The organism is Streptomyces sp. NPDC002144, from assembly GCF_053593695.1.
The window spans coordinates 112,097-479,431 of sequence record NZ_JBSFDB010000003.1; the positions used below are offsets into that span (position 1 = coordinate 112,097).

Consider the following 367,335-nt stretch of genomic DNA (forward strand, 5'->3'; position numbering starts at 1 on the left):
TGCCTATGCCGTAGCTGTAGCCGTAGCCGTCGCCCGCGACGAAGTGGTTGTTGTACGAGTCGACCTGCCCGAAGCGCACCCGCGGCGCCCGCTCCACCAGGTCGGCGAACAGGTTGTGGTGGAAGGTGACCTTCAGGTGACCCCGGTCCACGGCGGCCGTCGACGCGCTGTCGCTGTTGCCGATCAGGATCGTCTTGTCGTGGTCCTCGAAGACGTTCCAGGAGGCGGTGACGTAGTCGGCGCCCTTGACGATGTCGAGTTCGCCGTCGTGCTGCTCGTAGATGCGCCCGTAGTAGTACGGCAGCGTGCTGTCCGGGTGGTCGCCGTCGGTGAACGTGTCGTGGTCCATCCAGACATGCGTGGAGCCGTAGATCACCGCGCTGTCGTACTCGGAGTTCCAGTTGCCGTCGGCGGTGTCGGTGGGGTCCCACTGCGGGAAGCAGTCGAGCGGGCTCTCCAGGTGCAGATTCCGCATGATCACGTTGTCGACGCCCTTGATCTGCAGGCTGGCGCCCTTGAAGCCGGCGTCCTTGCCGATGCCGACGATCGTGGTGTTGGCCGGGACGAACGCCTCGACATAGGCGGTCTGGTTGGCCTGCGAGGCCCGGCGCAGACCCTCGGGGCTGTCGTCGGGCTCGCCGTCCAGGTTCCTGTCGCGGCCCCAGACGGCCGGGTCGTAGGTCTGCAGATAGGTGGCGAAGTCGTAGCCCGGCGCCTCGAACGAGGCACAGCTCGGCCCGTCGGCGTCGATGGTGCCCTTCACCTTGATGATCTTCGGTGCGCTGCCGCCGGCCGCGAGGGCGGCCTTGAAGCCGGCCCAGTCGGTGACGGTGTGGACGTGCGCGGCGTCGGCCGCCGAACCGCCGGTGGTGCCGGTCCCGTAGGAGGCCCAGCCGTCCTTGGCGGCGAGCGTCTGCCGCCAGAGGTCCCGTCCCTGGGCCTGGGCGGTGGCGGTGCCGGTGACCCCGAGGACCAGGGCGGTGCAGCCCACGACCGATACTATGACGCGTGCATGACATATCTGTGTACGCACTGTGCGGCTCTCCTCAGCTTGCGGTTGGCCAAGTGATCCAGGAGGTGGGTATCTCCTCGTGCAGCCGGACGACCTCGTGCCGGGCCAGCACCCGGGTACGCAGCGACTCCCGCGCCACGAGCCGGGCCACGGCGATGGCCCCCGGCGGGTTGAAGTGCGTGTTGTCGTGCTCGGTGTCCGTCCAGTTGAAGTACTTCTTCGTCTCCTCCGCCCCGAGTTGCTGCCACAGCGCGAGCGACAGCGCCTCGATGTCGAGCAACGCCACGCGCTCCTCGCGCGCCAGCGCGCGCATCGCCGCCGGATACTCCCCGTGCGTCGGCACGGCGTTCCCACCGGCGTCGAACCGACGCCGCTCGACCGGGGTGGCGAGAACGGGCCGGGCCCCTTTCCTCCGCGCCCCCTCGACATACATCCGCAGACAGTCCTGGTACGTCGTCCAGGGCTCGGTGTACCGAGTGGGATCGTCACTCTTCTCGTCGTTGTGCGCGAACTGCACGAGCAGGAGATCGCCGGGCCGGATGACGGAAAGGATCTCGTCAAGCCGCCCTTCGTCGACGAAGCTCTTCGAACTCCGCCCATTGACGGCATGGTTGGCGACGACGAGACCCTCCCGAAGAAAGAACGGAAGAGCCATGCCCCACCCCGTCTCCGGGGCGGCATCGGCATATTTCTGCGCGGCGGTGGAATCACCGGCGATGTAGAGGGTGCGTCTCCTCTCGGGGGAGCGACCGCCGAGAGGAACGCCGGCAAAGGCGGCCGCGGTGACCTGTCTACGGGTAAGTACCAATACCGTTCACCTTTCCCACTTTCTTGGGGGCGCGGGGCTGTATCGATGTGCGGCTCCGCCGCATGGGCGCGACCAGCCACAACGGCTCGCAGCCGCGCCCACAACAGAACCCACCCGAGCTCAGTGGTTCTGCTTCCAGTCCGCCTGAGCCTTGTTCAACTGATCGGCCAACGTGTCCAGAAACGCCTTCGCCGTCATCTTCCCGAGCAGCACCTTCTGGAAGTTCGGCTCGTTGTCGGCCTTGGAAATGGTGTTCCAGTCCGGCAGGTAGTACGGCAACTGCACGATCGTCGTGTCACTGCCGTTCAACGCCTGAGCCGCCAGCTTCGTCGGCTCGGCCTTCTGGATCCACGCGTCCTGAGCGGCCTCCGTGTTCGCCGGAATCTGCCCGGCGGACTGGTTGAACTTCGAGTTCTCCTCGTGCGAGACGGCGAACTCCACGAACTTCCACGCGGCCGCCTTGTTCTTGCTGGACTTGAAGACGCTCATCCCGTCGACGGGATTGGAGATCTGTACCCGCTTGCCGTCGTCCAGCGTCGGATTAGGCAGCCCCCGGAACTTGGCCGCTCCCAGCGCCTTGAGATGGTCCTGGTACGAGCCGAGGTTGTGGCTCAGCATTCCGATCGTGCCGCTGTCCCACTGCGCGACCATCTTGGTGAAGTCGTTGTTGACGTCGGCGGACGGCGTGTCCTTCTTGTACAGCGCGACGTACTTCTCCAGCGCGGCCACGACCTCCGGATCGTTGACCGTGGTCTTGTCGCCGTTCCAGAACGAGGCGACACCGCTCTGGCTGTACGCCGCGTCCAGGGCCGGCGCGATGGACCCCTCGCCACCCCGGATGGTGAACCCGAACTGGTTCTTGCCCTTGTTCGTGAGCTTGTCGGCGGCCGCATAGAACTTCGACCAGGTCGTCGGCGCGTCCAGCCCGGCCTTCTGGAAGAGGTCGGTTCGGTACCAGAGCACGCCGTTGTTGGAGGAGGTCGGGATCTGGTAGAGCGCCTTGCCGCCGCCGGCGGCCCGGCTGCTGTCCAGCAGCTTCTCGCTCAGCTTGCCGTTCAGCGAGCTCTTCGCCAGCCGGCTGTCCAGCGGCTCCAGCGCGCCCTGGACCGCGACCTCGGCGAGCATCGCGGTGCCCACACCGCCGACGTCGGGCAGACCGCCGCCCTGGATGGCGGTGTCGTACTTGGACTGGGCGCTGGCGGCGGGGATGCCGACGTAGTTGACCTTGATGTCCGGGTTCTTCTTCTCGAAGTCGGCGATGATCTGCTTCCAGATGTCGGTGCGGACACCGCCGTTGTTGTCCCAGAAGGTGATCTCTCCCTTGCCGGAGCCCTCGTTGCCCTTGTCCCCCGCGCTGCCGCTGCCGTCGTCGCCGCAGGCGGTGGCGGTCAGCGCGAGCACGGAGCCCAGGGCGACGGCGATGGCGGCGCGCCTGCTTCTGCGGTTGCGGATGCTGCTCTTCATCGGCCGGCTCTCTTCTTCTGGATCCAACGGAGTTGTGGCGTTGCGGGGGGATGTCCCCGGTGTGGGTAAGCGCTTGCTACGGAGGTGCGTCATCGGGCCTCCAACAGGCGTGCGGGAGTGGGTTACAGAGGGTCGATCCTGAAGTGCGTGAAGGGTGCCGCCCCGGTCGTCACTGGCTCACCGCCTTGCGGACCAGCGCCGCGGCCTCGCCCCGGCCCAGGCGGCCGTCGGCGACGACGGTCACCACCCGCCGTACGACCGTGTCACCCGGCTCGATCGGCAGCCGCTCCTCGGACGCCAACGACGAGCCCACGCCCGGGTATTCGGCGGTGCGCACGAACCACGGGTCACGGCGGGTGGCCTCGGTGGCGCCGGCGAAGACCAGCGTCCAGCCGGTGCCGCGGAGCGCCAGCCAGTCGGCGCGGGTGCCGTGGACGTCCGGCTCCCCCTCGCGGTCGGGGGTGAAGACGTGCGGGGCGTCCCGCTCCTTGCGGGCGCGCCAGAAGAAGCCGCCGTACGCGGCGCCGGGGCGGCCGTTGGTGGCGGGGCTGCCGATGGAGAGCGGACCGGAGGTCACGTTGGTGAGGGAGAAGGTGAAGTCCAACGCCCAGGCGGAGTCGGTGAGTTCGGTGGCGGCGACGGTCCGGCGCTCACGCAGCAGTTCGCTGCCGGAGGCGACCCAGCGCAGTTCCTCGACGAATCCGTCGGGGTCGCGGAGCTGGAAGGAGGTGTGGCGCTGGGCGCCGTGGTCGTCCAGCTCGGTCGGCCCCCGGTCGCGGACGTATGTCCGCCCGCCCCAGAAGTTGTGCCCCTCGACGTCGGGAACGGCGACACCGACGCCGAGGTGGTGTGTGTGGTCGGCCGGGCTCAGCTCCGTGACGGCCGTGCCGGCCAGGGTGGTGACGGGGTGCAGACAGGGGCGCGGCGAGAGCCGGGCGGGCAGTTCGGGCCGGGTGACGTACCGGCCGACCGGGCGGCCCGCGACGCGCAGGACCGGGGAGTCGTTGGTCGTCATCTGCTCACCTCTTTCGCCGGCGCCCAGACGGCGCCGAGCTCGGAGTAGAGGGCGAGGGTGTCGGCGCACGCGGCGACCAGGCCGTCGACGCCGGTCACGGCCCTGCGGTCCTCCCCGGGGATCCGGTGCCAGGCCTCCGGGGGCAGCGGGGCCGGGTCGGGCGACTGTCGAATCGCTTCAACGACCCGCATGAAAGCGCCCGTCGACTCGGGCGTGACCAGCAGCTCGACGCCGTCGGTGAGATGGTCGACCAGGTTCTCCAGCAGGTCGGTGCGGCCGTACTCGTACTCCTCGGGGCCGTGGTCGGCGCGCTGGAGCAGGACGCGGTCCTGCTTGTACCAGAAGGTGATCCGGCCGCTGGTGCCGTGGACCAGGACGTACGGCTCGTCGGGGTGCTCGGCGCACAGGGTCGCGGCGACGGTGACCGGGCGGCCCTGGGCCGTGCTGATCCGGACGCAGGAGGTGTCGTCGGACTCGATGTCGTTGGCGCGCAGCAGTTCGAGTTCGATGTCGGTGACGTCCCCGGCGCGGGAGGAGCCGCTCAGGGCGAGGGCGGTGGCGACCACGTGGGCGAGGGGGTTGGTCAGCACGCCGTCGACGACGTCCACGCCGTTCAGGCGCCGCCTGCCGGCCCAGGGCGCCCGACGGTAGTACGCCTGCGCCCGTGCCCACGCCCCGGCTCCGCCGACCCCGACCAGCTCGCCGATCCTCCCCTCGGCGACCATCTCCCGGATCGCCGGCACGGCGTGCGAGCCCATCGACTGGAACCCGATCTGACAGACGACCCCGGCCTCGGCGATCCCGTCCGCCAGCCGCCGGAACTCGGCGTACGACGGCGCGGGCGGCTTCTCGAGGAGCAGGTGCACGCCCCGGCGCGCGGCCGTCAGCGCCAGGTCGGTGTGGGTGGGGATGGGCGTGCAGATCACCGCGATCCGGGCGCCGGTCGAGTCCAGGAGGGCGCCGAGGTCCGGCGACTGCTCGGGCGTGCCGAGGCCCTCGGGGATCTCGTCGACGGCCAGCGGGGTCAGCTCGCAGATGCCCGCGAGCCGGACGATCCCCTTGTCCTGCAGCCGGCGGATGTTGTCCAGGTGCCAGCGGCCGTGGCCGCGTGCGCCCGCGAGGACGATGTCCGTGCTCATGGGAGCCTCCCCGAACCGGGGGTAGGGGGTGCCGGGCGGGGCCTCATCCCTTCACCGCCCCGGCGCTGAACCCCGTGATCAGCCACTTCTGGATGAACGCGAAGACGATCACCACGGGTACGGCGGCGATGATGCCGCCGGCGGCGAGCGCGCCGAGGTCGACGCTGTCCGCGCTCATCAGGGTGTTGAGGCCGACCGGGATGGTCTGCTTGCTCTGGTCGGAGAGGAACATCAGGGCGAACAGGAAGTGGTTCCAGGCGTGCACGAAGGCGAAGGAGCCGACGGCGATCAACCCGGGCCGCAGCAGCGGGAGGACGACGATCCGGAACGCGGTGAAGCGGTTGCAGCCGTCGACCCAGGCGGCCTCCTCCAGGGAGTAGGGCACGTTCCGGATGAAGCCGCTGATGAGGATCATCGACAGGGGCAGTTGGAAGACCGTCTCGGCGATGACGACGCTGCCGAGGGAGTTGATCATCCGCAGGTTGGCGAAGATCTCGAAGAGCGGGACCAGCAGCAGGGCGCCCGGCACGAACTGGGTGCAGAGCAGGGCCAGCATGAACGCCTTCTTGATCCGGAAGTCGAACCGCGCGAGCGCGTAGCCGCCGGCCAGGGCGACCAGCGTGGTCATCACGAGGGTCGCGATGCCGACGAGGACGCTGTTCTGGAAGTAGGTGCCGAACGCCCGCTCGTTCCAGACCTTGTCGAAGTGGTCGAAGGTCATGGGCCAGGGCACGAGGGAGGTCGAGCCGGCCGGGCGGAGGGCGAAGAGGAGGATCCAGTAGAAGGGGATCAGCGTGAAGAGGAGGTAGATCGACAGGGGCAGGTAGATGTGCCGGCGGGGCACCTCGTCCCAGGCGCGGCGCCTGCCGTGGGGACGGGTCGGCCGGGTCTCCACCCGCTCGGGCGCGGGCGCGATCTCGGTGATCACTTCTCTCCACCTCCGAACTTGCTCAGCCGCAGATAGACGATCGAGCAGAAGAGCAGGATCACGAACGCGACCGTGGTCAGGGCCGACGCGTAGCCGAAGTTGTGGGCGTCCACGCTGGTGTTGGCGATGTAGAGCGGGAGGGTGGTCGTCTCGCCCGCCGGCCCGCCGCCGGTGAGGGTGTAGAGCAGGTCGACGTTGTTGAACTCCCACACCGCGCGCAGCAGCGTCGACAGGACGATGGCGTCCTTCAGGTGGGGCAGGGTGATGTGCCAGAACTGCTTGAGGCGACTGGCACCGTCGACCTCGGCGGCCTCGTAGAGGTCCTTGGAGACGGACTGGAGGTCGGCGAGGATGAGGATCGCGAAGAAGGGGACGCCCCGCCAGAGGTCGGCGACCACCGCCGCCGGGAAGACGGTCGAGGTGTCGGAGAGCCAGCTCGTGCCGTAGGAGCCGATGCCGGCGTCGGCGAGGTAACGGGTGATGCCCGTCTGGGAGTTGTAGAGCAGGACCCAGATCGCGGAGGTCAGCACGCCGGAGACGGCCCACGGGGAGAAGACCAGCGCCCGGCCCAACGCCCGCCCGACGAAGGTCTGGTTGACGATCAGCGCGAGCGCGAGACCGAACAGCAGCTGCAGGCCGACCTCGACGACGACCCACTTGGCGCTGAAGGTCAGGGTGTCCCAGAACTGGGTGTCCCTGGTGAAGATCTGGACGAAGTTGTCGAAGCCCGCGTAGCCGTTCCGCCACGGCTTGGTGGGGTTGTAGTTCCGCAGGCTGTAGTAGAAGACGCTGAGGACCGGGTAGGCGATGAAGCCCAGCATGAGCAGGGCGGCCGGAGCGATCAGCAGGTACGGGAGCCTGCGCGGAGTGGCGGAGGCACCGCGTCGCCGGGGTGGCGCGGGCGGTTTCGCCACGGCTGCGGCTTGGGCCATGACAGGGGCTCCGTTCGCTTGCAGTGGGTCGTGTTGAAGTACGGCGGGAAGCGCTTTCTTCGGGTGCGTGCTTCTGCGGGGTTTTCGTCGTTCGGAAGGGGTCAGCCGGCGTACGGGTCCGCGACCTTGCCGGGGCGGGCCAGGAATTCGAAGTCGCAGCCGGTGTTCGCCTGGGTGATCTGGTCGTTGTAGAGCGCGCCGTAGCCACGCTCGTAGCGAGTGGGCGGCGGCGTCCACCCCGCCCTCCGGCGCTCCAGCTCCTCGTCGTCCACGTTGAGCTGGAGGGTGCGTGCCTCGACGTCGAGGGTGATCGAGTCGCCGGTGCGGACCAGGGCCAGCGGCCCGCCGACGTACGACTCGGGGGCGATGTGCAGGGCGCACGCGCCGTAACTCGTGCCGCTCATCCGGGCGTCGGAGATCCGGACCATGTCCCGCACGCCCTGCTTCAGCAGGTGGTCCGGGATCGGCAGCATGCCGTACTCGGGCATGCCGGGGCCGCCCTTGGGCCCGGCGCCCCGGAGTACCAGCACGCTGTCGGCGGTGATGTTCAACCCGGCGTCGTTGATGGTGCGTTGCATGGCCTTGTAGTCGTCGAAGACGACGGCGGGGCCGGTGTGCTTGAGCAGGTGCGGCTCGGCGGCGATGTGCTTGATGACGGCGCCGTCGGGGCAGAGGTTGCCGCGCAGGACGGCGACCCCGCCCTCGGCGGCGACCGGATTCTCGCGGGTGCGGATGACGTCGTCGTCGTGGACGGCGGCGCCCTCGATCTGCTCCCCCAGGGTGCCGTTGACCGTCGGCCGGTCCAGGTGCAGCAGATCGGTGATCCGGGAGAGGAAGGCGGGCAGGCCGCCGGCGAAGTAGAAGTCCTCCATGAGGTACGTCCGTCCGCCGGGCCGGACGTTCGCCAGCACCGGCACGGTCCTGGCGATGCGGTCGAAGTCGTCCAGGGTGAGCGGGACTTGGCAGCGCCCGGCCATCGCGATCAGGTGGATGACGGCGTTGGTGGAGCCACCGAGTCCGAGCACCGTGGTGACGGCGTCCTCGAAGGCGTCACGGGTGAGGATCTCCGACGGCCTCAGCCCCGTCCAGGCGAGCTCCACGGCACGGCGTCCGGACGCGGCGGCCATCCGCTCGTGCCCGGAGTCGACGGCCGGGACGGAGGAGGCACCCGGCAGCGTCATGCCGAGGGCCTCCGCCGCCGCCGTCATCGTCGAAGCGGTCCCCATGGTCATGCAGTGACCGGGCGAACGCGCCAACCCGCCCTGCAGCTCCCGCAGTTCGCAGTCGGTCAGATTGCCGGCTCGGTGCTCGTCCCAGTACTTCCACATGTCGGTGCCGGAGCCGAGGGTCTCGCCGCGCCAGTGCCCGGGCAGCATCGGACCGGCGGGCACGAAGAGGGACGGCACGTCGGCGGAGGCGGCGCCCATGAGGAGCGCGGGTGTCGACTTGTCGCAGCCGCCGAGCAGGACCGCCGCGTCGATCGGGTAGGAGCGCAGCAACTCCTCCGTCTCCATCGCCAGCAGGTTGCGGTAGAGCATCGGGGTCGGCTTCTGGTACGTCTCGGAGAGCGTGGCGACCGGGAACTCCAGCGGGAACCCGCCGGCCTGCCACACGCCCCGCTTGACCGCCTCGGCCCGCTCGCGCAGATGGACATGGCAGGGGTTGATGTCCGACCAGGTGTTGAGGACGGCGATCACCGGGCGGCCCCGGTACTCCTCCGCCTCGTAACCGAGCTGGCGCATCCGGGCGTTGTGCGACCAGGTGCGCAACTGGCCCTCGGTTCCGTACCACTGGTGGCTGCGCAGGTCCTCCGGGCTCAGGCGCGCTCTGCCGGTCATATCGACCACCCCGCGGCGATCGCGGCGACCTCGGCGCGCTCGTCCTCCGCAAGTGTGCGGCTCGGCGGGCGGACGTCCCGGCGGCACAGACCGAGGGAGGCCAAAGCCTCCTTGACGACGGTGACGTTGTTCGCGGAACCATGGGCCGCGCGCAGTTCCTCGAAGCGGCGGATCTGCTCCCAGACCTTCATGGCGGCCGGGTAGTCACCGGATCGAAGCGCTTCAATCATGTTCAGCGAAACGGACGGGGCGACGTTCACCAGGCCGGAGGTGAAGCCGGTGGCGCCCGCCGAGAAGTAGGAGGGCGCGTACGGCTCCGCGAGCCCCGCCACCCATACGAACCGGTCGAGCCCCGCGTCCCGCGCGAAGGCCGCGAACCTGGCGGCGTCCGGCACGGCGTACTTGACGCCGATGACGTTCGGGCAGTCGTCGGCGAGCTCGGCGAGGCGGAGGCCGGACAGCTGCGCGTTGCGGACGTAGGGGACGACGCCCAGCTCGGGGACGGCCTCGGCGATGGCGCGGTGGTAGTCGACCCAGCCGGCCTGGGAGACGTACGGGTGGACGGGCTGGTGGACCATGACCATCCGGGCGCCCAGCTCCCGGGCGTGGCGGGCGGAGGCGACGGCGGTGGGGACGTCGTGGCCGACACCGACGAGGATCGCGGCGCGGTCGCCGGCCTCCTCGACGGTCAACTCGGTGACCAGGCGGCGCTCTTCGGGGGTGAGGGCGTAGAACTCGCCGGTGTTGCCGTTCGGGGTGAGGATCCGCACCCCGCCCTCCAGCAGCCGACGCAGCAGGGCCCGGTGGGCCTCCTGGTCGACGGAGCCGTCCTCGGCGAACGGGGTCACCGGGATCGCCACCACGTCGGCCAGGGCCGCCCGCGCGGTCTCGAACGTCACGCTGCTCATGCCTGCCCTTCCTCTTCCGTCGCCGGGGGTTCCGTCGCCTGGGGGAACGCTCGCCGCACGAAGGACGCGATGTGCTCGTGGAGGGCCCGCGCGGCGCCGTCCGCGTCACCGTCGAGGGCGCGCCGGAGGATCTCCCGGTGCTCGCCGGCCTCCCGCTCCCAGGAGGGCGAGGCGGCCCAGGCCACGGCCGAGACGAGGGCGGCCTGGTCGCGGACCTCGTCGAGCATCCGGCCGAGCAGCGGGTTGCCGCACGGCAGATACAGGGCGCGGTGGAACTCCCGGTTGGCCAGGGACCGTTCGGCGGTGTCGGTGGCGTCGTCGGCGCGTGTCAGCGCGTCCCGGGCGGCGTGGAGAGAGGCTCCTCGGCGCACGGTCCGTTTGAGCGCCTCGGGTTCGAGGAGCAGTCGTACGTCGTAGACCTCGCGCGCCATGTCCGCGTCCACCATGCGCACCGTGACGCCCTTGTACTGGCTCATCACGACCAGTCCGGTCCCGGCCAGGGTCTTGAGCGCCTCCCGCACCGGGGTCTTGGACACCCCGAACTGTGCGGCGAGTTCGGTCTCCACCAGGGCCTGACCCGGCGTCAGACGCCCGGTGAGGATGCGGCGTTTGATCTCCTCCAGCACGAACTGCGTGCGGGAGGGGATCGGCGTGGGCACAGAGGTCATGCGCGCCTCTCGGAAGTCACGTATCAGATCTGGCTATCAGATCTCACGTATCTGATCTCGCGTATCGCGTCTCATATATGACGTACGAAGTACGACGCGTTGAAGGTAGGAGGAGGCGCCGGGTTCGTCAATGCTTCGGACAGAAATGCCTCTGGCGGAAGGGGACTACGGCGTCCAGCCCGGATCCCGTCCGCTGAGCCCCACCGCCCGGTCGAGCAGCGGCGCGTCGTCCGGGACCGGCACGACGGGGCCGAAGATGCCGCCGCCCCGGCTGGGGTCGGCGGCTGCCGCGTACAGGAAGTCGTGGGAGACCCGCAGCGCGGCGGGGTCCGGGGCGTAGGGCAGGCCGGTGGCACGGGCCAGGTCCCAGCCGTGGATGACCAGTTCGTCGACGGCGACGGCGGCGGCGACCGCTCCGGGGAGGTCAACGCCGCCGGCCCGGGTCATGCCGGTCCCGGCGGCGGGTCGCGCCAGGCCTCTGCGAGTTCGTCGAGAACCTTCGGCAGCTCCGCGCGCCAGTCGGGGCCCGGGTCCGAGGCGGTGACGTCCGGGGCGCTGTCGGTCAGGGCGCCCAGGTCCTTGCGGGCGGCGTTCCGGAAGGCCACGGACAGGCCGAGCACATGGCCCAGCAGGGTGCGCACCGAGCAGTCGGGACAGGGCGTCCGCGCCGCCAGCTGGTCCTCGCGCACACCGTCCGCCAGTCGCGCGATCACCCGCGTCTGCGGTCCGAGGTCGAGGGTCGTGTCAGTCATCCACCTGCTCCTCACGGTTTCCGGGTCCTGAGGGGTGGACCGCCCGTCCCACGGAAACTCATCGCACGCCGGGCGCCGTCCTCGGTGTGCAGCAGCCAGCCGATGCCGATGAAGATCGGGGCGACGTAGCCCTTCCGCCGCCGCGCGATAAGGCACTTGCCTCATGCCTCTCCCGGGGCCTTAGGCCCACGATGGCCAGGCATGACGACATCGACATGGGCGGTGACACGGGTCCTCGGGGACCGTGACGCGCGGCTGTATCTGACCGGGGTCGTGGTCTCCGGGTTCGGGACCTCGGCGCTGTGGCTGGCGGCCGGGGTGTGGGTCAGGGATCTCACCGGATCGGACGGGCTGGCCGCGCTGTGCCTGCTCGCCATGTGGGCGCCGACCCTGGCCGGCCCGGCGCTCGGCACACTCGCCGACCGCGTCCGCCGCAAGCCCCTGCTGATCGGCGCGAACCTGCTGATGGCGGCCCTGCTGCCGGTCCTGCTCACCGTCGACTCCACGAGCGGACCCTGGCCGGTGTACGCGGTCCTGTTCGTGTACGGCGCCGTCGGCGTCGTCCATGACGCGGCCGAGTCCGCCCTGGTCGCCGCCGCCGTCGACCCGGCCCTGCTCGGCGACTTCAACGGACTGCGCATGACCGCCACCGAGGGCATGAAGCTGGTGGCGCCGCTCGCGGGCGCCGGCCTGTACGCGGCGTACGGCGGCGCGAGCGTGGCCCTGTTGGACGCAGGGACGTTCGTGCTGGCCGCGGGGGTCTACGCATTGCTGCGCGTCCGCGAGGAGAAGCCCGGCCCGCCCGTGCACGGCTGGTGGGCGCGGACCGCGGAGGGCACCCGTTTCCTGTGGGGGCACCCCCGGCTGCGCCCCCTGGTACTCGCCGGGGGCACCACGATGCTCTTCGCGGGACTCAACGGGGCGCTGATCTACGCCGTGATCGCCGGCCTGGGCCACTCCCCCGCCTACGCCGGTGTCCTGTACGCCGTCCAGGGCACCGGCTCGGTGGCGGTCGGGCTGCTGTCGGGCACCGGGCTGCGGCTGCTCGGCGGGCGCCGGTTCGCGGCGTGCGGCATCGGGCTCACGGCGGTCGCGGTGGCGCTGCGGGCCCTGCCCTCGGACCCGCTGACCCTGGTGTGCGGCGCGGGGATCGGCGCGGGGCTGCCCTGTGTGCTGATCGCCGCGACGACCGCCGTGCAGCGCGAGACGCCGGACGCGCTGCTCGGCCGTACGGCCGCCACGGCGGGCACGCTGATGTTCACGCCGAACGTGCTCGGCCTGGCCCTCGGCGCGGCGCTGGTGGAACTCGCCGATTACCGGCTGGTGTCGGCCGCCCTCGGCGCCGCTCTGCTGCTGACGGCGGCCCCGCTGCTCCAGCCCCGGACGAGCACCAACCGCACCACCGCCGAGCCCCAGTCCGACGCCAACCCGGTTTGACGCAGCGCCAGTTGCGCTTCATGCGGGTCACCTACACCGGCGCTCCGAATCCACCCGGCAGCTCGGCCACCGCACGGCCACACCACCCGGCGACAGCACCACGCGCGGCCCGACGGCCCCACCCCCTCAGTGCCCTCCAACAAACGCCGACCGCATCCCCGCCGAGCCCCCGTCCGACGCCAACCCCGGTCGATACAGCGCCAGTTGAAAGTCAGGCGGGTCGCACCGGCGCGCCGAGTCCGCAAGCCGGGCTCGGCCGCCGTGAAATGCCCCGGCTACAGCGCCCACCCATGGCGCCTTCTAGGTCTACGTCGTGGCCACGGGAGCCGCTCTGAACGCTCCCTCGCGCCGGCGACGGCACCCCGCCCACCCCCTCAGCGTCGCGCCAGCGCCGATCGCACCGCCTCCAGGTCGCCGTCCGACGCCAACCCGGCGTGATACAGCCGCACTTCGGTGGCTCCCCGGTCACGGGCCTTCGCCATGTCGGCGGCCAGGGTGCCGGGGTTGCCGCCCATCCCGGCGACCACGGGGAAGTTGGCCGCGACCACGGCGCCCTCCCGGCCCTGCTCGGCGAACGGCGCGAGCAGGGCCGTACCGCCGCCCGCGCACGGTACGACCACGCCGTCGGCGACGGACAGGATGTGCTCGGGGTCCACGCCCGCGTTTGCGCCGACGTGGTAGGTGACCGGGTCGGCGTGCAGCAGCACCTGGAAGCCGTCGGGGGCCGCCTCGCGCACCGCGCGGACCGCCGTCTCCTGGAGGGTGCGGGCGGTGTCGTCGCGCCACGCGCGCGTGGCGGCCGCCTTCGTCTCGCCGAGCAGTTTCTCGACCCCGGCCCAGCCTTCGTCGTCGGGTGCCCCCTGCCACAGCGGCTCCAGCGCGTCCCGTACGGCGGCCGCCAACTCCTCGGCGTCCAGGCCCTGTTCCCCGTACCCCTCCCGGCAGACGGGACAGAAGCACAGTGCCATCAGGTAGTGGCCGGCGTCCCCGAGGCCGACGCCGCCGGTCTTGTCGTGGGCGTGCAGGTGCTGGAGGCCGTACCAGCCCAGCGACTCCAGCTCGGTGCCGCGCGCGCCGGGCCGGACGGCCGCCTCGGCGGCGAGGTCCACGAGGTACGCGCGCGTGGCGGGCTGCGCGATGCAGGGGGCCCAGGGGTAGCGGTCGCCGTAGGCGTTGACGACGGAGGTGTCCGGATGCTCGGCGCCCAGACGGGAGTTGTGCGCGAGGACGACCCAGGTGTGCACCTCCAGACCGGCCTCCGCGAGGGACCGCGCGGCCTCGCCGTAGGCGTCACCGGGCGCCCAGTCGCCGGCCGTGTACGGGCGCAGCTCCCGCCCCTCCCAGCGGTCACCGGCCGGGTACAGCACCGCCGCGTGCTCGGCGGTGACGATCCGGTGGCGCGGGTGGCGGGGGGTGAGCGCGCGCGTGGAGTGGTAGGCGGTGGCCAGCGTCACCTGTTCCACGCCGAGCGCGGCGATACGGCCGGCGGCCTCCGGGTCCCCGTTGACGTCCCAGGGGTAGACGAATGTCGACGCCTTCACTTGCCGTCCTCCAGCAGCGCGTACCCGCGGTCGATCAGCTCGGCGAGCTGCTTCACATGGTCCTCGGTGGGTTCGTGCAGCGGGGAGCGGACCTCCCCCACGTCCAGCCCGCGCAGCCGTACGCCCGCCTTGACCAGGGAGACGGCGTAGCCGCGGCCCTGGGCCCGGAGTTCGACGAACGGCCGGTAGAAGCCGTCCAGGAGGCGGTTCGCGGTGCTCTCGTCTCCGGTCCTGAGCGCCTCGTGGAAGGCGAGGGCGATCTCCGGGACGAAGCAGAAGACGGCCGAGGAGTAGAGCGGGACGCCGATGGCGCGGTAGGCGAGCTGGGTCTGCTCGGCGGTGGGCAGGCCGTTGAAGTAGAGGAAGTCACCGGGGACCTCGGTGCGCACGGCGCTGACGATGCGCTGCATGAGGTCGAGGTCGCCGAGGCCGTCCTTGAAGCCGATGATCCCGTCCGTACGGGCGAGCGCGACGACGCTCTCCGGGGTGAACACGGCGTTGTCGCGCTGGTAGACGATCACGGGCAGCGCGGTCGCGGCGGCCACCTCCCGGTAGTGCCGCAGCAACCCCTCCTGCCCGGCGACCACGAGGTAGGGCGGCATGGCGAGCAGCCCGTCCGCGCCGGCGGCCTCGGCCACGCGCGCGTACCGCACGGCGAGCGCGGTGCCGTACCCGGCACCGGCGACGACCGGGACCCGTCCCCCGGTCGCCTCGACGGCCGCCCGGACGCACGCCTCGAACTCCTCGGGGGTGAGCGCGTGGAACTCGCCGGTGCCGCAGCACGCGAAGACCGCGGCGGCCCCGTTCTCCACCCCGCGGCGCACATGGGCGCCGTAGACCTCGAGGTCGACGGAGCCGTCCGGTCCGTAGGCGGTGACGGGGAAGAACAACGGCCCGCTGGGGTTGCTGAGCCGAGCGGCGAGGGGGGCAGGCGTCACGGGCTCTCCCGGTTACATGTTTATGATCCGCGTCTACATCTCTGAACGACACCACGCTAAAGTGCCCCATCCTGGCCGGTCAAGCGCGTCTACGGCCTGGTACCAGCAGATTTCCGGCCTCCGTGGGACACTTGACGGGTCCTGCCCCGGCTCCCTAGCGTGTCCACGAATGTGAATATCGTGCATACACGCGACCCCGTCGACCGAAGGAGAAGCGAGGATGCCAGCCCCCCGCACCGTTCTGCTCACCGGCGCCGCCGGCGGGCTCGGCACCCTGATGCGGAACCTGCTGCCCGCCTTCGACTACGAGCTGCGCCTCCTCGACATCCGTCCGATCGAGGGCGACCCGGACGCGATCACCGCCGACCTCGCCGACCGGAAGGCCCTGCGTGAGGCCGTACGGGGCGTCGACGCGATCCTCCACCTCGCGGGCATCTCGCTGGAAGCCCCCTTCGAGAAGATCCTCAAGGCGAACATCGAGGGCACGTACAACCTGTACGAGGCCGCGCGCGAGGAGGGAGTGGGCCGGGTCGTCTTCGCCTCCTCCAACCACGCGGTCGGCTTCACCCCGCGCCCGCAGGGCGACGACCCCCTGATCCCGATCGACACCCCGCGCCGTCCCGACACCTTCTACGGCCTGTCCAAGTCCTTCGGCGAGGACCTCGCCCAGCTCTACTGGGACAGGCACGGCCTGGAGACCGTGTCGGTGCGCATCGGCTCCTGCTTCCCGGAGCCGACCAGCGTGCGCATGCTGTCGGTCTGGATGAGCCCGCCGGACGGCGCCCGCCTCTTCCACGCGGCCCTCACCGCCGAGAACGTGGGCCACACGGTCGTCTACGGCTCCTCCGCCAACACCCGCCTGTGGTGGGACCTGTCGACCGCCCGGGCCCTCGGCTACGAACCGCAGGACGACTCCGAGCAGTTCGCGGAGAAGCTGATCGCCGAACAGGGCGAACTGGAACCGGGCAACATCGCGCACGACTACCTGGGCGGCGTCTTCGTCAGCGACCCCCCGATCTGGCCGTACTGACCGACTTTCACACCGGGCGGGCACCGAACGGGCCCGCCCGTCGGCATATACGGGCATGCTCGGTGCCTTGGGGAGGCGCGCCGGCGCCGTCCCCCAGGGGCGCGGGGAACTGCGCGACCAGCCACGACGGCTCCACAGCCGCACACCACCGCCGCCCCCGGGTTCGTAGGCGACGGTCGCCCGAACGGGCACACACAGACACGATCCCTCCAGTAACAGACCTGGTCACCCCAGCCCACCCGCTGTAGAACTTCCCCCATCGGCCCGAACGGGCAACGGCGCAGCAAAAGGCGGGTGACAAATGACCGGCACCGCGGAGGACCGCCAGCGGCACATCGTGAAAACAGCGCGAGCCAAAGGCTCGGTGGACGTCACCGAACTCGCCGCCGCGCTGGGCGTGGCCAAGGAAACCGTCCGCCGAGACCTCCGCGCCCTGGAGGACCACGGCCTGGTCCGCCGCACCCACGGCGGCGCCTACCCCGTGGAGAGCGCCGGCTTCGAGACGACCCTCGCCTTCCGCGCCACCAGCCACGTCCCCGAGAAGCGCCGCATCGCCACCGCCGCGGCCGAACTGCTCGGGGACGCCGAGACGGTCTTCGTCGACGAGGGCTTCACCCCGCAGCTCATCGCCGAGGCCCTGCCCGGGGACCGACCGCTGACCGTGGTCACCGCGTCCCTGCCCGTCGCGGGCACCCTCGCCGAGGCGGACAACATCTCCGTACTGCTGCTGGGCGGCCGCGTCCGCCCCGGCACCCTGGCCACCGTCGACCACTGGACGACGAAGATGCTGGCCGGTTTCGTCCTCGACCTCGCCTACATCGGCGCCAACGGCATCTCCCGCGAGCACGGCCTGACCACGCCCGACCCCGCCGTCAGCGAGGTCAAGGCGCAGGCGATCCGGGCCGCGCGGCGCACCGTGTTCGCGGGTGTGCACACCAAGTTCGGCGCGGTCAGCTTCTGCCGGTTCGCGGAGATCGGCGCGCTGGAGGCGATCGTCACCAGCACGCTGCTGCCGTCGGCGGAGGCCCACCGCTATTCACTGCTGGGCCCACAGGTCGTGCGGGTCTGACTCAGCGGAGGGGCTGTCGAAGCACCAAGCACCACAGGGATTCTCCGCACGAAACGGTGCCCCTTATATCCAACTATGTCCAGGAGCGATCCATGCGCACCCAGAGCCGACGACGGCCGTCGCGAGCCACGCTCGCGCTGGCCGCCGCAGGGACGCTGCTCACCCCGCTGCTCTCCGGCTGTTGGGTCGGGGCGGGCGGGTCCGGGTCCGGCGGCGACTCCGTCAACGTCCTGATGGTCAACAACCCGCAGATGGTGGAGCTGCAGAAGCTGACCAAGGCCCACTTCACCAAGGAGACCGGCATCAAGGTGAACTTCACCGTCCTGCCGGAGAACGACGTCCGCGACAAGATCAGCCAGGACTTCGCCAATCAGGCCGGCCAGTACGACGTGGCGACACTGTCCAACTACGAGATACCCATCTACGCCAAGAACGGCTGGCTGCACGAGATGAACTCGTACGTGGCCAAGGACCCGGCGTACGACGAACAGGACGTGCTGAAGCCGATGCGGCAGTCCCTGACCGCCGACGACGGCAGGCTCTACGGGCAGCCCTTCTACGGCGAGTCGTCCTTCCTGATGTACCGCAAGGACGTGTTCGCGGCGAAGCACCTCACCATGCCCGCGCACCCGACCTGGGACCAGGTGGCCGACCTCGCCGCGAAGGTGGACGGCGCCGAGTCCGGCATGCGGGGCATCTGCCTGCGCGGACTGCCCGGCTGGGGCGAGCTGATGGCACCCCTGACCACGGTCGTGAACACCTTCGGCGGCACCTGGTTCACCAAGGACTGGAAGGCCCAACTGGACTCCCCCGCCTTCGAGAAGGCCACGAAGTTCTACGTCGACCTCGTTCGCAAACACGGTGAGTCCGGCGCCGCCCAGTCAGGCTTCGCCGAGTGCCTCAACAACATGACCCAGGGCAAGGTCGCCATGTGGTACGACGCGACATCGGCCGCCGGTTCCCTGGAGGCTGCGGGCTCCCCGGTCAAGGGCAAGCTCGGCTACGCGCCGGCCCCCGTGGAGAAGACCGACAACTCCGGCTGGCTCTACACCTGGGCCTGGGGCATCCAGAAGGCCTCCCGCAACCCCGACAAGGCCTGGAAGTTCGTCTCCTGGGCGTCCAGCAAGCAGTACGAGCAGCTGGTCGGCGAGACCAGCGGCTGGCCCAACGTACCGGCGGGCAAACGCGCGTCGACCTACACCAACGCCGAGTACGTCAAGTCCGCGGCCTCCTTCCAGGAGATGACCAAGGCCGCCATCGAAGGCGCGAAGCCCAATGACCCGGGGGTGCAGCCGCGCCCCGCGCCCGGCATCCAGTTCGTCGGCATCCCCGAGTTCACCGATCTCGGCACCAAGGTCTCCCAGGAGATAAGCGCGGCCATCGCCGGACGCCAGTCCGTCGATTCGGCCCTGAGGAAGTCCCAGAAACTCGCCGAGAAGATCTCCAAGGAGTACGAGGGACGATGACCGCGACAACGACGGCTCCGATAGCCGCGACTCCCGCACGCACCAAGGGCGTTCCCTCCGCCCGCCTGAAGGCATGGGCGACCCGCGCGCCACTGCTGCCCGCCCTGGTCTTCATGATCGTGGTGACCCAGCTGCCGTTCGTGGCCACGCTGGTGATCTCGTTCTTCGACTGGAACGCCCTCTACCCGAAGGCCCGTCACTTCACCGGCCTCGACAACTACCAACAGGTCCTCACCGACGCCGACCTGCGCCACTCGGTGTGGACGACGATCCTGCTCACGGCCGCCGTGGTCGTCGTCAGCCTGGTCCTGGGCCTGGCGCTCGCGCTCCTCCTGGACCGGAGGTTCCGCGGCCGGGGCGTGGTCCGCACCCTCCTGATCGCGCCCTTCCTGGTGGTCCCCGTGGCGGCCGCCCTGCTGTGGAAGCACGTCCTCTACAACCCCGAATACGGCCTGCTCAACGGTCTGTTGCACTACGTGGGCGGTCCGCAGCCGGACTGGATCTCGAACACCCCGCTGCTGGCGGTCGAGGCCTCCCTGGTGTGGCAGTGGACGCCGTTCATGATGCTGATCCTGCTGGCGGGCCTGCAGAGCCGTGACCACCAGCAGATCGAGGCCGCGCGGGTGGACGGCGCGAGCGACTGGCAGATCTTCCGCCACCTCACGCTCCCGCACCTGCGCCGCTACCTCGAACTCGGCGCCCTGCTGGGCTCGATCTACATCGTCCAGAACTTCGACGCGGTCTTCACCATCACGTCCGGCGGGCTGGGCACCGCCAACCTGCCGTACACCGTCTACCAGAGCTTCTACCAGGCCCATGAGAACGGCCTCGCCTCGGCCGCGGGCGTCCTGGTGGTCATCGGCTCGATCGTCATCGCGACCTTCGCCCTGCGCGTGGTGTCGTCCCTGTTCCGCGAGGAGGTGGCTCGAGGATGAGCACCGTCGCCGTACGACTGCGAGGCGGCCGCCGCAAGGGCGCCGGACTCGGCCTGGTGGCCTGGCTGTTGGGAATCGTGTTCTTCCTGCCCATCGCCTGGATGGCCCTGACGTCCTTCCACTCGGAGGCGGACGCCGCCACCAACCCGCCCTCCTTCGGGGCCGCACTCACCCTGGACGGCTACCGGGAGTTCTTCGGCACGGGCGGCGGGGCGAGCCCCTGGCCGGCCCTCGTCAACTCGGCCGTGGCGTCGGTGGCGTCGACGCTGCTGGTGCTGCTGCTGGCGCTGCCGGCGGCGTACGCGCTGTCGGTGCGCCCGGTGAAGAAGTGGACGGACGTCCTGTTCTTCTTCCTGTCCACCAAGATGCTCCCGGTGGTAGCGGGTCTCCTGCCCATCTACCTGTTCGCCAAGAACACGGACATGCTGGACAACATCTGGCTGCTGGTCATCCTCTACACCTCGATGAACCTGCCGATCGCCGTGTGGATGATGCAGTCCTTCCTGGCCGAGGTGCCGGTCGCGGTGATCGAGGCGGCCCAGATCGACGGCGCCCGGCTGCCGACGATCCTCGCCCGTGTGGTGGCCCCGATCGCCCTGCCCGGCATCGCCGCCACCGCCCTGATCTGCTTCATCTTCAGCTGGAACGAGCTGCTGTTCGCCCGGGTACTGACGGGCGTGGTCGCCGAGACCGCCCCCGTGTTCCTGACCGGCTTCATCACCAGCCAGGGCCTGTTCCTGGCGAAGGTGTGCGCCGCGTCGCTCGTCATCTCCCTGCCGGTGCTCGCCGCGGGGTTCGCCGCCCAGGACAAGCTGGTCCAGGGCCTGTCGCTGGGAGCCGTGAAATGAAGGCCGCCGTCATCGAGTCCGTGGGCCGTGCCGTCGTCGCCGAGGTCCCCGACCCGGCGCCGGGTCCCCGCGAGGTCGTCGTCGAGGTCGCCGCCTGCGGCCTGTGCGGCACCGATCTGCACATCCTGCAGGGCGAGTTCGCGCCGAAGCTGCCGATCGTGCCGGGTCACGAGTTCGCGGGCGAGGTGGTCGGGGTCGGCACCCAGGTCACCGAGGTCGCGGTCGGCGACCGGGTGGCGGTCGACCCGTCCCTGTACTGCTACGAGTGCCGCTACTGCCGGGACGGCCACAACAACCTCTGCGAGCGGTGGGCCGCGATCGGCGTGACCACGGCGGGCGGCGCGGCACAGTTCGCCGTCGCTCCGGTGGCCAACTGCGTGAAGCTCCCCGAGCACGTCAGCACCCAGGACGCGGCCCTGGTGGAGCCCCTGTCCTGCGCCGTGCGCGGCTACGACGTGCTGCGCTCCCGCCTCGGCGCGCACGTGCTGATCTACGGCTCCGGGACGATGGGTCTGATGATGCTGGAGCTGGCCAAGCGGACCGGGGCGGCGAGCGTCGACGTCGTGGACCTGAACCCGGCCCGCCTGGAGACGGCCGTACGCCTCGGCGTCTCGTCCTCCGCGCCGAACGCCGACGAACTGGAGCGCCCGCAGGGCTGGGACGTCGTGATCGACGCGACCGGCAACGCGGCGGCCATCCAGGACGGCCTGGGACGCGTGGCCAAGGCAGGTACGTTCCTGCAGTTCGGGGTGGCGGACTACGCGACGCGGGTGACGATCGACCCGTACCGGATCTACAACCAGGAGATCACCATCACCGGGTCGATGGCGGTGCTGCACAGCTTCGAACGCGCGGCCGAGCTGTTCGCCAGCGGCGTCCTCGACCCGGAGGTCTTCATCAGCGACCGGATCCCGCTGGAGCGCTACCCGCAGGCGCTGGATCAGTTCGCGGCCGGGGTGGGGCGGAAGATCGTGGTGCTCCCCCAGAGCGCCTAGAGCTGCCCTGGCCCGTTGCCCGGGCCGCGGGAAAATCCAGTGGGGGCGGGGCTGACCGGGGCCGTACCATCCCGTCATGCCGCGCCCCCAGGGATTCTCGTACGAGGAACACGCAGACGGCACCGTGCGCATCACCCACCACGGCCGTCCCGCGACCATGCTGCGCGCACCGCGCTCCACCCGGTTTCTCGCCGAGGTGGCGGCCGGCGACCCGCAGCTCGTCATGGCCCGCTGGACCGGGAACTACAGGCGCGGCAACGAGCGGACCGCCCGGGAGCACCCGCGCAACGGCGGGCGCGGCCGACGCTGAGCCGATCCACTCGATCGGCCGCCGGGTAAGGGAACGGCAAAGTGGTCTCGTTCGTTGTCCCGGCATGACAGCTATGACCCCTGGCTCGAACATCCCTCTCCCCGTCACCCGTGTGACGGTGGACGTCGCCGCCCCGCTGCGGCTCGACGTGTCGGGCCTGCTGCTCACGGGCGACGGCAAGGTGCGCTCCGACGACGACTTCATCTTCTACAACCAGCCGGCGGGGCCGGGCGTGACGTACCGCTCCGGCGGCGGTACGGCGCCCGACGCGATCACCGTCGACACCGCCGCCCTGCCCCCCGGCATCGAGAAGGTCGTCGTCACGGCGAGTCCGGACGCGGCCGGGCAGACCTTCCAGGGCATCGAGCCGACGGCCACGATCCGCGGCGCGGACGACAACAGCGTCCTCGCCACGTTCACACCCCCGCAGCTGGGGACGGAGACGGCGCTGGTGATCGTCGAGATCTACCTGCGCAACGGCGCCTGGAAGGCACGCGCGGTCGGCCAGGGGTACGCCAACGGGCTGGCGGGCATCGCGACCGACTTCGGGGTGACGGTCGAGGAGCCCGCCTCTGCGCCCGTCGCGCCGCCTCAGCCGGCGATGCGGCCCCCGGTGGCGCCGCCCGCACCGCCGCTGTCCACCACGCCGCCTCCCCCGCCTGCTCCTCCGGCTCCCGCCGCGCCCGCTCCCGGTGCGGGGAAGATCAACCTCGACAAGGGCCGGGTGAGCCTGCAGAAGAACCAGACCGTCTCCCTCGTCAAGGGCGGCCGTCCGCTGCTGGCCCAGGTCAAGATGGGCCTCGGCTGGGAGCCGGCCTACCGAGGCTCCGACATCGACCTGGACGCGTCGGTCATCGCCTACGGCCCGCAGCGCAACCACATCGACAGCTGCTACTTCGGCAAACTGTCCATCCTCAACGGCGCGATCAAGCACTCCGGCGACAACCTCACGGGCGAGGGCGCGGGCGACGACGAGGTCATCGTGGTCGACCTCGGCCGCATCCCGCAGGAGGTGACCGGCCTGGTCTTCACGGTCAACTCCTTCTCCGGCCAGAAGTTCACCGACGTGGCCAAGGCCTACTGCCGCCTCCTGGACGCCGCGACCGGGGAGGAGCTGGTCCGCTTCGACCTGACCAACGCGGAGGCCCAGACGGGCGTGATGATGGCCAAGCTGATCCGCCAGTTCTCCGGCGAGTGGGACATGACGGCGATGGGCCAGTTCGTGAAGGCCCGCACGGTCCGGAACATGGTGAAGCCGGCCGCCCAAGCCCTGTAAGCGGCCGCACGACGTCCACGGGTGCCCCTCGGGCGGGGGGCACCCGACGTCTCAGCTCTCCGCCGTCTCCGCCGACCGCAGCCCTTCGGTCAGCAGGGACACATAGCGGCGGATGCGCGGCCGCCCACCGTTCGCCAACTCCGCGGCGGAGGACACCCCGTGGGCCAGCCGCAGCACGTCGATCGGCTCGAGGTCCCGCCGCAGCGTCCCCTCCCCCTGGGCCGCCTCGACCAGCCGCGCGGCCGCGCCCTTCATATGCCTGGCACAGGCGGTGAGGGCCGACCCCGGCAGCGTCAGCTTCATGCCGCGTGATCAGGGCCGGCCGCCCGGGAAGGACGTGATCCGGGCGTACGGCTAGAACAACGCGCTGTAGGCGTTCAGTGCGGGCTGTCCGCCGAGGTGGGCGTAGAGCACCGTCGACTCGGCGCCGATCTCGCCGCGGCGCACGAGATCGATCATGCCGGCCATCGACTTGCCCTCGTAGACGGGGTCGGTGATCATCCCCTCCGTGCGGGCGGCGAGGCGCATCGCCTCCAGGGTCGTCTCGTCGGGGACGCCGTACGTCCCCGCGTGGTACCGCTCGTCCAGTTCGACGTCGTCCTCGGTCAACTCGCGCCGCACGCCGATGAGTCGGCCGGTGTTCTGGGCGATCCTGGCGATCTGCTCCTTGGTCGCGGCGGGCTTGGCCGAGGCGTCGATGCCGAGCACCCGGCGCCGCCGTCCGCCCGCCTCCTCCAGCGCGGCGAAGCCGGCGACCATGCCGGCCTGGGTCGAACCGGTCACCGAGCACACGACCACGGTGTCGAAGAAGACGCCCGACTCCCGCTCCTGCTCGGCGACTTCGTAGGCCCAGCCGGCGAACCCGAGGCCGCCGAGGGGATGGTCGGAGGCGCCCGCCGGAATGGCGTACGGCTTGCCGCCCCGCTCCTCGACCTCCCGGAGCGCCTGCTCCCAGCTCTCCTTGAACCCGATCCCGAACCCGGCCTTCACCAGCCGTACGTCGGCTCCGGCGAGCCGGCTGAGCAGGATGTTGCCGACCTTGTCGTACACGGAGTCCGGCCAGTCCACCCAACTCTCCTGCACCAGCACGCACTTGAGCCCGGCACGCGCGGCCACGGCGGCGACCTGACGGGTGTGGTTGGACTGCACCCCGCCGATCGAGACCAGGGTGTCGCAGCCCTGGGCCAGCGCGTCCGCGACCAGGTACTCCAGCTTGCGCGTCTTGTTCCCGCCGTAGGCGACACCGGAGTTGCAGTCCTCCCGCTTGGCCCAGAGGGAGGCGCCACCGAGCTCGGCGGTCAGCCGCTCCAGGGGGTGCACCGGGGACGGGCCGAAGAGGAGGGGGTAACGCTCGTACGAGGAAAGGGACATGGGGTCCTCCCGGGGTCGGGATCAATCGCCGTCGGCCCGGTCGCCGCCGGTGGGGTCGATGACGGTGTCGGCGGGGTCGGGGGCGGTGTCGGTTTCGGTTTCGGCGGGGTCGGGGTCGGGGTCGGTCAGCTCGACCAGGTCGGCGAGGCTGCGCCAGATCTCCGCCGTGACCCGCACCGCCGTCTGCGCGTCACCGGCCGCGCAGGCCTCGATCAGCCGCTCGTGCAGACCCGCGGAACGGCAGGTGCCGCCCTCGCCGAAGCGACGGCGCTCCAGGCGGCGGATGAGCGGGGTGTAGCGGGCGATGGTGGCGGCGGCCGCGTGGTTGCCGGCGACGCGGACGAGGACGTCGTGCAGGGCGTCGTCGGCCCGCAGCGCACCGTCCACGTCACCCGCGCCGACGGCCGCCGCGAACCGCTCGTTGGCCGCGCGCATGGTCTGCACGTCGGCGGCGAAGAGACGGGGGACGGCGACCCGGGTCGCCAGCTCGTGCATGGCACCGACCACGGCGGCCGCGTCCCGCACATCGGCGGCGACCACCGGGGTCACCCGTGTGTAGCTCTGCGGCTTGCTCTCCAGCAGCCCCTCGTCCACCAGCCGCGCGAACGCCTCCCGCACCGGCGCCCGGGACAGCCCCATGCGCTCGGCGAGCTCGGCGTCCCGCACCACCGCACCGGGCTCCAGCTCCCCGGCCACGATGGCGTCCCGGATGGATGCGTAGGCGCGGTCCCTGAGGAGGGTGCGCTGGACGGGTCGTATGGCCTCCACAACTGAAATGTTAGATGTCAGCCAGGAGTGCGGGCAAGGGTGTGGCCCGCACCCCCCGTAGAAGTGCGGGCCACGATCGTGGGCTCAGGCGGCCCAGGGCCAGTCGGCGTCCTGGGCGGCCTCGAGCAGCGGGACCATCCGGAAGGCCGCGTCGGTCAGGCCCCCGAAGGTGTGCCGGTTCGCCTTGCCCGAGGGGCCGTGGCCCGCGCGGTACCCGGCGAGGTTCCAGGTGTAGACCGGCACATGGGCCGGGACCTGCTCCGTCGGATCGCCGTGGTGATTGAAGGCGTACTGCTCGTCGGTGACGATCAGCACCCGGTCCTGACCCCGGTAGTGCGCGCGAACCGCGCTGGTGGTGTCGGTGCCGCCCAGGTCGCCGAAGCGGTCCAGGATCCCCAGTACCGACTCGCCCCTGCCGAACGCCAGGCGCCGGCTCGTGGTGCCGAACTCGACGAGATCCGCGTCGGCCGCCCGCAGCGCGAGCGCCGTGCCGAAGATCGCCGCCGCGTCGGCCCGGTTGAGCTCGGAGCGGTCCGACAGCCGCGCCCACATCGAGCCGGAGCGGTCGACCAGGATCAGCGTGCGGCCCGGCAGCGCGGGCACGTTGGCCAGCGAGTGCCCGAGCGCCTGCTCCAGAGGGTACGACCAGCGCAGCGAGGGGGCGTGCCGGTACGCGGCGAGATACCGGAAGGGGAACTGCCGCGAGCGCGTGACCTCCGCCGCGTCACTGATCTTCGCCGCCACCCGGGCGGCGACCTCGTCCGAGACCCCCGCCTGATCGAAATTGCGCAGGTTACGGACGAGCGCCATCGCGCCCATGGACGGGATCACGGCCTCCCAGGCCGCCTTGTCCATCGGGCCCTGGAGCCAGCCGGCCAGCGCCTCCCAGGTGATCCCGGCCGCCGCGAGCCGCTCTGCGCCGCCCGCGGAGGTCACCACCGCACGGCGCTCCCGCACCGGCAGCGCCATCAGCTCACGGTGCGCGGTCAGGACGCCGTCCGCGGCGGGCGGTACCGCCGAGTCCGGGTGGTGCCGGCGATCGAGGGCGTACCGGAACAGCTCGCCCTGCCACGGCTTGTCCGGGTCGGGCGTCGCATGCACCAGGTTGAGGATGTCGCCGAAGCGGTACCCCTTGGACGCGGTGTCGTACTTCAGCAGCGACTTGCCGCTGTAGAGACGGCGTACGGCGTCGGCGATCCCGCGCTTGACCGGCTTGGGGATGTTACGGCCGTACGTCGCCGTCCAGTACGCGAGCAGTTCGCCGGGCTCGTCCGGGCGCCGCAGTACGGAGGCGACGACGTGCCGGTTGGCCGGGCCGTCGGTGGCGCCCGCGTCGAGGCGCGCCTTCACGTACTCGGCGGCGCCCACGAGGGAAGCGGTACGGAGGTTTCCCTCGCCGCGCAGCCAGCCGAGCAGGCCGGCCGTCCATGCGGGGTCCTCGACGGCGAGCCGCCGCACGAGCCGCGCGAAGCGGTCGTCGCGGTCGGCGCCGGTCTCGTAGAAGGTGTCGGCCATGAAATGGGACACCGCCAGCAGGAAGAGTTCGGAGCGCGCGTCCCGCTCCCGGCCGCGACCGCCCTCATAGGTGCGGAGCACGCGGCCCGTGGACGTGACGCGGGAAGTGGGCTGCGCCTTCGCGCCCTTGGTGTTGAATCGAGCCATGGTGAATTCCCCCGAATTCCTTGGATTTCCGGAGGGCGGCGCAGCAGAAGGTGGGTACCCGAGATCAGGGGTCGGCGACGGACTTTTCCAGATGCTCTACCGATTGAGCTACACCGACCCGAAGTCGATGACGGGACTCGAACCCGCAACCGTCCGATCCAATGAAGTAACCGCTGCCTGCGCACCGGGTACCCACCATGAGCTGCGCCTCCCGAGATCAAGTCGACGGCGGCATCGGATTCTTTTGGAGAGAAGTAGCCGCTGTCTTCGCACCGGGAGGTGCGCTGTTTTCTGGTCTCACTGTAGGAGGCACAGCTCTGGTGGAGCGAGTGAATTAAATGCCGTTACCGGCGAGGGGACTTACCGCTTCTGCCGCTTCCACGGCCCCGTGATCGCCAGCATGATCCCCGGCTCCTGGATGTTGGCGTACAGGGTCCTGCCGTCCGGGGAGAAGGTGACGCCGGTGAACTCGCTGTACTCGGGGTTCTCGTCGGTGCCGAGGTTCAGTTCGTTGCGGGCGATCGGGTAGGTACGGCCGCTGTCCGTCGCGCCGAACAGGTGCTGCAGGCCCTCTCCGTCCTCGGCGATGACAAGGCCGCCGTACGGCGAGACGGTGATGTTGTCGGGGCCGTCGAAGTTGCCCTCGGCGGACGGGTCGGGGTTGACGCCGATCAGGACCTTCAGGGTCAGGGTGCGGCGCTTGGGGTCGTAGAACCACACGGCGCCGTCGTGCTGGACGGGGCTCTCGGCACGGGCGTACGAGGAGACGATGTAGGTGCCGCCGTCGCCCCACCACATGCCCTCGAGCTTGCGGGCGCGGGTGATCTGGCCGTCGGTGAACTGCTTGCGCGTCGAGACCGTCTTCGCGTCCCGGTCCGGGACGTCCACCCAGTCCACGCCGTAGACCGTGCCGATCTTCGTGGCACGGGAGAGGTCGTCGACGAACTTGCCGCCGGAGTCGAAGCACTTGAAGGCCTGCAGGACGCCCGCGTCGTCGGCGAGCGTGCGCAGCCTGCCGCGGCCGTGGTGGAAGCCGGCCGGCGGGGTCCAGCGGTACAGCAGGCCGTTGGGGCCGGACGCGTCCTCGGTGAGGTAGAGGTGGCCGCGCTTGGGGTCGACGACGACGGCCTCGTGGGCGTAACGGCCCAGCGCCTTGATGGGCTTGGGGTTCCGGTTGGCCCGGCGGTCCTCGGGGTCGACCTCGAAGACGTAGCCGTGGTCCTTGGTCATGCCGTTCTGGCCGGCCTTGTCCTCGGTCTCCTCACAGGTCAGCCAGGTGCCCCAAGGAGTGTTGCCGCCCGCGCAGTTGGTGGAGGTGCCGGCGATGCCGACCCACTCGGCGACGTGGTCGCGGCGGACCTCGACGACCGTGCAGCCGCCGGACGCGGCGGGGTCGTAGACCAGGCCCTCGGTGAGCGGGACGGGGTACTTCCAGTTCGCCCGCGGGCCCTTGAGCTCGTGGTTGTTGACCAGCAGGGTCGCACCGCGGGGGCCGTCGAAGGTGGACGTGCCGTCGTGGTTGGACGGGGTGAACTCGCCGGACTCCAGCTTGGTCCTGCCGCTGTAGGTGATGATCCGGTACTTGAAGCCGGCGGGGAGGGCGAGGATGCCGTCCGGGTCGGGGACGAGCGGTCCGTAGCCGACGCCGTGGTGTCCGTGCGCCGACTCCTCGGCGCCGTCGGTCTCGTCGGTCTCCGTGGACGCGAGGGCGTTCGGGGCGGTGGCGAGGGCGCCGACGCTGCCCGCCAGCGCGACCCCGGCTCCGGTGATCGCGGATTTTCTGGCGAAGTCCCTGCGGGTGAGCGACATGGTGTTCTCCTGTGACGGTGGGCGTGCCGTGGAGGGTGGCGGACCTCGGGTCGGCGACACCGTTTCGCCCATGCCTGAACGTGAGTTGAACACAGGGCGACCACTCCGGACCCACTTCCATGAATCCGTACACCGCACCCCATGGAAAGCCCAAGACTTTCGCCTCCCGCTAAAGCCCCCACGACGTCGGCACCAGGGTAAACAGGCCCGCATCCGCAGCGACGGCACGCAAGGCCTCCGGGGTGTCGCGCTGCGGGTGGTGCGGGGAATGCGTCCGTTGCGGGGCTACTAAGACGGTAATGGGGGGTCGTTGCGGCGCCCGGGCGTGGGAGCCGTTTTCCTCGGCACGCGAGGCCTTCGGGTTGTCGTTGCCGGTGGTGCGAGGAATGCGTCCGTTGCGGGGGGGTCGTTGCGGTGCCCGGGCGTGGGAGCCCTTTTCCTCGCGTGCGTGGTCGGCGCGAAGGCCCGCGCCCGCCACGACGCCAACCCCCCGCGCCCGCCGCAACGGCACGCCCAAGCAAAGGCCCGCGCCCGCCACGACGCCAACGCCCCAGGCCCGCCCCGACAGCGCCTCGCGGCGAAGGAACGTCCAGACCCACCCCCGCCCCGACAACGCCTCCCCGCGCAAGAGCGTCCAGACCCACCCCGCCGCGACAACGCCTCCCCGCGCAAAAGCCTCCAGACCCACCCCGCCGCGACAACGCCTCGCCCCGCAGAAGCGTCCGTACCCGCGACCGCCGCGACGTCCGGTTCGAAGCGGACCCGCCCGCCTCGACGAAGTGGCCTGGCCCGCCTCAACCGCCTTGCTGCGAACGCGCCTTGAAGGCCGCCTTCCTGGCTTCCTTCGCGATCCGCTTGTCCGGGTGCAGGCGGCCCATCGCCTCCAGGACGTCGGCCGTGGCCGGATGGTCGACGCGCCAGGCGGCGGCGAAGAAGCCGCCGTGCTGGGCCGCCAACCCCTGGACCAGCGAGCGCAGTTCCTCGGAGTTCCCCTCGGCGGCGAGCTGTGCGGCGACGGTGTCGATGGTGAGCCAGAAGATCATCGCTTCCGAGGGCGCGGGCACGTCCGCCGCCCCGTGCTCGCTCAGCCAGACCCGGGCCAGCCCGCCGAGTTCGGGGTCGTCCAGCACCTCCCGCAGCGCCGGCTCGGCCTCCACCCCCACCAGGGCCAGCGCCTGCTGGCAGCGCAGCCGGCGCAGCGGCGCGCCCGCGTCCGAGCCGCGGCTCGCGGCGAGCAACTCCCGGGCGCCCTCCAGCGGTTGCCGCCGTGCCAGCCACTGCTCGGTCTCGGCCCGCGCGGCCTGCGGAGGGAACGTCGCCGTCCCGTCGAGCAGCGCGTCCGCGCCCTTGTCGGCGAGGTCACCGACGGCCGGCGCGGTGAACCCGGCCTGCAGCAGCCGCGCGCGCAGGCCGTACAGGCCGAGCGGGGTGAGCCGCACCAGGCCGTAGCGGGAGACGTCCGTGTCGTCGACCGGCGCGGCGGGTTCCTCGTCGGTGTCCGCCATCAGCGCCTCGTCGACCGGCTGGTACTCGACGAGTCCGACCGGCTCCAGCAGCCGGAACTGGTCGTCGAGCCTCATCATCGCGTCGGAGACCTGCTCCAGGACGTCGTTGGTGGGCTCGCCCATGTCGGAGGGCACGATCATGGACGCGGCGAGCGCGGGCAGCGGGACCGGGGAGTCGCCGGGCCCCTCCTCGGTGACGGAGAGCAGGTACAGGTTGCCGAGGACGCCGTCGAGGAACTCGGCCTCCGCCTCCGGGTCCCACTGCAGCCGGTCGAAGTCGATCTCGCCGCCCTCGTCCAGGGCCTCCTCCAGGCCCTCGATGTCGGGCACGCTCGCGTCGGCGAGCACCGTCTCCAGGGCCCCCTGCCACACGCCGAGCACGTCGTGCGGCGAGCCGCCGGTCAGCAGCGCCAGCCCCTCGCCGGCCCGCACGGTGCCCTCGTCCAAGTCGGCGATCTCCACCAGCCCGGTGTCCAGGGCCACCCGCCAGGCCTCGCTCGCGTCGGCCGCGGCGTCTTCGCCGGTCAGGCCCAGCACCTCGGCGGCGGCCGGCAGCTGCCCGTCGCTGAGCTCGCCCCCGGCGTCGACGCGGGTCTCGGGGCCGGCCCAGCGGGCGAGCCGGGCGGCCCGGGACAGTACGGGTGTGGACAGCGCGTCCCGCGCCAGCTCCGCTTCGGGATGCAGCCGTACCGGCGGCAGGGAGGAGCTGTCTGACATCGGCTGGTTCTCCTAGGGCGCCCGGGCGGCCGTACGACCACCTGGACGACGTACGGCTCAATCGCTCAGCCTAGACGGATTTCGCCCCATGCCGCCCGGTTCATCTCCTGGTCAGGGTCCGTACATGGCCGAAACCTTGACAACTGGCCTGAGCAGGCAGGAGATTGACGCGCGTAGAAACGGGGGGACAACTGTTCACTCATCTCTACGCGCGTCACCAGACGCTCCACGCACCACCCTCGTCCCGGCGCTTTCGTACGTCCCCGGAGGGATTCCGTTGCCGAGCAAGTCTTCCGCGCGTCTCGCCGCGCTCACCGTCGCCGCCGTGTGCTCCGCGGCCTCCACGGTCGCCCTGACGGCGCCCGCGCACGCCGACACCGTACGCATCCACGACATCCAGGGCACGACCCGAATATCGCCCTACGCCGGCCAGAAGGTGGCGGACGTGCCCGGAATCGTCACCGCCACGCGCACGTACGGCTCGTCCAGAGGTTTCTGGCTCCAGGATCCGAACCCGGACGACAACCCGGCCACCAGTGAGGGCGTCTTCGTCTTCACCAGCTCCACCCCGAAGGTCGCCGTCGGTGACTCCGTCACGGTCACCGGCACGGTCTCGGAGTACGTCCCGGGCGGCGCCTCGAGCGGCAACCAGTCGCTGACCGAGATCACCAAGCCGACCGTCACCACGGTGTCGACGGGCAACGCGGTCCCGGCGCCGGTCGTGATCAACGCGAAGTCGGTGCCGGACCAATACGCCCCGGCCGGCGACACCGCCGCAAACGGTTCGGTCAACGGCCTTCCGCTGCGGCCGGCGACGTACGCCCTGGACTACTACGAGTCCCTGGAGGGCATGAACGTCCAGGTCACAGATGCCCGGGTGGTCACGGCGACCGACCCGTACGCCGAGCTGTGGGTCACCGTGAAGCCGCACGAGCACCCGACCCGTCGCGGCGGCACGCTGTACGGCTCCTACACCTCGCAGAACACCGGCCGGCTGCAGATCCAGTCGCTGGGCGCGGTCGCCGACTTCCCGAAGGCGAACGTCGGCGACACCCTCACCGGCACCACCACCGGCCCGCTGGACTTCAACCAGTTCGGCGGTTACACGCTGGTCGCCGGTCAGCTGGGCACGCTGAAGAGCGGCGGGCTGCAGCGCGAGACGACGAAGAAGCAGTCGCGCTCAGAGCTGGCGGTCGCCACCTACAACGTCGAGAACCTCGACCCGTCCGACACCACGTTCGCCGCGCACGCCGCCGCGATCGTGAACAACCTGCAGTCCCCCGACATCGTGTCCCTGGAGGAGATCCAGGACAACGACGGCGCGACGGACGACGGCGTCGTCGACGCGAACACGACCGTGAACAAGCTGATCGACGCGATCGTCGCGGCGGGCGGCCCGAAGTACGACTGGCGCTCGATCAACCCGGTCAACGACCAGGACGGCGGCGAGCCCGGCGGCAACATCCGTCAGGTGTTCCTCTTCAACCCCGAGCGGGTGTCCTTCGTGGACCGCGCGGGCGGCGACTCCACCACCGCCGTCGGTGTCACCAAGGTGCACGGCAAGGCGCAGCTGACGGCCTCCCCGGGCCGCATCGACCCGGCCAACGACGCCTGGAAGTCCAGCCGCAAGCCGCTGGCCGGCGAGTTCGTCTTCCGTGGCCGCACGGTCTTCGTGATCGCCAACCACCTCAACTCCAAGGGCGGCGACCAGGGGCTGACCGCGCAGTACCAGCCGCCGGTGCGCAGCTCGGAGACCCAGCGTCACGCCCAGGCGACCCTGGTCAACGCGTTCGTCAAGAGCATCCTGGACGTCCAGAAGAACGCGGACGTCATCGCGCTCGGCGACATGAACGACTTCGATTTCTCCGACACCGCGAAGATCCTCCAGGGTGACGGCGAGCTGTGGTCGGCGATCAAGTCGCTGCCGAAGAGCGAGCGTTACACCTACGACTACCAGGGCAACGAGCAGGTCCTGGACCAGATCCTGATCAGCCCGTCGATCCGCCGCGACTGCGACTTCGAGTACGACAGCGTGCACATCAACTCGGAGTTCAACGACCAGATCAGCGACCACGACCCCCAGGTGCTGCGGTTCCGCCCGTAGCACCCGAAGATCGGCTGGGCGGGGTCGGAGTGGTCAGGCGTAGACCCCGTCCAGCCAGTGCTGCCAGGCGGCTTCGGTCGCCTTGGCGTCGGCGTCCGGGGCGAAGTCGTGGACGCTGATGCCGACCGGGGCGCCCCAGTGGTTGCGGCCGAAGAAGCGGATCAGGGCGTCCTCGGTGCGCAGCCCGATGAAGTACGGGTCGCGGAAGTCCAGTACGGCGTCTAGGGTCCGGCCCTCGGGGCCGTGCGCCCGCACCCGCGTGCCCACGGCCGTTTCCTCCGCCAGCCCGAGCGCCCGTCCGACGGCGGTGAAGGCGTCGGCGGTCTGCGAGGCCTCGGGGCCCTGCAGTTGGGCGAAGGTCACCGGGCGCGGCGCGAAGTGGGTGAGGTACTCGCGCAGGGTGTGCAGATAGAAGTCGGTGTGCTTCGAGGCGCCGTCGTACTGGTTGTCCCAGTCGTCGGTGAAGATGCCGCTGTGCACATAGCGCACCCAGGCGCGGCGGCCCTCGTCCCGCGCCTCGATGGTGTGGTCGAGCTGGTTGAGGCTCTGGACGGAGAAGCCGACGTCCTCGCTGCGGACGGTGAGGCGGTGCGGCGGATCGTAGGCGGTGACGGTGGAGCCGAAGGCGGCCCGGCCGCCGACGCGGGGCTCGGGCGGGTCCATCGGCCACAGATAGGCACCGCTGGCGTTGGTGATGGCCTCCCACACCTCCTCCGGCGACGCGTCGACCTCGAACTCGCGGACGATCTCGAACTCCTTGGACATGACGGGCTCCTGACTGTTCCAACCAGGTGGACTATTCCAACTCGGTCTGCTTGAGGGTGGGATGGACGGCCACGACGATCCGGTGGTCACGGCCCCCTTCGGCGTCCGGGGCGTCGTACTTGCGGATCAGCGCGCTGACCCCGGCGGTCAACTCCTGGATGAACGCGGCCCGTTCGGCGGCGGAGGCGAAGCGGACCTCGCCGTCCAGCGCGTACGTGGCCAGCCGCTGACGGGCCTTGGCCGCGCCGGTGATCAGCGAGCCGACGTCCCGCACCAGACGGGCGCCGAGGGCGAGCAGCCAGCGCGCGGAGAGCTGGTCGCGGAAGCGGTCCGGGTCCGGCTGCACGGAGGCGAGAGCGAGCGGCGAGATGACGTACGACGCGGCGGTCGCCCGCATCAGCCGCTCGGTGACATTGCCCTTGCGGCGCTCCCCGGCGAGCTCGACGAGGCCGTGCCGCTCCAGCGCCTTCAGGTGGTAGTTCACCTTCTGGCGCGGCAGCCCCACCTTCCCGGCCAGCATCGCCGCCGAGGCCGGCCCCGCGGCCAGCTCGGCGAGCAGACGGGCCCGTATGGGGTCCAGGGAGACGGCGGCGGCCTCGGGGTCCTCGATCACGGTGACGTCCAGCATGCGTCCACCGTCTCACCGAAAACTTTTTTTGTCCAGACGATCCGAGTTTTCGGCCAGTCCCGCTCTCCGAGTTCTCGGCCCGTCCAGCTCGAGGACGGGCCCCGGCGCGATTCGGACCGGGGATTCGGGAGACCCACCGGTCATGGACGAGGAGAAGAAGGACGAGGGTGAGATCGAGAGTCCGACCCGGCTGCCGGCCCGGTCCTGGCGGGCGGTGGCCCGGCGCACGGCGAAGGAGTTACTGGACGACGAACTCGGCGACCGTGCCGCCGCGTTGACGTACTACGGAGTCCTGTCCCTGTTCCCCGCGCTGCTGTTGCTGGTGTCGCTGCTCGGGGTGGTGGGCCGCAGCGCCACCGACAAGATCCTCGACAACATCCGGGTCCGGCCCGGGACATCCTGCGGGACGCGGTGAGACAGCTGGGCGACAGCGGCGGTACGGGCAGTGTGCTGGCCGTGGTCGGCCTGCTGGCGGCGCTGTGGTCGGCCTCCGGATACGTGGCCGCGTTCATCCGCGCGTCCAACGCGGTGTACGACCTTCCCGAGGGGCGGCCGGTGTGGAAGCTGACTCCGCTCAGGCTGGCGCTGACCGTGGCGCTGATGCTGCTGCTCGCGGCGAGCGCGGTGATCGTGGTCTTCACGGGGCCGCTGGCGGAGCGGGCCGGGACGGCGTTCGGCGTCGGGGGCGCGGCGATCGCGGTCTGGGGCGTGGTGAAGTGGCCGGTGCTGCTGATGCTGGTGATGATGATGATCGGGCTGTTGTACTGGGCGGCCCCCAACGTCCGTGGGCGCGGCTTCCGTTGGATCAGTCCCGGCAGCTTCCTGGCGACGCTGATCTGGCTGGCGGCTTCCGCCGGGTTCGCCGTCTACGCGGCCAACTTCGCCTCGTACAACAAGACTTACGGGACGCTCTCGGGCGCCATCGTGTTCCTGGTGTGGCTGTGGCTGTCGAACCTGGCGATCCTGGTGGGGCTGGAGTTCGACGCGGAACTGGCGCGTGAGCGGGTCGCCTGCCGGGGGCTGTCGCCGACCGAGCCGTATGTGGAGCCCCGGGACACGCGGAAGTGGCCGGCGAAGTGGCGGGCCGCGTTGGGGGCTGCCGCGCCCAAACCCCCGCTCCGGCCCTGACGGGCCTCGTCCTCCGTCGCACGCCGGACGGGCAGTCGAACGCCGGACGGGCTGGGAGTGCCCGTCCGGCGTTTCGGGGTTCGCGTCACTTCTTGGTCCCCGTCACGTCTGGGTCGACGTCACTTCTTGGGATACCTCCACCCCACCACCACGACCACCGCCAGCGTCGCGCCGATGATCAGGGCGGGGCGAGGGTGCCGTACCGCTGCCCTGACCACGGGGCCGGCCGGCCACGGCATGTCGCGTTCCGCCCGGTGTTCCAGGGTGCGGCCGGTCTCCGTCGCCTTGTCCTGGGCGGTGTGGCCCGCCCGGATCATCTGCCGCCCGGTGTTGGTCGCCCGGTCCTGGACCTTGTGGCCGGCCTGCGTGGCACGTTCCTGCACGATGTGCCCGGCCTGGGTGGCCCGTTCCTGCACGGTGTGTCCGGCCAGCGCGGCCGTGCTGCGCAGCTGCACGGTCATCGCGCCGGCCTTGTCCCTGAGGTCCGCCGCCCGGGCCCGCGCCCGCCCCTTCACATCCATCTTTTCGGCCAACTGCTCCACGGTGGCGCCGAGTTCGCTGCGCGTCCGTTCGATCTGGCGGCGCAGCTCGTCGGGGCCCTTCACGCCCGTCTTCCCCGCGGTCTTGTCCGTCATCGGTGTGCCCTCTCCTTGATCTCCTCGACATCGGCCTTGACGCTGCCGAGGGCCTCCTCGGGAGTGGGGGGCGTGGCCTTGCGCAGCTGGGCGCGGCCGATCGCGCCGAGTACGGCGGCGATCACGAGCAGCACCGCCGTCACGATGAGCGCCGCGGCCCAGACGGACAGCGTCAGCGAGAGGGCGGCGATGGCCGTGCCCGCCGCCGCGAGCAGCCCGGCGTACCCGAACGCGCCCGCCGCGCCGAGCAGTCCGCCGCCCCGCCCGGCGCGCCGGCCCTTCTCGGCCAACTCCTCCTTGGCGAGGGCCACTTCCTGTCGTGCGAGCCGGGAAAGCTGTTCGGTGGCCTGGCCGACGAGGTCGCCCACCGACTGGTGCCCGTCGCGCACCGGCCCGGAGTGGGTGGTCCCGGTCACGGTCGCCTCCTCTCGTGTTCCTCTGGTTCGAAAACGTTCGGAACACCCCGGGTACCCGGACCGGCCCCCACTACCCCTCGGGCCCGCCGCCCCGCCCGGGCTCGCGCAACCGGGCCAGTTGAGTCTGGAACCAGTCGAGACGGGCCTGCAACAGCGCGGCCTCCGCGGCCAGTTCGGGCACTCCGAGATCGTCCGTGGCGGTGAGGCCGGCCACCTGACGGGCGTCCTGCACACCGGCGATCACCCGCAGCCCGTCGCCGGCCAGCCGGGCGAAGGCGGCGAGCGAGACGGACGGACGACCGCGGACGCATCCCGCGCAGGAGGGTGCCAGGGCGCGCCACCCCGGACGGCCCCAGCCCGCGTCGGCCAGGCCGGCGGCCACGGTGCCGCAGGTACAGGGGCCGACCGTGGCGGTGCGCACCCGCTGGCGGGCGTAGCGGAAGCCTCGCTCGAAGCGGATGTAGCGGCCGAGGACGGACACCTCGAGCAGTACGGCCGCCCGGTTCTCGGCCGTGCACAGCAGCGCCTCGGCCGCCGTACGGTCGTGCACGCAGTGGAAGCCGCAGTCGCAGCGGCGGTGCGGCGACCGGTGCCGCAGGCCGTAGACGCAGGACGCGTCCGCGAGGACCCCGTACGGCAGCGCGCCGCCGAGCGACACACCGGTGAACCCGGCCCGGGTGCCGTCCTGGGACAGCACCGGGTGGGCGATCTTGTATCCGGTCGGCGGCTCCGTCGGGCGTTCCTCCGGAAGCCGCAGTCTCATCGGGCCGCCGGAACCTCTTCGGGGGCCTTCAGGTCCTTGATCTCCTCGGGCAGTTCGAGCTCCTCGGGTTCCAGGACCTCAGCCCGCGGCTGCTCTTCCCGCGCGACTCCGGTGGCCAGTGCCTTGCCGAGCTTCATGACGCCTCCATGGGCCGATGCCGATGACCGTCCTGTTCATGGTGACTCATCAGGGGGCGGAAAGGACATAGGGCATGGTCGACCCACGGCTGATTCCGAAGCAGTGCTTAGTAATACCTCGTAGAAGAATTAAGTGGAGCTTCACCATCACTCTGCCGAGACTGTACGGCATGACAACCACCGCACCCTTCGGCCGTGCCCTCTGCGCCATGATCACGCCCTTCTCGGCGGACGGCGCGCTCGACCTCGACGGGGCCCAGCGACTCGCCGACCACCTCGTCTCCCGGGGCTGCGACGGCCTGGTGCTGTCCGGCACGACCGGTGAGTCGCCGACCACCTCGGACGCCGAGAAGGCGGCGCTCGTCGAGGCGGTGCGGGAGGCGGTGGGCGACCGGGCGTCGATCGTGACGGGGGTCGGCACCTCCGACACCCGGCACACCGTGGAGCTGGCGCTGCAGGCCGAAAAGGCGGGCGCGGACGGGGTGTTGGTGGTCAGCCCGTACTACAGCCGACCCCCGCAGGACGCGCTGGAGGAACACTTCCGCACGGTCGCCGACGCCTCGGGCCTGCCGGTCGTGCTGTACGACATCCCCGGCCGCACCGGCACCCGAATCGAGCCCGGGACGATGCTGCGGCTCGCCGAGCATCCCCGGATCGTGGCGGTCAAGGACTGCTCCTACGACTTCCTCGGCGCCCAAAAGGTGCTGGCCCTAACGGAGTTGGCGTACTACGCGGGCTGCGACGAGCACAATCTCGCGCTGTACGCGGTGGGCGGCGCGGGTTATGTCAGCACCGTCGCCAACGTCGTGCCCGCCCAACTCCGGTCCGTCCTCGACGCGTTCGACTCGGGTGACACGGCGACGGCGGCCCGCGTGCAGCAAGGGGCCACTCCCCTGATCGAGTCGATGATGGCGGCGGGCCTGCCCGGCACAGTCACGGCGAAGGCCCTGCTGAACGAACTCGGTCTGCCCGCGGGTCCCGTCCGCGCCCCGCTGCGTCCCGCGAGCCGCGAGACGGTCGACGGGCTGCTGGCGGCCTACGAGGACCTCACGGCCGGCTGACCACCGCCCGCGACACCACGTAGGTCCGTCTCTGCCCGCGAGCGGACCTCTGGCCGTACCTTGTCCCTGTGCGCCCTCCCCTGCTCTTCCTCGACGTCGACGGCCCCCTCAATCCCTGGGCGGCGAAGCCGGAGCGGCGCCCCGAGGGCTATACGACGATCAAGGTCGCCCTGCGGCCGGGCCAGGCCCTGCGGGTGTGGCTGAACCCCTCGCACGGACCGGCGCTGCTGGGCCTCGGCTACGAGCTGTGCTGGGCGACGACCTGGATGGACGCGGCGAACCGCTGGATCGGCCCGACCGTCGGGCTGCCGGAGCTGCCGTACGTCGACTTCGGCGAGGGCCTGTTCGCGCTGCGCCCGGACGGCGTCCACTGGAAGACGGAGGCGATCGTGGCGTACGCCGACGGCCGGCCGTTCGCCTGGGTGGACGACGAACAGACCCCGGCGGACGAGCGGTACGTCGCCGCGGCCCATCCGGCTCCGGCCCTGCTGCACCAGGTCAGCCCCCGGGTGGGTCTGCGCGACGACGACTTCCGGACGCTGGCGGAGTTCGCCCGGACGCGGTGCGCATGAGCGGGCGCCCCTCCGCCCGCCGGCGGAAGGGCGCCCGTCACCGCGCCACGGCTCAGTTGTGACTGTGCAGGATGTCGTTCAGACCGCCCCACTCGGCGTTGTTCGGCACGGCCTGGACGGTGCCGGTGACCGAGTTGCGGCGGAAGAGGATGTTGTCCGCGCCGGACAGCTCGCGGGCCTTGACGATCTGGCCGTCGGGGAGGGTGACCTTGGTGCCGGCGGTGAGGTAGAGGCCCGCCTCGACCACGCAGTCGTCGCCGAGCGCGATGCCGACGCCGGCCTCGGCACCGACCAGGGAGCGCTCGCCGATGCGGACCCGCTCCTTGCCGCCGCCGGAGAGGGTCCCCATGGTGGAGGCGCCACCGCCGATGTCGGAGCCGTCGCCGACGACGACGCCCTGCGAGATACGGCCCTCGACCATGGAGGTGCCGAGGGTGCCGGCGTTGAAGTTGACGAAGCCCTCGTGCATGACCGTGGTGCCGGCCGCGAGGTGGGCGCCGAGGCGGACGCGGTCGGCGTCGGCGATGCGCACACCGGCCGGGGCGACGTAGTCGGTCATCCGCGGGAACTTGTCGACGCCGAAGACGCTGACGTGCAGCCCGCGGGCGCGGGCGGCGAGCCGGACCGTCTCCAGGGTGTCCACGGCGACCGGGCCGAGGGAGGTCCAGGCGACGTTGGCGAGGAAGCCGAAGATGCCGTCGAGGTTCTGCTCGTTGGGCCTGACCAAACGGTGCGAGAGCAGGTGCAGACGCAGCCAGACGTCGTGCGCGTCGAGCGGCTTGTCGTCGAGCGAGGAGATGACCGTGCGCACCGCCACGATCTCCACGCCACGCACCCCGTCCTTGCCGAGGGCGGCCTCGCCGTGTTCCCCGAGCAGCTCCCGGGTCCGCTCGGCGTCCAGCCGCTCGCTGCCGGCGGGACCGGGCTCCTCGGTCAGCGCGGGCGCGGGGAACCAGGTGTCGAGGACGGTGCCGTCGGCGGCGATGGTGGCAAGCCCGGCGGCCACGGCACCGGTGGAACGAGGAGCAGTCGTGTCGGTCATGAGGGCAACCTAACCGCCCGACCCCCACCCAGGCCAACCAGCCCCGCACCCGTCTCAGGTGCCGGGCGGTGAGCGCGTGACCGCACGGCGGCCGACCGGGAACGCCGACCGGGAAAGGCCCCGGGGACACGCCCGGGGACACCCCACTCGGCGGACCCGCCGCCCACGGGGAATTCGTCCCCTTCCAAGTACCGGCGGCTGCCGCTACGGCGGATCCGCGGGGATCACCCGGGTCAGCATCTCCCGCGCGTAGTCCTCGTCGTACGGCGTGCCCGTCAGCAGGACCTGGAGGCAGATGCCGTCCATCAGCGCGCACAGCGCCCGTGCCGTGGTCGGGTCGGTATGACGGGCGATCCGGCGGACCAGGTCGTCGGTCCACTCGGCGGCCACCGGTCGCAGCGCGGGGCGGCGGAGAGCGGCGAGATACAGCTCGTACTCCAGCTCGACGCCGGTCCGATCGCCGGCGAGCCACTCGCCCATCCAGCCGGCGAGTTCGGCGGCCAGATCGGCGTCCGGGTCCGTCAGTCCGCCGCGTGAGGCGATCACCTTGGCGAAGCCCTCGTTCGCCTGCCGCAGCGCGGCGACCATCAGCTCGTCGAGGGTACTGAAGTGGTACGTCGTCGAGCCGAGCGGCACATCGGCCTCGGCCGCGACCGTGCGGTGGGTCAGCCCGGCGAGCCCCTTGTCGCCGACCACCCGGATCGCGGCGTCGATGATCCGCTGCCGCCGGTCGGGGTCGTAGCGGCGGGCCATCAGTGCGCGCCCCCGAGGTTGAGCACCACCACTCCGACGATGATCAGGGCCATCCCCGCGGCCTTGGTCACGGTCATGCCCTCGCCGAAGAAGAGCAGCCCGATCGTGGCGATCGCCGCGGTGCCGACGCCGGACCAGATGGCGTAGGCCGTCCCGACGGAGAGGGTCTTCAGCGTCTGCGCGAGCAGGACGAAGGAGACGATGTAGCCGAGGACGGTCAGCACGGACGGCACCAGCCGGCTGAAGCCCTCGCTGTACTTCATGGCGGTGGTGGCGCCCACCTCGGCGGCGATGGCCGTGCCGAGAAAGAGATATCCCATGTGTACAAGCGTACACAAGGATTGCGTACTCGCGTACACATCAACACACACTTGAGGAAGAGATGTGAAGCCGCGGACGACCGGTGAGCGCCCGCGCTATCCCGGAGGGGGAATTCGGCAGGGAGGTTCACTATTCATGGAAACCGCTCGCTGTAACATCTCCCCCCAACGCCCCTGTCTCCACTAGTGTTTCACCGCTCACTCACCCCATCCCCACACCCCCGGCCGCCGCCTCGGGCGCCGCTGGAGGAACAACGCATGCCAGAAACCACCCCCCAGCCTCCGCGGAACGAACCATGGGAGAACGGCTGGACCCCCGACACGTCCCGCGCACCCGGCACCCGAAGACTCTGGCTGGCCGGCGGACTGGCCGTGGCCACGATCATCACGTGCGTGACCTGGATAGCCGTGATGGACAACGGCCCAGGCGCCTCGACGGACGCGGCGAAGAGCCCGTCCCCGAGCGCCGGCTCCACCGTCCCGGGCCTGATCTCCTACGCCACGCCCCCCGCGAACGGGGCCACCGCCCCGCCCTCGGGCAAGAGCGGGCTCTCCTCGGGGGAGACCGACACCTCCCCCACCCCGCTGGACAACGGCTCGCCGTCCGCTGCCCACACCCCGAAGCCGACCAAGTCGCCGGCCTCCCATGCGAGTTCACCGGGCAAACCGAAGCCGTCGGCCACCTACCGGTCCCTGCGTTCGGTCAACTTCCCGGACCGCTACTGGCACGTGAGCGGCGACTTCGTGAAACTCGACCCGCTCCGCGGCTCCGAGTCCCGCCAGGACTCGACCTTCAAGCAGGTCAAGGGCCTTGCCAACGGCTCCTGCTACTCGTTCGTCACGCATGACGGCAAGTACCTGCGCCACCGCAACTTCCTGCTGCGCGACGAACCGAACGACGGCTCGCCCCTCTTCCGGCAGGACGCGACCTTCTGCCCCCGGGGCTCCGCCTACCCGGGCGCGGTCATGCTGGAGTCGATCAACTACCCGGGCCGCTTCCTGCGCCACCAGAACTTCCAGCTGAAGCTCGACCCGTTCCAGAACAGCTCCCTGTACCTGGCGGACTCGGCGTTCCGGCTGGTGGGCGGCGTGGCCTGACAGCACGAAGCGGCGACACCCGTGAGGTGTCGCCGCTTCTCGTGTCCGCGTGCCCGAGTGTCCCGGGCGGTGTCTCAGACGTTGAACCCCAGCGCCCGGAGCTGCTCGCGTCCGTCGTCGGTGATCTTGTCCGGGCCCCACGGCGGCATCCAGACCCAGTTGATCCGCAGCTCGTTGACGAGGCCGTCCGTGGCGGACTTGGCCTGGTCCTCGATGACGTCCGTCAGCGGACAGGCCGCGGAGGTCAGGGTCATGTCGACGGTCGCGATGTTGGCGTCGTCGATGTGGATGCCGTAGATCAGGCCGAGGTTGACGACGTCGATGCCCAGCTCGGGGTCGACCACGTCCATGAGGGCCTCGCGGAGCTCCTCCTCCGAGGCCGGCTTCATCTCAATGGTGTCGGTCATGCCGTCTTCCTTTCGGCTTCGGCGCCACCCAGCGCCTGGGCCGTCGCGTCCTTCCACGCCATCCAGCTGAGGAGGGCGCACTTGACCCGGGCCGGGTACTTGGAGACACCGGCGAACGCGACCGCGTCCTCCAGCACCTCCTCCATCGCGTCGTCGGGCTCCAGCCTGCCCTTGGACTGCATCAGCTCCAGGAAGGTCTCCTGGATCTTCCGCGCGTCGGCCAGCTCCTTGCCGACCAGCAGTTCGTTCAGCACGGAGGCGGAGGCCTGGCTGATCGAGCAGCCCTGGCCCTCGTACGAGACGTCCTCGATCCTCGTGCCCTCGTACCTCACGCGGAGGGTGATCTCGTCGCCGCAGGTCGGGTTCACGTGGTGCACCTCGGCGTCGCCATCACGAAGACCACGCCCATGAGGGTTCTTGTAGTGGTCCAGGATGACTTCCTGGTACATCGAGTCCAGCTTCATGCGATCGCTCGTCCCATCAGCCGAAGAAGTTCCGTACGTGTTCCAGCCCGTCGACCAGAGCGTCGATCTCGGCCGGCGTGGAGTACAGATAGAACGACGCTCGCGTGGTCGCGGGAATTCCGTACCGGAGGCAGACGGGCCGCGCGCAGTGGTGGCCCACCCGGACCGCGATGCCCTGCTCGTCGAGGACCTGGCCCACGTCGTGCGGGTGGATGTCGCCGAGCGTGAAGGAGATCGCCGCGCCCCGCTCCTCAGCCGTGGTCGGGCCGATGATCCGCAGGCCGGGGACCTCCGCCAGACGCTTGACCGCGTACTCCGTCAGCGCGTGCTCATGGGCGAGGATCTTGTCCATGCCGATGGCGTTCAGGTAGTCGATGGCCGCGCCGAGACCGACCGCCTGAGCGATCGGCGGGGTGCCCGCCTCGAACTTGTGCGGCGCGGGCGCGTAGGTCGACGAGTGCATCGACACGGTCTCGATCATCTCGCCGCCGCCGAGGAACGGAGGCAGGTCCTCCAGCAGCTCCTGACGGCCCCACAGGACGCCTATGCCGGTCGGGCCGCACATCTTGTGACCGGTGAAGGCCACGAAGTCGGCCTGCAGGGCCTGTACGTCCAGCGGCATGTGCGGGGCGGCCTGGGAGGCGTCGATGCAGACGAGGGCGCCGACCTCCTGGGCGCGCCGGATGATCGTCTCGACCGGGTTGACCGTGCCCAGGATGTTGGAGACCAGCACGAAGGAGACGATCTTCGTCTTCTCGGTGATGATCTCGTCGATGTTGGACAGGTCGAGCCGGCCGTCGTCGGTCAGGCCGAACCACTTCAGCTTCGCGCCCGTGCGCTGCGAGAGCAGCTGCCAGGGCACGATGTTGGAGTGGTGCTCCATCTCCGTGATGACGATCTCGGTCTCGGAGTCCACCCGGTAGGGCTCGTCGGCCCAACCGAGCATGTTGGCCACGAGGTTGAGCGACTCGGAGGCGTTCTTGGTGAAGATCACCTCGTCCCGCGAGGGCGCGTTGATGAAGGAGGCGACCTTGTCGCGCGCGCCCTCGTACAGCGCCGTGGCCTCCTCGGCGAGCACATGCACACCGCGGTGGACGTTGGCGTTGTAGCGCTCGTAGTACTCGGCGAGGGCGTCCAGCACCTGGCGCGGCTTCTGCGAGGTCGCCGCGTTGTCCAGGTAGACGAGCTTCCGGTCGTCGTGGACCAGCCGGTCCAGGATCGGGAAGTCCTTGCGGATCGCCTCGGCGTCGAGGAGGCCCGGCAGCTGTGTCACTCGGATGCGCCACCCTTCGTGTAAGCCTCGTAGCCCTCGTTCTCCAGCTTGTCGGCGAGTTCGGCGCCGCCGGACTCCACGATCTTGCCGCCGGCGAACACGTGCACGTGGTCGGGCTTGATGTAGCGCAGAATGCGCGTGTAGTGCGTGATCAGCAGGGTGCCGACCTCGCCGGTCCCACGGACGCGGTTGACGCCCTCGGAGACGATCCGCAGCGCGTCGACGTCGAGACCGGAGTCGGTCTCGTCGAGGATCGCGATCTTCGGCTTGAGCAGTTCGAGCTGGAGGATCTCGTGGCGCTTCTTCTCACCGCCGGAGAAGCCCTCGTTGACGTTGCGCTCGGCGAAGGAGGGGTCCATGTTGAGGCGCTCCATGGCCTCCTTGACCTCCTTCACCCAGGTGCGCAGCTTGGGGGCCTCGCCGCGGATGGCGGTGGCGGAGGTCCGCAGGAAGTTCGACACGGACACACCGGGGACCTCGACCGGGTACTGCATCGCCAGGAACAGGCCGGCGCGGGCGCGCTCGTCGACGGACATCTCCAGGACGTCCTCACCGTCGAGGGTGACGGTGCCGCCGGTGATCGTGTACTTGGGGTGGCCCGCGAGGGAGTAGGCGAGGGTCGACTTGCCGGAGCCGTTGGGGCCCATGATGGCGTGCGTCTCGCCCTGCTTCACGGTCAGGTCGACGCCCTTGAGGATCTCCTTCGTGGCGTTGTCGGCCTCGACGGTGACGCGCAGGTCTCGGATTTCAAGCGTTGCCATGGGTTGCCTCAGGACTCCTGGTTGAGGGAGACGAGCACGTCGTCCCCTTCGATCTTTACGGGGTATACGGGGACGGGGCGCGTGGCGGGGAGGCCGGACGGCTTGCCGGTGCGCAGGTCGAAGCTGGAGCCGTGCAGCCAGCACTCGATCTGGCAGTCCTCCACCTCGCCCTCGGACAGCGAGACGTTGGCGTGCGAGCAGACGTCGTGGATCGCGAAGACCTCGCCCGCGGTGTGCACGACGGAGACCGGCGTGCCGTCGAGTTCCACCCGTTTGGGGGTGTCCTCCTCCAGCTCGCTCAGCGCGCAGGCGCGTACGAAGGCCATCAGACCGTGGCCTCCAGCTCCTCGTCGATCTTCACGAGGAGGCGCTCTTCGATGTCGTCGACACCGATCTGCTGGACCAGCTCCGCGAAGAAGCCGCGGACCACCAGACGGCGGGCCTCGTCGGCCGGGATGCCGCGGGCCATCAGGTAGAAGAGCTGCTCGTCGTCGAAGCGGCCGGTGGCGGAGGCGTGTCCGGCGCCCACGATCTCGCCGGTCTCGATCTCCAGGTTCGGCACGGAGTCGACGCGGGCGCCGTCGGTCAGAACCAGGTTCCGGTTCATCTCGTACGTGTCGGTGCCCTCGGCCTTGGCCTCGATGAGCACGTCGCCGATCCACACGGCGTGCGCGTCGTCGCCCTGGAGCGCGCCCTTGTAGACGACGTTGGACTTGCAGTGCGGGGCGTTGTGGTCGACCAGGAGGCGGTGCTCCTGGTGCTGGCCGGCGTCCGTGAAGTACAGCCCGAACAGCTCGGCCTCACCGCCGGTGCCGGCGTAGGAGACGCGCGGGTGCAGTCGTACGACGTCGCCGCCGAAGGTGACGACGACGGACTTGAAGGACGCGTCCCGGCCGATGAGGGCGTTGTGCTGGGCGACGTGCACGGCCTTGTCGTCCCAGTCCTGGACGGAGACGACGGTCAGCTTCGCGCCGTCGCCCAGGATGTAGTCGACGTTGGTGGCGAGCACGGCGTCACCGGTGTGGTCGATGACGACGACGGCCTCGGCGAAGGCGCCCAGCTCGATCACCTGGTGGCCGAAGCGGGTCCCGCCCTCGCCGTGCACGGCGATGCGGATCGGCTCGGTGAGCACCGTCTCCTTGGGGACGGTGACCACGCCGGCCTTCTCGAACGCCGAGTACGCCTGGGCGGCGACGCGGTCCACGGGGGTGCCCGCCCTGCCGATCCGGGCGTCGTCACGGCCGACGGTCTCGACGGTGACGCCCTCGGGGGCCTCCACCTCGACCCTGACGCCCTCGCCGGTCGCGACGGCGGTGCCGTCGTGCAGGCCGCGCAGGCGCTCCAGCGGGGTGAAACGCCACTCCTCCTCACGGCCGTGCGGGACGGGGAAGTCCTGCACGTCGAAGGACGGGGGCGCGCTCATGCGCGTGGCGACGGTCGACTCGGCGGCGACCGCGATCGAGCCGGCGGTGGTGCTGCCCACCGGGATGTTCTGGGCCTCAGCCATGGCTGTCGGTGTGCTCTCTTTCCTGCGTAAGTGACGTGATGGGGACGGCGGTGGGTGCTTAGCCGACCGCGCCTTCCATCTGGAGCTCGATCAGCCGGTTGAGCTCGAGGGCGTACTCCATGGGCAGCTCCTTGGCGATGGGCTCGACGAAGCCGCGCACGATCATCGCCATCGCCTCGAACTCGGAGAGACCACGGCTCATCAGGTAGAAGAGCTGGTCCTCGGAGACCTTGGAGACGGTCGCCTCATGGCCCATGGACACGTCGTCCTCGCGGACGTCGACGTACGGGTACGTGTCGGAGCGGGAGATGGTGTCGACGAGCAGCGCGTCGCACAGCACGTTCGACTTGGAGCCGTGGGCGCCCTCGCCGATCTCGACGAGACCGCGGTAGGAGGTACGGCCACCGCCGCGCGCCACCGACTTGGAGACGATGTTGGAGGAGGTGTTCGGCGCCATGTGGACCATCTTGGAACCGGCGTCCTGGTGCTGGCCCTCGCCCGCGAAGGCGATGGAGAGGGTCTCGCCCTTGGCGTGCTCGCCCATCAGGTAGACGGCCGGGTACTTCATCGTCACCTTGGAGCCGATGTTGCCGTCGATCCACTCCATGGTCGCGCCCTCGTAGGCGACGGCGCGCTTGGTGACCAGGTTGTAGACGTTGTTCGACCAGTTCTGGATGGTCGTGTAGCGGCAGCGGGCGTTCTTCTTGACGATGATCTCGACGACCGCGGAGTGCAGCGAGTCCGACTTGTAGATCGGGGCCGTACATCCCTCGACGTAGTGCACGTAGGCACCCTCGTCGACGATGATCAGGGTCCGCTCGAACTGGCCCATGTTCTCCGTGTTGATGCGGAAGTAGGCCTGGAGCGGGATCTCCACGTGCACGCCCTTCGGCACGTAGATGAAGGAGCCGCCGGACCACACCGCGGTGTTCAGCGACGCGAACTTGTTGTCGCCGACCGGGATGACGGTCCCGAAGTACTCCTTGAAGAGCTCCGGGTGCTCCTTCAGCGCGGTGTCGGTGTCCAGGAAGATGACGCCCTGCTCCTCCAGGTCCTCGCGGATCTGGTGGTAGACGACCTCGGACTCGTACTGGGCGGCGACACCGGCGACCAGGCGCTGCTTCTCCGCCTCCGGGATGCCGAGCTTGTCGTACGTGTTCTTGATGTCCTCGGGCAGGTCCTCCCAGGACTCCGCCTGCTTCTCCGTGGAGCGTACGAAGTACTTGATGTTGTCGAAGTCGATGCCCGACAGGTCCGAGCCCCAGTTCGGCATGGGCTTCTTGTCGAACAGGCGCAGGCCCTTGAGACGGAGCTTGGTCATCCACTCCGGCTCGTTCTTCTTCGCGGAGATGTCGCGGACGACCTCCTCGCTCAGACCGCGCTTGGCAGAGGCGCCGGCCTCGTCGGAGTCCGCCCAGCCGTACTCGTACTTGCCCAGACCTTCGAGCTCAGGGTGGGCGGTCTCCTCGATGGGGAGAGTCATGCGGGGTTCCTCCCGGCCGTGCTTGCAGATGCGTTGTGGGAAATCTTGGGGATGAACGTCGTGCAGACGCCGTCACCGTGCGCGATGGTCGCCAGTCTCTGGACATGGGTTCCCAGCAGCTGGGAGAAGATCTCGGTCTCCGCCTCGCAGAGCTGGGGGAACTTTTCCGCGACATGGGCGACGGGGCAGTGGTGCTGGCACAGCTGCTCGCCGACCGGTGCGCTGCGCGCCGTAGCAGCGTACCCGTCCGCGCTCAGCGCCTTGGCCAGGGCTTCCGTGCGCTCCTCGGGGGCGGCGGCCTCGATCGCCCTGCGGTAGGCGTCGGCCTGTTCGGCGATCCTGGCGCGCGCGAAGGCGACGACCGCCTCGTCCCCGCCGAAGCGCTCCTGGATCCAGCGCAGGGCGTCCGCGGCGAGCTTGTCGTAGGACTGGTCGAAGGCGTCGCGGCCGCAGTCGGTGAGCGCGAAGACCTTGGCGGGGCGCCCACGCGTGCGCGTGCCGTACACCCGCTGCTCACGGGCCTCCACGACGTCGTCGGCGACCAGTGCGTCCAGGTGCCTGCGGACGGCGGCCTGGGTCAGGCCCAGCCGGCCGGCCAGCTCCGCGACGGTCGACGGGCCGTGGTCCAGGATGGACCGCGCGACCCGGTTGCGCGTGGAGCGCTCACCGGTCGCGAGTTCCTCCTGAGCCTCGCCGACGTATTTCACAACACCATTGTTGCGTAATTCCTCAGGGCCGGGCAACCCACGTCCGCTCCGACGGGCGGTGCGCTGCATCACTTAGGCTCACCTAAGATGACCTGGGGAAACGATCTTTGATCGATCAAATCGGTGGCGTTCGCGATTCGGGTCGAGCAGACTCGCGAACCATGCCGACACCCCTTCCGACCGGCCCACTTGTCACTCGCGACACCGTCACCGCAGAGCTGCGCGCGCTCGGTGTCGAACCCGGAGAGATCCTTCTCGTGCACTCCTCCCTCAGCAGTCTCGGCTGGGTCTGCGGAGGAGCCGTGGCGGTCGTCCAGGCCCTGCTGGACGCGGTGGGCCCGGACGGCACGATCGTCGTCCCGACCCAGACCGGCGACCTCTCGGACCCGGCCCTGTGGGAGCGGCCGCCCGTGCCCGAGGAGTGGTGGGACCGGATCCGGGCGACCATGCCGGCCTACGACCCGCGGCTGACGCCCTCGCGCGGGGTGGGCGTGATCCCGGAGACGCTGCGTACCTGGCCGGGCGCCCTGCGCAGCGCGCATCCGCAGACGTCCTTCGCGGCCCTCGGTCCGCGCGCCGCGGAGATACTCGACAGCCACGCGCCCGACTGCCGGCTCGGCGAGCGCAGCCCGCTGGCCCGCCTGGAGCGGCTGCACGCGCGCGTATTGCTCCTCGGCGCCGGTTACGACACCTGCACCTGCTTCCATCTCGCCGAGTACCGGATACCGTCCCCGCTCGTGCGGGTCGGCCGGCCGGGGGCGGACGGCTGGGAGACGGTGACCGAGGTGTCGATCACCTCGGACCGGTTCGACGAGCTGGGGTACGACTTCGAGCGGGACCGTCCCGTCGTACGGGGCACGGTGGGCGCGGCCGACGTACGGCTGTTCCCGGTGGCGGACGCGGTGGCCTACGCGGAGCGGTGGCTGACGCTGCACCGGTCCCGGGAGGACGAGGTGCCGGCGGGTGGAGATCCTGCACCCGCCCGTCGGGGCCGCGGACCGCGTACCTAGACTCGGGCCCATGCGAAGTGAGCCCGTGGTCCAGGTTCAGGCCCTGATGAAGCGGTACGGCACCAAAACCGCCGTCGACGGCCTCGACCTGGTGGCCAGGGCGGGCGTGACCGCCGTACTCGGCCCGAACGGCGCGGGCAAGACCACCACCGTGGAGACCTGTGAGGGCTACCGCAGACCGGACTCCGGCACGGTCCGCGTGCTCGGCCTCGACCCGGTACGGCAGGCGCATGAGCTGCACCCCCGCATCGGCGTGATGCTCCAGTCGGGCGGCGTCTACTCGGGCGCGCGGGCGGACGAGATGCTGCGGCACGTGGCGAAACTGCACGCCCATCCGCTGGACGTGGACGCGCTGATCGAGCGCCTGGGTCTCGGCAGCTGCGGCCGTACGACCTACCGCCGGCTCTCCGGCGGCCAGCAGCAGCGCCTGGCCCTCGCCATGGCGGTCGTCGGCCGCCCGGAGCTGGTCTTCCTGGACGAGCCGACCGCCGGTCTCGACCCGCAGGCCCGCCACGCGACCTGGGACCTGGTCCGCGATCTGCGCGCCGACGGCGTCTCGGTCATCCTCACCACGCACTACATGGAGGAGGCCGAGCAGCTCGCGGACGACGTCGCGATCATCGACGCGGGCCGGGTCATCGCACAGGGCTCGCCCGAGGACCTGTGCCGGGGCGGCGCCGAGAACACCCTGCGCTTCGTCGGCCGCCCCGGTCTCGACGTGGGTTCCCTGCTGAAGGCGCTCCCCGCGGACTGCAGCGCCGCCGAGCTGACGCCTGGCTCGTACCGGGTCGTCGGCAAGGTCGACCCCCAGCTGCTCGCGACGGTGGCGTCCTGGTGCGCCCAGCACGGTGTGATGCCGGACAGGATCTCGGTGGAACGCCACACCCTCGAAGACGTCTTCCTGGAACTGACCGGCAAGGAGCTGCGCTCGTGACCACGGCGACCGGTACGTACGCGCCGAAGCCCGGCGCGGCCCCCCTGCCCCGCATGATCGCGGCCCAGGCGGCGCTCGAGACGAAGATGCTGCTGCGCAACGGGGAGCAGCTCCTGCTCACCGCCGTGATCCCGACCCTCCTGCTCGTGCTGTTCAGCTCGGTGGACATCGTCGACACGGGCGCGGGCGAGGCGGTCGACTTCCTCACCCCCGGCATCCTGGCCCTCGCGGTGATGTCGACCGCCTTCACCGGCCAGGCGATCGCCACCGGCTTCGAACGCCGCTACGGCGTCCTCAAGCGCCTCGCCTCCTCGCCACTGCCCCGCTGGGGCCTGATGACGGCGAAGACGGCGTCGGTCCTGGTCACCGAGATCCTGCAGGTCGTCCTGCTGCCGGTGATCGCCTTCGCGCTCGGCTGGAACCCGCACGGCAACCCCCTGGCCGTCCTGCTCCTGCTGGTCCTCGGCACGGCGGCCTTCTCCGGTCTGGGTCTGCTGATGGCGGGCACCCTGAAGGCGGAGGCGACCCTGGCCGCCGCCAACCTGGTCTTCCTGCTGCTGCTCGTCGGCGGCGGCGTCATCGTCCCGCTGGACAAGTTCCCGCAGGGCGCCCAGGACGTCCTGGGCCTGCTGCCGATCTCGGCCCTGTCCGACGGGCTGCGGGACGTCCTGCAGCACGGCGCCGGCATGCCCTGGGGCGACCTGGGGATCCTGGCCGTGTGGGCGGTCCTGGGGCTGGCGGCCGCCGGGAAGTTCTTCCGCTGGGAGTAGGGGCGGCATGGACCCTCGTGAAAGCGTGCACAAGCGGCGGCCTACGATGGGGCGCGTGCCAAACGTGACCCGCGCCGACGCCCTCGCGGCCGTGCGCAACCCGCTCGCCTTCATCGCCGCACGCTGGACCCCGACACCCCGGACGGTTCAGCGGGCGGCCCTCTCCGCGCTCGTCATGTCGGTGGTCATCGTCGTCACCGGCGGTGCGGTGCGGCTGACCGGGTCCGGGCTCGGCTGCCCGACCTGGCCCACGTGCACGGCCGACTCGCTCACCACGACCAGCGCCATGGGCGTGCACGGCGTGATCGAGTTCAGCAACCGCATGCTGACGTACGTGCTGTGCGCGGCCGTCGGCTGGGCGATCATCGCGGCGCGCTCCGAGAAGCCGTACCGGCGCTCCCTGACCCGGCTCGGCTGGGCCCAGTTCTGGATCGTGATGAGCAACGCGGTCCTCGGCGGCATCGTGGTGCTGGTCGGCCTGAACCCGTACACGGTCGCGGCGCACTTCCTGCTGTCCTCCGGCCTGATCGCGGTCGCCACGGTGATGTGGCAGCGCACCCGCGAGGGCGACGGGGCCCCGCGCCCGCTGGTCGGCAAGCCGGTGCAGCAGCTGGTGTGGTTCCTGGTGACCGCGTCCGTCCTGCTGATCGCGGTGGGCACGGTCGTGACCGGTGCCGGGCCGCACGCGGGTGACTCCAAGGAGGTCGAGCGGATCCCGGTCGACTGGGAGACGGTCGCCAAGCTGCACGCGGTGCTCGCCTGGATCGTGGTGACGCTGACCTTCGCCCTGTGGTTCATCCTGAAGGCGGTCGACGCCCCCAGGGGCCCGCTGGCCCGCACCCGTGAACTGTTCCTGGTCCTGCTCGCCCAGGGCGTCATCGGCTACGTCCAGTACTTCACGCACCTTCCCGAGTTCCTGGTCGGCCTGCACATGCTCGGCTCCGGCCTGATCTGGATCTGGGTCCTGCGCGTGCTGCTGGCGCTGCGGGAGCGGCCCGGGGCGGATCTGGGGATTCCGGGGCCCGCGCAGTCGGGGTCAGCTGTCGGGGCCGGGGTCTGAGGGCGAGCCCCCGGGGCGGGTCAGGCCCTCCTCGGGGCTGTCCCGAGGCGGTGTGAGCAGGGTGTTGAAGACGGCGTGCAGCTTGTCGACCGTCTGCCGGGAGAACATCCCGACGAGCGCGGCCACAGCGGTGACACCGTAGGGATTGATGTCGCCGGACGAGGCCATGCTGGTCGTCAGGCCGCCCCGCAGGACGCAGTACACGACCAGCGCCAGCACGGCCCCGACGAAGGGTTCCAGGAGGTACATCGGCAGCCAGCTGCGCCTGAGTCTCCGGTCGCCGACGTACTCGTAGACCGAGCGCAGCACATGGATGAGCGCGCCCAGGCCGCCGGCCGCCGTGACCACCAGGAACAGCAGGGTGTCGCGCGGCAGCAGGGGTCTCCAGAGCAGGATCCGCACCCGCTCGGCCTTCGCGGCGCCACCGCCCGGCACGGGGGTGGTCGGCCAGGCCTGGATCAGTACGGTGGCGAGGGCGACGGTGAGCACGAGCAGCACACCGACCAGCACGACGACGTCCCACCCCGTCGCGAACTGGACGCCGGCGGTCATGCCCTCCTCGGGCGCGGGCTCGCCCGAGGACCGCGGTCTTCCGCTCTCCCCCTCGCTCACCGCCGTCGCCTAGTCCCTGCCGGAGTCCTGCGCGTCGACGAGGCCTGCCTGCTCCAGACAGACGGCGCCGCGCGGGGTGATCGTCCACACGTTGTGCCGCCACTGGCGGCCCTTCCACGCCACCCCCGACGCCAGCAGTTTGCGGCCGACCCGGCTGACCTCGGTGATGTCCACGTCCAGCCGCTCGGCGAGCTGCTCGTTGCTCAGGCCGGGGTCCCGGGCGATCTCGGTCAGGAAGCGGGCCGCGTGACCCTGCGGATCCAGTTTCAGCCGGAGTCCCGAGGGCAGCCGGCGCAGCGCCCAGAACGTCACGTCGATCAGACCGAGCAGCCTCCCGCGCTGCTCGACGACCTTGGGGTTGTCGCCCTCCGGCACGAGCTGTCCGTACAACCGCCGCAGCCCGTCGTGGGCCGTGCGCAGGGCCGGCTCGTCCGCCGCCAGGGACGCGTCGGTGATGAGCATGCCCAGCGAACTGAAGCACTCGTCCGACATGCCGTAGTCGACCTGCATGTCGTCGATCAGATCGCGCACCTCGGTCGCCCTGTCGCGCCGAGCGCTCTCCTGCTCGCTCATGGTCGTCCCCCGATCCACTCCTCGGCTGTGGGTCCTTCTCCACCATGCGGCGATGTCAAGTGAGTGTCAAGTGAGACCGTCATGATTTTTTGCGTACTTGTCGAAACGTTCAGGACGCATATGCGCGAGCCGCCGTTAATATTCTCGCTACGCGCTCACGCATCGGGGGGAGAACCATGGACGAAGAAATGCCGCGCGCCGCCTCGCATTCGATCAACGGGGTTGAATTATCGACCGATCCGGCCGACCTGTTCGTGATTCTTTACGATCTCCTTCCGGAAGAGCGCTTCCGCGCCGACGAGGCGATCGATTGGTTACGGGATTCGACCGTCCTCGGAATCGCGGACCATGTGTGCAAACAGGTCCTGGGCAGCGGCCGCGTCACCGGACGACTGGCGGGGGACATCGTCCGCGAGGTCGATACCCACGGCCACCTCGGCATGTTCGCCGTCCTGGTCGGTCTCGACTGGGCCCTGGCGGCCGCCAATCCGTTCAGCCCCGGGTTCGACGAGCCGGCCATGGCCTGGCTGAGCGTCCGCTACATCCGCCACAACCGGCTGAACAACCCGCACGAGACGACCGGCCTGCTGCTGCCCCGGTGCGCCCGCCCCGGCAAGGTCATGGCGGAGTGGGAGAACAAAGCGGATTTCTTCAACGTGCACCGGGTCACCCCGGACGACTGCCGGCAAATCCGCCTGGGCCGGATACCCAGCCGGAACGACCCGGCATTCAGCACCGAGCAGCCGATTTCCCTCGGCTCGGTTCCTCTCCTGGAAAAGTACTCCGATCTGGAGTTCGAATGGCGCCCTAAAGGCCCGGGCCGGAGATACCGGATCACACCGTCCGAGGCCCGTCTCACCGAGCGCGTCCGTCAGGCGGTCCGCAATCTCTGGGAGTCGGACGCCCGCATCGGCGTCCTTCCGGAGAGCACGCTGTCCACTCCCCTGCTGCGGCACTGGAGCAACCTGCTCAGGGAACTGCCCGAGGACAGCGCCCTGGAGTGGGTGCTGCTGGGCACCGGACCGATCGACGACACGAACGAGGAACCCAGCGCCGACGTCCCGCCGCCCAACCGGGCCGTGCTGATGGACTGCCGCACCGGCCAGGTGATCCTGGAGCAGGACAAGATGGCCGGCTTCACGCTGACCGCCGACCTCGCCGCCCAGTGGCGGCTGCCCGGGGAACCGCACCAGGGGCTCGCCCGCGAGGACATCACCCGGGGTCTGGAGATCACGGTGCTGGAGAGCACCCTGGGGCGCATCGCGGTGTTCATCTGCGAGGACGTCAAGCAGTCCGTCCGCTGGGCGGCCAAGCTGCAGGCGTTCGGGGTCTCCCACATCTTCGTCCCGCTGTTCGCCGCGCCGATCATGCGTGCCAGGGCCCAGTGGGAACGTCAGGCGGCCCAGCGCTGCATCGAGGAGTTCGGAGCCTCGGTCGTCCTGGCCAACAGCCTCGCCGTCGGGGCGGAGATGCACACACCGCCGTACGTCGAGCCGGGGGACGGTTTCAACTGCGTCGTGACCGGCCCGCGCTCCCACCGGGCGACGACGTACGGCGAGTACGACACCCAGTTCTGCCGCGCCGGCAGCGCCGTCGACCTGTCCCGGGTGATCTACCGCGACGACACCGAGGTGACCCCCGCGGACGGCCTGCTCCCGCTTCCCGTCCTGCGACCGGGCTGGGCCGAGGTGGACCCGGTCTGGACGGAGACGGACGTCGAGCCGGAGCAGGAGGTGGAATAGCGGCCGCGGGCCCGGCGCACGGGAGTCAGTCCAGCCCGTACACCCTCCGCGCGTTGCCCGCCGCCACCATCCCCGCCACCCGCTGGGCGTCCGTGAGGGACCACGCGCCCTCGGTGACCCAGGTGCCGAGGACCCGGGCGAGGGACTCGCGGAACAGGCGGGCGCCCACGACATGCAGTTCCGGCAGCCCGTGGGCGCCGCTGGAGAAGAGGATCTTGCCGAAGGGGGCCAGCTCCAGGATCTCCGCGAGGACGCCGGCGGAGCGCGCGCCGGTGCGGATGAGTGCGGCGCCTGAGTCGGCGTAGACGTGCGGGAAGACGCCGGCGAGGTGGGCGGCGTGGCGGTGGTACGGGTAGCCGTGCAGCAGGACCAGGTCCGTGCCGAGGCCTGCCGTGGCGCGCACGAAGTCCGTGAGGAGCACCGGGTCCGTGCGGTCGATGCGGGTGCCCGGTTCGCCGAGGCCCGCGTGGAGCTGGAGGGGGCGGCCGGAGGCCACGGCGATCCACAGGAGGTGGCGCAGCAGGACCGGGTCGGTCAGCTCACCGCCCACCCCGCGGCCCGCCAGCCACCGCCCCGCCGCGCCGCGCACCTCCCCCGGGCCGGGCGGCTCGGGCGCCAGCGCCAGACCGTGCCGGATGCCCGCCACCGAGGTGAAGGCGACGGCGTTCCCGGCGGCGCCGTGCACCGACTCGGCGAGGTTGGCGAGGAAGGACTCGACGGTTCCGGAGGTGTCGGCGACCTGCTCCGCGAGCAGTTCCAGCCGCACGATCTCATGGGCGTCGGCGTCGCCCGTGGACGCCATCTCGGACGGTCCGGTGAGGTCGCCGGGCAGCCCCGTGTCGACCAGGTACGTCGTGATGCCGCTGCCCCGCAGCAGCCTGCGGCCCGATTCCAGGACGCCGAGCTCCCGGCGGCGGGCGAGATAACGGGCGGGGGGACAGTGCGGTTCCAGACCGAGTAAGGGAGGACACCAGCGTCGTACGGCGAAACCGGTCTGGGTGTCGAAGAGGGTGGTGCCCGGGGCGGGCGGGCCCTCGGTCCGGGCCAGCTGGGCCTCGAAGGTCCCGAGACCCAGCTCCGTCCTCAGCACGCCGTGGCAGTACTGGTCCACCAGGGACGGCGTTTCGATCATCCGGACTCCCCGTGGGACGTGGTCTTACACGTCCTAACGGGTGAACCCGGTGTGAGGTCGCGGCCTGAGGGGCGTCGCTCAGCCGCCCAGCTGGATGCCGGCCATGCGCTTCCACTCGTAGGCGCCGGTGCTCACCTTCGCCGCGAACTCGCCGACGAAGGACTCGTGGGCGGTGATGCCGGACTGCTCGACCGCCTTGCCGGCGATCTCGTAGGTGGGGGCGACCAGGTCGCCCCAGGCGCCGTCCTCGCCGACGAGGACGATGCGGGCGCCTCGTTCGCCGATGTAGGCCACCTGACCCTCGGCACCGCCGTGCGCCTTGGAGAAGGCCTGGATCCGCTGCGCGAGCTTCGCCGCCTTGCGCTCCGCCTTCGCGTCAACCTGCTGCGTGTCTGCCATGGCCAGGATGCTACCCACGAGTAGATCGACTGGCGACGGCCGGGGCACGTGACCCCCGCCTCACGGCGGCCAAGAGGGGCTGGGGAACTGCGCGACCGGCCACGACGACGCCGCGGACGACCGACGACGCATCCGGCACTTCCAGCGGAGCGCTCAGCGCAGGAAGGGGTCCACCGCGATCGCCACGAACAGCAGCGACACATAGGTGATCGACCAGTGGAACAGGCGCATCTCCTTGAGCTTCGCGCCCGTCACCTCCGACCTCGCGCGGCTCTGCAGCGCGTGCGCCTCCCACAGCCACCAGCCGCCCGCGACCAGCGCGACCGAGGTGTAGAACCAGCCCGTGTAGCCGAGCGGGGTCAGCAGGAGGGAGACGGCGACCATGACCCAGCTGTAGATCACGATCTGCTTGGCGACCACCTTGTTGGAGGCGATGACCGGCAGCATCGGCACGCCCACGCGCGCGTAGTCCTCCTTGACCTTCATCGACAGCGGCCAGTAGTGCGGCGGCGTCCAGAAGAAGATCACCAGGAAGAGGACGAGCGGGGCCCAGGACAGGGAGTCGGTCACGGCCGACCAGCCGATCAGCACCGGCATACAGCCGGCGATGCCGCCCCACACGATGTTCTGCGAGGTACGGCGCTTGAGGATCATCGTGTAGACGACGACGTAGAAGTGGAGCGCGCCGAGGGACAGCCAGGCGCTCAGCCAGTTGACGGTGAGGCCGAAGAGCAGGGTGGAGACGACCGCCAGGGAGATGCCGAAGGCGAGGCACTCGCGCGGGCTCACCATGCCGGTGACCAGCGGACGCTGCGAGGTGCGGTCCATCAGCGCGTCGATGTCGCGGTCGATGTACATGTTGAGCGCGTTCGCGCCGCCCGCGGAGAGGTAGCCGCCGACGCAGGTGAGCAGGACCAGCTTCAGGTCCGGCACCCCCTGCTGGGCCAGGAACATCACCGGCACGGTGGTGATGAGCAGGAGCTCGATGATCCGCGGCTTGGTCAGCGCCACGAACGCCTTGACACGGGCCCCGAACGGCCGGTGACGCGGGCTCTCGCTCGCACCGAGTACACCCGCTGGACGGGATTCGACGGCCGTCACGCACACCCCTACAGAGACATCCCAGCGAGCCTCACCCGTGTGAAGTGCCGGTAAAGGCTCGCGCGTACCACGCCACTGTAGACGTTGCCCATACCCCGGCCTTCGCGGGGGTGGGGTCGTGTTGGCGGGGGCCCTCCGGCAGCGGCGACGGAAGCTGGATTGAGCAGTCAGATGAGCGGCTGCGTATTCACTTGCCGAACACGCATCACCGCAGTCGGGAGGCGGATCCCTCGCGGGCCGGGCAGTCTGGAATGACTCGAAAAAACGCGCTTGTTCCGGGGGTAGGCTCGACAGCGGCCGGTGGGCGTCCAGTGCACCGGCGTTCGAACATGTGGAGAGGAGCCCTGACCCAGGGTGAGCACCAAGCCGACCACCACAGACCTCGAGTGGACCGAGTTGGACCAGCGGGCCGTCGACACCGCCCGTGTCCTCGCCGCCGACGCCGTACAGAAGGTCGGCAACGGCCATCCGGGTACGGCCATGAGTCTGGCGCCCGCCGCCTACACCCTCTTCCAGAAGGTGATGCGGCATGACCCGGCCGACCCGGACTGGGTGGCCCGCGACCGCTTCGTGCTGTCCGCCGGCCACTCGTCCCTGACCCTCTACACACAGCTCTACCTGGCCGGCTTCGGCCTGGAGCTGGACGACCTCAAGGCCTTCCGCACCTGGGGTTCGAAGACCCCCGGCCACCCGGAGTACGGCCACACCAAGGGCGTCGAGACGACGACCGGCCCGCTGGGCCAGGGTGTCGCCAACGCCGTGGGCATGGCCATGGCCGCCCGGTACGAGCGCGGTCTGTTCGACCCCGAGGCCCCGCAGGGCGAGTCCCCGTTCGACCACTTCATCTTCGCGATCGCCGGTGACGGCTGTCTCCAGGAGGGCATCTCCGCCGAGGCCTCCTCGATGGCCGGCCACCAGAAGCTCGGCAACCTGATCCTGCTGTGGGACGACAACCACATCTCGATCGAGGGCGACACCGAGACGGCCGTCTCCGAGGACACCGTCAAGCGCTACGAGGCCTACGGCTGGCACGTGCAGCGGGTGGCCCCCAAGCCGGACGGCGACATCGACCCGCACGCGATCTACAACGCGATCGAGGCCGCGAAGAAGGTGACGGACAAGCCGTCCTTCATCGCGATGCGCTCGATCATCGCCTGGCCCGCCCCGAACGCGCAGAACACCGAGGCTGCCCACGGCTCGGCGCTCGGCGACGACGAGGTGGCCGCCACCAAGCGCGTCCTCGGCTTCGACCCGGAGAAGAGCTTCGACGTCTCCGACGAGGTCCTCAAGCACACCCGTCAGGCACTGGACCGCGGCCGCGAGGCGAAGGCCGAGTGGGAGAAGTCCTTCCAGCAGTGGCGGGAGAACAACCCGGAGCGCGCGGCCGAGTTCGACCGCGTCAGCAAGGGTGAACTGCCCGCCGGCTGGGAGGAGAAGATCCCGGTCTTCGAGACGGGCAAAGGCGTCGCCACGCGCGCGGCCTCCGGCAAGGTGCTGCAGGCGCTCGGCGCCGTCATCCCCGAACTGTGGGGCGGCTCCGCCGACCTGGCCGGCTCCAACAACACGACGATCGACAAGACGTCGTCCTTCCTCCCGGCGGACAACCCGCTGCCGGAGGCGGACCCGTACGGCCGCACCATCCACTTCGGCATCCGCGAGCACTCCATGGCCGCGGAGCTGAACGGCATCACCCTGCACGGCAACACCCGTGTCTACGGCGGTACGTTCCTCGTCTTCTCCGACTACATGCGCAACGCCGTACGCCTGTCGGCGCTGATGCACCTGCCGGTGACGTACGTGTGGACGCACGACTCCATCGGCCTGGGCGAGGACGGCCCCACCCACCAGCCGATCGAGCACCTCGCCTCGCTGCGCGCCATCCCGGGCCTGAACGTGGTCCGCCCGGCCGACGCCAACGAGACCGCCATCGCCTGGCGCGAGATCCTGCGCCGCTACACCAAGGTCTACGGCAAGGGCGCCCCGCACGGCCTCGCGCTGACCCGGCAGGGCGTGCCGACGTACGAGCCCAACGACGACGCGGCGAAGGGCGGTTACGTCCTGTTCGAGGCCGAAGGCGGCGACGCTCAGGTCATCCTGATCGCCACCGGTTCCGAGGTGCACGTCGCCGTCGAGGCGCGCGAGCAGCTGCAGGCGGACGGGGTCCCGACGCGGGTCGTGTCCATGCCGTCGGTGGAGTGGTTCGAGGAGCAGGACCAGGGGTACCGGGACAGCGTCCTGCCGCCGCAGGTGAAGGCGCGGGTCGCGGTCGAGGCCGGTATCGGACTCACCTGGCACAAGTACGTCGGGGACGCCGGCCACATCGTTTCCCTGGAGCACTTCGGTGCTTCCGCGGACGGCAAGGTCCTCTTCCGCGAGTTCGGCTTCACTGCCGAGAACGTGGCCGCCAAGGCCCGGGACTCGCTCGAATTTGTTTCGGGGCTCGCGGCCGCCCAGCGCTGACGCCCGTATACGACACGTAGGAGATGTAATTCCATGACAGACGCACTCAAGCGCCTCTCCGAGGAGGGCGTCGCGATCTGGCTGGACGACCTGTCGCGCAAGCGGATCACGTCCGGCAATCTCGCCGAGCTGATCGACCAGCAGCACGTCGTGGGCGTCACCACCAACCCGACGATCTTCCAGAAGGCGATCTCCGAGGGCGACGGCTACGACCAGCAGCTGTCGGACCTCGCCGCCCGCAAGGTCACCGTCGAAGAGGCCATCCGCATGATCACCACGGCGGACGTCCGCGACGCCGCCGACATCCTGCGCCCGGTCTTCGACGCCACCGACGGCCAGGACGGCCGTGTGTCGATCGAGGTCGACCCGCGCCTGGCCCACAACACCAAGGCCACCGTCGCCGAGGCCAAGCAGCTCGCCTGGCTGGTCGACCGGCCCAACACCCTCATCAAGATCCCGGCCACCGAGGCGGGTCTGCCGGCGATCTCCGAGACCATCGGCCTGGGCATCAGCGTCAACGTCACGCTGATCTTCTCGCTGGAGCGCTACCGCAAGGTCATGGACGCCTACCTCACCGGCCTGGAGAAGGCCAAGGAGCGGGGCCTGGACCTGTCGAAGATCCACTCCGTGGCGTCCTTCTTCGTGTCCCGCGTGGACACCGAGGTCGACAAGCGGCTCGACGGCATCGGCACCGACGAGGCCAAGGCGCTGCGCGGCAAGGCCGCCGTCGCCAACGCCCGGCTCGCCTACCAGGCGTACGAGGAGGTCTTCTCCTCCGACCGCTGGAGCAGGCTGGAGAACGCGGGCGCACGCAAGCAGCGTCCGCTGTGGGCCTCCACCGGCGTGAAGGACCCGGCGTACAAGCCGACCCTCTACGTCGACGACCTGGTGGCGCCGAACACGGTGAACACCATGCCGGAGGCCACGCTGCACGCCACCGAGGAGGGCGGCTCGATCACCGGCAACACCATCGCCGGCACCTACGAGCAGGCCCGCGCCGACCTCGACGCGCTCGAGAAGCTCGGCATCTCGTACGACGAGGTGGTGCAGCTGCTGGAGGACGAGGGCGTCGAGAAGTTCGAGGCGTCCTGGAACGACCTGCTCAAGTCGACCGAGGCGGAGCTGGAGCGCCTCGCCCCCGCGGAGGGCTGAGACCTTGGCTCCTCTTTCCGGATCCGGAGCGAACCCGCTTCGTGACCCCGCCGACCGACGGCTCCCGCGTATCGCGGGGCCGTCGGGCCTGGTCATCTTCGGCGTCACCGGCGACCTCTCCCGCAAGAAGCTGATGCCCGCCGTGTACGACCTCGCCAACCGGGGTCTGCTGCCGCCGGGTTTCTCGCTGGTGGGCTTCGCCCGCCGCGAATGGCAGAACGAGGACTTCGCCCAGGAGGTCCACGACGCCGTCAAGGAGCACGCCCGCACACCGTTCCGTGAGGAGGTCTGGCAGCAGCTCATCCAGGGGATGCGCTTCGTCCAGGGCACCTTCGACGACGACGAGGCCTTCGAGCGGCTGCGCGGCACCATCGAGGAGCTGGACAAGGCCCAGGGCACGGGCGGCAACTTCGCCTTCTACCTGTCGGTGCCGCCGCGCTCCTTCCCCGTGGTCATCCAGCAGCTGAAGAAGCACGGGCTGGCGGACCAGACCGGCGGCTCGTGGCGCCGCGCGGTCATCGAGAAGCCCTTCGGCCACGACCTGAAGTCGGCCGAGGAGCTCAACAAGGTCGTCCACGAGGTCTTCGCCCCGGACCAGGTCTTCCGCATCGACCACTACCTGGGCAAGGAGACCGTCCAGAACATCCTGGCGCTGCGCTTCGCCAACACGATGTTCGAGCCGATCTGGAACCGGTCCTTCGTGGACCATGTGCAGATCACCATGGCCGAGGACATCGGCATCGGCGGCCGCGCCGGCTACTACGACGGCATCGGCGCCGCCCGTGACGTCATCCAGAACCACCTCCTGCAGCTCATGGCCCTGACGGCCATGGAGGAGCCCGCCTCCTTCGACGCGGACGCGCTGGCCGCGGAGAAGACCAAGGTGCTCGGGGCCGTCCGGCTGCCGAGGGACCTGGGCCGGGACACCGTGCGCGGTCAGTACGCGGCGGGCTGGCAGGGCGGCGAGAAGGCGGTCGGGTACCTCCAGGAGGAGGGCATCGACCCCAACTCCAAGACCGACACCTACGCGGCCATCAAGGTGGAGGTGGACAACCGCCGCTGGGCGGGCGTCCCGTTCTACCTGCGCACCGGCAAGCGTCTGGGCCGGCGCGTCACCGAGATCGCGGTCGTCTTCCAGCGGGCCCCGCACTCCCCCTTCGACCACACGGCGACGGAGGAGCTGGGCAAGAACGCGATCGTCATCCGCGTCCAGCCGGACGAGGGCGTGACGGTCCGCTTCGGCTCCAAGGTGCCCGGCACGTCGATGGAGATCCGGGACGTGTCGATGGACTTCGCCTACGGCGAGTCCTTCACCGAGTCCTCCCCCGAGGCGTACGAGCGTCTGATCCTGGACGTCCTGCTGGGCGACTCGAACCTCTTCCCGCGCACCGAGGAGGTCGAGCTGTCCTGGAAGATCCTCGACCCGATCGAGCAGTACTGGGACGCCAACGGCAGGCCCGCCCAGTACCCGGCCGGTACCTGGGGGCCCGTCGAGGCGGACGAAATGCTCGCACGAGAGGGACGGAGCTGGCGCCGGCCATGAAGATAGACCTCACGGACACCACGGCCAGCAAGATCAACAAGGCGCTGGTGCAGGGCCGGCGGGCCATCGGTACGCCGGCCGTCGGCATGGTGCTCACGCTGGTCATCGTGACGGACGAGGAGAACGCCTACGACGCTCTGAAGGCGGCGAACGACGCCTCGCGCGAGCACCCCTCGCGCACGCTCGTCGTCATCAAGCGGGTCTCCCGCTCGCCCCGCGACCGTACGTCGTCCCGCCTGGACGCGGAGGTCCGGGTGGGCGCGGACGCGGGGACGGGCGAGACGGTGGTGCTGCGTCTGTACGGCGAGATCGCGGACCACGCGCAGTCGGTCGTCCTGCCGCTGCTGCTGCCGGACGCGCCCGTCGTCGTCTGGTGGCCGGTCAACGCCCCGCTCGACCCGGCGAACGACCCGCTGGGCGCCCTCGCCCAGCGCCGGGTCACGGACACCTACGCCGCCGAGCAGCCGGTACGGGAACTCACCGCCCGCGCCGACACCTACACCCCCGGCGACACCGACCTCTCCTGGACCCGGATCACGCCCTGGCGTTCGATGCTGGCGGCCGCTCTCGACCAGGTCACCTGCCAGGTGGAGGCCGTCGAGGTGGAGGGCGAGGAGTTCAACCCGAGCTGCGAGCTGCTGGCGATGTGGCTGGCGGACCGGCTGGACGTGCCGGTGAAGCGGTCGCTGTCGTCGGGCCCCGGTCTGACGGCGGTCCGGATGCACACGGACTGCGGCCCGATCACCCTGGACCGCGCGGACGGTTCCCTGGCGACCCTCTCCATCGAGGGCCAGCCGGACCGTGCGGTGGCGCTGAAGCGGCGTGAGACGGCCGAGCTGATCGCGGAGGAGCTGCGGCGGCTGGACCCGGACGACACGTACGCCTCGGCGCTGCGGTTCGGCGTCGAGAAGCTGAACGACGGCGCCTCCTTCCAGGAACCCGCTCCCAAAGGAGAACCGGTCGCCAAAGGAGATCCGGTCACTTCAGGACAGCCCTCCGGGGACGAGCCCGTCGCCGTCGAAACGCCTGTCGAGGACGCTGCGAAAGCTCCCGCGAAGGAAGCGGCGGCGCGGGAACCGGTGAAGCAGGAGTCCAAGAAGGCGGCGGCGAAGTGAGCACTCCGCAGCTGGTCGTGCACCGCGACAAGGAACTGATGGCGCAGGCCGCGGCGGCCCGTCTGATCACGAAGATCGTGGACGCGCAGGCCTCCCGGGGCTTCGCGTCCGTGGTCCTCACGGGCGGCCGCAACGGCAACGGCCTGCTGGCGGCGCTGGCCGCGGCTCCGGCCCGGGACGCGATCGACTGGGGCCGGCTGGACCTGTGGTGGGGAGACGAGCGCTTCCTGCCCGAGGGCGACCCGGAGCGCAACGTCACCCAGGCCCGCGAGGCCCTGCTCGACGCGGTCCCGCTGGACCCGAAGCGCGTGCACGCCATGCCCGCATCGGACGGTCCGTACGGAGCGGACGTGGAAGCGGCGGCGGAGGGGTACGCCGAGGAACTGGCGCGTGCGGCCGGCCCGGAGAACCATGGGTCGGTCCCCACCTTCGACGTCCTGATGCTGGGCGTGGGCCCGGACACCCATGTGGCGTCGCTCTTCCCGGAGCTGCCCGCGGTCCGGGAGACGGAGCGCACGGTGGTCGGTGTCCACGGCGCCCCGAAGCCGCCGCCGACCCGGGTCACGCTGACCCTCCCCGCCATCCGCTCGGCCGCCGAGGTGTGGCTGCTGGCGGCGGGCGAGGACAAGGCGGAGGCGGCGGCGATCGCCCTCTCCGGCGCGGGCGAGATCCAGGCCCCGGCGGCGGGCGCCCAGGGCCGCCGGCGCACCCTGTGGCTGCTGGACGCGGCGGCGGCCTCCCAGCTGCCCCGCTCCCTGTACCCACCGGCCTCGCCGTGAGCGTGCGGTGGGGGTTCCCTTGGGGAGCCCCCACCGGCTCATTTCACCGACCCGGCCATCACGCCCTGCACGAAGTGCCGCTGGAAGGCGAAGAACACCACCAGCGGGACCACCAGGGACACGAACGCGCCCGGTGCCAGGACGTCGATGTTGCTGCCGAACTGCCGTATCTGGGACTGGAGTTCCACGGTCAGCGGCTGTGACGAGGGGTCCGCGAACAGCAGGGCGACCAGCATGTCGTTCCACACCCACAGGAACTGGAAGATGGCCAGCGAGGCGATCGCGGGGCGCCCGACGGGCAGCACCAGCCGGGTGAAGATGCGCCATTCGCTGCCGCCGTCCATCCGTGCCGCCTCCAGCATCTCCTTCGGCATCTCGGCGAAGTAGTTGCGCAGGAGGAAGACGGCGAAGGGCAGTCCGTACGCCACGTGGAAGAGGACGACACCCGGGATGGTGCCGAACAGGCCCAGTTCTCCGAAGAGTTTGGCGACGGGCAGCAGGCCGATCTGCACCGGCACCACCAACAGGGCCACCACGAGCAGGAAGACGGCCTCGCGTCCGGGGAAGTCCAGCCAGGCGAAGGCGTATCCGGCCAGCGCGGCGAGGACGACGACCAGGGTCGTCGCCGGCACCGAGATCAGCACCGTGTTCCAGAAGGCCTGTGTGATGCCCGCGTTCTTCAGCAGCGCCGAGTAGTTGTCGAAGGACAGTTGGCCGGGGCTGGTGAACGTGGTCCACCAGCCGCTGCTCGCGGAGTCCTCGGACGACCGCAGCGAGGACATGAACAGTCCCGCGAGCGGTGTCAGCCACACCAGGCCGATCAGGACGAGGAAGGCCTGCACCAGACCACTGCTCAGGCCCCGTCGTATCGCCTTCATCGCTGACTCCCTCGGAAACGGCGGACGTTGAAGACCATGGCGGGGACGACCAGCAGCAGGAGCAGGACGCCCAGCGCGCTGCCCAGGCCCTGGTTGTTGCCGCCGCCGAAGGACACCAGCCACATCTGTGTGGCGAGCACGGTCGCGTCCTCCTGCACGTCCCCGGGCGCGATGATGTAGACGAGGTCGAAGACCTTCATCACGTTGATCAGGAGCGTCACGAAGACCACGGTCAGCACGGGGGCGAGGAGCGGGACCGTGATGCGGCGGAAAATCTGCCACTCGTTGGCCCCGTCCATCCGCGCCGCCTCCAGCGCGTCCCGGGGAAGGGTGGAGAGCCCCGCCCCGATCAGCACCATCGCGAAGCCGGTCCAGATCCACACGTACGCCCCGATGATCGCGGGCGTGACGAGCGCGGGGCCGAGCCAGGAGACGCCCTGGTAGGGCTGCGCGAAGTTCGAGGCCGGCAACTTCACCGTGTACGAGCCCGGCTCGAGACCGGTGAAGCGGAAGGAGCCGTCCGCCGCGGTCGTCGCGTCGGCGACCGTCCTGCCGTCCCGCACCGCCTCGACCCGCATCTCGGGCAGCCCGCTCTCCCGCCGGTCGACCTTCCCCTGCGCTCCTCCCCCGCCCGGCGTGAAGTCCAGGTAGACGACCCCGCGCACCTCGTCGGCCGCCGCCTTGCGCTGTGCGGCAGGGTAGGCGGGCCGGGCCGCCTTCGGCAGGTCCTTCGGCGCGACACCTACCAGGCCCAGGGCCACCGAACTCCCCGGCTGGACACCGGCGTTGGTGCGGTACGAGCCGTCCCCCTCCTTCGCCAGACCGAACCCGGTACGGGCCCGCGCGGTCGGGTACTGCGACGTGCCCTTGAAGGCGTCGTGCACCCCGACCACGGCCGCGTTCAGCACGCCCTTGTGCGGGTCCTCGTCGTAGGCGAGCCGGAAGATGATCCCGGCGGCCAGGAAGGACACCGCCATCGGCATGAACAGCAGCAGCTTGAAGGCCGTCGCCCAGCGCACCTTCTCCACCAGCACGGCGAGGATCAGACCGAGGCCGGTCAGCAGTGCCGGCGCGACCACGACCCAGATCGCCGTGTTGCGGATGGCCTTGAGGGTCGCCGGGTCGCGGAACATCTCGGTGTAGTTCTCGCCGCCCACGAACCGGGTGCCGGACGCGTCGAAGAAGCTGCGGCCGATCGAGAACAGCACCGGGTAGACCACCAGCGCGCCCAGCAGGAGCAGCGCCGGGAAGACGAACAGCAGGGCGACGATCCGGGCCCGCCGCCGGGAGCGCCGGGCGCGCTCGACGAGCCCCGCTCCGGGCGGACTTGTCTCTTTCACCAAGGTCGCTGTCATCGCGCGTCAGCCCTGGTACGCCTTGGCCGCAGCGGTCTCCAGCTTCGCCGCGGTGCCCTTCGGGTCGGACGGGTCGCGCAGGAAGTCCTGGAGCAGCTTCCACTCGCCGGCGCCCTTGGTGCCGCCGAACGCGGCCGGTGCCTGGTCGGACATGTCGAAGCGGACCGAGTCACCGGCACCGACGAGGGACTTGGCGGTGGCCCGGGTGACGTCGTCGCCGTAGGCGCCGAGGTCGAGTTCCTTGTTCGGGGACAGGAAGCCGCCCGCCTTCGCCCACACGGCGGCCGCCTCCGGGGTCGCCAGGTACTCGAGGAGCTTCATCCCGGCCTTGGCGTTCTTGCCGTCCTTCAGGACCACCGCCGCGTCCCCGCCGCTGACGACGGGTGCCGCACCGCCGTCGACCGCCGGGAAGGGGAAGAAGTCGGCGTCCTGGCCGATGGTCTTGCCGAACTGGTCGTGGGCCACCCCGGCGACGAAGTCGCCCTCGTAGACCATGCCCGCCTCGGGCTTGGGGCCGAACACCTTCTCCACCGATCCCGGGAAGTCGGTGTTGAGGGCCTCCTTCGGGCCGCCCGCGATCAGCTGCCGGTCCTTGAACAGCTTGACGAGCGTGCCGAGCGCCCTGACCACCGAGGCGTCGGTCCACTTCAGCTTGTGGGCGGCGAGGGCGTCGTACTTCTCGGGGCCCGCCTGGGACAGGTAGATGTTCTCGAACCAGTCGGTGAGGGTCCAGCCGTCCTCACCGGCGACGGAGAAGGCGGCGAGCCCGGAGTCGGAGACGGTGTGGCCGGCCTTCAGCATCTCGTCGTACGTCTTCGGCGGCTTGACGCCGGCCTGGTCGAGGGCGTCGGGGCTGTACCAGACCGTCGACTTGTGGGCGGCCTTGAAGTAGAGGCCGTAGAGGCGGCCGTCGACGCTGCCGTACTTCTTCCAGACGGGTGCGTAACCGGCGTCCACCGCCTTCTCGGTGGTGGCCGACAGCGGGGTGAGCCAGCCCTTCTTCGCGAACTGCTGCAACACGCCTACCTGGGGGACCATCACCACGTCGGGGGCGTTGCCGCCCTCGATCTTGCTGCCGACGACCGTGGAGACGTTGTCCCCGGTGGAGACGAACTCGGTCTTGGCGCCGGTCTTCGCGCTGAACGCGTCCAGCACCTTCTGGAAGTTCTTCTGCTCGCTGCCGGTCCAGACACCGGCCACGGTGACCGTCTGTCCGCCGAGCGCCTTGTCACCGCCGCCCGCGGTGACCGGGCCGCCGCCTCCGCAGGCGGTCGCGCCCAGGGCGAGGGTGAGGGCGGTGCAGCTCGTGAGCAGGGTCGTGCGTCGTCGCATCATCGTTGATGTCCCTTTCAGGGATGGGGAATGACGGGAGATGGGGAAGGGACAGGGGATCAGAGGTCGCTGATCCACCAGGCGGCCGTGGAGCCGGGGAGCACCCCGGCCGGGCACGGGCCGCTGGACAGCAGAGGGGTGCCGGAGACCGGCGAAGGGGTGGGCGCCGTACCGAAGTTGACGGCGCAGACCAGGCCGTCACCGCGGACGAAGCCGAGGACGCCGGGCGGGGTGTCCAGCCAGCGGAGTGTGCCCTCGCCCAACTGGGGCAGGGCGGCGCGCAGTTGGAGGCCGTCGCGGTACAGGTGCCAGAAGGAGCGGGTGTCGGCGAGGGCTCGGTCGGTGGCGTACTCGGCGAAGTACTCCGGCTGCGGCAGCCAGGGCCGCGCGCTCTCGGCGCCGGAGGTGAAGCCGAAGGGCGAGGCCTGTCCGGACCAGGGCAGCGGGACCCGGCAGCCGTCGCGGATCCGGGCGCGGCTTCCCGTGCGCCGGAAGATCGGGTCGGTGAGGACGTCGTCGGGCAGGTCGACGACCTCGGGCAGACCGAGCTCCTCGCCCTGGTAGATGTACGCGGCCCCGGGCAGGGCCAGCATCAGCAGCGCGGCGGCGCGGGCGCGGGCGGCACCGAGGCCGCTGCCCCCGGTGGCCGGTTCGCCGTATCGCGTCACCGTGCGGACCTGGTCGTGGTTGTTGAGGACCCAGGTGACCGTGGAACCGGTGCCGGCGATGTCCTGCATGGCCTCCGAGATGACCTTGCGGAAGGCGTCGGCGTTCCAGGGGGCGCTCAGCAGGTCGAAGAAGAAGGCCTGGTGGAGCTCGTCGGGGCGGACGTACCGGGCGTGTTCGCGGGCGGTCGGGACGGACACCTCGCCGACCAGCAGCCGCTCCCGGCCGTCGCGGGCGGTGTACTCCTCGCAGGTGGCCCGCCAGCGCCGCCACACGTCGTGCACCTCGGGCTGGTTCCAGGCGAGCGGGTTGACCGAGTCGCGGGTGCGGGCGTCGGCCTCGGGGTCGTCGGAGTCGGGCAGGTCGGGGTGCTTGTAGAGACCGGCGGCCACGTCGATGCGGAAGCCGTCGATGCCCCGGTCCAGCCAGAAGCGCAGCACCCGGTCGAACTCGGCGCCGACCTCGGGGTTGCGCCAGTTCCAGTCGGGCTGCTCGGGCGCGAACATGTGCAGGTACCACTGGCCGTCGCCGACCCTGGTCCAGGCGGGGCCGCCGAACATGGAGTGCCAGTTGTTGGGCGGCTCGCTGCCTGCGGGGCCGCGTCCGTCGGCGAAGTGGAAGCGGGCGCGGGCCGGGCTGCCGGGCTCGGCCGCCAGCGCCTCCTGGAACCACGGGTGCTCGCTGGAGCAGTGGTTGGGCACGATGTCGAGGAGCACCTTGACCCCGAGCCGCCGGGCGGCCGCCATCAGCAGGTCGAACTCGGCGAGGTCGCCGAAGAGCGGGTCGACGTCGCAGTAGTCGGCCACGTCGTAGCCGTGGTCGTGCTGCGGGGACGGATAGAAGGGGCTCAGCCAGATCCCGTCGACACCCAGCTTCTTCAGGTACGGCAGCCCCGCCCTGACCCCGGCGAGATCGCCGACGCCGTCGCCGGTGCTGTCCAGGAAGCTGCGGACGTACACCTGATAGATCACCGCGTCCCGCCACCAGCGGTACTTACTCAGCATGCATGCATGTTAAGTAGACGTGTCGAGAGGGTGTCAATGAAGGGAGCAGAAACTACTGGCTGGTTGGCACTCCAAATCCGGACTTAACCGGGCAAGGCGAACCGAAGAGAGACCGTCGCGTTACTTAACAAGTAACTAGGAACCAGGAACTAGCGACCGGGGATCGCGGACAGCTCCCGGGCCAGACGGCGCGCCGCCGCCGCGGGCGTCTCGTGCCCGGTCATCGCGTCGTGCACGACCGCCTGGACGACCAGGCTGACCTGGTCGTACCGCGGGCTCTTGGGGCGCGGCTTCGCGTTGATCACGCTCTCGCGCAGGGTGGGGAGATACGGGAAGCGCCGGATCAGACCGGGATCCTCGTACAGCGCGGCACGGACGGGCGGCAGCGCGCCGCGCGTGAGGACCTGGCGCTGGACCGGCGCACTCGTGAGGTACGCGATCAGACGCGCGGCCGAATCGGGGTGCCGGGCATGGGCGTTGACGGCGAGGTTGGAACCGCCGAGGACGCTGGTACCCGGACCGTGCGGCCCGGGCAACGGCACGGCGCCGATCTTCCCGGCGACCGGGGAGCCCTTGGCCGAGGCGAGGACGTAGGCGTAGGGCCAGTTGCGCAGGAAGAGCAGCTTGCCGTCCTGGAACGCCTGTTTGGACTCCTCCTCCTTGTACGTCAGCGCCGCCTTCGGTATCCAGCCCTCGCGCACCCCGCGCGCCAGGAACCCGATGCCCTCGGTCGCCGCCGAGTCGACGGTGACGCGGGCTCCCTCGTCGCCGAGGATGGTGCCGCCCGCCGAGTAGACGGCCTCGGCCGCGTTGACGGTCAGGCCCTCGTACGGCAGGAACTGCCCTGCGTAGCCGCCGAGTCCGTACTTCGGTGCGATCGTCCTCGCGTCGTGCTCCAGCTCGGCCCAGGTGCGCGGGGGCGGGACGCCCTCCTTGGCAAGGACGTCCTTGCGATAGAGGAGCAGGCCGGCGTTGGTGACGTACGGGACGGCGTACAGACGTCCCTCGTAGGTCGCGGTGTCGGTGACCGGATCGAGGAAGGCCCCCAGGGGGAAGCGGTCGCGTGGCAGGGGGCGTATCCAGCCCGCGGCCGCGAACTCCGAGGTCCAGTTCACGTCGATGTTGAGGACGTCGAAGCGGCTGCGGTCGCCGTCGCGCAGGTCCGTCGCCATCTGCGCGTGGGTCTCGTCGGCGGAGTCGGGGAGTTCGACGAGGGTGACCTTCTCGCCGGGGTGGGTGCGGTTCCAGCCCTGGAGGAGGGGGCCGAGATAGTGGGTCAGGTCGCCGGCGGTGGCGAGGGTGAGCGGCCCGCGACCGCCACCGGAGCCGTCCTGGGCACGGGCGCCCGAGGTGACGTACCCCGTCAAGATCACGACGAGAACGAGAAGGCCCCTACCGGCGGCATGTATCCACCGCATAGGTTCCTCCTTGCACACCCGGCACCGGGCACCCTTGCCCGGAGTCAGAGGCCATGTATACCTGTTAGGTATGGGCGATACTAGGGTCTGGCGTCATTCTCCCGTCGTCCGCCCTAAGGGCGGGCCCGGCGGGGTCTGGTGCGTGCGATCGCAAGGCGCCGGAGCGTCCTCGTGGCGGAGCCACGTGGACGGTACGGCAACGCGGCGAGCGTGCGTGCCAGACCCCGCCGGGCAGGCGGGAGAATGACGCCAGACCCTCTGGGTCTGGCCCACATTAGGCGAACAGGAGGACAGCACCCGTGCGCCTGCCCCTCCTGGCACTTCTCGCGCGCGGTCCGGCCCATGGCTACGAGCTGAAGCAGGACCTTGAGCAACTGCTGGGCTCCGCGTACCCTCAGCCGAACGTCGGCCAGGTCTACGTGACCCTCGGCCGCCTCGAGAAGCAGGGACTGATCGAGGGCGAGGACGTCGAGCAGTCCAGCCGGCCCAACAAGAAGGTCTACCACCTCACCGACACCGGGCGGGCCGCGCTGCGTGGCTGGTTCGAGGAGCCCGAGGACGAGCCCCGGGTGCGGGACGAGTTCTTCATGAAACTGGCGCTCGCCCCGCAGACGGGTCTCGCCGACCAGATCGCGCTGATCAACAAGCAGCGGCGACAGTATCTGAACACCATGCGGCAGCTGTCGAAGCTGGCCGCCGCCGAAGACCGGGACAACCGCATCGCCCAGTTGCTGATCGAGGGCGCGATGCTGCACCTGCAGGCCGACCTCGACTGGCTGGAGCGGTGCCAGGAAGAGCTGGAGGAGCTGGAATGAGCGAGCGTCCCGCTCCCGTGCTGCGTGCCGAGGGCCTGGTCAAGACGCATCACGGCGAGGGTGCCCCGGCGCATGCGGTGCGCGGGGTCGGCCTGCGGGTGCGGCGGGGAGAGTTCGTGGCCGTCACCGGGCCGTCCGGGGCCGGCAAGTCGACGCTGCTGCATCTGCTGGGCGGGCTGCAGCGCCCGGACTCCGGCAGCGTGTGGCTGGACGGCGAGTGCGCGGACGGGTGGAGCGAGGCGCGCTGGGCGGTGGAGCGCAGGAAGCGGATCGGGATCGTCTTCCAGTTCTTCAACCTGGTCTCGAACCTGTCCGTCGCCGACAACGTGGAGCTGCCGGCGCTGCTTGCCGGGGTGTCGCCGAAGCGGGCGCGCGCGGAGCGGGAGGAGCTGCTGGGCGAGCTGGGTCTGGCCGGCAAGGAGCGGAGCCTGCCGGGTGAGCTGTCCGGCGGCGAGCAGCAGCGGGTCGCGCTGGCCCGGGCCCTGGTCAACCACCCTCCGCTGCTGCTCGCCGACGAGCCCGCCGGCAGCCTCGACAGCAAGGGCACGCGCGAGGTGATGCGGCTGCTGTCCCGCTTCCACGGCCGAGGCCAGACGATCGTGCTGGTCACCCATGACGCCCGGCTGGCGAGCGCCGCGGACCGGGTGATCAGCTTCTTCGACGGCCGCATAGCCGACGACGCGGACCTGGACGACACCCTCTCCCGCCGGGCCGGCATCTCCGGGGTACTGGAGTTCAAGGACTGACATGCGAACGCACGACGACACCTTGAACCCGCCGGTGCCCCGGCGGATCATCCGGCAAGTCCCCTACGACCGCGCCCGGCGGTCGGCCTCGGGCCGCGGCTACGGCTACGGCCACGGCCACGGCCACGGGGCGACGGGAGCCTCGGCTGGCGGTCCCGCGAGCGGTGCCCCTACCCGATGGTCCCCGAGCGCCACCGGCGCCCAGGCCCCCCGGTTCCCGCGGGTCGGCTGCGGCCTCGGCCGGTGGGTCGCCCGGTGCCGGGTGAGGGGCTGATCTGCGTGTGGGCGACTTTGCGCTGGGCGCACTCCGATCTGCGGGCGCATCGGGGCGAGGCGTTGTTCCTCGTGCTCGCCACGGCCGGGATCGTCGTGTCGCTGTTGCTGGCGACCGCCCTCTTCGGGTACGCCACCAACCCCTGGCAGCGCGTCTTCACCCAGGCACACGGCGCGCACGTCTGGATCCACACGAGTCCCACCGCCGACGAGCGCGAGCTGGCGCGACTGGACGGCGTCGAGTCCGTCGCCGGCCCCTACCCCACCGCCTCCACCACCCTCGTCTCCCGCGGCACCCGCGCCGCCGTCGAGCTCCGCGTGACACCTGAACGCCCCACGGTCGGCAACCCGCTGGTCACCGCCGGCCGCTGGCTCGACCCCGGCACCCCGGACGGCGTCGTCCTGGAGAGCCACCTCGCCCGCGCCCTGCTCGCCGCGCCCGGCGACCGGCTGACCCTGCCCGGTACGGCACGGACCGTGACCGTCCTGGGCGTGGCCGACAGCGCGGAGCCCCGCTACAGCCCAGGGGAACAGCCCGGCCTGGTCTGGGCCCTGCCCTCCGCCGTACCGCACCCCACCGGCCAGGTCATCGGACTGCGCCTGACCAACCCCGAGGACACGGTCTACATCCTCCTGCGCGCCGCCGCGGAACTCGGCCCCGGCACCATCGGCGAGATCTCCACCTGGAAACAGGCCCGCGCCGAGGCCCAGGGCGACAACCGGCTGCTCGGCCAGGTACTGGGCCTGTTCGGCCTCGGCGCCCTGATCGCGGCCGGACTCGCGGTGCACGGCGCGATCGCCACGCGTATCCGCGGCCACCTCCGCGACATCTCGGTCCTCAAGGCGATCGGCTTCACCCCCGCCCAGGTCGTCCGGGTGTTCCTCTTCCAGCACATCGTGTACGCCCTCCTCGGCGCCGTGGGCGCGGCGGCGCTGACGCAGGCCCTGGGCAGCCGCATCCCGGGCCGGCTCGGCGACGCGGTCGGCGTCTGGCAGGGCCTGCCCGGCCACACACTGGCTCTGTTCGCGATCCCGGCCGGCGCGGTCCTGTTCATCGGCGCGACGACGGGCCTCGCGGCCTGGCGCGCGGGACGGGTCCCGCCCGTACCGGTACCCCGTCCCGCGGTGGCGCGCGGCGGACGTCTGTCCGGGGTGGCGCGGCGGGCGCTCGGCGTACGGCTGCCCCCCGCGCTGGTCCTGGGCTGGCACACGGCGTTCACCCGCCGGGTCCGCTCGCTGGCGACCATCGTCCGGCTGGCCCTGCCGCTGCTGCTGATGGTCGTGGCGATGAGCGCGTGGACCACCATCGACCGGGCCCAGAGCCGGCCCGAACGGATCGGGCTGCCCGCCGCGCTGTCCGTGCACACGGACCCGGGGCTCGACGAGCACGACGCCCGTGCGCTGCTGGCACGGGATCCGCAGGTCGCCGCCGTCTACCCCAGCGTGGAGGTGGCCGCGCTCGTCGCCAACCAGACCGCGACGATCGCCCTGCGCGGCCTCGGCACCCGGCAGGACCCGTACCCCAACACCCTCGCCGAGGGCCGCCTGCCGCGCGGCAGTGAAGAGGCCGTGGCCGGGCAGGGCCTGCTCGACCTGACGCACACCCGGGTCGGCGACTGGGTGCGCATGACCGTCGGCGACCAGCCGCAGATCCTGCACATCGTGGGCCGCAGCATCGAGCCGGAGAACGCCGGCCGGGTCATCTCCACGTCCCTCGACACCCTCCGTGAGAACGATCCGCGGCTGACCCCGAGCGTCTACCAGCTGCGCCTGCGCCCCGGCGCCGACCCGCACACGGTCGCCGCCCGGCTGACCGGCGCCGGGCACGGACAGCTGGAGGTGCACGCCGTCACCAACCCGGCCGAGGGGCTCTCCCCGCTGCGCTCGGTCGTCGTCGGACTGATCGGCGTCCTCGCCCTGATCGGGATCGTCGAACTGCTCACCGCCATCGGCGGCATGGTCCGCGAGAGCGAACGCGATCTGCTCGCCCTCAAGGCCATCGGCCTGTCCCCGCGCCAGATCACCGCGATCACCGTCACGGCCACCGGTTGCACCGCCCTGGCCGCCGTCCTCGTCGGCACGACCCTGGGCGCACCCCTCGCGCGCTGGCTGATCGACGCCCAGGGCAGATCGAGCGGCATCGGCTCGGGCATCGCCCAGAACCCGCCGCCACTGCTGCTGGCGCTGTTCGGCACGGCAGCGGTCCTGGGCGCGACCGCGCTCGCAGCCCTGCCGGCGGCACGCGCGGCCCGACGCCGGTTGGCGGACACCCTGACGGCGGTGGCCTGAACGCGGCCGGCACGGGACGCCCAGCCTGACGGCGCCCCGCAAGGATGGGACGCACCTCTCAACGGGCGAGCGGCGCGACCCGGTCACCTCACCGCCGCCCGCGCAGCTCCCGGTACTTGGCCACCAGCGCCTTGCTGGACTCGTCCAGGCCGGGCACCTCGGCGCCCTCCGTCAGCGCCGGCTCCACCCGCTTGGCCAGCACCTTGCCCAGCTCGACGCCCCACTGGTCGAAGGAGTCGATGTTCCACACGGCGCCCTGCACGAACACCTTGTGCTCGTACAGCGCGATCAGCTGGCCGACCACGGACGGCGTCAGCTCGCGCGCGAGGATCGTGGTCGTCGGGTGGTCGCCCTTGAAGGTCTTGTGCGCCACCAGCTCCTCGGGCACCCCCTCCGCCCGCACCTCGTCCGGGGTCTTGCCGAAGGCCAACGCCTGTGTCTGGGCGAAGAAGTTGGCCATCAGCAGGTCGTGCTGCGCCTTCAGCCCCTCGCTCAGCTCGGCCACGGGCTCGGCGAACCCGATGAAGTCCGCCGGGATCAGCTTCGTGCCCTGATGGATCAACTGGTAGTACGCGTGCTGCCCGTTGGTCCCCGGGGTGCCCCACACCACCGGCCCGGTCTGCCAGTCGACCTCCTGCCCGTCCCGGCCCACGTACTTGCCGTTGGACTCCATGTCCAGCTGCTGCAGATACGCCGTGAACTTGGAGAGGTAGTGGCTGTAGGGCAGCACCGCGTGCGACTGGGCGCCGTGGAAGTTGCCGTACCAGATGCCCAACAGCCCCAGCAGCAGCGGCACATTGGACTCGGCGGGCGCGGTCCTGAAGTGCTCGTCGACCAGCCGGAAGCCGTCGAGCATCTCCCGGAAGCGGTCCGGGCCGATCGCGATCATCAGGGACAGGCCGATCGCCGAGTCGTACGAGTACCGTCCGCCGACCCAGTCCCAGAACTCGAACATGTTGGCCGTGTCGATACCGAAGTCGGAGACCTTGCCGGCGTTGGTCGACAGGGCCACGAAGTGCCGGGCGACGGCTTCCTGACCGGCCTTCAGCTCATCCAGCAGCCAGGCGCGCGCCGAGGTCGCGTTGGTGATCGTCTCGATGGTGGTGAAGGTCTTGGAGGCGATGACGAACAGCGTCTCCGCCGCGTCCAGGTCGCGGGTGGCCTCGTGCAGGTCGGCGCCGTCGACGTTCGACACGAAGCGGACCGTGAGATCGCGGTCGGTGTAGCTGCGCAGCACCTCGTAGGCCATCGCGGGTCCGAGGTCGGAGCCGCCGATGCCGACGTTGATGATGTTCCTGATGCGCTTGCCGGTGTGTCCGGTCCACGCGCCGGAGCGGACGCGGTCGGCGAAGTCGGCCATCTTGTCGAGGACCGCGTGCACCCCGGGCACCACGTTCTCGCCGTCGACCTCGATCACCGCGTCGCGCGCGGCGCGCAGGGCGGTGTGCAGCACGGCGCGGTTCTCCGTGGCGTTGATCCTCTCGCCGCGGAACATGGCGTCCCGCAGCCCGAACACGTCGGTGGCGGCGGCCAGTTCGCGCAGCAGCCGCAGGGTGTCGTCGGTGACCAGGTGCTTGGAGTAGTCGACGTACAGGTCGCCCACCTGCAGCGTGTAGCCGGTGCCGCGGCCCGGGTCGGCGGAGAAGAGCTCCCGCAGGCTCGTGTCGGCGAGCTCCTCGCGGTGCTTGGCCAGCGCGGTCCACTCGGGCGTCTGGTTGAGCCTGGTACGGCCGTCTGCGTTCATGTCCGACTTCAGCCTTCTCTCGTGCCTGTCCCAGCTGTTCCAACCTAGTTGATCAGCGCGGGGCGCGAGCCGTCATGGCGTCGTCGCCCGGCGCAACAACAGGTACGTCCGGCTTGCGCACAGGTATCAGCGCGATGACGGCGAGGACGAAGAAGGCGGCGGTCAGCAGCGGCGGGGCGCCCGGTCCCCAGGCGGTGGCGGCGGCACCCCCGAGCAGTGCGCCCAGCGGTGCCCCGGCGACGGCGAGGGTGCGGAAGGCGGAGCTGACCCTGCCCAGCATCTCGGCGGGCGCGCGCTGTTGCGTGAGCGTGGTGGTGTTGACGTTCCACACCATGCCCATGAACCCGAACACGGCCAGGGCCGCCACCAGCGCCGTCAGGCTCCGGACGGCGCCCATCACCACCAGGGCGCCGATCTGCACGAGGCCGGCGAGCAGTACGGCGCGCGGGGCCCCGAGCCGGGCGGTGACGCGCCGGTTCACCGCTCCCCCGGCGAGCCCGCCGACGGTGTACGCGGTGGTCGCCGCCGCGTATCCGGCGGTGCCGGCGTCGAGCCAACCCGTGACCAGGATGACCAGCGTGGCGATCAGCGCGCCCATGCCGACGTTGCACAGGGCCGTGGCAGAGCACAGTCCGCGCAGGGCCCGGTCGTGCCACAGGGTGCGCAGACCGCCGGCGACCTCCCGGCGCAGGGTGCTGCCCGCCGGTGCCGGTGGCCGTTCGGGCGCCTCGGTCCGCAGCGAGGCGACCAGCGCGGCGGCCACCAGGAAGGTCCCCGCGTCGGCCACGAAGGGGACGGCGGCCCCCGCGGCGATCAGCAGGGGCACCACGGGCGCGCCCATCAGACCGGCCGCGATCTGCTGCCCGGTCATCAGCCGGGCGTTGGCGCTGCCGAGCGCCGCGCGGTCGACCAGGACGGGCAGCAAGGCGGTGGAGGCGTTGTCGAACAGGGTCTGGAGGGTGGTCAGGGCGAAGGCGAGGACGATGATCAGCGCGATGGAGGCGTGACCGAGTGCGACGGCCACGGCGAACGCGGCGACGAGCAGCCCTCGTACCGCGTCCACCGTCCACATCGCGCGCCGCTGGTCCACCCGGTCCGCGACCGCGCCGCCGAGCAGCCCGAAGACGATCCAGGGCAGATAGCCGCAGGCGGTGACGGACGCGATGAGCAGGGGTCGGTCCGTCAGCGAGGCGGCGAGTAGGGGCAGGGCGGCACCGCGCAGCGCGTCTCCGAAGCGGGAGACCACCGCGGCCGTCCACAGCCGCCCGAACCCCCCACGCCACGTGGGCGCACACCCGCCCGCGGACTCGACCGTCGTCACGTCTCCCCCTCACGATTCGCGTCTGCACAAACCGTAGAGGGCACCACTGACAATCGGTCCGGAGGCGGTCGGCCCCGGCGACGAAGACAGGTCCGGCCAGGCACCCGCTGGGGTGCCCGGCCGGCCGTCAATTCCTAGATCTCGCCCCGCAGTTTGGCGAGCGCCTCGGCGAGGATCGCCTCGCCGTCCGCGTCGCTGCGCCGCTCCCGGACGTACGCGAGGTGCGTCTTGTAGGGCTCGGTGCGCGGCGGGTCCGGCGGGTTGTCCCGGTCCTGTCCGGCCGGGAAGCCACAGCGCGGGCAGTCCCAGGTCTCGGGAACCTGCGCGTCGCTGGCGAAGCTGGGCTGCGTCTCGTGCCCGTTGGAGCACCAGAAGGAGATGCGCAGACGCGGCGCGGACTCGCCGCGCTCGGCCTCGCCCATCGGCCCCGCCCCGACCCGGCTTCCTCGGATCGCGTTGCCACTTGCCACGGTCGTAACTCCCTGCGTGATGGTGCCGCGAAGCGAGTCGGCGTGTCGCTTCGTTGCGAGCGCCTCAGTCTACGTAAGGCCCAACGCACGTCCAGTGGTTGGAGTTACAAGCCCCACACCCAGACGCAAGCCCCATGATAGGCCGCGCTCAGCTGCGCGTACCGAACATGGGGCCTTACGTGCGGAATGGAGGTGCTGTGTGCGGGTTGCCGCTCGGCTGTTCGCCGTCAGGACGACTTCATGAGCAGGCCGAGCACGACGATGCACGCCAGCCACAGCAGACCGATCACCACGGTGATGCGGTCGAGGTTGCGCTCGGCGACCGAGGAGCCGCCGACGGAGGACTGCATGCCGCCACCGAACATGTCGGAGAGACCGCCGCCCTTGCCCTTGTGCATCAGCACCAGCAGCATCATCAGCAGGCTGAAGACGATCAGGGCGATCGAGAACCCCAAAACCACGGCTGGACCAACTTCCTCGGATTCGGATGTACACGCGGGGTCCGGCACAGTGCTGGACCCCGCAAGGGTACGACGGATCGGGCCTAGCGCATACTCACTGGTCGCGGAAGCGCACGATCTTGACGAACTCGTCGGCGTCGAGGGACGCGCCGCCCACGAGCGCGCCGTCGATGTCGGCCTGGGCCATGATCTCGGCGACGTTGCCCGCCTTGACGGAGCCGCCGTACTGGATGCGGACCTGGTCGGCCAGCTCCTGGGTGTACAGCTCGGCGAGCTTGGCGCGGATGGCGGCGCAGACCTCCTGGGCGTCCTCGGCGCCGCAGACCTTGCCGGTGCCGATGGCCCACACGGGCTCGTAGGCGATCACGACGGACTCGGCCTGCTCGGCGGGGAGGTCCTTGAGACCGCCCTCGACCTGGGTGAGCGTGTGCGTGACGTGGTTGCCCGCCTCGCGCACGTCCAGCTCCTCGCCGACGCACAGGATCGGGGTCAGACCGTGCTTGTAAGCGGCCTTGACCTTGGCGTTCACGATCTCGTCGGTCTCGGCGTGGTACTGGCGGCGCTCGGAGTGGCCGATCACCACGTAGGTGCACTTCAGCTTGGCCAGCATCGGGCCGGAGATCTCGCCGGTGTAGGCGCCGGAGTCGTGCCGCGAGATGTCCTGGGCGCCGTACTTGATCTTGAGCTTGTCGCCGTCGACCAGGGTCTGCACGGAGCGCAGGTCGGTGAAGGGCGGCAGGACGGCGACCTCGACGGCCTCGTAGTCCTTGTCCGCGAGGGCGAAGGCGAGCTTCTGGACGTGCGCGATGGCCTCGAGGTGGTTGAGGTTCATCTTCCAGTTGCCCGCCATGATCGGCGTGCGAGTGGTCATGGCTGGGTCAGTCCTCCAGTGCGGCGAGGCCGGGGAGCGTCTTGCCCTCGAGGTATTCGAGGGAGGCGCCGCCACCGGTCGAGATGTGTCCGAACGCGGTCTCGTCGAAGCCCAGGAGGCGGACGGCCGCGGCGGAGTCGCCGCCGCCGACGACCGTGAAGGCCGGGGAGTCGAGGAGGGCCTGGGCGACCGCCTTGGTGCCCTCGGCGAAATCGGGGTGCTCGAAGACGCCCATCGGGCCGTTCCAGAAGACGGTGGCGGCGTCGGTGATCTTCGAGGCGTACAGCTTGCGGGACTCGGGACCGATGTCCAGGCCCATCTGGTCACCGGGGACGGAGTCGGCGGCGACCGTGGTGGGGTTGGCCGGAGCCTTGCCCGCCAGGTCGGGGAACTCCTGGGCGACCACGACGTCGACGGGCAGGACCAGCTCGACGCCGGTCTTCTCGGCGCGCTCGATGTACTCCAGGACCGCGGGGATCTGGTCCTCCTGGAGCAGGGACTTGCCGATCTCGTAGCCCTTGGCCTTGAGGAAGGTGTACGCCATGCCGCCGCCGATGAGCAGACGGTCGGCCTTGCCGAGCAGCTGGTCGATGACCGCGAGCTTGTCGGAGACCTTGGCGCCGCCGAGCGCGACGACGTAGGGGCGCTTGACGTCCTCGGTGAGCTTCTTCAGGACGCCGACCTCGGTGGCGATGAGGTAGCCGGCGTAGTGCGGCAGCCGGGCCGGAAGGTCGAAGACCGAGGCGTGCTTGCGGTGCACCGCGCCGAAACCGTCACCCACGTAGACGTCCGCGAGGGCCGCGAGCCGGTCGGCGAACTCGCCGCGCTCGGTGTCGTCCTTGGAGGTCTCGCCGGCGTTGAAGCGCAGGTTCTCGATGACCGCGACCTGGCCGGGCTGGAGGCCGTTCACCGCGTCGTGGGCGGCGGGGCCGACGGTGTCCTGGGCGAACGCGACGGGGGCGCCGAGCAGTTCGGCGAGACGCTCGGCGGCGGGCAGCAGCGAGAAGGCGGGGTCCGGGGCACCCTTGGGGCGGCCCAGGTGCGAGGCGACGACCACCTTGGCGCCCGCCTCGACGAGGGCCTTGACGGTGGGCAGTACGGCACGGATGCGGCCGTCGTCGGTGATGAGGCCGTCGGCGAGCGGCACGTTGAGGTCGGCGCGGACGAAGACCCGCTTGTTGTCCACGCCTTCGGCGAGAAGTTCGTCGATCGTCTTCATGAGGGACTCCTGGTGAGGGCTGCTCTGATCGTACGAGAGCTGTTCTGTACGTGAGTCAGGGCCCGGGCGGCGCGTCCCTGCGCCGCCCGAGCCCTGCTCTCACAGCAAAGTGCCTGCTCTGTGGATCAGAGCTGGTTGCCGACGAAGACCGTGAGGTCGACGAGGCGGTTGGAGTAGCCCCACTCGTTGTCGTACCAGCCGAGGATCTTCACCGACGTGCCCTCCTGGACCATGGTCAGGGAGGAGTCGAAGGTGCAGGAGGACGGGTCGCTGACGATGTCCGAGGAGACGATCTCGTCCTCGGTGTAGGTCAGGTAGCCCTGCAGCTCGCCCTCGGCGGCCTTCTTGAACGCGGCGTTGACCTCGTCCTTGGTGACCTCGCGGGACAGCTCCACGACGAGGTCGGTGGCCGAGCCGGTCGGGACCGGGACGCGCATGGCGATGCCGTCCAGCTTGCCCTTGAGCTGCGGGAGGACCAGCGCGGTGGCCTTCGCGGCACCCGTGGTGGTCGGGATGATGTTCTCGGCGGCGGCACGCGCGCGACGCAGGTCCTTGTGCGGGAAGTCCAGGATGCGCTGGTCGTTGGTGTACGCGTGCACCGTCGTCATCAGGCCCTTGACGATGCCGAAGTTCTCGTCGAGGACCTTGGCCATCGGCGCCACGCAGTTGGTGGTGCAGGAGGCGTTGGAGATGACGTGGTGGTTCGCCGGGTCGTACTTGTCCTGGTTGACGCCCATCACGATGGTGATGTCCTCATCCTTGGCCGGAGCCGAGATGATGACCTTCTTGGCGCCGCCGGCGATGTGCTTCGCGGCGTCTTCCTTCTTGGTGAAGATGCCGGTGGACTCGATGACGATGTCGGCGCCCAGCTCACCCCACGGGATGTCGGCGGGGTTGCGCTCGGACAGGACCTTGATGGTCTTGCCGTCGACGGTGATGGTGTCGGCGGTGTGCGAGACCTCGGCCTTGAGGCGGCCCAGGATGGTGTCGTACTTCAGCAGGTGAGCGGTGGTCGCGGTGTCACCCAGGTCGTTGACAGCCACGATCTCGATGTCAGCACCCTGCTCCAGCAGCGCGCGGAAGTAGTTGCGACCGATACGACCGAAGCCGTTGATGCCTACGCGGATCGTCACGAACCGATCTCCTCGTTGGTACGCCGGCCATGCGGTGCCGGCGAGCTCTGTTTGGGATGTCCCCGACCACCCCCGACCCTACCTCCCTGAGGGCTCCGGAGTGACATCGGATTGCCGCATACACGGGCAGGCGGTCCGTACCCGCCAGTAGGGGTACGGACCGCCCGGCTCGAAACGTCCGGTCACTCTTTTTGACTACGGAGTGCTAGTCATCGTTGACCAGCCTGTTCACCCTCCCAGGGCGGCGAGCGCCTTCTTGACGAGTGCGGCACGGTCCGCCGCCGCGGTGACGTGCTCCAGGCCGAAGCCCAGCAGCACGGTCCGGTCGGTGGTGACGGCGCCGTACGTCTTGAACAAGGCACCCGTGCGTTCCCAGTCCCTGAGCACGGCCGGGCTGCCCGCGGGCGGTCCGGTCACGCTCCAGGCGCCGAGCGAGGTCTCGAAGCCCTCGGTCTGCGTCGCCGTGCCGCCGAGGACGAGCGAGGCGTCGTCGGCGAGGACGCCGTGACCGCCGGTGCCCGGGTCGGTGACGTAGCTGATGGAGACCTGCACGGACTTGCCGGCGTAGGCGCTCAGGTCGTAGTTGACCTGCTGCCAGCCGCTGGAGGCGCCGGTGAGGCTGTTCCAGGCGCCGCTGGTGCCGGTGGCGGTGCACGCGTTGTCGCCGATGGTCAGGTAGTGCTTGAGCCACGGGTGTTCGTTGATCAGGAAGCCCGCCCCGCACTCCGAGGGGACGGTCTGGCTGCTCGCGCCGCCCTTCTCCGGGAGGGTCGTCCAGTCGTCGGCGCCGACCGTGTGGGCCTCGACGATCACATGGTCGTAGCCGGGCTCGGTGTCCCACAGCAACTGGCTGCGCAGGGTCGGCTGCTGGGCCGCCGTTACACCGGTGAGGTCGATGGTGCGGGTGAGGCGCTTGTAGGCGTCGTCGGTGTGCACGGCGGCCGCCATGGAGGAACCCGCGTAGGGCCCGTACGGGTTGACGGTCCCGGCGAACTGGCCCGCGCCGGCGCTGGCGAACTGCGGGTACTTGTCGGCGGGCAGCGAGTCGGAGGTGACGCTGTAGGTGCCGGCCCTGTCGAGGGGGTTGCCGGGCGCCGCGCCGAGGGGCCCGCCGAAGCCGCCGAGTTCACCGGATCCGGTGAAGCCCGTGGCGCCGGGGGTCGACGTACGGGAGTAGGCGCCCAGGTAGTACTGGCTGAAGTCGTTGGACAGGGTGCCGCCGCCGAGGTCGACGTTGCCGCCGGCCTGCTCGCCCGCCTCGATCAGCTTGCCGCCCTCGTTGAGGTAGGCACGCAGCTGGAGCTGGGTGGCGTTGCCGGGGACGCTCGCGCCCGTGTAGTGGACCACGGTCCTGAAGTGCTTCAGCACGCCGAGCGCGTCGGGCGCGCCCTGGGTGGCGACGTCCCAGACGAGGGCCTTGCGGCCGTTCGCCTTCAGCGCGTCCACATAGGTCTGCGCCTGCGTGGCGGTCGCGCCCTCCTCCGCGACGACGAGGGTGTCGGCCTTGGCGCGCTGGGCGACGGTGTAGGTGAAGTGCTCGCTGGAGACCTTCTTGCCGCTCCTGCCGCGGCCGGTGAACCACACCTCGACCTTGTCGCCCGGGTCGCCGTCCCGGACCTTGGCCCGGTACTCGTCGAAGTGCAGGTTGTCATCGCCGCCGTAGGTCTCGCCGCCCTTCCAGGCCCGCAGCGGCTCGTCCTTCGTACGGCCACCGTTGACGCGGTAGTTGAGCTCCTTGCCGCGGATCGCCTTGCGGGCGACGACGGAGACCTCCTGGTCGGCGCCGCGGGAGTAGGACGTGGAGAACGTCGCCGGGGTGAAGTCGGCGGCCTTCAGGCCGAGCGAGGAGGAGGGGGTGTCCGGGTGCTGGGCGGTCTCTGCGACCGAGAGCGCGAAGGGGATGTTCTTGACGAACTCCTGCTGGATCAGCTTCTCGTCGTCCGGGAAGTTGAACACGGACTGGCAGTCGGCCGCGTTCCACTGGTCGTTCGGGTCGAGGTTGGAGGCCGTCTGGCAGGTCGACATCTCGGGGGTGAACATCGACATGCCGTTGACGTTCGCCGCGTGGCCGTCCGCCTCGCCGTTGGTGGTGTACAGCTCCGAGGAGACCTGCGGACGGTAGCCCGGGATCGCGGAGTTGTCCGGGGTCCCCGCGAGCGCCTTGTAGACGACGTCGTCAGGGGTCGGGGTGGCCACCTGCCAGCCGACGCCGTAGAGGAGGAGTTGGGCGGCGGAGTGGTAGTTGACGCCGTAGGAGAAGCCGATGCGCTTCTCGAAGGCGTCGAGTGCCTTGGTCTCGGGCTCGGAGCCCGGGCTCGCGCCGCGGTAGGTCTCGCTGGTGGGGTTGGGGGACGAACCCTCGTCGTCATAGCCCCACTTGTAGGCGAAGTTGCGGTTGAGGTCGACGCCGTCGCCGGTGGAGATGACGCCGTCGCCGTTGACGTCCCGCAGGTTCTTGCGCCACAGACGGGTGTCGGAGTTCTTGAAGGTGTAGTCGTAGCCGTCGGGGTTGGCCGAGATCACGAACCACAGCTCGGTGGAGTCGACGATCTTCCTGATGCGCTTGTCGGTCTTGTAGTGCTCGATGTAGTAGTGCATCAGCCGGCGGGTCATCTCCGGCGTGATCCACTCACGCGCGTGCTGGTTGGACAGGTACAGCACGGAGGGCTTCGAGCCGTCCTTGGACTTCTTCGCGTCCTTGGTCAGTTTGAGCGCGAGGATGTCCTGGCCGTTGATCGTCTTGCCGATGGAGACGACCTTGGTCAGACCGGGGTTCTGCTGCCCGGTGCGGACGATCTCCTCCTTGATGCCGCCGCTTCCGCCGTACGGGCGGAACACTCCCTGGGCGGCGTTGTCGACCCGCTTCTCGGCCTTGGCCGAAAGTGTGTGCTCGGTGAGGTCGACGCCCTGCTTCTCGAGCTGGTGGGCCTGCCGACCGGTGAGATAGAGCTCGACCGAGGCGGTGCCCTTCGCGGGGACCTGCTCGGCGAGCTCCTGGCCGTCCTGTCCGGCCGCCAGCAGCAGGGGTACCTGCCTGGCGGTGACGTCCGCGCGGTAGACGTTGACCTCATTGGGATCCGAACCCTGTGACGGTCCGTTCTGTGCCTGGGCGATGGGTGCGAGGCTCGCTCCCCCGATCAGGAGCGCGCCGACAGCGAGGATCGATCTCGCTCTGTGTCTCATGAACCCCCCTAGCCGTCCTTCGTCACGGCGACGAAGTGTTGCCAGGCTCATGCCACTTCTCAGCCGAGTCAAGGGTGCCTCAAAGACAGTCAAACACCGGTGCCGACGGCCCAAGTGGGCGTCGGCACCGACGGGTTGACCCGGTCAGCCGACGAGGTTGTCGGCCATCTCCTCGGTGAGAGTGGAATCCGTGCCCGGGATACCGAGGTCGGAGGCGCGCTTGTCGGCCATCGCCAGCAGGCGGCGGATGCGGCCGGCGACGGCGTCCTTGGTCAGCGGCGGGTCGGCGAGTGCGCCCAGTTCCTCCAGCGAGGCCTGCTTGTGCTCCATGCGCAGCCGGCCGGCGGCCGCGAGGTGCTCGGGAACCTCCTCGCCGAGGATCTCCAGCGCGCGCTGGACGCGGGCGCCGGCGGCGACCGCCGCACGCGCGGAGCGGCGGAGGTTGGCGTCGTCGAAGTTGGCGAGACGGTTCGCCGTGGCCCGTACCTCGCGGCGCATCCGGCGCTCCTCCCAGGCCAGCACGGACTCGTGCGCGCCGAGGCGGGTGAGCAGGGCGCCGATCGCGTCGCCGTCCCGGACGACCACGCGGTCCACGCCGCGCACCTCGCGGGCCTTGGCGGCGATCGACAGACGGCGGGCGGCGCCCACCAGGGCGAGGGCGGCCTCGGGGCCGGGGCAGGTCACCTCCAGGGAGGAGGAGCGGCCGGGCTCGGTGAGGGAGCCGTGCGCCAGGAAGGCGCCGCGCCAGGCGGCCTCCGCGTCGCAGGTGGCCCCCGAGACCACCTGCGGGGGCAGGCCGCGGATCGGGCGGCCCCGCCCGTCCACCAGGCCGGTCTGCCGGGCCAGCTGGTCACCGCCGGCGACAACCCGGACGACGTAGCGCGAGCCGCGGCGCAGTCCGCCGGGCGCCATCACGATCAGTTCGGAGGAGTGGCCGAAGATCTCCAGGATGTCCCGCTTCAGGCGCCGGGCCGCCATCGCGGTGTCCAGCTCCGCCTCGATCACGATGCGCCCGCTGACCAGATGGAGGCCGCCGGCGAACCGCAGGACGGCGGAGACCTCCGCCTTTCTGCAGCAGGTCCGGGTGACGGGGAGCCGAGAGATCTCGTCCTTCACCGCTGCCGTCATCGCCATGGGCCGATCCTTCCATGCATCCGAAAAATACGGTCGTACGCGGCGGCCAGCAGCTCCGGGTCGTGCCGCGGAGTTCCGTCCCTCCGGGCCACCGGGGCCAGCTCGACCGCTGCTCCGAGCCGCCCTGCGGCTTCGGTGAGCACGTCGCGGTCGGGCACGGCGGCCTCGTCGGCCAGCACCACGTCCAGGGCGAGTTTAGGGGCGTGTCGTCCCAAAACCTCCAAATGACGCTGCGGGGAGAAGCCCTCGGTTTCTCCGGGCTGCGGGGCGAGGTTCAGCGAGAGTACCCGGCGCGCCTTGGTCTCGGTGAGCGCGTCCAGCAGTTCCGGCACGAGCAGGTGCGGGATGACCGAGGAGAACCAGGAGCCGGGGCCGAGCACCACCCAGTCCGCGTCCAGCACGGCCTCGACGGCCTCGGGGACGGCGGGCGGGTCGTGCGGCACGACGTGCACGGACTGCACCTCGCCGGGTGTGAGCGCCACGGTCGCCTGCCCGCGCACGGTGTCCACGTCCTCCGGCCGCGCCGGATCATGCCCCTTGACCAGGGCCTGCAGCTCCAGCGGTACGGCGGACATGGGCAGCACGCGCCCGTGCGCGCCGAGGAGCTTGCCCACCAGGTCCAGCGCCTGGACGTGGTCGCCGAGCTGCTCCCACAGGGCGACGATCAGGAGGTTGCCGACCGCGTGGTCGTGCAGGTCGCCCTGGGAGTGGAAGCGGTGCTGGATGACCCGGGCCCAGGTCTGACCCCAGTCGTCGTCGCCGCACAGCGCGGCCAGCGCCTTGCGCAGGTCGCCGGGCGGCAGCACGCCCAGCTCGTCGCGCAGGCGCCCGCTGGAGCCGCCGTCGTCGGCCACGGTGACGACGGCGGTGAGGTCGCCGGTGATCCGGCGCAGGGCGGCGAGCGAGGCGGACAGGCCCATGCCGCCGCCGAGGGCGACGACCTTGGGCTGGGCACCACGCCGGCGCGGCCGGGCACCGCGGGCCTCCACGGGCCGGGCGGCACGCGACTCGGGAACCGTCCGGCGCAGCCTGCTCAGCCGCACAGAGCGCTCCGTCATTCGCGTCCCATGTCCCGGTGCACGACCACCGTCTCCACGCCCTCGGCCGCCAGACGCGCGGCGAGCTTTTCCGACATGGCCACCGAGCGGTGCTTGCCACCGGTGCAGCCGATCGCGATCGTCACATACCGCTTGCCCTCGCGGCGGTAGCCCGCGGCGATCAGCCGGAGCAGCTCGGCGTAGCGGTCGAGGAACTCCTTGGCGCCGGGCTGGTTGAAGACGTACGCCGACACCTCCTCGTTGAGGCCGGTGAAGGGGCGCAGCTCCGGGACCCAGTGCGGATTGGGCAGGAAGCGCATGTCGGCGACCAGGTCGGCGTCCACGGGAAGGCCGTACTTGAAGCCGAAGGACATCACGGTGGCCCGCAGCTCGGGCTCCTCCTCGCCGGCGAACTGGGCGTCCATCTTGGCACGCAGCTCGTGCACGTTGAGGCTGGAGGTGTCGATGACCAGGTCGGCGTCGCCGCGCAGCTCGCGCAGCAGCTCGCGCTCGGCGGCGATGCCGTCGACGATCCGGCCGTCGCCCTGCAGGGGGTGCGGGCGGCGCACCGACTCGAAGCGGCGCACCAGGGCCTCGTCGGAGGACTCCAGGAAGACGATCCGCCGGGTGACGTTCTTGGCCTCCAGGTCGGCGAGGGACTCGCGGAGGTTGTCGAAGAAGCGGCGGCCGCGGACGTCCACGACGACCGCGATCCGTGCCACGTTGCCCTGCGACCGGGCGCCGAGCTCCACCATGGTGGGGATCAGCGCGGGCGGGAGGTTGTCGACGACGAACCAGCCCAGGTCCTCCAGGCACTTGGCCGCCGTCGACCTGCCCGCGCCCGACATTCCGGAGATGATCACCAGCTCGGGGATGGCCGCCTCGGGGAGCCCGCCCTGGTCGCCGGTCGTGCCCGTACTCACCTGTGCTTCGTCTCCGCCCTGGTCCGTCTGCCCTTGTTGCTCGTCGTGCTCGTTCACATTCATGTCTCCTGCCCCCGTCGTTCGTCCGGGGCGCCCGTCGTCACGGGCTCCCCACCGGAACCCATGGTGCCGGGTTCCTCCTCCATGATCTCTCCAGTCGTCATGTTGACGGCGGGTGCGGCGGGAGCCGCCTGGGCGAGGGCCACGGCGATCGTCTCGGCCGTCTTGCGGCCTATGCCGGGGACCTCGCAGATCTGGTCGATGGTGGCGGACCGCAGTCTCTTGAGCGAGCCGAAGTGCTTCAGCAGAGCCTGCTTGCGGGTGTCGCCGAGGCCGGGCACCTCGTCCAGGGGGCTGGCCTTGAAGCGTTTGGCCCGCTTGGTGCGCTGGTAGGTGATCGCGAAACGGTGGGCCTCGTCGCGGACGCGCTGCAGCAGGTAGAGGCCCTCGCTGGTGCGGGGCAGGACGACCGGGTCGTCCTCGTCCGGCAGCCATACCTCCTCCAGTCGCTTGGCGAGGCCGCAGACGGCGATGTCGTCGATGCCGAGCTCGTCGAGGGCCTCCTTGGCGGCGGCGACCTGCGGCTGGCCGCCGTCGACCACGACCAGCTGGGGCGGGTAGGCGAACTTCTTCGGGCGGCCGTCCTCGTCCTTGAGGCCTGTCCCGAGGTCACCCGCGAGGCCGTCCTCGTGACCGTCCTCGACCCACTCACCGGTCTTCTCCTTCTCCGCGAGGTAGCGCCGGAAGCGGCGGGTGATCACCTCGTGCATGGAGCGGACGTCGTCCTGTCCGGCGAAGCCCTTGATCTGGAAGCGGCGGTACTCGCTCTTGCGCTGCAGACCGTCCTCGAAGACCACCATGGAGGCCACGACGTCGTCGCCCTGGAGGTGCGAGATGTCGTAGCACTCGATACGCAGGGGAGCGCTGTCGAGGTCGAGGGCCTCGGCGATCTCCTCCAGGGCCCGCGAGCGCGTGGTGAGGTCGGAGGCTCGCTTGGTCTTGTGCAGCGCGAGGGCCTGCAGGGCGTTGCGCTGCACGGTCTCCATGAGGGCCTTCTTGTCGCCGCGCTGCGGGATGCGCAGCGAGACGCCCGAACCGCGGCGGTCGGCGAGCCACTCCTGGACGGGCTCGACCGGGTCGGGCAGGGCCGGGACCAGGACCTCCTTGGGGACCGAGTCGCCCTTCTCCTCGCCGTAGAGCTGCTGCAGGGCGTGCTCGACGAGGGCGCCGGTGGTGATCTCCTCGACCTTGTCGGTGACCCAGCCGCGCTGGCCGCGCACGCGTCCGCCGCGCACGTGGAAGATCTGCACGGCCGCCTCCAGCTCGTCCTCGGCGACGGCGATCAGGTCGGCGTCGGTCGCGTCGGCGAGCACGACCGCGTTCTTCTCCATGGCCTTCTTCAGGGCCTCGATGTCGTCGCGCAGGCGGGCGGCGCGCTCGTACTCCATCTCCTCGGCCGCCTCGGTCATCCGCTTCTCCAGGCGGCGGATGTACGTGCCCGTGCGGCCGGCCATGAAGTCGCAGAACTCCTCGGCCAGTTCGCGGTGCTCCTCCGGGTCGACGCGGCCGACGCAGGGCGCCGAGCACTTGCCGATGTAACCGAGCAGACAGGGACGGCCGGTGCGGGTGGCGTTCTTGAAGACGCCCGCCGAGCAGGTGCGCACGGGGAAGACGCGCAGCAGCAGGTCGACCGTGTCCCGGATGGCCCACGCGTGTCCGTAGGGCCCGAAGTACCGGACGCCCTTGCGCTTGTGGCCGCGCATCACCTGCACGCGCGGGAACTCCTCGTTCATCGTCACCGCGAGGTACGGATAGCTCTTGTCGTCGCGGTACTTGACGTTGAACCGGGGGTCGAACTCCTTGATCCAGGAGTACTCCAGCTGCAGGGCCTCGACCTCCGTGGACACCACGGTCCACTCCACGGACGCGGCGGTGGTGACCATCGTCCGGGTGCGCGGGTGCAGGTTCGCCAGGTCCTGGAAGTAGTTCGCCAGGCGCTGGCGCAGGCTTTTCGCCTTTCCGACGTAGATCACCCGGCGGTGCTCGTCACGGAACCTGTACACCCCGGGAGAGTCCGGGATCTGTCCCGGCTGGGGGCGGTAGCTGGAGGGGTCGGCCATGTCTCACACCCTACTGGCGAGGGCTGACACCGCGTCGGGCCTGTGGACAACGCCTGGCCGGACTCCACCTAGCGGGACTCCAGGAAGGTCAGGACGGCCAGGACCCGGCGGTGGTCGTCGGTGTCCTCGGTGAGGCGGAGCTTGCCGAGGATGCTGCGGACGTGTTTCTCGACCGTGCCCTCGGTGACCCACAGACGGCGGCCGATGCCGGCGTTCGAGCGGCCCTCGGCCATGAGGGCGAGGACCTCGCGCTCCCGGGCGCTGAGCTGGGCGAGGGGGTCGTCGCGGCGCTGGGCCGAGAACAGCTCCTGCACCAGGGAGGGGTCGACGACCGAGCCGCCCCGCCGGACGCGCTCCAGGGCCTCGATGAACTCGTCGACGGCCGTGACCCGGCTCTTGAGCAGATAGCCGACCTTGCGGCCGCTCGCCAGCAGCTCCAGCGCCTCCTCGACCTCGACGAACGCCGACAGGACCAGGATGCCGGTGTCGGGGTGGCGCTCCCGGATCGTGCGGGCCGCCTTGAGTCCTTCGGTGGAGTGGTCCGGCGGCATCCTGATGTCGACGATCGCGAGGTCGGGGCGGTGCGCGGCGACCAGTTCGAGGAGGCCCACGGCGTCTCCGGCCTGCCCCACCACGTCGTACCCGACCCGCTCGCACAGGCTGGCGAGCCCCTCGCGGAGCAGCACGTCGTCGTCGGCGAGGACGACCCGTCCCCGTGCCGGCCGCTGCGATGCGTCGTCCATGGTCCCGGCTCCCCTTGCCCGGCCGATCGGTGCGCGCCCCAACAGCCTGCCGCACCCACGGGGTTCCGGCTAGCCGGAAGCGGGATTGGAGGCTCGCGGTGACGACAACGGACCCGGTCACGGGCGATTCTCGATGCAGTGCAGAGCAGGGCGGACCGGCCGGTCCAGGCTAGTCGCCGGCCTGCCACGGGTCGAAGGGCTGCGGAAATGCGTCGGACGCGGATGGAGAAGCCACGGCGGCCGGTCCGCGCCCGCCGGTACCAGGACGACACGCACGCGTGGAGCGAGCTGCTGGATCCGCGGGACCACGAGATCGTGCGGGCCAAGCGCCCGCGGAGCACTGATCACGGCGGCACGGGCCGCACCTAGAGCCGGACGGACGCCTCTCCGTCCGACAGGACCGCCCGGAGCGTACGCGACGTCACCAGTCCAGGACTCCCCCGCCTGGGCGACTCCCCCGGCGTACGCCTCGGGCGGTCACACGTCCGTCGGGGGCACGGCCAGCGGCAGCCGCACCCGCACGGTCGTGCCCTCGCCGGGCGGGCTGCGGACATCCAGCTTGCCGCCGATCGCCTCCACCCGGTCGATCAGCCCGATGAGACCCGAGCCCCGGCCGGGCTCGGCCCCTCCGGCCCCGTCGTCGGCGACGGTCAGCTCCAGGACGTCGTCACGGACCTTCGCTTCGACGCGCACCACGCGTGCGTGCGCGTGCTTGGCGGTGTTGGTGAGGCACTCGGAGATCACGTAGTACGCGGCCACCTCCGGCTGCTCCGGCAGACGGGCGGCGGGCAGGGCGAGGTCGAGCTCCACGGGGACGGCCGAGCGACGGGCCAGGGAACGCAGTGCGGGACCGAGGCCGCCCTTGGACAGGATCGCCGGGTGAATGCCGCGGGCGACCTGGAGCAGGTCCTGGAAGGCGTCGTCGAGCCCCTTGCTGACATGGGAAAGCTGTTCGGACAGCTCGGAGGTGGGGTCGGTGACCAGGGACTCGGCCAGCCGCAGATCGAGTTGGAGGGCGACGAGGCGCTGCTGGACACCGTCGTGCAGATCGCGCTCGATACGGCGCCGCGAGGCGTCCGCGGCGGCCACCACGCGCGCGCGTGAGGCGGTGAGCTGGGCGCGGCTGTCGGCGTTGGCGATGGCGGTGGCGATGAGCTCGGTGAAGTCGGCCAGCCGATCCTCCGTGCCGCGGTCCAGTGCCTCCCGCAGGGACGCAGCGACGACGAATCCCCACAGCCGGTCGTCGACGACGATGGGCGCGGCGACGGCCCTGCCGGCCCGGGCGGCGCGTCCGGTCCGGGTCACCTCGTGGATCGCCCGGCGTGCGGCGTCCCGTCGGGCATCACGCGAGGCCGGTTCGAACACCTCCGGGTCGTGCGCGGTCCCGAGGACCGTACGGCTGCCGTCGGGATGATGTCGCAGCACGGCCGCTGTCGTCCCCAGCAACTCGCCCACCTCCTCCGCCACCCGTGTGAACACCTCCTCGGGCGGGGCGCCACGGGCCACGAGGGTGGCGACCCGGCGCAGCGCGGCCTGTTCTCGGGCGTGCCTGCGGCTCTCGGTGACGTCCCGGGCGGCGGCGTAGACGAGGCCCTGCTCCGGCACCGGCCGCGCGCTCCACTGCAGCCAGCGTTCGGTGCCGTCCGCGCGCAGATAGCGGTTCTCGAACTCGGCCACTTCGACGCCGCTCGCCAGCCGGTCGAGGGCCGCCCGCGTGTCGGCCCGGTCCTCCTCGTGCACGAACTCGGTGAACGGCCTGGACAGCAGCGTCTCCGCCGAGTGGCCGAGGGTCCGTTCGAAGGCGGGGTTGACCCGCTTGAAGTAGCCGTCGACCCCGGTGATGCACAGCAGATCGAGGGAGAGGTTGAAGATGCTCTCCAGCTCCTCCTCGGCCCGCCTGCGTCGGCCGTGCGCCGCCGCGAACGACGCCATGGTGGCGTTCATGCCGCCCAGCAGCTGCGCCCAGGTCCCCGCGAAGGCCCCGACGTCCGCCCGGTGGCCGAGCCGGTTGTCGTCGATCGCCGTGTTCAGGGAACGGATCTCGGCCGCCAGCCGTTCCGTGGTCACCCGCAGTTCGCGGAACGTGTCGGCCACGTCCCCGAGTTCGTCGCGTCCCGCGTACCGGATGTCGTACGACAGATCGCCCTCCGACAGGGCCCGGGCGCCCGCGGCGACCTCGCGCAGCGGCCGGGTGATGGAGCGCCGCAGGGCCAGGGCGAGGACCGTGACCACGACCAGGACGGCAAGGGAGAGGGCGAGGTCACGCAGCGCGCGGACCTTCGCGGTGTGCAGGTCGTGGGCGGCCGTCCCGGCGAGTTCGCGCGCCGCCTGGTCCTGGATACCGCGCAGGGAGTCGATACGGGCCCGGGAGTCGGCCAGCCAGCTGTCGTACGACGGCCAGTGCGCGGTCCGTGGATCGGCCGCGGCGAGCATGTCGCGCACGCTGCGGACGGCGCGTCCGGGCTTCCCGAACCGTGTCGCGTACAGCTCGGCCCGCAGCGGGGCGGAGGTGTCGCGGCGGAACTCCCGCAGCTGTGCCTCCTCCAGCGCGGGCCAGCGCCCGGCCGCGGTGGGCCGGTGGGCGAGGGGGGTGCTGAGCAGAATGGCCACCTCGGCACGCTCCCGTTCCCCGGCCTCGATGGCCTGCAGGAGCGCGATGTGCGCGTCGGCCGCACGCCCCGCCGCCCTGGTCGGGCCTCCCGATTCCAGGTCGGCGACGGTGTCGAGCAGTTCGTCCTGAACCGTCTGGTACTGCTGCACGACCGCGCTCGCGGAGAGCGAGCCGGTGTCGGTCTGTGCCCGGATGGCGTGCAGTTGGCGGCCGAAGGCGCCGAGTTCGCCGGCGACATCGGCCCCGGACCAGGCGCCGGCCCGCTCGGTGGCCGTGGTCAGGGCCCGGTCCGTGGACCGCTCGGCGGCGGCCCGCTCGCCGAGGGTGTCCCGGTCGGGCCGCAGACGGGCCAGCACGGCGGCGATCCGCTCTCGGGCGACCGCGTCGGAGACCCCGGTGGTCTCGAACGACACCCGGGTCGCGGTGTGGAAAAGGTCCAGTTCCCGCGCCTGCTGCCACTGGGCGACGGCGCTGAACGCGGTGAAGGCGAGCATGGCGGCCACCGGCAGCAGCACGAGCAGCATCAGCTTGCTGCCGACGCGGAGTCGGGCGAGCAGGGGCGGACCGTTCCCGCCCCGGAGGCGGCGCACGACCGGACCTAGTACCGGGAACGGGCGCCGGTGACGTCCGGAAAATCCGCCGGAGCCCGTCTGTTGGCGTTCGTCATGCGCACCACACCTCCCGCCGACCCCACCACGGGCGTGAGGTCGTACGTGTCCTCGGTGTCCCGGCTCGCGGGGTTTCCCCCGTGGGGTTTCCCCAGCATGCCCGTGCGACCGGCGGCGGTCCAGGCCGGGTCAGGGGCCCTTCTGCGGATAGCCGTCGTGGGCCGCGATGTCCTCGTCGATCCGGTGGGCCGCCTGATCGAGCGTGGCCCTGACCGGGGCGTGCTCGAGGACGATCCTCCTGAAGGCCCAGGAGAAGGCCGCCGTGATCGCCGGATAGGCAGGCGTCTGCGGACGCGGCCGGGCGACCCCGCCGCGCAGTTGGTCGATGTAGAGGTGCTCGGCGCCGTTCGGGCCGAACCGCGGTGAGAGCCGCACGGCGCTGTTCGTGGCCGGGACGGCCCCGTTGGCCACGCTCATCCGGTGGACCTCCCGCGGTTCGAGCAGGTAGGCCAGGAATCGCCAGACCGCGTCGCCGTCGGCGGTACCGGCCGGGATGCCCCACTGCCAGGAGCCCATGCCGGTGACGGTGCCCTTGCCGAAGTCGGGCAGCGGCACGATGGCGACATCGCCCGGGAACGCCCTCGTGTTCTCGCCGAACACCCAGTGCCCGAGCCAGGAGACGACACTGCGGCCCTGGACGAAGGCCTGATCGTCCCTGCCCGGGTCGACGAGTCCCTCCTCGACCCAGCTCTGGATGATCGTGAGCGCCCTGACGGACGCGGCGCTGTTGAGGTACCCCTCGGCCCTCCGGTGGTTCAGCGGGTCGACGAGATCACCGCCCGCCGACCAGACGGCGGGCGCGAAGCCGTACGTGGGCCACTCGTCGCCGGGCTTCGTGGACTCGAGATACAGGTCGAGCGGCGTCCGGTGGCCAAGCCCCCGGAGCCGGTGCAGTATCCCGGTGAACTCTGCGGCGCTCCACGCGTCCGCCGGTCCCGTGGGGATACGGATGCCGGCCTTGCGCAGCACGGACTTGCGGACGTAGAGCCCCAGGCCGGAGTCGAACGTGCCCACGCCCCACAGCCGGCCCGCGTAGGTGCCCTGCCGGCGGATCGAGGGCAGCAGGTCGTCCCGGACGGAGCGCGGCACACAGGAGTCGATCGGCCTCAGCCTGCCGGACCACGCGTAGCTGTAGAGGTTCGGCCCGTCGAAGTCGAGCAGGTCGGGAAGGTCGCCGCTGGCCGCGGCGGAGTTCACCAGCTCGCCGTAGGACCGCCGTCCCGGCAGGGGCACCAGCTCCACGCGGACCTGGTGCTGCGCCCTGTTGAAGTCCGCGACCTGGCTGCGCAGGGTGCCGATCTCGCCGGGCTGCTCGGAGTGGAACCAGACGGTGATGTTTGCGGTGCCCTCGATCCGGCCGTCACAGGTGGTGTCGCCCGGGACCCTGCGCGTTGTGTCGTCACCGCCCCCGCCACCATCGCATCCAGCCAGTAGCAGGGCGGCCCCCAGCAGTCCCGAGACCAGCTTGCTCCCGAGCGAAGCCCGCATCGCGCACCCCCACTCGACCGGACGACCACGGTCTTTCCAGGGCGGATCCATGCTACCGCCGGTGACACCCGGCTGCGCAGGGTGAGCGCGAACCCGCGTGCGAGGAACGGGACTTCGGCGCGTTCCAGCTGACGGGTAACGCCGCTCCCGACTCTTTCCGGGTAGCGGGAAAGCGCAATCAACCCGCGCTTGGCACCCTGTCCGCATGTCCCTGCGCTGTCTTCTCGTCGATGACAGCATCCGGTTCCTGGAGGCCGCACGCACCCTGCTCGAACGCGACGGGATTCCCGTCGTCGGCCTGGCCTCGACGGGTGCGGAGGCGCTCGCGCGGGCGGCGGAGCTGGTCCCGGACATCGTCCTGGTGGACCTCGACCTCGGCGGCGAGAGCGGTTTCGATCTCGCGGCGGAGCTGGCCGGCCGGGTCTCCAGCGTCATCATCCTGATCTCGACCCACGCACTGGAGGACTTCGAGGAACTCGTCGCCGCCAGCCCGGCCCGCGGTTTCCTGCACAAGTCCGACCTGTCCGCACGGGCGATACGGGAGGTGCTCGGCAACGGCGGCGGGGCCGCACCGAGTTGAGGGGACCTGGCAGGTCTCGGCCAGGAGCGCGGGACTGTTGGGCTTCAGGTGTTGTCGGGACTTGGTCAACACGCTTCAATGCGTGGGAACTCGGGGCCGTGAACGACGGCGTACGGATGTGAAGACGCCCCGACGCCGACGGGGTGGCCCCGACAACCAGCGTGAACCCGGCCCGACCAGCCGTAGCGAGACTTCACAGAAAGGCCCCTGCATGCCGCACGCCACACAGCACGCGGACGTCGCCGCCGTCGCCACCGCGGAACTGGACTCGGCTCTGCGAGGCGGCCCCTTCCATGTCGCGCTGCGCGCCGCCATCGCCGCCCGCGGCCTGCCGCTGCAGCGCGTGCAGCACCATCTCTCGCGCTACGGGGTCAAGGTCGGTGTCACCAGCCTGAGTTACTGGCAGCAGGGCGCCCGGCGCCCGCAGCGCCCCGAGTCCCTGCGTGCGGTACGGGCCCTGGAGGAGATACTCCAGCTGCCGGAGGAGTCCCTGATCCGGCTGCTCGCCGAGACCGACGAGGCCTTGCCGGGACAGCGGTCCGCGGGCCGTTCCTACCGCTCCCTGGTGGAGGCGTCGGACGTGCTGGAACGGCTGCTGACCGAGCTGAGCCTGCCGCCGGACGGTGGTCTGCACACCCTCGGACACCATGAGCGGGTCCACATCGGGGCGTGCCGCGAGCTGGCGGGGCGCGAGTCGCACCACATCGTGCGCGCCCACATGGACGGTGTCGACCGCTTCGTGGCCGTCCACCACGGCGACCCGGGATGCGTGCCGGAGCGGGTGCGGGTCCACGCACTGGAGAACTGCCGGACGGGACGCGTGCGCGTGCACCAGGACACCGGCGTGCTCATCGCCGAACTCCTCTTCGACACCCGTCTGCGGGCCGGGGACACCTACCTCTTCCGCTACGGCGTCGAGGACGGCACGGCCGGCGTCTCCCGCGAGTACGTCCGGGGGTTCGGACCGGCGGGCGGCCAGTACGCGCTCCAGGTCCGCTTCGACGAGCGCGCCCTGCCGGTGCGCTGCCACCGCTTCGCCCAGCACTCACCGGCGGCCCCCCGCAGCGGCCGCCAGGAACTCCCCCTCAGCGGCCACCACTCGGTCCACCTCGTCGAACCGCGGGTGCGCGCGGGGATCGTGGGGATCGGGTGGGACTGGGAGTGAGCCGGGCCAGGGGGTGAGGGGCGAGGCTGAGGGTCGGGGACTTAGGGTCGAGGGCGGTCGGCGTCGCCGGGTTGGCCGTCGCTATGCCGTGGAGGACGCGCGGACCGTCCTGACCTTGTGGTGCGCCTGATCTGATCAGCGCGCGTGCCGTCCTCCGGGGAGGCCCTCGTCAGGCCCCCGGCCCGGCGACGATCTTGCCGTTCCTGGTCGCCACCGGCAGCGAGTGCAGTGGTTCGGTCGCCGGGGAGCTCAGCACCTTGCCGGTCCTGGCGTCGAACTCGCTGCCGTGGCACGGGCAGACGAGCGTAGTCCCCTCCAGCTTGTCGATCGGGCACCCCGCGTGCGTGCAGATCGTGCTGTACGCATTCAGTGAACCGTTCTCGCCCCGGCTGACCACGACGTTGTGATCCCGGTACAGCTCGGCGCTCCCCTTGGCGATCCCGCTCTCGTCGGCGAGTTCGACCGGTGCGGTCGGGGTCGCCGGTGCGGTGACCCCGCCTGCGGCGGAGCAGGCGGTGAGGCCGAGCCCGGCCACCGGGGTCAGGGCCGCTCCGCGCAGGACGGTACGGCGGCTCGGGGAGGGACGGCCGGGCATGCGGATCTCCACTGGTCGGGGGTGGTGCACGCGGCACGATAGCGGGGGTGGTTCCTCCGGGTTCGAGCGGGTTGGCTGTCCCTGGGGAGGTTGGCTGGACGTAAACGTTTGCGCAAGCGTTTACGTCCGCCGTCGGATGGGATAGCTTCCCGGCCTGGGCCTTCGCCGGCCCGGAAACCGAGAGAGGGGGCGCCATGCCGACCATGGCCGATGTCGCGCGCAGCGCCGGTGTGTCCGTGGCGACCGTCTCGCACGTCCTCAACGACACCCGGCCGGTCCTGCCCCACACCCGCCAGGCGGTCCTGGATGCGATCGACCGCCTCGGCTACACCCCCAACACCCTGGCCCGCTCCCTGGTGACCTCGCGCACCCGGTCCATCGGGCTGGCGGTGTCGGCGATCAGCAACCCGTACTTCACGGAGATCCTCCAGGGTGTCGAGGCCCGCGCCCTGGAACACGGCTACAGCCTCCTCATCGCCGACCCGCACGACGACCCGGCGCACGAGCGCAAGGTCGTCCAGCTGCTGCACGAGCGCCGCGTGGACGGCATGATCGTCGCCCCTTCCGCGAACCCACGGGAACTCGTCGCCTACCTCGGACGCCACCAGGTCCCGGCCGTCTTCCTAGACCGGCTCGTCGACACCCCGGCCGACGGCGCGCCCCGCTACGACCAGATCTGCGCCGAGAGCGCCGAACCGACCGCCCGGCTCGTCACCCACCTCGCCGAACTCGGCCACCGCCGCATCGCCCTGGTCGCCGGTCTGCCCGGGTTCAGCACCACCCGCGAGCGCATCACCGGCTACCGCCACGGCCTCGCCGCCTCCGGACTCCCCTACGACGAACGCCTCGTCGTGCACGGCGACTCCGAGTCACCCGGCGCGGAACGCGCCACCGCGGCCCTCCTCTCCCTCACCGCCCCGCCCACCGCACTCGTCACCGCCAACAACGCGATGACCATCGGCGCCCTGCGCGCCCTGCGCGACCGCGGCCTGTCCGTGCCCGAGGACATCGCGCTGTGCTGCTTCGACGACTTCGCCTGGGCCGACCTCTTCTCACCCCGGCTGACCTCGATAGCCCAGCCCAGCAGGGAGATCGGCGCCCGGGCCGTACGTCTCCTCCTGGACCGCCTCGCCTCCCCGGACCGCCCGGCCCGCACCGTGCGGCTGCCGTGCGTCTTCGTCCACCGCGGCTCGTGCGGGTGCCCGGAGGAACCCGGCAATGCCCGACGCCCGGAACCGCCCGCACGGTCGTAGTCCCCACACAGCCCCAGCACCCCGGAAGTTCGAGAAAGGAAGCGTCTCGTGATCGTCGTCGCCGGTGAGGCCCTGATCGATCTGGTACCGCAGGGCACGGGTGCCCTCGCGGGACTGCAGCCGGCGCTCGGCGGCGGCCCCTACAACACGGCCGTGGCCCTCGGCCGTCTCGGCTCTCCCACCGCCTTCTGCTCCCGGACCTCGTACGACGCCTTCGGCGAGGCCCTGCTGGACGGGCTCCGGCGGGCGAACGTGGACGTCTCTGCCGTGCAGCGCGGTACGGAGCCGACCACGCTCGCCGTCGCCACGATCGACGAGACCGGATCGGCCGCGTACTCCTTCTACGTCGACGGCACCGCCGACCGGCTGTTCACCGCCCCCGAGACGCTGCCGGCCGGGACCCGGGCCGTCTCCTTCGGCACCTGCTCTCTCGTCCTGGAGCCTGGCGCGACCGCCTACGAGAGCCTGCTGCGGGCCGCGGCGGACCAGGGGGTGTTCACCGCGCTCGACCCCAACATCCGGACGGTCCTGATTCCCGACGCGGACGCCTACCGGGCACGTTTCAAGAGCTGGCTGCCCTCGGTGTCCCTGCTGAAGCTGTCCGAGGAGGACGCCCGGTGGCTGGGCGGCACCCCGCGCGAGTGGCTGGCCGCCGGGCCCGCGGCCGTCGTGATCACCCATGGCGGGGACGGGCTGACCGCCTTCACCCGGGACGGCGCCGTGTACCCGGTGCCGGGCGAGAAGGTCGAGGTCGTGGACACGATCGGCGCCGGCGACACCGTGAACGCGGCTCTGCTGCACGGTCTCGCCACTCAGGACGCCCTGTCCTCGGAGGGGCTGGCGGAGCTGGGCCGGGAGGGCTGGACCCGGCTGCTGCGGTTCGCGGCGCGCGCGGCCGCCGTCACCTGCTCCCGCGCGGGCGCCGAGCCGCCGTACGCCTCCGAACTCGGGGACTGGTGAGGGGCGTACAACCTTCCCTTCGCCGAGTTTCCGCGCTGATTTCCGCTGTTCAGGAGTCAAGGTCCCGCATGGCCGCGGAAATCCCGCGGCTGTTTTCGCAACGAGCGGCGCCCCGCCGGGAGTTCCCGCGGGGCGCCGTACTTTTCAGGATTTTCTCCGCCGTGTCGGGCGGCCGGGCTCAGGCCTTCCGTGCCCGGGTCGTCTTCTTCGCCGGGGCCGTCTTCTTGGTCGCCCCGGCCGCCTTCTTCACGGCCGTGTTGTTGGCTGCGCCGGCTGTCGCCGTCTTCTTCGCCGCTGACTTCGCCGCGACCGTCTTCCGTGCCGCCGCCCTGCGCGGGGCCGGTACCGAGGCCGCGTCGCTGATCCGGTCTGCGCCGAGGATCTCGCGCAGGAACTTGCCGGTGTGGCTGGCCGGAACGCCGGCGACCTCCTCGGGCGTGCCCTCCGCGACGACGAGTCCGCCGCCTGCGCCGCCCTCCGGACCCATGTCGACGACCCAGTCGGCGGTCTTGATCACGTCGAGGTTGTGCTCGATGACGATGACCGTGTTGCCCTTGTCGACCAGGCCGGCCAGGACCTTCAGCAGCTTGCTGATGTCCTCGAAGTGCAGACCGGTGGTCGGCTCGTCGAGAACGTAGACCGTGCGGCCGGTGGAGCGCTTCTGCAGCTCGCTGGCGAGCTTGACGCGCTGCGCCTCACCACCGGACAGCGTGGTCGCGGACTGGCCGAGCCGGACATAGCCGAGTCCGACGTCGTTCAGCGTCTTGAGGTGACGGTTGATCGCCGGAACGGCCTCGAAGAAGTTCATCGCCTCCTCGATCGGCATGTTCAGGACCTCGGAGATGGACTTGCCCTTGTAGTGGACCTCCAGCGTCTCCCGGTTGTAGCGGGCGCCGTGGCAGACCTCGCAGGGGACGTAGACGTCCGGGAGGAAGTTCATCTCGATCTTGATCGTGCCGTCACCCGCACAGTTCTCGCAGCGGCCGCCCTTGACGTTGAAGGAGAAGCGGCCCGGCTGGTAGCCGCGGACCTTCGCCTCGGTGGTCTCGGCGAACAGCTTGCGAATGTGGTCGAAGACACCGGTGTACGTCGCCGGGTTGGACCGCGGGGTGCGGCCGATGGGCGACTGGTCGACGTGCACGACCTTGTCGACGAGGTCGTCGCCGTCCACCCGCGTGTGCCGCCCCGGGACGCTGCGCGCGCCGTTGAGCTCGCGGGCCAGGTGCGTGTACAGGATGTCGTTGACCAGCGTCGACTTGCCGGAGCCGGACACGCCGGTGACGGCCGTGAAGACGCCCAGCGGGAACGACACGTCGATGTCCTGCAGGTTGTTCTCGCGGGCACCGTGCACGGTGAGCCGGCGGGACGGGTCCTGCGGGCGCCGGATGTCGGGGACCGGGATCGCCTTCTTGCCGGACAGGTACTGGCCGGTCTGCGACTCGGGGTTGGCGAGCAGCTCCTTCAGGGAGCCGCTGTGCACGACCTTGCCGCCGTGCTCGCCGGCGCCGGGGCCGATGTCGACGACCCAGTCGGCGACCTTGATGGTGTCCTCGTCGTGCTCGACGACGATGAGCGTGTTGCCCATGTCACGCAGCCGGACCAGGGTCTCGATCAGCCGGTGGTTGTCACGCTGGTGCAGGCCGATGGACGGCTCGTCCAACACGTACAGCACACCGACCAGACCGGAGCCGATCTGGGTGGCCAGGCGAATGCGCTGGGCCTCGCCGCCGGAGAGGGTGCCGGCCGCGCGGTTCAGCGAGAGGTAGTCCAGGCCGACGTCGACCAGGAAGCGCAACCGCTCGTTGACCTCCTTCAGCACCCGCTCGGCGATCTTCTTGTCGCGGGCGCTGAGCTTGAGCTCGCCCAGGAAGTCCGCGCAGTCACTGATGGACATCGCGGAGACCTCGGCGATCGACTTCTCCATAATGGTGACCGCGAGGACGATCGGCTTCAGACGCGTGCCCTCACAGCTGGGGCAGGGCACCTCGCGCATGTAGCCCTCGAAGCGCTCACGGCTGGCGTCGCTCTCGGCCTCGCTGTGCCGGCGCTTCACGAAGGGGACGGCGCCCTCGAAGGGCGTGGTGTACACGCGCTCGCGGCCGTACCTGTTGCGGTAGCGGACCTCGATCTGTGTCTTGTGGCCGTAGAGCAGGGCCTTCTTGGCGCGCTGGGGCAGGCCCGCGAAGGGGATGTCGGTCCGGAAGCCGAGCGCGTCCGCGAGGGCGCCGATCAGACGGCCGAAGTAGTCCTTGGTGTGCCCGTGCGACCAGGGGTGGATGGCGCCCTCGTCGAGGGACTTGTCCTCGTCGGGGACGATCAGCTCGGGGTCGACCTCCATGCGCGTGCCGATGCCGGTGCACTCGGGGCAGGCGCCGAAGGGCGAGTTGAAGGAGAAGGAGCGGGGCTCCAGCTCCTCGAAGGACAGGTCGTCGTACGGGCAGTACAGGTGCTCCGAGAACATGCGCTCGCGCTCGGGGTCGTCCTCGGGGAGGTCGACGAAGTCGAGCACGACCATGCCGCCGGACAGGCCCAGGGCCGTCTCCACGGAGTCGGTGAGCCGGCGCTTGGCGGAGTCCTTCACCGTCAGGCGGTCGACGACCACCTCGATGGTGTGCTTCTCCTGCTTCTTGAGCGTGGGCGGGCTGGAGAGCTGGATGGTCTCGCCGTCGACCCGCGCGCGGGAGTAGCCCTTGGTCTGCAGGTCGGCGAAGAGGTCGACGAACTCACCCTTGCGCTCCCGCACCAGCGGGGAGAGCACCTGGAAGCGGCTGCCCTCCGGCAGCTCCAGGACCCTGTCCACGATGGCCTGCGGCGACTGGCGGGAGATCGGGCGGCCGCACTCGGGACAGTGCGGCTTGCCGATGCGCGCGAAGAGCAGACGCAGGTAGTCGTAGACCTCGGTGATGGTGCCGACCGTCGAGCGCGGGTTGCGCGAGGTCGACTTCTGGTCGATGGAGACGGCCGGGGACAGGCCCTCGATGAAGTCGACATCCGGCTTGTCCATCTGGCCGAGGAACTGGCGGGCGTACGAGGAGAGCGACTCCACGTAGCGCCGCTGCCCCTCGGCGAAGATGGTGTCGAAGGCCAGCGAGGACTTGCCCGACCCCGACAGGCCCGTGAAGACGATGAGCGAGTCGCGCGGCAGGTCGAGCGAGACATTCTTCAGGTTGTGCTCGCGCGCGCCACGGACGATGAGACGGTCGGCCACGCCGGTCCGCACCTTTCTTGAGAGAAGTGACAGGGGCGAGGCCCCCGTGCTTCTTCAGACTAGGGGGAGCCACTGACAACGCCGGTCGGATTCCCGGATGCATAACAATCCCCGGCACTCCAGCATGCCCGACGCCACTCCCGACCATATAGCACGCGCATTCGATTTACGGCACGGCTTCACCACCTTCACCCAAAGGTGTGGCAGGGCTAGGGTCAGCACCATGATTGATCACGGTCATGACCTGGCGTCTGTACGTGACGCGACGGAACGGCTGCTCACCGCAGCGGCCGGCATGGACAACGCGTCGGCCGCCGAGCCGTCACGGCTTCCCGGCTGGAGCCGCGGCCACGTCCTCGCCCATCTCGCCCGCAACGCGGACGCCCTCGTGAACGTCCTGGAGGGCCGGCCCATGTACCCCTCCGCGGACGCCCGCGACGCCGACATCGAGCGGGACGCCCCGCGCCCCCTCGACGCGCACCTCGCCGACCTGCGGGAGAGCGCGGCCCGGTTCCAGGCCGCGGGGACCGTGCCGGCGGACTGGTCGCGCACGGTGGAGCTGCGCAACGGGGTTACCGACTCGGCGTCCCGGGTACCGTTCCGGCGCTGGGCCGAGGTGGAGCTGCACCACGTCGACCTCGGCATCGGGTACGAGCTGGAGGACCTGCCCGAAGAATTCGTGGAGCGGGAGATCGACTTCCTCGCCGAGCGCTTCTCCGGCCACCCGGACGTGGCGGCCACCCGGCTGACCGACGGCACACGCGCGTGGCGGACGGGCCGGGAGGCCGAGGGCCCGGAGGTCACCGTCACCGGTCCGGCACCGGACCTGCTGGGCTGGCTGGCGGGGCGTCGCGACGGCTCGGGCCTGATCACGGAGGGCGGCGAGCTGCCGAAGCTCCCGCCCCTGTAGCGCGGCGGCAGGTCCCCGCCGAGGCCGTACCGTGAGCGACGGGGCCTCGGCGGGGACCCGGGTGCGCTCCGCCGCTATAGGCTGACCGCCATGACGTACAGCGGACAGGTGAAGGTCGGCGGCCCGGCGGACGTTCACGAGCTCAAGGACCTGATGATCACCAAGATCGCGGTCGGCCCGATGGACAACAACGCCTATCTGCTGCGCTGCCGGGCCACGGACGAGCAGTTGCTGATCGACGCGGCCAACGACGCGGACACCCTGCTGGGCATGATCGGTGACGACGGCATCGCCTCCGTCGTCACCACGCACCAGCACGGCGACCACTGGCAGGCCCTCGCCCGGGTCGTCTCGGCCACCGGCGCCCGGACGTACGCGGGCCGGGACGACGCCACCGGCATCCCCGTCCCGACCGACGTCCTCGTCGACGACGGCGACACCATCCGGGTGGGACAAGTGACGCTCACCGCGCGCCACCTGGTGGGGCACACCCCGGGCTCCATCGCCCTCGTGTACGACGACCCGCACGGACATCCCCATGTCTTCACGGGCGACTGCCTCTTCCCCGGCGGCGTCGGCAACACCCGCAAGGATCCGGAGGCGTTCGCCAGTCTCATCCACGACGTCGAGACGAAGATCTTCGACGTGCTCCCGGACGAGACCTGGGTCTATCCGGGCCATGGCAACGACACCACCCTGGGGGCGGAGCGCCCGCACCTGCCGGAGTGGCACGCGCGCGGGTGGTGAACTCTTCCGGTACGGCGGGCCGGTGGCCGCCGGGGACGTCGCGCAGGGGCGGCCGGCCGCCACGACCCGCCGCCCCCGCACATCTCGGCCCGCTTGCCGCCTCGTGAGGGCGGGCCGGTGACCCATGGGAGTCACCCCTACAGCGCACGGAGCGCCGGATGCGTCACATCCCCGGCGCGAACTCCCAACGCCCGCGCGGCGCACTCCCGATGACGCGCGCCCCGTGTGAACCGTTCGCACGCGCCGGTGTCATGCGCGCGCTCCCGGCGCACTTCGTTGCGCAGTCAACTGGAGGCAGCCCCGCACAGGATGACGGCTCCTGCGCGGTACGGGCCGCCGGTCTTTCGAATCCCCGCCCTCGGCCGGCGGCCCCGGCCTCTGCCCGGGAACTGTTCACAGAACCGCAACGCTCGTTCCCACTATGCGGACAATTGCGGTCGTGACCTCGACAAACGGGCGATCGACTGTCAATCTCCCGCCATGCACCTCGCCCCTCGCGCCCTGCGCCGCGCCGTAGCCGCGGCATCGATAGCCCTGCTCGCCACCGCCGTCGGCTGCGCTCCGCAGCCGGAGGAGAAGGCGGCTGCCTCGCCGTCCGGTTCGACCGGCACCACCTGCGCCAAGGGCGAACTGGCCACCAAGGCCTCCGGCAAGCTGACGATCGCCACCGACGAACCGGCGTACGAGCCCTGGTTCAAGGACGACAAGCCCGCCAACGGCAAGGGCTTCGAGTCGGCGGTCGCCTACGCCGTCGCACAGCAGCTCGGTTACGACAAGAGCGCCGTCGTCTGGCAGAGCGTTCCGTTCAACAAGGCCTTCGCGCCCGGCGTGAAGACCTTCGACTTCGACATCAACCAGGTGTCGATCAGCGCCGAGCGCAAGAAGGCCGTTGACTTCTCCTCCGGCTACTACGACGTGCGCCAGGCCGTCATCGCGCTCAAGGGTTCCAAGGCCGCGAAGGCGACCGGCATCGCGGACCTGAAGAAGCTCAAGCTGGGCGCGCAGGTCGGCACGACGAGCCTGAACTACATCAGCGACGTGGTGAAGCCGTCGCAGGAGGCGGCCGCCTACTCCAAGAACGACCAGGCGATCTCCGCCCTCAAGAACGGTCAGGTGGACGCGATCGTCACCGACCTGCCGACCGCCTTCTACGTCACCGCCGCCCAGGTGACCAATGCCAAGATCGTCGGCCAGTTCGAGAACCAGGGCGGCACACCCGAACAGTTCGGGCTCGTCCTCGACAAGGGCAGCGCCCTCACCTCCTGCGTGTCGTCGGCCGTGGACGCCCTCCGTAAGGACGGCACCCTGGCGAAGCTGGAGAAGCAGTGGCTGTCCGACGCCGTCGACGCGCCGGTGCTCAAGTGACGGTCGTCAAGGAGGAGTCCGGGGAGGACGCGGGCAAGGGTGACATGCCCGACGCGTACGTTCCGTCCGAACGGCGGCTGGAGCGCCAGCGCTACAAGCGCGCGCGTGCCCGTCGCGCAACGGCCATCGCCGCCGTGTCGACCCTCGTCACCGCTGTCGTCCTCTACCTGGTCGTCGTCAGTGCCCCGGGCTGGGAGCGCACCAAGGAGACCTTCTTCGACGCGGGCTACGCGCGCGAGGCGTTCCCCAAGGTCCTGGAAGGGCTCTGGCTGAACATCCGGCTGCTGCTGATCTGCGGTGTCCTGGTGCTCCTGCTGGGCATGCTGATCGCCGTCGCGCGCACCCTGCCCGGACCGGTGTTCTTCCCGTTGCGGGCACTCGCGGCCGCCTACACGGACTTCTTCCGCGGACTGCCGCTGATCATCAACCTGATGATCGTCGTCTTTGGTGTGCCCGCCCTGCGCCTCCAGGGTGTGACCGTCGATCCCGTGTGGCTCGGCGGTACGGCGCTGACCCTGACCTACGCGGCCTACGTCGCCGAGGTGTTCCGCGCCGGCATCGAGTCCGTACACCCCTCGCAGCGCGCCGCGGCCCGCTCGCTCGGCCTGACCAACCGGCAGTCGCTGCGCCACGTGGTGCTGCCGCAGGCCGTGCGCCGTCAGGTACCGCCCCTGCTGAACGACCTCGTGTCCCTCCAGAAGGACACCGGGCTCGTGTCGATCGGCGGTGCCATCGACGCGGTGCGGGCGTCCGACATCATCGCCCAGCGGAGCCTGAACTACACGCCGTACATCGTGGCCGGCCTGGTCTTCGTGGCACTGACCATTCCGATGACCCGGTTCACGGACTGGGTGACGGCGCGGATGGACCGGCGGCGGGCCCAGGGAGGAGCGATATGAGCGACGCACCCGTGCTGCGCATGGAGTCCGTGCGCAAGACGTTCGGCGGCACGGTGGTGCTGCGGGACGTCGATCTGGAGGTCGCTCCGCACACGGTGACCGCACTGATCGGCGCGTCCGGCTCCGGCAAGTCGACGCTGCTGCGGTGCGCCAACCTCCTGGAGGAGATCGACGACGGCGCGATCTGGCTGGACGACGAGGAGATCACCGATCCGCGCGTGGACCAGGACGCGGTACGGCGCCGTATCGGCGTGGTCTTCCAGGCGTACAACCTCTTTCCGCACATGACGGTGCTGGACAACATCACCCTCGCTCCGCGGCGGGTGCACGGCGTGTCCCGAGCGGAGGCCGAGGAGCGGGCCAGGGAGCTGCTGGAGCGGCTCGGGCTGGGCGGGAAGGCGAGCGAGTACCCGGACCGGCTGAGCGGCGGCCAGCAGCAGCGTGTGGCGATCGTGCGCGCCCTCGCCGTTCGCCCTCGGCTGCTCCTGTTCGACGAGATCACGGCCGCGCTCGACCCGGAGCTCGTCGGCGAGGTCCTCACCGTCGTCCGCGACCTCAAGGACGACGGCATGACCATGGTGCTGGCCACGCACGAGATGGGCTTCGCGCGGGATGTCGCCGACCAGGTTTGTTTTCTGGACTCGGGCGTGGTCCTGGAGCGCGGAACCGCCGAGCAGATCTTCGGCGATCCGCAGGAGGAGCGCACGCGGCGCTTCCTGAAGCGGATCGTGGAGGCGGGGCGGTTGTAAGGGGCGCGCGCAATGGCGGCCGGGCCTTACAAGCGGACGGCCGGGTCCGCGCCCTACGCAGGCCGGGCCCTGCACAGGCGGAAGACCGGGCGCGTACGCAGGCCGACCTCAGGCCTCGGCCTGCGCCGCCCCCACCAGCGCCACCACCCGCTCGACGCCGAACACATAGCCCTGCACACCGCATCCCGCGATGACGCCGTCGGCGCGCAGCGAGACGTACGAGTGGTGCCGGAAGGACTCGCGCTGGTGGATGTTGGAGATGTGGACCTCGAGGACGGGCAGCCCGTCGCAGGTGTTGAGGGCGTCCAGGATCGCGACCGACGTGTGGGAGTAGGCACCCGGGTTGATCACGATCCCGCAGTGGTTCAGCCGCGCCTCGTGGATCCAGTCCACCAGCTCGCCCTCGTGGTTGGACTGCCGGAAGTCCACCGTGCCGCCGTGCGCGGCGGCCGCCTTGGCGCACAGCGCCTCCACGTCGGCCAGGGTGTCCTTGCCGTAGATCTCCGGCTGGCGCTGGCCGAGGAGGTTCAGGTTGGGCCCGTTGAGGATCATGATCGGGGCGTTGGCCAGGGTACGGGTCACGGTTCCTCCGGTCCGGTGAGGGTGGGCTGCTCGGACCGGTCTATCACGCGGCGGCCTACGGGTTGATCGCCAGCTCCAGGTAGGCCGCGAACAGCACGAGATGCACCCCGCCCTGCAGTGGTGTGGCGCGGCCCGGTACGACCGTCAGCGAGCTGACCACCACCGTCAGGGCCAGCAGCACCATGTGTGTGGCGCCGAGGCCGAGGACGAGCGGGCCGGAGAGCCAGACCGAGGCCAGGGCGACCGCCGGGATGGTCAGTCCGATGCTGGCCATGGCGGAGCCGAGCGCCAGGTTCAGGCTGGTCTGGACGCGGTCGCGACGAGCGGAGCGCAGAGCGGCGATGGTCTCGGGGAGCAGCACCAGCAGGGCGATGATCACACCGACGACCGCATGGTGCAGGCCCGCGGCCTCGACGCCCGACTCGATCGTCGGCGACACCCCCTTGGCCAGGCCCACCACACCGATCAGGGCGAGCCCGAGCAGACCCAGGCCGATCCAGGCGGTGCGCGTAGAGGGGACGTCGGCGTGGTCGTCGGTGCTGATCACCTCGCCCTGGCGGGTGATGGGGAGGAAGTAGTCGCGGTGCCGCACGGTCTGGGTCGTCACGAACAGGCCGTAGAGGATCAGCGAGGAGATCGCGGCGAAGGTCAGCTGTACGGCGGAGAACTCCGGGCCGGGTCTGCTGGTGGTGAAGGTCGACAGCACCAGGCTGAGCGTGGCCAGGGTGGCCACGGTGGCGAGGGCGGCGCCGGTGCCCTCGGGGTTGAACACCGCCGTGCCGTGTCGCAGGGAGGCGACCAGGAGACAGAGGCCGACGATGCCGTTGCAGGTGATCATCACGGCCGCGAAGACCGTGTCCCTGGCCAGCGTGGAACTCTTGTCGCCGCCGTCCGCCATCAACGTGACGATCAGCGCCACCTCGATGATCGTGACGGCGACGGCGAGAACGAGGGAACCGAACGGCTCCCCGACCCGGTGGGCGACCACCTCCGCGTGATGCACAGCGGCCAGGACGGCCCCCGCGAGAACGAGCGTGACCAGCGCGACCACCGCGCCCGGCAGATCACGCCCCCATGTGAAGACCAGCAGAACGACCGCGAGAACCGGTACGAGGAGCGTCCACCGGGTCGTGAGCGACCTGGACCGAGCGATCACGGAGCGACCTTCGCAGAGGGGCACAGGCCCCGCATTCCGGCGTTGCGGGGCCTGGTGCCTGTCACTTGAACTCGGTCATCCCTTCCAGATCGCAGTCGGTGAAGGTCGGCGGCCGGGTGCACAGCGCGGCCATGCACTGCGCGAACTCGGCCGTCTCGGGCGCGTTGCTGGTGGCCATGGCCTCCTCGTAGGAGTCGAACTCGATCACCACGAGGTAGCGGTTCGGCTGGTTCCTGTCCTTGAGGACGAGGCGGTGCGTGGGACCGCCGCTGCGGCCCGCGAACCGCTCGTCCATCTCCTCGGACAGCTTGCGCATCTCTTCGATGCGCTCGGTCTCGAAGTCGACGATCTGTACGAACTTGACGGGTGCGTCCATGGATTCCTCCACCCGGCCACGGCGCTCCCGGTGCGGGAACGCTCGGCTCCCAACGAAGCACCGGGAGCGGTGGTCGGCAATTCATCGTGCGGCGCTCCCGGTGCTGGTTGTTCCTACGTCGGTCGCGGTCAGGCCTGGATGCTGTCCTTCGGAGCGCCTTCGCTCTCCGACTGCGCCGCCTCGGCCGCCGCCTGCTTCCTGGACGCCCGCAGGCTCGTGATCGTGGTGACGATCAGGACCGAACAGATCACGCCGAGGGAGACGGGGATGGAGATCTCCGGGACATGGACGCCGGATTCGTGCAGCGCGTGCAGCACCAGCTTGACGCCGATGAAGCCCAGGATGATCGACAGACCGTAGCTGAGGTGCACGAGCTTCTTCAGCAGACCGCCGATGAGGAAGTACAGCTGGCGAAGGCCCATCAGCGCGAAGGCGTTCGCGGTGAAGACGATGTACGGGTCCTGGGTCAGGCCGAAGATCGCGGGGATCGAGTCGAGCGCGAAGAGGACGTCCGTGGTGCCGATCGCCAGCATCACGACCAGCATCGGGGTCATGACCCGCTTGCCGTTCTGCTGGATCCACAGTTTTGTGCCGTGGTAGCGGTCGGCGACACCGAACCTGCGCTCGGCGGCCTTGAGCAGCTTGTTCTCCTCGAACTCCTCGTCCTCCTCGTCGGCCCTGGCCTCCTGGATGAGCTTCCAGGCGGTCCAGATCAGGAAGGCGCCGAAGAGGTAGAACACCCAGGAGAAGCTGGCGAGGATCGCGGCGCCGGCGGCGATGAAGATCGCCCGGAGGACCAGGGCTATGAGCACACCGACGAGCAGGACGCGCTGCTGGTACTGCGAGGGCACGGCGAACTTCGCCATGATCAGGACGAAGACGAAGAGGTTGTCGACGCTCAGCGACTTCTCGGTGATGAAGCCGGCGAAGAACTCGCCGCCGGCCTGGCCGTCGCCGAAGACGAGCAGGCCGAGTCCGAAGAGCCCGGCGAGGGCGATCCAGACGACCGTCCAGATCCCGGCTTCCTTGATCGAGACGTCGTGCGGCTTGCGGCCGATGAAGAAGTCGACCGCGATGAGGGCGGCAAGGCCCACGATGGTCAGGACCCACAGGGTCGGGGAAACATCCACTGCGCCTCCGGCATACGTAACGGCAAATGTCAGCGTCGTCGCTACCGGAGGTCTCTTCCACCCAGGCACGGGCCCTGGGCCGACGCCCCGGGATCTGGTTGATCCGTACTGACGGGTACGCCGCAGCAGATAGGGAGTACTCCCCTCCGTGAGGAAAACTGTACCCCAATCACCAAGGAAAGGTAAAGAGACTGGTAAAAGAAAGGCCAAACTCGCTGATCAGAGCGCTTTACGTGTACTTGGTGCGGGCTGCCGCGACCAGGGTGAGCACCTGCTGCAGCACCTCGCTGCCGGGTGGCACCAGCGCCGGTTCATAGGTCCAGGCGTGGCCGACCCACGGGTCGGCGAGGTGATCGTCGGGCAGGGGCGTGAGTCGCAGCAGCGAACGCCACAGGGGGTCGAGCAAAGGCCCGTAGGCCTGGGCGTCCTCGCGGTCCGCGACCATCATCAGGTGGACGCCGACCGCCGGTCCCTCGTCCGCGAGGTAGCGCAGCTGGGTCACGGCCCGGTCGTCGAAGCCGTGCGGGAAGTCGTTGACGATCAGCAGCTGCTCGGCCGGATCCATGCCGGGCGGCAGGGAGTCTGCCGCTCCACCGCGCACCGCCATCTGGATCAGGTCGACGCGCTGGGTGAGCCGGGTCAGGACGTCCGCCACGCCCGCGGCACCCTGGGCGGGCGGGGCGGGGAGGACGCCGGTCCGCACCAGCGGCGCGAGCGCCCGGGATCCGGACCCCGCCGGATCGATGACCTGCACGGTGAACTCGCCGGCCGGATAGACCGCGAGCAGCCTGGCGGCCAGTGCCACCGCCGTCTCCATCGCGCGGTGGCGCAGTTCATGGGCGTCGGCGAACGACTCGTCGTACGCCTCGGTGAATCCCGCGTCGATCCACAGACCGCGTTCGAGGGGCAGCCGTACCAGCATCGGGATGCGCAGCAGCTCGCTCTCGGGGAGGTATAGGTCGCCCAGGCGCAGGGCCATCGGGATCTCCATCGGGACCCGGTAGGCGTGCCACACCGGGTTGTCCCAGCGGGCGTAGGCGGGCGGCAGCGCGGGTTCGACGACGTCGGACTCGGCCGACAGCTGGGCGAGATCGCGGTCGAGGGCCGCCCGGGCCTGGTCGACCAGGTCGGCGTGCTTGGCGCGGGCCGTCTCACGGGCGGCCTCGCCCTGGCCGCCGATCCTGCTGCGCGGGTCGGACAGGGCCTGGTCGAGCTCCTTCTCCATGCGTGAGTCGGCGAAGTCCACGGCGCTGCGGTACGCGGCCGTGGTGCGGGCCAGGTCCTCGAACATGCCCCAGATCTGGTTGTACAGCCGCTCGTCCATCGACCAGCCGGTGGCGTCACCCGCGACCGGCTGGGCGGGCTGTCCCGGAGCGGCAGGAGGCGCGGTCGGCGGGGGTGGCGGCGGCGCGGCGGTCTGCCGGGCCGGGTGGCTGTAGTCGATCGGACCGCCGGGCGCGGCGGGCTGGGTGGCCGCGGAGGGGTCCATGGACGGGATTCCGGGCTGCGGCGCGCCACCCGCGGTGGTGCTCTGAGCGCCGTAGGGAGCGGTCGGGGGTGCCGGGACGCCGTACGGGTTGGCCGGCTGCTGCGGTGCGGCCGGGCCGGAGCCGCGGTGGGACGCTCCGGCCTGGTCAGGGCCTGGGGCCGGCACCGCCGTCTGGCGGGTACGGTCACCGTCCGCCGAGTGCTGCGGGGGTGCCGGTACCGCCCGGGCCAGGCTCTGGCTGACCGCCTTGTCGATGCGGGCCGCGAGCCGCTGCGGCTCGGGCAGGCCCTGATCGCTGAAGAGTTCGGCGAGCCCGCCGGCGTACCCCTGGCCGACGGCGCGCACCTTCCAGGCGCCCTGCCGGCGGTACAGCTCCACGGCGACGACGGCGGACTCCGCGTCCAGGCCGGTGATCGTGTAGCTGGCGACCTCGGTGCCGTCGAGGCCGGTGACGGCGACGAACGGGGCGGCGACGGCACCGAAGCTCGCCGGCCCCCCGTCGGGGAGGGCGAGCAGCACATGGACGCGGTGCACGGCCTCGGGCATGGCACCCAGGTCGACCGCGAGCCGGTGGTCGGCGGCCGCCTGCCGGGACACCTCCAGGCCGGGCAGGGTGGGCGCGCCGGGGTGGGCGACCCCTTCCACGCCGCGCGCCCTGCCGTGCTCGTCGCCGAGCGTGGCCGAGGCGACGACCGGCGTGCCGGCCGAGACCCGGATCTCGAGACGGACCTGGGAGAGCAGGTGGTTCTGCCCCCGCACCAGCTCGGCCGTCATCGCCCTCGTCCCCCCTGTGTCGCTGCCGTCGTCTCGTGTGCGGTCGCCGGGTGGTCCTACAGGTGCGGCAGGATCGACGGCATCAGGTCCTGGAAGGTACGGCCGTTGGCCGGGGTGCCGAGAGCGGTCAGCGTCCAGCCGGCGCCGGCTCGGTGCACCTTGGCCATGATCTGGGCGGTGTAGGCGCCACCGCCCGCGAGGGTGTAGCGCGCGAGTTCCTGGCCGTTGGTCTCGTCGACCAGGCGGCAGAACGCGTTCTGCACCTCCTGGAAGGTCTGCCCGGTGAACGAGTTCACCGTGAAGACGATCTGGTCGATGTGGACCGGGACCCGCGCCAGGTCCACGAGGATCGCCTCGTCGTCGCCGCCTTGGCCGACACCGCCGACGAGGTTGTCACCGGTGTGGCGGACCGAGCCGTCGTCGCTGACGAGGTGGCGGAAGAAGACGACGTCGACCGGCTGCTTGTCCGCGAACAGGACGGCGGAGGCGTCCAGGTCGATCTCACGGGTGCGCGAGCCGAACAGACCGCGCCGGGGAGCCGCCTGCCACCCGAGACCCATGCGCACCGCGGTCAGGCTGCCCCCGTCGTTCTTCTGCAGACTGATGGCCTGACCCTTGGTCATGTTGACGGTCACGGCTGGTTCCCCTCTCGAACTGTCCCCTGTTGCCGCGGAGTCCGCGGTTGTCCAGAACCCTACGCAGCGGCACCGACAGTGCCGAACCCCGGCTCGTACTTTGTGTCGGTCTTGCAACACAGTGCGCAGGTGCCGAGGTCCGGCGGCTGCCGGGAGGGTCAGGCCAGACCCGCCTCCCTCATCTGACGCAGCTCCTTCTTCATCTCGGACACCTCGTCGCGCAGCCGGGCCGCGATCTCGAACTGGAGGTCCGCGGCCGCGGCGCGCATACGTGCCGTCATCTCCTCGATCTGCTCGGCCAGTTCGGCCGCCGGGCGGTCGGTCGGGACGGTCTCCTTGGCCTTGCCCTTGGCCTTCTTGGTACCGGCGGCAGCCTTGCCGCCGAGGGCGGGCACGGGTGCCTTGGCGCCCTTGCCGTCCTTCGACTTGCGGTAACCCGAGCCGAGCAGCTGTTCGGTATCGATGTCCTCGCGGGCGATCTGAGCCACGATGTCGTTGATCTTCTTGCGCAGCGGCTGCGGGTCGATGCCCCGCTCCTTGTTGTACGCGACCTGCTTCTCACGGCGCCGGTTGGTCTCCTCGATGGCCTTCTCCATCGCCGGGGTGATCTTGTCGGCGTACATGTGGACCTGGCCGGAGACATTGCGTGCCGCGCGGCCGATGGTCTGGATCAGGGAGGTGCCCGAGCGCAGGAAGCCCTCCTTGTCGGCGTCGAGGATCGCCACCAGGGACACCTCGGGCAGGTCGAGACCCTCACGCAGGAGGTTGATGCCGACCAGCACGTCGAACTCACCGGAGCGCAGCTCGCGCAGCAGCTCGACGCGGCGCAGGGTGTCCACGTCGCTGTGCAGGTAGCGCACCTGGATGCCGAGCTCCAGGAAGTAGTCGGTGAGGTCCTCGGCCATCTTCTTGGTGAGGGTGGTGACCAGGACGCGCTCGTCCTTCTCGGTGCGGGTGCGGATCTCGTGCACCAGGTCGTCGATCTGGCCCTCGGTGGGCTTGACGACGACCTCCGGGTCGACGAGGCCGGTGGGGCGGATGATCTGCTCGACGACGCCGTCCGCGCGCGAGAGCTCGTACTTGCCCGGGGTGGCCGACAGATACACCGTCTGCCCGATGCGCTCCTGGAACTCCTCCCACTTCAGCGGGCGGTTGTCGAGGGCTGAGGGCAGGCGGAAGCCGTGGTCGACGAGGGTGCGCTTGCGGGAGGCGTCGCCCTCGTACATGGCGCCGATCTGCGGGACCGTGTTGTGCGACTCGTCGATGACCAGGAGGAAGTCGTCCGGGAAGTAGTCCAGCAGGGTGTTGGGCGGGGAGCCGGGCGAGCGGCCGTCGAAGTGCATCGAGTAGTTCTCGACGCCGGAGCAGGAGCCGATCTGGCGGAGCATCTCGAGGTCGTACGTCGTCCGCATCCGCAGGCGCTGCGCCTCCAGGAGCTTGCCCTGCTTCTCCAGCTCGGCCAGGCGCTCGCCGAGTTCCTTCTCGATGTCGTTGATGGCCCGCTCCATGCGCTCGGGCCCGGCGACGTAGTGGGAGGCGGGGAAGACGTACAGCTGCTCGTCGTCGCTGATGATCTCGCCGGTGATCGGGTGCAGGGTGGAGAGTGCCTCGATCTCGTCGCCGAACATCTCGATGCGGACCGCGAGCTCCTCGTAGACCGGGAAGATCTCGATGGTGTCGCCGCGGACGCGGAAGGTGCCCCGGGTGAAGGCCAGGTCGTTGCGCGTGTACTGGATGTCCACGAAGCGGCGCAGCAGCTGGTCCCGGTCCATCTCTTCCCCGACCCTCAGGGGGACCATGCGGTCCACGTACTCCTGGGGTGTACCGAGGCCGTAGATGCAGGAGACGGAGGCGACCACCACGACGTCGCGGCGGGTCAGCAGCGAGTTGGTCGCGGAGTGGCGCAGCCGCTCGACCTCCTCGTTGATCGAGGAGTCCTTCTCGATGTAGGTGTCCGACTGCGGGACGTACGCCTCGGGCTGGTAGTAGTCGTAGTACGAGACGAAGTACTCGACCGCGTTGTTGGGCAGCAGTTCACGGAACTCGTTCGCCAGCTGGGCGGCCAGGGTCTTGTTCGGCGCCATCACGAGAGTGGGGCGCTGGAGCTTCTCGATCATCCACGCGGTGGTGGCGGACTTGCCGGTGCCGGTCGCGCCCAGCAGGACGACGTCCTTCTCACCGGCCTCGATGCGCTTGGCCAGCTCGGCGATGGCCGCCGGCTGGTCGCCGCTGGGCTGGTAGGGGCTGACGACCTCGAAGGGCGCCACCGTGCGTTCGATGTTGGAAACGGGCCGCATGGGATCCACCGTACGACCCCCCACTGACAATGCGGTCGGGTCAGCGGTTCTGCGGGGTGCGTGAGCCGCGTTGGACGGCCTGCCGGACCGGCCGGAGCGGGGGACGGTGCGCGGGGTGGTGGACGGCGGGATGGGCCGGGACGCCGGGCTTGTGCTCGACGGGGGTCCAGTCGGGCTTGCCCATGACCATCATCGGGTCGAACACCACGACCACGGCCGCGAGCAGCAGGAAGGCGAGCGGTCCGATCAGCAGGGGCCACAGCAGCGCCGCGGCCGATTCACCTTCGGTCGGGGCCGCCGTGCCGTGGAGATGGACACGCAGGGCGGCCATCCCGGTGTAGTGCATGCCGCTCACGGCGAGCCCCATGACGAGGCTGGCGCCCACGCTCCACAGGAACCCGCGGATCTGTCCGGCCGCCCACAGGGCGGCGGTGGCGGCGGCCATCGCGATGACCACGGAGGCGGCGACGGTGAAGGTGTTGTACTCCAGCCGTCCGTTCAGGCGCATCGCCGCCATGCCCAGGTAGTGCATCGAGGCGATGCCCAGGCCGGTGATGGTGCCGCCGGTGAACAGAGCGGTCCCCCTCGCGCCCCGGTAGCCGACGATGAAGATCCCGATGCCCACCATGACGATCGCGACGCCGAGGCTGGCGAACGTCATCGCCTTGTCGTAGTGGATCGGCGCCTGCCTGACCTTGAACCCCATCATGGCGACGAAGTGCATGGTCCATATGCCGGACGCGATGGCCACCGAACCGAGGGCGAGCCAGCCGGGGCGCCAGGAGTGGGCGACGAGCATGGATCTGGTGGTGCAGCGCAGGCCGAGGGCGCCACCGAGGGAGGCCATGAGAAAAGCCACCACCGGTGTGACGAGTCCGTAGCTGAATCCGTCGACCGTGCCTTGCATGTGCGGCTGCCCTTCCCGCCTTTTACGTCCCGGAATCTTCTGAAATGCACCCCCTCCCAGAACCGCCCCCAGCGGTCAGGGTTGAGGCAGAGAGTATGGCCCCCACCGGAATGGTCGAACGATTTTCCGGCAAAGAAACACGTCGTTGCCCCAGTTGTGCGGCACCGGTGAGCGGACGTGGGCAACGCCATTCATTGTGTGGCCATTCTGTACCCCGACATCGTTGACGCTCTGCTGTCACAGTTGAGCAGTACGTGATGGACCGATGCTAGGAGTACGCATGTACGCGCGCGTAGTCGCCGTCGTCTGCACCGCGCTGCTGGGGGCCGCGGCCTTCCTGCTGCCGCACAACGACGCCCGGGCGGGCGATGCCGCCAAGGGCCCGGCTCCGCTGGTCATCGGCCACCGGGGCGCGGCCGCCTACGCGCCCGAGAACACCCTGGCCTCCATCGACAAGGCGGCCGCGATGGGCGTCTCCTGGGTCGAGAACGACGTCCAGCGCACCAAGGACGGCGAACTCGTCGTCATCCACGACGACAGCCTGCGGCGCACGACGAACGTCAAGCAACTCTTCCCCGGCCGGTCCCCCTGGAAGGTGAAGGACTTCACCTCCGCCGAGATCGCGCGCCTGGACGCGGGCAGCTGGTTCGGTCGCCAGTACGCGGGCGCGCGCGTGCCGACGCTGACGCAGTACATGCGGGAGGTGGAGCACAACCACCAGAAGCTGCTCCTGGAGATCAAGAACCCCCAGCTGTACCCCGGCATCGAGCGGGAGACCCTGAAGGTCCTCGGCAACGAGGGCTGGCTGGACCGGCGGCATCTCGCCGGCCGGCTGATCGTGCAGAGCTTCAGCGCGGACAGCCTGCGGATCGTCCACGACCTCGCGCCGGCCGTCAGGACCGCCCTGCTCGGCACCCCGCTGGTGGCGGACCTGCACCAGTACGCGGCCTTCACCGACGGGATCAACCCGTCCTACGGCACGATCTCGACGGGATACGTCACCTCGGTGCACGCGTTCAAGGGGCCGCACGGCAGGCCGCTGACGGTGTTCGCCTGGACCGTGGACGACACGGCCGTCGCCCAGCGCGTGGAGCGGTACGGCGTCGACGGCGTCATCACCAACAAGGCCGACGTGGTCCGGGCGGCGCTGCAGGCACCCTGAGCCGGTCCGCGGCGCCGGGCGTTGTCAGTGGCGGGTCGTACGGTGGGCGCATGGACAGCCATGGGGAGTACGAACAGCAGGTCGTGTGGGCGGTGGTGGGCACCGGCATCGGTCCGCTGCTGCTCGCCGCGACCCGCGAGGGCCTGGTCAACGTCGTGTTCCATGCCACGGACGCGGTGCGCGAGAAGGCGTTGGAGCGGCTCGCGGCGCGGCTGGGCCGCGAGCCGGTCGAGGCACCGGACTCACCTTTGCTGGCCGAGGCGATACGGCAGGTCCAGGCGTACTTCGCGGGCGAGCGACGCGACTTCAAGCTGCCGTTGGACTGGTCGCTGATCTCCGGGTTCAACCGTCAGGTGCTGCGCGAGCTGGCGTCCGGGGTGCCGTACGGGGCGGTGGTGGCCTACGGCGACCTGGCCGGGCGGGTGGGACAGCCCGGGGCGGCACAGGCGGTGGGCGTGGCGATGGGCTCCAACCCCCTGCCGGTCGTGGTGCCCTGCCATCGGGTGGTCGAGAACGACGGCGGCATCGGCGGGTTCGGGGGCGGTCTGGAGACGAAGCGGAAGCTGCTGGCCCTGGAGGGAGTGCTGCCCGAGCCGCTGTTCTGACGTCGTCCCAGGGGGCGGCGGCGCGCGTGGGCGGCCTGCGCCCGTCAGGCGTAGTGCCGGGCCTCCAGGACATTGCCGTCCGGGTCGCGGAAGTAGAAGCTGCGCCGGGCGTTGCCGCGGGCGCCGAAGGAGTCGTACGAGAACTCGGAGACGGGGACGGCGTGCTCCTCAAGACGGCTGTGGAGGGTGTCGAAGTCGTCGCCCGGCAGGGCTATGCAGACGTGGTTGACCGGGTGGCCCGCGCTGTCGGCGGCGCAGGGGAGCATCTTCATGCGCGGCGCGATGGAATGGGGCATGAGGTCGAGGATGGTCTCGTCGTTCAGCCTCACGGAGGGAAAGGAGACCTTCCCCTCGGCGAACTCGGTGACCCGGAGGGGCCGGAGTCCGACGGTCTTCTCGTAGAAGTCGGCCGAGGCGACCGGGTCGCGCACCCACAGGACGACATGGTCGAGACGTGTCGTGTTGTCGGTCATGCACCCCAGGCTGGTGTCGTCCACCACAGGCCGCAAGGGTTTGACCGGGCACACCTCCCGCCAGAGATGAGGGAGGACCGAACGACAGGAGGCAGGCGCGTGGTGCTCATGGTGTCGGAGGAAGTACGCGAGGCGATCGACGCGCGTCGACCCGTGGTGGCTCTCGAGTCCACGATCATCGCGCACGGGCTGCCGCGCCCGCGCAACCTGCAGGTCGCGCTGGAGCTGGAGGAGGTCGTACGACGGGAGGGCGCCGTTCCCGCGACGATCGCGGTGCTGGACGGGCGGCCTCATGTGGGGCTGGACAAGGAGCAGCTGGAGCGGGTCGCCAACGAGGACGGGATCCGCAAGCTGGGCCACCGGGACCTGCCGCTCGCGGTGGCTTCGGGTGCGAGCGGGGCGACCACGGTGTCGGCGACAGCACTGCTGGCGGCGCTGGCGGGCGTGCGGGTGTTCGCGACGGGCGGGCTCGGCGGGGTGCACCGGGAGTGGACCGTCACCCAGGACGAGTCGGCCGACCTGGGGTTGCTGGCCCGGACGCGGATCACGGTGGTGTGCGCGGGCGTGAAGTCGATCCTGGACGTGCCGGCGACGCTGCAACGGCTGGAGACGCTCGGGGTCGCCGTGGCCGGATACGGCACGGACCGCTTCCCCGGCTTCTATCTGTCGGACTCGGGACACCCGGTGGACTGGACGCTGGACAGCCCCACGCAGGTGGCCGACGTCATGCGGGCGCAGGACGCCCTCGACGGACCCGAGTCGGCGCTGATCGTCGCCAACCCCGTGCCCCCCGAGGAGCAGCTGGATCCCGAGTTGCACGCGCGTGTGCTCGCCGACGCGCTGCACGCGTGCGAGGCGGAGGGCGTCACCGGACAGGCCGTCACGCCGTTCCTGCTGGACTACCTGGTGCGGCACACAGACGGGGCCTCGCTGACCGCGAACCTCGCGGCGGTGCGCGGAAACGTACGGCTGGCGGCGCGGATCGCGGCGGCCTGGGCAGCGGCATGACGACGGAGCCGGGCGGCTCGGCCGGGCAAGCGGGCTCGCTCGGTCCGCGGACCGGTGCGCTGCTGGTCGTCGGGGACGTGATCACGGACGTGGTGGCCCGGCACCGGGGGCCGCTCGCTGCGGGAACCGACACGGCTTCCGTGATCCGCACGCTGCCGGGAGGCGCGGGTGCCAACGTGGCGTGCTGGGCGGCCCATCGGGGCAGTCCGGAGGTACGGCTGCTCGGCCGGGTGGGAGCGGACGCGGCGGACTGGCACGAGCGCGCGCTCGCCGCGTGCGGGGTACGGCCCCTGCTCGTCGTCGATCCCGAGGCGCCGACCGGGACGGTGATCTGCCTGGTCGACACGGGTGCTTCGGGCGAGCGGACGTTTCTGACAGACAGCGGGGCGTCTCTGCGGCTGGAGCCGGGTGACTGGTCGGACGGGATGCTCGACGGGGTGGCCCGGCTGCACCTCTCGGGCTATCTGCTGTTCTCCGAGCCGAGCCGCGCCCTGGTGAGGGTGGCGCTGGAGTCGGCACGCGCACGTGGGGTGCCGGTGAGTCTGGACCCCGCGTCGGCCGGTTTCCTGCGGGACCTGGGGGTCGACCGGTTCCTGGAGCTCGTCGACGGAGTGGACCTGCTGCTGCCCAGCCGGGACGAGGCGTGTCTGCTCACGGGGCTGCCCGATCCGGCGGACGCGGCGGCCAAGCTGAGCCGGCACATCCCGTTGGTGGTCGCCAAGCAGGGAGCGGACGGCGCGCTGGTCGCCCGCGCGGGAACGGTGACCGCGGACATCCCCGCGGTCCCGGCCGCCGCCACGGACACCACGGGGGCCGGCGACGCCTTCACCGGCGCGTTCCTGGCCGCGTTCATCTCGGGCGCCACCCCGGAAACGGCAGCGCAGGAGGGCTGCCGGGCGGGGGCACTGGCCGTCGAACGGGTGGGAGCGAGACCGCCGGGACGGGAGTGACGACGGGCGACGCGGACGGGACCGGCAACCCACCGTCCCTGACTCCCTCCGCCTCCCCAACCGGCTCCCCCTTCCTCCCCAACGCCTCTTCCACTCCCACCCGGCTACCCCTTCCTCCCCCACGCCGAGATCATCGGAGCGGTCGCCAGGTCCATGCTGCCGGTCTCGACGTTGGTCAGGTGGCGGTCGATCTCCTCGTCCGTGGCGAGGCCCGCTTCGACGAGCTGGGCGCGGATCTGGCGGACGGTGGCCGATTCGAGGGCCACGCAGGCCGGTGAGGTGAGCGGGAAGTACGCGTCGGCCTCGACACGGCACAGTCCGGCCTCGCGCAACAGGCGTGGCAGACGGCGGCCGTAGGAGAGATCGGCGCCGCGCTCGGCGAGGAGCTGGCGGAAACCGTGCCGCAGCCGGTTGGCGAGGCGCTGTTCCGCGCCGTGCTCGTCGGGGCAGAGCAGCGGCTGCAGCGCGGGGTCGGCGTCCTCGACGAGGATGCGGCCACCGGGACGCAGGGACTCGACCATCGACCGCAACGCCCGCTCGCGGTCGGGGACATGGACGAGGACGAGCCGGGCGTGCACCAGGTCGAAGCCCTCCCCCGGCGGTTCCTCGGTGCCCACGTCGTGCACCCGCACCTCCACCGGCGGCCGGCCGGCGGGGGCGAGCCGGGTCGTGTCGATGTCGGTCGCCATGACCTTGCCGGTCGGGCCGACCTTCTTGGCCAGCCAGGACACCACCGAGGTGCCGCCCGCGCCGACCTCCCAGCAGCGCCAGCCGGGCCCGATGCCGAATCCTTCGATGTGCCGGAACGTCGTGGGGTCGAAGAGGGTGGCGAAGGCGTCGAAGCGCTCGGCCGCCTCCGACCGCCGGTTGTCGAGGAGGTACCCGTCGGATCGCGTCATGCCCCGATCATCCCAGTTGCCGGGCTTGTACGGTGCGGCCGACGCGGCCCCCGGGACGAGATGACCCACCCAACTCGGGCAAACCGCTTTTCCACAGACGGGAACTAAGCGGAATCCCCTGTTCCCACAGGCTCAACCACCGCTTACCCGAACCTGGCAGACTGGCCGGCCAAGGCACGGGAAACCGGCTCGTCGCAGCCACCCGGCGCCGAGTCCGGGGGAGATCCACGCAAGGAGATCCAGATGTCCATGGCAGGGAATCTGCGGAAGGTCACGAGCCTCAGCCGGGTCGGTGGCCTGCGCAAGGTGGCACGGCTGGCCCGTCGGCGTCCCCGCGTCGACCTGAGCCACCCGGCCAGGTCCCCGCTGGGCTCCTCGGTGGTCAACTGCGTGACCTATCGCGACGGCGTGCGGGTGCCCGCGGGCGGAGACCTGGTCGACACGGTGCAGCGGGTGCGCAAGAGCGGACACGGCTTCGTGTGGCTGGGGCTGCACGAGCCGACGGACCAGGAGTTCGCGGGCATCGCGGAGCTCTTCGACCTGCATCCGCTGGCGGTGGAGGACGCGGTCGAGGCCCATCAGCGCCCGAAGCTGGAGCGGTACGGCGAGACGTTGTTCGCGGTGTTCAAGACGGTCTGCTACGTCGAGCACGAGAAACTGACCGCGACCAGCGAGGTGGTGAACACCGGCGAGATCATGGTGTTCGTCGGCGAGGACTTCGTGATCACGGTCCGCCATGGCATGCACGGCTCGCTGGGACCGCTGCGCGAGGAGCTGGAGTCGCACCCCCAGCAGCTCGCCAAGGGCCCGGCCGCGGTTCTGCACGCGATCGCCGACCACGTCGTCGACGACTATCTGAGCGTCACCGACTCGGTCCAGGAGGACATCGACCAGGTCGAGACGGACGTGTTCGCCGAGAACGGCGCACGGGCCGACCCGGGCCGGATCTACCAGATGAAGCGTGAACTGCTCGAACTGAAGCGGGCCGTGGTGCCGCTCGCCCGCCCGGTCGAGGATCTCGCGACCCGGCCGATCCGGGTGGTCGACCCGGAGATACAGGCCTACTTCAGGGACGTCCTGGACCACCTCATGCGCGCCAAGGAGCAGATCGCCGCCTTCGACGAACTGCTCAACTCGATCCTGCAGGCCCATCTCGCGCAGGTGACGGTCGCCCAGAACGAGGACATGCGGAAGATCACGGCCTGGGCCGCGGTGATCGCCGTGCCGACGATGGTCTGCGGGGTGTACGGCATGAACTTCGATCACATGCCGGAGCTGCACTGGAGGTTCGGCTACCCCCTGGTCATCGGCGTCATATCCGTGGCGTGCCTGGCGCTGTACCGCGGCTTCCGGCGCAACGGCTGGTTGTGACTTCCGGGGCGCGGCCGGTCAGTGGGTCATGGCCTTGGCGTAGACACTGTGGGCGAAGTCGGCGATCTGGTCCTCCGTCAGGTTCCGGGCCAGGTCGGCCTCGCTGATCATGCCGACCAGCCGCTTGTTCTCGATGACGGGGAGCCGGCGGATCTGGTGGTCCCGCATCTCCCTGAGCACGTCGTCGACGTCGGCGCTCGCGTCGATCCAGCGCGGGGTGCCCTGGGCCATCTCACCGGCGGTCACCCTGGCCGGGTCGTGGCCCATGGCCACACAGCCGACGACGATGTCGCGGTCGGTGAGGATGCCGCAGAGCCGCTCGTTCTCGTCGCTGATGGGCAGGGCTCCGACGTTCAGCTCGCGCATCAACTGGGCGGCTCGGTCCAGCGTCTCGTGGGCGGGGATCCACTGGGCGCCCCGGTGCATGATGTCTCCGGCGGTGGTCATGGAGTACCTCCCGGTGCCGGGCGGCCGGTGCGGCACGGGACGCACCGCTGAAACCGGCGCCCTACATTCTCGCCGCGCCGGATGCCGGCTGCACCCGGAACCCGGCGGTAGCAGGAGGGCAAAAGGACCGACCCGTGGCGCCGGGAACGGGTGACGGTCAGGCGGAGAAGCCGATGATCTTCCGTGGCACGACACGGACGATCACGCGGACCTCGTCGTCCTTCTCCGCGGGCGGGTCGATGCCGAGGTACTTGTGGGAGAGCTCGTACGGGAGCCGTTTGCCCTCGTCGGGGAGGATCTCGGCGGTGCCGCGGATCTCGACCGAGGTGTAGGGGTCGGCGAGGTCGAAGACCGAGAGGCTGACGCGGGGGTCGCGGCGGAGGTTGCGCACCTTCTGCCGGTGTTCGGCGGAGGAGAAGAGCACGGTGTCGCCCTCGCGTTTGATCCAGACCACCGAGTTCTGCGGCGAGCCGTCGGGGGCGAGGGTGGCGACGCCGGCGAAGTTCCTGCCGTCGAGGAGGGCGCGGACAGGGGCGGTGAAGCGGACGGGGTCGATCGAGGGGGTCGTCATGGGGAGAGACTAATTACATGCACGCGCATTGAAAAGTGGATTACGGATCGGGTCTGCCCTCCGTCGGTCAGCCGCTCCATGCCGGATGCCGTGGATCGTCGGCCCGTATCAGGACGTCGGCGGTGCCGGCCGGGTCGGTCTCTGACTCGTAGCGCTCGTAGGCGGGGAGGGTCCAGTGGTCGGCGCCGGGCGTGCGGCGGCGCAGGGCACCGGGCGACAGGAGGACGTGGACGGTCAGGTCGAAGGGGAACCAGTGCCGTAGCAGGAGGGGGCCGTGCAGCAACAGGAAGCCGCCGGGCGGGAGCTGGACGTAGGAGCTGCGGGTGGCGCGGTCGGTGGCCGGGTCCCACAGATCGGGCAGGACGCGTCCGTCGCCGCCGGGTTCGAGAGGCCCGAAGACCTCGCGCCACAGAGCGGCCGTGTCGAACCAGCCGTCGTAGTAGGCCTCCACGTCCTGACGGCCGTACTCCAGCCGGAGCGAGGCGGGGCGCAGGAAGCCCTGGGTGCCGACGGTGAGCGACGGGCGGCCACGTACGCGCAGCGCCTCGGACACGCGCTCGGCGAGGTCTCCGGGGCGGGCCGCGGGGGCGCCGTCGAAGGCGATGCGGGGCCAGGAGCCGCCGTCGGCGGGCTCGAGGTCGAGCAGCCGCTCGGCCAGGAGGTCGCCGAGCCGGTCCCAGGTGATCGCTTCGAGTCGCACAGGGCCCATGATGCGTCAGGTAGCGACCGGAGCGCGTCGCGCCGGTGTGGGGCCACGGTTCAGCACGTGTCGTCCGCTTCGTGGGTGCGGGGTGCGAAACGCCGAGGCGGCACCCGTACCTCTGTACACCGGTACGCCCGTGTGCCGGTGACGGAGGTGTGACCGATCGGGGTAGGCCCGGGTCGTGTGACGGGGAAGGGAACAGGTATGGCGCACCTGACAACTCCTACGGGCCGCACCGGCCTTCTCGTCATTCAGCCGCTGAGGCGGCGGCAGTGCGGGGAGTGCCATGCGGGGCCGTTGTCGATGTTGGTGCTCGAGGAGGGGGCGCCGCGGTGTCTGGACTGCGCCGATCTCGGGCATCTGGTGTTCCTGCCGCGCGGTGACACGGCACTGACGCGGCGGTCGCGGGAGGAGAGCGCACTGTCGGCGGTGGTCGTGCGCTTCAACCGGCGCAAGGCGCGGTACGAGCGCCAGGGCGTCCTGGTCGAGGAGGCGGGGCTCGTCCGGGCGGAGGAGCGGTGTCTGGCGGACGCGGAGGCGCGGCGGCGGCGCCGGGCACGGGACGCGAGACGGCGGGCCGCGGAGGATGTGCGGTTCGCGGAGGCCTTCGCGGCGGAGATACGGCGGCTGTTTCCGGGATGCCCCGAGGAGCGGGCGCGGGAGATCGCGGCGCACGCGTCCGTGCGGGGCAGCGGCCGGGTGGGGCGGAGTGCTGCGGGGCGGGCGTTGTCGGAGGGGGCGGTGGTGTCGGCGGTCGTGGCGTCGGTGCGGCATGTGGAGACGCCGTACGACCAGTTGCTGATGAGCGGCGTGCCGCGGCACGAGGCTCGGCGGCGGATCCGGGCCGGGGTGGAGACGGTGCTGCGGGGATGGCGGGAGGAGGGGACGGATGCGGGAGTGGGCATGGGGTGACCTGTCGGGTGAGGTGTGGGACGTGGTCGCCGGACAACGACGGTGGGCGGTGCGCGAGTTGCCCGCCGTGGCGGCGGAACACAGCGGAATCCGGCGGCGCGGACGGGCCGCGAAGGGCCCCGGATGTTCATGTGCTCGCGTCCTCTTCGGCTCTGGACGTTCGCGTATGTGTCCGCGTCTCTCGGTCATGGTCACGGGGGACGCGTGGGCATTCACTGGAGGGGCAGGAGGAGGTGCCGGGGCTGCGCTCGGCTCGATGCGGGGAGATGACGCTGACGTGATCGACGGACCGTACCTCTGGCTGACGGTGCTGGGTGTGCTCGGGACCGGGCTGGTGGCGGGGGTGTTCTGCGGGTTCTCGACGTTCGTGATGCGCGGGCTGGCCTCGTTGCCGCCGGCGCAGGGCGTGGCGGCGATGAACGCGATCAATGTGACGGCGGTGATGCCGGCGTTCATGGTCGTGTTCGTGGGGTCGGCCGTGCTGTGCGCGGTGCTGGGCGTGGTGACCTTCGTGCTGTGGCCGGACGACGGGAAGGTGGAGCTGCTGGTGGGCAGCGCGCTGTATCTGTTCGGGTCGTTCGGGGTGACCATGGTCGCGAACGTGCCGCGCAACGAGGCGCTGCTCAGGCTCGACCCGGGCACGCCGGAGGCGGCGGCGTACTGGCCGTCGTACGTGCGCGAGTGGACCATGTGGAACCACGTCCGGACGGTGGCCTCCGCGGGCGCCGCGATGGCGTACGTACTGGCGCTGACCTGAACCGGGGAGCGCGGGCGGAAAGCACTTTCCGTCCCCTCTGCGACCGGGGCCGACACGTCGTATCGTGGCCGGAAGAGTGCCGCCCGAAGACGCACGGCCTGTCGCACGCGCACCTCAAGGAAGACGGCCATGGCCGATCCCAAGGGATTCATGACCACGCCTCGCCGGGACTGGCCCCGCCGACCGGTCGCGGAGCGGGTCCGGGACTGGAACGAGGTCTATGTCCCCGGGGCTCTGCTGCCCATCATCGACAAGCAGGCGGACCGCTGCATGGACTGCGGGGTACCGTTCTGCCACGAGGCCTGTCCGCTCGGCAACCTGATCCCGGAGTGGAACGACCTGGTCAGCCGGGACGACTGGCGGGCGGCGGCGGACCGGTTGCACGCCACCAACAACTTCCCGGAGTTCACGGGGCGGTTGTGCCCGGCGCCGTGCGAGGCGGGGTGTGTGCTCGCCATCAACCAGCCCGCGGTGACCATCAAGAACGTCGAGGTGGCCATCGCCGACCGGGCCTGGGAGCTGGGCTTCGCGCCGCCGAGTCCGCCGGACCGGCTCTCCGGGCGGACCGTCGCGGTGATCGGTTCGGGGCCGACGGGGCTGGCCGCGGCGCAGCAGCTGACGCGGGCGGGTCACACCGTCGCCGTGTACGAGAAGGACGACCGGCTCGGCGGGCTGATGCGGTACGGCATCCCCGAGTTCAAGATGGAGAAGCACCATCTGGAGCGCCGAATCGAGCAGATGCGGGCCGAGGGGACGAAGTTCCGTACGTCGACGGCGGTCGGGCGGGATGTCGGGGCGGCGGAGCTGCGGACGCGGTACGACGCGGTGGTGATCGCGACCGGGGCGACGGCGTGGCGGGAACTGCCCATACCCGGACGGGAGTTGGACGGCATCCATCAGGCGATGGAGTATCTGCCGCTGGCCAACCGGGTGTGCGAGGGAGACCTGGAGTGCTCCCCCTTGTCGGCCGCCGGGAAGCATGTCGTCATCGTCGGCGGCGGTGACACGGGAGCGGACTGTCTGGGCACGGCGGTGCGCCAGGAGGCCGCGTCCGTGACCCAGTTGGACATCTACGCGCAGCCGGGCGCCGAGCGGGACGACGACACCGAACCGTGGCCGACGTACCCGAAGATCTACCGGCTGTCGGCCGCGCACGAGGAGGCGCGGGATCTGGAGACGGCGCCGGAGGCGGACGCGGACGTGCGGTTGTTCGCGGCGTCCACGCTCCGCTTCACGGGGGACGACAGCGGGCATGTGCGGTCGTTGCACCTGGTCGAGGTGGACGCGGGACGGCGCCCGTTGCCGGGGACCGGGCGGAAGCTGCCGGCCGACCTCGTGCTGCTCGCGCTCGGTTTCTCCGGGCCGGACCGGAACGACGGGCTGATCGACCAGTTGGGGCTGGCGATGGAGGCGCGCGGGACGATCGCCCGGGGCGCGGACTTCGGGACGAGCGTGCCGGGCGTGTTCGCCGCGGGGGACGCCGCCCGGGGGCAGTCGCTGATCGTGTGGGCGATCGCCGAGGGGCGGGCCGTGGCGGCGGCGGTCGACCGCTATCTGACGGGGAGTTCGCGACTGCCGGCGCCGATCGGGCCGTACGACCGCCCGATGACCGTGTAGCGGGCCGGACGGCATCTGTGCGGCTCAGCGGCGGCGTTCGTCCGTCCCCGCCACCTTGCCCGTGGACAGGGCCACCCGGTTCCACGTGTTGATCGTGAGGATCAGGGCCAGCACATGGGCCAGTTCGGTCTCGTCGAACTGCGCGGCCGCCTGCGCGTAGACGTCGACGGGGACACCGGCGTCGGCGACCAGGGTCACCGCCTCCGTCAGCGCGAGGGCGGCCTGCTCCCGTTCCGTGAAGAAGTGGCGGGCCTCGCGCCAGACGGGGACCATGTGCAGCCGGTCCTCGCTCTCGCCGGCCTTGCGGGCGTCGTTGGTGTGCATGTGGAGGCAGTACGCGCAGTGGTTGAGGTGCGAGGCGCGGATCTGGATGAGTTCGACCAGGGCCGGATCGAGGCCCTCGCGGGCCGCGGCGTCGAAGCCGATGAGCGCGCGGAACACTTTCGGGGCGGTCTTCGCGAAGTCGAGGCGGGGCTGCTCGGACAGGGCCGGCGTGGTGAGGGAAACCGTCGTGTTCGTCGTCATGTCCTTCACCCTACGGAGTGGAAAGACCCCCTGTAGGGTGCATTTCCGTGGCGAATTCATGGGTCAATTCGGCTGAGCGGATCGGGGCCGACCTCCATCTGGAGCTGCCCGCGACGGGCGGGCGGCGGGCCGCGCTCATCACCGCGCTGCGCGAGGCGGTGCGCGGTGGGCGGCTCGCTCCCGGCACCCGGCTGCCGCCGTACCGCTCGCTCGCCGCGGACCTCGGTGTCGCCCGCAACACCGTCGCCGACGCGTACGCCGAACTCGTCGCGGAGGGCTGGCTCACCGCGCGGCAGGGCTCGGGGACCCGGGTCGCGGAGCGAGCGGAACCGCTGCGACACGCCGGGAAAAGGCCCGTTGACGCACCTCCACGCGCGCGTACGTCACCATCCCCACACTCGGGCGCGTCAACACCGCCACCACACTCGCGCGCGTCAACACAGCCACCAAACTCGCGCGCGTCAACGCAGCCATCACGCGCGCGTGTATCAACGCAGCCACCAAACGCACGCCCATCGACACAGCCATCACCCGCGCGTGCCACGAACGGACCACCCCCGCCCACATCCCGCCACGATCTCCGCCAGGGCACCCCCGACGCCTCGTCGTTCCCCCGCTCGGCCTGGCTGGCGTGCAGTCGGCGGGCCCTCCAGCAGGCGCCCAACGAGGCGTTCGGGCCGGGAGATCCCGCCGGGCGGATCGAGTTGCGGGAGGCGCTCGCCGAGTATCTGGCCCGCGCGCGTGGGGTGCGGACCGAACCGGGGCGGATCGTGATCTGCTCCGGGTTCGCGCACGCCCTGCGGCTGCTCTTCGGCGGCCGTGTGCTGCGCGGACCGCTCGCCGTGGAGGCGTACGGGCTGCCCTTCCACCGGGAACTGCTCACGGCGGCCGGCGTTCGGACCGTACCGCTGCCCCTGGACGAGGACGGGGCGCGCGTGGACCGGTTGGGGCGTGAGCGGGCCGTGCTGCTCACGCCGGCGCACCAGTTCCCGACCGGTGGGCCGCTGCGTCCGGAGCGGCGCGCGGCCGTGGTCGACTGGGCACGCGCGCGTGGGAGTGTGGTGCTGGAGGACGACTACGACGGGGAGTTCCGATACGACCGCAAGCCCGTGGGCGCCCTGCAGGGCCTGGACCCGGAGCGGGTGATCCTGCTCGGCTCGGTCAGCAAGAGCCTGTCACCTGCCGTGCGGCTCGGCTGGATGGTGCTCCCGGAGCGGTACGTCGACGGCGTGCTCGCGGCCAAGGGCGAGCGCGAGGCCTGGGCGAGCGTCCTGGACCAGTTGTGCCTGGCCGAGTTCATCTCCAGCGGGGCGTACGACCGTCACGTACGGCGGATGCGGCAGCGCTACCGCGGCCGCCGGGACCGTCTGGTGGCGGCGCTCGCCGAGCACGCGCCGCGGGTCGGTGTCACCGGTGTCGCGGCGGGTCTGCACGCGGTGCTGCGGCTGCCGCCCTGCACCGAGCGCTCGGCCGTCGAGGCCGCCGCCCGGCAGGGCGTCGCCCTCGACGGACTGGCCGCGTTCCGGCACCCGGAGACGGACATGGACGCCGGGGACGGACTGGTCGTGGGCTATGCGACGCCCCCGGAACACGCGTACACGGCGGCCCTGGAAGCACTGTGCCGGGCGCTGCCACCGCACGCGCCCGGCACCTGACCCTCGAAAAGCCAGGGCCTGCGACCCGTCCGGGTCGTATCAGCTAGAGATTTAACTGGGGATGCGACCCCTCCGGGTCGGATACGGCCTGCCTGTGTCGATCTCAACCATGATTAACGCACCCATCAATTCAGCACCAGCAATTCAGCACCAACAACGCAGCACCACGTCGGTTCAGTGGCTCACGACAGCAGGAAGTCGGCATCCCCCGCCTTGGCACCCTCGATGAACGCCGTCATCTCGTCGGTGGTGTAGATCAGCGCCGGGCCGTCCGGGTCGGTGGACTGGCGGACGGCGATCCGGCCGTCGGCGAGCTTCATCGCCTCCAGGCAGTTGCCGCCGTTGCCGCCGCTCCAGGGCTTGTGCCAGCCCTCGCTGCCCAACTCCCGTGCGGGCATGCCGTTGTAGACGTGTTTGCGCGGCTTGATGCGATCCATTCACAGCTCCTTGCGGAGATCCAGGAGGATCTCCTTCGTGCGATGTGCCGTAGCGGCCTGCGCCGCCATGCGGTCCATGACCTCGAGATGGGTGGCCACCTCGGCGCGCGCGTCCAGGTAGACGGCGCCGGTCAGGTACTCGCTGTAGACCATGTCCGGCAGTTCTGACATGGCAAATCGGAACAGCACGAAGGGCCCGAACGTTCCGGGGTGCGGGCCGTTGAGGAACGGCGCGACCTGCAGCGTCACATTGGGCAGCTTCGTGGCCTCGAGCAGTCGGTCGATCTGCGCACGCATCACCTCCGGGCCGCCGACGGGGCGGCGCAGCGCGGTCTCGTCGAACACCGCCCAGAATCGGGGCGCGCCCTGACGGGTGAGCAGTTCCTGGCGTTGTATGCGCAGCGCGACATGGCGCTCGATGTCCTCGGGCCTGGTCTGGCCGATGGCGCCCGACTTGAGAACCCCGCGCGCGTAGTCCTCGGTCTGCAGCAGGCCGGGGAGGAAGTGCGGGTCGTAGGAGCGGATGAGGCCGGCCGCGCCCTCCAGGCTGACGTACATCGAGAACCAGCCCGGCAGGATGTCGTGGAACCGCTGCCACCAGCCCGGCCGGTTGGCCTCCTCGGCCAGTTGTACGAAGGTCTCCGCCTCCTCGTCGGAGACGCCGTAGGACTTCAGCAGCAGTTGGAGGTAGGGGATTTTGAGGGCGACCTCGGCCATCTCCATACGGCGGACCGTGGCGGGGGCGACGCGCAGCACCTTGGCGGCTTCCTCGCGCTTGAGCCCCGCGCGTTCCCGCAGGTCCAACAGGCGTCGGCCGAGGACGACCTGACCGACCGTCGGCGCGGACCGTGGTTCGCTCACGCTCCACCTCCACTGGTCGCCGGGATCCGAAAAGCATGCTGACAGCCATGCGGCGCCATTCGAAGACCTATTCGAAGATCTGTACGGTTCGGTACCGATCTTCGTTGATCTCAACTGGCGCCGCTCGACGTGCTGTTGCGAGCAGTGTGCCACGCCCTTCCACAACGTCACACCGCACTCTGCAAATTTCAGAGTGACACTTGCCAAGTGTTCACGGCGGGGCGATAGTGGCAAGCGTGATTCCGTCCGCGCCCTTAGGAACAGACGCCGCCGAAGGCCGCCCCCACAGCCTCGGTGCCGCCGCAGGGGCAGGCCCCTCCGGGGTCGTTGCCGAGCGCCGGTTCCGGTTCGAGCTGGCCGCGCATCCGGGCTCTCCCGCGCAGGCCAGACACCTGACCAAGGCCCGGCTGAACGGCTGGTCGGTGTGCGAGGACATCTGTGACACGGCCGCCCTGGTGGTCACCGAGCTGGTCACCAACGCACTGGTCCACACCGCGAGCCGCCACATCGTGTGCGAGCTCCACGACGGGACGGACCTGGTGCGGATAGCCGTGCGTGACGAGGGCTGTGCGCCGGGTGCGCCCCACCCGTCGCGGGCTCGGCCCGAGGAGGAGCACGGGAGGGGATTGCTTCTCATCGACGCCCTCTGTCACGCATGGGGAGCACACGAACACGGACCCGGCCTGCTGGTCTGGGCGGAGCTGCCTCGCCAGGCGGACGAGCCGCGGCACGACTGCGGGCCGTGCACACGTCAGAGCCGCGAGGCGCACGAGCCCTGCAACGACCTGGGCTGGGGAGCCCGCCCCAAGCCGGGACCGGCCGACGGCTCGGGGGACGAGGACGAGCCGGACGCGCGCCACGGTACGCAGGGGACGGGGATCACATGGGGCTGAGGGCCGCGTCCGGCCGCCGGGTGCTGAGCCTGGACACGCTGGTCCGCCTCGAACGCGGGCGGCACGCCTCGGGCACGCCCCGGCGACTGCCCGTACCGGACGGGATGACGGCTCCCCTGGGATGCGACGCGGTGGCGGTGCCGGCCTGTTTCGGCCCGCTGGTGCTGCCCCGGCTGCCACGCGTGGGGTGCGTCTACGCCGATGAGGCGCACTGGTGGTGGCTCGTCCCGTCCGACTCCGACTACGCCCTGGAGTGGCCCGCCCCCGCCCAGTACGCCGCCGGGGCGGTTGTTCCGGACGCCCCGGCGGTCCCCGGCCTGATTCACAAGCCGGACGGCACACTCCCCTACACCCCGCCCATCCCGCTGTATCTGGCCGTGTGCCGGGTGACGGGGACGACGCCCACCTGGTCACGTCCGGTGACCGCGTAGCCGCGACGGCACCGTGGTTGCGTAAACATCGGGCCGTTCGGGTGGCGTACGCCCGCGCGCTCCCCCTTCTTCCTCCTGCGCCCTGCCCGCCGGGCCGTGAGCCCGCGATAGTGGCCGTTCGGCGGCGTGCCAGGCGGATCGGGGGAGGCCGGCGGTGGGGAAGAAACGTGAGTCGGCCGGTGTCGGGGTCTCCGAGTCGGAGCAACTGCTCTTCGGCGGCCCGCTGCGTTACGACATGGGCTGGAACCAGCACCGGGACGCGTTCCTGGAGCTGAACTTCCGGGCCATGGTGACGCGGCTGCCGGCCCTGCTCGGCTCCAGCTTCCGGCTGGCCTGGCAGGCCGACGCCCGGGCGGCGCGGATCGTGCTCGCCGCCGAGGCGGGCCGGGGCGCCACCCAGGCGGTGAGCCTGCTCGCCGTCAACAGCGTGCTGGGGCGGCTGATCACCGGCGGGGCGATCGCGGACCGGCTGCGCGGTGCCGTACCGGTGCTGACCGCCATGGCCGCCGTCATGCTGGTCGGGACGCTGCTGCGGGCCGCGTCGACGTATGCGACCGGGCGGCTCGAGCCCAAGGTGGAACGGGTGGCCACCGAGCTGTACCTGGAGCGGGCGGCGGCCGTGGAGCTGGCCGCGATCGAGGACCACGCCTTCCACAAGCTGCTGGACACCGCGCAGTACGGCGCCGGATCCGCACGGCGGATGATCTCGTACGCCACCCGCGCGATCAACGCGCTGATCTCACTGATCGCGGCCGCGGGCGTGCTGACCGTGCTGCATCCGGTGTTGCTTCCGCTGCTGGTCACGATGACCCTGCCCAGCGCATGGGGCGCGCTGACGAACGCGCGGCGGCACTACGAGTCCTGGCACACCTGGGTGCAGCACGCCCGGGCCGGGCAGCTGATCAGCGGACTGCTGACCGAGCCCGCGGCGGCTCCCGAGATCCGCGTGCACGGCGTCGGACCGTTCCTGCTGCGCCATTTCCGGGCCATGTCGGAGACCGCGGAGACGGAGCAGGCCCGGCTGGCCCGGCTGGCGGCGCGGACCGGGCTGATCGCGGCGGCCTGGACGGGGCTCGCGACCGTGGCGACCTACGCGACGCTCGTCGGGCTGCTGCTCGGCGGGGCGATGGCGCTGTCGGTGGCGGGCACCGCGGTGATCGCGATCCGGACCGGGTCGGCGAGCCTGGACAACATGGTCCTGGCGGTCAATTCGCTCCACGAGGAGGCTTTGTTCGTCGGTGACATGCAGAAGCTGTACGTCGAGGCGGCCGAACGGGCGATCCCGGTCGGCGGCGACCCGCTGCCGGAGGACCCCCGGGAGATCCGCTTCGAGAACGTCACCTTCCGCTACCCCGGTGAGTCGGCCCGTCCCGCCCTCGACGACGTCACCCTGACGCTGCCCCTCGGCCGCATCGTGGCGCTGGTCGGGGAGAACGGCTCCGGCAAGACGACCCTGGTCAAGCTGCTGGCGGGCCTCTACACCCCGGACGCGGGCCGGATCCTGTGGGACGGCGTGGACACGGCGACCGCGGACCGGCACCAGCTCGCCGAGCGGATCGCGATGGTGGCCCAGGACTTCAAGCGCTGGCCGTTCACGGCACGGGTGAACGTGGCCATCGGCCGCTCCTCGGCCCCGCTGACCGCGGAGCGCCTGGCGGCCTCGCTCGCCGAGGCCGGCGCCGAGGAGGTGGTGGCCGATCTGCCGCGCGGCCTGGACACCCTGCTGGCGCGCAACTTCAGCGGCGGGCACGAGCTGTCCGGCGGTCAGTGGCAGCGGCTCGGGATCGCGCGGGCGGCCTACCGGCGTGGCCGGATCCTGGTGGTGGACGAGCCGACGGCGGCGCTGGACGCACGGGCCGAGCTGGAGGTCTTCGAGAAGATCCGCGCCCTGGCCTCCGCCGGGCAGACGGTGATCCTCATCACCCACCGGCTGGCGTCCGTACGCCACGCGGACCTGGTGCACGTCCTGGACCAGGGCCGGCTCGCGGAGTCCGGCACCCCGGAGGAGCTGCTGGCCGGTGGGGGCATCTACGCGGAGCTGTACTCGCTCCAGGCGGAACAGTTCAGGGCGCCGGTGCCCGCCCCGAAGGCGGGCTGACGCCTCTCAGGCGACCGCGTCGGCAGCCGTGTCCCCGCGCACGATCACCAGGAACGTGTCCGTCGCGAGGTCCATGACGACCTCCGCGGGCAGTCCTTCCAGTCGTCGCGCGTGCGCGAACTCCTCCGCCGGCCACGAGCCTCGCGGCCCACCTGCGGGAAAGCGTTCGAGCACTGTTCGCCCGTTCACCATCTCGCACCTCCAGAAAGCGTTGTACTTGTAGGAGTTAACGCCCTGGCGGTCGAGAAAGCCTCGCTCAGTTGCTGGACTGAGACGTAGTTGACACTGGTTCAACGCGGAGTGTGAGGATCCGGTCACTTTACGGCAATCTTGTTAACTTTTTGTGTCATTCCTCGTACTCATCGTGATGACGAACAGGGATCTCCTGCCGGCCCAGCGCGGTCAGGTCCATGAACGTCATGGTCGGGCCGAGCCCGTCGAGCCCGCGTTCGAAGGTGGAGTAGGTGTGGAAGACCCGCTCACCGTCCCGCAGGAAGCAGCTGACGCCGGGCCGCTCCACCCACTTCCCCTCGCGCTCCAGGGTGACCTCGAAGTCCTGGTTGAAGTCACTGCCGTACGAGGAGTACCAGGGAACCGTCCATCCCATCCGCGCCTTGAACGGCAGGATCCTCGTGAACGGCGCCCGGGAGACGGCCGCGAAGGCGGTCCCCTGCGCCCTGAGGTGTGCCAGATGCCCGATCTGATCCAGGAACGCCGAGCAGCGGGGGCAGCCCGCGTCCCACTCCGGGGCGAACATGAAGTGGTGGACCACCAGCTGCACCCGCCCCTCGAACAGGTCGGGCAGGACGGCCTTGCCGTCGCCGCCCTCGAAGACGTACTCCTTGTCCACCTCGACCATGGGCAGCCGCCGTCGCTCGGCGCTGAGGGCGTCACGCGCGCGCGTGGCGGCCTTCTCCTTGACGAGCAACTCCTCGCGCGCCGCGCGCCACTGCTCGCGCGAGACGATCTCCGGAAGCGACATGGCCCCTCCTGCTGCGACGGTCCGTTGCCAGTGGTGACCGACGGCGAGGGCGGAACTCATCGCGCCCCGGGACTTTTTCTCAGGAGTTCTTCCGTGCGTACGTCACCGGGAGCGCGACCAGGCCGCGGGCGCGCAGCGAGCGGCGCCACCGGAGGTCGCCGTCCGTGAGGGCGAGTACCGGGAACCGTTCCAGCAGGGCGGCCACCGCGATCTCGGTCTCGGCGCGGGCCAGGGGTGCACCCAGGCAGTAGTGGATGCCGTGGCCGAGGGCGAGGTGGCCGGAGGTGTCGCGGGCGAGGTCGAGACGGTCGGGGTCGGGGAAGCGCGCGGGGTCGCGGTTGGCGGAGGCGAGGGAGACCCAGACGGTCTCGCCGGCGGGGACGGTGACGCCGGCGATGGTGACGTCCTCGACGGGGAAACGCCGGATGGCGAGTGATCCGGGAGTCTCGAACCGGGCGAACTCCTCGACCGCGCCGGCGACTTGGCCGGGGTCCCGGCGCAGGGCGGCCAGTTGGTCCGGGTGCTGCAGCAGGGCGAGCACGGCGTTGCCGATGAGCTGGACCGTGTTCTCGTACCCGGCGAAGAGGATGAGGAAGGCGAGCGACATCAGCTCGTCCTCGCTGAGCCGATCGCCCTTCTCGCGCACGGCGATCAGGTCGGACAGCAGGTCGTCGGCGGGCTCGGCCCGCTTGTCGGCGAGCAGCCGGGTGAAGAAGCCGAGCATCGCCACCACCGCCTCCTTCGCGGCCCCGGGGTGCGCGGGGTCCGGTGCGATGAGGGTGTCGGTCCACTCCCGGAAGTCCCGCCGGGCGCCCTCCGGGATGCCGAGCAGGTCGCAGATGACGGTGATGGGGAGGGGCGCGGCGTAGGCGGCGACGAGATCGGCGGTGCCCTCCGTGCCAAGCGCGTCGAGAAGACGGTCCGCGGTCTCCCGGATCGGGGCCCGCAACCGCTCGATCCGACGCGGGGTGAAGGCCCGGCCGACCAGGCGCCGGACCCGGGTGTGGTCCGGCGGATCCATGTTCAGAAGGTTCGCGTCCAGCGCGGGCGGCAGCGAGAACCCCTGATACGTCCCCGCCGTGGCATGCCGCTTGTCCAGCGACAGCCGGGGGTCCGCGAGCGCCGCCCGCGCGTCCTCGTACCGGGTGACGAGCCAGGCGGGCGTCCCGTCGGGCCCGGTGATCCGATGCACGGGCGCGGTCTCCCGCAGGCGCCGGTAGACGTCATAAGGATGCTCGAGGAGGCCGTCGGCGGGGTCCATGGGGCCAGCCTAGGAGATCACGGACTGGCGGACTGCGTTACGCCCTGGGCGAGTTGACCGACGATATGGAAGACGCCCTGCCCGAAGGCGGTGGGGGCGATGAGCACACCGAAGGCGAGCGCGAGACAGACGGTCAGCCATTGGTCGGACCGGCTGCGGGCCTGCACCGTGCGGCGTACGCGCACGAAGATGATGACAGCGAGCAGTACCGCGACGTCGATCGACAGCTCCACCGGCCGGCCCTCCCGTCGGACGAGTGCGCCTGGGCCTCCCTGTGTACCGTGAAATCACCTGCAGCGACGGCCCGGTCACCCCCGGTTGGCGTCAAACCGCTTCTCCGCGACCGGATTTCAGGTCTTGTAGTCCTGGATGCGGCGGCCGTGGCCGCGGTCGAGGAGTGCCGGCAGCCGTTCCCCCAACTCCCGTACCACTGGCGGCACATCGACGGTGAGCAGTTCCCGGTCCCGCATCAGGACGCGGCCGTCGACGATCGTCGTGCGGACGTCCGAGGAGCGGGCGCTGTGGACGAGGGTGGCCGCCAGGTCGTGGACGGGCTGGGTGTGCGGCCCGGTGAGGTCGACGAGGACGATGTCCGCGCGGCGGCCGGGGGCGAGGGTGCCGAGGACGCCACCCTGGCCGATCGCCCGGGCGCTCTGGAGCGTGGCGTGGTGCAGGGCCTGACGGGATGTCAGCCAGCGCGGGTCGCCCGTGGCCGACTTCTGGACGAGGGCGGTCAGTGCCATCGACTCCCACACGTCGAGGGAGTTGTTGGAGGCGGCGCCGTCCGTGGCGAGTCCGACGGGAATCCCGAGGTCGTACAGCGCGCGGACGGGTGTGGTGGTGGGCCAGGCGAACCTGAGGTAGCCCCGGGGCGCGGTGGCGACGGACACCCGGCCGCGGGCGCGTTCCAGGACGGGCAGGTCGCCCTCCACGATGCCGGTGCCGTGCGCGATCAGGACGTCCGTGTCGAGGATGCCGGTGCGTTCGAGGACCTCGATCGGGGTGACGCCGTGGCGTTGGAGGCTGGCCTCGGTCTGGTCACGGTTCTCGGCGGCGTGCAGGTGCACGGGCAGCCTGTGCTCGCGGGCGAGTTCCGCCGTGGCGGCGAGGTCGGCGTCGACCACGGTGTAGGGGGCGTGCGGGGCGAGCGCCGTGGTGATGCGGCCATCGCCACCGCCCCGGTTCCGCAGCGCGAACTCCAGTGACCTCTCCCGGCCTTGGGCCCCCTGCGAGGAGAAGTACGCCTCCCCCAGATGTGCCCGCATCCCGCACTCCTCGACCACGGCGGCCACCGCGTCCATGCCGAAGTAGTGGTCGGCGAAGCAGGTCACCCCGGCCCGGATCATCTCCGCGCAGGCGAGCCGCGCCCCCAACTCCACATCCTTCTCGGTGAGGTTGGACTCGACCGGCCAGACGACGTCGTTGAACCACTCCTCGGTCGGCAGGTCCTCGGCGACTCCGCGCAGCGCGACCATCGGCGCGTGCGTGTGACAGTTGATCAGCCCGGGCATGGCGACCTGTCCGCGCGCGTCGATGCGCTCGGCGGCGGACAGCACCGCCGCGTCCACGGCCGTCGTCACGGCCTCGACGACACCGCCACGCACGACCACGGCCGCGTCCTCCCGGAACCCGATCCGCTCTTGATCGTCGTGCACGAGGACCGTACATCCGGTGATGATGAGGTCGGCGGCAGATTCGGTCATCCCGCCAACGTATGCCGCGGTCCTCGCCCCGCGTGAGCCGAACCGCGCATCCTGTCGTCGCCGTGTCCGGGAAACGCCCGGTCCGGCACCCTGGTCCCAAGCTCGCCCGACGGCTCTGGAAAGGAGCCCGGCATGCTCTTCGGCACCTGGAATCTCGAGAATCTCTTCCTGCCCGGAACCCCCTCAGGGCCCAAGGACAAGGCCGCCTACGAGACCAAGCTCGCCGCCCTCGCCGCGGTGATCACCGACCTCGACCCGGCGCTGCTCGGCGTGCAGGAGGTCGGCGATCCACAGGCGCTGGAGGACCTGCTCGGCATGGTGGGCGGCGACTGGCACACCGAGCTCTCGCAGCACCCCGACCACCGGGGCATCCGGGTCGGCTTCATCAGCCGTACGCCGCTGCGGGTGCTGTCCGACACGAACGCCTTCCCGGCGAAACTGCGTCCCGTGCAGGAGGACGACCCCGGCACCGAGGTCTCGGCGGCGGGACGCGGTTTCCTGGCCGTGGAGGTGACCACGGACGCCGGTCCGCTGCGGGTGGCCGTGGCCCACCTGAAGTCGAAACTGCTGTCCTATCCGCCGGGGGATCGTTTCTTCCCCCACGACGAGGGCGAACGCGCCCGTTACGGCGCCTACGCCCTGTACCGCCGCGCCGCCGAGGCCACCACCCTGCGTGCCCTCGCCGACGAACTGCTGGCCGGCGACGGACGCGAGCGGGACGTGGCCGTGCTCGGCGACATGAACGACGAGGTGCAGGCCGCGACCACGCAGATCCTGCTCGGCCCGCCCGGCTCCGAGATCGGCACGCCGGGATACGACCGTCCCGACGGGGGCGACGCCGAGCGGCTGTGGGACGTGGCACCGCTGATACCCGCCGCGCAGCGCTACTCCCGGATCGACTCGGGGCGGCGCGAGCTGATCGACCACATCCTGGTCAGCCACCGTCTGGTGCACCGCGTGACGGCGGCCGGCACGGGCATGCCCGGCGAGGACACCCCGCGCCTGCCGTCGGTGGGCCCGGACCCGGCGGGGCGGCGCGGCCAGCCGGGTTCGGACCACGCGCCGGTGTGGGTGCGGGTCGGCTGACGACCGGCGTCAGCGACCGTGGTGCTGGTTCAGGTGAGCCAGCAGCAGGTTCGGGTCCTTCATGGTGAAGTACGCGGCGCTGGGCACGTGGACCAGCCGGTCGCGCACGGCCACGGAGGTCGGGTTGGACAGCCCCTCCCGCCGGGTCAGCACGATGGTGTGGCTGCCGTCGGGCCGGACCAGGGCGACCTCGCTTTCGGTGTTCAGCGCGGCGAGGAGGGTGTCCCCGCGCCGTCCGACGAAGCCGAAGTCGTCGATGCCGTCGAGTCCGGTCGCCCGTGTCTCGATCCGGCCCGCCAAGCCGTCCGGGCGGACGGGGATGCGCAGCAGCGTCCCGCGGTCGGTGTTGGACACCCACACGGCGTCGTGATGGACCTTCAGGCCGTTGACGCCGAAGCCGCTTCCGCCCGGCACCGGATCGAGCGCGGTCCCGCGTGCCCACGCGACCGGGCTGCCGCCCTCCTGCGGCACGCGCCAGACCGTTCCGAGCACCGAGTCGGCGGCGTAGAGCACACCGCGACGCTCGTCGAGCGCGAGACCGTTGGGCAGCCCGTCCTCGGGCAGCCTCGCGATCTGCACGGGCCGGCCGCCGTCGGGGGCGATGCGCCAGATGCCCGTCTTGCTGGTGCCGGTCGCGTAGTTGACGTACAGCGTGCCGTCGTGGGCGCGGGCGATGCCGAGCACGATGGCCGCCTGGATGATGGGCGTGTCCGGGTGGGCCTCGGCGGGCAGCGTGGCGAGGATCCGGGTGTCGCCGTGCCGTGTGACGTTGGCGACCTGCCGGGCGAAGGCGAAGGTCAGGTCGGCGGACCCGTCGGGTTCCAGGGCGATGTTCTCGGGGGTCTGCCCGGCGGCGAAGTCGAAGTGGGCGACGATCCGCGGATGGGACAGGGTCTGTCCGGGACCGGGCACGGGGGCCGCGGCGAGCGCGCCGAGGGCGAGGGCGGCCGTGGCGACACCGGCCAGCTGCGGGAATCGGGGCATGGGTCTCTCCTGGTACGAGGCAGGGGGCACCGGATGCGGCGCCAGACGCAGCGTGCGCGGCGCCGCGCGGCACCGGCGGCTGCCCCGGCCGGGAAATCGCCCGACCGGCCGACGCCCTGTGGGCCGCTTGCCCCAGTGGCCCGCTCTCAGGCGGCCGTGAGTCCCCGACCGCGGTGGAAGTGCCCGGCGCTACCCGGCCAAGGGCAGTCCGGACAGCACTACTCCACTCCGCTGCTGCCGCAACTCGTCCAGCAGGGCTGTCAGTTGCCGTACGTCCCGGGGAGGGAGCCGACCGGAGTCGTCGAGGTGGACGGCGCAGGCGGTGGTGGCGTCCACGAGTCGTTCGAGAGTGGCGACGACGGTGTCCGCGCCCTCCGAGTGCCGGGCGAGCGGCGGAAGTTCGGCGGCGGCCAGGGCGATCGCGGTACGGGCCTCGGCGAGCCGCCGGTAGGCCTCGCGGCGCAGGGCCCACCGCACGGCACGGTCGTCGGACAGGCCCCCGCCGAGCCCGCTCGGTGGGGGCTCGCTCAGCACATGCCCGAGATAGGCCTGCGCGGCCGCACCCGCCGCAGCGAGCCGGGACCGTACTCCCCCGCCCCGCTGCCCCGGCATCGGCAGATGACCGACGACCAGCACGATCGCGCAGGCCAGCAGCGTCTCCCCGATCCGGCCGAGGGAGGCCTGGGGTTCCCCGCCGACCATGACGAGGGCGAGGACGAGCACGGTCACGACGGCGGTCTGCGCGGCGAAGTGCCGGGTGGAGACGGGGATCAGCGCGCCGCTCACCGCCACCAGCAGGATCAGCCCATCCGGCCGGGGCAGCACGGCGGCGAACCCGGCGAAGACCAACGCGCCGAGCACGGTCCCGGCGGCCCGGCACAGGACCCGGGAGACCAGCGGCCCGAGGTCCGGCTTGACCAGGAACACGGCGGTGGCCGGGAGCCAGTACCAGTGGGAGTGCTGCCCGTACCAACGGGCGTGCTGCAGATACTGCGCGACGGCGGCGCTGGCCCCGAAGCAGAGGGCGACCCGCAGCCCGTACTCCCGCCCACCGGCCCCGAGGACGAGCCGCAGCACGGTCGCAGCGGTCCGCCTGCGGGTGGGCGGATCACCGGCGCTCCCCCGGTCGAAGGCGTCGGCGGCGTGCAGCAGGGCGTCGTCGAGTGCGCGCAGCGCGGGGGCGGAGCGGTGGGGTGCGGGCAGCGGCCCGGTGGGCGTGTTCTTCCGTACGGCGGCGGCGAGCCGCCGTGGCCCCTCGGACGTCCGCCCGCCGACCGCCTCCCCGGCCCACGCGAGCGCGGTCGCCGCCTCGGCGAGCGGCAGCGCGGCGGCGTACTGGGCGTGCAGTCGCCGTTCGGCCGCGGAGGAGGCGTACCGCCGCAGCCGGGGTCCGGAGAGGGCGTCCTGCGCGTGGTCGAGGGCGGCGGTGAGCGCCTTCCGCCGTCCGACGGCCTCCGCGCTCCCGACGGCGTCGAGCAGGTCCGCGACGGCGTCGTACACGGCGGCGACGGCGTCCCGCTCCCCGTCGAACCGGAAGTCACCGGCGGTGGCGCCGGGCGTGGGCAGCGCCAGCCGCAGCGCGAGCAGCCAGCCGGCGCCGCCCAGGTAGGCGAGGGCCCGGAGCCACCCGGGCGCGGGCCCCGGCATTCCGGCCCCGATGGCCGAGGCGACGAGCAGTTGTGTCCCGGCACCGGAGGCGACGGGGCCGACGGCGCTGATGCCACCGGCGACGAGCCCGACGCAGGTGAGAAGCAGCGTCAGGGCGACGGCACCGAGGTGCTGCCCGCCGTACGTGCCGACGAGCAGCCCGCCGCCGCCCGCGAGCGCGGGCACACCGATCCGCTTGACGGACACCCGCCGACTGCCCGGACGGTCGTTGATGCCGGCGAGCATGGCGGCGATCGCGGCGATGACACCGAGCTGGGTGCGGTCGGCGAGCACGGCGACCAGAAGCAGCGGGCCGGCGGACAGCGCGCCCCGGGCCACCGCACTCCACGGCACGGGCCCGCCTTGAGCACGAAAGGCATGAGCGAGCCAAGGGGGCAGAGCGACGAACGTACGGGACACAGGGCTCCTGTCCGGACGAGGGCGGGGTGCGCCTTCGGGCGACGGTGGCCGGGGGGCGGGGTGGTGTCCACGGTAGATCGGCGAGCTGGAGCGAACGGGACGATTGTGTTTCCCAGGGGTGACGGTCGGCGCCGGAGCCGCGTTCTTTATGAACGCAATTGCCTGGTGAACGCGAGCGGACCCGGGGGCGTAGCCTGCCCCCGGGTCCTGTGATGCCGTCCAACTGCGCACACCGGCACGCTTGAGGGTCCAGGTCAGTCGTCATGTCGTCGCGTCCTGCCTTTGGACCACCGCACATCGAGCTGTGCGGACCGGACTTGAACCGGCATTTCGACGCCCTGGGGCCTGGGCCCGGTCGATCCGGTGATCGACGGCGAATGCTGAGTCTGGAGCGAGAGTCTGAGATTGATCGCGGTCTGCCTCTGCCGGTTGGGCTACCGCGGCAGGAACATCGCACTTGGATGCCGCGGGGAGGATTCGAACCTCCACTGGAACCGCGCAGTCACGACAAGCCTCAGCTTCAGCTTGCGCTCCTCGCGCACCCCGGTCACCAAGGACCGGGGGGTCTTTTGAGGCTACCCGAAGAGATAGCCGAAAACGGAGTCACCGACCCTCTGGTCGATTGCATCGACACCGTTCGCCTCCTCGCGGGCGAACTTCACGGCCTGCTGCAATTTCTCGACGCGGTCGAGGAGTTCATTGACGCGGCGGGCGGGAAGAGCACCGGAGAATTTCACGGTGGTCCAGTACCCGACGGGAATGTCCTCGTAATACACCTCGACCTGAGCGGGGTGCTTCTCGGTCGCCTCGGCCTTGACGTGGTTCCGCGGCACCTTCTTGGTGCGAAGGGTCCGTACGGGCTCCGTCTTCCAGGCGTCCGTGGACGGGTCCTGCACCCACGACTCGGAGGCGTCGAGGACGGGCAGCTTCCGTACGAAGGTGTTGAGATCGACGAGCTGCTTCTCGAGGAAGAGCAGGTACGAGACGGGTACGTCGGCGACGAGCACCCGCCCGTCCACCTTCACATCGGCTCGGGCGGTGCAGTTGGCCCAGTCCTTGGTGGCGGTCACGTCGAACAGGCGGGTCAGGGTGGCCGCGGTCTCCCGCAGCACGTCCTCGGCCTGCACCTGAACGCGCGTCGACTCGGGCGGCAACTGCTCGCCCTCCTCGTCCTTCGGCTGGTAGGTACGCGAGATTCCGGCCAGCAACGCGGGCTTCTGCAGGCCGTGGTGAGCGGCCGTCAGGTCCTGGTGCGCCTTGGACTTGATGCCCTTCTCGACTGCGATGATCTGATTGAGTTTCGCCACGACGAGGACGGTAGCAGCGGCAACTCCGGTAATTCGAGCGATTATTCACGCCGAGACGAGCCCGGCCGGGGTCACAGGGCCGCGAAGCGGGTTTCGGTTTCGGCGATCGCTCGGCGCAGTGCCTCGGGTTCCGCTTTCAGGGCCGCGAGAACATCGTCGAGCTGCCTCAGTCCGGCCCGGTCCAGCAACCGCTTCTCGTTCGTCACCCACTCCCCCCGCCCCGCGAGCACGGCGTGCCCCGTCTGTACGGCGGCGGTGGCGATGGCACCCGCGACCTCCGTCAGGCGGCCCGCCGGGGCGTGGTTGGCCTGGGCGTAGCCGAGGGTGGCCCGGGCGGTGCCGTGCCAGCGGCGGGCGGCGGAGGCGCGGAGCTTGTCGGGATACGCGGCGGGGCGCCGCAGTTCGCCGCGGAGGACGTGGTTGATCGCCAGTTCCGCGACGACCAGGTAGCTCGGAATCCCCGCGAGATGGAACAGCAGCGGCTCCACCCGGAACCGCCCCTCCTCCGCCTCGGCCATCTCGTGTTCCACCACGTCGAGATCGCGGTAGTGGACGTCGACGCGCCGCCCGTCGATGGTCAGCCACGCGCCACCGTTGAACACTCCGCCACCCCAGCCGCCGACCTCCGAGACCTCGCCCTCCCAGCCGAGGGCGCGGAGGTCGGCCGGGTCGAAGCGGCCGCGGTAGTAGACGGCCAAGTCCCAGTCACTGTCCGGCCGGTTGGTGCCCTGGGCGCGGGAACCACCGAGGGCGACCGCCCGGACCGCGGGAAGGGCGGCGAGGCGGTCGGCGACGGAGTCGAGGAAGGCGGAGTCGGTGAGGGCGGGCATGAAAGCAAGGCTGCCGGGCGGGGATGAGGGTGTCGAACGAAAACCAGATGCGGAGCCCGGCCGCGGGCCGGACCATCGGTGAGTCGTCCAACCTGGCCGCACCGCCACCCGCGTCCTCTTCGCCGGCCACGTCAACCCCAGGAGTCGCCCCCGTGATCCGACGTGTCACCGTCCCCGGGCTCTTTCCGCCGCCCCGTTACTCCCACGCCTCCGTCGTCGAGGCGGGCACGCGGCTCGCCTTCCTCGCCGGTGCCGTGCCGCTCGATGCGGAGGGGACGTTGGTCGGTGAGGGGGACCCCGTGCGGCAGGCCGAGCAGGTGCTGGTGAATCTGGCAGAGCAACTGCGGGCGGTCGGGTCCGACCTGGCGCATGTCGTGGCGACGGACGTGTACGTCGTCGCCGCCGAACCCGCCGTACTGTCCGCCGTCTGGGACGTCGTCGAGGCGTCCGGGCTCAGTGTGGGGCCGCACTCGTCGACACTGATCGGGGTGGCCTGCCTCGGGTACACCGGGCAGCTCGTCGAGATCACCGCGACCGCCGTCGTACCGGACGGCGACGACCGCCCGTGACCCGCGCCGAACCACCCCGCCCCCTCGACGCCGAGGTCGTCCTGCGGCGCGCCGCCGCCCCGGACGCCCGTGCCGCGGCCGACGTCTGGCTGTCTTCCTTCGCCGCCGCGCTGCCGACCGTCGTCAGCCCTCGGTCCGCCGACGAGGTGCTCGGCTACTTCCGGGACGTCGTGGTGCCCTTCCGGGAGACCTGGGTCGCGGACGCCGGGGGCGGGCACGGGATCGTCGGGGTCATGGTGCTCGCCGACGACGAGCTGTCCCAGCTCTATCTCGCCCCCGACTGGCGTGGACGCGGCCTCGGAGACCGGTTCGTCTCGCTCGCCAAGGAGCGCAGTCCGCTGGGGCTCACCCTGTGGACCTTCCAGGTCAACAGGCCCGCCCACCGGTTCTACGAGCGCCACGGCTTCGTCGCCGTCGAGTACACGGACGGCGGCGCCAACGAGGAGCGGGAGCCGGATGTCCGGTACCTGTGGCGCCCCTGATCCGAGGTGCACGAGCCCCGCGCCCGGTCCCCGCCGGAAGCGAGGCCTCCTACTCCTCCTCAGCTCCCGCCGAGCCGGCCGACGGCAGCCGCTCCCGGATCTCGTCCATGACCGTCGAGTCCGTCAGTGTCGTGACGTCACCGAGGTCCCGTTTCTCGGCGACGTCCCGCAGCAGGCGGCGCATGATCTTGCCGGAGCGGGTCTTGGGCAGTTCGGCGACCACCAGGATCTGCCGCGGCCGGGCGATCGGACCGATCTCCTTGGCGACATGGGCGCGCAGCTCGGCCGCCACCTCGTCCGCACCGGCCGCTCCCGCCCCACCAGCGTCCCCGCGCAGGATGACGAAGGCCACGACACCCTGCCCGGTCGTCGCGTCGGTCGCGCCGACCACGGCGGCCTCAGCGACCGTCGGATGGGAGACGAGGGCCGATTCGACCTCCGTGGTGGAGATGCGGTGCCCGGAGACGTTCATGACGTCGTCGACCCGGCCGAGCAGCCAGATGTCGCCGTCCTCGTCCTTCTTGGCGCCGTCCCCGGCGAAGTAGATGTCGGGGAAGCGCGACCAGTACGTGTCGATGTACCGCTGCTCGTCGCCCCAGATGGTGCGCAGCATCCCGGGCCACGGTTCGGTCAGGACCAGATAGCCGCCGGAACCGTCGGGCACCGGCTTGCCGGTGTCGTCGACGACGTCGGCCGCGACGCCCGGCAGGGGGCGCAGGGCCGAGCCCGGCTTGCAGACGCTCACGCCCGGCAGCGGGCTGATCATCTGGGCGCCGGTCTCCGTCTGCCACCAGGTGTCCACGACCGGACAGCGGTCGGAGCCGATGTGCCTGCGGTACCAGATCCACGCCTCCGGGTTGATCGGTTCACCGACCGAGCCCAGCAGCCGGAGCGACGACAGGTCGAACTCGGCCGGGACGTCGGCGCCCCACTTCATGAAGGTGCGGATCGCGGTCGGGGCGCAGTACAGGATCGACACGCGGTACTTCTCGACGATCTCCCACCAGCGGCCCTTGTGCGGGGTGTCCGGCGTGCCCTCGTACATCACGGACGTGACGCCGTTGGCCAGCGGGCCGTAGACGATGTACGAGTGGCCGGTGACCCAGCCGATGTCCGCCGCCGTCCAGAACACGTCCCGTTCCGGCTTGACGTCGAACACCGCCCAGTGCGACCAGGCGACCTGGGTGAGATAGCCGCCGGTGGTGTGCAGGATGCCCTTCGGGCGGGCGGTCGTACCCGAGGTGTACATGATGTACAGGGGGTGTTCGCTGTCGAACGCCTCCGCCTCGTGTTCTGACGACTGTCCGTCCACCAGGTCGTGCCACCACACGTCCCGGCCGTCGGTCCAGTCGACGTCCTGGCCGGTGCGCCGGACGACCAGCACGCTGCGTACGTCCGGACACTCGCGCAGTGCCTCGTCGACCGCGGGTTTCAGCGCCGAGGGGTTGCCCCTGCGGTAGCCGCCGTCGGCGGTGATCACCACATGCGCGTCGCAGTCGAGGATCCGGCCGCGCAGGGCCTCGGCGGAGAAGCCGCCGAAGACCACGGTGTGCGGGGCACCGATGCGGGCGCAGGCCAGCATCGCCACCACCGTCTCCGGGATCATCGGCATGTAGATCGCCACCCGGTCGCCGGTGCCGACGCCGAGCGACCGCAGGGCGTTGGACGCCCGGCAGACCTCGGCGGTCAGTTCGGCGTAGGTGATCGTGCGGGTGTCGCCGGGCTCGCCCTCCCAGTGGAAGGCGACCCGGTCCCCGCGACCCGCGGCCACATGCCGGTCCAGACAGTTGTACGCCGCGTTCAGCCGCCCGCCGACGAACCAGCGGGCGAACGGAGCACGGCTCCAGTCGAGGACCTCGTCCCAGGGCCGGGCCCAGTCCAGCCGGCCGGCCGCCTCGGCCCAGAAGGCGAGACGGTCGGTGTCGGCACGTTCGTAGTCCGCCGCGGTGGCGTTCGCCGCGTCGGCCAGCTCCGGGGGCGGCGGGAACCGTCGCTCCTCATGGAGCAGGTTGGAGAGTGTTTCGCCACCGGAGTCGGTCATGCGTGGGCTCCGAAGGGACCGCGGTGGTGCGTGCGGTGCGGCCGCATGCGCTCACCGAGGTTGGGGAAGACCGGCATGACGGCACGCTGGTACGTGGAGTTGGTGACGCCGGCGAAGGACGCGTACCAGGCGCACACGGCCGTGACCAGACCCAGCCAGCCGCCGGCCTTGACGGTGTTCGCCGACTGCGCGAAGTCGGCGACGCACAGCACGATGAAGGTCGCGGACAGCGTGACGAACACGGCGAGGATCGCCCCCGTCGTCCGCATGGCGGCGACGGTCATGTACACCGTGAAGACCGCCCACACCAGCAGGAACAGCCCGCTGGCCTGGTGAGCGGTGGATGCCGGAAGTCCGGGTGCGACGAACTTCGCGTAGGCCGCGTACGACAGCCAGAAGGCGCCGAAGGAACCGAACGCGGTGGCGCCGAAGGTGTTGCCCTTGCGGAACTCCCACATCCCTGCGAGGAGTTGGGCGAGCCCGCCGTAGAAGAGGGCGAGCGGCAGGACGACGGCGACCAGCGTCTTGTCGGTGATGAGATTCGCGTTGAAGGTGCTGAGAACGAACGTCGTCGCGGCGAAGGCGGCGAGGCCGAGCGGACCGGGGTCCGCGATCTTGGCCTGTTCGGTGGTCGGAGTGCTCATTACGTCCCCTCCTGTGACACAAATCACAAGAATGGGTTGCAGAAACCACCTATGGCGTGCAGGCGCCGCACCCACAGTCGGCGATCGGTGCCGACTGTGCGACGGACGGTCGTCCGGCGTCGTCGGGGGCGGAACACCGGGTTCCCCGGCCACGGATCCCTACTCGTCGCCGCGGTTCCGGTACGCCCAGTCCGCCGCCCGCGCGGCCAGCGCCACGAGGTCCGGCTCCCCGGCGTCGCCCTCGAGGTGCCGGTACTCCACGGCCGTGAGGATGACGATCCGCTCCGGCAGGCCCAGCTGATCGTGGAAGCCGCCGGCGAGGATGTCCGCGGCGGCCTCGTCGGCGGGGAGACCGGCGGCATACCGGTCGTGGATCAAGGCTTCCAGTTCCCGAAGGTATGTGACATACCACTGGACGTCCCGAGGCGTCATCACCGCCCCGTGCCCCGGCACCACGACCTCCGGCTCCAGCGCCAGAATCACCTCGCAGGCGGCGACCACATGAGCGAGCGGCCCGTTCCAGTGCACGGGATGGTCCCCCGCGAACAGCACATCCCCAGCGCACACGACCCCCCGCCCCGGAAAGTGAACGACGAGGTCACCGGCCGAGTGCGCGGGTCCCACCTCGATCAGCTCGGCCCGGACGTCCCCCACGGTCAGCTCGTACCGCCCGGAGAAGGTGCGTGTCGGAGGAACGACCTCAACCCCCTCGTACCGGAAACGCCCGAAGTGCCGGCGCGCATACCACCCCAGCGGCTGGTCGGCCGGCGTCTGATGGGTCAGGAGGTGCATCTGCTGAGGCGACGGCTCATGACACAGATGCTCGGCACCGGCCTTGGTGGCGATGATCTCGGCCCCGGGAAAGCAGCCGTTCCCGAACGTGTGATCCCCATTGCCATGGGTGTTGACGATCGTCCGCACACCACCGGCAGGCAAGAGGCAGCCGGCGGCAGCGACGAGAGCCTCGGTCATCACCCGGTCGTACGGGGTGTCGACGAGGGCCGCCTCCTCCCCCGAGGTGACCAGCAGACAGTTGGCGAAGCCCCAGGTCCCGGTGTGAGCCGGGGCCCACAGATGCAGCCCCTCGGCCACCGGGGCGAGTCCGTCAGGAAGGTTCATGCCGATCATTGTGCTGACCCACCCGCGGCCGCCCACGCGCGGGAGCGGGTCGTGGCGGTGCGGCGCAGCCCGCCGCTTACGCGTCCTGGACCCCCTGAACCGGACCGGCAGACGTCACATCCGTCGGCGGCGGGCTCGCCGTACCGCCACGACCCCGACCCACCACGCACCTCACCTCAGGGGCGCGGGGAACTGCGCGAGAAACCCCCACGCACCCGCACCAAGACCATTCACCCCCCACCCCCCACCCCCCACACCCTCCGCTTCGGCACAGGCACCCCATAACTCCCCACCCGACTGGTGGTCAGCCCCAGCCCCACCAAGGACTCCGCCAACTTCACCGCCGCCCCCACCCCGTCCACCACCGGCACCCCCAGCTTCTCGCTCACCACCCGCTGCAGCCCCGTCATCCCGGCGCACCCCAGCACCAGCACCTCGGCCCCCGCCTCCCGCGCCCGCTCGGCCGCCGACAAGAACGCCGCTTCCGTGCGGTCGGCGTCACCGAGGTCGAGCACCCCGAGCCCGGTCCCGACGACCGCCGCGCAGTTGCGTCCGACGCCCGCCAGCTCCAGGCTGTCCTCGATCTGCCCGCAGGACCGCTCCAGCGTGGTGACGACCCCGTACCGCCGCCCCAGAAGACACGCCAGGTGCGCCGCGGCCTCGGTGATGTCGACGACAGGCACGTCGACCAACTCCCGTACCCCTTCCCGCCCGTGCTCCCCGAATCCGGCCAGGACGACGGCGTCGTACGCCGGCCCCTCGTACGTCCGCAGCAGATCAAGGACGGCCGCGGCGGACAGATAACTGTCCAGCCAGCCTTCCGCCGACTCGGGCCCCCACCCGGGGGTGAGGCCGAGCACGGTGGTGCCCGGGCCTGCCGCGGCCCGGGCACCTCGTACGATCTCCTCGGTCATCTCCTGCGTGGTGTTGCAGTTGGTGACGACGATCCGCACGTCTGTCAGACCTCCACCACAGCAGTCCCGGACGCGGGCTCGGACACCGGCTCGGACGCGCGCTCGGCCCGGCAGATCAGCAGATACAGCCCGGCGGCGAGCGCCGTGCCGATGAACCAGGAGTACGGCGCCACGTCGCTGAAGGTCTTCACCAGCGCGAGCACCGCGGCGACGCCGGCGGAGGGCAGGAAGGCCCACAGCGCCTTGGGGTTGACGCCCTTCTTGTAGTAGTAGCGCGAGCCGGGCCGGGCGTCGAAGAGCTCGTCGACGTTCACCCGGCCCCGCTTCACCCAGTAGTAGTCGACCATGATCACACCGAACAGCGGGCCCAGGAAGGCGCCGAGTCCGCCGAGGAAGTAGTTGACGACGGTCGGGTTGGAGAAGAGGTTCCAGGGGGTGACGACCAGCGCGGCGACCGTGCTGATCATGCCGCCGATCTTGAAGGTGATCTTCTGGGGCCAGACGTTGGCGAGGTCGTACGCCGGTGAGACGAAGTTGGCGACGATGTTGACGCCCATGGTGGCCACGGCGAAGGTGAAGGCCGCGATGACCAGGACCCAGGTGTTGCCGATCTTGGCGACGAGTTCCGCCGGGTCGGTGATGGCCGTACCGAACACCTTCAGCGAGCCGGCCGTGACGATCACCGAAACCACCACGAAGGCGGTGGAGTTGATGGGCAGGCCCCAGAAGTTGCCGCGCCGCACGGTCTTGTAGTCCGGCGCGAAGCGGGAGAAGTCGCAGAAGTTGAGCATCAGCGTGCCGTAGGTCGCGAGGATCAGCCCGATCGCGCCGAACCACTGCCGCCACTGCTCCCCCACCGACACGGGATGCGGCGTCGAGGTCAGCGAGATGCTCCAGTCGGCCTTCCACAGCACCCACACCGCGAGCGCGATCATCACCAGCCAGATCGCGGGACCGCAGAAGTCCTGGAACTTCCGCACGGATTCCATGCCCTGACTGATGATCACGGCCTGGATCAGCCACAGGGAGACGAACGAGCACCACCCCAGCGCGTCGAGCCCCAGGAACGAGTGGTGCGTCCAGGACTCCAGCCCCGGCCAGGCGGCGAGCAGCATCACGTTCACCGCGACCGAGGCCAGGTAGGTCTGGATGCCGTACCACATGATGGCGATCACGGCACGGATCAGGGCCGGGATGTTGGCGCCCCAGACGCCGAAGCTGATGCGGCTGACGACCGGGAAGGGCACACCGTGCCGCTGGCCGATGCGGCCCATCCAGTTCATGCCGATGTAGATCAGCACGAAGCCGATGAGCAGGGCGGTGAAGACCTGCCAGACGTTCATGCCGAGGACCAGCAGGCCGGCGGCGAAGGTGTAGTTGCCGAGGTTGTGGACGTCGGACATCCACATGGCGAAGAGGTCGAAGACCTTCCAGTTGCGCTTCTCGGCGGGCGCGAGGTCTTCGTTGGTGAGCCGGGGATCGGGGACGAACGCTGGGGCGCCGGTGGCTTCGGCACGGTCGGCGAGGGACACGGGGCCTCCATGGGCAAGGGGACGGAGGACGGCAGCCGTTTGGTATACCAAACTGCCGCCATGGTCCCGTCGTCAAGAGTTCGGACCGATGTCCCGCTTGTTAACGCTCGGTAAAAGCACCCCGGAGTCGGCGAAGATGGCTCCATGAGCTCCACGACGACGAAGATCGAACCTCTGGGCGCGGTCCGCGAGCGGGTCCTGGCGAGCCTGCGGCAAGAGATCATCTCCGGCCGGCTGGGCCCGGGCGACCGCCTGGTCGAGCGGGAGGTGGCCGAGCGCCTCGGCGTCTCCCGGGTACCGGTCCGCGAGGCGATCCGTGCCCTGGTCGCCGAGGGGTTCGTGCACTTCGAGACCCCGCGCCGCACGGTCGTACGCCGGCTCACCCCGAACGACGTCCGGGAACTGTTCGAGCTGCGTGAGGCCCTGGAGGTGTACGCGGCGGGTCTCGCCGCCGCCAACGCGACCCCGGAGGACCTCGCCGAGGTCGAGGCGCTGCTCGACCGCGCCGCCGCAGCGACCGAGGACGGGGACGCCGAGGCGATCACGGACATCAACAGCCGACTGCACGACCGGATCGTGGCGATGGCGCGCAACAGCCTGATCGTCGCCGCCCTGGAACCGGTCGCCGGACGGCTGCGCTGGATGACCCGCAGAAACGAGGAGTGGCCCCAACTCCTGATCGAGCACCGGGAGTTGTACGACGCCATCGCCTCCGGAGACCCGGAGCGCGCGCGGGCGCACGCACTGACCCATGTGCGGACCAATTACCGTTCCACGGTCAGACACCTGTTCGAAGAGGTGGAGGCGTAGCGCACGCCGACCGCTCAAGGGGGAATTCATGGTCAGCAGACGTGGGCTGTTCGGTGGTGCGGCGCTTGTGGGTGTGGGCATGGTGGGTGGCGGCACGGGGATCGCAGCCGCCGACGCGCCACTGGACACGCCGTTCACGCCGGTCGGCGCTCCGCATCTGGCGGAGGCGGAGCGCATGGTGCAGTACCAGCGGCTGCTGGCCGCCGGATATCTGCCGACCGGGCTGGCCGGGCACTGGCCGCTGGACGGCTCGGGCGCCGACCGCTCCGGCCGCGAGAACCCGCTCACGCTCGGCCTGGGAGCGACCTGGACGACACTGCGGGCGGGCGGGGAAGTGAGCCTCGACGGCACCGCCGGGGCATACGCGGCGACGGTCTCGGTGCTCGACACGACGGCCCCCTTCACGGTCTCCGCCTGGGTGCGCCTGGCGCCCGACGCGGACCTCACCAGCATGTACACCGCCGTCAGCCAGGACGGCGCCACCGCCAGCCGCTTCCTGCTCCAGTACGACGACACCGCCGGCACCTGGGCCTTCAAGGTCCGCGCCGAGGACCAGAGCAGCAAGGTCTCCGCGGTCGCCACCACCCGGGCAGCGCTCGGCGTGTGGACCCACCTGACGGGCGTCTGGGACGGCACTCGGATCCTGCTGTACGTCGACGGGCAACTCCAGGGCAGCGCGGCGACGGCCCTCTCCTGGGCCGCGACCCAGGGCTTCACCATCGGCCGCGCCCGCTTCGACGGCGTCCCCGTCAACCGGTTCAAGGGCGCCGTCGACGACGTACGGGCCTACGGCCGCGCCCTGACCGCGGAGGAGATCGCCCTGGTCAGTGGCCGTACGGCACGGCAGAACAACGTCTATCTGGTCGGCTCCTCCGCCACCGTCACCTGGGGCTCCCCCGCCGCCCCGGAGAGCTGGATCGCACGCGCCCGCTGCTCCTCCTTCGTCACGGCCGTCCTCAAACGCAGCCACGGCTGGGCGAGCGACGACTACTTCACCCAGTACTTCCAGGACCGCGTCCCGGAGGCCGCCGACTACTGCACGGCGTTCACGCAGGACACCGCGGGCCCGCGCTTCCGCCGTATCCGCAAGGTCGCCGACCTGCAGCCCGGCGACATCGTCGCGGTGGACTACAACGGCAGCGACCCCGCGAACACCGGGCACATCGTGATCGTCCGCGGGGTCAAGGGCGTCTTCAGCGGCACGGCCGACTTCGCCGGGGAGACGCAGTACGCCGTGGAGATCGTCGACTGCACCTCCGACCCGCACGGCGTGTACGCGCTCACCAACTACCCGAGGTACCCCGACACCCGCATGGTCTCCACGGTCGCGGGCGAGAGCTTCGAGGGCGTCGGCATCGGCCACATGATGTTCTACGCCTCCGACACGACGGGCGAGTTCACGCGCTACCGGTGGAGCGTCAACTCCGCGAAGAGCACCGGGACCTACGACGTCACGCGGCGCCCGGTCGCGGCGGCGCGCATCGTCTGACGACCGGTCACCCGCGGGCGTACCTGTCCGTGGCCGCCACGAGCGCCTCCGCCATTCCGGGGGTGCCCGTGGTGTGGCCGACGTCGTCCACGATCACCAACTCGCTGCCGGTCCAGGCGTGGTGGAGCCGCCAGACGATGCCCAGCAGGTTGCCGAAGTCGAGGCTGCCCTGGACGAGGGTGCCGGGGATACCCGCCAACTGCGGTGCGTCCCGCAGGACCACCCCCTCGTCGCCGCCCTCGCCCAGGAAGTGGCCGTCGCCCCAGTAGTGCGTGACGGTGCGGGCGAAGCCCATGCGGAACTCCGGGTCCTCGAACCGCTCGACGGACCGTGGCGGTGCCGGGATGATCGCCGTCTCCCAGTCGGTCCAGGCGCGCGCGGCCCGCTCCCGCGTCCCGGGGTCGGGCGACTCGAGGAGCCGGCTGTAGGCGGCGGCGAGGTTGCCGTCCCGTTCGCCTTCGGGCACCCCGGCCCGGAACCGCTCGAAGGCCTCGGGGAAGAACTGGCCGAGTCCCCTGGTCAGCAGGGCCACTTCGGCGTCGGATCCGGTGGCGACCCCGGTCAGCACCAGTTCGCTCACCGCGTCGGGATGCTTCTGCGCATACCGCAGCCCCAGCACGGACCCGAAGGACACGCCCCACACCAGCCACCGCTCGATCCCCAAATGCCGCCGCAGCAGCTCCAGATCGGCGATGAGGTGGGCGGTCGTGTTGACGCTCATGTCGGTGTCGTACGCGCTCGCGGGCGGTGTGGAACGTCCGGCACCGCGCTGGTCGAGGAGCACGATGCGGTAGAGAGCGGGGTCGAACAGGCGCCGGGGATACGGCCCGCAGCCGGAACCGGGGCCGCCGTGCAGCACGACCGCGGGCTTGCCACGGGGATTTCCGCAGGTCTCCCAGTACACGCGGTTGCCGTCGCCGACATCGAGCAGGCCGTGGTCGTACGGTTCGATCTCGGGGTAGAGGGGCATCCGGGCACCGTAACGCTCACCTCGTCGGCCCGCATGCTCATTTCACGGGCAGTCCCGCCGCCTCCCCCGCGGTGCGCAGGACGTCCCGCAGCATCTCGGGGGTGAGCTTGCCGGTGAAGGTGTTGCGCTGGCTGACGTGGAAGCAGCCGAAGAGGTCGAGGCCGTCGAGCGGCACCCGTGTGCCGTGCCCGAACACCGGTCGGGGCCGGGGCACCGTCCAGCCCGCCTCGGCGAACGCGGGCAGCGCGGCCTGCCAGCCGAAGGCGCCGAGGACCACGACCGCGCGCAGCGTCGGCCGCAGGAGCTTCAGTTCCTGGACGAGCCAGGGCCGGCAGGTGTCCCGTTCGCCGGGGGTGGGCTTGTTCTCGGGCGGGGCGCAGTGCACGGGCGCGGTGACGCGCACGCCGTGCAGGGCGAGGCCGTCGTCCGCCGAGACGGAGGTCGGCTGCGAGGCCAGCCCCACGTCGTACATGGCCTGGTACAGCACGTCGCCCGAGCGGTCGCCGGTGAACATGCGGCCGGTGCGATTGCCGCCGTGGGCCGCCGGGGCGAGCCCGATGACCAGCAGTGATGCGTCTGCGGGCCCGAAGCCGGGCACCGGGCGGGCCCAGTACGTCCATTCCTGGAAGGCCGCCCGCCGGACCCGCCCGACCTCCTCGCGCCACTCCACCAGCCGGGGACACGCGCCGCATCCGGCGATCCGCTGATCAAGCTCGGCCAGACTGTCCATGCGTCAACGGTACGGCCGCGGGGTCGCCGGCCGGCCGACGGGGCATCCGGGGTCCGGCCACCACACTGGATCACGCCCAAACCCCTGCGCGCCGGGACAGCGGCGTGAGCACGCCGGGCTTCTCGACTGACGCGACGAGCGCGTACGGCGCCCGGAAGGCCCTCGGCTCGCTCCCCGCGGCCGCCTTCCTCTCCTCGTGAAGCTCCCGCTCGGCCGGCCCGCCGGATGCCTCGTCGGTCGGTCGGTGGCTCCGCGGCCCCGTGACCCGTACCAGGGCGGAAAACCGCCGGGGCCGCGCGCGGCGGAGGACTAAGGTCGGGGGCATGGGTGTGGAAGGTGACGAGGTGAAGAGCGGGCCGGGTGACCCCGAGGAGGCGCCCGCGGCCGGCGCTGCCGAGAGCGCTGCGGCCGACGATCCCAAGGTCGCCGCCGCGATCGCCGCCGCCGAGGCGGCCGGGCCGGCAAGCGGCGAGAGCGTGCGCGTGGACAGCTGGATCTGGGCCGTACGCCTCATCAAGACCCGCTCGCTCGGCGCCAGCGCCTGCAAGGGCGGGCACGTCCGTGTGAACGGGCAGAACGTGAAGCCCTCGCACACCCTCCGCGTCGGCGACGAGGTGCGGCTGCGCCACGAGGGCCGGGAGCGGATCGTGATCGTCAAGCGACTGATCCGCAAGCGGGTGGGCGCTCCCGTGGCGGTTCAGTGCTATGTCGACAACTCCCCTCCCCCGCCCCCGCGCGAGGCCGTCGCCCCCATCGGCATCCGCGACCGCGGTGCGGGCCGCCCGACCAAGCGCGACCGGCGGGAGCTGGAGCGCCTGCGGGGCCTGATGGGCGGCTCCGGGCGGCCGGGCGGCCACTGACCCGGGCATGCAGAGGTGGCGTCCGGCCCTGACCGGACGCCACCTCCGTCGTCGGGGCTCAGGCCCGTCGTCGTACGAGGCCCAGCAGGTCCCTGGTGGAGCCGCGCCGCGCCCAGGCGATCAGGGCGAGCGGCACGATCAGGATCAGCGGGGTCGCGGCGTTCTCGCCGTGGAAGACGATCATCTGGACGAAGAACGCGCCGGCCATCAGCGCGCTCAGCGCGATGGCGGCCACCGACTGCAGCACCGGGATCAACAGGGCCACCGCACCGGCCAGTTCGAGCGCGCCGATGGTGTACATGCCCACGCCGCCCCAGCCGATCTTGTCGAAGGCGTCGACGGCGTACTGGTTGCCGATCAGCTTGGGCAGGGCGCTCGCGACACCGTAGAAGAGGGCGAGCAGCACCTGCACGGTGCGCAGGGCGATACGGGCGCGGCGGCCGCGGGTGGGGACGGCGGCGGGGGCGACGGAGGCGACGGGGACGGTGGTCTCGGACATGGTGTTCTCCTGTGGTGAGCGGTGCGTCTCGCTGTCACAGGGGTAGACCGGGGCGCTCGTCCGAACTCATCGGTGCCCGCGCCCTTTTCACAGCGGGAACCAGCCGTGCCCGGTGTACCAGTGGCCGCCCGCCCGCAGATGGTCCCCGACCGCCCGCTCCAGGGCGCTGCGCCGGGGCAGACTCTCCACGGGCAGCGTCGGATCGCCGAAGACGAACTCCACCGGGTCGGTGTCCGAGGGCTCCCGCTCCTCGCGGGCCAGGCGGAACCGGTCCTGGAAGCGGACGATGTTGGAGCCGGCCGGCAGATAGTCCCGCAACTGCGGGTCCAGCAGCCAGGAGTGACAGGTCGCGACCCGGTACTTCTCCTCGGGGAAGTACCGGGCGAAGAACTCCGCCGCCAGTGCGAGCGAGCGGTCGCAGGCGGCCGGGGAGAACGGGCCGAGGAAGTCGGGGATGTGCAGGCTCAGACACGGCGTCCCCGGACCGACGTCGAGCCCGGCCGCCGCGAGCGCCGTCCCCGTGCGCCGCCCCAGCCGGGCCCGTTCGAACTGCAGCCTGCCCAGCTGGTACAGCTCGCCCCGGAAGTGATGCCCGAACCACCACACCGCGTGCACGCCCGCCACGCCGTACCGCCGCCGGTGCACCGCCATGTGCCGGCCGAGGTCGGCGAGAGTGCGCCGGGAGACGTCGTCGGGGATGCCCCGTCCGCGGTGGTAGGCGCGGGTGTACGGCAGCGCCGCCACGAAGACGTACACGGGGAAGCAGCGCTGCAGGGGACCAGAGGGCCAGTCGAGGTCGGGCAGGTCCAGTTCGGTGCCGATCTCCCCCAGCCCCTCGACGAGCTCCGCGACCGACGCCTGAAGCGCCTGCCGCAGCTCCGGGTCGTCGGTCACCCGGCGGCTCATCCGTACGAGGTCGCCGATGTCCTCATGGGGTACCGCGAGATCGAGCAGTACCTCGGCCAGTTCGTCCGCAGCCGGCAGCACGGGAACCCCCTTTGGTGAACGTCCGCATCGAAGAGTACGTTGCAAAGAGGAGTAGTGATCGGCGGTGCGTACCGGCAGTGAACCCACGACCGCCCGCAGTGCGCTGCGGGCGCGGTTCTGGCTGAGCGTGTGGGGGCTGGTCTGGACGATCTTCGGCACGGCGGCGTTCGCACTGGCCGGGCGGCCGGGGTGGGCGGCGGCCTGCGGGGCGCTGTGGCTGGTGATCGCCGTCGACATGACGATCATCCTCAGACACATCCACCAGGGCCCCCACTACCAGCCGGGCCGTGACATCCCGCCGTATCGGCCGCCGGAGAGCCGGCCGCGCTGACGGCTGTCCGGCGCCGTCGGCATGGTCCGCCGGGCGGGGCCTGCCGGCCGGCTCACGCCGGATCGTCGAAGCGGGCCGCCTTCAGGAACTGGGGGTTGGGGTCCAGGGCGGCCGCCAGACGGAAGTGGCGTTTGGCCTGCTCGCCCCGGCCCTGGCGCTCGTAGGTGCGGGCCAGCGCGAAGTGCGCGAACGCGTTGTCCGGCTCGCGCTCCAGGACGATGGTGAACTCCAGCTCCGCGGGCCGCAGTTGGGCGGCGGCGAAGAAGGCCCTCGCGCGCAGCAGCCGGGCGGCGGTGTTCTCGGGGTGGGCGGCGATCACCGGGTCGAGCAGCTTCACCGCGCCCCGCGGGTCCCGTGCGTTGAGCAACTGCTCGGCGGCACGGAAGTCGATGACATGCGTCTCCGGAGTACGTCCGGTCGAACCGCTGGTCTCGGGCACGGCACAGTCCTTCCCTCACTGGAGCGGTTCAACGCGCCGGAAGCGCCCCGCTATTCCTGGGGCTGCTGGGACGAGCCCCCCTGGGCACGGGCTCTTCGGACGAGGTCGGTCCACACGTCCTTCACCCGGCGCCGCAGTTCCTCGAGCGGTACGTCGTTGTCGATGACGATGTCCGCGATCTCCAGGCGTTTCTCCCGGCTTGCCTGGGCGGCCATGCGGGCCCGCGCGTCCTGCTCCGTCATGCCCCGCAGCCGTACCAGCCGGTCGAGCTGCGTCTCGGGACTGGCGTCGACGACGATCACGAGGTCGTACAGGGGGGCGAGGCCGTTCTCGGCGAGGAGCGGCACGTCGTGCACGACCACCGCGTCCTCGGCGGCGGCCTGCTCCAGCTCCCGGGAGCGGGCGCCGACCAGGGGATGCACGATCGAGTTCAGCACGGCGAGTCGGTCCGGGTCGGCGAAGACGATCGAGCCGAGCCCGGGCCGGTCGAGGCTGCCGTCGGCGGTGAGCACGTCCTCACCGAAGGCCTCGACGACCGCCGCCAGCCCGGGCGTCCCCGGTTCGACGACCTCGCGCGCGATGCGGTCCGCGTCGATCAGCACGGCGCCGCACTCGACGAGCAGCCGCGACACCTCGCTCTTACCGGCACCGATGCCCCCGGTCAGGCCGACTTTCACCATGACCGAGAGCTTACGGCCCGCCACTGACCACGCACCCCGCAGGTGTCAGTTGTCGCCCTCGCGCTCCGCCAGGAACTTCTCGAACTCCCGCCCGATCTCGTCCGCCGACGGGATGTCGACGGGCTCGGCGAGCATGTTGCCCCTGCTCTCGGCGCCCGCGACCGCGTCGTACTGGTTCTCCAGGCCGGTGACGAGGGAGGTGAGCTCCTCGTCGCCCTCCTGGACCTGGCGGTCGATCTCGGTCTGGGTGCGGTGCGCGTCCGTGCGCAGCGCGTGCGCGATGCCGGGCAGCACCAGCCCGGTGGCGGCCGTGACGGCCTCCAGCACGGTCAGCGCCGCGTCCGGGTAGGGAGAGCGGGCGATGTAGTGGGGCACGTGCGCGGCGACGCCCAGGACGTCGTGGCCGGCCTCCATCAGCCGGTACTCGACCAGCGCCTCGGCGCTGCCGGGTACCTGCGCCTCGTCGAAGGGGCTGCGGTGGCCCGGGACCAGGTCGGTGCGGTTGCCGTGCGGGGTCAGGCCCACGGGGCGGGTGTGCGGGACGCCCATGGGAATGCCGTGGAAGTTCACGGACAGGCGCACGCCGAGCCGCTCCACGATCTGCTGGACGGCCGCGGCGAAGCGCTCCCACTCCACGTCCGGCTCGGGCCCGGACAGCAGCAGGAAGGGCGCTCCGGTGGCGTCCTGCACGAGCCGCACGTCGATGGTGGGCTCCTCGTAGTCGGTCCACCGGTCGCGCTGGAAGGTCAGCAGCGGGCGGCGGGCACGGTAGTCCACGAGCCGGTCGTGGTCGAAGCGGGCGACGACCTGGTGGGGCAGCGAGTCGAGCAGCCGGTCGACGATCTGGTCTCCGGTCTCACCCGCGTCTATGTATCCGTCGAAGTGGTAGAGCATGACAAGGCCGGCCGACTCCTGGGCGAGCGCCATGTCGACAACGGCGAGGCCCTTCGGCTCCCATGCGTACAAACCCTGCGGATCAAGCACTGTGACCGCTCCTCCTCGTGTTCATACGCTTCAACGCCCCCTGGACCAGGGACATTCCCACCGGGGCCGGTTCCTTGAACACGCTGAGGGGCCGTACCTCGAAAGGTACGGCCCCTCAGTCAGGAGCTACTGCTCAGTGGGCGTCAGCTCTGCCCACCCGCCAGCTTCTCGCGCAGAGCGGCGAGCGCCTCGTCCGAGGCCAGCGCGCCGGAGTTGTCCGGGCCCTCGGAGGAGTACGAACCGCCACCCGCGGCCGGAGCCGCACCCGCGGTGTCGCCGCCCTCGGCGGCAGCGGCGGCGTCGGCCTCGCGGCTCTTGATGACCTGCTGCTGGTGCTGCTCGAAGCGCTGCTGCGCCTCGGCGTACTGGGTCTCCCACGCCTCGCGCTGGGTCTCGTAGCCCTCGAGCCAGTCGTTGGTCTCGGGGTCGAAGCCCTCGGGGTAGATGTAGTTGCCCTGGTCGTCGTAGGACGCGGCCATGCCGTACAGGGTCGGGTCGAACTCGACCGAGGCCGGGTCGGCACCGAAGGACTCGTTGGCCTGCTTCAGCGAGAGGCTGATGCGGCGGCGCTCGAGGTCGATGTCGATGACCTTGACGAAGATCTCGTCGTTGACCTGGACGACCTGCTCCGGGATCTCCACGTGGCGCTCGGCCAGCTCGGAGATGTGGACCAGACCCTCGATGCCCTCGTCGACGCGGACGAACGCACCGAACGGAACCAGCTTGGTGACCTTGCCGGGCACGACCTGACCGATCTGGTGCGTGCGGGCGAACTGCTGCCACGGGTCTTCCTGGGTCGCCTTCAGCGACAGGGATACGCGCTCGCGGTCCATGTCGACGTCGAGGACCTCGACCGTGACCTCCTGGCCGACCTCGACGACCTCGGAGGGGTGGTCGATGTGCTTCCAGGACAGCTCGGAGACGTGGACCAGACCGTCGACGCCACCCAGGTCCACGAAGGCACCGAAGTTGACGATCGAGGAGACCACACCGGAGCGGACCTGACCCTTCTGCAGGGTCGTGAGGAACGTCTGGCGGACCTCGGACTGGGTCTGCTCCAGCCAGGCGCGGCGGGACAGGACCACGTTGTTGCGGTTCTTGTCCAGCTCGATGATCTTCGCCTCGAGCTCCTTGCCCACGTAGGGCTGGAGGTCGCGGACGCGGCGCATCTCGACCAGGGAGGCCGGGAGGAAGCCACGGAGGCCGATGTCGAGGATGAGACCACCCTTGACGACCTCGATGACGGTACCGGTGACGATGCCGTCCTCTTCCTTGATCTTCTCGATGGTGCCCCAGGCACGCTCGTACTGGGCGCGCTTCTTCGAGAGGATCAGGCGGCCTTCCTTGTCCTCCTTCTGGAGGACCAGGGCCTCGATCTCGTCGCCGACGGCGACGACCTCGTTCGGGTCGACGTCGTGCTTGATCGAGAGCTCGCGGCTCGGGATGACACCTTCGGTCTTGTAACCGATGTCGAGCAGGACCTCGTCCCGGTCGACCTTCACGATGACGCCGTCGACGATGTCGCCGTCGTTGAAGTACTTGATCGTCTCGTCGATCGCTGCGAGGAAGGCTTCCTCGTTACCGATGTCGTTGACCGCTACCTGCGGGGTGGTGGCGGTGGTCTCGGTGCTGCTCGTCATGTGGGAAAGGGCTCCGGTACGGACATTGAAGTCGTAGGTACTGCTTACGCCGGGAGCCCGTTTCGCTCTGAAGAAGCCGGACAGCCAAGGAAGCGCCACACAAAACCACTGGTGGCGCCTCGAGAACCGAGGGGACATACAACAGATGCGAGCGCAGCCTGCTACGTCTGAGGTGCGCAGGCCCGCAGCGCAACTTGTAGCATACGGGGGCGGCCAGGCAGGGTCAATGCGCGAAGGCGCACACCCGGGGCGGATCGCCCCATACCCGGCACAAGAACTGTCTCGCGAGGCCACGCAGGCCTGCGACACCCCTTCCGTGACACCCGTGGGCGCCGGTCGGTGGGAAGAGCCCGCAGACTAATACGAGGGAGCCGATCATCCAAGAGCCCGTTTCTTCCGAGACCGAGTTCGAGCCGGAGGCCACCCGGCGCGCGGCCGACGTCAGTGAGAGCGCCCGGGCCAACCGGGGCTGGTGGGACCGGAACGCGGACGAGTACCAGGTCGAGCACGGCACGTTCCTCGGCGACGACCGGTTCGTGTGGGGTCCCGAGGGGCTGGACGAGGTGGAGGCCGAGCTGCTCGGCCCGCCGGAGGACCTCAAGGGCAGGGACGTGCTGGAGATCGGTGCCGGCGCGGCGCAGTGCTCACGCTGGCTCGCCGCGCAGGGGGCGCGTCCGGTCGCCCTCGACATCTCCCACCGCCAGCTCCAGCACGCCCTGCGCATCGGTGGCTCGTTCCCGCTGGTGTGCGCCGACGCGGGCGCCCTTCCCTTCGCCGACGGCTCCTTCGACCTGGCGTGCTCGGCCTACGGGGCGCTGCCGTTCGTGGCCGATCCGGTGCTGGTCCTGAGGGAGGTGCGGCGGGTGCTGCGCCCGGGCGGGCGGTTCGTCTTCTCGGTCACGCATCCCGTTCGCTGGGCGTTCCCGGACGAGCCGGGCCCGGAGGGGCTGAGCGTCTCGTCCTCGTACTTCGACCGGACTCCGTACGTCGAGCAGGACGAGGAGGGCCGCGCGGTCTACGTGGAGCACCACCGGACGATCGGCGACCGGGTGCGGGACGTGGTGGCCGGCGGCTTCCGGCTGGTCGACCTGGTCGAGCCGGAGTGGCCGGCCTGGAACACCTCGGAGTGGGGCGGCTGGTCACCGCTGCGCGGGAACCTGATCCCGGGCACGGCGATCTTCGTCTGCGAGCGGGACTGACGGAACAGCGGGACTGACGGGACGCACGCGCGCGTGCCGGCGTTTCCGGGAGCCGTACGACACTGGGGGCGTGATCCGTTACGACGCCCTGGACGCGCTGCCGGTGCACAGCGCCCTGCCCGCCCTGCGTGACGCCCTGGACGGGCACGGCACGGCGGTGCTGGTGGCGCCTCCCGGCACCGGCAAGACGACCCTCGTACCGCTCGCGCTCGCCGGGCTGCTCGGGGACGGGCCCGCGCGCCGGGTCGTCGTGGCCGAACCGCGCCGGATCGCCGCCCGGGCCGCAGCCCGGCGGATGGCGTGGCTGCTGGGCGAGAAGCTGGGCGAGAGCGTCGGTTACACCGTGCGCGGCGAGCGGGTCGTCGGCCGGCACGCGCGCGTGGAGGTCGTGACGACCGGGGTGCTGCTGCAGCGGCTGCAGCGGGACCAGGAGCTGGCCGGCGTGGACGTGGTCGTGCTCGACGAGTGCCATGAGCGGCATCTGGACGCGGACACCACGGCCGCGTTCCTGTGGGACGTGCGGGAGACGCTGCGGCCCGAGCTGCGGCTGGTGGCCGCGTCGGCGACGACGGACGCGGAGGGGTGGGCGCGGCTGCTGGGCGACGCGCCCGTGGTCGAGGCCGCCGGCACCGCGCACCCGGTGGAGGTGGTGTGGTCGCCGCCGGCCCGTCCGGTACGGCCGCCGCACGGTATGCGGGTGGATCCCGCGCTGCTGGCGCATGTGGCGTCCACGGTGCGGCGGGCGTTGCGGGAGCGGGACGGGGACGTGCTGTGCTTCCTGCCGGGCGTGGGCGAGATCGCGCGCGTGGCGGGTCGGTTGGGGGATCTCGGCGGTGTCGAGGTGCTCCAGGTGCACGGGCGGGCCCCGGCGGCCGTGCAGGACGCGGTGCTGGTGCCGGGCGAACGGCGCCGGGTGGTGCTGGCGACCTCGGTCGCGGAGTCCTCCCTGACGGTGCCCGGGGCGCGGGTGGTCGTCGACTCGGGGCTGGCGCGGGAGCCCCGCGTGGACCACGCGCGCGGGCTGAGCGCGCTGACGACGGTACGGGCCTCGCAGGCGGCCGGGCGACAGCGGGCGGGGCGGGCCGGGCGTGAGGCGCCGGGGACGGTGTACCGGTGCTGGACGGAGGCGGAGGACGCGCGTCTGCCGCGTTTCCCGGCGCCGGAGATCAAGGTGGCCGATCTGACGGCCTTCGCGCTCCAGGCGGCGTGCTGGGGCGACCCGGACGCGTCCGGACTGGCCTTGCTGGATCCGCCGCCGGGCGGGGCGATGGCGGCGGCACGGGCGGTACTGACGGCGGTCGGCGCGGTCGACGGCGACGGCCGGGCCACGGAGCGGGGCGTGGTGCTGGCCCGGCTGGGGGTTCATCCGCGGCTGGGTCGGGCGACGCTGGACACCTCCGGCGAGGGTGCCGAGGCGGTGGCCCTGCTGTCGGAGGAGCCACCGCGGGAGTACGGCGACGATCTGGCGACCGCGCTGCGAACGGCTCGGCGCGGGAGCGACGCGTATGCCGGAAGGTGGCGTGCGGAAGCGCGCAGACTGCGAGCCCTGACGAGCGGCCTCACCCGCCCGACGCGGCCCGACGAGGAAGCCACACCCGCCCCTTCGGGCGACGCCTCCGACTCGCTCGTCGGTGCTGTCGCCGCTCTCGCGTTTCCCGAGCGGGTCGCGAAGGCCGACGGGGGGTCGTATCTGATGGCGTCGGGAACGCGGGCCGAGCTCGGCGAGGGCAGTCCTCTGCGGGGTGCGCCCTGGATCGCCGTCGCGGTCGCCGATCGGCCCGTCGGCAAGGGGCACGCGCGGGTGCGGCTCGCCGCCGTGATCGACGAGGAGGTGGCCCGGCGCGCCGCCGCTCCTCTGTACTCCGAGGCCGAGGAGGTCCACTGGGCCGACGGGGACGTCGTGGCCCGGCGCGTCGAGCGGCTGGGGGCGATCGAGCTGGCGGTGCGGCCGCTCAGGGACGCCGACCCCGTCCTGGTACGCGAGGCGCTCGTGGAAGGGCTGCGGCAGGAAGGGCTCGGCCTGTTGCGGTGGTCGCCCGCCGCCGTCGTACTGCGGCAGCGGCTCGCCTTTCTGCACCTGCACCTCGGGCAGCCCTGGCCCGACGTGTCCGACGACGCGCTGCACGCGCGCGTGGACGAGTGGCTGGAGCCGGAGTTGGGGCGGGCCCGGCGCCGGGTCGACCTCGCTCGGATCGACGCGGGCCAGGGGCTGGGCCGTCTGCTGCCCTGGGCCTCGGGAGAGGCGGGGCGGCTGGACGAGCTGGCGCCCGAGCGGATCACCGTACCGAGCGGGTCCGGAATCCGGATCGACTACTCCGACCCGGAACGGCCCGTGCTCGCCGTGAAGTTGCAGGAGATGTTCGGACTGCACGAGTCGCCGGCGATCGCGGGGGTGCCGTTGCAGGTGCATCTGCTCTCCCCCGCCGGCCGGCCCGCCGCCGTCACCTCCGACCTCGCCTCCTTCTGGAGGGACGGTTACAAGGGGGTGCGTGCGGAGCTGCGCGGCCGGTATCCGAAGCATCCGTGGCCCGAGGACCCCGCCTCCGCCGAGCCGACCCGGCACACCAACGCGCGCCTCAGGCGCTGACCGGTTCCGGTGCCTGCGCCGTGGCCGGTTCCGGGTCGCCCGGGCGGCGGCTGCGGGCCTCCAGCCACAGGGCGAGGGCGAGCAGCAGGGTGCCGAGGACGAGGAAGCCCCAGGGCAGGTACGACGTCATCAGCAGGACGAGGGTGCGGTTCGACTTGACCAGAGCGACGGTGTGCCTGATGTAGTCCTCGCGCATCTTCACGTGCCCGGCGAAGGCGGTCACCTTGTCCCGGCCGCCGAGCAGGGTGCCGCCGCGCAGCTCCTCCTTGTGGATCTCCTCGCCGTAGACGGGGGCGCCGGTGACCGGCTCGACCCAGAACCTGCGGACCGTGGTGTACCAGCGGGTGGTGCCGGTCTTTGCGACGGACTGGGGGGTGATGCCCTTGACCGGCATCACCTTGGGGAACCTCACCTGGGTCCAGGGAACGGTCTGCTCGAAGTAGTAGACCTTCAGGCCGCGGAAGTCCTGGGTGCCCTTGTAGTGGATGGGGTTGGTGGTGCGGGTCTGGGCGTCGAAGTACTCGTAGTCCCGTTTCTGCGTCAGGAACGGGAACTTGAACTCGATGCCGGTCCGCTTCACCGGGTCGCCGTCGACCATCTCGCCGGTCGCGTGGACCGGGGCCTGGCTGTGGGCGTCGAAAATGTAGCGCTCGGGGATCTGGGAGACCATCTTGCCGTCGGGTCCCTGTACATAGGACAGGCCGTCCCAGACGACGACGTCCCGCCCTGCCGTCCGGTCGATCCGCTTGGCGGCCGCCACATCGCCCTTGAGGGTCTGCACGATGGTGACCTTGGGGACGGTGCGCGCCTTCATGGTGCCGTAGTCGAGCAGTGTCGCGTTCCTCGCCTCCAGCACCACGGCCTGGTACTGGTTGGCCGGGATCTTGGCCAGGCGCGGGAAGGCGTACCAGCGCAGCAGTGGGGACAGGGCCGCGAAGAACACGGCGAAGGCGAGCAGGACCAGACTGGCCTTGCGGCGCATCTCGGCCTCCCGGGCGGACGGCTACGGGTGTGCGGGCACCGTCGTCAGCAGCGGTTTGGGGGACGTCTTTCCCGTCGGCGTCCCCATCGCGGTGATCGTGAGGACCAGCGCGAACGCGACGGCGAGACCGGTCGCGGCGGCGATCAGGGCGCGCATGCCTGCCTCCCGACGGACGGAACTGATACATCGTCAGGTCCGGCACCGTAGCAACGGGTGGCCGAGATGAGAACACGTTGCACACACAACGACGGCGCCCCCTCCGCGAGGGGACGCCGTCGTGATCGTACGAAGGGCTACGCGCTCGGGCTCGCGGACGGGCTCGGCGAGGGGCTCGCCGAGGAGTCGGCCGCGGCCACGTTCAGCTGGACGTTGAGCGTCGCGCCGCCGGCGGTGGTGATGCGCAGGATGAAGGTGCCGGTGGTGTCGTCGGAGTACAGCTGCGGCAGCTTCAGCAGACCGTTGGCATCCGTCTGAAGGCCCGTCAGGGTGCGCACCGTCTTGCCGTCGGCGTCCTTGAAGTAGGGGCCCTTGTCGTCCTCGGTCGGGTCGAGCACCGACTTGATGAGGGTGGCGGTGACACCGACCTTGTCGGCGACGGCGCCCTTGTAGGTGGCCTTCACCTCGACCTGGTCGGCGAACTGGCCGCCCGGGGTGCAGGTCAGCGCGGTGTCGCTGGTGCGGACGAGGGTGTCGGCGACGCGCTCGGTGACGCTCGCCTTGTAGTCGACGCCGGTGACCGCGCGGCCCACGACGGTGGCCCGGACGGTGAAGTCGCCCGTCGTCTCGCCCGCCTGGAGGGCGGGTGCGACGGCCACGCCGGAGTTGTTGGTGACGACCGTGGCGACCTTCTCGCCGCCGGTGAAGGCGGAGTCGGTCGTGCCGACGACGGTGAAGCGGACGCGGACCTTGGCGACGGCCTTGCCGGCCTTGGTCACGGCCTTGGTGCTGATCTTCTGGGTGAAGGCGTCCCCCGCCATCGCGGTGAGCTTCGCGGTGCCGGCGTCCGCCAGCCGGTCCACCGTGTCGGTGGGGGTGGGTGACGGGCCGGAGGGTGTGGACGGCTTGCTCGGGCCGGTACTGCCGCCCGGCGTACTTGGGGGCGTGCTCGGCGTCGACTTGCCCGGCTTGGAGGGCGGGGTCTTGGAGCCGGACGGCTTCTTGTCGTCGCTGCTGTGCGACGGGAGCGTGCCCGTGCCGTCCGGGATCTCGTGGGTGCCCTTGCGGTAGTACTCCAGCCACGACAGGACCAGGTTCAGGTAGTCCTGGGAGCCGTTGTAGCTGAGGATCGCGCTGTTGAGGTTCGACTGCTGGGACAGGTCCCAGTTGTTGCGGCACAGGTAGTGCGCGGCGGCGAGGGCGGCGTCGTAGACGTTGTTGGGGTCCTTGAGACCGTCGCCGTTGCCGTCCCGGCCCGCCCATGCCCAGGTCGAGGGGATGAACTGCATGGGACCGACGGCCTGGTCGTACTGGCTGTTGCCGTCGTACTTGCCGCCGTCGGTGTCCTTGATCAGCGCGAAGCCGTTGCCGTCGAGCTGCGGGCCGAGGATCGGGGTGATGGTGGTGCCGTCGGCCGTGACCTCGCCGCCGCGGGCCTGGCCCGACTCGACCTTGCCGATGGCGGCGAGCAGTTGCCAGGGCAGGTTGCAGCCGGGCTTGGCCTCCTTGAGGGCCTGCTCGGCCTTCTTGTAGGCGTCCAGGACGGTCGCCGGGATGCCGGCCTCCGCCGGGCCCTGCGCGACCGGGGTGCCGCCGGCGCTAGGCGAGGCGCTGGGGCTGGGGTTGGGGCTGTCGAGCGGCGGCAGGTCGGTGTAGTACCGCGAGTTTCCGGTGGCGGTGCCGCTGTCGGCGGTCGCTTCAGGGGTCGGCTGCGCGTCCGCGGCGGTCTGTCTGCCGTGGTCGTCGACCGGCACTCCCGGAGCCTGGGACGCGGACAGTGCCGCCACCGCGACCGCTGCCACGGCCGTGGTCGCCGCACCCTTTGCCAGCCGCCTGCCGAATTGCGCCGCCATAGAGTGAACCCCTCCCGTGGACGCCCGAGCGCCCGTCTTTTGTCTGTGTCCTCGCCCTGTTGTGACGAGCGACCCACGGTGCTGGTTGCCCGCTCCGGGCTGTGACCCAGGCGACCCTACGACAACTTGCTTTCCAGGTGCACCCGTTCGTGCCCGGTTTTCACCAGTTGGTCATGTGCGGTTTGACCGGAACGGAGCCCGCATACTGGACCCTTCCGATCAACGTCGCCGCCGAGGAGGCCCGTTGCCGTTCACCCTGAGCCATGCGGCGGCGGTTCTGCCCGCAGTGCGCGCCGACGGAAGCGGGCGGGGACGACTGGTTCCGGCCGTTCTCGTGGCCGGTTCCTTCGCGCCCGACATGCCCTACTTCGCGGCGAGTGTCGTTTCCGGCGGGATGGAGTTCGGGACGGTCACCCATTCCCTGCCCGGTGTCCTCACCGTCGACGTGCTGATCTCCTGGGCGTTGGTGGGGCTCTGGCTGCTGGTGCGCGAACCCCTGGTGGCGCTGCTGCCCCGGGCCCGGCAACCGCGCCCGGCCGCGCTGCTGCGCTGCGGGGCGCCACGCGCGCGGGTACGGCCGTCGGTGGTGGCCCGGTGGTACGGGTCGGCGGCGCTGGGCGCGCTGACGCATGTCGTGTGGGACGGGTTCACCCATCACGACCGGTTCGGCACACGGCTGTTCCCCGCGCTGAACGATGTGGTCGCGGGCTTTCCCCTGTTCTGGTACCTGCAGTACGGCTCTTCCGCGCTCGCCATGGTGGTGATCACCGGGTGGCTGGTCCGGGCGCTGCGACGGGCACCCGCGGCTCCGGCCCCGTCCGCGATTCCCGTGCTGTCGGCGCGGGACCGGTGGTGGGCCCTCGTGGTCGTCGGCGGGTGCGCCGGGGTCGGGGCGGTGGAGCGGGCGGCACGCTGGTGGGCGTACTGGGGGTCCACGGCGAAGCCCTGGGAACTGATCCCGGCGGTCTGCTTCGGAGCGGGCGCGGGCCTGGTACCGGGCCTGCTGCTGTACGCCGTCGGCGTGCGGGTCTGGCGCCCGCCCCAACAACTCGGCGAACCGGAGCACGCCAGCGCGGAGTCGGGCCGTCCGGCCGGTCGGTGAGGGGTCGGGCGGGGCGCTCCGGTCGGCCGGCGGCGTCCCGGGGGTGCCGCGCCGATCGACACGGCCCGGACCTCGCTCGCGCCCGGCCGCCCGCGGAAACGAGCCGGCGTCCAGTCCGGCGGTGCGTGGCTCAGCGCCGGGTCGGGCCGTCCGGCCTGTCGGTGAGAGGTCGGGCGGGGCGCTCCGGTCGGCCGGCGGCGTCACGGGGGGTGCCGCGCCGATCCACACGGCCCGGACCTCGCTCGCGCCCGGCCGCCCGCACGGCCCGGGCCTCGCTCGCCGCCCTGCAGCCCGGCCGCCCGGCAGCCTGCGGAACCGATCCGTTGTCCGAGCCGGTGGTGCGTGGCTCAGCGTCGGGGCGGGCCGTCCGGGCGGTTGGTGAGGGGGCCCGCTGTCACGATGAACACAGGGAAGGTGCGGGCGTGGCGGCCGCGGCGGAGGAGGCGGACGGCGGCGTGCCGGGCGCGGACGGCGCATCCGGCCGCGTAACTGCGGCCCAGGCCGGCCCACAGGCGCCACAGGGGCGGTTCGCCGGGGGTGGTGAGCCTGCGGCGGAGGCCGGCGGCGGTGCGGTGTGCCGTGCGGCGCAGGGTCGTGACCAGGTCGGCGGGGATGCGGGCGGTGCTCGCGGTGGCGGCGTGGGCCGGCACCGGGGCGGGGGGCACGACGGGCACCGGTGCGGCACCCTGCGCTCCCGCCGGGCGGCGGTGGAGCATGCGTATACCCATGCCCGCATCCTTACGGGACCCGGGGGCGGGGGGCGTGCTGACGGGGGCCACGTGAGTGACCGGGCCGTGAGCCGGGGGGCTCGTCGCGGTACGACCTCGCGGCGACGAACCCCCTGCTCGGCCGCCGCAGGCTAGTGCGCCGCCGACTCCCAGTCCGGGCCCGAGCCCACCGAGACGCCCAGCGGGACGTTCAGGTGGACGGCGTCGGACATCTCGCGGCGGACGATCTCCTCCGTGGCCGCGCGCTCGCCGGGGGCGATCTCGAGGACGATTTCGTCGTGGACCTGCAGCAGCATGCGGGACTTCAGGCCGGCCTCGCGCAGCGCGTCGTCCACCTTCAGCATGGCGATCTTGACGATGTCCGCCGCCGTGCCCTGGATCGGCGCGTTGAGGGCCATCCGCTCGGCGGCCTCACGGCGCTGCCGGTTGTCGCTGTTGAGGTCGGGCAGATAGCGACGGCGGCCGAAGAGGGTCGCCGTGTATCCCGTCGCCCGCGCCTCGTCGACCGCCCGGCGCAAATAGTCCCGTACGCCGCCGAAGCGCTCGAAGTACGCGTCCATCAGGGCCCGCGCCTCACCCGCGTCGATGTTCAGCTGCTGGGACAGGCCGAAGGCCGACAGCCCGTACGCCAGGCCGTACGACATCGCCTTGATCTTGCGGCGCATCTCCGCGTCGACCGCGCCGGGCTCGACGGCGAACACCTGTGAGGCGGCCGTGGTGTGCAGGTCCTCGCCGGAGGTGAACGCCTCGATGAGGCCCGCGTCCTCGGAGAGGTGCGCCATCACGCGCAGCTCGATCTGGCTGTAGTCGGCGGTCATCAGCGACTCGAAGCCGTCGCCGACCACGAAGCCGCGGCGGATCGCGCGGCCCTCGTCGGTGCGGACCGGGATGTTCTGCAGGTTCGGGTCGGTGGAGGACAGCCGGCCGGTCGCGGCGACGGTCTGGTTGAAGGTGGTGTGGATCCGGCCGTCCGTCGCGACGGTCTTGATCAGGCCCTCGACGGTGACCCGGAGCTTGGCCTGCTCGCGGTGGCGGAGCATGATCACCGGCAGCTCGTTGTCCGTCTGGGTGGCCAGCCAGGCCAGCGCGTCGGCGTCCGTGGTGTAGCCGGTCTTGGTCCGCTTCGTCTTCGGCAGGGCCAGCTCGCCGAAGAGGACCTCCTGGAGCTGCTTGGGAGAGCCGAGGTTGAACTCGTGCCCGGCCGCCGCGTGCGCCTCCTTCACCGCCTGCTGGACGGCTCCGGCGAACATCTGCTCCATGGCCTCCAGATGGGCCCGGTCGGCGGCGATGCCGTGCCGCTCCATCCGGGCCAGCAGGGCGGAGGTGGGCAGCTCCATGTCCCGCAGCAGGTCCGCGGCGCCGACCTCCTGGAGCCGGCCCTCGAAGGCCTCGCCCAGGTCGAGGACGGCACGGGCCTGGACCATCAGGGCCTCGGCCTCGGCGCCGTCGTCCGTGCCGAACGCCAGCTGGCCGTCGGCCGCCGCGGCGGGGGCCAGCTCGCGGTGCAGGTACTCGAGCGAGAGGGCGTCCAGGTCGAAGGAGCGGCGGCCCGGCTTGACCAGGTAGGCGGCGAGGGCGGTGTCCATGGAGACGCCGTCGACGCTCCAGCCGTGCTCGGCGAAGACGCGCATCGCGCCCTTGGCGTTGTGGAAGACCTTCGGCCTGCCGGCGTCGGCCAGCCACGCGGCGAAGGCCGTCTCGTCCGCCTCGTCCAGCTGGGAGGGGTCGAACCAGGCGGCCGGCCCCGCGGGCGCGGCGAGCGCGACCTCGGCCACCGAGCCGGTGCCGAGCGCCCAGGTGTCGACGGTGGCCACGCCGAGCGGGCCGGTGCCGTGCTCGGCGAGCCAGGGGGCGAGCTCTCCGGTGCCGAGGACCGTGCCGTCCAGCTCCACGCCGTCCGTCGTGATCGGGGTCGACTCGGCCTCCTCGGCGCCCGGGTCGACGGCGAACAGGCGCTCACGCAGGGAGGGGTTACGGATCTCCAGGGTGTCCAGGATCATCGCGACGGCCTTGCGGTCGTACGCGGGGCGCTCCAGGTCGGTGACCGCCTTGGGCAGCTGGACCTGCCGCTCCAGCTCGGTCAGCCGGCGGTTGAGCTTGACGGCCTCCAGGTGCTCGCGGAGGTTCTGGCCGGCCTTGCCCTTGACCTCGTCGACGCGCTCGACCAGCTCGGCGAAGGAGCCGAACTGGTTGATCCACTTCGCCGCCGTCTTCTCGCCGACCCCGGGGATGCCCGGCAGGTTGTCGGACGGGTCGCCGCGCAGGGCCGCGAAGTCGGGGTACTGGGCGGGCGTCAACCCGTACTTCTCGAAGACCTTCTCCGGGGTGAACCGGGTCAGCTCGGAGACGCCCTTCGTCGGGTACAGCACCGTGGTGTGCTCGGAGACCAGCTGGAAGGAGTCGCGGTCGCCGGTGACGATCAGCACCTCGAAGCCCTCGGCCTCGGCCTGGGTGGCGAGAGTGGCGATGACGTCGTCGGCCTCGAAGCCGTCGACGGCGAACCGGGAGACGTGCATCGCGTCCAGCAGCTCGCCGATCAGCTCGACCTGGCCCTTGAACTCGTCGGGGGTCTTGGAGCGGTTCGCCTTGTACTCCGTGAACTCCTCGGAGCGCCAGGTCTTGCGGGAGACGTCGAAGGCCACCGCGAAGTGCGTGGGTTCCTCGTCACGCAGGGTGTTGGCCAGCATCGACGCGAAGCCGTAGATCGCGTTCGTCGGCTGGCCCGTCGCCGTCGTGAAGTTCTCCGCGGGCAGCGCGAAGAACGCGCGGTACGCCAGCGAGTGCCCGTCCATGAGCATGAGGCGGGGGCGGTCGCCGCCGGGGGACGTCTCGGTCTTCTTCGATGCTGTCTCTGCCACGTCCCCGATCCTGCCACGCCCCACTGACAGTCGGCCGCCATCGACGGCCACCACATGGACGTTGTTGCCTCTTCCGCAACCATTGCTCAATGCGCAACCATTGCCGCGTCCTCGGCAAACCCGGCGGCCTCGTTGTCGCCGGTGCGTGCGAGGATCGGATGTGTAGGGCACGGGTGCCGGTGAAGGAGACTCAGCGATGGCAACGAAGCCGCCCAAGGGCGATCCGGTTCAGGACGCTCCGCAGGTCGCCGACCCGAAGCACGCCGCGGCCGGCCTGCCCGCCATCGGGCACACCCTGCGCATCGCCCAGCGGCAGATGGGCGTCAAGCGCACCGCGCTGACCCTGCTGCGGGTCAACCAGAAGGACGGCTTCGACTGCCCCGGCTGCGCCTGGCCGGAGCCGGAGCACCGGCACACGGCGGAGTTCTGCGAGAACGGCGCCAAGGCGGTGGCCGAGGAGGCCACCCTGCGCCGGGTCACCCCCGAGTTCTTCGCCGCCCACACCGTGGCCGACCTCGCGACCCGCAGCGGCTACTGGCTGGGCCAGCAGGGACGCCTCACACACCCCATGTACCTCCCCGAGGGAGGCGACCGCTACGAGCCGGTGAGCTGGGAGCGGGCCTTCGACATCATCGCCGAGGAGATCGCCCGGCTGTCCTCCCCGGACGAGGCCGTCTTCTACACCTCCGGACGCACCAGCAACGAAGCGGCCTTCCTCTACCAGCTGTTCGCCCGCGAGCTGGGCACCAACAACCTGCCCGACTGCTCGAACATGTGCCACGAGTCGTCCGGCTCGGCCCTGACGGAGACGATCGGCATCGGCAAGGGCAGCGTCCTGCTGGAGGACCTCTACAAGGCCGACCTGATCATCGTGGCCGGGCAGAACCCGGGCACGAACCACCCGCGCATGCTCTCCGCCCTGGAGAAGGCGAAGGCGGGCGGGGCGCGGATCATCAGCGTCAATCCGCTGCCCGAGGCGGGTCTGGAGCGGTTCAAGAACCCCCAGACCCCGCAGGGCATGCTCAGGGGAGCCGCCCTCACCGACCTGTTCCTGCAGATCCGCATCGGCGGCGACCAGGCCCTCTTCCGCCTCCTGAACAAGCTGATCCTCGAGACGGACGGCGCGGTCGACGAGGAGTTCGTGCGCGAACACACCCACGGCTACGAGGAGTTCGCCGCCGCTGCCAAGGCCGCCGACTGGGACGAGACGCTCGCCGCGACCGGCCTCACGCGCGCGGAGATCGAGAAGACCCTGGACATGGTGCTCGCCTCGAAGCGCACGATCGTGTGCTGGGCGATGGGCCTGACCCAGCACAAGCACTCCGTGCCGACCATCCGCGAGGTGGTCAACTTCCTGCTCCTGCGCGGCAACATCGGCCGCCCCGGCGCGGGCGTGTGCCCGGTGCGCGGCCACTCGAACGTGCAGGGCGACCGCACCATGGGCATCTTCGAGCGGCCCGCGCCCGCCTTCCTCGACGCCCTGGAGCGGGAGTTCGGCTTCGCGCCCCCGCGCGAGCACGGCTTCGACGTCGTACGGGCCATCCGCGCGCTGCGGGACGGCGAGGCGAAGGTGTTCTTCGCCATGGGCGGCAACTTCGTGGCCGCCACTCCCGACACCGAGGTCACGGAAGCCGCCATGCGCCGCGCCCGCCTCACCGTGCACGTGTCGACCAAGCTGAACCGCTCGCACGCCGTCACGGGCGCGCGTGCGCTGATCCTGCCTACCCTGGGCCGCACCGAGCGCGATCTGCAGGGCAGTGGCGAGCAGTTCGTGACCGTCGAGGACTCCATGGGCATGGTGCACGCCTCCCGCGGCCGCCTGGAGCCCGCGGGCCGGGAGCTGCTGTCCGAGCCGGCCATCGTCTGCCGGCTGGCCCGCCGCGTGCTGGGCGACAGCAGCGTGGTGCCGTGGGAGGAGTTCGAGAAGGACTACGCCACGATCCGCGACCGCATCGCGCGGGTGGTGCCCGGCTTCGAGGACTTCAACGCGCGCGTGGCCCGCCCCGGCGGCTTCGCCCTCCCGCACGCCCCTCGCGACGAGCGCCGCTTCCCGACGAAGACCGGCAAGGCCAACTTCACCGCGGCCCCCGTGGAGTACCCGGAGCTGCCCGAGGGCCGGCTGCTGCTGCAGACCCTGCGCTCGCACGACCAGTACAACACCACGATCTACGGCCTCGACGACCGCTACCGGGGCATCAGGAACGGCCGCCGGGTGGTGCTGGTCAACCCCGAGGACGCGCGGCGGCTGGGAGTGGCCGACGGGTCGTACGTCGACCTGGTGAGCGAGTGGAAGGACGGGGTGGAGCGGCGGGCGCCCGGTTTCCGGGTCGTGCACTACCCGACGGCACGGGGCTGCGCGGCCGCCTACTACCCCGAGACCAACGTCCTGGTCCCGCTGGACCACACCGCCGACACCAGCAACACCCCGGCCAGCAAGTCCGTCGTCGTACGTCTGGAACAATCGGCAACCGACTGAGCGTTTGCTCAGTCGGCTTGCACGACTGATCACGACGAACGGAGCCTGGCCCATGGGCGAGCAGCAGCACGTGACGTTCCCGCAGGAGGTCATCGACGAGTACGCGGCACTCGGCGTCGACCTCCCCGCGCTGTTCTCCGCCGGGCACCTCGGCACCCGGATGGGCGTCCAGATCGTCGAGGCCTCCGCCGACCGCGTCGTCGGCACGATGCCCGTCGAGGGCAACACCCAGCCCTACGGCCTGCTGCACGGCGGCGCGTCCGCCGTGCTCGCCGAGACACTGGGCTCGGTCGGCTCGATGCTGCACGCGGGCAGTTCCAAGCTCGCGGTCGGCGTCGACCTGAACTGCACCCACCACCGGGGCGTGCGCTCCGGCCTGGTCACCGGCGTGGCCACCCCGCTGCACCGGGGCCGCTCGACGGCCACGTACGAGATCGTGATCAGCGACGAGGAGGGCCGGCGGGTGTGCAGCGCCCGGCTGACCTGCCTGCTGCGGGACGTCCGCCCCGGCGACGGCGCACCCGTGGGCGCCACCGGCTGACCGCCGGTGCCGGCCGGTCGCCGTCGGCACCTTTCCCGGCCCACCCCGCTCACCTACCGTTTTCCCATGAGGCTGCGGTCATGAGCGGCACAGGGCCGGTCGAACCCGTCGGGCCGGCCGAGACGGGCGACGTCCACGACGTGATCGGCGCCGACGCGCCCCGCCTCGGCGATCGGGCACTCGACCGCTGGCGCGCCCTGTCACCGCGCGTCCGGGGAGCCGCCCTCGCCGCCGCCGCACTCACCGCGGCCGGGGCCGGCGCCGTGCTCCTGGCCCCCGGCGCCGGCCCCGACCGGGCCGTCCCGGCGGCCGCCCCGGTCCCCTTCCCGGCGAACGTCACCGGCTGGCACTACCTCGGCCCCGCCACGCCCCCGGGCCCCCGCAGCGGCCTGTTCCGCTTCGCGGTCCGCGTCGACAGCGGGCCGCCCGTCACCCTCTCCGTCGTCGACGCCGCCTTCGCCGGACTCGACGCACGGGTCACCCCGGAACCCGCCTTCACCGTCCCCGCGGGCACCACCCGCCGGGTCACGGTGAGGATTTCCGTGACCGACTGCTCCGGCCTCCCACTCGATGCGGACCTACCATTTCTTGACGTAACGCTCCGTAACACGCGCGCAATACAACACCACAGCTTCATCTTCGACGGCGCGTACTCCCAAGACCTTTCCGCAGTGCTTCACAAGGCCTGCGACCGCTCCCCCGCCCCGCTGCCCTCACGGCCAAGCGGAAGTGCAGGTTCTCAGAATGCGGACTGAACGGAAATTCCGCCAAAACGGCTGAGAGCCCCCTTCCCCCGACCCCTGTGTGCACCACGTCATAACAAGAAAGTCACAAGCCAGTGCACGGCGATGCTCATGCGTACAGACCGGGCTTAGAGTCACGGCCAGTCACCGCTCCATCGGGAGTTCGGTACATGCGCGGCACAAGACGCCCCCCACAGGGGCGGAGGTGCTGCGGAAAGGACTGATTGTGCGTAAGCGTTCCTTGGTGATTCTGACCTCCGTCCTGACCACCGGAGCTCTGACCCTCACCGCCTGCGGCTCCCGGGACAACGGCAACAAAAGCGGTGGCAGCAGCTCCGGCACCACGCTGACCATCGGCGTCGACGCGCCGCTGTCCGGTGAGAACTCCACCACTGGTCTGGGCATCCAGTACGGCGTCCAGATCGCCGTCGACGACGCCAACAAGAACAACTGGGTCCCGGGCGTCAAGTTCAAGGTCAAGGCCCTGGACGACAAGGCCCAGCCCGCCACCGGCCAGTCCAACGCCACGGCCCTGGTCGGCGACGCCTCCGTCGTCGGCGCCGTCGGCCCGCTGAACTCCGGCGTCGCCCAGTCCATGCAGCAGGTGTTCAACTCGGCCAACATGGTCGAGATCTCCCCCTCGAACACCAACCCGACCCTGACCCAGGGCAAGGACTGGCAGACGAACAAGTCGCGGCCGTACAAGACGTACTTCCGCACCGCGACCACGGACGCCCTGCAGGGCAGCTTCGCCGCCGACTACGCCTGGAACGGCCTCAAGAAGAAGAAGGCCTTCATCGTCGACGACAAGCAGACCTACGGCGCCGGCCTCGCCGGCATCTTCAACGGCGCGTTCAAGAAGCTGGGCGGCACCGTCGCCGGCACCGACCACGTCAACACCGGCGACACCGACTTCGGCTCCCTCGTCACCAAGATCAAGGCCTCCGGCGCCGACATGGTCTACTACGGCGGCCAGTACGACGAGTCCGAGAAGATCACGAAGCAGCTCAAGGGCGCCAAGGTCAACATCCCGCTCATGGGCGGCGACGGCATGTACGCCACCACCTACATCCAGACCGCCGGCAAGGCCGCCGAGGGTGACCTCGCCACCTCCGTCGGTGTCCCCGCGGACACCCTGCCGGCCGCGAAGAGCTTCATCGAGACCTACAAGTCCAAGGGCTACAAGGGCGACTACGGTGCCTACGGCGCCTACTCCTACGACGCCGCCACCGCCATCATCAAGGCCGTGAAGGCCGTCAAGGACGCCAACGGCGGCAAGCTGCCCGCCAGCGACGACCTGCGTTCCAAGGTCGTCGACGCCGTCCAGAAGTCCAGCTTCGACGGCATCACCGGCAAGGTCTCCTTCGACCAGTACGGCGACACCACGAACAAGCAGCTGACCGTGTACCAGGTCAAGGGCGGCAAGTGGGTCGCCGTGAAGACCGGCACGTTCAACGGCTGATCTTCAGCGGCTGACCCCAGCCCCGGAAACACCGCACCACGGGCCGCGCGGAAGGAGGACCCCGACCGCGCGGCCCGTTCTCACATTCACCCCAGGCACACGACCAGTGCATACGACCACCAGCGACATGGAGGCCATGCGGTGCACACTCTGCCGCAGCAGCTGGCCAACGGGCTGCTCCTAGGCTCGATGTACGGGCTGATCGCCATCGGCTACACGATGGTGTACGGCATCGTCCAGCTCATCAACTTCGCACACGGCGAGATCTTCATGACCGGGGCGTTCGGCGCCCTCACGGTCTACGCCTACATCCTGCCCGACGGCACCTCGATGTGGGCCGCAGTCCCCCTCATGCTGATCGGTGGTGGCATCGTCTCCGTCCTCGTCGCGGTCGGGGCCGAACGATTCGCCTACCGGCCGCTACGGCAAGCACCACGCCTCGCGCCCCTCATCACGGCCATCGGCCTCTCCCTGACCCTCCAGGAACTGGTCCGCAACTTCTACCCCGGCGCCGACAAGTCCCGCGCCTTCCCCAGCCTGGACGCCACCCACAGCATCGGCTCCGTCGACATCACCGACGCCGACATCTTCCTGGTCTGCGCAGCGATCGTCTGCATGTCCTCCCTCGCCTGGTTCGTCCGCAAGTCCCGCACCGGCCGCGCCATGCAGGCCACCGCCCAGGACCCGGACACCGCACAGCTCATGGGCATCGACACCAACCGCATCATCGTCGTCGCCTTCGCCATCGGCGGCTTCTTCGCCGCCGTCGCCGCACTGTCGTACGGCCTGAAGTACGGCAACATCGACTACCGCATGGGCTTCCTGATGGGCCTCAAGGCCTTCACCGCGGCCGTCATGGGCGGCATCGGCAACATCTACGGCGCCATGCTCGGCGGCGTCGTCCTCGGCATCGCCGAAACCCTGGCCTCCGCCTACATCAGCAACATCCCCGGCATGCAGCAGCTCGGCGGCCAGAGCTGGGCCAACGTCTGGGCCTTCGTACTCCTCATCCTCGTGCTCCTGTTCAGGCCACAAGGCCTGCTCGGCGAGCGCGTCGCGGACAGGGCGTGATGACATGACCGAGACCAAGACCCCCGCCACCCCGCCCTCGGACGCCACCCCCGCGACCGCGACCCGCGGCCTCATCGGCCTGCCCCTGCCGGCCGCCCGCGCCCTGCTCCTGCTCGGCGGCATCGCCACCGCGGCCTCCGCCTTCCTCGCCTGGACCTGGACCAGCGACTTCCCCGGCGACCTCACCGTCTACGGCTACCCCGGCGGCCTGCAGTGGATGACCTTCGTCGCCGGAGTCCTCACCGCCGTCTTCGCCCTCGCCTCCTACGGCATCCGCGGCCTTCGCTGGCTGCTGCCCGCCCGCAACAACGCACCCCTGGTCCTGACCGCCCTCGGCGGCTTCGGCGTCACCTGGTTCACCGCCATCGAGATCGCCGCCAAACTCGGCGGCCTCGCCAACTGGGAACCCGGCACCTACATCGCCCTCGTCGCCTCGCTCATCCCCGTCATCGGCGCCTTCGCCCTCCCACAGGAAGCCGACGAGACGACCAAGGAGACCCTCAAGGCGTACATCGCCAAGCCCGACGCGATCCCCGCGCCGCAGCCCGTCGCCCCCTGGATCCAGCGCCTGATCATCACCATCGTCGCCGCCGTCGGCCTCGGCGTCTTCGCCTACGGCATCGACACCCAGTACGGCGAGATCTTCATCGGCTTCCTCATCGTCCTCGTCTTCGCCATCTGGGCGCTGCACACCGCCGGTCTCCTCGACCGCTTCTCCGCCATGGTCGCCGAGAACCGCGGCTTCAGCCTCGCCATGGGCTTCGCCGCCGCGATCGCCTTCCCGCTCACCCAGACCGACGACCACTACGCCAACATCGGCGTCAACATCCTGATCTTCGGCACCGTCGCCCTGGGCCTGAACATCGTCGTCGGCCTCGCCGGCCTCCTCGACCTCGGCTACGTCGCCTTCCTCGGAGTCGGCGCCTACACCGCGGCCCTGGTCTCCGGCTCCGAGTTCTCCCGCTTCTCCGGCGTCCAGTTCCCCTTCTGGGCCGCCGCCCTCGCCGGCGCCGCCGCCTCCCTCATCTTCGGCGTGCTCATCGGCGCGCCCACCCTGCGGCTGCGCGGCGACTACCTGGCCATCGTGACCCTCGGCTTCGGAGAGATCTTCCGCCTCGCCGTCAACAACATGGACGGCGTCTCCGGCCCCGACATCACCAACGGCCCCAACGGCATCCCCTCCATCCCCGACCTGAAGCTCTTCGGCTTCAACTTCGGCGAAGCCCACGACCTCGGCAGCTTCACCATCGGCCGATTCGCCAACTACTACCTGCTGATGGTCCTGGTCATGGCCCTCGTCGTGACCGTCTACCAGCGCGCCGCCGACTCCCGCATCGGCCGCTCCTGGATCGCCATCCGCGAGGACGAGACCGCCGCCACCGCCATGGGCATCAACGGCTTCCGCGTCAAGCTCATCGCCTTCGCCCTCGGCGCCTCGCTCGCCGGCCTCGCCGGCACCGTCAGCGCCCACGTCACCTACAACGTCGTACCCAACCCCTACCAGTTCGCCGGCGCCGCCCCGCCCAACTCGGCCTTCCTGCTGGCCGCCGTCGTCCTCGGCGGCATGGGCACCGTCTCCGGCCCCATCCTCGGTGCCGCCCTGCTCTACCTGCTCCCGGAGAAGCTGGTCTTCCTCCAGGACAAGTCACTGCTCGCGTTCGGCATCGCACTCATCCTGCTGATGCGCTTCCGCCCCGAGGGCATCATCGCCAACCGCCGCCGCCAACTCGAATTCCACGAGACCGGCCAACTCGACGTACCAGAGACCACGACGCTGTCCGACGAACCGGCCGTCACCAAGGCAGGGGCGTAAAGAACCATGACGACACCTGTACTCGAAGCCCGCGACGTCACCATGCGCTTCGGCGGCCTCACCGCCGTCCGCTCGGTCGACTTCACGGTCAACAGCGGCGAGATCGTCGGCCTCATCGGCCCCAACGGCGCCGGCAAGACCACCTTCTTCAACTGCCTCACCGGGCTCTACGTCCCCACCGAAGGCAGCGTCTCCTACCAGGGCACCGTCCTGCCGCCCAAACCCCACCTGGTCACCAAGGCCGGCATCGCCCGCACCTTCCAGAACATCCGCCTCTTCGCCAACATGACGGTCCTCGAGAACGTCCTCGTCGGCCGCCACACCCGCACCAAGGAAGGCCTCTGGTCCGCCCTGCTGCGCGGCCCCGGCTTCAAGAAGGCGGAAAAGGCCAGCGAGACACGGGCCATGGAACTCCTGGAGTTCATCGGCCTCGCCCACAAACGCGACCACCTCGCACGCAACCTCCCCTACGGCGAGCAGCGCAAGCTGGAGATCGCGCGAGCCCTGGCCTCCGAACCCGGACTCCTCCTGCTCGACGAGCCCACCGCCGGCATGAACCCGCAGGAGACCCGGGCCACCGAAGAACTCGTCTTCGCCATCCGGGACATGGGCATCGCCGTCCTCGTCATCGAGCACGACATGCGCTTCATCTTCAACCTCTGCGACCGCGTCGCCGTGCTCGTCCAGGGCGAGAAGCTCGTCGAGGGCACCTCCGAGGTGGTCCAGGCCGACGAACGCGTCATCGCCGCCTACCTGGGCGAACCGTTCGACGGCGACCCCGGGGAGACCGAGGCCGCCGGCACCACCAAGGGAGACCCCCAGTGACCGCACTCCTGGAGGTCGAGGACCTCCACGTCGCCTACGGCAAGATCGAAGCCGTCAAGGGCATCTCCTTCTCCGTCGAGGCCGGCCAGGTCGTCACCCTCATCGGCACCAACGGCGCCGGCAAGACCACGACCCTGCGCACCCTCTCCGGACTGCTGAAGCCCAGCGCCGGCAAGATCACGTTCGACGGCAAGCCACTCACCGGCGTCGCCGCGCACAAGATCGTCGCCCTCGGCCTCGCCCACTCCCCCGAAGGCCGGCACATCTTCCCCCGGCTCACCATCGAGGAGAACCTCCAGCTCGGCGCCTTCCTCCGCAAGGACAAGGAAGGCATCGAGAAGGACATACAGCGCGCCTACGACCTCTTCCCCATCCTCGGAGAACGCCGCAGGCAGGCCGCCGGCACCCTCTCGGGCGGCGAGCAGCAGATGCTGGCCATGGGCCGCGCCCTGATGTCCCAGCCCAAGCTGCTGATGCTCGACGAACCCTCCATGGGTCTCTCCCCGATCATGATGCAGAAGATCATGGCGACCATCGTCGAGCTGAAGTCCCAGGGCACGACGATCCTGCTGGTCGAGCAGAACGCCCAGGCGGCGCTCTCGCTCGCCGACCACGGACACGTCATGGAGGTCGGCAACATCGTCCTGTCCGGCACCGGCCAGGACCTCCTGCACGACGAGTCGGTGCGCAAGGCGTACCTCGGCGAGGACTAGGCGCTCTGCGGCATACGAGAATGCCCGCGCCCCTGATCCCTCAGGGCCGCGGGCCTTCTGCTCTCCTGGGTTGTCAGCCCTTGGACGCCTTCTTCTCGTCCGCGTCCTGAATGACCGCCTCCGCAACCTGCTGCATCGACATCCGGCGGTCCATGGAGGTCTTCTGGATCCACCGGAACGCGGCCGGCTCGGTCAGCCCGTACTCCGTCTGCAGGATCGACTTCGCCCGGTCCACGAGCTTGCGGGTCTCCAGCCGGAGCGTGAGGTCAGCGATCTCCTTCTCCAGCTCCTTCAGCTCGGTGAACCGCGACACCGCCATCTCGATGGCCGGCACCACGTCGCTCTTGCTGAACGGCTTCACCAGATAGGCCATCGCACCGGCGTCACGGGCACGCTCGACGAGATCCCGCTGCGAGAAGGCGGTGAGCATCAGCACCGGGGCGATCCGCTCCTCGGCGATCTTCTCGGCGGCGGAGATGCCGTCCAGCTTGGGCATCTTCACATCGAGGATGACGAGGTCCGGCTTGTGCTCACGGGCGAGCTCGACGGCCTGCTCACCGTCGCCGGCCTCACCGACGACGCTGTAGCCCTCCTCCTCCAGCATCTCTTTGAGGTCGAGCCGGATCAGGGCCTCGTCCTCGGCGATGACGACACGGGTCGTCAGCGGAGGCACGTGCGACTTGTCGTCATCGGCCGCGTCTACGGGCTGGGGCGACTCGGGGGAGGTCACGGGGGCTCCTTGGTCAGGGCAGGGGTGGTGCTCCGAGAAGCGTACCTAGCTGCAGGTCCGCTTGGTCACCCGGTACACTCCTCAGGGTCACCAGCCGGGTTGGCGGAATGGCAGACGCTGATGTCTCAAACACATCTGTCCGAAAGGGCGTGCGGGTTCGAATCCCGCACCCGGCACTGTGGAACCTGAAGCGGAAGATCACCTTCGCGTGATCTTCCGCTTTCTGCTGCACGCGGCCACGATTGTTCACCCAGTGTGTCCGTATGAACTTTCACGGTACTGAGGTTCGACAACATGCGGTCACGCTCCTGAGGGACGGCATCAAGAACGCAGACGTCGCACGGGCACTCAACATTCCGGTCGGCACCATCAGCTACTGGAAGCACCTGGATCGCGCCAAGCGCGGAGAATGTCCGGGTGCCCGTAATCCGGCCTGCCCACGGTGTGACGGACGCCCCATGGATGTGACCGCCTACTCCTACCTGCTGGGTCAATACCTCGGGGACGGACACATCAGCCACTATGCGCACCATCGCGTGCCGAGCCTGATGATCGCCTGCGCCGACGCGTGGCCAGGTATTGCCAAGGAGACCGAGGCCGCGATGCGAGCCGTCTTCCCGGACAACCGCGTACATCGCCTGCAGCGCACCGGTTGCCAGAACATCAAGGTCTACTCCAAGCACCTGGCTTGCGTGTTCCCCCAGCACGGCCCCGGCAAGAAGCACCATCGTCCCATCGCCCTCGTACCCTGGCAGCAAGAGATCGTCGACGCGCACCCCTGGGAGTTCATCCGCGGTCTCATCCACTCCGACGGCTGCCGGATCACCAACTGGACGACCCGCCTCGTGGCCGGGGTGCGCAAGCGCTACGAATACCCCCGGTACTTCTTCTCCAACAAGTCCGACGACATCCGGAAACTTTTCACCGACACCCTCGCCAAGGTCGGCGTCGAGTGGACGACCCTCGCCCGCGGCAGCGACCCCTTCAACATCTCCGTCGCCAAGAAGGCCTCCGTAGCCCTCCTGGACGCCCACGTAGGCCCCAAGTACTGACCCCGCCCCCTTACTTCGGGCTGTCGTCCTCGCCGATGTGGTGGACGCGCACCATGTTCGTCGAGCCCGAGACCCCGGGGGGTGAGCCTGCCGTGATGACGACCACGTCGCCCTGCTCGCAGCGGCCGTACTTCAGCAGTAGCTCGTCCACCTGTTCGACCATCGCGTCCGTGGAGTCGACGTGCGGGCCGAGGAACGTCTCCGCGCCCCAGGTGAGGCTGAGCTGGGAGCGGGTGGACGGTTCGGGGGTGAAGGCCAGGAGGGGGATCGGGGAGCGGTAGCGGGAGAGGCGGCGGGCCGTGTCGCCGGACTGGGTGAAGGCGACCAGGAACTTCGCACCGAGGAAGTCGCCCATCTCGGCCGCCGCCCGGGCGACCGCGCCGCCCTGGGTGCGGGGTTTGTTGCTTTCGGTGAGGGGCGGCAGGCCCTTGGCGAGGATGTCTTCTTCCGCCGCTTCGACGATCTTCGCCATGGTGCGGACGGTCTCGATCGGGTACTTGCCGACGCTCGTCTCGCCGGACAGCATCACCGCGTCCGTGCCGTCGATCACCGCGTTCGCGACGTCGGAGGCCTCCGCGCGGGTCGGGCGGGAGTTGTCGATCATCGAGTCGAGCATCTGCGTCGCCACGATCACCGGCTTGGCGTTGCGCCGGGCGAGTTTGATCGCGCGTTTCTGGACGAACGGGACCTGTTCGAGGGGCATCTCCACGCCCAGGTCCCCGCGCGCGACCATGATGCCGTCGAAGGCGGCGACGATGTCGTCGATCGCGTCGACGGCCTGCGGCTTCTCCACTTTGGCGATGACGGGGAGCCGGCGTCCCTCCTCGTCCATGATGCGGTGCACGCCCTCGACGTCGCGGCCGCTGCGGACGAAGGACAGTGCGATGACGTCGAAGCCTGTGCGCAGCGCCCAGCGCAGGTCCGCCTCGTCCTTGTCGGAGAGGGCGGGGACGGAGACGGCGACGCCGGGGAGGTTGAGGCCCTTGTGGTCGGAGACCATGCCGCCTTCGACGACGGTGGTGTGGACGCGGGGTCCGTCGACCTCGGTGACCTCCAGGCAGACCTTGCCGTCGTCGACGAGGATGCGTTCGCCGGGGGTGACGTCGGCGGCGAGGCCGGAGTAGGTGGTTCCGCAGGTGTGGCCGTCGCCCTCGGCGCCTTCCTCGACGGTGATGGTGAAGCTGTCGCCGCGTTCAAGGAGTACGGGGCCTTCGGTGAAGCGGCCGAGGCGGATCTTCGGGCCCTGAAGGTCGGCGAGGAGTCCGACGCTGCGGCCGCTCTCGTCGGCGGCCTTGCGAACGCGCTGGTAGCGCTCCTCGTGCTCGGCGTGGCTGCCGTGGCTGAGGTTGAAGCGGGCGACGTCCATTCCGGCGTCGACCAGGGCTTTGATCTGGTCGTACGAGTCGGTGGCGGGGCCCAGAGTACAGACGATCTTTGCTCGGCGCATGATTCGAGCCTAGGCCTTACCGGCGGGTAGCGAATTGGACGGACATGACCACTCAACAACCGTTGGGTGAAGGGCTGTTGACAAGTATTGAATTGTGCGGGGGGCCGCTCCGATGAGCATTCGAACGGCCCGCGCGCACCGCGCCGATTTGCTCCAGTGATGGCTACAGCCGCGGCGGCAGCATGGTGAACCGGGCGTTGACGGTGGCGTTCACGTGCTGCCGCTGGGGTTCGAGGTCGAGCGCCGCGGGGGCGTCCTCGGTGGCCGCCCCGTAGGCCATGGAGCGCATGCGGCCGCCGGGTGCCTGGGGGTACGGCGGCGGTGCGCCCTCCGCTCCGACGTCGGCGAGTTCCACCAGCGCGGCCAGTGAGGTGCCGAGCGCCTCCGCGTACTCCCGCGCCCGTTGCACGGCCTCCCGCACCGCCTGCTGCCGGGCCTGGCGGTAGGCCGGCGAGTCGGGGCGCAGCGCCCACCAGGGGCCGTCGACGCGGGTGAGCTCGAGGTCGGCCAGTCGGGTGGTGAGTTCGCCCAGGGCGGTGAAGTCGGTCAGCTCGGCGGTGATGTGGACGCGTCCGTGGTAGGCGTGGACACGTTCGCCGCGGCCCTTCTCCTTCAGTTCGGGGCTGATGGAGAAGGCGCCGGTCTCCAGGTGTTCCACCGCGTCGCCGTAGCTCTTGACGAGGTCGAGGACGGTGGCGTTGCGCTGGGTGAGGTCGTCGAGGGCGGCGCGGCGGTCCCGGCCGCGGGAGGCGACGGTGACGCCGATGCGGGCGATTTCGGGGTCCACCTCGAGGCGGGCCTCGCCGCGGACGGCGATCCGGGGGGCGTCGGGGGTGCCGTAGGGGACGGCGGGCTGGGGAGCGTCCGGCGAAGGGGTGGTCATGCGGCCCACTCTGTCACTTCTCGGTCGATAACGGCCTGGGGAAGGGCGAGTTGAGTCATCAGATCGCAACCTGTGGGACCTGTTGCCGCTTGCCATGGCCGGGTCAGAATCTACGCGCGTCGTTGACCTTTTCCCGAGGAGATCCAGACATGCCCTTGAACCGCCGGAAGTTCCTGAAGAAGTCCGCCGCGACCGGAGCGGGCGTGGCGCTGGCGAGCGCGGTGGCGGCTCCGGCGGCCGAGGCCGCGCAGAAGCCCGCCCCTAGGCGGTACTCGCTGACCGTCATGGGCACGACCGACCTGCACGGGCACGTCTTCAACTGGGACTACTTCAAGGACGCGGAGTACTCCGACAAGGCCGGCAACGCGCAGGGCCTGGCCCGTGTCTCAACCCTGGTGAACCAGGTGCGCGCGGAGAAGGGCCGCTGCAACACGCTGCTGCTCGACGCGGGCGACACGATCCAGGGCACCCCGCTGACGTACTACTACGCGAAGGTGGACCCGATCACCGCGAAGGGCGGTCCGGTGCACCCGATGGCGCAGGCGATGAACGCGATCGGGTACGACGCGGCGGCGCTGGGCAACCACGAGTTCAACTACGGTCTGGAGACGCTGCGCGCCTTCGAGAAGCAGCTGCGTTTCCCGCTGCTGGGGGCGAACGCGCTGGACGCGAGGACGCAGAAGCCCGCTTTCCCGCCGTACATCATCAAGAAGTTCCACGTGCCGGGTCTTCCGCCGGTGAAGGTCGCGGTGCTCGGGCTCACCAATCCGGGTATCGCGATCTGGGACAAGGCGTATGTGCAGGGGAAGCTGGAGTTCCCGGGTCTTGAGGAGCAGGCGGCGAAGTGGGTGCCGAGGCTGAAGTCGATGGGCGCCGACGTGGTGGTCGTCTCCGCGCACAGCGGCTCCTCCGGCACCTCCTCCTACGGTGACCAGGTGCCGTACGTGGAGAACTCGGCGGCGCTGGTGGCGCAGCAGGTGCCGGACATCGACGCGATCCTGGTGGGCCACGCGCACGTGGAGATCCCGGAGTTGAAGGTCACCAACGCCACCACGGGCAGGACGGTGGTGCTCTCGGAGCCGCTGGCGTTCGCTGAGCGGCTGTCGGTCTTCGACGTCGAGCTGGTCTTCGCGAGGGGGCGCTGGACCGTGGAGTCGGTCTCGTCGAAGGTGCTGAACTCCAACACCGTGGCCGACGACCCGAAGATCACCAAGCTGCTGTCGGACGAGCACGCGAAGGTCGTCGAGTACGTCAACCAGGTCGTCGGCACGGCGACCGAGACGCTCACGACGGTCGAGGCCCGGTACAAGGACGCGCCGATCATCGACCTGATCACCAAGGTCCAGGAGGACGTGGTGAAGGCGGCGCTGGCGGGCACGTCGTACGCCTCGCTGCCCGTCGTCGCGCAGGCCTCCCCCTTCTCCCGCACCTCGGAGATCCCGGCCGGCAGGGTGACGATCCGGGATCTGTCGAGCCTGTACGTGTACGACAACACGCTGGTCGCCAAGCTGCTGACGGGTGCTCAGCTGCGGGCGTACCTGGAGTACTCGGCGGAGTACTTCGTGCAGACCGCGGCCGACGCGGTGGTGGACGTGGAGAAGCTGACCAACGCCGGCGGCCGCCCGGACTACAACTACGACTATGTGTCGGGTCTTTCGTACGACATCGACATCTCCCGGCCGGCCGGTTCGCGGATCGGGAACCTGACCTACGCCGGTGCCCCGCTGGACGACGCGCAGCAGTTCGTGCTGGCGGTGAACAACTACCGTGCCAACGGTGGCGGCGCGTTCCCGCATGTGGCGTCCGCGCGGGAGCTGTGGTCGGAGTCGACGGAGATCCGTACGCGGATCGCGGAGTGGGTGACGGCGAAGGGGGTGCTGGACCCGAAGGACTTCGCGTCGGTGGACTGGAAGCTGACCCGGGCCGGAACGCCCGTCTTCTGAACGCCGTGTTCTAGAGGTCCAGCAGGCTTACGTCGATGGCGTCGGCGATCGCTTTGGCGCCGGCGTCGTTGAGGTGGAGGCCGTCGCCGGCGTTGAACTCGGCGCGGATCCGGTCGGGTTCGTCCGGGTCGCCGACGGCGGCGGCGACGTCGACGACCGCGTCGAAGGGGTGGCCGTCGCCGAGCAGCCAGGCGTTGACCTCGCGGCGCACGGCCTGCCCGGCCTCGGTGTCGTAGCCGTCGTAGGCTGTGCCGCGGTAGGGGCCGATGGTGGAGCCGATGACGGTGAGCCCGGCCCGGTGCAGCCGGTCGGCGAGGGCGGTCAGGCCGGCGGTGAACTCGGCGGCGCTCGGGCCCTCCGCGGGGTCGGGGTAGGCGATGGTGCCGGGCAGGCCGAGGTCGTTGAGCCCGATGTGGATCAGGACGTGGCTGACGCCTGGGACGGCGAGGACGTCGTGGTCGATGCGGGACAGCAGGTGGTCGCCGATCTCGTCGCTGAGCAGACGGTTGCCGGAGATGCCCTGGTTGACGATCCAGCCGCGGGTGAGGCGGCGGCCGAGCTGGGAGGGGAAGCTGTTGTCGGTGCCGGGTGTGGTGAAGGCGCCCTCGATCCAGGAGTCGCCGAACGCGACGGCGATCCGGGTGCCCTCGGGGGCGAGGACGTCGACGCCGGTGAGGTAGTGACCGAGGGGCAACTCCTCCGCACCCTCCAGGGTTTCGGCGGACAGCTGGTCACCGGGGACGGCGTACCCGATGTCGTAGGGCACCGCGCTGTAGGTGCTCAGCCCGGTCTCGCCCGGCAGATGGAGGCTGACGGTCAGCTCCTCCCCCGCGCTGACGGGCAGTTCGACCGGATCGCTGACGATCTCCTCGCCCACGGGGACGTCGACCGTCCCGGCGCCGGAGAAACGCAGCGGGGTGTCGCTGGCGGGGTCGATGCCGCTGCCCCGGGTGCGGAAGGCGAGGCGGGCGCCGCCGATCCGCAGGGGCTCCTTGCCGTAGCGGTTGCTGAACCGCACTCGCAGCGCCTCGCCCCCTCCCGCGAGGCGCACCGACTGCCTGATGGTCTGCCCGCCGAAGCCGCGGGGTTCGAACAGGTGGAAGGCCTCGTACGGGTTGATGACGGCGGAGCGGTGGGCTGCGATCCAGGTGGTGGTCATGTGCGGAGCCAACACCGCCGCCGCCGGAGGTCTTCCTTCCCGGGCCGGTTGTTTACCTTCCCTCGACCAGCGGGGTGAGGACCTGGGCCGCCTGCCGGGCCTGCGGGATCTGCGGCTCGTGCGGTTCGAGTCCGAAGGTGGTGAAGGCCGTGCGGGCCGGCAGCGGATACGTCTCCTTCCCGGTGAGGGAGTTGAGGATGGTGGCGCTGCGCCAGGCGGCGAGGCCGAGGTCGGGGGTGCCGACGCCGTGGGTGTGGCGTTCGGCGTTCTGGACGTGGATCGCGCCGGTCACGGCGGGGTCGAGGACGAGGCGGAAGCGGTCGTCGACGCGGGGGCGCTCGCGGCTGTCGCGGCGCATGTAGGGGTCGAGGCCTGCCAGGAGGCTGTCGAGGGGGCGTTCGCGGTAGCCGGTGGCGAGGACGACGGCGTCGGTGGTGAGGCGGGAGCGGGTGTTCTGCTGGACGTGTTCCAGGTGGAGCTCGACCTTGGTCGTCGCGACACGGCCCGCGGTACGGACGCGGACGCCCGGGGTGAGGACGGCGTCGGGCCAGCCGCCGTGCAGGGTGCGGCGGTAGAGCTCGTCCTGGATGGCGGCGATGGTGTCGGCGTCGATGCCCTTGTGGAGCTGCCACTGGGTGGTGACGAGGCGGTCGCGGACGCCTTCGGGCAGGGCGTGGAAGTAGCGGGTGTAGTCGGGGGTGAAGTGTTCGAGGCCGAGCTTGGAGTACTCCATGGGCGCGAAGGCCTCGGTGCGGCCGAGCCAGTGCAGGCCCTCGCGGCCGACGGGGCGGGCGCGCAGCAGGTCGAGGAAGACCTCGGCGCCGGACTGTCCCGAGCCGATGACGGTGACGTGCCCGGCGGCGAGCAGACGGTCGCGGTGGGCGAGGTAGTCGGCGGCGTGCACGACGGGCACGGCGGGTGCCTCGACGAGCGGCTTGAGGGGTTCGGGGACGTAGGGTTCGCTGCCGATGCCGAGGACGACGTTCCGTGTGTAGGTACGGCCCAGGGCCTCGGCCTCGCCGTCCGCGTCGAGCTGGGTGAAGTCGACCTCGAAGACGTCGCGTTCGGGGTTCCAGCGGACGGCGTCGACCTGGTGGCGGAAGTGCAGGCCCGGGAGGTGGTCGGCGACCCAGCGGCAGTAGGCGTCGTACTCGGTGCGCTGGATGTGGAAGCGCTCGGCGAAGTAGAAGGGGAAGAGCCGGTCGCGGGCCTTGAGGTGGTTGAGGAAGGTCCAGGGGCTCGCGGGGTCGGCGAGGGTCACCAGGTCGGCGAGGAAGGGGACCTGGATGCGGGCGCCGTCGATGAGGAGACCGGGGTGCCAGTCGAAGCCGGGGCGCTGTTCGTAGAAGACGGTGTCGAGTTCGGCGAGGGGGTGGGCGAGGGCGGCGAGGGAGAGGTTGAAGGGGCCGATGCCGATGCCGACCAGGTCGCGGGGGGCGTCGGGCTCGCGGTGCGGGGGGTGGGGGTGGGGGGTGGTGCTCATCGGGGGGCGTTTCCTTCCGCGAGTTCTTCGACCGCTTTCAGGAGGGCGGCCAGGTCGGCGGGCCGGGTGTGGGGGTTGAGGACGGTCGCTTTGAGCCACAGCCGGCCGTGGTCGGGACGCGCCCGGCCGAGGACCGCGCGGCCGCGGTGGAGGAGTTCTCGGCGTACGGCGGCGACGGCGGCGTCGGTGGCGTGTGCGGGCCGGAACAGGACCGTGCTGATGACGGGCCGGTCGTACAGCTCGAAGCCGGGACGGTCGGCCACGAGGTCCGCGAACTCGTGTGCGGTGGCGCAGACCTGGTCGACCAGCGCGCCGAGGCCCGCGCGGCCGAGGGTCTTGAGCGTGACGGCGGTCTTGAGGACGTCGGGGCGGCGGCTGGTGCGCAGGGAGCGGCCGAGGAGGTCGGGCAGGCCGGCCTCGGTGTCGTCGTCGGCGTTGAGGTAGTCGGCGCGCTGGTGCAGTGCGGCGAGGTCGTCGGGCTCGCGGACGGCGAGGAGGCCGGCGGCGACCGGCTGCCAGCCGAGTTTGTGCAGGTCGAGGGTGACGGTGTGGGCCGCGTCCAGGCCGGTGAGCTTGTCGCGGTGCCGGTCGCTGAACAGCAGGCCTCCGCCGTAGGCGGCGTCGATGTGCAGCCGGGCGCGGTGGGCCCGGCACAGGGCGGCGATCTCGGGCAGGGGGTCGATGAGGCCCGCGTCGGTGGTGCCGGCGGTGGCGGCGACGAGGTGCGGTCCGGGGAGGGCGGCGAGGGCCGTGTCCAGGGCGGCGGGGTCGAGGACGCCCGCGGGGGCGGGGACGGTCAGGGGTTCGGGCAGCCCGAGCAGCCAGGCGGCGCGGGGCAGGGAGTGATGGGCGTTGGCCCCGACGACGAGCCGGACACCGGCGCCGAGGCTCTCCCGGGCGAGCAGCAGGGCGAGTTGGTTGGATTCGGTGCCGCCGGTGGTGACCAGGGCGTCGGGTGGGGGTGCCGTCGGTGTTCCGGTGCCGTGCGCCTGCCCGTATACCTCGGCGGCCAGCGCACGCGTCACCAGGGCTTCCAGTTCGGAGGCGGCCGGGGCCTGGTCCCAGGAGTCCAGGGACGGGTTGAGGGCGCTCGCGGCGAGGTCGGCGGCGGTGGCGAGCGCGAGCGGCGGGCAGTGCAGGTGTGCGGCGCACAGGGGGTCGGCCGGGTCGGCGGAGCCTTCGGCGAGGGCGTGGACGAGGGCGCGCAGGGCGTGGGGGTCGCCGTGCGGCGGCAGTACGTCGCCCACGGCGGCCCGCACCCGCTCGGCGACCGCGTCGGGCCCGCCGGCGGGCAGGGGTCCTCCGCGCGCCCGTGTGCCGTCGGCGAGCGCGCCGAGCACGGTGTCGAGCAACGGCCGCAGCGCGTCGGGGCCCTCCGGGCCCGAGGCGAGGCTCGGTGTGCTCATGGGTTCCTCCCGGGCACGCGTGCTGAGGGAGTTCCAGCTTGTACCTGGATGAGCGCGCGTACCCGAAAGGTTCAACGAGCGAAACCCGAAAGGGTGTCCCGGCGGGAGGGGACAGAGGGGTGGCGCGGGGTGGCGCCCGCGACGAACCCCACCACGGCGGTCCCCTTGGCACGGAAGCGCACGCCGCCCATCCCGGTGTGTGCGCTCCGCACCCGGACCACGCGCCACGTGCCCCGAGACGCGCCCCCAGCCCCGGGTCCCACGCCCTCTGCCCCGAGACGCGCTACCTGACCCTGGACCGGCGCCACCTGCCCCGGGACGCGTGACCGCAGCCCCGGAACACCTGCCACTTGGCCCTGAACCCACCACGACTCATGAATGCGCGCCGCCTGGCCGGCGATGAGCCCGGACCCACGATGCGCTCCCGCCCGGAGGTACGCGCCGCCCGGCCCTGAACGCGCCTCCGGCCCCGGGCCCCGCGCCACCTGCCCCAGGACGCGTACTCAGCCCCGGAACACCTGCCACTTGGCCCTGAACTCACTTCGATTCGTAAATGCGCGCTGCCTGGCCTTGCATCCGCCCCCGGCCAGCACGCGCCCCGGCACCGGGCTACGCGCCGCCCGGCCCTCAACGCGCCTCCGGCCCCGGCTACTCGCCACCTGCCCCAGGACGCGTACTCAGCCCCGGAACACGCACCACCTGACCTTGAGCCCACCTCGACTCGTAAATGCGCGCTGCCTGGCCTTGCATACGCCGCCGGCCAGCACGCGCCCCGGCACCGGGCTACGCGCCGCCCGGCCCTCAACGCGCCTCCGGCCCCGGCTACTCGCCACCTGCCCCAGGACGCGTACTCAGCCCCGGAACACGCACCACCTGACCTTGAGCCCACCTCGACTCGTGAATGCGCGCCGCCAGGCCTTGGATACGCCCCCAGCCCGGGCCGCGCTCCGGAAGGGGGTGCAGGTCGCCTTGCCCTGGACGCGCCTCTGGCCCAGGAGCACGCGTCCCTTGGCCCTGGATGCGCCCCGACTCCGAAGTACGCGCCCCCTCAGCCCTGCCGGCGCTTCGGCCCGAAGTGCGCCGCAGGATCAGGACGCGCCTCCAACTCCCGTGTGCGCGTCTCTGAGCCCTGGGCGCCCCCGGCCACGAAGCGACCGTCGCCAGGCCCGGCATCCACCCGCAACCTCGGAGTACGCCTCCCCTCAGCCCTGCCGGCGTTCCGGCCCCGACGTGCGCGCCGCCAGGTCCTGACGCTCTCCGGCTCCGGAGTGCGCGCCCCTCAGCCCTGCTGGCGCCCCGGTTACGAAGCGTCCGTCGCCTGGCCCTGGGGCGCGCCCCGGCAAGGGATGCGCCCCGCGACCAAGAATGCGCTCCCGACCCCGGAGCGGGCGCCCCTAGCCCTGGCGGACGCGCAGCGCTCGTGCCAGGTCGTCCAGTTGGTCCGCCAGTTTGCGGCGTAGGGCCGGGATCGGGTTTGCGTCGGTCAGGCAGGCCTCGCCGAGGCGGAGGGTTTCCTCGTCGACCGCGTGGGACGGGAACGCCCAGCGGCCGGCGGCGTCGGCCATGGCGGGGCCGCGGCGGGCGGCGACGGCGACCGCGTCGGCGTAATAGCGCGGCACGTACTGCCGTACCAGATCCGCTTGTTCGGGCTGCCAGAAGCCCTGGGCGGTGGCGATGAACAGGTAGTTGGAGAGGTCGTCGCGCCCGAACATCCCCTCCCAGGCCCGCGCCTTGGCCTCGGGGTCCGGCAGCGCGGCGCGGCAGCGGGCGGCGCCCTCCTGGCCGGTGGCGGAGGGGTCCCGCTCCAGTTCGGCGGCGATCGCGGCCTCGTCGGTGGCGCCGAGGACGGCGAGCCGGGCCAGCACGCGCCAGCGCAGCTCGGGGTCGAGCTCGGGGCCCCCGGGCACGGTGCCGTCCGCGAGCCAGGCGGCGATGGTGTCGGGCTGGGCGGCGACGTCGATGAAGTGGCGCACGGCGACCAGGCGCAGGCCGGGGTTGTCGCCGTCCTCGGTGCGGCGGATGAGGTCACGGCAGAGGGAGGTGAGCGTGGCGAGGGCGGCGGGGCGGCCCTCGGGGTCGGCGTAGCGGCCGGCGATCTGCGCGGAGGCGAAGGCGAGGACGCCCTGGACGACGGCGAGGTCGGTCTCGTGCGGGAGGTGGGTGCGGGCGGCCTGGAGGTAGGCGGCGGGCGGGAGTTCACCGTCGCGCACCGCGTCGCGCAGGGCGTTCCACACGACCGCGCGGGTGAGCGGCTCGGGCAGGCCGCAGAGGTTCGCGATGACCGTCTCGAAGGACTCGACGTCGAAGCGGACCTTGGCGTAGGTGAGGTCGCCGTCGTTCAGCAGGAGCAGGGCGGGGCGCTTGCCGAGGACGTGGGGCTCGCCCTGTGGGATGTCGAGGTCGAGGCGCTCGCGCAGCACCAGGTGGCGGCTCTCGTCGGCGACGTCCAGGTCGTAGACGCCGACGGCGATGCGGTGCGGACGGCTGCCGTTGTGCTCGACGGTGAGGGAGCGGGTGCCGTCGTCCGCGGCGGTGACCACGGGCGTGAGGGTGTCGACTCCGGTGGTGCGCAGCCAGGCGTCGGCCCAGGCGTGGACGTCGCGCTCGGTGGCGGAGGCGAGGGAGTCGATGAAGTCGGCGAGGGTGGCGTTGGCGAACCGGTGCCGGGCGAAGTGGGTGTTGATGCCGGCCAGGAAGTCCTTCTCGCCGAGCCAGGCGACGAGCTGGCGCAGTGCGGAGGCGCCCTTGGCGTAGGAGATGCCGTCGAAGTTGAGCAGCGCGGAGGCGGTGTCCTCGACGGCCTCGGGGGCCACGGGGTGGGTGGAGGGACGCTGGTCGGCGTCGTAGCCCCAGGCCTTGCGGGCGACGCCGAAGTCGGTCCATGTGTCGGTGAAGCGGGTCGCCTCGGTGAGGGTCTGGTAGCCCATGTACTCGGCGAAGGACTCGTTCAGCCAGATGTCGTCCCACCAGCGCAGGGTGACCAGGTCGCCGAACCACATGTGGGCCATCTCGTGGGCGATGACCATGGCACGGGTCTGGCGCTCGGTGTCGGTGACGGCGGAGCGGTAGACGAACTCGTCGCGGAAGGTGACGAGGCCGGGGTTCTCCATGGCGCCGGCGTTGAACTCGGGGACGAACGCCTGGTCGTAGGAGTCGAAGGGGTAGGGCTCGGCGAACTTCTCGTGGTAGCGGTCGTAGCACTGCCGGGTGATCTCGAACAGTTCGTCGGCGTCCGTGTCGAGGTAGGGGGCGAGCGAGCGGCGGCAGTGGATGCCGAAGGGCAGGCCGCGGTGTTCGGTGCGCACCGAGTGCCAGGGGCCGGCGGCGACGGCGACGAGGTAGGTGGAGATCAGCGGGGTGGACGCGGCCTTCCAGCGGCCGTCGCCGAGGTGCTCGGTGATGCCGTTGGCCAGGACGCTCCAGCCGTCGGGGGCCTTGACGGTGAGGTCGAAGACGGCCTTGAGGTCGGGCTGGTCGAAGGCGGCGAAGACGCGCTGGACGTCGTCCATGAACAGCTGGGTGTAGAGGTAGGTCTCGCCGTCGGTGGGGTCGGTGAAGCGGTGCATGCCCTCGCCGGTGCGGGAGTAGCGCATGGTGGCGTCGACGAGCAGTTCGTGTTCGCCGGCGGCGAGGCCGGTGAGGGGCAGGCGGTTGCCCTCGAAGGTGTCCAGGTCGAGGGCGTGGCCGTCGAGGAGCGCCTTGCGCAGTTCGGCCGGCTTGAGCTCGACGAAGGTGTCCGCGTCCGCGCGGGCCGTGAAGCGGATCACGGTACGGGACACGAAGATCTCGTCCCCGGCGGTCAGATCGAGGTCAATCGTGTAGCGGTGGACGTCGAGGAGCCTGGCACGGGTCTGCGCTTCGTCGCGCGTCAGTACGGACATGCTGGTAATGCTGCCCGATGCCACTGACACGGCACAGGGGCGGACCGTTACACGCCCTATGTCCGCTCCTGCGCCGGCGCGGTGTCACCGGTGTCCCGCTGTAGCGGAACCCTGGCGTCCGGGTGGGGCAGGGCCGGGCGGGCGGCGGGGCCCGGCATGCCGTTGCCCTTGACCAGGGCGCGCAGGTCGCGGATCTCCTGTTCCAGGGCGAGGCTGCGGCGGTGGGCGTCGTAGAGGTAGCGGACCTTGGTGCGCAGCGCCCAGGGGTCGATGGGCTTCGTGATCAGGTCGGCGACGCCGAGGCCGAAGGCCGTGGCGGTCAGTTCGTGGTCGAGCCCGAATCCGGTGAGCAGGATGACCGGTATGTGCTGGGTCTGCTCGACGCGGCGCATGTAGCGCACCACTTCCAGACCGCCGACGCCGGGCATGCGGACGTCGAGCAGCAGGAGTCCGACCTGCCCGCGGAGCACCTGCTTGAGCGCCTGGTCGCCGCTGGTGGCGCGGCCCAGCAGATAGCCCAGCGGGGCCAGGGCGCTCTCCAGCGCGTACAGCGTGTCCTCGTGGTCGTCGACGATGAGGATCTTGGCATCCGGCATGGCCCGACGTCCCTCCCGCGTGGACAACCAGCTTATGACCGGAGCGCTGACACGGTGTGCCCGTCAGCTGACAAGGAGTGCACAGCGCAGCATGCCCCCTGCGGGCTCCGCTGTCACCTCCCCCGCGGTGTCGACCGAGGTCAATTCGCCGTTTTCGCGGAGCCGTTCACGGTGTCCTCCGCGATGCGTTCGTGGTGGCGGATCACCTCGGCGATGATGAAATTCAGGAACTTCTCAGCGAACGCCGGGTCGAGTTTGGCGCTTTCGGCCAGGCCGCGCAGGCGCTCGATCTGCCGGGCCTCGCGGGCCGGGTCGGCGGGCGGCAGCTGGTGGACGGCCTTGAGCCGGCCGACCTGCTGGGTGCACTTGAAGCGCTCGGCGAGCATGTGGACGACGGCCGCGTCGATGTTGTCGATGCTGTCGCGCAGCCGGGCGAGTTCCTCGCGGACGGCGGGGTCGATCTCGCCGGACGCGTTGTTGCTGGTGGTCATGGGCGCACAGCCTACGGGGCGGGGGTGTGCTCGATCATGGGCGGATCGTCGGGATCGGGCACCTGGTTGCTCCAGCCGCCGGGGACGGTGCGGAACTGCTGCGCGCGGAAGCGGATCGGCGCCATGCCGACGCGGCGGGTGAACAGCCGGGAGAAGTAGGCCGGATCGTCGTAGCCGACGCGGCGGGCGACGGCGGCGACGGGCAGTTCGGTGGCGGCGAGGAGTTCCTTGGCGCGGCCCAGCCGGATGCCGAGCAGGTAGTCCTTGGGGCTGCAGCCGGCGCCCCGGCGTACGGCGGTGCGCAGTTCGGCGGGGGTCATGCCGTGCCGGGCGGCGTGGTCGGCGACGCTCAGCGGCAGACAGGCGTCGCGGGCGAGGGCCTTGAGGACGGGGTCGCCGTCGGGCGCGAGGTCGGCCCGGGCACGGCGCAGGGCGACCAGCAGTTCGTGGACGGCGGCGCCCGTCTCCACCTCCAGCAGCGGGTTGCCGCGGCGGGCGGCCCGCGCGATGCGGCCGATCACGGCACGCGCGCCCGTGGCGTCGGAGAGCGGCACCACGGGCCGGTCCGGTTCGATGTAGCCGAGTTCGGTGTACGTGGCGGTGGCGGGCCCGTCGAAGACCACGAACCCCTCGTCCCAGCCGTCCTCGGGGTCGGCCCCGTAGTGGTGCGGCACCCCGGGCGTGAGCCACAGCAGGGCGGGCGCGGTGACGGTGGTGCGGCGGCCGTCGGCGTCGAGGAACCAGCCGCTGCCCGTGCTGACGAGGACGGCGACGTGGTGGTCGAGGGTGCGGGGGCCGACGGTGGGCAGCGCGCCGTACTGCAGTCCGACGCCGAGGCAGACCAGGCCGAGCCGGTGGTGGGCCGGTCCGGGGGTGAAGAACCGCATCCAGGTGTGGTACATCCGCGCGCTCCTTCCCGCATCGTCCCGGCCGCCGGTTTTTCGTCCAAGCAGCTCTTTTCGTCCAAGCAGCGCTGATCTTTGTCCATGGACGGTGACAACCGCCAGGGGTGAGGCTTTGGCGCATGACCGATTTCAGGGTGGGGGAAAAGGACTTCCTGCTGGACGGGCGCCCGGTGCGGCTGCTGTCCGGGGCGCTGCACTACTTCAGGGTGCACGAGGAGCACTGGGAACACCGGCTGGCGATGTTGCGGGCGATGGGCCTCAACTGCGTGGAGACGTACGTCCCGTGGAACCTGCACGAGCCGAGGCCGGGCGAGTACGAGGACGTGGCGGCCCTCGGCCGCTTCCTGGACGCGGCCCACCGCGCGGGGCTGCTCGCGATCGTGCGGCCGGGTCCCTACATCTGCGCCGAGTGGGAGAACGGCGGGCTGCCGCACTGGCTGACCGGCGAGCTGGGCACGCGCGCGCGTACCCGTGACGAACGGTTCATGGAGCACCTGGAGCGCTGGTTCGGGGTGCTGCTGCCGCAGGTCGTGGACCGGCAGATCGACCAGGGCGGCGGCCCGGTGATCATGGTGCAGGCGGAGAACGAGTACGGCAGCTACGGCTCGGACGAGGAGTACCTGCGCCGGCTGGCCGAGCTGCTGCGGGCGCGGGGCGTGACGGTTCCGCTGGTCACCTCGGACGGCCCCGAGGACCACATGCTGTCCGGCGGCTCCATCCCCGGGGTGCTCGCCACGGTGAACTTCGGCTCCCACGCGCGCGAGGCCTTCGAGACGCTGCGCCGGCACCAGCCGGAGGGGCCGCTGATGTGCATGGAGTTCTGGTGCGGCTGGTTCGACCACTGGGGCGGCGAGCACATCACCCGGGACGCCCAGGACGCGGCGGCCGCGCTGCGCGAGATCCTTCAGGCGGGCGCCTCGGTCAACGTCTACATGGCGCACGGCGGCACCAACTTCGCCGGCTGGGCGGGCGCCAACCGCCCCGGCGGCGAGCTGCACACGGGGCCGCTGGAGGCGGACGTGACGTCGTACGACTACGACGCCCCGATCGACGAGTTCGGCAACCCGACCGACAAGTTCTGGCGCTTCAGGGAGGTGCTCGCCGCGTACGCGGACGGCCCGCTGCCCGAGCCGCCGCCGGCGCCCGCGCGGCTGGGCGCGGAGGCGGAGGTGCGGCTGACCGGCTGGACGCCGCTTGACGCCGTCCTGGAGAGCCGGGGCGGCCAGGAGGTCGCGGCACCGGTCCCGCCCACCTTCGAGGAACTGGACGTGGACCGGGGTGTGGTGCGGTACGCGGTGACGGTGCCGGGCCCCCGGCCGCCGTACCCGCTGACCGCGCGCGGCCTGCGGGACCTGGCCGTGGTGTACGTCGACGGGGAGCGGGCCGGCGTGCTCACCGAGGGCGACGAGCAGCTGGCGAAGCCGGTCGCCGGGCACGCGCGCGTGGAGCTGTGGGTGGAGTCCCTGGGGCGGGTGAACTACGGGCCCCGCAGCGGCGAGACCAAGGGCATCACCGGGGGGCTGCTGCACGAGCGGCAGTATCTGCACGGGGTACGCGCGCGTGGGCTGCGGCTGGACGCGCTGGACGACATCGGGGACGTCGTTTTCCAGCCGCTCGGACAGGACGGCGCACCGGGGCTGTACCGGGGGACGGCGACCGTGCGCGGCGCCGGGGACGCACGGCTCGAACTGCCGGGCTGGACCCGGGGGTTCGTCTGGGTCAACGGCTTCAACCTGGGCCGTTACTGGACGGCGGGCCCCCAGCGCTCCCTGTACGTGCCCGGTCCGGTCCTGCGTGAGGGCGACAACGAGGTGTGGCTCCTGGAGCTGGAGGAGGCGGCCCCGCAGGCCGTGCGGCTGCGTTCCGTGTGAGCGTCCGGCGCCCGGAACCCGACCAGGGAAAATCCGCTCTCCTCCCCGTAGAGTGGAGTCGGGTTCTGGGCGTCTTGGGGGTTCAGGCGTGGCGAACGGCGGACCGGTCGAGCACGGCTACCCACACCTGGAGACGGTGCGGGCCGCCATCACCGCGCTCTGGAAACGGCTGTCGTACGACACCGTCCAGACCTTCTCCACCAGCGTGGCCCCCGCGGACGTGGCCTTCTGCGACACCGACGACCTCTATCTGGGCGCCCAGCGGGTGGCCCGGGAGCTGGTGCGGCACTACCGGCTGCCGGACGCCCGGCTGATCGTCAGCTTCCGGGAGATGACGCACGCGGCGAACGTCGAGCTGGCGGCGGGCCCGGAGTACTTCGTGGAGCTGAACGACCGGTTCCGCACGCACCGGCGGGACATCGGCGCGGCCCTCGCCCACGAGGTCATGCACGTCTATCTGCACCGGCTGGGGCTGTCCTTCCCCGGAACCCGGGACAACGAGATCCTCACGGACACCGCGACGACGTACCTGGGCGCGGGCTGGCTGCTGCTCGACGCCTACCGGGAGGACTCGGCGTCCTCCCAGAAGCTCGGCTATCTCACGCCCGAGGAGTTCGGGTACGTCCTGGCCAAGCGTGCCCTGGTCTTCGGCGAGGACCCCGCGATCTGGTTCACCAGCCCGCAGGCGTACGAGGCCTACACCGAGGGCATGGCCCAGGCCCGCCGCGACGAGCAGCAGCCCCCGCTCACCGCGGCCGGCTGGGCGGGCCGCCGCCGCTACGCCCGCGACCGCCGCCACGCCCAGGACACCCACACGCCCCTCCCCCACGCCGGCACGCCGTACTCCTTCACCCCGGACGGCCACGGCCCCCTCCGCGTGTCATTCCCCTGCCCGACCTGCCACCAGCGCATCAGGGTCCCGGTGAAGGGACGGGTACGAGCGAGATGCGGCCTGTGCCGGACGGTACTGGAGTGCGACACGTAGGGGCCGGGGCGCGAGCGAACCGCACCGGCGCGCGGCACGGACCGTTCCGAAGCGCGGCGCGGGCGCGGGGCAAACCGTGCCGGAGCGCGACCGAGGGCGCGTCGGGGAAGCAAAGCCACCCCCGACGGGCTGCGGACCGGGAACACGGCGCGGACACAAGACCAACCCTGCCGAAACGCGACACGCAGCGAGACGAGGGCGAATAGTGCCGGAGCGCGACCGGGGGCGCGGCGCGGGCGCGCGGCAAAACGTGCCGGAGGGCGGCGCGGGTGCAGGGGAACCGTGCCGGAGCGCAACCGGCAGCGCGGCGCGGACGCAAGGCAACCGTGCCGGAGCGCAACCGGGGGCGCGGCGCGGCGCGAGGGCCCCGCCGGAGGGCCACGCCGGCCGGGACTGAGGGCGCGAGGCCAACCCTGTCCGAGGTCCGCAGTCAGCCCGACGCAGACACGAAGCCACCCTGCGCGGGGACCACACCCAGCCGGACGCGGACACGAAGCCGAGCCTGCCCGGGGACCACCCAGCCGGACGCGGCTACGTCCCGTACACCGCCCCCGGCGCCTCCGCCTCCCCCAGCAGCTTGAGTGCCGTCTCCCCCGCCTCCGTCGGGCTCCACCGGGCCCCCTTGTCGGCGCTCGGGCCCGGGCGCCATCCCTCCATGACGGTGATCCGGCCGCCCTCCGCCTCGAAGACGCGGCCGGTCACGCCCTCGCTCGCGGCGGAGCCGAGCCAGACGACGAGGGGCGAGACGTTCTCCGGGGCCATGGCGTCGAAGCCGGTGTCGGGGGCGGCCATGGTCTCCGCGAAGGTCCGTTCCGTCATGCGCGTGCGGGCCGCGGGCGCGATCGCGTTGACCTGGACGCCGTAGCGGGCCAGTTCGGCCGCCGCGACCAGCGTCAGTCCGACGATGCCTGCCTTCGCGGCGCTGTAGTTCCCCTGTCCGACCGACCCCAACAGCCCGGCCCCGCTGCTGGTGTTGACGATCCGGGCGACCGGCGTGCGTCCCGCCTTCGCCTCGGCCCGCCAGTGCGCGGCGGCGTGCTTGAGCGGCAGGAAGTGCCCCTTGAGGTGCACGCGCATCACGGCGTCCCAGTCCCCCTCGTCGAGGTTGACCAGCATCCGGTCGCGCAGGAACCCGGCGTTGTTGACGAGCGTGTCGAGCCGCCCGTACGTCTCCAGAGCCGCCGCGACCAGCGAGGCCGCTCCCTCGGTGCCGGCGATGTCGCCGCCGTGGGCGACCGCCTCACCGCCCGCCGCCCGGATCTCCTCGACGACCTGCCGGGCCGGACTGTCGGCGCCCGGCGTCCCGTCCAGCCCCACGCCCAGGTCGTTGACCACGACCCGCGCGCCCTCCGCCGCGAACGCGAGCGCGTGTGCCCGTCCGAGGCCCCTGCCCGCCCCGGTGACGACGACGACCCGTCCGTCGCAGATTCCGCTCATCTCACGTCTCCTTGTTGGCAGTTGCGGCATCCAGGAACGCCGGCCGCTCCCCGCCCCCGTGCACCAGCAGGCTCGCCCCGCTGATGTAGGCGGCCGCGTCGGAGGCGAGGAAGACGGCGGCCGCGCCGACGTCGGCCGGGGTGCCAAGGCGGCCGAGCGGCACCGTGCGGGACACCGCGTCGACGCCGTCCTCGCCGCCGTAGTGCAGATGGGCCAGCTCGGTGCGGACCATGCCGACGACAAGGGTGTTGACCCGGACCTCTGGTGCCCACTCCACGGCCATCGAGCGGGCGAGGTTCTCCAACCCGGCCTTGGCCGCCCCGTACGCCGCCGAGCCGGGCGAGGGCCGGCTGCCGCTGACGCTGCCGATCATCACGACGGCTCCCCGGGCCCGCCGCAGGTGCTCGTACGCGGCGAGGGAGGCCGTGAGCGGGGCGAGGAGGTTGAGCTCGACGACCCGTGCGTGTCGCTCGGCGTCCGCGTCGGCCAGCTTGCGGTAGGGGGCGCCGCCCGCGTTGTTGACGAGGATGTCGAGCCGGGGCAGCGCGGCGAAGAAGGCACGTACGGCGGGCGGATCGCGCAGGTCGAGCGGGCTGAACTCCACGCCCTCGACCGGCACTTCGGGCGGCCGTCGCGCACAGGCGACGACCTGCGCCCCGGCCTCCACGAAGGCCTTGGCGATCCCCGCTCCCACCCCCCGGGTGCCCCCGGTGACCACGACCGTCCTGCCGCGCAGCGAGTTATCCACAGGTCTCCCGCTCCGATCCGCGGACTGCTAGCTTCGAAGCCTCACACCTAACAAATGTTTGGTGGAAAGGCGTTGGTTGGAAAGGTAGCTGATGCGCCCATGGGTGTCTCCACCTCGTCCCCGGAAAAGGGGATCCGTCTCCTCACCGTCGACTTCCCCCCGGTGAACGCACTGCCGGTGCGCGGCTGGTTCGAGCTGGCCGACGCGCTGCGTGGCGCGGGCCGTGACCAAGGGGCGCGTTGTGTCGTCCTGGCCGCCGAGGGCCGGGGCTTCAACGCGGGCGTGGACATCAAGGAGATACAGGCGCAGGGCTCGAGCGCGCTGGTGGGCGCCAACCGCGGCTGCTTCGAGGCGTTCGCGGCGGTGTACGAGTGCGAGGTGCCCGTGGTGGCGGCGGTGCACGGCTTCTGCCTGGGCGGCGGCATCGGCCTGGCGGGGAACGCGGACGTGATCGTGGCGAGCGAGGACGCCGTCTTCGGCCTGCCCGAGCTGGACCGGGGCGCCCTGGGCGCGGCCACGCATCTGGCCCGACTGGTCCCGCAGCACCGGATGCGCGCCCTCTACTACACCTCGCAGACGGTCACCGCGCGGGAGCTGCACGGCTACGGCTCGGTGTGGCGGGTGGTACCACCCGACGAACTGCGCCAAACGGCCCTGGAGGTGGCGCGCGACATCGCCGCCAAGGACGGAGAGCTGCTGCGTCTGGCCAAGACCGCCATCAACGGCATCGATCCGGTCGACGTGCGCCGCAGCTACCGCTTCGAGCAGGGCTTCACATACGAGGCGAGCGCGGTCGGGGTGGCCGACCGGGTCCGGGACACCTTCGGCAAGCAGAAGGAGGGTGCGTAGGCGTGGGCGACAAGACGATGACCGCCGAGGAGGTGGTCTCCCGCCTGGAGAGCGGCATGACCCTCGGCATCGGCGGATGGGGTTCCCGCCGCAAACCGATGGCCCTGGTCAGAGCGCTGCTGCGCTCGGACGTCACCGACCTGACGGTCGTCTCCTACGGCGGCCCGGACGTGGGCATGCTGGCGGCGGCCGGACGGATCCGCAAGCTGGTCGCCGCCTTCGTCACCCTCGACTCCGTCCCACTGGAACCGCACTACCGCGCGGCCCGGGAGCGCGGTGCCTTCGAGTTGATGGAGATCGACGAGGCGATGTTCATGTGGGGGCTGCGCGCGGCGGCGAACCGGCTGCCGTTCCTGCCGGTGCGGGCCGGGATCGGCTCGGACGTGATGCGGGTCAACCCCGGTCTGCGGACGGTCACTTCGCCGTACGAGGACGGGGAGACGTTCGTGGCGATGCCGGCCCTGCGGATGGACGCGGCCCTCGTGCACGTGGGCCGCGCGGACCGGCTGGGCAACGGGCAGTACCTCGGCCCGGACCCGTACTTCGACGACCTGTTCTGCGAGGCGGCGGACACGGCCTATGTGTCGTGCGAACGGATCGTGGACACGGCCGAGTTGACGAAGGAGGCGGCACCCCAGTCGCTGCTGGTCAAACGGCACCGGGTGACGGGTGTCGTGGAGGCCCCGAACGGCGCGCACTTCACGTCCTGCGCCCCCGACTACGGCCGGGACGAGGCCTTCCAGCGGACGTACGCGACCACGCCCTGGCCGGAGTTCGCGGCCCGGTTCCTGGCCGGGGACGAGCAGGCGTACCAGACGGCGGTGAGGGAGGAGTCATGACCGAGGTCACCGGCACGTCCGTTGTTCCCGTCACCCGCGCCGAGTACTGCGTGATCGCCTGCGCCGAGGCCTGGCGGGGCGAGGGCGAGGTGCTCGCCAGCCCGATGGGGCTGATCCCCTCCATCGGCGCCCGGCTCGCCCGGCTCACGTTCTCGCCGGACCTGCTGCTGACGGACGGTGAGGCGATGCTGGTCCGCCCGGACGGCACGGTCGAGGGCTGGCTCCCCTACCGTCAGCACCTGGCCCTCGTCACCGGCGGGCGGCGGCACGTGATGATGGGCGCGAGCCAGATCGACCGGTTCGGCAACCAGAACATCTCCTGCATCGGCGACTGGGAGCGGCCGAAGCGGCAGTTGCTCGGGGTGCGCGGGGCGCCGGTCAACACGCTGAACAACCCGACGAGTTACTGGGTTCCGAAGCACTCCCGGCGGGTCTTCGTCGAGAAGGTCGACATGGTCTGCGGGGTGGGTTACGACCACGCGGCCGCCCATCCGGAAACGACTCGCTACCACCGCATCCCGCGTGTCGTCTCCGACCTGGGCGTCTTCGACTTCGCGACCCCGGACCGCTCGATGCGCCTGGCCTCACTGCACCCGGGGGTCACTCTGGAGGAGGTGCGCGAGGCGACCGCCTTCGAGTTGTCGGTCCCGGACGAGGTGCCGACGACCCGGGAGCCCACGGCCGAGGAACTGCGGCTGATCCGCGAGGTGCTCGACCCGGCCGGCAGCCGGGCCAGGGAGGTCGGTTCGTGATGGAGACGGCGCTCACCCGCCTCATCGGCGTCCGGCACCCGATCGTCCAGACCGGTATGGGCTGGGTGGCGGGCCCCCGTCTGGTGTCCGCGGCGGCGAACGCGGGCGCGCTCGGCATCCTGGCCTCCGCGACGATGACGACCGACCGGCTGCGCGAGGCGATACGGGAGGTGAAGTCCCGTACGGACGCTCCGTTCGGGGTGAATCTGCGGGCCGACGCGGCGGACGCCGGTGACCGGGTGAGCATCATGATCGAGGAGGGCGTCCGGGTCGCCTCCTTCGCCCTCGCCCCCTCCCCCGAGCTGATCGTGGAGCTGAAGGGGGCGGGTGTCGTGGTCATCCCCTCCGTCGGCGCGCGACGGCACGCGGAGAAGGTCGCGGCATGGGGCGCGGACGCCGTCATCGTGCAGGGCGGCGAGGGCGGTGGGCACACCGGCGAAGTGGCGACGACGGTGCTGCTGCCGCAGGTGGTCGACGCGGTGCGGATACCGGTCGTGGCGGCGGGGGGCTTCTTCGACGGACGGGGCATGGTCGCGGCGCTGGCGTACGGGGCGGCGGGGGTCGCGATGGGCACGCGGTTCCTGCTCACCTCCGACTCGACGGTGCCGGACGCGGTGAAGGCGCGGTATCTGGCGGCGACGGTCCGGGACGTCACCGTGACCAGGGCGGTGGACGGTCTGCCGCACCGGATGCTGCGCACGGAGCTGGTGGACTCCCTGGAGAACTCCGGCCGCGCGCGGGCCCTGCTGCACGCCCTGCGCCGCGCGGCCGGCTTCCGCAGGCTGTCCGGGCTGAGCTGGCGGCAGATGGCGCGCGACGGGCTGGCGATGAAGCACGGCAGGGAGCTGTCCTGGAGCCAGGTACTGCTCGCCGCGAACACGCCGATGCTGCTGAAGTCGGCGATGGTGGACGGCCGTACGGATCTCGGGGTGATGGCGTCCGGGCAGGTCGCCGGGGTGATCGAGGACCTGCCCTCGTGCGGGGAGCTGGTGGCGGGGGTGATGGCTCAAGCGGAGGAAATCATCGGCGAGTTGGCGCGGGGCGGTGCTTCAATGCGCACATGACGGAGACGATCAGAGAGCCGTGGGGATCGAGTGTTTTCGGTGCGGGGAGCGTGCGGGTCGAGCCGCAGCTCGTCCGGGTGAGGTTGTCGGTGGATGTGCTGGAGCCCCTGCCGGACAGGGCGTTCCAGGAGGCGGGTGCTGCCGTGGCGCGGCTGCGTGAAGTACTGCGCGGGCACGGGATACCGGACGCGTCGGTGTCGGGCTCCCGGCTCAAGCTCAGCTCGGACTACGACGGGTACGGCGGCGAACGGAAGTTCCTCGGCTACCGCTGCCGGGCCTCGTACGTCATCGAGACCGAGGTGCTCGACGATCTCCAGCAGCTGATCGTGGACGCGGTCGACGCCGGGGCGCACCACATCGACAGCGTCGAGTTCGACGTGCACGACAAGCCGGCGCTGCGGGACGAGGCACGGCGCAAGGCGGTGGCCGCCGCCCGCCGCAAGGCCGAGGTGTACGCGGAGGCGGCGGGCGTGAAGCTGGGCCCGGTGGTGCACATCCAGGACGTGGACTCGGAGTCCTACGAGTTCCGCCAGTACCGGGGCCACGGCGGCGGGGGCGGCACCTCGGCGGGCGACCTCGCACCCGGCATGGTGGAGGTGTCAGCGGGCGTGGTCCTGGGCTTCTCCTTCACCCACTGACCCACCCCGGCCCCCTTACCCACGCCGGCCCACCGCCACGCCCCGCCCACCGGCCGCCGCGCACCACCGCGCGTTGGCCCGTGGCGGCTGGCGGCTGGCGGCTGGCGGCTGGCGGCTGGCGGCTGGCGGCTGGCGGCTGGCGGCTGGCGGCTGGCGGCCCACCGGTTACCGCAGCACGCCTACCTCCGCTCCACCGCCCACCCAGCACCCACCACCGCACCGCCCACCACCAGGCGGCCCCCCGCCCCCTCCCTACCGTCCTCAGACCCTCTCAATGATCGTCACGTTCGCCTGGCCGCCGCCCTCGCACATCGTCTGGAGGCCGAAGCGGCCGGCCGTGCGCTCCAGTTCGTGCAGCAGGGTCGTCATGAGTTTGACGCCGGTCGCGCCGAGGGGGTGGCCGAGGGCGATCGCGCCGCCGTTGACGTTGACCTTCTCGGGGTCGGCGCCGGTCTCCTTGAGCCAGGCGAGGACGACCGGGGCGAAGGCCTCGTTGATCTCGACGAGGTCGATGTCGTCGATGGTCAGGCCGGTCTTCTTCAGGGCGTGGGCGGTGGCCGGGATGGGGGCGGAGAGCATGCGGATGGGGTCCTCTCCGCGTACGGAGAGATGGTGGACGCGGGCGCGGGGCCGCAGCCCGTGCTCGCGCACCGCCCGCTCCGAGGCCAGCAGCATCGCCGCCGCCCCGTCGGAGACCTGGGAGGAGCAGGCGGCGGTGATGGTGCCGCCGTCCAGGACCGGCTTCAGCCCGGCCATCTTCTCCAGCGAGGTGTCCCGGCGCGGCCCCTCGTCGACCGCGACCTCGCCGAGGGCCACGATCTCCCGCTCGAACCGGCCCTCGTCGATCGCCCGCAGCGCCCGCCGGTGCGACCGCAACGCGAACTCCTCCTGGTCCTCCCGGCTGATCCCCCACTTCGCGGCGATCATCTCGGCGCCCACGAACTGGTTGACGGGCTGGTCCCCGTACCGGGCCCGCCAGCCCTCGCTGCCCGCGAAGGGTCCGGCGGTGAAGCCCAGCGGCTCGGCGGCCTGGCGGGTGGCGAAGGCGATCGGGATCTGCGACATGTTCTGCACACCGCCCGCGACCACCAGGTCCTGCGTGCCGGACAACACCCCCTGCGCCGCGAAGTGCACGGCCTGCTGCGAGGAGCCGCACTGCCGGTCGATCGTCACGCCGGGCACCTCCTCGGGCAGTCCGGCCGCCAGCCAGCAGGTGCGCGCGATGTCCCCGGCCTGCGGTCCCACCGCGTCCAGACAGCCGAAGACGACGTCCTCGACGGCGGCCGGATCGACGCCCGCGCGCTCGACCAGCTCCTTCAGCACATGCGCGCCCAGGTCGGCCGGATGGACCCCGCTCAGCCCACCTCCCCGCCGCCCCACGGGCGTTCGGACCGCTTCGACGATGTAGGCCTCGGCCATGGCGACTCCCCAATGGGTCACGTTCGTACGGCGATCCCGTCCAGCACCATCGACAGGTACTGCCGGGCGATCTCCTCCGGGCTGTGCTGTCCGCCGGGCCGGTACCAGGACGCGGCCACCCACACGGTGTCGCGCACGAACCGGTAGGTGAGACGGACGTCGAGGTCGGCCCGGAAGACCCGGGCGGCGACCCCGCGCTCGAGCGTGGACAGCCACGCCTTCTCGAACTTGCGCTGCGACTCGGCGAGGAACGCGAACCGCTCCTGCGCCACCAGCTGCCTGCTCTCCTTCTGGTAGATCGCGACGGCGGCGCGGTGCCGGTCGATCTCCCGGAACGACTCGGTGACCAGGGCCTCCAGGGTCTCGCGCGGGTCCAACTCGGCGTCCAGGACGGTGTCGTAGCCGCTCCACAGCTCGTCGAGGAAGGTGCGCAGGATCTCCTCCAGCATCGATTCCTTGGAGTCGAAGTGGTAGTAGAGGCTGCCCGCGAGCATGCCCGCGTGGTCGGCGATCTTGCGTACGGTGGTGGCGTTGTAGCCCTGCTCGGCGAAGACCTCGGCGGCGGTCTCGAGGAGTTCGCGGCGCCGGGCGGGCGCGGCGGTCACCTGGGGCTTCTTCTTGGTCGGCACGGATACATTCTCGTCCTAGGCGTGCTGGCTGCTGACGGAGACGACCTCGCCCGTCATGTACGAGGAGTAGCCGGACGCCAGGAAGACGATCACGTTGGCCACCTCCCAGGGCTCCGCGTACCGGCCGAAGGCCTCGCGCGCGGTCAGTTCCTCCAGCAGCTCGGGGGTCGTCACCTTCACCAGGTGCGGGTGCATGGCCAGGCTCGGCGAGACGGCGTTGACCCGCACTCCGTACTCGGCCGCCTCCAGCGCCGCGCACCGGGTCAGCGCCATGACACCGGCCTTGGCGGCGGCGTAGTGGGCCTGTCCGGCCTGGGCACGCCACCCGACTACGGAGGCGTTGTTGACGATGACCCCGCCACCACCCTTGCCCCCGCCACCACCGTTGCCCTCGCCGCCACCCTTGCCCCCGCCGCCGCTCTCGCGCATCAGCCGCAGCGCGGCCCGGGTGCACCGGAAGGTGCCGTTCAAGGTCACGTCCAGGACCCGGCTCCACTGCTCGTCGGTCATGTCGACGAGGGGCGACGTGCCGCCGAGCCCCGCGTTGTTGACGACGACGTCCAGCCGTCCGTGCTCGCTCACCGCCGTCTCGAACAGGGCCCGCACCTGGCCCTCGTCGGTGACGTCGCACGGCACCGCGGCCACCGCGCCCGGGAAGTCCCGGGCCAGCTCAGCCTCGTACTCCTTCAGCCGCCGCCCGTGGGCGTCGCTGATCAGCACGCGGGCGCCCTCCTCCAGGAAGCGACGCGCGGTGGCGCCGCCGATGCCCGCTCCGGCCGCCGCGGTGATGACGGCGGTGCGGCCGGTCAGCAGGCCGTGCCCGGGCACGTACACCGGAGTCTCGACCGTTGTCATAGGGCCACGCTAATCTACCAAACACTTGTTAGGGAAGGAGGGCGACGACCGTGGACCTCACCGACTCGCGCGCCGACGAGGAGTTCCGCGCGGAGGCCAGGGCCTGGCTCACCGCGCATGTACCGGCCGACCCGCTGCCGTCCCTGGAGACCGCGGAGGGCTTCGCGGCGCACCGGGCGTGGGAGGCGGAGCTGGCCGCGGACCGCTGGTCGGTGGTCAACTGGCCGGCCGCGTACGGCGGACGGGACGCCGGTCTCCCGCGCTGGCTCGCCTTCGAGGAGGAGTACTGGGCGGCGGGCGCGCCGGGGCGGGTGAGTCAGAACGGGATCAGTCTGCTGGCGCCGACCCTCTTCGACCACGGCACTGAGGAGCAGCGGGCGAGAGTGCTGCCGTCGATGGCCACCGGCGAGGTGATCTGGGCGCAGGCGTGGTCCGAGCCCGAGGCGGGCTCCGATCTGGCCTCCCTCAGATCGCGGGCGGTGCGCACGGACGGCGGCTGGCTGCTGACCGGGCAGAAGACCTGGTCGTCCCGGGCCGCCTTCGCCGACCGCGCCTTCGGCCTGTTCCGCAGTGACCCGGACACGCCGAAACCCCACCAGGGCCTGACCTACCTGACGTTCGGCCTGCGCGCGCCGGGCGTCACGGTCCGCCCGGTCGGCCGCCTGGACGGGAAGCCGGCGTTCGCCGAGCTCTTCCTGGACGACGTGTTCGTGCCGGATGCGGACGTGATCGGCGCGCCCGGCGAGGGCTGGCGGATCGCGATGTCGACGGCGGGGAACGAGCGGGGGCTGATGCTGCGCTCCCCGGGCCGTTTCCTCGCCGCCGCGCAGAGACTGCGCGCCCTCTGGGGGGAGCGGGGAAGTCCTCCCCACGCACACGACCAGGTGGCCGACGCCCTGATCGGCGCTCGCGCCTACCAGCTCTTCACCCACGCGGCGGCCTCCCGCTTCCTGGACGGCGACTCCATCGGGCCCGAGTCCAGCCTGAACAAGGTCTTCTGGTCCGAGTACGACATCGCGCTGCACGAGACGGCCCTCGACCTGCTCGGCGAGGAGGGCGAGTCGGCGGACACGTCCTGGGCCGAGGGCTACGTCTTCTCCCTCGCCGGCCCGATCTACGCGGGCACCAACGAGATCCAGCGGGACATCATCGCCGAGCGCCTGCTGGGCCTGCCGAAGGGACGCCGCTGATGCGTTTTCTGCTCGACGCCGAACAGCGGGCGTTCGCGGCCTCGTTGGACGCCCTGCTCACCGCCTCCGACACACCGTCCGTCATACGGGAGTGGAGCCGCGGCGAACGGGCGAGCGGCCGTGCGCTGTGGCGCCGTGTCGCCGAAGCGGGGGTGTTCGGTCTCGCCGTACCGGAGGAGTACGGCGGACTCGGCGTCCGTCCTGTGGAACTCGCCGTCGCGTTCGTGGAGTTGGGGCGGCACGCGGTACCGGGACCTGTGGTGGAGACGGTCGTCGCGGCCGCCCTGCTCGGTGAGCCGAGTCCGGCCGCCAAGCGCCTGTTGCCGTCGCTGGCCTCGGGCGAGGCGCTGGCGACGGTGGCGCACGAGGGGTCGTACGCCCTCGACGGCGAGGCGGCGGACGTCCGTCTCTCGCTGGCATCCGACGGCCTGCGCCTCGCCCCCGGTCACGGTCCGGTACGCCCCTCCCTCGACCCCGCCCGCCGCCTCACCCCCCTGGCACCGGGCGGCGAACTCCTCACCGCCGAGCCGCCCGTGGAGCACGCCCTCGCCCACGCCCGTCTCGCCACCGCCGCACAGGCCCTCGGTGTCGGGCTCGCCCTCCTGGACCGGACCGTCGCGTACGTGAAACAGCGCACCCAGTTCGGCGTCCCCATCGGCTCCTTCCAGGCCGTGAAGCACCGACTGGCCGACGTCAAGATCGCCTTGGAGTTCGCGCGGCCCCTGGTGTTCGGAGCCGCGCTCACCATGGCGCCCGCCGACCTGGCCGCCGCCAAGGTCGCGGCCTGCGAGGCCGCGTACCGGGCCGCCCGTACCGCCCTCCAGTCGCACGGCGCGATCGGGTACACCGCGGAGTACGACCTGTCCCTGTGGCTGACCAAGGCCAGAGCGCTGCGCACCGCGTGGGGCACGCCTCGGGAGTGCCGGGCGCTGGTGCTCAGTGGTGGTGGTCGCCGCTGGTGAGCTCCCGGTACTCCTCCACGGTCGGTTTGGCGATCCGCGAATCGGGCCCGAACATCGCCCGCGCCAGCTGGGCGCGCACCCGCTGGGCGACGGTGACCGGCCGGCGCACGCCGTTGGCGTCGACGAGCGGGCCGATCTCGTAGGGCGGGTTCTGTTCGTGCTGGGTGAGGGTGAAGAGCTGGTCCTGCGGAAGCGGTTCGTGCACCTCGACGAACTCGCCGCTCGGCAGCCGTTTGATGGTGCCGGTCTCCCTGCCGTGCAGCACCTTGTCCCGGTCCCGGCGCTGCAGGCCCAGGCAGACCCGTTTGGTGACGATGAATGCGACGACCGGCGCCGCGAAGAAGGCGACCCGCACGAACCAGGTGATGGCGTTGATGGACAGATGCAGATGCGTGGCCACGATGTCGTTGCCGCCGCCGATCAGCAGCACCACGTACAGGGCGAGCCAGGCCACGCCCAGCCCGGTGCGCACGGGCGCGTTGCGCGGCCGGTCCAGGATGTGGTGCTCGCGTCTGTCCCCGGTGATCCACGCCTCGACGAAGGGATACAGGCCGAGGGCGAGCAGGATCAGCGGGAAGAGCGAGAAGGGGATGAGAACGCCCAGCACCAGGGTGTGGCCCCAGGCGTTGATCTCCCATCCCGGCATCACCCGGATCAGTCCCTCGGAGAAGCCGAGGTACCAGTCGGGCTGGGCGCCGGTGGTCACCAGGTCCGGCCGGTAGGGGCCGAAGGCCCACACGGGGTTGATACTGGCGATGCCGCCCATGACGGCCAGCACGCCGAAGACGAGGAAGAAGAAACCGCCGGCCTTGGCCATGTAGACGGGCAGGAAGGGCATGCCGACCACGGTCTTCTGGTCGCGCCCGGGCCCGGGGTACTGGGTGTGCTTGTGGTAGAAGACCAGGATCAGATGGGCGACCACCAGCCCCAGCATCAGCCCTGGCAGCAGCAGGACGTGGACCGGGAAGAGCCGCGAGATGATGTCGTGGCCCGGGAACTCCCCGCCGAACAGGAACATCGACAGATACGTGCCGACGATCGGGATCGACAGGATCGCGCCGTCGGCGAAGCGGATGCCGGTGCCGGAGAGCAGGTCGTCCGGGAGCGAGTAGCCGGTCAGGCCGGTGATGATGCCGAGCATCAGCAGGGTCCAGCCGAACAGCCAGTTGACCTCGCGGGGCTTGCGGAATGCGCCGGTGAAGAACACCCGCATCATGTGCACCAGCATGCCGGTGACGAAGACCAGCGCCGCCCAGTGGTGGATCTGCCGGATGAGCAGTCCGCCGCGCACGTCGAAGCTGATGTCCAGCGCGGACTCGTAGGCGCGGGTCATCCGGACGCCGTTGAGCGGCACGTACGAGCCGTGGTAAGTGACCTCGACCCCGCTGGGCTCGAAGAACAGGGTCAGGTAGATGCCGGTGATGATCAGGATGATGAAGCTGTACAGGCAGATCTCGCCGAGCATGAAGGACCAGTGGTCCGGAAAGACCTTGCGCATGTTGGCCTTGGCCAGGGCGTAGAGGCCGAGCCGTCCGTCGGCCCAGTCGGCGACCTTCTCGCCCTTGCCCGGGGGCTCCCTGCGCGCCGAAGCCCCGTGGTTGTCCGCACGTGCGCCGTCCATACGTTCGTCGCCTCCCCGTCGGATCAACATCAGGGTGGCACGCTCCCCGGGGCCGGGCCAACGGTGCGTTCAGGACGGCGGCACGATTCCCTGCGCCCGCGCCGCCACCAGCCACTTCGGGAACTCGCTCACGAGCCGGTCGTACAGCTCGGCGTCCGACACCTTCCGCGGGTCCGCCCCGGCGTGGAAGAACCCGGCGTTGTCGACGACCCGCTTGTCCGGGACCGCGAGGTCGTCGAGCCGGCGCAGGAAGTCGAACTGCTTGCTGTGCGGGTCCCCGAAGCCCACGAACTGCCAGAACAGCGGCAGCCGGGCCGCCTTGCACAGGTACCGTTCCGCGGCGAGCTTGTTGATCGGGCCGCCGTCGGTCTGGAAGACCACCAGGGCGGGGTCGGTGGAGCCGCTGTCGAGGTAGTGGTCGATCACGGCGTCCATGGCCAGGTGGTAGCTGGTCTTGCCCATGTGCCCGAGCCCGGCCACGATCTTCTCGATGCGCCCCGCGTGGTCGGCGAGCGCGATCTCGGTCTCGGCGTCGACGTCCGTCGAGAAGAACACCACCGGCACGCTTCCGTCGTCGTCGAGATGCGCGGACAGCCCGAGCACCCGGTCGGCCAGCGCCTGCACACTGCCGTCGTTGTAGTACGGCTTCATCGAGCCGGAGTAGTCGACGACGAGGTACACGGCGGCCCGCAGACCGTCCAGCCCGTGCTTGCGCAGTAAGACCCCGGCGCTCTTGTAGAAGCTGACCAGGGCCGGCGCGGTCTCCTCGACCTTCTTCAGACTGATCGCAACCATGGCCCCTACTCTCCCATCCGTCACCCGTGTTCGTTATTTTGTTCGCCGCCGTCCCCACCGGCTCACCGTTCGTCCCATCCCCTCCGAGGAGCCGGCGTGGAACCCGAGTCCACCGTCACCACCTGCTACCGTCATCCCGCGGTGGAGTCCCACGTCCGCTGCACCCGCTGCGACCGCCACATCTGCCCGGACTGTATGCGGGAGGCGTCCGTCGGCCACCAGTGCGTGGAGTGCGTACGTCAGGGCGCGCGGTCGGTGCGGCAGGCGCGCACGGCGTTCGGCGGGCGGATCATCTCTGCGCCCGTGGTGACGTACGTCCTGATCGGGCTCAATGTGCTCGCGTATCTGGGCGAGCTGGTGCGGCCGTCGGTCGTGGACCGGTTCGAGATGCTGGGCCGGGGGCTGGTCGGGCCGGACGGCGGGCACTACGTGTGGACGGCCGGGTACCCCTCGGCCTACCACCCCGAGGGTGTCATCGACGGGGAGTGGTACCGGCTGCTGACGGGTGCGTTCCTGCATCTGCCGCCGACCGGGGGCACGTTCGGGATCCTGCACATCGTGATGAACATGGTGTCGCTGTGGAACATCGGCCGGGTGGTCGAGTTCCAGCTCGGCCGGATCCGGTACGTCACCCTGTATCTGCTGTCGGCGCTGGGCGGCTCGGTGCTGGTGCTGCTGCTGGCGCCGGACACTCCGACGCTGGGCGCGTCCGGGGCGATCTTCGGGCTCGGAGCCGCGTACTACGTCATGGCGCGGCGGCTGGGCGCCGACATGGGTCAGGTCAACCGTTTCATGGCGGGCCTGCTGCTGTGGCTGCTGATCTCCGCGGGCCTCACCTCCTGGCAGGGCCACCTCGGCGGACTGCTGGCCGGCGCCGTGGTGACCGTCGCCTTCGCCTACGCGCCCCGCGACCAGCGCCGCACCCTCGTCCAGGCGGGCGCGTGCGTGGCCCTGCTGGCGCTGCTGGTGATCCTGGCGATGGCGAAGGTCGCGGAACTGACGGTCTGAGCAGCCGAAACGGGGACAGCGCCTGCCCGTAGTCCGGTCGGGGACTGGGCAGACGCCGTCACGGGGGGTCTGGGGGGACACCCCCCAGACAACCAGCCCGTACGCCTTTGTACGGGACGTTCTTCGTGAACCGTCAGACCATCAGCGCGCGGTCCGTCGGGCGGATCGGGGCCGGCAGGTCGCTGGCGCCGGTCAGGAAGCGGTCGACGCCGCGGGCGGCCGAGCGGCCCTCCGCGATCGCCCACACGATGAGCGACTGGCCGCGGCCCGCGTCACCGGCGACGAAGACGCCGGGGACGTTGGTCTGGAAGTCGGCGTCGCGGGCGATGTTGCCCCGCTCGTCGAGGTCCAGGCCGAACTGGTCGACCAGGCCGTTGTCCCGGTCGGTGCCGGTGAAGCCCATGGCCAGCGTCACCAGCTGGGCCGGGATCTTGCGCTCGGTGCCCGGCTTCGGCGTGAGCCTGCCGTCGATGAACTCGACCTCGGTGAGGTGCAGCCACTGGACGTTGCCGTCCTCGTCGCCCTCGAAGTGGGTGGTGGAGACGGAGTAGACCCGCTCGCCGCCCTCCTCGTGCGCGGAGGTCACCTTGTACAGCATCGGGAAGGTCGGCCACGGCTGGGTGACGGCATTCCGCTCGTCGCCCGGCCGGGGCATGATCTCCAGCTGGGTGACGGAGGCCGCGCCCTGGCGGTGGGCGGTGCCCACGCAGTCCGCGCCGGTGTCGCCGCCGCCGATGACCACGACGTGCTTGCCCTCGGCCGAGACCGGGGCGACGACGTAGTCGCCCTCCTGGAACTTGTTCGACAGGGGCAGGTACTCCATGGCCTGGTAGATGCCCTTGAGCTCGCGGCCCGGCACCGGCAGGTCACGCGCGGTCGTCGCACCGGCGGCGATGACGATGGCGTCGTACCGCTTCTTCAGGTCGGTCGCCTTGAGGTCGCGGCCGATCTCGATGCCGGTGCGGAAGCGGGTGCCCTCCGCGCGCATCTGCTCGATACGGCGGTTGATGTGCCGCTTCTCCATCTTGAACTCGGGGATGCCGTAGCGCAGGAGGCCGCCGATGCGGTCGGCGCGCTCGTAGACGGCGACGGTGTGGCCGGCCCGGGTCAGCTGCTGGGCGGCGGCCAGGCCCGCCGGGCCCGAGCCGATGACGGCGACGGTCTTGCCGGACAGGCGCTCCGGGATCTGCGGCGCGACGTCACCGGTCTCCCACGCCTTGTCGATGATCGAGACCTCGACGTTCTTGATGGTCACCGGCGGCTGGTTGATGCCGAGCACACACGCCGACTCGCACGGGGCCGGGCACAGCCGCCCCGTGAACTCGGGGAAGTTGTTCGTCGCGTGCAGGCGTTCCGAGGCCGCCGACCAGTCCTCGCGGTAGGCGTAGTCGTTCCACTCGGGGATCAGGTTCCCCAGCGGACAGCCGTTGTGACAGAACGGGATGCCGCAGTCCATGCAGCGGCTGGCCTGCTTGCTGATGATCGGCAGCAGGGAGCCGGGGACGTAGACCTCGTTCCAGTCCTTCAGGCGCTCCTCGACCGGACGGGACTTGGCGACCTCACGGCCGTGGTTCAGAAAGCCCTTCGGGTCAGCCATTGATCGCCGCCTCCATCATCTTCTCGGTGATCTCGGACTCGGAGAGTCCCGCCTGCTCGGCGGCGTCCTTGGCGGCGAGCACTGCCTTGTACGTACTGGGGATGATCTTGCTGAAGCGTTCGACCCCTCCTCCAGGGGTATCCCACTCGGCCAGCAGCTTCTCGGCGACCGTGGAGGCGGTCTCCTCCTGGTGCCGGCGCACCACGTCGTGCAGCCACTGCTTGTCGGTGTCGTCCAGCTCCTCGACCGACTCCAGGTTGCCGACGTTGACGTTGTCGCGGTCGAGGTCGATCACATACGCGACACCGCCGGACATACCGGCGGCGAAGTTGCGGCCCGTCGGGCCGAGCACCACCGCGCGTCCGCCGGTCATGTACTCGCAGCCGTGGTCGCCCACGCCCTCGGAGACGACCGTCGCGCCGGAGTTGCGGACACAGAATCGCTCGCCGGTACGACCGCGCAGGAACAGCTCGCCGCCGGTCGCGCCGTACGCGATGGTGTTGCCCGCGATGGTCGAGAACTCGGCGAGGTGGTCGGCGCCCCGGTCGGGACGGACGATCACCCGGCCGCCGGACAGGCCCTTGCCGACGTAGTCGTTGGCGTCGCCCTCCAGGCGCAGCGTGACACCGCGCGGGAGGAAGGCGCCGAAGGACTGGCCCGCGGAACCGGTGAAGGTGATGTCGATGGTGTCGTCGGGCAGGCCCGCGCCACCGAACTTCTTCGTCACCTCGTGGCCGAGCATGGTGCCGACCGTGCGGTTGATGTTGCGGATGGAGACCTGGGCGCGCACCGGCTGGGCGTCGGTCGCGGAGTCGGCGGCCAGGGCGTCGGCGGCGAGCTTGATCAGCTCGTTGTCGAGCGCCTTCTCCAGGCCGTGGTCCTGGGCGATCACCTGGTGGCGGACCGCGCCCTCGGGCAGCGACGGCACGTGGAACAGCGGGGCCAGGTCCAGGCCCTGCGCCTTCCAGTGGTCGACCGCGCGGGTCACGTCGAGCGCCTCGGCGTGGCCGACGGCCTCCTCGATGGAGCGGAAGCCGAGCTCGGCGAGGATCTCGCGGACCTCCTGGGCGATGTACTGGAAGAAGTTGACGACGTACTCGGCCTTGCCGGAGAAGCGGTCGCGCAGGGTCGGGTTCTGGGTGGCGATGCCGACCGGGCAGGTGTCCAGGTGGCAGACGCGCATCATGACGCAGCCGGAGACGACGAGCGGCGCGGTCGCGAAACCGAACTCCTCGGCGCCGAGCAGCGCGGCGATGACGACGTCACGGCCGGTCTTGAGCTGGCCGTCGGTCTGGACGACGATCCGGTCGCGCAGGCCGTTGAGCAGCAGGGTCTGCTGGGTCTCGGCGAGACCGAGCTCCCAGGGGCCGCCCGCGTGCTTCAGCGAGGTCAGCGGGGAGGCGCCCGTGCCGCCGTCGTGACCGGAGATGAGCACGACGTCCGCGTGCGCCTTGGACACACCCGCCGCGACCGTGCCGACGCCGACCTCGGAGACCAGCTTGACGTGAATCCGCGCCTGCGGGTTCGCGTTCTTCAGGTCGTGGATCAGCTGGGCCAGGTCCTCGATGGAGTAGATGTCGTGGTGCGGCGGCGGCGAGATCAGACCGACGCCCGGGGTCGAGTGACGGGTCTTGGCGACCCACGGGTACACCTTGTGGCCGGGCAGCTGGCCGCCCTCGCCGGGCTTGGCGCCCTGGGCCATCTTGATCTGGATGTCGTCCGCGTTGACCAGGTACTCGGAGGTCACGCCGAAGCGGCCGGAGGCGACCTGCTTGATGGCGGACCGGCGGGCCGGGTCGTACAGACGGTCCGGGTCCTCGCCGCCCTCACCGGTGTTGGACTTGCCGCCCAGCTGGTTCATGGCGATGGCGAGCGTCTCGTGCGCCTCGCGCGAGATGGAGCCGTACGACATGGCGCCGGTGGAGAAGCGCTTGACGATCTCGGAGACCGGCTCGACCTCGTCGATGGAGATCGGCTGCCGGTCCGACGTGAAGCCGAACAGGCCGCGCAGCGTCATCAGGCGCTCGGACTGCTCGTTCACGCGCTCGGTGTACTTCTTGAAGATGTCGTAGCGGCCGGTGCGCGTGGAGTGCTGGAGGCGGAAGACCGTCTCGGGGTCGAACAGGTGCGGCTCGCCCTCGCGGCGCCACTGGTACTCGCCGCCTATGTCCAGGGCGCGGTGGGCCGGCGCGATGCCGGAGGCGGGGTAGGCCTTGGCGTGGCGGGCGGCGACCTCCTTGGCGACGACGTCGATGCCGACCCCGCCGATCTTGGTGGCCGTACCGCTGAAGTACTTGTCGACGAACGCGTCGTCGAGGCCGACGGCCTCGAAGACCTGGGCGCCCCGGTAGGAGGCGACCGTGGAGATGCCCATCTTCGACATGACCTTCAGCACGCCCTTGCCGAGGGCGTAGATCAGGTTGCGGATGGCCTGCTCGGGCTCGATGCCGGAGAGGAAGGTACCGGCGCGGACCAGGTCCTCGACCGACTCCATCGCCAGGTACGGGTTCACGGCCGCGGCGCCGTAGCCGATGAGCAGGGCGACGTGGTGGACCTCGCGGACGTCGCCGGCCTCGACCAGCAGGCCCACGTGGGTGCGCTGCTTGGTGCGGATGAGGTGGTGGTGGACGGCCGCGGTGAGCAGCAGCGAGGGGATCGGCGCGTGCTCGGCGTCGGAGTGGCGGTCCGACAGGACGATCAGCCGGGCGCCGTTGCCGATGGCGGCGTCGGCCTCGGCGCAGATCTCCTCGATGCGCGCTGCGAGGGCGTCACCGCCGCCGGAGACCCGGTACAGACCGGAGAGGGTCGCGGCCTTGAAGCCGGGCATGTCGCCGTCGGCGTTGATGTGGATGAGCTTGGCCAGCTCGTCGTTGTCGATGACCGGGAAGGGCAGCACGACGGAGCGACAGGAGGCGGCGCTCGGGTCGAGCAGGTTGCCCTGCGGGCCCAGCGACGAGCGCAGGGAGGTGACCAGCTCCTCGCGGATCGCGTCCAGCGGGGGGTTGGTGACCTGCGCGAACAGCTGGGTGAAGTAGTCGAACAGCAGCCGCGGGCGCTCGGAGAGCGCGGCGATCGGGCTGTCCGTACCCATCGAACCGATCGGCTCGGCACCGGCCTTGGCCATCGGCGCGAGGAGGACGCGCAGCTCCTCCTCGGTGTAGCCGAAGGTCTGCTGGCGGCGGGTGACCGAGGCGTGGGTGTGGACGATGTGCTCGCGCTCGGGCAGGTCGCCCAGCTCGATCTCGCCGGCCTCGATCCACTCGGCGTAGGGGTGCTCGGCGGCGAGGGCCGCCTTGATCTCGTCGTCCTCGATGATGCGGTGCTCGACGGTGTCGACGAGGAACATCTTGCCGGGCTGCAGCCGGCCCTTGCGGACGACCTTGGCCGGGTCGATGTCCAGGACGCCGACCTCGGAGCCGAGGACGACCAGGCCGTCGTCGGTGACCCAGTAGCGGCCGGGGCGCAGGCCGTTGCGGTCGAGGACCGCGCCGACCTGAGTGCCGTCGGTGAAGGTGACACAGGCCGGGCCGTCCCAGGGCTCCATCATCGTGGAGTGGAAGTTGTAGAAGGCGCGGCGGGCGGGGTCCATGGAGTCGTGGTTCTCCCACGCCTCCGGGATCATCATCAGCACGGAGTGCGGCAGCGAACGCCCGCCCAGGTGCAGCAGTTCGAGCACCTCGTCGAAGGTCGCCGAGTCGGAGGCGTCCGGCGTGCAGATCGGGAAGACGCGCTCCAGGCCCCTGTCCCCGAACAGGTCGGAGACCAGCTGCGACTCGCGGGCGCGCATCCAGTTCCGGTTGCCCATGACGGTGTTGATCTCACCGTTGTGCGCGACGAAGCGGTACGGGTGCGCGAGGGGCCACGACGGGAAGGTGTTCGTGGAGAACCGGGAGTGCACGAGCGCGATCGCGGAGGCGAAGCGGCGGTCGGACAGGTCCGGGAAGAAGGGCTCGAGCTGACCGGTGGTCAGCATGCCCTTGTAGACGATGGTGCGCGCGGAAAGCGACGGGAAGTAGACACCCACCTCGCGCTCGGCGCGCTTGCGCAGCGCGAAGGCCTTGCGGTCGAGAACGATGCCCTTCGAGGCGTTGTCCGTGACGAAGATCTGGCGGAAGGCGGGCATCGTCGAGCGGGCGGTGGCGCCGAGCAGTTCGGGGGCGACCGGGACCTCGCGCCAGCCGAGGACGGTGAGACCCTCGTCGTCGGCGATCGTCTCGATGCGTGAGACGGCGTCCTCCGTCCCCTCCTCGGGCAGGAAGGCGATACCGGCCGCGTAACCGCCCGCCTCGGGCAGTTCGAATCCGGCCACGTCACGGAAGAACGCGTCGGGCACCTGGGAGAGGATGCCGGCGCCGTCCCCGGAGTCGGGCTCCGAGCCGGTGGCACCGCGGTGTTCGAGGTTGCGCAGGACGGTCAGGGCCTGTTCGACCAGGGTGTGGGACGCCTCGCCGGTGAGGGTGGCAACGAAGCCGACGCCGCAGGCGTCGCGCTCGAAGCGGGGGTCGTACATACCCTGCGCAGCAGGGCGAGCATCCATGAAGGACCAGTTCTGGCCATTCGCGGAATGCTGGGACGGCTGGCGCGGCGTACGCATCGGCTCTCCCGTCGTCGTCTCAAGTGGCATGCAGATTGCCGAGGGACGACGTTGGCCCTCTGCGGAGTGCAAAATTTCGTGCAGGTTACATGATGGAGCGGTTCTCGGGAACCGGGATATTCCGTTCCAGCATGCGGACACCGCTCGGCTGCAGCGCGGGTGCCGCGCCTGCGGTGGAAGCTATGGGGACCGGACGGGACAGATCGTTGTCCGCCGACCCGAAAGACGGGGAGGGCCGCGTCGCCCTTCCCGGTGGTGCGCGGCAGGCTTCATTGCCCACAGCGCTTACGGCTCATGCCCGGTGGAAAACCATTCGAAACCAGCGAGTAACGGCTACTTATGCGGCCCAACGCATAAGTTCCAGCCGAGCTATCCTACGGCCGTTCCGAACAGACTGCCCAGGGCGTACGTCACACCGGCCGCGGCGCCGCCGAGCGCGAGCTGCCGCAGCCCGCTGTACCACCAGCTGCGCGCGGTCACCCGGGCCACCACGGCACCGCACGCGAACAGCCCGATGAAGGCGAGCAGCAGGGCGGGCCACAGCGCGGTCGCACCGAGCAGATACGGCAGCACGGGAAGCAGCGCGCCCAGCGTGAAGGACCCGAAGGACGACACGGCCGCGACCAGCGGCGACGGCAGGTCCGAGGGGTCGATGCCGAGCTCCTCGCGGGCGTGGATCTCCAGCGCCTGCTCGGGATCGCGGGACAGCTGCCGGGCGACCTCCCGGGCCAGCTCCGGCTCGACGCCGCGCGCCTGGTAGAGCGCGGCGAGCTCGGCCTCCTCGTCCGCCGGGTGCTTCCTCAGCTCGGCGCGCTCGACGTCCAGCTCGGCCTCGACGAGCTCGCGCTGGGAGGCGACGGAGGTGTACTCACCCGCGGCCATCGAGAAGGCGCCGGCGGCGAGACCCGCGAGGCCGGTCAGCACAATGGTGTTCGGACTCACGGCGCCGCCCGCGACACCGGTCATCAGCGCGAGGTTGGAGACGAGCCCGTCCATCGCCCCGAACACCGCCGGCCGCAGCCACCCACCGTTGACGTCACGGTGCGTGTGGTTGTCGCGGTGGGCCTCGTGGAGCGTGGCCTCGGTCTCGATGATCGCCATTGCGGGGTCCCCCAGGGAAGCTAAGCCAAAGCTAACTTTGGACACGTTCTAATTTCCGACAACGCAAAACCTACGCCTCCGCATTCCCCGCCGCCAGCAAGGAAAGGCTGGGCTAACCTGCGGCTTTGCCGATCGACCGGGTGACATGGAGCCCCGCGAGGCTGGGGTCAACCGCCGATGGTGGGACACATGGCCCATGCCATCGATCCGCGAACGGGCACGCGGCGCACTGCTCGGTCTGGCCGTGGGGGACGCCCTCGGGGCGCCCGCGGAGAACATGAAACCGTCCGAGATCCGCGCCCGCTGGGGCCGGATCACGGGGTACGTCACGGACGTACCGGCCGGCACGGACGACACGGAGTACGCGATCTTCTCGGGCCTGCTGCTGGCCCGCCATGGCTCGGCCCTCACCCCTGCCCATGTGGAGGCGGCCTGGCACGAGTGGATCGCCGACCGCGCCGAGGGCCCCTTCCGCGGGGCGGGCTTCAGCGAGCGCGGCACCCTGGAGAACCTCCGCCGCGGCCTCGCCGCCCCCATCTCCGCCCAGCACCGGCACGCCTGGAGCGACGGTCTCGCCATGCGCGCGGCCCCCTTCGGCGTCTTCGCCGCGGGCCGCCCCGCCGAGGCGGCCCGGCTGGCGGCGATCGACGGCTCGGTGAGCCACGAGGGCGAGGGCATCTACGGCGGCCAGGCGGTGGCGGCGGGTGTGGCGGCGGCGATGGCGGGGGCGGCGCCGATCGCGGTGGTGGCCTCCGCGCTCGCCGTCGTCCCGGACGACTCCTGGACGGCCCGCTCCCTGCGCCGGGCCGTGACGGCCGCCCACCGCGGCGAACGCGCGGTCCGCTCGGCGGTGGTGATCGGCGGCTACCCGTGGACGGACCTGGCCCCGGAAGCCGTCGCCCTGGCCTTCGGCGCCTACGCGGCGGCCGACGGCGACTTCCGCGACGCGGTCCTCACGGCGGTCAACATGGGCCGCGACGCCGACACGACGGCGGCGGTGGCGGGCGCGCTGGCGGGAGCGACACAGGGCGTCGCCGCGATCCCGGCCGACTGGGCGGCGGCGATCACCCCGGCGCGGGGCAGTTGCCTGCCGGCGATGGCGGGTCACCACGTCCTGGAGGTGGCGGACCTGCTGACGCAGGACGAGGAGACACCGGTACGTCCCCCGGACCCCACGTCCTTCACCCTGGCACCCGACACCGAGGCGGGGGCACCCCGGTGAGGCCCCCGGGCCCCTGGGACGAGGGAGCACAGGCCACCGCCCTCACGGACCCCGCGCGTACCGACGGCACTGCTGTATCGACGCTCACGGCGAAGCCGACCGCTCCCGCGGCCGCCGACGGCGGGGACGCCCCACAGGGGCCACCCGCACCCGACGACGATGCTTGTACGGGTGGTGCGAGTGGGAGCGAACCCGCCGAAGGCGAAGCCGAGGCGGTGGCCGGCGGCAAGCCCTCGCAGAGCCTCGCCGAGGCGATGGTGGGCGGCGCGCCCTCGCAGGGCCTCGCCAAGGCGGTGATCGGCGGCAAGCCCTCGCAGAGATCCGCCGAGGCCGGTAGAACCCTCGGGCTCCTGCTGGGCCTGGCCGCAGGCGACGCCGCCGGCTGGCCCTCCGCCCGCCACAGAGCAACCCGCATGCCCGACTGGACCCGCCGCCTCACCCGGGAACTCGACAACTTCGCCGAGCACAACGCCACGACCACCCTCCCCGTCCCCATCGCCCTCAACCAACCCCCCGAGCCCCTCCTCCTCGGCCCCTCCGACGACGCCGAGTGGGCGGCCTTCGCCGCCGAGGCCCTCCTCCGCGCCGGCGACGACACCGCCCTCGGCGACCTCAGCCGCGAACGCCGCACCAGAGCCGCCATCGACCTCACCTGGAACGCCCTGGCCAGCGAGGTCGCCGCCGCGGCCCAACGCGCCCCGGAGGTGGAGTCCGCCGTCCTCCCCCTCCGCGCCCGCATCTCCGTCCGCGCCGGCCTCGGCAACCTCGCCGCCGGCCTCCGCCCGCCCGCCACCGGCCACGACAACCCCCACTACTTCGACGACGCGGCCTGCGTCCGGGCCTGCGTCCTGGCCGTGGCCCACCCGGGCGACCCCCGACTCGCCGCGGACCTCGCCGAGTTCGACGCCCGCTACACCCAGGACGGCGACGGCGTGCACGGAGCCCGCGCGATGGCGGCGGCGCTGTCCCTGGCGCTGACCGGCGCCGACGTCCACACCTGCGTCACGGCCGCCCTCGCCGAACTCCCCGAGACCACCGAGATCGGCCGCAACGCCCGCCACGCGCTCGACCTGGCCCGCCGGGCCGAGTCCGCCTTCGCCCTGGTCCCCCTCCTGGAACACCAGATCGTCGACCATGTCTACAGCTACGGCATCGCGGCCGCCGAGACCGTCCCCGTGGCGCTGGCCCTGACGACAGCCGCAAGGGGCCGTATCGCCGAAGCGGTACCGGCGGCGGCCTGTCTCTCCCGAGTGGCCGACTCCGCCCCCGCCCTCGCCGGCGCCCTGACCGGAGCACTGGGCGGTGGCAGCACGATCCCGGCCTCCTGGCGGGACGCCTGCCGCACCCTCTCCGGTTGCGCGCTCCCCCGCCTCACCGCCACCGACCTGGTGGAACTCGCCGAACTCCTGGAAGCCACGCAAGCGGCCCCACCGGGAGGATGATTCGGGCATGACGCCCAAAAAGCAGGAAACAACAGGCCACGCCAAGCAAGAGACAAGCAGACTCTCAGACCAAGAGACAACCAGCCTCGAGGACCGCATCACCGCAGCCCTCGTGGGCGCGGCGGTCGGGGACGCGTTGGGCGGCCCGGTAGAGGGCTACTCCCCCACCCAGATCCTCGAACGTCACGGCGGCCGCGTCCACGGCATCGTCGGCCCCTGGAGCGGCGACGCCTGGCGCACGGCCCGCCCCCTCGCCCCGTACCACAAGGGCGACGGCCACATCACCGACGACACCTTGATGACGCACGCGCTGGTACGGGTCTACGCGACCGTCCGCGACCACCTCGACGCGTACGCGATCGCCGACCACCTGGTCCCCGACCTGATGACGAACCCGCGCTGGATCCCGGAGCTGGAAGCCGAGGCCCTTCCCCTCCACCGCGTCTTCCTCGCCGAGAAGTGGCTGGTGACCCGCCTCCACTACGCCCACGCCGACCCGCGCGAGGCCGGCGTCGGGAACATCGTCAACTGCGGCGCCGCGATGTACATGGCCCCGGTCGGCCTGGTCAACGCGGCCGATCCGGCGGGCGCCTACGCCGAGGCCCTGGACGTCGCCGGCGCCCACCAGTCGTCGTACGGCCGGGAGGCGGCGGCCGTCCTCGCGGCGGCGGTGGCGGCGGCCTGCGTCCCCGGTGCCACCCCGGACACGATCGTCTCGACCGTCCTGTCCCTCGCCAAGGACGGCACCCGCGAGGCGATCGAGCGGGTCTGCGAAGTGGCGTCCCGGCACACGGACTTCGAGTCCGCCCTGGTCCCGCTGCGCGAGGCGGTGACGCCGTACGACACGGTGGGCCCCGACTACCGCGCCCCCTCCCTCGGCGCCCGCCGCCCCTCGCGTCTGCACTCCATCGAGGAACTCCCCGTCGCCCTCGGCATGGTGCTGGTGTCGGGCGGCGACTACCGCCACGCGGTGCTGGGTTCGGTGAACTACGGCCGGGACTGCGACTCGATCGCCACGATGGCGGGCGCCCTGACCGGCGCCCTCGGCTCGCCGGTCCCGGACGACTGGTCCAAGACGGTCTCGGAGGCGAGCCGTCTGGACCTGTGGGAACCGGCCCGCGTCCTCACCGAGGTGGCGTACGAGATCTTCGAGCGGGACGTACGACGACGGCGGGCGCACGAAGCGGCCTTCACGAGACTCGGAAGCCTCGGATGCTCCGACTGACCTGGGTGCAGCCGGAGGACCTGATCGGCCATGAGCTGCGTCAGGCGGCTCTGGACGGTCGTGAGGCGTCGGTGATCGCGGCGCGCTGGAGGGCGGCGGGGGGTGCGGAAGCTCCGGGCCGAGCGGGTGCGTCGACGGGACGGGCGTCGCGCTACCTGCGGCAACTGGCGGAGGACCTGCTGGACGAACTGGCGGACCTGCCCGGCACGTTGACCGAGGCGGAGCCGACCGACCTCACGAGGATCAAGGACTCCTGCCCCGACTGGCCCCGGCCGGCCCGAGCGGCCACGAGCCGACTCCGTCTGGAAGCCGCCTGGCTGGGCCGAGCCGCGGGCTGCCTCCTGGGCAAGCCCGTCGAGAAACTCCCCCTCACCGGCATCCGCCAACTGGCCCGGTCCACCGGCAACTGGCCCCTGAACACCTACTTCACCGCCCGGGGAGTCCCGGAAGAGCTCCTCTCGCAGCACCCCTGGAACCGCCGTTCGGCCCCCACCTCGCTCGTCGAGAACATCGACGGGATGCCCGAGGACGACGACCTCAACTACCCCCTCCTCAACCTGCTCCTGCTCCAACGCCACGGACGCCGCTTCACCACCGCCGACGTGGCGAGGCTCTGGCTGGACGAACTCCCCGCCGGCCGCACCTTCACCGCCGAACGCGTCGCCTACCGCAACCTCCTCACCGGCATCGAACCCCCGCACACCGCCCGCCACCGCAACCCCTTCCGCGAATGGATCGGCGCCCTCATCCGCGCGGACGTCCACGGCTGGACCAACCCCGGCGACCCGGGCGCCGCCGCGGAACAGGCCCACGCGGACGCCACCCTCACCCACACCGGCAACGGCGTCTACGCGGCGATGTTCACCGCGGCCGTCATCGCCGAGGCCGCCACCGGCACCCACGACATCCACAGCTGCCTGAGCACCGGCCTCACGGTGATCCCACCCCGCTCCCGCCTGTCCGAGGCGATCCGCCACGCCATCCGACTGGCCACACAGCAGCCCGACTTCGACACCGTCGTGGACGAACTCCACGCCACCTACGCCGACACCCACCACTGGGTCCACGCCATCCCCAACACGGCCCTGATCGCCGCCGCCCTCACCCACGCCGACGGCGACTTCACCGGCTCCATCTCCCGTGCCGTGTCGGGCGGCCTGGACACCGACTCCAACGGCGCCACCGCGGGCGGCATCGCCGCACTGCTCACCGGCAGCCCCGCCGCCCTCCCCGAGCGCTGGACGTCCCCCCTGAAGAACCGGCTGTCCACGTCCGTCGGCGACTTCAACGGCGTCGGCTTCGACACCCTGGCCCACCTCACCCACCGGGAGGCATCCCGCCCATGACCCACATCGTCGTGCTGGGCAGCACGAACATGGACCTCGTCACCTATGTCGAGAAGGCCCCGCAGCGCGGAGAGACCGTGACGGGACGGCAGTTCCGTACGATCCCCGGCGGCAAGGGCGCCAACCAGGCGATCGCCGCGGCCCGAGCGGGCGCCACCGTGTCGATGATCGGCGCCGTCGGCACCGACACCTACGGCACCCGTCTCCGCTCCACCCTGGAACACTCGGGCGTCGAGACGGACCTGCTGCGCACCATCGACGGCCCCTCCGGCACCGCCCACATCGTCGTCGACGACGAGGGCGGCAACGCGATCGTCGTGATCCCCGGCGCCAACGGGACCGTCGACCACCTCGTACCCGGCGACGAAGGCCTCATCGCCTCCGCCGACACCCTGCTGCTGCAGCTGGAGATCCCGATGCCCGCGGTCGTCGCGGGAGCGCGGACCGCCCGCGCCCACGGCGTCCGTACGATCCTCACCCCCGCCCCCGCACAGCCCCTCCCGCCCGAACTCCTCGCCGCCACCGACCTGTTGGTCGCCAACGAGTACGAGGCGGTCACCCTCACCGACGAGACCGACACGGTCGACGCGGCCACCGCCCTGCTGGAGAAGGTCCCGGCCGTGGTGGTCACACTCGGCGCGGCGGGCAGCCTGTACCTGGCACGGGACGCCGAGCCCCTCGCCGTCGGGGCCCCGCAGGTCACCGCCGTGGACTCCACCGGCGCGGGCGCCACCTTCGTCGGCGCCCTCGCGGTGGCCCTCGGCGAGGAGCGGCCCATCCGTGAGGCCCTGACCTGGGCCGCCACGGCCGCCGCGCTCTCGGTGCAGCGCCCCGGCGCCTCCGCGTCGATGCCGTACCGCTCCGAGATCGAGGCGCGGTACTCCTCATGACCACTCCCGGCACCCAGCCCCCGCTCACCGGTCTGCGCGTCCTCGACCTCGCCACGCTCTTCGCCGGCCCCCTCGCCGCCACCCTGCTCGGCGACTTCGGCGCGGAGGTCGTGAAGGTCGAGCACCCCACCAAACCGGATCCCTCCCGCGGCCACGGTCCCTCGAAGGACGGAGTCGGTCTGTGGTGGAAGATCCTCGGCCGCAACAAGCGCGCGATCACCCTCGACCTCTCCAGGCCCGGCGGCCGCGCCACGCTCCTCCGACTGGCCGCGACAGCCGACGTGCTGATCGAGAACTTCCGTCCGGGCACCCTGGAGAAATGGGACCTCGGCTGGCCCGAGCTGTCCGCAGTCAACCCCCGGCTGGTCCTCACCCGCGTCACCGCCTTCGGCCAGTTCGGCCCCTACGCCCACCGCCCCGGCTTCGGCACCCTCGCCGAGGCGATGAGCGGCTTCGCCGCGATCACCGGTGAGCCGGACGCCCCTCCGACCCTCCCGCCCTTCGGCCTCGCCGACTCCATCGCCGGCCTGGCGACGGCGTACGCCGTGCTGACCGCGCTCGCCGCGCGCGAGCGCACCGGCGAGGGCCAGGTCGTCGACATGGCGATCATCGAACCGATCCTCACCGTCCTCGGCCCCCAGCCCACCTGGTACGACCAGCTCGGATACGTCCAGGCCCGCACCGGCAACCGCTCCGCCAACAACGCCCCGCGCAACACCTACCGCACCGCAGACGGCACCTGGGTCGCCGTCTCCACCTCGGCCCAGTCGATCGCGGAACGCGTGATGCACCTGGTGGGCCGCCCGGACCTGATCGACGAGCCCTGGTTCGCGACGGGCGCCGAGCGCGCCGCGCATGCGGACGTCCTCGACGCGGCGGTCGGCGACTGGATCGCCACCCGCACCCGCACGGAGGTCCTCGCGGCCTTCGAGAAGGCGGAGGCCGCCATCGCGCCCGTGCAGGACGTACGGGACGTCCTCACCGATCCCCAGTACCAGGCCCTCGACACGATCACGACCCTCGACGACCCCGAACTCGGCCCGCTCCGTATGCAGAACGTCCTCTTCCGGCTCTCCTCCACGCCGGGCGCCATCCGCTGGGCGGGCCGCCCGCACGGCGCGGACACGGAACGGGTCCTGACCGAACTGGGCCTGAGCCGGGCCGAGTTGGCGGCTCTACGGGAGGAGGATGCCGTATGACCGCGAGGACCACCCCGCTCACCTGGCTGTACGCCCCCGGCGACCGCCCGCACGTGGTCGCCAAGGCACTCGTCGCCGGGGCCGACGTCGTGGTCGTCGACCTGGAGGACGCGGTCGCCCCGGACCGCAAGGACTACGCCCGCGCCGCCACGGCCGAGCTCCTCACCGACTCCCCGCCGGTCCCGGTCCACGTCCGCGTCAACGCCCTGGACGGACCGCTGGCGCCCCGGGACCTCGAAGCGATCGCCATGCTCCCGGGCCTGTCGGGCCTGCGCCTGCCGAAGGTTACGTCACCGTCCCAGATCATCCGCATCGCCCACCGCACGACCTCGCTGACGGGCGACGCCCCCGCCCTGTACGCCCTCCTGGAAACCGCCCTGGCCGTGGAACAGGCCCACGCCATCGCCTCCGCTCACCCGTCGCTGCGCGGCATCTCGCTGGGCGAGGCGGATCTCCGGGCCGACCTGGGCGTACGTGAGGACGCGGGCCTCGACTGGTCCCGCTCCCGGGTCGTCGTGGCCGCCCGGGCGGCGGGCCTGCCCCCGCCACCTCAGTCGGTGCACCCGGACATCCGGGACCTGGAGGCCCTGGCGGCCTCCTGCACCCACGGCCGCGCCCTGGGCTTCCTCGGCCGAGCCGCCATCCACCCCCGCCAGCTCCCCATCATCGAACGGGCCTACCTCCCCACGACCCACGAGATCGAGGAGGCGGAAACCATCGTGAAGGCGGCGACAAGAGACCAGGGCGCCCAGGCCCTCCCGGACGGCCGCTTCATCGACGCGGCGGTCGTGGCAACGGCCCGACGCACCCTGTCCCTGGCCAACCGCTGCCGATGATCCACCCGCTTTTCTCCGCTGCAACGGCGGAAACGCCGACGGCGGGTCCGGCAGTGCCTAAGCCGCCGGAACCCGCCGTCAGTCGATCGTCAGAGCTTCTTGGCCGACTCGGTCGACTCGACCTCATCCTTCGCGTCGGCGTCGGCGTCATCCCCGTCGGCGTCCGCCTTGGCCTCCCCCTCGGGGGTCTCCCCGTCGGCCTTCTTGACGTCGGCGTCCTTGACGTCGGCTTTCTTGACGTCGGCTTTCTTGACGTCGGCGTCCTCGGCCCCGGTCTCCCCGTCGGCCACTTCGTCCGCCGCCCCCGGCTCGACCACCGCTTCCCGCCCGGGCCGCTTCTTCGAGGACACCACGATGTACGCCACCGCGAGCAGGAACACGATCCCCGCGGTCCAGTCGTTCAGCCGCAGCCCGAGGATGTGGTGCGCGTCGTCGACCCGCATGTACTCGATCCACGCCCGCCCCACGCAGTACGCGGCGACGTACAGCGCGAACGCCCGCCCGTGCCCCAGCTTGAAGCGCCGGTCGGCCCAGATGACCAGGAAGGCGACGCCGATGCACCACAGGGACTCGTAGAGGAACGTCGGGTGGTAGTACCCCGGCACCCGACCGTCCGCCGAGGACGTGATGTGCAGCGCCCAGGGAACGTTGGTCTCCTTGCCGTACAGCTCCTGGTTGAACCAGTTGCCCCACCGCCCGATCGCCTGCGCGAAGGCGATACCGGGCGCCACGGCGTCGGCGTACGCGGGCATCGGGATGCCCCGGCGCCGGCAGCCGATCCAGGCACCCAGCGCACCGAGCGCGATCGCGCCCCAGATACCGAGGCCGCCCTCCCACACCTTGAAGGCGTCCACCCAGTCACGGCCCTGGCTGAAGTACAGCTCGTAGTCCGTGATCACGTGGTAGAGCCGGCCGCCGACGAGGCCGAACGGCACCGCCCAGACAGCGATGTCGGCCACCGTCCCGGCCCGTCCCCCGCGGGCGATCCAGCGCTTGTTGCCGAGCCAGACCGCGACGAAGACGCCGATGATGATGCAGAACGCGTAGCCGCGCAGCGGAATGGGGCCGAGATACAGCACCCCGCGCGACGGGCTCGGAATGTAGGCAAGTTCTTCCATGGCAGGGTCGACGCTACCGTGCCGGACCGGGACCACGGCAGGCGGCCCGGCTACGGGTCCATAACGGGCAGGTGTGAATGCGCCCCGTGCGCCTTACCGCTTGGCGGCCTCCTGTACCAGTTGCTTGAGCTTGGCCGGGGTCATCGTCTGGTCCTGGTAGATGTTCTTGCCGTTGAGGATCACGGTCGGCGTGCCGGAGAAACCGCTGGACCGGAACGCGGCGGCCGACTTGTCGACCCAGCTGTCGTGCGTGCCGTCGTTGACGCAGGTGCGGAAGGCCGGGGTGTCGAGGCCGTGCACCTTGCCCGCGAGCGCGATCAGCTTGCTGTTGTCCGCGAAGGCGTCGTCGGTCTCCTTCGGCTGGTTCTGGTACAGCACGTCGTGGTAGTCGCGGAACTTCCCGGCGTCCTGGGCGCAGGCCGCCGCGTTGGCCGCGCGCAGCGAGCCGGTGCCGCCGAGGTTGCCGTCGATCAGTCTGACCAGGTGGTACTCGACCCGGAGCTGTCCGGAGTCGGTCAGCTCGTGGATGGTCGGACGGTAGGTCATCTCGAAGGCCTGGCAGGCCGGGCAGCGGAAGTCCTCCCAGACGGTGAGCGTCGACCGGGCGCCGTCCTTGCCGACCGGGATCGCGAGACTGTCCTTGCCCTGCGCACCGGACGGCGCCGCGATCGGGCCCGAGCTCTTGCTGCCCTTGTCCTTGCCGGCGTTCGCGGCGACCACGCCGATCACCGCGGCGAGCCCCAGCACGCAGACGACGCTCGCGCCGACGATCAGCACCCGCCGTCGCTTCTCGGCGGCCTTCTGCTTCTCGCGCTCGACCGCCAGCCGCTCACGGGCGGTGCGCTTTCCCTCACGGTTCTTCTCGCTCACACCCCCAGAACGAACCGGGGAGGCGCAGCGCGCCTCCCCGGTCCCAGGTCCACCCGTTCGAGTGACCGAATCTTCCGTAGTGTGCCGTTACGCCTGGCCGCGCACGCCCTTCGCCAGTTCCCCGGCGAGTGCGCGGACCGCCTCGACGCCGGCCGCGTCGTCCGGCGCGTCCAGCATCCGCTTCACGAACGCCGAGCCGACGATCACGCCGTCGGCGAAGCCGGCCACCTCGGCGGCCTGCGCGGCGTCGGAGACACCGAGGCCGACGCAGACGGGCAGGTCCGTGCCGGTCGCCCGGGTCCGCTCGACCAGGTCCTGGGCCTGCGCGCCCACCGACTCACGGGTGCCGGTGACACCCATGAGCGAGGCGGCGTACACGAAGCCGCTGCCGGCCGCGGTGATCTGCACGAGCCGCGCGTCCTTGCTGCTGGGCGCGACCACGAAGACCGTGGCGAGCCCGTGCTTCTCGGCGTGCTCCCGCCACAGCGCCGCCTCCTGGACGGGCAGGTCGGGCAGGATGCATCCGGCGCCCCCGGCCTCCGCCAGCTCGGCGGTGAAGCGCTCGACGCCGTAGCGGTCGATGGGGTTCCAGTACGTCATGACGAGGATCGGCTTGCCGGTGGCCTCGTGGGCCTCCTTGACCGTGCGCATGACGTGCGCGATCTTGACGCCGCCGCGCAGGGCGATGTCGTCGGCGGTCTGGATGACGGGACCGTCGAGGACGGGGTCGCTGTGCGGCAGCCCCACCTCCATGACGTCCGCCCCGCCCTCCAGGGCCGCCTTGATCGCCTCGATGCCGCCGTCCACGGTCGGGAACCCGGCCGGGAGGTAGGCGATGAGCGCGGCACGGCCCTCGGCCTTGGCGGCGGCGAGGGTGTCCGACAACAGCTGGATGTTCCCGCTCACTTGGCGTCCCCCTCGATCTCGGCGGTGTCGGCGGCGTCGGCCGCGACCTCGGCGTCGGTGTCGTACAGGTCGAAGTAGCGCGCGGCGGTGTCCATGTCCTTGTCGCCGCGGCCGGACAGGTTGACGACGATCAGACCGTCCTCGCCCAGCTCCCTGCCGACCTCCAGGGCGCCCGCGAGGGCGTGGGCGCTCTCGATCGCCGGGATGATGCCCTCGGTGCGCGAGAGCAGGCGCAGGGCCTGCATCGCCGCGTCGTCGGTGACCGCGCGGTACTCGCCGCGACCGCTGTCCTTGAGGTACGAGTGCTCCGGGCCGATGCCCGGGTAGTCCAGGCCGGCCGAGATCGAGTACGGCTCGGTGATCTGGCCCTCGTCGTCCTGCAGGACGTAGGACCGGGAACCGTGCAGGATGCCGGGCTCGCCGGCGGTGAGGGTGGCCGCGTGCTCGCCGGTCTCCACGCCGTGGCCGGCCGGCTCGCAGCCGATCAGGCGGACGCCCTCGTCGGGGATGAACGCGTGGAAGAGGCCGATGGCGTTGGAGCCGCCGCCGACGCAGGCGATCGCCGCGTCCGGGAGGCGGCCGGCGCGCTCCAGGAGCTGGCGGCGGGCCTCCACGCCGATGACGCGGTGGAAGTCGCGGACCATGGCCGGGAAGGGGTGCGGGCCGGCGACCGTGCCGAAGAGGTAGTGGGTGTGGTCGACGTTGGCGACCCAGTCGCGGAAGGCCTCGTTGATGGCGTCCTTCAGAGTGCGGCTGCCGGACTTCACCGCGACGACCTCGGCGCCGAGCATGCGCATGCGGGCCACGTTGAGGGCCTGGCGCCGGGTGTCGATCTCGCCCATGTAGATCGTGCACTCGAGGCCGAACAGGGCGCAGGCGGTGGCGGTGGCCACGCCGTGCTGGCCGGCGCCGGTCTCCGCGATGACCCGGGTCTTGCCCATGCGCTTGGTGAGCAGGGCCTGACCGAGGACGTTGTTGATCTTGTGGGAGCCGGTGTGGTTGAGGTCCTCGCGCTTGAGGAAGACACGTGCGCCGCCCGCTTCCGCGGCGAAGCGGGGGACCTCGGTGAGCGCCGAGGGGCGCCCCGTGTAGTTGAGCAGCAGGTCGTCGAGCTCTCGGGCGAACTCGGGGTCGTGCTTGGCCTTGTCGTACTCGACGGCCACCTCGTCCACGGCTGCGACGAGGGCCTCCGGGATGAACTTGCCGCCGAAGTTGCCGAAGTAGCCTTCGGGGCTCGGTACTTGACCCTCCGGGTCGGGAATGAAGAAGTCGCTGGGCATGGCTGAACCTCACGGTGAGTGCGTGAAAAGGACACTATTCGCCGTGGGGGCAGGGACTGGCTGTTGACTGCGGGCCGATTGTGGCTTTTCGCGCAGTTCCCCGCGCCCCTAAGGGGCGCGCTGCCATCGGCGGCCGTTGACCTGCCCGGGTTCGTCTCCGATGACGTAACGCACGCGACGGCCGTGCACCCGGCGGGCGGGCGCACGGCAGCCCCGGGGGCGGCAGCCGCGCGCGAGGCGGGCGTACCGGTCCACGGTCGTCATGGTGAGCGTCATCGGGGTCAGCCTACCGAAAGATCAACTGCGTCCGTGCCGAAGAGCGGGGTGCTCTCCTGCCGCCACCAGGTCCGAGACGGCCGTCCTCGGGTCCTTCCCCGTCACCAGGGACTCGCCCACCAGGACCGCGTCCGCACCGGCGTTGGCGTAGGCGATCAGGTCGTGGGGGCCGCGGACGCCGGACTCGGCGATCTTGACGAGGTGGTCGGGGATCTCGGGGGCCACGCGCTCGAAGGTGGAGCGGTCCACCTCTAGGGTCTTGAGGTTGCGTGCGTTGACGCCGATGATCTTGGCGCCGGCGTCCACCGCGCGCTCGACCTCGTCCTCGTCGTGCACCTCGACGAGCGGGGTGAGGCCGATGGAGACGGCGCGCTCGATGAGGGACTCCAGGGCGGGCTGTTCCAGGGCGGCGACGATCAGGAGGGCGAGGTCGGCGCCGTACGCGCGGGCCTCCCACAGCTGGTACGACGTGACGATGAAGTCCTTGCGCAGGACGGGGATGTCCACGCGTGCGCGGACCGCCTCCAGGTCGGCCAGCGAGCCGCCGAAGCGGCGCTGCTCGGTGAGGACGGAGATGACGGCCGCGCCGCCCGCCTCGTAGTCCGCGGCGAGTCCGGCGGGGTCGGCGATCGCGGCCAGCGCGCCCTTGGAGGGGCTGGAGCGCTTGACCTCGCAGATGACCTTGACGCCGTCGCCCTTGAGCGCGGCGACCCCGTCCTTGGCGGTGGGAGCCTTCGCCGCACGCTCCTTGAGCTCGTCGAGGCTGACGCGCGCCTGCCGCTCCGCGAGGTCGGCACGGACTCCGTCGATGATCTCGTCGAGCACACTCACGCGAGCGGCCCCCTTCCAGACGGTGGACTGTTGAAGCTTTTTGACCGTCGGGAGAAAACCGATGGTCACTGCGATGGTATCCGGAGGAGGGCGCAGCCCCCGCATCCGGTTGACGCCGGTCCCACTACCTGGACGTTCACGGTTTGATCAAGGATGCAGCCAGCCACCGAACGGCAGGTTCCGGACAACCGTGAAGACCAGCAGCAACGCCCCCAGGGCCCACAGGTGCGCCGACCCGAGCCCGAGCCGCAGCGGCCGTCCCCGTACCGCACGCACCACCCATACGGTCCACAGCACGGCGAAGAGCGGATAGCCGACGGTGGCCAGGGCGTTGTCGTGGAGCGCCCCGAGGAAGTCGCCGTGGACGAAGGCGTGCGCACTGCGCAGTCCGCCGCAGCCGGGGCAGTACAGGCCGGTGACGGCGTACAGGGGACAGACGGGGTAGTGGCCGGGCTGGTTGGGGTCGACCGTCCCCACGTAGGCGAAGGCCCCGGCGACGGCGGCCATGATGCCCGCGGGCACGGCGAGCCGCGCCGCCGTGGTGGGTTCGGCGCGGGAGGGCGTGACGGACCGGCTCTCGACGTTCACGTCAGGCATTCTCCCCCGGAACGGCCGCCCCGCACGCGTGAGGGGCGACCCGGCGTTCCGGATCGCCCCTCACGCGTGCGTGCGGTGGCCGTGCGCGCTCAGCTCTTGGCGTGCGCCGCCTGGCTCTGCGCCAGCTCCGACTGGAAGTTGTCGTGCGCGTCCTTCGGCTGCCCCAGGCCCATCGCGCTCATCACCCAGCCGACGATGCCGCCGATGACCACGATCGCCATGCCGGCCCAGAAGCCCACGGGCTGAGCCATGACCATGAAGGCGCCCGCGACGCAGAAACCGATGAAGGCGATGATGACACCGGTCCAGGCGGCCGGGGTGTGACCGTGGCTGCTGCCCGCCATGACTTGCTCCTCGTTGCTGATTACGTGTCTGAGCCGGACGCTCAGCCGACATTGTCCCGCACGCGCGCGCGTGTGCTGCCCGGGGGTCGCCCTTCGCGCGTCGGCGCCGTCGTCTACGCGCTCGTCGGGTCCTCCCCGCGGTCCAGGGCCTTCCACAGGTCCTCGGGACGGTCGGGATCGACGGCGGCGGGCCTGCGCCGCGGCCTGGCCGCCCCGTCCCGCTCGTAGCGCCCGGACATCGCCGGCCAGTACCGCCCGTAGCGCAGCGCGAGCAGCCCGGCAAGCAGGATCAGCGCGCCGCCCACCGCGGCCACGTACGGCCAGGCCGTGTGGCTGAGGGCGTGCACCGTGGCCGAGGTGTCGCCGGCCGCCTGGGCGGCCTTGTCGTCGAGGGCCGAGCTGTCGGACGCGCCGAGCAGGGCCGCGGCGACCGTGCCGGCGCCGGAGAGCGCGAGCAGGGCCGCGACCAGCAGGCGGCCGGCCCGGCGGACGGCGAACACGGCGACCAGCGCGGCCAGGCCCACTATGGCCAGCGCGGCGGGGACGCCGGTGACGTCACTGCCCTTGGCGGTCAGCGAGAAGGCGCCGCCGGCCACCGTCGTGGTGCCCTCCGACCAGCGCTGCCGGGTCGACAGCAGCGCCACGGCCGCGCCGAGCGCACCGGCCGGCAGGGCGACGGCGAGGGAGATGCGGCCGGCCCGGGCGGGTCCTGCGGCTTCGGAACGGGGATGAGGTACGGCAGTCACGTACTCCACTATCGCCCGAACCCCGGGTGAACCGTCACCCGGGGTTCACGTGAGACCCGTCCTACTGTCCGAGCCGGTTGGCCGTGTGGACCGCGCGCAGCACCGCCGCCGCCTTGTTGCGGCACTCCTGGTCCTCGGCGACCGGGTCGGAGTCGGCGACGATGCCGGCGCCCGCCTGGACGTACGCCGTGCCGCCCCGGAGCAGGGCGGTGCGGATGGCGATGGCGGTGTCGGAGTCGCCCGCGAAGTCGAGGTAGCCGACGCAGCCGCCGTACAACCCGCGCCGGGACGGCTCGAGTTCGTCGATGATCTGCATCGCGCGGGGCTTGGGGGCGCCGGAGAGGGTGCCGGCCGGGAAACAGGCCGTCAGGACGTCGAAGGCGGTGCGGCCCGCGGCGACCCGGCCGGTGACCGTCGAGACGATGTGCATCACGTGCGAGTACCGCTCGATGGACATGAAGTCGACGACCTCGACGGAGCCCGGCTCGCAGACCCGTCCGAGATCGTTGCGTCCGAGGTCGACGAGCATCAGGTGCTCGGCGCGCTCCTTGGGGTCGGCGAGCAGTTCGTCGGCTAGCGCCTGGTCCTCCTGCGGGGTCGCCCCGCGGTGCCGGGTGCCGGCGATGGGGTGGACCATGGCCCGTCCGTCCTCGACCTTCACCAGGGCCTCGGGGGACGAGCCGACGACGTCGAAGCCGTCGAAGCGGAACAGGTACATGTACGGGGAGGGGTTGGTGGCCCTCAGCACCCGGTACACGTCCAACGCGCTTGCCGTGCACGGTGTTTCGAAGCGCTGGGAGGGGACGACCTGGAAGGCCTCACCGGCGCGGATGCGTTCCTTGACGTCCTCGACGGCCGCCTGGAAGTCGGGGCCGCCCCACAGCGCGGTGTACTCGGGCAGTTCCGAGGGCGGCAGGACGGCGGGCGGCTGGGCGACCGCGCGGGACAGGTCCGCCTCCATCGCGTCCAGCCGGGCCACGGCGTCCGCGTAGGCCTCGTCGACGCCGGTGTCCAGGTCGTTGTGGTTGATCGCGTTGGCGATCAGCAGGACCGAGCCCTCCCAGTGGTCCATCACGGCCAGGTCGCTGGTGAGCAGCATGGTCAGCTCGGGCAGCTTCAGGTCGTCCCGCTCGCCGGGGCCGATCTTCTCCAGGCGGCGCACGATGTCGTAGCCGAGGTAGCCGACCATGCCGCCGGTGAAGGGCGGCAGGCCCTCCTGGTGCGGGGTGTGCAGGGCCTCGATGGTGGCGCGCAGGGCGGCGAGCGGGTCGCCGTCCACGGGGACGCCGACGGGCGGGGTGCCGAGCCAGTGGGTTCCGCCGTCGCGGGAGGTCAGGGTGGCGGCGCTGCGGACGCCCACGAAGGAGTAGCGGGACCAGGAGCGGCCGTTCTCCGCGGACTCCAGCAGGAAGGTGCCGGGGCGCTCGGCCGCGAGCTTGCGGTACAGCGCGACGGGGGTGTCGCCGTCGGCGAGGAGCTTGCGCGTGACCGGGATGACACGCCGGTCGGTGGCGAGCTTGCGGAAGGTCTCGAGGTCCATGGCGGCTGACCTTACTGATCCCGTGCCGGTACGACGGAATCGGCGCCCTCGGTCTCCTTGAGGAGCACGTCCTCGTCGAAGCAGGTGCGGGCGCCGGTGTGGCAGGCGGCGCCGACCTGGTCGACCTTGACCAGCACGGTGTCGGCGTCGCAGTCCAGCGCGACCGACCTGACCCACTGGAAGTGGCCGGAGGTGTCGCCCTTGACCCAGTACTCCTGGCGGCTGCGCGACCAGTAGGTGCAGCGGCCGGTGGTGAGCGTGCGGTGCAGCGCCTCGTCGTCCATCCAGCCCAGCATCAGCACCTCACCGGTGTCGTACTGCTGGGCGATCGCGGGGAGGAGCCCGTCGGCGCTGCGCTTGAGCCGCGCGGCGATCTCGGGGTCGAGGCTGCTGGGCCGGGGGGTACCGGTCGTACTGGTCATGGGTGCCATTGTGCCGCGCGCCACTGACAGTGACGGGCCATGTCCACTGGGCGGACCTGGAGGGTGGTCGTAGGCTGATTGTCATGTCGACTTTCGCCAAGCGTGAACGACTTCTTCTGGCCGATCTGTTGGAGGCCGAGGGCCCCGACGCCCCGACCCTCTGCGAGGGCTGGCTCACCCGTGATCTCGCCGCGCACGTGGTGGTGCGCGAGCGCCGCCCCGACGCCGCCGGCGGCATGCTCATCAAGCAGCTCGCGCCGCGCCTGGAGCGGGTGATGGCGGAGTTCACCGCGAAGCCGTACGAGGAGCTGATCCAGCTCATCCGCACCGGCCCGCCGCGCTTCTCGCCGTTCCAGCTCAAGCAGGTGGACGAGCTCTCGAACACGGTGGAGTTCTACGTCCACACGGAGGACGTCCGCCGGGCCCGGCCGGACTGGGCGCCGCGGGAGCTGGACCAGGTCTTCCAGGACACGCTGTGGTCGCGTCTGGAGCGTTCGGCCCGGCTGATGGGCCGCAGCGCCCCGACCGGCCTGGTGCTGCGCCGCCCCGACGGCCAGACGGCGGTGGCGCACCGCGGCACCCCCGTCGTCACGGTGACCGGCGAACCGTCCGAACTGCTGCTGTTCTCCTACGGCCGGCAAAGCGCCGCCAAGGTCGAACTGGACGGCGACAAGGAAGCGATCACCAAGCTCCACGAGGCGAAGCAACTCGGCATCTGACGAGGCACCGCCGGGGCCGGTGGCACTTGGCGCACCCGCGTCGCCGCCTCACCCGGCCCCTCCTTGCCTCACCCGGCCGCTCCTTGCCTCACCCGGCCCCTCCTTGCCTCACCCGGCCGCTCCTTGCCTCACCCGGGCAGTTCCGCGCGCCGCAAATCGCTCACGCCCAGCGCGACCAGTCCGCCCAGTCCGCACACCGCCGCGCTCGCCACGTACACCGGCCCCGTTCCCCACGCGCCGATCGCCGCGGCCGTCAGGGGCATGGTGAGGGGGGTCAGGCCGAGGCTGACCAGGCTGGAGACGGCGGTGACGCGGCCGAGGTAGGCGGAGGCCGCGTGGGTCTGCAGCAGGGCCGTGCACATGGCGCCGCTGAGCCCCGCCAGCAGCCCGACGGCGAGTGCCGTGCCCACCGCCGCGAGGAGACTCGGCACGAAGGCCAGCGCGCCGACGGCGACCGCCCCCGCGAGCAGCGCCCATCCCGCCACCCGCCCGGCGTGCGGCAGCCGCCCCCGCACCGCCAGCAGCAGCGAGACGAACCCAGCGCCGACGCCGAACCCGGCCAGCACCCAGCCCATCCCGGAGGCGCCCCACCCGCGCTCGTCGGCGAGCAGCGTCAGCCCCACGTTGAACGGCCCGACGAACCCGAGGTCCCCCAGGGCGATGGCCAGGACCAGCGGAGCGAGAACGCGGTGACGCCGGATGTACCGCAGGCCCGCGACCAGGTCGGACCAGGCGGTGCCGCCCCGCCCGTCCACCGCGTCGTCCGGCGGCAGCTCCCGCATCCGTACGGAGACCAGCAGCGGCACGGACACGGCGATCAGCAGCCCCGCGAGCCCGAACGCGACCGCCGCCCCGCCCACCGCCACACCGAGCCCGCCGAGCGGCGCCCCCACCACGACGGCGAACCGGTACGCGAGCCCCCGCATGCCCTGCACCCGGGCGAGCTGCCCCCGGCCGGTGATCCGGGCGGGCAGCGCCCCGACGGCGGGCACGAACACGGCGTCCACGACGCCGAAGACCAGGGCGAGCGCCGCGAGCGGCCACAGCCCCGGGCCGGTGAGGAACAGCAGTGCCGCCACCGCGAGCACGGCCGCGCAGCGCACCGCGTCACTGCCGATGACGACCCGGCGCGGCCCGAACCGGTCGGCGACCACTCCGCCGCCCAGCATCAGCACCGCGCGCGGGAGAGCGCTGACGGACATCACGAGCCCGGCCTGTGCGGGGGTGCCCGCCTGTACCGCGGCCCAGGACAGGGCGACGTAGTACACGCCGTCGCCGGCCATCGAGGAGGCGTAGGCGCCGACCCAGCGCAGGACGTTGCCGTCCCGGTGGGCGGGCTTCTCGGGGATGGTGACCGTGGCCGTGCTCTCGAGCCCGGTGGTCATGCGGGGGTCCTCTCAGAGACGGAAGGGGAAGCCGTACGTGTGCACCGCGACGTTCTCCCGGCCCTCGGTGTCGCCGGCGGCCATGGCGGCCCGGCCGTGCTCCTCGTAGCGGCGCACGAGGGCGTTCATCTCCTTGGCCAGTTCGAGCAGTTCGTCCGGGGTCAGGTGCAGCAGCCACTCGGAGGAGTCGGACGCCGTGGTCCACGCGTCGCTCCAGTGCGCGCGCTCGTCGAGGTAGCGGCGGACCATGTCGACCCGCTGTTCGAAGAAGAGGCGGCTGGCCGCGATGTGCGCGGCGGCCTTCTCCGGGGCGTCCCGGAAGTCCTCGTCGCGGATGCTCACGCCGTCCGAGGCGGGCTGCCACCAGCGCTCACGCCCGTCCCCGCGCGGCTCTGCCTCCTCGATCAGCCCGTGCGCGGCCAGCTTGCGCAGGTGGTAGCTGACCAGCGACACCGCCTCGTCGACCTGCTCGGACAGCTGGGACGCGGTGGCCGTCCGCGCGATGATCAGCAGCCGGTACAGCTGCGCCCGCAGCGGATGGGCGAGCGCCTTGAGGGTGCCCACGTCCGTGATGCGGCGGTCTCTCTCGCGGTCTGCCATGCCCTCACGCTAGATGCGAAAGAAAAGTTGCACAATAAAAGTTGCACAATCTTTTTTGCGCAACTTTCCTTTCACTTCCTGGATGCCGTGCGAAGAGGGCCGCGTCAGCGGACGGGATGCCCCGCGTCCCTGAGCGCCTGCTTCACTTCCCCGATCCGCAGGTCGCCGAAGTGGAAGACCGACGCGGCCAGAACGGCGTCCGCGCCCGCGGCGATGGCCGGCGGGAAATGGTCCAGTTTGCCCGCGCCACCCGAGGCGATCACCGGGACCGTGACGTGCTTGCGGACGGCCTGGATCATCTCCACGTCGTAGCCGTCCTTGGTGCCGTCGGCGTCCATGGAGTTCAGCAGGATCTCCCCCGCGCCCAGCTCCGCGGCCCGGTGCGCCCACTCGACGGCGTCGATGCCGGTGCCGCGGCGCCCGCCGTGCGTGGTGACCTCGAAGGAGCCCTCGGGGGTGCGCCGCGCGTCCACCGAGAGGACCAGCACCTGCCGGCCGAAGCGCTCGGCGATCTCCCGGATCAGGTCGGGACGGGCGATCGCGGCCGTGTTGACGCCCACCTTGTCCGCGCCGGCCCGCAGCAGCTTGTCGACGTCCTCCGCCGTGCGCACACCGCCGCCGACGGTCAGCGGGATGAAGACCTGCTCGGCCGTCCGGCGCACCACGTCGTAGGTCGTCTCGCGGTCGCCGGAGGAGGCGGTGATGTCCAGGAACGTCAGCTCGTCGGCGCCCTCGGCGTCATACACCTTGGCCATCTCGACGGGGTCGCCCGCGTCGCGCAGGTTCTGGAAGTTGACGCCCTTGACGACCCGGCCGTTGTCCACGTCCAGGCAGGGGATGACTCGGACCGCCAGGGTCATGAATCCACGGCTCCTCTGTATGCCTCTAGTTCCACCGAGACCAGCACGCGCGGGTCGACGAAGCCCTCCACCACCAGCAGGGTGGCCACCGGGCGCACGGAGTCGAACAGCTCCTTGTGGGCCCGGCCGACCTCGTCGACGTCCCGGGGATGCGCGAGGTACACACGCGTGCGGATCACGGACTCGACGCCGAGCCCGAACTCGGCGATCGCCTCCAGCGCGCTGGTGAAGGCCACCTTGGCCTGCTCGTACGGGTCGCCCTCGCCGTACAGCACATCGCCCTTGAAGGACGTGGTGCCCGCCACCAGCACTTGGTCGCCCGCCGCCACTGCGCGCGCGAAACCGAAGGTCTCTTCCCAGGACGTTCCGCTCTGCACACGCCGTACGGCTTCGGACTTCATGACGCCACAGCCTCCAAGGCCTCTTCCAGGGTGAACGCCTTCGCGTACAGGGCCTTCCCGACGATCGAGCCCTCGACACCGAGGGGGACCAGTTCGGCGATGGCGCGCAGGTCGTCGAGCGACGAGACGCCGCCCGAGGCCACGACCGGGCGGTCCGTCGCCGCGCAGACGTTCCTCAGGAGCTCCAGGTTCGGTCCCTGGAGGGTGCCGTCCTTGGCGATGTCGGTGACGACGTAGCGGGCGCAGCCCTCCTTGTTGAGGCGCTCGAGCGTCTCGTAGAGGTCGCCGCCGTCCCGGGTCCAGCCGCGCCCGCGCAAGGTGGTGCCACGGACGTCCAGCCCCACCGCGATCCTGTCGCCGTGCTCGGCGATGACCTTGGCGACCCACTCCGGGGTCTCCAGGGCGGCCGTGCCGAGGTTCACCCGGGTGCAGCCGGTGGCGAGGGCGGCGGCGAGCGTGTCGCCGTCGCGGATGCCGCCGGACAGCTCCACCTTGATGTCCATCGCCTTGGCCACCTCGGCGATCAGCGCGCGGTTGTCACCCGTGCCGAAGGCGGCGTCCAGGTCGACCAGGTGCAGCCACTCGGCGCCCGACCGCTGCCAGGCGAGGGCGGCCTCCAGCGGGGAGCCGTAGGAGGTCTCCGTGCCGGACTCGCCGTGGACGAGGCGGACGGCCTGGCCGTCGCGGACGTCGACGGCGGGAAGGAGTTCGAGCTTGCTCACAGTGTTCCGATCCAGTTGGTGAGGAGCTGGGCGCCGGCGTCGCCGGACTTCTCGGGGTGGAACTGGGTGGCCCACAGGGCGCCGTTCTCCACGGCGGCCACGAAGGGCTTGCCGTGCGTCGACCAGGTGACCTTCGGGGCGTGCAGGGTCGGGTTGTGCGTCTCCAGGGACCAGTCGTGGACGGCGTAGGAGTGCACGAAGTAGAAGCGCGCGTCAGCGTCGAGGCCGGCGAACAGCTCGGAGCCGGCCGGTGCGTCGACGGTGTTCCAGCCCATGTGGGGCACGATCTCGGCCTGCAGCGGCTCGACCGAGCCGGGCCACTCGTCGAGGCCCTCGGTCTCCACGCCGTGCTCGATGCCGCGCGCGAAGAGGATCTGCATGCCGACGCAGATGCCCATGACCGGGCGCCCGCCGGACAGCCGCCGGTCGACGATCCAGTCGCCGCGCGCCTCCTTCAGGCCCTGCATACAGGCGGCGAAGGCACCGACGCCCGGCACCAGCAGACCGTCGGCGTTCATGGCCGTGTCGAAGTCACGCGTTATCTCCACGTCGGCCCCCACGCGCGCGAGGGCGCGTTCGGCGGAGCGGACGTTGCCGAAGCCGTAGTCGAAGACGACTACCTTCCTGGGTGCGCTCAATTCCACACCTCCAGCCGCATGACCCCCGCGACCAGGCACATCGCGGCGCCGATCGACAGCAGCACGATCAGCTGCTTGGGCATCTTCTGCTTGACGAAGGAGATGATGCCGCCGACCAGGAACAGCCCGACGACGATCAGGATGGTCGACAGCCCGTTCACAGCGCGCCCTTCGTGGAGGGGAGGATGCCGGCCGCGCGCGGGTCGCGCTCGGAGGCGTAGCGCAGAGCCCGCGCCAGGGCCTTGAACTGGCACTCCACGATGTGGTGCGCGTTGCGGCCGTACGGCACGTGCACGTGCAGCGCGATCTGGGCCTGGGCGACGAAGGACTCCAGGATGTGCCGGGTCATCGTGGTGTCGTACTCGCCGATCATCGGCGCCATGTTCTCGGGCTCGGTGTGCACGAGGTAGGGGCGGCCGGACAGGTCCACGGTGACCTGGGCGAGGGACTCGTCCAGCGGGACCGTGCAGTTGCCGAAGCGGTAGATGCCCACCTTGTCGCCGAGCGCCTGCTTGAAGGCGGCGCCGAGGGCGAGGGCGGTGTCCTCGATGGTGTGGTGCGAGTCGATGTGCAGGTCGCCCTCGGTCTTCACGGTGAGGTCGAACAGGCCGTGCCGGCCGAGCTGGTCGAGCATGTGGTCGTAGAAGCCGACGCCGGTCGACACATCGACCTTGCCGCTGCCGTCGAGATCGATCTCGACGAGCACCGACGTCTCCTTGGTGACCCGCTCCACGCGTCCCACGCGGTTCATGAACTCTGCTCCTTCTTCATTGCCCGGACCGCGTCGAGGAACGCGTCGTTCTCCTCCGGGGTTCCGGCGGACACCCGCAGCCACCCCGGAATGCCGTTGTCCCGGACCAGGACACCCCGGTCGAGGATCTGCTGCCAGGCGGCGTGGGAGCCGCCCTCGCCGTCGAACCGCCCGAACTGCACGAAGTTCGCGTCGGACTCAACGACCTCGTAGCCGGCCGCGCGCAGCTCGCCGACCAGCCGGTCCCGCTCCGCCTTCAGCTGCTCGACGTACTTCAGCAGCGTGTCGGTGTGCTCCAGGGCGGCCAGCGCGGTCGCCTGGGTGACCGCCGAGAGGTGGTACGGCAGCCGTACGAGCTGGACGGCGTCGACGACGGCCGGGTGCGCGGCGAGATAGCCGAGGCGCAGCCCCGCCGCGCCGAATGCCTTCGACATCGTCCGGGAGACAACGAGGTTCGGCCGGCCCTCGATGAGCGGCAGCAGCGAGTCGCCGTGGCTGAACTCGATGTACGCCTCGTCCACGACGACCATGGACGGCTTCGCCGCCTGCGCGGCCTCGTACAGCGCGAGGACCGTCTCGGGCGGAACCGCGTTGCCCGTGGGGTTGTTGGGGGTGGTGACGAAGACGACGTCCGGCTCGTTCTCGGCGATCCACCGCTCGGCGGCCGCGAGGTCGATGGTGAAGTCCTCGTTGCGGGGACCGGAGATCCAGCCCGTGCCGGTGCCGCGCGCGATGAGCGCGTGCATCGAGTACGACGGCTCGAAGCCGATCGCCGTACGACCCGGTCCGCCGAAGGTCTGCAACAGCTGCTGGATGACCTCGTTGGAGCCGTTGGCCGCCCAGACGTTCGCGAGGCCCACCTCATGGCCGGAGGTGTTCGTGAGGTACTCGGCGAGCCGGGTGCGCAGTTCGACCGCGTCCCGGTCCGGGTAGCGGTTGAGGTCGCGGGCTGCCTCACGGACGCGCTCGGCGATCCGCTCGACCAGCGGCTCGGGCAGCGGGTAGGGGTTCTCGTTGGTGTTCAGCCGTACGGGGACGTCCAACTGGGGCGCGCCGTAAGGGGACTTGCCGCGCAGCTCGTCCCGTACGGGGAGATCGTCGATTCCGGGGTTCACTTGCTCGTCGGTACCTTCCAGCCGAACCGTGCCTTGACCGCCGCGCCGTGCGCCGGCAGGTCCTCCGCCTCCGCCAGCGTGACCACGTGGTGCGCGACCTCGGCCAGCGCGTCCCTGGTGTAGTCGACGATGTGGATGCCGCGCAGGAAGGACTGGACGGACAGGCCCGAGGAGTGGCAGGCGCAACCGCCGGTGGGCAGGACGTGGTTGGAGCCGGCCGCGTAGTCGCCCAGCGACACCGGCGCCCAGGGGCCGATGAAGATCGCACCGGCGTTCTTCACCCGGTCGGCGACGGCGGCCGCGTCGGCCGTCTGGATCTCCAGGTGCTCGGCGCCGTAGGCGTCGACCACCCGCAGCCCCTCCTCGACGCCGTCGACGAGGACGATCGCGGACTGGCGGCCCTTCAGGGCCGGGACGATCCGGTCCTCGATGTGCTTGGTGGCCGCGACCTGGGGCTCCAGCTCCTTCTCCACGGCGTCCGCGAGCGCCACGGAGTCGGTGACCAGGACGGCGGCGGCGAGCGGGTCGTGTTCGGCCTGGCTGATCAGGTCGGAGGCCACGTGCACGGGGTCGGCCGTGTCGTCCGCGAGGACCGCGATCTCGGTGGGGCCGGCCTCGGCGTCGATGCCGATCTTGCCGGTGTAGTAGCGCTTGGCGGCGGCGACCCAGATGTTGCCGGGCCCGGTGACCATGGTGGCGGGCGGGCAGGACTCGGTGCCGTGCGCGAACATCGCGACGGCGGTGGCGCCGCCGGCCGCGTACACCTCGTCGACGCCGAGCAGGGCGCAGGCGGCGAGGATCGTCGGGTGCGGAAGGCCCCCGAACTCGGCCTGGGCGGGCGAGGCAAGGGCCACGGACGGGACGCCGGCCTCCTGGGCGGGCACGACGTTCATGACCACGGAGGACGGGTAGACCGACCGGCCGCCGGGCGCGTACAGCCCGACCCGCTCGACCGGCACCCACTTCTCGGTGACCGTGCCGCCCGGTACGACCTGGGTGGTGTGGGTCGTACGGCGCTGCTCGCGGTGGACGAGACGGGCGCGCCGGATGGACTCCTCCAGGGCCGCGCGGACCGCCGGGTCGAGCTCGTCGAGGGCCTTCGCGAGGGCCGCGGCGGGCACCCGCACCTGGTCGAGCCTGACCCCGTCGAACTTCTCCGCGAAGTCGATCAGCGCCGCGTCGCCCCGATGATGCACGGCTTCGCAGATCGGACGCACCTTCTCGAGGGCGGCCTGAACGTCGAAGTCGGCTCGGGGCAGCAGGTCGCGCAGGGCGGGCCCTTCGGGGAGGGCGTCGCTGCGCAGATCGATTCGGGAGATCACGGTCTCAATTCTCTCAGACCGGGGTCGGGCGTCGTCCGCGCGTATCAATGGCTGATACAGAACCGTCCCGGAAAACGCTCCGGAACCCGGAAGATCGCCTTCACGTCCAGTGATTCGGGTGTTACGCAACGGGCATCACCAGCTGTGCGAACACAGGACTGGAGGAGTTGTGACCGAGGGGGCCGGCCTGCGCGCCGGAGACCTGCCGGACGATCTGACCGCCGCCGAGGCCGGCATGTGGCAGGCGTTCCGCAACGGCAGCCTGTACGACCTCAGCAGCGGGGACGCGGTCGTCGACGATCCGCACGGCGGGCGCCCCTGGGGACCCGAGCGGACCGTGCGGGCGCGGATCGTGTGCTGGCTGCTGCTGGACGGCCCGCCCGCGCTCGCGGGCCGGGTGTCCTCGCTGAAGCTGCGCGGGGTGCGGATCAGCGGCACGCTCGACCTAGCCGGCGGGATCGTGGTGCCGTACGTCGAGCTGCGCGGCTGCCGTTTCGATCGCGAGGTGCTGCTGCCGGAGGCCCGCTTCACCACCATGCGCATGATCGACTGCTCGGTGCCGCGTCTGGAGGCGGCCCGTGTCCACACCGAGGGCGACCTGCATCTGCCGCGCTGCCGGTTCCTGGGCGGCGTGCGGCTGACCGACGCGCACATCGGCACCGACCTGATGCTCAACCAGGCCGTCGTCCACCCCGACCGCAGCGGCCGCTCCATCGCCGCCGACGGCATGACCGTCGGCCAGGACCTCCAGGCCGAGCTGCTGGAGTCGCACGGTGAGCTGAGACTGCGCAGCGCCAAGGTCGGCGTCAGCCTGAGCCTGCGCGGCGCCCGGCTGGCCAACCCGTACGGCCGGCTCGCGCTGAACGCGCCCCAGCTGACCGTGGAGCGCACGATGTACCTGACGCCGGCGGGTGTCGGCGCCTCGATGGTCAGCGGGGCGACTCCCGCGCGCGGGACGCGCATCCAGCGCTTCGAGTGCCAGGGCGGAATCCGGCTGGACGACGGGCGCTTCGGGGACTCGGTCGACCTGGAGCGGGCCCGGTTCACCCTCACCGACGACCAGGAGCTGTCGCTGCGCCGGGTGCAGACGCCCGAGCTGCGCTTCCTCGGCGAGCGGCCGCAGCGCGGGAAGGTGGTGCTCTCGGGGGCGCGGGTGGTCAACCTGATCGACCGGGCGAGCGCCTGGCCGGGCCCGGGGAACCTGCACATGGGCGGCTTCCAGTACGAGAACCTCGTACCGCAGGGGCCCTTTCCGTTGGAGGAGCGGCTGGACTGGGTGGCCGCGGCGACCGCCGAGTACAACCCGGAGCCGTACGAGCGGCTGGCCTCGGTGCTGCGGGCCGGCGGCGAGGACGAGGACGCGCGCGAGGTGCTGCTGGCCAAGCAGCGCCGACGCCGGGAGAGCTTGCCGCCGGCGGCCAAGCTGTGGGGGTACGCCCAGGACTGGACGGTGGCCTACGGCTACCGGCCCGGGCGGGCCGCGGTGTGGATGGCGGTGCTGTGGGCGGCGGGCTCGCTGGCGTTCGCGCACGCGAGCCATCCGCCGCTTCAGCCGGGGGCACATCCGCCGTGGAACCCTGCGCTGTTCGCCCTGGACCTGCTGCTTCCCGTCATCGACCTGGGCCAGGTCGGCGTGTGGCAGCTCAGCGGGGGCTGGCAGTGGCTGGCCGCGGCGATGGTCCTGCTGGGCTGGATCCTGGCGACGACGGTGGCCGCGGGGGCGACCCGGCTGCTGCGCCGGAACTGATCATCACAGGACGCACACGGATCGAACAGTTGTTGAACAACGTACTTTTACGCGGTCTTGACCGCTCGGCATACAACTTTCGGCAACTTGCCCTTTCCGTCTGGCGCAGCCTTGACCTGCGGCCTTTCAATGGTCGACACCATGGCTCTGCTGCACCCCTTCAGCCGCACGGCCCGGACCTCCCGGACCGCGCCGCGCCCCGCCTCCTCCGCGCCGCCCGCGGACGCCTCCGGCCTGCCCGCCGACGACGAGGTGCTGCTCGACGCGCCCGACGACCACCTCGGCGCCACGCTGGTCGCGGCCGCACGGGGCGAGTACGGGCCCGCGTCCGAGCTGCTGGCCGGCACGCGCGTGCGTGCCGAGTGGGAGTACCGCGACCGGTACGCGAGACGGCTGACGGCGTTCGCGCGCTCGCGCGGCGAGTGGCTGGAGCGCTGGTACGCCGAGACCCCCGAGGACCCGGACGTGCTGCTGCTGCGGGCCCAGCTCGCGGTGGACCACGCCTGGGTCTCCCCGGCCCGCGCGGAGCTGCTGCGGGACGTGAGCCCGCTGATCACTGCCGCCGCGCGGGGCGACGACCGCGACCCGGTGCCGTGGCGGATCGCGCTGGACCACGCGCGCGGGACCGGCGCCGGGCACAAGTACTTCTCCGAGCTGTGGGAGGCGGCCCTGCGCCGCGCCCCGCTGCACTACGGCTGCCACGTGGCCGCCCTGCGCTATCTCGCGGCCTCCTGGCGCCACTCCCACCAGGAGTGCTTCGACTTCGCCGACCGGGCCGCGCAGGACGCCCCGCCGGACTCCCTGATCCAGGCCCTGCCCTCGCGGGCGGCCTTCGGCTACCTGACCGACGGCTGCGCGGTGGAGGTGCCGCGGGAGCGGCTCGACGCGGCCGCCGACCGGGCGATCGCGCTGTCGGCCCGCTTCCCGGCGGCGGACCCGTGGCCGTCGGAGATCCGCAACAAGCTCACCTACGTCCTCGTACGCCTGGAACGCTGGCAGGAGGCGCTGGACCAGCTGCGGCTGATCGGTCCGTACGCCACCTCCTTCCCCTGGATCCATCTGTCCGAGGACCCGCTGGCGCTCTTCCTGAAGATGCGCGCCGAGGTCCGCGCGCGGGTGGCTCAGCAGGGTGCCGGAGGTCCGCGGACCGAGCGGGTCGAACGCACACACTCCCGCGACCACTAGGCTTCTGCGTCGTGACCACCGTCCGTCTTCCGCTCTTCCCGCTGAACTCGGTGCTTTTCCCGGGCCTCGTCCTGCCGCTCAACGTGTTCGAGGAGCGGTATCGCGCCATGATGCGCGATCTGCTCAAGACACCCGAGGAGGAGCCGCGCCGGTTCGCCGTCGTGGCGATCCGCGACGGCCACGAGGTCGCGCCGAGCGCGCCCGGCATGCCGGATCCCACGGCCGTGCCCGAGCGCGGCCCCGCGGCGGGCTTCGGCCCCGACCCGGCGAAGTCCTTCCACGCGGTGGGCTGCATCGCGGACGCGGCGACGATCCGGGAGCGGGCGGACGGCACGTTCGAGGTGCTGGCGACCGGGACCAACCGGGTGCGTCTGCTCTCCGTCGACACCTCCGGCCCGTTCCTGACCGCGGAGCTGGAGGAACTCGCGGAGGAGCAGGGCGACGAGGCCGGCGCGATCGCCGAAGGGGTGCTGCGGGCGTTCCGCCAGTACCAGAAGCGGCTGGCGGGCGCGCGGGAGCGCTCGCTGTCGTCGGGCGCCGACCTGCCCGACGAGCCGTCGGTCGTCTCCTACCTGGTCGCGGCCGCGATGATGCTGGACACCCCGACCAAGCAACGGCTGCTGCAGGCGCCGGACACCGCCTCCCGGCTGCGCGACGAACTGAAACTCCTTCGCACCGAGACGGCGATCATCCGTAGCCTGCCGTCACTGCCGGCGTCGGAGCTGACGCGCGGGCAGACCAGCCTCAACTGACGACACAGCGAAGGCCGCGATGGCGAAGAAGTCCAAGAAGTCCCCGGCGCAGGGCGGCACTCCGGCGACCGTGGCGCTGACCTCGGCCGGGGTGGCGTACACCATCCACGCCTACGACCACGACCCCGCCCACCCCTCCTACGGCGAGGAGGCGGCCGAGGCCATGGGCGTCTCACCGGACCGCGTCTTCAAGACGCTGGTGGCGGACGTGGACGGCGCCCTGACGGTGGCCGTCGTCCCGGTGGCGGGGTCGCTGGACCTGAAGGCCCTGGCCTCGGCGGTGGGCGGCAAGCGGGCGGCGATGGCGGACCCGGCCCTCGCCGAGCGCACCACGGGTTACGTCCGGGGCGGCATCTCGCCCCTGGGCCAGCGCAAGCGGCTCCCCACGGTCCTGGACGCCTCGGCCTCCGCGCACGCCACGATCTGCGTCTCCGCGGGCCGCAGGGGCCTGGAGGTGGAGCTGTCCCCCGAGGACCTGGCGAAGCTCACGGAAGCGGTGGTGGCCCCCATCGGGCGTGCGTGACCCCTCGACGACCGTCCCTCGTTCGGTTAAGAACGAGGGACATGTCGAAGAAAACGCGGAAACGCAAATGGCGCACCAAGAAGGGCCACTCGAACCACGGCCACCGTCCGGCATGATCCCCAGGCCTGTCGCGAAAGCCCCGTGACCCGTCCGAAGGGCGGGCCCCGCGACCCAGGGCTTCGGCGACAGGCCCTACGGCAGCGGGGCCCCGTACGGATCCGTCTGCGCGGGGTTCTGCTGATACGGCTCCGGGTCACGGGGACCGAACAGGGCGGTCAGCCCCAGGTGCACCACCAGCGCGGCCAACGACCAGACCGTCAGCGCACCCTGGGCGCCCAGGGAAGGGCACCCGCCCCTGCGGCCCAAGGCCTTCGGGCCCTACGGCAGCGGGGCCCCGTACGGATCCGTCTGCGCGGGGTTCTGCTGATACGGCTCCGGGTCGCGCGGGCCGAACAGGGCGGTCAGCCCGAGATGCACCACCAGCGCGGCCAACGACCAGGCCAGCAGCGCGCCCTTCGCGCCCAGCTTCAGGGGCGCCGAGAAGGTGACGCCGTTGCCCGCCTGCTTGGCGTGCGCGATCACGTCCTGCGCGGGCCCGAGCCACACGCCGAGCCGCCAGGCCAGCAGGGATCCCAGCAGCCCGCCGACGCCGAGCGCCACCACCAGGGGGATCCCGCCACGCCGGCGCACCAGGAACACCGCGAGCGCGCTCACCACTCCGAAGGCCAGCGCGAGCAGCGTGAACGTGCCGTCCACGCCTATCGCCTGCTCCCCCTCGCTGTCGGCGAGGTAGACGATCCAGCGCTTGTTCACCAGGTCCCCGACGAGCGGCACATGCGGGGCGAGCCACCACCACAGCACACCCAGCAGGACCCCTCCGAGCGCCACCGCGACCGTGATCAGGGCGGCCTCGCGCACTTCGGTCTTCATCCCGGGCCCGTCCTGTCCGTACGTGCCGTCCCACAGCTGGTCATGGCCCGAGGGCACCGCGGGTCCCCCGGCAGGCAGCTGCCAGGCCTGCTGCGGTGCGGGCGAACCCTGGGAAGACTGCGAGGACTGTTCATGGGGCGGCGGAGGCGGAGTCAACGGTGCGGTCACCCTGCCATCGTGCCAGGCCCGCCTGTGCGGCGCGTCACCGGACGGCCGCCCGACGGTAGGCCCAGGTGGCCACGGCCAGCGAGACGACCCCGACCCCGGCGCACACGGCGAGGTCACCGGCCACGAACGCCCAGTCGGGATGCCCCCCGAACGTCCGCGCGAACGCCTCGACGCCGTAGGTGGATGGCAGCAGATCCCGCGCCAGCCGCACGATCTCCGGCATCCGGTCGGCGGGCAGCACACCCAGCAGCAGCGCGGCGGACATCCCCAACTGCCCCAGCAGCGTGGCGAGTTCCGGCCGGGGCGCGAGCAGTCCGAGGGCCGCCCCGAGCCCGGACAGGGCCGCCCCCGCCAGCGGGACCACCGCGGCCAGCACCCACAGATGCGCCAGCGGCAGCCCGAACAGCACGCACCCGAACACCGCGGTCACCACGGTCCCCGGCACGGTGAAGGAGGCGTACGCCCCCGCCGCGCCCAGCACCACGGCGGCCGGCGGCACCGGCAGCGTCGCGTAGTGGTCGAGTCCGCCGCTGGCCCGCAGCTGCCCGAAGTACTGTGCGAGGAGGTTCAGCGCGACGAAGGCCACGACGAGTACCGACGAGCCGGCGACCACCGACTCGGCCTCTCCGCCGCCGTCCACGACCCCCCGCATCAGGACCATGATCCCGATCGACTGGAAGGTCGCCACGAACAGCAGCGGGATCCGGGCGACCCGCGCGCGGGAGAGCTGCGCCCGGTAGACGGCGACCAGCGCCGGCCACATCCGCGCCCGCGGCCCCAGCTCGGCCGCGCGAGGCTCGCCCCCCTCCGCGCCCAGGGCGCCGGGCAGGACATCGGCGGGTACGACACTCACGTCGCGCTGCTCCCCTTCTCGCTCGGGCTCACTGAGGCAGTCTCCCGAAGGGTCCATACGGACGCCACCGTCCGCGCACTCACCAGGTCGCTCATGCCTTCACCAACCCCTGCTGCGCGGCGCCCCCCAGCGCCAGGTACACGTCCTCCAGGCTGGGCGTGGCCAGCGTGAAGTCGTCGAGCGCGGCGAAGGCGCTGCCGCCGGTGACCGTGGCCACGACCGCCCGCGCCTCCTCCGGCGCGAGCCGCAGCGTCCAGCGGCGCCCGGCCTCCACGGCCCGCTCCCGCAGCGCGGCGACCTCGGGGACGTACAGCGGCGCGGTCTCACGCCACACCAGTTCGACCCGGACCTCCCCGGCGACCTGCTCCTTGAGCCCGGCCGGGGTGTCGCAGGCGATCACCCTGCCCTGGTCGAGGACGGCGACCCGGTCGAGGACGGTCTCGGCCTCGATGACGTTGTGGGTGACGAGCAGCACGGTCGTGCCGCGCTCGGCCCGCCGCCGGTCCACGGCCGCCCACACCGCCCGCCGCGCCACCGGGTCCATCCCGGTGGTCGGCTCGTCGAGCACGAGCAGCGGCCGCTCCCCGACCAGCGCGGCGGCGAAGCACGCCAGCCGCCGCTGCCCCCCGGACAGCTTCTTCAACGGCCGCCCGGCGATGGCCGTGAGCCCCAGCTCCTCGAGTACGGCGTCCTTCTCGTCCCGCGCCTGCCGCCCCTCCAGGCCGCGCAGCCGTCCGGTCGTTTCGGCGGCCAGCGACACGGTGAGCTCGTCGAGCGCGCTGGACTCCTGGCCGAGGTAGGCGAGGATCCGCGCGGCCCGCTCCGGATGGCGCACGATGTCGTGCCCGAGGATCTCCACGCGCCCCGCGTCGGGCCGCATCAGCCCGGTCAGCTGGCGGACCAGCGTGGACTTGCCGGCCCCGTTCGGCCCGAGCAGCCCGAAGATCTCACCGCGGCGGATGTCCAGCCGTACGTCGTCGGTGGCCCGCACCGCCGGCGTGCCCGGCGCCCCGCGCCGCCCGCGCACCGCCGGATAGGTCTTGGTCAGCCCGCGCACCGCGCACACGACATCCCCACCGTGCCGAAGTGCCTGTGCCGCGCGCGTACTCACAAAGGACGAGGGTACGGGGTCGCCGCCGTCCGCCCGCTCTCGGGTTGGTCCAGGGCGGCACATCCACCGGTAAAGAACTACTCACCCGCGGGTGCGTGCTCGGCGGCCGTGCGGACGTCGATCTCCCGCCAGAACCCCGCCCGGATGGCGTAACGGTCGTGCTCGTCGATCTGGTCGTCCTTGTGCGCCAGCAGCCCGAAGCGGGCCGCGTAGCGCAGCAGCTCGCCGTCGATGCGGTGCGGGACGCGCGGGTACATGGCGGACAGCTTCTGCAGATGGCTCTGGTCCCCGAGCCGCTCCATCCACCGCCGCGCGAACACCTGTCCGACCTCGAACGGGTCCCCGCCGACCGTGGTGATGTCCTCCTCCCGGTCGGCCCAGCGCTGCTCGGCCGTCGTCAGCTGCGCCAGCGTCGGCATCGAGGCCACCTCGGGCGGCTCGGCCGCCGGCCGGTCCACCCAGCCCTTGTCGGAGGACCAGCGCAGCGTCGCGCTCGCGGGCTGCGGGGCCGGCTGCACCCCGGGCGCGCGCAGCGCGGCGAGGTCCTTCGGAGTGGGCACGCCCTTGGGCGCGGGGACCCGCTCCTGCCTGCCGTTCTCCACGGCGGCGGCCGGGGCGTGCTCGCTCTCCTCGGCGGACCGCTCGGCGGCACCGAGCGCGGACTCCGGCAGCGGCGCGGAGAGGATCGCGGCGATCTCGGGCCGGGGCGCGGGCGGCGGCGCGCACACCCCGCCGAGTTCCTTGGCCCGTACGGCCTTGGTGATCCAGGTCCGGTCCAGCACCCGCCGCTCGTCGGCCTCGGCGACCAGGTCCTCGGACTGGTTGTAGTCCCCGTCGGCCGCCTGCACGGCCCACAGGTGTACGGCCACCCCGTGCTCCTTGGCGGCCATCATGCCCGGCAGCAGATCGCCGTCGCCGGTGACCAGGACGATGTCGGAGCAGGCGCGGTTGCGGGCCAGCTCGGTGAGCTCGGCGTGCATGGCCGCGTCCACGCCCTTCTGCGCCCAGCGTCCGTCGCTGCGGGTCAACGCACCGAGCCGGACGGTGACGCGGGGCATCACCCGCAGCCGGCGGTGCTCGGGCTGGGGTACGCGGTCCGGGGCGCCGTCGAACCAGTAGATGCGCAGCAGGGGCCGCTCGGTGTCGGACTCGGCGCGCTCACGCAGCCCCTGGATGAGGGCGGTGTGGTCGACGGTGATGCGGGAGCGGGAGGGCTCCCCGGCAAGGAGACTGGCGGCGGCCCCCAGCAGATACCCGGCGTCCACCAGGACGATGCAGCGGTCCACGCGATCCACCCTCTTTCCGGGAGGTTTGCTTCGGGCTTCCTTCGAGTCTGCCCGACTACGGGGGGGTTAACGGCCCGAACTCGATCTTCGGCGTGGCGTTTCGGAGTGCGCAGCGGGTCCGCACTCCCCGACAAGCCATGTCACACACGGTAATTATCCGACATGCGCTTGTTGTCAGCCTATGTGAATCTGGTCCCGGCCCTGGCCCCTAGATCACCCACAGGAGGCAGATCACCATGGCCAAGAACAAGAAGCAGAACCGTAAGCAGCCGCAGTCCGAGCGCGGTCCGCAGCAGGCCGGGCAGATCCCCATGGAGTCGCCGGCCGAGCAGCACGTCCCGACGGTCACCCCGGGCGACATGGCCCGCAAGGGGCGGCAGAAGAGCTTCGGTCACAACTGACGCTGCGTAACGGGTTGTTGAGACCCAGGCACGACCGAGGGGCGCACCCGTGAAGGGGCGCCCCTCGCGCGTGGGTGCCGTGCTCAGCCGGCCAGGCAGGACGGGCCGAGCAGCACCTTGAGGTCACCGAAGAGTGCCGGGTCCGGCTTCACCCGGTGCCGGTCCAGTCGCAGCACCGTGGTCTTCGTCGGCCCCTGGAGCCTGATGCGGACCTCGCTGTCGCCCTTGTGGTGCGTGAGGATCTCGCCGAGGCGGCTGACCATCGGCGGGGTGACCCGGGTGGCCGGGATGGTGAGGATCACCGGCGCGTTGGTGCCCGCGTTGGACAGGTCGGGCACCTGCAGCTCCATCGCGACCAGCCGCGGCACGTCCTCGCGCTTGTCGAGCCGGCCCTTGACGAACACCACGGCGTCCTCGACGAGTTGGGTCGACACCAGCTGGTAGGTCGCCGGGAAGAACATGCACTCGATGGAGCCGGCGAGGTCCTCGACGGTCGCGATCGCCCAGGCGTTGCCCTGCTTGGTCATCTTGCGCTGCAGACCCGAGATGATGCCGCCGATGGTGACGACCGCTCCGTCCGCGTGCTCCCCGCCGGTGAGCTGGGCGATGCCCGCGTCGGCCTTGTCGGACAGCACGTGCTCCAGGCCGAACAGAGGGTGGTCGGAGACGTACAGACCGAGCATCTCCCGCTCCTGGGCGAGCAGATAGGTCTTGTCCCACTCCTCGGTGGTGAACTCGACGTCGAGCCCGAACCCGGGCTCGCTGGAGTCCTCCTCGCCCATCCCGCCGAAGAGGTCGAACTGCCCTTCCGCCTCCTTGCGCTTGACCGCGACCACGTTGTCGATCATCGGCTCGTACTGGGCGGTGAGTCCCTTGCGGGTGTGGCCGAGCGAGTCGAACGCGCCCGCCTTGATGAGCGATTCCGTGGTCCGCTTGTTGCAGGCGGCGGCGTCGATCTTGTCCAGGTAGTCGGGGAAGGAGGCGAACTTCCCCTTCGCCTTGCGCGCCCTGATGATCGAGTCGACCACGCCGGTACCGACGTTGCGCACGGCCTCCAGGCCGAAGAGGATCACGTCGTCGCCCTGGGCGGCGAAGTTGTGCACCGACTCGTTGACGTTCGGCGGGAGCACCTTGATGCCCATGCGGCGGCACTCGTTGAGGTAGACCGCCGACTTGTCCTTGTCGTCCTTGACGGAGGTCAGCAGCGCCGCCATGTACTCGGCCGGGTAGTTCGCCTTGAGGTAGGCGGTCCAGTAGGAGACCAGTCCGTACGCGGCCGAGTGGGCCTTGTTGAAGGCGTAGCCGGCGAAGGGCACCAGCACGTCCCACAGGGCCTGGATGGCCTCGTCGCTGTAGCCGTTCTTCTGGGCGCCGGCCTGGAAGATGGTGAAGTTCTTGGCGAGCTCGTCGGGCTTCTTCTTGCCCATCACGCGGCGGAGGATGTCGGCCTCGCCGAGCGAGTAGCCGGCGATGATCTGCGCGGCCTTCTGCACCTGCTCCTGATAGACGATCAGGCCGTAGGTGACGTCCAGGACCTCCCTGAGGGGCTCCTCCAGCTCGGGGTGGATCGGGGTGATCTCCTGGAGCTTGTTCTTGCGCAGCGCGTAGTTGGTGTGCGAGTCCATGCCCATCGGGCCCGGACGGTAGAGCGCGGAGACGGCGGAGATGTCCTCGAAGTTGTCCGGCTTCATCAGACGCAGCAGCGAGCGCATGGGGCCGCCGTCGAACTGGAAGACGCCGAGGGTCTCGCCGCGCTGGAGGAGTTCGAAGGTCTTGGGGTCGTCCAGCGGGAGGCTCAGCAGCTCCAGGTCGATGCCCTTGTTGGACTTCACCATCTTGACGGCGTCGTCCATGATCGTCAGGTTGCGCAGGCCGAGGAAGTCCATCTTCAGCAGGCCGAGCGACTCGCAGCTCGGGTAGTCCCACTGCGTGATGGTCACGCCGTCGGTGTGCCGCACCCAGACCGGCACGTGCTCGGTGATGGTCTCGCTGGACATGATCACGCCGGCGGCGTGCACGCCCATCTGCCGGACCAGGCCCTCGACGCCCTTGGCGGTGTCGATGACCTTCTTCACGTCCGGTTCGTTCTCGTACATGGCGCGCACCTCGCCCGCCTCCGAGTACCGGGGGTGCGAGGGGTCGGTGATGCCGTTGAGGTCGATGCCCTTGCCGAGGACGTCGGCGGGCATGGCCTTGGTGATGCGGTCGCCCATCGCGTACGGGTAACCCAGCACGCGCGCGGAGTCCTTGATCGCGTTCTTCGCCTTGATCTTGCCGTAGGTGCCGATCATGGCGACCTTGTCGGCGCCGTATTTCTCGGTCACGTACCTGATCACCTCGACGCGCCTGCGCTCGTCGAAGTCGATGTCGACGTCGGGCATGGAGATGCGCTCGGGGTTGAGGAACCGCTCGAAGATCAGGCCGTGCGGGATGGGGTCGAGGTCGGTGATGCCCATGGCGTACGCGACGATCGAGCCGGCCGCGGAGCCTCGGCCGGGGCCGACCGCGATGCCGTTGTTCTTGGCCCACATGATGAAGTCGGCGACGACGAGGAAGTAGCCGGGGAAGCCCATCGAGATGATGACGTCCATCTCGTACTCGGCCTGCTTCTGGCGGTCCTCGGGGATGCCGCCGGGGAAGCGGCGCTCCATGCCGCGGCGGACCTCCTCCTTGAACCAGGTGACCTCGGTGTAGCCCTCGGGGATGTCGAACTTCGGCATGAGGTTCTTGGCCTCGAACATGCCGTCGGTGTCGACCATCTCGGCGATCAGGAGGGTGTTGCGGCAGCCCTCCTGCCAGGCGTCCGAGGAGTCGATGGCATACATCTCGTCCGTGGACTTCAGGTAGTAGCCGGTGCCGTCGAACTTGAAGCGGTCGGGGTCGGAGAGGTTCTTGCCGGTCTGGATGCACAGCAGGGCGTCGTGGGCGGTCGCCTCGTGCGCGTAGGTGTAGTGCGAGTCGTTGGTGACCAGCGGGGGGATGCCGAGCTTCCGGCCGATCTCCAGCAGACCGTCGCGGACCCGGTGCTCGATGTCGATGCCGTGGTCCATCAGCTCCAGGAAGTAGCGGTCCTTGCCGAAGATGTCCTGGTAGTCGGCGGCCGCCTTGAGGGCCTCCTCCTCCTGGCCCAGGCGCAGCCGGGTCTGCACCTCGCCGGAGGGGCAGCCGGTGGAGGCGACGATCCCCTCGGACCACTGGGAGATGGTCTCCTTGTCCATCCGCGGCCACTTCTGCAGCCAGCCCTCGGCGTAGGCGTCCGAGGAGAGGCGGAAGAGGTTGTGCAGACCCGTCGAGTTCACGGCCCACATGGTCTTGTGGGTGTAACCGCCGGAACCCGAGACGTCGTCCCGCTTCTGGTGCGGCTGGCCCCACTGGATCTTGCGCTTGTTGCGCCGGGACTCCGGGGCGACATAGGCCTCGATGCCGATGATCGGGGTGACCCCGGCCTTCTTCGCGGAGTGGAAGAAGTCGTACGCCCCGTGGAGGTTGCCGTGGTCGGACATGGCGATGTGCGTCATGCCCATCTCGTTGCAGGCGTTGAACATGTCCTTGAGCCGCGCGGCACCGTCCAGCAGCGAGTACTGGGTGTGGACGTGCAGGTGCGTGAACGGCGGCTTTGACACGGTGGAGCCTCCAGAGGAAACGGTGGACGACGGGCCGGCGACAGTCCTGGGGTCAGCGTCGAAGTCTATGCCCCGGCACTGACAATCCGAGGGCTCCCCCGCGTACCTTCACAGCGGGGGTCGCGGGCACTTCCGCGACCCGCCGCCCGTTGAAGCGGCAGACACGCTGTCGCACCCGTCCATGCACCAGGAGGCATCCCGCGATGTCGGTTCCCCAGCTCAACGACGAGCAGCGCGGCGAGGAGATCCTCGCCGTCTTCGACACCGCCTTCGGCGAGCTCCTGGCCGCCGATCCGGCCGCGTTCCGGGTGAAGTTCCGCAAGATGGCGGCTTCCGCGTTCGCGTTCTACCGGGGCACCGCGTGCCTCTTCTACCACGACCTCGACGCCGACAAGCGGGGCGGTCCGTACCTGGACGAGCGCACCTCGCGCGTGTGGATCCACGGCGACCTGCACGCGGAGAACTTCGGCACGTACATGGACTCCAACGGCCGTCTGGTGTTCAACGTCAACGACTTCGACGAGGCCTACGTCGGTCCGTTCACCTGGGACCTGAAGCGCTTCTCCGCCTCCGTCGCGCTGATCGGGTACGCGAAGGCGCTCAGCGACGACCAGATCAGCGAGCTGGTGCGGGTGTACGCGGGCGCGTACCGCGAGCGGATCCACGCGCTGGCGACCGGCGCCAAGAGCGACGAGGTGCCGCCGTTCACCCTGGACACCGCGGAGGGCCCGCTGCTGGGCGCCCTGCGCGCGGCCCGTTCGCTGACCCGCTTCGAGCTGCTGGACTCGATGACGGAGATCCGTGACTTCGAGCGCCGCTTCGCCCCGGGCGGCGGCTCCATCGAGCTGGACGCGGCCACCCGCTACAAGGTCCTGGCGGCCTTCGACGGCTACCTGGAGACGCTGCCGGACTCCTCGCTGGCCCGCCCCGACTCCTACCGGGTCAAGGACGTGGTGGGCCGGCGCGGCATCGGCATCGGGTCGGCCGGGCTGCCGTCGTACAACATCCTTCTCGAGGGGCACAGCGACGCCCTGGAGAACGACGTGGTGATCTACATCAAGCAGGCCCAGACCCCGGCCGTCTCCCGGCACATCACCGACCCGGCGATCCGGGACTACTTCCAGCACGAGGGCCACCGCACGGTGATCTCCCAGCGCGCCCTTCAGGCGCACGCGGACCCGTGGCTGGGCTGGACCGAGCTGGACGGCGCGGGCCAGCTGGTGGCGGAGGTCTCGCCGTACGCGGTCGACCTGGACTGGGGCGACATCGACGACCCGGAGGAGATCGCGGCGGTCGTCGCCGACCTCGGCCGGGCGACGGCGACCATGCACGCGGCGGCGGACGACACCTCCGGCGAGTCCCTGGTGCCGTTCTCCACCGAGCGGGCCATCGACGCGGCGATCGCGGCGGACGAGGACGGCTTCGCGGACCTCCTGGTCGGCTTCGCGCACGACTACGGCGCACGCGCGCGTACCGACCACCAGATCTTCGTGGACCTGTTCCGCAACGGGCGGATCCCGGGTCTCTAACAGTCCGGCACAGTCCGTCATCTCACAGGGACCTTTTAAGGGTCCCTTACCGGAGCACGTGACACACTCTCCACGCTATGGACATCTCCGGGACCCGACTCAGAGCGCTGCGCGCGGCGCTGTTCACGGCACTCGTAGTGACGCTCAGCACCGCGTCGCACGTGCTGCTGTCACGGGTCCCGCTGCCGCTGAACACGGTGGCCGCGCTCGCCGCCGCCGTGTTCGCGGTCTCCTACGCGCTGGCCGGCCGTGAGCGCGGCTTCTTGCCGATCGCCGGTCTGCTGATCCCGCTGGAGCTGGCCGCCGACACCATCCTCACCACCGGCCAGCACGTCTGCTACGGCCGCGCGGGCGGCCCGGTCGCCGGCCCCCTGGCCTCGGTCGGCTGGGACGTGCTGTGCGGCAGCAACACCCAGGTCGGCACCCCGCTGGCGCAGGTCACCGGCGCGGACCCCGACCGCCTCGCGGCGCTGCTCGCGCACGCCGACCCGGCCACCGCCTGGCTGCTGCTCGGCGCCCATGTCGGCGTCGGACTGCTCGCCGCCGCCTGGCTGCGCCGCGGCGAGCGGGCGCTGGCCCAGCTGCTGTGCGCGGTGGCCGCCACGACCTTCCGGCCGCTGCTGCTGGCGGTCGCCGCCGTCACCGTCCGCCCGGCCTCGACGGTACGGCGCCTGGGCCGCCCCGAGCTCGCCCCGGCCGTCGTGCGCGACCGGCTCCTCGTGCACTCCCTGGGCCGACGCGGACCACCGCTGCCGCTCGCCCTCGCCTGACATCCGGTGCCGACGGCGCCCGTCGCCCCTCACGAGCACCGAGCACGAGCACTGAGCACGAGCAGTCCCCCACACGTATCCCGCGCACGACATATGCGCGTCCCACATGGAGAACACCAACATGAGCAAGCGGAACACCCAGGCGGCCAAGACGGCGGCCCGGGAGCGGCTGCGCCAGGAGCGCGAGCGTCAGGCCAAGCGGGCCAAGGCGAAGCGGCAGATCATCGTCGCCGGCTCGATCGTCGCCGTCCTCGCGGCGGCAGGCGGCATCGGCTACGCGGTCGTCCAGGCCAACAAGCCCAGCTACTGGGCGGGCCTGAAGGACGCCAAGGTGGTGGCCCCGGCCAACACGACCGGCACCAAGGGCACCACCGTCGCCATAGGCAAGGCCGACGCGAAGAAGACCCTCAAGGTCTACGAGGACCCGCGCTGCCCGGTCTGCGCCCAGTTCGAGCAGACCGTCGGCTCGACCGTGATCAAGGACATCGACAGCGGCAAGTTCAAGATCCAGTACATCGGTGGCACGTTCATCGACGACAAGGACAACGGACAGGGCTCCAAGAACGCGCTGAGCGCCCTGGGTGCCGCGCTGAACGTCAGCGACGACGCGTTCCTCGCGTACAAGACCGCCCTGTACTCGACGAAGTGGCACCCGGACGAGACGACCGACAAGTTCAAGGACGACAGCTACCTCATCAAGGTCGCCCAGACCGTGCCCGCCCTGAAGGACAACACCAAGTTCCAGGACGCGGTGAAGAAGGGCACGTACGACGCCTGGGCGATGGCCATGTCGAAGACCTTCGACGACAACAAGGACGGCGTGACCGGCACGCCGAGCTTCGTCATGAACGGCAAGATGCTCACGGCCGACAGCCAGGGCAACCCGCCGATGACGGTGGAGCAGTTCAACCAGGTGGTGGGGGCGGCCCTCAAGGCCTGATCCCGGGGTCGGTGAACGACCTCCGAGGGAAGAGCGGGCGAACTTTTGCGAGTTCGCCCGCTCTCGCGCGTACCGGTCAGTAACCTGTTCGCCCGTGACCAGTCGATACAGATCATCCGAGGCGTCCCAGGACCTCAACTCGCGCTCGCCCCGCCGCCGTACGGTCGTCAAGGCCGCGGCGGCGACGGCTGTTCTGGCCGGCCCGCTCGCCGCAGCCCTGCCCGCCCGGGCCGCCGCCGACACCCCGCAGTTCCTGCACGGCGTCGCCTCCGGCGATCCGCTGCCCGACGGCGTCCTGCTGTGGACCCGGGTGACGCCCACCGCCGAGGCGGTGCCCGGTTCGGGGCTCGGCCCGGACACCCAGGTGAGCTGGGTGGTGGCCCGGGACAAGGCGTTCACGACGATCGTCGCCAAGGGCTCGACCACGGCGACCGCCGCCTCCGACCACACCGTGAAGGCGGACATACGGGGCCTGGAGCCGGCCACCGACTACTGGTTCCGCTTCTCGGCCGGCGGCACGGACTCCCCCGCCGCCCGCACCCGCACCGCGCCCGCCGCCGACGCGGCCGTCACCGGCCTGCGCTTCGGCGTGGTCTCCTGCGCCAACTGGGAGGGCGGTTACTTCGCCTCGTACCGCCATCTCGCGGCACGCGGCGACCTGGACGCCTGGCTGCATCTCGGCGACTACATCTACGAGTACAAGTCCGGCGAGTACGCGGCCCGCGGCACGGTCGTACGGCCGCACGCGCCGGCCAACGAGATCCTCACGCTCGCCGACTACCGCACCCGGCACGGCAGGTACAAGACCGACCCGGACCTGCAGGCGCTGCACGCGAAGGCGCCGGTCGTCGCGATCTGGGACGACCACGAGTTCGCCGACAACGCTTGGTCCGGCGGCGCGGTCAACCACACCGAGGGCGCCGAGGGCACCTGGACCGACCGCAAGGCGGCCGCCAAGCAGGCCTACTTCGAGTGGATGCCGGTGCGCCCGGCGATCGCGGGCACCACGTACCGCCGGCTGCGTTTCGGGAAGCTCGCCGACCTGTCCCTGCTGGACCTGCGCTCCTTCCGCTCCCAGCAGGCCACCTCCGGCTCCGGTTCGGTTGACGACCCGGACCGCACGATCACCGGCCGCGCCCAACTCGACTGGCTGAAGGCCGGGCTGAAGGCCTCCGACACCACCTGGCGGCTGGTCGGCAACTCGGTGATGATCGCGCCGTTCGTCGTCGGCTCGCTCTCCGCCGACCTCCTCAAGCCGCTCGCCAAGCTCCTCGGACTGCCGCAGGAGGGCCTCGCGGTCAACACCGACCAGTGGGACGGCTACACCGACGACCGGCGCGAACTGCTCGCCCATCTGACCTCGAACGCCATCCGCAACACCGTGTTCCTGACCGGTGACATCCACATGGCGTGGGCCAACGACGTGCCGGTGGACGCCGGTACGTACCCGCTGTCGGCCTCCGCCGCCACCGAGTTCGTCGTGACGTCGGTGACCTCCGACAACCTCGACGACATCGTGAAGGTCCCCGAGGGCACGGTCTCCGCGATCGCCTCACCGGTCATCCGCGCCGCCAACCGGCACGTCCACTGGGTCGACACCGACCGCCACGGCTACGGCGTCCTGGACATCACCGCCGATCGCGCGCAGATGGACTACTACGTCCTGTCCGACCGCACGGACAAGAACGCGACCTCGTCCTGGGAGCGTTCGTACCGCACCCGCAGCGGCACGCAGAAGGTCGAGCGGACGTACGACCCAGTCTGAGCAGACCCGTCCGATCAGAGCGTTTCGAGGAAGCCGAGCGCCACCCTCCAGGTGGCCTCGGCGGCCTCCTCGTCGTAGTCCGGCAGTTCGGGGTCGGTGTAGACATGGCCGGCACCGGCGTACCGGTAGATCTCCACGTCCGCGCCCGCTTTGCGCATCTGCAGATACCAGGCGCTCAGCCAGTCGTCCGTCTCGAACGGGTCCGGCTCGGCCACGTGCAGCTGGACCGGCAGATCGTCCACCGACGCGTTCGGCGCGATGTCCGAGGTCCCGTGCAGGAGCAGCAGCCCACGGGCCTTCTCGTCGCCGAGGGCGAGGGTCTGCGCGACGGAGGCGCCGAGCGAGAACCCGGCATACACCAGGCCCCTCTCGGAGTAGGGCGCGGCGGCCAGCACGGCTCTTCTGAGCAGCTCGTCCTTGCCGATCCGGTCCTTGAAGGCCATGCCCTCCTCCACCGTCTCGAACGTACGCCCCTCGAAGAGGTCCGGGGTCCACACCTCGTGTCCGGCACCGCGCAGCCGGTCCGCGGCCAGGCGCACCCCGGGCCTGAGGCCGTAGGTCGAGTGAAAGAGCATGATGTTCATGAGGCCCATGGTGCCAGCCGGCACTGACAACGCCCCGCGACCGCCGTACCCCTTTCGCGCCGGAAGTCACATGTTCATGACCCCGGAGAGCCGGTTAGGTTCGGAGGCATGGAGAACGTACTCCGCCCGCTGATCGTGATCGGCGGCTCGGTCGTCCTCACGCTCGTGATCGGCTGGGCCACCGACCAGTTGCTGCGCAAGGCCGACGGACGGCACAGCGAGACCCCGCTGTGGGGTCTGCTGCGCCGTGGCCGCATCCCCTACCAGCTCGTGCTCTGCGCGGCCATGCTCAGAGGCTCCTACGACGAGGCCCGGCTGCTGCGCGAACACCGGGTCGCCGTGGGCCAGTTCCTGACCCTGGTGCTGATCGGGGCGGCGGCCTGGCTGGTGATCCGGATCGCGGCGGCGATAGTCGAGACCTCCTACAGCCGGTACGCCCGCGCCCACCACGACGCCGCCCGGGTCCGCCGGGTGCGCACCCAGGTGTCGCTGATCATGCGCGTGGTCGCGGCGATCGTCGGCGTGGTGGCCGTGGCCGCGATGCTGCTGACGTTCCCCGCGATGCGCGCGGCCGGTGCCTCGCTGCTGGCCTCGGCCGGCATCCTCGGCATCGTCGCCGGTGTCGCCGCCCAGTCGACGCTGGGCAACATGTTCGCGGGTCTGCAGATCGCCTTCGGCGACATGGTGCGGCTCGGCGACACCGTGGTGGTGGACGGCGAGTGGGGCACGGTCGAGGAGATCACCCTGACGTTCCTGACCGTGCGGACGTGGGACGAGCGCCGGATCACCATGCCGGTGTCGTACTTCACCTCCAAGCCGTTCGAGAACTGGTCGCGCGGCAGCAACCAGATGACGGGCATCGTCTACTGGCACCTGGACCACTCGGCGCCCGTCGAGGCGATGCGGGAGCGGCTGCGGGACATCCTGCGCGAGTGCCCGGCCTGGGACGGCCGCGCCCACAACCTCGTGGTCACCGACTCCACGCCCAACACCATCCAGGTCCGCGCCCTGGTCACGGCGAAGGACGCGGACGACATCTGGACGGTACGAGTGGCGGTGCGCGAGCAGATGCTCAGCTGGCTGTGCGCGGAGCACCCGTACGCGCTGCCCCGCGTCAACACGGCGGACGCCGTGCTGCCGCCGAGCCGGCCCGCCCTCGACGACCACCTGGACGGCCGTGTGAACGGGCATCTCGACGGCCACCGCGACGCCGCCGCGGCGCGCCGCGCGCGCGAGTAGCCGAACAGCGGGCGCCGCGCGGGCTCAGTGCCCGCGCTCGGCGCCCCCGTTGACCTGGATCACCTGCGAGGTGACGTGCGCCGCGCCCGGTGAGGCCAGCCAGTGCAGGGTCGAGGCGACGTCGCCGGGGGTGCCGGCGCGCTTGTCGAGCGTGTCGGCGACGAGCCGCTCACGCCGGGCCGGGTCGATGGCGGGCCCGAAGAACTCGGTGTCCTCGATGTAGCCGGGCGCGACCACGTTCGCGGTGATCCCGCGCGGCCCGAGCTCCCGCGCCAGGTCATGGGCGTACGGGTGCAACGCGGCCTTGGCACCCCCGTACGCCCCGCTTCCTGAGCCCCGGTAGGCGGCGATGGAGCTGACGAACAGCACTCGTCCACCCGGGGAGGCGAGCCGGTCCTTGAGGGCCTCGGTGAGCAGGGCGGCGGTCAGGGTGTTGATCCGGAAGTTGACGGTCCAGTTGTGCGCGACCCGGTCGAGCGGGTCCTCGCTCCCGGCCGGGGGCTCCAGTTGCCCGGTGCCGCCGGCGCCGTGGATCAGCACGTCCACGGTCCCGAACTCCTCCGCCACGAACTCCGCGACCCCGCGCACGGCGGCGGTGTCGGCCAGGTCGGCGGCGTACGTCGACGCCCCCGGCACATCGGCCTTCCGCAGGACCTCCTCCCGCCGCCCGAGCAGCAGGACGCGGTCACCCTCCGCCGCGAACACCCGCGCCGCCGCGAGCCCGATTCCCGTACCTCCGCCACTGATCACCACATTGCGAGCCATGATCCGACCCTACGCATGCGCAGCCCGGCGCGCGCAACCGTTTCCGGTCAGCGCAGGCTGCGTACGTCGAGATGGCGCAGCACCCGGTCCACGATCTCCGGGTCCGCCCCGGGCTCGCTGCGCGCGGCCATCACCTCGTGCCGTGCGGCGCTCAGCAGCTCGCCCTGGATCCGCCGCATCCGCTTGAGCCGGCGCACCCGCATCTCGTGCGCCTCGCGCCGTTCCTCCTCGCCCATGTCCGGGCTGATCCGCACGCCGATCTCCAGGGCCCGCCGCAGCATCTGCTCCGCCAGCTCGTCCGGCAGGTCCTCGACCTCCTCGATCTCCTTGAGCCTGCGTTTGGCGGCCTTGGCGGCGCGTACGGCGAGTTCCTTCTCGAACTCCTTCTCGTGCTCGGTGTCGGCCTGCACCCCGAGCCTCCTCACCAGCCAGGGCAGGGTCAGGCCCTGCAGCACCAGCGTGCCCATGATCACGCCGAAGGCGATGAAGACGATCTCGTCCCGGTCGGGGAAGGCCGAACCGTCATCCGTGGTCAGGGGGATCGCGAGCGCCAGCGCCACCGAGGCCACGCCCCGCATCCCGGACCACCACATCACGATGGTCTCGCGCCAGCCCATCGGGATGTCCTCGTCGTGGTCCCGTCTGGCGTGCAGCCGTTTGGTGAGCCAGGTCGCCGGGAGCAGCCAGGTGAGCCGGACCAGCACCACCACGGCGAGCACCGCCGCCGCCCAGCCGAGCATCTCGCCCCACCGTCCGGACGCGGTGCGGATCGCGTTGTGCAGCTCCAGGCCGATCAGCCCGAAGGCGACCCCGGTGACGAGCGTGTCGACGATGTCCCAGAAGGTGTGCCCGGCCAGCCGGGTCATCACGTCGTCGGGGTCGGACGCGTACTCCGCGAGGAAGAGCGCGGTGGTGAGCACGGCCAGCACCCCGGAACCGTGCAACTCCTCGGCCAGCACGTAGGAGGCGTACGGCACGAGCAGCGTCAGGCCGACCTGCAGGGTGGCGTCGCCGAGCACGTCGAGGAGCCTGTTGGCGCCCCAGCCGAGGGCGACGCCTATCGCGACGGCGACCACGGCGGACAGCACCAGGTCGAGGGCGGCGCGGCCCGTGTGGAACTCGCCGCTCACCGCGGCGGCGACCGCGACGTGGTAGAGCACGATCGCCGTGACGTCGTTGAACAGGCCCTCGCCCTCCAGGATGGACACCAGACGGCGGGGCAGGCCCAGTTGGCCCGCGACCGCGGTCGCCGCGACCGGGTCGGGCGGCGCGACCAGGGCGCCGAGCGCGACGGCGGCGGCGACGGGCAGTCCCGGCACGATGGCGTGGGCCATGACGGCCACGCAGAGGGTGGTGACGAAGACCAGCGCCACGGCCAGCAGGAAGATCGGCCGGCGGTTCGCCGCGAACTGCCGCCAGGACGTGCGGCGCACCGCCGCGTACAGCAGGGGCGGCAGCAGCAGCGGCAGGATCAGCTCGGGCGGGACGTTCACGTTCGGCACGAAGTCGGCCACCGCGAGGGCTACCCCGAGCAGGGTCATCAGCACCGGCGCCGGCACCCCGAACCGGTCCCCCAGCGGGACGCTCAGCACGGCCCCGAGCAACAGGACGAACAACAGGGCCAACTGATCCACGGTCAGTGCTCCGGGAGGATCGACGGACGGGAGGCGGACTTCAAGCCTGCCACGGCACCGATCCCACCAGCCCTTTCGGCCCCCTTCGTTACAGGGTGCGCCGCATGGCCCGGTGCGGTATCCCCGCCTCCGGGTACTCCGGCCCGTACGCCGCGTACCCCAGCCGCTCGTAGAACCCCAGGGCGTGCGTCTGCGCGTGCAGGTCCACAGCCGTCAGCCCCCGCGCGCGTGCCGCGTCCTCGATCGCCCGTACGAGCGCCACACCGACGCCGAGACCGCGGGCCTCCCGGGTGACGGCGAGCCGCCCGAGCGAGCCCACCGAGAGGTCGCCGTCGACCTTCGCCGCGGCCGCCTCCCCGTGCAGCAGGCGCCCGGTGCCGAGCGGTACCCCGTCGTCCCGCACGGCCAGCACGTGCAGGGCCACGGCGTCGTACGCGTCGTACTCGATGTCCTCGGGCACGCCCTGCTCGCCGACGAAGACCTCCTTGCGCACCGCGAAGCACGCCTCCAGATCGGCCGGGTCCACGGCGATGCGGACGTCGTACGCACGCGTGCTCATCCGTACGTCTCCTCGCGGACCTGGTCCAGGGCCTTCTGCAGGTCGGCCGGATAGTCGCTCGCGAACTCCACCCACTCGCCGTCCCCGGGGTGCTCGAAGCCGAGCCGGACGGCGTGCAGCCACTGCCTCGTCAGATGCAGCCGCTTGGCGAGGGTCGGGTCGGCGCCGTAGGTGAGGTCGCCGACGCAGGGGTGGCGGTGGGCGGCCATGTGGACGCGGATCTGGTGGGTGCGGCCGGTCTCCAGCTTCACGTCGAGCAGGGAGGCCGCCCGGAACGCCTCGATGAGGTCGTAGTGCGTGACGGACGCCTTGCCGTCTGCGGTGACCGCCCACTTGTAGTCGTGGTGGGGATGGCGGCCGATGGGCGCGTCGATGGTGCCGCTGGTCGGGTCGGGGTGGCCCTGGACGAGCGTGTGGTACCGCTTGTCGACCGTGCGCTCCTTGAACTGCCGCTTGAGCGAGGTGTACGCGCGCTCCGACTTGGCGACCACCATCAGCCCGGAGGTGCCGACGTCGAGCCGGTGCACGATGCCCTGGCGCTCGGCGGCACCCGAGGTGGAGATGCGGTAGCCGGCCGCGGCGAGACCGCCGATGACCGTGGGCCCCGTCCAGCCCGGCGACGGGTGGGCGGCCACGCCGACCGGCTTGACGATCACCACCACGTCTTCGTCGTCGTGCACGATCTCCATGCCCTCGACCGGCTCCGCGACGACCTGCACGGGCGCGGGCGCCTGCGGCATCTCGACCTCGAGCCAGGCGCCGCCGTGCACCCGCTCGGACTTGCCGACCACCGAGCCGTCGACCGTGACCTTCCCCGCCGCGGCGAGCTCAGCGGCCTTCGTCCGGGAGAAGCCGAACATGCGGGAGATGGCGGCGTCGACACGCTCGCCCTCCAGGCCGTCGGGCACGGGCAGGGTACGGATCTCGGGAATCGTGCTCACCCGTCGAGTATGCCGGACAGCGCCGACCGTCCCGACCGCGCCTGTGGACAACCGACGGTCAGTCCTTGTGGACCGTGCCGTCCGGGTCCAGCCCCTTGAAGGACAGCAGCACGATCAGGATGCCGCCGCACACGATCGCCGAGTCGGCCAGGTTGAAGACCGCGAAGCCCTTGGGGGCGATGAAGTCGACCACCGCGCCCTCGAAGACGCCCGGCGAGCGGAAGATCCGGTCCGTGAGGTTGCCGAGCGCACCGCCCAGCAGCAGGCCCAGCGCGATCGCCCAGGGCAGGCTGTAGAGCTTGCGGGCGAGCCGGGCGATCACCACGATCACCGCCGCCGCGATCACCGTGAAGATCACGGTGAAGGCCTCACCGAAGCCGAAGGCCGCGCCCGCGTTGCGGATCGCCTCGAGCTTCAGCCAGTCACCGATCAGCTCGATCGGCGCGTGGTGCTCCAGCTTCGCGACCACGAGCAGCTTGCTGACCAGGTCGAGCGTGTACGCGAAGGCGGCCACCGCGAACAGCACGACGATCTTGCGCCTGCCCCTGGGCGGCGCCGACCCGTCCCGCTGCGACTCGGCCCCCGCCGCCTCCGGGGAATCCGGCGTACCGATGATGCGCTCCGCCTCTGCCACGTGAGTCCCTCAACCTAGGTACCTGACTGAGCACGAGGGTACGGCACGCATGTGTGGCCCCTCAGTACCGGCGTTCCTGCTTCTGCTTGCACTCCACACACAGGGTGGCCCGGGGGAAGGCCTGCATACGGGCCTTGCCGATGGGGTTGCCGCAGTTCTCGCACAGCCCGTAGGTGCCGGCGTCCAGCCGCTGCAGGGCGTGCTCGGTCTGGGTGAGCATCTCCTGCGCGTTGGCCGCGAGCGCCATCTCGTGCTCGCGCGTGATGTTCTTGGCGCCGGTGTCCGCCTGGTCGTCGCCCGCGCCGTCCCCGGAGTCCCGCATCAGGCCCTGCAGAGCCTGCTCCGACGACGTGATCTCGTCACGCAGCCGCTGCTCCTCGGACAGCAGCTCCGCACGCGCCTCCTCGACCTCCTCCGGCGTCCAGGGGTCCTCACCGGGGCGCACCGCGAGCTCGCCCGGCTCCACAGCCGCCGCGATCCGCGCCTTGGGTACGGCGGTCTTCGCCGCCGTGGCCGTGCCAGGAGTCTTCTTCGCAACCACTGTCGTGGCTCCCGTCTGCTCCGCGGTCTGCGCCGCGCCCGCCTTCTTGGCCGTGCTCTTGCTCTTCTTCGCCGCGGCGCCCTTCTCGGCGCCGGCGGCCTTCTTGGCGGCGACCTTGCCGCCGGCCGCCTTTCCGGTGGCCGTCTTCCCGGGGGCCGCTTTCCCGGTGGCCGTCTTCGAGGCAGCCGCCCGCTTCGTGGCCTCCTCCTTCCCGGAGGCCTTCTTCGCAGCGGCCTTCTTCACCGCGGCTTTCTTGGTGGCCGTCTTCTTCGCAGCGGCCTTCTTCCCCGGATCCGCTTCCTTGACCGCCGCCTTTTTCGTCGCCGCCTTCTTACCCGCGGCCGTTTCCTTGACCGCGGCCTTCTTACCCGCGGCCGTTTCCCTGACCGCCGCCTTCTTCGCCGCGGCCGTCTTCTTGGCCGCCGTCTTGCTCGCCTCTGCCGGCTTCTCAGCCGCGGTTTTCCCAGTCGCGGTCCTCTTCGCCGCGGTGCTCTTCGATGCCGGCTTTCCCGCCGTCCACTTCTCCGCTGCCGACCTCTTCGCTGCCGCCTTCTCCGCCGTCGACTTCTTCGCCACGGCCTTCTCGGCCGTCGTCGCCGCCCTGCCGGCCGGCTTCTTCGCGGCCGGCGCCCTCCCCGTGCCCGGCGGTCTCTCCGGCGCCTCCCCCTCGGCCGTCTTCTTCGCCGCCCCGCCGGCGGCCCCCCGTACCGTCCTCACCCTCTTCTTGCCGCTCACATCCTTGGCCGCACCGCCCGGGGCCTGTGTGGACCTGCCGGACGCCGACTGCTGTACGGCGGTCTTCTTCGCCACCATGGCCGCGGCCCCTTCACATATTGTGATCTTGCACGCGAATCGTGCTGGGACGATAAATCGACTCGAGTCCCGCGGCAACGGGGCGCACCGCCCGATTCGCCCGGCTCGCGCACGCCGCTCCGCAAGCCTGCATGCGTTGTGCCCAGCTCCCCGCGGGGTAATCCGCCGTGCCGTCCGTCCCAGGATCCGAACACGCGTACCGCTCCATTCGGGTCACATCCGGCCGTAGGGCACCGCCACCCCCGGGTACCCGAAAACCGGTCGGCCGCTGTCCGCGCGGCGCCGTACACTGGGCGGAGCGAAAAGCGTGGATGGGGACGAGTAGCGGCGTACGCAGCCCAGAGCGACCCGGGGACGGTGGAAGCCCGGGGGCGAGCGCGACGCGAAGATCACCCCGGAGCCGCCGGAGGAACCCCCGCGAGGGGCAGTAGAACCGGCATCGCGACCCCAATGAGGGGGCTCACCGGTGCACACCACGCGCCGGAGGGCCAAGGAGGGTGGTACCGCGGGAGCACGCCGAAACCGGCGTAGAGAAAGACACGGCTCTCGTCCCTCCGGACGGAAGGCAGCAAGTCCGCCGGAGGAAGCTCGCTGATGACAACGCCGACGTACCGCCAGGTGCCCGCCCAGGTCGACCTGCCCGCGCTCGAGCACGCGGTGCTCGACTTCTGGCGCGAGCAGAAGATCTTCGCCAAGACCCTGGAGCAGTCCGAGGGCCGCCCCGAGTGGGTGTTCTACGAGGGGCCGCCCACCGCGAACGGCATGCCGGGCGCCCACCACATCGAGGCGCGCGTCTTCAAGGACGTCTTCCCTCGCTTCCGCACCATGCGCGGCTACCACGTGGCCCGCAAGGCCGGCTGGGACTGCCACGGCCTCCCGGTGGAACTCGCGGTCGAGAAGGAGCTCGGCTTCAGCGGCAAGCAGGACATCGAGAAGTACGGCATCGCGGAGTTCAACGCCAAGTGCCGAGAGTCGGTGACCCGGCACACGGACGCCTTCGAGGCGCTCACGACCCGCATGGGCTACTGGACCGACCTCCAGGACCCCTACCGCACGATGGACCCCGAGTACATCGAGTCGGTCTGGTGGTCGCTGAAGGAGATCTTCGGCAAGGGCCTGCTGGTCCAGGACCACCGCGTCGCCCCCTGGTGTCCCCGCTGCGGCACGGGCCTGTCCGACCACGAGCTGGCGCAGGGCTACGAGACGGTCGTCGACCCCTCCGTGTACGTCCGTTTCCCGCTCACCTCCGGTCCGCTGGCCGGCCAGGCCGCGCTCCTGGTGTGGACGACGACCCCGTGGACGCTGGTGTCCAACACCGCGGTCGCCGCGCACCCCGAGGTCACCTATGTCGTCGCCACCGACGGCACGGAGAAGCTCGTCGTCGCCGAGCCCCTCGTCGGCAAGGCGCTCGGCGAGGGCTGGGAGACCACCGGCGAGTCCTTCAGTGGCACCGAGATGGAGCGCTGGACCTATCAACGTCCGTTCGAGCTGGTTGAGTTCCCCGAGCCGGCGCACTACGTGGTCAACGCCGAGTACGTGACGACCGAGGACGGCACGGGCCTGGTCCACCAGTCCCCCGCCTTCGGTGAGGAGGACCTCAAGGTCTGCCGCGCCTACGGCCTCCCCGTCGTCAATCCGGTCCGCCCGGACGGCACCTTCGAGGAGGACGTCCCGCTGGTCGGCGGCATCTTCTTCAAGAAGGCGGACGAAAAACTCACCGAGGACCTCCAGCAGCGCGGCCTCCTCTTCAAGCACATCCCGTACGAGCACAGCTACCCGCACTGCTGGCGCTGCCACACCGCGCTCCTCTACTACGCGCAGCCGTCCTGGTACATCCGCACCACGGCCATCAAGGACCGCCTCCTCCAGGAGAACGAAAACACCAACTGGTTCCCGGAGACGGTCAAGAACGGCCGGTACGGCGACTGGCTGAACAACAACATCGACTGGGCGCTGTCCCGCAACCGCTACTGGGGCACCCCGCTGCCGATCTGGCGCTGCGAGGACGACCACCTCACGTGCGTCGGCTCCCTCGCCGAGCTCACCGAGCTGACCGGCACGGACCAGTCGGGTCTCGACCCGCACCGCCCGTTCATCGACGAGGTCACCTTCGCCTGCCCGACGTGCGCCAAGACGGCCACGCGCGTGCCGGAGGTCATCGACGCCTGGTACGACTCGGGTTCGATGCCGTTCGCGCAGTGGGGCTACCCGTACAAGAACAAGGAGCTGTTCGAGAGCCGTTACCCGGCGCAGTTCATCTGCGAGGCCATCGACCAGACCCGCGGCTGGTTCTACACGCTGATGGCGGTCGGCACGCTGGTCTTCGACAAGTCCTCCTACGAGAACGTCGTCTGCCTCGGGCACATCCTCGCCGAGGACGGCCGCAAGATGTCGAAGCACCTGGGCAACACCCTGGAGCCGATCCCGCTGATGGACCGGCACGGGGCGGACGCGGTGCGGTGGTTCATGGCGGCCGGCGGTTCGCCGTGGGCGGCACGCCGCGTGGGCCACGGCACGATCCAGGAGGTCGTGCGCAAGACGCTGCTGACGTACTGGAACACGGTCGCCTTCCAGGCCCTGTACGCCCGTACGTCCGACTGGGCGCCCAGCGAGGCCGATCCGGCCCCCGCCGACCGCCCGGTCCTGGACCGCTGGCTGCTGTCCGAACTCCACGCGCTCACCGACCAGGTGACGCAGGCTCTGGAGGCCTACGACACCCAGCGCGCCGGCAAGCTGCTCTCGGCGTTCGTCGACGACCTGTCCAACTGGTACGTCCGCCGCTCCCGTCGCCGCTTCTGGCAGGGCGACAAGGCGGCGCTGCGCACCCTGCACGAGGTCGTGGAGACGGTCACCAAGCTGATGGCCCCGCTGACCCCGTTCATCGCCGAGCGGGTCTGGCAGGACCTGGTGGTGCCGGTAACCCCGGGCGCCCCGGAGTCGGTGCACCTCGCCTCCTGGCCGGAGGCGGACCTGTCCGCCATCGACCCGGAGCTGTCGAAGCAGATGGTCCTGGTACGGCGGCTCGTGGAGCTCGGCCGGGCCACGCGCGCGGAGTCGGGCGTCAAGACCCGTCAGCCGCTGTCGCGGGCGCTGGTCGCGGCGGCGGGCTTCGACTCGCTGGACCGGGAGCTGCACGGTCAGATCACGGAAGAGCTGAACGTCAGCGCGCTCGCCTCACTGAGCGAGGTCGGCGGCTCCCTGGTGGACACCACCGCCAAGGCCAACTTCCGGGCGCTGGGCAAGCGGTTCGGCAAGCGGGTGCAGGAGGTCGCCAAGGCCGTGGCGAACGCGGACGCGGCCGCGCTGTCGCTGGCCCTGCGTGAGGGCACGGCGTCGGTCGAGGTCGACGGGGAGACGATCACCCTGGCTCCGGACGAGGTGATCATCACCGAGACCCCGCGCGAGGGATGGTCGGTGGCGTCCGACTCCGGTGCGACGGTGGCGCTGGATCTGGAGATCACGGAGGAGCTGCGGCAGGCGGGGCTCGCGCGTGACGCGATCCGGCTGATCCAGGAGGCCCGCAAGAACAGCGGTCTGGACGTGGCCGACCGGATCGCCCTGCGCTGGACGTCCACGGACCCTGCGGTCGTCGCGGCGCTGAGCGAGCACTCCGGTCTGATCGCGGACGAGGTCCTGGCGACGGACTTCGCCCAGGGCGAGGCCGACGACTCGTACGGCGAGCCGTTCACGGACGAGGGCCTGTCCCTCACGTTCCGCCTGCGCAAGGCATAGCATCCCGCACGCTTGAAGGCCCGGCCCTCCAGAGGGCCGGGCCTTCGGCGTTCTGGCTGACGGGTCACCCGCGCATGAAGAGCCGGCGGTCACCGCGAAGGACGAGCCCGAGGTCACCGCGAAGGACGAGCCCGAGGTCACAGCGAGGGAAGAGCTCAGCGATCAACGCGCATAAAAAGGGCGGGTCCCGGACCGAAATCCGGGACCCGCCCTTGAACGCTGCCGACGCCTACGGCGTACTACTCACCGTGTCGCGGCCGTCAGTTGTCGTCCTCGTCGATCAGGAACCCGCGCATGGGCGAGGGGGCCTGGCCCATCGGGGACGGACCCTGCGGACGGACCGGAGCCATCGGCTGGGTCATGGCCGGCGTCATCTGCTGCTGGCCGCCATAGGACGGACCGGCGGGGCTCGGCCCACCGCCCATCGTCTGGTTGCCGCCGTAGGACGGGGCGCTCGCGCCGGCCGGGGCCATGGAGGGCGCCGGGGACGGCGGGAGGCTTGCGGCGGCCGGAGTGCGCGGCGGAGCAAGCGAGTCGTCGGCCTGGGTCTCCAGCTGACGCAGCTGCGACTCCAGGTACGACTTCAGACGCGTGCGGTACTCGCGCTCGAATCCGCGCAGATCCTCGACCTTGCGCTCCAGCGTGGCGCGGGCGGACTCCAGGGAGCCCATCGCGACGCGGTGCTTCTCCTGCGCGTCCCGCTCCAGGGCGTCGGCCTTGGCACGGGCGTCACGCTCGAGACCCTCGGCGCGGCTGCGGGCCTCGCCGACGATCTTGTTGGCCTCGGAACGGGCCTCGGCGATCGCCTGGTCGGCGGTCTGCTGGGCCAGCGAGAGGACACGGGCGGCGCTGTCGCCACCGGGGCCCTGACCGGGGCCGCCCATCGGACCGCCCATGGGGCCACCCATCGGGCCGCCCATCTGCTGCTGCATGGGGGGCTGGCCCATGGGGCCGCCCATCGGGCCCTGGCCCATCGGACCCTGGCCCATCTGGCCCTGACCCATGGGGCCCTGACCCATCGGACCCTGGCCCATCGGACCGGGACCCTGCGGGCCGCCCTGTCCACCGGGACCGGCGGGCAGCTGCGGCGCACCGCTCGGCAGCTGGGGCGGGCCACCCATGGGGCCACCCATCTGCTGCTGCGGCGGGCCCGATATGCCGGCCGGCACGGGGGCGCCCGGCCCTCGCATGCCCTGCTGCGGCATACCGCCCTGCTGAGGCATGCCGCCCTGCGGCATACCGCCCTGCTGGTCCTGCGGACCGCCGGGACCCTCCGGGGGCTTGCGCATGTTCTGCTGGTTCTGAGCAGCGGCGCGCGTGGCCGCGGCCAGTTTGGCGCGCAGGTCCTCGTTCTCCCGGAGCAGGCGGGTCAGTTCGGCTTCGACCTCGTCGAGGAAGGCATCGACCTCGTCCTCGTCATAGCCTTCTCGGAGGCGGACGGTCGTGAACTGCTTGTTCCGCACGTCCTCGGGGGTCAACGGCATCTCTTCACCTCAACGTAGTCGTCGGCATCGGCAAGACGGTAGGTCACATCGCTCACAGCCGGCTCACGATCGAGATCAGGATGTAGACGATGATCATCAGTACGAAGAAGGACAGGTCGAGCGCCACGCCCCCGAGACGCAGCGGCGGGATGAACCGCCGCAGAAGCTTGAGCGGTGGATCAGTGACAGTGTAGGTGGCCTCCAGAACGACCACCATCGCCTTGCCGGGTTGCCATGAGCGGGCGAACTGGAAGACGTAGTCCATGACCAACCGGAAGATGAGCACGATGAGGAAGCACATCAGCGCGATGTAGATGACATCCAGGACCACGCTCATTGCTGGTGCTTCCCTCTCCCCTGTTCCGTGCTGCTGGGTACTACTTTTACTGCTGTTTCCGGTCGTGCGTCTCAGCTCTGGTTGAAGAACCCGCCCTCTGCGATGCGGGCCTTGTCCTCCGCCGTGACATCGACGTTAGCAGGCGACAACAGGAACACCTTCTGCGTCACCCGCTCGATGCTGCCGTGAAGACCAAACACCAATCCGGCCGCAAAGTCGACAAGTCGCTTCGCGTCTGTGTCGTCCATCTCAGTCAGATTCATGATCACCGGGGTGCCCTCACGGAAGTGTTCCCCGATGGTACGGGCCTCGTTGTAGGTCCGCGGGTGCAGTGTGGTGATCCGGTAAGGCTCTCGTTCCGACACGACCTTGGGCATGATCACCGGTGCGTTCTTCTCCAGGCTTGCGCGTTCTTGTGTGATGGACGCCACGGGCGCGATGCGCGCCGGACGGCCGGATTCCGCGGGTAGCGAAGCGGAACGGGCGACCGGCTCGCGCGGAGCGGGTGGTTGTACGATTCGCACCTCTTCGTCCCTTTGGGACTGATGTGCCAAGTGCGACTGGTGGGACGGCTCGTGCCGTCGGTGGTCCCGCTCCGGCTCGGGGTCCAGTTCGGGCTCGAAGTCGTCATCGGGGTCGAATCCCCGGCCGTCGTACCCATCGTCCTCCACGAGGCCGAGGTAGACCGCCATCTTGCGCATCGCGCCGGCCATGCTCTGAGTCCTCCGCTCTGTGGTGGATCGACTGACGACCGTCAAGTGCCCGCGATCCACGAGGCCGTTGTGCCCGCCTTCCGGCGGTATTGACCATATTTTCTGCTGTGGTCCGACTTCCTGGCGACGTTACCCGAGCCGTGCGCGGACTCCGAGTACCGCCGTACCGACGCGTACATGTGTCGCCCCGGCCGCCACGGCCTGCTCGAGGTCCGCACTCATCCCTGCCGAGACCATGTTCGCAGCCGGATGGGCTCGGCGCAGGTCGGTCGACAAATCCATCAACCGCTCGAACGCCGCCTGTTCACGTCCCGCGTAGGGCCCGGTCAGCGGTGCGACGGTCATCAGACCGTCCAGCCGCAGACCCGGCGAGCGGGCGACCAGGTCGCCCAACTCTTCGATTCCCTCGGGACCGACACCCCCGCGCTCCCCGCGACCGCTCTCGTCCGCGTCGAGCGCGACCTGGATCAGACAGCCGAGTTCGCGTCCCTGCCGCACCGCCTCCTTCGAGAGCGCCGTGACCAGCCGGGCACGATCGACGGACTGCACCATATCGGCGTAACCGACCACGGAACGAACCTTGTTGGTCTGCAACTGACCAACGAAGTGCCAAGTCAGTGGCAGATCCGCACATTCCGCGGCCTTCGGGGCCGCGTCCTGGTCCCGGTTCTCGGCGACATGGCGGACACCGAGCTCCGCCAGGATCCGCACGTCGCGCGCCGGATACGTCTTGGTGACCACGATCAGCGTCACCTCCTCGCGAGCGCGCCCGGCGGCGGCGCAGGCGTCGGCGATACGACGCTCCACCTTCGCCAGGTTTTCGGCGAGTTCGTCCTTACGGTCCGTCATGCCCCTGAGTCCAGCCAGACATATCCCGCGAGTCGCCCCGTGGTGCGATCGCGCCGGTACGAGAAGTGATCGCCCGACTCCCGGGTGCACACCGGCGACCGCTCCAGGTCGCGCACCCCGAGCCGTTCGAGCTGCGCGTGCACCCCGGCGGTCACGTCGACCGCCGGCGTGCCCCAACTCGTCTCGGCGTACGCCGCCGGCTCGACGGCGGCCACGTCCGCGCGCATCGCCTCCGGCACCTCGTAGCACCGCCCGCACACGGCGGGTCCGGTGCGGGCGACGATCCGGGCGGGGTCGGCGCCGAGCTCGGTCATCGCGCGTAGCGCGGCGGGGACGACCCCGGCGACCATGCCGGGCCGGCCCGCGTGCGCGGCGGCGACGATCCCGGCGACCGGGTCGGCGAGCAGAACGGGCGTGCAGTCGGCGGTGAGCACGGCGAGCGCGAGTCCGCGGCGCGCGGTGACGACCGCGTCGACCTCCGGCACCGGGCGCTCCGCCCAGGGACCGTCGACGACGGCGACCTCGTTGCCGTGCACCTGGTTCATCCACACGACCCGTGCCGGATCGACTCCGAGCGACTTGGCCGCCAGCTCCCGGTTGGTGCGTACGGCGTCGGGGTCGTCGCCGACGGCCCCGCCGAGGTTGAGCTCCTCGTACGGAACGGCGCTCACCCCGCCCCACCGGCTGGTGAAGGCGAAGTGCGCGCCGCCCACTGTGCTCGTTTCCGAGCGTTGCTCCATCACGTCAGAAGGATCACTTGAGGAAGTCCGGTACGTCCAGTTCCTCGGCCGCGCTGTCGGTGTAGGACCGGGACGGCGGGACCGGCGGGGAGACCGGGAGGTCGGCGGCCGGCTCGGGCGTCGGCTCCGGGTCCTCCTTCGGCGTGACGCTGCCGAGCGAGCCGAAGGACGGGCGGGACTCGGGCTGCCGTACCGGAGTGGGCTCCTCGCGGCGGGAGGAGGCGGAGGACGAGCCGAGGACGTTGTCCCGGCGGGCCGGCGGCTGGCCGCCGTCGAAACCGGCCGCGATCACGGTGACCCGGACCTCGTCGCCGAGGGCGTCGTCGATGACCGCGCCGAAGATGATGTTGGCCTCGGGGTGGGCGGCCTCGCTGACCAGCTGGGCGGCCTCGTTGATCTCGAACAGGCCGAGGTCGGAGCCGCCGGAGATGGAGAGCAGCACGCCGCGGGCGCCGTCGATGGACGCCTCCAGCAGCGGCGAGGAGATGGCCATCTCGGCCGCGGCCACCGCGCGGTCGTCGCCGCGGGCCGAGCCGATGCCCATGAGCGCGGAACCGGCCTCGGACATCACGGACTTGACGTCGGCGAAGTCGAGGTTGATGAGGCCGGGGGTGGTGATGAGGTCGGTGATGCCCTGGACACCGGAGAGCAGGACCTGGTCCGCGGACTTGAAGGCGTCGAGCACCGAGACCTGGCGGTCCGAGATGGACAGCAGCCTGTCGTTCGGGATGACGATGAGGGTGTCGACCTCTTCGCGGAGTTCGGCGATGCCGTCCTCGGCCTGGTTGGCGCGGCGCCGGCCCTCGAAGGTGAACGGGCGGGTGACCACGCCGATGGTGAGGGCGCCCAGGGAGCGGGCGATGTTGGCCACGACGGGCGCGCCGCCGGTACCGGTGCCGCCGCCTTCACCGGCCGTCACGAAGACCATGTCGGCCCCCTTGAGGACCTCCTCGATCTCCTCGCGGTGATCCTCGGCGGCCTTGCGGCCGACGGCCGGGTTGGCTCCGGCGCCGAGTCCGCGGGTGAGTTCGCGGCCGACGTCGAGCTTGACGTCGGCGTCGCTCATCAACAGCGCCTGCGCGTCGGTGTTGATGGCGATGAACTCGACGCCCTTGAGACCGACCTCGATCATCCGGTTGATGGCATTGACACCACCGCCGCCGACACCGATGACTTTGATGACTGCGAGGTAGTTCTGCGGTGCTGCCACGTCGAAGGCCTCTCGCCTCGAGTTACGTGTCGCCGTTTCGCGGGTGAGTGCGATCCGACGACTGATGCCGAATGGGACGGTCCGTAGCGCCGACCCGAACCCTAACGTTGAAGTTTAGGGTTACCAGTGTGACTGTTCGCTGGAGTCTTCCGAACAGGACACTAAGTCGACAAGTGGCGCACGTTCAACGAACACGCCGAACCTCCCGTTTTTCTTTTCACCCTATGTGATCAGCCATAGCGCTGCCCAACCAGGGTGCTGGCCTGCGCGGATGTGCGTCAACTCCCCGATGACGCCGGGGCGGTGGGAACCGAGACGTCGAAGTGCCGCGCGTCCGGTGCCGCTTTCATCAGGGCGGTGAGCGTACGGGACTTCAGCGCGCCTCGTTCGCCGCTTCCCCAGGCGACCGTGCGGCCGTCGCCCAACTCCAGTGAGATGTCGTCGAAGGAACGCACCTTGACGCTCCGGGTCTCGTGCGCGACGGCGGCCGGAATGGACCGGGCGACCGTCACCGCCTCGCGCACCAAGCGGTCCTCGCCGAAGCGGCGCAGGCTCGCGGCGGCGGAACCCGAGCGGGAGATGCTCAATTCGAGCGCGGGAGCGCCTTTCGGGGCCTCGGAAACCGTGGCGAAACGGACGCCCTTGCGGTCCACTTCGACGAACTTTCCGCCCTTTTGGACAATCAGAACCGGAGTGCGCTCGACCACTTTCAGGCTGATTCCATGGGGCCATGAACGAACCACGTCAACCGTGTCAATTCGGGGCAGTTTCCGGCGCAGTCGTGATGCGATCGCATCGGTGTCGACGGAAATCAGCGGCGCCCCGACGGGGACTTCGGCGGCCTCGCTCACCTGCCCGGGCGTCAGCACCCGGGTGCCGGAGACCGTCACACGCTCCACGCGCGTCCAGGAGGAGCCGTACAACGCCCACAGGCCGGCCGTCCCGAGGAAGACCATCGCTACGGCGAGCATGATGATCGTACGAAGCCGTCGCCGCACCATCCGTCGCAACCGCCGGGCGAGGGGCGGACCGGACGACTCCTGCTGGCGTTGCCCGCGCTCCACGGTCGTCGGTCCGGCCACGGCCCCTGCCCTTCACCTACACGGAAATACAGCCCTGTCAGCCCTGTCGGTGTGCACGCTGGGCGGCGATCGCCTCGTACACCATGCCGACGAGCAGGTCGTCGGCGTCCCGGCGGCCGAACTCGCTTGCCGCGCGGGACATCTCGTACAGCCGGTGCGGGTCGCCGAGCACGGGCAGGACGTTCTCCCGCACCCACTCGGGCGTGAGTTCCGCGTCGTCGACCAGCAGTCCGCCGCCGGCCTTCACCACCGGCTGGGCGTTCAGCCGCTGTTCGCCGTTGCCGATGGGCAGCGGGACGTAGGCGGCCGGAAGTCCGACGGCGGAGAGTTCGGCGACGGTCATCGCGCCCGCGCGGCAGAGCATCATGTCGGCCGCGGCGTACGCGAGATCCATCCGGTCCAGGTAACTTACCGGGATGTAGGGGGGCATTCCCGGCATCTGCTGTACATGCGGCAGTTCGTTCTTCGGGCCGACCGCGTGCAGGATCTGGATGCCGGCCTGCTGCAGCCACGGCGCGACCTGCTGGACCACCTCGTTGAGGCGGCGGGCGCCCTGCGAGCCGCCGGAGACCAGGAGCGTGGGCAGGTTGGGGTCGAGGCCGAACATGTGCCGGGCCTCGGGACGGGCTGCCGCCCGGTCCAGGGTGGCGATGGAGTGGCGCAGCGGGATCCCGATGTAGCGGGAGTTGCGCAGCTTGCTGTCCGGGGTGGCGACGGCCACCTGGGCCGCGTACCGGGAGCCGATCTTGTTGGCCAGGCCCGGGCGGGCATTGGCCTCGTGGATGACGATCGGCACACCGAGGCGCTTGGCGGCGAGGTAGCCGGGCAGTGCCACATAGCCGCCGAAGCCGACGACCGCGTCCGCCTTGGTGCGCTCCAGGATCTGCTCGGTCGCCTTGATCGTGCCGCGCAGCCGGCCCGGGACGGTGATCAGCTCGGGCGTGGGCTTACGGGGCAGCGGTACGGCGGGGATCAGCGCGAGCTCGTAGCCCCGCTGCGGGACGAGCTTGGTCTCCAGGCCCCGCTCCGTGCCCAGGGCCGTGATCCCCACGGTCGGGTCCTGCCTGCGCAGGGCGTCCGCGAGGGCGAGCGCGGGCTCGATGTGGCCGGCGGTCCCCCCACCGGCGAGTACGACATGCACCGAAATTCACCGCTCTCCGGACGGCCGCGCCCTGGGCGCCCGCCGTCGCATCGTGTTCCATCTCCGAGGCCCCCGGTCTCGCATGGCGCCTCCCGCCCGCTTTCTACCAAAGCGGGGTTGCCGCAGGGAAAGCGCCGCCCGCGCAGCGGGCTCGTCGCGCGCGAACGCGATCAGCAGCCCGATGGCGAACATGGTCGGCAGCAGGGCGGATCCTCCGTAGGAGAACAGCGGGAGGGGGACGCCGGCGATCGGCAGCAGGCCGAGCACCGCACCGATGTTGATCACCGCCTGCGCGGTGATCCAGGTGGTCACGCCTCCCGCGGCATACCTGACGAAGGGGTCCTCCGTACGTCCGGCCACGCGGATACCCGCATAGCCTAGAGCCGCGAAGAGGGCGAGCACCGACAGCGTCCCCGCCAGGCCCAGTTCCTCACCGGTGACGGCGAAGATGAAGTCCGTGTGGGCTTCTGGGAGTTGGCCCCATTTTTCCACACTCGCACCGAGCCCGGAGCCGAAGATTCCGCCGGAGGCGAGGGCGTAGATCCCGTGCACGGCCTGCCAGCAGTCGGCGGCCCCGGACCGGGGCTCGGTGGCGCCGATGCAGGCGAGCCGGGCCATCCGGTTGGGGCTGGTCTTGATCAGGATCACACCGAGGGTGGCGGCGATCGACAGCACGCCGACGAAGAGGCGGGTGGGCGCCCCGGCCAGCCACAGCAGGCCGAACAGGATCGCCGTGAGGATGATCGCCGTGCCCATGTCGCCGCCGAGCATGATCAGCCCGAGGAGCAGGAAGGCGACCGGCACGAGCGGCACCAGCATGTGCTTCCACTGGTTGAGCAGGTTCTTGTCCTGTTTGCGGGCCAGCAGGTCGGCGCTCCACAGGACCAGCGCGAGCTTGCCGAACTCGCTGGGCTGGATCTGGAAGGAGCCGCCGAGCGAGATCCAGTTCTGGTTGCCGTTGACCGACATCCCTATCCCCGGCACCTGCACCAGCGCCATCAGGAAGACGGCGCCCGCGAGGATCGGGTAGGCCAGCGCCCGGTGCAGCTTGACCGGCATCCGGGAGGCGATCAGCAGCAGGACGCCACCGATCACGGCCGCGAGCAGCTGTTTGCGGAAGAAATAGGAGCCGGGCAGGGACATCTGCAGCGCGGTGATCTGGGAGGCCGAGTAGACCATCACCAGGCCGAGCACGGTGATCAGGAAACTGCCGCCGGCGATCAGGTAGTAGGCGGTCAGCGGCCGGTCCCAGGCGCGTTTGGCGTTGACGTAGGCGCGCCGCAGCGGGTTGTCACGGGACGGCCGGGAAGCGGCGGGACGTCTGACGGCCCGCTGCACGGGCGGCCGTCCGGTACGGCTACTGGGCATCAGCGCCTCCGCTGCGTCGGTCAGGAGCCGAGTTCGCGAACCGCCTCCGCGAACGCGTCACCGCGCTTGTTGTAGTTGGCGAACATGTCCATCGAGGCACAGGCGGGGGCCAGCAGCACCGTGTCTCCTGCGACCGCGAGCCGCCGGGCCTCCCGGACGGCCGCGAGCATCGCCCCAGTGTCGGTCCGGTCGAGGTCGACGACGGGTACTTCCGGCGCGTGTCGCGCCAGGGCTTCGCGGATCAGGGCGCGGTCCTGTCCGATGAGCACGACACCACGAAGTCGCTTTGCCGACTTGGCGACCAGCTCGTCGAAGGTCGCACCCTTGGCGAGTCCGCCCGCAATCCATACGATCGACTCATATGCCGCCAATGAGGCTTCCGCGGCATGGGTGTTGGTGGCCTTGGAGTCGTCGATGTAGGCGACACCGTCGACATCGGCCACGTGCGCAATGCGGTGCGCGTCCGGCGTGAAGTTCCGAAGCCCGTCGCGTACGGCCTTGGGGGGCACCCCGAAGGCACGCGCGAGGGCCGCCGCGGCAAGGGCGTTGGCGATGTTGTGCGGGGCCGGCGGACGGACGTCGGAGACCTCGGCGAGTTCCTGGGCGTTCTTCTGCCGGTTCTCCACGAAGGCGCGGTCGACCAGGATGCCGTCCACGACACCGAGTTGAGAGGGCCCGGGAGTGCCGAGGGTGAAGCCGATGGCCCGGCAGCCCTCCTCGACGTCGGCCTCGCGGACCAGGTCCTCGGTGGCCTTGTCGGCGGCGTTGTAGACGCAGGCGACCCGATTGCCCTCGTAGATACGGCCCTTGTCCCGGGCGTAGGCCTCCATGGAGCCGTGCCAGTCGAGATGGTCGGGGGCGAGGTTGAGCACCGCCGCCGAGTGCGCCCGCAGCGAGGGTGCCCAGTGGAGCTGATAGCTCGACAACTCCACCGCCAGGACGTCGTACTGCTCCTCGCCGAGCACGACGTCCAGCAGCGAGACGCCGATGTTGCCGACGGCCGCCGTGCGCAGACCCGCCGCCTTCAGGATCGACGCCAGCATCTGGACGGTGGTGGTCTTGCCGTTGGTGCCGGTCACGGCGAGCCAGGGGGCCGCGTCGGGTCCGCGCAGCCGCCAGGCGAGTTCGACGTCGCCCCAGATGTCGACGCCCGCCTCGCGGGCCGCGGTGAACAGCGGCTTGTCCGGCTTCCAGCCGGGCGCGGTGACGACGAGCTCCGTGCCGTCGGGCAGGGTGGCGCCGTCTCCCAGCCGCACGGTGATCCCCAGGGCCTCCAGCTCGGCGGCCTGTTCACGCGCGCGTGCGTCGTCGCCGTCGTTGACGACCGTGACGACCGCCCCGCGCGCGTGCAGCACCTTGGCCGCCGGGATGCCGGAGACGCCGAGTCCGGCGACGGTGACGTGCTTGCCCTCAAGGGAGAGCCCCTGCCGGTCGGTCACTTGTCCGCTGCCCATCCCGCGTAGAAGAGGCCCAGTCCGACGATCACGCAGATGCCCTGGATGATCCAGAAGCGGACCACCACCAGGACCTCGGACCAGCCCTTGAGTTCGAAGTGGTGCTGGAGTGGCGCCATCCGGAAGACGCGCCGGCCGGTGAGCCGGAACGAGCCGACCTGGATGACCACCGACATGGTGATGAGGACGAACAGACCGCCCATGAGGGCCACCAGCAGCTCCGTGCGGGAGAGGATGGCCAGACCGGTCAGCACACCGCCGAGGGCGAGCGAGCCGGTGTCGCCCATGAAGATCTTGGCGGGCGAGGTGTTCCACCACAGGAAGCCGAGGCAGGCGCCCATCAGCGCGGAGGCGATGACCGCGAGGTCGAGCGGGTCGCGCACCTCGTAGCAGGCGCCCGGGTTGGTCAGGGTCTGCGCGTTGGCGCAGGACTCCTGGAACTGCCAGACGCCGATGAACGTGTAGGCGCCGAAGACCAGGACGGAGGCGCCGGTGGCGAGGCCGTCCAGACCGTCCGTCAGGTTCACGCCGTTCGACATCGCGAGGATCATGAACAGGGCCCAGACCACGAACAGCACCGGGCCGATCGACCAGCCGAAGTCGGTGATGAACGACAGCTTGGTGGAGGCCGGGGAGTTGCCGCGGGCGTCCTGGAACTGCAGGGCGAGTACCGCGAAGGAGATGCCGACGATCAGCTGGCCGGCCATCTTCGCCTTGGCCCGCAGGCCCAGCGAACGACGCTTGACGATCTTGATGTAGTCGTCGAGGAAGCCGACCAGGCCCATGCCGACCATCAGGCCGAGCACCAGCAGGCCCGAGTAGGTGGGCGCGTAGCCGGTGATCACCTTGGACAGGAAGTAGGCGGCGACCGTGGCCAGGATGAAGGCGATGCCGCCCATCGTCGGCGTACCGCGCTTGCTGGCGTGCTCACGGGGGCCGTCGTCCCGGATGTACTGCCCGTAGCCCTTGCGGGCCAGGAGCTTGATCAGCAGCGGGGTGCCGACCAGGGTCAGGAACAGACCGATGACTCCCGAGAACAGGATCTGCTTCATCATCGGGCAGCGACCTCACCCTCGGCACCGGTCGCGAGCAGCGCCTGGGCGACGCTCTCGAGGCCGACCGAACGGGACGCCTTCACGAGCACGACGTCCCCCGGGCGCAACTCGCTGCGCAACAGGTCGACCGCCGCCTGTGCGTCGGACACGTGCACCGACTCCTCACCCCACGAACCCTCGTTATATGCGCCCAGTTGCAGCCAGGACGCTTCCCTGCCCCCGACCGCGACGAGCTTGCTGACGTTGAGCCGGACGGCGAGCCGTCCGACCGCGTCGTGCTCGGCGAGCGCCTCGTCCCCGAGCTCGGCCATCTTGCCGAGCACCGCCCAGGTTCGCCGCCCCCGGCCCATCGCCGCGAGCGCGCGCAGGGCGGCTCGCATGGACTCGGGGTTCGCGTTGTAGGCGTCGTTGACGATGGTCACGCCGTCCGGTCGCTCGGTGACCTCCATGCGCCAGCGGGAGAGGGAGTCCGCCTCGGAGAGCGCGGTGGCGATCTCTTCCGCGGACATGCCCAGCTCATGGGCGACGGCGGCCGCGGCGAGCGCGTTCGACACGTGGTGCTCACCGTACAGGCGCATGGTCACATCGCTTGCACCGGAGGGTGTGTGGAGCCGGAAGGCGGGCTGTCCGGTGTCCGTGAGTCGCACGTTCTCGGCGCGTACGTCCGCTTCGTCGGCCTCGCCGAAGAGGACCACCTTCGCCTTCGTACGGGACGCCATGGCCCGTACGAGCGGGTCGTCCGCGTTGAGGATCGCGGCGCCGCCGTCCTGTGCCGACGGAAGGGCCTCCACGAGTTCGCCCTTGGCCTGCGCGATCTGCTCGCGGCCGCCGAACTCGCCGATGTGGGCGGAGCCGACGTTGAGCACCAGCCCGATCCTGGGCGGGGTCAGCTCGGTGAGGTAGCGGATGTGGCCGATGCCGCGGGCGCCCATCTCCAGCACGAGGAACCTGGTGTCCTCGGTGGCGGACAGGGCCGTGAGCGGCAGCCCGATCTCGTTGTTGAGCGAGCCGGGCGTGAACACCGTCGGCGCCTTGCGCCGCAGCACCTGGGCGATGAGGTCCTTGGTGCTGGTCTTGCCCGCGGAGCCGGTGAGCGCCACGAGGGTCGCGCCGAGGCGGCGTACGACATGACGGGCGAGGGCGCCGAGCGCGGTCTGGACGTCGTCCACGACGATCGCGGGCACGCCGACGGGCCGCGAGCCCAGGACGGCCACCGCGCCCGCCGCCACGACCTGCTGGGCGAAGTCGTGGCCGTCGACGTGCTCGCCGACGAAGGCGACGAAGAGCCCGCCCGGCTGCACCTCCCGCGAGTCCCGGACGACCGGAGCGGTGACCTGGACGGACGGATCCGGTATGTCGTGCGTCTGCCCGCCGACGACTGAGGCGATCTCGGCGAGAGAGAGGGCGATCACAAGTTCATCCCTGGGTCTGCTGGATGGCTTCTCGAAGCACCTGGCGGTCGTCGAAGGGACGGACCACCCCGGCGATGTCCTGGCCCTGCTCGTGGCCCTTGCCCGCGACGAGCACGGTGTCTCCGGGCCGTGCCCGGGCGACGGCCGCTGCGATCGCGGCCGCCCGGTCCTCGAAGACCTGGACCTCGCCGCGTTCGTGTGCTGGTACGGACGCCGCGCCCTCGAGCATGGTTGCAAGGATGGCGAGGGGGTCCTCGGAGCGGGGGTTGTCGGAGGTCAGTACGGCGGTGTCGGCGAGGCGGGCCGCGGCGGCGCCCATCGGGCCGCGCTTGGTCCTGTCCCGGTCGCCTCCGCAGCCGAGCACGACGTGCAGCCTGCCCTCGGTGACCTTGCGCAGGGCGCGCAGCACCGACTCGACGGCGTCGGTCTTGTGGGCGTAGTCCACGACCGCGAGGTAGGGCTGTCCGGCGTCCACGCGCTCCAGCCGCCCGGGCACGCCCGGCACCGCGGCGACGCCGTCGGCGGCGGCCTGCGGGTCCAGGCCCGCGGCGGCGAGGGCGACGATCGCGGCGAGGGTGTTGGCCACGTTGAAGGGGCCCGGGAGCGGCGCCTTGGCTTCGATGCGCTCGCCCTGGGGGCCGATCACGGTGAACGTGGAGTCGAGCCGGCCGATCACGACGTCCTCGGCCCGCCAGTCGGCGTCCGGGTGGCCCTCGGCGGAGTAGGTCACGACCGGGACGGTCGCCTCCACCGCGAGCCGGCGGCCGTACTCGTCGTCGACGTTGACCACGCCGAGTCTGCTGCGCCGCGGTGTGAACAGCTGCGCCTTCGCCTGGAAGTAGTCCTCCATGCCGGAGTGGAACTCCATGTGCTCCGGGCTGAGGTTGGTGAAGACGCCGATGTCGAAGACGCAGCCGTCGACCCGGCCGAGGACCAGGGCGTGGCTGGAGACCTCCATGGCGACCGCCTCGACCCCGCGCTCGCGCATCACCGCGAACAGGGCCTGCAGATCGGTGGCTTCGGGGGTGGTGCGCTCGGACTTGATGCGTTCGTCGCCGATGCGCGTCTCGACCGTGCCGATCAGGCCGGTGTTGTTCTTGGTCTTCAGACCGCCCTCGACGAGGTAGGCGGTGGTGGTCTTGCCGGAGGTGCCGGTGATGCCGATCTGCAGCAGGTCGCGGCCCGGGTGGCCGTAGATGGTGGCCGCCAGTTCGCCCATCCGCCCGCGCGGGTCGTCGACGACCAGGACCGGCAGGCCGGTGGCCGCCGCGCGCTCGGCGCCGGTCGGGTCCGTCAGCACCGCGACCGCGCCGAGGCCGGCGGCCTGGTTGGCGAAGTCCGCGCCGTGCAGACGGGCGCCCGGGAGGGCGGCGTACAGGTCCCCGGGGCGGACCGCGCGTGAGTCATGGGTGATGCCCGTGACCTCTGCGGCGCTCTCGGGCCTTGCGGCACCCAGCTGATCGGCGAGCTCCGCGAGGGGTGTGGCGGAGACCTGAACCGGTCGTGGCGGCCCCGGATATGTCACGGAAACGCCCTTCTGGGTGGTTTGGGACTGATCAGCGTGTGGCACGGCGGTGAGCGTACCGGGCGCACCCGCCCGGGAGCGAAGCGAGGGGCGGGGGGCGTCCGGCTTGCCGGAGTCGGGAGTGATCATGGTCACGGAGCGTTCCTGACTGGTTGCGCTGATCAGGGTGTGAAGGTGACGGGCAGGGCCGCGGGCTTCGCACCGGTGGGCGGGACCTGGAGGGTCTTCAGTGCGAACTCCATCACCTCCTTGAAGATGGGTCCGCAGATCTGACCGCCGAAGTAACTGCCCTTCGTCGCGTTCTGGATGGCGCAGTAGACGGTCACGCGCGGGTTGTCCGCCGGGGCGAAACCGGCGAACGAGGACGTGTATCCGCGGTACTTGCCGGTGGCCGGATCCACGCGGTTGGCCGTACCCGTCTTGCCCGCGACCCGGTAGCCGGGGATGCGCGCCCTGGTGCCGGTGCCCTCCTGGTCGTCCACGACCGACTCCAGCATCTGGGCGAGCGTCTTCGCCGTCTTCGCGCTGACGACCCTGGTCTTCTGGGGCTTGGCGGCCGACGTGAAGCGTCCGTCGGCCCCCTTGGCGCCGCGGACGAGGGTGGGCTCGACACGGACGCCGCCGTTGGCGATCGTCGAGTAGACGGACGCCGCCTGCATGGCGTTGAGGGAGACGCCCTGGCCGAAAGGAATCGTGTACTGCTGCGAGGTCGACCACTTGTCGGGCGGCGCGAGGATGCCCCTGGTCTCGCCCGGGAAGTCGAGTCCGCTGTAGCTGCCGATGCCGAACTTGCGCAGGTAGGAGTAGAGGACCTTGTTGGCCTGTGCCTGCGTTCTGCCGAGCTGGCCGGTGGCCAGGATGGTGCCGATGTTGCTGGACTTGGCGAGCACGCCGTTGAGGGTGAGGTCCCAGGTGGCGTGGTCGATGTCGTCCTTGAAGAGCCGGTCGCCGCGGTGCAGCCGGTTGGGCACCACGACATGCGTCAGCGGGGTGGCCACGTTCTCCTGCAGTACGGCGGCCATCGACATGATCTTGGCGGTGGAGCCGGGCTCGTAGGCGTCCTCGACGGCCCAGTTGTGCAGGGCGTTCGGGTCCGCCTTGGACAGGTCGTTGGGGTCGAAGCCGGGTGAGTTGGCCATGGCGAGGATCTCCCCGGTCCGGGTGTCCTGCACTATCACGTACCCGCGATCCGCCCCGGACTTCTTGACCTGCTCGCTGATCGCGTTCTGGGCGGCCCACTGGATGTCCCGGTCGATGGTGAGCTCGACGTCGCTGCCGGGCACCGCGGGCGTCTCGGTGGAGCCCGCGGTGGGGATCAGCCGGCCGCCGGACTGGGCGTAACGGATCTTGCCGGCCTTGCCGGCCAGTTGCTTGTTCAGCTCCTGCTCGACGCCTCCGCCGCCCTGGCCGGTGTCGTTGACCCAGCCCAGTATCCCGGCGGCGAGGTCGCCGTTGGGGTAGACGCGCTTGCTGCTGGGGTCGGCGAAGACGCCGGCCAGGACGTTGGCGGTGCGCGGGTCGGTCGCCGCCTTCTGGGTGAGCGCGTTCCTCAGGTCCTTGATCTGCGTCCAGACCTGCGGGGTCTGACGGCGCGCGAGCAGGACGTAGCGCAGCTTCTTGTTGGCCGGCCGCAGCTTCTTGACGAGGGTGGCCTGGTCCTGGCCGAGGATCGGCGCGAGCAGCGCGGCCGCCTGCTCCGGGCCGTCGTCGATCTTCAGCTGGGCGCGGGTGAACATCGTCGGGTCGGCCGTGAGGTCGTAGGCGTCCACGCTGGTCGCCAGGGTCACGCCGTTCCGGTCGGTGATCCCGCCGCGCTCGGCGGCCAGGGTGTGCACGACGTACCGGTTCTGCTCGGCCTTGGCGGCATACGTGCTCGCGTCGACGGCCTGGACCTGCAGCAGCCGCACGACGAACGCGATCAGCACCAGGGTCAGCGCCAGCGCGACCATGCGCAGCCGGGGGCGGGGGTTGCTGAGCTTGAGGAGGTTCGGCGCCGCGGGCCGGCGGGCCACCGGACGGGCGCCGGGCCCGGGCCGCCGCTGACCGGCGGCGGGGCGGGCGGGGCGCGCGGGTCCGGGCACGCGACGCCGCGGCGGTTCCCTGTCGGACACTTCCGTCACCTGCCGGGGGTCGTCGTCGGGGCGGGGGTACTGACTGCCGGGGTCTGATCGGCCGTGGGAGTTCCGTCGGCCGCCGGGGTCGCGACGGCCATGGGGGTCGCGTGGGCCGTGGGGGTCCCGTCGGCCGTGGGGGGCGCGGCCGGGTTGGTGCCGGGGCCGGGACGCCGCTGACCGGCGGGGCGCGCGGGGCCGGGCACACGTCGCCGCGGCGGTTCCCTGTCGGACACTTCCGTCACCTGCCGGGGGTCGTCGTCGGGGCGGGGGCGCTGACTGCCGGGGTCTGGCCGGCCGTGGGGGTCCCGTCGGTCGTGGGGGGTGCGGTCGGGTTGGGGACGGGGGCCGGGGTGGAGCCGATGGTCTCCGGTGGGAGGGCGAGCGGCAGTTGGGCGGAGGACTGCTCGGCGGCGGCCGAGGGGACGCCCTTCACGGTGCCGTTCGGGTTCAGGAAGGCGGGGTCACCGCCGGGGACCATGCCGAGCTCGCGGGCGCGGCGCTGGAGGGCCTCGGGGGCGGAGTAGGCGTCGATGTCCCGCTGGAGCGCCTGTTCCTCGTCGGTGAGGTTCTTGGTGTTCTTCTGTAGGTCGTCGAGCTTGAACGAGCCCTCGCTGAGTGCGGAGTTCAGCACCAGGAGCCCGATCAGGCCGCCGCCCAGGAGGAGCACGACGAGCAGGACGAAGGGGGTACGGGCCGCCTGTCCGCGGCTCGGCGCCCCGGGGAAGAGCCGGGCGAGACGGGCGGCCCGCCCCCTCAGTTCGGGTTTCCTACTCACACCGCCCCCAGCCCACCTGGTGAGTTCGGATCTCCAACCCGCTCACGCCCCTCACTCGATGTCCTCCCTGACGCGCTCGGCCCCGCGCAGTCGCGCCGGCGCCGCCCGCCGGTTCTCGGCGACCTCTTCCTCGGTGGGAAGTTCGGCACCACGCGTGAGCAGCTTGAGCCGGGGCTGGTACCGCTCGGGGACGACGGGCAGGCCGGGCGGCGCGGTGGTGGCGGCACCGGCCGCGAAGACCTGCTTGACCAGGCGGTCCTCGAGCGAGTGGTACGACAGCACGGCGATGCGTCCGCCGACGTCGAGCGCCTTGACCGCGGCCGGGATCGCCCGCTCCAGCACGGACAGCTCACCGTTGACCTCGATGCGCAGCGCCTGGAAGGTGCGCTTGGCCGGGTTGCCGCCGGTGCGCTTGGCGGCCTGCGGAAGCGCGTCCCGGATCAGTTCCACCAGACGGGCGCTGTTGTCGAACGGCTTCTTGTCGCGCTCGCGCACGATGGCGGCGACAATCCGCTTGGCCTGCTTCTCCTCGCCGTACGCGCGCAGGATGCGGACCAGTTCGCCGGCCGGGTAGGTGTTGAGGACCTCGGCGGCGCTGATGCCGGTCGTCTGGTCCATGCGCATGTCGAGCGGGGCGTCCTGGGCGTAGGCGAAGCCGCGGTCGGCCTCGTCGAGCTGCATGGAGGAGACGCCGAGGTCGAACAGCACGCCCTGCACACGCGCGATGCCGAGCCGTTCCAGTACGTCGGGCAGCTCGTCGTAGACGGCGTGCACCAGGGTGGCCCGCTCGCCGAACGGGGCGAGCCGCTCGCCGGACAGGCGCAGCGCCTCCTTGTCGCGGTCGAGGGCGATCAGCCGGGCCTCGGGGAAGCGCTCGAGCAGGGCCTCGCTGTGCCCGCCGAGCCCGAGGGTGCAGTCGACGACGACCGCCTGGGGCCGCTGAAGGGCGGGGGCCAACAGGTCCAGGCACCGCTGGAGCATCACCGGGACATGTCGACTGTTGCTCAAGGGGCCCTCTCAGGTCCGGCGCGGGCCGTACGCACCGCCGGGTCCCCGCGCACGTGGGGAGGCCGTCCTCGTGGGGGCCTCCGGTAAGTTCGTCCAGCAGGGAGGGCCTCGCCTCCCGCTTCGCGTCACTTTAGTCCACGGTGTCTCGCGGTCAATCAACCGGCCTGCGCGTGGCGGCCCGGCATGCGTGCCAAGCGGCAAACCAGGGAAAACCACCCTGACGGCCCAGCCCCCGCCACCTGTGTGGGTTACCTCACAAGAGGGACGTGATGACGCTCTTTTCCCGCTCTCACACCGAGACCGGAACGTCCGTGACCAGTACCGTTGTGACCATGACGACTTCTGCATCCGTAACCACCGAGTCCGAAGGCGCCATAAGCGGCGGCACGGTCACCGACCGCCTCGTCGAGGCGAACGAGCAGTACGCCGCCGAGTTCACCGACCCCGGGATGGACGCCCGCCCCGTGCTGCACGTCGCGGTGGTGGCCTGCATGGACGCCCGTATCGACCTGCACAAGGCGCTCGGCCTGCAGCTCGGCGACTGCCACACCATCCGCAACGCGGGCGGCGTGGTCACCGACGACGTGATCCGCTCGCTCACCATCAGCCAGCGCAAGCTCGGCACCCGCAGCATCGTTCTCATCCACCACACCGGCTGCGGTCTGGAGGCGATCACCGAGGACTTCCGCACCGAGCTGGAGATGGAGGTCGGCCAGCGCCCGGCGTGGGCGGTGGAGGCCTTCCGCGACGTGGACCAGGACGTGCGCCAGTCCATGCAGCGGGTGCGCACCTCGCCGTTCCTGCTGCACACCGACGACGTGCGCGGCTTCGTCTTCGACGTGCGGACGGGCCTGCTGCGCGAGATCGACCCGGCGTAACCGGTCACGGAGGCGTCGCCGGCCCACTCTTTTTCCTCTCGTTTTCCTCGGAACACGCGCATGCTTGAACCCCAAGCACCGTAAAACCCGACATATCGCGGCCACTTGTCCACAGTCGAGTGACACGAAACGGTAACGGCAGCAAGAATGCGGTTGTGGCGTCACGCGGAACTTTTCACGCGTGGTGTCCGTGTTCCAGGGGTGGGCCGGTCCGCATCGCAGAGCGACGGCCCGGAGAAAGAACGGGCCGAGGAGGGCCGGGTGACGACCTATGACGATCGAGCGAGCCTTACAGATCTGACTGCCACTGTGGAGCGGGTCCGCAGTTCGGTGGAGGGAGTGATCGAGGGCAAGCCCGAGGTCGTACGGCTTTCGCTGACCGTACTTCTCGCCGAGGGACATCTTCTGATCGAGGACGTGCCCGGCGTGGGAAAGACCATGCTCGCCAAGGCACTGGCGCGGTCCATCGACTGTTCCGTGCGGCGTATCCAGTTCACGCCCGACCTGCTGCCCTCGGACATCACGGGTGTGTCCATCTGGGACCAGCAGCGCCGGGACTTCGAGTTCAAGCCGGGCGCGATCTTCGCGCAGATCGTGATCGGCGACGAGATCAACCGCGCCTCGCCCAAGACCCAGTCGGCGCTGCTGGAGTCGATGGAGGAGCGCCAGGTCACCATCGACGGGCAGACCTATGAGCTGCCGAGCCCCTTCATGGTGGTGGCCACGCAGAACCCGGTGGAGATGGAGGGCACCTACCCGCTGCCCGAGGCGCAGCGCGACCGTTTCATGGCCCGGGTCTCGGTGGGTTACCCCAGCGTGGAGGCCGAGCTGCAGATGCTCGACGTGCACGGCGGCGTCTCCCCGCTGGAGGACCTGCAGCCGGTGGCGCACGCGCACGACATCGTGAAGCTGATCGAGGCCGTGCGCGGAGTCCATGTCGCCGAAACGGTCCGGCGGTACGCGGTGGACCTGGTCGCCGCCACCCGCACCCACCCCGACCTCAGACTCGGGGCCTCCCCGCGCGCGACGCTGCACCTGCTGCGCGCCGCGAAGGCGTCCGCGGCGCTCAGCGGCCGGGAGTACGCCCTGCCGGACGACGTGCAGGCGCTCGCCGTCGCCGTCCTCGCCCACCGTCTGCTGCCCACCGCGCAGGCCCAGCTCAACCGCCGCACCGCCGAGCAGGTCGTCCAGGAGATCCTGCAGCGCACGCCGGTGCCCGCGGCGCCCACGCAGCCCAGTGGCTTCGGCGGCCTCGGCCACGGCACGCCGGCGTACGGCCAGCAACCGCCGCGGAGGCTGTGATGACCTTCGGAGGGACCGGGCACACGGAGGCCGACCGGGGCGAGAAGGGCGGCCTCCGTACCGCCCTGGCGGGCCTGACCACCCGCGGCCGGTCCTTCCTCGCGGCGGGCATCGCCGCCGCCATCTGTGCCTATGTGCTCGGCCAGAGCGATCTGCTGCGGGTCGGCCTGCTGCTCGCCGCGCTCCCCCTCGTCTGCGCCGCGTTCCTGTACCGCACGCGCTACCGGGTGGCCGGCAGCCGCCGGCTCTCCCCCGCGCGCGTGCCCGCCAGCAGCGAGGCCCGTGTCCATCTGCGGATGGACAACGTCTCCCGGCTGCCCACGGGCCTGCTGATGCTCCAGGACCGGGTGCCCTACGTCCTCGGGCCCCGGCCCCGCTTCGTGCTGGACCGGGTCGAGCCGGGCGGACGCCGTGAGGTCTCCTACCGCGTCCGCTCCGACCTGCGCGGCCGCTATCCGCTGGGCCCGCTCCAGCTGCGCCTGACCGACCCGTTCGGCATGTGCGAGCTGACCCGCTCCTTCTCCTCGTACGACACCCTGACGGTGATCCCGCGCGTGGAGCCGCTGCCGCCGGTACGCCTGAGCGGCGAGGCCAAGGGCTACGGCGAGGGGCGGCAGCGCTCGCTCGCCCTGGCCGGCGAGGACGACGTCATCCCGCGCGGCTACCGCTATGGCGACGACCTGCGCCGCGTCCACTGGCGCTCCACCGCCCGCTACGGCGAGCTGATGGTGCGCCGCGAGGAGCAGCCCCAGCGCGCCCGGTGCACGGTACTGCTGGACACCCGGGGCATCGCCTTCGCGGGCGCGGGCCCCGACTCGGCCTTCGAGTGGGCGGTCTCGGGCGCCGCGTCCGTCCTGGTGCACATGCTCGAACGGGGCTTCTCGGTGCGGCTGCTGACGGACACCGGCAACTCGGTGCCGGGCGAGGGCGCCGAGGGGTTCGCCGGCGCGAGCCAGGAGACGGCCGACTCGGCGGGGCTGATGATGGACACCCTCGCGGTGGTCGACCACTCCGACGGCGCGGGCCTGTCCCGCGCGTACGACGTGCTGCGGGGCGGGAACGAGGGGCTGCTGGTGGCCTTCTTCGGCGACCTCGACCAGGAGCAGACGGCGATCGCCGCCAAGATGCGCCAGCGCAGCGGGGGCGCGCTCGCCTTCCTGCTGGACAGCGAGGCGTGGGTGCGGGAACCGAGCGATGTGCCGGGGCCGTTGGACCGGCGTGCGGAGCGGCTGCGGATGCTGCGGGAGGCGGGCTGGACCGCCCTGAGCGTGCCGCGGGGCGTCTCGCTGGGCGAGCTGTGGCGGCAGGCGGACCGTGAGCGCACGGGCCTGGCCGCGGCGGGCGGCCCGAGCGGTGAGGGGGCGGGTTCATGAGCGGGCGGACACGGCTGGCGCTGTGCGCCTGGGCGGCCACCCTGCTGGCCTCCTTCGCCCTGCAGCCACTGGTCTCGCCGGCCACCTGGATCCTGCAGGCGGCCGTCATGCTGGGCGTCCAGTCGGGCGTGGGCGCGGCGACCCGCCGGGTGCCGCTGGCCCGGCCGCTGACGGTGGCGGCCCAGGCCCTGGTCACGCTGCTGATGCTGACCCTGGTCTTCGCGCGGCAGCAGGCCTTCCTCGGGATCGTGCCCGGCCCCGAGGCCTTCCGGCACTTCTCCGACCTGCTGCGGCAGGGGGGCGACGACATCGCGCGGTACGCGATACCGGCGCCGCTGGAGTCGGACGGCATCCGGCTGATGCTGCTGGGCGGGGTCATGATCGTCGGACTCGCGGTGGACACCCTCGCGGTGACCTACCGCAGCGCGGCCCCGGCCGGACTGCCGCTGCTGGCGCTGTACTCGGTGGCCGCGGGGCTGTACGAGGGGCATGCGGAATGGGCACGGTTCCTGGTCGCGGCGGCCGGCTATCTGATGCTGCTGCTGGCCGAGGGCCGGGACCGGCTCTCCCAGTGGGGGCGCGTGTTCGGCGGAGCGCCACGGACTCCGGGCGGGGAGCTGGGCGCGGTCGCGCCGGTCCGTACCGGGCGCCGCATCGGCGTGCTCGCGCTGGGCATCGCGCTGGTGGTGCCGGTCGCGCTGCCCTCGATGAGCGGCGGGCTGCTGGACGGCGCGGGGACCGGTGTGGGCGTGGGCAACGGCGGCGGGGGCACGATCTCCGCGGTCAACCCGCTGGTCTCGCTGCGCGACAGCCTGAACGTGGACGAGGACCGCCAGGTCCTGTCCCTGAGGACCAGCAGCAACGACCTCTCGGACATGTATCTGCGGATCGTGTCCCTGGACGACTTCGACGGCAGCACCTGGAAGCCCTCCAAGCGGCACATCACCTCCGTGCCGGGCAAGTTCCCGACCCCGACCGGCCTCGCGCCGGACGTCAAGCGCACGGAGATCGACACCCGGATCTCGGCCGCCGACTGGTACGCGCAGGACTGGCTGCCGATGCCCTACCCGCCCAGCGGCGTGGACATCGACGGCAACTGGCGCTACGAACCGGTGGGCATGACCCTGGTCGGCGACCACGGGGAGTCCACGCGCGGCAAGACGTACCTGGTCAAGAGCCTGGACGTGCAGCCGACGGCGGAGCAGCTCGCGAACGCCCCGGAGGCGCCCGCGGCGATCAGGCGTGACTACACCAAGGTGCCGAACTCGGTGCCCTCGGTGGTGGCGAGGACCGCCCGGCAGGTCACCGCCGGCACGACCAACCACTACGAGCAGGCCGTCAAGCTCCAGGACTGGTTCACCGTCGACGGCGGGTTCCAGTACAGCACGCAGGTGCAGGTCGGCACCGGTCCCGACGCGATCGCCAAGTTCCTGAAGGACAAGGAGGGCTTCTGCGTCCACTTCTCCTTCGCGATGGCGACGATGGCCCGCATCCTCGGCATACCCGCGCGGGTCGCGGTGGGCTTCGCCCCCGGTTCCCCGCAGTCGGACCAGTCGGTGTCGGTCGGTCTGAAGGACGCCCACGCCTGGCCCGAGCTGTACTTCGAGGGCGTGGGCTGGACGCGCTTCGAGCCGACCCCGAGCCGGGGTGTCACTCCCCCGTACACGCAGTCGGACACGCCGGGCAACAGCCTGCCCGACGTCGTGCAGCCCTCGCAGTCGGCGAGATCGTCCGCGTCGGCGGCGCCGTCGTCGAACGCCAGCTGCTCGGTGCAGGAGAAGAAGCTCCAGGACTGCGGCGTCGCGGCTCCGCTGGACACCGCCAAGCCGGGCATCGAGGGGCACCCCTGGTACTGGTACGCCGGCTGGGGGGTCCTCGCCCTCCTCGTGTTCGCCGTACCGCTGCTGCCCATGCTCTGGCGGCTGCGACGGCGCTCGGCACGGCTGGCCTCGGCCCAGCACGCGTCCTCCGGCGGCGGGGACCCGGCCGGAGCGGCGGCGCTGGAGGTCGAGGCGGACGCCCGTCACGCCGCGCAGGTGGCGAGCGGGCATGTGCTGGCCGTCTGGCGTGAGCTGACGGACACGGCCTGGGACTACGGCATCGTGCCGGACGACGCGCTGACCCCGAGGAAGGCCGCCGCGCGGATCGTGCGGCTCGGGGTGCTGGATCCGGCGACGGCCGAGCGGGTCCACCGGGTGGCGGGAGCCGTGGAGCAGGTGCTGTACGCGCCCCGGCCGCAGGCGGTACCGGGGCTGGCGGACGACGTCCGCGCGCTGCGGTCGGCCCTGCGCTCCCGGGCGAACCGGACCACCCGGGTCCGTGCGGTGATCGCCCCGCGTTCGGCCGTCCGCGCCCTGTGGGACCTTTCGGACCGCTGGACGGCCGTCAAGGCCCGCATGGCCGACCGCTGGGCCACGCTGATCCGCCGCCCGTCGGGCCGGCCGGGCCGGCAGAGCGGCTGACCTCCCGCCCGCCGCGCACACCGTGATCGGCCCCGGCTCGGAACGTCCGAGCCGGGGCCGACTGCTGCTCCCCGGCCCTCCGGAGACGCCGCTCAAGGGCCTGCCGGTCAGCCGCACTGCCGGTTCAGCCGCACTGCCGGTTCAGCCGCATCAACCACTCACTGCAGCCGGCACTCACTGGAGCCGGCCGGTCGCTCAGCCGCTCAGCGGAGTCGGCGCCCGGGGTTGAGCCCCCCGCGCGGGCATGCCTGAGGGGTGACCACCAGTGGTGGTCACCCCTCGGAGTCGTCGGGAGCGCTACTGGCCCTGCTCGTCGCGGCGGCGCTGCCAGCGCTGTTCGATCCGGTCCATCATCGAGCGCTTCTGCCGGGCCTGACGGCGTGCCTGTGGGGCGCCGGCGGGCTGTTCGCCCGGCTTGGGCGCCTTGCGCCAGCCGGTCACGGCGAGGACCGCGCAGCCCAGCATGACGAGGAAGCCCACCACGCTCAGCCAGACCTGCTTGGCGACCATTCCAGCCATGAGGAGCGCGATACCCACGAGGAAGCCCGCGACCGCCTGGTAGACCCGCCGCCGGGTGTACGTACGCAGCCCGCTTCCCTCGAGCGCCGACGCGAACTTGGGATCTTCGGCGTACAGCGCTCGCTCCATCTGCTCGAGCATGCGCTGCTCGTGCTCAGAGAGCGGCACGGAGTCCTCCTCATCGTGCAGTCGCCGGGGCGACCCGGGGGGTCCCTTCAGGATAGGCAGGGAATCGCCCCCGTGAAACCCGCCCCTCTGCGCCAATTGGCCAACCGGATTCCGCCATCGACGTCCCGGCTCGCTGAATCTTCCATTCCCCAGCGGCCGACCCGTCATGCCGGGTGATCTCCTTCGATCATACGGCGCCAAGCCCCCGTTCGGGGGGCCTGTGGCGTACTCCATGCGCACTCGCGCCGCTGATCAGCGGCGCGGCACAGGGGTCACTCAGGCCTCGGTGGCCTCCGGGGTCTCCCCGAGCACATGAAGCTGGGTGGCCACCGAGTGGAAGGCGGGGAGCTCGGCGGCCGCCTCCTCCAGCTTCAGCAGCGCCTCCATCGCGCCGGGCTCGGTGTCCACGAGCACGCCCGGGACCAGGTCGGCGAAGACCCGCACGCCGTGCACGGCACCGATCCGCAGGCCCGCGCCCTCGACGAGCGCGGTGAGCTGCTCGGCGGTGAAGCGGCGCGGCACGGGGTCCCCGGCGCCCCAGCGGCCGTTCGGGTCGTCGAGCGCCTGGCGGGCCTCCTTGAAGTGCCCGGCGAGCGCCCGGGCGAGCACGGCGCCGCCGAGACCGGCGGCGAGCAGGCTGAGGACGCCCTCGGTGCGCAGGGCGGCCACGGCGTTGCGCAGGCCCTCGGCCGGGTCGTCGACGTACTCCAGGACTCCGTGGCACAGCACGACGTCGTACCCGCCGCGCTCGACCACGTCGAAGAGGCCGTGGGCGTCGCCCTGGACGCCCCGGACGCGGTCGGCGACGCCCGCCTCGGCGGTCCGGCGTTCGAGTGCGAACAGGGCGTTGGGGCTGGGGTCGACGACGGTGACGTGGTGGCCGAGGCGGGCGAGGGGCACCGCGAAGTTGCCGCTGCCGCCTCCGGTGTCGAGGACGTCCAGCGCCTGCCGTCCCGTGGCCTTGACACGGCGGTCGAGGGCGTCCTGGAGCACCTCCCAGACCACGGCGGTACGGAGGGAGGCGCGGGGTCGCAGCGGGTCCGACACGGCAGTTGACTCCTCGGCGCGGCACCGCCTGTTGCACGGCGGAGCGAACGGGCTGCCTCCCGGCCCGGCGTACGGAGGGAAGGCTTCAGGCGCCCTCCACCCTATTGCCTCGACCGTCCCGCCAGGCCACCTCGGCACCCCGCCCCGCACAACGTCTCGCCCGCTGGACTCCCGGCCGTCCCCCGGCCCCCGAGACGCCCACGCCGGCCGCCGTGCCGTTGCCCGGACCGGAACGGACCCGCAGTCCGCCCGCCCTCACACCCCCGTTCGCGACTCCGCTCGCCCCACACCCCCGCTCATCCCGCGTCCGGGAAGTCGCGGTCGTTCTCCGGGGCCGGTTCCGGGTGGTCGGGGTCCTGGCGGGGCTGGGGCAGGACCGGCTGGAGCACGAGCATGCGCTCGACGAGGCGCAGGAACATCGCCACGTCGCGTATCAGGTCGTCGGCGTCCCGGCGGCTCGCCGCGCCCTGGATACCGGCCTCGGCCCGGGCGCGGCGCCGGGCCCCGGAGGCGAACAGCGCGCTCCACTCGGTGAGTTCGGGCGCGATCTCGGGGAGCACTTCCCAAGCGCTCCGGATGCGTGCACGGCGTCGCGCGGTGCTCTCCGGGCGGCCCCGCGCCGCGAGCACCGCCGCGGCCGTGCGCAGGGCGGCGAGGTGGGCGGTGGCGTAGCGCTCGTTCGGAGTCTCCAGCACGGCCGCCTCGTCGAGCCCGGCACGGGCCTGGGCGAGCAGGTCGAGGGCGGCCGGCGGGGCGGCGGCGCGGCGCAGCACCGGATGGACGTCGCTCGCCGGACCGGTCAGTGAGGGGGCAGGGCCGGTGGCGCGGCGCCGACGCGCGGCTGCTGCGTGATAGCTGGCCATGACGAACCTCCTGTCATCTGGGTAACGGCACGGATGCCGTATGTGCCCATCGTGCGGTATGCCACTGACAATCCGTTCTGACCAGGCCTTTTGCTTCGATCGAAAGTTCGGAGTAGTTTTTGCACTGACCAGTCAGTTCAAAACCACTAGGAACCAGGGGATGGGGGGAACGTGCCCGGTACCGGTGTCACGGCCCGCGGCCTCGGACTCAGGGGCCCTCGCGGCCGGGTCTTCGGCGACGTCACGTTCGACGCCGCGCCCGGCTCGCTGATCGCGATCGAGGGACCGTCGGGGTCAGGCCGTACATGTCTGCTGCTGACCCTCACGGGCCGGATGAAACCCACCGAGGGAGCGGCCGAGGTCGGCCAGTGGCGGCTGCCCAAACAGATGGCGGCCGTACGCCGGGTCAGCGGCCTGGCGAACGTGGCCGGTGTCACCGACCTCGAACCGGCCCTGACCGTCGGCGAGCACCTGCGCGAACGGGCATTGCTGCAACGGCGTTTCGGCGACTCGCTGCGCGGTCTGCTGCGGCCCCGGCGCGAGCGGACGGCCGAGGCGAAGCTGCGGATCGACGACGCCCTGGCCGCCGCCGGGCTCGACCGTGAGTCGCTGCCCAAGGGCTCCCGGACCGCCGTACGCGATCTGGAACGGCTTCAGGAGCTGCGGCTGTCCCTGGCGCTCGCCCTGCTCGGCAATCCCCGGCTGCTCGGCGTCGACGACACCGACCTCAAGCTCTCGGACGCGGAGCGGGCCGAGGTCTGGGCGCAGTTGAGGTCGATCGCCGAGGCCGGGACCACCGTCGTGGCGGTGTCCAGCCAGGCCCCGCAGGACGCCCTCGTCGTGAGCACACAGGGGAAGGAGAAGGCCGATGCGCTCGCCTAGGCTCGCCGCCCTCGAACTGAGGCGCTTCCGCCGCGGCCGGCTGCCGAGGGCCGCGCTGGTGGCGCTCCTGGTGCTGCCGCTGCTGTACGGCGCCCTGTACCTGTGGTCGTTCTGGGACCCCTACGGACGCCTGGACCGCATCCCCGTGGCGCTCGTCAACGACGACAAGGGGGCGACCGCCGGCGGGAAGAAGGTCACCGCGGGCGACGACATCGTCGACGGACTGCGGGACAGCGACACCTTCGACTGGCACGAGGTGAGCGACGCTCAGGCCCGCAGGGGTCTGGAGAACGGCACCTACTACCTGTCACTGACCATGCCCGCCGACTTCAGCGAGCGGATCGCCTCCAGTTCGGGCGACTCCCCGGAGACCGGCGCGCTGCAGGTGCGCACGAACGACGCGAACAACTACATCGTCGGGCAGATCTCCCGCACGGTCTTCAACGAGGTCCGCTCGGCCGCGTCCGCCAAGGCGTCGCGCACCTTCCTGGACCGGATCTTCGTCTCGTTCTCCGACATCCACGACAAGACCGTGACGGCCGCGAAGGGGGCCGACACGCTCCACGGCGGCATCGGAAAGGCGGAGAAGGGCTCCCAGGACCTCGCGGACGGTCTGAAGGAGGCCAAGAGCGGCAGCGGCAAGCTCGCCAAGGGCCTGAAGAAGCTCGACTCCGGAGCGGGCGCCCTCCAGGACGGCTCGCAGCAGGTCGCCGACGGCACCCAGACGCTCGCCGACAGGGTCAACGGTGTCTACGCGAAGGCCGGCCCGTTCCTCAAGGACAACGAGAAGACCATCGGCGACACGGCCCGGCTGGTCGCCGACTCGGCGGGGACGGTCAAGGACAACCTGGACGTCCTCGTGAAACTCGCGCCGGGCGCGGCGAAGGCGGCACACGCCTCCGCCGCCGCCCTGGACGACGTCTACAAGACCCGCTGCCAGAGCGCCCCCCTGCCCGACCCGGCCTGTCCCGACCTGAAGAAGGCCCGGCAGGCGGCCGACGACGTGGCGGCGGTCGCCGACGACCTCAACACCCTCGTCACCGACCAGGACGGCGACCTGAAGACGATGAGGGCCAACCTCGGCACCCTCCAGAAGCAGGCCCGCGCCCTCTCCGAGCGCGCCCCGCACCTCTACGAGGACGTCAACACGGCCGTCAAGCAGATCAACAAGCTCAACGCCGGCGCCCACCAGGTCGCCGCGGGCGCGACGAAGTTGCACACCGGCCTCGGCACGGCCAGTACGGGCGCGGACAAGCTGGACGCGGGCCTGGGCACCGCCGAGTCGGGCGCCGAGACGCTGAGCGGTGGCATGTACCGGCTGGCGGACGGCTCCGAGAAGCTCGCCGGCGGACTGCACGACGGCGCCAAGAAGATCCCCGACTACGACAAGAAGGACCGCGACGAGCGCACCGGCGTCATGGCCGACCCCGTCCGCCTGGCCTCCCACGACCTGCACCATGCGCCCAACTACGGCACCGGCTTCGCCCCGTACTTCATCCCGCTGTCCCTGTGGGTGGGTGCGATGGTGGCGTACATGCTGATCCCGCCGCTCAACCGGCGTGCCCTGGGCGTCGGTTCGTCCGCGTGGCGGATCGCCTTCGCCGGCTGGCTGCCGGTCGTCGTGGTCGGGGTGCTGCAGGTGAGCGCGCTGATGGCCGTCCTGCACTGGGCGATCGGCCTGCAGATGCTGCGGGCGGCCGGCACGATCGGCTTCCTGTTCCTCGTGGCGGCCTGTTTCGCGGCGATCGTCCAGTGGCTCAACGCCCGCTTCGGTCCCGCGGGCAGAATCCTCGTCCTCGCGCTGCTGATGCTCCAGCTGACCTCGGCCGGCGGCACGTACCCCGTGGAGACCAGCCCGGGCTTCTTCAACGCCATCCACCCCTTCCTGCCGATGAGCTACGTCGTGGAGGCGCTTCGGCGGCTCATCACGGGCGGCGGCCTCGGACCGGTGTGGCACGCGTGCGTGGTGCTCGTCGGCTTCACTGCGGGCGCCCTCGCGCTGACCGCGGTGTCGGCCCGCCGCCGCCAGGTGTGGACGGTGGACCGGCTGCACCCGGAGCTGAGCCTGTGATCGGGAAGAAGGCCCTGCACGGGCGCGTACCTGTGACAATCGGGGCCATGGAAAGCAGCACCACGTCCGGGGGCGGCACGCGCCGCGAGGCCACCCGGCAGAAGCTCTACGAGGCCGCCGTCACGCTCATCGCGGAGCAGGGGTTCTCCGCCACGACGGTCGACGAGATCGCCGAGCGGGCCGGGGTCGCGAAAGGCACCGTCTACTACAACTTCGCGAGCAAGTCGGTCCTCTTCGAGGAGCTGCTGCGGCACGGGGTGGGCCTGCTCACCGCCTCCTTGCGGGAGGCGGCGGAGAAGACGGCCAGGGACGGCGGCAGCAAGGTCGACGCCCTGGACGCGATGATCCGTGCCGGTCTCGTCTTCATCGACCGCTACCCGGCCTTCACCCAGCTGTACGTGGCCGAGCTGTGGCGCACCAACCGGGCCTGGCAGTCCACGCTGATGGTGGTGCGGCAGCAGGCCGTCGCCGTGGTGGAGGACGTCCTGCGCGAAGGCGTTCACAACGGCGAGTTCAGCGACGAGATCGATGTGCCGCTGACCGCGTCGGCGCTGGTCGGCATGGTGCTGGTGGCCGCCCTGGACTGGCAGTCCTTCCAGCCGGAACGCTCCCTGGACGACGTCCACGCGGCGCTGTCCCGGCTGCTGCAGGGGCGGGTCAGCGGCCGCTGACCCGCATCACCCCGAGCGCACACGAAGGCGCCGGTCCGCTGTGGCCGCGTCCCCCGCGGGCCACCTCGAACCGGCGCCTCCTCGTGCTCCCCCGTTTTCTCTTCTCCCCCGTTCCCCCCGTTGGGACCCCCTTCTGGTCGTTCCCCCGGGTTCCCCCGTGCCTCGCTCCCGCCGACGACCGTCGGCGGAAGGAGCGGATGGCGGGCCGCTCCGTTCCGGCGCCCCGTGTCGCCGGTGCCGGAGCCGCGCCCGTTTCCGTGTCACCACTTTCTCGTTCGCGCAGGTCGGGCCCCATCCGCGCGCGTACTCATCTCAGTCACTAGGTACGGATACTCAGCCCTGCGCGCTCACCCCCACGACGCCGGGTCACCCACTGGCTACGATCGCCCCCGTGTCCGTACTCCCTTTGGTCTTCACCAGCGGCTGGGCCAGCGGCATCAACGCCTACGCCGTGGTCCTGCTGCTCGGCGTGTTCGGCGCCACCGGGGTGAGCGACGACGTCCCCGCGGCCCTGCAGCGCCCCGAGGTCCTCGTCGCGGCGGGCCTGCTGTTCCTGTGCGAGGCGGTCGCCGACAAGATCCCGTACGTCGACTCGGTGTGGGACTCCGTGCACACGGTGGTCCGGCCGGTCGCGGGCGCCTGGGTCGGGGCGCTGCTCGCCGGGCACAGCGGTTCCCTCAACGACGTGGTCGCCGGGCTGATCGGCGGTTCGACGGCGCTGGCCAGCCACACCGTCAAGGCGGGGACCAGGATGGCGGTCAACACCTCGCCGGAGCCGTTCAGCAACATCGTCCTCAGCCTGGCCGAGGACCTCGGCGTCGCCGGGATCGTCTCGTTCGCGATGTTCCATCCGGTCGCGGCGGCCGTCATCGCGGGCGTCCTGCTGCTGACCGGGCTCGTGGTGCTGGTCTTCCTGGTCTCCCGGATCCGCCGCTTCCTGCGCCGCAGGGCCGAGCGGCGGGCGGAGCGCCGGCTCGCCTCCCAGCCGGGGGCGCCTCCGGTTCGGTGACTGTCAGTGGCGATCGCTAAAGTCGCGGGCATGGGACGGATTGCGGTGATCGGCGCCGGGATGGGCGCGATGGCGGCCGCCGCCCGACTGGCCGTGGCGGGCCACCGGGTGACGGTGTACGAGCGTGCGGAGACGTACGGCGGTGCGGTGCGCCGGTTCGAGCGGGACGGGTTCGGTTTCGACACCGGGCCCGGGCTGCTGACGCTGCCCGCCGTGTACCGCGATCTGTTCCTCAAGACGGGCAAGGAGCCGCTGGAGGACCGCGTCGAGCTGGTCCAGGTCGATCCGTCGTCACGGCATGTGTTCGCGGACGGCACGCAGGTGTCCCTGCCGAACGCCTCGCGCGCGGGCGTGGTCGCGGCCCTGGACGAGGCGCTGGGCGCCGGGACCGGGCAGCGCTGGGGCGACTTCCTGGTGCGGGCCCGGGAGGCCTGGGACCGCACGCGCAGACCGCTGCTGGAGGAGCCCCTGTGGCCGAACTGGCAGGTGCTGGCGGAACGCGAGCCGTATCCGGCGCTACCGCACAAGAAGCTGCTGCGGACCCGCCGGGCGTCCACCCTGGCGGAGATCGGTGCGTGGGAGCTGCGGGACGAGCGGCTGGCGGCCCTGCTGGACACTCACGCCCTCGCGTACGGGCTCGACCCGCGGACGGCTCCGGCGAGCGCGGCGGTGCTGCCGTACATGGAGCACGCCTTCGGCACCTGGTATGTCCGCGGTGGTGTACGGGAGTTGGCGCGCGCGGTGTACGAGCGGTGCGTGCAGCGACGGGTGGAGTTCGTCTTCGACGCCGAGATCGTCCGGATCGTGGAGAAGGACGGCCGGGCGACGGGAGTGGAGCTGGCCGACGGGACGGTGGAGGACGCGGACTTCGTCGTCGCGGGCGTCCACCCGGAAACCCTCCGGGGGCTGACGGGGCATCCGCTGGACGCGGAGGGCGACGTGCGTCCCGAGGGCGCTCCCGCGCGAGTCGGACGCTTCACCGTCCTGCTGGCGCTGCGCGGTGCGCGGGACGGCGGTGCGGCGCATCGCACGGTGGTGCACGCACCCGACCGCGGCGCCGAGTTGGACGCCCTGGGCTCCGCCTCCCCTGAAGCGGTCACCCCCACGGTGACCGTGCTGCGACCCGACGACCCCGCCCTGCGCCCGGACGGGGAGCACGAGTCGGTGGTGGTCTGCGCGGTGCTTCCCGCCCAACCGCACACCGCGTGGGCCGACCTGCTGGTCGAAGCGGCGGCGACCGTCATACCCGGGCTGCGCGAACGCGTTCTGTGGCGCGAGGTGCGGACACCGCACGACCGGGCGGTCGGCACCGGCGAGGGCATCACCGCTCCGTCGCTCGCCGCCGGACAGGGCCGGTTCCTGCACCCGGCGAACACCACGCGGCTGCCCGGTCTGTACCGCGCCGGCGGCTGGTCGCACCCCGGTGGTGGGCTCGCCCATGCCGGGATGTCGGGTGCGCTCGTGGCCGGGCTGATCGTGGAGGGGCCGGAGTTCCGGGGGTCTCAGTGAGCGCTCCGGTCCAGGGCTGACGAAAGCTCAGTAACGGTACTGCTGCTCGTCGTAGCCGTTGCCGTGCCCCTGGTTCTGGCCCTGGCCGTCACCCTGGTAGGGGTACTGCTGCTCCTGCGGGAGCTCGCCGCCGTACGTCTCGTCCGTGCGCTGCTGCGGGACCCACACCCCGCCGGAGGGGGTCTCGGTGCCGTACGTGCCGGTGCCGTACTGGTCCTGCGTGTAACCCTGCTGGCCGTACTGGCCGTACGAGGCGTCGTAGCCGCCGCCGTAGGTCTGGGTGCCGATGTACGGGTCGGAGTAGGCCGCGTACTGCTGCTGGCCACTCGCGTCGTAGCCGTACTGCTGCTGGGTGTAGCCGGAGTAGTCGTATCCGTAGGTCTGGTCGGCGCCCTGGGCGGCCGTCGCGTACTGCTCCTGGGACTGGGCGGCGTTCGCGTAGGACGGGTCGCCCGCGGGGTAGCCGGAGGAGTCGCCGCCGTATATGCCGTAGGAGCCGGTGTCCTCCTCCAGGGGCTGCGGCTCGTACACCATGGTGGACTCGGCGGCCGTGGGCTGGGAGGAACGCGCGGGGGTGAAGACGTCGTCGCGGTCGTAGTCGTCGTCCCCGCCGAAGGACGCGCCGTCCTGGGCGTAGGGACGCTCCTCGCCGTACCCGGCGTCCGCGGAGGCCGACTCGAGGTCGGAGACCTCCAGGGCCGGGTTCTCGCGGTCCGCCTTGCCGCGGCGGCGCTTGCTGGTGACGCCGAGCGGATCGCCCTCGCCCTCGGGGCGCTTGACCGCCCAGCCGGCCGAGAAGCCACGGCGGAAGGACAGGGTGACGTACGTCTGGCCGACCGCGAACGCGGCCGCGCCCAGGCCGATGACGACCACCGAGCCCATCAGCACCCCGGCGACCACGCCGAGGAAGCCGACGAACGCGAGCAGCCGCCAGCGCAGGCGCGCCTTGTACTGCAGCAGCACCTCACCCAGCAGCCACAGCGCGACGATGCCGAACGCGATGTAGAGGACCGTCCAGCCCATGTACGCCCCTCTCCCAGTGACCGCTACGCAGTGTGTCGTATACCCGTGCGGCCGGTCTAGGCCTGCGGGGGGTGGTGCAGGCCCAGGTTCTCGTAGATTTCCAGCGATGCCGTGGAGTTGTTGAGCGTGATGAAGTGCAGTCCGGGCACTCCCTCGGCGAGCAGCCGCGCGCAGAACTCCGTGGCGAATTCGATCCCAATGGAGCGTACAGCGGCCGGATCGTCTTTTGCTGTGAGGATCCGCTCTTTCAGGGCGGACGGGATGTGAGCGTTGCTGAGCTGTGGCAACCGCTCCAGCATCTTCACACTCGTCACCGGCATCACCTCGGGGATGACCGGGGTCTCGCAGCCCGCCGTCGCGACCCGGTCGCGCAGCCGCAGATACGACTCGGGCTGGAAGAACATCTGTGTAATGGCGTAGTCGGCACCGGCCCGGCACTTGTCGACGAAGCGGGTCACGTCGGCGTCCCAGTCGGCGGAGCGCGGGTGCATCTCCGGGAAGGCCGCCACACCGACGCAGAAGTCGCCCGACTCCTTGATGAGCTGGACGAGTTCGGCGGCGTAGGTCAGGCCGTGCGGGTGCGGCACCCACTCGGCCATGGGGTCGCCGGGCGGGTCGCCGCGCACGGCGAGGATGTTGCGGATCCCGGCGTCGGCGTACTGGCCGATGATGTTGCGCAGTTCGGCGATGGAGTGGTTGACCGCGGTGAGGTGGGCGACCGGGGTGAGGGTGGTGTCCGCGACGATCTGCTGGGTCTCCTTGACGGTGCCCGCGCGGGTGGAGCCGCCGGCGCCGTACGTCACGGAGACGAAGTCCGGGGCGACCGCCTCGACCCTCCGGAGCGCACTCCACAGGTTGCGCTCGCCCTTGGGCGTCTTGGGTGCCGAGAACTCGAAGGAGTACGTCGTCCTGCCCGTGGTGAGCATGTCACGCACAGTGCGTGCGCGGTCCGTCCTGGTGGATGCGGTTCCGAGGGCCATACCCGCAGGTTAACCAGGGGGGCGCGGTCCCCCAACCGAGTCCCGGGAATTTGCCCGAATTGCCACCCTGCTGTCCACCCCTTGGACATCCGGCGGACACCGCATCCGTTACTGCTGCCGCAGCCGCTTGGCGAACTCCGCCGCCGCGGCGCCCGGATCGTCCGCCTCGGTGATCGCGCGGACCACCACGACCCGGCGGGCGCCGGCCTCCAGCACCTCGTCGAGGTTGCCGAGGTCGATCCCGCCGATGGCGAACCAGGGGCGGTCGGTGCCGAGGGCGGCGGTGTGCCGGACCAGACCGAGGCCGGGGGCGTGACGGCCGGGTTTGGTGGGGGTGGGCCAGCAGGGGCCGGTGCAGAAGTAGTCGACGCCGTCCTGGACGGCGGCCGCCTCGGCCTCCGCCTCCGCGTGGGTGGAGCGGCCGATGAGGACGTCGTCGCCGAGGATCGCGCGGGCGGCGGGCACCGGGAGGTCGCCCTGGCCGAGGTGGAGGACGTCCGCCGCGGCGGCGTGGGCGACGTCCGCGCGGTCGTTGACCGCCAGCAGCCGGCCGTGCCGGGCGCAGGCCTCGGCGAAGACCTTCAGGTGCTCCAGCTCCTCGGCCGCCTCCATGCCCTTGTCGCGCAGCTGGACGATGTCGACGCCGCCGGCCAGCACGGCGTCCAGGAACTCGGGGAGGTCGCCCTGGCGCCTGCGGGCGTCCGTGCACAGGTAGACACGGGCGTCGGCGAGCCGGGCGCGGGCGGTGGTGGCGGCGATGGACATACGAAGGTCCCCCGTGTCGTTGCTGGTCGGCGGCGTACGGGCCGGGGCCGGGCGCCCGCGGCGTGGCTGCCGCTGGCCGCACGGTGCCACGGCCGTGGCCCGGGTGGGCCCGGCCCGTACGCCGGACCGTGTTCGGATGATCAGCGTGTTCGGATCAGACGGCGAGCGCCTGGGCCCGGCGCTTCACCTCCGTGCCGCGGTTCTCGCTCAGGGCCTGAGCGGGGGTGCCGGGCAGGCTCTCGTCGGGGGTGAAGAGCCACTCGAGCATCTCCTCGTCGGAGAAGCCGTCGTCCCGCAGGAGCGTCAGGGTCCCGGACAGGCCCTTGACGACCTTCTGCTCGGCCCCGTCGATGAAGGCGGCGGGGACGTGCAGCGCGCGGTTCTCACCTCGGCGTACGGCGATGAGCTGGCCCTCCTTGACCAGCTGCCGGACACGCGTCACCTCGACGCCGAGCATCTCGGCGATGTCGGGCAGGGTGAGCCAGGCGGGGACGAGAGCATCGATCTTTGCGTCAATCTCGGTCACGGGATTAAGCGTGCCATCCGGGACCGACAGTCGGAAGTCGGGGCCGTCCGACCAGGGTGGCGGATCAGGCCGTGGCCGCCTTGAGCGGGCGCGTCGGGTCGGCGAGGAGCTGGGGGTCCATCGGCGTGGCCGCCTCGATCAGACGTCGGCCCTGGGCCAGGTCGCGGGGCCTGCCCACGGCCAGCAGGGCGATCAGACGGGTCTCGCGCAGCCAGCAGACGGACCAGGAAGGGCCTGTGGGGTCGCCGCGCCACAGGGTGGCGTCTGCGGAGGTGTGGTGGCCGGCGTACTGGACGAAGCGGCCGAACTGCTCGGACCAGAAGTACGGCACCGGGTCGTAGACGGCGGGCGGCGCCCCGGTGGCCGTGGCGATGATGTTCGCGGCGACCGTGCGCGGGCCCTGGAGGGCGTTGTCCCAGTGGTGGACGAGCAGGCGCTCGCCGTACCGGCCCGAGGGGAAGGAGGCGCAGTCGCCGACGGCGTGCACGTCCGGTGCCGAGGTGCGCAGGTACGCGTCGGCCACGACCTCCCGGTGGGCGCCGAGTTCGATGCCGGAGCCGGTGAGCCAGCCGGTGGCGGGTCGGGCGCCGATGCCGACCACGACCGCGCCCGCGGGCAGCCGGGAGCCGTCGTCGAGGACGACCTCGCCGGGTTCGACGCGCTCCACGCGCGCGTGGGTGCGCAGCACGGCGCCGGCGTCCTCGTACCAGGCGGCCATCGGCGCCGCCACCTCGGCGGGGAGCGCGCCCGCCAACGGCCGGTCCGCGGCCTCCACCACGGTCACCGAGCAGCCGGCCTCGCGCGCGGCCGTGGCGAACTCGGCGCCGATCCAGCCCGCGCCGACGACCACGATGTCGTGCTGCCGGGCGAGCACCGGCCGCAGCCGCTCGGCGTCGTCCAGGGTGCGCAGCAGGTGCACGCCGGGCACGCCCTCCGCGCCCGGCAGCCGGAAGGGTTCGGCGCCGGTGGCGAGGACCAGGACGTCGTACGGGACGGGCCCGGCCTCGGTGTCCAGTTCGTGGTCGTCCGGGCGCACGCCGAGGGCCTCGCGTCCCAGCAGGAGGTCGATGCCGAGCGCCTCGAAGTCGACGTCGAAGGCGGAGCCCTCCGACTTGCCGAGCAGGACGGCCTTCGACAGCGGCGGGCGGTCGTAGGGCTGGTGGGGCTCGGCACCGATCAGGGTGACGATGCCCCGGAAGCCCTGTTCGCGCAGGGCGACGGCGGTCTGCACACCGGCCATGCCCGCGCCGACCACGACCACCCGTCGCTGCGACTGCGTCGTCTGCTCGCTCACCTGATCACCATAGACACTGACTATCCGTCAGTCAGCGGTCGTGCTGAGTGACCTGCTCCACAACACTGGTCCCGCGGCCCGGCTGCGACTCCCACTCCCAGGTCTCCTCCAGCCGCAGCCGGCCGTCCGGCAGTCCGACGACCGTGGACACGCAGTGCCCCGAGGCCGTCGTCCCGTCGTTCCGGAGCTGCACGTACCGGAAGTCGAGCCGGTCCCCCGACCGGGTACCCACCAGATGCCCGCGTACGACGTCGCCGCCCGCGTACTCGGCCCAGATCTCCCCGTCCCGCTCGTGGTACGTGAAGCGGGTGCCGGTACCCACCTGACCTGGGGCCTGGTCGGCGACGGGGGCGAGGACGAGGCCGTCCAGGGAGCGGGGCACGGCGGGAGGCTCCCTTACAGAGGCGTCGGGGATCGGGCTAGGGTGGCCACCGTACAAGCACTCGCGGGAGCCCGGACGCACCGGGCTGAGAGGGAGGCTGGCGGCCTCCGACCGTACGAACCTGATCCGGGTCATGCCGGCGAAGGGAGGGGCTGGGCGCCCATGTCGTCACGTACGTCAGACGTCCTCGTCGTCGGGGGCGGGATCATCGGTCTGGTCACGGCCTGGCGGGCCGCGCAGCGCGGGCTCGCGACCGCCGTGGTGGACCCGGAGCCGGGCGGCGGTGCGGCCCAGGTGGCCGCCGGGATGCTGGCCGCCGTCACCGAACTGCACTACGGCGAGCAGACCCTGCTCGGCCTCAACCTGGAGTCGGCGCGCCGTTACCCGGACTTCGCGGCCGAGCTCGGCGAGCTCACCGGGGAGGACCTCGGTTACCGCCGGTGCGGCACCCTCGCCGTCGCCCTGGACGCCGACGACCGCGCCCACCTGCGTGAACTGCACGCACTGCAGCGGCAGTCGGGGCTGGAGTCCGAGTGGTTGTCCGGGCGCGAGTGCCGACGCCTGGAGCCGATGCTCGCGCCGGGCGTGCGCGGGGGGCTCCGGGTCGACGGCGACCACCAGATCGACCCCCGGCGCCTGGCACGCGCGCTGGTGGCCGCGTGCGAGCACGCGGGCGTGGTCCTCCACCGCACCTGGGCCGAGCGCCTGAGGGTCGTGGGCGAGCGGGCCGCCGGCGTCACCACGGCCGACGGCACCGAGCTGGGCGCGGGCCAGGTGGTGCTGGCCGCCGGCAGCCTCAGCGGACGGCTCCCGGGCGTACCCGACGACGTCCTGCCGCCCGTACGGCCCGTGAAGGGACAGGTGCTGCGGCTGACCGTGCCGAAGCGGTACGCGCCGTTCCTGAGCCGCACCGTGCGCGCCGTGGTGCGCGGCAGCAGCGTCTACCTGGTGCCGCGCGAGAACGGCGAGCTGGTCGTCGGCGCGACCAGCGAGGAGCTGGGCTGGGACACCACGGTCACCGCGGGCGGCGTGTACGAACTGCTGCGCGACGCGCACGAGCTGGTCCCCGGCATCACCGAACTGCCGCTGACGGAGACCCGCGCGGGCCTGCGCCCCGGCTCCCCCGACAACGCGCCGCTGCTCGGACCGACGCAGCTGCCGGGGCTGCTCCTGGCGACCGGCCACTACCGCAACGGCGTGTTGCTCACGCCGGTCACCGGCGACGCGATGGCGCACGTGCTGAGCACCGGTGAACTCCCCGACGAGGCCCGTCCGTTCACCCCGAGGCGCTTCGCGCGCGTGGAGCAGCCCGTATGAACGTCTCCGTCAACGGGGAGCCGCGCGAGTTCGCCCCCGGCACGGCTCTCGACACCGTCGTGAAGACCCTCACCCCGGCGCCCTCCGGCGTGGCCGCCGCCCTCAACGAAACCGTCGTCCCGCGCGCGCAGTGGCCGTCGACATCCCTCTCCGAGGGAGACCGCGTCGAGGTCCTCACCGCCGTCCAAGGAGGCTGACCCATGGCCGACGACCCTCTTGTCATCGGCGGTACGTCCTTCTCGTCCCGCCTGATCATGGGCACCGGCGGCGCCCCCAGCCTGGAGGTGCTCGAGCGGGCGCTGGTGGCGTCCGGCACGGAGCTGACGACGGTCGCGATGCGCCGGGTGGACCCCTCGGTGCACGGTTCCGTGCTGTCCGTCCTGGAGCGGCTCGGCATCCAGGTGCTGCCGAACACGGCGGGCTGCTTCACCGCCGGAGAGGCCGTGCTGACCGCCCGCCTGGCGCGCGAGGCACTCGGCACCGACCTGGTGAAACTCGAGGTGATCGCCGACGAGCGCACCCTGCTGCCGGACTCGATCGAGCTGCTGGACGCCGCCGAGACCCTCGTCGACGACGGGTTCACCGTGCTGCCGTACACCAATGACGACCCGGTGCTCGCCCGCCGCCTGGAGGACGTCGGCTGCGCGGCGATCATGCCGCTCGGCTCGCCCATCGGCTCCGGGCTCGGCATCCGCAATCCGCACAACTTCCAGCTGATCGTCGAGCACGCGCGCGTGCCGGTGATCCTGGACGCGGGCGCCGGTACGGCCTCGGACGCGGCGCTCGCGATGGAGCTGGGGTGCGCGGGCGTGATGCTCGCCTCGGCGGTGACGCGTGCGCAGGAGCCGCAGCTGATGGCCGAGGCGATGAAGCACTCCGTGGAGGCGGGCCGGCTGGCGCGGCTCGCGGGGCGGATTCCGCGCCGGCACTTCGCCGAGGCGTCCTCCCCGGCGGAGGGGCTCGCCCGGCTGGATCCCGAGCGCCCCGCCTTCTGAACGGACGTTCGAACGGATCCGGACGCCGGTGCGAGGTCCGTCACAGCTCGGCTGCAGTAACGCCCCGATCGCACCCGAACCAGCGGCCCTGTCCGTCACGGCTCGTACACTCACCTGCGTGGATACGACCCTTCAGGACCCTCTGGTCGGGCAGGTGCTCGACGGGCGCTACCGCGTGGACGCGCGGATCGCGGTCGGCGGGATGGCCACGGTCTACCGGGCCCTGGACACCCGCCTGGACCGCGTGCTCGCGCTGAAGGTGATGCACCCCGCGCTCGCGGCCGACGGCTCCTTCGTCGAGCGGTTCATCCGGGAGGCGAAGTCGGTCGCCCGTCTGGCCCACCCGAACGTGGTGCAGGTCTTCGACCAGGGCACCGACGGGTCGTACGTCTATCTCGCCATGGAGTACGTCGCCGGGTGCACCCTGCGTGACGTACTGCGCGAGCGCGGGGCGCTGCAGCCGCGCGCCGCCCTGGACATCCTGGAGCCCGTGCTGGCCGCGCTCGGCGCCGCGCACCGGGCCGGGTTCGTGCACCGGGACATGAAGCCGGAGAACGTGCTCATCGGGGACGACGGCCGGGTCAAGGTCGCCGACTTCGGACTGGTGCGGTCGGTGAACACGGTCACCAGCACCACCGGCGCCGTCCTCGGAACCGTCTCCTACCTGGCGCCGGAGCAGATCGAGCACGGCACGGCCGACCCGCGTGTCGACGTGTACGCCTGCGGTGTCGTGCTCTACGAGATGCTGACCGGCGACCGCCCGCACGACGGGGACTCCCCCGCCACGGTCCTCTACAAGCACCTCCACGAGGACGTCCCGCCCCCGTCGGCGGCGGTCCCGGGGCTGCCGTACGAGCTGGACGAGCTGGTCACCGCGGCCACCGCGCGAACGGCCGACGTGCGTCCGTACGACGCGGTGGCGCTGCTCGCGCTGGCCCGTGAGGCGCGTGCCGGGCTCGGCGCCGACCAGCTGGACGCGATGCCGCCGCGGGCGCTGGCGGCGGAGCACCGGGACATCTCCGAGGACCGTACGAGCGTCATCCCGCGCGCGCTGACGACGCCGCACCCGATGCCCGTCGGCGGCGACGGCACGGGGCCAGAGCTGCACCGCACCAGCCGGCTGGAGAGCCCTCCGCCGCTGCCGCCCCGCCGGGGCGCGCGGAGCCGGCGCGGGCCGCTGGCCATCGTCGTGGCCGTCCTGCTGATCCTCGGGGTCGGCACGGGCGTGTGGTACATCAACTCCGGCCAGTTCACGAAGGTCCCGCCGGTGCTGGCCAAGACCCGGGCGCAGGCGGAGCGGCAGCTGAGCCACGCCGGGCTGGACCTGGGGAAGGTCGAGCACGCCTACAGCGACACGGTGAAACGGGGCACGGTCATCAGCTCGGACCCGGAGCCCGGCACCCGCATCCGTGACAACGGGGTCGTGTCCATCACCGTCTCGGACGGCCCGGAGACCGTGAAGGTGCCCGATCTCGCGGGCTACCGGCTGGACAAGGCACAGTCCCTGCTGAAGCGGGACGGGCTGGAGCCGGGCATGGTCAACCGGACGTTCAGCGACGACGTCCCCAAGGGCTTCGTGGTCTCCACGGATCCGGCCGCGGGCACGAAGCGGCACGCGGGCGCGGCGATCGCGCTGACCGTCAGCAAGGGCAGCCCGGTCGACGTCCCCGACGTCACCGGGGAGAGCCTGGAGGAGGCCCGGTCCGATCTGCAGGGGGCGGGCCTGAAGGTCCAGGTCGCCAGCCGGCAGATCAACTCGGAGTTCGACAAGGGCCAGGTGGCCGCGCAGACACCGCAGGGCGACAGCCAGGCCGCCTACGGCGACACGGTGACGCTGACGCTGTCCAAGGGCCCGGAGATGGTCGAGGTCCCGGACGTCACGGGCGACAGCGTGGACGACGCGAAGAAGGCGCTGGAGGACAAGGGCTTCAAGGTCGAGGAGGACCGCGGCCTGCTCGGTCTGTTCGGCGACACGGTCAAGGACCAGTCGGTGGAGGGCGGCCGGACGGCGCCGAAGGGGTCGACGATCACCATCAAGATCCGGTGACGGAGCACGGGCACGCGCATGACACCCTGAACGGGTGAAGAGCCAGTCCTCCTTCCCCTCCCGCAACCCCGTCGGCGGCCATGTCCCGGTGGCCGGCGGACTCCACTCCGTCGGCCTGTCCTACGCGCACGACCTGAAGGCCGAGACCGTGCAGGTCTTCGTCGCCAACCCGCGCGGCTGGGCCACGCCCGCCGGCAATCCCCGTCAGGACGAGCAGTTCAGGGCGGTGTGCGCGGCCGAGTCGATCCCGGCGTACGTGCACGCGCCGTACCTGATCAACTTCGGTTCGCACACCGAGGCGACGGTGGAGAAGTCGGTGGAGTCGCTGCGGCACTCCCTGCGCCGGGGACGGGAGATCGGGGCGCTCGGCGTGGTCGTGCACACCGGCAGCGCGACCGGCGGGCGGGAGCGTGCCGTGGCCCTGAAGCAGGTGCGCGAGCACATGCTGCCGCTGCTGGACGAGCTGACGCACGACGACGACCCCTTCCTGCTGCTGGAGTCGACGGCCGGGCAGGGCGCCTCACTCTGCTCCCGGACCTGGGACTTCGGGCCGTATTTCGAGGCGCTGGACGCCCACCCGAGGCTCGGGGTCTGCCTGGACACCTGTCACATCTTCGCGGCCGGGCACGACCTGACCGGGCCGAGCGGTATGCACCAGACGCTCGACCTGCTGGTGGACACGGTCGGCGAGGGCCGTCTGAAGCTGATCCACGCCAATGACTCAAAGGACGTCGCCGGCGCGCACAAGGACCGCCACGAGAACATCGGCGCCGGTCACATCGGCGAGGACCCCTTCCGCGCCCTGATGAGACACCCCGCGACCGAGGGCGTCCCGCTGGTCATCGAGACCCCCGGCGGCAAGGAGGGGCACGCGGCGGACGTGGAGCGGCTGAAGAAACTCCGCGACGGCTGACACCGGGGTCCGGGGTCAGTCCTCGGTCTCGAACAGGACGTGGGACGTGTCGACGAGGTGGACCACCAGGACGATCAGCAGACCGTCACTGATCACGTACTCCACCGCCATGGTGCGGGTCAGCGCGAGCGACCGGGTGTTCTCGTCACCGGAGATGGCCGCGGAGATCTTGCTGCGAGGATCCGTGGCCAGTATGGCGAGTCCGCGCTGAAGCACCTCAAGGCGGTCGTCCGGAAGACTGTCGCGGACTCGTGCCGCTGCCTCCGAGAAGATCACGTTGAAGACGGCCATGGAAGGCTCCTTGCACGCTTGTCGTAATAGCCCAACGAGCTTACCGGGCCGACCGGCGCGACGGAGGGTGATCGCGCTGTCGCCGGACGCGATGGACGCCGAACTCGGAGATCTGCTGTTCTGGGGCTCGCTGGCGATCTCACTGGTGATCGCCTTCCTGGTGACCACGCCGGTCAACAAGTGGATGATCGGCCGCGGCGAGGGACACGCGGTGGTGCACCAGTACCACTGAGGCGTACCGGAGTCAGAGCTCGGGGCCCTCCCCGGGCTCCTCCTGGTAGGAGTAACGCTGTTCCTTCCAGGGGTCGCCGATGTTGTGGTAGCCGCGCTCCTCCCAGAAGCCCCGGCGGTCGGCGGTCATGTACTCCACGCCGCGCACCCACTTGGGGCCCTTCCAGGCGTAGAGGTGGGGAACCACCAGGCGCAGCGGGAAGCCGTGTTCGGCGGTGAGGAGTTCGCCGTCCTTGTGGGTGGCGAAGAGGGTGCGGTCCGAGGCGAAGTCCGCGAGGCGGAGGTTGGAGCTGAAGCCGTACTCCGCCCACACCATCACATGGGTGACGGTCGGCGCGGGCGGGGCCAGATCCAGGACCGTACGGGCCGGGATCCCGCCCCATTCGGCACCGAGCATGCTGAACTTCGTGACGCAGTGCAGATCGGCGACGACGCTGGTGTACGGCAGCGCCGTGAACTCCTCGTGGGTCCAGCAGCGCTTCTCGCCGTCCGCCGTGGCGCCGAAGACCCGGAACTCCCAGCGCTCCGGGCGGAACTTGGGGACGGGCCCATAATGCGTGACCGGCCAGCCGCGCTGCAGCCGCTGTCCCGGCGGAAGCTCGGGCTGACCTGCTGCTCCTGACTCGCGCGCTCCCGAACCACGCTCCACCGGCTGACCCATGACTCCATCCTGACAGACCGCGAAGGGTGCACCCGACCGGCCCCGCCCAAAAACGGGCAACTGCGACCAAGCATGCACTTACTCACTAAGTGAAGACTTACTGGACGATCATCGTTGCCGGTGCAATCATGCGGCCCAACCTGCCAGTTCCCCCCGGTTGGAAGGAGCCTCTGCGATGCAGGGCGACCCCGAGGTCATCGAATTCCTCAACGAGCAGCTCACCGGCGAGCTGACCGCGATCAACCAGTACTTCCTGCACGCGAAGATGCAGGAGAACTTCGGCTGGACGAAGCTCGCGAAGTACACCCGCCATGAGTCGTTCGACGAGATGAAGCACGCCGAAGTGCTCACCGACCGGATCCTCTTCCTGGAGGGACTCCCGAACTACCAGCGGCTCTTCCATGTGCGCGTGGGACAGACCGTCAAGGAGATGTTCGAGGCGGACCGGCAGATCGAGGTCGAGGCGATCGACCGCCTGCGGCGCGGCATCAAGGTGATGCGCGACAAGGGCGACATCACGTCCGCGAACATCTTCGAGTCGATCCTCGAGGACGAGGAGCACCACATCGACTATCTCGACACCCAGCTGGAACTGGTGGAGAAACTCGGCGAGGCCCTTTACATCGCGCAGCTGATCGAGCAGCCGGAGAGCTGAGCTAGGCCGCTTCGTCGAGGACGTCGAGGTCCGCGACGGCCGTGAGCACCGGTCGGCCCTGGTCCGCCGTCTCTGGGCGCGGACAGGCGCCACGGCCGAGGATCGCCTGGATACGGCGGACGCACGAACCGCAGTCCGTGCCGGCCTTGCAGGCGGAGGCTATCTGGCGGGGCGTGCAGGCGCCGTCGTCCGCGTGCTGCTTGACCTGCGCCTCGGTCACGCCGAAGCAGCTGCACACGTACACGCGGACTCACCTCCCACCAAGAACGATTAGGTGAACCTAACCTTACCCGCCGTCCGAGTACCCCAAAAGTGGGGCGGGGCGCGGATCGTATGTGATCCGCGCCCCACTTCATGTCCCGGTAACAGGCGCTCCCGTCACTGGTCCCTGTACATCTCGGCGACGAGGAACGCCAGGTCCAGCGACTGGCTACGGTTCAGCCGGGGGTCACAGGCCGTCTCGTAGCGCTGGTGCAGGTCGTCGACGAAGATCTCGTCGCCGCCGCCCACGCACTCCGTGACGTCGTCGCCGGTGAGCTCCACGTGGATGCCGCCCGGGTGGGTGCCGAGACCCTTGTGGACCTCGAAGAAGCCCTTGACCTCGTCCAGCACGTCGTCGAAGCGGCGGGTCTTGTGCCCGGAGGCCGCCTCGAAGGTGTTGCCGTGCATCGGGTCGGTCACCCAGGCCACGGTCGCGCCCGAGGCGGTGACCTTCTCGACCAGCTCGGGCAGCTTGTCGCGGACCTTGTCGGCGCCCATGCGCACGATGAAGGTCAGCCGGCCGGGCTCACGGTCGGGGTCGAGACGCTCGATGTACTGCAGCGCGTCCTCGGCCGTCGTCGTCGGGCCGAGCTTGATGCCGATCGGGTTGCGGATCCTCGACGCGAACTCGATGTGCGCGTGGTCCAGCTGCCGGGTGCGCTCGCCGATCCACACCATGTGCGCGGAGACGTCGTACAGATGTCCGGTGCGGGAGTCGACGCGGGTGAGCGCCGACTCGTAGTCCAGCAGCAGCGCCTCGTGCGAGGAGTAGAACTCGACCGTCTTGAACTCCTCCGGGTCGGTGCCGCAGGCCCGCATGAAGTTCAGCGCGTTGTCGATCTCCCGGGCGAGCTGCTCGTAGCGCTGGCCGGAGGGGGACGACTTCACGAAGTCCTGGTTCCAGGCGTGCACCTGGCGCAGGTCGGCGTAGCCGCCGGTGGTGAAGGCGCGCACCAGGTTCAGCGTCGAGGCCGACGCGTGGTACATCCGCTTCAGCCGCTCCGGGTCCGGGATGCGGGCGGCCTCGGTGAAGTCGAAGCCGTTGACGGAGTCGCCGCGGTAGGTGGGCAGCGTCACGCCGTCGCGGGTCTCGGTGGGCTTGGAGCGGGGCTTGGAGTACTGGCCGGCGATCCGGCCGACCTTCACGACCGGCACCGAGGCGGCGTACGTCAGTACGGCACCCATCTGCAGCAGGGTCTTGAGCTTGTTGCGGATGTGGTCGGCGGACACCGCGTCGAAGGCCTCGGCGCAGTCGCCGCCCTGGAGGAGGAACGCCTCTCCCTTGGCGACGGCCGCCATCCGGGCGCGCAGCTGGTCGCACTCGCCCGCGAAGACGAGCGGCGGATACGACTCGAGGTCCGCAACGACTGCGCGCAGAGCCTCAAGGTCGGGGTACTCGGGCTGCTGCGCCGCGGGCAGATCTCGCCAGGTGTTGCCAGCACTCGCGCTGGACTTAGCGTTCACGGTCACGACCTCAACATTACGGGGTCGTGTCATGGCTCCCGTGCCATGCCCAGCAAATGAGACACGGGGTACGAGGAGCGGACATGGGGTAGGGTGCGTCGCATGTTCGCGCATTCGACCCAGAACTGGTGGTGGACCGCTCATCCGGCGGCCCACTGACTGCGCGTACGCAAGACTTCGCGAAGGCCGCCCGAGGGGCGGCCTTCGGCGTTTCCGGGGTCCGTTCCTCAAGCCATCGACATCGACGGGAGAGGAACCATGGACCTGACCCAGCTCCTGCACGACCCCCGCCCCTTCGCCCTGCTGCGCCGCCGCACGCCGGGCCACGACGAGAACACCGTGGAGCTTTTCCTCGGTCCGGTCGCGTCGTACGACCGCCTCGCCGGCCTTCCCGACGAGGGGCTCGCCCTGGTCCCCTTCCGCCAGATCCGTGAGCGGGGCTTCGACGTCCGCGACGACGGGACGCCGCTCGCGGTGCTGACGCCCGAGGAGACGTACACGCTGACGCTGCGGGACGCGCTGGCCCAGCTCCCCACCCATGACGTCCGTGTCGAGCGCGGCGGGTTCGACGTCGACGACGCCGAGTACGGCGAGATCGTCGGGCGGGTGCTGCGGGAGGAGATCGGCCGGGGCGAGGGCGCGAACTTCGTGATCCGGCGGACGTACGAGGGGCAGATCCCGGGGTTCTCCCGCGCCGACGCGCTCGCGCTGTTCCGCCGGCTGCTGGAGGGCGAGCGGGGCGCGTACTGGACGTTCGTGGTGCACACCGGAGAAGGAAAAGGGCCCGAAGGGCCTTCCTTGGAAGGGCGGGGGCGGGAGACGGGTGGGCGCACGCTGGTCGGCGCCAGCCCGGAGGTGCATGTGCGGATGTCCGGCGGCACGGTCGTCATGAACCCGATCAGCGGGACCTACCGCTATCCCGCAGAGGGCCCGACGCCGGAGCATCTGCTCGGCTTCCTCGCCGACGGCAAGGAGATCGAGGAGCTGTCGATGGTCGTCGACGAGGAGCTCAAGATGATGTGCACCGTCGGCGACATGGGCGGGGTGGTGGTCGGCCCGCGGCTGAAGGAGATGGCCCATCTCGCGCACACGGAGTACGAGTTGCGCGGGAAGTCCTCGCTGGACGTCCGGGACGTCCTGCGCGAGACCATGTTCGCGGCGACCGTCACCGGCTCCCCCGTGCAGAACGCCTGCCGGGTCATCGAGCGCCACGAGGTCGGCGGGCGCGGCTACTACGCGGGCGCGCTCGCGCTGCTCGGCCACGACTCCGGCGGCGCCCAGACCCTCGACTCCCCCATCCTGATCCGGACCGCCGACATCGACGCCGACGGCCGCCTGCGGGTGCCGGTCGGCGCCACCCTGGTCCGCGGCTCGGACCCGGCGAGCGAGGTCGCCGAGACCCACGCCAAGGCGGCGGGAGTGCTGGCGGCCCTGGGCGTACGTCCGTCACGGCCGCGTGAGGAGCACGCGCGCGTACGTCTCGCCGACGACCCACGCGTGCGTGCCGCGCTCGACGGCCGCCGGGCCTCGCTCGCCCCCTTCTGGCTGCGGATGCAGGAGCGGGCGGAGGAGCTGACCGGTCATGCCCTGGTCGTCGACGGCGAGGACACCTTCACGGCGATGCTCGCGCACGTGCTGCGCTCGGGTGGGCTCGAGGTCACCGTCCGGCGCTACGACGAGCCGGGCCTCGAGGCGGCCGTTCTCACGCACGAGGGACCGGTCGTGCTGGGCCCGGGGCCCGGTGACCCCGCCGACCTGGAGGACCCCAAGATGCGCTTCCTGCGGAAGCTGACCGCCGAGGTGATCCGGGACCACCGGCACGGCGTCCTCGGCGTCTGCCTCGGGCACGAGCTGATCGCGGCCGAGCTGGGCCTGGAGATCGTACGGAAGGAAGTGCCCTACCAGGGGGCGCAGACCACGATCGACCTGTTCGGACGGGAGGAGACCGTCGGCTTCTACAACAGCTTCGTGGCGCGCTGCGAGGACGAGGCGGCGGAGGAACTGGCCGCGCACGGCATCGAGGTGAGCCGGGCCGGCAACGGCGAGGTGCACGCCGTGCGCGGCCCGGGGTTCGCGGGGGTGCAGTTCCACCCGGAGTCGGTGCTGACACTGAACGGGGCGGTGCTCGTGCGGGACCTCGTCGGCCGGCTGCGCGGCACGAGCACGTTGTCCTGACCCGGGCGGACGCTAGCCGAAGAAGACGCCGACCTCCTCGTACAGCTTCGGGTCCACGGTCTTCAGTCTGGCCGTGGCCTCCCCGATCGGAACGCGGACGATGTCCGTGCCGCGCAGGGCGACCATCTTGCCGAAGTCGCCCTCGCGGACGGCGTCGATGGCGTGCAGGCCGAACCGGGTGGCGAGCCAGCGGTCGAAGGCACTCGGGGTGCCGCCGCGCTGGATGTGCCCGAGCACGGTGGTGCGGGCCTCCTTGCCGGTGCGCTTCTCGATCTCCTTGGCCAGCCACTCGCCGACGCCGGACAGGCGCACATGCCCGAAGGAGTCCAGCGACTGGTCCTTGAGGACCATGTCGCCGTCCTTGGGCATGGCGCCCTCGGCGACCACCACGATCGGGGCGTAGGAGGCCTTGAAGCGGGAGGTGATCCAGGCGCACACCTGGTCGAGGTCGAAGCGCTGCTCCGGGATGAGGATGACGTTGGCGCCGCCCGCGAGACCGGAGTGCAGGGCGATCCAGCCGGCGTGACGGCCCATCACCTCGCAGACCAGGACGCGCATATGGGACTCGGCGGTGGTGTGCAGCCGGTCGATGGCCTCGGTGGCGATGCCGACGGCGGTGTCGAAGCCGAAGGTGTAGTCGGTGGCGGACAGGTCGTTGTCGATGGTCTTCGGCACGCCGACGACCGGGACGCCGTACTCGTCGGTGAGGCGGGCGGCGACGCCGAGGGTGTCCTCGCCGCCGATCGCGATGAGCGCCTCGACCTCCAGCTTGGCGAGGTTCTCCTTGATGCGCCGGATGCCGTTCTCCTGCTTGAGGGGATTGGTGCGCGAGGAGCCGAGGATGGTGCCGCCGCGGGGCAGGATGCCGCGCACGGCGGGGATGTCGAGGCGGACGGTATCGCCCTCCAGAGGTCCTCGCCAGCCGTCCCGGAAGCCGACGAAGTCGTAGCCGTACTCCTGCACGCCCTTGCGGACGATGCCCCGGATGACGGCGTTGAGCCCGGGGCAGTCGCCGCCTCCGGTCAGTACTCCGACCCGCATGGAAATGTCCCTTCGCCGCGGTTGCCTGGTGACAGCCACGCTAATGGTGATCCACGTCACAGAGGGATGGGCGGGACCGGCAATTCCGGTGAATCAGCGCGCGGTTGGTTTACTCGTCGTCAAGTCCGCGCTCTATGGCGTACCGAACGAGTTCCACCCTGTTGTGCAGCTGGAGCTTGCCGAGGGTGTTCTGGACGTGGTTCTGGACCGTGCGGTGGGAGATGACCAGGCGTTCGGCGATCTGCTTGTAGCTCAGGCCCTTGGCCACCAGGCGCAGCACCTCGGTCTCGCGGTCGGTGAGCTGCGGCGCCCCCGGCTCGTCGGTGCCGGGGGCGGGCGCCGGTTCGGAGGCGAGGCGGCGGTACTCGCCGAGGACCAGTCCGGCCAGGCCCGGCGTGAACACCGGGTCGCCGACGGCGGTACGGCGCACCGCGTCCAGCAGTTCCTCCGTGGACGCCGACTTCAGCAGATAGCCGGTCGCGCCGGACTTCACGGCCTCCAGGACGTCCGCGTGCTCGCCGCTCGCGGACAGCACGAGGACCCGCAGGGCCGGGTTGTGCCCGACGAGTTCCTTGCAGACCTGGACGCCGGGCTTCGCGGGCAGGTTCAGGTCCAGGACGAGGACGTCGGGGCCGGCGGCCTTGGCCCGGCGCACGGCCTGGTCGCCGTCCCCGGCGGTGGCGACGACGTCGAAGCCGGACTCGGTCAGGTCGCGGGCGACGGCGTCGCGCCACATGGGGTGGTCGTCGACCACCATGACCTTGATCGGGTCCTGCCGCTCACTCATCACCGCTCCGCCTTCACGCTCTTGGGTACCTTCAGTTCGACCTCCGTGCCCTGCCCGGGCACCGAGATCAGCTCGGCGCTGCCGCCGAGGTCGCGCAGCCGGCCGCGGATCGACAGGGCGACCCCGAGCCGCCCCTCCCCCTCGGCCTGGGCGAGCCGCCCCTCGGGGATGCCGGGTCCGTCGTCCCGTACGGTCACCACGACCTCGCCGGGTTCGTCCTCGACGAGGATCCACGCGCGCGCGTGCTCGCCCGCGTGCCGGCGGACGTTGTCCAGGCAGGCGCCGACGGCGGCGGCCAGTTCCCGCGCGGCGGCCGGCGGCAGCGGCACCGGCGCGCCGGGCTCGGCGAAGCTGACCCTGGCGGCCGCGTACGGGGCGAGAAGGGTCCGCAGATCGACGGGACCGTCCTCGTCGGGCTCGTCCACGGCGCGTACGACCGCGCCCTCGGCCGCGTCCTGAGAGGCCCGGGAGACCGGAAGCAGCCCGCCGGAGACCAGGGTGCGCAGGGCGACCTCCTGCTCGCCCGCCATCCGGCCCAGTTCGGCCGCCTCGCCGCCGATGACCAGGCCCCGGCGCTGCACCATGGCCAACACCTGCAGGACCCCGTCGTGGATGTCCCGGGCGAGCCGCTCCCGCTCCCTCGTCGCGGCCTCGATCTCCAGGGCGCGGGCCAGGGTGCGCTCGGAGGCACGGGCCACCTCGACGACGTAGCCGATGGCGATGGAGGCGACCCAGACCAGGATGACGTTGTGGACGGTGTCGCGGGCCGGGGCGCCGCGCTCGATGAGGTTGGCGGCGGCGACCGGGGTGGAGGCGAACGCGGCCCAGCGCCAGCCGCCCTTGATGGCGTAGGCGAGGACCGAACCGGCGGTCCATATCGACGGCAGGGTGGGACCGCCGCTGTGGATGTGCGCGTCGTCGGCGGCGAGGGGGGTCAGCAGGATGCCGGTGAGGGCGATGGCGAGGTCGACGGCGAGGAAGCGCTTGGTGCAGGCGGCCGCGTTCTGCACGCGGGGCAGGGTGGCGAGGGTCCAGACGAACAGGACGCAGTAGTAGACGATGGCGACGCCGGGGCGGTCGTACTCGTCGTAGGCGGTGGCGAACAGCCCGACCGCGTACAGCATGGTGAGCACCCGGTACGCGGTCAGCGCCCGCCACAGCGGCTGCTCCACCGACATCTTCAGCACGCGCTCGCGCTTGGCCAACTCCCCCACCCCCACAGCCAGGAGCCTAAGCCCCGGACTTGTCCTTCTTGGCCTGTTCCCTGGGCTGTTCCTTGGCCTGTTCCTTGGCTTGTTCCTTCTCGGCCTTCGCCGCCTCCGCGATCTGCCTCTTGGCCGCGGTGGCGTATATGTCGACGTACTCCTGGCCGGAGAGCTTCATGATCTCGTACATGACCTCGTCGGTCACCGCGCGCAGCACGAAACGGTCGTGCTCCATCCCCTGGTAGCGGCTGAAGTCGAGGGCCTTGCCGATGCGGATGCCGGGACGCATGATCTTGGGCATGACCTTGCCCGGCGGCTGGATCTTCTCCGTGTCGATCATCGCGACCGGGACGACCGGGGCGCCGGAGGCGAGCGCCACGCGCGCGAGGCCGCCGGGCTTGCCCCGGTAGAGGCGGCCGTCGGGCGAGCGGGTGCCCTCCGGGTAGATCCCGAACAGCTCACCGCGCTCCAGGACCTCCAGACCGCTCTTGATGGCGGCCTCGCCCGCGCCGCGCGCGCCGGAGCGATCCACCGGGAGCTGGCCGACGCCCTTGAAGAAGGCGGCCGTCAGACGGCCCTTCACTCCGGGCGTGGTGAAGTACTCGGCCTTCGCGATGAAGGTCACCTTGCGGTCGAGGACCGCGGGCAGGAAGAACGAGTCCGAGAAGGACAGGTGGTTGCTCGCCAGGATCGCCGCGCCCTCGGCGGGCACGTTCTCCAGGCCCTCCACCCAGGGCCTGAAGGCGACCTTCAGCGGTCCCCCGATAGCGACCTTCATCGCGCCGTACAACAACCGAGTGCCTCCTGTTTGTCGTCGATCAGACCTTAACCCGCCCCGCGCGCAAAGGAGCCGACGGCCCTGGTCGGTGTCAGTGCCGTCGCGTACGGTGAAGCACATCTGGACTTCACGTCACTCTCATGAACCGTCCCTCTCATGAACAGGAGACCGATGGTGCCGGTCCTTCCTGGAGCCGAGCCGTTCCGCCACGAGGGCGGGGAGGTCGGCGTCCTGCTCTGCCACGGGTTCACGGGCTCGCCCCAGTCGCTGCGCCCGTGGGCGGAGTACCTCGCCGAGCACGGCCTCACGGTGTCGCTGCCGCTGCTGCCCGGGCACGGCACCCGCTGGGAGGACATGCAGCTCACCGGCTGGCAGGACTGGTACGCGGAGGTGGACCGCGAGCTGCGCGCCCTGGGCGAGCGCTGCGAGCGCGTCTTCGTGGCCGGTCTGTCCATGGGCGGCGCCCTGGCGCTGCGGCTGGCGGCCCGGCACGGTGACGCGGTCAGCGGCGTCGTGGTCGTCAACCCGGCGAACAAGGTGCACGGCCTGTCCGCGTACGCCCTTCCGGTGGCCCGTCATCTCGTCCGTACGACGAAGGGGATCGCCAGCGACATCGCCCTGCCGGGCAGCGCCGAGCTGGGGTACGACCGGGTGCCGCTGCACGCGGCGCACTCCCTGAGGAACTTCTTCCGGCTGGTCGACCGCGAGCTGCCGCAGGTCACCCAGCCGCTGTTGCTGTTGCGCAGCCCGCAGGACCATGTGGTTCCGCCGGCCGACTCCGCGCGCGTGCTGAGCCGGGTCTCCTCGCGGGACGTCACGGAGATCCTGCTGGAACAGAGCTACCACGTCGCGACGTTGGACCATGACGCGGACCGGATCTTCGAGGAGAGCCTCGCGTTCATCGGCCGGCTCGCACCCAGTGTCGGCAAGGAAGGGACGGCCGCTGGTGGCTGAGCACGACTCGGATCGCGAGGACCGCGAGCCGGAGGATCAGGGCGTCCCGTTCGACGAGGACGCCGCGTGGGCCGCGATCGTCGCGGGTTACGGCGAGGAGCCGAAGGACCCCCCGGGCACGAAGCCGTTCAAGTCGGTCGAGGATCTGGCCCTGCTGGATCCGGAGACCAACGACGAGAAGCCGGCTGACGACAAGGCGGACAAGGGAGACAAGGGAGAGAAGGGGAACGAGGAGGAGAAGCAGAGCGGACCCGCGGGTCCGCTGGGCAGCTCCATCTCCTTCGCCCCCGGCGTCGGACCGCGCGACTACGCGGCCCGGGAGCCGTCCGAGGACGACTTCGACGAGGACGACGAGGGGCATTTCGTCCCGCCGGAGCCACCGCCGCTGCCCGACGCCGACGTGACCGCCAAGTTCGCCTGGCTGGGCGTCATCGGCGGCCCCGTGCTGATCCTGCTGGCCGTGCTGTTCGGCTGGGACATGACCTGGTGGCTCACCACACTCGGCATCGGCGGCTTCCTGGGCGGCTTCGCCACGCTGGTGATGCGCATGCGCACGGACGACGACGAACCCGAGGACCCGGGCCGCGGCGCGGTGGTCTGACGCCCCGCCCGCACACGATCGAGGGCCCGCCCGGACACATCCGGGCGGGCCCTCGTCTGCGTGATGGAACTCGATCCGCCGCTGCGGCGAAGAAGAGGTGACAACACGAAGCAGCCCAAGCCTTCGAGGCGTTGACACCACAGAGAGGAGCCCCGATGACCGTCGGACCGGGCGTCGGCACCCGCGCGGAGGATCGCGGGGAGAGTGACGCCCGTGTGATCGAGCGGTCCCGGGACGAGCCCGAGCTCTTTGCCGTCCTCTTCGACCGGTACGCCGACGCCGTGCACCGTTACGCGGCCCGGCGGCTCGGCACGGAGGCGGCGGAGGACGTGATGGCGGAGACCTTCGTCACCGCCTTCCAGAGACGCGGGACCTACGACCTCACGCGTGCCGACGCCCGCCCGTGGCTGTTCGGCATCGCGACCAACCTCGTGGGCCGGCACCGCCGGTCCGAGGCACGCCGGTTCCGGGCGATCGCCCGCCTGCCGGAGCCGGTGGAGCACGAGGAACCGGTCGCGGAGCGCGCGGTCGCCAGGGCCGGTGCCACGGGGGTGCGCCGGGAACTGGCGGCCGCGCTGGGCGGGCTGTCCGCCCGGCATCGCGATGTCGTCCTGCTGGTGGCGTGGGCCGGCCTCGACTACGAGGAGGCCGCCGAGGCGCTCGACGTGCCCGTCGGCACCGTCAGATCGCGGCTGCACCGGGCCCGCGGCAGACTGCGCGAAGCACTGGGCGGAACCGATCCGACGGCTTTCCGGGAGGCGGACGCCCATGCGTGACATCGACGAACTGCGCGAACTGAGGGGCTTCGACCCGGGGACCTCCCCGCTGGACGAGGAGACCAGGCACCGCGCCCGGGCCCGTCTGCTCGCGGCGATGGACCGGCCCGCCGCCCGGGTACGGCCCCGCCGCCCCGTGCTGCGCATCGCCCTGACCGCCGGTCTCGCCGCCGCGGTGGCCGCCGGTGTGCTGGTCGCCGTACGGGACGACGGGGGAACACGCACCCACCGCACGGCGAGACCGCCGGCCACCAGCGCACCGGCCATGCAGAACGTCAGCGCGCGGACCGTGCTGACGAAGGCGGCCGCCTATCAGCGGTCGCACGAGCAGCAGGCCGCTCCGCGCGACGACCAGTACATCTACTCCAAGGAGATCATCAAGGAGACCGAGCAGGGCACGGGAACCACGAAGACGTACGTCGACGAGGACTGGCGGTCGGTCGACAACTCGAAGCCGTCCTGGGTGATGGAGATCGGCAAGGGCTGGTGGTCGCCCCCGCTGAAGAAGAACGAGGGGGTGTGGCCGACGCAGGACTGGACGCGGCTGTCACAGCTGCCGACGGACCCCGACAAACTGCTCAGGGCCATGCGCGATCCGTTCGACAGGACGCCGGACTACTCGGAGCCCATCAAGGCCGACGACTGGTGGATGATCGACTTCAGCCTCGAGGGTCTGCTGTACCGGGTCCCGGTCATGCCGCCAGGACTCCGGGCCGCCGCGTACGAGGCGCTGGGGAAGATCCCGGGAGTCAGGGCGACACCCGGGGTGAAGGACGCCCGTGGGCGCGTGGGCATCGGGATCACCTACAGCGTCAAGGGCCGACCGAGTCTCGGCACGATGATCTTCGACCCGGAGACGTACGCGTTCCTGGGCTTCCGGGACACGCGCACGTCCGGTGACGGCAAGGACAAGAAGACGTACATCCAGCTGTCGTACCTGGACAGCTGGGCGGTCGTCGACAAGGTGAAGGTGCGGCCGGCCGCCGGGGGCTAGCCGGGGATCCTCAGGGCGGCCAGGACCGGGAGGTGGTCCGTGGCTGTCCTCAGGTCTGTCTCGGTGACGCCGGGGAGGCCAAGGGGGACGCCCGCGCCGAGCACCTGGATGCCCTTGGTGGCGAAGATCGCGTCGATGCGCTGGAACGGGGTGACCGGGGTGAAGGTGTACTCGCTGCCCCAGGGGGCGGTCGTCCAGCAGTCCTGGAGGTCGGCGGCCAGGCGCTGGAAGGTGCGGCCGGTGGGACGGTCGTTGAGGTCGCCGCCCGCGATGGCGTGGTCCACACCGAGGCCGGCCAGCCGGTCCAGGAGCATGCCGGCCTGGTCGTAGCGCTCGTTCTGCTCGAGGGAGAGGTGGCAGCTCAGCACGCCGACGCGGACGCCGCCGAAGCGGACGACCGCGGTGGCGAAGCCGCGTCGGTGCTGACCGGGGGTGAGCGGGAGCAGGACGTCCTCCGTGCGCTCGACGGTGGCCCGGAGGCCGCAGAGGATCGCCGGTCCCGCGGCGGTGCCACCGCCGGTGAGGATGACCAGGCCGGAGGCCGAGGCCAGGCGGGCGAGCTTCTTGCGCCAGCGGAAGAAGCGCGGGGCTTCCTGGATGAGGACCAGGTCGGGGGCGCAGGCGGTGATGACGCGGGCGAGGGCGTCCGTGTCGTCCCGCATCGAGCGGATGTTGTAGCTCAGGACGCGGAGGACGGCTGAACCGTCGGCCTCGGTGCGGGAGTTCGGGAGCGGCTCCATGTGGATCAATCTACGCCCCAGGGCGCGGGGTGCGAGGCTTGTGGGCGGCCAACCGTGTACGCGGCCGGGGGACGCCCACGCGGCGAAGCCGCGCCTCGACACAGCCCCGCGCCCCTGACGGGCGCGTTCACGAACGTCCGGCTACATGATCGGGTCGGGTTCGCGGGCCAGGTCCGCGGCGCCCACCATGCCCGCCTCGTTGCCGAGCTGGGCGGCGATCACGTCGGCCACCGGGCGCCAGTTGCCGCCCACCAGCCAGCGCTTGTAGGACTTGCGGATCGGGTCGAGGACCAGTTCGCCCTCGTCGGAGAGGCCGCCGCCGACGATGAACGCGGACGGGTCGAACAGGGAGGCGAGGTCGGCGAGACCGGCACCGGCCCAGCGGGCGAGTTCGCGGTAGGAGTCGACGGCGACCGGGTCGCCCTGCCGGGCGGCCATGGAGATGTGCTTGCCCTCGATGCCCTCGGGGCTGCCGTCCCCCAGGCCGAGCAGGATCTCGGCGTTCTCGGGGGTGGCGTTGGCACGCTGCTTGGCGTATCTGACCAGGGCGCGTCCGGAGGCGTACTGCTCCCAGCAGCCCTGCGAGCCGCAGCCGCACAGCAGGCCGTCCGGGACCATCCGGATGTGCCCGAACTCGGCGGCGACGCCGAAGTGGCCGCGGCGCAGCTTGTTGCCGATGATGATGCCGCCGCCCAGGCCGGTGCCGAGCGTGATGCAGATGACGTTGCGGTGGCCCTTGCCGGCGCCGAACCTGTACTCGCCCCACGCGGCCGCGTTCGCGTCGTTCTCCACGACGACCGGGAGGCCGACGCGGGCCTCGACCTTCTCCTTCAGCGGCTCCTGGCGCCAGTCGATGTTCGGCGCGAAGTAGACGGTGGAGCGCTGCCGGTTCACATAACCGGCCGCACCGATGCCCACGCCGACGATCTCGTGCCCGGCGCGCGCCCCCTCGACGGCGGAGGCTATGGCGTCCACGATGCCCTCGGGCGTGCCCGGGGTCGGCACCTTGAAGGTCGAAAGGATGTTGCCTTCCTCATCGACCACGCCGGCCGCGATCTTCGTGCCGCCGATGTCGACGCCGATGGTGAGTCCCATGAATCCCTCAGTTTCGGTCGAGCCCCGCTACGGCCAACCGTACCCGAGGCCCTGCCGCCGGGGTTCAGGCGTCCGAACGCTGGGCGGCCCGGCGGCCACTGGGGGGTGTCAGTCCAGGTCGATGCGCTCGCCGGGCCCGGTTCCCTCGCCCTTGTCGCGGCCCTCGTCCCGGCTTGCGTCGAGATCCTTGTGCAGATCGGTCGGCCGGGTCGCCCAGCGCTGCTCCTGGGCCTGGACCGCGGAGCGGTACGCGGCGAGCAGTTCGTTGCCCGCGGCGGCCAGGTGGTCGAAGACGTCCGGGTTGCGTTCCACGACGGGTTCGACGGCTGCCCGGGCCTGCTGCACGACCTGCTTGACCACCTGCTGGGCTGCGGGCCCGGCGACGGCGCCGAACAGCGGTGACTGGATCGACGACAGCTTCTCGGAGACGGTGTCGACCAGCTTGCGCAGTTCCTCGGCGGCCGAGACCGGCGGCCGGCCGTACTCGGCACGACGGCGGGCCTTCTCCGCGGCGAGGTCCTCGGCGACCGCCGTCGCCCAGGCGTCGGCGTCGGTGGCCCGCGTCTCGCGGGCGGCCTCGTTCTCACCGGGATCCGACGGGGGGAGCTGTTCGCTCATGACGGACTCCTGACTACGGTTCGTCCCTACGACGTTACCCGAACGGCCGTACGTCGTTCAGGCCCTGTCGGGCCACAGACCGGGGTCCGGCGTGAAACGGATGCGCAGTTCGCCGTCCCGCAGGGCCGCGCCGGAGACGGTGCAGCGGCGCAGCGCGGACGGCAGCGCCACGATCCGGCGGAACGGGCCCGCGGTGACGACGAGTTCGTCCCCGCGCCGGATCAGGTCCAGGTCGTCGCGCGCGACCCCGGGCAGCGGGATGTGCCAGACCAGCACACCGTCCTCGGTGAGCCGGTCGAGGACGGGCCACTCGACGGTGGACGTCGTCCCGTTGACGCCGGGGACGGACAGGGCGGCGAGGTCGTCCGTGCCGCGCGGGTCACGGCCGAGGTGCGGGACCTGCCGTACGTCGTACGACTCCCGCCACTCCTCCAGCGCCTTGCGCTGCTGGGCGACGAGACCGGCCGGCCATTCCTCCGGTGCGACCCGGTTCGCGACCAGGGCGTCGGGACGCAGCCCGCGCAGGGCGAGGCCCAGCACGGTCTCGCGGACGGCGTCGCCGCCGGCCGGGCCGGGTTCGGCGACCAGCCGTACGGCGGTGTGCCGGTCGGCGAGGACGGCCGCGACGGCGGCGAGTTCCGTGTCCCAGCGCGCGGCGGTGTCGTACAGCCACTCCGAGGGCATGGGCACCCCGGCCAGCCGGCCGAGCACCGGGCGCAGGGCGCGGGCCGCCTGTCGCTCGGGCGGGAGCAGGCGGCGCAGATAGCGGCGCAGTTCCTCGGGTAGCGCGAGGAGGGCGAGGGCCTGCGGGGCGGGCGGGAGGTCGACGACCAGCAGATCGAACCGCTCCGACAGGGCGGCGTCGCGCAGGGCCCGCAGGAGGGTGAGCTCCTCGGCTCCGGGGAGGGGGGTGACCTCCTCGCCGTCCAGCCGCGAGGCACCGAGGAGATCGAGGACGCCTGCGGCCCGTTCCTGGAAGGCGGCGAGGTCGTCCCGGAAACCGGCGACCGCGTCGGGACGCCAGACGCTGAGGTGGGAGGAGACGGGGAGGGGGGCCGGGCCGGTCGTCGCGCCGAGGGCCGCCCCGAGGGTGTCGGTGCGGTCGGCGCCGAGGAGAAGGGTCCGGGTGCCGTCGCCCGCGGCGCGCAGCGCGGTCGCGGCGGCGACGGTCGTACGTCCGCTGCCGCCGGGACCGGTGATCAGGAGAGTGCGCATGAGGGTGAACGGTACCTTCGCGCGCCGCCCTCAAACCGCCGTGACTACTTCTCCCCCGACTCCACGCGCTTCTTCAGCCCTGCCAGCGCCCGGTCGATGATGACCTTCTCGGCCTTCCGCTTGATCATCCCGAGCATCGGGATCTTCACGTCCACCGTCAGCCGGTAGGTGACCTCGGTGGCCCCGGCGCCGGCGGGCTTCAGGATGTACGACCCGTCGAGGGAGCGCAGCATCTGGGACTTGACCAGCGTCCAGGACACCTCGTTGGCGCCGGTCCAGGTGTACGCCAGGACCTGGTCGTCCTTGATCGCGCCGGCGTCCATCACGAGCCGTACCTGCTCGGCCCGCCCCTGCGCGTCGGTCGCGAGGACCTCCGCCTCCTTGACCTCGCCGGTCCAGTCCGGGTAGCGCGCGAAGTCGGCGATCACCCCCATGACATCGGCCGGTGCCGCCTCGATCGTGATGCTCGAGCTGGTGTGTTCCGCCATCGCCGTGGCTCCTCCAGATGCGGGCCGGTGAGAGATCGTCGTGCGCACGTGTGTGCAGCGTGAAGGCTACCGCGCGCCCGACCAGGCGACTTCACCCGGATCGGGCAGTTCACCATTCGAGTGCCCAGGGCTTCCCGGTGCCGGCGAAGTGCCCGACGTTCACACACTCCGTGGCCCCGATCCGCATGCGCCGCACCAGGGGTTGGTGGACGTGGCCGAAGAGCGCGTACCGGGGCCGGGTGCGGCGGATCGTCTCCAGCAGTGCCCGGCTGCCGCGCTCGAAGCGCCGGGCCACGGTGTCGTAGACGAGCTCGGGCACCTCCGGCGGGATGTGCGTGCACAGCACGTCCACCTCGCCGACGGCCGCGAGCTTCGCCTCGTACTCCTCGTCGTCGATCTCGTACGGCGTCCGCATCGGCGAGCGCAGGCCCCCTCCGACGAACCCGAAGGTCCAGCCGCCGATCTCCACCCGCTCCCCGTCCAGCACGGTCGTGCCGGGCCTCGCGTACTCGGCCCAGAGGGACGGCATGTCGACATTGCCGTAGGTCGCGTACGTCGGTGTCGGGAAGGCCGCGAACATCTCGGCGTACTGCCCCCGCACCGCTCCCTCGATGGCGGTGGCCCGGTCCGTGTCGATGCCGCTCCACAGCCGGGCCCCGAACGCGCGCGCCTCCTCGAAGCGGCGGGCGGTGCGCAGCTCGACGATCCGATCGGCGTTCTCCCGGCCGAACAGGTCGGGGAAGATGCCGCGCGAGTGGTCGGCGTAGTCGAGGAAGAGGACCAGGTCACCCAGGCAGATCAGGGCGTCCGCGCCGTCGCCGGCGCGGGCCAGGTCATGGGCGTTGCCGTGCACGTCGCTGATCACGTGAACCCGGGTCCTGCCGCTGCCGGCCGGTGTGGATGCCATGACGATCAAGCGTAAGGGTGTGGGGTGTACGTGAACAGAGCCGTCGGGACCTGCGGTTACTGGCTAGTCAGTCAGCGGGTCGACTACCGTACACAGAGCAACACCCATCTGTGTGACGCAGCGAACATCTCGCCGGGACCCCCTGTCGAAGAAGCCATACCGGCGGGTAACGTCCGGGCAGTCCAGTCGTGCTCAGGATTTCAACGAGTGATGTCCCGAGCACCTGCCCGAGCCTTGGACGCACCGTCGCATCGCACAACGTCGTGGCGCCGGCGCCTTATTAGGAGCAGCAGTCTTGCGCGAGTTCAGCCTTCCGGCTTTGTACGAGGTCCCTGCGGACGGCAATCTCACCGACATCATCCGCAGAAACGCCGCGCAGCATCCCGATGTGGCCGTCATCGCCCGCAAGGTCGGCGGCGCGTGGCAGGACGTGTCGGCCACGGCGTTCCTGGCCGAGGTGCACGCCGCCGCGAAGGGCCTGATCGCCTCCGGCGTCCAGCCCGGCGACCGGGTCGCCCTGATGTCCCGCACGCGGTACGAGTGGACGCTGCTGGACTTCGCGATCTGGAGCGCGGGCGCGGTCACCGTGCCGGTGTACGAGACCAGCTCGCCGGAGCAGGTGCAGTGGATCCTCTCCGACTCAGGCGCGACCGCGGCCCTCGTCGAGCTGGACAACCACACCGCCGCCGTCGAGTCGGTGCGCGACCGGCTGCCGGCCCTCAAGCACCTGTGGCAGATCGAGGCCGGCGGGGTCGAGGAGCTGGGGCGCCTCGGCAAGGACGTCAGTGACGCGACCGTCGACGAGCGCAGCTCGCTGGCGCGGGCCGACGACCCGGCGACGATCGTCTACACCTCCGGCACCACCGGCCGCCCCAAGGGCTGTGTGCTGACCCACCGCAGCTTCTTCGCCGAGTGCGGCAACATCGTCGAGCGCCTGCGGCCGCTGTTCCGCACCGGCGAGTGTTCCGTGCTGCTGTTCCTCCCGCTCGCGCACGTCTTCGGCCGGCTCGTGCAGATCGCCCCGATGATGGCGCCGATCAAGCTGGGCACCGTCCCGGACATCAAGAACCTCACCGACGAGCTGGCGTCCTTCCGGCCGACGCTGATCCTGGGCGTGCCGCGGGTCTTCGAGAAGGTCTACAACTCGGCGCGCGCCAAGGCGCAGGCCGACGGCAAGGGCAAGATCTTCGACAAGGCCGCGGACACCGCGATCGCGTACAGCAAGGCGCTGGACACGCCCTCGGGGCCGTCGCTGGGCCTGAAGATCAAGCACCGGACCTTCGACAAGCTGGTCTACAGCAAGCTGCGGGCGGTGCTCGGCGGCCGGGGCGAGTACGCCATCTCCGGCGGTGCCCCGCTGGGCGAGAGACTCGGCCACTTCTTCCGCGGCATCGGCTTCACGGTGCTGGAGGGCTACGGCCTGACCGAGTCCTGCGCGGCCACCGCCTTCAACCCCTGGGACCGTACGAAGATCGGCACCGTCGGGCAGCCGCTGCCGGGCTCGGTGATCCGGATCGCGGACGACGGGGAGGTGCTGCTGCACGGCGAGCACCTGTTCAAGGGCTACTGGAACAACGAGGCCGCCACGGCCGAGGCGCTGACCGACGGCTGGTTCCACACCGGTGACATCGGCACCCTCGACGAGGACGGCTACCTCCGGATCACCGGCCGCAAGAAGGAGATCATCGTCACGGCGGGCGGCAAGAACGTCGCTCCGGCCGTGATCGAGGACCGGATCCGCGCGCACGCGCTGGTCGCGGAGTGCATGGTGGTGGGCGACGGGCGGCCGTTCGTGGGCGCGCTGGTCACCATCGACGAGGAGTTCCTGGGCCGCTGGGCCGCCGAGCACGGCAAGCCCGCGGGTGTGACCGCGGCGTCGCTGCGTGAGGACCCGGATCTGCTCGCGGCGATCCAGGACGCGGTCGACGACGGCAACGCCGCGGTGTCGAAGGCGGAATCGGTGCGGAAGTTCCGCATTCTGTCCTCCCAGTTCACGGAGGAGTCGGGCCACCTCACGCCCTCGCTGAAGCTCAAGCGCAACGTGGTGGCCAAGGACTACGCGGACGAGATCGAGGCCATCTACCAGAAGTAGCGGGCCACTCGGGTCAGGTGTCCTCGGCGAGGACCCGGGTCATCGTGCGCTCGGCGAGCGCGGTGATGGTGACGAACGGGTTCACGCCGATGTTGCCGGGCACCAGCGAGCCGTCGGTGACATACAGCTTCGAATAGCCCTTCACCCGGCCGTAGTTGTCGGTCGCCTGGCCCAGCACGCAGCCGCCCAGCGGGTGGTAGCAGAAGTCGTCGGCGAAGACCTTGCTGGAGGAGCCGAACAGGTCGTAGCGGTAGATCGTCGCGTTGGCCGAGTTGATCCGGTCGAAGAGCTTCTTGGCCATGGCGACGGACACCGCGCTCTGGGCGGCGGTCCAGCCCAGCTTGACCCCGTCGCTCGCGGAGTCGTAGGTGAAGGCCGCCCGTTGGGGGTTCTTGGTGATCGCCAGATAGAGGCTGACCCAGGTCTCGAACCCGATGGGCAGCGGGGCGATCTCCGCGAAGACCGGGTTGTCGGTGTTGGCCCAGTCGTCGATGCCCATGACCGGCATGGTCGACTGGTTGGCGCCGGTGGTGTCCCAGATGTGGTTGGCGCGGCCGAGCATGGTGTTGCCGTTGGGGCCCCAGCCGGCGCCGACGCTGGAGTTGAGGGCGGGCAGGGCTCCGGTGTCCCGTGCCCGGACGAGGAGTTCGGTGGTGCCGAGGCTGCCGCCGCCGAGGAAGAGGTACGTGCAGCTGTACTGCTTGGTCTGCACGACCTTGCCGGTGACGTCGATGCGGTCGGTCGTCAGCAGCCAGCTCCCGTCGCTCGCCCGGTGGACGGCCTTGACCCGCTCCATGGTGTTGATGGTGACGTTGCCGGTGCCCAGCGCGGACGCCAGGTAGGTCTTGTCGAGGCTCTTCTTGCCGTAGTTGTTGCCGTAGATGACCTCCTGCGCGAGCGCCGACTTGGTGGCGGTGCCGGCCGCCTCGCGCTGCATGTAGCCGAAGTCGTAGACGTTCGGCACGAAGGTGGTCTTCAGCCCGGTGTTGTCGGCGGCCTTCCGTGACGTGCGGGCGAACTGGTACCACTCGGTCGACTCGAACCAGGCGGGGTCGATGGTGTTGACGCCGAGCATGGCGCGGGCGCGCGGGAAGTAGGTGTTGTACATCTCCGTGGCGTTCACGGTGGGGAACTGCTCGGTGAAGTACGACTGGAGCGGGGTGACCGCCATTCCGCCGTTGACCAGGGAGCCGCCGCCGACACCGCGTCCGACGTACACGGACATGTTGGCGAAGTGCACGCGGTCCAGGACGCCGGGGTAGGGGGTGATGTCCTTGTTGACGAGGTCCAGCCACAGGAAGGTGGCCAGCGGGGCCTCGGTGCGGGACTTGAACCACATGGAGCGCTGGTCGGGGTTGGCGGTGTTGCAGAAGATCTTGCCGTCGGCGCCGGGGGTGTTCCACAGCTGCCCCATCTCCAGGACGAGCGTGCGGATGCCGGCCTGGCCGAGGCGCAGGGCGGCGACGGCACCGCCGTATCCCGAACCGACCACGATGGCGGGCGCGTTGTCGACGGAGGCCGCTTCCTCGGCCGCCTGCGCCGACTGCAGACCGATCCGGGTGAGCCCGGCCGCGGCCGCGCTCTGCAGGGCGATCATGCCCAGTATTTGACGTCTCGTCAGCTGATGCTGCGTCAGTTTCGCTGTCATGCGCGCAGCATCGGCGGATTATCGGCCTCCGGCTATAGCAACGTCTTCAACTTTTCCGCCAACAAGTCCCAGCGCCACTTCTCTTCCACCCACTCGCGTCCCCGCTCCCCCATGCGTCGCCTGAGTTCCGGGTCGGAGAGCAGGACGGTGATCCGTTCGGCCGTCTCCTCGGGGGAGCCGCCGCGGACCACCCAGCCGGTCTCGCCGTCCAGGACGGCGTCGGGGGCGCCGCCGGAGTCGCCGGCCACGACCGGCAGGCCCGTCGCCGACGCCTCCAGGTAGACGATGCCGAGCCCCTCGACGTCGAGCCCGCCCCGGCGGGTCCGGCAGGGCATGGCGAAGACGTCACCGGCGCCGTAGTGGGCGGGCAGCTCGGACCAGGGGACGGCGCCCGTGAAGCGCACGGAGTCGGCGACACCGGTCTCACGCGCCAGCTTGCGCAGCTCGCCCTCGTAGGGCCCGCCGCCGACGATCAGCAGCACCGCGTCCGGCTCGGCGGCCAGGATCCGGGGCATGGCCAGGATCAGCGTGTCCTGCCCCTTGCGCGGCACCAGCCGGGACACGCACACGACCACCGGCCGCTCGGTCAGCCCGAGCCGCGCCCGGACCACGTCACCGCCCGAGGCGGGGTGGAAGACCTTCTCGTCGACGCCGGGCGGCAGCTGCACCATCCGCCCGGCCGCCGCGGGCGTCAGCGCGGAGGCGATCCGCGAGCGCGTGTACTCGCCGAGGTAGGTGATCGTGTCCGTGCCCTCCCCGATCCGCCGCAGCAACTGCCGCGCGGCGGGCAGCTGGGCCCATCCCGCCTCGTGGCCGTGGGTCGTCGCCACCAGCCGCTCGGCGCCGGCCCTCCTGAGCGCCGGCGCCATCAGCCCGAGCGGCGCCGCCGCCCCGAACCACACCGACGTACAGCCGTGCTCGCGCAGCAGTCCGACGGCCGTCCGGGTGGCCGCGGGTGTCGGCAGCAGCATGGTCGTACGGTCCCGGACGACGGTGAAGGGCTGCTCGGCGTCGAAGGCGCGGGTCGCCTCGACGCCCTCCCTGCCCCGCTTCCAGGTGGAGGCGTAGACGACCAGCCGCTCGGGGTCCAGCCGCAGCGCCATGTTGTGCAGGAACGCCTGGATGCCGCCGGGGCGGGGCGGGAAGTCGTTCGTCACGATCAGGGTCTTGTGCATCGCCGCCGACCCTACCGGGCGCGTCCGCACAGGTGCGCTCGGCCGCGTTTATGGCAAGTTCACAGCCGGGCAGGACATCATGTTCTCCTCAAGACGAACAGCTGGCCGAAGGGGCTCGGGTGGACATTGCGGGTGCGAGGCGGTCCCTGGCGGGGCTGCTGGTGACCTGGTGCCTGACCAGGGTGGTCCTGCTGCTGTTCGTCTTCAAGGTGTGGATCTTCCCGGGCCCGGACGTCACCAGCGACGTCTCGGTGATCTACCGGGGCTGGTACGAGGTGCTGCGCACCGGTACCTTCCCGCACGCCGACGTCACCTGGCAGTACCCGCCCGCCGCGGCCCTCGCGATCCTCTCCCCGGCGCTGCTGGCCTTCCTGCAGTACGCGTCGGCCTTCTTCGTCCTGGCCTGCGTGGCCGACCTGGCCGTCCTCGCCCTGCTGCTCTACGCGGGCCTGCGCCCCGGCAAGTCGCTGCGCGGGGCCTGGATGTGGGTGGCGGGCGTGCCGCTGATCGGACCGACCGTGTACGCCCGCTACGACGTGATGGTCACCGCCGTCGCCGTGGCCGGGCTGCTCGCCGGGGCCCGGCGGCCCCGCGTGATGGGCGTCCTGGTCGGGTTCGCGGCGATGCTGAAGGTGTGGCCGGCGCTGCTGCTGCTCGGTGCCCGCAAGCGGGCCGCGTGGGCCTGGACGGCGGGGACGGTCGCCGTGGTGGCGGGGCTGTTCGCGGTGTCGATGCCGGGGGCGTTCTCCTTCCTGACCTTCCAGAGCAACCGGGGCACCGAGGTGGAGTCCCTCGGCTCGCTCGTCTTCCATGTGGCCCGGCACTACGGCTGGGACGGCCGGGTGCTGTTCAACTACGGCTCGATCGAGTTCGTCGGCCCCTGGGTGAACGCCGTCAGCTCCGCCGCCCTGTTCCTGACCGGCGTGGCCTTCGGCTGGCTGCTGCTGTGGCGGCTGATGGCGACCCGGTTCCTGCCGGGCACGCTCGCCGACGCGGCGTTCACGGCGGTGCTGATGTTCACGGTCACCAGCCGGGTGATCAGCCCCCAGTACATGGTGTGGCTGGTCGGTCTCGGGGCGGTCTGCGTGTGCTTCCGGGGCACCCGGATGGGGCTGCCCGCACTGCTGGTCCTCGCGGCCTGTCTGGTGACGGTGCTGGAGTTCCCGCTCTGGTTCCAGCACGTCGTCGCGAGCGACCTCCTCGGGGTGACCCTGCTGATCCTCCGCAACGGCCTCCTGGTCGTCGCCGCCGTCTGTGCGGCCGTGCAACTGTGGCGCTCGACGGTCTCCCACACCCCGGTCCCGCCCCTGCCCGCGCAGACAACCCGCCCCAAGGAGACCTCGACGTCCTCGTGACGCGCGGTCCGGCCGACGGGCGATCGGGACGGACACCGGCGGCCGGGGCGGTCGTCAGTCCCCGCCCCACCGCTTCACCCCTCGCACGGACCCCCGATCGACACCGCTGCGCCGCCTCGCAGCCGCACGCCCCCGCGACACCGGGCGGCCCGCGCGAACGGCACCGGTGGATCAGCCCAGTTGAGCCTTCAGATACTCCCGCCACTGCTCGGTGAACTTCGCCTGCGTCGTGCCCAGGACCTTCTTCATCGCGTCCTCCACCGAGCCGGCCCGCCCCGGATGGTCGCCCACCGCCCGGTAGAACTGCCCGAGGCGCTTCTGGCCCCACCGGTCGGCGATCATCCGGCAGGCCAGCCAGCCGCCCTCGTAGGCCTGCGCGAGCTTCGTCGCGTCCCCGCTGAAGCCGAAGTCCTTGTCGGCCGGCAGCGCGGCCGGCACCTGTCCGTCGTCCACCGAGCGGGCCAGCTCGGGCGCGGCCTGGATCGCGGTGCGGCCGGTGCCGAGGTAGCCGATCCAGTCGGCGTAGCCCTCGGACAGCCACAGCGGGGTCGCGGCCGTGGTGTGGGCGCGGGTGGCGACGTGGGTGGTCTCGTGGGTGAGCACGACCTGCTTGCCCAGGGTGCCGAGGACGGCGTACGCGTCCGGGTTGACGATGATCCGGTCCGCGGGCGCGTCCGGCGGGCCGCCCACCTCGCCGGTGGTCACCGCGGCGATGCCCCGGTACTGCGAGGCCGGTGAGCCGAGCAGCCCCGCCATGCCCTCCACGGACTTCGGTACGAGGATGAACACGTGCCGGGCCCAGTCGGTGCCCCACGCCCCGCTGACGGCCGGGACGGCGTGGTCCGCGAGGTCGGCGTAGACGTGCAGCTGCTCGCTGGACTGCCCGACGCCGAGGACGAGGCTGCGCCTGCCGCGCATGACGGTCACCTCGCCCTGGTCCCACAGCTGTTGGGCGGACTTGCGGGCGGGGGCGTCGGCGTCCACCCGCCACTGCCCGTCCGAGCCCCGGGAGAGGGTGAGGGTGCGGCCGGCGGTGACGGGGGCGTTGTCGTACCCCTGGACCCGGTACCGGAGTTCGGCGTCGGCGGTGGCCTCGTCGCCGTGCCGGTGCAGGGCCGTGACGCGGTAGGACCAGGAGGCCAGCGGCACTCCGCGGAGGTTCTCGAACCAGCCGAGCGCACCGGTCCTCAGGAAGGCCGTCCGGTCGCGGTCGAGGACGGCGGCGGACCGGCGGTCCAGGACCCGCTGCAGATCCGTCCTGGCCGTGCCGTCGGGAGCCTGTCCGCCGCAGCCCACCAGGGAGACGAGCAGCAGAACGAGCGCCACGACACCCGAACCCCACACCCGCCCACGACCGCCAGCCACTTCCCGATCGTACGGCCGACCGGGCGCGGGGCGTCAGACCCTCGTGACGGAGGACACCGGCATCATGGTGACGCGGTCGTAGCGCACGGGGGCGCCCGGGTAGGGCGCGTGGATCACCTGGCCGTTGCCCACGTACATCGCGACATGGCTGGCGTCCGAGCGGTAGACGACCAGGTCGCCGGGCTGCGCCTGGGAGAGCGGGACCTGCCGGCCGGCGAACCGCTGCTCCTGCGAGGTGCGCGGCAGATGGACGCCGGCGTGCGCGTACGACCACTGCATCAGGCCCGAGCAGTCGAAGCCGGAGGGGCCGGTCGCGCCCCACACGTACGGTCTGCCGAGCGCGGAGCGGGCGGCGGCGATCGCGGCGGCCGCGCGGGCGTCGGGCGGGACGACGCCCGAGAGGTCGGGGATGCCGCCGCCTCCGGAGCGGGAGGCACGTTCGTAGGCGGCACGCTGCCCGAACGGCAGGGAGTTCAGCAGCTGTCTGGCCCTGGCGAGCTTCCGCTCGACGGTCTTCTTGTGGGCGGCGACCGCCGTGCGGCTCTTCTGGAGTTCGGCGAGCTTGCCGGCCGCCTCCGCGCGCTCCTGGGCGAGTTCACGCATCGCGGACCGCAGCTCCCGCAACTGGTCCGCCTGATGGACGCTGATCCGGTCGAGCGTGGAGGCCTTGTCGAGGTAGTCGGCCGGGTCGTCGGAGAAGAGCAGGGCGACGGTCGGGTCGATGCCGCCGGAGCGGTACTGGGCGCCGGCCAGCGAACCGAGCGCGTCCCGCATGGTGTTGACGCGCTGCTGCTGCCGGGCGATGCCGTCCTGCGCCTGACCGACCTCGCGGCGCAGCGTGGCGGCGGTCTCGTCGGCCTTGTCGTAGGCCTGGGTCGCCTTCTCGGCCTCCTCGTAGAGGCGGTCCACCTCGGCCCTGGTGTCGGTGTGCGGCGCGGCGTCGGCCGGCACGGCGCCGAGGGCGGCGGTCGCCGCGGACAGGACGCACAGGGCGGCGCCGGCACCTCGGTTGAACCCGGACGTCGGTACAAGGCGGCGATGGGACCCCACGGGAAGCCGCGCTCCTTCCGCTGACGACAAGGACCGCTTCCCCGCGCGGCGGGGAAACGCGGCAGACAGTAGCCGCGCGGTAGGGGGTCGGCCAAAGACCTCGGCGGGCACGCACAGTGACGCCCCGCCTCTGACGCAGGTCATCGGCGGGGCGTGGGGTCAGCGGGAGGTGCCGTAATTCGCCCGTTCGGGCGGCACCCGGAGCGTCAGCCGACGCGGACGCCGAACTGGAAGGGCATGTTGCCGATCGACTCGTAGCGCACGACGGTGCCGGTGCGCGGGGCGTGCAGCACCATGCCGTTGCCCGCGTACAGGCCGACGTGGTGCAGGTCGCCGTAGAAGAGGACGAGGTCGCCGACCCGGAGCTGACTCTCGCTGTAGATCCGGGTGCCGGCGTTGGCCTGCTCCTGCGAGGTGCGCGGGATGGTGACGCCGGCCGCGGCGTAGGCGCGGGAGGTCAGACCGGAGCAGTCGAAGGAGGCCATACCGGTGGCGCCGTAGGAGTACGGCTTGCCGAGCTGGCCCTGGGCCCACTGGAAGGCGGCTGCGGCACGGCCGGAGGCGGCGGTGCTGTTGCCGAGGTCCACGCGCTCGTTGGCGTCGCGGTTGGCGCGGGACTGGTCGGCGTTGAGGGCCGCGCGCTCGGCGGCGGTCAGGGAGTTGAGGAGCTTCTGCGCCTGGGCGAGCTTGGCCTGGACCGCCTTCTTCTGGGCGACGAACGCGGCGCGGGTGGCGGAGAGGTCCTTGAGCTTGCCGGAGGCCTCCGCGCGCTCCTGGGCGAGCTCGCGCTGCTTCTCCTCGATCTTCTTCAGCGCCTCGACCTGCTGGGCGCTGAGCTGGTCGGCGGTGGAGGCCTTGTCCAGGTAGTCGTCCGGGTTCGACGACAGGAACAGCTGCAGGGAGGAGTCGATGGAGCCGCTGCGGTACTGGGCGGCGGCCGCCAGGCCGATGGAGTCGCGCAGGGCGTTGAGCTCCTCCTGGCCCCGGGCGACGTCGTCCTGGATGGTGGAGATCTCCTTCTGGAGCTTCTGCTCCTTCTCCTTGGCGCCGTTGAGCTTCTCGGTGGCCTGCTCGGCCTGCTCGTAGAGCTTGTCGACCTTCGCCTTGACCTCGTCCTTGGACGGCTTCTCGCTCGGCGCGGCGTTGGCGGCCTGAGCGCTGATGGCAACGGCGGCAGCAGCGGCGGTGGTGAGCACGGTCACGCGCGTGCGACTCGGCTGCTTGGGTCGACGGTGGGACGCCACGGAGGTGAACTCCTTCTTTTGAGTGATCACCCGCTCGGAGGTTCGAGGCCAGACCCTAGTGACCTTCCTGTGATCAGATCAAATCCTCACACCAAAAAATCCCGTCACGCAATGCATTCTTTGCACACAACTCACATGGGGTCACACCCGGTTGACGCTACGTTGCGTGACGATCACACCAAATCGGGCATAGCCCCTGGACGTTGACGTTTACGACAGGCGCTTCAGCAGCATCGCGGAGGCGACCGGTCGCGCCCCCGCCTTCGCGACCCCGTCGGCCACCTCGCGGTCGGTGGAGGCGACGATGACGGGCCGCCCCGGCGGCTCGGCGCGCACCAGCTGGCGGATCAACTCGTCGGCGGTGACACCGGGTTTGGAGAACAGCACCCGTACCCCGCGCGGGGGCGCCAGCAGCACCGGGGCCGCCAGTTCGGCCCCGTCGAAGACGCAGGTGACCTCGGCGCCGGTCTGAGCGGCGAGCTGGGAGAGCTGACCGAGGAGCCTGAGGCGCTGCTTCTCCAGGGGCATCTGCGGATAGCCGGTCTTGGTGACGTTGTAGCCGTCGACCACCAAGTGCGCCTGCGGCAGGGCGAGAAGCTGGTCCAGGACGGCCGGATCGTGCTCGGACAGCGCCCGCGCGGCGATGTCCTTCGGGGTCATTCGTCCCGGTTCGACCGCGTCGACGGTTTCCGCCGGTCGTACGGACACGGGCGGCAACGCCAGTTCGCGGCGCAGCCCCTGGGCCGCGTCCAGAACGGTGTCCAGAAGCAGACGGACGCGCATGTCCTCGACACTGCGCCCCTCCCGTGCCGCTCTGCGCGTGGCCTCGAGGGCCGCCTCGGCCTCACCGAGGCGCGCCTTGAGCCGCCGGGTCTCGCTCTCCGCGGCGGACACCTGGGCCTGTCCCTCGGCCCGTACGGCCTCGATCTCGCCCTGGATCTTGCGCAGGGCGGCCTCGCCGCGCTTGACGTCGCTGAGGGCGGCACGGAGCTTGCGGTGAAGCGATTCGGCTTCCTTCTTGGCCGACTCCAGCTCCACCCGCAGCCGCTCGGTCTCCGCGCGGGTCTGGTCACGGGCGGCGGTGAGTTCCTCGCGCAGCCGCTCCAGCTCGGCCCGGCTCTCCTCGTCGGCCCGCTCGGCGTCCGCCCGCTGGGCCTCCTCGCCGGCCGCGGTGACGAGCTTGACCCAGCCGGTGGGCCGCAGAACATAGGCCGCGGCCGCCACGTCGAGCGGATCCGCGGCCGGGGGCGGCGAGCCGGAGTCGAGGGCGCCGGCGAGCTCCGGCTGGGCCTCTCTCAGCTTCTCCCCGATGCGCTGCCGGAACAGCGGATCGGTCTCCAGCGCCGCCGCCATCGCGTTCCCGGCGAACTTGGCCCGCCGGTTCGGCGCGAAGCGCGCGTACTGCCTCAGCTGGGCGGGCAGCTCCGCGACGGTCAGCCCGCCGAACCCGTCCGAGACGATCTGTACGACCCTTCTGCGCACACCGTCGGGCAGCGGACGGTCGAGCACCTCGGCGGCGCCGTCGCCCGGCCCCCCGCCTTGCGTCTCCACCATCCGTCACACCCCATCACTGTGCGGGGCCGCTCCCGGTCAGGAGCCGGCGCCCGGCCTGTCCACGAGTTCCACCTGGTCCACGGCGTTGCACCAGCGGCAGCGCACCGACTCGATGGTCTCACTGACCACCTCGCGCTCCTCGACCTTCGGCTCTCCGGCCAGGTCGAGGTGGACGTACTCGACGACCTTCGACGAGCGGGTCACGTCGAAGCGCGTGAGGTTGCCGCAGAGGGTGCAGCGCCACCGCGTCGTGGCGGTCGGCAGGGGAACCGTCATCGTGACTGTTCGCTTTCCTTCTAGTCTCCGTGACGCCCCAGCTTCCCTGGAGCGTGTGGCCGTAACCCTACGGCCTGCCGCCGACTCACCGCTGGTGCGTTCTAGGCGGCGAGGCGGTCTGGGCGGCTGCGTCCTGTTACGTCATGCTCTGTGTTCATGATCGGCAACTGGGACGTGACCATCGGCAGAGTGCTCCGCACACCCTCGGCACCGGTGACGTACGGCCTGATCGCCCTGTGCTGTCTGCTCTTCCTGGCCGGGCCCGCGGCGGGGCTGAACCCGGCCTACGGCACCGGGGACGCGCTGCTCGCCGCGCAGCGCGCCTACTTCCACCGCTGGGGCGTGGTCCCGGCCGAGCTGTTCCAGGGCTCGCCCCGGGCCGCGCTCACCCCGGCGACCGCCCTGTTCGTGCACGGCAGCTGGGTGCACCTGCTGGGCAACATGCTCTTCCTCTACGTCTTCGGGGCGATGACCGAGGAACGGATGGGCCGGATCCGGTTCACGCTCTTCTACGTCGGCTGCGGCTGTCTGGCCCTGCTGGGCTACGCGGCCGCCAACGCCGCCTCCGAGCAGTCCCTGGTCGGCGCGTCCGGGGCGATCTCGGCGGTCCTGGGGGCGTTTCTGTACCTGTTCCCCGGGGCCCGGGTGACAAGCCTGCTGCCCTTCCTGTTCTTCCTCCCCCTCCGCTTCCCCGCCTGGGTCGTCCTGCCCTTCTGGGCGTCCCTGCAGTGGCTGGCGGCGGGCCGGGCGTCCCAGGGGCCCGGGGTGGCGTATCTGGCCCACCTGGTGGGCTTCGGCCTGGGCTTCCTCTACGCGTGGGGTTTCCGCCGTACGACTAGAGTGAGGGCCGCCCCTGCTCCGGCCCCCGAGGGAGAGAACCAGCCGTGATCACCGCGATCGTCCTCATCAAGACCAGCGTGGACCGGATCCCCGAGATCGCCGAGCGGATCGCCGCGCTGGACTCCGTCAGTGAGGTCTTCTCCGTCACGGGCACCTACGACCTGATCGCCATGGTCCGGGTCAAGCAGCACGAGGACCTGGCGGAGGTCATCCCGGGCTCCATCAGCAAGATCCCGGGCGTCGAGGCCACGGACACCCATGTCGCGTTCCGGACCTACTCGCAGCACGACCTGGAGGCCGCGTTCGCGATCGGCCTGGACTCCTGACGCGCCGCCCTACTCCGCGGGACGGTGCAGCCGCCCCCAGAGGGTGACCAGCGCGCCCCAGTTCACCACCTGCCAGGCCGGGATGTCGGCGGAGTGCGGCACGCCGTCCTCGTCGGCGCCCCGCACCGTGAGGCTCGCGTCCCGCCGCATCGCCCACCAGGACCGGGGGACGGACGGGTCCGGCAGGTCGACGGCGAGTGTGGGCTCCTCCAGGCCGGACCACGGCAGGAGCGTCCGCCCGCGCGGCAGCCACAGCCCCCGCGCGTCCGCCGTGAGCCGGCCGAAGGCGACCTGCCGGCCCTCATCGAGCCGGGCGAGCAGTGCGGGCGCCTGCGCCCCGCCCACCCGCCGCCGCACGTGGTGGACGGCGGCGCGGATCGCCGCGTTCTCGGCGCGTTGCTCGTCCGGCTCGTGAAGCCGCCACTCGTCGAGGACGAAGGAGTGTTCCGAGCCGTCGGCGAACCGCGCCAGGTGCCGATGGCCGAAGGCGTACCAGGGCGGGCCGTGCTCCCGGCCCCGTCTCAGGGTCAGGTCGATCGTGGAGCGCCAGTCGGTCACCTGCTCCCAGCGCCGGGCCCGCGCGCCCGGCACCGACACCAGCCCCTCCTCGTACAGGTACACCGGTGCCGTACGGAGCAGCCGTGGCCGACGGCGCGCGACGGCCACCGCGAGGAGCTCCCCGAGTTCCCCGGCCGACGCCGACTCACCTACCGCGGCCGGAATCCCCACACAAGGGATGATTACACGGCCGGAACGCAGCGGCCGTCCTCGGTGCGGTAGTTCCACCTCGCCCCGTCGCTCACCAGTTCCCGCACGGCGTTCACGAAGCGCTCGACATGCTCGTCGGGGGTGCCCGCGCCGAAGCTGACCCGGATCGCGTTCAGCGACTTCTCGCCGGGCGCGGCCTCGGGGGCGCCGCACTCGCCCTGGGTCTGGGGGTCGGAGCCGAGGAGGGTGCGCACCAGCGGGTGGGCGCAGAAGAGACCGTCGCGGACGCCGATGCCGTACTCGGCGGAGAGGGCGGCGGCGAAGTGGGAGCTGTTCCAGCCCTCGACGACGAAGGAGATCACGCCGACCCGGGGCGCGTCGTCGCCGAAGAGGGACAGCACCTTCACCTGCGGGACCTCCGCCAGGCCTGCCCGCACCTTCTCGATCAGGTGCCGCTCGCGGGCGACCAGGGTGTCGAAGCCGGCCTCCGTCAGCGCCTTGCAGGCCGAGGCGATGGAGTAGGCGCCGATCACGTTCGGGGAGCCCGCCTCGTGCCGGGCGGCGCTGTCGTGCCACTCCACGTCCACTCCCCCGTCCTCACGGCGGGTGACCTTGCGGCTGGCGCCGCCACCCGCGAGGTAGGGGTCGGCCGCGCGCAGCCAGTCGGCGCGGCCGGCCAGGACGCCGGAGCCGAAGGGGGCGTACAGCTTGTGGCCGGAGAAGGCGACCCAGTCGACGTCCAGGTCACGGACGGAGACGGGGTGGTGCGGGGCCAGCTGGGCGGCGTCCAGCACGATGCGCGCGCCGTGCGCGTGGGCGGCGGCGGCCAGCTCGCGGACCGGCCACAGCTCGCCGGTGACGTTCGAGGCGCCGGTGACGCAGACCAGGGCCGGGCCCTTCGGGTCGCGGTCGGCGAGGGCGCGCTCCAGGGTCTCCACGGCCTGCGCGGGGGTGCGCGGGGCGTTGAGGTAGGTGACCCGGGCGTCCTGCCAGGGCAGCAGGCTGGCGTGGTGCTCGGTCTCGAAGACGAAGACCTGGCAGTCGGCGGGGAGGGCGCGGGCGAGGAGGTTGAGGGAGTCCGTGGTCGAGCGGGTGAAGACCAGCTGGTCGTCGGCGCGGCAGTCGAGGAACTCGGCGACGGTCCTGCGGGCGTTCTCGAACAGGTCGGTGGAGAGCTGCGAGAGGTAGCCCGCACCGCGGTGGACGCTGCCGTAGTACGGGGCGTAGGCGGCCACGTCGTCCCAGACGCGCTGCAGGGCGGGGGCGCTGGCCGCGTAGTCGAGGGCCGCGTAGGTGACTTCGCCGCCCGTCACGAGCGGGACGGTGACATCCCGGCCCAGAACGGGCAGAGGGGCACAAATGGTCTGGACGGACGCAGCGGTGGAGACAGACATGGGGAACTCCCGTGAAAGGCAGAGAAAAAGGCGAGAAGGGGGTGCGCGGAGGCGGGGCTCGGCGGCCCTATCGCATTCGCTTGCTCACGGGAGACTCCCTCGATGACCAGGATCCCTGGGCTGTGCTCATCTCGAGAGCGTGAGGGATCCGCGCTTGCCGCAGACCTCGCTGCCTACGGCCTGGTCTTCACCCGGGGCACCCCGCCACGGACGGAGGGTTGCCGGACAGTCGGCCGGGGCCTCATGACTGTCACTCATGACCTGGAAGAGAACGTACGTGAGGTGATCGCGGTCCCGCAACCCGTGTCCGGATGACGGGACCGCGACCTCCTTCGGTTACTTGTTGCTGGCCGCCACCCAGCGCTCCAGCGCCCGCTTGGCCGCCCCGGAGTCGATCGACTCCGCCGCCCGGTCCATGCCGGCCCGCAACTGCTCGGCCAGGGTGCCCGGACCGGGGTCGAGGGCCACCAGGGCCGCCGCCGAGTTCAGCAGGACGGCGTCCCGTACCGGGCCCGTCTCGCCGTCCAGGAGACGCCGGGCGACCTCCGCGTTGTAGGAGGGGTCGCCGCCGCGCAGAGCCTCCACCGGGACGAGGTCGATGCCGACGTCACGGGGGTCGAAGGTCTCCTCGGTGACCTTGCCGTCCCGGACGATCCAGACGTGGGACGTGGACGTCGTCGTGAGTTCGTCGAGGCCGTCGTCGCCGCGGAAGACGAGCGAGGAGTTGCCGCGCTCGGCGAAGACGCCGGCGACGATCGGCGCCATGCGCGGGTCGGCGACACCCACGGCCTGCGCCCGCACCTTGGCGGGGTTGGTGAGCGGACCGAGCGCGTTGAACACCGTCCGGATGCCCAACTGGCCGCGCGTGGCGCCGACATGACGCAGCGCCGGATGGAACTTGATCGCGAAGCAGAAGGTGATCCCGGCCTCCGCGGCCACCTGCGGGATCCGCTGCACGGGCAGTTCGAGGTTGACGCCCAGCTTCTCCAGGACGTCGGAGGCCCCGGACGCGGAGGACGCGGCCCGGTTGCCGTGCTTGACGACCCGCGCCCCGGTGCCGGCGACCACGATCGCGGACATCGTGGAGATGTTGACGGTCTTCGCGCCGTCGCCGCCGGTGCCGACGATGTCGACGGTCGGACCCGGCACCTCGATGACGTTCGCGTGCTCGTACATCGTCCGGACCAGGCCGTTGATCTCCTCGACGGTCTCGCCCTTGGCCCTGAGGGCCACCACGAACCCGGCGATCTGCGCGTCGGTCGCCTCGCCGCGCATCATCAGGTCCATCGCCCAGGCGGTGTCGTCGGTGCTCAGGTCCCTACCGTTCAGCAGGCCGTTCAGCAGCAGGGGCCAGGAACGGCCCGCCGCGGTGTCGCCTCCAGCGGGGGTCACAGCGCTCATGAGGCCGCTCCTGGGTGTCGTAGAAGTAACGCAGTGTGGGCCCACCCTATCCAGGTCGGCGCACGAAGAAGGGCCCCCGTCCGGTGTTCGGACGGGGGCCCTTCCGCCGTGGCGTGGCGAGCCGCAGCGATCAGTGGTGGCCGTGGCCGCTCGTGATCTCCTTGTACTCCTCGACGGTCGGCTTCGGGATCTGGGACTCGTCGCCGTAGTACGCCTCGCTCAGCTTGGCGCGCAGCTTCTGGGAGCCCTTGACCTTGCGCTCGACGCCGTTCTCGTCGACCGTCGGGCCGATCTCGACCGGCTTGTACTGCTCGTGCGCCGTGAGGGTGTGCAGCGCCTCCTGGCTGAGCGGCTCGTGGACCTCGATGAACTCACCGTGCGGCAGGCGCTTGATGATGCCGGACTCGCGCCCGTGCAGCACCTTGTCCCTGTCCCGGCGCTGCAGGCCGAGGCAGATCCGCTTGGTGGCGATGAAGACCAGGACCGGTACGACGAAGAAGCCGACGCGCACGAACCAGGTGATCGCGTTGATCGACAGGTTGAAGTGCGTGGCCCACAGGTCGTTGCCGCCGCCGATCATCAGCACGAAGTACCAGGAGATCCACGCGGCACCGAACGCGGTACGCGTCGGGGCGTTGCGCGGACGGTCCAGGATGTGGTGCTCGCGCTTGTCGCCGGTGACCCAGGACTCGATGAACGGGTAGACCGCGATCGCGACCAGGACCAGCGGGAAGATCACCAGCGGGATGAACACGCCCAGGACGAGCGTGTGGCCCCAGAGGTTGATCTCCCAGCCCGGCATCGTACGAATCAGGCCCTCGGAGAAGCCCATGTACCAGTCGGGCTGGGCGCCGGTGGACACCTGGTCCGGACGGTAGGGGCCCATGGCCCAGATCGGGTTGATCGAGGCGATCGCCGCGATGGCCGTGATGACACCGAAGACCAGGAAGAAGAAGCCGCCGGCCTTCGCCATGTACACCGGCAGCAGCGGCATGCCGACGACGTTGTTGTTCGTCTTTCCGGGGCCCGCGAACTGCGTGTGCTTGTGGTAGAAGACCAGGATCAGGTGGCCCACCATCAGGCCGAGCATGATGCCCGGCAGCAGCAGGATGTGGACCGAGTAGAACCGGGCCACGAAGTCGCCGCCAGGGAACTCGCCGCCGAAGAGGAAGAACGACAGGTACGTGCCGACGATCGGCACGGACAGGACCGCGCCCTCCATGAAGCGGACACCGGTGCCGGAGAGCAGGTCGTCCGGGAGCGAGTAACCGGTGAAGCCGGTGAACATGCCCAGGACGAGCAGCAGGAAGCCGAACAGCCAGTTGACCTCACGCGGCTTGCGGAACGCGCCGGTGAAGAACACGCGCATCATGTGCACGAACATGCCGGCGAGGAAGATCAGCGCGGCCCAGTGGTGGATCTGCCGGATCAGCAGACCACCGCGCACGTCGAAGGAGATGTGCAGGGTCGAGTTGAACGCCTCGGACATCATCTGGCCCTGCAGCGGGATGTAGCTGCCGTGGTACTCCACCTCGTTCATCGACGGGTGGAAGAACAGCGTCAGGTACACACCCGTGAGGATGAGGATGATGAAGCTGTACATGCACACTTCGCCCAGCATGAACGACCAGTGGTCGGGGAAGATCTTGCGCATGTTGGTCTTGGCCAGGGAGTAGATCCCCAGCCGGCCGTCGGCCCAGTCGGCGACGCGCTCTCCGGCGGGCGCCTTGCCGCGCCGCGGGGCGGTGTTCTCGTTGGTGCTCATCCGCGCTCCCAGAATGCAGGACCGACGGGCTCCTCGAAGTCGCCGAGCGCCTCGAGATAGCCCTCGTCGTTCACACCGATCCGCAGCTGCGGCAGGGCGTGACCGGCGGGGCCGAAGATCACCCGGGCACCGTCGGAGAGGTCGAAGGTGGACTGGTGGCAGGGGCACAGCACATGGTGCGTCTGCTGCTCGTACAGGGAGATCGGGCAGCCCACGTGGGTGCAGATCTTCGAGAAGGCGACGATGCCCTCGTAGGACCAGTCGAGCTCGCGCTTGTCCTTGATGTTCTCCGGCTGGAGCCGGACGATCATCAGCGCCGCCTTGGCGATCTGGGTCTGGAAGTCCTCGTCCTTCTCCTCCAGGCCCTCGGGCTTGGCGAAGGTGAGCGAGCCGACCGCGACGTCGGAGGGACGCAGCGGCTCGTTCGTGTTCATGTTGACGAGCAGCTTGCCCTTGGACCACAGCGTGTGGCGGAGCTTGGTCCCGGGCAGCGGGCCGAGGTCGCGCAGCAGCATGACACCGGAGAGCGGGAACAGGGCCAGCGCGCCGAACATGGTGTTGCGGATCAGCTTGCGGCGGCCGAGCGCGGACTCCTTGGCGCCCTGCTTGAAGTCGGCCATGACCTTGGCCTTGACCTCGGGCGAGGCCTCGATCGGGTGCCGCTCGTCGGCGATCTCCACGTCGGACATCAGGGTGCGGGCCCAGTGGACCGCGCCCGCGCCGATGCTGAACAGCGCGACGCCCAGGGTCAGGCCGAGCGCGAAGTTCAGCGCGTTGATGTGGCCGATCGGGAAGACGTAGATCGCCTTGTCGTGCGGGATCGCCACGTACGAGGCGATGAAGCCGACCGTGGCCAGCATCGACACCGTGAACAGCATGGCCACCACACGCTCGGACCGCTTGGCGGCCCGCTCGTCGATGTCCTGGATCCGGTGCTCGTGCGGGGGCAGACCGGGATCCGCGAAGGGGTCCTTGTCGTCCGCGACGCTTACCGCGCCGTGCGCGTCCTGCTCAGCGGGCAGGTTCTCTTCTGGAATGTCTTGGCTACTCATGACTTCTTGGCCTTTGCGGTCCGAGCGGCGACCCAGACGGCGACCGCGATCAGCGCGCCGAGTCCGAAGATCCAGGCGAACAGGCCTTCGGAGACCGGGCCGAGTCCGCCCAGCTCAAGACCGCCGGGGCTCTCGGTGTTGCCTCCGTTGACCGCGTTCAGGTACGCGATGATGTCCTTCTTGTTCTGCTCGGTCAGCGTGGTGTCGGGGAACGACGGCATGTTCTGCGGGCCGGTCTGCATGGCCTCGTAGATGTGCTTCGGCGCGGCGCCCTCGAGGCTCGGCGCGTACTTGCCGTGCGTCAGCGCACCACCCTTGCCGGTGAAATTGTGGCACTGCGCGCAGTTGGTGCGGAACAGCTCGCCGCCCTTGGCGATGTCGGCACCGTCCGGGCCGTACTCCGCCTTCGTGGGGATGGACGGACCGGCGCCCAGCGAGGCGATGTACGCCGCGAGCTGGTCGATCTGGGCCTGCGTGTAGATGACCTTCTTGCGCGGGATCTGAGCGCCCGGCTGCTGGGCCGGCATACGGCCGGTGCCGACCTGGAAGTCGACGGCCGCGGCGCCCACGCCGACGAGACTCGGACCGTCGGAGGACCCCTGCCCACCGGTTCCGTGGCACGTAGCGCAGCCCACGGAGTAGAGCTTCTTGCCCTCGTCGATGGCGAGGGACTGGGCGGTGTCGTCGGCCTTCGCCTGGCTCGCGGGCGCGAGCGTGGCGTACAGCCCCCCAGTGGCCGCCAGCGCGAGGAGGAGGACGACGACCGCCGCCAGCGGATGGCGTCGTCGTGCGGAGAGCTTTTTCACGGATTACCCCGGTGTCAGGATCTTCTGCGTCGATGCTTCTGGGATGTGCGCCGCGCGGGCGCACGCGGGAACGGGCCCGGCTACTTGATCAGGTAGATCGTGGCGAAGAGGCCGATCCACACGACATCGACGAAGTGCCAGTAGTAGGACACGACGATGGCCGCGGTCGCCTGTTCGTGCGTGAACCTCTTGGCCGCGTAGGTGCGGCCGAGGACGAACAGGAAGGCGATGAGGCCGCCTGTCACGTGCATGCCGTGGAAGCCGGTGGTCAGGTAGAACACCGAGCCGTACGGGTCGGAGGACAGGGAGAGCCCGTCCTTCTTCACCAGCTCCGTGTACTCGTAGATCTGACCGCCGATGAAGATCGCACCCATGACGAAGGTGACGATGAACCAGCCCCGGAGCTTCTTCACGTCCCCGCGCTCGGCGGCGAAGACACCGAGCTGGCAGGTGAGGGAGGAGAGCACCAGGATCGTGGTGTTGGTCGCGGAGAACGGAAGGTTGAGATGGCTCGCCATCTCCTTCCAGTGATCCGGACCGGTCACCGATCGCAGGGTGAAGTACATCGCGAAGAGGGCCGCGAAGAACATCAGCTCGGAACTCAGCCAGATGATGGTTCCGACGCTGGTGAGGTTCGGCCGGTTGACCGACGGGTGCGCGTGCCCGGTATCTACTGTCGTTGCTGTCGCCACGCCGACATTATGTCGGTCGCTTATCCCGCCCTCACCCCGGGGGGTGCCGTTCGGAGTGTTGCTCCGGTTCATACCGTGGTTGACGTGGTGTTGAACGGAGTAACATCCGCCGCAACGGGCCTTTCCGCACGACGCAGACGTCTCGGAGGAACAATGCAGCCGACCGCCACGGTGCTGGTCTACAGCGACGACTCCACCACCCGCGAACAGGTCCGGTTGGCTACCGGGCGCAGGCCGGCACCGGACGTTCCCGTCGTGGAGTTCGTCGAGTGCGCGACCCCGGCCGCCGTCCTCACCGAGCTGGACAAGGGCGGTATCGACGTCTGTGTGCTGGACGGCGAGGCCGTGCCGATGGGCGGCATGGGCGTGTGCCGGCAGATCAAGGACGAGGTCTTCAACTGCCCGCCGGTGCTGCTGCTGATCGGCCGCCCCCAGGACGCGTGGCTCGCGACCTGGAGCCGGGCGGACGCCGCTGTGACGCTCCCCGTGGACCCGGTGGAGTTCGCCTCGGCACTGGCGGGCCTACTGCGGCGCAAGAGCCTTCAGCAGAGCGCCTAGACGCTCTGCGGACGCAGCCGGGCCCGTTCCGCCGGGCTCGGCGCGTCCAGGGTGTCCGCGACCAGGGCGCTGCCGGTGCGCCACTTCTTCCAGTCGAGGTTCCAGTCGCCGAAGCCGTTGCCGAACGGCTCCATGGTGTTGCCGTTGGAGTTCACGACCTTGACGACGTCGCCCTCGTGGACGTTGTCGAAGAACCACTCGGCGTTGGCGGTGCTCATGCCGGTGCAGCCGTGGGAGACGTTCGCGTAGCCCTGTGAGCCGGTGGACCAGGGGGCCGCGTGCACGTACTCGCCGCTCCAGGTGAGACGGGTGGCGTAGTAGACGGGTAGGTCGTACGAGTCCGCGGAGCCCTCGGCGATGCCGACGGTGGCGCTGCGCATACGTACGAAGTACTCCTTGCCCAGCACCACCTTGACGCCGTTGCGGGTGTCGAAGCCCGGCTTCCCGGTGGTGACCGGGATCTCCTTGATCTCCTCGTCGTTCTTGTAGAACGACAGGGAGTGGGAGGAGGCGTCGGTGACGGCGATGACCCGGTCGCCGATGCTCAGCTTCAGCGGCTTGGACTTGTCGCCCCACAGCCGGTCGCCGATCTTCACGCCGGCCAGGTCGCTGCGCACGCTCACGGTCGCGTGCGCGGGCCAGTAGTCCTTGGGACGGTAGTGGAGTTCCTTGTCGTCCACCCAGTACCAGGCGCCCTGCACGGCGGGGACCGAGTCGACCCTGAGGGCGCGTTCGACGACGGCCCGCTGCGCCTTGTCCTTGACGGGCTGGTCCAGTTTGGCGGTGACCGGCTGGCCGACGCCGTACGTGCCCGAGTCGGGACCGAAGGTGACCTTCAGCCGCTTCTTGGTGGTGGGCTTGCTGGTGTCGAAGGAGAGCACCTTGCGGCCGGGCGCCCCGTCCTCGTCCTCGGTGCTGACCCGCACCGTGTAGTGGGCGTCGGCGGCCAGCGGGGAGGTGCTGTGCCAGCGGGTGCCGTCGGCCGAGAGTTCGCCCGTCACATAGCGGCCGGTGGCGTCCATGGCGACGACGTCCGTGATACGGCCGTCGCCGTCGTCGGCGGTGACCTCGAGGGGCTTGTCCGGGTCGGCCTTCTTGCCCTCGCCGGTGGGGCCGTTGAAGGAGATCTGGTCCGACGCGTCGTACGGCTTGTCGGTCAGCGGGTTGCCGCCGCCGCTGCAAGCGGTGCCGCCCGCGCCGAGGGCGATCACCAGCAGCGTGCAGCTGACGACGGTGCGGGTGCGCGGAGTGCTGTTCATGACGTCGACGCTAGGGAGCGGCGTCAATCATGGCGCGCTGGGTGACTCGTACGGGGGACGCACATTGCGGCAAAAGCAGGAACCCGGACGCTCCTGACGGAGTGTCCGGGCTCCAGAACCGCTCAGCGCGTGCTACTGGGTGCGGTTCTCACCGCGGTAGTACTCGAAGACCCAGCCGTACAGGCCGACCAGGATCACCGGCGCCGAGAAGTACAGCAGCCACCAGCCGATGGCGACCGACAGGAAGGCCAGCGCACCACCGACGCCGAGGGCGAGCGGCTGCCAGCTGTGCGGGCTGAAGAACCCGACCTCGCCGGCCTCGTCCGCGACGTCCGCCTCCTTGTTGTCCATCGCACCCGCGTCGACCCGCCGGGCGGTGAAGCCCAGGTAGAAGCCGACCATGATGCTCAGGCCGAAGGCCAGGAAGAGGGCCGTGGTGCCGGCCGGCTCCTTCGACCACACGCCATAGACGATCGCCATGACGAGAAGGAAGGCGCTCAGCCACATGAACATCTTGCCCTGGATCTTCACTTGCCGGCCTCCTTGCCACCAGCGAGGGCCTTGTCACCGTGAGGCGCGTTCTCCAGCTGGTCGAGGGCCGCGATCTCGGGGTGGTGCAGGTCGAACGCCGGGGATTCGCTGCGGATCCGCGGCAGGGTGAGGAAGTTGTGCCGCGGCGGCGGGCAGGAGGTCGCCCACTCGAGGGAGCGGCCGTAGCCCCACGGGTCGTCGACGCCGACCGGCTTGCCGTACTTGGCCGTCTTCCACACGTTGTAGAGGAACGGCAGGATCGACAGGCCGAGCAGGAACGAGCCGATCGTGGAGACCGTGTTCAGCGCGGTGAAGCCGTCGGCCGCCAGGTAGTCGGCGTACCGACGCGGCATGCCCTCGGCACCCAGCCAGTGCTGCACCAGGAACGTGGTGTGGAAGCCGATGAACAGCGTCCAGAAGGTGATCTTGCCGAGCCGCTCGTCGAGCATCTTGCCGGTCATCTTCGGCCACCAGAAGTGGAAGCCGGAGAACATCGCGAACACCACGGTGCCGAAGACGACGTAGTGGAAGTGCGCCACCACGAAGTACGAGTCGGAGACGTGGAAGTCCATCGGCGGCGAGGCCAGGATGACACCGGTCAGACCACCGAAGGTGAAGGTGATGAGGAAGCCGGTCGCCCAGAGCATCGGTGTCTCGAAGCTCAGGGACCCCTTCCACATGGTGCCGATCCAGTTGAAGAACTTCACGCCGGTCGGGACCGCGATGAGGAACGTCATGAAGGAGAAGAACGGCAGCAGCACACCGCCGGTGACGTACATGTGGTGCGCCCACACCGTCACCGACAGACCCGCGATGGCGATGGTCGCGCCGATCAG

338 protein-coding genes, 1 tRNA gene, 4 pseudogenes and 2 riboswitches (1 of these 345 running past the window's edge) are annotated in these 367,335 nt (G+C 71.0%); of the genes and pseudogenes, 126 read left to right on the forward strand and 217 right to left on the reverse strand.

Annotated elements, in window-relative coordinates:
• The 12 genes from ACWCQ1_RS05465 to ACWCQ1_RS05520 form a co-directional block, all read right to left on the reverse strand.
• On the reverse strand, positions 1 to 1,033 hold the 5' portion of the coding sequence (locus tag ACWCQ1_RS05465; RefSeq protein WP_451025910.1) for a pectate lyase family protein. Its footprint begins 281 nt before the window's first position; only the first 1,033 of its 1,314 coding nucleotides appear in the window; the start codon lies at positions 1,031 to 1,033; the stop codon falls past the left edge of the window.
• Positions 1,034 to 1,046: 13 nt separating this feature from the next.
• A complete protein-coding gene (locus ACWCQ1_RS05470) occupies positions 1,047 to 1,820 on the reverse strand; it encodes a rhamnogalacturonan acetylesterase (RefSeq protein ID WP_451025911.1) in 774 nt (257 codons plus the stop codon).
• A gap of 120 nt (positions 1,821 to 1,940) precedes the next feature.
• Positions 1,941 to 3,284, reverse strand: coding sequence for an ABC transporter substrate-binding protein (locus tag ACWCQ1_RS05475; RefSeq protein ID WP_451025912.1), 1,344 nt, complete (start codon positions 3,282 to 3,284; stop codon positions 1,941 to 1,943).
• Between the two features lie 169 nt (positions 3,285 to 3,453).
• Positions 3,454 to 4,299 carry a DUF6807 domain-containing protein gene (locus ACWCQ1_RS05480; RefSeq protein WP_358594720.1) on the reverse strand — a complete coding sequence of 282 codons (846 nt, stop codon included), beginning with the start codon at positions 4,297 to 4,299 and terminating at the stop codon, positions 3,454 to 3,456.
• Positions 4,296 to 5,438, reverse strand: coding sequence for a Gfo/Idh/MocA family protein (locus ACWCQ1_RS05485; RefSeq protein WP_451025913.1), 1,143 nt, complete (start codon positions 5,436 to 5,438; stop codon positions 4,296 to 4,298). Before ACWCQ1_RS05485 ends, ACWCQ1_RS05480 begins: the two co-directional genes overlap by 4 nt.
• Positions 5,439 to 5,481: 43 nt before the next feature.
• A complete protein-coding gene (locus tag ACWCQ1_RS05490) occupies positions 5,482 to 6,366 on the reverse strand; it encodes a carbohydrate ABC transporter permease (protein WP_451025914.1) in 885 nt (294 codons plus the stop codon).
• A complete protein-coding gene (locus ACWCQ1_RS05495) occupies positions 6,363 to 7,298 on the reverse strand; it encodes a carbohydrate ABC transporter permease (protein WP_358594726.1) in 936 nt (311 codons plus the stop codon). The genes ACWCQ1_RS05490 and ACWCQ1_RS05495 overlap by 4 nt, the downstream gene beginning before the upstream one ends.
• A gap of 101 nt (positions 7,299 to 7,399) precedes the next feature.
• Positions 7,400 to 9,136, reverse strand: a complete 1,737-nt coding sequence (araD, locus tag ACWCQ1_RS05500) for an L-arabinonate dehydratase (RefSeq protein WP_451025915.1) — start codon at positions 9,134 to 9,136, stop codon at positions 7,400 to 7,402.
• Positions 9,133 to 10,044: a dihydrodipicolinate synthase family protein gene (locus tag ACWCQ1_RS05505; RefSeq protein ID WP_358594732.1), complete on the reverse strand. Its 912-nt coding sequence runs from the start codon at positions 10,042 to 10,044 to the stop codon at positions 9,133 to 9,135. Before ACWCQ1_RS05505 ends, araD begins: the two co-directional genes overlap by 4 nt.
• Entirely contained in the window at positions 10,041 to 10,712 is a 672-nt protein-coding gene (locus tag ACWCQ1_RS05510) for a GntR family transcriptional regulator (RefSeq protein ID WP_358594735.1), read from the reverse strand. The genes ACWCQ1_RS05505 and ACWCQ1_RS05510 overlap by 4 nt, the downstream gene beginning before the upstream one ends.
• 165 nt (positions 10,713 to 10,877) lie before the next feature.
• Positions 10,878 to 11,231 (reverse strand): TIGR03086 family metal-binding protein, encoded by a 354-nt coding sequence (locus ACWCQ1_RS05515; protein WP_358595319.1) that lies wholly within the window; start codon positions 11,229 to 11,231, stop codon positions 10,878 to 10,880.
• Positions 11,156 to 11,464: a maleylpyruvate isomerase family mycothiol-dependent enzyme gene (locus ACWCQ1_RS05520; RefSeq protein ID WP_358594738.1), complete on the reverse strand. Its 309-nt coding sequence runs from the start codon at positions 11,462 to 11,464 to the stop codon at positions 11,156 to 11,158. The genes ACWCQ1_RS05515 and ACWCQ1_RS05520 overlap by 76 nt, the downstream gene beginning before the upstream one ends.
• Before the next feature lie 201 nt (positions 11,465 to 11,665).
• Here ACWCQ1_RS05520 and ACWCQ1_RS05525 point away from each other — a divergent pair, with 201 nt between their 5' ends.
• Positions 11,666 to 12,901 carry an MFS transporter gene (locus ACWCQ1_RS05525; RefSeq protein WP_358594740.1) on the forward strand — a complete coding sequence of 412 codons (1,236 nt, stop codon included), beginning with the start codon at positions 11,666 to 11,668 and terminating at the stop codon, positions 12,899 to 12,901.
• 374 nt (positions 12,902 to 13,275) lie between these two features.
• On the opposite strand, the gene ACWCQ1_RS05530 is transcribed toward ACWCQ1_RS05525, so the two are convergent.
• Together ACWCQ1_RS05530 and ACWCQ1_RS05535 are read right to left on the reverse strand one after the other, a co-directional pair.
• Positions 13,276 to 14,442 (reverse strand): hypothetical protein, encoded by a 1,167-nt coding sequence (locus ACWCQ1_RS05530; protein ID WP_358594743.1) that lies wholly within the window; start codon positions 14,440 to 14,442, stop codon positions 13,276 to 13,278.
• On the reverse strand, positions 14,439 to 15,380 hold the full coding sequence (locus tag ACWCQ1_RS05535; protein WP_133048176.1) for a 5-dehydro-4-deoxyglucarate dehydratase: 942 nt from the start codon (positions 15,378 to 15,380) through the stop codon (positions 14,439 to 14,441). Before ACWCQ1_RS05535 ends, ACWCQ1_RS05530 begins: the two co-directional genes overlap by 4 nt.
• Before the next feature lie 220 nt (positions 15,381 to 15,600).
• Here ACWCQ1_RS05535 and ACWCQ1_RS05540 point away from each other — a divergent pair, with 220 nt between their 5' ends.
• The 8 genes from ACWCQ1_RS05540 (at position 15,601) to ACWCQ1_RS05575 (ending at position 23,309) form a co-directional block, all read left to right on the forward strand.
• Positions 15,601 to 16,410 (forward strand): NAD-dependent epimerase/dehydratase family protein, encoded by an 810-nt coding sequence (locus tag ACWCQ1_RS05540; protein ID WP_358594746.1) that lies wholly within the window; start codon positions 15,601 to 15,603, stop codon positions 16,408 to 16,410.
• Between the two features lie 301 nt (positions 16,411 to 16,711).
• Positions 16,712 to 17,479, forward strand: coding sequence for a DeoR/GlpR family DNA-binding transcription regulator (locus tag ACWCQ1_RS05545; protein ID WP_133048174.1), 768 nt, complete (start codon positions 16,712 to 16,714; stop codon positions 17,477 to 17,479).
• A gap of 92 nt (positions 17,480 to 17,571) precedes the next feature.
• Positions 17,572 to 18,945 carry an ABC transporter substrate-binding protein gene (locus tag ACWCQ1_RS05550; RefSeq protein WP_133048173.1) on the forward strand — a complete coding sequence of 458 codons (1,374 nt, stop codon included), beginning with the start codon at positions 17,572 to 17,574 and terminating at the stop codon, positions 18,943 to 18,945.
• A complete protein-coding gene (locus tag ACWCQ1_RS05555) occupies positions 18,942 to 19,880 on the forward strand; it encodes a carbohydrate ABC transporter permease (RefSeq protein ID WP_208780463.1) in 939 nt (312 codons plus the stop codon). Before ACWCQ1_RS05550 ends, ACWCQ1_RS05555 begins: the two co-directional genes overlap by 4 nt.
• Positions 19,877 to 20,728, forward strand: a complete 852-nt coding sequence (locus ACWCQ1_RS05560) for a carbohydrate ABC transporter permease (RefSeq protein ID WP_133048171.1) — start codon at positions 19,877 to 19,879, stop codon at positions 20,726 to 20,728. Before ACWCQ1_RS05555 ends, ACWCQ1_RS05560 begins: the two co-directional genes overlap by 4 nt.
• Positions 20,725 to 21,723, forward strand: coding sequence for a zinc-dependent alcohol dehydrogenase family protein (locus ACWCQ1_RS05565; RefSeq protein WP_358594754.1), 999 nt, complete (start codon positions 20,725 to 20,727; stop codon positions 21,721 to 21,723). The genes ACWCQ1_RS05560 and ACWCQ1_RS05565 overlap by 4 nt, the downstream gene beginning before the upstream one ends.
• Before the next feature lie 76 nt (positions 21,724 to 21,799).
• Positions 21,800 to 22,033, forward strand: coding sequence for a hypothetical protein (locus ACWCQ1_RS05570; RefSeq protein WP_133048169.1), 234 nt, complete (start codon positions 21,800 to 21,802; stop codon positions 22,031 to 22,033).
• 73 nt (positions 22,034 to 22,106) lie between these two features.
• The gene (locus tag ACWCQ1_RS05575) at positions 22,107 to 23,309 is read left to right on the forward strand and encodes a TerD family protein (RefSeq protein WP_451025916.1); all 1,203 of its coding nucleotides are present in this window, start codon (positions 22,107 to 22,109) and stop codon (positions 23,307 to 23,309) included.
• Between the two features lie 51 nt (positions 23,310 to 23,360).
• Here the strand turns inward: ACWCQ1_RS05575 and ACWCQ1_RS05580 are convergent, their stop codons facing one another.
• The 6 genes and pseudogenes from ACWCQ1_RS05580 to ACWCQ1_RS05605 form a co-directional block, all read right to left on the reverse strand.
• Positions 23,361 to 23,612, reverse strand: a complete 252-nt coding sequence (locus tag ACWCQ1_RS05580) for an SbtR family transcriptional regulator (RefSeq protein WP_451025917.1) — start codon at positions 23,610 to 23,612, stop codon at positions 23,361 to 23,363.
• A gap of 51 nt (positions 23,613 to 23,663) precedes the next feature.
• Entirely contained in the window at positions 23,664 to 24,680 is a 1,017-nt protein-coding gene (locus tag ACWCQ1_RS05585) for a 1-aminocyclopropane-1-carboxylate deaminase (protein ID WP_358594760.1), read from the reverse strand.
• Positions 24,681 to 24,809: 129 nt separating this feature from the next.
• Positions 24,810 to 25,448, reverse strand: a pseudogene (locus ACWCQ1_RS05590) (GntR family transcriptional regulator); the annotation flags it as partial.
• A gap of 84 nt (positions 25,449 to 25,532) precedes the next feature.
• Positions 25,533 to 27,110, reverse strand: a complete 1,578-nt coding sequence (locus tag ACWCQ1_RS05595) for a TROVE domain-containing protein (RefSeq protein ID WP_451025918.1) — start codon at positions 27,108 to 27,110, stop codon at positions 25,533 to 25,535.
• Positions 27,111 to 27,470: 360 nt separating this feature from the next.
• Positions 27,471 to 28,919: an alkaline phosphatase PhoX gene (locus ACWCQ1_RS05600; RefSeq protein WP_451025919.1), complete on the reverse strand. Its 1,449-nt coding sequence runs from the start codon at positions 28,917 to 28,919 to the stop codon at positions 27,471 to 27,473.
• A gap of 794 nt (positions 28,920 to 29,713) precedes the next feature.
• A complete protein-coding gene (locus ACWCQ1_RS05605) occupies positions 29,714 to 31,141 on the reverse strand; it encodes a hypothetical protein (protein ID WP_451025920.1) in 1,428 nt (475 codons plus the stop codon).
• Positions 31,142 to 31,418: 277 nt separating this feature from the next.
• Here ACWCQ1_RS05605 and ACWCQ1_RS05610 point away from each other — a divergent pair, with 277 nt between their 5' ends.
• Positions 31,419 to 33,245 (forward strand): endonuclease/exonuclease/phosphatase family protein, encoded by a 1,827-nt coding sequence (locus tag ACWCQ1_RS05610; RefSeq protein ID WP_451025921.1) that lies wholly within the window; start codon positions 31,419 to 31,421, stop codon positions 33,243 to 33,245.
• Between the two features lie 33 nt (positions 33,246 to 33,278).
• Here the strand turns inward: ACWCQ1_RS05610 and ACWCQ1_RS05615 are convergent, their stop codons facing one another.
• Together ACWCQ1_RS05615 and ACWCQ1_RS05620 are read right to left on the reverse strand one after the other, a co-directional pair.
• Positions 33,279 to 34,010, reverse strand: coding sequence for an SRPBCC family protein (locus ACWCQ1_RS05615; protein ID WP_451025922.1), 732 nt, complete (start codon positions 34,008 to 34,010; stop codon positions 33,279 to 33,281).
• Positions 34,011 to 34,041: 31 nt separating this feature from the next.
• The gene (locus ACWCQ1_RS05620) at positions 34,042 to 34,638 is read right to left on the reverse strand and encodes an ArsR/SmtB family transcription factor (protein ID WP_133048160.1); all 597 of its coding nucleotides are present in this window, start codon (positions 34,636 to 34,638) and stop codon (positions 34,042 to 34,044) included.
• A gap of 142 nt (positions 34,639 to 34,780) precedes the next feature.
• Here ACWCQ1_RS05620 and ACWCQ1_RS05625 point away from each other — a divergent pair.
• Positions 34,781 to 35,766: pseudogene (locus tag ACWCQ1_RS05625) on the forward strand (YihY/virulence factor BrkB family protein).
• 119 nt (positions 35,767 to 35,885) lie between these two features.
• On the opposite strand, the gene ACWCQ1_RS05630 reads toward ACWCQ1_RS05625, so the two are convergent.
• From ACWCQ1_RS05630 to ACWCQ1_RS05645, 4 genes are all read right to left on the reverse strand, one after another.
• Positions 35,886 to 36,401: a DUF3618 domain-containing protein gene (locus tag ACWCQ1_RS05630; protein WP_358594782.1), complete on the reverse strand. Its 516-nt coding sequence runs from the start codon at positions 36,399 to 36,401 to the stop codon at positions 35,886 to 35,888.
• Positions 36,398 to 36,817 carry a phage holin family protein gene (locus ACWCQ1_RS05635; RefSeq protein WP_133048157.1) on the reverse strand — a complete coding sequence of 140 codons (420 nt, stop codon included), beginning with the start codon at positions 36,815 to 36,817 and terminating at the stop codon, positions 36,398 to 36,400. Before ACWCQ1_RS05635 ends, ACWCQ1_RS05630 begins: the two co-directional genes overlap by 4 nt.
• Positions 36,818 to 36,887: 70 nt before the next feature.
• Positions 36,888 to 37,580, reverse strand: a complete 693-nt coding sequence (locus tag ACWCQ1_RS05640) for a hypothetical protein (RefSeq protein ID WP_358594785.1) — start codon at positions 37,578 to 37,580, stop codon at positions 36,888 to 36,890.
• On the reverse strand, positions 37,577 to 37,717 hold the full coding sequence (locus ACWCQ1_RS05645) for a hypothetical protein (protein WP_165955099.1): 141 nt from the start codon (positions 37,715 to 37,717) through the stop codon (positions 37,577 to 37,579). Before ACWCQ1_RS05645 ends, ACWCQ1_RS05640 begins: the two co-directional genes overlap by 4 nt.
• A gap of 170 nt (positions 37,718 to 37,887) precedes the next feature.
• Between ACWCQ1_RS05645 and dapA the strand changes: the two genes are divergently transcribed.
• Positions 37,888 to 38,778 carry a 4-hydroxy-tetrahydrodipicolinate synthase gene (gene dapA / locus ACWCQ1_RS05650; RefSeq protein ID WP_358594788.1) on the forward strand — a complete coding sequence of 297 codons (891 nt, stop codon included), beginning with the start codon at positions 37,888 to 37,890 and terminating at the stop codon, positions 38,776 to 38,778.
• Positions 38,779 to 38,846: 68 nt separating this feature from the next.
• Positions 38,847 to 39,350, forward strand: a complete 504-nt coding sequence (locus tag ACWCQ1_RS05655) for a hypothetical protein (protein ID WP_133048154.1) — start codon at positions 38,847 to 38,849, stop codon at positions 39,348 to 39,350.
• Positions 39,351 to 39,402: 52 nt separating this feature from the next.
• On the opposite strand, the gene dapD is transcribed toward ACWCQ1_RS05655, so the two are convergent.
• From dapD to ACWCQ1_RS05670, 3 genes are all read right to left on the reverse strand, one after another.
• On the reverse strand, positions 39,403 to 40,392 hold the full coding sequence (gene dapD / locus ACWCQ1_RS05660) for a 2,3,4,5-tetrahydropyridine-2,6-dicarboxylate N-succinyltransferase (RefSeq protein ID WP_133048153.1): 990 nt from the start codon (positions 40,390 to 40,392) through the stop codon (positions 39,403 to 39,405).
• A gap of 204 nt (positions 40,393 to 40,596) precedes the next feature.
• Positions 40,597 to 41,145 carry a TetR/AcrR family transcriptional regulator gene (locus ACWCQ1_RS05665; protein WP_358594792.1) on the reverse strand — a complete coding sequence of 183 codons (549 nt, stop codon included), beginning with the start codon at positions 41,143 to 41,145 and terminating at the stop codon, positions 40,597 to 40,599.
• A complete protein-coding gene (locus ACWCQ1_RS05670; protein ID WP_133048151.1) occupies positions 41,145 to 41,465 on the reverse strand; it encodes a DMT family transporter in 321 nt (106 codons plus the stop codon). The genes ACWCQ1_RS05665 and ACWCQ1_RS05670 overlap by 1 nt, the downstream gene beginning before the upstream one ends.
• A 258-nt stretch (positions 41,466 to 41,723) precedes the next feature.
• Between ACWCQ1_RS05670 and ACWCQ1_RS05675 the strand changes: the two genes are divergently transcribed.
• Positions 41,724 to 42,563, forward strand: coding sequence for an AbfB domain-containing protein (locus tag ACWCQ1_RS05675; RefSeq protein WP_133048150.1), 840 nt, complete (start codon positions 41,724 to 41,726; stop codon positions 42,561 to 42,563).
• A 74-nt stretch (positions 42,564 to 42,637) separates the two neighbouring features.
• Here the strand turns inward: ACWCQ1_RS05675 and ACWCQ1_RS05680 are convergent, their stop codons facing one another.
• Genes ACWCQ1_RS05680 through ACWCQ1_RS05715 form a run of 8 tightly spaced genes read right to left on the reverse strand, consistent with a single transcriptional unit; the run spans position 42,638 to position 49,165 of the window.
• Positions 42,638 to 42,970: a metal-sulfur cluster assembly factor gene (locus tag ACWCQ1_RS05680; RefSeq protein ID WP_358594796.1), complete on the reverse strand. Its 333-nt coding sequence runs from the start codon at positions 42,968 to 42,970 to the stop codon at positions 42,638 to 42,640.
• Entirely contained in the window at positions 42,967 to 43,434 is a 468-nt protein-coding gene (gene sufU, locus ACWCQ1_RS05685; protein WP_133042643.1) for a Fe-S cluster assembly sulfur transfer protein SufU, read from the reverse strand. The genes ACWCQ1_RS05680 and sufU overlap by 4 nt, the downstream gene beginning before the upstream one ends.
• A gap of 16 nt (positions 43,435 to 43,450) precedes the next feature.
• Positions 43,451 to 44,707: a cysteine desulfurase gene (locus ACWCQ1_RS05690; protein WP_133042644.1), complete on the reverse strand. Its 1,257-nt coding sequence runs from the start codon at positions 44,705 to 44,707 to the stop codon at positions 43,451 to 43,453.
• Positions 44,704 to 45,468: a Fe-S cluster assembly ATPase SufC gene (sufC, locus tag ACWCQ1_RS05695; RefSeq protein WP_358594800.1), complete on the reverse strand. Its 765-nt coding sequence runs from the start codon at positions 45,466 to 45,468 to the stop codon at positions 44,704 to 44,706. The genes ACWCQ1_RS05690 and sufC overlap by 4 nt, the downstream gene beginning before the upstream one ends.
• A gap of 8 nt (positions 45,469 to 45,476) precedes the next feature.
• Entirely contained in the window at positions 45,477 to 45,794 is a 318-nt protein-coding gene (locus tag ACWCQ1_RS05700) for a bifunctional 3-phenylpropionate/cinnamic acid dioxygenase ferredoxin subunit (RefSeq protein WP_133042646.1), read from the reverse strand.
• Positions 45,794 to 46,975: a Fe-S cluster assembly protein SufD gene (gene sufD / locus ACWCQ1_RS05705; protein WP_133042647.1), complete on the reverse strand. Its 1,182-nt coding sequence runs from the start codon at positions 46,973 to 46,975 to the stop codon at positions 45,794 to 45,796. Before sufD ends, ACWCQ1_RS05700 begins: the two co-directional genes overlap by 1 nt.
• A gap of 58 nt (positions 46,976 to 47,033) precedes the next feature.
• Complete coding sequence (sufB, locus tag ACWCQ1_RS05710) at positions 47,034 to 48,458, reverse strand: Fe-S cluster assembly protein SufB (protein ID WP_058926029.1); 1,425 nt, start codon at positions 48,456 to 48,458, stop codon at positions 47,034 to 47,036.
• A complete protein-coding gene (locus ACWCQ1_RS05715) occupies positions 48,455 to 49,165 on the reverse strand; it encodes a helix-turn-helix transcriptional regulator (RefSeq protein ID WP_358594806.1) in 711 nt (236 codons plus the stop codon). The genes sufB and ACWCQ1_RS05715 overlap by 4 nt, the downstream gene beginning before the upstream one ends.
• Positions 49,166 to 49,326: 161 nt before the next feature.
• Between ACWCQ1_RS05715 and ACWCQ1_RS05720 the strand changes: the two genes are divergently transcribed.
• The 4 genes from ACWCQ1_RS05720 to ACWCQ1_RS05735 are packed head-to-tail and all read left to right on the forward strand — an operon-like array spanning position 49,327 to position 52,939.
• Positions 49,327 to 50,175: an aminoglycoside N(3)-acetyltransferase gene (locus ACWCQ1_RS05720; protein ID WP_451025923.1), complete on the forward strand. Its 849-nt coding sequence runs from the start codon at positions 49,327 to 49,329 to the stop codon at positions 50,173 to 50,175.
• Between the two features lie 10 nt (positions 50,176 to 50,185).
• Positions 50,186 to 51,109, forward strand: coding sequence for an ABC transporter ATP-binding protein (locus ACWCQ1_RS05725; protein ID WP_451025924.1), 924 nt, complete (start codon positions 50,186 to 50,188; stop codon positions 51,107 to 51,109).
• A gap of 53 nt (positions 51,110 to 51,162) precedes the next feature.
• The gene (locus ACWCQ1_RS05730; protein ID WP_451026016.1) at positions 51,163 to 51,879 is read left to right on the forward strand and encodes an ABC transporter permease; all 717 of its coding nucleotides are present in this window, start codon (positions 51,163 to 51,165) and stop codon (positions 51,877 to 51,879) included.
• Positions 51,880 to 51,925: 46 nt separating this feature from the next.
• On the forward strand, positions 51,926 to 52,939 hold the full coding sequence (locus ACWCQ1_RS05735) for a COX15/CtaA family protein (protein ID WP_133042652.1): 1,014 nt from the start codon (positions 51,926 to 51,928) through the stop codon (positions 52,937 to 52,939).
• Here the strand turns inward: ACWCQ1_RS05735 and ACWCQ1_RS05740 are convergent.
• Both ACWCQ1_RS05740 and ACWCQ1_RS05745 read right to left on the reverse strand, forming a co-directional pair.
• Positions 52,916 to 53,491: a hypothetical protein gene (locus tag ACWCQ1_RS05740; protein WP_133042653.1), complete on the reverse strand. Its 576-nt coding sequence runs from the start codon at positions 53,489 to 53,491 to the stop codon at positions 52,916 to 52,918. The two genes, ACWCQ1_RS05735 and ACWCQ1_RS05740, sit on opposite strands and share 24 nt — an antisense overlap.
• Positions 53,492 to 53,560: 69 nt before the next feature.
• Positions 53,561 to 54,124 carry a winged helix-turn-helix domain-containing protein gene (locus ACWCQ1_RS05745; protein ID WP_133042654.1) on the reverse strand — a complete coding sequence of 188 codons (564 nt, stop codon included), beginning with the start codon at positions 54,122 to 54,124 and terminating at the stop codon, positions 53,561 to 53,563.
• 176 nt (positions 54,125 to 54,300) lie between these two features.
• On the opposite strand from ACWCQ1_RS05745, the gene ACWCQ1_RS05750 reads away from it, so the two are divergent.
• Positions 54,301 to 55,866: a hypothetical protein gene (locus tag ACWCQ1_RS05750; RefSeq protein ID WP_358594820.1), complete on the forward strand. Its 1,566-nt coding sequence runs from the start codon at positions 54,301 to 54,303 to the stop codon at positions 55,864 to 55,866.
• A gap of 25 nt (positions 55,867 to 55,891) precedes the next feature.
• Here ACWCQ1_RS05750 and ACWCQ1_RS05755 read toward each other — a convergent pair whose 3' ends face one another.
• The 3 genes from ACWCQ1_RS05755 to ACWCQ1_RS05765 form a co-directional block, all read right to left on the reverse strand.
• Entirely contained in the window at positions 55,892 to 56,998 is a 1,107-nt protein-coding gene (locus tag ACWCQ1_RS05755) for an amidohydrolase family protein (protein WP_451025925.1), read from the reverse strand.
• Positions 56,999 to 57,076: 78 nt separating this feature from the next.
• Positions 57,077 to 57,397, reverse strand: a complete 321-nt coding sequence (locus ACWCQ1_RS05760; RefSeq protein WP_451025926.1) for a hypothetical protein — start codon at positions 57,395 to 57,397, stop codon at positions 57,077 to 57,079.
• A 153-nt stretch (positions 57,398 to 57,550) separates the two neighbouring features.
• The gene (locus ACWCQ1_RS05765; protein WP_451025927.1) at positions 57,551 to 58,504 is read right to left on the reverse strand and encodes a heme o synthase; all 954 of its coding nucleotides are present in this window, start codon (positions 58,502 to 58,504) and stop codon (positions 57,551 to 57,553) included.
• 348 nt (positions 58,505 to 58,852) lie between these two features.
• On the opposite strand from ACWCQ1_RS05765, the gene tkt reads away from it, so the two are divergent.
• The 5 genes from tkt to pgl are packed head-to-tail and all read left to right on the forward strand — an operon-like array spanning position 58,853 to position 65,547.
• Positions 58,853 to 60,958, forward strand: a complete 2,106-nt coding sequence (tkt, locus tag ACWCQ1_RS05770; protein WP_358594828.1) for a transketolase — start codon at positions 58,853 to 58,855, stop codon at positions 60,956 to 60,958.
• Positions 60,959 to 60,991: 33 nt separating this feature from the next.
• Positions 60,992 to 62,110 (forward strand): transaldolase, encoded by a 1,119-nt coding sequence (gene tal / locus ACWCQ1_RS05775; RefSeq protein WP_358594831.1) that lies wholly within the window; start codon positions 60,992 to 60,994, stop codon positions 62,108 to 62,110.
• A 4-nt stretch (positions 62,111 to 62,114) separates the two neighbouring features.
• Entirely contained in the window at positions 62,115 to 63,653 is a 1,539-nt protein-coding gene (gene zwf / locus ACWCQ1_RS05780) for a glucose-6-phosphate dehydrogenase (RefSeq protein ID WP_133042661.1), read from the forward strand.
• Positions 63,650 to 64,768: a glucose-6-phosphate dehydrogenase assembly protein OpcA gene (gene opcA, locus ACWCQ1_RS05785; protein ID WP_133042662.1), complete on the forward strand. Its 1,119-nt coding sequence runs from the start codon at positions 63,650 to 63,652 to the stop codon at positions 64,766 to 64,768. The genes zwf and opcA overlap by 4 nt, the downstream gene beginning before the upstream one ends.
• Positions 64,765 to 65,547 carry a 6-phosphogluconolactonase gene (gene pgl / locus ACWCQ1_RS05790; RefSeq protein ID WP_358594834.1) on the forward strand — a complete coding sequence of 261 codons (783 nt, stop codon included), beginning with the start codon at positions 64,765 to 64,767 and terminating at the stop codon, positions 65,545 to 65,547. Before opcA ends, pgl begins: the two co-directional genes overlap by 4 nt.
• A gap of 38 nt (positions 65,548 to 65,585) precedes the next feature.
• Here the strand turns inward: pgl and ACWCQ1_RS05795 are convergent, their stop codons facing one another.
• The 5 genes from ACWCQ1_RS05795 to ACWCQ1_RS05815 form a co-directional block, all read right to left on the reverse strand.
• A complete protein-coding gene (locus tag ACWCQ1_RS05795) occupies positions 65,586 to 66,425 on the reverse strand; it encodes a carbohydrate ABC transporter permease (RefSeq protein ID WP_358594837.1) in 840 nt (279 codons plus the stop codon).
• Positions 66,422 to 67,780, reverse strand: coding sequence for a carbohydrate ABC transporter permease (locus tag ACWCQ1_RS05800; RefSeq protein WP_358594840.1), 1,359 nt, complete (start codon positions 67,778 to 67,780; stop codon positions 66,422 to 66,424). Before ACWCQ1_RS05800 ends, ACWCQ1_RS05795 begins: the two co-directional genes overlap by 4 nt.
• A 6-nt stretch (positions 67,781 to 67,786) precedes the next feature.
• Complete coding sequence (locus ACWCQ1_RS05805) at positions 67,787 to 69,115, reverse strand: ABC transporter substrate-binding protein (protein WP_451025928.1); 1,329 nt, start codon at positions 69,113 to 69,115, stop codon at positions 67,787 to 67,789.
• A gap of 56 nt (positions 69,116 to 69,171) precedes the next feature.
• Positions 69,172 to 70,782 (reverse strand): glycoside hydrolase family 13 protein, encoded by a 1,611-nt coding sequence (locus ACWCQ1_RS05810; protein ID WP_207929721.1) that lies wholly within the window; start codon positions 70,780 to 70,782, stop codon positions 69,172 to 69,174.
• A gap of 149 nt (positions 70,783 to 70,931) precedes the next feature.
• Entirely contained in the window at positions 70,932 to 72,200 is a 1,269-nt protein-coding gene (locus ACWCQ1_RS05815; RefSeq protein WP_358594846.1) for an ABC transporter substrate-binding protein, read from the reverse strand.
• Positions 72,201 to 72,499: 299 nt separating this feature from the next.
• Between ACWCQ1_RS05815 and ACWCQ1_RS05820 the strand changes: the two genes are divergently transcribed.
• The 3 genes from ACWCQ1_RS05820 to ACWCQ1_RS05830 all read left to right on the forward strand — a co-directional run bounded on the left by ACWCQ1_RS05820 (position 72,500) and on the right by ACWCQ1_RS05830 (position 76,323).
• A complete protein-coding gene (locus ACWCQ1_RS05820) occupies positions 72,500 to 73,015 on the forward strand; it encodes a PadR family transcriptional regulator (RefSeq protein WP_451025929.1) in 516 nt (171 codons plus the stop codon).
• Positions 73,012 to 73,761 carry an ABC transporter ATP-binding protein gene (locus ACWCQ1_RS05825; protein WP_133042669.1) on the forward strand — a complete coding sequence of 250 codons (750 nt, stop codon included), beginning with the start codon at positions 73,012 to 73,014 and terminating at the stop codon, positions 73,759 to 73,761. The genes ACWCQ1_RS05820 and ACWCQ1_RS05825 overlap by 4 nt, the downstream gene beginning before the upstream one ends.
• Before the next feature lie 279 nt (positions 73,762 to 74,040).
• Complete coding sequence (locus ACWCQ1_RS05830; RefSeq protein WP_451025930.1) at positions 74,041 to 76,323, forward strand: ABC transporter permease; 2,283 nt, start codon at positions 74,041 to 74,043, stop codon at positions 76,321 to 76,323.
• A gap of 88 nt (positions 76,324 to 76,411) precedes the next feature.
• Here the strand turns inward: ACWCQ1_RS05830 and pgi are convergent, their stop codons facing one another.
• The 13 genes from pgi to ACWCQ1_RS05895 all read right to left on the reverse strand — a co-directional run bounded on the left by pgi (position 76,412) and on the right by ACWCQ1_RS05895 (position 92,682).
• Positions 76,412 to 78,067 carry a glucose-6-phosphate isomerase gene (gene pgi, locus ACWCQ1_RS05835; RefSeq protein WP_451025931.1) on the reverse strand — a complete coding sequence of 552 codons (1,656 nt, stop codon included), beginning with the start codon at positions 78,065 to 78,067 and terminating at the stop codon, positions 76,412 to 76,414.
• A 52-nt stretch (positions 78,068 to 78,119) separates the two neighbouring features.
• On the reverse strand, positions 78,120 to 79,388 hold the full coding sequence (locus ACWCQ1_RS05840) for an MFS transporter (protein ID WP_358594856.1): 1,269 nt from the start codon (positions 79,386 to 79,388) through the stop codon (positions 78,120 to 78,122).
• 134 nt (positions 79,389 to 79,522) lie between these two features.
• Positions 79,523 to 79,858, reverse strand: a complete 336-nt coding sequence (locus tag ACWCQ1_RS05845; RefSeq protein ID WP_003976875.1) for an RNA polymerase-binding protein RbpA — start codon at positions 79,856 to 79,858, stop codon at positions 79,523 to 79,525.
• Between the two features lie 227 nt (positions 79,859 to 80,085).
• Complete coding sequence (gene secG / locus ACWCQ1_RS05850; RefSeq protein WP_133042674.1) at positions 80,086 to 80,319, reverse strand: preprotein translocase subunit SecG; 234 nt, start codon at positions 80,317 to 80,319, stop codon at positions 80,086 to 80,088.
• Between the two features lie 94 nt (positions 80,320 to 80,413).
• Complete coding sequence (tpiA, locus tag ACWCQ1_RS05855) at positions 80,414 to 81,190, reverse strand: triose-phosphate isomerase (protein WP_133042675.1); 777 nt, start codon at positions 81,188 to 81,190, stop codon at positions 80,414 to 80,416.
• Positions 81,191 to 81,197: 7 nt separating this feature from the next.
• Positions 81,198 to 82,409 (reverse strand): phosphoglycerate kinase, encoded by a 1,212-nt coding sequence (locus ACWCQ1_RS05860; RefSeq protein ID WP_133042676.1) that lies wholly within the window; start codon positions 82,407 to 82,409, stop codon positions 81,198 to 81,200.
• A 125-nt stretch (positions 82,410 to 82,534) separates the two neighbouring features.
• Positions 82,535 to 83,542, reverse strand: a complete 1,008-nt coding sequence (gene gap, locus ACWCQ1_RS05865) for a type I glyceraldehyde-3-phosphate dehydrogenase (RefSeq protein WP_133042677.1) — start codon at positions 83,540 to 83,542, stop codon at positions 82,535 to 82,537.
• A gap of 228 nt (positions 83,543 to 83,770) precedes the next feature.
• Positions 83,771 to 86,725, reverse strand: a complete 2,955-nt coding sequence (locus ACWCQ1_RS05870; protein WP_358594868.1) for a M14 family metallopeptidase — start codon at positions 86,723 to 86,725, stop codon at positions 83,771 to 83,773.
• Between the two features lie 144 nt (positions 86,726 to 86,869).
• Positions 86,870 to 87,859 carry a DNA-binding protein WhiA gene (whiA, locus tag ACWCQ1_RS05875; RefSeq protein WP_133042679.1) on the reverse strand — a complete coding sequence of 330 codons (990 nt, stop codon included), beginning with the start codon at positions 87,857 to 87,859 and terminating at the stop codon, positions 86,870 to 86,872.
• Positions 87,850 to 88,917, reverse strand: a complete 1,068-nt coding sequence (locus ACWCQ1_RS05880; protein ID WP_133042680.1) for a gluconeogenesis factor YvcK family protein — start codon at positions 88,915 to 88,917, stop codon at positions 87,850 to 87,852. Before ACWCQ1_RS05880 ends, whiA begins: the two co-directional genes overlap by 10 nt.
• Entirely contained in the window at positions 88,914 to 89,882 is a 969-nt protein-coding gene (gene rapZ / locus ACWCQ1_RS05885) for an RNase adapter RapZ (protein WP_133042681.1), read from the reverse strand. The genes ACWCQ1_RS05880 and rapZ overlap by 4 nt, the downstream gene beginning before the upstream one ends.
• The gene (uvrC, locus tag ACWCQ1_RS05890; protein WP_451025932.1) at positions 89,879 to 91,939 is read right to left on the reverse strand and encodes an excinuclease ABC subunit UvrC; all 2,061 of its coding nucleotides are present in this window, start codon (positions 91,937 to 91,939) and stop codon (positions 89,879 to 89,881) included. Before uvrC ends, rapZ begins: the two co-directional genes overlap by 4 nt.
• Positions 91,940 to 92,007: 68 nt before the next feature.
• Complete coding sequence (locus tag ACWCQ1_RS05895) at positions 92,008 to 92,682, reverse strand: response regulator transcription factor (protein ID WP_358594873.1); 675 nt, start codon at positions 92,680 to 92,682, stop codon at positions 92,008 to 92,010.
• Positions 92,683 to 92,889: 207 nt separating this feature from the next.
• Between ACWCQ1_RS05895 and ACWCQ1_RS05900 the strand changes: the two genes are divergently transcribed.
• Entirely contained in the window at positions 92,890 to 93,051 is a 162-nt protein-coding gene (locus tag ACWCQ1_RS05900; protein WP_358594876.1) for a hypothetical protein, read from the forward strand.
• A 108-nt stretch (positions 93,052 to 93,159) separates the two neighbouring features.
• On the opposite strand, the gene ACWCQ1_RS05905 is transcribed toward ACWCQ1_RS05900, so the two are convergent.
• Together ACWCQ1_RS05905 and ACWCQ1_RS05910 are read right to left on the reverse strand one after the other, a co-directional pair.
• Complete coding sequence (locus ACWCQ1_RS05905; RefSeq protein WP_451026017.1) at positions 93,160 to 95,817, reverse strand: PAS domain S-box protein; 2,658 nt, start codon at positions 95,815 to 95,817, stop codon at positions 93,160 to 93,162.
• 273 nt (positions 95,818 to 96,090) lie between these two features.
• Positions 96,091 to 97,449 (reverse strand): ABC transporter substrate-binding protein, encoded by a 1,359-nt coding sequence (locus ACWCQ1_RS05910; RefSeq protein ID WP_358594881.1) that lies wholly within the window; start codon positions 97,447 to 97,449, stop codon positions 96,091 to 96,093.
• Positions 97,450 to 97,654: 205 nt separating this feature from the next.
• Here ACWCQ1_RS05910 and ACWCQ1_RS05915 point away from each other — a divergent pair, with 205 nt between their 5' ends.
• On the forward strand, positions 97,655 to 98,029 hold the full coding sequence (locus ACWCQ1_RS05915) for a response regulator (RefSeq protein ID WP_133042685.1): 375 nt from the start codon (positions 97,655 to 97,657) through the stop codon (positions 98,027 to 98,029).
• 211 nt (positions 98,030 to 98,240) lie between these two features.
• Positions 98,241 to 99,194, forward strand: coding sequence for a hypothetical protein (locus ACWCQ1_RS05920; RefSeq protein WP_451025933.1), 954 nt, complete (start codon positions 98,241 to 98,243; stop codon positions 99,192 to 99,194).
• Between the two features lie 169 nt (positions 99,195 to 99,363).
• Here ACWCQ1_RS05920 and ACWCQ1_RS05925 read toward each other — a convergent pair whose 3' ends face one another.
• Complete coding sequence (locus ACWCQ1_RS05925) at positions 99,364 to 99,789, reverse strand: Rieske 2Fe-2S domain-containing protein (protein WP_451025934.1); 426 nt, start codon at positions 99,787 to 99,789, stop codon at positions 99,364 to 99,366.
• A 194-nt stretch (positions 99,790 to 99,983) separates the two neighbouring features.
• Between ACWCQ1_RS05925 and ACWCQ1_RS05930 the strand changes: the two genes are divergently transcribed.
• Together ACWCQ1_RS05930 and ACWCQ1_RS05935 are read left to right on the forward strand one after the other, a co-directional pair.
• Positions 99,984 to 101,042, forward strand: coding sequence for a LacI family DNA-binding transcriptional regulator (locus ACWCQ1_RS05930; RefSeq protein ID WP_358594887.1), 1,059 nt, complete (start codon positions 99,984 to 99,986; stop codon positions 101,040 to 101,042).
• Between the two features lie 48 nt (positions 101,043 to 101,090).
• Positions 101,091 to 102,002: a carbohydrate kinase family protein gene (locus tag ACWCQ1_RS05935; RefSeq protein WP_451025935.1), complete on the forward strand. Its 912-nt coding sequence runs from the start codon at positions 101,091 to 101,093 to the stop codon at positions 102,000 to 102,002.
• A gap of 178 nt (positions 102,003 to 102,180) precedes the next feature.
• Here the strand turns inward: ACWCQ1_RS05935 and uvrA are convergent, their stop codons facing one another.
• Positions 102,181 to 105,210, reverse strand: a complete 3,030-nt coding sequence (uvrA, locus tag ACWCQ1_RS05940; RefSeq protein ID WP_358594891.1) for an excinuclease ABC subunit UvrA — start codon at positions 105,208 to 105,210, stop codon at positions 102,181 to 102,183.
• 223 nt (positions 105,211 to 105,433) lie between these two features.
• Between uvrA and ACWCQ1_RS05945 the strand changes: the two genes are divergently transcribed.
• The 5 genes from ACWCQ1_RS05945 (at position 105,434) to ACWCQ1_RS05965 (ending at position 109,880) form a co-directional block, all read left to right on the forward strand.
• Positions 105,434 to 106,120 carry a maleylpyruvate isomerase family mycothiol-dependent enzyme gene (locus ACWCQ1_RS05945; RefSeq protein ID WP_358594893.1) on the forward strand — a complete coding sequence of 229 codons (687 nt, stop codon included), beginning with the start codon at positions 105,434 to 105,436 and terminating at the stop codon, positions 106,118 to 106,120.
• Between the two features lie 90 nt (positions 106,121 to 106,210).
• Positions 106,211 to 106,867: an MBL fold metallo-hydrolase gene (locus tag ACWCQ1_RS05950; protein WP_358594896.1), complete on the forward strand. Its 657-nt coding sequence runs from the start codon at positions 106,211 to 106,213 to the stop codon at positions 106,865 to 106,867.
• A 480-nt stretch (positions 106,868 to 107,347) separates the two neighbouring features.
• On the forward strand, positions 107,348 to 108,232 hold the full coding sequence (locus tag ACWCQ1_RS05955; protein ID WP_133042693.1) for an ABC transporter substrate-binding protein: 885 nt from the start codon (positions 107,348 to 107,350) through the stop codon (positions 108,230 to 108,232).
• Entirely contained in the window at positions 108,229 to 109,131 is a 903-nt protein-coding gene (locus ACWCQ1_RS05960) for an amino acid ABC transporter permease (protein WP_358594899.1), read from the forward strand. The genes ACWCQ1_RS05955 and ACWCQ1_RS05960 overlap by 4 nt, the downstream gene beginning before the upstream one ends.
• Complete coding sequence (locus tag ACWCQ1_RS05965) at positions 109,128 to 109,880, forward strand: amino acid ABC transporter ATP-binding protein (protein WP_358594902.1); 753 nt, start codon at positions 109,128 to 109,130, stop codon at positions 109,878 to 109,880. Before ACWCQ1_RS05960 ends, ACWCQ1_RS05965 begins: the two co-directional genes overlap by 4 nt.
• 108 nt (positions 109,881 to 109,988) lie before the next feature.
• On the opposite strand, the gene aroQ is transcribed toward ACWCQ1_RS05965, so the two are convergent.
• From aroQ to ACWCQ1_RS06005, 8 genes are all read right to left on the reverse strand, one after another.
• Complete coding sequence (gene aroQ, locus ACWCQ1_RS05970; protein WP_358594905.1) at positions 109,989 to 110,462, reverse strand: type II 3-dehydroquinate dehydratase; 474 nt, start codon at positions 110,460 to 110,462, stop codon at positions 109,989 to 109,991.
• A gap of 55 nt (positions 110,463 to 110,517) precedes the next feature.
• Positions 110,518 to 111,618: a calcium:proton antiporter gene (locus ACWCQ1_RS05975; protein WP_358594907.1), complete on the reverse strand. Its 1,101-nt coding sequence runs from the start codon at positions 111,616 to 111,618 to the stop codon at positions 110,518 to 110,520.
• A gap of 61 nt (positions 111,619 to 111,679) precedes the next feature.
• Entirely contained in the window at positions 111,680 to 111,994 is a 315-nt protein-coding gene (locus ACWCQ1_RS05980; protein WP_358594909.1) for a DUF1330 domain-containing protein, read from the reverse strand.
• A 128-nt stretch (positions 111,995 to 112,122) separates the two neighbouring features.
• Positions 112,123 to 113,124: a TerC/Alx family metal homeostasis membrane protein gene (locus ACWCQ1_RS05985; protein ID WP_451025936.1), complete on the reverse strand. Its 1,002-nt coding sequence runs from the start codon at positions 113,122 to 113,124 to the stop codon at positions 112,123 to 112,125.
• A 229-nt stretch (positions 113,125 to 113,353) separates the two neighbouring features.
• Positions 113,354 to 115,387 (reverse strand): TerD family protein, encoded by a 2,034-nt coding sequence (locus ACWCQ1_RS05990; protein WP_451025937.1) that lies wholly within the window; start codon positions 115,385 to 115,387, stop codon positions 113,354 to 113,356.
• 56 nt (positions 115,388 to 115,443) lie between these two features.
• Complete coding sequence (locus tag ACWCQ1_RS05995; protein ID WP_133042700.1) at positions 115,444 to 116,022, reverse strand: TerD family protein; 579 nt, start codon at positions 116,020 to 116,022, stop codon at positions 115,444 to 115,446.
• A gap of 158 nt (positions 116,023 to 116,180) precedes the next feature.
• Positions 116,181 to 118,319, reverse strand: coding sequence for an excinuclease ABC subunit UvrB (uvrB, locus tag ACWCQ1_RS06000; RefSeq protein ID WP_451025938.1), 2,139 nt, complete (start codon positions 118,317 to 118,319; stop codon positions 116,181 to 116,183).
• A 40-nt stretch (positions 118,320 to 118,359) separates the two neighbouring features.
• Positions 118,360 to 119,226, reverse strand: coding sequence for an MHYT domain-containing protein (locus tag ACWCQ1_RS06005; protein ID WP_358594919.1), 867 nt, complete (start codon positions 119,224 to 119,226; stop codon positions 118,360 to 118,362).
• A 280-nt stretch (positions 119,227 to 119,506) separates the two neighbouring features.
• Here ACWCQ1_RS06005 and ACWCQ1_RS06010 point away from each other — a divergent pair, with 280 nt between their 5' ends.
• A complete protein-coding gene (locus tag ACWCQ1_RS06010; RefSeq protein ID WP_451025939.1) occupies positions 119,507 to 120,388 on the forward strand; it encodes a glycerophosphodiester phosphodiesterase in 882 nt (293 codons plus the stop codon).
• A gap of 50 nt (positions 120,389 to 120,438) precedes the next feature.
• Entirely contained in the window at positions 120,439 to 120,993 is a 555-nt protein-coding gene (locus ACWCQ1_RS06015) for a methylated-DNA--[protein]-cysteine S-methyltransferase (RefSeq protein ID WP_451025940.1), read from the forward strand.
• Between the two features lie 44 nt (positions 120,994 to 121,037).
• Here ACWCQ1_RS06015 and ACWCQ1_RS06020 read toward each other — a convergent pair whose 3' ends face one another.
• Entirely contained in the window at positions 121,038 to 121,466 is a 429-nt protein-coding gene (locus tag ACWCQ1_RS06020) for a VOC family protein (protein WP_451025941.1), read from the reverse strand.
• A gap of 99 nt (positions 121,467 to 121,565) precedes the next feature.
• Between ACWCQ1_RS06020 and ACWCQ1_RS06025 the strand changes: the two genes are divergently transcribed.
• Together ACWCQ1_RS06025 and ACWCQ1_RS06030 are read left to right on the forward strand one after the other, a co-directional pair.
• The gene (locus tag ACWCQ1_RS06025; protein WP_451025942.1) at positions 121,566 to 122,474 is read left to right on the forward strand and encodes a pseudouridine-5'-phosphate glycosidase; all 909 of its coding nucleotides are present in this window, start codon (positions 121,566 to 121,568) and stop codon (positions 122,472 to 122,474) included.
• Complete coding sequence (locus ACWCQ1_RS06030; RefSeq protein ID WP_451025943.1) at positions 122,471 to 123,424, forward strand: carbohydrate kinase family protein; 954 nt, start codon at positions 122,471 to 122,473, stop codon at positions 123,422 to 123,424. Before ACWCQ1_RS06025 ends, ACWCQ1_RS06030 begins: the two co-directional genes overlap by 4 nt.
• A gap of 104 nt (positions 123,425 to 123,528) precedes the next feature.
• Here ACWCQ1_RS06030 and ACWCQ1_RS06035 read toward each other — a convergent pair whose 3' ends face one another.
• Positions 123,529 to 124,323, reverse strand: a complete 795-nt coding sequence (locus ACWCQ1_RS06035) for a methyltransferase (protein ID WP_358594928.1) — start codon at positions 124,321 to 124,323, stop codon at positions 123,529 to 123,531.
• 243 nt (positions 124,324 to 124,566) lie between these two features.
• Between ACWCQ1_RS06035 and ACWCQ1_RS06040 the strand changes: the two genes are divergently transcribed.
• Positions 124,567 to 125,694, forward strand: coding sequence for a magnesium and cobalt transport protein CorA (locus ACWCQ1_RS06040; protein ID WP_133042708.1), 1,128 nt, complete (start codon positions 124,567 to 124,569; stop codon positions 125,692 to 125,694).
• 18 nt (positions 125,695 to 125,712) lie between these two features.
• Here the strand turns inward: ACWCQ1_RS06040 and ACWCQ1_RS06045 are convergent, their stop codons facing one another.
• The 3 genes from ACWCQ1_RS06045 to ACWCQ1_RS06055 all read right to left on the reverse strand — a co-directional run bounded on the left by ACWCQ1_RS06045 (position 125,713) and on the right by ACWCQ1_RS06055 (position 127,421).
• Complete coding sequence (locus ACWCQ1_RS06045; RefSeq protein WP_133042709.1) at positions 125,713 to 126,141, reverse strand: CBS domain-containing protein; 429 nt, start codon at positions 126,139 to 126,141, stop codon at positions 125,713 to 125,715.
• Positions 126,142 to 126,298: 157 nt separating this feature from the next.
• Positions 126,299 to 126,712, reverse strand: a complete 414-nt coding sequence (locus tag ACWCQ1_RS06050) for a PPOX class F420-dependent oxidoreductase (RefSeq protein WP_451025944.1) — start codon at positions 126,710 to 126,712, stop codon at positions 126,299 to 126,301.
• A gap of 67 nt (positions 126,713 to 126,779) precedes the next feature.
• Complete coding sequence (locus ACWCQ1_RS06055) at positions 126,780 to 127,421, reverse strand: uridine kinase (protein WP_451025945.1); 642 nt, start codon at positions 127,419 to 127,421, stop codon at positions 126,780 to 126,782.
• A 198-nt stretch (positions 127,422 to 127,619) separates the two neighbouring features.
• On the opposite strand from ACWCQ1_RS06055, the gene ACWCQ1_RS06060 reads away from it, so the two are divergent.
• From ACWCQ1_RS06060 to ACWCQ1_RS06070, 3 genes are all read left to right on the forward strand, one after another.
• Positions 127,620 to 128,327 (forward strand): DUF2293 domain-containing protein, encoded by a 708-nt coding sequence (locus tag ACWCQ1_RS06060; protein WP_451025946.1) that lies wholly within the window; start codon positions 127,620 to 127,622, stop codon positions 128,325 to 128,327.
• Positions 128,328 to 128,604: 277 nt separating this feature from the next.
• Positions 128,605 to 129,084 (forward strand): anthrone oxygenase family protein, encoded by a 480-nt coding sequence (locus ACWCQ1_RS06065; protein WP_451025947.1) that lies wholly within the window; start codon positions 128,605 to 128,607, stop codon positions 129,082 to 129,084.
• Positions 129,085 to 129,213: 129 nt separating this feature from the next.
• Positions 129,214 to 130,701: a glutamate synthase subunit beta gene (locus ACWCQ1_RS06070; protein ID WP_133042714.1), complete on the forward strand. Its 1,488-nt coding sequence runs from the start codon at positions 129,214 to 129,216 to the stop codon at positions 130,699 to 130,701.
• 24 nt (positions 130,702 to 130,725) lie between these two features.
• Here the strand turns inward: ACWCQ1_RS06070 and ACWCQ1_RS06075 are convergent, their stop codons facing one another.
• Positions 130,726 to 131,226, reverse strand: coding sequence for a carboxymuconolactone decarboxylase family protein (locus tag ACWCQ1_RS06075; protein ID WP_451025948.1), 501 nt, complete (start codon positions 131,224 to 131,226; stop codon positions 130,726 to 130,728).
• 47 nt (positions 131,227 to 131,273) lie between these two features.
• On the opposite strand from ACWCQ1_RS06075, the gene ACWCQ1_RS06080 reads away from it, so the two are divergent.
• Positions 131,274 to 132,881: an aminotransferase-like domain-containing protein gene (locus tag ACWCQ1_RS06080; protein WP_358594947.1), complete on the forward strand. Its 1,608-nt coding sequence runs from the start codon at positions 131,274 to 131,276 to the stop codon at positions 132,879 to 132,881.
• A 182-nt stretch (positions 132,882 to 133,063) separates the two neighbouring features.
• Here the strand turns inward: ACWCQ1_RS06080 and ACWCQ1_RS06085 are convergent, their stop codons facing one another.
• The gene (locus ACWCQ1_RS06085; RefSeq protein WP_133042717.1) at positions 133,064 to 133,318 is read right to left on the reverse strand and encodes a DUF397 domain-containing protein; all 255 of its coding nucleotides are present in this window, start codon (positions 133,316 to 133,318) and stop codon (positions 133,064 to 133,066) included.
• Positions 133,319 to 134,179, reverse strand: coding sequence for a helix-turn-helix domain-containing protein (locus ACWCQ1_RS06090; protein ID WP_358594950.1), 861 nt, complete (start codon positions 134,177 to 134,179; stop codon positions 133,319 to 133,321).
• A gap of 227 nt (positions 134,180 to 134,406) precedes the next feature.
• Here ACWCQ1_RS06090 and ACWCQ1_RS06095 point away from each other — a divergent pair, with 227 nt between their 5' ends.
• The 3 genes from ACWCQ1_RS06095 (at position 134,407) to ACWCQ1_RS06105 (ending at position 137,601) form a co-directional block, all read left to right on the forward strand.
• Positions 134,407 to 135,072, forward strand: a complete 666-nt coding sequence (locus ACWCQ1_RS06095; protein ID WP_358594953.1) for an ATP-binding protein — start codon at positions 134,407 to 134,409, stop codon at positions 135,070 to 135,072.
• Positions 135,063 to 135,503 carry a hypothetical protein gene (locus ACWCQ1_RS06100; RefSeq protein WP_165954795.1) on the forward strand — a complete coding sequence of 147 codons (441 nt, stop codon included), beginning with the start codon at positions 135,063 to 135,065 and terminating at the stop codon, positions 135,501 to 135,503. The genes ACWCQ1_RS06095 and ACWCQ1_RS06100 overlap by 10 nt, the downstream gene beginning before the upstream one ends.
• 235 nt (positions 135,504 to 135,738) lie before the next feature.
• Positions 135,739 to 137,601, forward strand: coding sequence for an ABC transporter ATP-binding protein (locus ACWCQ1_RS06105; RefSeq protein ID WP_207929745.1), 1,863 nt, complete (start codon positions 135,739 to 135,741; stop codon positions 137,599 to 137,601).
• Positions 137,602 to 137,607: 6 nt separating this feature from the next.
• On the opposite strand, the gene ACWCQ1_RS06110 is transcribed toward ACWCQ1_RS06105, so the two are convergent.
• The 5 genes from ACWCQ1_RS06110 to ACWCQ1_RS06130 form a co-directional block, all read right to left on the reverse strand.
• Positions 137,608 to 137,793 (reverse strand): hypothetical protein, encoded by a 186-nt coding sequence (locus ACWCQ1_RS06110; protein WP_207929725.1) that lies wholly within the window; start codon positions 137,791 to 137,793, stop codon positions 137,608 to 137,610.
• 154 nt (positions 137,794 to 137,947) lie between these two features.
• Positions 137,948 to 138,583 carry a DUF899 domain-containing protein gene (locus ACWCQ1_RS06115; protein ID WP_358594956.1) on the reverse strand — a complete coding sequence of 212 codons (636 nt, stop codon included), beginning with the start codon at positions 138,581 to 138,583 and terminating at the stop codon, positions 137,948 to 137,950.
• A gap of 79 nt (positions 138,584 to 138,662) precedes the next feature.
• The gene (locus tag ACWCQ1_RS06120) at positions 138,663 to 139,844 is read right to left on the reverse strand and encodes a cytochrome P450 family protein (protein WP_358594959.1); all 1,182 of its coding nucleotides are present in this window, start codon (positions 139,842 to 139,844) and stop codon (positions 138,663 to 138,665) included.
• Positions 139,845 to 139,861: 17 nt separating this feature from the next.
• Positions 139,862 to 140,077 (reverse strand): hypothetical protein, encoded by a 216-nt coding sequence (locus ACWCQ1_RS06125; RefSeq protein ID WP_133042723.1) that lies wholly within the window; start codon positions 140,075 to 140,077, stop codon positions 139,862 to 139,864.
• Between the two features lie 117 nt (positions 140,078 to 140,194).
• Entirely contained in the window at positions 140,195 to 141,547 is a 1,353-nt protein-coding gene (locus ACWCQ1_RS06130) for an amidohydrolase (protein WP_358594962.1), read from the reverse strand.
• A 132-nt stretch (positions 141,548 to 141,679) separates the two neighbouring features.
• On the opposite strand from ACWCQ1_RS06130, the gene ACWCQ1_RS06135 reads away from it, so the two are divergent.
• Positions 141,680 to 142,633 carry an endonuclease/exonuclease/phosphatase family protein gene (locus tag ACWCQ1_RS06135; protein ID WP_358594965.1) on the forward strand — a complete coding sequence of 318 codons (954 nt, stop codon included), beginning with the start codon at positions 141,680 to 141,682 and terminating at the stop codon, positions 142,631 to 142,633.
• 9 nt (positions 142,634 to 142,642) lie between these two features.
• Here ACWCQ1_RS06135 and ACWCQ1_RS06140 read toward each other — a convergent pair whose 3' ends face one another.
• The 4 genes from ACWCQ1_RS06140 to ACWCQ1_RS06155 form a co-directional block, all read right to left on the reverse strand.
• Complete coding sequence (locus ACWCQ1_RS06140) at positions 142,643 to 143,617, reverse strand: hypothetical protein (RefSeq protein WP_451025949.1); 975 nt, start codon at positions 143,615 to 143,617, stop codon at positions 142,643 to 142,645.
• 189 nt (positions 143,618 to 143,806) lie between these two features.
• Positions 143,807 to 145,684, reverse strand: a complete 1,878-nt coding sequence (locus ACWCQ1_RS06145; RefSeq protein ID WP_451025950.1) for an FUSC family protein — start codon at positions 145,682 to 145,684, stop codon at positions 143,807 to 143,809.
• A gap of 575 nt (positions 145,685 to 146,259) precedes the next feature.
• Entirely contained in the window at positions 146,260 to 146,991 is a 732-nt protein-coding gene (locus ACWCQ1_RS06150; protein WP_358594974.1) for a DUF7873 family protein, read from the reverse strand.
• Positions 146,992 to 147,062: 71 nt separating this feature from the next.
• Positions 147,063 to 147,821, reverse strand: a complete 759-nt coding sequence (locus ACWCQ1_RS06155; protein WP_358594977.1) for a nucleotidyltransferase domain-containing protein — start codon at positions 147,819 to 147,821, stop codon at positions 147,063 to 147,065.
• Positions 147,822 to 147,973: 152 nt separating this feature from the next.
• On the opposite strand from ACWCQ1_RS06155, the gene ACWCQ1_RS06160 reads away from it, so the two are divergent.
• Together ACWCQ1_RS06160 and ACWCQ1_RS06165 are read left to right on the forward strand one after the other, a co-directional pair.
• A complete protein-coding gene (locus ACWCQ1_RS06160) occupies positions 147,974 to 148,390 on the forward strand; it encodes a RidA family protein (protein WP_451025951.1) in 417 nt (138 codons plus the stop codon).
• Entirely contained in the window at positions 148,387 to 148,872 is a 486-nt protein-coding gene (locus tag ACWCQ1_RS06165) for a GNAT family N-acetyltransferase (RefSeq protein ID WP_451025952.1), read from the forward strand. The genes ACWCQ1_RS06160 and ACWCQ1_RS06165 overlap by 4 nt, the downstream gene beginning before the upstream one ends.
• A gap of 49 nt (positions 148,873 to 148,921) precedes the next feature.
• Here the strand turns inward: ACWCQ1_RS06165 and acs are convergent, their stop codons facing one another.
• From acs to ACWCQ1_RS06190, 5 genes are all read right to left on the reverse strand, one after another.
• Positions 148,922 to 150,913, reverse strand: coding sequence for an acetate--CoA ligase (acs, locus tag ACWCQ1_RS06170; protein ID WP_451025953.1), 1,992 nt, complete (start codon positions 150,911 to 150,913; stop codon positions 148,922 to 148,924).
• A complete protein-coding gene (locus tag ACWCQ1_RS06175; RefSeq protein ID WP_133042733.1) occupies positions 150,910 to 151,557 on the reverse strand; it encodes an acetate uptake transporter in 648 nt (215 codons plus the stop codon). The genes acs and ACWCQ1_RS06175 overlap by 4 nt, the downstream gene beginning before the upstream one ends.
• A 159-nt stretch (positions 151,558 to 151,716) precedes the next feature.
• On the reverse strand, positions 151,717 to 152,676 hold the full coding sequence (locus tag ACWCQ1_RS06180) for an MBL fold metallo-hydrolase (protein WP_451025954.1): 960 nt from the start codon (positions 152,674 to 152,676) through the stop codon (positions 151,717 to 151,719).
• A 230-nt stretch (positions 152,677 to 152,906) separates the two neighbouring features.
• Positions 152,907 to 153,629, reverse strand: a complete 723-nt coding sequence (locus ACWCQ1_RS06185) for an aspartate/glutamate racemase family protein (protein WP_358594989.1) — start codon at positions 153,627 to 153,629, stop codon at positions 152,907 to 152,909.
• A gap of 5 nt (positions 153,630 to 153,634) precedes the next feature.
• On the reverse strand, positions 153,635 to 155,122 hold the full coding sequence (locus ACWCQ1_RS06190) for an NCS1 family nucleobase:cation symporter-1 (protein WP_133042736.1): 1,488 nt from the start codon (positions 155,120 to 155,122) through the stop codon (positions 153,635 to 153,637).
• A 144-nt stretch (positions 155,123 to 155,266) separates the two neighbouring features.
• Between ACWCQ1_RS06190 and ACWCQ1_RS06195 the strand changes: the two genes are divergently transcribed.
• Together ACWCQ1_RS06195 and ACWCQ1_RS06200 are read left to right on the forward strand one after the other, a co-directional pair.
• Entirely contained in the window at positions 155,267 to 155,932 is a 666-nt protein-coding gene (locus ACWCQ1_RS06195; protein WP_358594992.1) for a GntR family transcriptional regulator, read from the forward strand.
• A gap of 28 nt (positions 155,933 to 155,960) precedes the next feature.
• Positions 155,961 to 157,421, forward strand: a complete 1,461-nt coding sequence (locus tag ACWCQ1_RS06200; protein WP_358594995.1) for a LamG domain-containing protein — start codon at positions 155,961 to 155,963, stop codon at positions 157,419 to 157,421.
• A 7-nt stretch (positions 157,422 to 157,428) separates the two neighbouring features.
• On the opposite strand, the gene pip is transcribed toward ACWCQ1_RS06200, so the two are convergent.
• Positions 157,429 to 158,391: a prolyl aminopeptidase gene (gene pip, locus ACWCQ1_RS06205; RefSeq protein WP_133042739.1), complete on the reverse strand. Its 963-nt coding sequence runs from the start codon at positions 158,389 to 158,391 to the stop codon at positions 157,429 to 157,431.
• A 37-nt stretch (positions 158,392 to 158,428) separates the two neighbouring features.
• Complete coding sequence (locus tag ACWCQ1_RS06210; RefSeq protein WP_133042740.1) at positions 158,429 to 159,121, reverse strand: uracil-DNA glycosylase; 693 nt, start codon at positions 159,119 to 159,121, stop codon at positions 158,429 to 158,431.
• A 323-nt stretch (positions 159,122 to 159,444) separates the two neighbouring features.
• Here ACWCQ1_RS06210 and ACWCQ1_RS06215 point away from each other — a divergent pair, with 323 nt between their 5' ends.
• Positions 159,445 to 159,981, forward strand: coding sequence for an RNA-binding S4 domain-containing protein (locus tag ACWCQ1_RS06215; protein WP_358594999.1), 537 nt, complete (start codon positions 159,445 to 159,447; stop codon positions 159,979 to 159,981).
• 58 nt (positions 159,982 to 160,039) lie between these two features.
• Here the strand turns inward: ACWCQ1_RS06215 and ACWCQ1_RS06220 are convergent, their stop codons facing one another.
• Positions 160,040 to 160,480 carry a DoxX family protein gene (locus tag ACWCQ1_RS06220; RefSeq protein ID WP_451025955.1) on the reverse strand — a complete coding sequence of 147 codons (441 nt, stop codon included), beginning with the start codon at positions 160,478 to 160,480 and terminating at the stop codon, positions 160,040 to 160,042.
• A gap of 87 nt (positions 160,481 to 160,567) precedes the next feature.
• A complete protein-coding gene (locus ACWCQ1_RS06225) occupies positions 160,568 to 161,467 on the reverse strand; it encodes an acyltransferase domain-containing protein (protein WP_208785183.1) in 900 nt (299 codons plus the stop codon).
• A 64-nt stretch (positions 161,468 to 161,531) separates the two neighbouring features.
• On the opposite strand from ACWCQ1_RS06225, the gene ACWCQ1_RS06230 reads away from it, so the two are divergent.
• Entirely contained in the window at positions 161,532 to 161,798 is a 267-nt protein-coding gene (locus tag ACWCQ1_RS06230; protein WP_356761488.1) for a DUF6343 family protein, read from the forward strand.
• A 52-nt stretch (positions 161,799 to 161,850) separates the two neighbouring features.
• On the opposite strand, the gene ACWCQ1_RS06235 is transcribed toward ACWCQ1_RS06230, so the two are convergent.
• From ACWCQ1_RS06235 to rpsA, 4 genes are all read right to left on the reverse strand, one after another.
• Positions 161,851 to 162,237 (reverse strand): tetratricopeptide repeat protein, encoded by a 387-nt coding sequence (locus tag ACWCQ1_RS06235; protein WP_133042746.1) that lies wholly within the window; start codon positions 162,235 to 162,237, stop codon positions 161,851 to 161,853.
• 50 nt (positions 162,238 to 162,287) lie between these two features.
• The gene (gene coaE, locus ACWCQ1_RS06240; RefSeq protein WP_451025956.1) at positions 162,288 to 162,917 is read right to left on the reverse strand and encodes a dephospho-CoA kinase; all 630 of its coding nucleotides are present in this window, start codon (positions 162,915 to 162,917) and stop codon (positions 162,288 to 162,290) included.
• Between the two features lie 45 nt (positions 162,918 to 162,962).
• Positions 162,963 to 163,901, reverse strand: a complete 939-nt coding sequence (locus tag ACWCQ1_RS06245; protein ID WP_133042748.1) for a PAC2 family protein — start codon at positions 163,899 to 163,901, stop codon at positions 162,963 to 162,965.
• 143 nt (positions 163,902 to 164,044) lie between these two features.
• Complete coding sequence (gene rpsA / locus ACWCQ1_RS06250; protein WP_133042749.1) at positions 164,045 to 165,541, reverse strand: 30S ribosomal protein S1; 1,497 nt, start codon at positions 165,539 to 165,541, stop codon at positions 164,045 to 164,047.
• A 374-nt stretch (positions 165,542 to 165,915) separates the two neighbouring features.
• Here rpsA and ACWCQ1_RS06255 point away from each other — a divergent pair, with 374 nt between their 5' ends.
• Complete coding sequence (locus ACWCQ1_RS06255; protein WP_451026018.1) at positions 165,916 to 166,740, forward strand: class I SAM-dependent methyltransferase; 825 nt, start codon at positions 165,916 to 165,918, stop codon at positions 166,738 to 166,740.
• A gap of 70 nt (positions 166,741 to 166,810) precedes the next feature.
• Positions 166,811 to 169,327, forward strand: coding sequence for an ATP-dependent helicase HrpB (gene hrpB / locus ACWCQ1_RS06260; protein ID WP_451025957.1), 2,517 nt, complete (start codon positions 166,811 to 166,813; stop codon positions 169,325 to 169,327).
• On the opposite strand, the gene ACWCQ1_RS06265 is transcribed toward hrpB, so the two are convergent.
• From ACWCQ1_RS06265 to ACWCQ1_RS06275, 3 genes are all read right to left on the reverse strand, one after another.
• Positions 169,317 to 170,309 carry a DUF3068 domain-containing protein gene (locus ACWCQ1_RS06265; RefSeq protein WP_451025958.1) on the reverse strand — a complete coding sequence of 331 codons (993 nt, stop codon included), beginning with the start codon at positions 170,307 to 170,309 and terminating at the stop codon, positions 169,317 to 169,319. The genes hrpB and ACWCQ1_RS06265 overlap by 11 nt on opposite strands.
• A gap of 21 nt (positions 170,310 to 170,330) precedes the next feature.
• Entirely contained in the window at positions 170,331 to 170,465 is a 135-nt protein-coding gene (locus ACWCQ1_RS06270) for an SPW_0924 family protein (protein WP_107416174.1), read from the reverse strand.
• A 137-nt stretch (positions 170,466 to 170,602) separates the two neighbouring features.
• On the reverse strand, positions 170,603 to 172,318 hold the full coding sequence (locus ACWCQ1_RS06275; RefSeq protein ID WP_451025959.1) for a lytic murein transglycosylase: 1,716 nt from the start codon (positions 172,316 to 172,318) through the stop codon (positions 170,603 to 170,605).
• 244 nt (positions 172,319 to 172,562) lie between these two features.
• Here ACWCQ1_RS06275 and ACWCQ1_RS06280 point away from each other — a divergent pair, with 244 nt between their 5' ends.
• A complete protein-coding gene (locus ACWCQ1_RS06280) occupies positions 172,563 to 173,420 on the forward strand; it encodes a DUF4184 family protein (RefSeq protein ID WP_451025960.1) in 858 nt (285 codons plus the stop codon).
• A gap of 347 nt (positions 173,421 to 173,767) precedes the next feature.
• Here the strand turns inward: ACWCQ1_RS06280 and ACWCQ1_RS06285 are convergent, their stop codons facing one another.
• Both ACWCQ1_RS06285 and polA read right to left on the reverse strand, forming a co-directional pair.
• Positions 173,768 to 174,148: a hypothetical protein gene (locus ACWCQ1_RS06285; protein ID WP_451025961.1), complete on the reverse strand. Its 381-nt coding sequence runs from the start codon at positions 174,146 to 174,148 to the stop codon at positions 173,768 to 173,770.
• A gap of 131 nt (positions 174,149 to 174,279) precedes the next feature.
• A complete protein-coding gene (gene polA / locus ACWCQ1_RS06290; protein WP_358595026.1) occupies positions 174,280 to 177,006 on the reverse strand; it encodes a DNA polymerase I in 2,727 nt (908 codons plus the stop codon).
• Positions 177,007 to 177,202: 196 nt separating this feature from the next.
• Between polA and ACWCQ1_RS06295 the strand changes: the two genes are divergently transcribed.
• From ACWCQ1_RS06295 to ACWCQ1_RS06330, 8 genes are all read left to right on the forward strand, one after another.
• A complete protein-coding gene (locus tag ACWCQ1_RS06295) occupies positions 177,203 to 179,482 on the forward strand; it encodes an FdhF/YdeP family oxidoreductase (protein ID WP_451025962.1) in 2,280 nt (759 codons plus the stop codon).
• Between the two features lie 52 nt (positions 179,483 to 179,534).
• A complete protein-coding gene (locus ACWCQ1_RS06300; RefSeq protein ID WP_133042757.1) occupies positions 179,535 to 180,023 on the forward strand; it encodes a hotdog fold thioesterase in 489 nt (162 codons plus the stop codon).
• Between the two features lie 80 nt (positions 180,024 to 180,103).
• Positions 180,104 to 180,778 (forward strand): hypothetical protein, encoded by a 675-nt coding sequence (locus tag ACWCQ1_RS06305; protein ID WP_358595032.1) that lies wholly within the window; start codon positions 180,104 to 180,106, stop codon positions 180,776 to 180,778.
• Positions 180,779 to 181,007: 229 nt separating this feature from the next.
• On the forward strand, positions 181,008 to 182,228 hold the full coding sequence (locus ACWCQ1_RS06310; protein ID WP_133043082.1) for a branched-chain amino acid ABC transporter substrate-binding protein: 1,221 nt from the start codon (positions 181,008 to 181,010) through the stop codon (positions 182,226 to 182,228).
• A 141-nt stretch (positions 182,229 to 182,369) separates the two neighbouring features.
• Positions 182,370 to 183,299, forward strand: coding sequence for a branched-chain amino acid ABC transporter permease (locus ACWCQ1_RS06315; RefSeq protein ID WP_451025963.1), 930 nt, complete (start codon positions 182,370 to 182,372; stop codon positions 183,297 to 183,299).
• A 4-nt stretch (positions 183,300 to 183,303) separates the two neighbouring features.
• Positions 183,304 to 185,112, forward strand: coding sequence for a branched-chain amino acid ABC transporter permease (locus tag ACWCQ1_RS06320; RefSeq protein ID WP_451025964.1), 1,809 nt, complete (start codon positions 183,304 to 183,306; stop codon positions 185,110 to 185,112).
• Positions 185,113 to 185,118: 6 nt separating this feature from the next.
• Complete coding sequence (locus ACWCQ1_RS06325) at positions 185,119 to 185,937, forward strand: ABC transporter ATP-binding protein (RefSeq protein WP_133042761.1); 819 nt, start codon at positions 185,119 to 185,121, stop codon at positions 185,935 to 185,937.
• The gene (locus tag ACWCQ1_RS06330) at positions 185,934 to 186,650 is read left to right on the forward strand and encodes an ABC transporter ATP-binding protein (protein ID WP_133042762.1); all 717 of its coding nucleotides are present in this window, start codon (positions 185,934 to 185,936) and stop codon (positions 186,648 to 186,650) included. Before ACWCQ1_RS06325 ends, ACWCQ1_RS06330 begins: the two co-directional genes overlap by 4 nt.
• Before the next feature lie 73 nt (positions 186,651 to 186,723).
• Here ACWCQ1_RS06330 and ACWCQ1_RS06335 read toward each other — a convergent pair whose 3' ends face one another.
• Complete coding sequence (locus ACWCQ1_RS06335) at positions 186,724 to 187,380, reverse strand: ANTAR domain-containing response regulator (protein WP_133042763.1); 657 nt, start codon at positions 187,378 to 187,380, stop codon at positions 186,724 to 186,726.
• A 93-nt stretch (positions 187,381 to 187,473) separates the two neighbouring features.
• On the opposite strand from ACWCQ1_RS06335, the gene ACWCQ1_RS06340 reads away from it, so the two are divergent.
• Positions 187,474 to 187,556 (forward strand) — tRNA-Leu (locus ACWCQ1_RS06340).
• An 87-nt stretch (positions 187,557 to 187,643) separates the two neighbouring features.
• A complete protein-coding gene (locus ACWCQ1_RS06345; protein WP_451025965.1) occupies positions 187,644 to 188,432 on the forward strand; it encodes a helix-turn-helix domain-containing protein in 789 nt (262 codons plus the stop codon).
• A 10-nt stretch (positions 188,433 to 188,442) separates the two neighbouring features.
• On the opposite strand, the gene pyk is transcribed toward ACWCQ1_RS06345, so the two are convergent.
• Both pyk and ACWCQ1_RS06355 read right to left on the reverse strand, forming a co-directional pair.
• Entirely contained in the window at positions 188,443 to 189,879 is a 1,437-nt protein-coding gene (gene pyk / locus ACWCQ1_RS06350) for a pyruvate kinase (protein ID WP_133042765.1), read from the reverse strand.
• A gap of 163 nt (positions 189,880 to 190,042) precedes the next feature.
• Entirely contained in the window at positions 190,043 to 190,762 is a 720-nt protein-coding gene (locus ACWCQ1_RS06355; protein ID WP_358595049.1) for an SIMPL domain-containing protein, read from the reverse strand.
• 149 nt (positions 190,763 to 190,911) lie between these two features.
• Between ACWCQ1_RS06355 and ACWCQ1_RS06360 the strand changes: the two genes are divergently transcribed.
• Positions 190,912 to 192,705 carry a bifunctional metallophosphatase/5'-nucleotidase gene (locus tag ACWCQ1_RS06360; RefSeq protein ID WP_451025966.1) on the forward strand — a complete coding sequence of 598 codons (1,794 nt, stop codon included), beginning with the start codon at positions 190,912 to 190,914 and terminating at the stop codon, positions 192,703 to 192,705.
• A gap of 10 nt (positions 192,706 to 192,715) precedes the next feature.
• Here the strand turns inward: ACWCQ1_RS06360 and ACWCQ1_RS06365 are convergent, their stop codons facing one another.
• From ACWCQ1_RS06365 to ACWCQ1_RS06395, 7 genes are all read right to left on the reverse strand, one after another.
• Complete coding sequence (locus ACWCQ1_RS06365; RefSeq protein ID WP_451025967.1) at positions 192,716 to 193,864, reverse strand: GDSL-type esterase/lipase family protein; 1,149 nt, start codon at positions 193,862 to 193,864, stop codon at positions 192,716 to 192,718.
• A 52-nt stretch (positions 193,865 to 193,916) separates the two neighbouring features.
• Positions 193,917 to 195,347 carry a lysine N(6)-hydroxylase/L-ornithine N(5)-oxygenase family protein gene (locus ACWCQ1_RS06370; RefSeq protein ID WP_358595058.1) on the reverse strand — a complete coding sequence of 477 codons (1,431 nt, stop codon included), beginning with the start codon at positions 195,345 to 195,347 and terminating at the stop codon, positions 193,917 to 193,919.
• Positions 195,344 to 196,753, reverse strand: a complete 1,410-nt coding sequence (locus ACWCQ1_RS06375) for a pyridoxal phosphate-dependent decarboxylase family protein (RefSeq protein WP_358595060.1) — start codon at positions 196,751 to 196,753, stop codon at positions 195,344 to 195,346. The genes ACWCQ1_RS06370 and ACWCQ1_RS06375 overlap by 4 nt, the downstream gene beginning before the upstream one ends.
• 1,394 nt (positions 196,754 to 198,147) lie before the next feature.
• Positions 198,148 to 200,634, reverse strand: coding sequence for an aminopeptidase N (gene pepN, locus ACWCQ1_RS06380; protein ID WP_451025968.1), 2,487 nt, complete (start codon positions 200,632 to 200,634; stop codon positions 198,148 to 198,150).
• Positions 200,635 to 200,690: 56 nt separating this feature from the next.
• Complete coding sequence (locus ACWCQ1_RS06385; protein ID WP_133042772.1) at positions 200,691 to 201,230, reverse strand: response regulator; 540 nt, start codon at positions 201,228 to 201,230, stop codon at positions 200,691 to 200,693.
• Positions 201,231 to 201,370: 140 nt separating this feature from the next.
• Positions 201,371 to 201,721, reverse strand: a complete 351-nt coding sequence (locus tag ACWCQ1_RS06390) for a chorismate mutase (protein WP_133042773.1) — start codon at positions 201,719 to 201,721, stop codon at positions 201,371 to 201,373.
• 11 nt (positions 201,722 to 201,732) lie between these two features.
• Positions 201,733 to 202,623, reverse strand: coding sequence for a helix-turn-helix domain-containing protein (locus ACWCQ1_RS06395; protein ID WP_358595066.1), 891 nt, complete (start codon positions 202,621 to 202,623; stop codon positions 201,733 to 201,735).
• A 122-nt stretch (positions 202,624 to 202,745) separates the two neighbouring features.
• On the opposite strand from ACWCQ1_RS06395, the gene ACWCQ1_RS06400 reads away from it, so the two are divergent.
• Positions 202,746 to 204,497 (forward strand): glycoside hydrolase family 35 protein, encoded by a 1,752-nt coding sequence (locus tag ACWCQ1_RS06400; protein ID WP_358595069.1) that lies wholly within the window; start codon positions 202,746 to 202,748, stop codon positions 204,495 to 204,497.
• Between the two features lie 88 nt (positions 204,498 to 204,585).
• Positions 204,586 to 205,482, forward strand: a complete 897-nt coding sequence (locus ACWCQ1_RS06405) for a hypothetical protein (protein WP_133042776.1) — start codon at positions 204,586 to 204,588, stop codon at positions 205,480 to 205,482.
• A gap of 531 nt (positions 205,483 to 206,013) precedes the next feature.
• Here ACWCQ1_RS06405 and ACWCQ1_RS06410 read toward each other — a convergent pair.
• Positions 206,014 to 206,919: an SDR family oxidoreductase gene (locus tag ACWCQ1_RS06410; protein WP_451025969.1), complete on the reverse strand. Its 906-nt coding sequence runs from the start codon at positions 206,917 to 206,919 to the stop codon at positions 206,014 to 206,016.
• 1 nt (position 206,920) lies between these two features.
• Complete coding sequence (locus ACWCQ1_RS06415) at positions 206,921 to 207,667, reverse strand: SDR family oxidoreductase (RefSeq protein WP_358595077.1); 747 nt, start codon at positions 207,665 to 207,667, stop codon at positions 206,921 to 206,923.
• Positions 207,668 to 207,766: 99 nt separating this feature from the next.
• On the opposite strand from ACWCQ1_RS06415, the gene ACWCQ1_RS06420 reads away from it, so the two are divergent.
• Genes ACWCQ1_RS06420 through ACWCQ1_RS06440 form a run of 5 tightly spaced genes read left to right on the forward strand, consistent with a single transcriptional unit; the run spans position 207,767 to position 211,809 of the window.
• Positions 207,767 to 208,516, forward strand: coding sequence for an enoyl-CoA hydratase family protein (locus ACWCQ1_RS06420; RefSeq protein WP_451025970.1), 750 nt, complete (start codon positions 207,767 to 207,769; stop codon positions 208,514 to 208,516).
• Positions 208,517 to 208,518: 2 nt separating this feature from the next.
• On the forward strand, positions 208,519 to 209,355 hold the full coding sequence (locus ACWCQ1_RS06425) for a CoA transferase subunit A (RefSeq protein ID WP_133042779.1): 837 nt from the start codon (positions 208,519 to 208,521) through the stop codon (positions 209,353 to 209,355).
• The gene (locus ACWCQ1_RS06430) at positions 209,352 to 210,107 is read left to right on the forward strand and encodes a CoA-transferase (RefSeq protein ID WP_133042780.1); all 756 of its coding nucleotides are present in this window, start codon (positions 209,352 to 209,354) and stop codon (positions 210,105 to 210,107) included. The genes ACWCQ1_RS06425 and ACWCQ1_RS06430 overlap by 4 nt, the downstream gene beginning before the upstream one ends.
• Positions 210,107 to 211,171, forward strand: coding sequence for an NAD(P)H-dependent flavin oxidoreductase (locus tag ACWCQ1_RS06435; RefSeq protein WP_451026019.1), 1,065 nt, complete (start codon positions 210,107 to 210,109; stop codon positions 211,169 to 211,171). Before ACWCQ1_RS06430 ends, ACWCQ1_RS06435 begins: the two co-directional genes overlap by 1 nt.
• Positions 211,168 to 211,809, forward strand: coding sequence for an SIMPL domain-containing protein (locus ACWCQ1_RS06440; protein ID WP_451025971.1), 642 nt, complete (start codon positions 211,168 to 211,170; stop codon positions 211,807 to 211,809). Before ACWCQ1_RS06435 ends, ACWCQ1_RS06440 begins: the two co-directional genes overlap by 4 nt.
• A 261-nt stretch (positions 211,810 to 212,070) precedes the next feature.
• Here the strand turns inward: ACWCQ1_RS06440 and ACWCQ1_RS06445 are convergent, their stop codons facing one another.
• From ACWCQ1_RS06445 to ACWCQ1_RS06455, 3 genes are read right to left on the reverse strand one after another with little or no spacing between them, the layout of a single operon-like run.
• Positions 212,071 to 213,228 carry an acetyl-CoA C-acetyltransferase gene (locus tag ACWCQ1_RS06445; protein ID WP_358595090.1) on the reverse strand — a complete coding sequence of 386 codons (1,158 nt, stop codon included), beginning with the start codon at positions 213,226 to 213,228 and terminating at the stop codon, positions 212,071 to 212,073.
• Positions 213,229 to 213,245: 17 nt separating this feature from the next.
• Positions 213,246 to 213,857, reverse strand: coding sequence for a TetR/AcrR family transcriptional regulator (locus ACWCQ1_RS06450; protein ID WP_133042783.1), 612 nt, complete (start codon positions 213,855 to 213,857; stop codon positions 213,246 to 213,248).
• A 15-nt stretch (positions 213,858 to 213,872) separates the two neighbouring features.
• Entirely contained in the window at positions 213,873 to 214,712 is an 840-nt protein-coding gene (locus ACWCQ1_RS06455; protein WP_358595093.1) for an SDR family oxidoreductase, read from the reverse strand.
• 50 nt (positions 214,713 to 214,762) lie between these two features.
• Between ACWCQ1_RS06455 and ACWCQ1_RS06460 the strand changes: the two genes are divergently transcribed.
• Positions 214,763 to 215,902, forward strand: a complete 1,140-nt coding sequence (locus ACWCQ1_RS06460) for an acyl-CoA dehydrogenase family protein (protein ID WP_451025972.1) — start codon at positions 214,763 to 214,765, stop codon at positions 215,900 to 215,902.
• Complete coding sequence (locus ACWCQ1_RS06465; RefSeq protein WP_451025973.1) at positions 215,902 to 216,864, forward strand: acyl-CoA dehydrogenase family protein; 963 nt, start codon at positions 215,902 to 215,904, stop codon at positions 216,862 to 216,864. The genes ACWCQ1_RS06460 and ACWCQ1_RS06465 overlap by 1 nt, the downstream gene beginning before the upstream one ends.
• Here ACWCQ1_RS06465 and qcrB (ACWCQ1_RS06470) read toward each other — a convergent pair.
• Complete coding sequence (gene qcrB, locus ACWCQ1_RS06470) at positions 216,839 to 218,485, reverse strand: cytochrome bc1 complex cytochrome b subunit (protein ID WP_358595102.1); 1,647 nt, start codon at positions 218,483 to 218,485, stop codon at positions 216,839 to 216,841. The two genes, ACWCQ1_RS06465 and qcrB (ACWCQ1_RS06470), sit on opposite strands and share 26 nt — an antisense overlap.
• Positions 218,486 to 218,554: 69 nt before the next feature.
• A complete protein-coding gene (locus tag ACWCQ1_RS06475; protein WP_451025974.1) occupies positions 218,555 to 219,280 on the reverse strand; it encodes a vWA domain-containing protein in 726 nt (241 codons plus the stop codon).
• A gap of 96 nt (positions 219,281 to 219,376) precedes the next feature.
• Between ACWCQ1_RS06475 and ACWCQ1_RS06480 the strand changes: the two genes are divergently transcribed.
• Positions 219,377 to 220,288 carry a rhomboid family intramembrane serine protease gene (locus ACWCQ1_RS06480; protein WP_133042789.1) on the forward strand — a complete coding sequence of 304 codons (912 nt, stop codon included), beginning with the start codon at positions 219,377 to 219,379 and terminating at the stop codon, positions 220,286 to 220,288.
• A gap of 133 nt (positions 220,289 to 220,421) precedes the next feature.
• On the opposite strand, the gene ACWCQ1_RS06485 is transcribed toward ACWCQ1_RS06480, so the two are convergent.
• From ACWCQ1_RS06485 to ACWCQ1_RS06495, 3 genes are all read right to left on the reverse strand, one after another.
• Positions 220,422 to 221,885: a glutamate synthase subunit beta gene (locus ACWCQ1_RS06485; protein WP_451025975.1), complete on the reverse strand. Its 1,464-nt coding sequence runs from the start codon at positions 221,883 to 221,885 to the stop codon at positions 220,422 to 220,424.
• A complete protein-coding gene (gene gltB, locus ACWCQ1_RS06490; protein WP_133042791.1) occupies positions 221,878 to 226,479 on the reverse strand; it encodes a glutamate synthase large subunit in 4,602 nt (1,533 codons plus the stop codon). Before gltB ends, ACWCQ1_RS06485 begins: the two co-directional genes overlap by 8 nt.
• A gap of 369 nt (positions 226,480 to 226,848) precedes the next feature.
• On the reverse strand, positions 226,849 to 227,580 hold the full coding sequence (locus ACWCQ1_RS06495) for a VIT1/CCC1 transporter family protein (RefSeq protein ID WP_451025976.1): 732 nt from the start codon (positions 227,578 to 227,580) through the stop codon (positions 226,849 to 226,851).
• Positions 227,581 to 227,776: 196 nt separating this feature from the next.
• On the opposite strand from ACWCQ1_RS06495, the gene ACWCQ1_RS06500 reads away from it, so the two are divergent.
• The 7 genes from ACWCQ1_RS06500 to ACWCQ1_RS06530 are packed head-to-tail and all read left to right on the forward strand — an operon-like array spanning position 227,777 to position 235,740.
• On the forward strand, positions 227,777 to 228,802 hold the full coding sequence (locus tag ACWCQ1_RS06500) for an ADP-ribosylglycohydrolase family protein (protein WP_358595108.1): 1,026 nt from the start codon (positions 227,777 to 227,779) through the stop codon (positions 228,800 to 228,802).
• Complete coding sequence (locus ACWCQ1_RS06505; protein ID WP_451025977.1) at positions 228,799 to 230,244, forward strand: ADP-ribosylglycohydrolase family protein; 1,446 nt, start codon at positions 228,799 to 228,801, stop codon at positions 230,242 to 230,244. The genes ACWCQ1_RS06500 and ACWCQ1_RS06505 overlap by 4 nt, the downstream gene beginning before the upstream one ends.
• Before the next feature lie 7 nt (positions 230,245 to 230,251).
• The gene (locus ACWCQ1_RS06510; protein WP_451025978.1) at positions 230,252 to 231,469 is read left to right on the forward strand and encodes an ADP-ribosylglycohydrolase family protein; all 1,218 of its coding nucleotides are present in this window, start codon (positions 230,252 to 230,254) and stop codon (positions 231,467 to 231,469) included.
• Positions 231,457 to 232,815: an ADP-ribosylglycohydrolase family protein gene (locus ACWCQ1_RS06515; protein WP_451025979.1), complete on the forward strand. Its 1,359-nt coding sequence runs from the start codon at positions 231,457 to 231,459 to the stop codon at positions 232,813 to 232,815. The genes ACWCQ1_RS06510 and ACWCQ1_RS06515 overlap by 13 nt, the downstream gene beginning before the upstream one ends.
• The gene (gene rbsK / locus ACWCQ1_RS06520; RefSeq protein ID WP_451025980.1) at positions 232,812 to 233,705 is read left to right on the forward strand and encodes a ribokinase; all 894 of its coding nucleotides are present in this window, start codon (positions 232,812 to 232,814) and stop codon (positions 233,703 to 233,705) included. Before ACWCQ1_RS06515 ends, rbsK begins: the two co-directional genes overlap by 4 nt.
• A complete protein-coding gene (locus tag ACWCQ1_RS06525; RefSeq protein ID WP_451025981.1) occupies positions 233,702 to 234,904 on the forward strand; it encodes a CaiB/BaiF CoA transferase family protein in 1,203 nt (400 codons plus the stop codon). Before rbsK ends, ACWCQ1_RS06525 begins: the two co-directional genes overlap by 4 nt.
• Positions 234,901 to 235,740: an HpcH/HpaI aldolase/citrate lyase family protein gene (locus ACWCQ1_RS06530; protein ID WP_451025982.1), complete on the forward strand. Its 840-nt coding sequence runs from the start codon at positions 234,901 to 234,903 to the stop codon at positions 235,738 to 235,740. Before ACWCQ1_RS06525 ends, ACWCQ1_RS06530 begins: the two co-directional genes overlap by 4 nt.
• An 89-nt stretch (positions 235,741 to 235,829) precedes the next feature.
• Here the strand turns inward: ACWCQ1_RS06530 and lgt are convergent, their stop codons facing one another.
• The 11 genes from lgt to hisI all read right to left on the reverse strand — a co-directional run bounded on the left by lgt (position 235,830) and on the right by hisI (position 244,670).
• Complete coding sequence (lgt, locus tag ACWCQ1_RS06535; RefSeq protein ID WP_451025983.1) at positions 235,830 to 236,858, reverse strand: prolipoprotein diacylglyceryl transferase; 1,029 nt, start codon at positions 236,856 to 236,858, stop codon at positions 235,830 to 235,832.
• A 93-nt stretch (positions 236,859 to 236,951) separates the two neighbouring features.
• Entirely contained in the window at positions 236,952 to 237,728 is a 777-nt protein-coding gene (locus ACWCQ1_RS06540) for a DsbA family protein (RefSeq protein ID WP_356761583.1), read from the reverse strand.
• Positions 237,729 to 237,815: 87 nt separating this feature from the next.
• Positions 237,816 to 238,634: a tryptophan synthase subunit alpha gene (trpA, locus tag ACWCQ1_RS06545; protein WP_451025984.1), complete on the reverse strand. Its 819-nt coding sequence runs from the start codon at positions 238,632 to 238,634 to the stop codon at positions 237,816 to 237,818.
• Positions 238,631 to 239,914, reverse strand: a complete 1,284-nt coding sequence (trpB, locus tag ACWCQ1_RS06550; RefSeq protein WP_451025985.1) for a tryptophan synthase subunit beta — start codon at positions 239,912 to 239,914, stop codon at positions 238,631 to 238,633. The genes trpA and trpB overlap by 4 nt, the downstream gene beginning before the upstream one ends.
• 108 nt (positions 239,915 to 240,022) lie before the next feature.
• Positions 240,023 to 240,190 (reverse strand): tryptophan biosynthesis modulator TrpM, encoded by a 168-nt coding sequence (gene trpM, locus ACWCQ1_RS06555; RefSeq protein WP_133042803.1) that lies wholly within the window; start codon positions 240,188 to 240,190, stop codon positions 240,023 to 240,025.
• A gap of 21 nt (positions 240,191 to 240,211) precedes the next feature.
• Complete coding sequence (trpC, locus tag ACWCQ1_RS06560; RefSeq protein ID WP_133042804.1) at positions 240,212 to 241,021, reverse strand: indole-3-glycerol phosphate synthase TrpC; 810 nt, start codon at positions 241,019 to 241,021, stop codon at positions 240,212 to 240,214.
• A 147-nt stretch (positions 241,022 to 241,168) separates the two neighbouring features.
• Positions 241,169 to 241,618 (reverse strand): DUF2752 domain-containing protein, encoded by a 450-nt coding sequence (locus ACWCQ1_RS06565; RefSeq protein WP_133042805.1) that lies wholly within the window; start codon positions 241,616 to 241,618, stop codon positions 241,169 to 241,171.
• 89 nt (positions 241,619 to 241,707) lie between these two features.
• The gene (locus tag ACWCQ1_RS06570) at positions 241,708 to 241,962 is read right to left on the reverse strand and encodes an HGxxPAAW family protein (protein ID WP_133042806.1); all 255 of its coding nucleotides are present in this window, start codon (positions 241,960 to 241,962) and stop codon (positions 241,708 to 241,710) included.
• Positions 241,963 to 242,075: 113 nt separating this feature from the next.
• Complete coding sequence (locus ACWCQ1_RS06575) at positions 242,076 to 242,717, reverse strand: TIGR02234 family membrane protein (protein ID WP_133042807.1); 642 nt, start codon at positions 242,715 to 242,717, stop codon at positions 242,076 to 242,078.
• Positions 242,718 to 242,769: 52 nt separating this feature from the next.
• On the reverse strand, positions 242,770 to 244,248 hold the full coding sequence (locus ACWCQ1_RS06580; RefSeq protein WP_358595132.1) for an anthranilate synthase component I: 1,479 nt from the start codon (positions 244,246 to 244,248) through the stop codon (positions 242,770 to 242,772).
• Positions 244,249 to 244,259: 11 nt separating this feature from the next.
• Positions 244,260 to 244,670, reverse strand: a complete 411-nt coding sequence (hisI, locus tag ACWCQ1_RS06585; protein WP_133042809.1) for a phosphoribosyl-AMP cyclohydrolase — start codon at positions 244,668 to 244,670, stop codon at positions 244,260 to 244,262.
• 83 nt (positions 244,671 to 244,753) lie between these two features.
• Between hisI and ACWCQ1_RS06590 the strand changes: the two genes are divergently transcribed.
• Positions 244,754 to 245,389, forward strand: coding sequence for a TIGR03085 family metal-binding protein (locus ACWCQ1_RS06590; RefSeq protein WP_133042810.1), 636 nt, complete (start codon positions 244,754 to 244,756; stop codon positions 245,387 to 245,389).
• A 128-nt stretch (positions 245,390 to 245,517) separates the two neighbouring features.
• Here the strand turns inward: ACWCQ1_RS06590 and ACWCQ1_RS06595 are convergent, their stop codons facing one another.
• The 10 genes from ACWCQ1_RS06595 to hisD all read right to left on the reverse strand — a co-directional run bounded on the left by ACWCQ1_RS06595 (position 245,518) and on the right by hisD (position 253,183).
• Positions 245,518 to 246,774 (reverse strand): MFS transporter, encoded by a 1,257-nt coding sequence (locus ACWCQ1_RS06595; RefSeq protein WP_451025986.1) that lies wholly within the window; start codon positions 246,772 to 246,774, stop codon positions 245,518 to 245,520.
• 12 nt (positions 246,775 to 246,786) lie between these two features.
• Positions 246,787 to 247,374, reverse strand: coding sequence for a winged helix-turn-helix domain-containing protein (locus ACWCQ1_RS06600; protein ID WP_133042812.1), 588 nt, complete (start codon positions 247,372 to 247,374; stop codon positions 246,787 to 246,789).
• A gap of 104 nt (positions 247,375 to 247,478) precedes the next feature.
• Complete coding sequence (gene hisF / locus ACWCQ1_RS06605) at positions 247,479 to 248,234, reverse strand: imidazole glycerol phosphate synthase subunit HisF (protein WP_133042813.1); 756 nt, start codon at positions 248,232 to 248,234, stop codon at positions 247,479 to 247,481.
• Positions 248,231 to 248,635 carry a RidA family protein gene (locus ACWCQ1_RS06610; RefSeq protein ID WP_133042814.1) on the reverse strand — a complete coding sequence of 135 codons (405 nt, stop codon included), beginning with the start codon at positions 248,633 to 248,635 and terminating at the stop codon, positions 248,231 to 248,233. Before ACWCQ1_RS06610 ends, hisF begins: the two co-directional genes overlap by 4 nt.
• Entirely contained in the window at positions 248,632 to 249,357 is a 726-nt protein-coding gene (gene priA, locus ACWCQ1_RS06615) for a bifunctional 1-(5-phosphoribosyl)-5-((5-phosphoribosylamino)methylideneamino)imidazole-4-carboxamide isomerase/phosphoribosylanthranilate isomerase PriA (protein ID WP_451025987.1), read from the reverse strand. Before priA ends, ACWCQ1_RS06610 begins: the two co-directional genes overlap by 4 nt.
• Positions 249,354 to 249,995 carry an imidazole glycerol phosphate synthase subunit HisH gene (hisH, locus tag ACWCQ1_RS06620; RefSeq protein WP_133042816.1) on the reverse strand — a complete coding sequence of 214 codons (642 nt, stop codon included), beginning with the start codon at positions 249,993 to 249,995 and terminating at the stop codon, positions 249,354 to 249,356. The genes priA and hisH overlap by 4 nt, the downstream gene beginning before the upstream one ends.
• Positions 249,992 to 250,156: a hypothetical protein gene (locus ACWCQ1_RS06625; protein WP_165954796.1), complete on the reverse strand. Its 165-nt coding sequence runs from the start codon at positions 250,154 to 250,156 to the stop codon at positions 249,992 to 249,994. The genes hisH and ACWCQ1_RS06625 overlap by 4 nt, the downstream gene beginning before the upstream one ends.
• On the reverse strand, positions 250,153 to 250,746 hold the full coding sequence (gene hisB, locus ACWCQ1_RS06630) for an imidazoleglycerol-phosphate dehydratase HisB (protein ID WP_015661105.1): 594 nt from the start codon (positions 250,744 to 250,746) through the stop codon (positions 250,153 to 250,155). Before hisB ends, ACWCQ1_RS06625 begins: the two co-directional genes overlap by 4 nt.
• The gene (locus tag ACWCQ1_RS06635; RefSeq protein ID WP_133042817.1) at positions 250,743 to 251,861 is read right to left on the reverse strand and encodes a histidinol-phosphate transaminase; all 1,119 of its coding nucleotides are present in this window, start codon (positions 251,859 to 251,861) and stop codon (positions 250,743 to 250,745) included. The genes hisB and ACWCQ1_RS06635 overlap by 4 nt, the downstream gene beginning before the upstream one ends.
• Positions 251,858 to 253,183 carry a histidinol dehydrogenase gene (gene hisD, locus ACWCQ1_RS06640; RefSeq protein ID WP_451025988.1) on the reverse strand — a complete coding sequence of 442 codons (1,326 nt, stop codon included), beginning with the start codon at positions 253,181 to 253,183 and terminating at the stop codon, positions 251,858 to 251,860. Before hisD ends, ACWCQ1_RS06635 begins: the two co-directional genes overlap by 4 nt.
• 169 nt (positions 253,184 to 253,352) lie before the next feature.
• On the opposite strand from hisD, the gene ACWCQ1_RS06645 reads away from it, so the two are divergent.
• The 4 genes from ACWCQ1_RS06645 (at position 253,353) to ybaK (ending at position 257,390) form a co-directional block, all read left to right on the forward strand.
• A complete protein-coding gene (locus tag ACWCQ1_RS06645) occupies positions 253,353 to 254,930 on the forward strand; it encodes an oxidoreductase (protein ID WP_451025989.1) in 1,578 nt (525 codons plus the stop codon).
• Between the two features lie 129 nt (positions 254,931 to 255,059).
• Complete coding sequence (locus tag ACWCQ1_RS06650; RefSeq protein WP_451025990.1) at positions 255,060 to 256,115, forward strand: hypothetical protein; 1,056 nt, start codon at positions 255,060 to 255,062, stop codon at positions 256,113 to 256,115.
• 11 nt (positions 256,116 to 256,126) lie between these two features.
• Positions 256,127 to 256,867: an LON peptidase substrate-binding domain-containing protein gene (locus ACWCQ1_RS06655; protein ID WP_133042821.1), complete on the forward strand. Its 741-nt coding sequence runs from the start codon at positions 256,127 to 256,129 to the stop codon at positions 256,865 to 256,867.
• Between the two features lie 19 nt (positions 256,868 to 256,886).
• Entirely contained in the window at positions 256,887 to 257,390 is a 504-nt protein-coding gene (ybaK, locus tag ACWCQ1_RS06660) for a Cys-tRNA(Pro) deacylase (protein WP_133042822.1), read from the forward strand.
• 192 nt (positions 257,391 to 257,582) lie between these two features.
• On the opposite strand, the pseudogene ACWCQ1_RS06665 reads toward ybaK, so the two are convergent.
• From ACWCQ1_RS06665 to ACWCQ1_RS06685, 5 genes and pseudogenes are all read right to left on the reverse strand, one after another.
• Positions 257,583 to 257,729, reverse strand: a pseudogene (locus ACWCQ1_RS06665) (DUF2567 domain-containing protein); the annotation flags it as partial.
• A gap of 39 nt (positions 257,730 to 257,768) precedes the next feature.
• The gene (locus tag ACWCQ1_RS06670) at positions 257,769 to 258,488 is read right to left on the reverse strand and encodes an AAA family ATPase (RefSeq protein WP_133042823.1); all 720 of its coding nucleotides are present in this window, start codon (positions 258,486 to 258,488) and stop codon (positions 257,769 to 257,771) included.
• Positions 258,489 to 258,522: 34 nt separating this feature from the next.
• Complete coding sequence (locus tag ACWCQ1_RS06675; protein ID WP_451025991.1) at positions 258,523 to 259,341, reverse strand: ABC transporter permease; 819 nt, start codon at positions 259,339 to 259,341, stop codon at positions 258,523 to 258,525.
• 91 nt (positions 259,342 to 259,432) lie between these two features.
• Entirely contained in the window at positions 259,433 to 260,407 is a 975-nt protein-coding gene (locus tag ACWCQ1_RS06680) for an ABC transporter ATP-binding protein (protein WP_358595327.1), read from the reverse strand.
• Between the two features lie 122 nt (positions 260,408 to 260,529).
• Positions 260,530 to 261,738: an NYN domain-containing protein gene (locus ACWCQ1_RS06685; RefSeq protein ID WP_133042825.1), complete on the reverse strand. Its 1,209-nt coding sequence runs from the start codon at positions 261,736 to 261,738 to the stop codon at positions 260,530 to 260,532.
• 236 nt (positions 261,739 to 261,974) lie between these two features.
• On the opposite strand from ACWCQ1_RS06685, the gene ACWCQ1_RS06690 reads away from it, so the two are divergent.
• Positions 261,975 to 262,139 (forward strand): hypothetical protein, encoded by a 165-nt coding sequence (locus tag ACWCQ1_RS06690; protein ID WP_165954798.1) that lies wholly within the window; start codon positions 261,975 to 261,977, stop codon positions 262,137 to 262,139.
• 83 nt (positions 262,140 to 262,222) lie between these two features.
• Here the strand turns inward: ACWCQ1_RS06690 and dnaE are convergent, their stop codons facing one another.
• Positions 262,223 to 265,762: a DNA polymerase III subunit alpha gene (gene dnaE, locus ACWCQ1_RS06695; RefSeq protein WP_133042826.1), complete on the reverse strand. Its 3,540-nt coding sequence runs from the start codon at positions 265,760 to 265,762 to the stop codon at positions 262,223 to 262,225.
• A gap of 203 nt (positions 265,763 to 265,965) precedes the next feature.
• Between dnaE and ACWCQ1_RS06700 the strand changes: the two genes are divergently transcribed.
• The 4 genes from ACWCQ1_RS06700 to ACWCQ1_RS06715 all read left to right on the forward strand — a co-directional run bounded on the left by ACWCQ1_RS06700 (position 265,966) and on the right by ACWCQ1_RS06715 (position 270,766).
• On the forward strand, positions 265,966 to 267,291 hold the full coding sequence (locus ACWCQ1_RS06700) for a DUF2252 domain-containing protein (RefSeq protein WP_358595160.1): 1,326 nt from the start codon (positions 265,966 to 265,968) through the stop codon (positions 267,289 to 267,291).
• Between the two features lie 77 nt (positions 267,292 to 267,368).
• On the forward strand, positions 267,369 to 268,061 hold the full coding sequence (locus tag ACWCQ1_RS06705; RefSeq protein ID WP_133042828.1) for a hypothetical protein: 693 nt from the start codon (positions 267,369 to 267,371) through the stop codon (positions 268,059 to 268,061).
• A 121-nt stretch (positions 268,062 to 268,182) separates the two neighbouring features.
• Complete coding sequence (locus tag ACWCQ1_RS06710; RefSeq protein ID WP_451025992.1) at positions 268,183 to 269,001, forward strand: thioredoxin domain-containing protein; 819 nt, start codon at positions 268,183 to 268,185, stop codon at positions 268,999 to 269,001.
• A gap of 94 nt (positions 269,002 to 269,095) precedes the next feature.
• A complete protein-coding gene (locus tag ACWCQ1_RS06715) occupies positions 269,096 to 270,766 on the forward strand; it encodes an alkaline phosphatase D family protein (protein ID WP_133042830.1) in 1,671 nt (556 codons plus the stop codon).
• A 14-nt stretch (positions 270,767 to 270,780) separates the two neighbouring features.
• Here ACWCQ1_RS06715 and ACWCQ1_RS06720 read toward each other — a convergent pair whose 3' ends face one another.
• Positions 270,781 to 271,350: a dienelactone hydrolase family protein gene (locus ACWCQ1_RS06720; protein WP_133042831.1), complete on the reverse strand. Its 570-nt coding sequence runs from the start codon at positions 271,348 to 271,350 to the stop codon at positions 270,781 to 270,783.
• A gap of 108 nt (positions 271,351 to 271,458) precedes the next feature.
• Between ACWCQ1_RS06720 and ACWCQ1_RS06725 the strand changes: the two genes are divergently transcribed.
• Positions 271,459 to 272,589, forward strand: coding sequence for a mechanosensitive ion channel family protein (locus ACWCQ1_RS06725; protein WP_133042832.1), 1,131 nt, complete (start codon positions 271,459 to 271,461; stop codon positions 272,587 to 272,589).
• 24 nt (positions 272,590 to 272,613) lie between these two features.
• Here ACWCQ1_RS06725 and ACWCQ1_RS06730 read toward each other — a convergent pair whose 3' ends face one another.
• The 6 genes from ACWCQ1_RS06730 to ACWCQ1_RS06755 form a co-directional block, all read right to left on the reverse strand.
• Positions 272,614 to 273,354, reverse strand: a complete 741-nt coding sequence (locus ACWCQ1_RS06730; protein ID WP_358595168.1) for an SDR family NAD(P)-dependent oxidoreductase — start codon at positions 273,352 to 273,354, stop codon at positions 272,614 to 272,616.
• Positions 273,355 to 273,401: 47 nt separating this feature from the next.
• Complete coding sequence (locus tag ACWCQ1_RS06735; RefSeq protein WP_451025993.1) at positions 273,402 to 274,988, reverse strand: Na+/H+ antiporter; 1,587 nt, start codon at positions 274,986 to 274,988, stop codon at positions 273,402 to 273,404.
• Positions 274,989 to 275,076: 88 nt separating this feature from the next.
• Complete coding sequence (locus ACWCQ1_RS06740) at positions 275,077 to 275,547, reverse strand: GNAT family N-acetyltransferase (protein WP_358595171.1); 471 nt, start codon at positions 275,545 to 275,547, stop codon at positions 275,077 to 275,079.
• Complete coding sequence (locus ACWCQ1_RS06745) at positions 275,544 to 276,488, reverse strand: RluA family pseudouridine synthase (RefSeq protein WP_358595174.1); 945 nt, start codon at positions 276,486 to 276,488, stop codon at positions 275,544 to 275,546. Before ACWCQ1_RS06745 ends, ACWCQ1_RS06740 begins: the two co-directional genes overlap by 4 nt.
• A gap of 58 nt (positions 276,489 to 276,546) precedes the next feature.
• Positions 276,547 to 277,122, reverse strand: a complete 576-nt coding sequence (gene lspA / locus ACWCQ1_RS06750; protein WP_133042837.1) for a signal peptidase II — start codon at positions 277,120 to 277,122, stop codon at positions 276,547 to 276,549.
• 61 nt (positions 277,123 to 277,183) lie between these two features.
• Positions 277,184 to 278,476: a TraR/DksA C4-type zinc finger protein gene (locus ACWCQ1_RS06755; RefSeq protein ID WP_451025994.1), complete on the reverse strand. Its 1,293-nt coding sequence runs from the start codon at positions 278,474 to 278,476 to the stop codon at positions 277,184 to 277,186.
• A gap of 594 nt (positions 278,477 to 279,070) precedes the next feature.
• Here ACWCQ1_RS06755 and ileS point away from each other — a divergent pair.
• Complete coding sequence (gene ileS, locus ACWCQ1_RS06760; protein ID WP_133042839.1) at positions 279,071 to 282,208, forward strand: isoleucine--tRNA ligase; 3,138 nt, start codon at positions 279,071 to 279,073, stop codon at positions 282,206 to 282,208.
• A gap of 260 nt (positions 282,209 to 282,468) precedes the next feature.
• On the opposite strand, the gene ACWCQ1_RS06765 is transcribed toward ileS, so the two are convergent.
• From ACWCQ1_RS06765 to rsmH, 16 genes are all read right to left on the reverse strand, one after another.
• Positions 282,469 to 283,692 (reverse strand): DivIVA domain-containing protein, encoded by a 1,224-nt coding sequence (locus tag ACWCQ1_RS06765; RefSeq protein ID WP_133042840.1) that lies wholly within the window; start codon positions 283,690 to 283,692, stop codon positions 282,469 to 282,471.
• Between the two features lie 52 nt (positions 283,693 to 283,744).
• Positions 283,745 to 284,029 carry a YggT family protein gene (locus ACWCQ1_RS06770; protein ID WP_016435858.1) on the reverse strand — a complete coding sequence of 95 codons (285 nt, stop codon included), beginning with the start codon at positions 284,027 to 284,029 and terminating at the stop codon, positions 283,745 to 283,747.
• Positions 284,030 to 284,100: 71 nt separating this feature from the next.
• Positions 284,101 to 284,742, reverse strand: a complete 642-nt coding sequence (locus ACWCQ1_RS06775; protein WP_133042841.1) for a cell division protein SepF — start codon at positions 284,740 to 284,742, stop codon at positions 284,101 to 284,103.
• A 129-nt stretch (positions 284,743 to 284,871) separates the two neighbouring features.
• Positions 284,872 to 285,591: a YggS family pyridoxal phosphate-dependent enzyme gene (locus tag ACWCQ1_RS06780; protein ID WP_133042842.1), complete on the reverse strand. Its 720-nt coding sequence runs from the start codon at positions 285,589 to 285,591 to the stop codon at positions 284,872 to 284,874.
• Positions 285,588 to 286,331, reverse strand: a complete 744-nt coding sequence (gene pgeF / locus ACWCQ1_RS06785; protein ID WP_451026020.1) for a peptidoglycan editing factor PgeF — start codon at positions 286,329 to 286,331, stop codon at positions 285,588 to 285,590. The genes ACWCQ1_RS06780 and pgeF overlap by 4 nt, the downstream gene beginning before the upstream one ends.
• A 13-nt stretch (positions 286,332 to 286,344) precedes the next feature.
• The gene (ftsZ, locus tag ACWCQ1_RS06790) at positions 286,345 to 287,541 is read right to left on the reverse strand and encodes a cell division protein FtsZ (protein WP_451025995.1); all 1,197 of its coding nucleotides are present in this window, start codon (positions 287,539 to 287,541) and stop codon (positions 286,345 to 286,347) included.
• Positions 287,542 to 287,819: 278 nt separating this feature from the next.
• Positions 287,820 to 288,623, reverse strand: coding sequence for a cell division protein FtsQ/DivIB (locus ACWCQ1_RS06795; protein ID WP_451025996.1), 804 nt, complete (start codon positions 288,621 to 288,623; stop codon positions 287,820 to 287,822).
• A gap of 37 nt (positions 288,624 to 288,660) precedes the next feature.
• Positions 288,661 to 289,764 carry an undecaprenyldiphospho-muramoylpentapeptide beta-N-acetylglucosaminyltransferase gene (murG, locus tag ACWCQ1_RS06800; RefSeq protein WP_451025997.1) on the reverse strand — a complete coding sequence of 368 codons (1,104 nt, stop codon included), beginning with the start codon at positions 289,762 to 289,764 and terminating at the stop codon, positions 288,661 to 288,663.
• A gap of 6 nt (positions 289,765 to 289,770) precedes the next feature.
• Complete coding sequence (ftsW, locus tag ACWCQ1_RS06805) at positions 289,771 to 291,132, reverse strand: putative lipid II flippase FtsW (RefSeq protein ID WP_133042846.1); 1,362 nt, start codon at positions 291,130 to 291,132, stop codon at positions 289,771 to 289,773.
• 20 nt (positions 291,133 to 291,152) lie between these two features.
• Positions 291,153 to 292,586, reverse strand: coding sequence for a UDP-N-acetylmuramoyl-L-alanine--D-glutamate ligase (gene murD / locus ACWCQ1_RS06810; protein WP_358595198.1), 1,434 nt, complete (start codon positions 292,584 to 292,586; stop codon positions 291,153 to 291,155).
• Complete coding sequence (mraY, locus tag ACWCQ1_RS06815) at positions 292,568 to 293,638, reverse strand: phospho-N-acetylmuramoyl-pentapeptide-transferase (protein WP_133043089.1); 1,071 nt, start codon at positions 293,636 to 293,638, stop codon at positions 292,568 to 292,570. The genes murD and mraY overlap by 19 nt, the downstream gene beginning before the upstream one ends.
• On the reverse strand, positions 293,638 to 295,053 hold the full coding sequence (locus ACWCQ1_RS06820; protein WP_358595201.1) for a UDP-N-acetylmuramoyl-tripeptide--D-alanyl-D-alanine ligase: 1,416 nt from the start codon (positions 295,051 to 295,053) through the stop codon (positions 293,638 to 293,640). The genes mraY and ACWCQ1_RS06820 overlap by 1 nt, the downstream gene beginning before the upstream one ends.
• A 4-nt stretch (positions 295,054 to 295,057) precedes the next feature.
• Positions 295,058 to 296,578 carry a UDP-N-acetylmuramoyl-L-alanyl-D-glutamate--2,6-diaminopimelate ligase gene (locus tag ACWCQ1_RS06825; RefSeq protein ID WP_133043090.1) on the reverse strand — a complete coding sequence of 507 codons (1,521 nt, stop codon included), beginning with the start codon at positions 296,576 to 296,578 and terminating at the stop codon, positions 295,058 to 295,060.
• Positions 296,579 to 296,739: 161 nt separating this feature from the next.
• Positions 296,740 to 298,689: a peptidoglycan D,D-transpeptidase FtsI family protein gene (locus ACWCQ1_RS06830; RefSeq protein WP_451025998.1), complete on the reverse strand. Its 1,950-nt coding sequence runs from the start codon at positions 298,687 to 298,689 to the stop codon at positions 296,740 to 296,742.
• A gap of 241 nt (positions 298,690 to 298,930) precedes the next feature.
• Complete coding sequence (locus tag ACWCQ1_RS06835; RefSeq protein WP_358595207.1) at positions 298,931 to 299,467, reverse strand: septum formation initiator family protein; 537 nt, start codon at positions 299,465 to 299,467, stop codon at positions 298,931 to 298,933.
• A gap of 51 nt (positions 299,468 to 299,518) precedes the next feature.
• Positions 299,519 to 300,475, reverse strand: coding sequence for a 16S rRNA (cytosine(1402)-N(4))-methyltransferase RsmH (rsmH, locus tag ACWCQ1_RS06840; protein WP_358595210.1), 957 nt, complete (start codon positions 300,473 to 300,475; stop codon positions 299,519 to 299,521).
• Between the two features lie 269 nt (positions 300,476 to 300,744).
• Between rsmH and ACWCQ1_RS06845 the strand changes: the two genes are divergently transcribed.
• The 4 genes from ACWCQ1_RS06845 to ACWCQ1_RS06860 all read left to right on the forward strand — a co-directional run bounded on the left by ACWCQ1_RS06845 (position 300,745) and on the right by ACWCQ1_RS06860 (position 306,490).
• Positions 300,745 to 301,353, forward strand: a complete 609-nt coding sequence (locus tag ACWCQ1_RS06845) for a beta-class carbonic anhydrase (protein WP_133042853.1) — start codon at positions 300,745 to 300,747, stop codon at positions 301,351 to 301,353.
• 261 nt (positions 301,354 to 301,614) lie between these two features.
• Positions 301,615 to 302,655, forward strand: coding sequence for an AAA family ATPase (locus tag ACWCQ1_RS06850; protein ID WP_133042854.1), 1,041 nt, complete (start codon positions 301,615 to 301,617; stop codon positions 302,653 to 302,655).
• Positions 302,655 to 304,028, forward strand: coding sequence for a DUF58 domain-containing protein (locus ACWCQ1_RS06855; RefSeq protein WP_451025999.1), 1,374 nt, complete (start codon positions 302,655 to 302,657; stop codon positions 304,026 to 304,028). Before ACWCQ1_RS06850 ends, ACWCQ1_RS06855 begins: the two co-directional genes overlap by 1 nt.
• The gene (locus ACWCQ1_RS06860; protein ID WP_451026000.1) at positions 304,025 to 306,490 is read left to right on the forward strand and encodes a transglutaminase TgpA family protein; all 2,466 of its coding nucleotides are present in this window, start codon (positions 304,025 to 304,027) and stop codon (positions 306,488 to 306,490) included. The genes ACWCQ1_RS06855 and ACWCQ1_RS06860 overlap by 4 nt, the downstream gene beginning before the upstream one ends.
• A gap of 297 nt (positions 306,491 to 306,787) precedes the next feature.
• Here ACWCQ1_RS06860 and ACWCQ1_RS06865 read toward each other — a convergent pair whose 3' ends face one another.
• The 3 genes from ACWCQ1_RS06865 to ACWCQ1_RS06875 form a co-directional block, all read right to left on the reverse strand.
• On the reverse strand, positions 306,788 to 307,177 hold the full coding sequence (locus ACWCQ1_RS06865) for a DUF3040 domain-containing protein (protein ID WP_133042857.1): 390 nt from the start codon (positions 307,175 to 307,177) through the stop codon (positions 306,788 to 306,790).
• A 276-nt stretch (positions 307,178 to 307,453) separates the two neighbouring features.
• Positions 307,454 to 308,224 (reverse strand): methyltransferase, encoded by a 771-nt coding sequence (locus ACWCQ1_RS06870; RefSeq protein ID WP_208784646.1) that lies wholly within the window; start codon positions 308,222 to 308,224, stop codon positions 307,454 to 307,456.
• Positions 308,225 to 308,520: 296 nt separating this feature from the next.
• Entirely contained in the window at positions 308,521 to 309,087 is a 567-nt protein-coding gene (locus ACWCQ1_RS06875; protein WP_133042859.1) for an SAV_6107 family HEPN domain-containing protein, read from the reverse strand.
• 171 nt (positions 309,088 to 309,258) lie between these two features.
• On the opposite strand from ACWCQ1_RS06875, the gene ACWCQ1_RS06880 reads away from it, so the two are divergent.
• The 5 genes from ACWCQ1_RS06880 to ACWCQ1_RS06900 all read left to right on the forward strand — a co-directional run bounded on the left by ACWCQ1_RS06880 (position 309,259) and on the right by ACWCQ1_RS06900 (position 315,229).
• Positions 309,259 to 309,969 (forward strand): ATP-binding cassette domain-containing protein, encoded by a 711-nt coding sequence (locus ACWCQ1_RS06880; RefSeq protein ID WP_133042860.1) that lies wholly within the window; start codon positions 309,259 to 309,261, stop codon positions 309,967 to 309,969.
• Positions 309,956 to 312,040 (forward strand): YhgE/Pip domain-containing protein, encoded by a 2,085-nt coding sequence (locus ACWCQ1_RS06885; protein ID WP_358595217.1) that lies wholly within the window; start codon positions 309,956 to 309,958, stop codon positions 312,038 to 312,040. Before ACWCQ1_RS06880 ends, ACWCQ1_RS06885 begins: the two co-directional genes overlap by 14 nt.
• A gap of 47 nt (positions 312,041 to 312,087) precedes the next feature.
• Positions 312,088 to 312,711 carry a TetR/AcrR family transcriptional regulator gene (locus tag ACWCQ1_RS06890; protein WP_133042862.1) on the forward strand — a complete coding sequence of 208 codons (624 nt, stop codon included), beginning with the start codon at positions 312,088 to 312,090 and terminating at the stop codon, positions 312,709 to 312,711.
• 391 nt (positions 312,712 to 313,102) lie between these two features.
• Positions 313,103 to 313,720, forward strand: a complete 618-nt coding sequence (locus tag ACWCQ1_RS06895; protein WP_358595222.1) for a DUF4126 domain-containing protein — start codon at positions 313,103 to 313,105, stop codon at positions 313,718 to 313,720.
• Positions 313,721 to 313,750: 30 nt separating this feature from the next.
• On the forward strand, positions 313,751 to 315,229 hold the full coding sequence (locus ACWCQ1_RS06900; RefSeq protein ID WP_451026001.1) for a phytoene desaturase family protein: 1,479 nt from the start codon (positions 313,751 to 313,753) through the stop codon (positions 315,227 to 315,229).
• Between the two features lie 27 nt (positions 315,230 to 315,256).
• Here the strand turns inward: ACWCQ1_RS06900 and ACWCQ1_RS06905 are convergent, their stop codons facing one another.
• The 6 genes from ACWCQ1_RS06905 to ACWCQ1_RS06930 form a co-directional block, all read right to left on the reverse strand.
• Positions 315,257 to 316,252, reverse strand: coding sequence for an SCO2102 family sporulation regulator (locus ACWCQ1_RS06905; RefSeq protein WP_358595228.1), 996 nt, complete (start codon positions 316,250 to 316,252; stop codon positions 315,257 to 315,259).
• Positions 316,253 to 316,308: 56 nt separating this feature from the next.
• Positions 316,309 to 317,232, reverse strand: a complete 924-nt coding sequence (metF, locus tag ACWCQ1_RS06910) for a methylenetetrahydrofolate reductase [NAD(P)H] (protein ID WP_451026002.1) — start codon at positions 317,230 to 317,232, stop codon at positions 316,309 to 316,311.
• A 108-nt stretch (positions 317,233 to 317,340) separates the two neighbouring features.
• Positions 317,341 to 317,997: a thiamine phosphate synthase gene (gene thiE, locus ACWCQ1_RS06915; protein ID WP_451026003.1), complete on the reverse strand. Its 657-nt coding sequence runs from the start codon at positions 317,995 to 317,997 to the stop codon at positions 317,341 to 317,343.
• A 154-nt stretch (positions 317,998 to 318,151) separates the two neighbouring features.
• Complete coding sequence (locus ACWCQ1_RS06920; RefSeq protein WP_133042867.1) at positions 318,152 to 318,523, reverse strand: Rv2175c family DNA-binding protein; 372 nt, start codon at positions 318,521 to 318,523, stop codon at positions 318,152 to 318,154.
• Between the two features lie 64 nt (positions 318,524 to 318,587).
• Complete coding sequence (locus tag ACWCQ1_RS06925; RefSeq protein WP_451026004.1) at positions 318,588 to 319,817, reverse strand: NAD(P)/FAD-dependent oxidoreductase; 1,230 nt, start codon at positions 319,815 to 319,817, stop codon at positions 318,588 to 318,590.
• A gap of 31 nt (positions 319,818 to 319,848) precedes the next feature.
• Positions 319,849 to 320,199, reverse strand: coding sequence for a hypothetical protein (locus tag ACWCQ1_RS06930; RefSeq protein ID WP_133042869.1), 351 nt, complete (start codon positions 320,197 to 320,199; stop codon positions 319,849 to 319,851).
• Between the two features lie 53 nt (positions 320,200 to 320,252).
• Positions 320,253 to 320,364, forward strand: a riboswitch (TPP riboswitch).
• Here ACWCQ1_RS06930 and thiO point away from each other — a divergent pair.
• From thiO to ACWCQ1_RS06955, 5 genes are all read left to right on the forward strand, one after another.
• Positions 320,362 to 321,516, forward strand: a complete 1,155-nt coding sequence (gene thiO, locus ACWCQ1_RS06935) for a glycine oxidase ThiO (RefSeq protein ID WP_451026005.1) — start codon at positions 320,362 to 320,364, stop codon at positions 321,514 to 321,516. It overlaps the preceding riboswitch by 3 nt.
• Positions 321,513 to 321,713 (forward strand): sulfur carrier protein ThiS, encoded by a 201-nt coding sequence (thiS, locus tag ACWCQ1_RS06940; protein WP_208781596.1) that lies wholly within the window; start codon positions 321,513 to 321,515, stop codon positions 321,711 to 321,713. Before thiO ends, thiS begins: the two co-directional genes overlap by 4 nt.
• A 3-nt stretch (positions 321,714 to 321,716) precedes the next feature.
• Complete coding sequence (locus tag ACWCQ1_RS06945) at positions 321,717 to 322,511, forward strand: thiazole synthase (protein ID WP_358595241.1); 795 nt, start codon at positions 321,717 to 321,719, stop codon at positions 322,509 to 322,511.
• 118 nt (positions 322,512 to 322,629) lie between these two features.
• The gene (gene pknB / locus ACWCQ1_RS06950; RefSeq protein ID WP_451026006.1) at positions 322,630 to 324,558 is read left to right on the forward strand and encodes a Stk1 family PASTA domain-containing Ser/Thr kinase; all 1,929 of its coding nucleotides are present in this window, start codon (positions 322,630 to 322,632) and stop codon (positions 324,556 to 324,558) included.
• Between the two features lie 34 nt (positions 324,559 to 324,592).
• Entirely contained in the window at positions 324,593 to 325,471 is an 879-nt protein-coding gene (locus tag ACWCQ1_RS06955) for a deoxyribonuclease IV (protein ID WP_451026007.1), read from the forward strand.
• A gap of 15 nt (positions 325,472 to 325,486) precedes the next feature.
• Here ACWCQ1_RS06955 and ACWCQ1_RS06960 read toward each other — a convergent pair whose 3' ends face one another.
• Complete coding sequence (locus tag ACWCQ1_RS06960; protein ID WP_133042874.1) at positions 325,487 to 325,762, reverse strand: hypothetical protein; 276 nt, start codon at positions 325,760 to 325,762, stop codon at positions 325,487 to 325,489.
• A gap of 67 nt (positions 325,763 to 325,829) precedes the next feature.
• Here ACWCQ1_RS06960 and ACWCQ1_RS06965 point away from each other — a divergent pair.
• Positions 325,830 to 325,994, forward strand: a pseudogene (locus ACWCQ1_RS06965) (DUF4396 domain-containing protein); the annotation flags it as partial.
• Positions 325,995 to 326,006: 12 nt separating this feature from the next.
• Here the strand turns inward: ACWCQ1_RS06965 and ACWCQ1_RS06970 are convergent.
• Entirely contained in the window at positions 326,007 to 326,654 is a 648-nt protein-coding gene (locus ACWCQ1_RS06970) for a sulfite oxidase-like oxidoreductase (RefSeq protein ID WP_133042875.1), read from the reverse strand.
• 175 nt (positions 326,655 to 326,829) lie between these two features.
• Here ACWCQ1_RS06970 and bfr point away from each other — a divergent pair, with 175 nt between their 5' ends.
• Positions 326,830 to 327,309, forward strand: a complete 480-nt coding sequence (gene bfr / locus ACWCQ1_RS06975; RefSeq protein ID WP_133042876.1) for a bacterioferritin — start codon at positions 326,830 to 326,832, stop codon at positions 327,307 to 327,309.
• Position 327,310: 1 nt separating this feature from the next.
• Here bfr and ACWCQ1_RS06980 read toward each other — a convergent pair whose 3' ends face one another.
• The gene (locus tag ACWCQ1_RS06980; protein WP_358595249.1) at positions 327,311 to 327,553 is read right to left on the reverse strand and encodes a (2Fe-2S)-binding protein; all 243 of its coding nucleotides are present in this window, start codon (positions 327,551 to 327,553) and stop codon (positions 327,311 to 327,313) included.
• Positions 327,554 to 327,687: 134 nt separating this feature from the next.
• Complete coding sequence (locus tag ACWCQ1_RS06985) at positions 327,688 to 329,040, reverse strand: class II 3-deoxy-7-phosphoheptulonate synthase (protein ID WP_133042878.1); 1,353 nt, start codon at positions 329,038 to 329,040, stop codon at positions 327,688 to 327,690.
• 96 nt (positions 329,041 to 329,136) lie between these two features.
• Here ACWCQ1_RS06985 and ACWCQ1_RS06990 point away from each other — a divergent pair, with 96 nt between their 5' ends.
• Together ACWCQ1_RS06990 and ACWCQ1_RS06995 are read left to right on the forward strand one after the other, a co-directional pair.
• Positions 329,137 to 329,193 carry a trp operon leader peptide gene (locus ACWCQ1_RS06990; RefSeq protein ID WP_071528813.1) on the forward strand — a complete coding sequence of 19 codons (57 nt, stop codon included), beginning with the start codon at positions 329,137 to 329,139 and terminating at the stop codon, positions 329,191 to 329,193.
• Positions 329,194 to 329,292: 99 nt separating this feature from the next.
• Positions 329,293 to 331,209 carry an anthranilate synthase family protein gene (locus tag ACWCQ1_RS06995; RefSeq protein WP_451026008.1) on the forward strand — a complete coding sequence of 639 codons (1,917 nt, stop codon included), beginning with the start codon at positions 329,293 to 329,295 and terminating at the stop codon, positions 331,207 to 331,209.
• Between the two features lie 12 nt (positions 331,210 to 331,221).
• Here ACWCQ1_RS06995 and ACWCQ1_RS07000 read toward each other — a convergent pair whose 3' ends face one another.
• The 4 genes from ACWCQ1_RS07000 to ACWCQ1_RS07015 form a co-directional block, all read right to left on the reverse strand.
• Complete coding sequence (locus ACWCQ1_RS07000) at positions 331,222 to 332,250, reverse strand: 6-phosphofructokinase (protein WP_133042880.1); 1,029 nt, start codon at positions 332,248 to 332,250, stop codon at positions 331,222 to 331,224.
• Positions 332,251 to 332,359: 109 nt separating this feature from the next.
• Positions 332,360 to 333,037, reverse strand: coding sequence for a response regulator (locus ACWCQ1_RS07005; RefSeq protein ID WP_207929731.1), 678 nt, complete (start codon positions 333,035 to 333,037; stop codon positions 332,360 to 332,362).
• Positions 333,037 to 334,242, reverse strand: coding sequence for a MacS family sensor histidine kinase (gene macS / locus ACWCQ1_RS07010; protein ID WP_358595338.1), 1,206 nt, complete (start codon positions 334,240 to 334,242; stop codon positions 333,037 to 333,039). Before macS ends, ACWCQ1_RS07005 begins: the two co-directional genes overlap by 1 nt.
• A gap of 25 nt (positions 334,243 to 334,267) precedes the next feature.
• Positions 334,268 to 335,035: a lysophospholipid acyltransferase family protein gene (locus ACWCQ1_RS07015; protein WP_451026009.1), complete on the reverse strand. Its 768-nt coding sequence runs from the start codon at positions 335,033 to 335,035 to the stop codon at positions 334,268 to 334,270.
• 159 nt (positions 335,036 to 335,194) lie between these two features.
• Here ACWCQ1_RS07015 and ACWCQ1_RS07020 point away from each other — a divergent pair, with 159 nt between their 5' ends.
• The 4 genes from ACWCQ1_RS07020 (at position 335,195) to ACWCQ1_RS07035 (ending at position 338,345) form a co-directional block, all read left to right on the forward strand.
• Positions 335,195 to 335,974: an alpha/beta hydrolase gene (locus tag ACWCQ1_RS07020; protein ID WP_133043095.1), complete on the forward strand. Its 780-nt coding sequence runs from the start codon at positions 335,195 to 335,197 to the stop codon at positions 335,972 to 335,974.
• On the forward strand, positions 335,967 to 336,575 hold the full coding sequence (locus ACWCQ1_RS07025) for a hypothetical protein (protein ID WP_358595257.1): 609 nt from the start codon (positions 335,967 to 335,969) through the stop codon (positions 336,573 to 336,575). The genes ACWCQ1_RS07020 and ACWCQ1_RS07025 overlap by 8 nt, the downstream gene beginning before the upstream one ends.
• A 155-nt stretch (positions 336,576 to 336,730) precedes the next feature.
• A complete protein-coding gene (locus tag ACWCQ1_RS07030) occupies positions 336,731 to 337,351 on the forward strand; it encodes an RNA polymerase sigma factor (RefSeq protein ID WP_133042883.1) in 621 nt (206 codons plus the stop codon).
• Complete coding sequence (locus tag ACWCQ1_RS07035; RefSeq protein ID WP_358595260.1) at positions 337,344 to 338,345, forward strand: CU044_5270 family protein; 1,002 nt, start codon at positions 337,344 to 337,346, stop codon at positions 338,343 to 338,345. Before ACWCQ1_RS07030 ends, ACWCQ1_RS07035 begins: the two co-directional genes overlap by 8 nt.
• Here ACWCQ1_RS07035 and ACWCQ1_RS07040 read toward each other — a convergent pair.
• From ACWCQ1_RS07040 to ACWCQ1_RS07065, 6 genes are all read right to left on the reverse strand, one after another.
• The gene (locus ACWCQ1_RS07040) at positions 338,342 to 339,085 is read right to left on the reverse strand and encodes an endonuclease/exonuclease/phosphatase family protein (RefSeq protein ID WP_358595263.1); all 744 of its coding nucleotides are present in this window, start codon (positions 339,083 to 339,085) and stop codon (positions 338,342 to 338,344) included. The two genes, ACWCQ1_RS07035 and ACWCQ1_RS07040, sit on opposite strands and share 4 nt — an antisense overlap.
• A gap of 141 nt (positions 339,086 to 339,226) precedes the next feature.
• Positions 339,227 to 340,180, reverse strand: coding sequence for an ROK family glucokinase (locus ACWCQ1_RS07045; protein ID WP_133042886.1), 954 nt, complete (start codon positions 340,178 to 340,180; stop codon positions 339,227 to 339,229).
• A 108-nt stretch (positions 340,181 to 340,288) separates the two neighbouring features.
• Positions 340,289 to 340,798 (reverse strand): DUF5304 domain-containing protein, encoded by a 510-nt coding sequence (locus tag ACWCQ1_RS07050; RefSeq protein WP_133042887.1) that lies wholly within the window; start codon positions 340,796 to 340,798, stop codon positions 340,289 to 340,291.
• A 57-nt stretch (positions 340,799 to 340,855) separates the two neighbouring features.
• Positions 340,856 to 342,013, reverse strand: a complete 1,158-nt coding sequence (locus ACWCQ1_RS07055; RefSeq protein WP_358595267.1) for an ArsA family ATPase — start codon at positions 342,011 to 342,013, stop codon at positions 340,856 to 340,858.
• Positions 342,014 to 342,057: 44 nt separating this feature from the next.
• Positions 342,058 to 342,501, reverse strand: a complete 444-nt coding sequence (locus ACWCQ1_RS07060; RefSeq protein WP_133042889.1) for an SRPBCC family protein — start codon at positions 342,499 to 342,501, stop codon at positions 342,058 to 342,060.
• Positions 342,502 to 342,610: 109 nt separating this feature from the next.
• Positions 342,611 to 343,408 carry a metallophosphoesterase family protein gene (locus ACWCQ1_RS07065; RefSeq protein ID WP_451026010.1) on the reverse strand — a complete coding sequence of 266 codons (798 nt, stop codon included), beginning with the start codon at positions 343,406 to 343,408 and terminating at the stop codon, positions 342,611 to 342,613.
• Positions 343,409 to 343,703: 295 nt separating this feature from the next.
• On the opposite strand from ACWCQ1_RS07065, the gene ACWCQ1_RS07070 reads away from it, so the two are divergent.
• Positions 343,704 to 345,500, forward strand: a complete 1,797-nt coding sequence (locus tag ACWCQ1_RS07070) for an AMP-dependent synthetase/ligase (RefSeq protein WP_133042891.1) — start codon at positions 343,704 to 343,706, stop codon at positions 345,498 to 345,500.
• Between the two features lie 13 nt (positions 345,501 to 345,513).
• Here ACWCQ1_RS07070 and ACWCQ1_RS07075 read toward each other — a convergent pair whose 3' ends face one another.
• The gene (locus ACWCQ1_RS07075) at positions 345,514 to 347,148 is read right to left on the reverse strand and encodes a GMC oxidoreductase (protein WP_451026011.1); all 1,635 of its coding nucleotides are present in this window, start codon (positions 347,146 to 347,148) and stop codon (positions 345,514 to 345,516) included.
• 32 nt (positions 347,149 to 347,180) lie between these two features.
• On the reverse strand, positions 347,181 to 348,323 hold the full coding sequence (locus ACWCQ1_RS07080; protein ID WP_133042893.1) for a glycosyltransferase family 4 protein: 1,143 nt from the start codon (positions 348,321 to 348,323) through the stop codon (positions 347,181 to 347,183).
• A gap of 119 nt (positions 348,324 to 348,442) precedes the next feature.
• Here ACWCQ1_RS07080 and ACWCQ1_RS07085 point away from each other — a divergent pair, with 119 nt between their 5' ends.
• Positions 348,443 to 349,678, forward strand: coding sequence for a glycosyltransferase 87 family protein (locus tag ACWCQ1_RS07085; RefSeq protein WP_207929733.1), 1,236 nt, complete (start codon positions 348,443 to 348,445; stop codon positions 349,676 to 349,678).
• Positions 349,679 to 349,849: 171 nt separating this feature from the next.
• Here the strand turns inward: ACWCQ1_RS07085 and ACWCQ1_RS07090 are convergent, their stop codons facing one another.
• The 5 genes from ACWCQ1_RS07090 to ACWCQ1_RS07110 all read right to left on the reverse strand — a co-directional run bounded on the left by ACWCQ1_RS07090 (position 349,850) and on the right by ACWCQ1_RS07110 (position 355,167).
• Positions 349,850 to 351,043 (reverse strand): hypothetical protein, encoded by a 1,194-nt coding sequence (locus tag ACWCQ1_RS07090; protein WP_358595280.1) that lies wholly within the window; start codon positions 351,041 to 351,043, stop codon positions 349,850 to 349,852.
• Between the two features lie 33 nt (positions 351,044 to 351,076).
• Positions 351,077 to 352,093 (reverse strand): C40 family peptidase, encoded by a 1,017-nt coding sequence (locus tag ACWCQ1_RS07095; RefSeq protein ID WP_358595283.1) that lies wholly within the window; start codon positions 352,091 to 352,093, stop codon positions 351,077 to 351,079.
• A gap of 206 nt (positions 352,094 to 352,299) precedes the next feature.
• Positions 352,300 to 353,337 (reverse strand): C40 family peptidase, encoded by a 1,038-nt coding sequence (locus ACWCQ1_RS07100; RefSeq protein ID WP_133042896.1) that lies wholly within the window; start codon positions 353,335 to 353,337, stop codon positions 352,300 to 352,302.
• Between the two features lie 210 nt (positions 353,338 to 353,547).
• Entirely contained in the window at positions 353,548 to 354,891 is a 1,344-nt protein-coding gene (locus ACWCQ1_RS07105) for an NYN domain-containing protein (protein ID WP_133042897.1), read from the reverse strand.
• 36 nt (positions 354,892 to 354,927) lie between these two features.
• Complete coding sequence (locus tag ACWCQ1_RS07110) at positions 354,928 to 355,167, reverse strand: hypothetical protein (RefSeq protein ID WP_055541554.1); 240 nt, start codon at positions 355,165 to 355,167, stop codon at positions 354,928 to 354,930.
• A 156-nt stretch (positions 355,168 to 355,323) separates the two neighbouring features.
• On the opposite strand from ACWCQ1_RS07110, the gene ACWCQ1_RS07115 reads away from it, so the two are divergent.
• Together ACWCQ1_RS07115 and ACWCQ1_RS07120 are read left to right on the forward strand one after the other, a co-directional pair.
• The gene (locus ACWCQ1_RS07115) at positions 355,324 to 356,055 is read left to right on the forward strand and encodes a rhomboid family intramembrane serine protease (protein ID WP_451026012.1); all 732 of its coding nucleotides are present in this window, start codon (positions 355,324 to 355,326) and stop codon (positions 356,053 to 356,055) included.
• The gene (locus ACWCQ1_RS07120) at positions 356,052 to 356,333 is read left to right on the forward strand and encodes an Lrp/AsnC family transcriptional regulator (protein WP_089101146.1); all 282 of its coding nucleotides are present in this window, start codon (positions 356,052 to 356,054) and stop codon (positions 356,331 to 356,333) included. Before ACWCQ1_RS07115 ends, ACWCQ1_RS07120 begins: the two co-directional genes overlap by 4 nt.
• A 9-nt stretch (positions 356,334 to 356,342) precedes the next feature.
• On the opposite strand, the gene ACWCQ1_RS07125 is transcribed toward ACWCQ1_RS07120, so the two are convergent.
• From ACWCQ1_RS07125 to ctaE, 7 genes are all read right to left on the reverse strand, one after another.
• Positions 356,343 to 357,062, reverse strand: coding sequence for a hypothetical protein (locus ACWCQ1_RS07125; RefSeq protein ID WP_133042899.1), 720 nt, complete (start codon positions 357,060 to 357,062; stop codon positions 356,343 to 356,345).
• A gap of 11 nt (positions 357,063 to 357,073) precedes the next feature.
• Positions 357,074 to 358,435: an aminotransferase class V-fold PLP-dependent enzyme gene (locus ACWCQ1_RS07130; RefSeq protein ID WP_451026013.1), complete on the reverse strand. Its 1,362-nt coding sequence runs from the start codon at positions 358,433 to 358,435 to the stop codon at positions 357,074 to 357,076.
• A gap of 145 nt (positions 358,436 to 358,580) precedes the next feature.
• Positions 358,581 to 358,697, reverse strand: a riboswitch (SAM riboswitch).
• 74 nt (positions 358,698 to 358,771) lie between these two features.
• On the reverse strand, positions 358,772 to 359,836 hold the full coding sequence (trpD, locus tag ACWCQ1_RS07135; protein WP_451026014.1) for an anthranilate phosphoribosyltransferase: 1,065 nt from the start codon (positions 359,834 to 359,836) through the stop codon (positions 358,772 to 358,774).
• A gap of 130 nt (positions 359,837 to 359,966) precedes the next feature.
• Positions 359,967 to 361,601, reverse strand: coding sequence for a cytochrome bc1 complex cytochrome b subunit (gene qcrB / locus ACWCQ1_RS07140; protein WP_133042902.1), 1,635 nt, complete (start codon positions 361,599 to 361,601; stop codon positions 359,967 to 359,969).
• Entirely contained in the window at positions 361,598 to 362,653 is a 1,056-nt protein-coding gene (gene qcrA, locus ACWCQ1_RS07145) for a cytochrome bc1 complex Rieske iron-sulfur subunit (protein ID WP_133042903.1), read from the reverse strand. The genes qcrB (ACWCQ1_RS07140) and qcrA overlap by 4 nt, the downstream gene beginning before the upstream one ends.
• Positions 362,650 to 363,459 (reverse strand): cytochrome bc1 complex diheme cytochrome c subunit, encoded by an 810-nt coding sequence (gene qcrC, locus ACWCQ1_RS07150; RefSeq protein WP_133042904.1) that lies wholly within the window; start codon positions 363,457 to 363,459, stop codon positions 362,650 to 362,652. Before qcrC ends, qcrA begins: the two co-directional genes overlap by 4 nt.
• An 80-nt stretch (positions 363,460 to 363,539) precedes the next feature.
• Entirely contained in the window at positions 363,540 to 364,151 is a 612-nt protein-coding gene (gene ctaE / locus ACWCQ1_RS07155; RefSeq protein ID WP_133042905.1) for an aa3-type cytochrome oxidase subunit III, read from the reverse strand.
• Positions 364,152 to 364,304: 153 nt separating this feature from the next.
• On the opposite strand from ctaE, the gene ACWCQ1_RS07160 reads away from it, so the two are divergent.
• Positions 364,305 to 364,709, forward strand: a complete 405-nt coding sequence (locus tag ACWCQ1_RS07160; RefSeq protein ID WP_133042906.1) for a response regulator — start codon at positions 364,305 to 364,307, stop codon at positions 364,707 to 364,709.
• Here the strand turns inward: ACWCQ1_RS07160 and ACWCQ1_RS07165 are convergent.
• The 3 genes from ACWCQ1_RS07165 to ACWCQ1_RS07175 form a co-directional block, all read right to left on the reverse strand.
• On the reverse strand, positions 364,706 to 365,968 hold the full coding sequence (locus tag ACWCQ1_RS07165) for a L,D-transpeptidase (RefSeq protein WP_358595304.1): 1,263 nt from the start codon (positions 365,966 to 365,968) through the stop codon (positions 364,706 to 364,708). The genes ACWCQ1_RS07160 and ACWCQ1_RS07165 overlap by 4 nt on opposite strands.
• Before the next feature lie 132 nt (positions 365,969 to 366,100).
• Entirely contained in the window at positions 366,101 to 366,499 is a 399-nt protein-coding gene (locus tag ACWCQ1_RS07170) for a cytochrome c oxidase subunit 4 (protein ID WP_133042908.1), read from the reverse strand.
• On the reverse strand, positions 366,496 to 367,335 hold an 840-nt coding region (locus ACWCQ1_RS07175; protein ID WP_451026015.1), incomplete at its 5' end, for a cytochrome c oxidase subunit I. The genes ACWCQ1_RS07170 and ACWCQ1_RS07175, both read right to left, overlap by 4 nt.

Bases quoted from the DNA above. Each gene is read 5' to 3' on its own strand.
- ACWCQ1_RS05475 (WP_451025912.1), bottom strand. From the start codon at position 3,284: ATGAAGAGCAGCATCCGCAACCGCAGAAGCAGGCGCGCCGCCATCGCC.
- ACWCQ1_RS05480 (WP_358594720.1), bottom strand. From the start codon at position 4,299: ATGACGACCAACGACTCCCCGGTCCTGCGCGTCGCGGGCCGCCCGGTC.
- ACWCQ1_RS05485 (WP_451025913.1), bottom strand. From the start codon at position 5,438: ATGAGCACGGACATCGTCCTCGCGGGCGCACGCGGCCACGGCCGCTGG.
- ACWCQ1_RS05495 (WP_358594726.1), bottom strand. From the start codon at position 7,298: ATGGCCCAAGCCGCAGCCGTGGCGAAACCGCCCGCGCCACCCCGGCGA.
- araD (WP_451025915.1), bottom strand. From the start codon at position 9,136: ATGACCGGCAGAGCGCGCCTGAGCCCGGAGGACCTGCGCAGCCACCAG.
- ACWCQ1_RS05505 (WP_358594732.1), bottom strand. From the start codon at position 10,044: ATGAGCAGCGTGACGTTCGAGACCGCGCGGGCGGCCCTGGCCGACGTG.
- ACWCQ1_RS05510 (WP_358594735.1), bottom strand. From the start codon at position 10,712: ATGACCTCTGTGCCCACGCCGATCCCCTCCCGCACGCAGTTCGTGCTG.
- ACWCQ1_RS05520 (WP_358594738.1), bottom strand. From the start codon at position 11,464: ATGACTGACACGACCCTCGACCTCGGACCGCAGACGCGGGTGATCGCG.
- ACWCQ1_RS05525 (WP_358594740.1), top strand. From the start codon at position 11,666: ATGACGACATCGACATGGGCGGTGACACGGGTCCTCGGGGACCGTGAC.
- ACWCQ1_RS05540 (WP_358594746.1), top strand. From the start codon at position 15,601: ATGCCAGCCCCCCGCACCGTTCTGCTCACCGGCGCCGCCGGCGGGCTC.
- ACWCQ1_RS05545 (WP_133048174.1), top strand. From the start codon at position 16,712: ATGACCGGCACCGCGGAGGACCGCCAGCGGCACATCGTGAAAACAGCG.
- ACWCQ1_RS05550 (WP_133048173.1), top strand. From the start codon at position 17,572: ATGCGCACCCAGAGCCGACGACGGCCGTCGCGAGCCACGCTCGCGCTG.
- ACWCQ1_RS05555 (WP_208780463.1), top strand. From the start codon at position 18,942: ATGACCGCGACAACGACGGCTCCGATAGCCGCGACTCCCGCACGCACC.
- ACWCQ1_RS05560 (WP_133048171.1), top strand. From the start codon at position 19,877: ATGAGCACCGTCGCCGTACGACTGCGAGGCGGCCGCCGCAAGGGCGCC.
- ACWCQ1_RS05565 (WP_358594754.1), top strand. From the start codon at position 20,725: ATGAAGGCCGCCGTCATCGAGTCCGTGGGCCGTGCCGTCGTCGCCGAG.
- ACWCQ1_RS05570 (WP_133048169.1), top strand. From the start codon at position 21,800: ATGCCGCGCCCCCAGGGATTCTCGTACGAGGAACACGCAGACGGCACC.
- ACWCQ1_RS05575 (WP_451025916.1), top strand. From the start codon at position 22,107: ATGACCCCTGGCTCGAACATCCCTCTCCCCGTCACCCGTGTGACGGTG.
- ACWCQ1_RS05580 (WP_451025917.1), bottom strand. From the start codon at position 23,612: ATGAAGCTGACGCTGCCGGGGTCGGCCCTCACCGCCTGTGCCAGGCAT.
- ACWCQ1_RS05585 (WP_358594760.1), bottom strand. From the start codon at position 24,680: ATGTCCCTTTCCTCGTACGAGCGTTACCCCCTCCTCTTCGGCCCGTCC.
- ACWCQ1_RS05595 (WP_451025918.1), bottom strand. From the start codon at position 27,110: ATGGCTCGATTCAACACCAAGGGCGCGAAGGCGCAGCCCACTTCCCGC.
- ACWCQ1_RS05600 (WP_451025919.1), bottom strand. From the start codon at position 28,919: ATGTCGCTCACCCGCAGGGACTTCGCCAGAAAATCCGCGATCACCGGA.
- ACWCQ1_RS05605 (WP_451025920.1), bottom strand. From the start codon at position 31,141: ATGTCAGACAGCTCCTCCCTGCCGCCGGTACGGCTGCATCCCGAAGCG.
- ACWCQ1_RS05615 (WP_451025922.1), bottom strand. From the start codon at position 34,010: ATGTCCAAGGAGTTCGAGATCGTCCGCGAGTTCGAGGTCGACGCGTCG.
- ACWCQ1_RS05620 (WP_133048160.1), bottom strand. From the start codon at position 34,638: ATGCTGGACGTCACCGTGATCGAGGACCCCGAGGCCGCCGCCGTCTCC.
- ACWCQ1_RS05630 (WP_358594782.1), bottom strand. From the start codon at position 36,401: ATGACGGACAAGACCGCGGGGAAGACGGGCGTGAAGGGCCCCGACGAG.
- ACWCQ1_RS05640 (WP_358594785.1), bottom strand. From the start codon at position 37,580: ATGAGACTGCGGCTTCCGGAGGAACGCCCGACGGAGCCGCCGACCGGA.
- ACWCQ1_RS05645 (WP_165955099.1), bottom strand. From the start codon at position 37,717: ATGAAGCTCGGCAAGGCACTGGCCACCGGAGTCGCGCGGGAAGAGCAG.
- dapA (WP_358594788.1), top strand. From the start codon at position 37,888: ATGACAACCACCGCACCCTTCGGCCGTGCCCTCTGCGCCATGATCACG.
- dapD (WP_133048153.1), bottom strand. From the start codon at position 40,392: ATGACCGACACGACTGCTCCTCGTTCCACCGGTGCCGTGGCCGCCGGG.
- ACWCQ1_RS05665 (WP_358594792.1), bottom strand. From the start codon at position 41,145: ATGGCCCGCCGCTACGACCCCGACCGGCGGCAGCGGATCATCGACGCC.
- ACWCQ1_RS05670 (WP_133048151.1), bottom strand. From the start codon at position 41,465: ATGGGATATCTCTTTCTCGGCACGGCCATCGCCGCCGAGGTGGGCGCC.
- ACWCQ1_RS05675 (WP_133048150.1), top strand. From the start codon at position 41,724: ATGCCAGAAACCACCCCCCAGCCTCCGCGGAACGAACCATGGGAGAAC.
- ACWCQ1_RS05680 (WP_358594796.1), bottom strand. From the start codon at position 42,970: ATGACCGACACCATTGAGATGAAGCCGGCCTCGGAGGAGGAGCTCCGC.
- sufU (WP_133042643.1), bottom strand. From the start codon at position 43,434: ATGAAGCTGGACTCGATGTACCAGGAAGTCATCCTGGACCACTACAAG.
- sufC (WP_358594800.1), bottom strand. From the start codon at position 45,468: ATGGCAACGCTTGAAATCCGAGACCTGCGCGTCACCGTCGAGGCCGAC.
- ACWCQ1_RS05700 (WP_133042646.1), bottom strand. From the start codon at position 45,794: ATGGCCTTCGTACGCGCCTGCGCGCTGAGCGAGCTGGAGGAGGACACC.
- sufD (WP_133042647.1), bottom strand. From the start codon at position 46,975: ATGGCTGAGGCCCAGAACATCCCGGTGGGCAGCACCACCGCCGGCTCG.
- sufB (WP_058926029.1), bottom strand. From the start codon at position 48,458: ATGACTCTCCCCATCGAGGAGACCGCCCACCCTGAGCTCGAAGGTCTG.
- ACWCQ1_RS05720 (WP_451025923.1), top strand. From the start codon at position 49,327: ATGCCGACACCCCTTCCGACCGGCCCACTTGTCACTCGCGACACCGTC.
- ACWCQ1_RS05725 (WP_451025924.1), top strand. From the start codon at position 50,186: ATGCGAAGTGAGCCCGTGGTCCAGGTTCAGGCCCTGATGAAGCGGTAC.
- ACWCQ1_RS05730 (WP_451026016.1), top strand. From the start codon at position 51,163: ATGATCGCGGCCCAGGCGGCGCTCGAGACGAAGATGCTGCTGCGCAAC.
- ACWCQ1_RS05735 (WP_133042652.1), top strand. From the start codon at position 51,926: ATGGGGCGCGTGCCAAACGTGACCCGCGCCGACGCCCTCGCGGCCGTG.
- ACWCQ1_RS05740 (WP_133042653.1), bottom strand. From the start codon at position 53,491: ATGACCGCCGGCGTCCAGTTCGCGACGGGGTGGGACGTCGTCGTGCTG.
- ACWCQ1_RS05745 (WP_133042654.1), bottom strand. From the start codon at position 54,124: ATGAGCGAGCAGGAGAGCGCTCGGCGCGACAGGGCGACCGAGGTGCGC.
- ACWCQ1_RS05750 (WP_358594820.1), top strand. From the start codon at position 54,301: ATGGACGAAGAAATGCCGCGCGCCGCCTCGCATTCGATCAACGGGGTT.
- ACWCQ1_RS05755 (WP_451025925.1), bottom strand. From the start codon at position 56,998: ATGATCGAAACGCCGTCCCTGGTGGACCAGTACTGCCACGGCGTGCTG.
- ACWCQ1_RS05760 (WP_451025926.1), bottom strand. From the start codon at position 57,397: ATGGCAGACACGCAGCAGGTTGACGCGAAGGCGGAGCGCAAGGCGGCG.
- tal (WP_358594831.1), top strand. From the start codon at position 60,992: ATGACAGACGCACTCAAGCGCCTCTCCGAGGAGGGCGTCGCGATCTGG.
- opcA (WP_133042662.1), top strand. From the start codon at position 63,650: ATGAAGATAGACCTCACGGACACCACGGCCAGCAAGATCAACAAGGCG.
- ACWCQ1_RS05795 (WP_358594837.1), bottom strand. From the start codon at position 66,425: ATGAAGGCGATACGACGGGGCCTGAGCAGTGGTCTGGTGCAGGCCTTC.
- ACWCQ1_RS05800 (WP_358594840.1), bottom strand. From the start codon at position 67,780: ATGACAGCGACCTTGGTGAAAGAGACAAGTCCGCCCGGAGCGGGGCTC.
- ACWCQ1_RS05805 (WP_451025928.1), bottom strand. From the start codon at position 69,115: ATGATGCGACGACGCACGACCCTGCTCACGAGCTGCACCGCCCTCACC.
- ACWCQ1_RS05810 (WP_207929721.1), bottom strand. From the start codon at position 70,782: ATGCTGAGTAAGTACCGCTGGTGGCGGGACGCGGTGATCTATCAGGTG.
- ACWCQ1_RS05815 (WP_358594846.1), bottom strand. From the start codon at position 72,200: ATGCGGTGGATACATGCCGCCGGTAGGGGCCTTCTCGTTCTCGTCGTG.
- ACWCQ1_RS05825 (WP_133042669.1), top strand. From the start codon at position 73,012: ATGAGCGAGCGTCCCGCTCCCGTGCTGCGTGCCGAGGGCCTGGTCAAG.
- pgi (WP_451025931.1), bottom strand. From the start codon at position 78,067: ATGAACGCAGACGGCCGTACCAGGCTCAACCAGACGCCCGAGTGGACC.
- tpiA (WP_133042675.1), bottom strand. From the start codon at position 81,190: ATGACCACTCGCACGCCGATCATGGCGGGCAACTGGAAGATGAACCTC.
- ACWCQ1_RS05860 (WP_133042676.1), bottom strand. From the start codon at position 82,409: ATGAAGACGATCGACGAACTTCTCGCCGAAGGCGTGGACAACAAGCGG.
- ACWCQ1_RS05870 (WP_358594868.1), bottom strand. From the start codon at position 86,725: ATGAGACACAGAGCGAGATCGATCCTCGCTGTCGGCGCGCTCCTGATC.
- whiA (WP_133042679.1), bottom strand. From the start codon at position 87,859: ATGGCGATGACGGCAGCGGTGAAGGACGAGATCTCTCGGCTCCCCGTC.
- ACWCQ1_RS05880 (WP_133042680.1), bottom strand. From the start codon at position 88,917: ATGACGGAGCGCTCTGTGCGGCTGAGCAGGCTGCGCCGGACGGTTCCC.
- rapZ (WP_133042681.1), bottom strand. From the start codon at position 89,882: ATGAATGTGAACGAGCACGACGAGCAACAAGGGCAGACGGACCAGGGC.
- uvrC (WP_451025932.1), bottom strand. From the start codon at position 91,939: ATGGCCGACCCCTCCAGCTACCGCCCCCAGCCGGGACAGATCCCGGAC.
- ACWCQ1_RS05895 (WP_358594873.1), bottom strand. From the start codon at position 92,682: ATGGACGACGCATCGCAGCGGCCGGCACGGGGACGGGTCGTCCTCGCC.
- ACWCQ1_RS05900 (WP_358594876.1), top strand. From the start codon at position 92,890: ATGCGTCGGACGCGGATGGAGAAGCCACGGCGGCCGGTCCGCGCCCGC.
- ACWCQ1_RS05905 (WP_451026017.1), bottom strand. From the start codon at position 95,817: ATGCTGCTCGTGCTGCTGCCGGTGGCCGCCATGCTCGCCTTCACCGCG.
- ACWCQ1_RS05910 (WP_358594881.1), bottom strand. From the start codon at position 97,449: ATGCGGGCTTCGCTCGGGAGCAAGCTGGTCTCGGGACTGCTGGGGGCC.
- ACWCQ1_RS05915 (WP_133042685.1), top strand. From the start codon at position 97,655: ATGTCCCTGCGCTGTCTTCTCGTCGATGACAGCATCCGGTTCCTGGAG.
- ACWCQ1_RS05920 (WP_451025933.1), top strand. From the start codon at position 98,241: ATGCCGCACGCCACACAGCACGCGGACGTCGCCGCCGTCGCCACCGCG.
- ACWCQ1_RS05925 (WP_451025934.1), bottom strand. From the start codon at position 99,789: ATGCCCGGCCGTCCCTCCCCGAGCCGCCGTACCGTCCTGCGCGGAGCG.
- ACWCQ1_RS05930 (WP_358594887.1), top strand. From the start codon at position 99,984: ATGCCGACCATGGCCGATGTCGCGCGCAGCGCCGGTGTGTCCGTGGCG.
- ACWCQ1_RS05945 (WP_358594893.1), top strand. From the start codon at position 105,434: ATGATTGATCACGGTCATGACCTGGCGTCTGTACGTGACGCGACGGAA.
- ACWCQ1_RS05950 (WP_358594896.1), top strand. From the start codon at position 106,211: ATGACGTACAGCGGACAGGTGAAGGTCGGCGGCCCGGCGGACGTTCAC.
- ACWCQ1_RS05955 (WP_133042693.1), top strand. From the start codon at position 107,348: ATGCACCTCGCCCCTCGCGCCCTGCGCCGCGCCGTAGCCGCGGCATCG.
- ACWCQ1_RS05965 (WP_358594902.1), top strand. From the start codon at position 109,128: ATGAGCGACGCACCCGTGCTGCGCATGGAGTCCGTGCGCAAGACGTTC.
- ACWCQ1_RS05980 (WP_358594909.1), bottom strand. From the start codon at position 111,994: ATGGACGCACCCGTCAAGTTCGTACAGATCGTCGACTTCGAGACCGAG.
- ACWCQ1_RS05990 (WP_451025937.1), bottom strand. From the start codon at position 115,387: ATGACGGCCGAGCTGGTGCGGGGGCAGAACCACCTGCTCTCCCAGGTC.
- uvrB (WP_451025938.1), bottom strand. From the start codon at position 118,319: ATGCGGCCCGTTTCCAACATCGAACGCACGGTGGCGCCCTTCGAGGTC.
- ACWCQ1_RS06005 (WP_358594919.1), bottom strand. From the start codon at position 119,226: ATGCAAGGCACGGTCGACGGATTCAGCTACGGACTCGTCACACCGGTG.
- ACWCQ1_RS06010 (WP_451025939.1), top strand. From the start codon at position 119,507: ATGTACGCGCGCGTAGTCGCCGTCGTCTGCACCGCGCTGCTGGGGGCC.
- ACWCQ1_RS06015 (WP_451025940.1), top strand. From the start codon at position 120,439: ATGGACAGCCATGGGGAGTACGAACAGCAGGTCGTGTGGGCGGTGGTG.
- ACWCQ1_RS06020 (WP_451025941.1), bottom strand. From the start codon at position 121,466: ATGACCGACAACACGACACGTCTCGACCATGTCGTCCTGTGGGTGCGC.
- ACWCQ1_RS06030 (WP_451025943.1), top strand. From the start codon at position 122,471: ATGACGACGGAGCCGGGCGGCTCGGCCGGGCAAGCGGGCTCGCTCGGT.
- ACWCQ1_RS06035 (WP_358594928.1), bottom strand. From the start codon at position 124,323: ATGACGCGATCCGACGGGTACCTCCTCGACAACCGGCGGTCGGAGGCG.
- ACWCQ1_RS06040 (WP_133042708.1), top strand. From the start codon at position 124,567: ATGTCCATGGCAGGGAATCTGCGGAAGGTCACGAGCCTCAGCCGGGTC.
- ACWCQ1_RS06045 (WP_133042709.1), bottom strand. From the start codon at position 126,141: ATGACCACCGCCGGAGACATCATGCACCGGGGCGCCCAGTGGATCCCC.
- ACWCQ1_RS06050 (WP_451025944.1), bottom strand. From the start codon at position 126,712: ATGACGACCCCCTCGATCGACCCCGTCCGCTTCACCGCCCCTGTCCGC.
- ACWCQ1_RS06055 (WP_451025945.1), bottom strand. From the start codon at position 127,421: ATGGGCCCTGTGCGACTCGAAGCGATCACCTGGGACCGGCTCGGCGAC.
- ACWCQ1_RS06060 (WP_451025946.1), top strand. From the start codon at position 127,620: ATGGCGCACCTGACAACTCCTACGGGCCGCACCGGCCTTCTCGTCATT.
- ACWCQ1_RS06070 (WP_133042714.1), top strand. From the start codon at position 129,214: ATGGCCGATCCCAAGGGATTCATGACCACGCCTCGCCGGGACTGGCCC.
- ACWCQ1_RS06075 (WP_451025948.1), bottom strand. From the start codon at position 131,226: ATGACGACGAACACGACGGTTTCCCTCACCACGCCGGCCCTGTCCGAG.
- ACWCQ1_RS06085 (WP_133042717.1), bottom strand. From the start codon at position 133,318: ATGGATCGCATCAAGCCGCGCAAACACGTCTACAACGGCATGCCCGCA.
- ACWCQ1_RS06100 (WP_165954795.1), top strand. From the start codon at position 135,063: ATGGGGCTGAGGGCCGCGTCCGGCCGCCGGGTGCTGAGCCTGGACACG.
- ACWCQ1_RS06105 (WP_207929745.1), top strand. From the start codon at position 135,739: ATGGGCTGGAACCAGCACCGGGACGCGTTCCTGGAGCTGAACTTCCGG.
- ACWCQ1_RS06110 (WP_207929725.1), bottom strand. From the start codon at position 137,793: ATGGTGAACGGGCGAACAGTGCTCGAACGCTTTCCCGCAGGTGGGCCG.
- ACWCQ1_RS06115 (WP_358594956.1), bottom strand. From the start codon at position 138,583: ATGTCGCTTCCGGAGATCGTCTCGCGCGAGCAGTGGCGCGCGGCGCGC.
- ACWCQ1_RS06120 (WP_358594959.1), bottom strand. From the start codon at position 139,844: ATGGACCCCGCCGACGGCCTCCTCGAGCATCCTTATGACGTCTACCGG.
- ACWCQ1_RS06130 (WP_358594962.1), bottom strand. From the start codon at position 141,547: ATGACCGAATCTGCCGCCGACCTCATCATCACCGGATGTACGGTCCTC.
- ACWCQ1_RS06135 (WP_358594965.1), top strand. From the start codon at position 141,680: ATGCTCTTCGGCACCTGGAATCTCGAGAATCTCTTCCTGCCCGGAACC.
- ACWCQ1_RS06140 (WP_451025949.1), bottom strand. From the start codon at position 143,617: ATGCCCCGATTCCCGCAGCTGGCCGGTGTCGCCACGGCCGCCCTCGCC.
- ACWCQ1_RS06155 (WP_358594977.1), bottom strand. From the start codon at position 147,821: ATGCCCGCCCTCACCGACTCCGCCTTCCTCGACTCCGTCGCCGACCGC.
- acs (WP_451025953.1), bottom strand. From the start codon at position 150,913: ATGACCGACTCCGGTGGCGAAACACTCTCCAACCTGCTCCATGAGGAG.
- ACWCQ1_RS06175 (WP_133042733.1), bottom strand. From the start codon at position 151,557: ATGAGCACTCCGACCACCGAACAGGCCAAGATCGCGGACCCCGGTCCG.
- ACWCQ1_RS06180 (WP_451025954.1), bottom strand. From the start codon at position 152,676: ATGAACCTTCCTGACGGACTCGCCCCGGTGGCCGAGGGGCTGCATCTG.
- ACWCQ1_RS06195 (WP_358594992.1), top strand. From the start codon at position 155,267: ATGAGCTCCACGACGACGAAGATCGAACCTCTGGGCGCGGTCCGCGAG.
- ACWCQ1_RS06200 (WP_358594995.1), top strand. From the start codon at position 155,961: ATGGTCAGCAGACGTGGGCTGTTCGGTGGTGCGGCGCTTGTGGGTGTG.
- pip (WP_133042739.1), bottom strand. From the start codon at position 158,391: ATGCCCCTCTACCCCGAGATCGAACCGTACGACCACGGCCTGCTCGAT.
- ACWCQ1_RS06210 (WP_133042740.1), bottom strand. From the start codon at position 159,121: ATGGACAGTCTGGCCGAGCTTGATCAGCGGATCGCCGGATGCGGCGCG.
- ACWCQ1_RS06215 (WP_358594999.1), top strand. From the start codon at position 159,445: ATGGGTGTGGAAGGTGACGAGGTGAAGAGCGGGCCGGGTGACCCCGAG.
- ACWCQ1_RS06220 (WP_451025955.1), bottom strand. From the start codon at position 160,480: ATGTCCGAGACCACCGTCCCCGTCGCCTCCGTCGCCCCCGCCGCCGTC.
- coaE (WP_451025956.1), bottom strand. From the start codon at position 162,917: ATGGTGAAAGTCGGCCTGACCGGGGGCATCGGTGCCGGTAAGAGCGAG.
- rpsA (WP_133042749.1), bottom strand. From the start codon at position 165,541: ATGACGAGCAGCACCGAGACCACCGCCACCACCCCGCAGGTAGCGGTC.
- ACWCQ1_RS06265 (WP_451025958.1), bottom strand. From the start codon at position 170,309: ATGCGCCGCAAGGCCAGTCTGGTCCTGCTCGCCTTCGCCGTGTTCTTC.
- ACWCQ1_RS06270 (WP_107416174.1), bottom strand. From the start codon at position 170,465: ATGCGCGCCCTGATCGCCGCCGCGACCGGTCTCGCCGTCGCGTTCGCG.
- ACWCQ1_RS06275 (WP_451025959.1), bottom strand. From the start codon at position 172,318: ATGGCGGCGCAATTCGGCAGGCGGCTGGCAAAGGGTGCGGCGACCACG.
- ACWCQ1_RS06285 (WP_451025961.1), bottom strand. From the start codon at position 174,148: ATGGGTATACGCATGCTCCACCGCCGCCCGGCGGGAGCGCAGGGTGCC.
- ACWCQ1_RS06295 (WP_451025962.1), top strand. From the start codon at position 177,203: ATGGCAACGAAGCCGCCCAAGGGCGATCCGGTTCAGGACGCTCCGCAG.
- ACWCQ1_RS06300 (WP_133042757.1), top strand. From the start codon at position 179,535: ATGGGCGAGCAGCAGCACGTGACGTTCCCGCAGGAGGTCATCGACGAG.
- ACWCQ1_RS06305 (WP_358595032.1), top strand. From the start codon at position 180,104: ATGAGCGGCACAGGGCCGGTCGAACCCGTCGGGCCGGCCGAGACGGGC.
- ACWCQ1_RS06320 (WP_451025964.1), top strand. From the start codon at position 183,304: ATGACCGAGACCAAGACCCCCGCCACCCCGCCCTCGGACGCCACCCCC.
- ACWCQ1_RS06325 (WP_133042761.1), top strand. From the start codon at position 185,119: ATGACGACACCTGTACTCGAAGCCCGCGACGTCACCATGCGCTTCGGC.
- ACWCQ1_RS06345 (WP_451025965.1), top strand. From the start codon at position 187,644: ATGAACTTTCACGGTACTGAGGTTCGACAACATGCGGTCACGCTCCTG.
- pyk (WP_133042765.1), bottom strand. From the start codon at position 189,879: ATGCGCCGAGCAAAGATCGTCTGTACTCTGGGCCCCGCCACCGACTCG.
- ACWCQ1_RS06355 (WP_358595049.1), bottom strand. From the start codon at position 190,762: ATGACCACCCCTTCGCCGGACGCTCCCCAGCCCGCCGTCCCCTACGGC.
- ACWCQ1_RS06360 (WP_451025966.1), top strand. From the start codon at position 190,912: ATGCCCTTGAACCGCCGGAAGTTCCTGAAGAAGTCCGCCGCGACCGGA.
- ACWCQ1_RS06365 (WP_451025967.1), bottom strand. From the start codon at position 193,864: ATGACCACCACCTGGATCGCAGCCCACCGCTCCGCCGTCATCAACCCG.
- ACWCQ1_RS06370 (WP_358595058.1), bottom strand. From the start codon at position 195,347: ATGAGCACCACCCCCCACCCCCACCCCCCGCACCGCGAGCCCGACGCC.
- ACWCQ1_RS06375 (WP_358595060.1), bottom strand. From the start codon at position 196,753: ATGAGCACACCGAGCCTCGCCTCGGGCCCGGAGGGCCCCGACGCGCTG.
- pepN (WP_451025968.1), bottom strand. From the start codon at position 200,634: ATGTCCGTACTGACGCGCGACGAAGCGCAGACCCGTGCCAGGCTCCTC.
- ACWCQ1_RS06385 (WP_133042772.1), bottom strand. From the start codon at position 201,230: ATGCCGGATGCCAAGATCCTCATCGTCGACGACCACGAGGACACGCTG.
- ACWCQ1_RS06390 (WP_133042773.1), bottom strand. From the start codon at position 201,721: ATGACCACCAGCAACAACGCGTCCGGCGAGATCGACCCCGCCGTCCGC.
- ACWCQ1_RS06395 (WP_358595066.1), bottom strand. From the start codon at position 202,623: ATGTACCACACCTGGATGCGGTTCTTCACCCCCGGACCGGCCCACCAC.
- ACWCQ1_RS06400 (WP_358595069.1), top strand. From the start codon at position 202,746: ATGACCGATTTCAGGGTGGGGGAAAAGGACTTCCTGCTGGACGGGCGC.
- ACWCQ1_RS06410 (WP_451025969.1), bottom strand. From the start codon at position 206,919: ATGAGCGGAATCTGCGACGGACGGGTCGTCGTCGTCACCGGGGCGGGC.
- ACWCQ1_RS06420 (WP_451025970.1), top strand. From the start codon at position 207,767: ATGGGTGTCTCCACCTCGTCCCCGGAAAAGGGGATCCGTCTCCTCACC.
- ACWCQ1_RS06430 (WP_133042780.1), top strand. From the start codon at position 209,352: ATGACCGAGGTCACCGGCACGTCCGTTGTTCCCGTCACCCGCGCCGAG.
- ACWCQ1_RS06435 (WP_451026019.1), top strand. From the start codon at position 210,107: ATGGAGACGGCGCTCACCCGCCTCATCGGCGTCCGGCACCCGATCGTC.
- ACWCQ1_RS06440 (WP_451025971.1), top strand. From the start codon at position 211,168: ATGACGGAGACGATCAGAGAGCCGTGGGGATCGAGTGTTTTCGGTGCG.
- ACWCQ1_RS06445 (WP_358595090.1), bottom strand. From the start codon at position 213,228: ATGGCCGAGGCCTACATCGTCGAAGCGGTCCGAACGCCCGTGGGGCGG.
- ACWCQ1_RS06455 (WP_358595093.1), bottom strand. From the start codon at position 214,712: ATGACAACGGTCGAGACTCCGGTGTACGTGCCCGGGCACGGCCTGCTG.
- ACWCQ1_RS06465 (WP_451025973.1), top strand. From the start codon at position 215,902: ATGCGTTTTCTGCTCGACGCCGAACAGCGGGCGTTCGCGGCCTCGTTG.
- qcrB (WP_358595102.1), bottom strand. From the start codon at position 218,485: ATGGACGGCGCACGTGCGGACAACCACGGGGCTTCGGCGCGCAGGGAG.
- ACWCQ1_RS06475 (WP_451025974.1), bottom strand. From the start codon at position 219,280: ATGGTTGCGATCAGTCTGAAGAAGGTCGAGGAGACCGCGCCGGCCCTG.
- ACWCQ1_RS06485 (WP_451025975.1), bottom strand. From the start codon at position 221,885: ATGGCTGACCCGAAGGGCTTTCTGAACCACGGCCGTGAGGTCGCCAAG.
- gltB (WP_133042791.1), bottom strand. From the start codon at position 226,479: ATGCGTACGCCGCGCCAGCCGTCCCAGCATTCCGCGAATGGCCAGAAC.
- ACWCQ1_RS06495 (WP_451025976.1), bottom strand. From the start codon at position 227,580: ATGGCGATCATCGAGACCGAGGCCACGCTCCACGAGGCCCACCGCGAC.
- ACWCQ1_RS06500 (WP_358595108.1), top strand. From the start codon at position 227,777: ATGCCATCGATCCGCGAACGGGCACGCGGCGCACTGCTCGGTCTGGCC.
- ACWCQ1_RS06510 (WP_451025978.1), top strand. From the start codon at position 230,252: ATGACGCCCAAAAAGCAGGAAACAACAGGCCACGCCAAGCAAGAGACA.
- ACWCQ1_RS06515 (WP_451025979.1), top strand. From the start codon at position 231,457: ATGCTCCGACTGACCTGGGTGCAGCCGGAGGACCTGATCGGCCATGAG.
- rbsK (WP_451025980.1), top strand. From the start codon at position 232,812: ATGACCCACATCGTCGTGCTGGGCAGCACGAACATGGACCTCGTCACC.
- ACWCQ1_RS06525 (WP_451025981.1), top strand. From the start codon at position 233,702: ATGACCACTCCCGGCACCCAGCCCCCGCTCACCGGTCTGCGCGTCCTC.
- ACWCQ1_RS06530 (WP_451025982.1), top strand. From the start codon at position 234,901: ATGACCGCGAGGACCACCCCGCTCACCTGGCTGTACGCCCCCGGCGAC.
- lgt (WP_451025983.1), bottom strand. From the start codon at position 236,858: ATGGAAGAACTTGCCTACATTCCGAGCCCGTCGCGCGGGGTGCTGTAT.
- trpB (WP_451025985.1), bottom strand. From the start codon at position 239,914: ATGCCCAGCGACTTCTTCATTCCCGACCCGGAGGGTCAAGTACCGAGC.
- trpM (WP_133042803.1), bottom strand. From the start codon at position 240,190: ATGACGCTCACCATGACGACCGTGGACCGGTACGCCCGCCTCGCGCGC.
- ACWCQ1_RS06565 (WP_133042805.1), bottom strand. From the start codon at position 241,618: ATGCCTGACGTGAACGTCGAGAGCCGGTCCGTCACGCCCTCCCGCGCC.
- ACWCQ1_RS06570 (WP_133042806.1), bottom strand. From the start codon at position 241,962: ATGGCGGGCAGCAGCCACGGTCACACCCCGGCCGCCTGGACCGGTGTC.
- ACWCQ1_RS06580 (WP_358595132.1), bottom strand. From the start codon at position 244,248: ATGGACCTCGAGACCTTCCGCAAGCTCGCCACCGACCGGCGTGTCATC.
- hisI (WP_133042809.1), bottom strand. From the start codon at position 244,670: ATGACCAGTACGACCGGTACCCCCCGGCCCAGCAGCCTCGACCCCGAG.
- ACWCQ1_RS06590 (WP_133042810.1), top strand. From the start codon at position 244,754: ATGTCGACTTTCGCCAAGCGTGAACGACTTCTTCTGGCCGATCTGTTG.
- ACWCQ1_RS06595 (WP_451025986.1), bottom strand. From the start codon at position 246,774: ATGACCACCGGGCTCGAGAGCACGGCCACGGTCACCATCCCCGAGAAG.
- ACWCQ1_RS06600 (WP_133042812.1), bottom strand. From the start codon at position 247,374: ATGGCAGACCGCGAGAGAGACCGCCGCATCACGGACGTGGGCACCCTC.
- hisF (WP_133042813.1), bottom strand. From the start codon at position 248,234: ATGACCCTGGCGGTCCGAGTCATCCCCTGCCTGGACGTGGACAACGGC.
- ACWCQ1_RS06610 (WP_133042814.1), bottom strand. From the start codon at position 248,635: ATGAAGTCCGAAGCCGTACGGCGTGTGCAGAGCGGAACGTCCTGGGAA.
- hisB (WP_015661105.1), bottom strand. From the start codon at position 250,746: ATGAACCGCGTGGGACGCGTGGAGCGGGTCACCAAGGAGACGTCGGTG.
- ACWCQ1_RS06650 (WP_451025990.1), top strand. From the start codon at position 255,060: ATGGTCGACACCATGGCTCTGCTGCACCCCTTCAGCCGCACGGCCCGG.
- ybaK (WP_133042822.1), top strand. From the start codon at position 256,887: ATGGCGAAGAAGTCCAAGAAGTCCCCGGCGCAGGGCGGCACTCCGGCG.
- ACWCQ1_RS06690 (WP_165954798.1), top strand. From the start codon at position 261,975: ATGGCCAAGAACAAGAAGCAGAACCGTAAGCAGCCGCAGTCCGAGCGC.
- ACWCQ1_RS06700 (WP_358595160.1), top strand. From the start codon at position 265,966: ATGTCGGTTCCCCAGCTCAACGACGAGCAGCGCGGCGAGGAGATCCTC.
- ACWCQ1_RS06705 (WP_133042828.1), top strand. From the start codon at position 267,369: ATGGACATCTCCGGGACCCGACTCAGAGCGCTGCGCGCGGCGCTGTTC.
- ACWCQ1_RS06710 (WP_451025992.1), top strand. From the start codon at position 268,183: ATGAGCAAGCGGAACACCCAGGCGGCCAAGACGGCGGCCCGGGAGCGG.
- ACWCQ1_RS06720 (WP_133042831.1), bottom strand. From the start codon at position 271,350: ATGAACATCATGCTCTTTCACTCGACCTACGGCCTCAGGCCCGGGGTG.
- ACWCQ1_RS06725 (WP_133042832.1), top strand. From the start codon at position 271,459: ATGGAGAACGTACTCCGCCCGCTGATCGTGATCGGCGGCTCGGTCGTC.
- ACWCQ1_RS06730 (WP_358595168.1), bottom strand. From the start codon at position 273,354: ATGGCTCGCAATGTGGTGATCAGTGGCGGAGGTACGGGAATCGGGCTC.
- ACWCQ1_RS06740 (WP_358595171.1), bottom strand. From the start codon at position 275,547: ATGAGCACGCGTGCGTACGACGTCCGCATCGCCGTGGACCCGGCCGAT.
- ACWCQ1_RS06755 (WP_451025994.1), bottom strand. From the start codon at position 278,476: ATGGTGGCGAAGAAGACCGCCGTACAGCAGTCGGCGTCCGGCAGGTCC.
- ileS (WP_133042839.1), top strand. From the start codon at position 279,071: ATGACAACGCCGACGTACCGCCAGGTGCCCGCCCAGGTCGACCTGCCC.
- ACWCQ1_RS06765 (WP_133042840.1), bottom strand. From the start codon at position 283,692: ATGCCGTTGACCCCCGAGGACGTGCGGAACAAGCAGTTCACGACCGTC.
- ACWCQ1_RS06770 (WP_016435858.1), bottom strand. From the start codon at position 284,029: ATGAGCGTGGTCCTGGATGTCATCTACATCGCGCTGATGTGCTTCCTC.
- ACWCQ1_RS06775 (WP_133042841.1), bottom strand. From the start codon at position 284,742: ATGGCCGGCGCGATGCGCAAGATGGCGGTCTACCTCGGCCTCGTGGAG.
- ACWCQ1_RS06780 (WP_133042842.1), bottom strand. From the start codon at position 285,591: ATGACGGACCGTAAGGACGAACTCGCCGAAAACCTGGCGAAGGTGGAG.
- pgeF (WP_451026020.1), bottom strand. From the start codon at position 286,331: ATGGAGCAACGCTCGGAAACGAGCACAGTGGGCGGCGCGCACTTCGCC.
- ftsW (WP_133042846.1), bottom strand. From the start codon at position 291,132: ATGCCCAGTAGCCGTACCGGACGGCCGCCCGTGCAGCGGGCCGTCAGA.
- murD (WP_358595198.1), bottom strand. From the start codon at position 292,586: ATGGGCAGCGGACAAGTGACCGACCGGCAGGGGCTCTCCCTTGAGGGC.
- mraY (WP_133043089.1), bottom strand. From the start codon at position 293,638: ATGAAGCAGATCCTGTTCTCGGGAGTCATCGGTCTGTTCCTGACCCTG.
- ACWCQ1_RS06845 (WP_133042853.1), top strand. From the start codon at position 300,745: ATGACGCTCTTTTCCCGCTCTCACACCGAGACCGGAACGTCCGTGACC.
- ACWCQ1_RS06855 (WP_451025999.1), top strand. From the start codon at position 302,655: ATGACCTTCGGAGGGACCGGGCACACGGAGGCCGACCGGGGCGAGAAG.
- ACWCQ1_RS06860 (WP_451026000.1), top strand. From the start codon at position 304,025: ATGAGCGGGCGGACACGGCTGGCGCTGTGCGCCTGGGCGGCCACCCTG.
- ACWCQ1_RS06875 (WP_133042859.1), bottom strand. From the start codon at position 309,087: ATGGCCAGCTATCACGCAGCAGCCGCGCGTCGGCGCCGCGCCACCGGC.
- ACWCQ1_RS06885 (WP_358595217.1), top strand. From the start codon at position 309,956: ATGCGCTCGCCTAGGCTCGCCGCCCTCGAACTGAGGCGCTTCCGCCGC.
- ACWCQ1_RS06890 (WP_133042862.1), top strand. From the start codon at position 312,088: ATGGAAAGCAGCACCACGTCCGGGGGCGGCACGCGCCGCGAGGCCACC.
- ACWCQ1_RS06900 (WP_451026001.1), top strand. From the start codon at position 313,751: ATGGGACGGATTGCGGTGATCGGCGCCGGGATGGGCGCGATGGCGGCC.
- ACWCQ1_RS06905 (WP_358595228.1), bottom strand. From the start codon at position 316,252: ATGGGCTGGACGGTCCTCTACATCGCGTTCGGCATCGTCGCGCTGTGG.
- metF (WP_451026002.1), bottom strand. From the start codon at position 317,232: ATGGCCCTCGGAACCGCATCCACCAGGACGGACCGCGCACGCACTGTG.
- thiE (WP_451026003.1), bottom strand. From the start codon at position 317,997: ATGTCCATCGCCGCCACCACCGCCCGCGCCCGGCTCGCCGACGCCCGT.
- thiO (WP_451026005.1), top strand. From the start codon at position 320,362: ATGTCGTCACGTACGTCAGACGTCCTCGTCGTCGGGGGCGGGATCATC.
- thiS (WP_208781596.1), top strand. From the start codon at position 321,513: ATGAACGTCTCCGTCAACGGGGAGCCGCGCGAGTTCGCCCCCGGCACG.
- ACWCQ1_RS06945 (WP_358595241.1), top strand. From the start codon at position 321,717: ATGGCCGACGACCCTCTTGTCATCGGCGGTACGTCCTTCTCGTCCCGC.
- ACWCQ1_RS06960 (WP_133042874.1), bottom strand. From the start codon at position 325,762: ATGGCCGTCTTCAACGTGATCTTCTCGGAGGCAGCGGCACGAGTCCGC.
- ACWCQ1_RS06970 (WP_133042875.1), bottom strand. From the start codon at position 326,654: ATGGGTCAGCCGGTGGAGCGTGGTTCGGGAGCGCGCGAGTCAGGAGCA.
- bfr (WP_133042876.1), top strand. From the start codon at position 326,830: ATGCAGGGCGACCCCGAGGTCATCGAATTCCTCAACGAGCAGCTCACC.
- ACWCQ1_RS06995 (WP_451026008.1), top strand. From the start codon at position 329,293: ATGGACCTGACCCAGCTCCTGCACGACCCCCGCCCCTTCGCCCTGCTG.
- ACWCQ1_RS07000 (WP_133042880.1), bottom strand. From the start codon at position 332,250: ATGCGGGTCGGAGTACTGACCGGAGGCGGCGACTGCCCCGGGCTCAAC.
- ACWCQ1_RS07005 (WP_207929731.1), bottom strand. From the start codon at position 333,037: ATGAGTGAGCGGCAGGACCCGATCAAGGTCATGGTGGTCGACGACCAC.
- ACWCQ1_RS07030 (WP_133042883.1), top strand. From the start codon at position 336,731: ATGACCGTCGGACCGGGCGTCGGCACCCGCGCGGAGGATCGCGGGGAG.
- ACWCQ1_RS07035 (WP_358595260.1), top strand. From the start codon at position 337,344: ATGCGTGACATCGACGAACTGCGCGAACTGAGGGGCTTCGACCCGGGG.
- ACWCQ1_RS07040 (WP_358595263.1), bottom strand. From the start codon at position 339,085: ATGGAGCCGCTCCCGAACTCCCGCACCGAGGCCGACGGTTCAGCCGTC.
- ACWCQ1_RS07045 (WP_133042886.1), bottom strand. From the start codon at position 340,180: ATGGGACTCACCATCGGCGTCGACATCGGCGGCACGAAGATCGCGGCC.
- ACWCQ1_RS07050 (WP_133042887.1), bottom strand. From the start codon at position 340,798: ATGAGCGAACAGCTCCCCCCGTCGGATCCCGGTGAGAACGAGGCCGCC.
- ACWCQ1_RS07055 (WP_358595267.1), bottom strand. From the start codon at position 342,013: ATGCGCACTCTCCTGATCACCGGTCCCGGCGGCAGCGGACGTACGACC.
- ACWCQ1_RS07060 (WP_133042889.1), bottom strand. From the start codon at position 342,501: ATGGCGGAACACACCAGCTCGAGCATCACGATCGAGGCGGCACCGGCC.
- ACWCQ1_RS07065 (WP_451026010.1), bottom strand. From the start codon at position 343,408: ATGGCATCCACACCGGCCGGCAGCGGCAGGACCCGGGTTCACGTGATC.
- ACWCQ1_RS07075 (WP_451026011.1), bottom strand. From the start codon at position 347,148: ATGACAGCGAAACTGACGCAGCATCAGCTGACGAGACGTCAAATACTG.
- ACWCQ1_RS07080 (WP_133042893.1), bottom strand. From the start codon at position 348,323: ATGCACAAGACCCTGATCGTGACGAACGACTTCCCGCCCCGCCCCGGC.
- ACWCQ1_RS07105 (WP_133042897.1), bottom strand. From the start codon at position 354,891: ATGGTGGAGACGCAAGGCGGGGGGCCGGGCGACGGCGCCGCCGAGGTG.
- ACWCQ1_RS07110 (WP_055541554.1), bottom strand. From the start codon at position 355,167: ATGACGGTTCCCCTGCCGACCGCCACGACGCGGTGGCGCTGCACCCTC.
- ACWCQ1_RS07115 (WP_451026012.1), top strand. From the start codon at position 355,324: ATGATCGGCAACTGGGACGTGACCATCGGCAGAGTGCTCCGCACACCC.
- ACWCQ1_RS07130 (WP_451026013.1), bottom strand. From the start codon at position 358,435: ATGTCTGTCTCCACCGCTGCGTCCGTCCAGACCATTTGTGCCCCTCTG.
- trpD (WP_451026014.1), bottom strand. From the start codon at position 359,836: ATGAGCGCTGTGACCCCCGCTGGAGGCGACACCGCGGCGGGCCGTTCC.
- qcrB (WP_133042902.1), bottom strand. From the start codon at position 361,601: ATGAGCACCAACGAGAACACCGCCCCGCGGCGCGGCAAGGCGCCCGCC.
- qcrA (WP_133042903.1), bottom strand. From the start codon at position 362,653: ATGAGTAGCCAAGACATTCCAGAAGAGAACCTGCCCGCTGAGCAGGAC.
- ACWCQ1_RS07160 (WP_133042906.1), top strand. From the start codon at position 364,305: ATGCAGCCGACCGCCACGGTGCTGGTCTACAGCGACGACTCCACCACC.
- ACWCQ1_RS07165 (WP_358595304.1), bottom strand. From the start codon at position 365,968: ATGAACAGCACTCCGCGCACCCGCACCGTCGTCAGCTGCACGCTGCTG.